Here is a 457,808-nt window from a genome sequence, read left to right on the forward strand (position 1 = left end):
CCCATTGTACCCTTTTGCTATTCTTGAAATTAGAAAAGAATGTATTTCTTCTTGATTCTGTCGGCGTGTTTCTGATAAAAGTTCCCATAATGTTCGTTTTTTTTTCGGTGATTAGTCGAATGATTAATGATTGATTTAGACTGATGTTCTTAATGGGTGTGATTTCTTGATGATGCCCATTGTACCCTTTTGCTATTCTTGAAATTAGAAAAGAATGTATTTCTTCTTGACTCTGTCGGCGTGTTTCTGATAAAAGTTCTCATGATATTTGATTTTTAATTGATGATTAATAATTTTCTTATACTAACTAGACGATGGTAAATGTCTTTTGTTACAGTACTATGCATAAAAAGGTACTATTTTTAACATATTTATATTATAAAATAATGTAACTTGTTATTATATAGTTGATTTTCAGTTGCTTATGAAATAAGTGAAAAATTCTCATTTTAACTATAATTCAATAGATTTAAAACAAAAATCAAAATTAGAGTGTAGAAATAGAAGAGATATTCAATTGATGAAACTAAAAACAGCTTGATTTTTAAGCTTAGAATAGTCCTATATATAAAGTAAGACTAAAGAAATAAATAATTCAGGCATAAGATTGATAGTTTGATATGGTGATATACTTCATATTCCGAATACAAATCATATCTTTGTAGAACTTTTAAAGGGGTGCAGATGATTCTTGCAATGACCTTACAGCGAATGGTGTCATAGAGTTTACTCAAAAAACCTACCATTCGTTATACACGTCACCACGTATTTCAATTCCTTTATAGTAAAATAAAGTATTATCATTAAAATTTCGAATGGCAAAATCACAACAGACATTTAATAAAACTGAAAAAGAAAAAAAACGCTTAAAAAAGCGTGAAGAGAAAAAGAAAAAAATGCTTGCTCGTAAAGCTGCAGCAAAAGAAAGTGGTACTTCAGGTATTCCACTTGCTTATGTTGATTACAATGGAAATTTGGTAGACACTCCGCCAGATCCTTCAATGAAAGTTGAAGTAGAAGCTGAAGATATTATTCTTGGTATTCCTAAAAAGGAAGAAGGAGATGTAGAAGAGTTTGATCCAGTAAGAAACGGTAAAGTTTCATTTTTCGATACTTCAAAAGGCTTTGGATTCATTATTGATTCAGAAAACAACGAGAAATATTTTGTTCACGTTAGTGGTCTTATCGATGAGATTATGGAAAATGACAAAGTTGCTTATGAACTAGAGAGAGGCATGAAAGGCATGAATGCTGTTCGTGTTAAGAAGATTTAGTATTTAAAGATTTCCAATGGCAAAAATGCAACGCAACACCATTTTGGTCGTATTGTCATTTTTTGCCATTTACTTCATTTGGGGATCTACGTATTTATGGAATAAAATTGCGGTAACTGAATTACCTGCCTTTATGTTGGCAGGTATTCGTTTTGTAGCTGCCGGTAGTTTAATTTTTGTAATATCAAGATTTTTAAGGTTACCCTTGAAAATTACTAAGAAACAATTTAAGAATACTTTTATTGCTGGATTTCTATTTCTGACTTTCGGAAACGGAGTTGTGGTTTGGGCTTTAAAATATGTAGATAGTAGCTTTGCGGCACTTGAAATTTCAGCACAACCGTTAGTTGTGTTGATAATGATGCGCGTATTACAAGGAAAAAAAATAAAACCTATGTCTATTATAGGAGTAATATTAGGTATATCTGGTATTTTTCTTTTGATTGGCCAACAAGAAATCATTGCTCAAGATGGTGCTATCCTCGGCATGGTTCTAATTTTTATTTGCATGTTAAGCTGGTCTTATGGGAGTCTATTTGTTGGTAAGGCAGACTTACCTAAAAACTTCTTTGTAAATACGGGTTACCAAATGCTCAGTAGTGGCTTATCTTTACTTTTCATAAGTACCTTATTTGGCGAAAGTTGGTCCTCACCTGCAGAATGGAGTACACGGGTTATTTGGTCTATGCTCTTATTAATCATTTTTGGCAGTATTGTAACCTTCACTGCTTTCAACTATTTGTTACGAATAGTATCTCCAGAAAAAGTAGCCACTTCTTCTTACGTAAATCCGATTATCGCAATGATTTTGGGATGGTACTTTTTAAATGAAACAATAACCTTGCAATCGGTTATAGCATCTATAGTTTTACTTACCGGAGTCTACTTCATTAATACGAAAAAGAGCTTAACGATATTTTCACGATTCTCAGGAAAAAGAATTCCTAAATAGATTCAAAGATCAATTGTGTTGATTTTACTTCACCAGGTTTCATTGTACCTAAATTTATTTTTCCAATACGAATTCTAACTAAGCGTACAGTTGGGAAACCAACCGCTGCGGTCATTTTACGAATCTGTCTAAACTTCCCTTCCTTAATTATAATACTTATCCAAGAAGTTGGCCGATGTCTGCCTATTCGCAAAGATGAATGAGCATCTGGTAGGGTAGGGGTTATCTTCAATAATTTCACGATACAAGGTTTAGTAGTATATTTTTCTCCAAAGATACCAATGCTAATACCTTCAGATAATTTCTCTAACCCTACGTTAGTTATTAATCCATCCAATTGTGCTAGATATTCCTTTTCAATACCCGAACTATTTATTGTATCACTCAATTTACCATCGGTGGTCATCAACAAAAGACCTTCAGATTTTTCATCTAATCTACCTATAGGCATTATTCTATCTGGAAAATTATAAAGCTCACTAAGAAATCGTTTTTTTCTTAATTGCCGATCTTCTCCTGAGGTCAATTGACTCAATATTCCGAATGGTTTATTTACAATAAAATGGTGATGTTTCATTTTTATACTATAAACTGTCAATAATCGATTACCAATGGTCGCAAAAGATACCCTTTTTAACCCTTGAATTAGTAATCTACTTTAGAGAATGTTACCTTTGTAGCCTCCAGAAAAGATTTTATGCAAGAGACTGTTTTTGAATTACAGGATAGGAAGACCGATAAAGAACTTTACAGCTACCAACAAGGAGCCATTCAACAAATTTTTGACAAGTTCGATTCTGAAAATGATGATTATCACCTATTATACCAATTACCAACAGGTGGTGGTAAAACAGTTATTTTTTCTGAAATGGTACGGCAATACCTGAAAAATCACAACAAAAAGGTTTTGGTGATGACTCACCGTATTGAACTTTGCAACCAAACTTCAAAAATGCTAACTAGCTTCGGGGTTGTAAATAAGGTTGTTAATAGTAAAGCAAACTTAGACGATCAAGAACGTTATAGTTGTTATGTAGCCATGGTAGAAACCTTAAATAATAGGTTGAACGATGGTCAATTAGATATTTCTGATGTTGGTTTAGTAATTATTGATGAGGCGCATTACAATTCATTTACTAAACTTTTTAAGTTTTTTGAAAACTCATTTGTATTAGGTGTAACGGCTACTCCGTTGAGCTCTAACAAAGATTTGCCAATGAACAAAAACTATAGTGAGCTTATACCAGGTGAAACTATAGAAAATTTGATCGCCAACGATTTCTTGGCTAGGGCAGAAGTTTTTCAATATGATATGGGCCTTACTTCCCTTGAAATTGGTTCTAATGGCGATTATACCGTAAAATCATCCGCAGATCTGTATACCAGTCCTGCCATGCTGAATAAACTTTTGGATGCGTATACAAAGCATTCTAAGGGTAAAAAAACGTTGATTTTCAATAATGGAATTGAGACATCTATACAAGTTTATCATACATTTCAAGCAGTGGGTTTACCTATAATGCACCTTGATAATACTGCAACTAAAAAACAGCGTAAGCAAATATTAAAATGGTTTAGAGAAACGCCAGATGCTATATTAACTTCGGTTAGTATCTTAACAACTGGTTTCGATGAACCTACTATAGATACTATTATTCTAAATAGAGCAACAAAATCACTTACACTTTATTATCAAATGATTGGTAGGGGTTCAAGGGTTTTGAATAACAAATCTAAATTTACAGTTATCGATTTAGGTAACAATCTTTATAGGTTTGGGCCTTGGGGCGCTGATTTAGATTGGGGAGCCATTTTTAAGTCTCCTAATTTCTACATGGATCGTATTCGTGATGATGAAGATATTGAAAGTGATTTTAAACTTGATTTGTCTGAAGAGGTAAAAGAGGAATTTAAAAATTCAAAAGAAACATTTTTTGATATTAAAGAAACCTACGAGACCGCAACTTTCGCAGGTGAATCTTCGAAAGTAGTATTAGAACGCTCTATTGCGCATCATGCTTATATGTGTATAGAGAACAGTGAAGATGTTTATGATGCTCTTGCATTAGCTAAATTATTAAAAGAAGATATTGATAATCGTATTCATGTTTACGGTAAATGTATCAGCAAGAGCACTTACAATTTCTTAAGTTGGTTAAAAGATGATTACCAAAAGAAACTGAATACTTATCTCCGTGAAAATTTTGATACCGTTTTTGAGGATATTCATGGACACCCACCAGAAGATTAATTAATAATTGACTAATCTAAATAGGTTATAATCTCATTTACAGGGTTATTTTTAACGAAAAGTTTGTTACATAAAAAAGGCTTGTTCATCATATGAACAAGCCTTTTTCTATAATAATAGCATACTTATATACTATTCAACAGTTAATGAATATTGAGGAGTAGGGTTTAATGGGCAAAAATATACATACTCTCCTTTGGTTAATTTAGTTTCTTTAGATGGTTCAACGCTATTATTTTTAACAGTAGTTGTTACATAGGCCGTTTGAATATGATTCTCTGGCTTTGAAGCATCTTTACCCTTTGGTACTAAAACCAAACCAACATCTTTACCAACTTCGTTATTTGAAACTTCAAAAATATAAGTTCCTTCACTCACCGTTAGTGACTTCTGTGTAAATTCCCCTGTTGTCTGCTCAAGGGCAATTTTTTTAACAGGTTGCTTCATTTTTTTATCTTGTGCATTGGAATTAAACGTGAATGCCAATACGATTACTAAAATTGATATTATTTTTTTCATTTTTATTAAATTTTATGAGCCTTAGGCTCTAATTATTAGAATTGATTATTTGAATTAAACTGCTGTTGGTTGTAAAGGTTGTGCTACTGGAAAATCAACTGGTACTTGAGTTGTGCTATGCACATAATTGGATATTGTTTTATCGCCAACTAAAGAAATGGTATCAATTAAATTAGCTTTTGTGTAGCCTTGGTCGAAGTAATTTTCTAAAACAGATTCATTAGTTCTACCTCTATTCTCTGTAATGTTCTTTGCTAATCTTGCCAAAGCATCTAATTTTGAATCGAAAGAAGCTTCACCAGCTCTTAATTCTAAAATTTGTTCGTCTGTAAAACCATTCATTTTACCAATGGCAGTATGTGCAGACAAACAATAAATACATTCATTTACTTGACTCACTGCTAAGTTTACTACTTCTTTCTCTTTTGCAGATAATGACGTTTTGGCATTAGCAAAATTTAAATAATTTTCTAAAGCTGTATTACTGTTCGCATAGGTTGCATATAAATTTGGAACAAAACCAACTGCTTTTTCTAAATTATCGAAAATAGCTTGATTCTTTTCGCTTACTTCACTTCTTGTAGGTACATTAAATGTGCTCATAATTTTCTATTTATTAGTAAATATTTTAATTGTTATTTCTTGTACAAAGGTATTGGCATTACAAGCCTTGTTTCATGAAGTTTATTCCTTTTGGCATGTCAATATTTCCCTTATAGATATAAACCGACTGTTTCTGTGATATCATTTTTAATTTCAGTTCTACAATAGAAATCAGATAATTGATTTTTATCACAATGTTCTTTATGGCTAATGGCATTTTCTATAACGGCTCTTTTAGCGGAGAATATTTCTATCAAATTAAAAATAGATTTGTGCTTTAAATTCATGTCTTTGTTGTATTTATTGTTAGGTACAAAGATGAAATTAAAGAGAGTCTTAGAAGGGGTTAGATTACCCGAGGTGTTGTCAATTTTTCCCTAATTGGGTTATTTTAACTGTTTCTTAAATTCGGAAGGTGAAACCTTGGTCTGTTTTTTAAATAAGCGACTTAAATGTGATGCATCGTCGAAACCAATTTCATAAGCAATTTCTTTTGCTGTTTTATCAGAGTAGGTCAACAGTCGTTTTACTTCAAGAGTAATACGTTCGTGAATTAACAACAGCGGACTCGTATTTAATTTAGCAAATGTATTTGAAAGTGTTTTCGGGGACTTAAAAAGTTTGTCGGCATAGAAAGAAACCGAGTGTTCAGATTTGTAATGAGCTTCAACCAACATATTAAAATTCCGTAGTAAATCAATCTTTAAATTTTTTGGCGCCGTACTAAAGCCTTCTTTGGCTTTTAATAACCGCGTGCTTATTATAATAAATCGTGCCATTAGCATACGCAGCATTTCAGCTTGTATGGTATCTGCCGTTTGTAATTCATCTATAAATACTTCGTGCAGCGTATCAAATTTTCGCTGTTCTTCTTTACCTAAATCAATTACTGGTATATGTGCATGGCCAAAGAATAATAACCCTGCGCAACTTACTTCTTGGTCATGGTCTTTAATACAATAGAACTCTCTATTAAATTGATAAACTATTAAATCTCTCCCATTAATAAATTGTAAAAACTGTACTATGGTTAATGCAAGTAAACTATTAGGTGCTATAGTATAGGGTATACCATCTACTACTATTTCTGAAGGATATCTAGTAGTTCTTATAAAGGTATACAGCGTTAATTGTTTTGGCTTTTTATAAAATTCTAAAAGTGATTCATTTCCAATATTAAGTAATCCATCGGTATTAAAATCCTTGAAAATTTCTTTCATGAAATATTTGTCTTAGAAATATCTCAATCATTACAAAAATTAAAGGTTCATAATAATCATAAGAAGGAATTAAACTACAATTGGACGAGAAAAGCTACAAAAAATAAACAAATATGTTAGTTTTAGGGTGCCAACCTTAAGAATTTTTTAATGAGATACCTACTTACCAGTATTTTCTGTTTATTCCTTTCGTTATCATACGCACAATCTGAATTTATTACTACTTGGAAAACCGATAACCCGGGAGTTTCTGAAGATAATCAGATTACAATTCCTTCATATTCTGGAAATTATGGAGAAATTACTATATCGTGGGGTGATGGTACTATTGATACTTATTCCAATAGTTATAATTTAATTCATACTTATGTAAACCCAGGTACGTATAGTGTAGAGATTACAGGCAATTTTCCAGGCTTTTATTTCAAGGATTGGGGTGATAACCAGAAAATAATCTCAGTTGATCAATGGGGAGATATTGAATGGGTAGCGGCTCAAGAGGCATTTAGTGGTTGTGAAAATTTAGATGTCTTGGCAAATGATAGTCCCAACCTTTCCAAAGTCACTTCAACAAACCAAATGTTTAGCGGCTGCTATTCATTAGTAGGAACTCCAGCATTTAATAATTGGGATGTTTCAACGATTACAAATATGGACAGCATGTTCAATTCATGTTCCAGTTTTAATTCTCCAATTGGAAACTGGGATGTGAGTAATGTTGAAAATATGCCAGCAATGTTTTTTAATGCAACTTTATTCAATAAAGATATTAGAAATTGGGATGTAAGTAACGTGAAAATAATGTGGGCCATGTTTGCCGGAAGCCATTCTTTTAATCAAAATATTGACAATTGGGATGTTTCAAATGTTACAAGCATGGGCTGGATGTTTACAAACGCGAGAGCTTTTAATCAACCTTTAGGTAGTTGGGATGTTTCTAAAGCCATAGGCATGGACCTAATGTTCGATAATGCATTGGCTTTTAATCAAAATATATCTAGCTGGGATGTTAGCAATGTTACGAACATGGGATATATGTTTAAAAATGCAAAATCCTTTAATCAACCCGTTGTAGACTGGGATGTAAGCTCCGTGTCCAATATGGGGTCAATGTTCCGAAATGCCGAAACTTTTAATCAACCTTTGAATACTTGGGACATGTCTAATGTTACGAATACTTCAAACATGTTCTATTATGCTTTTGGTTTTAGACAAGATATTTCTTCTTGGGATGTAAGTAATGTAACTGATATGTCCGGCATGTTTAACGGTGCTACTGCTTTCAACCGTCCTATTAACAGCTGGGATGTATCTGCCGTAACGGATATGACCAGAATGTTCCAATATGCATATTCTTTTAATCAAGATTTGAGTAATTGGAATGTTAGTAATGTAACCTTAATGGATAATATGTTCCACCGTGCTGATGGCTTTAAACAAGATATTTCTTCATGGAACATTGCTAATGTCACCAGTATGGAAGATATGTTTCTGGAAATTAGAATGTCTAAGATTATATATGACAACATTTTGACCTCTTGGTCATCATTGCCTCAAATTCAGGAAAGGGTTGTTTTCAATGCGGGATACAGCGAATATTGTGATGGTAGGTTAGGTAAGGAAACTTTGATATACAACAATGGTTGGACCATAACTGATGGAGGAGAGGTTTGTTTTTCACCTAATCAATTTGTTACTAAATGGAAAACGGATAATCTAGGTACTTCAGAAAATAATCAAATAACCATTCCAACATTCCCTGGGGAAACTTATGATTATACCGTAGATTGGGGCGATGGAAATGTTGATAGTAATATTACTGGTAACATCACACATACTTACAATACCACAGGCACCTATTATGTTTCTATTACCGGTATATTTCCGAGAATTTATTTCAATGAAAGTGGGGATAAAGATAAAATTTTGACAATTAAACAATGGGGCACAAATCAGTGGACTTCCATGGAATCGGGATTTGCTTATTGTTCTAATCTGTCAGTAGCCGCAACTGACCCTCCCAATTTGTCAAATGTGACGAGTCTAAAAAAAATGTTTTATCGTTGTGACTACGCGTCTGAAAATTCAAAAACTCGGGAATATACCAGTTTTAATGGCATAGAAAATTTTAATTATTGGGATGTTAGTACAATTACTGATATGTCTCATATGTTCGATAAATCTGCATTTGGTCAAGATATATCCTTTTGGGATGTGAGTAATGTAACGGATATGTCCTACCTCTTTTATAATACCAAGTTTTTTAATCATGCTATTAGAAATTGGAACGTAAGTAATGTTGTGAATATGGAAAGTATGTTTTCTTCATCATATTTTAACCGTGACATTAACGGGTGGGATGTAAGAAAGATTACTAATATGTCCCATATGTTTAATGATGCTATCGATTTCAATCAAAATTTAGAAAATTGGAAAATAGAAAAAGTAGAGAATATGGAGGCTATATTTAATGGCTCTGGCTTGTCCACAACAAATTATGACAAAACGCTTAACGCTTGGAGTGATCTTCCTCTGTTACTGAACAATGTAAAATTAGAAGCTGTCAATATTAACTATTGTAATAGTGTTGAGGGCAGACAATTCCTTATAGACAACTATGGTTGGGAAATTATGGATGCCGGAAATGATTGCACCAGCACATATTTTATTACCACTTGGAAAACCGATAATCCAGGTGCGTCAGGTGACAATCAAATTACTATTCCAACTTTCCCAGAAGAAATATATAATTATACGGTGGATTGGGGTGATGGTGTTATGGACAACAGCATCACCGGCAATATAATTCATACATATGAAAAGCCAGGAACATATCAAGTATCTATAAGTGGAACTTTTCCTAGAATTTATTTTGCAAACCCATTCAATAACAAATCATCCGATGGGGATAAATTAGAATCTATTGATCAATGGGGCGATATCGCTTGGACATCAATGTCAAATGCATTTTCTGGATGTGATAATCTTGATATAACAGCAGTAGACGTACCTGATTTGTATAATGTTTCAGGGCTAAATTTTATGTTCGCTCGCTGCCCTTCCTTAGTCGGAAATATTAGTATGGGAAAATGGGACGTCAGAAATGTAACAAATACTGTTTTAATGTTTTTAGATACACCATTATTTAACCAAGATATAGGTAATTGGGATGTCGGCAATATTGACAATATGAATGGAATGTTTTCAGGTGCTTCGTCCTTTAATCAGGACTTAGGCAATTGGAACGTTAGTAATGTTGAACATTTTGGTTCAATGTTTGCCGGTGCTACAAATTTCAATCAGAATATTGGCTCATGGAATGTTTCTAAGGGTCAAAGGATGGATTCAATGTTTATGGATGCAAAATCATTCAATCAAAATTTGGAAGATTGGGAAGTTACGAATGTGGTAGACTTTCTATTAATGTTCAGTAATGCAGAATCATTTGACCAGAATATTGGTAGATGGAACATTATAAATGCCAGAAATGTCCAGGGAATGTTCAATGGCTCAGGTTTGTCTTTAGAAAACTATGACAATACACTTATTGGTTGGTCCATCCTAACTACATTACAAAACAATGTGAATTTTGATGCTGGCTCTAGCCAATACTGCGAATCTGAGGAAGCACGTCAATTTATCATAGACACGTATGGTTGGGCTATTACTGATGCAGGAAAAGTACTCTTTTGCAATGAAGACAATGATTTAGACGGTGTATTAGACCATTTAGATGATTGTTTAGAGACAAGACCTAATGTAACTGTAAACGACAATGGTTGCGAAATAATAGCATCAGATGCCATTTTAGTTTATGGTGTTACACCAACATGCCCGGGAGAAGCAAATGGAAGTATTTCAATTTCAAGTGCTCTAACTGATTATAACTTTAATATATCTGTGGAAGGTCCAATTTCAACTGACTATAATGAGGTTTCATTAAATGAGAATTTAGAAGTAGCAAATCTTGCAACTGGTCTGTATACGGTTATTATTTCTATTCCAGATATTTCGTATTCTCAAACTTACGGCATTCAAATCAATGAAGTTGGCACTATCTCAGGTAAACGAGAAAGTTTCAATACAACCGCTAAAACGGCTACCTACTTTGTAGAAGGTAGTAATAGATATACCGTTGATGTAAACGGAGAATTGAAAAACTACAACTTTACATCTAACGGAAAGAATGAAATTCAATTATCAGATTTAGCAGAATTCAATGCAATTTCTATTACTGGAGAAAGTGACTGTCAGGGGATGGTTACCGATTCATTTGCCTTTTCAGATGGAGTAATTATGTATCCAACGATTACTACTGGTAAAGTATTTGTTGAGGGCTTCGATGAATCAAGTACCGTGTTGGTTTATGATTTATCGGGTCGACTTATATTATGCCAAACACTTTCAGAACAAGGCTCAAATTTAATCGACTTGCAAGTATTGGAAAATGGTATGTATCCTACGGTAATTCAATCAAAGGGAAATTCAAAAACATTTAAGATTATAAAGAAATGATATATAAAGCATTAAAATATTTTACCGGGATTACATTGGTTTTAGTATGCCTAAATTCTTGCGATAAAAGTACTTCGACAGAAACAGAAAAACAGGTTGAAAAGCCAGTTCCTACTAAAGCAACAGGTACTTTACCTGCTAACGGAGAACCTTGCTCGGAATTTGAACCTATACCAAATGATGACACTAAAGTTTCCATCTTATTTAAATGGGATGCTGCTCAGAATGCCGTTAATTATGAACTGAAGGTTTTGTTAGGCAATGAGCAAGCAGCGACAACTACAATAGGTGCACATGAAGCTACGGTTACTTTGGATAGAGGAAAAACCTATACATGGAGCGTAACTTCTAAAAATGAAGCCGGAAATACTGTAAGTGATACTTATTCTTTTACTACACCTGGTCTTTCAGAAGGCAATTATGCCCCATACGCTGCTGAAATCACAACTGAGTTCGAAACCGTAAATAAATTTCTAAATGTAAGTTGGATAGGTACCGATGAAGATGGCGATGATTTGACTTATGATGTACTAATTACTGAAAATGAAACTATAATTTTGGAAGAAACAGACTTTATAAATACATATATATCCGGAATTGGATATACTGATGATACCAGTTATAACATAAACATTGTCTCTAAAGACGGTACAGGTAATTTTTCAGTATCAGAAGTAACTATAAATTCTCCTGAATAGATTCCTAAAATATCTTAGCGAATTAAGCCAACTACTTTTCCTATTTTTATGCGAATGGAAAAGAAGACTACTGAAATTGCAATAATTGGAGCAGGAATCAGCGGATTGATTGCTGCTTTAAGGTTAGAAAAAGATGGGTATTCACCCATAATTTATGAAAAAAGTGATAGGGCAGGAGGCCGTGTAAAAACGGATATTGTTGATGGTTATCAATTGGACCACGGATTTCAAGTGCTTTTGGATTCTTACCCAAAGGCGAAAGAATATCTTGATTATAATTCTTTAGAACTTCAGGAATTTTTACCGGGAGCACAAATTTTCAACAAAGGAAAAAGCTCAGTGCTTGGTGATCCTTTAAGAGGTCTGCAACTTTTGATTCCTACATTGTTTTCTGCCATAGGTAGTTTTTCCGATAAAATCAAGATTCTCAAATTAAATACCGCTATTAAGAACAAAACAGTAGAGGAAATTTTTAATGAAGAAGAAACTACGACGCTTTCTTTCCTAAAATCTAAAGGGTTTTCTAATGAAATAATTGAGCAGTTTTTCAGACCTTTTTTTTCGGGTATCTTCCTAGAACCTAACTTAGAAACCTCTTCTAGAATGTTTCAATTTGTATATAAAATGTTCGGAACTGGAAATGCCGTACTACCAAAATCTGGTATTGAGGCAATTCCGAAGCAATTGGAACAACAACTTAAACGGACTACCATTAAATTAAATACTGCTGTTGAAAGTGTGACAGATAACGGAATTATATTTGCTGGTGGTCAGGAGATAAAGCCAGACTATGTTATTATTGCTACAGATGCTTCCCCGTTAGTACCTAACTTACGAAAGCAGCAGTTAAATTGGTATTCATCAGATACTTTATACTTTACTTGTAAAACACGGAAAATCGAAAAACCCTTAATTGGTTTAATTTCAGATAAGGAGGCACTAATTAATAATATCTTTTATCATACTTCTATTGACACCGAACTAAGAGGATATGAAGAACTTTTATCCGTTACTGTGGTAAAAGAACACGAGTTAAGTGAGTATGAACTCATACAAAAAGTAAAAGAAGATTTAAAAATATTCTGTGGTATTACTACTGAACGCTATTTAAAGCATTACCCCATTAAAATGGCGTTGCCAAAATTGAATAATCTTCGATATAGTTTAATGCCTTCTGAAACTAGACTTACAGAACGTTTATTTTTAGCCGGCGATTATTTGCTAAACGGGTCTTTGAATGCTGCCATGATTTCCGGTGAAATGGCGGCTATTGGGGTAATTCAAACGATAGAAAAATCATAGTATATTAATTATTTAGCCAATAGGTGAATTTTAAAGTAAGTCCCCAATTACGACTTTGGTATGGCTCTATGAAATAATTGTTGGTGTAGACGATAAACAAATCGGAAGCGGGACTATAGCGCCATTGAAAACGTGAGTTGATATTAAAATTATTGCTTTGTTCATTGTACTGTAGCAAGTTGGCAAAAAAGAGTTTATTGGTAAATGTGATATCTGCCTCGGCACCTATCAACCAAAATTCATTTGTATTCCATGGTGCAGGTAAATTGATGTGATTGTAATTAAGGTTAGCTTTTAAACTGACATATGGTTGAAATCTATAACCTACTTCGCCGGTTAAACTTGTTCTATTACCATCTTGATAATACCCTCCTAATCGACCGTCAAACGCATAGGTAATTAAACTTTGGGGTTTTGAAAGATATTCCCAACCAAATGCATTCCAGTTATGCTTAGTCCCTGTTGCTAAATTCGAAATATTAAGTCCGCTAGGGTCGAACGGGGAAAGCAACTCTACATAATCATCGGCCAAAAAGAACATTAGACTACTTCTATTTCTAAAATCTAATGTATAAGCAAGATATGTTGTATGATCCGTCTCTTTAAATTGTTCATTGAAATAATAGAAACCGTTTAATTCCGGTCCGTGGCTAAGTATTGGTCCTGCTTTCGGGAAAAATAAATGCCCTATTTTTCCAGATATATTTCTATAGCCTCTTCGTCGTACAAAACCAACCTCTGCAGAGTAATCTTTACTAACCCATTCTTCTTGCAAACGTAAATTCCATTTACGACTGGTATACTCTAAATGGGCACCTTGAGTAAACCCGCTATCTTCATCTGTAGGTGCAAACGATTTTAGAAAAAATGCCTTACCATTCCATGCATTATTGGCAGAGGCCAAGTTGTATTCTAAACCTAAGTTTCTATTGTATTTAGAATATATATCAACAATAGAATCATTTTCTTGTGGGTAGTTAATCGATTGTTTATTTACGAACATCATACCTATACTACTACGGCCAAATATTTTTCGCTGTAATGACATTACCCCAAAGTTTTGACTAGGTTGACCAGATTCTTCTATACTTGCTGTTTGCATATCCATTACCCCCAATCGCCATTTATCATTTAAATTCCCACTAATTCGAGCACCTGCTTGGATTGGGACATTTAGTCCAATTCTACGTGAGAAAAATGGTCTAATGGTCTCATATCCGAAATTGGCAAACAAATCGCCGTTCTCTAAAAAGAACTGTCTACGCTCTGGAAAAAATAATTCGAACCGGTCTAGATTGGTTACTTGACGATCAACTTCAACCTGTGAAAAATCGGGATTTACGGTTAAATCAAGATTTAAAGAAGAGGTAAGGCTAAACTTTATATCACCACCAATTTTTCCGTTAGTCTTTACGTCTCCATTAACTTCTAAGTTACGCTTAACGTCTCCTAATACATATGGAATAATAGAGAAATTTGTTCCTGGAGCAGGTGGTGGTGCATCCCATACCAAAGTGCCTGAATAAGCGAGGGATGCTGTTGGAAATTGACGAGGAATGGGTGTCCAACTAGATTTTTCACTCGATTTTAAATCTAAACGACTGAAATTTATTCCCCATTCTTTTACTCCCTCTTCATATCTAATAGATTTAAAAGGTACTGCCATTTCAAAAATCCATTTCTCATCATCACGGGTAACTTTAGATATCCATTTGCTATCCCAATTCAAATCAATTTTAGAACCATCATACATGGTGCCGTCCCATTGTGCACCGTATGCATTCGAACCAAATGAAAAACCGGTAGTTTGATTATTAAAAGGGTCTAAGAAAAGTAGAAAATTATCATTCTTACCAAATGAAAAATCACGCCGTAAAGACTCAACAAAGTAATTGGCTTTAGTTGCATTAAAAAACGTTGCTAAAAGGTATAAGCTAGTATCATCATAGGTCATTTTTATGGTCGTAGGCTCGGTAGCTTTACGGTCATCCATCGGTAATACCATAAAGAAATCTTTGGCTTCTTCTGCTTCTAACCAAGCCTTGTCATCACCAATACCGTCAATTATAATTGAACCCGTGGCTTTATGAATATGTAACCTATAATCTTGATTCTTTTTTTGTGAATTTACTTTAATCGCTAATAGCAAAAGTAATATAGATAGTCGCGAATAGAATTTCATGGTGGTTGATTGATTCACGCAACTTAGTTAAAAAACAAATTGATAACAATCACAGACTACACTTTAATTCAAAGAATAATATATAGTATATAATTTACTCCAAATTACACAAATAGAACAATTAAAAAAGAACAGATATCTTACCTCTCAAGTAAAAAGGAGTACCAGGCGTAAAATGAATTTCTTCTACTGATGAAGCTTCATTGAACAATCTACTTTCGGTGGCAAATTGTGTTTCATTCCATTCTGTATCAAATAAATTCTCTACAATAATACCAACAGTCCAGTTTTCATACTTATAATTGATGTTGAAATCCGTAACAAAATAACCCGCTGCAACAATACTATTATCTTCATTTGCAGCTCTATCACCAAGGTATCTATAATTTAAAGCTCCAGAAAAGTTCCTGATATCGGTAACTGATAGTCCACCTACGGCTGTAAAATCTGGCGCTAACGGTATGTAATCTTGACCATCCGGTTCATCTGTACTTCTACCATAGGTATAGTTGACATCAGTATTTAGGTACAGCCAATCCAATACTTGATAGCGAGCACCTAGTTCTGCGCCTAATCTTCTAGTTTTACCACTTGGTTCTACGATACCCGCATCGCCAACATAAACAAATTCTTGATCTAAAAATAACCCCCATAACGTTGCGTTTAAAACCATCTTATCAATAGGTTTTACAATGGTGCCAAAATCTACACCATAAGCTTTCGGTAAAATATCTCGACCTTCATTTGCGGTAACTACACGAGAGTCATTGGAATGAAACCCTATACCTGTTTTCAAAAACAACTGCCAGTTTCTATTTAGTGCATAAAGTGTATTTAGTTTAGGACTAATAGTAGCTTTACTTTCACTTTTATTATCATAGGTTTCCGATAATTTATTTTCATAATCGAATTTAAAATAATCTAAACGAACGGATGGGTTAAAAGTCCAGTTGCTAGTTTTATATTCCGTATCAACAAAACCATAAATATTTGTTTCGTCAATATCACCAAAAGCATACTGCTCTAAAATAGTTTTTCGATTCAAGGTATGCGCCAATGAAACATCATCTATGTTATCATGTCTAAATCCGAATCCACCAGAATATTTGAATCGGTTGTCTTCACCTATTGAAATATTAATCTGTTCAAAAACTGTTTCAGCACCCATAACGGTTCTATCTTCATACTGTCGTATTTGATCTCCATTTATTGGATCTTCCAAAAAGAAGGTGAAGTTTGAGAACAATTCAAAATCATACTTGCTTAGAAAGGCCCGTGTTTTAAGAAATTGATCACTACCTAAAAATGCGGTATGGTTAACCATTAAATTAGTTCTGCTTGTCTGGCCTCCTTCAGTATCATCAATAGCACCAAAACGACCAATGATATTTTGGTCTATTGCTCGCTGTGGTATTTGACCAGAAGCATCCCATTTACTTTGAAAATGAGATGCGGTAAAGGTTAATTCTTCTTTTCCAATATCCTTATAATGATAACGTCCAAGTAGATTAAGTCGGTTGAAGTTTTGAGGAGAATCAAATGAACCATCGGTTAAATAAAGTTCAGAAGCAATATAGGCATCACTTTTACTGGTTTCTAAAACATTAAAAAGGCCAACAAACCTATTGGTATTGAATTGGCCCGTTTCATAAGAAACCATATTCTTGTCAATATTTTTTTTGAGACTTAAATCAACATATCCTGCGGTATTGAAATCACCTTTATCTGCATAATACGGACCTTTACCAAAGTTTATATTATCTATGGTCTCAGGAATAACAAAATGTAAATCTGCATAACCTTGGCCATGGGCATGAGAAACCATATTTACGGGCATACCATCAACACTAATGGAAACATCTGTACCATGATCAATATCGAATCCTCTTAGAAATATCTGCTCGGCTTTACCTCCACCTGCATGTTGACCTATTAAAAGCCCAGGTACTTTACGAAGTATTTCTTGGGAAGATTTTACAGGGTCGTTTTGCACGTCTATGTTCACAATTTTGCTCATAGCATCTACTTTAGATACAACTACAACTTGATCTAGATTAATGCTAGATTCTTTTAAAGTTATTTTCACACCCTCTATGAGGTGTGATTCCTGAACAACTAAGACAAAAGTTTTAAACCCTAAATTCGAGAAATATATGGAGTCATTTGCGTGTGTGATCGGAAGTGAAAATATGCCTGATAGATTGGTATGGCTATGTTGCCCCGTAGTCTGATTAAAAATACCCACATTTTCTAAAGGAATAGAATTTTCATCTGTTATGACACCTTTTAAATTTTGTGCATTTACAAATACAGTGAATAATGATACTATTGTAAAAGTAAACAGCTTTAATGTCCAATTGCAGCTATAATTCATAAGTTAAAAATTAAATTAAAGTTTGTCTTTAGCAGTACCTACGAGAAAAAACAGTGAAGGTTTTAAAGAATTTTAAAAAACATCAAACATAGAAAATCACCCTTATTCTTAACTAAATATTTGTCTTAATTTTATGTGAATTAACGCTCAGTCATTAATTGAGTTTGGGTTGAAATTTTCGTTGTTCCTCACATATGGATATTGGCTTTTATAACAATGTTTTAACGAGATGAGTTAATTAGTGATCATTAAATGTTTGAACTTTGTAATCAGATTTAAAAAAAATAATTAATACTAGATATGAGCAAACAGGCATTGTTAACTCCGTTTCATAAAAATTTACAATTAAAGAATCGTGTTGTTATGGCACCAATGACACGAAGTCGTGCAGCAAACGTAGAGCACAAACCAGTTGAAGAGCTTCATGTTAAATATTATGGACAAAGGGCTTCGGCAGGACTTATTATTACCGAAGGTTCGCAAGTGTCTATAGATGCTGTGGGTTATATAAATACAGCCGGAATTTATTCTAAAGCGCAAGTGGAAGGATGGAAAAAGGTTACCAAAGAAGTACATGATAAAGGGGGAAAGATTTTTATTCAACTTTGGCATGTTGGTAGAATGTCTCATCCAGATTTTCATAACGGCGAATTACCATTAGCCCCATCCGCCATTAATCCGAATGCGCAGTCATACACTCCAGAAGGGTTTAAGGATACGGTAACGCCTAAAGCAATGACAAAGGAAGATATCAAGCAAACAATAGCGGATTTTGTAAATGCATCTAAAAATGCTGTTGAGGCAGGATTCGATGGAGTGGAAATACATTCATCTAACGGGTATTTGTTTCACCAATTTTTTAATAGTACTTCAAATACGAGAACAGATGAGTATGGTGGAAGTATAGAAAATAGAACTCGCTTCTTTTTTGAAGTTTTAGATGCCATGAAAGAAGTTATTCCACAGGAGAAAATTGGAGCACGATTCAATCCTTCATTAAATGGTCTTTTTGGAATTACTATGGATAAAGATACCATCCCTACGTTTGAGTACATCATTAAAAAGTTGAATGATTATGACTTGGCTTACGTTCATTTATCTGAACCATTTACGGATGTCTCTGAAATCTCTTTTGCGGTAGAACACATTGCAAAACACTTCAGACCTCTTTATAATGGTACTTTAATGATAAATGCTGGATTTAATCAAGAATCAGGTAATAAGGTTATTGAATCGGGTGATGCAGATTTAGTTGCGTTTGGTAAGTTGTATATCTCTAATCCAGATTTGGTTGAACGATTTGAACATAATTATGAGTTGGCCGAATGGGACAATGATACTTTTTATACTCCTGGTAAAGAAGGGTATATTGACTATCCTTCTTACAAAGAAAAAGAACAACTTGCTTAAGGTTATTTGAGGTTTTCAGAGAATACTAATTAAGTTCAATAATAGTAATAATAATTATAAAATTATAGACACATGAATTTTACAAGAAGCGCAAAAGCACAGTGGAAGGGTAGTGGTAAAGAAGGAAAAGGAACTATCTCAACTGAGAGCACTGTTTTACAAGATGCTCAATATTCTTTTAATACGAGATTTGAGGATGGTAAAGGTACAAACCCTGAAGAGTTAATAGGAGCAGCACATGCTGGTTGTTTTTCTATGCAGCTTAGTTTTTTATTAGGTGAAGCAGGTTTCACCCCTACGATTTTAGATGTTAATGCAAAGGTTGATTTTAAAGATGGTGAAATTGTAAAGGTTACCTTAGACTTAATTGGGGATGTCCCTAATATAGAAGCCGAGGAGTTTAAAAATATTGCTGAAAAGGCTAAAAAGATTTGCCCGATTTCAAAATTATTGAACGCAGAGATTGAATTAAATGCTAGTCTTTCATAAATTTAGACGAATAACTTGCATTATAGAAAAGCTGTCTTATTAGGCGGCTTTTCTATTTTAGAATCGTTTTTAAGGCGATAACATATAGAAATCTGTCAACCATTATACCACATAGTACTAGTAGTTGGTTTCGCGTTAATAATTATTGTATTAGAACTAAGTTAAAACCTACTTAATTAAGAACTTTCAATAAAACAGGAAGACTATGGAAAATGTATTAGTAGCTGGTGCAAATGGTACCACAGGAAAAAAAATAGTAAACTTATTAAAAGCCTCCCAGTACTTCAACCCAGTAGCAATGGTTCGTAAAGAGGAGCAACAAGAACAGTTTATAAAAGAGAATATAACTACAGTCTTAGGTGACCTTGAAAAAGATTTATCTCACACCGTAGAGAATATAGATAAGGTGATTTTCGCAGCTGGTTCAGGCGGTAAAAAAGTTATAGCTGTAGATCAAGAGGGAGCTAAAAATTTAATGAATGCTTCTAAAAAAGCAAATATTAAAAAATTTGTAATGCTGAGTTCAATGGGTGCAGATAACCCAAAAGCTTCAGAAAAATTACAGGAATATTTAGAAGCGAAACATAATGCAGATGAGTATTTAAAATCATCAGATTTGACATATTCTATTGTACGTCCTGGATCTTTGACAAATGATGGCGGTACTGGAAAAATAAAGCTAAAATCTAAAATGGAAGAACAAGGATCTATTACACGAGATGATGTTGCACAAACCTTAGTTAGTTCACTGCATGATGATGCAGCAATAAATCAAACTTTTGAGATAATTCAGGGCGACACACTTATTGATAAAGCTATGGATAATATTGCATAAATGCGTTTTAATATAGATTATAGTATATGAAAGACCCTATAGTAAGGGTCTTTTTATTTGGGTCAACATTACTATTTTTTGAAGTAATAACAATAGGCTCAGTATAATTACAATTGCCAGATTGTATTTATTTTAGATTAAAAAAAACATGGCAACAAAGAACTTATTTAATAAAGAAGCACAAAACAAAATAAAGGAATTGGCAGAGTCGATTGACTTTACAATGCTAGCCACCGACTTGTTTAGCTTACCTATACATGCTATACCAATGAGTACCAAAAGAGTAGACGATTTGGGTCAAATTTGGTTTTTAAGCAATAAGAATAGTGAGCATAATGCCAATATTCAAAAAAGTAATGATGTACATTTATTTTACTCAAAAGCTATGAGTATGGAGTTTATGAATCTTTACGGGAAAGCAGAAATTGTAATCGATAAGGGTATTATCGAAGATTTGTATCAAAAAAGTGATGATAATTGGTTTAAGGGTAAAGATGACCCAAACATTACGGCTATTAAGGTGACGCCTAAAGACGCACATTATTGGGATACCAAAAATAATATATTGGTGAGCATGCTAAAAATGGGTATTGGTGCAATCACTGGAAAGAAAGCTGATCTTGGAGAGCAAGGAGAACTTTCAGTTTAAGCTATTAAAAATCTTATGATTAAAAGCCAAATAAGATATTCATCAAATTTGGCTTTTTTTGATTTTTGTCCTTTTTAAGTAGTTTTAAAACTACCTGTTCTTGTGTATCTTCGTGAAAAACTAAATCTATTGAATATGAAAATTTCATTCCTAAAATTGTCCATGATACTCGCTATGGTCATATCTATAATATCTTGTAAAGAAACTCAGAAAAAGGGAGCTGAAAACATAGCAGAAAAAGTTCCATTGGACAGTACAGATTTAGCATTATTGGAACTTGATCTTCCTGAAGGATTTAAAATAGAAGTATATGCAAGGGGAGTAGATGGTGCTCGTTCAATGGCCATGGGGGATAACGGAACTCTATTTGTAGGTACCAGAACTGAGAACACTGTTTATGCCATTCAAGATACTAATGGTGATTTTAAGGCCGATAATGTGATGGTATTAGATACGATGGAAGTGCCCAACGGAATTGCTATGAGAAATGGTGATTTATATGTTGCCCAAGTGGGTAGCTTATGGAAGTATTCTAATATTGAAGAACAATTGGGAGGTACGCTAAATAAGGAGTTGATTTATGATGATTTTCCGACAGAGTTTCATCATGGTTGGAAATATATAGCATTCGGACCTGATGATAAATTATATGTACCGGTCGGTGCTCCTTGTAATATTTGTAACCGTACCAATGAGGATGAACGTTTTTCAACAATTTCTAGAATGGACCCAGATGGTAGTAATCGCGAAATTTATGCCAGAGGTGTTCGAAACACCGTAGGTTTTACTTGGCATCCAGAAACTGGAGACATGTGGTTCACAGACAATGGTCGCGATATGCTTGGGGATGATATTCCTCCTTGTGAATTAAATCATATTACGGAAGCAGGTCAACATTTCGGTTATCCATTCTGCCATGGTGGTATTGTAAAAGATCCTGAGTTTGGGGAAGAACACCCTTGTTCAGATTTTGTTTCTCCGGCATTACAATTAGGCGCGCATGTTGCTCCTTTAGCTATCAAATTTTATACAGGTGAAATGTTTCCTGAAATTTATAAGGGCAAAGCATTTATAGCAGAACATGGTTCTTGGAATAGAAGTAAAAAAGTCGGCTATAGAATTATGATGGTTGATATTGAAAATGGTGAAGTAGTCGACACTGAACCTTTTATTGACGGTTGGTTAAATGAATCTACACAAAAAGCTTCTGGCAGACCTGTTGATATATTATGGTTAAAAGATGGTTCAATGTTGATTTCTGATGATTATGGTGATGCAATCTATCGTGTTTCATATAGTGATACTGCACTTGCAAATAATTAATTAGGAATAAAATATTTGATTAAAAAAGCAGCTCGCTTGAGCTGCTTTTTCAGTTTCCAAGCCTTATATTTATAATTCAGAAATTTCAATTCAATATCGAAGTATCATGTATAATTCAACAACAAGAAGAACATTTTTAAAACAGACGGGCGTGCTTTCTGTAAGTTCAATGTTACCTTTGTCAGTATTACCTCTTGATCCACGTTTTAAAATGGGTTTACAATTATTCACTATTCGTGATGCAATGGCCAAAGATCCATTAGGAAGTATAAAATATGCTAGAAGTTTAGGATATGAAGATGGGGAAATATATGGGTATGATGGAGAAAATGATACGTATTATGGAATTAAATCTAAAGAGTTTAAAAAAAACTTAATTGATTTAGATTTTACTATATCAAGTGGGCACTATGATTTTTCAAGTCGTTTTAATGAACCTATGGAAATTCTTGAACGTTACGTGGATCAATGTATTGAAGGTTCTCATTCCATCGGAAGCAAATATATTACATGGCCGTGGCTAGCTCCCGAATTCCGAGATATTGAAAATTTTAAACTACTAACCGATAAGCTGAATAAAATAGGAGAGCAGGTTACTAAAGCCGGATTAGAATTTGCCTATCATAATCATGATTTTGAATTTACAAATCATAATGGTGAACAGGGCTATACTATTATTTTGGCAGGTACAGATCCCAATTTTGTGAAATTACAAATGGATATGTATTGGGTGGAGCATTCTTCTGAGAAAAATATTAATCAATTGATTGCAGAAAACCCTGGTCGATATGTAATGTGGCATATAAAAGATATGGATAGGGTTACTCGTGATTATTCGGAAATGGGTAATGGTTCTATAGACTATGTGAGTTTACTTTCAACGATTGATGAAGATGCACTTCAATATTATTATATAGAGCAAGGTGGTAATTTTGCTGAAAATTCAATGAAGAGTATTACTGATAGTGCCACGTACTTTAAAAAACACCTTCAACGATATCTTTAAATTATGAAGTACCCAGACAAAGTTTATCTAAATGGTGAAATTGTAAATCCTGAGGATGCCAAAATTTCAGTATTTGATCGCGGTTTTATCTTCGGTGATGGTATTTATGAAGTAATGGTTCAAATTGACGGCAAATTCTTTTATGAAGAAGCACATTTAAACCGATTGCAAGAAGGTCTTAGTAAAATAAATATAACGTTTAATGCCAATGAATTATCACCAGCAATCGAGCAACTATTAAGCGCTACGGAATTAACCGGAAAGGACTGTTTGCTTTACATTCAAATTACCCGAGGTGTAGCTCCACGACAACATTCGTATCCTGATGATATTAAACCTACGGTAATGATGTATGCGGTACCTAAAATTTTGCCAGATATAAATAAAGTAAATGCTAAGGTAATTTCAAGGAATGATTTTAGATGGTCTCGATGCGATATTAAAATGACTTCACTTTTGGGTAATGTTATGCTGAATGAAGAAGCCATGCAGCATGAATGTTTCGAAACCATTTTATATCGTGATGGATGCATTACTGAAGCTTCTCATTGTAATGTATTCTTTGTAAAAGACGGTATTGTATTTACCCACCCTGCCAATGAACTTATTTTAGATGGTATAACAAGGCAAATAATTTTTGAACTATGCGAATCTTTACAAATTGAAATAAGAGAGACGCCAATATCAATAAATGATTTTGACGGAATAGATGAAGCTTTTTTAACCGGTACAAGCACCCAAATAGCAGCTATTCAAAAAATAAATAATCACATTCTTTATACCGATGATAAAATAGGTGTGGTAACCCAAACATTGCAAGAAGCTTTTTTAAAACTTAAAAAAGAAAACTAATCTACTTTAAAATAGGTAAAAAACTCCTCAGCATCTTTAATTTCCATAAGATTTAAAATATAGCAGACTTCTGATAAATCAGAAAAATCTAATCCGCCTTCGGCAACACTTTTATTTAAGTATCTACCCTCTTTTCCGTTGTAAGTATTTCCTAGTCGAATAGCAGTATTCCAGACTAGCGATAAATGCGCATCATTTATCTTGTCTTCCCAATTTACTTTTCCATCAGACTTTAAGCCTGGAGTACCATTACCTACGGCATTACCATCTGCTATTTTATGATAATCTGTTTTAGTTTGGGCATACTTAAGTTTTGTAGGTTCGGTTACAGATTCATTCCAATCGCTATGTTGAACCACATGAATTTTCTCTTTTAGATTAAGTGTCGGATTCTTTTCTATTAAGTTCTGTACCCAATCTGCAGTGAAATCAGATTGACCTGCTTCGGCAACCCAAACAGCACCTCCATTATTAATGGTTTTCTGTGCCCTTTCAGCCACCTTTTCAACCGATTTAGCCCATTTGCTATGAGCATCCGACCAATTGTTATTAAAAGCCAATTTCATTAATTCATTAGGTGGCACATATAATCCTTCTTGAATGCCATACGTTCCTGCAATTACAAAATAATGTAAGTTTTGATAATCTGGGTGATTCAATAAAGTTGCAAAACCTGCAGCAGTATGTAAATCATCAATATCGGTTTTACAGTCTAACTGAACCAATAATAAATCTTTAGACATATTAAACTCGGATTTTTGAGCTTGCACAACCACCGTAAAGACCATAGCCAATAATAAAGCTGAAACTATATTTTTTATTGAGAACGTATTTTTCATTTTTAAGGATAAAATTTGACGATTTTTCTTGTAAATACTAATGTATTAAATAATATTTTACTTCAGTATCAGTATTTTTTGGATAATCCTGATAGCTAGTTTTAATTTATTATCAAATAAATAAGCATAAATAATAAATTTATTAAAGAGATTATCTGTTTAAATAGGGTGGGAATCATCTTTAAATCGGTTTATAAGGCTGAAAACTCTTAAATGATTCCCAAAAAATACATTTAAATGAACATAAAACCTTTTATGTCAAGTTTTGGCGTCATCTTTGCAAACTAAATAGTATAATAAATTAAATTACATTACAATGAGTAAAGGAACAGTAAAATTTTTCAACGACACAAAAGGTTTCGGTTTTATCACTGAAGAAGGTGTTGAAAAAGACCACTTTGTACACATTTCTGGTTTAATCGACGAAATTCGCGAAGGTGATGAAGTTGAGTTTGAACTAAAAGAAGGTAACAAAGGATTAAACGCAGTGAACGTAAAAGTTATCTAAAACATATATACTTTCAAGTTTAAGAAAAAGCCCTTCCATCGTGAAGGGCTTTTTTATTACTCATTTTCAACCTTCTACGTCAAAATAAAGACGTAATTTCGCAGCCGCAAAAAAGGCATACTATGAAGCGTATCAATGATTACAAAAAACTCTTTGGAGTTGAAAAAGAAATTGAACTTAAAACACTAAAGTCTACGTATAGAAACTTGGTTAAGGAATGGCATCCAGACAAGTTTCAAGAAGGTGATGAAAAACGTGAAGAAGCAGAAGTACAGAGTCGTCGTATTATAGACGGGTACCATTTTTTGGTTAGTATAGCTCCTGAAACTTTAGAGGCTAACAATGATGTTTACCAAGAAACCATCAATAATTCTGGTATATCTGACTACCAACATAATGGTCTTGTATTAGAGATTACTTTTTTAGATGGTTCTACTTACGAGTATTTCGGAGTTACAAAACCTATTTTTCAAAAGATGATCAACTCTAACAAATTGAACAGATTTGCAAAGAGAAGCATCTATCCAAATTACATATTTAGAAAATCGAAAAGAGACCTTCAAGAGGCTTAAAATTTGATTAAAAATAAACGAGTCACAGATATCGCATGAAGAATCAAGAAGAGATTTTATCCAAATTGAATATTGATGCGTTAAATCCTATGCAAGAGGAGGCGATTACTGTGATTTCATCAACAGCCAACACAATTCTATTATCTCCAACTGGTACTGGAAAAACGTTGGCTTTTTTGTTGCCGGTTTTAGATGTACTCGACCATGATAATCCTGAGGTTCAAGTTTTAATATTAGTACCTTCTAGAGAATTAGCTATTCAAATTGAACAGGTTATTCGAAATATGGGCACTGGTTTCAAGGTAAATGCTATTTACGGTGGTAGACCAATGTCGAAAGATAAGATTGAGTTAAAGCACACTCCTGCAATTCTTGTTGGTACTCCCGGTAGAATTTTAGACCATTTTATTGCGGACCGTTTTACAAAAGACAGTATTACTACTTTGATACTTGACGAGTTTGATAAGTCATTAGAAGTTGGTTTTGAAGAGGAAATGAGTGAAATACTCAGCGATTTAACCAATCTTAAAAGACGTATATTAACTTCTGCTACAGAAGGTGTCAAGATTCCTAAATTTGTAGGGATGGTAAACCCTAAAAGAATTAATTTTCTTGAAGAAGCAACTCCCGCCAAATTAACCATTAAAATTGTACTAGCTCAAGATAAAGACAAACTCAAATCTTTGGCTCAATTGTTAAGATTTATTGGGGAAGAACCAGGTATCATCTTTTGTAACTATAAGGACAGTATTGAAAGCGTTAGCTCCTATTTAAGTCATCAGCATATTCAACATGAGTGTTTTTCTGGTGGTATGGAGCAAAAAGACAGAGAACGTGCTCTACTAAAATTCAGAAACGGTAGTAGCCGAATTTTAGTAGCGACTGACCTAGCTGCGAGAGGTATTGACATCCCTGAACTTAAATTCATTATTCATTATGAACTTCCACATCGTATAGAAGAATTTACGCATCGTAATGGTAGAACTGCTCGTGTTAATGAATCAGGTACAGCTTATGTTTTACAATGGGAGAAAGAAAGTCTACCAGATTTTATCTCAAAGTCTAAGGGAATTGATATTAGAAAATCATCTGTTCTAGGTGAGCCTTTTTGGGATACATTGTTCATATCTGGCGGTCGAAAAGATAAAATCTCGAAAGGTGATATTGCAGGTCTCTTCTTTAAACAAGGCGGATTGAACAAAGAGCAATTAGGTGCTATAGAATTGAAACAAGATTGTGCATTTGTAGCAGTACCAAGAACCAAGGCAAATGAATTGTCGGCACAATTGAATAATTCTAGATTAAAAAAGAAAAAAGTGCGCATTACCGTACTTTAATCATTGTTAGTATTTTAGCGTTTTTATAGTTAAAAATGAAGGAGAAGCAACACGAAAACGAGTCCGATATCGATTTATTGGAGATTGAAAATTGTATTGAAATATTAAATCGTTTGGTTACAGACACGAACCAAATTTTCGAAATTCCAGAAGATAGAAGAATTGCCCTGATTAAAGTAGCAGGTCAGCTATCACGCCCTAGCAAACAAGAATTTGCCAAAAGGGTAAAGGATGCTAAAAGAAATGAAAAGAGAAAACAGGCTGTTCGTGATAAGCATGCTAGAAAAGAAACTGGTATAAGAAGTGCTCGCGAAGCACATGTTTTTGTTGCTCCTAAATTATTACCAGCAGCTGAATTAGAAAGTAAAGATTTACCAGAACTTACTACTCCTCGCAACTGTTATGTATGTAAGACTGAATTTACGAAACTGCATCATTTTTATGATACTATGTGTTCCGATTGTGGCGATTTCAATTATGCCAAACGGTTCCAGAATGCCAATGTAAAAGGTCAAGTCGCGGTCATAACTGGATCTCGTTTAAAAATTGGTTACCATATAACCTTAATGCTTTTACGTGGTGGTGCGACTGTTATTGCAACAACTCGTTTTCCTGTAGATTCTGCCCTTCGTTTTTCTAAGGAGGAAGATTTTATGGAATGGGGACATCGTCTTAAAATTCACGGACTAGATTTACGTCATATTCCAAGTGTTGAGATATTCTGCAATTTTATCGAGCAGCAATATGACAAACTTGATATTTTAATAAATAACGCGGCACAAACCGTACGTAGACCTGCAGGTTTTTACCATCACTTAATGGAAAATGAAGAACGTGAGTTTTCTTCATTACCAAAGTTTGCTCAAATGGTTTTAAGTGACCATGAAAGTTGTTTAGAAGAATTAAAAACTTTTAGTTCTAAAGCTTCTCCAAATCAAAATATGCCAGTTACTTGGCACGGACCAGAACCTGGTATTGGTTTGCGAGCATCTGCTAAACTGTCTCAGATACCCTATAGTTTTGATAATGCATTGGTTGCCCAAGAGGTTTTCCCAACAGGAGAATTGGATGCAGATTTACAACAAGTAGATTTACGTAAAACCAATAGTTGGAGGTTAAAATTAGGTGAAATTGAAACCACAGAAATGATTGAGGTACAATTAGTTAACTCAGTAGCTCCATTTGTATTATGCAACCGCTTGGCAGAATTAATGAAGAAAGAAAATACGGGTCAAAAACATATTATTAATGTTACGGCGATGGAAGGTAAATTTCACCGTTTCTTCAAAGAATCGCGTCACCCACATACCAATATGGCGAAGGCTGCTTTAAATATGCTAACGCATACTGCTTCTGGTGAATTGGCAAAAGACGGAATTTTCATGAATGCAGTTGATACCGGTTGGGTTACGGATGAAGATCCTGCAGAATTAGCTAAGAAGAAACAAGAAGTTCACGATTTTCAACCCCCTTTAGATATTGTTGATGGTGCTGCTAGAGTAATGGATCCGTTGTTCGACGGAATCAATACCGGAAAACACTGGTGTGGTAAATTCTTAAAAGATTACTTTCCTATTGATTGGTAAGCGTATTTAACTTTAATACAGATATCACTTATCGGTGAATTCGTATTATTATGGATAGGTTCAAATTGAACCTCTTTATAATAAATACGTAATCAATAATCATGAAAATAAGATAATCGCAAAAATGTAGCGAAGGCTATGTTATAATTATTGGTTTAACTAACTTTAGGTTTTGACCAACCAATTATACATAACCGATGAAGACCTTACTACGAAACCTTGCTTTCTTTACTTGTTTATTTATTTCAACAACACTTTTATCTCAAGATTTTTCAGCTTTTGAATATCGTACAATTGGTCCTTCAAGAGGCGGTCGGGTAACTACGGTAACTGGTACTGCCATGCAACCAGGAACTTTTTATTTAGGCGCGACTGGGGCAGGAGTATGGAAAACTGAAGATTACGGAACCACATGGAACAATATCTCTGACGGATTTTTTGAAACTCCCTCAATAGGTGCTATTGAGGTAGCTGTTAATGACCCAAATATTATTTATGTGGGTACTGGTTCTGACGGACTCCGAAGTAATATTATCAATGGAAAAGGTGTTTACAAGTCTATCGATGCCGGTGTCACTTGGACCCATATTGGGCTTGATAATGTAGGACAAATAGGAGCTGTTGAAATTGACCCTACCAATAGTAATATTGTTTGGGTTGCAGCTATAGGAAATGCTTTTAAACAAAATGAAGAACGGGGAGTATATAAAACCATTGATGGTGGTGTAACTTGGGAGAAGGTATTATTCGTTTCGAATAAAACAGGCTTTGCAGATATAGAGTTGTTACCAGGAAATCCAAATGTGGTTTTTGCAGCGGCCTGGAAAGCACAACGTACACCATGGACAATTGATTCTGGTGGAGAGAATAAAGAAGGTGGTATTTATAAATCGGTTAATGGGGGTAAAGATTGGACGAAGTTAGAAGATGGTTTGCCAAAGGGCTTAATTGGTAAAATAGATTTAGCTGTTGCTGCGTCTGATTCGAAAATCGTATACGCAGTTATAGAAGCTCCTGGTGATGAAGGCGGCGTTTATAAATCTATAGATCAAGGTAAAAGTTTTGAACAGACTTCTAGTGAAAAGGGTCTTGTAAATAGACCTTTCTATTATACGAATATTGAAGTTGACCCTACCAATCCTGATATTGTATATTCAAATGCCAATCCGTTATTAAAATCAAAAGATGGTGGTAAAACTTGGACCATTATGGCTGTGCCACATGGTGATAATCATGATATTTGGTTAAACCCGAATAACCCTGATTTATTGATACAAAGTAATGATGGTGGTGCTAATATTTCACATAATGGAGGGAAAACATGGTCTTCTCAGTTTAATCAACCGACTGCAGAAATATATCAAGTAGCTGTAGATGACCAATATCCTTATTGGGTGTATGGTGCTCAACAAGATAATACAACAATTGCGATACCGAGTTCTTCACCAAGTGGTTCTTCACCACAAGGCACTCAAGTAATGATAGAAGTAGGAGGCTGTGAAACTGGACCATCCATACCTAAACCAGGTAACTCAGATATCGTTTATAATAATTGTAAAGGCCGTTTTAGTGTTTATAATAAAATAACAGGAGCCAATCGTGAGTATTCAATTGGCGCTTCGAATATTTATGGTCATAATCCTAAGGATTTAAAATATAGATTTCAGCGTGTGGCTCCGATTCACGTTTCTCCACACGACCCAGATGTAGTTTACATGGGATCTCAGTATGTTCATAAAACTAGAAATGACGGAGTTATTTGGGAAACAATTTCTCCAGATTTGACTGCTTTTGAAGCTGATAAACAGGTTGTCTCAGGTAATCCGATAACACGTGATATAACAGGGGAAGAGTATTACAGTACATTGTATTCTATTCGAGAATCTAAGATTCAAAAAGATCTTATCTGGACAGGTTCAAATGATGGTATTATTTCCTTAACCAAAGATGGAGGGCAGACTTGGGAAAACGTTACTCCTAAAAAAATGCCTAAAGGTGGTAGGATAGAATCAGTAGAACCATCACAATTTGACCCAGCTAAAGCATACATTTCGGTAGATAGACATCTTTTAGGTGATAACACTCCATATTTCTATATGACTAAGGATTTCGGTAAAAATTGGGAACTGATAAGTACATCTACTAATGGAATACCTGCCGATTACACAGCTAAAGTATTACGTGAAGATCCTGTAAAAGAGGGCCTTTTATATGCTGGTACCGAATATGGAATGTTCGTTTCATTTAATGATGGAATAAACTGGAAAGCATTTCAACAGAACCTACCTGTTACGCCAATTACCGATGTAATCATCCATAGAGGAGATTTGATACTAAGTACGATGGGTCGTGGATTTTGGATACTAGACAATATTACTTCTCTAAGAAACCCTGAATTAGTTGAATTAAAAGATAAGGCAATACTGTTTAAACCTGACAATACAATTCGATATAGAACGCCAAGAAGGTCTTCTGACTTTCCTAATTATCCTTCTACAGGTGTATTAGTAGATTATTACCTGCCTAAAGAATTTAAAAATAATGTTCAACTAGAAATATTAGATTCAAATAAGAAATCTATTGTCACCATTGTTAGTGATTCTACATTATTAAAATCTACCTCTGAGGAAGTAGAGGATATGAATTTAAGCATGACTTTTAAATATGCGGATGCCAAACTTGAAACTAAAAAAGGATTGAATCGTTTTGCTTGGGATTTAAAACAAAAAGGAGCTTGGAACGATAAGAAATCAAGATCTTTCAAAAACGGACCTTTGGTACTTCCTGGTCTTTATACCGTTAGATTAACAGCAGGTAAGGAAACTTTAGAGCAAACATTTGAAGTATTAGTAGATCCTAGGCTCGAAAAAGAAGGAGTTAATACTGTTACAATTCAAGAACAACTTGTTTTTGAAAATAAGGTTATTAGCTTATTAACAGAGGCTAGAAAGTTTCAAGCGAAGGTAGAATCTGAGATTAAAACAAGTAAGAACGCTGACAAAAAGACTGAACTGGAAAAGGTATTAAAAGAACTTAAAAATGAAGAAGGTGCTTATCCTCAACAAATGCTAGTTGCTCAGATATCCTATTTATCTTATATCGTTGGGGGTGCAGATAAAGTACCTGGTAATGAAGAAGTAGAACGTCTTAAAGACCTACAGCAACAGTTTAATTCTGTTAAAAACAAAGTAAAACTTAACTAAATATTTAATGGGTAATTGCTACGAATAATAACAATTGCCAAAAAATCTCGTCGATAGAATAAAGGTTTCCGTATAAACAAAAGGGCTAGACTTCTATTCCATTCTACCAGAAAAGTATAAAGTTTCATTTTTGGAGTGTTAATTAAAAACACGCTTTAAATGAAACAATATATAATCATAGCAAGCACTTTATTTGCTCACTTTGCTTTTGCACAAGATGTAGAAACTGATACTGCCTCTAAAATATGGTCTTTAGAAGATTGTATTTCTTACGCAATTGAAAATAACATTACCGTAAAAGATGCTGATTTAAACACCAGTATTTCTGAAGTAAGTTATAATAAAGCAAAATCGGCTAAGCTTCCAAATCTATATGGTAGTGCCTCACAAAACTTCTCTAGCGGTACTTCTATTGATCCAATTACTAGCGATTATGTTTCTGATCAAATACATAGTACCAATCTTGGTATTAATAGCTCTGTAACACTTTTTCAAGGAAATCAGTTAAACAATCAGGTTAAGCAAAATCAACTATTAGTAGAACAGAATAGTTTATTGGCACAAGAAGCCAAAAACAACATTGTAATAAGCATTCTAGAATCTTATTTACAAACCTTGTACAGTAAAGAGGGTATTAGTATTGCCAAAAACAATTTAAGTGCTTCAGAAAAAGAGGTGCTAAGAGCAAAATCTAGATTAGATGCTGGTACTATTGCATTAAGTGATTATACCGAAGCTCAAAGCCAAGCAGCAACTAATAAATACAATGTAATTGCTGCAAAGAACGATTATGAGCTAAACATCATCAACCTAAAACAATTACTAGAATTATCCCCTTTAGAGGATTTAACTATAGAAACGGTTGAAGAGAATCAAGACTTAATCAATCTAGAACTTAACAAAGAAGCTATTTACACCAATGCCTTATCTTATTTACCTGAGGTTGAAGCTAGTAAAACAAACATTCTAGTTAATGAAAAAGAATTAGAAATAGCTAAAGGTGGTTATTTACCAACCCTTGCATTAACAGGAAGCCTTGGTTCTGGTTACACTAGTATACGTGACAATACTTTTACGGATCAATTAGATGTCAATTTTAATCAAAGGTTAGGGCTTAGTTTAAACATACCAATCTTCAATAGAAATCAGACAAAATCTGCTATTCAGACCGCTTCATTTAATATAGAAAAAGCTGAAATTCAAAAACAAACTATTGAGAAAGAAGTAATTAAAAAGGTGGAAACTGCCTACCAAAATGCGCTTTCATCACAAGAGCAGTTATTCGCGGCAGAAGTATCCCAAAATGCTGCAGAACAATCTTATAATCTAGCACAGAAAAAATACGAGTTGGGCGACTTAAGTACTACCGATTTGGTTATTAGTCAAAATACCTTTACTAATGCCCAACAGAACTATTTACAATCAAAATACCTAAATATTTTATATCATCAATTATTACAGTTCTACCAAGGAAACGATATTAAACTTTAATCAAAATGAAAAATAAAACAAAAATCATAATAGGAGGAATAGCGCTGATAGTCTTAGCTTTTGTAGCATATAGCTTTATAAAAGGTGATGACAGCGTTGCTATTGAAGCTAAAACCATAGCAGCTAAAAAAGGTGACGTTACCACTATGGTAACTGCAACAGGTACTATTGAGCCTATAAACCAAGTTGATGTTGGTACGCAAGTCTCGGGAGTTGTGGAGAAAGTATATGTTGATTACAATAGCGTGGTTAAAGAGGGGCAATTAATTGCGGAATTAGATAAAACGAATCTTAAAGCTTCCACTACACAAGCTCAAGCTTCTTATGACAATGCTATTAGTCAAAGAAACTATTTGCAAACCATTTATGAAAGACAGAAATCGTTGTACGATAATCAAGTAATCAGCAAATCTGATTTTGACGATGCTGTTTACAATTACGAAACTGCAAAAGGCACAGTTACACAACGTTTGTCTGACTTGCAACAGGCCAAAACAAACTTAGGCTATGCAAATATCTATTCTCCTATAGATGGTGTGGTACTATCAAGAGATATTGATGAGGGGCAAACAGTAGCCGCAAGCTACAGTACACCAACACTTTTTACCATTGCACAAGATTTACAAGAAATGCAGGTAGAGGCCGATGTTGATGAGGCAGATATAGGAGTTGTAAAAGAAGGACAACGAGTAAGTTTTACTGTTGATGCTTACCAAGGTCAAGAGTTTGAAGGTGAAGTAACACAGGTAAGATTAGATCCAACCATTACTTCAAATGTAGTAACCTATACAGTCGTTATCAAAGCTGATAATCCTGATTTGAAACTTAAACCAGGTTTAACGGCAACTATTTCGATTTACACCCTAGAACTAAAAGATGTATTATCGGTAGAAGCAAAAGCGATCAATTTTAAACCTACCCCACCAGAAATGATGGCATATAACGAGCAGGAGAAGTTAACGATAGAGCGTCCCAATAATGGACCAAGAACAACCGATATAGAAGATGTTACCAAAGTTTGGGTTTTAGAATCTAATGGAGCTATTACTCCGAAAGAAGTGAAATTAGGTGCAAGTGACGGAGTAAACGTTCAAATTTTAAGTGGTATTAATGAAGGTGACAAATTGGTATATAGTTTAAAATCCGAAACTACCCAGTCTGGTGTATCAGCAGGTGGTACAGAAGAGAGTCCATTTATGCCACAACGCCCAGGAGGTAAAAAGAAATAAGCATGAGTAAAGAAATCATAAAAATAGAAAACTTAAAACGTGAGTTCGTCATGGGCACAGAAACTGTTCATGCACTACGTGGAATATCATTTTCTATAAAAGAAGGGGAATTTGTAACTATTATGGGGTCTAGTGGCTCTGGTAAAAGTACTATGCTTAACATATTGGGCTGCTTAGATCAACCCACATCTGGTACTTACGAGATTGATGGTGTAAGCATGAAAGATTTAAGTAGAAATGAACTGGCTACAATTAGAAATGAGAAAATAGGATTCATTTTTCAATCTTATAACCTTTTAGCTAGAACATCTGCAATAGAAAATGTAGAGTTACCATTGTTATATAACAGCAAGGTATCTACAGAGGAGCGAAGAGAACGCGCTATTAAAGCTTTAGAAATGGTTGGTTTGGGAGATAGATTACATCATACACCTTCTCAACTTTCTGGTGGTCAACAACAACGTGTTGCCATTGCTAGATCACTAGTAAACAACCCAGTAATGATTTTAGCAGATGAGGCAACGGGTAATTTAGATACACGTACTTCTTATGAAATTATGTCTTTATTTCAAGATTTGAACAAAAAAGGCATCACCATCACCTTTGTTACTCACGAGCCAGATATAGCTACTTTTAGTAGTAGAACAATTGTATTAAAAGATGGGGATATCATGCAAGATTATCAAAATCATAAAATACAATCCGCAGCAGCAGAATTGGCAAAATTGCCTAAACAAGACGATTAATTATGAGACTATTAAATCTATTCAAAATCGCTTTCAAAGCTATAATTCTTAACAAAACAAGAACATTGTTGACCATGTTAGGGATTATCATTGGCGTAGCTTCGGTAATTACCATGTTAGCTATAGGTGAAGGTTCTAAAGAGAGTATTAGAAGTACCATTTCAAGTATGGGATCCAATATGATTACTATACGTCCTGGGGCAGATGATAGAGGTCCTGCAAGGGGTAGTGGGGGTGATGTGCAAACTCTAACGCTTGCTAACTATGAAACGATAAAAAATCAATCTACACTTCTAAGTTATATAACACCTATTGTAAATGGCGGCGGACAAGTAATAAACGGTGCCAATAACTGGCCAAGTACCATCTATGGTGTTAACCCAGAATATTTGGAGATTAAAGTTGTGGGGCTTCAAAGCGGGAGTATGTTCACCGATGCCGAAGTAAAATCCGCTTCTAAAGTTGTTGTTCTTGGACAAACTGTTGTAGAGAATGTATTCCCTGATGGTCAAGATCCTGTAGGTCAAATGATTCGATTTGATAATATTCCGTTTAAAGTCATAGGAGTTTTAGAAGAAAAAGGAGAAAACACATTTGGGCAAGATCAAGACGATGTGGTTATTGCTCCTTATACCACGGTACAAAAACGCATTTTGGCTATTGATTATTTAAATCAAATCATGGCTTCTGCTATTAGTGAAGATGATGCAGCCGATGCTGTTATAGAAGTGACGGATATTCTACGCGCAGAACATAAATTAATGGGTACCGAAGATGATGATTTTACAGTTCGGTCTATGGAAGAGTTAATTTCTACCTTTAGTTCTACCAGCGATATGCTTACTATTCTTTTGGTTGCAGTTTCAAGTATTTCATTATTGATAGGCGGTATAGGCATTATGAATATCATGTACGTATCGGTAAAAGAACGAACAAAAGAAATAGGACTTCGTATGGCAGTAGGCGGCAAAGGCTCAGATATTTTGATGCAATTTCTTATTGAAGCAATATTAATAAGTATTACTGGTGGACTCCTTGGGGTATTCATAGGACTAAGTGCTACCGTTTTTATTGAAAAGTTCTTACATTGGCCTACCAGCGTAACATTGTATTCAATAATAATATCATTTGCTGTCTGTGCGGTAACAGGTATTTTCTTTGGATGGTATCCTGCAAGAAAAGCATCGTCTTTAGACCCAATAACCGCTTTACGTTATGAATAAGAAATTATGTACAAGAATAAAAAAATAATCATAGTTCAGCATCTACTCATTTGGTTAGTGCTGTTGAGCATACCTTTTGTTTTATCATACGGTCAAGAATTGGATAATAATAGATTAATTGCCCATTTCTTAATACCCATGTTATTCTATGCAATCATATTTTATCTGAATTTTCTCATACTAATTGACAAATTCCTTTTCTCGAATAAAACGGTAGTATTTATTCTTATCAATTTAGTGATTATCGGTTTTTTTATTTTGATGAAAGAATTTATTGAGGATAATTATTTTGCCGAACTCATAAAGAAACGACCGCCAGAGGATAATAGGGAAGGACCTCGATTTAAACTGTTCTTATATGTACAAATGTTATCCTATGCTGCTCCTTTACTTTTTTCAATAGCCATTAAGACCACTAAAAGATGGGTTAGAACTGAAGCAGAGAAAAAGGAAGCGGATAACTTTAAATTACAAACGGAACTGCAACATCTTAGATATCAGTTACAACCACATTTCTTTTTCAATTCTTTGAATAATATATATTCTCTTGTAGATATATCGCCGGATAAAGCAAAATCTACCATTCATAGTTTAGGCAAATTAATGCGCTATTTATTATATGAAACAAGCACTGAATTAGTTCCTCTTTCAAAGGAAATTGAATTCATGAGAAAGTATATTGACTTAATGAATCTTCGTTTAACAGATAAAACAACCGTAGAATCTAGCTTTCCAATTAGTGAACCACAGACTAAAATTGCTCCATTACTGTTCATCTCTCTAATTGAAAATGCTTTTAAACATGGGGTTTCTGCGAACAAAAATAGTATCATTTCAATTGATATGACCATTAAGGAAAACATAGTGGATTTCACAATTGAAAACCATAATTTCCCTAAACAGGACAATGATAAAAGTGGTTCTGGAATTGGGTTGGCTAATCTAGAAAAACGCTTACAGTTATTATATCCAAATAAACACACTTTTAAAAAGGAACTTAAAGGTGGTGTTTACAGGGTTAATTTAAAAATAGAGACTAACTAAACATCATAGGGCTCTTATTTTTTTGAATAGTGATAAACTGAATACTCTAATTCAATAATTACTATGTATAGAAAAATTTTTTTGAGTGTTATCAAATAAAACAATATCGCTACTCAAGTTATCTTATTTCAAAAATATAATTCGTTTAAACTTTAATATATGAAAGATGCCTCTAAGCAAACGCTTGTAGCGCTTTTTAAAAAACTTTGGGATTACGTAAAACCTTATAAAAACTTGGTCATTGCGTCTTTAATCTTAACCATAATCGGCTCATTATTGGCGCAGGTTAATGCGTTAGTATTACGCTACACCGTTGATGAATTAACAACCTTAAGTGACGCTAATAAAACCGTAAAAGAAGGGTTTTCGCTATTAGCAACAATTAGCATTATTCTTCTTTTAAAGGAAGGTTTTTATGCATTAGTACAATTTGGTCAAAAGTTCTACGGAGAAAAAATGAAAATTTACATTTCAAAAGACTTTGCTCAAAATATTGTAGAACGCATATTGACTTACAAAATGGCTTTTTATAGTTCTCCAACTAATGAAAGTGGCAAATTACAAACCAGAATAGATTTAGGCGTCTCCAGCCTTACACAGTTAGTAAAAAACTTTTTTATTGACATATTACCTTTATTTTTTAATGCTTTTGTAGCTTTAATTATCATGTTTAACGCCAACGTATATGTGGGGTTAGTGAGTCTTTCAATTATTCCACTTTTCTTCTACATAAGCAGTTTACAAGCTAAAAAACTGAAAGGTTTTAGACGCACCATGAGGAAATATAGAGAAACAAAAAATAATGGCATTATTGGTTTAATAAATTCTATTACCGTTATAAAATCTTTTACAAGAGAAAGTTTTGAAAGTAAAAAGCACGAAGCCATTCAGATAGACATGACTGAAAATCAATTACAAACAAGAAAATTAAGTTTCTTATTTGACGGATTGAAGAAATTCACAGAACAATTTGGAGTCGTAATTATTATCATATTAACCGCTTATTTTGTTTTAAATGGCAGCATGACTATCGGCGCCATAATGTTTCATATTTTACTATTTAACAATGTATCGGCACCTATACAACAGCTACATCGCATTTATGATGAAGTACAAGATGCGATAATATATTCGGATGCGTTTTTTGAAATTATGGACGCAGATGAAGAAACAGAATTAAGTGGCACTTACATTCCTGAAAAATTCACCGGTACTTTTGAAATTAAAAATGTAGATTTTGCATATCCTAATGGAACAAAAGCCCTTTATGATGTTTCCATGGTTATTAAACCCAATACGATAAATGCTCTAGTTGGTTTAAGTGGTGCTGGAAAAAGCACGGTGATTAATTTGTTAGATAAGTTCTACGCACCCACTTTAGGTAAAATACTTTTAGATGGTGTTGATTTACAAGAGTATGATACGCATTGGCTAAGAGATAACATCGGATTGGTATTACAAAAGAACCATATATTTAATGGTAGCATTAAAGAAAACATCCTTTACGGAAAAGAAAATGCTACAGAGGAAGAGGTTGTAGCAGCAGCAAAACAAGCCTATATCCATGAGCAAATTATTCAATTACCAGAGGGATATAATTCAAAAGCAACATTACTATCTGGAGGGCAACAACAGCGGGTTTCTATAGCAAGATTATTTCTAAAAAATCCTCCTATTATTTTTCTTGATGAACCTACGGCAAGTTTAGATGCTATAGCAACAGAAAAAATCAAGAAAAGTTTAGACGCCATAAAAAAAGGGCGGACAGTAATCGTTATTTCTCATAGTATTTCTCAAATAATTGACGCCGAAAATGTCATTGTTTTAGAAAAAGGAAAAGTTATCGAACAGGGTACTCATGTGGCATTGTATAACAATGAGAGTGCCTATTATAAAATTTTTAATGCTATGGCAAATAGCTTAAATATTGATAAAATTAAAAACACGTTAAAAGAATAAATTTCTGATTTTATTTATAAAATTAGAACTATAAATAATAAAGCGAAAGACTATGAAATATTCAATTTTAATTATCCTCGTCGTCTTATCTTTTGGTTCTATTTCCGCCCATGAAGGTGGACATGGAGTTCCATCCAAACAATGGGAATTAACAACCACTGATAGAATAATCAAGGCTGATTTTATTTCATACGAAAACGGTGAAGTTTGGCTCATGGATGGCAATCATACTATTCAAACTTTTCAAATAACAGACTTCGCACAAGCTGATCAAAACTATATTAAAACAAAAAATAAATTTATTCATTCTTTAAATAACAGCACAGCTATTGAAGCTGATTCTCAATCACTTTCAATTTTTAATTGGGTTCTTATTGGTTTAGGTATTCTTCTTTTGTCCTTTTCTATTTTTAAACTGATAAAACAAAAAAAAGTAGTGTACTTAACTCACGGAGTACTCGGTTTAGGTGTAATTTTAATAGTATCGTGTAAAAATACCAGTGCAACTAAAACAAGTACTACGCAAGTACCAGCAAATAATGTTTCTTTGATGCAAATCTTTTTTGAAAAATTTGACGGTGTTACAACACATTCAGACGCTAAGTACCTGTATGTTTCATCAAATGGCTTACCAAATCATTACATGATGGTTGGTATAACAAACTGGCAACAACAAGTTCCTATCAAGTAAAATTATACCGGTGACAATAGTTGGGCAATACCTACGCATCCAAAAATGGCAGAATACCCATTATCTACAAAAACCAATTTACTAAAAGGTGCGATAGCTGTTGCAGTAAATGGAATCCCCATATTTAACCCTTTAAACAATAGAGGTGAAGATGCGAATGCTATTGGAGAATTAGACAACTGGGGCGGACATTGTGGTCGTGCAGACGATTATCATTATCATTTACCACCATTGCATTTACAAGATCAAGTAGGTACAGGTAATCCTGTTGCTTACGCTGTAGATGGTTTTCCCGTATATGGCGAAACAACAGATGCATTAGATGAATATTTAGGAAAAACAAACGCAGATGGTTCTTATCAATATCATACTATTAAAGAATATCCTTATTTCATTGCAGGTATGAGAGGTGAAGTCATATTGGACCCAAAAACAGAGGCACCAGAGAATCAAGTGTCTCCGCAACCTAGAACACAAGAATTAAGACCTGCTTTAAGACCACTACGAGGTGCTGAGATTATTGGTTTTAAAACTTTAGGAGAAAATTCATATGCGTTAACGTACAGTTTAGATTCAGAAGAATATATTATAAATTACAAATGGGACAATGAAGACAATTACAGCTATCAATTTATAAATCCTGATGGTACAGCAACCGTTGAAACCTATAAATTAAGAGTAAAATGAAATATTCAAAATTAATAATACCCATTCTTTTTATTGGGTTGATGTCTTGTAAAAATAATAAAAAAGGAACTACAGAAGTGAATCATGATAATTTCAAAACTATACATTCAGATTTTAAACTAACCAGTATTGCAATAGAGGATGCTATTTTATTGGATGCTTACAAGTGCGAAGAGAAGGTCAATGATCTCGAAAACTCCATTCCATTGTCGTGGGAAAATGTGCCAGAAGGCACTAAATCTTTAGCAGTTGTAATTTATCATTACCCGAAAAAGGATAATAAAACAGAAATTAATTCATACCTGTTATTATGGGATATTAATCCGAAAACAACAGAAATACCATACAAAATGGCGGCTAAAGGGAATTGGTTTATGGGATCTAATAAAGATGGTACAGCGATATCCTATACGTCGCCATGTTCTCGTGGTAAAGGTAAACACGAATATACCATAGCGCTTTATGCCTTATCCGAAACACCTACCACTTTACCTAAAGAACACAGTTTACATGTAGATTATAATGTATTTATGAATGCAATGAATACCGTAAAAATTATAGATAGAACAACATTAACATTTATAGACTCCAATTAAAAAAAACATAATAATGATACACTTAAAGAACATTATATTACTCTTTGTTTTCGCTTCTTTAACGATTACAGCTTGTAAAAACAGTCCAAAGACTACTCCTCAGAATTCAGAAGTTTATAAAGGCACAGCATCTGTATCGCAAGGGCAAGCAACAGTTGTAACTGAAAATATATTGGAATGCGATAAAGGTAGAGAAGCGCCAATTGGTACTTCTACTGCAACAGACGGCAGTACATGGACGGTTCCTGCAGCCGTTAATTTTACGGATGACAGTTTTCCTTTTGCATCCGATTTGTTTAATCCTTGTACAAAGGTAGAATATAAAAATGCAGACGAAGCTCTAGCAGCTTTAGACGGAACAGATATTATAGAAGTAGATGCCGATGGTGAAATAATTACAGCGTATGTATTTGCTGACAACTATTTTGAAATGTACATTAATGGAATTCCTGTTGGGAAAGATAATGTGCCTTTTACGCAATTCAATTCTAATATTGTTAGGTTTAAGGTAAGCACGCCTTTTACAATAGCCATGAAATTGGTAGATTGGGAAGAAAATAGTGGTTTAGGATCTGAGGCGAATAGAGGACAAGCATTTCATCCTGGAGATGGAGGTATGGTAGCTGTTTTTAAAAATGCTAAAGATGAGATAATTGCAACAACAGATGCTAATTGGAAAGCGCAAACCTTTTATACAGCGCCTATAAGAGATTTATCTTGTGCTAGCGAAGAAGGCACTTTAAGATTAAGTGAAACGTGTAGTACGGAAGATTCTAATGACGGAACGTCATATTACGCTTTACACTGGAAAACACCATCAAACTGGCAATCGGCTGCTTTTGATGATAGCCAATGGCCTAACGCAACAGAGTTTACAAACAATACTATAGGTGTAGATAATAAACCATCTTACACCAATTTTACAAATATTTTTGATGATAGTACCGCAGATGCTCAATTTATATGGTCAACAAATGTAATTTTAGATAACGAAGTATTAGTTAGATATACCGTAAAATAGATATAGAAATATTTCTTTAGACTATTAAAATTAGAAACCTGATATGGAAAGCGTACAAATTACTTGCATGATTGTTGACGATGAGCCTATGGCTGTTAACCTAGTTGAGAGCTATGTAGAGAAAACTCCGTATTTAACGTTGAAAAAGAAATGCAATAGCGCTATAGAAGCCATGCAGTTTTTAAATACTGAACAAGTAGACCTTTTATTTCTAGATATTCAGATGCCAGATTTAACCGGACTGGAATTTTCTAAAATGCTTCCAAAACATTCGCGAGTCATTTTTACGACCGCTTTTGACCAATATGCATTAGAAGGTTTTAAAGTTGAGGCTTTAGATTATCTACTTAAACCTTTTGATTATGCCGAGTTCTTAACCGCTGCTAATAAAGCCTTAGAGTGGTTCTCTTTGGTAAAAGGAAATACACATTCCTCTACGGTATCCGACGAAAAAGAATTTCTTTTTGTAAAATCAGAATACAAGCAATTGCGAATTAAACTTGCCGATGTTCTTTATTTTGAAGGATTAAAAGACTACATCAAAATTTGGTTAAAAGATAATCCTAAGCCTATTCTAACATTAATGAGTCTTAAAAGTTTAGAAGAAGAATTACCTAGTTCAAATTTTATGCGAGTACATAGATCATTCATTGTATCCTTAAAATATGTTGAAGTAGTTGAACGTAGTCAAATCATAATCAATAAACAACGCATCACCGTTTCTGAGCAATACAAGTCACGGTTTTTAGATTATATAAACGATAATTCATTGAATTCTTAGTATTTCATAATAGAAGTAGATTACAACAAGTAGATTTAAATAATCATACTTATTTTTCAGTACATTTAAATTTGATTTTTAAACCTGTTTGAAAATGAATTTACATTCCACATTTATCAAAGTCTTTTTTGTCTTTACATTAATTTTATCAATTTCTTGTGGAAGTAAAAAAGTCAGTAATAACTCAGATTCTGCAATTAATCTAGATGATACCAGAACTGAAACAAAATGGGTGTCTATTTTTAATGGTAAGGATTTAACCGGATGGACCATTAAAATTCCTGGGCATAACTTAGGTGAAAATTTTGGCAATACTTTAAGGGTAGAAGATGGTATTCTAAAAATTAGGTATGATGAATACGGACCGGAATTTAATGACCGTTTTGGTACGGTATATTTTGACAAATATCTTAGCAATTATAGATTGAAAGTTGTGTATAGATTTGTTGGAGAAACGGCACCAGGTGCACCAACTTGGGGATATCGTGATAGCGGAATTCAATTTCATGGACAACCTCCGGCAACACAAAAAATAGATCAGGCTTTTCCTGTTTGTTTGGAATATAATTTTCATGGTGGTAATGGCACTGATGAACGCCCATTAGGAGCTGCTTGCACCAACGGAATGTTTATAGAACATAGTGGTGTACAGAATAAGACGACTTGTATTGCTGCCGATGTCTCCAAAACATTTCATGGCGATCAGTGGGTTACCGCTGAGATTGATATTAAAGATGGTGTAATTACACACTATGTTAATGGTGAAGAAATTTTAAGATATTCCAATCCAACTTATAATACCGAAAACGCTACTGCCAAAATGTTAATGACCGATGAGGATACAAAAGTAAAAGGTGGCTTTATCTCTTTACAGTCAAACAGCCACCCTATTGATTTTCGTACTATTGAACTTATGGAATATTAATTCGATAGATTCAAAATACATAAATTACAATGTTACTTTTTCTCCGGTTTTTGCCGCTAAAAAAATAGCATCTATAATTTTCATATCCTTAACACCCTCTTCGCCGTCAACCGGTACTATTGGGTGTACACCATCAAAAATTAATGCGGCCATACCATCCATCTGTAACGTTTGATGGGTAACGTGAGGTTGGGCCAAGGGCTCTTTATGCGTTCTTCCTTCTATAGGGCCATAACCTGTTGACGGCTGCATTTCTACAAATCCTTTAGAACCAGTCATATAAAATCGGTCTAAATTGTTCATGCTGTACGTAGAAAGGCAATTGGCCACAGCACCGCTAGAGAATCCCATTTGAAATTGTATAGTTTCGTCGATACCTTCCTTGAATTTTACCGGATCTGTCTTAGTTTCTTGTGCTGTTACCCAAGTAGGCTCTTCGCCCAACATATATCGAGCGCCATTGATAGAATAGATACCAATATCCATCATAGCACCACCACCTGAAAGTTTTTTATTTAAACGCCATTGTGTTGGGTCGCCTATTGTAAACCCAGATTGTCCTTGAAAAAATTTAGTATCACCGAAAACTCCGTCTTTACGCATTTGAATAACTGCAACGGTTTTAGGTTCAAAATGCATTCTATAACCAATCAATAATTTCACATTTGCGGCTTTACAGGCATCAACCATTTGTTGACCTTCTTCTGCATTTACACCCATTGGCTTTTCAGAAATTACATGTTTACCAGCTTTAGCAACCCTAAATGTCTGTTCCTTGTGCAATCCATTAGGAGTTATAATATAGACTGCATCAATATCCGGATTGTTTTTTATTGCATCGAAATTTTCATAGTTATAGCAGTTCTTATCTGGAATGCTATATTTCGATTGCCATTTTTTAATCTTGGAAGGTGTTCCACTAATGACACCAACTAATTTTGCTCGTTTGCAAGATTGCATTGCTTCTGCTACACGCGTACCGTAACTACCTAAACCCATTATCGCCACTTTTAATATTGGGCCATCATACGGTTCAGAGCCAGCTGCAAATAAGTTAACCGGACTATATAATAGGGGTATTGCAACCGAAGTTACTGATAGTTTTTCCAAAAATTTTCTTCTCGAAGTCATAGTTAATTATGTTTGGTTGAATTTTTCTTATCTAAATATAAGAAATCTAAATACGTAATGTTCGCAATGACCATAACTTAGTTAACGGATTGGTTTAGGTTTTATATTACTAAAAGTGATAAAAATAGGATGGATACGATTATTTAAAATAGAACCGTATAGGTAATTTTGATATAAAATTAAATACATGAGCAGGGGATTTGTAAAAGAAGAAGATCAAGAAGAAATACCAATGGTGCCACCTAGAGCTGATTTACCTGTAGGGATAATCAATTATGTTACACCACTAGGCTTGTACCAATTATTGGAAGAAAAAAAGGCATTAAATATTAATAAAGACCTGATATCACAAGAAAACGAAAAGGAACGTCGTATTGCTGTTAATCTTATCAACGCTAAATTGCAATTATTAAATGAAAGAATTTCTATAGCCAAGGTTGTGAACTTAAAGGAGCAACCTGAAAATGAAATTCGTTTTGGGGCAAAAATATCTTTATTAATCGGAGATTCTAAGAATATACAAGAATATCAAATTGTGGGAGTAGATGAAGCTAATATTTCAAAACAAAAGATATCATTTCTATCACCAATAGCCAAAGTTTTAATTTCAAAAAGAGTAGGGGATACAGTTGTATTAAATCTTGGCAAGGAAGAACGGGTATTTAAAATTAAAGAAATTAAGTATCCTTAGTAACCTATAATCTAAACAGTTTGTCACTTATGTCTTTTTAAATTAGACATGTTTTTTTAGGGGTAACCAACCTTCAATATTTAAATTATCTTTTTAAGAATTTTCTTGGAAGGAAGCGTAAAATAAAATGTAGTTCCTTTATTTAAAGTACTTTCTACCCAAATTTGACCTCCGTTCTTTTCTACCATTTCCTGACAAATAGATAAACCTAACCCAGTTCCTTTTTCATTATTTGTACCGTAGGTAGACTTGTAATTGTTCTCTTTGAAAATATTATTTGTTGTCTGCGAATCCATTCCTATTCCATCATCTACTATGGATATTTGTACTTTACTATCTTTCTCTATAGCCGAGATTGTAATGTTTCCTTTAGCATTTGTGAATTTTATAGAATTACTAAGTAAGTTTCTTAAGACAATATTAATATGACTATTATCACTATAGCTAATCGTTTCTTCATTAAGTTTATTGGTAATGGTTATTCCTTTTTTAATGGCTAAAGGCCTTAATAATCTAATATTTTCCTGAACTAAAACTTGAATATTTATATTTTTTGGATTATGTGTTATACCGCTAATTTGTGTTTGTCCCCATACCAGAAGATTATCTAGCATATCGGTGATAGAACGTAAATCTTCTAAGGCTACAGGTAAGAATTGGTCAGATTGTTCTTTTGACATTTGACCGTCTACATATAGTTCCATTATCCCATAAAAAGAATTAATGGGACCTCTTAAATCATGTGCTATAAGGGAAAAGAGTTTATCCTTGGTATTATTACTTTCATTTAATTCTAACTCTCTTTGTTTTAATACTTGTTGGTTCTTTTGTAAAGAAGTATTGAATTTCCCTTGAATTTTATAGTCCCTATAAATCAAAATAAGAAATACAATAAGCACGAATAACCCGCATAAAGCGATAAAGGTAAATGTTTGTTGATTTGCTATTTCTTTATTTTTTTTCTCAAGTAGGAGATTCTTTTGAACCTCATATTCTTGATGGCTTCTTAACATCGACATACTTTTCTTGAAGTTTTCCGAATCAACTTCAGCAATCAGTTTTAGATAATCGTCTTGATATTCTAAGGCAATCTTATAATCTCCATTAACTCTATTAATAGAAGAAAGTGTTCTGGTAGTTTTTTTTAGTACTTCAGAAAAATTGATAGGGAGTGCTTCTTTATGAGCTCTTAATGCATAATGTTCGGCAGAATCTATTTGACCTAAACCTAAATATGCGTCTGCCAAACCACTATACGTATTTAATGTACCTGTAAAATAGTTTAGATTCTCGCATATTTTATTACTTTCCAAATACCATTTTAAGGCATTCTCATAATTCTTTTGTTCTAAAGCTATTATTCCTTTCACCTCATAGCAAAATGATAACCAATCCAAACTTTCTTCTTCAGTAAAAATTGGTATGGCAATACTCAAGGCATCATAAGCTTCATTAAAATTATGCATATTGGCATATACTGATGCCATTGTACTTAATGTACTTGCTATTAGAAATTTATCCCCAATTTCCTTATTGATTGTGTAAGCTTTCTTATGAAAAATTAAAGAAGTTTCGTAATCATTAAGTTTGTTATATATAACGCCAATGTTATCATATAAAAAACCTAAAAATTTAGGTTCATTTATGACCTTACCTAATTCAATACCTTCTAAATAAAACCTAAGTGCACCGTTATAATCACCTGTTTCAGAAAGAATGTTACCATAATTATTGAGAACATATCCTTCAAGTTTCTTAAAATCATTGTCTTTAGAAAGCGCAATAGCTTTATTATAGTAATACTTATAATTTTCCTTATCAGCCATTCTAGCGTAATAGTCACCTAAACGCAAATAAGCAAACCCTTCTCCTTTTATATAATTTGTTTTCAGACTTAATGCTAAACCTTCATTAACCAAGAGCAGAGTACTATCTTTATTTGTATAAAGTAGATTATTAGACAATTCTATTAATAAATCAATGTATACAGGGCTTTCAGGATTAAAATCTTGTTTTGACTTTAGTTCCTTTATTTTGGCTAAGTTCTTTTTTTCTGATTGTGCAGATAAATTTAAAGAGCAGATAAGACTCATGAAAAATACTATCAGAGCCAGAAGAGTACTACCGGTACTAAATTTATTTCTCATTTTACAAATTAGGAATTAAAATCTAAATATATAATCTACTTATGACACATCACTATTTATGTTGTAAAACATCATAAATTGTATGTATTTTCTTACTTATATGATAATTAGCTATTAACAAGACTTTATAATATACGTTAATATTTATACTGGTTAGTTAGCTATATTTTTATGATAGGGGATAGAAACGATTAAGACTAAGTTTAATAAACTTAGTCTTAAGAAAGAATCAAGTTCTTTTCTAAATACAATTTCATAGCGATATTTATTTCTTGTTGATTCGCTAATGGTCTTTTGTTAAATGGAGTTTGTGGCATATAAGGGTAAGGACCAAATTCCGGAGTTATTGTAATATCGTCCATGACTTTTTGTTCATTGATTATAGCTTGCCACCAAACTAGATATTGATTTACATAGTTTTTCCATTCTGGCGCAAAAGGATGATTTACCTGTGGTGTCTGTTCAAAACCTACTCGTGCATGAATATGTTTAATATGCGGAATAATCTTATTAAGAATATGTTCTTGATCTTGTAACATGCTTTCTGAAACAACACACCAATGCGATAAGTCACCCACCAATTTCAATTGTGGAAATTTTTCTAAATAGGTTAGGGTAGTGGCAGAATGAAAAGTAAATCGGCCCCTATGAATTTCATGGTAAACTGGAATGTTATGTATTTCAGAAAAAGTTTCTATGGCATCTATGATTTTGCAGTTATCGTCAAATGAGTAGTGGTCTTTCCCTGTATGGGAATTGATAAAGTCTGGGGCAAATGGCAACATGCACTCCAATCGTTTAATCACATTGGAAGTATAATTAGAAACGGATTCTTGCTTTATCTCTAAAACTTGTTGAAGTACACAAACAAAATTTGGGTCACTTTTTCTGGTCGTATTTAAGACTTCTAAAAATTGTTGTTCAAAAGCTTTGTCTTCTGGAACATTAATTTCAACACCTTGAAAACCTTGGTCTTTAGCAAGTAATAGAAACTCGCTAGGTGATAAATGTTCACTACCCCAAAAAGGATATAAATAGTTGACATTCTTCATTTAGTACAATACAGGGTTCAAGGGTGAATTAATCGTTTCTCCAATTTGTGCACCTGGGCACCAGGTGTCCCAATCGTTCTGTTGACCATCATTACTAGGCTCTTTCAATTTCATGTCCTTGTCCATATAAATTACGGTCATTACTTTACGTATTTCATCTGTCGTATTAGCACCAGCACGGTGAAAAACCCAACCAGAATGGAAACTGATCTCACCAATATCAAAGGACTCTATAACATGTTCAAAACCGGTTACTTTCAATCTTTTCTGTATTTCTTTTTCGCTTTCATCACTTATAGAAAGGTCTCTACCGTCCATAATTTCATGACTTCCGGCACTAAACTCTAATGGTCCCATGCTTAATGGTGTTTCTTGTAAAGGAATCCAAGCTGTAACAGTTTTATCTGTTTGTAATGGCCAATAATACTGATCAGCATGCCAAGGAGTAATACCGCCACCCGCTTCTTTAAATAAGGCTTGATCATGGTACAGTCGCACACCTTCAACTTGCATAAGTTCTGCGGCTATTTGTGCCAATCTTTTTGAGAATATAAATGGTTTTATAGCTTCGTCTTCTTTCCATAAATTGAATAACTGTACAAAGGCTTTACCATAAGTATCCCGCTTATCTAACGGTTTTGGTTCTGCATTTAATTCATTTACTTTTTGGGAAATTATACTATTGTAATGTGAAAGTGTCTCGGAATCCAATACATCCTTTAATTTTATAAAACGGTTTTTGTAGTAAAAATTAATTTGCTCTTTTGTAAGAGTATAAGGATTACTAAGTATGTCTTGTTTTTTCATAACTCCAAATTTGTTCTATAAAATTAGTTAGAACAATAGTCATAAAGTTTTTCAATTTTAACCAAAACCATGCATATCTAAACATAAATGATTAAATTTTAACTTATTCATTGTTTATATAAGTTATATGAAGCTTGTAGTTGAAAAAATTGGATTGCAAAAAACTAAAAAATCATTTCACTTTTTTAAACTTGAAGTCGACTATTTTAAACCCTTTTGGCATTACCATCCTGAATTAGAACTTACCTTGATTATAAAAGGCAGTGGTACCCGTTTTGTTGGGAATAGTATATTGCCTTTTGCAGAAAAGGATTTAGTGCTTTTGGGAGCAAATTTGCCACATAATTATACTTCTCTTATTCATAGCGAGGAAAATAAACATGAAGCTATTGTTCTTCAATTTCCTTCAGATATTTTCAATACATTCTCGGAATGTGAAATGTTACATACGTTATACAAAGAAGCAGATAAAGGGATTCAGTTTATTAAACCGGATGAAAAAATATTTCAATTATTGCGTGATTTTGAAACATTACCGAAAGCAGAACAACTGGCGAGTTTACTTCAAATAGTTCATCGATTATATCAGGATAACCATAGGAAATATCTTTCATCTTCGACGTTTCATCATCAAATTACAACTGCTAAATCTCAGGGAAAGATAAAAACTATAACCACCTTCATCCTTGAAAATTTAGATAAAAAACTTACCGTAAAAGAAATGGCTAATAAAACGAATATGGTAGAACAATCTTTTTGCAGATGGTTTAAAAATGCCGTGGGACATTCATTTATTACATTTTTAAACTTATCAAGAATAGAAAAGGCCTGTATGTATTTATCAACTACAGATAAACAAATACAGGCCATTGCTTTTGATTGTGGTTTTGAAAGCCTATCTCATTTTAACCGAACCTTTAAAAAATTAAAAGGGAAGAGTCCCAGAGATTTTAGGACTTAAACTTCTGCCTCAGTTTCCGCTTCAATTGGTTCTTCTTCAATAACTTCTGAAACTGCAGGTACTGAATCTTTCAATATATTGAATTTTTCTACGCGTTTCATATCATCTTCTTCACCAGAAAAATATGGAAATACATCCATAATTGGAGATTCTGATATGGCAGGTACAGTATATTCACCCATAGTATCTTTCATTATACTGATGGTATTGTCATAGGCTTCTTTGACATCATTTGCCTGAATCAATAAATACATGTTTGTCTTACGTTCTTTTCCGCTTTCTTCATCAAAAGCGATTAAAGATACTCTAGATTTAAACCAACGGTCCGAATTTTCAAAAGGGTGAATTTCGGCAAAATTAGCGACCTTAATATTGGTAATCTTAATTTCTTCACTATCGCTTAAATAGGCAGACATTTCTTCTGTAATTCTACTTTCTGCTTCGGTATATGAAATTGCATCAACCAAAAAAGGTTCGGTTTTTACCTTTTGCATTCCTGAAGCTTCATCAAGCTTTCTATATTTTACTTTACACTCGTACCACGTTGCACTCATTTTTCACATTGTTTTAGGGGTGTCAAATATAAGTTTTAGCTATTGTTGGTACAGGTAAAATTGAGAATAGATATTCACAAATTATTTAGTGATAATATAATTACCTACAAATAAGACACTTATATAAAACTCAAAAGATTGCAGATAAAGACTCTGCAAAGAATAAAAAATTTCTTAGAAAATTAGTTAAAACAATTCTTGCTTTACATGTTCATAATACGAATCGCTTACCGGTATAATAACATCAGAAAGAAGTAAATCTCTACCTTTTAACCCTGTTACGCTACTCTTATTAATGATATAAGACCTATGCACTCTCATGAACATAGAACTTGGTAACTCTTGCTCTAAAACTTTTAAGCGTTGATTGCTAATTATCTTCTTATCACTTAAATGGAACGTGACATACTCACTATCACTAACTACATAAAGAATATCTTCATATTTTACCTTATGCAAATCATAGCCTGATTTTATAGTTATAGCATTGGATTTTTCGAGCGTTTTATTCGATTTCACTTTATTTACCGCAGTAACAAAACGTTCGAACGTAATTGGTTTTAACAGATAATCTACAGCATTTAGTTCATAGCCTTCTAAAGCATATTGTGAGTAAGCTGTGGTGAAAATTATCTTGGTGTTGGAATCTACCATTTTTGCAAAATCCGTCCCCTTTATCTCGGGCATTTGAATATCCAGAAACAAAACATCTACATCATATTCTTTCATTAATTGTAAAGCCACTAACGGATTCTCAGCCTCACCTACCAAATTCAAAAAATCTAACTTTTCTATATAAGATATTAGTAGAGCACGTGCCAATTCTTCGTCATCTACGACTATACAATTTATACTATTCATGCAGTTGTAGTTTTAAATTTACTTTAAATGCCTGCGAAGTTTCGTTTATAACCAATTCATGTCGGTTTGGATATAGAATTGCCAAACGTTTCTTTACATTTTCTATCCCGATGCCACCAACATCATCCTTTACGATCTTAAATTCAGGTTTACTATTCTCTAATTCAAAATCAATACTATTTTCGGTAGCATTAATTTTCAGATTAATAAATGTGCCAGTTACTTTTTCAATATTACTATGCTTTAAGGCATTTTCCAAAAAAGGAATCAATAACATGGGTACAATCTGTATGTTCTGATTTTCTATAGAAAATGTAGTCGTTATAGGATATGTTTTACTGCTTTTAAGAGAAAATAATTTTATATAATTTTCAATATAATCTATCTCTTTATACAGCGGTACAATCTCTTGCTCACACTCGTATAAAACATACCTAAGCATATCTGACAAGTAACTGATACTCTTTTGAGTTTTACCGGAATCAATAGCAGATAGTGCATATATATTGTTTAGCGCATTGAATAAAAAATGTGGATTAATCTGCGATTTCAATAGCTTCAACTCTGTTTGTAAAGCTTCATTTTTATTGATGACTATTTCCTCTTCTTTTCGCTGAGCAAGTAGAAATATTTCTACAAGCGTAGCTATCACATAGGCTATGGCAATCAATAATAGATTAATAAAAAAACGTGATGGCGGTCTACGGTTAACATCTAACGGTGGTCCATCTTCAAATCTGGGTCCTTGTCCAGGTCCTGGTCCAAATCTAGGTCCTGGTACCTGTCCTACATTATCCAGACTTAGAATCTGATCCGGAACAACATTGGTTAAAATTAGGGTGACCACAAAAACCGTAATTATAGAGACTATAGTAAATGCTATATATTTTTTCTTAAGTAATAATTGAGGAACCGTATAGTAGATTAATATGGCAATTACTAAAATCTGAAATACGAGCGCCATTCCGTTTTCCGCTGCAAATTGAATATCACTGCCACTAAAAATCCAAGCAGTTGACCAAATCAGTAACCATAGCGCTACGTGAAATATAAAATTCTTATGTCTGTTCATGTTGCAAATAAAAGGAATAATAATTCAAACAAACCCCGTAAACAAGGCTATAAACAGGTGATACTAAAGAGTTCGCTGTTTATAATATGGCATTCACTTAAAAGTAAACGGCAAACACTTAATGCGCTCATATTACATTGAAGTTTCTCACATCTTTGTTCTCGAATATTAATTATTAAAATTAAAACATATGAAACGTATTACATTAAAAACTGGATTATTATTTGCCATGTTGGTTGCTTTTGGAACCGTTACCGCAAATGCACAGTCTAAAGGAGATAGAAAAGAACCGCCAACATTTACTGAACTATTAAAAAAAATGGATAAAGATGAAGACGGTCAACTTTCTAAAGAAGAAGTAAAAGGACCTTTAAAAGATGATTTTGATAAGATTGATGCGAATGAAGATGGTTTTCTTTCTAAGGAAGAATTAGATAATGCTCCTAAACCAAAAGGAAGGTCTAGAAACTAATTCACATTAATCCTTAAAATTTTACACATGAGTTATAAAGATATCAAGTCTGTTTTTCCGATTGAAAAAATTTTATTTTTCTTATTTATTTCTGTTTTTATTGCTTGTAGCGATGATGACACGATAACAAGTACTGACGATGATGAAGAAATTGTAGAAGAGGAAGAAGTTAGTACAACTGTTGACGATACCGATTTTGAAGCTACAGATTGGACCACGGCAACACACAGTAAAGATGCCGACCCAGATTTTGAAGAGGTATTTGAAGATAATGCGGTAAAACGCCTTGATATCGTTATAACCGAAGATCGTTGGGATAGTATGTTAGATAGCATGACATCTCTTTATGGTTCTTTTGGCGGATCTAGCCAAGGTGGTGGAGGCGGACCAGTTAGCACCACATCAACTGATGAAGATCCAATATTTGTTCCAGCAGAAGTATTCTATGAAGGCATAGAATGGTATAGAGTAGGTGTTCGATTTAAGGGAAACTCTAGCTTACAATCTACTTGGCAAGCAGGGAATTTAAAACTTTCCTTTAAACTAGATTTTGATGAGTATGAAGATGATTATCCCCAAATAGACAATCAACGTTTTTATGGATTTAAGAAGTTAAGTCTTAAAAATAACTTTGACGATAAATCAATGCTACGTGAAAAAGTAGCTGCAGATGTATTTCGAAATGCTGGTTTAGCAGTTTCAAACACTGCTTTTTATACGGTTTATGTTGACCATGGAGATGGTCCTATTTATTTCGGATTGTACACACTTGTTGAAGAAGTTGATGATACCGTAATCGATGAACAATTTTCTGACGATGATGGAAATTTGTATAAGCCAGATGGTGATGCCGCAACTTTTGCTTCGAGTACTTATGATGAAGACGAATATGTTAAAAAGACGAATGAAGATGATGCCGATTTTTCTGATGTAGAAAGTCTTTTAAATATTTTACATGACGCATCAAGAACAACAGACGCTGTAGCATGGAGAACAAATTTAGATGCTACACTTGATACAGATGTATTCTTGAAATACTTGGCAACCAATACTATTATTCAAAATTGGGATACTTATGGTAGAATGTCCCATAACTACTTTCTATATAACAACCCTGATAACAGCAAATTAACCTGGATACCTTGGGACAATAACGAAGCTTTACAATATGGTAAACAACAAGGTTCTGCAGAGTTAGATTTCTCAAACGTAACAGCATCTCAATGGCCATTAATATCATACTTATATAGTGATGATGTTTATCAAGCTAAGTACGATGCGTATGTTCAAGAAGTTATTGAAGGTCCTTTTAACGAAGCAACGGTACAAGCATTGTATGCTAGTTATTCTGCACTAGTAGAACCTTATGCAACTTCTGAAATTGAAGGATATACATTTTTAAATTCTAGTGCAGATTTTCAAAATGCAGTAAATGAACTAAATGCACATGCCACAAGTAGAACTGCGGCAGTAAATAGTTACTTAAATAGATAATAATTGTTGTTGAAGTTAGCTCAAAGCTTCGTGAGAAATCATGGAGCTTTATTTTAAATTCCTGGGCATTAAACATTCTTATGATGGTTTTATTTAGAAAAGTTAGAAGAAATTTATTGCGCTTAGATAAATTCAAAAGTTACTTCATTTATGCGCTTGGCGAAGTTTTATTGATTGTAGTGGGTTTGTTGATTGCTTGGAAAATTAACAACCTAAATGAAATTAAAAAAAATAGGATTGTAGAATTAAAGATTTATAAAAGTTTAAGTCAAGAACTCGATACTAATTTAATTGTTTTAGATAGTGCAATCGTCGATTACACTACTAGTATTCAGAAACTTCAGAATACGCTCAATTATATAGGTATGAAACCAGAAGAGTTAACCCAAGAGGCAAAAACATTAATTGTCAATTTAAATTATGAAAAAACAATTTTTCGTAACGAGGCAATTAACTCAATAAATGTAACTAACAAGTTTGAATTTATTGAAAGTGATTCACTTAAACAACTTATAGCTGCCTACCCTAATGAACTAGATAGTTTTAACAATCAACAAGCAAAAATTGAAAGTATTATTACATATCGTCTTAAGCCAATTATAGAAAAACATATTTCATTGATGGAGATTCTTCCACAAAATAGTTACAACTACAATAGGATTAAAACATTTGGTGAGCAATCTAATTATGCTGAATTACTGGTCAGCAGAGAATACCAAAATGGCGTAATCGATAGGTTGTTGAATACAAAAGGCCAATTGTCCATTGCAAAAAACTTAAGGCAAAAAACGAAAAAAATTGTTACGAAATTAAATCAAGAATTATATACACCATAACAGATTACTTCTTGAAAAAAACACAAGTATAAAAAAATTAAAATTTTTAAATAAATAATAAAAATGACACTATGATTAATCGAATAAAATATACCTTTTTAGTATTCTCATTTTTTGGACTCATAGCTGCAAGCTGTGGCGGTTGTAGCAGTGATGATATTTCATCAGAATCTGATGTTGTGATTGATAGTTCAATGGATGACCTAAACGTAATTAATGTTGATGCATCCTTATTCCTTACTAGCAATGGTTCAGTTACAGTTACTACTGTGCCCTGTACACTTTCTGATGGCACTTCTACCGATTGTTATCAAATTGTAGCGACCAGCAATCCTGCAGACCATGAAATGGGACCTTGGTGTCCTGATAACATTACTGATGGTGCTGACAAAGGTGGTATATGGCTTGAAAACGGAGAGGTATACGATGTTGATGGTGCATTCATTGAAAATATGGCTAGCTTTTACAATGATAGTACATGGAAAATGTATGATGCCAACGGTGATATCTATACGACAGAAACTGAAGATGATTGTGCAAACGCTGCCAACCCTAATGTTGGAGTAGAATATGAGAATTACTGTGTAGAATGCTTACCGTCATATGTAACAGATTTAACCCAAACATATCAAATACCTATTACACCAATTAAACAATCGACTTCTACAGATTTTGGTGGTTTCGGACCTCCGGGAGTTGGTGGAAACGGACCTTCTCAACGTGGTCTTGCTTTCAATGGTGTCGTATTTGATGCTCCTGCACCCACAGATGCTATTTTAGGTGCCTATACGTTAGCTCCATTTGATGACGCTGGCGGACATATTAATTTGAATGCCGGGTACCATTATCACGCAGCAACGGGGGTTTCGACTCAAATAACACAGACCGATGATCATGCTGCAATGATTGGTTATGCGATGGACGGATTTGGTCTTTATGCACAGCTAGATGCCGATGGTAACGAACCAACAGATTTAGATGATTGCAGAGGTCACGAAGATGATTCTAGGGGATACCACTATCATGTAGCAGCTCCTGGTACCAATAGCTTTATTAATTGTTTAAATGGTGCTTACGCTAATTAAATAGGCTATTCTAATTTAATAAAATCAGGATTTAAGCTTCACTAAAGACTAGATATTATGTTCAAAAAAATTATCGTTATCGCATTCGTTTTCTTTGTCATTCAAATACATGCACATCAAGCTGATGTATCGACTACGATGCTTGTAGAAAAAGAAAACAATAGTTGGATTTTGCAGATTAGTTGTTCATTAACCGCGTTTCAACATGAAATTCGAACGCATTATTCCGAAACGCCCTATCAAACTCCAGAAGAGTTTAAACAAATGGTGTTAGCGCATTTAAAAAAGAACTTACATATCAGTTTCAATGGTAATGAGAGTGTATCGCTAAGTGATGGCGTAGTAATTCTAGGTCATGAAACTAAGGTAGTTTTTGAAGTCTTCGGTATTCCATCAGAAATTAATTCGGTCATTTTCAAGAATAGCGCCTTTAAAGACATCCATAAAAATCAAAGCGCACTAATGCTTTTCAAAAAAGACTTTAGTAAGGAACATTTTGTACTGAATGATGCTAATAGTCACACTTTAAATCTAGAGGTTAATGGTAATGGATTTATTGAAGTAGGAAAAAATGAAGCTGGTTTAATGTCATATCAAATAGTTTTTGCTTTGATAGGCATTATGGGGATTGGATTCATAATTCGAAATGTCTATCGCTTAAAAAAGAATTTTGCTCGCAATAATCATAATTAAAAATAGAAGTTAAAATCAACTCTAAATAATAGTATTCCAGCAATAAAAGTGACACTAAAAAATGTTTTTTTTATATGTCAGATTCACTAAAAACAACCTGAGCACAACGAACTCAATAAGCTTTACCAGATAGTTAAAGTGATTCACTTAAAACTATCCCCATTTTACTGAAGATTGATTTTTGACGTTGTATTTATCCCTATATTGTACTCAAATAACAATTAATATAAATGCTTTAATATCATATTATGAAAAAAAATAGTCTAAAAAGAATTCCCCAAGTGTCATTTGTTTTGGCATTATCATTCATGACCTTAGTTGCATGTAGTAGCGATAGTGTTGATGATGATATTACAGAAGAAATTGCCAACAATGATGATTCTGAAGAGGTTGTAACAGAATTACATGCTGCCTATGCCGCCTTTAATTCAGATGCAGTAACTGTCTATTTAGATGGTTCTGAAGTTGTAATTGAAACAACAGGCTTGCCAAATCACGAAACAGTATATTGGGGAGAAGGCAATTCTCTATACAGAGAAGAGCCAGATGTTGATATTACTCCAAGTATAATGTCTAGCAACAATAATGCAACCACCATACGTGTAGATGCAACCCCGGATTTATCAGGTAGTTCTGTTGCTACAGATTTTAATACTATTGGTATCGCTGTAAGTGGCTCTTCTATTTTTAACGATCAAGAAGGTGGTGGCGCATTAGATGCCGCTGCTGGTAGTTTAGATTGGACAGGTGCACATATTGGTCCAGGGGTATATCACTATCATTTAGAGCCAAAAGCATTTTCTGATGATGATGAAAATTTAATTGGTGTTTTATTAGACGGTGTTTTTCTTTATGGCCGTAAATGTAATTCAACTGGTGATTATCCTTCAGATCTTGATTCTTCTGGTGGACATACAACTGCTACTCAATATACCGATGGAGCAGAAGAATATCACTATCACATTATTAATGAAATTTATTCAACAACAGGTTCATATCTAGCATTTGCTGGTCCTTACCAAGGATATTAAAAATGAGAATAGTTCACTTCCATATCATTTGTTTTATACTGATTTTTCAAGTTGGTTGTAAAAACACAGTTGAGCCCAAAGCTTTGGTTGACAAACCTATAGAAGTTAAGCAAGAAACTAAATTTAAAGAAGAATTGACATTAAATCAATTGGAAGGAACTTGGTATTATAAAAACTCACCTTATGATGGTTATTCAATAGCCTTACATGAAAATGGTACATTGGCAGAAAAGGTGGGTTTTATAAAAGGTAAAAGAGAAGGTGAAGCCCAAAAATGGTCAGAAGCAGGAGTTTTACGAGTAGAATATCATTATAAAAATAACCGTCTAGAAGGTTCTTATAAAAGTTGGTGGGAAAATGGGCAATTGGCACAAGATGCTAATTACGTTAATGGTAACATGAACGGAATAGAAAAGAAATGGTATCCAGGCGGGCAATTGGCAAAAGAAAGACAATTATTAAAAGGTAGGGAAGAAGGTTTACAAAAGGCATGGTTGCAAAATGGAACTTTGTATGTAAACTATGAAGCTAAAAACGGACGTATTTTTGGGTTACGTAGAGCAAATTCATGTTATCAATTAGAAGATGAAGTTGTAATTAGATCAGAAAACGAATTATTATGAACAAGACAGTACTTTCTATAGTTGCTATATTACTTTTCGCTGCTTGTAAACAAACGGTAAAAAAAGAAAATATTCAGGTAACTGAAACCAGTAGGGTAGAGCACTTGCCGTTTTATAACGATGAGTCATTTACACCACATTGGATAACTCCAAATACTGAAGAAGAAAAACAATTTCACAAAATTCCTGATTTTGAATTGGTGGATCAGTTAGGCGATACATTGACTCAAAAATCATTTGAGAATCAAATTTACATTACGGACTTCTTTTTTACGAGTTGCCCAGGTATTTGTTTGAAGATGACCAATAATATGACGAAGGTGCAAGAAGCTTTTTTAGATAATCCTGAAGTAGCTATTCTTTCACATTCCGTTACCCCTTCAATAGATTCAGTTTCTGTCCTTAAAACATATGCTGAAAAGAATGGAGTTTTAGATTCTAAATGGCACTTGGTTACAGGTGATAAAACTGAAATTTACAACTTAGGTAGAAACGAATATTTTGTAGAAAATGATTTAGGTATTCCAAAGGATATCAATGACTTTCTGCACACAGAAAACTTCTTGCTCATAGATAAAAACAAGCACATACGTGGTATCTATAACGGACTCAACCGGGCTTCAATAGCACAATTGATTACTGATACCGAGGCTTTGTTAAAGGAAATCTAATCATACTGATTTTAAGATAAAAGCATAATCGAGTCCTTAATAATAATTCCCTACTTTTATAAGGCTTACAAACATACTTCCCCGGTTTATAAGAGCATCAACATTTTAAAACAAATGACATGCCCATATATATGGATCGCCACGATGTGGCAGAAGAGGTTACTGCTGAAATTGTTGCCACTATACATAAGGAAGATCTTCGAATTCAACACCAATATTGCTGCAAGGGTCTTACCTATTGGTATGACGATATTAGAAAAACAGCTTTTTGCTTGGTAGAGGCACCTAATAAAGAAGCTATTACAGAAATGCACGCCCAAGCACATGGTGAGGTGCCAAATACAATTATTGAAGTAGATGCCAGTATTGTTGAATCATTTTTAGGTCGAATAGAGGATCCTGCAAAATCTCAAAAAACAGAATTGAATATTGTTAATGATCCTGCTTTTAGAATTCTAGTGGTACTTCAACTTTTTGAAAACGAACTTACGACTGTTCCTGACAACAAACTGTTCACTTTGATTAAAACGATTACAGAAAAAAATGAAGGTCGTTTGATTAAAAATAACAGTAACTACCTATTAATTTCATTTACCTCTACTACAAAGGCCATTAATGCTTCATTGGCTATCAAAAAAGTATTTTCCGATTCTAAAACAAAAACTAAACAATTATGTATTGGTGTAAGTGCAGGTGTTCCTGTAACTAAGGAACATGGTTTTTTCGAAGAAACCATGAAAACTGCCATGCGATTATCAAATATCTCTAAAAACCAAATAGTCATTACGTCTGAAGTAAAGGATTTATTTGAAAGTGAAAATCAGAATTCACGATTATCAACTAATGAAATAAAAACACTTCCATTTCAAGAAGAACAGTTTTTAAATAGTGTAATGAATTACTTGGATAGTGAATGGCAAAATACTGATTTAGGTGTCGAGAAGTTTTGTTCACATTTAGGTTTGAGCACTTCTCAACTGTATCGAAAAACGAAAAGCATATTACATACATCCACAAATAATTTAATTCAAGAACATAGATTAGAAAAGGCATTAGAATTTTTGCGTAGAAAGAATAAAACTATCTCTGAAATTGCTTTTGAAACAGGCTTCAATAGTGCTGCCTATTTTACAAAGTGTTTTCATAAAAAGTACGGAGTTTCACCATCCTCCTTTATAAAAAATGCTTAACAAATAGAAATAAAAGGAATTACACCTTGAACGAATTGTTATAGTGTTTGGTTGAAATGTAGAATTTATTATGAAAAAGCATGATTAGCTTTGGTATAGACAACCAAAACACTTCAAGTCATGAAAAATATTTTAATACTCATTTACGGAATTTTAGCCTACATTATTTTTCTGGTTTCTTTTCTCTATTCTATTGGCTTCGTCAATAATTTTTGGGTGCTTAAAGGTATAGACACAGGTACTGAAATTGATATGATGACAGCTCTTTTGACCAATATCAGCTTATTGAGCTTATTTGCAATTCAACATAGCGTTATGGCTAGACCAGCTTTTAAAAATTGGTGGGTTAAAATAATTGGTAAACCTGCTGAAAGAAGCACGTATATTCTACTGACTAGCCTAGCATTGTTACTTATTTTTTGGAAATGGCAACCTATGACTGATACGGTTTGGACGGTTGAAAATAGTACCATCGCGATGGGTATACAAGTTCTTTATTTTATAGGATGGTTAATTGTATTATTATCCACTTTTATGATAAGTCATTTCGAACTCTTTGGTCTTACACAAATTGTAGACAATCTTAAAAATAGAGTTTCGAAATCTCCATCTTTCCAAATCAACTATTTCTACGGATTGGTTCGGCATCCAATAATGTTGGGTTTTTTAATCGCATTTTGGGCAACCCCAACCATGACTAAAGGGCACTTACTATTTTCTGCAGTGACTACTGTTTATATTTTGGTAGCAATAAAGTTCTTAGAAGAAAGAGACCTAAAGAAAGCATTAGGTGAAACCTATGTTTCCTATCAAAAAAAGGTGCCGATGCTTATTCCATTTACCAAATTATCAAAACAAAAATCATTTTAAAACCTATAAATTATGAACAAATCGCTATTTGAACGTCTAGGAGGAAGAGTAGGAATCTCCACTATAGTTGATAACACGGTTACCAATCATATGGATAACCCAGCTGTTAACGCTAGATTCTTGCCTTTAAAAAATCAACCACAACGTCTGGCTATAATTAAAAGTCATACCATCGACTTTTTTAGTGCTGGTAGTGGCGGACCAGTAACCTATACAGGCAAGGATATGGTCACTGCCCATACAGGAATGAATATAAGTCCTGGAGAATATATGCATGTAATGGATGATATTTTCAAAGCCTTAGATCAAAACGGTATTGACGAGGAATCCAAAAAAGATGTCCTTGCCATATTGTGGTCCTTAAAAGGAATGATGATATCAAAATAAAAACAATACAACAAGTACATAAAACGAAACAAAACCATGAAAAACCTTGAACAACCAATCACAGAAAAACATATAGAAAGCCTACGAAAGCAATTAAAAGGTAAACTAATAACAACTAACGACACTTCGTATGATGAAGCACGAAAAATATATAACGCCATGATTGATAAACATCCTGGTGCTATTGCTATGTGTACGAATGTAAATGATGTTAAAATTGCAGTTGATTTTGGTAGAAATAATAATTTACTCGTTGCAATTAGAGGAGGAGGTCATAATGGTGGCGGATTAGGATTATGTGACGGCGGATTAGTCATTGACCTATGTGGACTAAAGTCTATTTCTGTGAATACTGTAAATAATACTGTAAAAGTTGGTGGTGGTTGTATATGGAACGAAGTGGATAACGCTACCCATGAACACAATCTAGCCATACCTTCTGGGATGGTTTCTTCGACTGGTGTTGGCGGACTAACACTTGGTGGTGGGGTTGGATACCTTGCTCGTAAATATGGACTTACTATTGATAATCTATTGGAAGCTGAAATGGTTTTAGCGGATGGCTCAATAGTTACTGCCAATAAAAATGAACATTCAGATTTGTTCTGGGCGATTCGTGGTGGTGGTGGTAATTTTGGTGTCGTTACCGAGTTTACTTTTCAGGCACATAAACTTAAAACAGTGTTTGGCGGACCAACCTTATGGCCTATAGAACAGGTTGAAGAAATTATGGAATGGTTTGATGGATTTATACGTACAGCTTCAGACGATATCAACGGATTTATTGCTACAATGGTTATTCCAGAATCTCCATTTCCAGCCCATTTACATAATAAAAAATTCTGTGGTATTGTTTGGTGTTATGTTGGTGATATGGAAAAGGCAGACGAGGCTTTTGCCCCAATTTTAGCTAAAAATCCAATTTTTGCTCATGTAGGAGAAATGCCTTATCCGGCAATTCAGACTATGTTCGATGGCTTATTACCTACGGGAATGCAATGGTACTGGCGTGCCGATTTCTTCAATTCACTAAATGCAGATATACGTGCACAACATTTAAAGTTCGGTTCAGCGATACCGACCCCTTTATCTCAAATGCACTTATACCCAATTACAGGTGCAGCAAGTAGAGTTGGGGCTTCTGATACGCCTTGGGCATACCGTGACGCAGAATATTGTGGCGTGTACATTGGTGTTGATCCCGACCCAAAGAATGCTAGTAAAATTACAGAGTGGTGTAAAGGGTATTATGAAGCCTTACATCCTTATTCTGCCGGTGGCGCTTATTCTAATTTTATGATGGATGAAGGTCAAGAACGGGTTCAAGCGAGCTACAAGCAGAATTATAAACGATTAGCAACTATCAAACACCAATATGATCCTAACAACTTTTTTAGAGTGAATCAGAATATTATTCCAAAATCGTAACTTAAGGATATCTAAAAAGGGTATGATGAAGAAAGTTGTGTATTATGTAGCGATTTCAATTGATGGATTTATATGCGGACTCGATGCTGATATAAGCGGATTTGTCGGAGAAGGAAATGGTGTAACACAATATTTGGTCGATTTAAAAGAATTTGAAACCGTAATCATGGGACGAAATACCTATGAGTTTGGCTATGCTTACGGATTAAAACCAGGGCAACCCGCATATCCTCATATGGAACATTATATATGCTCTAAGTCCATGAGTTTTGATAATATGCACGAAAAAGTACATTTAGTAACTGAATACGAAACTGAAACAATCAATAAGTTAAAAAAGAGTTCTAATACTGACATCTATTTATGCGGTGGTGGTATTTTTGCGGGTTGGCTTCTAGAGCATAAGCTCATTGATGTACTTAAGGTCAAATTGAATCCTTTGCTACTAGGAGATGGTATTCGTTTATTCGGCGATTCAAAACAAGGTTATAAACTGAATCTTACGGATACCCATTCATATGACGGAGGGTTAGTTTTTAACACCTATAATATTTTATATAAATAGTTTAAAGGTTTAACAACCATTTCAAACCAAAAAAGCCTGTAAACATATATTTACAGGCTTTTTACTATTTAAAACTTAATGTCTTATTTTAAAGAAGCTAAAAGTTTTTCAGCAACTAGTTCTGATGATGCAGGATTCTGTCCGGTAATCAAATTTCCATCTTGAATTGCATAAGCAGCCCAGTCTTCTTTCTTAGAATAGATTCCACCATTTTCTTTTAGCATATCTTCTACTAAGAAAGGAACTACGTTCGTTAATTGAACAGCTGCTTCTTCAGTATTAGTGAATCCGGTAACTTTTTTGCCTTTCACTAACGGACTTCCATCTTTTCCTTTAACTCCTTTTAGAGCTGCTGGAGCGTGACATACAAAAGCTACAGGTTTCTCTTGAGCATTAAAAGTTTCAATCAATTTAATAGATGTAGCATCATTTGCTAAATCCCATAAAGGTCCGTGTCCACCTGGGTAGAATACGGCATCAAAATCTGAAGCATTAATATCGGCCAAAACTTTGGTGTTCGCTATAATACCTTGAGCTACCTTATCGTCTTTAAAACGTTTTGTGTCTTTCGTTTGGGCATCTTCGGTATCACTACTAGGATCAATAGGTGCTTGACCTCCTTTTGGAGTAGCCACTGTAATAGCAGCACCTTTGTCTAATAAAGCATAATACGGAGCAGCGAATTCTTCAATCCAAAATCCTGTTTTCTTTCCTGTGTCTCCCAAAGTATCATGAGAGGTCAATACGAATAATATTTTCATTTTCTTTTTTTTAAACTTTTGATTTATAACTAATGGCTTTGTTAAGCCTTAACTATCATTTTTCCTTTATTTTTTCCTGCCATCATATCTAAAAACGCTTGGGGAGTATTTTCAAAACCTTCAACAATTGTTTCTTTATATGTTAGTTTTCCTTCCGCCAACCAAGTAGCTAAATGTTTCATGGCTTCTGGGAATTTATCCGCATAATTTGAAACAATAAACCCTTGCATTAAGGCACTATTCTTCACTAAGAATGGCTGCACACTTAGGCCTGTTGGTAATTCGGTGTTATTGTAAACCGATATTGCACCACAAATAATCATACGTGCAAATCTGTTTATACTGAACAATACAGCATCAGAAATTGGACCGCCAACATTATCAAAATAGATATCTACACCATTGGGAGCTGCTTTTTGAATAGCAGACTTCATATCTTTTGTGGTTTTGTAATTAATACCGTGGTCAAAACCAAGTTCTGAAGTCAACATATTTACTTTCTCATCAGAACCAGCAATACCAATAACATTGAGGCCAAGTATTTTACCTATCTGACCAACTACACTACCAACGGCACCTGCTGCACCAGACACGACCAACGTTTCTCCTTTTTTAGGTTTTCCAATTTCATGCAGCCCTAAAAAGGCCGTCAATCCGGTCATACCAATAATACCTAAATAGGCACTTAATGGAGCTTTTTCTTTATCTACTTTCTGAAAACCTTCACCGTTAGAAACTTGTTGCGTTTTCCATGGCAACATTCCAGCTACAAAATCACCTTTTTTAAAGTTGTCATTCTTAGATTCTAAAACCTCCGCAACCGCGCCAGAGCTAATCGGCTGACCTACTTCGAAAGGGGGTATATAAGATTTAGCTTCGCTCATTCGACCACGTAAATAGGGGTCTACTGAGATATATGTGGATTGTAAGAGAATTTCACCGTCAGATAATATAAGGTTATTTTCCTGTTCTTTAAATTCGAAATCTGCTAGGGTAGGGGTACCAATTGGACGTTGTTTTAAATTTATTGACTTAATCATAACTAATATATTTACCTTATTAATAATTCATCAACTTAAATTTTTAATAGTTAAGGACTTTACCTTTATACTACGTAGTTAAACTTAAGCCTTTGGATATAATTCTATATTGCTAATCAAAGGTATTACAAAAAAGAATGAACATTCATTTTTTAACAAAGGTTTATAAATTCTCATAGAAATTCTTTATATATACAACTAGGGGATTTGTTAAGTTTAAAAAATGGACTTTTGTATATTAAATTATACAAAAACTGTAATTAGGAAGTACAAGCACTTCGTTTTAACAACATATATTCACCCTTGTTCTTAAAGTCACGAATAGATGTACCAGTATACCGTTTAAATGTTTTTGATAGATGGCTTATGTCTGTAAAGTCCAAGTCATCCGCAATTTGTGTTAGCGTAAAATCAGAATTCAACAACCTAATTTCAACAAGCTTTAACTTGGCTTTTATTATATATTCTCTCAAGGGCATTTGCACCTGTTTTTTAAAATATTCGCTCACATAGGTAGGTGACATCATAAAAACAACTGCTAAATTTTCAACTTTCAAAAGCTCTGATTTATCAATATTTTCATTGATAAACATAAGCATTTTGATAATTCTTTCTTCAGAGTTTTTAGTGTCAAAATCAAAATAACTAGTCCTTTTTATATTACGAATTAGAATTTCTAAAATACTGGTCATTAAACTGGTAATTAGATTAATAGAATCTTCACCATAATTTCTAGTTTCCAATAAAATCATATCTACCAAACTATTTAAATACGACCTGTCTACATCGGACTTAATAATATCACCTGGTAATTGATTGTAATTCGATAGTATAAATGAAGCTTCCCTAAACCATTCATTTCTATCAATATGTAGTTTATTTACACTTTTAAAGAAAGAATCAGTGAATTTTAAAAAAACAAATTTAGTTGGTTCCTCCAATGCAAAAGAATGACATTTTAAAGGTGGCAATAAAAATATACTGCCTTTGTTAAAAGTATAATCATTATAGTTTATACACTGTGTGCCTTTACCATCTTTAATTAAAACCAGTTCAAAAAAGTTGTTCTTAACTGGGCGCTGTTTCCAATCTGTTAACTCAACTTCTTGTATTTCAAAAGGTCTATAGGCTTCTAAAACTTCCATATTCATCTAATTACAGTGCAAAACTAACTTATTTACTTCAACCTCTCATGAAATAGAAAGAATAAACCTTTATTTATACACTAATTACCATTTTACGTACATCATTAAAGCACGCTAGCTAGGGTAATTTTGCCTTGTATTAAATATATACTTGAATCTAAACTTAAAAAATAAAGAAATGAAAAGAGTACTATTAGTATCGGTATTGGCATCTGTATTAGTGATGTGTAAATCTGCAAATGAGAAAAAACAAGCTCATAAAGAAGATGCAACAGAAATGGTTTCAAAGGAAATTAAAACAGTAGAAACCGTATTTTCAAGTCAAGATATTAGACCTGGTAATTTAGCACTTACAAGTAACGGAAGATTATTTGTTACTATAAATCCTTTAGTATCACCAACAACTAAAGTTTTTGAACTGAATAAAGATGGCGAAAATGTAGCTTACCCAAATGCCAAATATGCAACGGGTGAAAATTCTATTTTCAAAGCTGTTATAGGAATTAGAGCAGACAGTAAAGACAATCTTTGGATGTTAGATATGGGAATCAAGCAATTTGTGATTTGGGATACTAAAAATGAAAAATTAGTAAAAACCATTGCTATTCCTGATGCTGTTGTAAAACCTGCTAGCTTTTTACAAGATTTTGTAATTGACGAAAAACACAATCGTGTCATTATTGCAGATATGACCCAAGGCGATTTAAAAAGTGCTCCTGAGCCTGCTTTTATCGTTATTAATACCGAAAATGGAGAAGCAAAAAGAATGGCACAAAGTCACGTATCAATGATGCCAGAAATGGAAGGCGGATTCGCATTAAACCCAATAGCAATTGACCCACAGAATGATTGGGTTTATTACGGAGCATTACACAGTAAAACAATGTACAGAGCACCTGCAAGTAGCTTTGAATCGGATGAGAAATTATTGAGCACTATTGAGAAATTCGGAGTAAAATCATTTTCTGACGGAATGGAAGTTGATGCAAACGGAAACGTTTATGTAACTAATGTTGTGGATGGCGAAATAGGATTATCTACAAAAAATGAGTACAAAACATTTGCTAAAATTCCTGAAGGACAAACCTGGCCTGATGGTTTATATGTAGCAAATGACGGTTTCCTTTACGGAACAGTGGACCAGTTAAATAAAACTGCAGCCCTAAACAATGGTAAAGAAGAAAGTATTGGTCCATATTTAGTAATCAAGACTGAATTGGTAAAATAGATTAATAGAACAAATATTTAAAATATTGAATTATGAAAAAATCATATTTAACAGTAGTAGCAAGAATTTTAGTAAAAGAAGAGCATAGAGAATTTGTAAAGGCTGAATTATTAAGCTTGTTAGATGTAACAAGAGCTGAAGAAGGTAATATTAGTTACGATCTTCAACAAGATAATGAAAACCCTAACTTCTTTATCTTTTTTGAAAAATGGGTAAATCGCGAGCTATGGCAAAAACATATGGCTAACGAACATTTAGCACATTATTTAAAGGTAACCGATGGTATGGTTGATGAGTTTATTTTAAATGAAATGACTGAAACAGTAAACTAATTTTTAGAAACGCATCTTTTTATTAAGGTGCGTTTCTTGTTTTAAAATTAATAATAAATGGATTTAAAAATTAATGATAAAATCGTTTTTATAAGCGGTTCTACTGCAGGTATTGGATATGCCACTGCAGAACGGTTCTTAAATGAAGGTGCAATCGTAATAATTAACGGAAGAAAACAAGTAACGGTAGATGCTGCAGTAGAAAAACTAAAAGCAAGTACCAACAATACTAATGTTTCTGGTGTTGCCGCAGATTTTTCTAAAGTTGAAGATATCGAGAAACTATTAAAAGAAGTTCCAGAGGTAGATATTTTGGTAAACAATACGGGTATTTTTGAGCCTAAAGCTTTTGCTGACATTCCAGATGAAGATTGGTTTCGATTTTTTGAAGTGAATGTGCTTAGTGGCATTCGTTTGGCAAGACATTATTTCCCTAAAATGTTGAAGAAAAATTGGGGAAGAATCATTTTTATATCTAGTGAATCTGCAGTTTTTATTCCAGATGAAATGATTCATTATGGAATGACAAAAACGGCTCAATTAGCTGTAAGTAGAGGATTGGCAGAATTAACAAAAGGCACCAATGTTACAGTAAATTCTATTCTACCAGGACCAACAAAGTCTAAAGGAGTTAGTGGTTTTATTCAAGATTTAGCTAAAGCGGATAATGTTTCTGAAGATGTAGTCGAAGAAAATTTCTTCAAAAATATGCGTCCGACTTCGTTAATAGAACGCTTTGCTTCAGTTGATGAAATTGCTAATACTATAGTTTATTATTCTAGTGATTTAGCTTCGGCTACAAATGGTGCTGCTATTAGAGTTGATGGTGGATTAATTCGTTCAATATTATAAAAATTAAGATGAAAACAATACTAAAAATAGGGGTTACCAATTTATCATTTCATCGTATTGCAGCTTCTTTGGTTGCTAATACGTTATTAGAAATGGGTTTTAATGTGGAACGCGAATATGCACCACATCAAGAGAATTTTGAGCGATTAAAATCTGGACAAGTAGATATGCTAGCTTCGGCTTGGTTGCCATCAAGTCACGGTATTTACAAAAGTGATGTAGAGAAGGAAGTTCCGTTGCTAGAATTGGGTTTGCACTACAAACCGTATGCGCTTTGGGGAGTTACAGATTATATTTCTGAAGAAGTTACTGAGATTTCAGATTTACTAAAGCCAGAGGTACTTTCTAAAATGAAAAAGGATATTCAGGGTATAAACCCTGGAGCAGGTATAACGCGTTTTTCTATTGAAATTATGGAAGCCTACGGATTAAGTGCTGCGGGTTATAAATTTCACACAGGTACAGAAGACGATTGTTTTAGCGCTTTTGAAAATGCAGTTGCCCATAAACAATGGATGGTGGTACCTCTTTGGAAACCACAATTTCTACATTACAAATACAACATTAGAGAGTTAAAAGAGCCTAAAGGATTATTAGGTATTGTAGACAAAGCGGTTTTATTACTTCGTGAAGATAAAAAGGATTTATTTACCGATGCGCAATTGAAAAAACTAGATGGTTTACATTTTACAAATGATATTATTGCAGAACTAGATTATAAGGTTTCTCGTGAAGGAAAAGATATTGACGAAGTGACCAAAAACTGGTTGCAAAATCAATCCTAATTAGCATTTGCTTTTAGGTAAGTTTAGGGCTGAATTTCCGACGAACTAGTACAACATAAAGAGGAGGAATAACAAATGGATTTATTTAGTCAAACAGATTTATTTTCTTCAGAAGATGTCCGTAAAATAGAATTTGATCTACCAGGAGCTGATGTTACTTTATTCGAGAATTTCTTCAGTTTAGAAGAAAGCAATAGGTTATATAATAGCTTAATTAAAAATACGCCTTGGCAGCAAGAGCAAATTACCATTCACGGTAAAGATGTAGACTACCCTAGATTAACCGCTTGGTATGGAGATGTTACTAAGGATATAAAATACACGAATACAAAAAGTAAAATGCATTTATGGAATGCAGATTTACTTTTTATCAAAGAGCGAATAGAGCAGGAGGTCAACATAAAATTTACACGTTGTTTGCTTAATTATTATAGAGATGGTAAAGACAGTGTAGATTGGCACCAAGACTATAAAGGAGACCAACGTAAAAACACAGTTATTGCTTCGGTAACTTTTGGAGAAACCAGACCTTTTCAATTAAAACATACTACCCGAAAAGATTTAAAACGTGTAGATATTCCTTTAGCTCACGGAAGCCTGCTTATTATGGAAGGCGATACCCAAGATAACTGGAAGCATAAAATACCAAAAACGGCTAAGGAAATTCAACCTAGAATCAACTTGACTTTCAGATGGCTCAATTAATCTTTTGTTGGTATTATTAAAGGGTAAAATAGTTTTTAAAAGCTTAATATCCACTTTAAATTCTGGTACAAACCCCTTTTTGGTCATGTTTCTATAAAAACCCTTTTAAAAACCTCTATTTATACATATATCTCCTTTTTTTATACTGTAATAAAGGTGTGTACTGGTTTTACATTTGTATCAAATTAATAAAACAACATTTCAAAATATAATAATGAGCACACCAAACATCGCAAAAGAAGAGATTATCAACGCTTTTAACTTTAGACACGCAACAAAGGAATTTGACGCTACCAAAACTATATCTGATGATGACATGAAATTCATCTTAGAAGCAGCACATTTATCACCTAGTTCATTTGGTTTTGAACCATGGCATTTTATAGTAGTTCAGGATAAAGAATTACGTGAGTTATTAAAACCTGTAGCTTGGGGAGCACCACTAAAATTAGATACTGCTAGCCATTTTGTATTAGGTTTAAGTATGAAAGCGCCAATGGTAAAACATGATTCGGAATATATCATGCATATGATGAAAGACGTAAAGCAACTACCTACTGAAGTAATTGAAATGTATTCTAAATTTTACAGAGAATTTCAAGAGCGTGATTTTGACTTGGACACGGACAAAAAATTGTTTGACTGGTCATCAAAGCAAACGTACATCGCTTTAGGAAACATGATGACAGCTGGCGCTTTAACAGGAATTGATTCTTGTCCTATTGAAGGTTTTCATCAAGAAAATGCAGAAGCTTTATTGAAGGAGAAATTTGGTGTAGATACAGATAAATATGGTCTATCGTTTATGACTGCTTTCGGTTACAGAAAAGCAGATCCAGAATTTGGTAAATCTAGAAGAAACTTTGATGATATCGTTACTTGGAAGTAATCATATCATTCTAAAAAACAACATAAAATGAAAGCAATAGGATATAAAGAGAATCTCCCCATAGAGGATGTTAAATCACTACAAGATTTAGAATTAGCAATGCCAAAAGCAATAGGTAGAGACATTCTAGTTGAGATAAAAGCTATTTCTGTAAACCCAGCAGATTATAAAGTAAGAGCAGGAATGCCTGTTGAAGGCGATGATTGGAAAATTATTGGTTGGGATGCTACCGGGATTGTAAAAGAAGTTGGTGAAGATGTTACGCTGTTTAAAGTTGGTGACGAAGTTTGGTATGCGGGTGATTTCACAAGACAAGGAAGCTATGCGCAGTATCAAGTGGTAGATGAGCGTATAGTGGGCAAGAAACCATCTAGCTTATCTTATGCGGAAGCTGCGGCTTTGCCATTAACTTCTCTTACGGCTTGGGAAATGTTGTTTGATAGATTAGAAGTTGCAACTGATGATGCCAGTAAATCTATTCTAGTAATTGGTGCAGCTGGTGGTGTTGGTTCAATTTTAGTACAATTAGCTAAGAAGCTTACAAAACTGAACATTATTGGAACGGCTTCCCGTGAAGAAACTACAAATTGGTTAAAAGAATTGGGTGCTGACTCGGTTATTAACCACAGAAATAAATTGAGTGAGGAATTTGAAAAATACAAGCTCCCTGCTCCTGATTATATCGTGAGTTTAAATGCTACCGAGCAACATGCAGACGAGATTGTAAAAGTAATTAAACCACAAGGTAAATTCGGTTTTATTGATGATCCAAAGTCATTTAATGTCATGCCTTTTAAAGGTAAGGCTGTGTCTACTCATATTGAGTTGATGTTCACTCGTTCTATGTTTCAAACGGAAGATATGATTGAGCAACACAACATCTTAAATGAGGTTTCTAAACTGATAGACAACGGAACTATTAAAACTACTTTAGGAGAAAACTTTGGAACTATCAACGCAGAGAATATGCGTAAAGCCCATGCTTTCTTAGAGACAGGAAAAGCCAAAGGTAAAATTGTTTTAGAAGGATTTTAGACGCAATGAGTCAAATAATTAAAATAGAAAATGAAAACTACACTTAAATTATTTCTTATAGCAGCAATCTTTGCTGGTACTACGGCTAATGCACAGGTTAATACTATTGATTCCGTGGCGACCTCAAAAGTGCAGCATTTCAATTTTGATGAAATGGAATCAGAAACTATTGGCGAAGGTATTCAGCGTAAATGGTTTCATGGAGAAAAAGGTCAAATGACTATTTTTAATTTGGAAAAAGGGGCACATATTCCATGGCACCAACATCCCAATGAGCAGATTACCTATATCATGTCCGGTAAGGTTAAAATCAAAACCATTATTGATGGCAAAGAGGAGTTTGTTATTGTTTCTGGTGGCGAAGTAATTGTGTTTCCAGAAAACATACCTCATGAGTTTTGGGCTTTGGAAAAAACGGTAGATTTAGATGTACATGTTCCTGTTCGTCAAGATTGGTTGTCTAAAGAATTGCCAGATTATTTAAAGAAAAGCGAATAAGATGAAAAAGCAATTAATTACACTTAGTATACTACTTTCAGCTATGACTATAAACGCTCAGAAAACAATAGCCAAAGCAGAAGTTTTTGCAACAGTAGATCAAGCTGTGGGTAATATTACGTTTACTAACGAAGGAGATTTGATATACAGTCATCATCCTTTTTTTGGTCCAGAAATTAGAGTGGTCAAGTTTGATGAAAAAACAAATACAACCACACCGTTTCCTAATTTAGAATGGAATACGCTAAGAGCTACAGATGATAATTATTTGAGCAATGTATTGGGAATCCGTAATGATGAAAACGGAATTATCTGGATGCTAGACATGGCACAACGTGATAATGTAACACCAAAAATTGTAGGCTGGAACACCAATACCAATACATTGGAGCGTATTTATTACTTGCCAAAATCAGTCGTTCCAGCAATCTCACAACCTAATGATATGGTGGTAGATACCAAAAACGGTTATTTTATTATAGCGGATGAAGGTATTGGTAATGGAGGTGATGGTAGTAAAGCGGCTTTTATTATTGTTGATATGAAAACTGGTAAAACACGTCGTGTTTTAGAAGGTACGCGTACCACCTTACCAGAAAACACACCAACGGTGATTGATGGAAAGCATTTGGCTGTAAACGGTAAAGATTTATTGATTGGTAATGATGGAATTACTGCAGATGCTAATTTTGAATATATTTATTACGGTCCATTAAACGGAACCAAAATCTACAGAGTTAAAACATTAGATCTTGTAGACGAAACTTTGACTGAAGCTGTGTTGGACAGCAAAATTGAAACCTATTCTGAAAAACCCAACAATGGAGGAATGTCTATTGATAAAGATGGCAATCTATATTTAACGGCTTTGGAAACTAAGAGTGTAGCTGTGGTTTTAGCAAAAGACCGAAGTGTTCACACGATGGTAAAAGATGATAATTTGGTCTGGCCCGATGGTGTAAGTTACAACCATGCAGATGGGTATATGTATGTATCTGCTGCACAGGTGAACAGAGGTGCCGCTTTTAACAATGGCAAAAGCATTGCGACTAAACCTTTTTATATTTTCAGATTTAAACCTATAGTAGAAGGCGTTTCTTTTAGATAAGAATTGTAGGTGGTGGAAACTCTGTAGGTCAGGCTGCCTTATTTTTAGCAAATTATGCTAAAAAAGTCTATGTAATTATTAGAAACGAAGACTTAGGTGCTAAAATGAGTGATTATTTGGTACAACGAATAATTGCATGCGAAAACATAGAAGTATTGACCAATAGCAATGTCGTGAAAGTTAAAGGAGACACAAATTTAGAAAAGGTAGAAATTCAAAGAAACGATTCGCTTGTAGAAAATAATATTATGTACCTCTTTACTTTTGTAGGTGCTAAACCTTGTACTGAGTGGCTAAATAATATTATCGATACCGATGAAAAAGGTTTTGTACACACCGGACTCAATATTTGCGATAATGCATTAAACAACAAATCTGAATTTAGCAAACGAAAACCATATACTTTTGAAACCAGCTCACCAGGTCTTTTCGCTGTTGGCGATGTACGCTCTGGTTCCGTTAAACGGGTGGCTTCTGCAGTAGGAGAGGGGTCTATTGTGGTTAGTGATATTCATAAATCTCTTGCGCAATTAGAAGCTGTGAGCACCAAAAATTAAACAACCACACCAATGCCACGTACCATAATAGATAACATAGTAATTGCACAATACAAGGATCAAACCTTTTTCGATTTTTGTAAGTATACCACCATACGTTTTTTTGAAATTGTGTATTTTGAAAAGGGAGAAGGCACTATTAAAATCAATGGCAATACTATAAATTACACCTCCAATAGTATTTTCGTTTTTGTTCCGGATGACATATATATTGTTAATCCAGAATCAGCAACCTCTACCATAGCCATTAAATTTTTAAAAAGTTTTTTTAGAGGTGATGTTTCACAAAATGCAAATCTTCCGGTGAACGATTGGTTCCGTAAGATTGAAGGTGTTTTAAATAGTGAAAGTCATCAGCTACGTGAAATGCAATTTGAGAACAATTCTGATAAATTGCATTTAACTTCTTTGATTAATATGGTAGCTACAGAGAATGAAAAAAAGCAATCTTTTGATATTTTTATCATTCAAAATTCACTTTCCGTAATTCTTCATCTTATTGCCAGAAACATTCAGTTTTTAAATGCAGATATGACTACCAAAGTAGTGGAGTCTTCAAAAATTCAGCAAATCATAAATTATATACATACCAACATTTATAACTCAGATGTGCTATCTACTAAAAGTTTGGCAGACGAGTATCATATGGCAGATAATTACATTAGCGAGTACTTTAAAAAACATACGGATGTATCCTTAAAAAAATACATTCTTAACTACAAATTAAAGCTAGTAGAAACCAGGTTAAAATATACCGATTTGCAGTTTTCTGAAATTGCTATGGAATTGGGTTTTACAGATTCTAGCCACCTTAATAAAACCATTCAAACCTATAAAGGGGTAACTATTGGCGCCTATAAAGCCAGTTTGTCCTAAAAAAATACAAGTAACCTTATTTTTTACCTATAACACATTGTTTTGTACCAATTTAAAGGTAGGTGTCTAAAGTAGATTTGTACTGTAATTAAAATACAACAGATACAAATTTATAAATAACTAGACATGAAAAACAAGGTATTTAAAACATTTAGAGTAGAAGAAAAAGAAGGACAAGCCTGGGTAACTTTTGATAATCCACCAGTAAATATTCAGGATATTCCAATGATCAACGAGCTAAATATTTTAGCTGAAGATTTAGAGAATGACCGTACTATTAAGGTAGTAGTTTTTCAATCTGCCCATCCAGAAATTTTTATAGCACATGCAGACACTAACTTCTTAAAAGAGATGTCTACAAAAGCAGTTGCTAGAGAAGATATAGCGTTGTTAGACTTACAAAAAGTGTTGCAACGTATTAGCAAATTACCACAAATAACAGTTTCTAAAATAGAGGGGTTTGCAAGAGGAGGCGGACACGAGTTTGCTTTGGCAACAGATATGCGTTTTGCAGCACGTGGTAAGGCAGTATTTATGCAAATGGAAGTGGGTATGGGAATTTTGCCTTGTGGCGGTGGCTCTTCTCGTATGGCGCGTCAAATTGGTTTAGGTAGAGCTTTGGAAGTTATTTTATCTGCAAAAGATTTTGATGCAGACCAGGCAGAGGCATACGGACTAATAAATAGAGCTTTAGATGCGGATAAAATTGGTGTTTTTGTTGAAGATTTAGTCAATAGAATGTCGCAGTTTAACTCAGATGCTATTGAAGCTGCTAAACGTACAATTTATGCGTCTATAGATTTACCAATTGAAGAAGCTTTAAAAGAAGAGGCATATTGGTTGTACCAAGCAACAAGCAAATCTCCCGCAATTAAACGTTTTACGTTAGCAGATGATACTAGTTTTCAGAATGATATAGAGAATCAAAGAAATTTTGAAACACTTTTAATGGGATTACAAGGCGTTAACTAAAAATTTTAAGAATTAGAATTATGAGCACACAACAAAATAAACAAATGGTTCTTGACTTTTTTGAACGTTTTTCAGCTGGCGATGCAACAAATGCACTTACTTATTTAGGTGAAGATGTTATTTGGCAATCTATGGGAATTAAAGGTAATCCTCCTGTTTCTGGTAAAATGGATAAAAATGGAATAGCAGACCTTATAAAAATGGTAAAAACTGCCATACCAAAAGGATTAGAATTAACGCCAGTAGGCTGGACAGCCGAAGGCGATAGGGTAGCGGCAGAGTTCATTTCTTACGGAGAGTTAACTAACGGTAGAATTTACAACAATCCATACCACTTTTTGTTTCAGTTTTCTGAAGGTAAAATCGTGTATATAAAAGAATATATGGACACGTTACACGTAAAATCCATATTTGTAGATTAATAGAATCTAGTATGAATGCCTCTTTTATAGGAGGCATTCTTTTTAATTTAATATCACAATATGAAACTGAATAAGAACATAGCTTGGACGGTAGATGGCAAAATAATAAACAAAGCCAAATACAATGAAGCCATGAAAAAAATAACAGCAGCTACATTTAACGAAGATGGTTCGCTCAATCACGAGTGGTATGTTGCAGAAGACCAGGAAACTATTCATATTTATGAACGATACCAAGACTCCGATGCCGCTTTGGCACATTTAAAAGTATGGTCTCAGTTTGCAGCTCTGTTTTTAGAAGGTGCAACAATGGATAGTTTTAAAGTTTATGGGGATGTAACTCCAGAATTAAAAAGCGCAGTAGCTGGTGCAAATAGCATTATGAGTCGTTACGGCGGATTTGTTAAATAATTTTAATGAAACAAAACCTTGAAATATACCTAAACAACCATTTTTACTACCAAAAAATTACTGCTGTCTAAGACTAACTTTGTACCAGATTAATTGTCCTTAAATTTTACATAAGCCAATCAATTAATAGAAAAACAAACAACTAGGTTTACTAAACCAAAATATCTTATTGAGGTAGTTTTTGGTAAAAAAAATAAATACAATGACAAATAAAAATATACTCGAGCAAGCTCGTACACTTACTTTACCTTCTCGTGAAGCCTCGCTAAACCGTGAAGCCTCTGTCTCTCATTTTTGGAATAGTAACCGAAATTTACTCGAAAATGCATGGGCAGAATGGGAAATTGAAAATAAGGATAATTTACTAATTCCTGACGAAACATTGCTGGATCCACGCTTGCAAAAGACAATTAAAGAAGCATGGGAAAATCCAGAAAAAGAGAATGCTGTTGCTGATTTATGGGAAGAAATTATTCCTGGTGTTTATGTTGCGCAATTTTTTAACCCTGAACGCTTAGCTGAATTCCGTAATTATTTAGAAGCTGTAGTAAATTCACAAATTCCGAAACGAGCACCGTATGGAATACAATTGAATCGTTATGGGATTATGCTTGATCCACGTTCAGAAGGGTATCTAGCAGCACCTAATTTTCAGACATTTTACAACGACATTATGGACCGATATATGCGTCCGATAGCGCGTTTATTATTGGGTACTTATGGCTATGATAACCAAACATTTGGTTTTTCTATTCAGTACAACCCAGATAAAGATAAAGATTTAAATGGGCATACTGATGCCTCAGCTGCTACCTTGAATATCAATATAAATTTACCCGATGAAGCTTTTACTGGTTCACAAGTTGATTTCTATGATAAGACCACAGGAAAAACGGTACAAACTACTTTTGAATCAGGCAAAGCAATAATTCACAGAGGCGATGTTGCACATGCTACGCACCCAATAACCAGTGGGCAGCGCAGTAACTTGGTAGTTTGGTTATACGGAGACCACATGCAAATTCCACGAGGCAGTGTAAGTAGCTATGGTAGTGCAAATAATACAGCATCTAAAGTTGTTACAACAGAAAGTATTAATGCTCGTGAGCGTTGGAGTGTACCAGACAGTCCTAAAGACACCTTTGCACCTTTTTAAAAAGTCCACAGGTAAAATAGATACAATTTTAGAGAAAATAGCAGAGAAAGTTCTGCTCGTATTTCATCAACATTAAAAAACAAAAATGAAACATATATTAATTACAGGAAGTACTGACGGAATCGGTAAATTATTAGCCTTGCGTTTAGCAAAAGAAGGTCATTTTGTTGGCGTTCATGGTAGAACTGAAGCTAAGTTAAATGCCACTGTAACAGAAATCAAAGCAGAATCAAAGAATAATAATGTGGTAGGTTTTTTAGCCGATTACTCAAACTTGTCAGACGTAAGAAAAATGGAAAAAGAAGTCACCGAGAAAATGCCGAAAATTGATGTTTTGGTCAACAATGCAGGTATTTTTAAAGCTAAAATTGATACTGCTGCGAATGGAGTAGATGTTCGTTTAGTAGTGAATTATTTAGCGCCGTATCAATTTACAAATGCGGTATTACCGCTATTGAAAAAAGCAGATGCACCTAGAATAGTAAATCTTAGTTCTGCAGCCCAATCTCCAGTTTCTTTAAATGCATTACAAGGCGGTATTAGTTTAGGAGCGAATGATGCTTATGCACAAAGTAAGCTAGCCTTAACTATGTGGAGTTTTTATTTAGCAAAACAAGAGCCGTCAATTTTTGTAGTAGCAGTAAATCCTGGTTCGCTTTTAGATACTAAAATGGCAAAAGAAGCTTACGGTCAACATTGGTCTCCAGCGGAAAAGGGAGTCGATATTTTGTACGATTTAGCGATGACGGATTTGGTAGAAACAGGTAAATATTTTGATAACGATAAAGGCTTATATTCTGATGCGCACCCAGATGCTTATGATACCTTTAAAATTAGCACTTTAATAGATGAGACAAATGATTTGTTGTCTAATTGAGCTTGTTAGAAAGTAGTAAACAACATCGGGGCAAGCCCACAGGCATTCATGAGAAAGAACATTTTGATTTCGAGGCAAGCCTTTGAGCATTTAAAACTCGATTATCGAGTAAATTGTAATGACAGAATATATTTTTTACTCTATTATATAAACGGTTTAAAAGAATAGTTTTATAATTATAACAAATTTGGTTCAAGAACCGCATTTATACATGAGTACAATAAAAGAAAGCCTTTCACTTCGCGAAGCCCAAAAATTGGTGTTATTATCACAACGTTTACCGTCTCCAAAAGTGATAGGTTCTGCTGCAAATGCTACCCTTTCCGCAATTGAGCATTTGGGTTATGTTCAAATAGATACTATTTCAGTTATTGAACGAGCGCATCATCATACGCTGTACAATCGTAATTCCAGATATAAATCAGCTCACATACAAGAATTAATATCGGATAAGAAAGTTTTTGAATATTGGGCACATGCGGCTTCCTACCTTCCAATGGTAGATTACCGCTTTAGCTTGCCTCGCAAACAGGCCATTGCTTCCGGTAAACAAAAACATTGGTTCAAACGTGATGAAAAGCAAATGAAATACGTTTTAGAACGTATAAAAGGTGAAGGACCTTTGATGGCTAAAGATTTTGATAAAAAGGGAATCAAATTTGGTGAATGGAAGACCGCGCCCACCAAACAGTCTTTGGAAAATTTGTTTATGCAAGGCAAATTAATGATTTCGAAACGGGTAAATTTTCATAAAGTATATGATCTTACCGAACGGGTTTTGCCAGACACCATAAATACCAATACTCCAACAGATAATGAATATGGTCGATTTTTGGTGAAGAAATATTTACGAGCAAATGGGCTAGGGAAATTAACGGAAATGACCTATCTCCTAAAGAACAGAAAACCAATGGTTGCTATTGCTCTAGAACATATGCTTGCAGATGGAGAAATAAAACAAATACGTGTTGTGGATAGTTATTATTATATATTGTCCGAATCATTTGAACTGTTGAACAAACCACTGGCACGAAAGAAACTTAGCATTTTATCTCCTTTTGATAATCTACTGATTCAAAGAAAACGAACATCTGAGATCTTCAATTTTGATTACCTTTTAGAATGCTATGTGCCACAGCAAAAAAGGAAATTTGGGTACTTTACCTTACCAATTTTATGGGATGGAAAACTGGTTGCCCGAATGGACAGCAAAGCCGATAGAAAAGAAAAGGTATTACATATTCACCAATTAATATTAGAACCTAACTTGAAGAAAATTGATGCGTTTGCTGATTCTTTGAACAAAGAACTACAGTCATTTTTACAATTCAATGATTGCAACGGCATCCGTTTGCACAAAACAATTCCCTATAATTTTAAACATGAATTTGAAATGAGATACCCTAATTTAATAGTTCAATAAAACCAACTCTCTTTTACAGGTAACATACTTCGTTTTTAACTAATTAACTGAAAAATTCATGGAAAAGATGAAGATATTAAAGATGATAGATATGAATAACCCTAATACTTTCATCGAACCAATCATTTTCTGTTATAAATTGGATTACCATTCAAAAATAACCAAGAACACATCCATTTAGAGCTACTGATTTTCAATAGTTAACTAGTTTTTCTTTATTTTAAATGCGGAGTTTAATTTTTATTAACCTTCGCATTTCTTATACTATAAAACGTATTAAATTTGCATTTTTTTTTACGATATTAAAACTTCAAAATTACTTTAACGATAATCGAGTAATTAAATTTATTGCTGGGTTAAAATTATCATGACAAATGGATAACTTACTTACTTTTTCTATTACTGTTTTTACAGCCTTTTTTGCTATTACTAATCCAATTTCAAATATGACTGTTTTTCTATCGCTTACGCAGGGGGCTGATAAAAAGACGAAGCACGATATAAATAAAAGAGCTAATATGATTGCTTTTGTAATCGTGACCCTTTTTATTATTTTAGGAAAATATATTTTCGAGTTGTTTAATATTAGTATTCCTGCATTTAAAATAACAGGTGGTATCTTAATATTTTATATCGGTTTTGAAATGTTACAGTCTAAAGTATCTGATGTTAAGAACTTAAAGAAAGTAGATATTGATGAGAATATTGCTGTCTCGCCACTTGCCATTCCGATTTTGGCTGGTCCTGGAACTATTGTAACGGCTATGAATTTTGTGGCTAATGCCGTTGCTTTACAAATATTCTTAGTAATTGCAATTTTTGGTTCTATGAGCTTATTAACCTATTTTACTTTTAGAATAAGCGATCTTATTGTAAAAATTGTCGGTAATAACGTTATCTCTGTAATTGGGAAAATAATGGGATTAATTATCGCCATAATAGGTACAGGTATGATTATACAAGGAATTAAAATTTCTTTTGACTTACTACCCTAATAATTTCAGGAGGTTTAAAGTAATATCCTAAAAAAGATTATTGTTATCAATTCGATTCATTTTATTCAGTCAACAGAATTTATTTTAATGCACGGTACACCATGAAAAAAATATTGATTCTGTTTTCACATCCTAAATTTGAAAAGTCTCGAGCCAATGCTTCTCTTTTAAATTATATAAAAGACAAAGAAGGGGTTACAATTCATGATTTATATGAACTTTATCCCGATTTCAATATAAATGTACCTTTTGAAAAAGAACTATTAATTCAACATGATGTCATTATTTGGCATCATCCTCTTTACTGGTATAGTTGCCCACCATTGATGAAACAATGGATAGACATGGTTTTAGAATTTAATTGGGCCTACGGACCAAATGGAAAAGCCTTGCAATCAAAAACCTGTTTAAATGTTATTACCACCGGTGGTTCAAAAGAGCTTTATTGTTCTAAAGGCAGTAACAGTTTTACTATAAATGAATTTTTACGCCCTTTTGAACAAACGGCAAATCTATGCTTAATGACGTATCATCCTCCATTTTCAGTTATGGGCACTCACCAACTAACAGACGATGATTTAAAAGGGTATGGCTCTAAATACAGTGCTTTAATTGACACACTTCAAAACTAATAAGTACCTTACAATTACACCTTTAGTATCGTTTACAATAATTCAACCTTAAACCAAACCAATTATGACCGGCAGCTTACTTTTTGATGCAATAGTTTTCTTAACAGGCGCCATCATCTGTGTTTCTATAGCAAAGCGTTTAGGTCTAAGTTCTGTTTTGGGATATTTAATGGCCGGTGTACTTATTGGGCCCTATGTGCTTGGTTTTATTGGTGAAGAAGGAGAAGACATTCTTCATTTTGCAGAATTCGGTGTAGTAGTGATGTTATTTTTAATAGGATTGGAAATTGAGCCAAAAAATTTCTGGAACATGCGTAAGACTATTGCGGGTATGGGTGGTTTACAGGTTGGCGGAACAATGGTTCTATCTTTTTTATTATTTATCGCTTTAGGTTTTGAATGGAAGGTTTCGCTCGTAATTTCCATGGCAGTAGCTTTGTCATCAACAGCCATTGCCATGCAGACCATTAAAGAAAAAGGATTAATGGATACCACTTTTGGTACTTCGGCTTTTTCCATTTTACTTTTTCAAGATATCATTGTAATTTTTATGTTGGGTGCTATCCCGTTGCTTTCAAACTCAGATAGCACAGCAGGGACTGATAATCCGGAAGCGACTGGTAATCTTTTAAATGGTTTACCTCTAGGGTATCAGACCCTTGCCATTATTTTGTCAGTAGCATTAATTATTGGTGCTGGTCAATATTTAATTGTTCCTATGCTACGTAAAGTAGCAAAAACAGGAGTGAGAGAACTTCTTATTGCTTCTGCATTATTAATTGTTTTTAGTATTTCATTTTTAATGGAATATGTAGGCCTCTCACCTGCTTTAGGTGCTTTTTTAGGAGGTGTGGTGCTATCGAACAGTGAATTTAAACATGAGCTTGAAAGTACTTTAGAACCTTTTAAAAACTTATTATTAGGCTTGTTCTTTATTGCCGTGGGTGCCTCTATTAATTTCGTGGTTATTGGTAAAATTCCGTTTACTATTGGTGGAATTTTAATTGCTGTTATACTTCTGAAAGCATTGGTATTGTTTATAACCGGTCGTGTTTTTGGTTTAAAGTTGGACCAAAAACTATTGTTGACTTTCAGCTTGGCGCAAATAGGGGAATTTGCTTTTGTCTTATTATCTTTTGCCTTTGGACTTAATATACTTGACCAAGAACAAATGGATATCATGTTGGTAATTACAGCCCTAACAATGTCTATTACGCCCATTGCTAGTATTATTAATGAACGATTAATTCTACCAAGAATCGGCACCAAAGAGTATATAAAAAGACCAATGGACCATATTGCAAAATCACAAAAGGTTATTTTGGTTGGCTTTGGCCATTTCGGTAGTACTGTAGGTCGTTTTTTAAGATCACATGGTATTGAAGCGACTATTTTAGACCAAGATTCTAATCGTGTAGATTTTCTCCGAAAAATGGGATTTGAGGTATATTATGGTGATGCGACAAGAATCGATTTATTGGAATCTGCTGGTATTGCAGAAGCAAAAATATTAATATGTGCTATTAACAATCCGAATATAACCATGCAGGTGACCAAACTGGTGAAAGAGAAATATCCACATGTAGAGTTGATGATTCGTGCTAAAAACAGGTACGATGCTTATGACCTATTGAATTTGGGTATTGAAAACATTTACAGAGAAACTCTTGATACTTCACTTTCTCTAGCCAAGGATGTACTTAGTAAATTGGGCTTTAGAAAATACACCCTTACTAGGCAAGTTCAAAACTTTATTAAGTATGATGAGGAAAGTTTAAGACGTTTGGCATCAGAACCAAAACAAGGCGAAAACTATATTTTTAAAGCTCGAAAAGAATTAGAGGAACAAGAAAAATTACTCAACGAAGATTTTAAAAGGGGAGTGGTTGAATATGATACTCATTGGGATAGCGAAGAAATAAGAAAGACCTTAGAAAAGCAAGGTAATAACCCGTCTTAACACGATTCTTATATTCGATTTTTTTTCATAAACTAGAATTTCAAAATTCCTGCCATAAAATTTTATACATATTACGTCTATAAAATAGCTCAATTAATAGACAGAATTCTTACTCTCGTCTAGTTTTCATCATTTAGTGTATTAAACGATTAAACCACTGTAGTAAATACTTGTCAAAGTATTGAAAATAATAATGAACGTTTAACCTTTTAAATATTAAAACGATGAAAACAAATATTAAAACATACTTAGCATTAGCCTTATTCTTAACTGCATTTGCTATACCAAGTTCGGCACAAGTACGTAATCGTACTAAAACTACAACGACTAGAACAGTAGTTAAAAAAATTCCTGGTCGAGTATCTAGCAAAAAAGTAGTTTATAGAACACCTACTAAGAAAGTGGTGTCTGTTAGAACAGTGCCTAATAGAACTGTTATAAAACATAACGAACAAGATTATTATTATTCCAATAATAAATTCTATACCTCTTCAAGAGGACGATATATTGCCATTGCACCCAAAATTGGTTTTAGAATAAAAAGCTTACCACCGAATTACCACAGAGTTCAATTTAATAATCATATCTATTTTAACGTTGGAGGAACATTTTATAGAGAATCAAATTCATATTATGAAGTTGTAGAACCAGAAATTGGAACTATAGTTGATGACCTACCTGATGGTTATGAAAAAGTGACTATAGACGGATTAACCTATTACGAATATGCTAATACGCTTTACGAAAAAATTCAAATTAATGGCACTAGAGCCTATGAAGTAGTTGGTGTAATCGATATGGAATAATGAAAGTAGTGTTCTATGAAAAAGCGCTTATGTTTAAAAACGTAAGCGCTTTTTTATTGCATTACGTTTATTAAGAAGCATACATTTATTTCCTATTTCTACGATGCAATTGATAAGTGTCTAAAAATAGAATATGACAACCGTCAGGTTTTTTAAAAACCTTATATCATAGTTTTACAAAGGGTTTATGAATGTACTTGACCAAATTCAATTTTGAATAGGTATAGTTTATTAAAAATCACACAAAATTTACCAAAATGCCATCAATTAGCCAGTTTCTATTAATTTTTTCTTTACTTCTTTTTAGTACAATATCGGAAAAATATACAACTACAAATAGCGTCAGAACCTCTTTAAACTTCAAAGTAGTTCATAAAGACAAAATCATAGGTAGTTTAAAAGCTACTAAAACTATTAAAGATTCTAAAATCCATTATCAAAGTATAACCTGTATAAATACTAAGGTTATAAAAGATATTGAGGTCAATTATCAGTATGATGTTATTTATGAAAATAGCATTTTAAAAAAAGCCAATGTAGCTATCGATGTAAATGATAAACCATACGCCGACATTCTTACTAATTGGGAAAATAGTTATTATCAGATTACGAAAAATGGTAAAAAGGAATTGGTGGTTGAAGATAATATCGATTACGCTACCATACTACTATACTTTGAAGAACCTAAAAATGTGGATAGTTGCTACTCTGAACAAGATGGTAGTTTTAATCAAATTCTAGCTTTAGGCAACCATACTTATAAAAAAATTAACTCTAATAATAATGAGAATACCTATTACTATCAGAATGGAATATTAGAAAGTGCAGAGATTGATGGCGGATTGATTAAGTTTAAATTAGTTGCTCAAAAATGATTATTTCTTTCGAATATCATGCAATAGAAAACATATAATATGAATATTGGCTTAGTATTATCAGGAGGAGGCATAAGAGGTGTGGCCCATATAGGAGTTATTAAAGCATTGGAAGAACATAATATCTATCCAACACATATTGCTGGTACAAGTGCAGGCGCAATTGTTGGAGCTTTATATGCTGGAGGTGTAAAATGGTCCGATATTCTGGAATTCTTCAAAGTTATACCCATATTTCATGCGAATAGATTTGCGCTTAAAAAACCAGGATTTCTAGATACTGAAAAATTTTATGATGAGTTTAAAAAGTTCTTCCCCAAAGATAGCTTTGAGTCATTACCTAAAACTCTGTACATTACAGCTACAGATATTATTAAAGGGGAATTAATGATTTTTGAAGAAGGTGAACTAATAAAACCTGTATTGGCCTCAGCTACTTTTCCTGGAGTCTTTTCACCAATTTCTATCGACGGGTCATTTTATATTGATGGGGGAGTACTTAATAATTTTCCTACTGAACCACTTTTACCACGTTGCGATAAAATCATCGGCAGTTATGTTAATCCCCTAAAAAACATTAAAGTTAAAGACTTAAAACATTCATATAATGTTATCGATAGAGCCTATAAAATAAAGTCAGTTTCAGATTCCATAGCAAAATTTGCAGATTGTGATTTAGTTATTTCACCTGAAGAACTATGTGAATTTGCTACTTTCGATATGAGGTATATTGATGATATTTTTGAAATCGGTTACAAAAGCACTATCAAAATATTAAAGGATAATGGGTATACTAGTAGTATATAAAACACCAACTCTAATTAGATTCCACTATTCGCGAACTAAATTTTCACATGCGACGCACGTTCCATAAAGAACTCTTCGAAGCGTTTTAATTTCGGATTCAATTTTTCTGAATACAAAACATACTGACATTTCATAATACTTTGTGCAACCGTTATCATAGCAGTATAGTCTGACTTTTGTACCAGAAAATCTCCATCATCAATACTACATATCTTTAATTGCGAAGTACTTACTCCATTTAGTAGAAACAATTTGTGAAGGGTCGTAGGGGTTGTTATTAATATATCAATACCTTCAAATATTTCTGATTTTTGAATATCGACATGTAACTCTTTATAACTTGCGTATACTCTTAGTGTAGAATACTTGGTGTACTTTAAAAACTCATCATAAAGTTCCAGAACCTTTTCTTTATTTTCAACAACCACAACCGCTCTTGGTGCATTACCAATTGCTTCACATTTTAGCTTTTGTAATGTGGTAAGAATTAAGGTTGTTGTTTTCCCACTTTCCTTTGGAGCCGTACAATATACATTTGACCCACTTTTTATAATAGGAATACTATTTTTTTGAAAAGGTGTAGGTTCTTCAATTGAAAAACTCTCTAACATCTCAAGTAAATAAGGGTTCAATTTTTTAAACGACATAACTTTCTACAATTGGTGGCAATATCTACCCTATTAAAGGCCTTTAATTCAACAAATATACAGCCAACGAATGGGGAAAACCGAGTGAAGTATCTTATTTTATATAACTGTTTTTAAATATGGTCAATACCTAAGAATAAAGAATTAGAAAAACACCTGCCATAATTCCCCCTAAGGGTACTAGCTTCTGTCGTTTATTCTGCTCCTTAAACAATAAACCACCTACTACTACCGCGATTAAAATCTGACTACGTTTTATTGCGGAAAGCAACATTATTAAAGCTTCTGGATCTTGTAAAGCTTTGAAATAAAAATAGTCGGCTATTTGCAATAAAATTCCAACTAAGGGTATTGACCATCGCCATTTGAAAGCTTTTCTTTTTTCTGCGTTAGGAAACCACGTAATCGAAAGAATAATTAATAAAATTAAAACTGTGTAAAAGCAAAACCAAAATTGTAATGTCTGAGGATTTAACAATAGACTTTGAATTAAAAACTTATCATATAATCCACTAGAGGCACCTAAAAACGTTGCTCCAATTATGGCGAATATCCATTTGTTACGTTTAAAATGAATGCCTTCTTTCTTACCAATCTTAGAATATAGTAATACGGAAAAGATGATGAGAAAAAAGCCTATCCACTGCCAGAAATTTGGTTTTTCTTGATAAATAGTTATTGCGCCAATAAAAGTAAAGAAGGGTCCTGCCGAACGTATAGGTGTCACTATCGTTATTGGTAAATGTTTTAACGCCTGATACGCCAGCACCCATGAAGCAGCCATTATCGCAGATTTTATAGCTATAAAACCATGTGTTTTTAATGGAATGTCATTGATATAAAATTGTATATCAATCATGTACTCTTTAAAAAACTGAGAACCAATATAAAAGGGGAGAAGCAACAAAAACCCGGAAGATATGGTACCCAATAAAACAGGAAAAACTTCATTGCCTTGTACGGCATGTTTCTTACATAAGTTGTGTAATCCTAAAAATAATGCCGCTAAAAGTCCGAGGTACATCCACATAATGCGCGCGAAGATATTGGTTTTCTAAACTACAGTTTGGTTTATGGCCACCAATGAACTATTCTTCTTTAATTATTGCAACCATAACCTGAAAAATAAAAAAAGGGTATCCATATAATGGATACCCTTTTTTTATTTGTAGAAATAAGACTAATAAGCCATTTTCACAATCTTCTCCACTTTGTCTGGTGAAAGATTTTGATGCTCACCTAATCCTTTCCATCCACGATCAGTAAATCGTTTTGAAATTTCTTCTGCAGTACCTTCATATTCCTTCGTATAATCTGATAATTTGGTGTCAATTCCTAATTCATGGAAAAAAGCTTCCGTTCTTTCAATAGCGGCATAGGCCTTATCATCAATACTACCTTCAGTGATATTCCAAACACGCTCACCGTACTGAGCCAGTTTTTCTTTTTTGGCTTCAAAATTATACTTGTAGTGGCTCGGAGCTATTACTGCTAGGGTACGTGCGTGATCTATACCAAATAAAGCTGTTAGCTCATGACCCATCATGTGCACTGCCCAATCTCCAGGCACCCCTTTTTGAATTAAACCATTGAGCGCCATAGTACAGCTCCACATAAAATCGGCAGCTGGCTTATAGTCCGTAGGATCTTTTAATACCTTAGGTGCTACTTCAATAAGGGTTTGCAAAATGCTTTCTGCAAATCTATCTTGTAATGACGCACCTATCGGATACGTCATATATTGCTCTAGCACATGTGTAAAAGCGTCAGTAATTCCGTTTGCCAATTGACGTTCTGGAATAGAACTAATTACCTGTGGGTCTAGTATTGAGAATTCAGGAAATAAACCTGGTCCGCCCATGGCTAATTTTTATTTCGTTTCCGCTCTAGTTATAACAGCACCAGAATTCATTTCAGAACCCGTCGCAGGTAATGTCAGTACCGTACCAAAGGGCATTCCTTTTTGTGTTTTAATAGTTTTGGTCAGAATATCCCAAGGGGTGTCTCCATCATATACGGCAGCCGCTGACAAGAACTTTGTGCCATCAATAACAGAACCACCACCTACAGCTAATAAATATGTGATATTTTCGTCCTTAATCACCTGTAAAGCTTCCATTAGCACGGCATACTCAGGATTAGCAGGAATACCCCCAAACTCTATAACCTCTATTTTTGATAAAGCTTTTTTTACTTGTTCGTAAATTCCGTTCTTTTTAATACTCCCTCCTCCATAAAGCAATAATACTTTTGCATCGGATGGAATTTCACTTTCTAATTTTTCTATCGTATTCTTTCCAAAGATAATTTTGGTCGGATTCTTAAATTCAAAATTGTTCATTTTCTCTTTTCCTTTTATTAATTATTTTGCAATTTTATTATCAATCAATTATTCAATAACGGTTACCAAATCTTTCATAGGTTTTCTAACCTTTTTAAGGTTTACTAACCAATCTTCATTTTCTTTTCTATACCCAATTGGAAGTAATACAGCGCTTCGCAATCCTTTTTCGCGTAATCCTAAAATTTCATCAACAGCATCTGGTTCAAAACCTTCTAGGGGAGTGGTGTCGACCCCCTCAAAAGCTGCTGCGGTAATCGCCATACTAAAAGCGATATAGGCTTGTTTAGCAGCGTGATTGAAGTTTTCTTCTGCACTTTTTTGTGGATATAGACCTAATAACATTTGACGGTAATTTTCCCATCTTTCATTCTTAAATCCACGTATCTCATTCGTTAAATCGAACATATAGTTAATTCGCTCTACGGTATACGTATCCCAAGCAGCGAAAACTAGTAGGTGAGAGCAGTCTGTTATTACAGTTTGGTTCCAAGCTACAGGTTTAATTTTCTCTTTAATGTCCTGATTTTTTACTACGAAAATTTCAAAAGGTTGTAATCCACTTGAAGTTGGAGCTAACCTTGCCGCTTCTAAAATCCGTTCAATTTTATCTTCAGCTACTTTTTCACCATTCATTGCTTTTGCAGCATATCTCCAATTCAATTTGTCTAATAATTCCATATAGTCACTCTATTTTTTAATTGTTTTTTGCTAATTTTTTTATATCGTTTGAAGAAATAATAACTTCTGCATTACTCGTATTATTGGCTAAATTCACCATCGCTTGTGCGATACATTCGGCGCTTATTATTTTATATTTGTTTAATGGACCAACAAACAAGGGTTGAATTATTTTAAAAACAGCCAAACCTATTTTTTCTAGAATTCTACGTTCATTTCGTTCACCTCCAATAAGTGAAGGTCTTAAAATTGAGGTGCGTTGTATGTTCTCTTGTAAAACATCATGCTCCATTTCACCTTTTGTTCTATTATAGAATACATTACTTTTTCTATTGGCACCCATGGCTGAAATGACTAAAAAAGTTGATATACCATTTTCTTTTGAGAGCTTGGCAGCCATTACAGGAATTCCATAATCTATTTTCTTATAAAACTCTTTGTTTGGTGTTTTCCTTGCAGTAGTACCAATACAGCAGTACACTTCATCGGCTGTAAAATCTGATTTGAATTTTTCCAATTCTAATAGGTCGCCAATAAATTGTTTAACTTTATTGGGTAAGCCTTCAATTCGGGTTCTTGAAAACAACTTAATGACACTATACCTATTGTCTTCCAACAATTTTCGAAGTAAAATACCACCTGTTAATCCCGATGCTCCTAATATAATCGCTGTCTTATTCATTTTATTTACAAACTTTAATACTACTCCAAGCTGCCTCATAGGCTTGGTCTAATTCTAGTTTAGTTAATTGAACCGATCCACGATTTTGCGCCATCATTAAAAAGGACAGCGGATTTATCGCATAAGCGTACAATAAGTAATCTGAGAGTGGTTTAATAATACCTTCCTTTTTACCTCGTGCCCACAGGTCGAGTAGAGGCTGTAAATGCTTAATACCCTCTTGTCTGCTCAGTTCATCAATCATAGGCGTATTATCACATTGTGCCAAAAACAAGGCATTTGCGCTTTCTTTAATTTTAAAATCTGCAATACGCTTCCAAATCACTTCAAAACCTACTTCTACAGGCATAGTCTCTTTATATGTTTCAAAAGCATATGTCGTATAACAAGCCTTAACTTCTATATAGGTTTTGTTTACTAAGTCTTGTTTATTATCAAAGTATAAATAAATGGTAGCAGGTGATACACACGCCATTTTTGCAATCTTACTCATCGGTGTAGCATGAAAACCATCATTGTTTACCAACTCTATAGTGGCATTTATTAATGCGTTTCTTTTATCTATACTTTTTTGAAGTGCTGCCATAATTTTAATATTGAAGTACAAAATTACAAAAAATGAACGTTCATTCTTTTTTATTAACACAACTTTAATTTTATCTCAAAACTAGTTTAGCGTGGTACATTTTTTAACCGGGATTATAAAGGAATGTTAAATTGTAATACAATTATTCAATAATGAACTGAACATAGGTTGATATGATTTACATATTACTTTTAAGCTAGAAATAATAAAATAACATGTTAATCATCGAAATCTTAAGATATCCTCATAAATTGTAAGGGATTCCTATAATTGAATACCATAATCATTCTTTATATTTAGTAATTCCAATAAAGGTAGTTCCCTCGTCCTTTTTAATTTAAAACGCATACCTAGCTATTAGGTACCATAATTAATTTGGAATAATGTATAAAATTCTATCACTTGATGGCGGCGGGAGTTGGGCTATTATTCAGCTACTCACTTTAAAAGACCGTTATGGCAATATTAAAGGTCACGAAATACTTAAAAAATTCGACCTTGTTATTGCTAATTCTGGCGGTAGTATTGTTTTAGCGGCATTAGCCGAGAATTATTCTATTGATAAAGCAATAACATTATTTGAAGACAAAAAGAATAGAGAAAAAATATTTCATAAAAATACTTTTAAAGACCGCTATTTCCCAGTAGACTATCTAGGTTTATTTAATGCAGGTTTCGGACCAAAATATAGTGCCACTAAGAAAAAGGAAGCTTTTGAGAAGCTTTTCCCTGAAATTGACAAAATTCAGATGAATGAACTTCCAAAGCTCATTGGTAAAGAATCGCTAAAAATAGTTGTCTGCACCTACGATGCTCTTAACAATCGTGCAAAATTTTTTAAATCGTATACTACTTGTGATAATGGCTATGATTCAGTAAAACTTACACAGGCTATACACGGCTCATCAAACGCTCCTGTTCAATATTTTGATTTCCCTGCTCGATTTAAAGCAAAAGAAAGCGATATCTTTTATGAATTATGGGATGGTGCTCTCGGCGGATTCAACAATCCTATTTTAGCCGGAATCATTGAGGCTTATAAAATAGGTATAGACCTCAAAGAAATTAAAATTGTATCCCTCGGAACCAGCAACTCTTTAATGTCCGCAGATGCCAAGGAAAACTTTTGGGATTGGAAACAAATCGCATTGCTATTTAGAAGAAAAAAATTCGCCTTTTCAAAATGGAAACCGCAGTTTAATTTTTTCAAAGAGACTGTATTGCATCAGGCGAAGACCATTCTTTACCAGCCACCCGATACCGCCAATTACATTGCCATGATGTTTTTAAAAGCTGCAGTCGGCAACACTCTTAATGACTCTACTATTCGATTATCTCCATTAATTCATTATGATACGAATACACCTAAAGAAATAATACCCCTTATTCAAAATTTGTATTTGTTGGATATGGATTTAACGAAAGATGAGGAAATCGAATTGCTCATTGAATGCTTTAGTGCTTGGAAAAAAGGGTATCTTTATAATCAACCTATAGAGTTTAAAGTAGAACGAAATAATGATTTATTATTTCAACAAGGGGATAAGTGGTACCAAGACGGAATGGATAGATGGATTAGTTGGGAAGATTCCGAACTAACTGATAATTAATATAACTTAAATTGATAGATTCATTTTTTCTATCTTAATCCTTAATATAATTTACTCCTTTAGGTTTTATGTGTACTTAAATAAATACATGCTATATTGATTTACAAATCAATTATTTAAACGATCTGCTCAACACTAGTTTAATTTATCTTAACTTACAATGCTTCTTCCTTGTAATATTTTTGCACGTTAAGAATAAACTGCTATTGAAGTACAAAAATCCCCTTAAAAAAAACAGTATCGCAAATCCGAAATTTTCAAGAGACATAAATCCCGATTTTTCAAAAACATTAAGAAAAAGGGTAAACACCTATTTTAAAACCCATAATAAGAGTCGTAATGCCAATGCAACTATGGTTATAAAAACTATAATTATGTTGACTCTCTTTTTTGTTCCTTTAATACTTCTTTCTACAGGTATTGTAACATCTGTGCCATTACTTTTTACATTATATATTTTAAGTGGTCTGGGTATGGCAGGTATAGGTATGGGCGTTATGCATGATGCCATACATGGCTCGTACTCTAAAAACAAGAAAATCAACACGCTCTTAGGCTATTCTTTCAATCTTATCGGAGCAAATTCAACGATTTGGAGAATACAGCATAATGTTTTGCATCATACATTTACCAATATCGATCATGCTGACGATGATTTGAACTCTCCCTTTTTCTTACGGTTTTCTCCCCACGCCAAACATTATTGGGTACACCAGTACCAACACATTTATATCTGGTTTTTTTATATGATATCTACACTTTCATGGATCACCACCAAAGATTTTGTGCGTTTAAAACGATTTCGAGATATGGGGTTTTTAGATAAAAAACATGAATACGAAAAAACTTTAGTTAGTATGGCGGCATGGAAACTATTGTATTATTCATATGCGCTCATCCTCCCTATGGTTATGCTACCGTTTTCATGGTGGGTCATCTTATTGGCATTTCTATCCATGCATTTTGTTACTGGTATGCTTGTGAGCATTGTTTTTCAGATAGCACATATAATGCCCTTGACTGAATTTCCGCTACCCAACGAAAAGGGTATGATGAAAGACGATTGGTACGGACATCAATTTGCTACTACTAGTAATTTTTCTCCGGACAGTAAGCTTTTGTTCTGGCTCATAGGGGGTCTTAATTTCCAGGTAGAACATCATGTACTGCCTGATGTATGTCACGTACATTATAAAGTTCTCACAAAGATTGTATCAGAAACTGCACTTGAATTTGGCATGCCTTATAATGTAAAAAAATCTATTGGTCATGCAATTTGGGATCACACTAAAATGCTTCGTATGTTGGGTGAAAAAGATGTTGTTGCACCTATATAAGTAGGCTATGTTTCTCAAATAATAAAGAGTAAAAAAACCAATACAGCATATTAAAGCCCACAGACTTATTAGCTTCATTTCTATTCATTAAAAGAAAGGCAGCATTCATTTTTATAAATTACTTGTTGAGATTCTTAAGAAGCTAAATTAATTTGTCTTTTTTCCTTATTTTTGAGAAGCTCGTAAATGAAACATCATGACATTAAGGCAAACGATTTATCTTCTTGCAATTTTAATTGCATCACCAATAATATCTCAAGAAACAAACCCTTCAGAAACCTTTTGGAATTCCTTAAAATCTCATTGCGATAAAGCATACGAAGGCAGCCTTGTTCTGCCAGAAGAAGATGATAGCTTTGGAGGCAAGAAACTAGTTATGCACGTAAGAGCATGTAGCGACAATGAAATAAAGATTCCATTCTATGTAGGTAATGATAAATCGAGAACATGGATTTTAACCAAAAATAAAGGCATACTTACTTTAAAGCATGACCATCGCCACGAAGATGGAACTGAAGATGATGTCAATTTTTATGGCGGAACTGCGAGTAATGCTGGTAAAGAGGATATTCAATTTTTCCCTGCGGATGTACAAACGCAACAAATGATACCTGGTGCAGCTACAAATGTCTGGTGGATTACTTTAGATGATAAAACTTTCTCTTATAATTTAAAAAGATTAGGTACAGATCGTATTTTTAAAGTTGTGATGGATCTTACCAAGCCTATTGCAGAACCGGATGCGCCATGGGGTTGGGTTGATTAATAATCTCAATCGTACCAAAAAAAGCTAATAAAATCTACTGTAGTATTCAAAACGAGTGCTTTAAAAGTAACTGGATCAAACTTGAACAAATTTATATTGTAATTTTTATAACTCACTAATAAAACAGATTGATGTTACTCCCTGTAAAAGTGTAGTTATCTTTGCAGAAAAATATTTCATGTCGAAGCAATTTTCAGATTTAGGGATTAATGAACAATTACAACAGAGCTTATTAGATTTAAACATCTCTGTTCCCACAGATATTCAGAAAAAAAGTATTCCGGTTATTCTTAACAAAAAAGATGATTTGGTTGCTTTAGCAAAGACTGGTACAGGTAAAACGGTAGCTTTCGGCTTGCCTCTTCTACAGCTTATTAATACTGAAAACACTGCTGTACAAGCGGTTATTTTGGCGCCTACAAGAGAGTTGGCACAACAAATTCATGCCAATTTGATGTCTTTTACCGCTCATAGTCCCTCTATTTCTGTGGCTGCCTTATGTGGTGGTATTCCTATAAAACCTCAAATTGAGCGTTTGAAAACACCAACGCACGTAGTGGTTGCAACTCCCGGGCGTTTGGTAGATTTAGTAAAACGTGAGGCCATTAACATTAAAAATATAAAGTTTTTAATCCTTGATGAAGCCGATGAAATGGTAAGTGCCCTAAAAGAAGATTTAGACACCATAATCGAAGGTATCCCAAAATCGAGACGAACATTATTATTTACGGCGACTATGCCAGGTACTATAAAGCAGCTGGTTCAAAATTACATGTCTAAACACGTGGTACACGTAGAAGCAGATATGTCGACATTGGGTCATCAAGGTATTGACCATCAATATGTAGTTGTAGAACCTATTGAAAAACTAGACGTATTACTTCATTTTTTAAATACGAAAGAAGGTCAGCGCGGTATTATTTTTTGTAAGACTAAAGCAGCTGTAAATAAACTGGCAAAGAACTTAGCCATTAATAAATTTTCATCTGGTGCTATACATGGTAGTTTATCACAAGGTATTCGTGATCGTATTATGGGGCAGTTTAGAGAAGGCCATATTGATATTTTGGTAGCGACAGATTTAGCTGCTCGGGGTATTGACGTAAAGGAAATTGCCTATGTTGTCAATTATCATTTACCTGATACTTATGACGCCTATGTGCATAGAAGTGGACGTACCGCAAGAGCAGGGGCAAAGGGGCTTTCGTTAACTATACTACAAAAAGAAGAAGTTGCAGAAATCGCTGATTTTGAAAAAGAATTGGGTATCATCTTTAAAAAGTTCAAAAAAGCCGATGCTCAAAGTATTATAGAAAATAATGCCTTATTATGGGCTAAAAAAATCTTTAAAACTAAACCTAACCGCGAAGTATCTGAAGATTTTAAGATAAAAGTAAAAACGATATTTCACCATTTAACCAAAGAGGAGTTGGTAGAAAAGATATTGGCAAATTATCTTTCACAAGCAGGTTCCTCAAATTTAAACCCGGAGGAAGTACAAAGAAAAAAATAGTATTACAAATTCAGCGAATCTCGTTTAACATTTACTATTAAATCTATACTATTATTTACCACATACGAAAGCCGACTTTTAGGAGTCGGCTTTATTTTATAAATATATGTAGCTAATATTGGCCTACAAATATGCTTTTAGTATTTCGTTATGAGATTTGTTCCGTAGTTTACGTACAGCCTTTTCCCTAATTTGTCTTACACGTTCTCGCGTAATATCGAAAAGTTCACCTATTTCACTCAAACTTCTAGGGTGACTTTCACCAATACCATAATAAAGCTTTACTATTTCACTTTCTCTACTTGCCAATGTATTTAATGCTTGACCGATGTCGGTTCTAAGGGAATCTATCATCATATTAGAATCAGGACTTTGTGAATCTTTTGAAGTTACTACATCATATAAATTAGAAGATTCTCCTTCTTGAAAAGGCGCATCCATTGATAAATGCTTACCTGAATTTTTCATTGCAAGCTTTACTTGCGTGCTACTCATATCAAGTTCTCTAGCAATCTCAATTGTACTTGGAGGTCTTTGATAAGATTGCTCTAAAGTTGAGTATACCTTTTTAATTTTACTTATTTCTCCAATTTTATTCAGAGGAATACGTACCATTCGTGATTGTTCTGAAATCGATGATAAAATGGATTGTCTAATCCACCATACGGCATAAGAAATAAACTTAAAGCCTCGAGTTTCGTCAAAACGTTTCGCCGCTTTTACCAAACCGATATTTCCTTCGTTGATTAAATCTGAAAGTCGTAATCCACTTCCTTGATATTGTTTTGCTGTAGAAACTACAAAACGTAAGTTGGCATTGACTAATTTATTAAGGGCAATCTGATCTCCTTCACGTATTCTTCTAGTAAGCTCCACTTCCTCGTCTGCGGTAATCAAATCAATTTTTGATATTTCTTGAAAATATTTTTCTAAGGATTTAGTGTCTCTGTTTGTAATTTGTTTAGTGATCTTAAGTTGCCTCATATATTATATTGTTTTTATCGTTATTATAATTTAACCTTTTTTTGATGATATCCTAGTAAAATTCAATATTTCTTGAATTTATTTTAAATAAAATTGAAAATGAATTAATAATATCTAGTTTTTGGATAGATTTCAATATAATTTTATCAAATCATTAATTTTTAGGTAGCACTTCTCCTTGGATTTGGCTTTTATCTTGGGTAAGGGGTCATTAGTTAATCTATCGATAAAAGGATAATGTAATCTCTAAATAAGAGAAAAATAACTAAGTAGTTTTTTTTATACCTCCAAACGACCAACCCATTAAAAAAATTGGAGCGTAGTTTCTTATGACCATGAATTCTTTTTAAAAGCTTAAAAGGGTGTAACTAATGGTGAAAATTAAACCAGTAAGAAATACGAATACAGAATAATACAAAAGACGTTGTTTTTTTGAGATCACTAAACCTAAAAAATAAAGATCGTCTATCAATTCATTATAAATAGTATTGCCATTACTTATTATCCGTTCGAACTCCTTCTTGAATTCAGTTAATGTTTGTTTTGAAAAATTACCTGCATATAACGTCCCTTTATATCCACTCATTTTAAAACTTTTTCCCAAATAACGGTGTGGAAGCATACTAAACAAAGCAAATACCATAGATAGCATACTACTTATTACTAATGCTTTAGTTCCAATATTTATATTTAATGTATTACTACTGGAATCTATAAAATGCTTGCCAAAGAGCAGAGAGGTAATAATAGAGTTAACTGTTAAAATAATTCTTGCTTTATTGTCTACCATTTTTAAAAGACTATAATGGTTACTGGAGAGTGTTTTAAAAAGCGTTTGCACACCTCGTGAATCGTATTTTTCTAATTTTTTTTGATGTAAATCAAACCCTCTGTCTTCACTAGAATTATCTTCCATTATTTTATTTATTAAATTTCACATAATTGTTTTACTTCATTCAGAACCCGCTGAATTCTTATATCTGATAATCCGATATTTTTCATTTTCTCAGAAGCATTTAGCAATTCTTTGACTAAAACAACATCATTGTCTATAAGTTGATGCTTTTCTTTTTTATTTAATGTAGTTAAGGCAGTAACTGGATATAGGTCTAAGGTATCAATGTTGGCTTTTAATCCATTATTTTTAGGGTAATCCCAACTTAACAAAGTTAAACCTACACATTTTGCATAATTTATAGCATCTTCTGTAAATCTGGTATTGGTTACCAACCAACCTTGTTTTAAATGTGTTGTATGGTTTGAATTTATATTCCATTGTATTTGAATATCCAAAAATCTAGAATTAATGTATAGTGGAACTTTGACATTACTTGTCGCTTTAACATCTGAATGAAATTTACATTCTATAGCATATACATTCCCATCTTTTTCAGCCAATACGTCAATTTCATGAGTTACACACTCACCATTTAAAATAACACTTACCTGTGTTTTATATCCTTTTTCTTTTAATAAAGCACCAACCAAACGCTCAAAAGGATAACCAGTAGGACCTAATTCTAACAACGCACGTTTTAAACTGTAGCGTGAAGCAGATACCTTATTGTATTTTTTTAATAAGGAAAAGGATTTTTTGTAAATTTCGTTTGATGACATACCGTCATAAATAACGGGTTGAATTCTATTTACTATTGTTTCAACTACATCTTTAGACGCTCCTGCTGATCGAAGCGATTGTTTTAATTTTTTAAATGAAAAAAGTTCAATCTCATCATTACTTTTTTTAATATAAACTTGCTTTCCCATACCACATTTTTGTCTTAAAATCTTAAAATTTCTGTCATAATTCCAAAACGGATAATAGATAATTGATTCTCAAAATAAATATTATAATAATCCATTCCATGATAAAACTGCACAAACAGTCCTATATCTTGTAAAAATTTTGGATGGTAATAAAAGGTAAGACTGGCATTGAATCTATCTAAATCAAAAACATCTAAATCATTATAATTATCAAGCATTAGAGTTGCTTCAGCTTTTAAGGAAAATTTAGCTCTTTGGTTTTTTACATCTTTTAAAGGAAACTTAAAAGATGTAAACGAATTATGCCATCTTAAACCACTATAACTACCTTGTAATTCTTCAAGTATCCAACTTTTCGGATGTATTTCTAATGAGCTTTTTATGGTTTTAATGGCTTTTAGTCTTTTGCTATATGCTGTTTTAAGCAATCCGAGTTCAAAAAAATTAGTGGCAAAATTTCCGGATTGTAGGTTGATTGTGTGGTTTTCATTATAAAAATTTCCATCTTGACCATTAGAATGATGAGCTATTTTTCCGAATAAAACCAAGTTGTTAAGTGCTTCTTTTTTATGGGCTAGATAATAAAATGTAACCTGTGGTATATAACTAGGGGTACGAACAGGATACGATTCTTCATTATACATCCTGATTATGATTTGTGGTGTTAGAACAGCCATTAATTTTGAATCATTGCGTTCCCTGATAATGAATGATGGATTTATATTGGCCTCAAACATCAAGCGTTCAATATTTCCAATATCGGTTGGGAATGTGATATAACTATCGGTTTGGTTGATTAACGCTATTTTGTACAAATCCAGTTGTGGAATGGTATCGACTTCTTTTTGTGAAAAAACAAAATGCGCAAAACACAGAAATAAGATGTAAACTTTTGTTTTCATTTATTTAAGTTTCAATAATGGTATTGGTTTAAACACTTATAACCTTTGTTGTGCTTATTTGCTTGTTAATCTTTGTCTTTTGAGCCACTAACAATTCTTGAAATAATTCCTTTTTGGTCTGTAAATTCTGCAATTAATACACCTGCCAAATGGATAACTATAAATGCAATTAGATAGTAAATACCAAGTACATGGATTTCTTCCATCGGCTTTTTTAATTCTTTTGGTCCTAATTCTATGATAAGTCCAGTTACCAGCGAAACATTAACACAGACATAAAAAATGAGGTATGTCCATTTTTGAATTCTCTTTTTTGTAGATAGATTTTTACCAAAAGGATTTTGAATTTTCATTTGTCCGAATCCAGGAAGTATGAAACGAATACTAAATAATCCAACTAATACATAACCAATGTAAATATGCCAATTCCACATTGGCTGTCTTATTTTTTTCGCTAAAACAATGAGTTGATCTTGAGATAAACTCTGTTCGGCACTAATCAGGTAATCCTTTATGATAGCAGCCATATTATATTTATTCATCCATGTTAATCGTAAAAAAATAGTGATTAACAACAGTATAAATGAAACAGCTATTGCCCAATGAATTATGCGATAAATTTTAGAATATTTTGTTTGTGCCATGATGTTTATTTTTAATTTATTGCACTATTTTGTTTTATACTGAAAAATGCTATTAGCGAGAAACTTAACGTCACCAACATTCTAAAAACCATTGCCTTTATAGTTTTAGCTTCGTAAATTCCGCCATTATTAACATAAAGTAGTAAAGCTATAAAAGCAATAATTAAGATACCTAAAGCAACAATTAACACCCAAAACGTCCACTTTTTGCTTTTTAAAAATCCGTAAATAGCGAATATGTATATTATACTACAGATAAAGTTTGCGCAAACAATAAACAAGACATAGTTTCCTTCTTTGGCTCTAATGCCAAACCAATCGAAAATTACAGAGCTACTTAAAAATAAAGTGAGCAATGCAAACAGTGCTAAAATAGTAGCACTTACAGTGTTAATAATCTTTTTATTTTTCATTTGATAAAGAATTATTAGACGATTCACCAAGCCACCATTTTGGTTTGCTCTGTTTGGGAACTAAACCGAATTTTTTAATGGAATATGTTTCTATATGTTTTATTACATCTTCCACAGAATCGGTTACAAAAAGCAATTTCATATCTTCTGGACTGATGCTTTCATTTTCTGCCATTAATTGAATATGTTCGCATAGTTCCTTGTGATATTCCGAATCGAAGATTACAACAGGAAAATCTTGAATTACTTTGGTTTGAATTAAAGTTAATGCTTCAAACAGTTCATCTAAAGTGCCAATACCACCAGGCATCACTACAAAAGCGTACGAGTATTTTACAAGAATAACTCTACGTAAAAAGAAGTATGGAATGTTAATCCATTTATCTAAATACGGATTTGGATTTTGTTCGAAAGGAAGTATAATATTGCAACCAACCGAATTTCCTCCAGCTTCAAAAGCACCTTTATTGGCAGCCTCCATAACACCTGGACCACCACCTGTCATTACGGTAAATCCAGTTTTTGCTAAAGCAGCTCCAATTTTTTCAGCATTTTTATAATGCTCTGAACTTTTTGTAAACCTCGCTGAACCAAAAACCGTTACGCAAGGGCCAATAAAATGCATTTTTCTAAAAGCTTTTATAAAACTGAAAAATACCTTAAAAGCAAATGATAATTCCTTAAAACGCGATAAAGGACCACGAACAAACAAAGATTCATCTTTAGATAGCTTTATTTTTTCAGCAGTTTTCATATGTGAAATCTTTAGATTGTTTTTTTATAACTCCACACCGCTAATCCATTCATGATAAAGGCATAGAGCAACGTTTTTAATAAGTGCGGGAGAATATCCATAAAGCCAGAACCCTTAAGCATTACCATGCGCATCACTTCTACAAAATATTTTATAGGGTTGAACTCGGTAACAATTTGGGCCCATTTAGGCATGCTTTCAATAGGTGTAAATAAACCACTCATTAAAATAAAAATAACAGTAAAAAACCAAGCAATAAACATGGCTTGTTGCTGCGTATCTGTAAAATTTGAGATGAACAACCCTATTCCTAAAATCACCAAAATATAAATGGAGGTGTACAAATACAAGAGCGCCAAACTCCCCACCATGGGGACTTGAAATATTAACTTTGATAGTAGTAGCCCTATGGTCAATAATCCCATTCCTATGACCCAAAACGGAAAGAGTTTTCCAATAATAAACTGACTCTTTTTTATAGGTGTCACGTTTATTTGCTCTAAAGTTCCAATCTCTTTTTCACGTACGATATTCATTCCAGAAAGGAACAACGTAATCATGGTAACCAACAATACCAATATCCCGGGTACCATAAAAGTTTTATAATTCAGGGTTTCATTGTACCAAAACAAGGGTATAGTTTCTATATTAACAGGTAGTATTTGGTTGTCAGAAACTTGTAGTAAATCAACTTTTAAGTGTTGATTAAAACGTTTTATAATCTGGGTTATGTATACATTTTCAACTCCTGCGGCTGCACCATCAATAGCATTAATGGTGACTCCTAAATTGATGTATTTTTCCTTTTGCAAATCCCGTTCAAAATATTGCGGAATGTCTAACACCACATCTACATTACCTAATAACATCTCTGCACTGGCCGTTGATTCTGATGAAAAATCCGTCAACACATTAAAATAATCAGAGGCATTAAATTTTTCCACTAAAGCCCTAGAAGTAGAGGTGTGGTCATTATCTATATACCCGAATTTGATGTTCTTTACTTCAAAAGTGGCCGCATTGGATAGAATGATAAGTTGTAGAACCGGCAACACAAAAATGATAGGAAGCATTCCTTTATTCCTAAAGATTTGTTTAAACTCTTTTTGTATGATGTATAAAATGGTTTTCATTACTCCAATCTTATTTTATATTTCTTAACGCTTAATGCAATAAAGAATACGGTCATCCCCAATAGAATTAGCGTTTCTTTCCATATGTATTGTAAGCCTACGCCTTTGAGCATAATGCCTTTTATGATGATGATAAACCATTTTGCCGGAATGATATTACTGATAATTTGAAGAGGTACCGGCATACTGGAAATAGGAAAAATAAAGCCGGACAGTAGAATTACTGGTAGCATGAGTCCCATTAAAGAAACCATCATAGCCGTTTGTTGTGTTTTTGAAATGGTGGAGATTAAAATTCCCAATGCCAAAGCACTTACTATAAATAGCACACTCTCTATACCTAGTAAAAACAGGCTGCCTTGAACTGGCATATGAAAGATAAATATACTCAGTAACACTATAACTATAGCGTTAATAACAGATAGAAAAATATAAGGAACCACCTTTCCTATTATCACTTGAAAAGGGTTAATTGGCGATACCAAAAGTATCTCCATAGTACCCAATTCTTTTTCTTTTGTGATAGAAATTGAAGTCATCATTGCCGAAACCAGCATGAGAATAATGGTCATTACACCAGGAACGAACATATAGACACTTTTTAGCTCTGGATTGTATACCATACGCGTCTGAGAGATGATTTGATAAGGGGTAATGGTGCCTTTGTTCAATTCTGTTTGATATTGCTGCAGAATAGCATTTACATAATTACTTATGGTATTTGCCGTATTTGGATCTGTGGCATCCGTAACAATTTGTATTGTTGCCTTGTGGTCGTTAATCAGGTTCTTACTGAAGTTATTTTCAAAATTTAAAACCGCCTTAACCTGTCCTTTTTCAAAAACGGAAGCAATGTCCGCTTCGTGAGTAATCATCTGCTTAATGCTGAAATATTTTGAAGCAGATATTTTATTGATAATTTCTTTGGTAGTAGCATCTTTTGAATGGTCTAAAACAGCAATATCTACGTTATTGATTTCATTGGTTATAGCGAAACCAAAAAGCAAAATTTGGGCAATAGGCATTCCAAAAAGGATAAACAACGAGCGCCTATCCCTAAAGATGTGGTAGAATTCTTTTTTTACGAAGCCTATAAACCGTTTCATCCTCGTGCCAGTTTTAGAAATACGTCATTCATAGTATCTGCGTTAAACTGTTCTTTGAGCTTCTTGGGCGTATCTAAAGCCTCTATTTTTCCATTGACCATAATAGATACGCGATCACAATATTCCGCTTCATCCATATAGTGTGTGGTTACAAAAACAGTGGTTCCATTATCAGCTGCCTTATAGATCATCTCCCAAAACTGTCGTCTTGTAATAGGATCAACACCTCCTGTGGGTTCATCTAAAAACACAATTTTAGGGTCATGTATCAAAGCCACAGAAAAGGATAGTTTTTGTTTCCAACCCAAAGGCAATGAACCTACTAATTGGTTGGCTACTTTTTCAAGTCCTAACTCCGTAATTAATACATCAGATTTCTCTTTTATTATTTTTCTGGACAAACCATAGATACCTCCAAAAAAAGTAATGTTCTCTTTAACCGTTAAATCATCATACAAAGCAAACTTTTGGCTCATGTAACCAATGTTCTTTTTAATGTCTTCTGCCTGTGTAAATACATCAAAACCAGCTACGATTGCTGCGCCAGAAGTTGGAATGGAAATACCGATCAGCATTTTCATTGCAGTGGTTTTTCCTGCACCATTAGCTCCTAAAAAACCAAATATTTCTCCCTTTTTTACGTCAAAAGTAATAGCATCTACTGCCGTAAAATCACCAAACATTTTGGTCAACCCTTCTACTTGTATGACTTTATCGTTGTTCATTATTTTGCGAGTTCCATAAAGGTATCCTCAATGGTAACCTTGGTTTTTTCTATTACAATGTTAGATAGGTTTTTAGATTCTAAATACCTTTTTAATTCGTTGGGATTGAAATCTGACCTTTGATCCGTGTAATGTACAAATTCACCAAAAGGGTAAACACTATGACTGTATTCATAGGCCTTTAAATCATTTATGAGTTGATATGTATTATTTGTCCTAACATTGTAAATCTCTTTTGGGTAGTGTTTTACAATTGCTTCAGGCGTATCAATCTGCAAAATTTTGCCGTCTTGTATCAATGCAATTCTATCGCATAAAGCAGCTTCGTCCATATAAGGAGTGGATACTAGAATAGTAATGCCTTTTTGCTGCAATCGTTTAAGCATCTCCCAGAACTCTTTTCTGGAAACTGGGTCAACACCAGTAGTAGGTTCATCTAAGAACAACACTTTTGGTTTATGAATAAGGGCACAGCACAAAGCCAGCTTTTGTTTCATTCCCCCAGAAAGTTTACCGGCTCTACGGTTTTTAAACGGTTCTATCTGAACGTATATTTCTTGTATTAAATCGTAATTTTCTTGGATAGTCGTTCCAAAAATAGTTGCGAAAAAAGTCAGGTTTTCTTCCACGGTCAAATCTTGATAAAGCGAAAATTTTCCGGGCATATACCCAACACTTTTCCTAATCTCTTTATAATCGGAAACCACATCAAAGCCAGCAACCGTTGCCGTACCTTCATTAGCCAATAAAAGCGTAGTTAAAATCCGAAATAAGCTTGTTTTACCAGCTCCATCAGGACCAATTAAACCAAATAACTCACCAGGTTTTACCTCAAATGAAATGTTCTGCAAGGCCTTTACAGTTTTGTATGATTTTGATATGTTAGAAACGGAGATGCCCATTATTCTTGATTTAACCATAGTTCTGCCGGCATACCAATCTTAAGGCTTCCCTCGTTGGCTACATCTATTTTTAGGGCATAGACCAAAGCAACGCGCTCTTCTTTTGTTTGAATGATTTTAGGTGTGAATTCTGCTTCTGAGGCAATCCAGCTGATTGTCCCTTTATAAGATTTCATAGTGGTGTCATCATCAATTTTCACGGTCACTTCCTGACCTATTTTCAAATTGGGTAATTGTGTTTCACTAACATACACGCGTAATTGCATGGTTTTTAAATCTGCTATTTTATAAAGCGGTTTCCCAAAGCTTGTAATCTCATTAGGTTCCGCGTACTTGGTTAAAACCGTTCCCGCTACAGGATTAATGATTTTGCTTTTTTGTATTTGATCATCAATCTGCCTAAGCTGAACATCAATAGATTTAAGTTCATTAACGACAGGTGCATTCTGTATTTCCACACTTCTAATTTGACTTTTTAAAACATCTATTTCACCTTCAATATCATCTAATTGTTTCTGTGTACCAGCATTATCTTTTATTAAATTCTCAATTCTATCTTTGTTGATATTTCCATTTTTCAATTTGGAATTCAACACATTTATCTGAGACAGCACACCTCTAGACTTAGAACTAACAACAGCTTTAGAAACTTCTAATTGTTCTCGTTTTAAGGTTAGCGGAATGGTATCGATATACCCTATAAATTGTTCTTTCTGAAGCACGTCGCCTTCATCAACATCAAACTGCATTAGCTTTCCATTATTTTCAGCTGAAATAGTGATTTCAGTAGCTTCAAAATTGCCGTAACCATCTGCTTTTCCGTTTGAATCACCACAGGAAAATAGGATAGTGGCAATAATACTCAACCCTAATATATAGTTGTACTTTTTCATTTTTATATATGTTTTACCCTTTAATGACATTGTAATTTGCTTTTGCTAGTTGTAACTGAATCTCATGTCTAATTAAGGTGTTTTCGTCTTCATACAAATTGGTGAGTTCTGTGATATATGCCGAAGATGTAATCACACCGTTTTTAAGTTGTGAATCTGCCATTTGCAACACTTCTTTTCTAAGGTTGATTATAGCTTCATCTGAAGTTATAATAGCTTCTATCTTTTCTATTTCTCTTTGCTGTTTGTTGAGCTCAATAGTCGTGTTGAGTTTAAAAATTTCTGTTTCATTATCTACAATGTCTTTATTGATAGCTAATGATTCCCGTTGTTTTTGATTAGCGTTCCAATCAAAAACATTCCAATGCAATTTTACACCTGCTGTATAAAAAGGTTGAAATGAATTATCTAGCATGTTCAATCCTGGGTTTCCATAACCACCTGTTGCAAAGCCCAATAGTTTGGGTACGTTCTGTTTGGAAATCAAATATTCTGAATTTTCTATTTCATCTTTTTTATACTGAAATAATTCCAGTTCAGGTCTAATTAATTCATTCTGTACATGAATTTCTATAAGGGGATTATTAAATTCGGTATCATCTCCTAAAGGTTGTTTTATTAAACTAGAGAGGGTTTCTATTAGTGTTATCTTATTACTTTCTATTTCTTTAAACTGTTGGCCTAGTTTTAATAATTCAGCTTCCAGTACTTTATCGGAAGAGGGTAGGAGTATACCGTTTTTTACGCCAGAACTAACCTCCTTTAGTTTAGCCTGTAACTGTGTTTGTTTAGATTTTAATAATAGATTGCTTTCCTGTGCCAATAGAATAGAAAAGTAGAGTTGATTAATTTGCTGTCTTAATTGATACAGACTAACTTCTACCTGTTTTTGTTTCGATTTTAACTCAGCAGATTTAATGGCCAATGAAGCGGCCGTTGCTCCTCCATTATAAATAAGTTGATTCACCGAAAATGTAGCACGGTATTGGTCTTTATTTAAGGGATCAATATTGGCATTGGCAATAGGAATTTCAATTACATCAGATTGATAAGTGGCTTGCGCATCCAGACTCAATTGAGGCAATTTAGCTGTAGATATTACTGCAGCCTCTAGTGTGTTTTGCGCTTCTAAGAGTGATGACTTTTTTGCCAAAGGGTAATTTTGGGTCACAGAATTATAACACTCTTCTAACGTAATGCTTTGCTGAGCAATAGCCGAGAGCGAGGTTAGTAGTATAATAATGAGTAGTATACGTTTCATACTAGGTGTTCTTTATAGAATTAATTATGAAATTAGCAACTTCAGTTTTACGGTCTTCCATGAGTTGTTTATATGCTTTGCTATCAACATTAGAAAATGCCATGATTAAGGGTTTGGCAACGAAAGGAAATATATTAAGTGCCAGAATATTGATAAACAACTGCTCTGCGCTTATGGGTTTTATAATTCCGTCTTCTACTTCTTTATCTACTTGCCTCTTAAATTTAGCCAGGTTAGGAAAACCTTTGTTGTCCTTCATTTTTAGAATAAAATCCGGATTCCTATTCAATTCTTGAATGATAAAATTGGGCAAATAAGGATGCTTGCTTATAAAAGAGATATAGTTAAAAGTGAAGTTTTTTACTTTCTCTTCAATAGTAGAGTCGTCATTTAAAATAGCATTTAACTGAGGAGCCAATAAAGAAAAGACATTTTTGAAAACGGCTTCAAAAAGAAGTTGTTTACTTCTATAATAATAATGAAGCATAGCTTTATTAATTCCTGCTTTATCAGCTATTTCTTGCATGCGTGCGCCATCCATTCCTTTGGCCTGGAATACATTCTTTGCAGCTTCAAGTATTTGTTCTTCGGTATTTTCGTCTTTGGCTTTTTTCATTACTAACTAAACGGTTTAACCATTTGGTTAACAAAACTACAAAAAAATACTATTAGCCAACTGATTATTCTGTAAAAATTATATTTAAAATACTAATAAACAGAATTTTAACCCATAATGAAGATGATTCTAATTACCGATAAGCAGGCATAAATTTATTGTTACCGCTTAGTACAGTTGAGCGTTAGGAACCAAATGATGTTTGGTAGAAATATAATCTTAGATTAAGATTTAAAGTAATTATGATGCTTAATTTTCTAATAATCTCCATAAAATTAAATAGAAATTCTTTTTAGTCTAAAAAAAATTAGAAATTCGATACTACGCAAACAAACCAATAATGAAAATAACTACGACCATCTTTACCCTCCTCTTTTCAACAACCTTGCTTTTTGCCCAAACTCCGGTTCAATCCTATTTTGAATGGACGGATCTACCTTTCTCTATGGAGGAACTACATGAACGTAGACAAAAACTAATGTCAATTTTGTTAGAGCAACAAAAAAATGGACTTGTGGTTATACCTGCAAATGATGGATTTTCATTCGGTGAAACATTTCGGCAATCTGATGACTTCTATTACTTTACCGGGTTAGAATTACCAAATTCATTATTAGTTTTAGACTTAAGTGATCAATCTTCCATTATTTATACTCCTGAACGAGATTTGAGATTTGAAAATGGCTCAAGGGTCAATGATTTTCCAGGTATGCTTTTGCTGAACGATAAAGCGATATCTGAGCGCTCGGGTGTAACCTTGACTTCTATTGCTGAATTCACTACTAGAATGAATAAGGAAGCTTTAAAGGGCAGCACCATTCTAATAAATAATGGAAGACAAGGGCTCATCTCATTTGCTTCTAACGATTACATAGCTTCATATTCACCTATACAGGTTCTATTGAAAGCCTTACAGCAAAAACATGCAGGATTGAACTATGAAAATATATTTGAGTCGATCGCCAATGTACGTATGATAAAATCACCTGGTGAAATTGAAATCATGCGAAAGGCAGCGGCGATTACCGTTGAAGGTATAAAGCAATCAGCTAAGAAGATTAAGGCAGGAGTAGACGAACGATATTTAGAAGGAATATTGGAGGGCAACTATAAAGTAAACGGTTCACAAAGACTGGCATTTGGTTCAATTATTAAATCAGGCCCAAACTCACACTGGCCTTGGAGAATTTTGGCCACGCATTACAATCGTAGAAATAGAATAATGGAAAATGGAGATTTGGTCATATTCGATGTAGGTTGTGAATACGAACAGTACGTTAGCGACATAGGTAGAACCTTTCCGGTTTCTGGAAAATTTACAGATCGTCAAAGGGATATTCTTGTTATGGAAACCAAAATAGCAGACGAAATCATTAAATTTTTAAAACCCGGTATTACATTTAAAGATATTCAAACACTTACGAATAGTATCATCCCTGAAGATGCAAAAAAATATATGCAAGTAGGTTTATTCTTTGGACATCACTTAGGCCTTTCTACAGGTGACCCTAGTCTCTCAGATGCACAACTACAACCAGGTATGATATTTACAGTAGAACCATGGTATTATAATCACGATGAAAATATATCAGTTTTCACAGAAGATATGATTTTGATTACCAAAAATGGTTGTGAAGTTCTAAGTAGTGATTTACCAAGAACACCTGAGGCTTTAGAGGCTTTAATGAAAGGTTAATACTAGTAAACTAAAGCTATCTCATTCGGTATTTAATGAGCCATAACTGTTTTAGAAGGACAAATACATTATAAAATACCCAGTTTAATTTTAGACCTTTTTTTTATACATTTGTTATTGAAGAAGTTATAGTAGCTTTTTGTTACATGTTTATTTTTCATCATAAGGAAGAAATTGGAAAAATAAACTCACTTCTTACAGATAATCTCTGTATACCTTAATTAGTTAATAGCTAATTTGGTATACGGAGATTTTTTTTATGCCAAGTTTGAAAATGCAAAAAGAAAAAAATAGATTACTTTTTAATAGAAATAAACACTAAGTATGGCGACAGTTATTAATTTAAAAGAAATACAATCTATACTACAAAACATAGATGTGGTAGCTGCTATGGAAGAAGGATTCATTCAATATAGCAATGGCAATACAGTGGTGCCTCCGGTGGGAGAATTACTATTTGAAAACCCTAAAGGAGATGCACATATCAAATATGGCTATATTAAAAATGATGATTATTATGTGATTAAAATTGCTTCTGGTTTTTATGAAAACTCCAAAATAGGGATTCCTTCTAGTCAAGGTTTAATGTTATTGTTTGACCAAAAAACAGGAGTTCCAAAAGCTATACTTTTAGATGAAGGGTATTTAACAGATATACGTACTGCAGCTGCTGGTGCACTAGCAGCTAAATATTTCGCACCAAAAGAAATAAGTGCTATTGGAATTATAGGTACTGGAATTCAAGCGAAATTACAATTGCAATATCTTCAAAAATATACTCCCTGTAAATCAGTTTGGGTTTGGGGCCGAACAAAAGATAACGTTGAAAAATTTACGGATGAACTCGGATCTGATTTTGATATTCATATTGCGAAAAGTCCATCCGAACTTGCTAAACATTGTAATCTAATTGTTACTACCACGCCTTCAGAACTGGCCTTATTAAAAGCAGAAGACATTCAAAAAGGAACTCATATAACCGCAGTAGGTTCAGACACGGAACACAAACAAGAATTGGAAAGTAAATTGCTACAACTTGCAGATATAGTAATTGCTGATAGTATTCCGCAAAGTAAAAGTAGGGGTGAAATTTACAGAGCTGTCAAGGATGGGGAACTATTAGAAGATAAAGTAATTGAATTGGGTACGGCCATTCAGAATCAAAAATTACAACGAACAAACAATGAACAAGTTACTATTGTAGATTTAACGGGTGTAGCTGTACAAGATATTATGATTACTAAAGCAGTTTATAACGCATTTATAGCATAAAAATATGATGCAATTTGTTAGTAACACAGGAGGAGGGAAGCCGGTAGATTTTGAAACCGCAATATTAGATGGTTTCGCTATAGATGGCGGTTTATATGTACCTGAAACGTTGCCAAATATTACAACGAAGCAATTAAAGAAATGGAAAGGTTTATCATATATAGAATTGGCTTTCGAAGTGCTTTCTTTATTTATAGAACGCTCGGTAGTTTCAGAACTCGATCTAAAAAATATTCTGCTAACGGCCTATGCGCCATTCGAGAATAAAGAGATTATTCCAATATATCCGTTACAGTCTAAAAAGAAAACCTACATCATGGAGTTGTTTCATGGTCCAACCCTTTCATTCAAAGATGTAGGACTCGCATTTTTGGTTAATCTGGTTAATTTCTTTCTAGAACGAAAAAAGAAACACCTAACTATAATAGTAGCGACTTCTGGTGATACCGGCCCTGCCGCAGCATATTATGCCGCTGGTAAATCAAATTTAGATGCGTGGGTTTTATATCCTAAAGGATGGATAACAGAGGAACAGGAACGTCAAATGACCACCTTACAACATGCTAATATTCATCCGGTAGGGGTATCGAATTGCAAGGAAGGTAGCGATGATTTAGATGTTATTATTGCCAAATTATATGCTAATCAATCTTTCAAAGAAAAACTAAACCTGTCGAGTGTTAACTCCATTAATTGGGGGCGTGTAATGATGCAAACCGTTCATTATTTCTATGGTTATTTACAGGTAGTCGATACCGTTGGCGAACAAATAAATATGTCGGTACCTTCTGGCGCTTTCGGTAATTTATGTGCTGGGGGATTAGCACGGGAAATGGGATTACCTATTAAATATTTGATTGCAGCTAATAACAAAAATGCATGTTTACATCGAATCTTTTCAGAAGGTCGCTTTTCAAAAGAAGAAATTGTTGAAACTGTTTCCTCTGCGATAGACATATTAATACCATCTAACTTTTGGAGGTTTTTGTATTTTAGAATAGGTAGAGATGCTGAAAAAATTAAAAAATGGATTAATGAATTTGAATCCACCGGTCAGGTAACATTTGATAAAGAAACTTTTAACTTATATAGTAAAGGGTTTTTATCAAATAGTGCATCAGACCAAGAAACTTTAGAGGTAATTAATGAAATATATAAAAATGAAAACTATCTTTTAGACCCCCATGGAGCCGTATCTCTAGTAGCTGCAGATAAGTTAAAAAACACATTGGGTAATGAAAAATTAATATGCTTCGCTACCGCGCATCCCTCAAAATTTCCTGAAGTTGTAAAACAAGCATTGCATACAGCTGTATTGCCTAAAGCTGCTAAACATAGTAATATAGAAAACGCAAAACAACTTTGCGAAAAAGTTTATTTGTGTGATTATAAATATTTAGAAAAAGCGCTTATTCATGCAATGGAAACGAACTGGGACTTAACAAAAGGCAAATAAGATGGGGCGGTTTACAAATTTAACAAGTCCAGAAATACGAACTATTCTAACACCTTATGGAGTTAAAGACATTGTATCTCATAAAATTTTAAGTGGTGGTTCGGCAAACACAAACTACTTGGTAACGACTAATAACAAGTTTTTTGTGTTAACCATTTGCGAAGAAAAATCACAAAAGGAAACTACAGAGCTTGCTAATTTGTTAATGCATTTAGGTGAAAATAATTTTCCTACTTCCAAGCTGATATCAACTATAAACCAAGAATTAACTTCGGTATGGAATAATAAACCCATTTTATTAAAAGAATTTATCAAAGGAAAAATAGTTCAAAATCTATCTAAAAGCATACTAATCTATTTAGGTAAAGAATTGGGGAAATTACACCAAATAAAAGCACCAGATTATCTTCCGCGTAAGGTAGCTTTTGGTATTAACCATTTTGATGAAGTTAAGACTTATGCGTCCGATTCTACTTTTTACAAATGGTTAAAGCATACGCAAAACTATATAGAAAATCATATTACCATTGATTTACCTAAAGCTTTGATACATACCGATATCTTTTATAACAATATTATTATTCATGAAGACGGATTGAGAGGGTCTATTATGGATTTTGAAGAGGCATGCTATTATTATCGCATATTTGATATAGGTATGATGATTGTTGGTACTTGTAGAGATAAGGAAATCATCAATTTAGATAAAGTGGCTAGTTTATTGGAAGGTTACCAAAATGAAATAAATTTATTACCCATAGAGAAAAAGTCACTTAAAGCATTTACTGTTTATGCTGCCACAGCCACAGCATTTTGGAGACATCAGAATTACAATCATGTTAACATTACACCAGAAAAGAAAGGTCATTATAAAGAAATGAAACGCTTAGCAGACTCCATTATGGTAATGCCAGATAATTGGTTATATGAATAAATTATAAGTTCTAAAGGTCATTAGAATAATTTGAAATCAAAAAATAGTTATTATTCTGATTTCGCTCAAAAGTTGTTTTATAACAGAAACTTATTGAACTAACTATAAAGAGTGTTGTCATGTGAAATCACGTGTTCTTTCACCTTATTCTGAAATTCCTGAGGTGTTTGTTCTGCATGCTGTTTAAAGAAGCGACTGAAGTAAGAATGGTCTTTAAAATTTAAATTATATGCTATCTCCTTAATCGTTTTCTCACTGTGAATTATTTGACGTTTTGCCTCTAGAATTAAACGGTCATGTATTAATTGAACTCCTGTTTTATCTAATTTATCTTTTAAAATTTGGTTAAGCCGTTTAGCACTAATTCCAATTTGTTCTGCATAAAAATTTGCATTTCGTTCCTCCTGATAATTGTTTTCAAGTAAAAGCATAAACTCATAAACTCGTTTTTCATTAATATCTTGCAGTGTAAAGTGCTGTTCTTTTAAATGTATCAACTTCAATAAAAACACCTTTAAAAGAGCTTTTATCATAATTAGGTTAACAGTCGGTTTGTTATAATCATCTTTTAAAAGTTGAAGCACTGAAGTCAATCCTTTTGACGTTTCTTCGTTTACCTGCAAACATGAAAATTCTCCTTGAATATTAAATATTCGAAAAACATCCATTAAAAACTCTTTTAAATCACCTTCTAACAATTCCTGCTTAAAAGAAATCAAAACCCCGTTCTTTCCAGCTTTATTTAATTGGTGAACACGATAAGGTGGAATCAGATAAATCCAATCTCCTCTTAATGTTTGAAAGTCATGTTGCGGTACATGAAGAGCATCTTCATTACGTAACCAAACAATCTCAAAGAAATCTCTTCTTGCTGGATCATTTAAATAGGCTGGCGGACAGTTCCCTAAATCTCGAATATATAAAACTTTATCACTTAGCATAAATCTACCTTTTTACTACTTTTCTCATCATTTAACCTTAAGTCTATTTTCGACCAAAAAACCATCAATTTCCAAAATGTACCACAAAAATAGCAAAAAGCACTATACATATTATTGGTATAGGCAAATTGTACCACACAACTATCAAATTGTGTAACTATAAACCTAAAAAGCCTATATAACTTTGTACTCGAAATAATGAACAACGAAATTATGTCGATTTAGTTATGGAACAAATACATAAAAATAAGGACAGCCAATTGGTTGAAAGTGCAATGAATATGATTATTGATGAGCACATAGAACTAATACACACCATAAAGTATGACGAAATAGCAGCGTTGATTCCTATTATCACGAATGCTAAACACCTATTTATAATGGGAGCAGGTAGAACGGGTCTAATGATGAAAGCTGCTGCCATGCGTTTAATGCATTTAGGATTCAATGTTCATGTGGTAGGTGAAACCACGGTACCAGCAATTGCGAAAGGAGATTTGCTTATTGCAGGTTCTGGTTCTGGTACAACTAGCGGAATAGTGAGGGCTGCTGAAACCGCTAAGAAGGTAGGTGCTGATATTGTTTGTTTTACTACAAATTCAGAGTCTCCTTTAGCCGAATTAGCAATACAAAGTGTGATAATCCCTGCGGCGCAAAAACAAGAGCGTGATGAGGCAATTTCTAAACAATATGCAGGTAGTCTTTTCGAGCAATCATTGCTCTTAGTCTTCGATGCTTTAATACAATCACTCTGGGATATAGATAGTAGTTCGACATCTGAACTTTGGAAACGTCACGCTAACATGGAATAAAAAATTAGACAAAACAGTTATTAAATAAGAACATTTAAAATAAAAGATTATGGCAAAATTACAAGTAGCAATAGATTTATTAAATATTGATGACGCTATTGCATTAGCAACAAAAGTGGCTCCGTATATAGACATTATAGAATTAGGTACACCGCTTATTAAAAGTGAAGGCCTAGCCGGAATTAGAAAAATGAAAGATGCTTTTCCTGACAAATTGGTTTTAGCAGATTTTAAAACAGCTGATGCAGGTGAATTGGAAGCGAATATGGCTTTTGGTGCAGGTGCAGATTATGTTACAGTATTAGGAGCAACAGGAGATTCTACTATTTTAGGAGCGGTAAAAGCTGCAAAAGCACATGGTAAAGGTGTGGTGGTTGATACTATCGGAGTAAAAGATAGGGTAAAACGAGCACAAGAAGCTATTGCAATGGGAGCCGAATTTGTTGAATTACATGCCGGTTTAGATGAGCAAGCTGAAGACGGTTACTCAATTCAAGTATTGATAGACGAAGCTACTAGAGCAGGAGTTTCCGTCTCGATTGCCGGAGGTGTTAATTTGAGCAGTATTACCGCTGTTAAAAACTCTGGAGTTATAGTTGCAGTTGCTGGTGCAGCTATCTACGGTGCAGAAGATCCTGCACAAGCAGCCAAGAAATTACAAGAATTGGCAATGGCATAAGAAGATTAAAAGCAATATTCGCAGATTTACAAGTATACAAATCCTCATTAGTTTAATGGGGATTTGTTGTTTTATAACGAGAGTAGTACGAGTAAAGTCTTTACTTGCTAAATATTATAAGCTGTATGATAAACCATAAACAAATATTTACACTTCTAATTACCCCAACTTTATAGAATATTATGTAATTTCAAACTCCCCCCTCAATTACAGTATTAGTATACCAAGGAACAAAACTGTGTACATTGTTTTTGTTTTCCAAAAGAATCATAATTACGTAAAAAAGAACGAGGATGCCATTATTTCTAGATTTACATGACCTTCCCGATGGTGTTACTGCTGCACATGTAGCAGAAATGCATAAAGCCGATTTGGATATTGAGCATAAATATAATTGCCGCGGTCTTACGTATTGGTGTGATGAAAAAAGGAAAACTGCCTTTTGCTTAATAGATGCACCAAGTAAAGAAGCACTCATAGAATTACATGAGAATGCTCATGGTGCTGTACCTACTCGTATTATTGAGGTTAACGATACTATTGTTGAATCTTTTTTAGGTAGAATCGAAGACCCTGAAAAATCAAAAGATTCAAGTTTAAATATTGTAAACGACCCAGCTTTTAGAACGCTTATGGTGGTTAAAATAAGAAACAAGAGCTTAAGAACAAGCGAAAAAAACACCCTTCAAGCTGCGATAAGAGGATATACTACAGCTATAAAGACATTAACCACTAATCATAACGGAGGTTTGGTTCGCCATGAAGCAAAAACCTTTTTGATGTCATTTGCTTCCGTGAGCGATGCTGTTCATTGTGCTTTGGAAATTCTAAATAGCTTCAACAATCTTATTACACCCGATTTAGAATTTAAAATAGGTATGAGTGCCGGTATACCTGTAACGGATAAAGACGGAATTTTTGAAGACACTATCAAAACATCGGATTATTTAAGTGATGTTGCCAAAGATAATTTCTCTATTACCTCAGCAGTAAAAGACCTTTATGAAAGTGAAAATCAAAACAAGTCCATTGACCATCAATCAATTAGTGTTATAAAAACTAAAGATGAAGATTTTTTAATGCTCTTAATGAACATTACAGAGAAAATTTGGTTTCATTCAACCACTAACGTTAATGATTTTGAAGAAAATTTAGGATATAGTAAGTCAAAATTATATCGCACTATGATAAATTTGGTGGGCAAATCTCCAAATACTTTTTTAAGAGATTATCGCTTACATAAAGCTTTAACATTACTAGAAAAACAAACTTCTAACATTTCTGAAATAGCATATCAAACAGGGTTTAATAGTCCCGCTTACTTCTCTAAATGCTTCCTTAAAAGATATGGCATACAACCATCAAATCTTACTTTAAATAAATAAAACACTGAATTACAACTTGTTACACTTAAATGTTTTCTGGTCTAAAATTACTTTTATTTGGTCTAAATGTAGAATTATATAGAATTCTTCTATTCTAATTTTGCTAAGAACCAAATAAATATTTTAATTATGAAAACAAAATTGACATTAGCACTAGTAATGATTTTCGGAATTTTATTAACAGGATTCACTGTAAAAACTGAGCCTCATGTAGTAAAAATCGATTTAATCAATGATGAGTTCCCTGAAGCAAAACAAGAAGTATTGGAAACTTTTGGAGCCATTGCTCAAAGCATTAAAGATGGTGATATGGATAAGCTCATTTCCTTTCACGCCTATGGTCCAAAATTTACCGAATTTAAAAATGGAGAACCACGTAATGGTGGTGTAGCCAACGAAGAACACGAACGAACTGTTTTTGGTGCTGTAACCGAAGTCGTAAAGTTCGACGCCCAAGATTTACAAATTGCTGTTTATGGTGATGTAGCCAACTTAACATTTCACTCCGATTTTCAACTCAAGTTCGGTGAAGACTTAGTTGTGGTCAATGACCAAATTACCCTATTATTTGTGAAAACTACCGATGGATGGAAAATGGTTCATGAACACCATTCTCCTTTAAAATAGCTGAAATACTACTTTCCCCATTTATTCTTTAAAGTTATTATTACACTTAAGTTCAGAGTGTTGTAACGACAACTATAAACTTAATAAATAGATTATTATGAAAACAAAATTGACAATAACAGTACTTATGATACTTTGTGTTTTAACTATTGGGTGTTCAGAAGATGATGATGCTGTAATAGAGATTCCTATAGATTTAGTAAACGAAGAGTTTTTAGATGAACAACAAGAAGTTATGGAAACCTTTGGCGCCATTGCTCAAAGTATTAAAGATGGAGATATGGACAAGCTAATTTCTTTTCATGCTTACAGCCCGAAGTTTACAGAGTTCAAAAATGGGGCACCACGTAATGGCGATGTTGCGAATGAAGAGCATGAACGAACTGTTTTTGGTTCGGTAACTGAAGTGATTAAATTCGATGCCAAAGATTTACAAATTGCCGTTTATGGCGACGTGGCCAATTTAACCTTTCACTCTGATTTTGAATTGAAATTTGGTCAAGACTTAGTTGTTGTCAATGACCAAATTACCTTGTTGTTTGTAAATACCGATGACGGATGGAAAATGGTTCATGAACATCATTCTCCATTGAATTAAGCCGATAGTTAAATTTGACTATCTAGTTTTTTTAAAGCATTGTTTGATGTTTGCCAGAGTTGAATCTAAATAGGTTTGGCTCTGGATTTTTTTAATTATGAATCTTGTTTTCATATTAAACAATAGAACTTAATTTTTCAAAACCTTTGCAAGCATATCTGATTCTAAGTTATTTACCTTAAATATAACTAGTTGATGATTCTTCTCACTTAAATTAATATAGTCATCGGAGGGCAGGATGAGAAGAAACCAATCTTTAGGTCTTTAATAACATTCTATCTAGAAATGACTCATAAAAGGATATCAAAAACCTATGTAGGGTCTTCTGTATCTTTTAATATAGCTTTGTGTCGTATATTTTCCTTGTCTTTAACTTCATAGGGAATTTTCTTCAATACATGCTCTAAAGCCGCAATTCTAGCAGATGTTTTCCTGTTCGCTTTAATAATTTTCCAAGGCACATATTTTTGAGTGTTCTTAAACATCAACTCTTTATATGATGTATATTCATCCCATAACGCTAAAGCCTTTTTGTCCACATCGCTATATTTCCATTTTTTAAGTGGACTCGATGTGATATCCTTAAAGCGACGCTCTTGTTCATTTTTAGAAATAGAAAAGTAAAGTTTCACTAACAGAATATCAGAGAGTAACATCATGCGTTCCACTTCATTTACCGAATCCATAAAATTTAGATACTGTTTTTTTGTACAAAAATCATTTACAGGTTCAACCACAGCACGGTTATACCAACTTCTGTCAAAAAATACGATTTCACCTTCTCGGGGAAAACGATTAATGTACCGCTGAAAATACCATTGTCCTTCTTCTATCTCATCTGGTTTTGGCAGTGCGACTACCCGTACTTCCCTCGGTGGTAAATGTTCTGTAAAACGCCTAATGGCGCCACCTTTTCCAGCAGCATCACGACCTTCAAAAATAATAACCACCTTTTTTTTGTTTTTGACGACCCATTGTTGCAAGACTAATAATTCTTCCTGTAGTTTACCCAAGCGTTTGTCATACTTCAGTGTCTGTATGGCTTTTTTGCCATCTAAGGACGATTGTCCCAATAAGGCTAACAATCCCTTCTTAGAATTGATTGAAAGCAGTTCTTTGTTTTTCAAAGGCTCTTTTACTTTGCTCATTTGTTAATCGTTTTGCTTAAAATAGTTAGGCCTATATTTTTATCTGTTGTCTAAAAAACCGATGAACAATATTAGGGTCGGGTAGTAGGTCTGGGCAATTAGAACCTTTTCCTTCGTAATCAAATTGAGATAGAACAAATTTGATGCTTTCTATACGGGCCAATCTTTTATCATTGCTTTTTACAATAATCCAAGGACAGAATGCGTGGTGGGTACGAGCAAACATTTGATTTTTATAATAAGTATAGTCTTCCCAAAGGTCCTGACCTTTTTGATCTACCGGACTGAATTTCCATTTCTTCAAAGGATTCCCCAGTCGATTATCGAATCTTGTTTTCTGTTCGTCAATAGTAACAGAAAACCAAAATTTAATAATCTTGGTGTCAGATTCATAGAGCATATGCTCAAACTCCGGCACCTGTGCCATAAAGCGTTCATATTGTTCTGGTGTACAAAAATCCATGACAGGTTCTACAACGGCGCGGTTGTACCAACTACGGTCAAAAAATACGATTTCACCCGCATTTGGAAGTTCTTTAATGTACCGATTAAAATACCATTGTTTCCGTTCGATTTCTGTAGGTTTATTTAGAGCAACAATACGCATCGCACGCGGATTCAAATGCTCTGCAAAACGGCGTATAGTTCCCCCTTTACCAGAAGCATCTCGACCTTCAAAGACGATGGCTATTTTCTTCTCCTCTTTTTGAACCCATTTTTGAAAATCTACGAGTTCAGCTTGTAGTTGTAATAGAAGTTTTTCATAATAATATTTATCTAATACGTCTTTATAGAGAGGCACATCATTTTTAGATTGTTCGAGATATTCTAACAAATGTGCCTTGGTTTTTAGTTTGGCAAGTAATGTACTATCAATCATTGGCTTTTATTAAGTTATGAAAATAAGGAAGAAACCTAAGTAAAATGATGACAATTGACATTTAATTACTTTATAAAATGGTGCTCAACTATATTGCACGTTAAACTACATAGTACTTCGAACTGAATATTTTAGGTACCCAATAAAATATCCTGATTGATTTATATGTTCAAAATTAAAATATTCTTATGCCATTTTAATATGAATAATGGTGCTTACATACACATCCATTGGTGTCATTACACTTCACTTTCTTTCAATTTTTATATTTAATAGTTTCTTTAAAACTTTCAAAATTCAATTAATAGAAAATGAAAAATCAAATACAATGAAAAACAAAATAGAAGGTAAAATAGCAGCAATTACAAGAGGAAGTAGTAGATTAGAAGAAGCTACAGTACGTTATTTAGCAGGAAAAAACGCAAAAGTAGTTTTAGGCGCTAATAAGTTATTATAGTAACATTATCAGAATTCAAAAAACACAAATCAGTTCATTTTATAAACCTTGCTTCTATTTCCGGATTAAAAGTAGGTCCAGATGGAGCGGTGTATAACGGAACTAAATTTTCTGTGACAGCTATACGTGAAGGATTATGACAAGAAGTTGGTAAGGACATTAGAACAAATTAATAATAAAAGGGTAAATCTCTTGACTAATTATTCTTTATTCGAACGTTCAAATTTATACGTTATACCAAAATTAATCCCAAACGAAGAATACGGTACTTTCTGAGATAACTCTTTAGAAGTATCTGTATTGGTATTCGATAGATTGTCAACATACGTTGTTTTACTGTTTATTCCTTCAGGCAAATTGTCTATGGTATACAATCCATTTACGGCAACAGTACCATCAGGAAGTTTAACATCGGTATGGAATTCTGAAATTTCGGAGTCTTTTCTCTTTAAACTGATTCCGTAATATTCAGCTTCAGCGAAAACACTAAAATTAGAATCTAAGTCATACTTATACCCAAGGGCACCAACGAAGCCTAAAGGAAATTGTCCGTGAAAATCCTCCTTGTAATTAGTCTCAGAATAGGAACCATTTGGCACACCAAAAGCTTCAGCTTCGGTTTCCGAGAAGACAGATTTTTGATAAATGACACCTTCCGTTTTTCCTCCTAATTTAAGTAACGCACCAAAACGACCATAAATATTATTAGTGAACTTGTATACCACAGAAGCTGAAGCTCCGAAAGCGCGGGCTCTAGCAACTGCCTCTACTTCTGTACTTGGTAAATTCACTACAGATATGTCTTGATCTGTACCTCGTAAGTAACCAATACCTAAATCTACACCAAACGACTCGTCAAAGAAGTACGTTCCTCTTATTTGAAAATTAACGCCTTCACCATAACTTCCATAAGAATTTTCAGTTTCAGACACGTTTACTCTTTCCCCTAATTTCATTGTGGCACTGCCTAATGCATATCCAGAACTCACTGAAACTTGCATCTGCCCATAAGTTATTGAGCTAATTAGAACAGCTGTAATTACTACTAATATTTGTTTCATAATTATCGATTTAAAATTTTGGAAAACGATTAAATATTTTAATTCTATGCGGCGATTCTTAGAAACATTTTTCGCTAATAACCAGAACATTATTTCTTCCTAGCAAAGCATTTCTTTGCCCGTTCATCGCCAATTTAAATTGGCATATCAAAGTTAATTTTTTAAAGAAATTTCTTGTAACTACGGATGCGTTTTAACACTCTAATTGAGCTTTCTCATAAATAAAGTCTTCTAGACTACTAATTAGTTGTTTCAATACACAAAAAATAGGAGGGAAGTGTAATTTATTAAGAATTACAAAGCGTAATATAGTACACACTATGACATTGTTATGATACACAAAGTTAGCGAACTCTCAAAGGTTTAACGCTTATAAATAATAGTGTGTAAATAAGCAACAGTACTAAGTACCAGGTATTAAACACTAAATCTAGATAATCTATTCTTCCTTTTGAAAAGCTCAAAATCATTAAAACTTGTGCTCCATACGGTAAAAAACCTTGAGAAATACACGCAAAAATGTCTAAGATGGAAGCTGTCTTTTTATTATCTAAATGATACTCATCATTTATAGTTTTAGCAATTGGTCCGGCAATAATAATGGATACGGTATTATTTGCAATGGCCATATTAATTGTACTCACTAATGTCGCAATACCAAACTGCGCTGTTTTCTCGTTTCTGATAAGCTTTTTTATCTTGACTAAGATAAAATCAATTCCACCATTCCTTTCGACTAAAGCTGCTAACCCACCTGTAAGTAAAGACAATAGGAATATTTCTGTCATGTTTGTAAAACCGATGTAGGCAATTTTGGTAGATTCTATTAGGGTGAAATCACCGTAAACAATTCCTAAAAGACCAGCAGAAATAGAACCTAAAAGAAGAGTAACAAAAACATTTACTCCCATAATTGACAAGATGATAACCAAAACATACGGCATAATTTTTATAATAGAATAGGTATAGACTACTGTTTCTGTTTCGACGGACTTCAATCCCAAACCTTGAAAGATTAATATGGCAATAGTAAATAGGGCAGCAGGTACGGCAATTTTAATATTCTGCTTGAACTTATCACTCATTTTACAACCCAGAGATTGGGTTGCAGCAATAGTAGTATCTGAAATAACCGATAAATTATCTCCGAACATACTGCCACCCAATAAGGAACCACATAAGATGGCCAGATCTGCACTGCTTTCATCTGCAAATCCGACAACAATAGGAGCTAACGCGACGATTGCACCAACCGAAGTTCCTGTAGAAACAGATAAAAAGCCGGCAATAATAAAGATACCAACATAAATATATTGAATGGCAATATAATCTAAACCAAGATTTACAATCGAATCTACACTACCAGTTTCATTCGTAATTGCCGCAAATGCGCCAGCTAGTAAATAAATTAAGCACATGGTCAATATTTTATCATCACCACAGCCTTTTAATAAGGTATTTATTTTTGATGTAATAGATTGTTTAAATAGAATAAATGCGACTATAATGCCTACTATAACCGCAATAGGTGCAGGTAACGCATAGAAATCGTTTTGATAAATACCAACACCTAAAAACGTAAATACGAATGCAAATAAGGGAATTAAAGCTGAAAATTTTGGGGTAATATTTTTAGTACTTGCCATTTCTTTTTCTTCATTTCAAAAAGGAAATAGTTGCAAAAAAATAGAAATATGAATTAACATTTGTTCCAATTAATTGGCTTATCTATTTAGCACCTTGCTCGTTATTGCAGGTTGCTATCTCCTTTTTTGAGATTCTTGATAATTATTTTAAGGCGGCAAAAATAGTGTATAAAACCATCTACTTTTCTTAAAAAAAGTTAATTTCTACATCTTATGTAAGATCAAGTTATGTAGTGCACAAGAAATAAAGATTGAAATCTTATTATTGTATTCACACTAAATAGAAGCAGCTAATCTACTGGCTTGATTTATGGCGCGTTTTGCATCTAATTCGGCGGCAACATCTGCACCACCAACGACATGCACTTTTATACCCTTTGCTTCTAATGGTGCTACTAAAGTGGCAAATGGTACCTGACCTGCACAAATGATTACCGTATCTACGACCAAAACTTTCTGTTCTTCATCTTGAACATAATGTAACCCTTCATCATCAATTTTTGTGTACTGCACATTATTTATAAACTGTACTTTTTTCTTTTTTAATGAAGACCGATGAATCCAACCGGTAGTTTTACCTAGTTTTCCACCGAATTTTCCTTTGCTACGCTTGAACATAAATATTTCCCGTGGAGATGGATGAACTTCTGCTTTTACGCCTTCAATGCCACTTCGTGCCTCCAATGTTTTATCAATTCCCCATTCTTTTAGCCACGCGTCAATTTGCAATGAAGTGCTTTCACCTTCGTGCGCTATGTATTCTGAAACATCAAAACCAATACCTCCAGCACCAATAACGGCAACGCGTTTACCTACTGGTTTTTTCAACTTTAAAACATCAATATAGTTAAGTACTTTCGCATGTTCAATCCCTTCAATCTTGGGTTTGCGCGGTACGATTCCTGTTGCAATTATAACTTCGTCAAAATGTCCATTTTTTAAATCTTCGGCGGTAACTCGCGTATTTAGTTTTACAGTTACCTTATGTAATTCTAGTTGTTTATTAAAATAGCGAATGGTTTCGTAGAATTCTTCTTTCCCCGGTATTTGCTTTGCCATATTAAATTGGCCACCTGTTTCTTTATCCGCATCAAAAAGTGTGACGTCATGCCCGCGTTGTGCTGCAACGATTGAGGCGGCTAAACCTGCGGGACCAGCGCCTACAACAGCAATTTTTTTCTTTGTTGCCGTCGGAAGATAATTTAGCTCCGTTTCATGACATGCTCTCGGATTCACCAAACAACTGGCTACTTTTCGTGCAAAAACATGGTCTAAACATGCTTGATTGCAAGCAATACAGGTATTTATTTCGTCCGATTTGTTTACTGCAGCTTTATTGACCCATTCTGGATCTGCTAAAAATGGTCGTGCCATCGAAATCATATCTGCATGACCCTCTGCCAATACCTTTTCGGCAGTTTCGGGCATATTTATCCTGTTTGAAGTTACTAAGGGAATCGAAAGTTCTTCTTTCATTTTTTTTGTCACCCAAGTAAATGCTGCTCTTGGTACTGATGTTGCAATGGTGGGTATGCGTGATTCGTGCCAACCAATTCCTGTATTTATAATAGTGGCACCCGCTTTTTCAATCTCTTTACCTAAGGCTACAATTTCTTGCCAAGAGCTTCCTTTCTCTACTAAATCTAACATCGATAACCGATAGATGATGATAAAATCGGTTCCAACGACTTCACGCGTTTTTTGCACTAATGCTATAGGTAAACGCATTCTGTTTTCATAGCTACCACCATAATTATCGGTCCGTTTATTGGTCCTTTCTGCAATAAATTCATTGATTAGATACCCTTCAGAACCCATGATTTCTACACCATCATAACCCGCTAATTTTGCAAGTTTCGCAGAATTTACAAAGTCACGAATCGTACGTTTTATGCCCGACTGTTTTAGCTTAAAAGGTTTGAAAGGAGAAATTGGTGATTTTATAGACGAAGGAGCAACCGCAAAAGGATGATACCCGTAACGACCTGAATGTAAAATCTGCATACATATTTTACCATCTTCTTTATGCACCGCATCGGTAATTATTTTATGATGTCGTGCATGTTTTTTTGTGCTCATTCGTGCAGAAAAAGGTCCCGTCCAACCCTGTACATTAGGTGCAATACCACCGGTTATTATTAAACCTACACCACCTTTTGCTCGTTCTGCATAATAGGTAGCAATTTTATCGACCCCATCTTTTTCTTCTTCTAATCCGGTATGCATCGAACCCATTACGATTCTATTCTTAAGAGTTGTAAATCCTAAATCTAAGGGTTCGAAAATATGGGTATACTTGGTCATTGATCTGTACGTTTTATTAATTTTTGTTATGCATGCATAACAATTGGTAAGGTACGTTTTTTTTAGACTGAAAAAAGGCAACATATCCGCATTTGGATATTGAAACCCTTACAATAGTTATTGTTGATACAAATTTTGTGCGATAAGAATTTAAGCAAGTAAGGCAAAGGTCGCTAGGGAAATAAAAATGTTATAATGAACTATAAGAATTAGAATTCTTTGATGAGGGTTTAAGGTAGGAGGAAGTACAATACACTTCAATTTCAAAAAATAATTTAATCTCATGTTAACGATACCAAAAATAGATAGACTAACTTAAAAGCACTTAGTATTTTTTTGAGAATATTTCTTTTACATAACTAATTTTCAAATACTTATAATGTCTCACTAACACCCTATAAACTAAAAAAATGAAAAGTAAAACTAGTGTATTCTTTCTGTTCGTATGTATATTATTTCAATCAAGCATAGCTCAAAATTCATCCCTTAAAATTGAAGACTATACTAAGGGTGAAATTGAAATTAAGGCTATTCCCTTCGGATATGATGATCCTGTCTTTGCGGGTAAAATAACAGCTAACGGAACCATTAATTTCAACTGGTCAGCAATTAATTTAAGCAAAATCGAAGGAAGTGATAACTATGTATCAACCATTCAGGAGTTAACAGGTGGTACTTTTTGTAAAGACGCTAGCGCAACGATAACCAATGAAAATATAAAAACCATACTTGTTGAAACACTTTTTTTATACAAATATGGCCAACAGGTAGGTGCCTTAATACCCTCTACACAAAAAGGTCAAGAACATAATGATAAGGAGTTGGGTAGTACAATATATTGGGTCTATAGCGATGGTGAGACAACTGCGAAGGCAAATTGCAGTAAAGGGGTTGAATGGGAAGACGTGTATAATTTCAATGAAACTACAGCCTATAATTTTCAATTAAAAAAAGGATGGAATATGATTCTAAACACCTTACTAGAAAAAGAAGATTGGGTAGATGGAACAGAAAAAGGAAGTTTACCAAAATCAATCACCAAAACATCGATAACAGAAATACCCGATACCATTCATTGGCAATTAAAATATTGGGCAAATGATGAACTTTTAGAAATAGAACATCAATTGGCGATGTTAACGCCAATAAAAAATGAAGTCTACGAAAATTGGGTGCCAAAAAATTTAGGAGAATTAAAACGAACTAGTTATGAAATTGGGAAAACTATAGAGCGTATGCCTAACACCAATAATGTATCACTTGTTTTTGAAAAAGGTGCTAAACTAATAGATATTACTATAGTCGATTGTGCTAATAGTCAAGAAGCGGCAAATACGTTTACCTCAATGAAAGATATGGCAAGCAGAGATTGGAATGATAAAACCAATACAGGATATAGAAGTGCCTCAAAAATGGATGATACACGGGTAATCGTAGATTATAATGAGATGGAAGCTAAAACAGTAGTCACCTATAATACTAATAATCGGTTTTTAGTGAAAGCAGATGCTACCAATATAACACCAAAAGAACTGTGGGCGTATTTAAAAACATTACATCTTGAGACGTTAGTTGAAGAGTAGTTAGATTTTAAAATATACTAAATGGTATTTTTATTTTTAAAAACGTTCTTATACCTAGTACCAAATACACTTTGCTCAAATCAACGTTAGGAATTAAGTGTTTATACTTTTATATTTATCTATCTATACTCAGGGTTTTCAAAATTCCATCGAGTTCCGTCATCCCATTTTTTCCTTGAATTTCCGTAAGCTGGGTATCCACCATTATCTTTTAACATTTTAGCTAAATGCATTACGTTATAAGTCATGAATGTTGTATTACGGTTTGTAAATTCTGAATCAAAACCTACAGGCGGATTTTTACTTTCCCCTTTCCATTCAGTATCACCATAACTAGGTCCGGGCCCTACTTTTCCAATCCAACCAGCATCGGCTTGTGGGGGTATACTGTACCCCAAATGCTGAAGCGCATATAAAATGCCCATAGCACAATGCTTTACACCATCTTCATTACCAGTAACAATACATCCACCAGCTTTGCCATAATAGACATATTGGCCTTTATCATTCTGGTATCCGCTCATGGCATATAAACGCTCAATCAATTTGGAAGCAACAGATGAACGCTCGCCTAACCAAATAGGAGTACCTATTATAAGAATATCGGCAGCCATTATCTTTTCGTAAATCGCAGGCCAATCATCTTTATCATACCCTTCTTTAGTCATATCGGGTTGCACACCTACAGGAATGTCGTAATCTGTTAAGCGTATTGCCTCAACACTTACGCCTTCAGATTTCATAATTTCCATTGATACACCCATTAGGTTACGCGTGTGACTTTTTGATGGAGATTTTTTTAAGGTACAATTGACAAATATCGCTTTCAAAGTACTGAAGTCTATTTTTTTCATGATTTTTGTATACGATTATTACTGTATATATTTGTTTGAACGCTTAGTATTTTATAAAAGTCACACCATAAATTGATCCAATCAGTGGGTTAACGGTAAGTGTTTTACCTTTATAAACCAGCTACTATTTTCCAATTACTTTAGCTGTCACCACACCGAAAACGATATGACCAATAAGCATGGCCAATAATCGCATTGGCATAGAACCGTCCATCGGTGGCATTTCGAAAATCATACCCATAATTTTCATTCCTATTTGGGCGGCAATCAAAGCAACGATACCAAAGGCGATACCTTTTAACCATATATTGGGGATATTCACATTAGGTGCAAAAACATAGCCGTAGCCCAAAGCAAAGAGAATCCCTATCATAAAATGCATAATCCAACCTATTGCGATAGAAACATCCATCGCACCTGATAGTAATTTCCAAGGAGCCATTTCGGGCATACCCATTTGGGGAGCTACCATCATTATGAGGGTCATAATTATTGTTCCCAAAACTCCTGCTAATACATACTTTGTAATCTGATTGTTCATGATGCTTGTGGTTTTAAGTATTGAAATCGATGTTTTAATACCTCGAAAGTATATTTTTAGATTGTGTTTTTACAAAAAAGTATTATGATTTGAAAATATAATCTCTTAGGGTGCAAGCTATTGGAAGTATACCCTAATTATTGCCCCATTCAATATAATTATTGCCGTAGATGTCTAATTCTAATTTTTAGAATAGAGAACAGGACCTTAAAAGAAATGGATTTGGAAACCAGGGTAGAAGATTTCAGAAACACTTTTAAAAAATAATAGGCAAGTACTGAATCCTAATTACACCAATTCAATGCGAGATCTATACCATTTTTTAATATTTTCAAGAAGCTCTTTCAGAGAGTTTCCTTGGGCTTTATAATATAGTTTAGTCTTTATCTTTAATTATATAAGTTGCACATCATGATGACAAAGAAAGATATGTTCTAAGGCATATTTTATCATATGATACGATACAGTTACATATATAATCTAGCTTAGGACAATACAAATTAGTGGTTACGTAGCGTGATTATTTTTTTAACCCAGGTGAAGTGCAGCCGTAATAGCTGCGCATTCTAAATAATTTAATTTGTCTTTTGTGTGACAATGTTCAAGAATTAGATACTAATAGCGTAAACAAAACATTTATATCATGATGAATAAAATATCTAAAGAACAAAAAATTCAGAAAATCCTTATTAAATTTTACAAATGTGAACTGCGTACTTTTAAGCGTATACTTGGTCTAAAGTAAGCGTGTTATAGTATTCCAATTTATCGTTTTTCGAAATCATTCAACTTGAAACAAGGGAGTAATTTTGTTACCTTTGAGTTGTGCTAGTCCTGTTGAAAGCACAGCGCTAAGCAGCTACAAGGTTTAGTCAAACCGATTTAAATAAACGTGAATACAAGCTTAAGAAATGAGGCACATCCCATTAAAAATGTTGCTAAAGAAGTCTATTACGTACTCCGCATTTATAGTTTTAATGCTATTGGGTTGTACGTCCACCAAACAAAATAAACAGAACACAAACGTTTCGAATGCTGGTCAAAATGCTACACAAGCGCATAGCAGTACAGGTAAAACAGTAACTGTTATTCGAAGTTATGGCTTTGATGATCATTCATATATTAATATAAGACCAGCACTAACCACAGCAATGCCGTCTAATGCTAAAGATTCATTGGTACAAAGCGATACTGGTACAGGTGAAAACGAAAGTGTTTTAGAGTCTAGTGTAGATAGTAAGAGTCCGGTAGCCGATAAGATAGTAGAAAACTATCTAAACAGCGAAATTAAAGAGCCGGGCGGTCATTGCCTTTCGGTAAGTAAAGGTCGTTTTGAAAAGGCGTATAAAGAAGTTCACGGTCATTTGCCTTATCAAGATTTACCGAATAGCATGGCCACCAAATTATATACCCCCAAACAGGTGTTTAATTTACTTTATGCTACCGCCTCAGATACAGACGAAGGATGGCGAAGTCTTCCTGTAGAATATAGGGGTAAGGGCAATGCTGGTGCTATTGCTTATGCCGGTATGGGTACCTTGGTTGATTCAACAGGTATTTGGAACGGACAATTAAATCCCGGAGCACTCATGCAAGTTTGGCGTTATAAAGAAGATTATAAACAGGTAGTACAAGGTGCAAATGTCAAAAAACTAGATCCGTACGGACATTCATTTATCTTTATAGGCTATGTACGCGATGAAAATGAAACTATTACTGGACTAAAAATAGCCGATCAAGGTTTTCAAAGTTATAGACCATTGGTCCCAAGAGATTATGATGTTTGGTGGGCAGTGAACCTTAGTATTTAAGGGGCAAGTATAAAGTATAATAAAACTTTAACTTTTCTAATGTAATTTACTCATAACTAATACGTTCCAAATAAAGAGTCCGATTCCTAAATCAATAAAAACCTATGTTATTTTTTTCGCTATTACTTTCTTTAGGCTTTATTAACGAAATTCCACCCAAAACAGACAAGGTGGATACCTATCGCATTGCTACCGAAAGACCTTTGCCTTTAACGGAAATAAGGAATTTTAAGGAAGGGGTAACGGTTGCGTTTAATACATCTTCAGATAGTCTTGTTGATTCTTATGCCAGCACCAAAGAAAATGCAGGTCAACTTCGTTTGCGTTTAAAAGAAGGCCTTCGGTTAGGCACTATTTCTTTTGACAACATTAAAACAGCTTTTGCCAATCAATTAGTAGATAAGATTATACCGCACTGGTACGGCACTCCCTGGAGTTTTGGCGGTCATACAGCGATACCAAATGAAGGTAAAATCGCATGTGGTTACTTTATATCAACAACTTTGCGCGATATGGGTGTAAATATCAACCGGTATAAGTTGGCTCAAAAATCACCTATTGATGAGGCTAAAATGATTAGTTGTGGCTCGGAAATCAACAAGGTTGAACAGGATGATCCAGAAAAAGCCTTTGAAGAGATTGATACCTTAACCCAAGAAGGACTCTATTTTATAGGTTTTGATGAAGGTCATGTGGGCTATCTTTTAAAACGTGAAGGCGAACTATTCCTAATCCATTCCAATTATCTTAATCCAGTGTCCGTTTGTATGGAAACACTTAAAGAATCACGCGTTTTTAAGCGTTTCACTAAATTTCATCTTGTAGCTATTTCACATAACGATACTCTTTTGCAGCGTTGGTTAGACAATGGTACTGTGCTGTAAAGGATAGTAGAAAATCAAGACACTTCTTTTTAAAATTGATTTCATAATGTTCATCTGTATAATTTAAACTAGAGATAGTTATAGGTCATATTTTAGAATGTATAATTGAACAAGAGGTTGAGTTTACCACTCTTTTATTCTTCACCCATATTAAAAAAAGTGCGCTTTAAAAAGGTTTTTGTTTGAAGAAAAAATATTCCGGTAATGTTTCCTTATTTTGATATTTAGAGGAAATGAGGCATGTTACGCATTTAAAAAACCAAATTTAATTAAGAGACTAGGAGATTGTGCTAGAATTTTTCTAATCGCATATTTTCAGGAGAAGGTGTCGTCAATATTTATGGTTGCATAAGTACGATTACTCCAAAGTCATTTGAAACAACATACTGTTTATGTGTGCGTTATGAATATGGAACCCTCTGGGTGGATAGCATTTTATACGCCTATTTTATTAAAACTTCGCATCATGAAAAAAGGAATTTATTTTTTTATAATCCTAACAACATGCCTAAACCTTATACATGCCCAAAGTGTTGAAGAACTGCCACTATTCGATATATCGCAATTAACCTATGAAGGTGCTTTCCGTATAGCGGCAAGTGAGAATGGTGTATCTGACATAAACTATTCAGAAGGTCCCATTGCCTACAATTATGATAATAACTCACTATTTATAGTCGGACATGCCCACCAACAGGCCATTGCGGAATATGCTATTCCTGAAATCGTAAAAAGTGAAGTGCTGTCTGAATTGAATATGGTCGCTGACCCTATACAGGTTTTTAGCCAAGTACTATCCAAAACTACGGATGGGAATCCAGAAGGTATCGATAGGGTGGGAGGCCTTTATTATATAAATCATGGCGGACAAGGTAAATTGATTGTCAACGGTTATGAGTATTATGATGCTCCTGGCGATAACACGGTTTCGACACTTATTGTAAATGACGCGAATGCTATAGAAAACTCCCAAGTAACCGGTTATTTTAGTTTTGAAGGAGGTGCCGGACATACTTCTGGTTGGATATCTCCAATTCCTGAAGCTTGGCAAGAAATTTTGGAAGGTTCACATATTACCGGTCAGTCTAGCGGTATACCAATTATTTCGCGGTTAAGTGTCGGCCCTTCTGCCTTTTCCTTTGAAATGAACGCTGCGCTCAATGCCGAAAATTCAATACGAACAAACACCTTGTTAGATTTTAGTTTATCAACCCCTTTACACGAAGATCTTAGTAATGATTCAAAAACAAATGATCTCTGGACACATCTTTCGAGAGCAACCTATGGTTTTATCGTGCCAGGTACAAGAACATACCTGACCCTGGGCCAAAGTGGCGGGCACGAAAGTGGTATTTGTTATAAATGTACTCAAGATAATGGCAACTTATGCGGTGGCTATTGTACTCCTCAGGCCAATGACAATTACCAATACTACTGGCTTTGGGACATGAATGATTTGGTTGCCGTAAAAAACGGTACCCTACCAGCACATGAAGTAAGACCATATGATTACGGAAATTTTGAAACACCGTTCCAGTCCAATGGTTCAAAAAGTATTGGTGGTGCCAGTTTCGATGCCAGCACTGGAAATCTTTACGTATCCGTTAAAAAAGGGGATACCGAACAAGGTACCTATGCAAGACCTCCTGTAATTGTTATTTATAATATCAATGGTGACGTACTTACGGAAAATGAGCCTATAGCCGGTATCAATATTATAATATATCCCAACCCGACCTCTGATAAGCTTTATATTGAAGGAATAGTATCAAATTCAATCGTTCAAATCACTGATATGAGTGGAAAAAGCATCAAAATGGTGGAAACCGACGAAGCTACGCTCGAATTGGACATGAGTAATCTATCTACTGGCATGTATGTAATCTCAGTACAGATTATGGGTTCTGATGCGGTTTATATGGAAAAGATTGTTAAGCGTAATTAGAAAGGTTTCAAACATCTTATCTGACTAACAGTAGTAGGGCAGTGTAATGTGTGAGTCAGGAATGGAAACACTAAATCAGCATACTAATATTATGATAAAGATTCATTATGGTTATTGTTAATCATAAAAATAGATGATGCTCCTTATTCATTTAGACCGTTCTCAATATTTAATAATTGAAATATCTGTTCTGTATTCTTTATATAGATAACTCTTTTATCTACGGCAATAATCCCTTCATCCTTAAACTGTTTGAGGCTCCTTCCCAAACTTTCAGGTGAAGTGCCAATAATGTTTGCCAAATCTTCTCGTGTTAAATCAATACCGCTTTCTTTATCATGTTTTCTGAATCTATTTTTTAAAATGAGCAAATTAATAGCCAATCTTGCATTTAGATTTTTTTGAGCTAGCACAGCAATAATATTGGCAAGTACCCCGAACTCATGCCCTATATTTTTTATAAAAGTTCGTTGCAAAGCAGGAATATCAAGTAATAATTGAAAAAAAACATCTTTAGCTATGAAATTCACTTCCAGATCTTCCAAGGCTTCACAGGAATCTTGATAACGCTCTTCTCCAAATAACGCATGATATCCTAGTACATCACCTGTCGTGTAGATGTAAAAAATTTGTTCTACTCCAGAAAAACCGCGCTTAAATTTTTTTGCTTTCCCTTTCTTAATTTGAAAGATGCCGGTAGGTACTCCTTCTTCATAAAACAAGAGACCCCCTTTCTTAATAATCAAAGGCTCCATAGAATCACGTACTATCTTTTTTTCATCGGAAGTTAATGCTTCAAAAAGCTGGTCACTTTGAAAATCAAATTGGGAATAGAAATTTTTCATCAGTCAAATATATAATTAATATCGCATAAAAACATAACATATGTTATGTTTATAGATAACAATTATCGTATTTTTGTATTGAATCGAATGTACAATGAATTATGAATGAAAGTAAAATTAGTCTTGTTAACGGAAAGCTTCATGTTCCAAATAAACCAATAATTCCTTTTATTGAAGGTGACGGGACTGGTCCGGATATTTGGAAAGCCACTAAACTAGTAATCGATGCTGCTGTTACAAAAGCGTATGGTGATTACAGAGAAATTAAATGGAAAGAAGTATATGCAGGTGAGAAGGCTTTTGAGAAAACAGGAGAATGGTTACCTAAAGACACTATAAATAGTATTGAGAAATATCTTGTCGCTATTAAAGGTCCATTAACAACACCCATAGGTGGCGGTATGCGATCACTTAATGTGGCATTACGTCAACAACTCGATTTATATGCCTGTGTAAGACCCGTAAAATGGTATGAAGGCGTGCCTTCACCAGTAAAGCATCCTGAAAAAGTAGACATGGTTATTTTTAGGGAAAATACGGAAGATATTTATGCTGGAATAGAATGGTTAAACGGTACTCCCGAACTTGAAAAGATAAAAAACTTTCTAATCAATGAAATGGACGTTACTGCAATTCGGTTTCCTGATTCCGTGTCTATTGGAATTAAACCCGTTTCAAAAGAAGGAACAGAGCGTTTAATGAGAGCAGCCATTAAATATGCTATAGACCATAAAAAAGATTCGGTCACTATTGTACATAAAGGTAATATCATGAAATTTACCGAGGGTAAATTCAAAGAATGGAGTTATCAATTGGCTATAGATGAGTTTGGTGCGAAAGATTATGAGGGTGGTCCTTGGCAGGTTATTACTAAAAACGGACATCAAATAATCATCAAAGATGTTATCGCCGATGCATTTTTGCAACAAATTATTTTAAGACCTGAACAATACGATGTTATTGCAACATTGAACTTAAATGGCGATTATATTTCTGATGCTTTGGCTGCTATCGTAGGGGGAATAGGTATTGCACCAGGAGCAAATATTAATTACCAAACGGGTGTTTCTATATTTGAAGCAACACATGGTACAGCACCCAAATACAAAGATCTAGATAAAGTGAATCCTTCTTCCGAAATACTTTCTGGAGTTATGATGTTAGAATATTTAGGATGGCAAGAAGCAGCAGACCTTATCGTTAAAGGATTGAAAGGTGCCATTCAGAAGAAAACGGTAACCTATGATTTTGAACGGTTAATGAAAGAAGCCACACTACTTAAATGTTCAGAATTTGGAAAAGCTATTGTTAGCAATATGTAAACCCATCAGAACAAAAAGGTGTTCATTATCAATTAGAAGATAGTAGATGAAAAAGGGAACCAAACGCTACAGCATTTTAAAATTAAAGTGCCCCCGTTGTCAAATTGGAAATTTATTCAGTAATCAAGGACTATTTGTATTTACAGATATATTGAAAATGCCTGATAGATGCCCACATTGTAAGCAGAATTTTAAACTAGAACCAGGCTTTTACACCGCTGCCTTATGGATTAGCTATCCTATTGTACTACTAATTTTTATACCATTAATAATACTAGGGTTTTCTTTGAATAGCATAAGCGGTTTTTTTAAAATTATGTATCCCTTTATAATCCTCTTAAGTTTTATGCTTCAGATTCCGTTAATGCGTTTTGCAAGAGCTATTTTACTTAATATGACCATCGATTACTCAACAAAGTGGTAACTCATAATAAACGTGTAAACGCAATATTTTATATTATTAATTAGTAAACCAATGGGTAAAGAATTTATACCAAAATTATTTTCTCTTTTAAAACAGGGCATATCAAAAGAAACTTTAACAAAAGATATTCTTTCAGGATTAATAGTAGGAATTGTTGCTTTACCATTGGCCATCGCTTTTGCAATAGCTTCTGGCGTTTCACCTGAAAAAGGAATCTTGACCGCAATTATTGCAGGTATAATCATATCGACTTTTGGTGGTAGTCGGGTTCAAATTGGAGGACCCACAGGTGCTTTCATTATAATAGTTTATGGTATTGTTCAACAATATGGGGCAGATGGGTTAACCATCGCTACATTTATGGCTGGTTTTATCATTATCGGATTTGGAATGGCACGGCTTGGAAATTTATTAAAATACATTCCCTATTCGCTAATTGTGGGCTTTACAAGTGGTATTGCCCTCATTATTTTTTCAACTCAAATTAATGACTTTTTTGGACTACATATTACTAAAGTCCCTGCCGATTTTATAGATAAATGGTCAGTGTACTTTGCTAATTTTCACAAAGTCAATTGTTATGCTGTTGGTATTGCGGTGGCAACCATATTTATTACACTTTACTTTCAAAAACTAGTGAAAAAAATTCCAGGGTCTATTATAGCCATTCTAGTATCCACCGCAGTGGTATTGCTATTTGACATTCCTGTAGATACCATAGAAAGTAATTTTGGTACTATTCCAAATAAGTTAGGGCTTCCACACATTCCGAATGTAAATTTTGATACTATTAAAGCCCTTATTCAGCCCGCATTTGCTATTGCTATATTAGGAAGTATCGAATCGCTACTATCGGCTGTAGTTTCAGATTCAATGATTGGAGGTAAACACCGTTCAAATATGGAATTGGTAGCACAAGGGGCAGCAAACATCATGTCATCGCTCTTTGGTGGTATACCCGCTACAGGAGCCATCGCAAGAACTGCAACCAATGTAAAAAATGGCGGACGAACACCTATTGCCGGTATTGTTCATGCTTTGGTCTTATTGGCTATCATGCTATTATTTGCGCCGTATGCCAAATTAATACCTATGCCGTGTCTAGCAGGTATTTTAATCGTTGTTGCGTATCATATGAGTGAATGGAAACAATTCAGATCTATTCTAAAAGGCAATAGAATGGATATTATTATTTTATTGACCACCTTTTTTCTTACTGTTTTCTTTGATTTGGTAATTGCCATAGAAATTGGAATCGTATTATCTAGTTTTATTTTTATGAAAAGAATGAGTGAATCTGTCAATATTCAAGGCTTTTCATCTGAAAATGGCGATGGCGAGCATCTTTTTGATGAGGAATTATTAGATATACCTAAAGGAGTTATTTTATATGAAATTAATGGACCTCTATTTTTTGGAGCGGCAAGACAATTTCAGGAAACCATAACGAATACGCAATTTCAGCCTAAAGTTATTATTATAAGAATGCGCTATGTACCATTAATCGATGCTACAGGATATCAGAGCATTAAAGAAATAATTAAAACCTATAAGTCGCGAAAAATAAAAGTAATAATTTCAGGTATAGGAAAACCATTGCGGAAAGATTTTGAAAAAAATGAGATGTTCTTATGTATAGAAAGTCAATTTGTTGTTAAAGACATACACACGGCCATTAAAAGAGCCGAAGAAAATTTATAATAATACACTTAAAAATTAAAAAGCAGGAAGACTCTAAATTGAATTTTATAGTCTTCCTGTCTTATTTATCCATTATATTTTTTAAATAATACCGCGGCACAATGACCTCCAAATCCGAAATTATTGCTCAATGCATAATCAACTTTTTTGGTCAGTTTTCCCCCAAGGGTCACGTTCAAATCTGAAGAAATAGCGGTATCGATTATAGCTGTATTTATAGTTGGTGGAATCAAATCTGTATGTACCGATAAGCATGTCGCAATCGCTTCAATTGCGCCTGTACCGCCCAAAAGATGCCCTGTCATAGATTTTGTACCACTAACACTAATATTTTTCAAATTGTCTTTAAATAATGCTTCCATAGCTTTGGATTCCGATACATCTCCTGGACCTGTAGAAGTGGCGTGTGCATTGATATAATTTACCTGTTTTGGTAAAACACCACCTTCTCTAATTGCTTCTTTCATGGCAAGGTAAGCACCTTTCCCTTCCGGATGAGTATTGGTAATATGATAGGCATCTGCCGTTTCTCCGCCACCAATAATTTCAGCATATATTTTAGCATTTCGTTTTATCGCACTTTCTAGACTCTCTACAACCAATGCACCTGCACCTTCACCAAGCACAAAACCATCTCTAGAATTATCAAATGGTCTAGATGCCGTTTTATAATTTTCATTGTTAGTCGATAAAGCTTTCATTGCGTTAAACCCGCCAACTGCTGACTGAATTATAGGCGCTTCAGAACCACCTGAAATAATAATATCTGCTTTTCCCCATTTAATATAGTTAAATGCTTGAATTAGACCATTGGTAGAAGAGGAACAAGCAGTAACTGTACAAGTATTTACACCTCGTAAACCGTATTTAATTGATAGATAGCCAGCCAAACTATTTGCAATGATTTTGGTAATAAAAAATGGACTAAATCTTGGATTAAATTGGTTTTGACTGAATTCTATGATTTCTTTTTCTATTGTTTCAAAACCACCTATACCGCTAGAAAAAATAACCCCGATTCTATCGGTATCCAATCTATCAAAATTCAAACCAGCATCTCTAATAGCTTCATCGGCAGCTATAAGTCCATATTGATTAAATCGGTCCAATTTTCTGCTTTCCTTTCTATCGAAATAATTTAAAGCATCATAATTCTTTATTTCACAGGCAAAATCTGTTTTAAACTTTGTCGTATCAAAACGAGAAATTTTATCAGCTCCCGATACTCCATTTAGTAAATTATCCCAATAGTTTTCAACATCATTTCCTATAGGAGTTATAGCTCCTATACCCGTTATTACTACTCGTTTCATCTTAATTCTATTTTAATATAGTTTATTGAACGGTCATCTCAGCCTCCTGTTTGTAATGGCCATCTAAAAGTTTTGATCTGATGTCACTAAAAGCGGTAATGGTTCTTTTTACATCCTCTAATTTATGCTCTGCGGTTGGAATTAATCTTAAAATAATCATTCCTTTTGGTACCACAGGATATACTACCATGGAACAAAAAATTTGGTGATTTTCACGTAAATCACTTACCAATGCTGTAGCTTCCTCAATAGTTCCATTTAAATATATCGGAGTAATAGGCGAGTTTGTGTTGCCTATATCAAAACCTGCATCAGTTAATCCATTTTGTAAAGTTTCTGTGATTTTCCATAATCTTTCTCTTAATAGCGGTCGTGTACGCATCAATTCAAGTCGCTTTAAAGCTCCAAAAACCATGGGCATTGGTAATGCTTTTGCGAAGATTTGAGACCGCATATTATATTTGAAAAACATAATGGCTTCTTTGGTACTTGCGATGAAGGCTCCTATTCCTGCAAATGATTTTGCAAAGGTGCCAAAGTAAAAATCAATACCGTCTTGTATGCCCTGTTCTTCACCTGTCCCTGCCCCAGTTTTACCCATGCAGCCAATACCATGTGCATCATCGACTAATAATGAAAAGCTATATCTTTCTTTTAAAGAGACAATTTCTTTAAGTTTACCTTGATCACCACGCATACCAAAAACACCTTCGGTAATTACTAATATTGCTCCTTTGGTTTTTTGTGTTATTTTTTGAGCACGCCGTAATTGTTTTTCACAATCTTCAATATCATTATGCTTAAAAACAAAGCGTTGTCCCATATGTAATCGGGCTCCGTCAAGAATACAAGCGTGAGACTCCGCATCATAAACGATAACATCATTTCTATCGACCAAACTATCAATAATAGATACCATGCCTTGATAGCCATAGTTCAATAAAAAGGCATCCTCTTTAGATACATAATCTGCAATTTCGGTTTCAAATTGTTCATGGAGCTCTGTATTGCCGCTCATCATTCGTGCTCCCATTGGATATGCCAGCCCATAACGTCTTGTTCCTTCTCTATCGGCCGCTCTAACTTCAGGATGGTTTGCTAAGCCTAAATAGTTATTTAGGCTCCATACTAATTTCTCTTCACCATTGAACATCATTTTATTACTAATTTCTCCTTCAAGTCTTGGGTAAGCATAATACCCATGAGCATAGTGTGCATGCTCACCTAATGGTCCAAGTCGTGTTTGTAGTTTATCAAGTATATTCATGAATTATGTTTAAAATTAATTGGAATGTTCTTATTAGATTTTAAGTAGGTGGTTGATCATTCTTTTAGCTCATTTATCACAATAGTCCTATCATTGTTTTTAAGATTAAACATGCTATTTAGGTGCATAAAAAGTAAAGAAGGGAAATTTCATCGATTAAGATAAAATGCGTAGTCATTTAATAAAATCATAGATTTCAACGTTTCTTATTTTAAAATAGTAGTGATTGTTTCGATTTTTAATGAAGTCTAAAATTTATACGCTTAGCAATCAAAATTTCTTTTCCCAAAAATTGAGTTTACCATCGTAAGCTGTAAATTCTAAATCAAAGCCCTCTGGTATTTCTAACCATTCGCTCCAATATGTAACTAAACGTGTACCAATAGGTGTTTTTTTTAATTGATTTTCTACGTATTGAGAATACGAATAATATAATTTTTCTTCCAGAGGTATCGTAGTATCGATTGCTTGAAAACGTCCAATATTTTCATAAAAAGAATTATAAAAATAAAATGAATTATACTTGGAAAAAGAAACTTGAGTAATATTGGAATGAATAAATTCTACATTTTTTATCTTATGTGTATTAGCTATTTTTTGAGATAACTTCACAAGTCTACTACGTTGCTCAACACCATAAAAACGGCCTTTTGTTGAAGTCGCTCCTATCAAACAAAATTTTCCTACCCCAGATCCAATATCCAAAACTTTGCATTTTGGTTTATCCACTAAATAGTCAGCAGCTAGTTTAGCAACTTCAACAGGTGTCCAATGGTGTTCAGAAAGCTTTTTGATGCTCAGCGAATAAAGGGTATTAAAAAGCTTATCCTCAATGCCTTTATTTAATTGTAAGTTTTTAAATATCATTGTGTTAACTTTCTATATTCTTGAAAATTCAATAAAGAAGCTGTCTCAATTTTTGCGGTTAAAATTGCAAACCAGTATTTGTATGGCGCAGTATTTATATATGCAATATGCTTCTGCAGATCTCTATTCTTCTCTATAATTTCACAATCGAACGGAGCAATTAAATGAAAAGTAATATTGGTTCCATACACGATACCCCACGTGGATCCATTTTTCAGTAAGCTTTCATTAATGCTTAGCTCAATTAAATCGATTACGCCTATTTCCTTTTGTCCAAAATCAGTTATTCCTACACAAAAGTCATATAGCCCTATTTTCTGTAACCATAAATGTTGTTCGGTATAATAGATATTTTTAGGAACCTGCATCATATTAATGACTATATTTTTTTAACTATTTGTTCTATATCTAATTAATAGAACATAAACTTTTGCTTTTAATATAAGACTTCAAAACCTATGATACTGTATTTACTCGATAATCGAGATTTAAATGCGCAGAGGCTTGCCCCGAATTTTTAAAGTTACTTTCTTATAAATACCATATGGACTTGCCCCAAGGTTGTTTACTTATTTTCCCTTTGTGCTTTCGGACATGATGCATCGCTATATGTGCAGTAAACACAACAATCATTCGTATTATTTATTCCAAAGACGGTATGACAAAAAACACATTTATTATTAATATGCTTCCCTATCCTTGGCATCTTTTGCTTGTATTTAGAGCCGCAATTTGGGCAGCTCATCATAGCATCTGTTTTAATTTTCGGCATTCTTTTATACTAATTCATTTTTGTAAATATTTGCGGTAATCCAGTGCGGAATTTGTAGTTTACAAAAGATTGATACCATAGCTTAATTGTTGCGTACAAAAGTAGAATACTTAAAAACAAAACAGATTGATTGAAATCTTGGTAAAACTTGACCTAAATCAAATTTTAGACTAAAAAGTCAATTAAGATTTAAAATTGTAGCCCATTTATGATAGCGAAATTCACGTTCAATAGCCAAAATATTTTAAGCGAATTACCCTCGAATGATAGGGATTTTCTTAAAAATATAATGGTTGATAAAAAGTATCGAAAAAACCAGCCTATATTCACTGAAGGCACATTGCCATCGGGTATTTTTTACTTACAAAGTGGTAAAGTGAAAAAATATAAAATGGACAATGATGGGAGAGAACAGATTATATATATTTATAATGCTGGTGAATTCTTTGGTTATTCTTCAGTTTTAAGTGAAAGTACCTATGGCGATACAACGGTCACCATCGAAAACTCTATAATCTCATTTATAACCATAAAAGACTTTAATGAGATACTTAACGATTCTTCATCATTTTCACGTTTATTATTGAAAAGCTTAAGTCACGAATTTAGTGTGCTAGCAAATCTAATGGCGGTCTTGTCTCAACGTACGGTAAGGGAGCGAGTGGCTCTTAATTTGCTTATTCTACATGATAAGTATAAAGTTGATGATAGTGCAAAAACCTATATCATGCTTTCTCGATCCGATTTAGCAAATATGGCTGGCACTGTGGTTGAAACCTTGGCTCGTGTTCTTCATGATTTTAAACATGATAAACTTATTTCAACAGATGGCCGTAAAATTCAGTTACTAAATATTGAACGACTTACGCAAGTTGCAAATTTTTATTAACCCCTGTTAAAAGTAAATTTCTTTTGAATTTGATTTAGGCATAATAATTCTGCATTTTCATATTTTTACGCAGTATTCGGGGAAGATCGGGTGGTTTATAAAGTCAACTTCACACTTAGTACAACTATATTATAGACTCTTGATTGTTAATAGACTACGACCTTTAATATTAAATTCACAGCTGTCGACAGTATGCAATTCTGAAATATTTTTGATAACTATTCGCTATTTGATCTAATGTTGGGATTATAGAATATTTATGTTCAATAATGTTCCGTGTTATGTAACTAGAGCCTAAGAAAATTAAGACAAATCTGTTGACCGACAGTAGGAGGGTAATGACACTGAACCTTTAGTGAGATACATGAAATCTTTGCTATAAAATTACTAGCTATTAAAAAATGTCTTCTTGTCGGCCAGGTAAGTGTGCAAAATGAACATTAGTTAAATCATCAAGTACTTAATTGTAAATTTAACTTTCGAAAGTTCTTTCTATATTCCACAGGTTGCAGATTCTTTATTTGTACAAAAACTTTAGCAAAATAGGATGGGTTTTCGAACCCGCACTCCTGCATGATTTTTGAAGTGTTATCGTCAGTATCCTCTAATAGAATTGCAGCTCTATGTATTCTATAGTCCTTTAAGTATCCTATAAAAGATTCTCCAGTTAATTTTTTAAACATCCTGCAAAATGAATTTGTAGTCAAACCTATCTCACTCGCTATATCTTGGGTGCTAATTCGATTGTGAAAATTATCATTAATATAATCAAACACTTTTTTTATCTGCTTGTTCTGAGCATAGTGTTCCCCAAGGTTTTTTCCCAATAAACTTTGGGGCGTGTTCTCTTTAGATAGCCCAGCGAGTAAATTAAATATAGCTATTAATTGTTCTGCTGCATCCAATCGAGTTATACGCTTAAATAATGCAGCTTGGTTTTTCTTCGTTTGGTTATCAAATACCAAAACCTTCTTTGAACTTTCAAATAGTTTTAAAATACCCGAAAATTCTGGAAACATGCTAATACGATTCTTAACGAAAGTATCATCTAGATGTATAACCACTTCAAAATTATCATCATAAGTAGCATTTGAAAAACCAAAATGGGAATAGATGGGCCTATAAAAATAAGTGCGCCGTCAGTATATTTAACTTCCTTTCCTTGAACCTTAATAGTTCCTTTTCCGTTTTTCACATATACAATTTCATAACCATGGTGTAAATGCAATCCATTGTGCTCACATGGCTTGGCTTTATCAAACCGCTGTATGTGATACGAATTCTTTATCGGAAAATCAATATGCTCATAAGTGGCTTTCATCAACACAATATTAGTAACTATTTGTGAATAGATAGACATAAGGGAATAAATTGTGTTTATATCAGAATAAATCCTGATATCTTTTTGCTACGCATGCCCTTTTCTTTGCATATCAATTATGTCAACCCATTTTAATGAAATCTTTAAAACTTATTTTAACCAATTTAAAATACTTCGCACCTGTATGGGTGTTTGCCTCACTAAATATGGTAACAGGTACATGGGTACTCTATTTACCGTATATAAAGACCAAATTTGCACTAAATGATGGTCAAATCGGGTTAGCGCTCTTTTGCTTAGCATTAGGTATTTTAGTGGCTATACCTTTAGTTCCTATAATTACTAAAAAAATTGGGGTAGGTAAATCCACATTTTTGGGTATACTTATGTACGCCTTACTTTTTAATATACCTCTGCTAGTACCTAGTTTTACTTTGTTAGGTGTAAGCTTATTTTTTGCCGGTATTTTTTCGGGCTTTACTGATGTTGCCATGAATGCTTTAGTCGTTACCATTGAAAATAGAGACAAGACAAATTTCATGTCAGCAGCGCATGGTTTTTTTAGCCTGGGTGGTTTTCTGGGGGCAGGAATAGGCAGTATACTCATAGGCATAATCGCCACACCCTTTTGGCATATGTTAATCATATTTGGTTTTGTTGTATTCACTAATTTGTTGTTAGCTAAAAACTATTCTCATATAAAAGACGCCCCGATTGCATCAAAAGAAAAAATAGGGGGATTAAAAAAACTACGTCCATTAGTAGTGCTTGCTTTTGTTGCTTTTATAATTATGTGTAATGAAGGTGCCGTAGAACACTGGAGCAATCTATTTCTTTATGATATAGTAAAAGTTTCGGAGAGTGTTGCTGGTTTAGGTTTCATAGCTTTTTCGCTATGTATGACTTTAGGAAGATTTTTAGGGGATGGTGTTAGTCAAAAATACGGACCTATTAAAGTAATTATTTATGGATGCATAATCTCCTTAGGTTCTTATGTACTAATATTAACATCAACTTTATACGTTTCTGTGCTTGGTTTTGGCATATTGGGCTTAGGTCTTTCCGTAATCATTCCTGAGTTATTTAGATTAGCAGGTAGAACAAAAAACATACCTACATCAGTTTCGATTTCCTTTGTTTCAGGGGTAGGGTTTCTCGGCTTTCTAGTCGGACCAGTTATTATAGGTTTTATATCAAATATCTCTAGTCTTCTAATAGGTTATGTGTTTTTAGCAATTTTGATTGCCTGGTCGATTGCATTAACTTACTTTAAATTAAAACCCGCTTCCAAATCATGATAAAACCAGAAGTTTTATTTTTTAAAGATGATGGTATAACACCAAATAGCAAATTACCAGTAATCGTTTATAGAGATGTTTTGAAAAGTGTTGAAATGAAGTCTGGCACTTCAATAAGGGCTGTTTTTGAATCAAACAATTGGTCGAATAATTGGGCAGATATTATTATGACCAAAAACCATTACCATAGTACTACACATGAGGTAATTGGCATAAATAAAGGCCAAGTAAGTTTGAAAATTGGAGGAAAATATGGTAGTATTGTTTCAATAAAAACGGGTGATGTTATATTAATTCCAGCGGGCGTTGGTCATTACTCTCTTAGCAATGAAATTTTTTATGAAGCCATTGGCGGCTATCCGAATGGCGCAGAATGGGATATGATTTTTGATGAAAAAGACAAACATGTAGCCGCTGTGGAAAGAATTCGTCAAATTCCAATTCCAAAAAAAACCCGATTTTTGGCCTTAGTGGTTTACTTTTTAAATACTGGAAATAATTCAAGTTTGCTAAGGGTAATACATCATATGAAAATTTCGATATAGTTAAAATCATCATATTTTGTAACTAGGAATTCACTACAATTAGAAATAACAATGGTTTGTGAATTATATATACGATTAAGCATACAAGATCCAATTCATCCATAATATTTTACAGTTCGGTAATTCATAATTTACTTTTATTCCAATCTGAAATATACTTGTACTATAAATTAAAAACAATAGTAAAGAATAATGGAAACTACTAAACGAAAGACCAATAAAGGCAAACAAATTTTTAGGATAGTATTACTTGTTGGTACTTTTATCTCCTTATGGTTTGTGCCTTGGATTTTAGTAAAAGCATGGATAGTGCCATTACCAGATACTGTTCAGAAGCAAGTTGACCAATCCTTAAGTTATGGTTTTGATGGTGTCCTTGTATATGTAGATGAATCTGGCAAACCACCAGCATTCTATGGGGCTGGTTATCATAACCGAGAACTTAAAATTCCAGCCAATCCTAAAGCTTTATTCAAAATTGCAAGTATAACTAAGTTATATGAAGCTGTAGCGATAACTAAATTAGTACATGACAAGCGTTTGTCTTTAGATAGAACACTTGCGGATTACTTTCCAGAATTAAAAGGAAGAATTGAAAATGCTGAAAGTATCACTTTAAGAATGATGGTACAACATAGAAGTGGGATTCCTAATTTTACTAATACTCCAAATTTTTGGAATGATCCACCAGAATCAAGCGAAGCTGCTTTAGACCTCGTCCTTGATTTACCAGCAAACTTTAACCCGAATGAAGACTACGAATATTCAAACACCAACTATTTGTTGCTTCATATGCTTATTGAAAAGATTACAGAGCAACCTAATTTTCAGTTTATAAAAGAGGTCATATTAAATCCTCTTGGGCTTAAAAACACGTATGGTTCACTTAAGGACGTAAATATGGACGACTTAATGAGTGGTTATTATGTCGGATTTGAAGAGGATACAAAAACGACAGACTATGGTAATATGATTGCTACGGCTGAAGATGTTGGTATCTTTTTAAGAGCTTTAAACGATGGTTCTTTGCTTAATGAGAACGAAATGGAAATCTATGCGTCCATTTATGAGTTTAATCATGGTGGGTTGATTCCAGGTTACCAGAGTATGGCAGAATACCATAAAGATATTGATGCAGTTGTTGTTCAATTTATGAATACCACTGATTTTGATGGTTACCAATGGAATTTGCTGCAAATAACACATACCCGAATTGTTAAAATCTTACGTAAGGCAAAGTCTCAATAACAAACTATACATATAATTAATAAGTGTAACAATTGTATGAATATAACGTCTTAAAGACACATCATTCAATCAAAAAAAATCAGTATGACAATTTTAGTAGTAGGCGCAAGTGGAGCAACGGGTAGTCAATTAGTGGAGCAACTTCTAATTGAAAAACATTATGTAAAAGTAATTGTGCGGTCTCCTGAAAAGTTACCAGAATCATGGAAAACCAATACTAATATACAAATCATCTCTGCGAGTCTATTAGAGTTAAGTGATAACAAAATGAGTGAGATTGTAAGCGATTGTAATGTTATTGCTTCTTGCTTAGGTCATAATTTAACTTGGAAAGGTGTTTACGGGCAACCTAGAAAATTGGTGACTGATGCGACTCGTCGTTTATGTAATGCGGTAAAATTAAACAATCATCAAAGACCAACAAAGTTTGTTTTAATGAACACTACCGGTAATCGTAATCGCGACTTAAACGAACCTATTTCTTTTGCTCAAAAATGTGTTATTGGGCTTCTTCGTTTGTTATTACCGCCTCATGTAGATAACGAAAAAGCTGCTGATTATTTACGAATTCAAATTGGGCAAAACAATACTACTATTGAATGGGTTGCTGTGAGACCAGATGGCTTAATTAACGAAGAAGAAGTTAGCGATTATGAGATACACCCTTCACCTACACGAAGTGCTATATTTAATGCCGGCAAAGTGAGCCGTATAAATGTGGGTCACTTTATGGCTAGTTTAATTAATGACGACGACTTATGGGCTAGATGGGAGGGACAAATGCCCGTAATTTACAGTAAATCACACCAGGATTAAAATGGAATCACTATACAAGTCAGAAAAAGGAAAAACAGAAATTTTAAACCTTTATGATCAAAAATTAAAGGATATAAATATCAAATATCATTATAAAGAAGTAAATACCTCTTTTGGTAAAACTAATTTGATTATTACTGGTGATGCCTCAAAACCACCAATACTGCTTGTTCATGGTTCAAATGGTTGTGCACCAATAGCATTAGAAACCTATTCAGGATTAGAATCGCATTTTCAAGTTTTTGCAGTTGATGTATTAGCGCAACCAAACAAAAGCGCAGAAACACGATTATCCATGAAAAATGATGATTACGGAAAGTGGTTACATGAGGTTATGGATCATTTAAATCTAAAAAATGTAACTCTTGCAGGGTTTTCGTTTGGTGGTCTGGTTATTTTAAAAGCCTTAGAGTTTAAGGATATTAACATTAAAGAAGTGTTTTTAACAGCACCCGCATACATTGTAAACGGCAACCCTTTAAAAGCATTATTTAAAGTCTTCATTCCCATGAAACGCTATATAAAAACTAAAAACATAAAGTATGTAGAACGTTTTTTAAAGGAGCTTTTCACAGAAAAAGATGAATTTGCAATACAATTTCTTTCCAAAGTGTTTTTACATTTTAAAATGGATTTTTCGCCAGTACCTGTTATTAAATCGCAAGCTGCAAAATCTATAAAAACGCCTATTACCCTTATAGCTGCTAAAAATGACTTGATGTTTCCTGGCGAAAAAATGATTAAACGGGCCAATAAAATATTTCCCTCATTAAAGAAAACGATAGTTTTAGAACAGTCAAAACATGTTCAAAATGATGTTGATAATAAACGAATTGTAAATCTTATACGTGATGATTTTGAATAAAATTATTGAGAAAAATATATCGGGGAAAAAAGTTTTAGGGCTTTTCATTATAACCAATCTAGTGTATGCTTTTATGCTAATGGTTACCATTCCTAAAACAATGGAATTCGCGAATGGAATGAAATTGTTAGATATGATGCCTACAGGCTATGATTTCAATTATGTAAACAAATTGTTCAGTTCTCTTGGCGACATCGGGCGTGAAACGTATCTAACCAGCCATATCCCAGTAGATATGATTTATCCATTGCTCTTTGGTATTTCCTATTGTCTTGTAATGGCATATTTTCTAAAGAAAATAAACAAACTTAAAACACCATTTATTTATTTATGTCTTTTACCCATTATTACAGGAATTGCAGATTATTCAGAAAATATCGGAATCATTACAATGCTTAATAGTTATCCAGATTTTACAGAAACAACAGTTAATATTACAAGTATGTTTTCGGTTATAAAAAGTATTTCAACCAGTATATTTTTTGTTGCTCTAATAATGATCTTAGTACTAGTTGGCATTAAGTTTTTTAAGAAAACCAGTAATATCAATTGAGAGGTTACCAAATATGGAATTGTGGCTTACATCGATTAAACTTTTATGGAATTATGCCAGCGTTCCAGCCTTCTTAATTATTGCTTCAGCCAGTGGCTAAACTAATAATCAAGTTTATACAATAATGTTCTGCGTTATGTCACTTTGCTTTGGTTACGGAATAAAAATAAAGATTAAGAATCTTTATTTTTTGAGCGAGATGGTTTGCGGGCAAAGTTGTTACTATTTCTTTTTTTTCTTTCTAAAAACTTTCTTATAAAAGTTAATGAAATCGAAGAATGAGATTAGGCGCTAGCCAAATCACATTCTAGGTTCATGAACTCCTTTAAAAACAATAAATATCTTGTGAATAAACACAAATTATACGAGCCAATAGTAGGAGGGGAGTGTAATGTGTGTAGCATGATATTTTACTTTATTATGGTTTTCATTACACATTTATTAGTTGAGCGTTAGCATTTTAAACTCTTGATAAAAATAGCGCTAGCCAAATCTAGGAGAAAGCCAAGAAATTTGTTCCTTTGTAAGTATGGAAGCTAATGCACAGCTATTTAAGCACATAGAATTGTTGTTCGGTAGTATCGGAGTAATGCTAAGTCTTTTTTTTGCAACCTTTCTCATCATAACCTATAAGAAACAACCAAAAGCGAACATTTTTTTGACCATTTATCTGCTAGCGTTTAGCCTGCGAATAGGCAAGTCGCTATTCTTTAATTATTTTCCTATAAATCCAGTAATCAGAAATGTTTTCCTTGGCTTTTTATTAACTATCGGACCTTCTATCTGGTTTTACACAAACTATCTCTCTAAACCCGATACTTCTATAAATCGCTCTAAAATCTTTATTCATTATGTGCCAGCTTTGCTTTATGTTATGTTTTGCTGGGCCATACCCAATAATCATTCTACCATCGCACGGTTGTTCTATACCTTCCTTATTTTGCATATGGCAGTGTATACCGTGATTTCGCTAATATGGTTATACAAGCAGCCAAAAGATGTGGTACAAAACGAATCAATAAAAAAGTGGCTGTTTTATTTTATAAGTGTTACGTTATTCATGTTGGTCATTTATTTTTTAATCAGCAATACTATCATTCCTTATTATTTAGGGACGGCCTTTTTGTTTTCGGTGGTCATTATTTTCTTTGGAATATGGGCTCTAAAAAACCCTTTTTTATTTAAAATCAATAGAGAAAAATATTCCAATTCTTCTTTAAACTATGCTAAGTCCGTTTACAGTGTAAACCAATTGGATGTCTTAATGGAAGATGAAAAATTGTTTCTGGATCCTGAATTGACATTAGCCAAAACAAGTGCTCGCTTAGGTATTTCTACCAAACAAGTATCGCAGGCGATTAACCAAGTGCATAAAAAAAATTATTCGCAATACATCGCAACGCATAGAGTAGAAGAGGCGAAAAGACTTTTACTTTTAGAAGAATATGCCAACTATAAGATATCAGCTATTGCATATGACAGCGGATTTAATAGCATATCATCTTTCAACGCTACGTTTAAGAAACTGACTCAAATAACGGCAATTGAATATCGCCAATCACATTCTTTATAATAAGTCCAGAAAAACTTCCTTTTGTGTGCCAGAATCTTGATTTTGGTAGGAAAACATCTGTATTGACACTATTCTTGTATCGATAAGTATACATTGATATGAAAAGAATATTGGTATTGCTCGGATTGGTTTTTATAGCATGTACTCCCATAAAGAAAGATGTCGCTGTAGATAATATTCAACCACAAAAGAGAATTGTTTTGGAAGGACTTAAACGTCCTTGGAGTGCTGCTTTTCTTTCAAATGAAGTGGCTTTGATTTCAGAAAAAGATGGTCATCTATTAAAGGTCAATCTTGAGACCAAAGAAAAAATAAAGATTAAAGGATTTCCTTCAGATTTAATGGATACCATTACCATAAATACCAAGGCCTATGCTCCCGGTAGCTTCCCCAGGAGTGCTCATGGTAAGCGAATAAAATATAATGCGGGTATTTTTGATGTGGTACTGCATCCTAATTTTGATACAAACCACACCCTTTACCTTTCCTATGCTACACAAAAAGGGCCATTATCAACCACCAAAGTCATTAGTGCAGTTCTAGAAAACGACTCGTTAACACAAGTACGTTCTATTTTGGTGGCAGAACCTTATACCGAAGGCCTATTTCATTATGGTGGAGGCATGACCTTTGGTGCTGATAGCAAACTATATATCACGGTTGGCGAACGACTATTTTCCGAAATTAACCAGCCAGCCATTCCAATCGCTCAAAATCTAGCGGATAAGAGGGGAAAAATCTATAGGTTAAATGCAGATGGTAGCATTCCTGATGATAATCCTGATTTCGGAAAGGAGGCAGTCCTTGGGCTGTACGCGCTTGGTATTCGAGCTTCTCAAGGAATCACATTGAACAAAAAAACTGGGGCAATATGGTTTACCGAGCATGGAACGAATCAAGGAGATGAAATTAATCTTTTGAAATTTGGAGCCAACTACGGTTGGCCAATCAAAACTACTGGAGGATACCGAGGACAGGGTTATGAACCTCCTTCTCTAGAAAATCGAGTTTTTACAGACCCAAAGTGGTATTGGCTACAAACAGTAGCACCTACTGGTCTAACATTTTATACCGGTGATGAATTTCCTCAATGGAAAGACAATCTATTTGTTTCAGGTCTCTCAAGGGGCAGTCTTTGGCGTGTTGTTCTTGAAAACGAAACCATTATAAGTTTAGAAGAACTCTTTGTAAATGATAGAGTACGTACACGAAAAGTTGTACAGAGTCCCGACGGAAAGCTGTATTTACTTACTGATGAAACCGAGGGTAAAATGATATTGATTGAACCAAATACCTATGCCAAATAATACGCTGTAGATATCAAAAGGAATATAGAAACATAAATTTATACGTACCAAAAAACCATAAACTATGAAAAAGACACTACTTGCCTTAATCGCTGTACTATTCGCTTCTGTATTGTATAGTCAGTCTACTGATGCAGAAGAAATTCGAATTACATTGAATGACTATATTGAAGGTAGTTCGTATACCAAGATTGACCAAATAAAAAAAGCCTTTGCACATAACGCCACCTTATACCTTACTAATAAAGAAGGGGAGTTTAAGATTTATACACCTCAAGAATACACCGGATTTTTTAAAAATCGTACTCCTGGAAAATTCAATGGTCGTGTTGGAAAAATACTGAAAATTGAAATTGAAAAAGATATTGCAACGGCCAGAGCCGAAATCGTCATCCCAGAACGAAAATCAAGATATATAGATCTTTTTTTACTGAAAAATATCGATGGAGCAGGATGGAAAATTATTAGTAAAACAGCAACCCAAACAGATTATTCAGGTTATGTTGAGCATGATAGATAATTAGACAATTTTACATTGCAAACACTGATTGTTATAAATCAGGATGGTGAAATATTAATGAGCAAGGTGAAGTTTTGACCGGACAAGACGAACCAGGTTGGTTTGCTTCAAGCTCAAAAGTACTTTCTAGAAATGCACGATGTTTTTCAAGTACTTAATGAAAATGCAGACTTAGACAGAGATGTATCTGAATATATTGAAGAGCAGAATTTTTATTCTTAGAGTTCTAAGTCAACGTATGGATTATAAGCGCAACCATTAATAATTTAGGAATTCAAGGATATTACCTATAACTTTTCGCTATTTGATATACGGCATAAGATATAAAGATTAAGAATCATTATATTTTTGAGCGGGTTGGTGAGCTGGCGTAATTGCTAATCTGTTACTTCCACTCTATAACGTCTTGCGTTATGACACTTTGCTTTGGTACGGCATAAAAATAAAAGGTCTAGTAGACTTTTTATTTTTTGAGCGGGTCGAAGCGTTTGCGTACTTGGTACTACATCTTCTTTAAAATTTTTCTTCTAAAAAGTTTCTTCTCAAAAGGTAATGAAACCGAGGAACGCGAGGTTCATGAATACCTTTAAAAAACAATAAACTAGCAATGAATAAACACTTATTATGCGAGCCGACGATAGGAGGGGAGTGTAATGTGTGTGGAATGGCATTTTACTACAATAATTAACTCTATTACGGTTTTCCGTAATTGGTTACTTGTTAAATTTTATTACTTTTAGAACTCCTCATTCTTTTAGAAATATAGCAACAAGGTTTAACCTACACCTTGTGCCTAACCCTTTATAATTAGTATTCCAAATTATGTGGAACGATAACGAAACTAATCAAGACTTAATTGATTACAAATATTTAACTGATTCAATTAATCTTATAATTAATAATGACAATTTAGTCCCTTCGACTATAGGAGTGTATGGAGATTGGGGAAGTGGAAAATCAAGTTTGATGAAGATGATTGAACTTGAAAACACAAAGAAGGACAACTTAATAATAAAATTTAATGGTTGGCTATTTGAAGGTTATGAAGATGCAAAAATAGCATTATTAAGTACTCTTGTCGATGAATTAATTAAGAGTAGAACTTGGGACAATAAAGCCTTAAAGTATATTGGACGTTTAGTTAAAAAAGTTAAATGGCTTAAGGTATTGACAAAAACAGGTCAAATAGGTTTTAATACTTATATGGCAAGTAATACGGATTTTGACTATGCAAATGCATTAAAAGAGATATCTGATTTGAATATAGAAGATTATGTTAAAGAAATACAAGATGAAAATCAAGATATAATTGAAAAAGGAATAAGAGACTTTCATAATGATTTTGAGACTTTGATAGAAGAAACGAATATAAACAGAGTAATAGTATTAATTGATGATTTAGACAGATGCAATCCGGACACAATAATATCCACACTTGAAGCTATTAAATTATTTCTTTTTGTAGACAAAAGTATTTTTATAATATCTGCAGATGAGCGCCTAATTAATTACGCTGTCAAAAAGAAGTTTCCTGAATTACCTTCAACTGATTATGATGTAAGTAAGGATTATATTGAAAAATTGATTCATTTCCCTATTCGAATTCCGTCGATGAGTGAGCCAGAATTCGAAACTTATACAAATTTTCTTTTCTCAAAATTACATCTTAAATCTACCGAATTCGAAGAATTAATCTATAAAGCATTTAATAATTCATCGGATGATATTATTACTTCAAAATTAAATTCAGAAAATATTTCCGATTACTTAAGTATTGTGCCTGAAGGTTTAAAACTAGATTTAATTCTTTCTAAACAAATAAATTCAATATTAGTTTCAATATTAAGCGGCAATCCAAGACAATGCAAGCGATTTTTGAATATGTTGATGATTAGACTAAATATGGCTAAATCAAAAGGGATAGATTTGAAGAAGAATGTTCTTGCGAAATTGATGTTACTGGAATATTTTAAAACAGAATCTTTTAACCAACTTGTGAAGGCTTCATATGAGAAAGATCAAAATGTCCTTAAAAGTGTTGAAAATATTGATGAAGCAAGTGAAAATATTGATAGTTCATTTGATGTCTGGATGAGTGATACGTGGTTGAAAAAATGGATTAGCACAGAACCAAAGCTCGGTGAGATTGACCTTAAAAACTACTTTTATTTTACAAGAGGAAATTCGAATTTTGAATTATTATCCAATAAAAGAATCTCATTAGAAGCTAGAGAAATACTTGAAAACTTACTAAAAGGAGGTGCGTTGCAAACTAAAGCATTAAAGGGTAGCTTAAACTTGTCATCAACTGATATAACGTCAATTTTTTCAGAAATATCGAATAGAATTAGTATTGAAGAGGTAATCAAAGAAAGAGGAAAACTTAACATACTTCTTTTAAAGTTTTGTCAAAAACATCCAATATTAATATCAGAATATTGTGCTTTTATGGATAATGCCTCTGAAAGTATAATTATGCCTGCTAATGTGCCAAATTTACTTTTATTAACTGATGGAACTCCATTTGAGCCGACTGCAAAGAAAATTATTTTCAAATGGTCAAATTCTAACATTTCTATGTTGTCCAAAATAGCCAAGTCAAAATTATAATATATGGGAACATCCAAACCAAATAGAGGGCCGAAAGGGACTCCAAATCCAATTCCAGATTGGGTAAGTGATTCTAATTCTGATGGACCATCTCCAGCAGCAGATTCTGATAATAATGACCAGGAGGATAATGGTGACGAAAATGGAAAAGATGAGGAGCACTCAGATAATATGAATTGGAGTGATGTCAGACGAAGCTTTACTGCCTTTACAAAAGAAACAAGTAAAAGTAATTTTAAAAAATTCACATCAAAATATCGAAAGGCCTCGGGAGGAATAAAAAGCTTAGCTAAATCTGCTCAAAATGGAAAAAAAGGAGCTATAATTTTAGTAGATTTTCTTGAATCTATTTCGAAAAAAGGGTTTGAAGAGACTTTAGAAAAATATAATATCGGTGATATATCTTCATTAAATGCTGAGGGTTCAATAAATAAGCTTACTGAGATTTTTATTGATTTAGATGGTACGGACGAAGGAAGTGCTGCATCTTATGCTGCTGTTGAAACAATAAATAAGCTATATAATGATTACACCGATAATCCAGATGAAATAAATGCTTTGGATAACAATAAGATTTCTGAATATTTAGAATTTTATATTTCCAAATATATTTTTGAAAGGATTTCAATAGAAATTACAACGGCTTTAGAAGAAAAAGATTTATCATCTAATGAAGTTAAAGGAATTGAGACACAAATTGAATATTTTATCGATGCTGAAGTAAATTTGAAGTTCTCAGAATCAAATTTTTCAAATATGAATTTAAAGGAAAAAAACAGGATTATTAACAAAATATTTGAAGACGCTTATTCCCTTATCTAAATATGAAAGTATCAGTTATTTTAAAAGAAAATAAATCAGATAAATATTCAATTGCTAATGAACATTGTTTTTATCTAGATTCTATTATTACTAATCCGAAAGATTCAAAACTAAAGAAATCTATTGTTAGACATAATATTTTTAATTTTCTTTCCAGTAAAGAAAATTTTAAATTATGTCCAAATAGTTTGGCAATTGATTTTGCTAATATCTCAATGGCTGCCTATGCAATAGACCAAGCTGCCAATAGAGAAAAATTTGGGCATTATGGTTGGAGTAGATATATCGAATTGAATATTCCCGTCTATAATCTAGAAAAATGGAATAGTTCTAAACAGCAGTTTGAAAGAACGCTTTCTTTTTTAAGTGGAGATAAATGGATATTAAATTTTAGAAAGTGTAAAAAGCCATTTCCAAGTTTTACAATATCAGAATTTCGTACTGATAAAGTTTGTTTATTTTCTGGAGGAATGGACTCATTTATTGGTATTTCTGATATAATGTCAAATAAAAATAGCTTAGCGACTATATCACATCATAAAGGAGGAAATTCAGGAGAATTAACTACCCAAAAAGAGCTGGTTAATTTATTACAGAATGAAGTAGCAGATAAAGAAATTTTACCTTATTATTTCTTTGTACAAGCTCGCAAAAATGATGTTCTTTTAGGAGAAAGAACTCAAAGAGCGCGCTCAATACTATTTCTTTCTTTAGCTCTTCTTGTAGCGAACTCCTCAAGTGATAATACAGAAGTGATTATCCCCGAAAACGGATTAATTTCATTGAATTTACCTTTAACTCCAGCAAGAGGAGGTAGTCACAGCACAAAAACTACGCATCCAAAATATATATCTTCTCTAAATGAAATATTTGAAATAGTAGGAATCAATAATAGGATCATTAATCCTTATAGGTTTATGACCAAAGGAGAGATGTTTGCAAAAACTAAAATGCCAAAATTTGTTTCTGAAAACATTAATAAAACACTTTCTTGTTCAAAGCCAGGATACTACCAACAATGGAAAGGTGAAAAAGAAAGACAATGTGGTCATTGCGTACCGTGTATAATTAGAAGGTCTTCTATGTATTTAATAAATAAAGATGATGCTAAAAATTATGTCAAGAATGTTATTGGCTCAAATCATAAGTATGATGATTTTAATGCATTCAAGATTGCAATTAAGAGATATTCTAAAAAAGATAAAATAAGATTAGCTTTTCAAAAATCTGGTTATATGGATATTTCAGAATTCGAAATAAGAAAATATGTCAATATGTATAAAAGGGGGTTAAAAGAGGTTAGGAACTTTATGAATCAATCCTAGAAGTTGATATAAAAATAATTTGTGATAGAAGTGACTAGCATATTGTATGATTAAAGAAATTAAGAAATATAAATTAACAATAATTGTAGTTTCTATAATTTTTATAACGATAGTACTATTCTTAACTATTGATGCAATTTATGAAACAGAGGATTGGAAATGGTTTAATGTGGATTTTGACAAAAGAAATCATGTTATCTCTGCCTATGGTGCTTTGATTGGAGGCATTTTAGCTTTCCTTTCCATTCTGTTCGTTATTTATCAAGTTTTAGAACAACGAGAACAGATAATTCAGGAAAAAGAGAATTCGAAAATAGAAAAAATTGAAGAGCAGAAAGACTTTTTAAAGCTAATCAGTAGCTTTTTAGGTTCAATAATTGGAGACATAAAACATCAAGGTAAAGACCTAAAAATATTCTACGAAAAAGAATTATTGTACCCAACTTTTTCAAATCAAACTTATTTTACAGTAAATGAGAATTTCAATAGAATAGTTGAAATGGATTACATGACCGTCTATAGGTCATTTAGGCATTTTTTTAAAGATGAAAAGGATTGGGAAAAGAAATTTCTCAATTTTTATAGAAATATTGATTTTTACTTGAAAATCACTCCTCATCTTAGAGAAAAATATTCTTCTCAAATGGATGAAAAAGTAAAGCTAAAATATTCTATTCAATCAAGCATTCAAGCCTTTCTAACGGATTTACTCAACATCAGGAATAATTATATTCTAACATATCCCATACCGCCCTATAACTTATTTAACTTTCAATATTTCAAATCATTAACCGACTTTTGGTTAGATTATAGCAACTACATTAATTATGTTCGCAACAGTTCAGTAGTTGATTCTGATTTGTCAGATTTAAAAACTACATATTTTAAACCATTATTTAACGAGTTACTATCATTACAAAAAAGTCGCGTTCCATTTGAAGTTGGAGGTGTGGAAAAACTTACTGAGGATTTAGGCGCTATTGTAATTAAGATAGACCAATTAGAAGTATTTGCTAAAAATTATGCAAATGACGTGAAGAAATATTGTGACTCTTATTATACAGAGGATAATACTAACTTAAGGAGTTTAATAGAGATTAAGGAGTTAATTGACTCAACTCAAAAAAAAAAAGAAATGACTGATGTTAAGCTTGAAGAACAATTAAAAAGAGCATATGAACTTCGCGATTTTGAAATTACACATTATTGGAAAAGAGCACAATATTTTTGGGGGTTCCTGGCTGTAGTATATGCAGGCTTTTTCGCTTCGTTAATAGCAGCAAGTAAAGGAAATAAAATTGAAATCGAGTTCATACTAATAATATGTTCTATTGGCTGTATTTTTTCTTTTGCTTGGTATCTTGTTAATAGAGGTAGCAAAAGATGGCAAGAACATTGGGAGAATATTATAAATGAAATTGAAAGTAAGCTCAATAAACCTTTATATAGTTTAAGACCTAAAGTTAAAACAAGTGCATTTAATGCCGGTAACTTTTCAGTATCTCGCATTAACATAACAGTAAGTTTCTTAATATTTGTTTCTTGGATTTTAATGTGGGCATACACAGCAATAACTTATGGCAATAACAATGGTGCACTTTATTTTATCATGTGCCTTTCATTTGTAAGTGTATTATTTGTTTATTTTATGGGAAAAGGAAGAAAGGATGATGATGAATAAAGCCAGAATATTTCTCTTGGATAATAAATCACGGCAAGACGGCCTAAGAGAATTTTGGAAAAACAATAGGCGAGGAGAGCGGCCATATTCTAGAGGGCTCGCAATACGGTTTGTTGACGGATAAAATACTACAAAGAGTTCAAAGCAGTCTTAAGAGTTAGAATACTTTCTAGAATATAGCGACTGAGCCGTGATTGTTTCCAAAATTATCTGTAAGCCTTGATTTTTTTGTTTCTTTTTTAATCAAGAAAAAAAGAAAAGTAATTTACCAAAATAAGCGAATGAGTAATTCAAATAAGGATAATCAGATATCGAAGAAGTCATTCATAACTCTTTCAAGAAAGGAGTGTCTAGAAATTTTCCCGCAGATTTATTTAAGTGCAGAAGCAAAGTGGAAATCTGCATTGCTATTATCAAGAAGTGAAGACTTTTCATCGTCTAATTTTCTAATGGTAACTGCATTAGAGGAATATCTAAAGGCTTTAATTTTATCATTAGATGGTAACAATTTTAAATTTAGAGAAATAAAAGGGATAAAGGGCATGTTTGAAAATCACTCTTTAAGATATCCAGTACTTTATCTTTTTCATTTTATGGTTTCGAGTCTTGAACTCCCTACATTAATGAGAAAAGAAAAAGGTGCTATTAGAAAAGGAGTTTTGCTTTTTAGGAAATTCTTTGCAGCTAATTCAAATTTAAGCTGGTATGCTAATCTTCATAAATTAAGAGAGGATTTATTGTATTCGAATATTAAAGATGAAGGGGTAATATTGCCACATTTTATTACTCAACAAGATTTTAAAAGGAATTATGAGAACTGTAAAAAAGTTAGATATGCATTTCGTTCTATACTACTTCCTTTAAATCCAGATTATAACAAATTTGAATCTGAACGAATAAAATTCATTGAGGTGTTAAAAACAATGACAACAGAGTTTGGTTTATATGATAGTTTAAATGAACAAATTATCGAGATAAGAAAAAAAGGATATAACTCAAATCATTTACAGACGATGATTGATTTGTTTAACGAGTCCAGAAGCCAAACTTCTATTTGACATAATGTTATGAGTATCTAAATAAAAACTTCAATCAAGACAAGAGGTTAGCAAGGGCTAAGAATTTTGCTCACGAGATTTTTTTGATTGATTAAATATCAATTAAAAAAGCTGCGAGTTGATGCGGCTGCAAATTTTAGCTGTTGCGGCAAACTGACGAGAATGTCGTGAAAAAAAATCTTGCACATATTTCCTCGAATACACGAATTTTAAACGAATCTAAAAGGTTAGCTTTTAAATGGCGTTGGCAAGCGGCTGGAAATTGTGTGTAGAAAAAAATGCCAGAGCATTTTATTTGTACAAAACAATCGAGCGTTTGCTAGTGGCTATTTTACATAACCCGTGACAAATAAGATTAGCCAGTGGCTGATTTTATTTGTTGGCGAGATGATGCAGCGGCATTTTAATTACGATTGCTTGTGCGTTCCGCAAATTAACTTTTACATAATTACCATGTTATAATCCTCTTACAGGGCTTATAACATAACTATGTAAAATAGCGCTGAAATGCGCTATTCGCTTATTTGCTATAAATGTTCTATAATGTCTTGCGTTATGAAACTTTGCTTTGGTAAAAGCGAAGTTATTTTCTCCAATCTTCTTTTATTTTTTTCTTCTAAACAGTTTCTTCTCAAAGGGCAATGGAACACTTATTATACGAGCCGACGGTAGGAGGGGAGTGTAATGTGTGTGGAATGAAATAGAACTTAATAGCTTCTTAAGTGGTAAATTTGTAATATTCACACATATTTAACGGCTAAGATGTAATTTGCTTCATTAAATTTCGTTATTTGCGTATAAAATAAAACCAATTTAATGTTAATCGAATTTAGCGTAGGGAATTATAAGTCTATTAAGGATTTAGAAACTTTAACTATGCATGCATCGAATTTACAAGCTAAGTACCCCCATCTTGAACAAGATAATTTGTTTTTGGGAAAAGATGATTTAAGACTCTTAAAATCGAAAGCTATTTACGGAGCAAATGCTAGTGGGAAGTCCAATATTTACAAAGCTTTGGAAACATTTATAAAAATTGTTGCCAATAGTGTAAATAGAGAGAAGATTTTGAGATGGGAAATTATTCCATTTAGATTAAACAAAGCCACTCAAAGTGAGCCCACCTTTTTTCAAATTCAATTTTTGAAAGACGATATTACTTATCGATATGGCTTTGTTGCCGATAGCGAAAGTATTCATTCGGAATGGCTTTTTAAAAAAGTTGAAAGAGAAACACTTTTATTTACAAGAGTAGAAGAAGAATTTGAATACAATAAAACTCAGTTTGCCGAAGGTGGTATTATTAGTGAGATTCTTAAAGAATCAAACGAGAATAAGACTTTGACATCATACCTATTACTGACTTTTATTGCTAAAGTTATGAAAGGTAAAATTTCAAATGAATTAGTAGATTTTATCACTAAGAATTTCGTCTTAGTTTCAGGGCTTGATAGTGAAAGAAACAAGAAAAATGCAGAGGATTTTATTGAGAATGAGGAAAATAAAAAAATTCTTGTTGACCTGGTCAAAGCTGCAGATATGGGTATTAGTGATGTAGATTACATCGATTTTAATGAGGATAAAAAGAATGAGAAATTAAATAAAAAGGATGAGAAAGAAATTTATGTTTTCGCGGTAAAACAATCTTTCAATGAAGACAATAAAAAGTCTGGCATTGAAATAATGAGTATGAGTGGTGAAGAATCAAAAGGCACACAAAAAATGTTTGAGTTAGCCCCTTATATTATCAATTGTATGAATAATGGTGGAGTATTGTTCATTGACGAATTCGATTCTCGATTTCATAGCTTATTGACAAAAAAAATTGTAGAACTATTTAATTCGGAATCTAATAAAAAAGGGCAATTAGTATTTATTACACACGACACGAACTTACTTTCATCAGAGTTACTAAGAAGAGACCAAATCTCTTTTGCAAGTAGAGATAAGTTCGGGGCTAGTCATTTTTATTCTTTAGCAGAGTTTAAAGGCGTAAGAAGTTCAAAGTCATACGAAAATGACTACATCCACGGTAAATTTGGAGCTATTCCATCTTTAAATGATTTTGAGGAACTTTTCTTAGAAGACAATGGGTAAGAAAACTAAAGCAATTAAAGAAACAGATATACGAGGCAACAAACCTTGGTTGAAAAAAGTAGGATTAACTTCTTATAAAGAAGAAACTAAAGAACCTAACAAAACTTTTTTAATAGTATGTGAAGGTCAAACTGAAGCTTTGTATTTTGAATCATTCCCTACTATATCAGCTGAAGTTAAAACATATGGAATGGGATGTTCTCATACCACACTAGCCGATTGCACTATTGATTTAGCGAAAGATAGTAATTATGATGAAGTTTGGTGCATTTTCGACATGGATGTCAAGCCAGATGTTGTAGGCCAAGCTGATGACTTCAATTCTGCCATACAAAAGTGTCGTGCCAACGGAGTGAAATGTGCGTATTCTAATGATTCATTTGAACTATGGCTTTACCTACATTTTCAATTTACTGACCAAAAAAACCATCGTGATTTTTATAATGAGCAGTTGGGAAATATTTTCGGAATCAACTACAGGAAGGATGGAAAGAAAAGAAAGTTTGTTCTAAAACTATATACTGCTTTGGAAAATAATAGCAAAGCGAATCAAACTGATGCCATAAAAAGGTCTAAAAAGCTTGTTGAGCAACATGAAGGAGTTAGTCCACACATACAAAACCCAATAACACTTGTATATTTATTAGTTGAAGAGTTGAATAAATACCTGTCTGTTTAAATTTTTAAATAAGTTAAAACGGCCTAAGAGAATTTTGGCAAAACAATAGGCGAGGGGAGCGGCCATATTCTAGACTTCTAGTTATACAGTTTATTGACCAACTTAATGTTTCAGTAAGTTCTGAGAAGTCTTAAGAGTTAGAATACTTTCTAGAATATAGCGACTGAGCCGTACATTGTTTCCAAAGTTATCTGTAAGCCTTTATTTTTTTGTTTCGCCGTCGCATCATCTCGCTCAAAGTATACTTTGCCGTATCAAGAAAAAAAGATAAAACATTACGGTTACTGGTTACAATGTTGAAAGTCTATTTTACATAATATTGGGAACACCTAAAGAAAAGCTTCAATCAAAGACAAGAGGTAGCAAGTGCTCAGAAATTTTATTTTACTCACAAGTTTATTTAGTTGTTGAATTTAAAGGTGTTCGTGAATCTCCTAAAAAGTCGATTTCAAAATTTTGAGCTGTTGCGGCAGGTTGCCGAGAATCTCCTGAAAAATTTACTGGCAGAAAGTTTATCATAAATCGTGTTTTTCAAAAGAATCTAAAAGTTTTGCTTTTTTTGGCATTGGCAAGCGCTGGAAAATTGTGTTTAAAAATAAATGCCATATAAGGCATTTAAATTTTTAAAAAGCAATTGAGCGTTTGGCTAGCGGCAATTTGACATAACGGCTAATTATAGATACAGCTACAAGGTTTGTCGTTGGTTTTTGAGAATTTGAAATTTTCTAAAAAGTTTTTTCTGTAAACGAATATTGAAGCTACGTAAATTAAACAGGCTGATGACCCTGTTGGTAATTCTCTTAAAAGCTATAAACGTCAGGGATATTTTACATAATAGAATTATAGCTACTTGGATTAAACTTCTGTTGAATTTCGCCAGCACGCCAACCTTCTTGATTATAGCTTCAGCCACTGGCTAAACCAATAATGCAAAATGTACTATAATGTTCCGCGTTATGTAACTTGAGCTTTGGTTAAAAGCGAAAGTTTCTACTTTTTTCCTTGTTTTTTCTTTCTAAAAACTTTCTTCTAAAGGTAATGGAACACTTATTATACGAGCCGACGGTAGGAGGCGAGTGTAATGTGTGTGAAATGGTTTTAACCTCAATTAATTAATAGAGGTCCTAAACTCCTTAGGGGAACGCCCTACTTTTTGTTTGAACAACCGACTAAAGTGTTGCGGATATTTAAAACCTAGTTCATATGCGATTTCACTCACTGATTTGTTAGGGTCGAATACTTTTTCCTTAGCTACATCTATCAATTTCGCTTGAATAAATTCTTGGGCAGATTTACCGGTTTCCTTTTTAACCAGATCACCAAAATAATTGGAAGATAAATGAAGCTGATCCGCAAAATATGCTACTGAAGGTAAACCATTAATTTTTGGCTTTTCCGATGAAAAATATTGAGAAAGTAGATGATCAAACTTCTCTAAAGTACCCTTATTCACTACTTCACGTGTAATGAATTGCCTGTCATAAAAACGAAGGCAATAGTCTAAAAATAGCTCAATATTGGTCACAATCAGTTTCTTGCTATGTTTATCAATGGGCTGTTCCAATTCAAACTGAATTTTTTCCAATAAACTCAAGATTAGCTTTCGCTCTTTAGCGGATAAATGCAAAGCCTCATTACTTGAGTACGCAAAGAAATTAAATTCGTGAATCTTTTTTGCCAAACTTGTACCCAGCAATAGGTCTGGGTGAAAAAGCAAAGCATAGCCTTTGGGTACAAAACCCGGTTCATAACCGCCAAGTTCAATAGTCTGGTTGGGCGCCATAAAAACCAAAGTACCTTCGTCATAGTCATATGAGTTACCGCCATACTTAAGTTTACAACCCACTGCATCTTTCAAAAAAATAGCATAACAGCTGTAATGAAATCCGTCGTACGATTTGTTGGTATATCCGGTTTGGTTTACCTTTTTAAAATCGACAATACCTACCAAAGGATGCAGAACTTCGTAATTTCTTAATTTAAAGTAGTCTGCAATGGTTTTAATTTCTAAAATATTCTTCACAACTCATTGTATTTAAAATAAAGATAACCTATTGCCGATTACATCATCAAGCTACATATGTATTATCTGTAATTATGGTATAAACATCCGTTATTTGGGTAGTACCGCACCTAAGTTCTTCCGCTAATTTTGACATTGTAATCACGTACAATGAAGAAGATAGGAATTTTAATGTTATTGCTGTTATTCAGTACTGCTAATGCGCAGGAAAATGCAAAAGATAAAAACTATAGGTTTTTAGATGACTTTAGAGGAAGTGCAAGTATAACCCATAATGGCGTTTCATTAGTTCCTTCTTTTTCTTTAGATGATCCCGCTTTGCTGTTCGATTTAAAATTCACCAAAAAAAAGTTAAGTTTTGAGCCTGACATGCGTTTTTCTCTCGATGCCAAACCGTGGACGATGCTTTTTTGGTTTCGCTATAAGGCGATTGAAAAAGAAAAGTTTTCACTGAGGGTAGGGGCGCATCCCGGACTGAATTTTAGAACTGTAAATGTTATTAGAAACGGAAATACCGAAGAACTTTTAGAATCTAGAAGATATTTAGGTGCCGAAGTGGTACCCAGCTATAAATTATCAAAGCATACTAGTATTGGTATGTATTACCTGTATGCCCGCGGTTTTGATGAAGGGGTAAAAGAAACTAATTTTTTGGTGCTTAATGCTACCTTTAGTCAAATTCCCATTTCAGAATCGTTTTATATGAATTTTACACCACAAGTTTACTATCTTACCTCTGACGATCTCACCGGATATTATACCTCAGCGTTCTTGACCATTGGTAAAGAACAATGTCCATTTTCGTTGACAGGTGTTGTAAATAAAGGCATAAGCACCCAAATATTGCCCGATGATGATTTCACTTGGAGCGTGCTATTGAACTATAGCTTTCCAACAAAGAGAAAGATTTAAGAAAAGGCATACCCTTATTAAAATGACTACAAAAACAAAGTAATACATGATAAAGCTAAAATATACATTAGTACTTACAAGCATACTTTTATGTATTGGCTGTAATGAACAAAACAAGCAAATAGCAGATACTCCTGTTGAATCAAATGATATTATTTCTATTCAAAAACAGGGGACTTTTGCCGTTGGTGGTTCGGTTAAGCAAAGTCCAGGCTCTTTTGACCCCATTGCCCATGGTGCTTTTAATCCCACAAATCAAAGTACCGAAGGGCAGACCTTGCATGGTGACCACGCATCGGTATTTTATCAAATTCCTACGGAACCGCGTAAGCTTCCTCTAGTGTTTTGGCACGGCTACGGTCAGTCCATGCGAACTTGGCAAAGCACTCCAGATGGCAGGGAAGGATTTCAAAGTATATTCCTTAAAAAACGGTATCCTGTCTATTTATTAGATCAACCCAGAAGGGGATTGGCAGGACAAAGCTTAGAACCAAAAACATTGGAAGCTAAAACTGAAGACCAACTGTGGTTCGGCATATTCAGAATGGGCGAGGGTAAACGTTTTTATCCGAACGTTCAATTTTCTAAGGACCCTGAAGCTTTAAATCAATTCTTCCGTAGTAGTACTCCAGATACGGGACCTTTAAACATCAATCTTAATATTGAAGCGGTTTCTCAATTATTCGGAAAAATTGGTGACGGAATCCTTGTTACCCATTCCCATAGTGGCGGACAAGGTTGGAGTGCCGCTCTAAAGACCAATCGAATAAAAGCTATAGTAGCGTACGAACCTGGTAGTAATTTTGTTTTTCCGGAAGATAACATTCCTGAGCCCATTTCTTATGTGGGCGGAACATTACGTGCTAAAGGTGTTTCTATGGAAGAGTTTCAAAAACTGACCAAGATTCCTATTGTAATTTATTATGGGGATTACATCCCTGAAACTGAGGTTGAAAACCCTGGTCAAGACCAATGGCGTGCCGCTCTTTCTATGGCTCGTAAATGGAAAAAAACCGTAAATGACGCTGGTGGTGACGTTACTTTAGTAGTGTTACCAGAAATAGGAATCAAAGGAAATACACACTTTCCCATGTCCGATTTAAATAATCAAGAAATAGCCGATGTGATGTACAATTGGCTAGAAGAAAAGAAATTAAACTAAAAAAAAAAGAAATGAAAAATCTAATTACAACAGTACTGTTTATGCTTCCTATTTGCATTTTTGCCCAGAATACGGACTACAAAGTGTCTTCATACAAAGACGAGGGCTTCAAGGCACCCAATACGCATTATATTGGCGAAGCTTGGTTGAACGGTGTATTACAGGCTGATGATGAAACCGACTTTAATATTACCAAAGCCACTTTTAAGGCTAATTCTACGTTAGACTGGCATAAACATTCAACCTCTCAAGTTCTTATTTACGTAGACGGTGAAGGTTATTATCAAGAAAGAGGAAAAGACCCTGTGATACTTAAAGCAGGTGATGTGATCAAATGTGATAAAGAAACAGAGCACTGGCATGCTTCCACTAAAGATAGTGATGTTACCTATTTAGCAATTTATGGAGGAGGACAACCCACCACATGGACCGAAGTGGTAACACAAGAATATTATGATAGTGTTGCCGATCAACTGAACGACTAATTCACCACTAATGAAAGTAACGTCATCAAGACCAGTACCTATCATGCGTTTAAAAAATATCTTTCGCACGGCGAATATATTCTTCGGGTTAGTATTATTTATCAGCTGTCAATCAATAGCGCAACAAGCAACATCAGACAATGCTTTATCCAACCAAGAGAAAAGTATGATCAAAATTGCAAGTCACACTGCCCAAGGCAATTTATCTCAGCTCAAGGATGTTCTCCATGAAGGATTAGATCATAAGCTAACCGTGAATGAAGCCAAAGAGGTATTGGTTCATTTGTACGCCTATGCCGGGTTCCCAAGAAGTATACGCGGTTTGCAAACACTTTTAGTAGTACTGGAAGAAAGGACGGCTAAAGGTATAGAAGATGGATGGGGCCCAGAAGGCACAACTATTGACGATTCTAGAAGCAAATATGAACGAGGAAAGACTATTTTGGAAGAACTTGTTGGACGACCGTTAGATGGAAAACCAGAATACCAAAAGTTTTCACCCGAAATGGACAGGTTTCTTAAAGAGCATTTATTTGCGGATATTTTTGAGCGAGATGTGCTTACCTTTAAACAACGTGAACTGGTGACCATTTCCGTCGTTGCAAGTTTGGGAAGTTTAGAGCCTATGCTAAGAAGCCACTTAAACCTTTCATTGAACGTTGGCTGGCAAGCCGAACAATTGAAAGAGTTTACTGAAACCTTAGTGATTACTACAACTGAAGACAATGTTTTTGCAACAAAAACAGTCCTTACAGAAGTATTGAAAAGACGAACTGAATAAAACAACCATGAAAAATACTGGATACTATACTATTGCCATTTTACTGATACTTTTGACAGCATGTAACACGCCAAAGGAAAGTAAAAAGGAAGTTCAACTTTTCGAGAAAGGGACTAAAATAGAAAATTCGAATTTTACAGGTACCGCATGGTTAAATATGTTGGCAGCACCGGACAGTTTAAATACCATGTATGCCGGTTTGGTTACTTTTGAACCCGCTGCACGTACCAATTGGCATTCACATCCGGCAGGGCAAATATTAATCGTAACCCAAGGTGAAGGTTACTATCAAGAAGAAGGAAAACCCAAACGTATATTACGCATTGGAGAGACGATAAAGTGTTTACCAAATATTAAACATTGGCATGGTGCCGCTCCAAATTCCGAGTTTGCACATATAGCAATTTCAAGTCGCGATAAAGGACCCGCGCAGTGGTTTAAACCGGTTTTAGACGAAGAATATAATGGTATCTGAATAATTTTCTATTCAAAAGTAGTTTCTAAAATGTTGGTTATTGAAGTAAACGTTATGGCCTAAGAGAATTTTAGCTAAACAATAGGCGAGGGGAGCGGCCATATTCTAGATGGCTGGTTATAAGGTTTGTTGACCATCTTAATGTTTCAAAGAGTTCAAAGTGGTCTTAAGAGTTAAAATGATTTCTAGAATATAGCGACTTAGCCGTACATTGTTTCTAAAATTATCTGTAAGCCTTGATTTTTTTGTTTCTTTTTTTATCAAGAAAAAAAGATAAATAAAAACGCTTACGCGTACAATGCTGAAAAGTCTATTTTACATAATGTTAGGAACACATTCAAAAAAACTTCAAACAAGACGAGAAGTAGCAAGGGCTAAGAAATTATCTCGCAGAGTAATTTTTAGCTGTTGCGGCAAGCTGACGAGAATGTCGTAGAAAAAAAATTTGCACACATTTCCTCGAATACTCAAATTTTGAAAGAATCTAAAATGCTAGCTTTTAAATGGCGTTGGCAAGCGGTGGCAAATTGTGTTTAAAATAAATTGCCTGAGCAATTTGATTTTAAAAAGCAATCGAGCGTTTGGCAGCGGCTATTTTACATAACGGCAAATTATGGTACAAATGAAAATATGCGTCGCAGACACCGCTTAAAAAAGTTTAATGACCCTGTTGTAAGTTTTAATCGATTCTCAGAGCTTGAGGGATATTTTATATAATATAGAATTATAGCTTACAAACGTATATTCTTTTGTGTGGTTCAAATGCTATACTTTGTACTATAATTTATATTATGTAAAATAGAAATTATTAAGGAGCCTATCACTACAATAACATCTACATTCCCTACTTCGAATTTTGAAACATTGAATACATAATGCCATCTGCTTCATCTCGTCGATATTTATAATCATCTACTGGATAGTTATAAATACTCGCGTATGTAAAATACGTCAGAAATTTCAGAAATTAAGTATTTCTTAAATTTTGAGCGAGCTGATGCGATGGCATTGTTCACTTTAATATTCCTTATATATACTTAAATAAATAATTGAGGTTTATTCACAAAAAAAATGCCCATCATTGCTGATGGGCATTGCATTTAAAGTTTAAGCGTCTTAATCTATAACTGTTACGTTTACTGCGTTTAATCCTTTTTTTCCTTGGGTTAATTCGAATTCGACTTCATCGCCTTCGCGTATCTCATCTACTAATCCTGAAATGTGAACGAAATGATCGTCCGTTGAACCTTCTTCTGTAATAAATCCGAAGCCTTTTGCATCGTTGAAGAATTTTACTGTTCCTTTACTCATTGTACTATAATTAAATATTAATAATTACTATACACATTTCAATTATGATGCCACAAATTGAAAACATGAATAATTTTATGTTTTACGGGAGGCATTAGCACTATTAATCTGTGTTCATTACCGATTATATGATCCTCACATCAAATTAAAAGCACATTCATTAGGATCACATAAAAAAATATTTTATTTTAGTCCTATAAAATAACCGATTTGACTGCTGACCAAAATTTTGTTCTCCTTTCTGAAGACAATACGTATTACGTAGAATATCTTATCGGACACCTCGTTTTAGCAAATAGCATTACTGAAGCCGTCATCTTTGATTCTCAAATTCAGGCGGTGAAGTTTCAAAAGTATCTTTATAAAAATTGTAGTATCAAGTTCTCGGTTAACACCTTCATTCAATAGCTATAATTGTATACCATTTCTTAAAATGGTTAAATACCACTTAAAATAGTTCATTGCTTTTTAGCAAAACTTATCTTCACAAAAAAAACACATATGAAATACGTTGCAGTCCTTTTTCTTATAACCATTATGGTTTCATGTAATTCAAGCAATTCTAATAACAATACACCTCTTGAAGAACCTATTGATTTTTCAGAAATCAATGAAGTAGAAATCAATGAATACTTGACTGCCAATGATTTAGTTTCATTAAAAACATCCACAGGATTACATTATATCATTAAAAATCAAGGAGATGGAGCAAAACCAACCACTTCTTCTAATGTAACGGTAGCTTACAAAGGATATTTTTTAGATGGGTCTGTTTTCGACCAAAGTACTGACGGACTATCGATTGGTCTTAATCAGGTTATTGCAGGCTGGACAGAAGGAATTCCCCTTTTTAATGAAGGAGGTAACGGAATCTTATTGGTACCTGCTCACTTAGGCTACGGAAGTTTTGATTATAGTACGATACCTGGAGGATCGGTATTAGTTTTTGATATCGGCCTTATTTCAGTTAATTAAACGAAAAAGCATCTACCGACATCTTAGCTGTTCTTATTTTAGAGGCTGACTTAGATTCCTCCGTCCAAGCAAAATAAAGGGTTTCTTCTACTATTTCCATTTGAGGAAATCCTGATTTACGTGAACCATCCATTTCAGTAATCACTTGTTTGTTAGAAACTTTTCCATTTTTGGAAACAATCATAGCATTGAATACGGCCTTTTTATCGACAGATTCCATCCAGCTTACAACAGCTGCATCTTCATCCATCCAAAGCACATCTACCCTGCCCATTACATTACCTTTTGCAACTACTACAGGTTCTTGAAACTGCTCACCACCATCCGAAGAAAAAACTATTTGAACTTTTTGTTTATTTTCAGCTCCTGTAAACCAAGCTACTACGACTTCATTACCCAATGCCGCAACTTTTGGTCCGTTAACAGGACAACCTTTAATTTGCCAATTATCTTCATGCAGTACTTTAGGTATTGTCCAGTTTCCATCTATCAGGCGTACAATACTTATATCACGAATTTCATCTTCCGAGCGATCACGATATACCACAATAGGTCCGTTATCTGTTATTGCCGAAGTAGTCTGGCAACAATCGCATGTACTCGTATCTAATTCATACTCTTGCAACATTTCACCGGTAGTCGATACAACGCCTGCCCGCAAGGTCATAGCTCCCCGCTCCCCTGCTTCATTTTCTTCGGTATTTCTACCATCTAGCCAATTCACAAAAAAGTTATTGTTATAAGGCTGTATACTCACAAAACCATGTTCTGTTGGTGTACCATCGGTATGTAACGACAAATCAGTTTTCCATTCCGTTGCACCCTTAGGCTTTACATTCATCTTAATATCATAAGAATACGTGCCCACGGTAGATTTCTTTAATACGTGTGACCATAAACTACCATTATTCTCACTAATCATAGGGTAATCGGCCCAATTAACGAACCAGTCACTACCTCTTAATATAGCTTGAGGCTTTTGCCAATTGCCATCTACCAATTCTGCATAGAACATCGTATTTAACGTATCGCCTGCAGTTTCTACCCAAGACAATAATGTTACATCTTTATTCGACATTAAATGTGGTAAAGAACTCGATGCCGAAGCTGGAGAAACCAGTTCTTGAACCACCGTTATTTTGGTTTCCGGTTGTTCTTGTTTTATTACTTGTTTTGATTCTTGTTTGCAACCAAAAACGGTTACCGTTAAAGCGAGTATATAAAAATAGGGTTTTGAGCGCATTAGTGTAATTGTCTTAGTTTTTCAATCATTTCAGGGCTATCCCAAATCATACTACCATCAAAACGAGAAACCTGCTCCCCTACTTCATTATATATGAATGTTACGGGTATAGCACTGATTTTTTGGTCAGCATATGCCCCGTTATATTTAATGTATTTAAAATCGAAACCGCGTGCTTTTTTAAATTTAGATATTTTCTTCACCGATTGGTCTGAAGCAAATAAAAACACATAATTCTCTTCTTCTAAAATCTCTTGTAAATTCAGTAAAGCAGGCATTTCTTCAATACAGGGACGGCACCACGTTGCCCAATAATTTAAGAGTATCTTTTTTCCTTTATAATCGGCTAAAGCAACGGGTTTTCCATCTAAATCTTCATACAACGATGTAGAAACCTTTTCCGCCTCTAATTCAATAGGTTCAGGATCCTTATTCTTTTCTTCTTTTACATCTTTACAACTAAATAAAGTTGCCCCTAAAAATATAAAAAGCACTGTTCGTAACTGCATAGGTTTTTCTAATTTTTCTAATTGTAAATACAAGTTTTATTATCTGCCTTTATGTAATAAGATTTATAATTCTTGGCAGTTTCATCCATACAACCACAAAGGTTTAAAAGTTCAATACTCTTAAAATCTATGGGATGCGTCTCTGCCTGAATCGATATGTACCCTTCTTTTAATGGCTTGCCTTCTTGGTAGGCACTTTCATTATATCCAGATATACCGCCGCCGCCAATGGTGGGCGATTTGAATTCAAGTACCACTTCCCCATCCATAATATGCTGTACAAGAGAATCACCAAGCACTAAGGCTTCTGCCGTAACCCATTGATCACCATGATACGTCTTTGAGGTTGAGTTAACACAATGGGGCGTAAACAAACTATCGCCCATAACGACATTGGTACCTGGTGTGCACAAATTAGCTGTAGTACGCTCATTGGTGCCATCACCGCCTAAAAGTTGAAACTCTAAAGAAATTGGAAAATCTTGTTCTAGCCCTAAAGTTGCAGGTTCTTGGCAATGTAACATAAGTCCGTTATTTCGAAAAGCCCAACCAGGACCATTGGTCATTTGCTCTCCTACAAATCGATAGGTTGCCCTTAGTTTATAATGAGAGAATTTCTGTTTATAATATAAATGTCCAAAATTACCATTAAACGTATCTGTTTTAGCGTACCGAACACTTAAAAGACTATCCTCGTAAACAAATCTATCATTATGGTTGACCCCAAGTTCATACCCCGCAAATTTTGGTGTCCAGTCGTCATAATTATCTCCATTAAACAATGCTACCCATTCTTCTTGCTCTATTTCTGCCGACTTTTCCCCACAGGATAGGCAAAGTAGAAACATGACTACCATTGCAGTAGAACAGATAAATCGATTAAACTTAAAGGTGTCAATTTTCAGGTTGGTCATATTACAATTCTTTTGAAGGAGTATAAAATCTAGTAAAATATAATATAGGATAATCTTAGACTATTCTCTAATTTATATTATCATGCGAACATACTTTAATTCGGATATCAAAACAAAAAAAACCGCCCCTATTAAGGGCGGTTTCACACTATATAAACTCTAGTATTTATTTTATCTCAAGTAATTCTAACTCGAAAGTTAAATCTTCACCTGCCAAAGGATGATTTGCATCTACTACAATTTCATCTTCCTTTACTTCTGCAACACGTAATTGTTTTTCACTACCATCAGCATTTGTAGCCATAAGTGCCATATCTACTTCTACTTTCATATCTTCTGGCAAATCTGATTTTTTTACGGCTTGAAAAAGCTCTTGGCGTTTTTCACCATATGCCTCTTCTTTAGCTATTACGATGGTCTTTTTCTCTTTAGGTTCCATATCCAACAACCCCTTTTCGAAACCAGGTATCAAACTACCTTCTCCTAATTTCACTTCTAAAGGTTCTCTATCTACCGAACTATCAAAAACTTGCCCATCACTCAATTTACCTGTGTAATGTAATAATACTCTGTCGTCTGCTTTTACTTTGCTCATACTATTAAATTCTACTATTTAACTTAATTGAAGTGCAAAGGTAAAGTTCTCAATAGCTAATAACGAAAATTATGGCAAAACCTTCCTTTTTTAGGCTTCTTTTAACGTAAAAGAGCGGTTAATCGAAATAAAAACATCAATAGATAATGAATATCGAAAATGAAGTCAGTCCGTTTTTGAGGAATTCATAAGCGGCTCATTATTAAAGGAAAAGAATTAAAGAGTATATTTAAATATCAACTACTCAACAATTAACATCCATAAATCATGAAATTACGAGTTCTTTACTTCACCTTTTTATTCATATTGATTACTACCTCTTTTCAGGCACAATATAAAATCGGAATATTTGATGGTGAAACCGCCATCGGTAATCCAAAACTTACCGGCTCTGCAACCTTTAATGCTACAAACCAAACCTATACTTTAACAGGCGCTGGCAGCAATATGTGGTTCGGCACCGACGAGTTTCAATATTTATGGACGACTATTCAAGGGGATTTTATTTTGCGAGCTACCGTAAAATTTAATGGGGGTAGTTCTGACCCACATCGCAAAACGGGTTGGATTATTAAAAATAGTCTTGATACAAATTCTGCACATGTAAATGCAAGTATACATGGTGACGGACTTACCTCTTTACAATATCGGAAAACGGTTGGCGGACTTACCGAAGAGCTGAAATCTAATGACCAGTCCCCTACTATTATTCAACTAGAAAGACGTGGCACTACCTATATCATGTCTACTGCAAAATTTGGCGAAGAGTTTACCACTGTCGAGCTTACCGATATGGAACTTGACAACGAAGTGTATGTTGGGGTATATGTATGCTCTCATAATCCTAAGGTTTTGGAAAGTGCCACCTTTAGCAATGTGCGAATAGTAAAACCGGTAAGTGCTGATAACACGCCCTATCGCGATTATTTGGGCAGTAATTTAGAATTGATGGATGTAGAAACCGGACACAGAAAAATTATTCATCATTCCGCTCATTCTATTCAAGCTCCCAACTGGACGGTCGATGGTAAAAAATTAATTTACAATTCTAAAGGTCATCTTTATAATTATGAACTAGAAACCAATGCTATTACTCCGCTGAACACAGGTTTTGCTGTAAATAACAATAATGATCATGTACTCACTTTTGATGGTAGTCTGTTAGGCATCAGTAATCACAATCAGAAAGATAATGGTTCTTCTGCCCTATATTATTTACCTACAAAGGGTGACTCATTGCCTAAAATGGTTACTAAACCTGGGGTTGGTGCATCTTACTTTCATGGTTGGTCGCCAAACAATAAAGAAATGTTGTTTACAGGCGAAAGGAACGGAGCTTATAATATATTCGCAGTCAATGTTAAATCGGGGAAAGAAGAACAACTAACCGATTTACCAACTCTAGACGACGGACCTGAATATAGTAAGAACGGAAAATATATTTACTTCAATTCGGTACGGTCGGGTACCATGCAGCTTTATCGAATGAAAGCGAATGGTAAGAAACAGACCCAACTAACATTTGATGAATACAACGATTGGTTCCCACATGTGAGTCCGGATCAAAAATGGATAGTTTTTATTTCTTTTCCGAAGGATATAAATCCGAGTGAACATCCATTCTACAAACATTGTATGTTACGCATTATGCCATTTAAAGGAGGAGAACCTAAGGTACTAGCCCATATCTATGGTGGTCAAGGAACTATAAATGTACCGAGTTGGTCTCCGGATAGTAAACGAATTGCTTTCGTAACCAATACAGATCGTTACTAAATTTATTAAGGAAGATAATGGCTACTGCTTGGTGCTATTCTCCAATGCCTTGATAGCACCTTCATAACGTATGGAATTTCGATTATTAAGACTCACAGCTACAGTTGTCGATTTACTTGGAAAGATGGCCATGGTTACGTAATAACGGTCGGACGTATCCTTGATGTTAAAACTGATAGTATATTTTCCTTTATCGGCATCGAAAGTCTGATCATAACCCTCTGGGATACCATTAAATTCAATTCCTGTAGCAGAACCATAACCACCACCAAATTGGCGCTCTCCGTAATAGGGTAAACTAGCTGAAACGCTATCGTCAACAATTTTAATAAAATTTGGATTTCCGGCTAAATTAATACGGGAAACATTGCTGCCAGGTGGAATAAGTCCTGAATTAGCTACGGCAGTCATACTTTGTGTAACCATAGGGTTTGCCCAGTCTGCCGTAAATTCAAAAGACTTTGAAGTTACAAGTGCATGAATAGGATGGGTATCGCTTATATTTTTTTTAGTTGTTGAACAACTAAATAATAAACCAAAGACCAATAAAGAAGCAACAACTGTTTTCATAGTATATTATATTAAACACCTTAAAATCAGCTAAATCTATGCCAAACTGCTACAATTATGCTTAATAATCATCATCTTCAGATTTCGCATTGACCAACATGGCTTTTTGAAATTTATCTGTATGTGAATTCCGATAGATTTCCTTGATCATACGAAGTCTTTTCTTATCAGAAATAGGAAGTGAATCTAAAGCCTTAATTCGTTTCAACAAAATTTCTCGGTGCTGTACCCTTGTAGTTTCATAATTAGGCTCGAACTGAAACATAATCGGTTCTTCTTCCGCTGTGGCAACTTTAGCTTTTTTAAATTCAGCGTTTTGTGAATGGGCAATACATGAAGAAAATATAAAGCAACATAAGGTAAAACGAAAAAAACTTTTCATTTAAATAGTATTAGGGTTCTACCACTAAAATAACTATTAATAGAATAAGACATGTATTTTATTTACCAAATGGAATAACTGATAAGCCAACGAACAACTTCACTTGCTATATAGACGTTTCAATAGATTTTCTAGATTTATAGGTATACGCTATTACATCACTTTCCAATTCTGCCGTTTCCTTAATGTGAAAGTTTACTGATTGGTACTGATCAGGCAAAAGCTCATTGGTTATTTTTAAATAATCTAGGAGTCTTTCGTTTGCATCTGCCAATTTCCCGATTTTATTTTTTAAATAAGCCTTGGTCTCAAAAAGTGTTCGCGTAGAAGGTTCATATAAATATGAATCTATGCGTGTTTTAAAATATTGGAGTGTATTATAACAGCGTTCCAATTTACCTAAATATTTAGATTTATTCAGTTCATTTTCCATAGGGCTAGGTTTTAAAATGAAATTGTGGGAAACTTATTTCAAATTAAGGTAAGAAGTTTGAATTTGAACTATGTTTGTAGTAGTTTAACTTAACTTTAATTTACCAGCACTTTTGTTAATGATATAGAAACAAAAGGATTAGCAATTGTTAACTTACATCAGTATTTATTTTAAGTTTTTTTTTGTTGTTGGAAGCTTTGAAATGAGTACCTTAATATAAACTTTGAACCTATGAATATCAATTTTGAATACGACGATGTAAAAGCCAGCAATCGATTAGAGATTATGGCTGCTCAGAAATTAGAGAAATTAGTGGATAAATTCGATTTTATAGTGAGATCTGATGTTTTTTTCAAAACAGAAAATACATCATCACCAGATACTGGCATGGTATGTAATATTCGCTTGAGTGCCCCTGGACCTCGCTTATTTGCTCAATCTTCCACAGGAAGTTTCGAAGCCTCGATAGCTTCATCGGTAGACGACCTACAAAGACAGCTTGAGAAACGAAAAGCTAAGATGCAATCGCATTAAATTACATTTTCAATTTGGTGTAAGCTCTTTTAGACTATCTTCTGATTTGGTCTCATTAGCAATTACCTCTTGAATTCGGTTAGAAAACGGATTGCGCTTTAATTCTTTAATTAAGCGCTTTCTTTTTTTATCGGATATATCAAGTGAATCCAGTATTTCTCTAGTTCGAAATTGAAATGCTATTCTGCTTTGTTTTAATGCAATACGTTCAGAGACAGAAAGCACATAACCAGACTCAAACTGGGTAAGAAGTGTTCTTTTGTTAATTTTAGCATTTATTATTTCTGCATCTTGTGCAATAGTAGTGTTTATACTCAAAAAAAAGTATACGAAAACACCACCCAAAAAGGTTAGTTTTTTCATTTCAATAGTTGTTCTACTAGAAATGTAATACTATATTTTCTAATCTCAATAAATAGGTTATCAAAGGGTTATTAATCGATAGAACTAAACTGTTCATCCTTTTAAGGAAATTACAACTTTTATGAAATTATTCTTCATTTAAATCGTTGTTGATTATTGTTTTAAACTATAATTAAACTACACAACTAACATCTACCAACCATTAATAACATTATAATTAACAATCTATACTATTTCAAATTCGATAGCACTAACATTTAGTTTTATAGTTTTAATTATTTGAAAATTTAAAAGTGAAATTTACTATTATACAGGGTCTTAAATATTTTGGCTCCAAGACATAAACATTTCAATAAAATAAAATACTAAATGTCAAAATTCAATACCTTTACCTCTTCAAAATAATGATATGATAGTCTGGATTGTTTTCATTGCCTTTGTACTAATATTTCTTGCTTTAGACCTAGGTGTCTTTCATAAGCATGAGCATGTCATTAAATCGAAGGAGGCCGCAATCTGGACTGCAATCTGGGTCACCGTAGCATTTAGCTTTAGCGGCGTGATTTATTGGTTGTTCAATTCCAATATTATTGCTAACCCAACCGGATTAACACCCAACAATGCCGTCTTAAAATACATTACCGGTTACCTTATCGAATTATCATTAAGTGTCGATAATGTATTTGTCATTGCTGTAATATTCGGATCCTTTAAAATTCCGCCTATTTACCAGCATCGCGTATTATTTTGGGGAATTTTAGGAGCAATTGTTTTTAGAGCCTTAATGATTTTCTTCGGAGTTGCCTTAATCACCAAATTTGAATGGATCATCTATATTTTCGGTATCTTCTTATTGTATACTGCATTTAAAATGCTAAAAGGTGATGATGATGATTTTGACCCTAAGAACTCTTTTGTTTTTAAACAAATCAAGAAAATATACCCTGTTACATCAACCATGCACGGACATGATTTTTTTGTGAAACGAATGGGAGTCAATGCTGCTACCCCACTATTTGTAGCCCTAATTATTATTGAACTAACCGATATTCTATTTGCTTTAGATAGTATACCTGCCATATTAGCGATTACCGCAGACCCTTTTATTGTCTTTAGCTCTAACATTTTAGCCATATTAGGTTTGCGATCTATGTACTTTTTAATTTCTAGAATGTTAGAAAAATTTAGATACATCAACTATAGTCTAGTAGTCATATTGGCTTTTGTAGGTTTGAAAATGCTATTCTCACATTATTTAGAATTACCAGAATGGGTTTCATTAGCCGTTATCTCTATAGCCTTAGTTTCTGGTATTCTAGCTTCAACTCTTATTAAAGAGAAAGCATAGGAAACCGTTTATTTGTTTTCTAATTTGGTATCAATAATCGCCATGGCATCATTTACGGTTTGCATTTGGTCCATGTCATCATTTTCTAAACGAATATCAAAAGCATCTTCCACATCTAGAACGATGTCAACTAGGTTAGCGGAATTAATATTTAAGTCATTCATGAAATGACTATTCTGCTCAATGTCTGCAACAGTTACATCTTCAGGAAGGTAAACCTTAATAATATCCTTTAGTTTATTATATTTTTCTTCTTCTTGCATTTAATTTTAATTTTAATACCGAAAGGTATAATTATATGGATTTATGATAAGGTTGTCCTAGTACTTACGCTGAATACTCCTTAAAAATAACACACGCATTCACATCACCAAAGCCGAAACTTGCTTTAGCTATTATTTTAGGTTTATGGGGAACTGTTTTTCTAGGAATACGCTCATCTGAAATTAATGACTGTATTTCAGGGTGTATATCATCACAATTTATATTCTTAAATACCACTTGTTCTTTAAATTGCAATATGGTTGCGACGCTCTCAATACTACCTGCTGCAGCCAAACAATGGCCAATAGAGCCTTTAAAGGAATTAATATATGGAAAATCCTCGCCTTTACGGTCTAACGCTTTACTCCAATTTTCTATCTCCAAGGCATCTTTCGCCGTTGCGGTCAAATGCCCATTTATAACATCAACCTCAGAAGCTTCAATTCCTGCATTGAGTACAGCATAGCGAATACAACGTTGCACTGCCACACTATTAGGTGCCGTCATTGATCCTTCTCCTAACTGTCCGCCACTATTAATTTCTCCACCTAAAACTTCGGCATAGATATGTGCACCTCTCTTCTGTGCACTTTCCAAAGATTCAAGAACTAAAGACCCTGCCCCACTTCCAGGTATAAATCCATTAGCTGTAGCACTCATTGGTCTACTGGCTTGGGAAGGATTATCATTATATCCTCTTGGTAAAATACGCATGGCATCAAATCCGCCCCATACATACGGACCGCTATCACTACAGCTTCCTGTAAGCATAATCTCTGCTTTTCCTTGACTAATACGCTCAAAAGCCATAATAATACCTTCTGTACCTGTGGTACACGCAGCAGAATTGGTTGTAACTTGATTACCGCAACCCAACAATCCGCCCAAATAGGCACTTATACCACTGGCCATGGTTTGTATGACCGAGGTGCTACCGAGTCTTCGTACATTGCCCTCATCTATAAGATGAATAGCTTCTCTAAATTTATCTACACCTAAAATACCTGTACCGAAAATGATACCTCTGTCCCAACTAGGTTCATCTGTACTGTTCTTTTCTAAACCTGCATCTTTCCATGCATCTATGCCCGCGATAACTCCGTATACGATTCCCGTGGCATTCAACCCCCTTCTTTCAAGCGGTGTAAAATAAGTGTCTATCAGATTATCTTTCACTAAAGGTTCTCCAGCAATTTGACAACCAAAACCTAATTTCTCTAAAATAGGTTGGTGACGAATGCCACTTTTACCTTCTAAAAGGGATTGAGTGAAATCGGTAAGACCAACACCATTGGGTGCACACACCCCCAACCCAGTTATTACTACGCGCCTACTCATTGCTTATACCAATCATGCCTGCCAATGTACCCTTGCAGACTAGTTTATTATCCTCGTTATACATTTTTACGACGCATTTTAATTTATGAAATCGGAAGTACACCAGCTCAGATATTACACGAACACGTTCTCCGGGAAAAACAGGAAGCAAAAATTCCATTTGAGAACTACTCATTCCGATTTTGAGGTTTTCTAATCTACTTTCTTCTTCTAAAAGATAAATACCTAAACTGACAAGACCAATTTGTGCACAGCACTCTGTTAATAATACTCCCGGTGTTACTGGATTATTCTTAAAATGACCATCATAAAATGCAGCATCAGGTTTAAACGCATAAGTTCCTTCTGCACTTTTCTCATTTACCTTTAAAATCTCATCAACAAACAAAAAAGGCTCCGCGTATGGCAATCTATTCAATATCCACTGAAATGTATTTTTTGTCATAGATTATAGCTTAAATCAAACTTTCTCCACCATCTACCTTGATTACGGTACCAGTAATCCATTTTGCTTCCTCAGTTGTCAGTAAATAAACCGCATTTGCAACATCTTCAGGAGTTGTCAATCGATTATTCGGATTCCTTTTTAATGCATTCTCTTTAATTTGCTCATAACCCGGAATCATGGATAAAGACTTGGTCATTGTAATACCTGCCTGTATGCAATTCGCTTTTATACCTATTGGCGCAAATTCCAAAGCAATACTACGTGTCAATGCTTCTAAAGCTACTTTTGCCACAGAAACAGCACTATAATTTGGTAATGCCTTGGTATTACCCTCACTTGTAAAAGAAATTATTCGAGTGTCTGAGGCAAATAACCCCGATTCGACCAATGCCTTTGTCCAATCATATAAACTCAGTGCCATGGCATCGAATGTAATTCTGAAATCAGTATCGGTAAGGGTTGGTTTATTTTCAGAATACATAGGTTTTAAGGTTCCTTTTGCGACACTATGTACCAATATTTTAATTTTATGTCCTTCTGGTAATTGGTGTTCTATATCAGAAATAATAACTGAACGCTTTTCTGCATTTAAGGCATCGGCATTCAATGCTCTAAATTGATTTCCAAAAGCGCGAATTTCATTGAATGAAGTTTCTATCTCATCCATATTAGAACGTCTATCTCTATGAACAATTATGATGTGATACCCTTGACTGGCTAATTTCTTTGCTGTCGCAAGACCGAGTCCGCTGCTACCTCCTAAAATTAAAGCCCAATGATTAGCATCCATATATCTCGTTATTTTTCAAATTTACCATTCAATAAGAACTCGTTGTGCTGAGAAACCGGGTCCAAAACTTAAAATGAGTCCTTGCTCTCCTGTTGGTATATCTTTTTCTAAAAAACGCTCTAAAACGTAAAGAACGGTGGCGCTACTCATATTTCCGTACAACCGTAGCACTTCACGTGTATCATCTATATTCTTACCTAAAGCCCCAAATAGAGACTCCACTGTTTGTACAATTTTTTTACCTCCGGGATGAAAAATTAAATGATCGACCTTATGAATATCACTTCCGTATTTTTCTAAAAATGGGTGAACAATATCGGAGAAATGATTGGATATGGTTTCAGGAACCGCTGGGTCTAAAATCATCTTTAAACCATGATTAGTTAAATCGAAACCCATCATTTCAGTAGCATCTTTAAAATGATACATTTCCTCTCCAACAATCTTTGGTCCTACAGCATCTTCCTCAGAAGACAACAGAACACATGCAGCCCCATCACCGAAAATCGCTGCGCTGACCATATTAGCCATGGAATAATCATTAAGCTGAAATGTGGCAGTCGGACTCTCAACAGAAACCAACGCAATTCGCTTACCCGGATTTGACTTAAGAAAATTATGGGCATATATGAGTCCAGATACTCCTGCAGCACAACCCATTTCTGTCACGGGAAGCCGAACTATATCTTGGCGCATATTAAGCTCATTAATTAAATAAGCATCTAACGAGGGAATCATAATTCCCGTACAACTTACGGTTATAATGTAGTCAATAGAATCAGCCTGCCAATTGCTTTTTTTAAGTGCGTTACGTAGCACATTAGCGCCCATACGTTTTGCTTCCCTAACGTAAATATTATTTTTATCCTCAAAAGTAGTGGCTATAAAAACTTCTTCTGGAGGCATTATAGAATAACGTTTATCTACGGCTGCCCCTTCAAAAATCTTAATCACCTTACGGGTAAATCGTTCTTCTTGTCCACTTAACCAAAATTCAACCAAGGGCAGTATATCCTTTGTATCTCTAAAATATTCAGGTAACTCTTTGGTGACACTAACAATTCTTGTTTGATTCATAACTATTCTTAATCTTCAATCTACTACTTCTTTTTTAAAACCCATACATATCTAAAGGCCCATTTCCATTGTATATCATGTGATGCACTTTTTACTTGGGCCGCATACTCTAATAAATCCTTCTTTTTAAAAGCCCTTTGAATGGATAATAATCCGTCTTTCTTGGCGATGACAGTTTTTATAAAGAAGAAACTAAAAGCCTTGAACAAATAATAAGCAAGCGGATTACGGTCTAAATCATTTATTACTACTCCTAATGCGGCAAGGGTATTAAACTGATTTACAAATTTAACCACTCCTTCATCTGAAAAATGATGTAAGGTCAATGTGGTCATTACCACATCAATATTCCATTTAGAAAAATCTGTGGTTAGAATGTCAGCTTCTAAAAAGGTTATTTCAGGATATTCAGTAGAATAGTATGTCGCTAATTCTAGTCCTTGCTTATTAAGGTCTACTCCTATCAAATTGAGCTTGATATTACGTTTTCTTGCCTCCGTCGCCAACTTTCTAAGCATGGTTCCTTCAGCACAACCCATATCTAAAATCGTATACGATTCTTTATCTTCTATTTTAAGTAGCTTAAAAACAGTATTTAAGGTAATCTCATAACCACCTAACAACCTATTTACCCTATTGATGTCTTGAAGTATGATATCCAATTCCTTAGTAGTCCCGGAATAGGTATCCATAATCTCAACTTCAGTACTTCGGTGTGTAAAATCTACCATTATGATATCAGTTCTCCATGTGTTTTACTAATAATATATTTCAGCAATGTTTTTGACTTTCCGATGGTATGAATACCCATAGTAACCATTGATTTATTCAATAAGATACGCTGCAATTTTCTACCGAACCACAATCTATTGCTAAATGTTTTAGACCATCTTTTTTTATACTCCACCTCTAATTGATGACGTTCATAATTAGAATCATTTAAGAATCGCAATACTAATTCTGATGCAATTTTTGCACTGTGTATAGCCATGGCCATACCATTGCCACAAAGAGGATGAATAAGGCCGGCTGTATCACCGCACATCAACATATGATCAACAACAGCATCTTTCTTATCAAAAGATATTTGTGCGATGGTCATGGGCTGTGAAAAAAGTGGTTTTGCATTTGATAAAAAAGTATGGAGAAATGGGTTTTTTGCCACTACTTGGTTGTTAAAAGCGGTAATGTCCTTATATTTTTTAAAGGTTTCATAATGTGCGAGATAACAGAAATTAACAGCTCCCGTTTCCGTTTTAGAAAGTCCGCCATATCCTCCATCAAAATTATGTAAGCCCACTAATTGCTCAGGAAAATCATCTATTTGATAATGTGCCTTAACTGCCAACCACGAGTTCTTTTTAAGGCTGAATTTCCGTTCCATGTTTTTATCTAATATAGAACGCTTACCGTAAGCCCCAAAAGCAATTTTAGAAGTATAATTATGGGTAATAGTAGATATTATAAAGGCACCGTCTTTAAACACAGTACGAATTACTTTTTCAAAATAAAAAATAACTCCCAATTCCTTTGCGCGATGGTACAGCATATTATCTAAAGCGTATCTGCTTATACCAAAACCGCCAAGGGGTAACTCGATTTCTACCAAATATCCTTTATGCGTAGAAATTTGAAATTGTGAAATGTTTGTAGCACCAACAGCATTAGGGTTCACCCCCAACCTATTTAAATAAGGTTCTATCTCTTTAGAAACATATTCACCGCACACCTTATGATGAGGATATTCATTCATTTCAAAAACTGCAATATCCTTACCTTCCAGAGCTAAATGAATAGCCGCAGTAAGACCTGCTAAACCACCCCCTATAATAAGTACATCGTGTTCTTTCACTTACGGAAAGTTACATCAATTACAAAAAAAACCCTGCAAATGCAGGGTTTTAATTTAACTCATTACCAAAAAATAGTTTCTATTAATTAGTCTGTGTCTGTGCTTCTTGTTTTAATGCCTCACTAGCAACAATTGCCAATTCAACTCTTCTATTTTTTGCTTTACCGTCTGTAGTTGTGTTATCACCTACTGGTTGCGTTTCGCCATACCATTTGGTATCGAAACGATTCGAAGCAATACCTTTACTAATTAAATAATTAGTAACCGACTCCGCTCTTTGCTTTGATAAATTCAGATTGTATTCATCGGCACCTGCACTATCAGTATGACCTTCAACTAAAACATTTGAATTTGGATATTCTTTAAATATACCAGCCAATTTGTCTAATGTAGTAGCAGAAGTACCTTGAACATTCGATTTATTAGTAGCGAAATAAACACCAGCATCTTCATTGAACGTAACATTGATACCTTCACCAACTCTTTTTACTTCTGCACCAGGAATTTCTTCTTCGATACGTTCAGCCTGACGGTCCATTTTATTACCAATATAACCACCAGCGGCACCACCTATAGCAGCACCTAAAATTGCACCAAGTGCAGTATTATTACCACTACCGACGTTATTACCCAAAACGCCACCAATCACGGCACCACCTGCAGCACCTATAACAGCACCTTTTTGAGTTTTATTTGCGTTTTTAACCGTACTACAGCTCATTACCATGGCAAGAGCGATTATGTAACTAGTTTTACGTATTATCATTGTTTTCATAAACTTAAATTTAATTTTAAAGTAGATTATTATTTTTTACTGAATTCATATACTACGTTTACCGCAGTACCATCTACCATAACGTTAGATTTCAAGATCATTGCGTATTCAGTTAAAGTTTCAATATTTAAACGGTATCCCGCCCCACCAGAAATATCCTGATTTTTTTCATTGATAAATTTAAACTGTAATTGACTTGTATAATTCTCTTCACGCTCTACAACAGACCATCTAATGAAACGGTCTCCACCATTACATAAGGTTGACGGACTAATAGTATATCTACCCGTACTGTTATTGTCACGAAAGAACCACTCACTGCCTTCAAGGCAAATATCTTCTACATCATTAAATAAAACTGCTTTTACATTACCAGTATTGCCTTCAAAAGCTACATTGTTCAATGTCCAAGTTCCGCTTAATAAGTTTCTTTTTCCACGTGCATCTTTTGACACAGAACAAGAGGATGCTAAAAGAACAATACTAAATAGCCAAATCATTTTTTTCATAAGTAAATTTATTAGGTTTGATTTTATATACGTTAATTCTTACTTTTTGGATGGATTAACATCCATTTCATTCCAATCTATAACGCAAAGATGCGCTTAAAGTATATGGGCTATTGGCTCTTTTAACAAATATGTTAACGGAAACACCTAATAGGCAATTAGTTCTAATAAGGAAGATTCAAATCTAGATTTAGAAAGATATTGTTGTTCTAATAGTGAATTAAACGGTATTGGGGTCTCCAAACTACCAACTCTTCTAATAGGTCCGTCCAAATATTCAAAACAATTTTCCATTACTAAGGCTGAAATATCACTGGCGATACCTCCAAATAAACTATCTTCTTGCAGTATGATAAGTTTACCGGTCTTTTTAACAGATTCATAAATTGCTTCAATATCTAGTGGTTGCAAAGTTCGCAAGTCCAATAAATCGGCGTTAATGTTAGAATTATTGTCCAATGTTTCCAATGCCCAATGAACACCTGCTCCATAAGTTACTATGGTAACTATAGAACCTTCACGAAGAAGACCTGCCTTACCAAAGGGTAATGTATAATAATTAACAGGTACTTCTTGATACATACTTCTATACAATCCTTTATGCTCAAAAAATAGTACAGGGTTAGGGTCTTCTATTGCAGTTGCTAATAAACCCTTTGCATCGTAAGGAAAAGCTGGGTATACCACTTTTAACCCAGGAGTCTTGGTAAACCAAGCTTCATTAGTTTGAGAATGAAACGGACCCGCCGCTACCCCGCCGCCGCATGGCATACGTATAACAACATCTGCCTTTTCACCCCAACGGTAAAAACTTTTGGCCAAATAATTCACTATAGGATTAAAGCCGCTACTTGCAAAATCAGCAAATTGCATTTCCATGACTGCTTTCATTCCATTTATTGACAACCCCATTGCAGCCGATACAATTGCCGATTCACATATTGGAGTATTACGTACACGTTCCTTACCAAAGTCGTCAATAAAACCTTCTGTTATTTTAAAGACTCCACCATACTCAGCAACATCCTGACCCATAATTACAAGGTTGTTATATTTCTTCATCGACAGTCGTAAACCGTCTGAAATGGCATCAACTAACCTTATATTTGTAGTATGTATACTCGGAGCAACTTCTTTGTAATCAAATTTTTGATATACCTCACTTAATTCTTTACTTTCATTAGGTATAATTGACTCTTCTGAATAAGCTATTTGTAAATGTTCATCGATTTCAGCTTGAATTTCAGCTCTGACCGTATTAATGATATCGTCTGTAAGTATTTTTTCTTCCTTTAAAAATGAGATGAAATTTTCCAAGGGATCCTTCTCTGCCCAAGCCTCTAAAAGTTCCTGTGGCACATATTTAGTTCCACTTGCTTCCTCATGCCCGCGCATACGAAAGGTTTTAAACTCTAGTAAAACCGGTCGTGGATTATTTCGCATATCCTCCATTAATTCAGACACCTTTGTATACACCTCTAAAATATTATTACCATCAATAATATGAGATTCCATACCATAACCCTTTCCTTTATCGACCAGGTTTTCACACTTAAATTGTTCGTTGGTAGGAGTAGATAAACCATATCCATTATTTTCGATACAAAACAGAACAGGCAAATCCCAAACCGCAGCAACATTTAAAGCTTCATGAAAATCACCTTCACTAGTGGCTCCTTCACCCGTAAACACAGCGGTTACTCTTTTCTCACTTCGTAATTTATGAGCAAGGGCAATACCATCTGCTACGCCTAATTGCGGTCCTAAGTGTGAAATCATTCCTATGATTTTGAATTCTTGCGTACCGAAGTGAAAACTTCGATCGCGCCCTTGTGTAAAACCACTTGCTTTGCCCTGCCATTGTGTAAAAAGGCGATACAGTGGTATATCTCTAGTGGTGAATACCCCTAAATTTCTATGCATTGGCAAAATATACTCATCATTATTTAAAGCACTGGTTACCCCTACCGAAATAGCTTCTTGCCCAATACCACTAAACCATTTAGAGACTTTACCCTGTCGTAAAAGAATCAACATCTTTTCCTCTATCATACGGGGTTTTAGCATTGATCTAAAAAGGGTTACCTTAATATCCTCAGTTACTTGAAATTGATTATAATCCATAAAGGCGATGTATTTTGCTAATAAAATATAAATGTAACAAAAATGCATTCATCAAGTAACATTTATAACACTGCTTGTAAATCCGTAATAATTATTAATTTTACATAAAATCCATAATATTATGAGCTTGGTACCTAGTGTTGATTTGTCAGATTTTATTTCGGATGATCCAAAAAGAAAACAAAAGTTTATTGATGAAATTGGTAAAGCCTTTGAAGAAATTGGATTCGTAGCCTTAGGCGGACATTTTCTATCAGATGAATTGGTTGATTCTTTATACTCGGAAATTAAAGAGTTCTTTGATTTACCTGAAGATGTAAAAGATGGTTATCAAATAGAAGGTATTGGAGGTCAACGTGGATATACTTCATTTGGAAAAGAACATGCCAAAGGAAGAAAAGAAGGTGATTTAAAAGAATTCTGGCATTTCGGACAGTATGTAAAAGACAATGCTGAATTAGAAAAAGAATACCCAGATAATGTTATTGTAAAAGAACTGCCAAAATTTAACACAGTTGGCGAAGAGACGTATAAAATGCTAGAAAAAACAGCAAAATATGTCTTACGTGCGTTGGCGTTACATTTAAATTTGGATGAATTCTACTTCGACGATTTCATTAAGAATGGTAATTCAATTCTTCGCCCAATACATTACCCACCGATTACCTCAGAGCCTAAAAACGCTGTGAGAGCTGCAGCACATGGTGATATTAACCTCATTACCTTATTGATGGGCGCTCATGGTAAAGGACTACAAGTTAAAAATCATGAAGGGGAATGGGTCGATGCTATTGCCAAGCCTGATCAATTGATGATTAATGTAGGCGATATGCTTTCGCGTTTAACCAATAACAAGTTATTATCTACCATACATCAAGTAGTAAACCCGCCAAAAGAGCTTTGGGGAACTTCAAGATATTCTGTTCCGTTTTTCATGCATCCGGTAAGTGAAATGCCCCTTAATTGTTTAGAAAACTGTATTGATGAGGAGCATCCTAAATTATATACCGATATTACTGCAGGCGAATTTCTGCATGAGCGCTTAATTGAATTAGGATTGATAAAAAAGTAGTCGGAAACCTAAATAATTTAAGTAGGAATTTTCCGTTCTATTTCTTTTAAATAAATCCTTCATGAAAAATTCCTACTTAAATTACACTATTTTCTTTCTGTTTTTAATTTCCACATGTACATCAACTTTTGGACAAATAACCTTTGAAAAGGGCTATTTTATTGACAATAGCGGTCAAAAGACCGACTGTCTTATTAAAAATATAGATTGGAAAAACAACCCAACCTCTTTCCAATATAAAACAACAACTTTAGGCGGAATTAGCACAAGGAATATTTTAAGTATTAAAGAATTTAGGGTCGATAAAGGCTTTAAATATATTAGAGCAAACGTAAATATCAATAGGTCTTCTAACAAAGTTTCAGAATTAGATGGCTCAAGAGATGTTAATTTCGATAAAGAACAATTATTTTTAAAAGAACTCGTTTTTGGATCGGCTAATTTATATCATTATGAAGATGGCAATTTAAATCGGTTTTTTTATTCTATTAATAATGAAGAACCTCTTCAATTAGTTTACAAAAGGTATAAAAAAGAGAATATTCATGTTGCGGAAAACAATGAGTTTAGGCAACAAATATTGAATTTATTAATATGTGATGATGTCGTAGATAGTCGTATAAAAAATTTATCTTACGACGAGAAATCATTGAAGAAAATATTTGATGATTATAATTCATGTAATGACCCCTCTAACTATATTGTGACTGCCTCAACAAATAAAATTAAATTAAATTTTAAGATTAGGCCTAGATTAAACAACACTTCTTATGAAGTTAAATCAACCGGAGCTCAAGCATTTAATGCGAATTTCGGAGCACAAAACAGTGTAAGTGTTGGAACTGAAATAGAAGCAATTTTACCTTTCAATAAAAATAAATGGTCAATTATAATTGAGCCAACATATCAAAAGTATTCAAATGAAACCACATCACAAACCACAACCAATTTTAATAGTGTAACATATAATGCAGAGGTAAAATACTCTTCTATTGAACTACCTATTGGGATAAGACATTATATTTTTTTATCTAAATCAGTAAAAGTTTTTTTAAATGCTTCGATTTTGGCAGATCTCCCCTTTAATTCTAGCCTTACTTATCCAAATATTAATATAATTAAACCTAGAATTGAATTTGGATTAAATATTAGCCCAGCTTTGGGATTTGGAATAGATATATCTAATAAATATAGTATTGAGGCACGATATCTTGGAAAAAGAGAAGTATTCGCAAATGTGACTGACGATGATTTATCTTCTGAATTTGGCGGGTTTTCATTAATTTTAGGGTATTCACTTTTTTAATTTAAACTCATGGACCTACAAGACCAACTAAAGAATCTTTTTCCTGATCATGAATCAAAGGAAATTCCATCAGAAAAAGAACCTGAAAATAAAATTTGGTTACAAGATGACCCTATCATATGCAAGTATGAAAAACGGAAGGGAAAACCCATTACTATTTTAGAAGGGTACACTGGTGCTGATGAAGATTTTAAGAAGTTGGCCAAAGAATTAAAGACTAAACTAAGTGTTGGAGGTAGTTTTAAAGATGATAGAATCATAATTCAAGGCGATTATCGCGATAAAATCATGGTTATTTTGCAGGATAAAGGCTTTAAGGTTAAGCGTGTTGGAGGGTAAGACAAACAAATCTTCTATATTTAAACTTCCATTTGTTTTCTGTTAAATTATTTTATAACGTTGTTATAAGTATTATTTTTAAACCAATCAAACTAAATTAAGCTGGTATGAGTTCTCTTTTACACATTACCAATGGGGATAATTTTACCCAACGTCTCCAGAAATTAAACCTCGAAGGCGATGTTATCACATGGAATGAGATGCTATGTGAAGGCAAAACTCTACCCACCGTAGGAACTGAATCGTTCTGGAAGGCAAGGTTCGAATTTTTACATAAAAACTATAAGGTTTCAAAATCTTGGTTTATTGAAAAAACCTTGAAAGAATATCGATCTCTATGTAGCCACAAGCAACAAGACCATATCGTATTATGGTTTGAATACGACTTATTCTGTCAAGTGAACATGTTAGCGGTAATTAGCTGGTTACTGACACATCGAAAATACGCTCAAATTTCATTAGTTTGTAGTGGTAAAGAAGATGATTCGGATAAATTATATAGCCTTAACGAGCTTACGGACGAACAGTTATTGAATCTTTACAATAAGAAAAAAATATTAACACAAGACGATGCTGAGTATGCCGACTATGTTTGGCAGTTATATTGTAGTAATAACCCTATTCGTTTAGAGAATTTAACCGATTTTAAAGATTATCAGTTTGATTATTTAGGTGATGCCGTCAAATCTCATTTAAAAAGGTTTCCAAGTATTTCTAACGGTCTTAATGACATGGAAAATACAATACTACGATTAGCTTTGAATGAAAAACCTAAATCGAAAAAGGAATTTATGGAGGTTATTCTTAAAAATCAAGGAAACTTAGGTTTTGCCGATACACAATACGATAGAGCAATAACCCGCCTAAAACCTTTGATTACAAGTTTAAACCCTGTTCGTTTATCCAAAAAGGGAAAAGAAATATTAGAAGGCAAAACCAGTTATTATTCCTGTATTCAGGATAATGATGTGTATTTAGGAGGTGCATTAAAATACAATTTTCTTTACAACACCGAATCTAACCGAATTTTAAAGTTATAGCATGCAATTAAAGCCTGCTGAACTCATTATAAATGAGGATGGAAGTATATACCATCTTAATTTACTTCCCGAAGATTTAGCCACCACCATAATAACCGTAGGTGACCCTGATAGGGTTAGCCAAGTATCTGGTCATTTTGATAGTGTAGAAATAAAGAAAGGAAAACGAGAGTTTATTACCCATACTGGTCATAAGAACGGAAAAAGAATTTCTGTGATTTCAACCGGAATAGGAACAGACAATATAGATATTGTCATCAACGAATTAGATGCACTTGTTAACATCGATTTTAAGACCAGAACGGTAAAGAAAAATCATACTCAATTAAGAATCATTCGAATTGGTACCAGTGGATCCATTCAACCAGATATTCCAGTAGATTCTTTTTTAATGAGTGAATATGCCATGGGTTTCGACGGACTTTTACATTTCTACGAACATGAGAATATCAACCATTCTCAAATTGAGGATGCATTTATAGCGTATACTTCTTGGGATAAGAACAAGGCACGACCCTATGTACTTTCCTATTCTGAAAAACTAGGAGAAGTATTTAGAGATAATCGTATACGATTAGGATTTACAGCAACAAACACAGGCTTCTACGGGCCACAACAGCGTCAATTGAGACTTAAACCAAGTCAAATGGAATTGATGGAAAAATTATCTTCATTTAAGAATGATGGACTCTCATTAACCAATTTAGAAATGGAAACTTCTGGTATTTATGCCCTTTCTCTTCTATTGGGTCATGAAGCTGTTTCAATGAATTGCATTTTAGCAAATAGATCAACTGGCGAATTTTCTAATAATCCGGCAAAATCAGTAGACAATCTTATTCTGTTCTGTTTAGGCCGATTGGCTTAACATACATTTAGAACAATCTTAGTATAGTACTTCTTATTTTTACCGAAAGCTGATTATGAAAAAGAACAATTTAAAGCATAGAGATATTAATTGGCTCTACTTTAATGAACGTGTATTATTAGAAGCAGAAAATAAAGAAACTCCCCTACTAGAAAGATTAAAATTCTTAGCTATTTTTTCTTCTAATTTAGACGAATATTTTAAAGTCCGTGTTTCTGGACTACGACAAATAAAACAGCTGGATAAAAACCTTCGTAAGAAGTTAATGTTCAAGGCCAATAGCACCTTAAAACAAATATTAAAGACCGTCGACAAACAACAAGTTCAGTTTGGGAAAGTCATTGCATCTATATTAGTAGAATTAGAAAAAGAAAATATATTTATAAGAAGCGTAGCTGATTTTAACGAAGAACAGAAGGTTTTTCTTAGTAATTGGTTTGATACTAACATCAAAGAATACTGTCAAGTATATCCTGAAACAAATAATATTAAGCTAACCGATAGCGCTTTATATTTGGTAACAAGCCATGCTGATAAAAGCTATAGTATTGTAAAGTTACCGACAGATGAAAAAGAACGATTTATTAGAATACCCGGTAAAGGCCATCAATATTGTTATTTAGATGATGTAGTTCGTTTATCAGTACATAAGCTTTTTCCGCAGAAAGAAAGTATTGATTGTTATTCCATAAAAATTTCGAGAGATGCTGAACTTTATTTGGAAGATGATTACTCTGATGTAGAGCTTGTCGAAAAAATATATAAATCATTAGGTAAAAGAAAATCAGGTCAACCAACTCGACTTTTATATGATTACCAAATGCCAAAATGGTTATTGTCTAGTTTAAAAAAGGATCTTAATTTAGGGGATGTAGATTTATCTCCTGGAGGTAAGTATCATAACCTATCTGATTTTTTCACATTTCCATTTCCTGAAAATACAGAACGGCTCCAATACGAGCCAAAGCCGGCATTAAATCATCCTGAATTATCATATTCCAATAATATATTTGAATCAATTTCAAAAAAAGACCAATTGGTACATTTTCCGTATCAAAAGTTCGATGTAATTGAAAATTTTCTTACAAGTGCGGCTACCGACCCTAAGGTAGTTGAAATTAAAATGACTATTTATCGCATTGCTAAGTCATCTGCTTTAGCCGATGCACTTTTAACTGCCTTAAATAATAAGAAAAAAGTTACCCTATTCGTTGAAGCGCAAGCTCGTTTTGATGAAGCAAACAATATTATGTGGGGCCGTATTTTTGAAGAGAAAGGCGCCAAGGTTATTTTTAGTATACCTCAAGTAAAAGTCCATTCAAAAGTTGCAATGGTATTTAGAAAAGAAGAAGACAAGATTAGAAGATATGCTTATATAGGCACAGGCAACTTTAACGCAAAGACTTCTACCATTTATTGTGATCACGGACTGTTTACAGCTAACAAAAAAATAACGAAAGACTTAAAACAGGTCTTTGAAGTATTAGAACGAAAACTAATTGTACCAAAACTTAAGCGATTATTAGTATCGCCTTTTACTACCCGTATTACTTTCCTAAATCTTATTCAAAATGAAATAAATGCAGCAGTAAACGGTAAAAAAGCAGGTATAACTGCCAAAATGAATAGCCTAGAAGATGCTGATATGATTTATGCACTTTATAGAGCTGTAAATGCCGGTGTTGATGTTCGACTTATCGTTAGGGGTTTCTGTTGCTATCTAAAAGCTAGCGACGATCCTAATGTATCAATGAAAGATAATATTTACATCACTAGTATTATAGACCGCTATTTAGAACATGGTAGAATCTATCTTTTTGAAAACGGTGGCGATGAGTTAATGTATATTGGTTCTGCAGATTGGATGACACGAAATTTAGACAGACGTATAGAAGTGCTTGTGCCAATACTTGATACCGATATTTTTAATGAATTAAAACATATTTTAAACCTTCAACTCAATGATAATCAAAAAGCAAGAGTTTTAGACTTAGAAAATTCCAATAAGAAAGTAGATTTTAGTGACCAAGATGAACCTATACGTTCGCAATACGCTATTTATGACTATCTCAAAACTAAACTAAATGAAAACCGTTAAAATTATAGGTGTACCCGAACATTTCAATTTACCTTGGCACTTGGCCATTGATGAAGGTGCTTTTGAAGACAGAGGGATAAAGTTAAGCTGGACGGATATACCTGAAGGTACCGGTAAAATGTGTGAGCTTCTAAATCAAAAAGAAACAGATTTAGCCATAATACTAACTGAGGGTATTGTGAAAAGCATTACAGAGGGTAATCAGGTAAAGATTATTCAGGAATATATTGCCTCTCCCCTGCTTTGGGGTATTCATGTAGATGCCAATAGCACTTATAAATCACTGAACGAATTAAAAGGAACAACAGCTGCAATTAGTCGTTTTGGTAGTGGTAGTCATCTTATGGCCTATGTTCAAGCCAAACAAATGGGCTGGGAAACAGAAAAACTAAAATTCAATTTAGTCAACAATTTAGACGGTGCAATAGAAAGTTTAACTACTGCTAAAGCAGACTATTTTATGTGGGAACGATTTACCACCAAACCATTGGTTGATAGCGGTATTTTCAGACACCTAGGTAATTGTCCGACTCCTTGGCCATGTTTTGTCTTAGTAGGAACCGATGAATTTTTATCAGAAAATATGACCCTGGTAAAACATATTCAAGAAATCATCAATACCTATACCACGGAATTTAAGCAGATACCTCGAATAGATGCTACGTTAGCAAATAAGTATCATCAAAAACTAGAGGATATTCAAGATTGGCTACATATTACCGAATGGAGTCAAAAACAACTTCCTGAAACTATGTTACTAAAAGTACAAGACACTTTAAAAGAATTAGATTTAATTGATAAATCCATTCCTGTATCTAAAATTTTAAATTGATTTAAATAGTAGCTAGACTGAAATGCTTTTGAATCAACTGCTTAAAAGTATCATCAGATAATGGTTTTTGAGAGAAATCGGCAATGAATTCATTTGTTACCGCTCTATCCTTATCTTCTTGATTATCACTAATAGTAACTAGAACTATGGTGATTTGTTCTTTCAATTTTTTCGGAACTAATTCTTCGTACGCTTTCATGAACTGCCATCCGTCCATAATAGGCATTCTTAAATCTAACATCACCATACATGGCAATTCTAATTCATCTTGGCCTTTACCCAAGATAAAATCTAATGCTTCTTGACCATTCAGCGCAGAATTAACTGCTACATCTAAATCAAGTTTGTTAATGAAAATTGAATGCAAAAAGTTGCTTGCCTCATCATCATCTACTAATAATATCGAATTCAATCTATCTAAATTGCTCATTTATTTTTTGTTAGTTATGAGTGTATTTGTACTGCCCAAATAAATTCTCTTCTAAAATTAGAGAAAATCTAACTAACTAACTTACCAAATAATAGATTTATTGCCTAAATCGTTCAATATTTTGTTGCAAGTTGAAAAATGTTTGTTCCCAAACCAATACCCTCGATTAGCGCTCAAAGGAGAAGGATGTCCCGATGTTAGAATATGATGCCTCTTTGAATTGATTAGTTTTACCTTTTTCTTAGCGTAGCCACCCCACAACATAAATACAATATCAGTTCTTTCCTCCGACAATTTTGATATTACTGCATCGGTAAATTTTTCCCATCCTTGTTTTTGATGGCTACCTGGTTCATGTGCCCGTACTGTAAGCGTAGCATTCATCAACAGTACTCCTTGTTCTGCCCATCTTTCTAAATTGCCACTTTCAGGATAAGGCTTTCCTAAATCTGTATGTACTTCCTTAAAAATATTTACAAGTGAAGGCGGATGCTTTATACCATCTTTGACCGAAAAGCACAACCCGTTAGCTTGATCTAGACCATGATAAGGATCCTGGCCTATAATTACCACTTTAACTTCTTCAAACGAACAATGCTCAAAAGCTGAAAATATATTAGCGCTTTCCGGGTAACACGTATGCACCTCATATTCTTTCTTAACAAACTGAGAAAGTTCTTGAAAATATGGCTTTTCAAATTCCGGTTTTAAAAGTTCTTTCCAATTTGTCGGCATCGCTATGTTCATAAATACTAGAATTAATGATTGAGCTAAACAAAATTAGCATTCTTAAATATTCTAATCATGGTTAAACTGAATTTTGAGTTGAATTGGTTGATTAGAAATCTAATATTATTTAAATATTCTATTTTTCATAAGGAGATATCTTTTGAAGTTTTCGGTGTAATCCCATATTCCTCATATGAGCCTCAATCCGTACCTTTGCGGCTTATAAAAATAGAACGTGGCCAACATACATTCCAAAACATTACAAGATCTAGAATTTCCATCGGTATTAAAACAAGTATCTGCTCGTTGCCATACAGAATTGGGTAAAGAGGCTGCATTGGATATTGCACCTTTTACTACAGATGAAGTTATTAGATTAGAACTCGGTAAAACCGCAGAATACCTTTCTTCGCTTATTAGTGAGAACCGTATACCCAATCATGGTTTTGATAGTATAAATACCGACCTTAGACTTTTAAAAATAGAAAATACCACATTAGAACTACAAGGTTTTAAGCGTATTGCCAGTATTTGCACCACTGTAGCACTTCATCATAAATTCTTTAAAAAATTCAAAGAATACTATCCACTTTTTAATGATTTCGTTTTTAGACTGGAACCTAACACACAAATTCCAGACTTAATCAACAACGTTATTGACCGTTTCGGAGAGGTTAAAGACAATGCTTCCGATTCATTATTTAGTATCCGTAGGCAAATAAACCAGGTACGTGGCAAAATCACTCAAAGTTTCGCTTCCGCATTAAATACCTATCAAGCTTCAGACTACTTAGACGAAATTAGAGAATCTGTTGTAGAAAACAGAAGAGTTTTAGCAGTTAAAGCAATGCACCGTAAAAAAGTGAAAGGAGCTGTCATGGGCACTTCAAAGACGGGCAGCATAGTATATATTGAACCAGAGGCAGCTCTCAAGTATAGTCGTGAACTCAATAATTTAGAATTTGAGGAAAAAGAAGAAGTTCAACGTATTCTTAAGCAACTTACAAACCAAATAAGACCATTTAGAGCGCTTTTAAGAGACTATCAAGAATATTTAACTCAAGTGGATGTTATAGCGGCAAAAGCTAAATACGCGGAAGATATAGACGGTCTATTACCTAAAATAAACCATAACAATCGTCTATATCTACGAGATGCTTTTCACCCATTACTTTTTCTAAATAATAAACGCAAAGGGGAAAAGACATTTCCACAGACCATAGAATTACACCAAGAAAATAGAATAATTGTTATTTCCGGACCCAATGCTGGTGGTAAAAGTATAACACTGAAAACAATAGGATTGCTGCAAGTGATGTTGCAAAGTGGACTTTTAATTCCTGTTCACGAACGCAGCGAAGTTTGTTTTTTCAAAAAGATTTTAACAGATATAGGAGACAACCAAAGTATTGAAAATCATTTAAGTACATACAGTTATCGACTAAAGAACATGAACCAATTCTTAAAACGCTGCGATGCTCAAACTTTATTTCTGATTGATGAGTTTGGTACCGGTAGTGACCCTGAATTGGGAGGTGCTTTGGCAGAAGCGTTTTTGGAAGTCTTCTATGAAAGAGGTTCTTATGGGGTTATTACTACCCACTACGCCAATCTAAAAGCACTGGCTAATGAATTACCACATGTAACCAATGCTAATATGCTTTTTAATGGTAAAACATTAGAGCCCACGTTTCAATTGATATTGGGTCAGGCCGGTAGTTCGTTTACGTTTGAAGTTGCTCAGAAGAACGGTATACCTTACTCGCTTATCAACAAGGCTAAGAAGAAGATAGAGCGCGGCAAGGTTCGTTTTGATGCAACCATAGCCAAGCTACAGAAAGAACGTAGCAAAATGGCTGAAACTGGCTCTAGATTGAAGGAGGAGGAGGTAAAAGCACGAGAAGAGAATGAGCGATTAGAAAAATTGAATGCCAAGGTAAAGTCTAAATTAGAGAATTACCAAGAACTCTATGATCATGACCAGCGCATGATATTATTAGGCAATAAAGTGAATATCGCGGCAGATAAGTACTTTCAGGATAATAAGAAAAGACCTTTGGTGTCTGAACTTCTTCGTATTGTAGAAACTGAAAACAGCAAGCGAAAGAAGAAAACCGCTAATCAAGCTAAAGCCGAACGTGCTAAAAAGGTTAAAGTAACCCAAGAGGTGCAACAGGAGGTAAAAGTCATTCGCGAGAAAAAGATAGTAGAAAAGAAAAAAGCCATTCATAAAGAAAAGAACAAACCGCGTCCTGTTTTTAACATTGGTGACCGTGTTCGAATGCTAGATGGGAAGGCTGTTGGTAGTATTGATAATCTAGAAAAGGGCAAGGCAATAGTTAATTATGGAATTTTCACTACCAATGTTAGTGTGGATCAGTTAGAAATGGTAGAAAAAAAGAAATAATATCTTATTATTTTGGTTACCAGATTATTATAATAAATCGTATACGATATACAAGGCTTAAATAAACACCTTAAGCTATGTAAGCGTCTCTAAAAAGACCATTTAATCATATAGCAATATCTGAATGTGTTCAAAATATTGATTTGATTATTTGGGGGTATCAGCCGTTTCTTAAATAGGTCAAATAAGATATTTGTTTTTGATAAAACAACAGCCGATACCCAAGTTGTTGAACCTACAACTTTAGATACCGACTGCATTAACTAACTCTAATTCATCTAGTAAATTCTCCAGACATGAAAATAGATTCGCATTTCACTACCTGGATCATCCTCTAGGTCAATTCTAGTATAACCATCATCTTTATTCCACTTAACATCTTTTAATTTGATATCCTTCGTTTCCTCGCCATAAAAATCATCATTAAATAAATCTATTTCTGTGAAAGTTCCATAAAGCCTGATATAGTCGTCATTCGTATTTGGACTTTTTAATTCGACTTCTATAGTTTGATCAATCTCATAAAATTTATCCTTCTCCGTACTAAAATCTTGCCCTGCCGTTTTTTCCCACTTCTCGTCTCCTTTATTAACTCCGTTTTGAAAAATCGTTGCGGTCATTTTCCCGAATAATTCTAACTGAGAATCACCTTCATTATCATTTCTCACCCCTCTGAATCCATGTAATTCAAAGGCATACTTTTGATACGCTTCTTCGCAGGTTCTTATTGGATATTCACTTGCCAACACCACTTTTGAAATAGGAAAATCATTTTTTATATAGCGTAACGTATATGATAAAGGAGCAGCAGGCGAATCAGCGGTGTAGTCACCGCCATTGGTGATATATTCATGAATGCCGCTTGGACCAGAAACGACTTTTGCAGCATCTGCTCCAGATCCACCAATTACAGTAGCTTTAATACTAGATTCACTCAGCATCGTTTGGTAGTCCGCATTACCATCTGCGTCAGCTGAATTAAAAGAAGCACTAAAGGCAGAATGAATATCGGTTTCTTTATAGTTAGATTCCACGGTATATAATACCATTCGACCATATTTTACTGAGGAAACTATTACCGGACTAGTAGCATTTAGTTCAGGAAGCGCTGTAAAAAGTGACCCAGGATTATCATTAGGGGGTAAATCCATATCGATTGTATAGTAAACCTGAATATATTTTATGAGGTACTTGTATTTGTAGCTAGAGCTACTAAAATCAAAAGAAGCTGAGATATTAGCGTTCTTCCCGCGGTAATTAGCACCTAATGCTAAATTTAAGTGCTCTTCGGAATATACTTCCTTCGTTTCGAAATTCAATCTAGCGGGTGTTGAACCAGTTACTCCCTGTTGCAAAATTGAATTTATACCTTCTCTCACTGTTGAAAGCTTAGGGTCATCGATCGTTACGGAAGACTTACCATTTATATTCTCTAAAGAAACAGAAAGTGTTACCGGCGCCCTTCCTCCATTAATTCCAATATACGCTCCAGTAGGAATCGATTCTCCTTTCAACATACCTGCAGGATAAATTACATCAGATGTCGGATCTAACGCCAACATCTCATCGTAGCCGGGAGAAGCTTTGTAGCGTTTTACAACACACTCAAGATTGGGTGATACGTCATCTTGTTCTGGGTTTTCCTCATCTAACAATTCTTTTGGCGATTCCTCATCTTGTGAAAACTCATTAAGATTGGATAGTAGCGCATTGAAACCTTCCGTTTCTTCCGGGTTTGGTTGGTCAGGGCTAATTGGATCCTCCTCTGTACTACAACTCATACTCAATAATAGGCATAACCCCATTACACCTACATACTTTAAAATTGATTGCTTTGTTTTCATAATTTCTTTGATTTAAAAGATTCAACACTTCGAAACTAGAATCAAAACAAGCCCTTAACTAATTTTAGGCATGGACAAAGTATGGACAACTTGAATGGATTTAACTTGATTTGCATATGGACATACCTAATATTAGATGTTTAAAGAAAAACAGCCAACATGAGCACATACGGCGTTTAACAGAATATTTTCAAGAAATAACTTTTGTTAATTCGTAGGTTTTCTATGGACAAGAAATTTTAACGCTAAAATGCTGACTGTTAAGGGAAAAGATATAATAGGTATCTTGGTATAAGAAGCTAGAAAATGAATTCATCTAAACAAAAGATCTTATGAAAACCGTTTCCAAAATATTTTTATTAATTGGTTTTTGTCTATGCATCGATCTACACTCGCAAGAATATAAGAACCTTGATAGTTTAGTTACTGAATATAATAATCATGTCAATGATACTACCAAAGTAACTCTAGGCTCATTAATCTATCAGAATTTAAGTTTTACTAATCCTGAGGAATCTTATAAATATGCCAAGGAAGCAGTTTCTATATCTAAACAAATTATGCATGAGCGTGGCTTGGGTCAAGCTTACAATAATTTGAGTTTTTATTTTTTAAATAAAGACCAACTAGATTCTGCCTTATACTATAAAAAAGCATCCTTAGACATAGCAACCCGATTACAAAATATAAGAGGCATTCTGACCGTAAATATGGGTCTTGCGGTATTATATAACAAGAAAAATAATTTTAATAAAGCAGAAGAATACTTAAATCAAAATATTGCTATTTTCAAAAATAGAGATACAATTAAGAACGCAAGGGAAATTGACTTCAAATATATTGGGTCTACATATCACGCACTTTCAGATATTATGGTGAAAAGAGGCCAATACAATTTGGCATTGAAAAATCAGTTAAGATCACTTGAGTTATATAAAGAAAAGACTAAAGACCCACTGTTTGAGGCTGACGCATACAACGCCTTAGGCCAAACAGAAATGAAGTTGGAAAACTACGAACAAAGCTTTGTATACCTAAAACAAGCTTTAAAGGTCTATAATGAGTTTAAGGATTTACTTTGGGAAAGTGATGTCCTAAAAATTATGGGTGAAAATATGGTATTGCAAAACAAGCCAACTGAGGCCTTAAAGTATCTTTTGCGATGTATTGAAATTGCAAAAGAAAATGAATTTCAATTAACAGAAGCAAGTGCACATAATATATTGGGTAATGCCTATAATAACTTGAATCGTAATCAAGAAGCGCTGCAAAGCCTTAATAAAGCGGTTGAAGTATATGGTCAAATGGAAAACCCGACGGAAGTTAACGAAGCATATATTAGTTTAGGTGTTTTCTATAACAAGGCGAACCAACCCAATCGTGCTATTCCCTTTTTTGAAAAAGCTATTATTATTTCAGATAGCATTGGGGCAATCCCACAAGCTTCATATGCATATTTTCATCGGTCAAAGTCTTTTCAGGAACTAAAGGAATACAAAAAATCCTTAGAAGATTTTGTACTTTATAATAACTTAAAGGACAGTATATACACTATTAAAAAATCTCAACAAATAGAAGAGATGCGAACTATTTTCGAAACCGAAAAAAAGGAAGTCGAAATTGCACTTCAAGAAGAAGAAATTAAAGCCTTGAATGAAAAAGGAAGAGCTGATAACCTAAAAAAAGGACTCTATGCTGGCGGCATGACCTCTGCCCTAGCACTATCTGGACTTCTAGTATTTGGTTTCCGTCAACGTATGAAGAAAAATAAGGTGGAACGCGAGAAGCAAGAGGAAATTTACAAACAAGAAATTGCACATAAAAAAAAGGAACTCACTTCGCAAACGCTTCATTTAGTACAAAAGAATACTTTCATTCAAGAACTAAGGGAGAATTTAGAAGGTTTACGTAGTTCTCCTGAAAAGTTTAAAGTTGAGTTTAGACGTATTGTCATGTTGCTTAAAAAACAACATGCTGAAGATAAAGATTGGGAAATCTTTAAAAGTTATTTTGCTGATGTGCATAATAATTTTGACAACAAGTTAAAGTCCATATATGCCGATATTACGGAAAAGGAAATTCGGTTGGCAGCTTTTCTACGAATGAATCTCACAACTAAAGAGATTGCGGCTACATTAAACGTTCTACCAGACAGTATTTTAAAATCTAAGTATCGTTTAAAAAAGAAACTTAATCTGGATAAGGATACCGATTTGACTACTTTCTTAAATACATTATAAAGTTGCAAGTTTTAATATATACCCATTGTATCTTTAATCCGTGGAAAATAACAAGAAAATAATTCTTTTTGATGGCGTTTGTAATCTTTGCAACACTACCGTTCAGTTTGTCATTAAAAAAGATAAAGATGATTTATTCAGATTTACTGCCTTACAAAGTGAAGCTGGTAAAAGGTTACTGACTGAAAGAAATATCGATACAGAAAATATTGATTCCATAATTTTCATAGAACCCAATGTCGCTTATTACACCAAATCTACCGCTGCACTAGAAATAGGTAAAAATTTAAAAGGATTACGAACACTTTCCTCTATTTTACTATGGCTACCAGAGTCTTTTAGAAATATCGTATACGATTTTGTTGCAAAGAATCGCTATAAATGGTATGGAAAAAAAGAATCCTGCATGATTCCTACCCAAGAATTAAAAAATAAATTCATCTAAGTTTCGAATTTTTGTGAAGATGTGAATTCATTTTAACACAATGCACAATACTTTTACCCCTAACCATTTTCACACCTCTTAACATAAAATTATTGGTATATATTATCAACTATTGACTCCTCAATGTTGAATAATATGGACCAGGTAAAAAGAAAACGATATAAAAAAAAGAGATATTTACTTCCTGTTATAATTATTTCTTCACTTATATTAATACGCATTGCCCTACCCTACATCGTTAAGAGTTATGTAAACAATGTTTTAGCCGACATACCTGGCTATTATGGCCAAGTCGATGATATAGATTTATCAATCATTAGCGGTGCATACACTATTAATGATATGTATCTGAATACTGTCAATGCCAACAGCGAAGTACCGTTCTTAGATTTTAAAAAGACGGAAATTTCTATTGAGTGGAAAGCCTTGATTCATGGAAAAATAGTTAGCGAAATCAAAATGCACGAACCAACCATTATTTATGTGTTTGAAGACCAACAGGACACCACTGGACAAGCAAATACCGAAGATTGGTCTAAAGCGCTTACTAATTTGGTTCCTATTGATATTAACCAACTAACTATTGAGAAAGGTAAATTCGCTTTTTTACAATTACAAGCAGATCCTGATATTGATTTGAATTTATCAAATGTCAATCTTGCGGCATCAAATCTTAGAAATGTTATAGAGAAAACCAGAACCTTACCTTCAAATATTCATGCAACGGCCACTTCAATTGGTAATGGTAACGTAGTACTTAAAGGAGATATGAATTTGGTTAAGGAAATTCCGGATATGGATATATCATTTAGCTTGGAAAACGCCGAAGCCAAAGCACTTAATGATTTTACAAATTATTATGCAGGAATCGATTTTGATGAAGGCTCATTTGACCTATTTGGTGAATTAGCTATTGCTGACGGTTATTTAAAAGGTTCTTTTAAACCAATTCTTGAAAACGCCAGACTCATCGGGAAAGATGATGGTTTCTTAAAAACCTTATGGGAAGGATTCGTAGGTTTTTTCAAATTCATACTTAAAAATCATAAGCAAGACACCTTAGCTACCAAAATCCCTATTGAAGGTGATTTGAATAGTGTTAAGACGAAAATTTGGCCAACTGTTTCTCGCATCTTTAGAAATGCCTGGATTAAAGCATATCAAGGAGTTGTTGATGATGATTTGAATTTTAAGGACGCTACTGAAGGTGCGGATACGCTAAATGCAAAAAAGAGCAAATCAAAAAAGAAATCAAATTTTTAAACCTTAAAAATTTCACTTTTAAAAATTATATAATATATTTAAATTCAGTTATTTAAATAAAATTATTTAAATTTTTAATTTAACATAACATGATTTAATAAATGAACCCTAAATTTAAGTAAGAATTTATTGTCTAACAATAATTAGAAAAGCTTATAGAGCACAGTGCTAGTCTTTCTTATGGTAATTATCATCCCAATTTCTAACTTTAGGCTTACCTAACTTACCTACCGATTTTGCCACCATCATAGAGACGGCTGCATCACCCGAAACGTTTATAACCGTACGGCACATATCTAATGGTCTATCTACCGCAAAAATCAGAGCCAAGCCTGCTTCAGGAATTCCGGCTTGTGCCAATACAATCACCAACATAACCATTCCTGCCCCAGGAACTGCCGCACTACCAATAGATGCCAATGTAGCCGTTACAATTATACCTAACTGAGCAGATAAGCTTAAATCCATACCAAAGGCTTGAGCAATAAAAACCGCCGCTATAGCTTGATATAAACTAGTACCATCCATATTAATAGTAGCCCCAATCGGTAGTACAAAACTAGTTACTTCCTCGTCGACTCCTAAATGCTCTTCTACCCTTTCCATCGTTACTGGTAAGGTTGCCGCACTCGAACTTGTTGAAAACGCTAATAGTTGAGCAGGTGACATTCCCTTCATAAAAGTGTTAGGTGTTGTTTTCGTAAAAACCCAAACCAATAGCAGATATACCCCTAACATTAAAGTTAGTCCTAGTACAACACAGAATGCATACCATGCTAAAGCTTTAAACAAATCTAAACTAGGTGACTCTACGACTAAGGCAGCCAATAATGCAAAGACACCAAATGGTGCCGCTAACATTATAAGGTCTATCATTTTTAGAATAACTTCATTAAATCCATCAAAAAACTTTTTAACCGGAGTTGAATGTTCCTCAGGGATAAGTATTAAACCAATACCGAAGAATATAGCGAAGAAGATGACCTGCAACATATTTCCGTTATCTGAAGCCGCTTGAAAAATATTACTAGGCACTAAATCTTCTAACGCCTGTAAAGGGCCCGCTTCTTGTTGTTTATCAGCTTTGGATTTAATGGCTTCGGCATCACTTTTATAATTATCCACTAGTTCGGTACGGGTAGCCTCACTAATTGAAGCACCAGGTTTTACGATGTTTACAACTCCTAAACCTATAGTAACAGCAATTACGGTAGTAGCTATGTAAATACCAATGGTACGACCTCCCATTTGAGATAATTTGGAAATATCCTTAAGGTCAGATACTCCTTTTATCAATGAAGCTAAGATTAGAGGTACAGCAATAAGTTTTAAGGAATTGATGAAAATATTACCAAAAGGCTTTATCCAATCTGAAATAAGTTTTGGTCCCCATTCGAATTGAACCATTGCCAAAGCAAATAGAACACCCGCCAACATACCTATTAGAATTTGCCAATGCAACTCAAGCTTCCTCATATAACATATAGTTTAGGGAAGTAAGATAGTATTTTGACAGGAAAAGTACTAGAAAGGAACCTTATAATTTAATGGTTCTATTGAGTAAGGCATAATCCGCTAAAACCATTGCGGTCATTGCTTCAACGATTGGCACTGCTCTAGGTACAACACAAGGATCATGTCTTCCCTTACCTTGAGCCTGAACTTTATTACCTTCTTTATCTATAGTTTCATAGCCTTGTATTACGGTAGCTACTGGTTTAAATGCAACATTAAAATAGATATCCATTCCATTACTTATACCACCTTGTATACCTCCACTATAATTGGTTTTGGTAGAACCATCGCTATTAAATTGGTCATTATGATCGCTACCTTTCATCTTTACTCCTTCGAAACCACTGCCATATTCAAAACCCTTTACTGCATTAATCGATAACATAGCTTTACCCAATTCTGCATGAAGTTTATCAAATACAGGTTCTCCTAAACCAATCGGTACATTTTTTGCCACACAGGTTATAATACCACCAATGGTATCCCCTTCTTTTTTAATGGATTTTATGTACTCTTCCATCTTCATTGCCATTTCTGGGTCTGGACACCTAACAACATTAGATTCCGTTAGGCTTAAATCTAAATCTTTATAGTCTTTATCTAACCTCATATCTCCCACTTGAGAAACAAAAGCCTGTATTTCTATACCTTTCAAAAACTGCTTTGCAATGGCCCCTGCCACTACTCTACTAGCTGTTTCTCTTGCAGAACTTCTACCGCCACCACGATAATCTCTAAAGCCATATTTTTTATCGTAAACATAATCAGCATGAGAGGGTCTATAAGAATCTTTAATATGACCGTAATCCTGTGATTTATGATTGGTATTATGTATAGCAAAACCAATAGGTGTACCCGTTGTTTTACCTTCGAAGATACCAGAGAAAAATTCTACTTCATCAGGCTCCTTCCGTTGCGTAACTATTGCAGATTGGCCTGGCTTACGACGATTTAAATCGTGTTGTATCGCTTTTAAATCCAATTCAATTCCGGATGGACACCCATCAATAACTCCGCCTATTGCTTTTCCGTGAGATTCCCCAAAAGTGCTTACCCTAAATATGGTTCCAAAGGTATTTCCGGCCATAATATGTACTATCTAAATTAGTTGATACTGATTGCAAAGCAAACTCTATTGCAAGATTCAAAGGTAAATGTTAAATGCTTGAAAGAAAAATTTTAAAAGTGCTTAATATGATGATAACCTTCTACAATTGTGATAATAATTAATTAACATAATCATGATGGATTATTGACCTGTATTATAGATGATTAAACAATCGTTACATTTAATTTTACTATTAAAATTTCATCTTTGAAAAAACGTCGTCTTGAAATAGCTGTACTTTCAGATGTCCACTTAGGCTCTTATGCTTGTCACGCAGAAGAGCTGCTAACGTACTTATCAAGTATTGACCCGAAGATTTTAATTCTAAATGGAGATATACTAGATACTAAGAAGATGAGTAACAATTATTTTCCTCCCTCTCATTTAAAAGTGGTCAAGAAAATTTTCTCTTTAGCTTCTAAAGGCACCAAAGTCCATTTCATAACAGGCAACCGCGACGAGTCATTTCGCAAATTAGACGCTATTTATATGGGTTTTATCAAGGTATCAAACCATTTAACATTAAAACTCAATGGAAAAAACACCTTATTCTTTCACGGAGATATATTCGATTTTTCATTTAAACACTCCCAATGGTTATTAAATTTTGGAAACACCGGGTTTAAAACATTGTTAAAACTTTCAATACTCAAAACAAAGATATTTGGACTATTTGGGAAGAAAAATAAACCTTTTTCGAATCCTGACTTAAAATATGGGAAACGTGACCCAGACCTAATTTCTTTATTCGAACGAAGTGTAGCCAAAATGGCCATCAATCAAAATTATGATCATGTTGTTTGCGGGCATAGCCATTTCCCAAACAAACAGATTTTTGAAACACCAAAAGGTGAATGCCTTTATTTAAACTCAGGTGATTGGGTAGAACATATGACCGCTTTAGAATATTCCTTTAAACGCTGGAAACTCTACCGCTACGAGAATGATAAGCTGGCTTCTTTTTATATGGATGAGGAACTTAAGTCTATGGATATTAATGAACTCATAGCCACTATTACTCATCGAAAATTAAGAGAGAAACAAAACGACGGTAAAGACGAAATCAACGACATTTAATTAATTAAGGCCTCTTTCAATATACTTACAGGGTGTTTCGCAATTCTTTTTGTTCCATCGAAGATTTGATGTCTACAACTTGTTCCGTTTGCCGCTATAATCGTAGTCAGAGCAGATTTAGTTACTGCAGGAAATAGTTTTAAACTACCGATTTTCATACTGGTTTCATAATGTTCTTTTTCATAGCCAAAAGACCCGGCCATACCACAGCATCCTGAAGCTATTATGGTAACTTTATAATTAACAGGAAGATTTAAAACATCAAAAGTTACTTTCTGATTACTCAATGCTTTTTGATGACAGTGATTATGAATTTTTATATCCTTAGCCTCTTCGGTAAAACTGGATGAATTCAAATGTCCTTCCGAAATTTCCTTGGCCAAAAACTCTTCGATTAAAAAAGAGTGGTCTGCAATTTTTTGAGCAGTTTCTTTATCAGCAGTCATACGTTTATACTCATCCCTAAAAGAAAGAATTGCTGAGGGCTCTAATCCTAAAATTGGCAAGCCTAAGTCTGCAAATTTCTTTAAATCTTTTGTGTTTTTTATAGCGAGTTTTTGAGCTTGTTTTAAAAACCCTTTAGAAAGAAAGGTACGACCACTTTCTGCAAAATATAATTCGACTTCATACCCTAGTTTCACTAATAAAGCTATGGCATCTTTACCTACTTCAATATCTAAATACCTTGTAAATTCGTCTATGAACAAGATAACCTTATTTTTAGTTGTAGTATTTTGATTATTAATATATTGAAGATGCCTATTGAAATTAAAACTATATACTTTTGGCAAGCTTCTTTCTTTAGCCACACCACTGGTTTTCTTTAGTAAACCGCCTAACAACTTAGATTCATACACTGCATTAGTTAGCCCTGCAACTTTACTTCCCAAACCATTAAGCTTTGTATTGTAAGCAAACAATTTACCACGTAACGGATACCCATTTGTTTCTTGATATTGGTATAAAAACTCCGCTTTTAAAGTCGATATATCTACATTACTTGGGCATTCACTAGCACAAGCTTTACAACTAAGACATAAATCAAAAGCCTCCTTTATTTCGGGACTATCAAATCCGTTTTTAGAGATACTTTTTGGGTTGGTTAAAAATTCTCGCAATGTATTCGCTCGACCCCGCGTGGTATCTTTTTCGTTTTTTGTGGCATGGTAACTCGGACACATACCACCACTCATATGGTGTGTTTTTCTACAATCACCACTACCATTGCATTTTTCAGCTGCTTTTAAAATTCCTTCACTATCAGAAAAATCTAAAAGTGTTTTAATCTCAGGCTCTACACGATCAACATCATATCGAAAAGACTTATCCATCGGATAAGCATCCACAATTTTCCCAGGATTAAAGATACCTTGTGGGTCAAAGTAAGATTTTATCCTTCTTAGCAATTCGTAATTTTTATCGCCTATCATCAAAGGAATAAATTCTGCCCGTACGATACCATCACCATGTTCACCACTAAAGGAACCTCTGTACTTTTTTGTAAGTTTTGCTACATCGGTAGTTATATTTCTAAATAAAGCAACATCGGTAGATTTTTTTAGATTAAGTATTGGTCTCAAGTGTAATTCCCCAGCACCAGCATGTGCGTAATACACGGCTTTCTGGTCGTAACCTTTCATAATCAATGAAAATTCGGCAATAAACTCCTTTAAATCTGTCAAAGCCACAGCCGTATCTTCTATACAAGCCACTGCTTTCATGTCACCAACAATATTGCCTAAAAGCCCTAGTCCGGCTTTTCTAAGTTCAATAGCTTTGGCAATATTATCTCCGACTAATGTGGCATTTGCATAACTTAAGCCAGAATCCTCAATTGTTTTTATTAAAGAAGCAATAGCCTTTTCTAGCTCCTCCTCGGTATGTGCGTTAATTTGCAGCATTAATAAGGCTTCTGGATCACCTTCTACAAAGAACCGATTGGCCATTTGTGCTCGATTGTTTTTAGTACAATCAAGAATAACCTTATCCATCATTTCACACAATTGTAGCGGATGCTCCATTACAGGTACAACATCCATCAAACAATCTTCTAATGAGTTATAATGCGTCACGACCATCGCTGAATATGCAGGTGGCAACGCATCTAATTGTATGGTGATTTCTGTGGTAAAAGCTAAAGTACCTTCGCTACCGCACAGCAATTCTGCCATGTTGAAATATGGTAGTTGACCCCCAAATATATCTGCCTTCAATAATTCATCAACCGCATAACCAGTATTTCTTCTATGTATTTCAGGTTTAGGAAAATTATCAATAATCTCTGATGCTATTTCCTTATTTATTAATTCTTTGTGTATGCTATTATAAAGTGATGCTTCAAATGTATTTTTTTCTTTTTTTTGTTGAAATTGCTTTTCTGTAATGCGTCCAAATTCCGCCTCACTACCGTCAGACAAGATTGTTTTAAGAGAAATAACTTTATCTCTGGTTACACCATATTGTATAGATGTAGTACCAGAAGAATTGTTACCAACCATACCACCGATCATACATCTATTTGATGTAGAAGTGTTAGGTCCAAAAAATAAACCGAAAGGTTTTAAATATTGATTCAACTCATCTCGAATGACACCGGGCTGTACCGTAACTTGTTTATTTACTTTATCTAAACTTATAATCTTTGTAAAGTGTTTAGAAACATCAACTACCAAACCATCACCAACACACTGCCCTGCCAATGAGGTACCTGCTGTTCTTGGTATTAATCCGATTTTTGCTTCATTTGCAAATTGTACTATCTTTTTAATATCGGAAACCGTTTTAGGGAAAGCTACACCTACAGGTATCTTACGGTACACCGAAGCATCTGTAGCGTAGAGTACTTTCGTAAGGTTATCGTATTGTAAATCCCCTTCTAAATCTTGTTGTAACTTTGACAGTAAATTATTATCCAACTTAACACAATTTTGATTGCTAAATTAAGTTTTATTGTGTGAGCTACATTATAAATAAGCTCATTTTTCATCACAAAAATTAAGAACATTATGAAGATTTTAAAAGGTATTTCGGTATTATTATTTATGGCTACCTGCTCTATTTCAGCACAGGAAATAGCCGATCATGCATTAGGGTTACGTTTAGGAGATAGTGACGGATTTGGAGCTGAAATCAGCTATCAAAAATCACTAACCCAAAATAATAGGTTAGAATTTGACTTAGGCTGGCGAGATAGCAGAAACTTTGACGCCTTTAAAATTGCGGGTCTATACCAATGGGTACGACCAATTGAAGGTGATTTTAATTGGTATTATGGCGTAGGTGGTGGCTTAGGAAGTGTTGATTTTCCAAGTGGCCCAAACAATAATGACAATGGCGGCCTATTTGTTTTTGCTGCAGGTGATATCGGAATTGAATATAATTTCGATATTCCGTTAATTCTTTCTTTGGATTTTAGACCTGAATTGGGCGTAGTCGGTTATGACGGATTTTCAGATAATTTCGATTTTGATATAGGCCTTGGTATTCGCTATCAGTTCTAATCATTAGAATTACACTAATTTAAAGACCGCTGACCAATGTGTTAGCGGTCTTTTTTTATATCTCATATATAAGTACATTTGCAACTTAAACTAAGTGAATTTTATGAAAAATAGCATTGTAATTTTACTAACTGGAATCTTAATGTTCAGTTGCAACACCACACCAGAAGGTTTCACCCTGAACGGAAATTTAAGAGGCGAAATACCTGACGGTACGCAAGTATACCTTAAAAAGATTGGTGAGAATAACCAACCAATGGAGGTTGACACGGCAGTTACAACCAATGGCGACTTTACGTTTACCGGTAAATCTGACATTCCTGAACTGCACTATCTTTTTGTAGAACAATTACCTGGATATACTGCTGTGATATTGGAAAATGGAGATATACAGTTCAATGCACAAAAAGATAGCATGGGCTTTGCCGAAATAAGTGGCACTTTTCAAAATGATGCTTTTTCTGATTATATGGAACAGTCAAGAGAAATTTCATTACAAGCACAATCTATACAAAAAGATATGCAAGCCGCTTCTGGCGAATCTGCTATGGCTTTACAAGATGAAATGAAAGAACTACAAGAAGAGTATAAAACTTTCGAATTAGACTATGTAAAAGCCAACCCTAATGCTTTGATATCTGCTTTAGTTCTCGATAGAGCTATTACTACAAAAGCAGTTACACTATCAGAAATTGAAGGTATTTACGATACCATGTCTGAAGAAATTAAAAATTCACAACCCGGTAAGAAGATACTAGAAGGTATAGAGAATTTAAAAAAATCTGAAGAAGCTGGTAAGAATTCAAGTATCGGCGCAAAGGCTCCTGACTTTTCAGGACCAAACCCTGATGGTAAAGAAATAGCTTTAAAAGATGTTATGGGCAAGGTTACTTTAATCGATTTTTGGGCTGGATGGTGCAGACCATGTAGAGCCGAAAATCCTAATATAGTTGCCGTCTACAATAAATATCATGATAAAGGTTTAAATGTTCTAGGGGTTTCATTGGATAGAACAGAAGAGGCTTGGAAGAAAGCGATTGCAGAAGACGGTTTAGAATGGGATCACATTTCTAACATTGCTTATTTTGATGATAAAATTGCAAAACTATATAATGTAGATGCAATACCTGCCGCATTTCTATTGGATGAAAACGGAGTAATCGTAGCTAAAAACTTAAGAGGACCAGCACTTGAAGCTAAGGTAGCTGAACTTCTAAACTAGAGTTTACCCTTTTAAAAAGCAAAAGCCCCAAGGTTAAAACCTTAGGGCTTTTTTTATATAGTAAAGACTATTAGAACTTATCGTAATAATCGTTAAAGTTTCCAGTTACCGTTGCTGTTTCACTTTTAACTACATCTCCTAATATTACTGCAACCGAATCATCTCCCAAAAATTCTAAGGCAGCACCATCTTCAAGTATTAAATCTCCGTAAATAGCCACACTACCTTCAATACGAAGAGTTGCTCCTGCTTTTACAACAATATCTCGAGTTTTATTAGATTTACCGACTGTAATGGCTCCATTCATTTCAAAAATGCCATTCTCATTAATTGTAATATCATTTTTAACCGCCCAAGAACCACAAAGTAATAAAGAACCGTCAATTGTTATTGAATTAAAACGTTTTGACCCTGAATATGCTTCTTCCTCTCCTTCTGAAACTGAATAGTTCGAATTTCCATGGAATGAAGCCAAATTTTCACAACTACTCACCAAACTTTCACTAGGTCTGTTCAATTTTATAATCTGAAATCCGGATTTTCCTGAAGCAGCAAAAATATAATCTCCTTTAGATGCTACATAATTAATAGAACCCGTAAGTTCGATAACACCAACACCTTCGGTAGTAGAATTAGTATTTTCAGATAGACTAAGTCCGCCTGCACCATTTGCCATTAAAAGCACATCCTCATTCACTGCAACTCCATTTGTCACAATATCACCAGGCTCAGCACTTTCAGGATTAGTTAATATAGGCAGATACTCTAAAAAGCTACCTGAAGCAGCATTATATACACCAGCGCCTTTAGAACCTTCTGAAACAACGATATTATCATTAAAAAAATCCAATGTACGTTTAGCATCAATTCCAAAATCAGAATCAATACTTATATTTCTTATAACATTAAGACTTTGATCTAAAAAACTAACACCTTCTGCAGCATCTAACACAGCTATTTCACTACCATTATAAGCTACTGAACGTAAATCAGCAAAAGCAGCCTCATTCACTATACTCATATCATTCTTGTCATAAATGACAACAAAACCATCTTGACCACTAGTTGCAATAACATTATCGTTCATGATACTAACATCTGTAGCATTAAAACCTTCTTGAAATCCGAAAGTAATATCAGAGGTATTCAGCCTACCACCACTTACTGCTATTTTTGCTACCAGTGAATTAGATGCCGCGGTAACTGATTTTTCAGAATCTACACCGCCAGCTACATATACATAACCACCATCATAAGCGATGGAGTTCAAATCTGCATTTGTAAAATACACTCTTGATGTAACTACCGGGTTGTAAGGGTCGCTAATATCTATAACATCGACAGCACCTACATAATCTTCCCCAACGGTATTATAGGAAACATAGCCATAATCCCCATTCAATGCTACGTGGGTTGCTGCTAAATTTTCTCCATTTTCGAATGTAGGAGGTGTAATTGACGCAACCAAAGTTAGCGGGTAATCACCAGCTTGTTCAGCTTTGCCAGTCGCATTATATCTTTTTGCACTTGTTATAGGATCCTCATAAATATCTAAAACACCAGCACGGTCGAAACTTACGCTATTGTCTAGTTTTAACTGATTAGATTCCTTTACTAAATTATCCTCAGGATTTTCGAAAATAGTAGTTTCATCACTACAACTTGTTACAAAGAAGGTAGCAGATATGGCCATAAGCCATACTTTTTTAATAGATAAAGTTGAATTCATGTTTAATTCGGGTTTGTGCAATAACGACATGACGCACCCGAATGTTGTATATACACAGAGAAATCCGATGAAATACAACACATTATAGCTTAATGAAACAGTTTGAATCTATTTAAACAAAAAGTAACTTAAATCTTACCCATTTTTTCTAGCGCGAAAAGTAAAATTATAGGTAATGCCAACAGACCCACCATTAAGGTTTCTGTCTGTAATAAACTAGGCATAAACAACAAGGTACAAGCGTAACCCCCAATTGCACCACCGAAATGAGCGGTATGGCCAATGTTACCCAAACGTTTCTTCATTCCGTAGATAGAATACAATAAATAACCTATACCAACCACATAGGCAGGTACTGGAATAGGAATAAACATAATACCTAATTGCATAGTGGGTTGCAAAAGAATGGCGGAATATAAAATACCGGTTACCGCACCACTCGCACCAACTGCAGAATAATATGGTTCATCTTTATGAAAACTTAATGCTAAAAAGCTACCCGCTATTAAACTTACCGCATAAATAATCAAAAATTGAACCGCACCAAACCAATTGATCACCACACCGGCGAAAAAATAAAGTGTAAGCATGTTAAACAATAAATGCGAAATATCTACATGTAAAAATCCAGAAGTTGCCATACGCTCTTTCTGTCCTGCTTTTATAGCCCCAATACTGAATTTATAGCGCTCAAAGAAAGTGGTGTCATTAAACCCTTTAAGTGAAACCAATACGTTTGCCGCAATTATTGCAATAGTCGCTATATCAATGTTGTACATTATCTGCTATTTATTTGGCGTCAAATATAACTATATTTGCCCATAATTTTTTTGAGAATGCAACTATTGGCCTTTGTTTTGATTTACCCATTTCTATGGGTGATTTCCATTTTTCCGCATCGATTATTTTATGGTTTTTCTGATATTGCTTTTTTCTTCGTGTACCATGTTTTTGGTTATCGACGTAAAGTTGTTCAGGACAACTTGAATTTGGTATTTCCCAGTAAGTCAAAAGAAGAAATTAATCGGATTGAAAAAGAGTTTTACAAGCACCTTTGCGATACCTTTTTAGAAATGGTGAAAACTATGAATCTAAGTAAAGAAGCGGTCGCAAAAAAATACCACGTGGTAAATCCAGAAGTACTGCTTGAAATTGAAAAAGAACGGAGTATTATAATTCTTTGTGCCCATTACGCTAATTGGGAGTGGAATGTTAGCATCAACAATTATGTTAACTCTAAAGGTTATGCTGTTTACCAACAAGTGAATAATTCTTATTTTGATAAATTCATTAGAAAAACAAGAGCGCGATGGAATACTACCTTAATTACACAAGGTCAGACAGCAAAGACCGTTATTCAAAATTTTAGAAATAATGTTCGTGCTACCTATGGTATGGTTAGTGATCAATCACCACAAGCACATAGAGCACACTACTGGACCAACTTTATGGGTATAAAAGTTCCTATTTTTAATGGCGGTGAAGCCTTAGCACGTAAAACAGGGTTAGCAACAGTCTTTTTAAAAGTGAGTAAGGTAAAGAGAGGCCATTATATAGCAGAGCTTATACCTATAGCCGTAAATGGAAAAGAAACCGAAGAACATGAAATCACGAATAAGTTTCTTCGATTGACCGAAGAACAAATTAGGGAAAAACCTGAATACTATTTATGGACTCATAAACGTTGGAAACACAGAGATAAAAAGCCTGCTGCCTTCGCAGAAATAGTATAACATTTTTGAAGTATAAAAAAGCCGAAAGCAAATATTTGCTTCCGGCTTTTAGTATTTTATAAACCAGCTATGGTTTTTATTTCACCAATAATTCGGTCCGCTAGACTATCAGCTTCTACTTGACTCTTAGCTTCCGTATAAATTCTAATGATTGGTTCTGTATTCGATTTTCTTAGATGAACCCAATTCTCAGCAAAATCTATTTTGACTCCATCAATGGTAGACAATTCTTCGTTTGCGTATTTTTCAGCCATAGCTTTCAAGATACCATCAACGTTTAAACTGGGCGTCAATTGAATTTTCTTTTTACTCATAAAGTAACTTGGGTAACTTGCTTTAAGCTCTGCAACTGTACCACCTTTCTCAGCCATAAGCATTAAGAACAATGCTGTACCTACCAAAGAATCACGCCCATAATGACTTTCTGGATAAATGATTCCTCCATTACCCTCACCACCAATAATGGCTTTATTAGCTTTCATTTTAGTAACAACGTTTACTTCACCAACTGCTGCAGCTTCGTAAGTACCGCCATGTTTTTGGGTAATATCACGCAATGCACGAGAAGAAGAAAGATTAGAAACCGTATTACCTTTTGTTTTACCCAATACATAGTCCGCACAAGCTACCAACGTATATTCCTCACCGAACATTTCACCATCATTACTTATAAATGCTAAACGGTCTACATCTGGATCCACTACAATTCCGAAATCAGCCTTTTCTTTTACCACTAAATCGCAAATGTCCTTTAAGTGTTCTTTTAAAGGTTCTGGGTTATGTGGAAAATGACCGGTTGGCTTACAATAAAGCTCAACAACTTCAACGCCAAATTCTTTTAAAAGCTTCGGAATTGCAATTCCGCCAGTAGAATTCACTCCATCTACTACTACTTTAAATTTAGCTTTCTTCACTACTTCAGCATCAACCAAAGAAAGGTTTAATACTTCATCAATGTGAATATCAATATAACTATCATTCTTAGTAATCTCTCCTAAATCATCTACATCAGAAAAATCAAAATCTTCTTTCTCTGCAATCTCCAAGATTTTTGCTCCTTGTGCAGCATCTAAGAACTCACCTTTTTCATTTAATAATTTAAGGGCGTTCCATTGTTTAGGATTGTGGCTAGCCGTTAAAATAATTCCGCCATCAGCTTTTTCCATAGGAACAGCAATCTCGACAGTTGGCGTAGTAGACAAATCTAAATCTACTACATCTATACCTAAACCTACCAAAGTAGAAACTACAAGATTCTGAATCATCTCTCCAGATATACGTGCATCACGACCAATAACTACTTTCAATTTATCTTTTTTAGAATAGTCTTTTAACCAAATTCCATAAGATGCTGCAAACTTTACTGCATCAATGGGTGTAAGATTATCTCCTGGCTTTCCTCCTATTGTTCCTCGTATTCCTGAAATAGATTTTATTAGTGTCATATATTCTTAATAAGTTTTTGCAAATATAAAGGGTTAGTACTTACCACTATGGTCCTTCTTTGTAAATTCGATTTATGAAGCATAATTTAGGCAAATGAACTTTTTAGCCCACATATATCTATCTTTTAATGATAAAGAAATTACCATAGGCAATTTTATTGCCGACAGTATTCGTGGTAATAAATTTGAACATTTACCATTGAAGGTTAAAAAGGGAATAAAACTTCATCGTTTTATTGACACCTATACCGACACCCACGCTATACCTAAAATTAGTAGTAAACGTTTACATGCCAATTATAGTCATTACAGCAGGGTAATTGTAGATATTTACTATGACCACTTTTTAGCAAAGAATTGGTCTAAATATTCAGATATTCCTTTGGATGTTTTTGTGAATGATTTCTATGACCTTTTAGAGGATAATTATGAAATTTTACCAGATGGCGTAAAAAGAATGATGCCCTATATGATTGCGGATAATTGGATTTATAATTATTCTAAAATGGATGGTATTGCTCGTGTACTAAACGGTATGAATCGTAGAACGAAAAATAAATCTAAAATGAATTTTGCGATTTTAGACTTAGAAGAACACTATGATGCCTTTGAAGAAGAGTTTACGGAATTTTTCGAACAATTAATCACATTTTCAAAGCAAAAATTCATTTCGATATTAGAAAAAAAATGAAACTATGTTACTACTAACCATAGTATTAAGATAATTCAACTAAACTATTAAATTAACCAATTATGAACCAATTAAAAATAGCATTAATATTTACTGCATTAGTATGTTTTGGTAGCTGCAAAGAAAATCCTGCCAGCCCAACGGGTACTGTTACCGATAAAGCCATGGTGGTTTCTGCACGTGAAGAAGCATCAAAAATAGGTAGTGATATCATGCAAAAAGGAGGCAATGCCTTTGATGCTATGATTGGCACACAATTAGCACTTGCTGTAGCATACCCACGAGCAGGAAATATTAGCGGTGGTGGATTCATGGTATATAGAAATGCAAATGGCGAAGTAGGTTCTTTAGATTTCAGAGAGAAAGCACCTAAATCAGCGCATAGAGATATGTATTTAGATTCTTTGGGCAATGTAATTCCTAATATGAGTACGTTAGGCGCTACGTCTGTTGGTGTACCTGGTTCTGTGGCCGGAATTATTGAAGTACATAGAAAATTCGGTAAGCTACCTTTAAAAGATATTTTCGAACCTGTAATTGCAATGGCGGAAAATGGTGTTACAGTTACTGCCATGCAAGCAGAAATACTTGATAATTATCGAGAAGTTTTTATTAAAGTAAATAGTGATAGTACAAAATTTGCGTCCGTTTATAAAGAGGGCGATCTTATTAAATACCCAAAACTCGCCCAAACATTACGAACAATAGCTAAAAAAGGAAGAGATGGATTTTACAAAGGTGAAGTTGCTCAAAAACTAGCAAATTTTATACAGGCAAATGGAGGATTTGTAACCGAAGAAGATTTAGCGAATTACCAAGCTGTTTGGAGAAAACCAATTTCTTTTAAATATAGAGATTTAAATATCATTTCTATGGGCCCACCAAGTAGCGGTGGCGTGACCATGAATCAGATTTTTAAAATGATTGAGCCCTATGATATTGCCTCATTCGGTCATAATTCTGAGAAAACCATTCAATTATTTACGGAAGCTTCGCGCCGGGCTTATGCTGATAGGAATTACTATTTAGGTGATCCTGATTTTGTTGAAATTCCTTTAGATGTATTACTTGAAGATGGCTATATGAAAGAACGAATGTCTAATTTTTCATTTGAGAAAGCTACAAAGTCAGATGATGTTTCTCACGGAGAAGTGGAAATTGTAGAAAGCATGGAAACCACCCACTACTCTATTGTTGATGCAGACGGGAATGCCGTTTCTGTAACCACAACCTTAAATGGTAATTTTGGCTCTAAACTATATTCTGATGAATTAGGCTTCTTTTTAAATAATGAAATGGATGATTTCAGCTCCAAAGCCGGTGTGCCTAATATGTTCGGACTCGTTGGTGCTGAAGCTAATAGTATTGCAGCAGAAAAAAGAATGCTTAGTAGTATGACGCCGACTATTGTTGAGCGCGATGGTCAACTTTGGATGGTTGTTGGCACGCCAGGTGGTTCTACTATTATTACTGCTGTAGCGCAAACCATTTTAAATGGATATGAATTTAAAATGAGCATGCAAGATGCAGTTAATGCTCCTCGTTTTCACCACCAATGGCTACCCGACATGGTCATCTTTGAACCAAATGGATTCACCTCTACTTTAAAGGAAAATTTAATGTCAAAAGAATATATTATCAATGAAGAACGCACACCAATAATAGGTAAGGTAGATGCCATTCGAGTTTTATCAAACGGTAAATTAGAAGGTGGTGCAGATAAGCGTGGTGATGATGCTGCAGTAGGGTTTTAGACGAATCTAAAATTTAAATAACACGCTTCTTACTTAGAGTCTAAAAATTTATAAATCAATTGCTTAAATATCTTATGTTAAAGAAATTATTTAAATTTATAGTATTTCTTGTTTTGCTCTTCGCAATAGGTTTTGGCATACTGTATTACCTCTATAACAAGCCATTACCGACTGGTGAATCGGGTCCAGAAGCTGATGCTTTAGCATATAGAATGCTTGATGCCTTACACTATAAAAAATTTAATAACACAAAGATTATTGAATGGTCTTTTAGAGGTGATCACACGTATAAATGGGATAGAGAAAAAGCTATTGTTACCGTCACTTGGGACGACAATAAAGTTAACCTTGATTTAATAACCCCTCATTCAAGTAAGGGCTATGTAAACGACGAATTAGTTTCATATGAAAAAACCCAAAGTCTTATTGAAAATGCCCAAAGGTATTTCAATAATGATTCTTTCTGGCTTGTTGCTCCTTATAAAGTTTTTGACCGTGGCACAGAACGTTATTTAGTAGATTTGAATGATGGTTCTGAAGCACTCTTAGTTACGTATACCAAAGGCGGGGACACCCCAGGAGATTCTTATTTATGGATTATTGAACCCAGTGGTATACCAAAGAGTTTTAAACTTTGGACGAAAATTATCCCCATTGGTGGCATAGAAGCTACTTGGGAAGGTTGGATAGAAACCGATAGTGGCGCTTTCTTACCAACAAATCACAAACTTGGCCCCTTGTCAATCTCTATGGGAGATGTTAAGGGATATAACTAAACAATAGCCTTCCTGATTATTTTTATAGTTTATATTCAAACTTGAACCAGGTTTAATTGATGAAATAAATAAACGAACCATGAGTTATACATTGAACAATATAACAACCACTAAATGCAAGATTATAAATTTCCAATAGATTTCACATTTCACATAGGCACCTTATCCAATGATTTTACCGCTGTTGATGCTGATAAAAAAACAGTGGCCTATGTAAAACAAAAGCTTTTTAAGTTTAAAGAAGATGTTGGTGTCTATGAAAATGAAAATAAAACCAAGCTACTTTACAATATAAAAGCAGATAGATGGATTGATTTTTCTGCCTGTTATTCATTTTCAGACCCATCAGGACAAGAATTTGGAAAGATAGGACGTAAAGGCTGGGCGTCTTTATGGAAAGCGCATTATGAGATTTTTGATAAGAACAAAAAACTAAAGTACACCATTCGTGAAGAAAACGCTTGGGTTAAAGTATTAGACGGCTTGGTAGGTCAAATACCTTTAGTCAATCTATTTACCGGTCTTTTTCTAAACCCTGCCTATATTGTTATTAATGGTAATAATGAAACCGTGGTTCGATTGGCAAAAGAAAAATCTTTAGTCGGGAGACGTTTCAAAGTCAGTGAACTTAAAAAATTAAATGGTGATGATGATATCATTATTCTAGGATTAATGATGATGGTTTTATTGGAACGTCGTAAAGGTTAAAACTCCGCTAATCCGTATTCATTTAAAACCATATCCCATTCTTCGGTTTCTACAATCTCTAATATTCTTTGAGAAATACGTTGCTCTAAATCTGTATGAGATTTTGGTAATCCGAATGCGTAAAATTGAATATCGAACTTTATAGGTAATAATTCTATACTATTAAGTGTAGAGTCTTTTTGAATGGCATATTTCAAAATTGGATCATCATATAGAAAAGCATCAATTTTACCTTTTTCTAAATCAGATAGACCCTGACCAACATTTTGATAAGTTTGGATATTCTTAAAAAAATGTTCTGATAAAAAATTCTCTGTGCCAGATTTATCAATGGTACCTACTGCCCTATCCTTAAATTCATAAAATCCGTCAGGATTATTGGTCAATTGATTCACAGTTAAACTTGAAGCTATACTTGCTGTTAATCCTGAAATGAATAACAAACCACCAAACATTAATAACAATGCTGTAACTTTCCCTAATTTAGTTACGGGTGCCTTATCGCCATAGCCAACAGTAGTTAGCGTTACGGCAGACCACCAAACACCATCCCACAAACCCCTTGACCCTGGTCTAAATACTTCTGGGTTTTTTTTACGTTCAAAAATCCATCCGAGAACACCAAAAATAAAAATGATGAAAAGTAAAATCATTAATCCTCCAAGAAAACCCAAATTAAAAAATCCTGCTAAGAACGATTTAAACTTATTAAAAGAAGATACCTCAGAAACAGCAATTGTAGCATTTGATGCGTAAAACGAATGTGTAAACTCCATTTCCTTACTGCGTTGACTTGTAATGGTTAAAGGGTTTATACTTAAATCTATTCCACCTGTTCGAACAGAGTCTAACATAGCCGAAAATTCCATGGGTACCATAGTATAATTAATATTTAATCTATTTGCTACCCTCTCCCAAAGCCAAACATTGAGCCCTTCTAGATTCTTTCCATTATCAACTACAAAAGGTGCTGCCTGAGTATAACCAACCAATAGTGTATCGTTTTTTGTTTGACTGTTCAAACAAAGGGATTCAAAAAGTAAAATCAACAATACTAACTTTTTCATTTATCTGTTTAAATTACACTCTTTTAAATATAATCATTTTAGAAAGCATACTCTTCCACTACAAAACCATCAAAATACAGTAATTTTAATCAAAACTAAATTCGCTTATTATGATGTATAAATTAATTACAAAGAATGAGGTAACCACTAACCTACAATCTCAACTTACCCTTCTATATAAGCAACTTAATGCTGAATTAACTCAACTTGATTTAAACACTGTTTTATCTGATTATAAAACTACAGACGTTGTTATTTGTATGGATGATGATATTTTAGTAGGAATAGCCATGATGGCAAAGTACAAAGTCATATCAGGACACAAAGGAATGATTGAAGATGTAGTAGTTTCTTCTAATTATAGAGGAAAAGGTATAGGCAGAAAACTTATGGAAAAACTTTTAGAGCAAGCTGAGATTGAAAAATTAAATGATGTTTTATTATTTAGCGGCCACCATAGAACGGCTGCAATTTCACTTTATAAAAGCCTCGGTTTCATATTAAAAGAAAGCGGAATGTATGTTAAAAATTATTAAAGTAATACTTTAATCAACCTTCTTAACGTGCTGTAATTGATTCTTTAACTCCTTCATAGACTCTTGCAACTGACGTAGTAGCCCATTATCGGTAGTAGCATCGACATTAAAAGTTATTTTACTACTTACCTCCCAAATTTCCTGTATCTGAAAAGGCTTAATATCGTAAGGAGGGTATGTTTCATTCAGAGAAATTAAGGTAACATCATTTGAATTTGGCCGCTTCTCAATTTTCTTAACCATAATAGAATCTTGCAAGACCACAACATACATTTTATTTGCACTTACATGATCTATATGTTCAATCGCTCTAGCCAAAACCCATTCACCCGGATGCAAATTTGGCAACATACTATCCCCTTCTACCTGAAAACCACGATAGGTAGCATTTCTAAATTCTGGTATAGGCAAATCAAAAGCAGGTAGTTGTTTATACCAACTGGTATCTGAAATATTTTGAGGATACCCCGCTGCAGCTTTAGCATTAACCAACACCATGTTATCACGATTGGCAGAATCAACGGTCACCACTTTTGGGATAACACTAGTTTTCGATGTTTCTAAATACTGTTCTTCACTTTCACCGAAAAGCCATAACGGATTAATTTTAAATTGCTTCAACAATTCCAAAACCACCTTACCTGATAATTTGGTACGACCACGTTCAATATCTGCAGTAGTGCTTGAAACACCAATTAGCGCCGCAAAATCTGCCTGAGTATACCCCAACTCTCTTCGTAAGTCAGTAAATCGTTTTAAAGTCAATTCGTTTTCCATGGTCTCTTGAGGTTCTGAAGAGATAATCCATATCTCAATCTTCATCAAATATAGTCATTATGGATTATTTCCAAAATATAATTTGGATTATTTCCATAATTAGGAATATATCCATATTTTTGGATTAATTACAAATTGCTATGGATTTTAATCGAATTAAAGAAAAACTGAACATTTTAGCAGATGCAGCCAAGTACGATGTATCCTGTTCAAGTAGTGGTAGTAATCGTAAAAACAAAAATAATGGGCTTGGTGACACTGGTAATGGTATTTGCCATACCTACACAGAAGATGGGCGCTGTGTATCACTTTTAAAAATTCTACTGACCAATCATTGCATTTTTGATTGTGCCTATTGTGTTACACGTAAAAGCAATGATGTTAAAAGGGCTGCCTTTAAGATTCAGGAAGTAGTCGATTTGACTATTAATTTTTATAGAAGAAATTATATAGAGGGACTCTTTTTAAGCTCTGGCATATTCAAGAGTGCCGATTATACTATGGAGCGATTAATTGCAGTAGCCAAAAAACTTCGAGAAGAAGAAAACTTTAATGGATATATTCATTTAAAATCAATACCTGGTGCTAGTGATGAATTAATGTATGAGGCCGGATTATATGCAGACCGGTTATCGGTGAATATAGAAATTCCCACAATCTCCGGCCTTAAATTATTAGCTCCAGATAAGAAACATGAAGACTTCATAAAACCTATGTTAAAGGTTAAAAATGAAATTATACGATATTCTGAAGAGCGTAAAATAATACGTAGTACAGCAAAATATGCACCTGCAGGTCAAAGTACCCAAATGATTATTGGTGCTACCGGTGAAAGTGATAAGGACATTATGTACTCTGCCACCCATTACTACAAAAATTTTAACATGAAAAGGGTATACTATTCTGGTTATGTCCCTATATCAACCGATAGCCGCTTACCCTCTTTGGGTTCTGAAGTACCCATGTTACGAGAAAATAGATTGTATCAGACCGATTGGCTACTTCGATTTTATGGCTTTAGCGTAAATGAGATTTTAGATGCCGATAACCCCAATCTAGAAATGGATATTGACCCTAAATTGATGTGGGCACTTAGAAACTTAAATCATTTTCCGGTTGATATTAATAAAGCAGATAGCAGAATGTTAGCTCGTATACCAGGTATTGGTATGGGCTCTGTTCATAAGATTATAAGCGGAAGAAAATATAGAAATTTAAGCTGGGACCATTTAAAGAAAATGGGCATAGCCCTTAATCGTGCCAAGTTTTTTATCGTTTGTAATTCTAAGGATTGGGAACGTAGAGATTTAGATGCTGCAAAGATAAAAGGAATGATTCTACAATCACAAAATGGAAAATTTAAAAATCAATATAATAATCAATTATCACTATTTAACTGAAGTTTTACTTTATTACTAAAACCAAACCTATGAAAAACCTGAATAACACTTTACACGTATCGAATTACGCTATTTCTTATTCACTCTTAGAGCGAAGTCAGATTCAAATTTTGGCTTTAGGGTATCATGTGGTAATGTTTAAAAGCAAGCTAAAAAAACGATTAAAAATTTTAGTCCGTGTGTTATTATTTAATTTTTAAAATGGTACTTATGAATACTATAAAAACCCTAATTTACGATGGTAGCTTTAATGGATTTCTAACAGCTATTTTTATAGGCTTTGAACAAAAATTACATCAAGCCGACATACAACGGCAAGGACAAATTCAAAGTGGTTTATTTGCCGAAACAGAAATAATATTTACTAACGTTGAAAAAGCACAACGTGTTTGGAATGGTGTTCACAAAAAAAGCAATAGCGCCATAAAGAATATTTACTTTGCATTCTTAAGTGAACAAAATAATGTAGAAGCCCTACTCTACCATTACGTTCAAAAATTAATGGGAGGTACATACAAGGGAACTACAGATTTTAGCGATGATTGTGTTTTAAAAATTAATCAGCTTGCTCATAAAGTAGGCAGAGAGAAACATCGAATGGAAGCATTTGTTCGTTTTCAATTAACAAAAGATGATGTTTACTTTGCGAATATTGAACCTGATTTTGATGTTCTTCCGTTAATATCCAAACATTTTAGAAATCGTTATGCTGACCAACAATGGATTATTTATGATGTGAAACGTAAATATGGACTTTTTTATGATTTGGAAAGAGTTGAAATCATATCATTAGACCTTACTGACGTTCATACAAATCAAGTTGATAAGAGTAATGTTTTCAACGATACAGAATATGAATATCAAGATCTTTGGAACAATTACTTTAAAAGCACAACCATAAAATCACGTATAAACACAAAACTACATGTGCAACATGTACCAAAAAGGTATTGGAAGTATCTTTCAGAGAAAAAAGAAGCGGTTTAAAACCTAAATTTAACAAATAAAACAATTACGCTAAATAAGTTTTAATAAACCGTAAAATTTTACTGAAAAGATGTACATAAGATGGTAAACAATTCAAAGCAAGAATATAACATTATTTGATATATCGTTACTAACTTAATTGCAATACATCCTAATCACTCTAGAAATTACTTACCGCCATCTAATTTATCTTGCAGTTTTTTTAATTCATCCCATTTGTCTGCACTTGCCAATTTAGCTTGCTTTGGCCAAGAACCTGGTTTATGTATTGAATATCGTGGGCCTGCTTCTTTTAAAATTCCCTCTAGAACTTTTACAGATGCTTTACTTAATTTTTCAAAATCACCAATACCTTTTTCAGTTAGTATAGAGGCTATTTTAGGACCTATACCCTCAATCTTTTTCAAATCATCCTTTTTAGCTTTCTTAACCGTTTTGGATGTTGTTATCTTAATGGTTTTCTTTACTACTATCTTTTTTTGAGGTACTACACTTAAGTCAACAACACTATTTTCAATACCTGAATATGGTGAAGACACATAATCATCAGCCGCATGATCATTGAACCATCCTTTATCATCACTTAAATAGCGAAACTCATAGCGTTTTCCGTTCTCTAGTTTTAAACTCTTCACATAAGTATTGCCTTTTTTTTCCATTTGAAAAGAACTGTCATTACTTTGCCAATTGTTAAAGTCACCAAGCAATAATACATTTGATGAGCTAGGAGCCTCATTTTCCCCAATTGTAAATGTTACTAACGTATGTGAACCCTTGTCCTTTATTTGTTTTAATAATGCCATTTTAAAAGATTTATCATTAATATAAAAGTAAAATTTAATTTACTCATAATCAATGAGTTTAACTTAAAAAAAAATTAATAATAAAACATTTAATAAGAGTCTTTAAATAATGATTTTTCCTTTTTATAATTTTAGTTTCTTTGAACAACCACATCTTAATTATCATAATAACAAAGACTTTATAGAACTTTAATGAAGCTATCTTCTTAAAAGTTTAATAGGTCTATACAACTTGGTATTAGTTAAAATTTAAAGACTGAAAAAAAATAATTTGCAAATTGTAACTATCTTCTCATTTGTAGCTGGAATCGCGCATGTTAACAGGGTTTTTAACTTTTACCCAGTTAACAACTGATGGTAACAGTCATTTTGCTTTGTTCAATGGTGATGATTTTGAGTTTTGGAAAGGAACAATTTACTTACTCTGTATTTTTTCTTTCCTATACGGTTCTTTTGCTTCATGCTTTATTATCCAAACGTTTTGAGAAAACAAGAAATTAAACGCTTTTGTTTTATCAACAGTTATTGAATCGTAAGTAAATGCTACCGAAATAAGATATCCTTATGTTATTGTTTCTTTACTTCTATTTGCCATGGGTCTACAAAATTATTTCATCTCTAAAATTTCTAGATATATCGTAAGAACAACTCATTTAACTGGACTATTTACCGATTTAAGAATTAAACCATTTCAACTATTCTTTCGTAAATCTTACCCACACACTGAAAAAATCAAGGAGACATTAAAATTAAGATTATATGTTTCTTTTTATTTGGTGGAATAACCGGTGAATTGTTTTACTCAAAATATATCTGCGAAGTTTAGTATTGATGGAGTTGGTGATGGAACAGATTTTTATGGCATTTATTGGGAAATTTATCAAACACCTTAACAAGTATTTTTGACACTATTCGATAGCCAAATGTCTCTACCTTTTCAAAAGATCAAATTGGAGTTAATAATATAAGGGCCTATATGAATTTTATAGAAAAAATTTACAGAACCTGCACTGAATTTACTATATCTACTTAGGTAAGTTTAGATAATGAAATTATTGTTCACTACGAAGTATAATAGAAACTGCATTCTTTAAAAAATAAAATCATTTATACATTAAAAAGTACATAAGATACAATTAACACTAAATAAGTCTAATTATAAGACTTATTTAGTGTTATAGTTTAAACTCTCTATTACCGAACTAGACGACCTGTAATATTACCTCCTAAAATATTAGTTACTTCATTGACAGTCGCTAAGTTAACGTCACCTTCATACGTGTGTTTTAAAGCACAAGCAGCACTAGCAAACTCCATAGCTTTATAATCGTCAAATTTCTGTAGGCCGTATATTAATCCAGCAGCGAATGCATCACCAGTTCCTATACGGTCGACAACATGGGTAATATCTAAATCTTCTGTTTCTCTAAATTCTTCACCATTCCACATTCTAGCCCTTATTTTGTGCCAAGATGAATTTAATGAGGTTCGAATTTTGTCGAATACCTTTTCAATAGTAGGGAAAGCAATCATTAATTGTTTACTTGCTTCAATAAAATCATCATTGCCATAACCAAATTCTGTGTCAAGGACTTCATTTATTTCATTAACACCACCTATAAAAATAGTGGAATAGTTAAGTAGTTCGATTAATGCTTCTTTTGGATCTTGACCATACCTCCATAGACCGCTGCGATAGGTTGGGTCGGCAGATACTGCTAATCCTTTTTCTCTTGCTAATTTCAAGCCTGCTTTTAGCGTATCAAAAGCACCTTGTGATAGTGCAGGCGTAATTCCTGTCCAATGCATCCATTCTCCATTTTCTAAAGCATTTTCCCAATTAACTTTAGAGGGTTCTATCTCTGAAAATGCTGAGTGCGAACGGTTATATGAAATCATACTAGGTCTAATGACCGCACCAACTTCTAAAAAATATACTCCCAAAGGGCGTTTAGATTGAATTATTGAAGAGGTGTCAACACCAAACTTACGAATGTATGTTAAGGCGGTGTCCCCTATAAAATCTTCCGACACGGCACTTATGTGTTTAACTTCACCACCAAAATTAGAAATTGAAATACCAACATTTAATTCCGTTCCTCCAAAATAAAATTCAACAATATTAGATTGAATAAATTTTTTATTCCCTCTGGGAGAAATACGCATTAAAACCTCACCGAATGTTATAATCTGACCCATATCGTTATTTTAAACCTAAAATACTTATTCTTTTAAAAAGATTTTACAATTAACCTATTGATATTTAGAATTATATAAATTTAACTGTCATAAAGTATAAGCCCGGATTTTTAATAAGTAGATTACAACTAGAGCTTAAATAACTAAGCTCTACAAGAACACCTACATTCAATTGATAGTGTTTCTAAACCGAATCAGAAATCTTTGATACCACGGAAGCCTTTGTATAAATCTCTGGCGAAATATATATTTCTGATTTCAGAAAAAAAGTAATAGAAAAATTGAAAGCTCTAAAACGCTTTCAGTTAGCGAATAAAACTGTTTTAAAATTACAAATTATCTAAAACCCATGTTAACATAGCTTATATGAGGCTATCATTTGAAATGGATAAATATCTTTGTACATTACTAGTTTATCAAATTAGATAATTGACCCCATTAAAGTCTTATGAAAATTAAACCCATATTATTTTTATGTTTTGTTTTGACCTTATATATATCATTTGGCCAAACCAAAATTATAGAAGAAAGGTTTTTACCTATTGGTGACATTGAACAATGGATTACAATTAAAGGCGAGGATATTAAAAATCCTGTTATTCTATTTATTCATGGCGGCCCTGGTAGTACTATGAGCCAATATAAAGATGATATTTATGGTGATTGGGCCAAAGAGTTTACATTGGTAAATTGGGATCAAAGAGGAGCGGGCAAAACGTTTGGCAACAATGCGCCTAAAGAAATAACTGAAGATTTTTATGTAAACAATCCATTAAGTGTCGAAGAAATGGCCAATGATGGTATTGAACTTACCCAATATCTTTTAAAGTATTTAAATAAAAGAAAAGTCATTGTCGTTGGAACTTCTTGGGGCTCAATTTTGGCCACTAAAATGGCATTAAAACAACCAAAATTATTTCATGCCTATGTTGGTCATGCTCAGTTTGTAAATTTTTCTAGCAATATTAAGAATGCTTATGCCGAAGTCTATGAAATAGCAAAAAAAGAGGAAGATAAATTAATTATTGAAAAACTAGAAAATTTAGGATTCCCACCATACAACAAAGCTAAGAATTACGGACAGCTGTTACGAATAGTCAAAGAATATGAAAAGGAGAATTCAACTCCCAGTCCAACTAACTGGTGGAAAATAGCCTCACCTTACGATAATATTAAAGACAGTAAAGACCGATATAACGGCGATGATTATTCATTTCTAAACCTTGTTGGTGATAAGAATATTGGTGTAAAATCAATGGTATCTGATATAAATTTTGAGAAAACCGGATTGATTTTTCATTTGCCTATTTTCCTGATACAAGGCTCCGATGACATTTTAACTTCTAAAAAATTGACTAAGCCCTATTTTGAAAATATAAAGGCGCCAAGAAAAGAATATTTCTTAGTTTCAAATGCTGCCCATGGTTTTAATGAAGCTATAATTAAGAAGCAATACGAAATAATAAAATCACTACAAGTTCAAAAGTAACTCGTATACTCTATTTGCTGGGTAATTTATTTCTCACCCTTCTCCCCTATAAAATTGTCGCTCTTGTTTTTAAAAAGAATATTAAATGTTGTCAAGCTTCCATAGATTCGGGTTATATATTGTTGTAAATCAATTTTTTCCTGGTCATCTAAATTTTTACTTGAGTTTATTTTCTGTTCCATTACTCGAATACGGTCCCTCACCATCACTATTTTATGAAAAAAAGTATTAATAGGAATTTCCTTATTACTCATACCTGGTTCACCTGGTTCTAATATCAGATTTCCACCTTTCCATTTGTCTGCAATTGCCACGCGTTGTGTTGCATCGCTCCATTTCTGAAGAATAGCTACCAAAGAACTTTCTACATCAAAGAAACTTACTGTATCTACCTCATTATTAACGGCTTCTATAACTTCAAAATCAGTATCTATATCTATAGTTTCCAAACCTTTATCCATGAAAGTCACCCAATATTGATTTGAAGAAACATTGGTAATCACACCCTTACCTAAATCTGCATGTAAAATTCTTGATCCTATTCCTAGTACTTTCATAATAATTATTCTTAGTTACACTGCTAATTTATATCCAGTTTTAATCATCAGCAAAAAGTATTGCCTTTATATATCAATAATATATCCCTGAGTGATGTTTTTGTCGTCTTAGTAAGTTCTTGTACATTTAAAGTCAAGAATTTATGTTAATTCTTTTCAACCATAAAATTACTCTCATGAAAAAACTAATGGCAATATCCTTATTCTGTTTAGTACTAATTTCCTGTGGAGAGAAGAAAAAGGAAATCACAGAACAACCACCGACCAAATTAAAAGCATTAATTATCGACGGTCAAAACAATCACTATGTTTGGCCTAAGACTACAATGATGATGAAAGATTATTTAGAGGAAACAAATCTTTTTACAGTTGATGTGCAACGAATGGATTCTGTTTGGTTAGGAATAAAGTATAATAAAACAAGACCTGAAGCGTATACCTATTTCATTGAAACATATCCATTAACAGATAAAACCTATAGTATTTCAGACAGCCCTATAAAAACATCTAACTTCTCGTTTAATTTTAAGGACTATGATGTAATTATATCAAATTTGGGTGCAGAATCTCCTCTATGGCCAGAAAAAACCAGAAAAGATTTTGAAACTTATATGGATAATGGTGGTGGTTTAGTTGTCATTCATGCAGCAAATAATGCTTGGGGCGAATGGGACGAATTCAATAAAATGATTGGTTTAGGGGCTTGGGGAGGCCGTGATGAAAATACAGGACCATATGTTTATTATAACGAAGCTGGAGAAATTGTAAAAGATTCGACGGAGGGAGTTTGTGGTTCTCACGGACCAGAATATGAATTTCAATTGACGACAAGAGCACCAGAACACCCAATTATGAAAGGTTTGCCTAGCAAATGGTTACATACACAAGATGAATTGTACGAACGTATGAGAGGACCTTTTGAAAATGCCACTATTTTGGCAACTGCCTTTGCCGACGTAGAAAAGAACGCTCCACCTTGGGATCCAAATATTACAGGTCTTGGCCAAAATGTTGCTCAACTTATGGCGATTAATTATGGCAAAGGGCGTGTTTTTCATTCAACTCTTGGTCATTTTGATTATTCAATGGAATGTGCAGGATTCATTACTACCCTGCAACGTGGAACAGAATGGGCGGCAACGGGAGCAGTAACTCAAGAAATACCAAAAGATTTTCCTACACCAAACAGCACTAAATCTAGAGTTTGGAAATAACCTAGGTTCTAATACTATTCAGATAAAGGCGAGCAATTGATTTTTCTGCGTGTATCAATTAAGTAGATTATTTTCCAAGTATTTTCTTCTTTGAAAAGTTGGAAGGAATTTACTCCACAATGTTGAAATTGGTTGTTAACCCAAAATTCATAGGGCGTCCAAGCATTTGCCATATTTCCATCAATTTGAATAAAATAGTTGGTTATACGTTCCTGAAAGTCAATGGAATCAGATATACCTACTATAGATTTTACTAAGTCATCATAACTTTCTGTTTTTAAAATAGACTTCCCTTCTTTAGAGATTCCAATTGTTTGTAGTCGTATTGATGGATGCACTATTTTATTTAATGCAATTGAATCTTGGGCATGAAATGCATCGAAGAATTCAATAACAGCTTGTTTAACCTGTAATTCTTCATTGGTCTGCGATAAAACGACCATATGCATTAATCCAAAAATGAAAATCACCGTTCGTTTCATGTTAGTTGCTTTAAATTCAAACCTAAAATAATATAATTTGACGTTATACCTAGATAAACCCTTAATTGTAATTCAACTATATTCTCATTAAAACTCCTTACTTTTATGGCGCTTAAACGAAAAAACAACTATGTCCACAGCTAAAAAAGAATATAAAAGAGTTACCGTAAAATCATTGGTAGATATGAAGAAAAATGGAGAGAAAATCTCTATGCTTACCTCATATGACTACTCGATGGCGAAAATTGTAGATGCCGCTAAGGTAGATGTCATCTTAGTAGGTGATTCTGCCAGTAACGTAATGGCTGGCCACGAAACGACCTTGCCAATTACTTTGGACCAAATGATATACCATGCCTCTTCAGTTATAAGAGCTGTTGAACGCGCTTTAGTAGTGGTTGATTTACCTTTTGGGAGTTACCAAAGTGACCCTAAGGAAGCTCTACGCTCAGCAATTCGAATTATGAAAGAAAGTGGGGCTCATGCGGTTAAATTAGAAGGTGGTGCGGAAATAAAAGAATCAGTAAAACGAATTTTGGCAGCAGGTATTCCTGTAATGGGTCATTTAGGCTTAACGCCACAATCGATCTATAAATTTGGCACTTATACTGTTCGCGCTAAGGAAGAAGAAGAAGCTAAACAATTGATGGATGATGCTCTATTATTAGAAAAATTAGGATGTTTCGGACTAGTATTAGAAAAAATACCTGCAAAACTAACCAAAAAAGTATCTGAGAGCCTAACCATTCCAACGATAGGTATTGGTGGCGGAAAATATGCTGACGGACAAGTTTTAGTGGTTCATGACCTTTTAGGTATGACCCATGAATTTAATCCACGTTTTTTACGTAGGTACATGAACTTATATGAAGAAATGGGAAATGCTATTTCGAACTACGTTAGTGATGTTAAAAGTCAAGATTTTCCTAATGATGACGAGCAGTACTAATCGATCAATTTATGAGAGGCGCTACATACTTTTCTAAATTTTGGATTTTAGCTATCGTATTGTTAACTGTTGGATGCGACCAAGTTTCTAAAGAATTAACAAGAACAGAAGTTAAACCTAGCGCATATATCCCAATAATTGGGGAGCATTTTATTTTAACCAATGTAGAAAATACGGGCGCAATGTTAGGTTTCGGACAAAACTTTCCCCCTATTGTAAAACGTCTATTTTTACAAGGTTTATCTTTTCTTGTATTATTGGTTCTACTATACAGAATCTTATCAAAACCCAATTTAAATTTTCTAATGCTGATAGCTTTTGCTCTAGTCGTTGGTGGAGGAATGGGTAATTTGATAGATCGAATAGCACACGGTTCAGTAACTGATTTTTTTCTGATTAAATTCGGTTTCTTACGAACAGGAATTTTTAATATCGCTGATGTAGCTGTAACCACAGGAGTACTTATTCTTATTTTCCTGATTGTCAAACGAAAAGAAATAGCTTTCTAAGAAAGAATATTTCATCTTATTAATTAATAAAAATCTATTTTATTTGTCAAATAAAGAACATTCAACCATAGATAATTTACAAGTACTTTTTGAAGATAATCATTTGATTGTCATCAATAAGCGACCTGGAGATATAGTGCAAGGTGACAAAACTGGTGACAAACCGCTTAGCGAGACCGTAAAGTCTTATATAAAGAGAAAGTATAACAAACCTGGTAATGTATATCTAGGGGTTGTACATCGTCTAGATCGCCCAACTTCTGGTATTGTAGTCTTTGCAAAAACTTCGAAAGCTTTGCCAAGATTAAACAAAATGTTCGCTGAGAAAGATGCTAAAAAAACGTATTGGGCCATTGTAAAAAATAGACCAGATGAACCAGAAAAAAGATTGGTTCATTGGATGAAGCGTAATACCAAACAAAATAAATCTTACGCGAACATTAAGGAGGTAAATGATAGTAAAAAAGCTATATTAAGTTACAGATTGATAAAAAAACTTGATAATTATTATCTCTTAGAAATAGACCTAGAAACAGGAAGACATCATCAAATACGTTCTCAGTTAACAGCAATTGGCAGTCCGATTAAAGGTGATCTCAAATATGGATTTAATAGAAGCAACGAGAATGGCAGTATTCATTTGCATGCGCGTAAACTAAAGTTGATGCATCCTGTAAAGAAAGAACCATTAGAAATTATAGCACCATTACCGAATGACCCAATTTGGAACGCTTGTCTTTAATTTCCCTATTTTTAAACACACTAAATACTATAGCCATGTTAAGATATTTTATTGCTTTGATCCTTTTGTTCGCACTTAGTTCTTGCGGAAGTTACAATTCTATTGATACGTTTTATAACGCACATAAGAACGACAATCAAGTTACCGCAGTTAGAGTACCTCAATTTATGTTGAGTATGATTAGTGAAATTTCACCTGAAATGCAGGCTTTGGTTGGTACTACGAAAGATTTAAGGTACATGCAGTTTCCAAGTGCTACTTCAAGTAGAACGCAGTTTCTTAACCAACAAATGAATGGTATAACAGGGAATTCATTCATTGAAGTTTTTAGAAAAAATGATGAATTAAAACGAAACGTAGTATCTGTTCGTGAGAAAAAGAATTCTATTAAAGAGATATTAATTTATAACAATGACAACCAAACAGGTTCATTTTTATATTTCAATGGAGATTTTGATCCTGTAAAAGTTCGTGAAATGGCTAAAAATGAGCAATTCACTAAGTTCGGCAACAATATTTTTTCGCAATTCGGTGCCAGTACACCAGGAATTAATTCACCGAAATAATTAAGATAATTTAGGTCGTTTTTTAGAACGTACACTTTCTATAACTACGGAACTCAATATTAGAATACCGCCCAAAATCGTAGTCCCTTTTGGTATTTCAGAAAGAAAAATTGCCCCTATAAGAATACCATAAACTGGTTGAACACTACTTAGAATACTTACTGTGGTAATATTAAAATGCTTAAAGGTCATTAAAAATAATGTATGTCCTATAGCTGTTGTCAATACCGCCAAGGCAACTAACGCTTGCCATTGGCTGAAAATTCGTTCGGGTGCAATGGTAAATAAAAATGGTAACATCATGACACCTACAATAGCTGTTTGATACGTCATAAGTATAGACCCATTATACTTAGCTACTTTTCGTTTTAAAAGAATATTCCTTAAAGCATAAGCCAAAGCCGAAAAAATTCCAAACCCTATCGCAATGGTATACGAATTTTCAAAATCTAACGACGGACTAAGAAAATACATGCCTGCAAGGACTAAAAAAGCTAAAAGCAAATGAACAAGTTGAAATTTTGTCTTTAAAAGTAATGGTTCTAGAAAAGCTGTAATTACAGGATATGTAAAAATAGATAACATGCCAATAGCTACATTTGATAATTTTAATGCGTAGAAGTATGTTACCCAATGAACACCCATTAAGACACCACTTAGAAGAATAACCGGCATATCTTTTCTGTAAATATTAAATGAAAAACCTTTCCACTTACAGAATAGAAACAACACTACAAATGCTAAAATAGCTCTTGTACCAATTGTAACTGGCACTGGTAGTTGTACATATCTACCTAACGCACCTGAAGTGGCTATGAAAAGCATAGCCAGATTAATTTCTAATATATGTTGAATATGATTGTTTTTCATCTAGATGAGCTACCCTTAGCGAGATTTTGCTAAGGCCTTTTCCCTCATAATTTGAGAAACTGGTTTGTTCTGTAAATGACTTTCCAACCAAGAAATAATATCTAAATACAGAAATGCCCTTTTCTCATATGGATGATCTTCATATTTCTTTAATTCAGTATATAATTTTTGAAACTCAGCCTTTAATTGATTCGGGTAAATTCCACCAAGACTTCTTAAAAATTTGATCATCTCTTTTTGAACGGCATGCATATCGTTCATTTTTAAAAGAAATTTATACGTACTTTTTAATTGGACTTCTAAATGATAATCCATACCCGCCTCATAATGAGCCACTAAACTCAACACTCTTGCAAAACACATAAGGTCTTCACGCATTTTCAAGTTTTTATTCTCAATTATTTTCTTTAGATATTGAATACAGGTTTTGTTATCGCCAATACCAAAATAAAGGCAGGCAATCTTATAATACAGTACCATTACATGATGAACATCAATTCTATCACGATGTTTGTTTATACCGTATTCGACAATCTTAACCAAATACAACCCCTTTTCAAAAGTTCCTTCTAGAAAATGCAAATTCAGCTTATTCGCATTTATATACATGAATACCAAAGAATTGATATTATCGTTGTCAGGAAACTCCTTCTCCTTAATGGTATTTTCTAATCGTTCTAATACTTCCTTAAATTGAGAACTATATTGTACATAGAATAAAGATTCTAATAAGTAATGATTTCCCTTTAAAAAGAACACAGGGTTAAGGTATATCATATCCTTATGTTCATAAAAAAGGTCTACCCATTTACTGGCATACTTATAACAGGATAGGAAATCTTGGGTTAGAAAACTATACCACAAATATGCTTTATATAACCATAGTTTTTCACGGAAGCCTAAATCCTCTATGTTATATAGGGGCAAATGGTCATTGAAATAGGTTTTCACTTTTTGATAATCCTCATCGCTACGTACGTATCCGACTTTCAACATCATACCATAGAGCTGTAAAGAAAGATTTGAAAGCTTACTTGTCATTACATTATGGCCTGAAAGTTCTTTAGCCTGAACTGCAAGTTCATTTGCCCGATCCGGAATACTTCGCGTAATATATTGAGTTTCAATAATTTTCTCTAGCTCAACAATCTCATAAGCAATATTCTTTTCTTCATTCTCAATGGCAGTGGTTTTTACTTTATCAAGAATTTTCAAACTTTGTTTGTACAGCCCTTTTTGATAAAGAATTGTCGCAAAGTCTAGTTGCTCTCTTATTTGTACACGAATATTTTGGTTAACAGGATTCAAGCGCAAGCTCACCAAAATCTGTTTATATAGGTGCGCTTTTAAGTTAGAAAGTTGAGCTTTCTTAACTATCCCACTTTCTAGTATTATTTTCTCATCATAATGCTTAATTTTATCCAATAAATTGAAAAGGGCCAAAAACTTAGCATCGGTGTTTACCCCTAATCGACCAACATAAAGCTTAAATTGACGCTTCTCAGATTTCGATAGTGATTTAACCAAAACGAATAAAGCATCTTTATGCGCATTTGTCATCGTAAAAAAAAGAGTTTAAAAAATTGTAAATCAGTGTTTTATATACCTAAAAAAGTGTCTTAACGTTGTAAATGACATAACGAAATTTATAAATTTTGTGAATTAGGTAATATATTCGTTTGACGAGTAAAACTACGTAAATATAATGAGTAAAGATATAGTACAAATATTTGACACGACCTTAAGAGATGGAGAGCAAGTTCCTGGCTGTAAATTAGACATGGAGCAAAAATTAGTTATTGCTGAACGCCTAGATTTACTTGGTGTAAATATCATTGAGGCCGGCTTTCCTGTTTCTAGTCCTGGCGACTTCAAATCTGTTGAAGCCATAGCTAAACTCGTTAAAAATGCAACGGTATGTGGTTTAACGCGTGCAGTTCGAAAAGATATAGAAGTAGCCGCTGAAGCATTGAAATATGCCAAAATGCCTAGAATCCATACAGGTATTGGTACTTCTGACTCTCACATAAAACATAAATTCAATTCTAACAGAGAAGCAATAATTGAACGTGCAGTGGCTGCCGTTAGTTACGCTAAAACCTTTGTAGAAGATGTCGAATTCTACGCTGAGGATGCTGGCCGAACAGACAATGAGTTTCTAGCTCGTGTTTGTGAAGCTGTTATTAAAGCAGGTGCAACCGTTCTAAATATCCCAGATACGACAGGATATTGCTTGCCAGATGAGTATGGTGCAAAAATGAAATATTTAAAAGAAAATGTAACAGGCATTGATAAAGCTATACTTTCATGTCATTGCCATAATGACTTAGGATTGGCTACCGCGAATTCAATTGCGGGTGTTTTAAATGGTGCCCGACAAATAGAATGTACTATAAACGGTATTGGCGAACGTGCCGGTAACACTTCTTTAGAAGAAGTGGTAATGATTTTGCGTCAACACCCAGATTTAAATTTAGATACCACTATTAATAGCAAGTTACTTTATGATACTAGCCAAATGGTATCTCGTAAAATGGGAATGATGGTGCAACCTAACAAAGCTATTGTTGGTGCTAATGCATTTGCACATAGTTCTGGTATTCATCAAGATGGTGTTATAAAAAATAGAGAAACATACGAAATTATAGATCCGGCTGATGTTGGTGTTACCGAATCATCTATAGTATTAACTGCTCGTAGTGGTAGAGCTGCATTGGCATATCGGGCTAAAATTGTTGGTTATGAATTAACCAAAATACAATTAGATATGGTTTACGAAGAGTTTTTAAAGTTTGCAGATTCTAGAAAAGAAGTGAAAGATGATGATATTCATCAAATTATTGAAGCATCGAACATCGATATAAAAAGTATTAGCTAATTATGCATTTAAACATCGCTGTTTTAGAAGGTGACGGAATCGGACCAGAGGTCGTTGCGCAATCAATTAAGTGCCTTCGTTCTGTAGAAGAAACTTTTGGCCATAGCTTTACGTTCAAAAAGGGTTTGATTGGTGCATCAGCTATAAATAAAACTGGCAGTCCACTACCAAATGAGACTTTAGAACTCTGTAAAAACTCTGATGCAACACTTTTCGGTGCTTTAGGTTCACCAGAATTTGATGATAACCCAAAGGCTAAGGTTTGGCCAGAGCAGGGATTATTAAAATTGCGTAAAGAACTAGATCTCTTTGCAAATATTAGACCTGTAAAAGTTTTTCCTTCTTTGGTAAAGCAATCTCCTTTGCCTAAAATCAGTGTTCAAAATACGGATCTCGTAATTTTCAGGGAATTGTCTGGAGGAATTTACTATGGCGATAAGTCCATAAGTGAAGACCAAAGTTCAGCAACTGATACATGTACCTATACCGAGGCGGAAATAAGTAGAATTACGCATTTGGCGTTTAAATCTGCCCGTTCTAGAAAAAAGAAAGTTACCCTAGTAGATAAAGCTAACGTGCTTGAAACATCACGTCTTTGGAGACGTGTTGTACGTTCTATTTCCGAAAGTTATCCTGATGTTATATTAGATTGCCTCTTTATAGATAATGCAGCCGTACAAATGATTTTAAACCCTTCGCAATTCGATGTTATTTTAACCGATAACATGTTTGGTGATATTCTCTCTGATCAAGGTAGTGTAATTGCAGGTTCTATCGGATTACTGCCATCGGCATCAGTGGGTATTGAACATGCTATGTTCGAACCAATTCACGGTTCTTATCCGGATGCAAAAGGAAAAAATATAGCAAACCCTGTAGCCTCTATTCTAAGTATGGCCATGTTATTACAGCATTTTAAAATGAATGAAGAATCCGACGCAGTTGTAGCGGCAGTTTTAAAATCATTCTCGAAAAAAATAGTGACTCCAGATATTTTAGGAAGTTCTAAATATGGAACAAATTATGTTGGTGATTTTATAGCTGATAATATTATGGAAATAGATGGTAGCTTTAACATGAACGATGAAAACATCGGTTTGGGAAAATCAACCATCATCTAAGTTTGTTATTTATTCATTAATAAGCTGAGTAACCAATACATCAAAATCCTTTTTGAATTCAACAAATTTATCACCAGTAGCAGGGCCATTAAATCCTGTGTGAATTTTGCGTACTACACCTTTTTTATCAATGAATATCGTTGTAGGGAACGAAAGAATATTGCTCAGCATCGGCAGTTTTTGCTGTGCTTCTACTTTATCGACAGAACCAAATTGTGCTAATACTATTGGATATGGAAGTCCAATTCTTTCCTTTAAACGCTCAATTCCTATAAATGCCTTTTCCTCTGTTTTTGCAGATTCAAATGCCAAACCAATAACTTTTAGATTATCATTTTCTTTTAAGTAGTCTACCAGAAATTTACTCTCATCCAAACAATTAGGACACCAAGTACCCATTAGTTGTACGATGACTACTTTATTTTGATAATCTTCATCACTTAACGAAATTATTTTCCCTTTAGAATCTGGGAATGAAAAAGCTAACTTATCATAACCTTCATTAATAAAAGTCAATGAATCGGGATCTGGCAATTCGTAACCATCATTTCTTGTTGCTACAAATGGTTCTTTGAAATGATTTCCTGAATAAAAAACTCCGGTCAAACTAGAATCGGTAACTTTTGCCGTGAATAAAAAAGCGTGAGCACCATCGAATGAAGACAATTTTAAGGAATCACCATCCATAATACCATCTAAATAACGATAGTCACCTGTGGTTGTCCTAAATGTACCTGTTACACGATTACCATCTTGAAGAAATATACCTTTACCAATATATTCTTCCTCCAAATCAGGACTGAAATAGGTTTCCCATATTCCTGATACATCTTTGCTTGCATTATTATTCTCTGAATCAAATCTTTCTTCTACCCCAAATGTTGCCTTGAAAGGAACAATTCTATCTAAACTTTCCTTAATAAATTGACCAGTAATTTCTTTCTCTGAAAACGTGCCTGCCAAATATCCTTCGAATACAGGTGTCTGTATTATTATTGAATCCCCATGAATAACAATCTCATTCACATCTATAACTTCTTCTGCATTTATGATTTGCATGCTATATAAGCCATCAGCATTCTTATTAACCTTAAGATTAAAAGGTAATACTTGATTATCCATCACATTAAGATCAACTCGCCATAGCCCTTCTGCTAATTTGGTGTTTTGCTCTTTTTCATTACAAGAAACTAATAGCATAAAAATAGCTAGTACTGCAATACCTAATCTCATATTCATTCTAATTTTAATTTTCAATAAACGATTTAAATAGGACAATTAAAAATTAAAATAAACACTTCATAGCTTATTGAATGTATACGGGCATTGTTTTATCTTTGCACCCTATAAAAATTTTGAATGAAAATATCATATAACTGGTTAAAACAGTTCATACAAATAGATTGGGAATCCCAAAAAACAGGTGAACTTTTAACTGATTTAGGATTAGAAGTAGAAGGTGTTGAAAAATTTGAATCTGTTAAAGGCGGATTGAAAGGAATTGTTGTTGGACATGTCTTAAGTTGTGAAAAACATACCAATGCAGATAAACTAAATGTTACGACAGTTGATATAGGTTCAGGAACTCCAATTCAAATCGTATGTGGAGCAAAAAATGTAGCCGTAGGTCAAAAAGTACCTGTAGCCACTATCGGAACTACACTTTACACGGCGGAAGGTGAAGCCTGGAAAATAAAGAAAGGAAAAATTCGAGGTGAAGAAAGCCATGGAATGATTTGTGCCGAAGATGAACTTGGTCTTGGAACCGGCCATGAAGGAATTATGGTTCTAGACAACGATTTAGCTCCAGGTACACCTTGTTCTGAGATTTTTGACATTGAAAACGATGAAGTTTTTGAAATAGGTCTTACCCCAAACCGCGCTGATGCTATGAGCCATTTTGGTGTGGCGAGAGATTTAAAAGCCGGATTAAAACAAAAAGAAATTTCAAAGGAGCTGATAACTCCTTCAACAAGTCATTTTAATATTAATGACCGTTCGTTGAAAATAGATGTAGATGTTAAGAAATCAGAATTAGCACCTCGTTATTGTGGTGTAACACTTAGCAATTTAATTATACAACCCTCCCCTACTTGGCTTAAAAATAGACTAAAGGCAATTGGCCTTACTCCAAAAAATAATGTCGTTGATGCAACTAATTATGTATTGCACGAATTGGGTCAACCTTTACATGCTTTTGATGCAGCTAAGATAAAAGGGAATAAAATTGTGGTTCAAACATTACCAAAAGGCACCAAGTTTGTTACTCTTGATGGCGTAGAAAGAACATTGCATGAAGATGATTTAATGATTTGCGATGCGGAAAAACCATTATGTTTAGCAGGTGTATTTGGAGGGCTTGGATCCGGAGTAACAGAGGAAACGACTTCAATATTTTTAGAGAGCGCTTATTTTAATCCGGTTTCAATACGGAAATCAGCTAAAAGACATGCATTGAACACCGATGCCTCTTTTAGGTTTGAGCGTGGCATCGACATTGAAAATGTTGAGTATAGCCTTAAACGTGCTGCCTTATTAATTAAGGAAATTGCAGGTGGTGAAATTACATCTGATATTATAGACCTGTACCCGAACAAAACCTCAAATTTTGAAGTGTTCTTGGCTTTTGAGAAAATAAACAAACTAATAGGTCAAGAGATTCCTCAAGATACCATAAAATCAATATTAGCTTCACTTGACATTAAAGTTAAGAACGTAACTGAAGCAGGTATGGGGCTTGAAGTACCTTCTTACCGTGTAGATGTGCAAAGGCAAGTTGACGTTATTGAAGAAATTTTGCGAGTTTATGGGTATAACAATATTGCTTTTAGCGAAAAATTGAATGCCTCTATCGCCACAACAGTAGCCACTGAAGACCATAAAATACAATCAACGATTGGGAATGTTCTTGCTGCAAAAGGGTATTATGAAATATTAACTAACAGCCTTACCAATCCTGATTATAGTAAACTTTTGGACACTGAAGAAGGTGATAATAAATCTATTGAAATCATAAACCCATTAAGTGGTGACTTATCGGTTTTACGTAGAGCATCATTATTTTCTGCATTAGAAATTGCTAGTTATAATATAAATAGAAAAAGGGCAAACCTTAAATTATTTGAATTCGGAAAAACTTATCATTCTAAAGATGGCAAAAGAATTGAACCAAAATATTTAAGCATTTTACTTTCAGGTGATTCTATTCAAGATAGCTGGACGAATAACGTAGTAGCTACAAATTTCTTTGAATTGAAGTCAATTGTGAAAACTATTTTAATTCGATTAGGTTTAGATAATTTAAAAAGCGAACCTACTTCTTCTACCTTATTTTCAGAAGGATTGAGCTTTACATATCAAAAAAATAATTTGGTGTCTTTCGGACCGATAAAAAAATCTATTTTAAAACATTTCGATATCAAACAAGATGTTTTATATGCTGATTTTAATTGGGATGTAATTTTAAAACAACTAACGAATACTCCTATTGTATTTAAAGACATTCCAAAATACCCTGAAGTTAAACGAGATTTCGCATTATTACTAGATCAAAAATCAACGTACAGAGAACTTTTTGATTTGGCCTATGGCGCAGAACGAAAATTCTTGAAGGATATGACTCTTTTTGATGTTTATGAAGGTGAAAACCTACCGGAAGGCAAAAAATCATATGCTGTTAGTTTCACCTTACAAGATGATAAAAGCACATTAACAGAAAAGCAAATAGAAAAGATTATGTCTAAGCTGCAAACGACCTACGAAACTAAGCTTGGAGCGTCACTTCGATAATTAAAAAAGTATTGCAGGAATAAAAACGGTATCGATTTCATGAATAACACCATTCGATTGATTTGAATCTGCCGTTACAATAACAGCATTATTTCCAGATTTATCGGTTAATACGATATCGATACCATTCATGGTAGCTGTTATTTTTTCACCTTGTATAGTGGTAAACTTAGCTACACCATTACCTCGGCACATTGCTGTTAAAATATTTGAAGCAGATAATTTACCAGCTATGATATGATATGAAAGTATAGACTTTAGCGCTTTCTTATTTTTTGGATCGTAAAGTTTATCTATTGTTATTTGCGAAAGCTTCTCGAAAGCAAGATTTGATGGCGCAAAGACAGTAAATTCTCCATTATACCCTAATACCTTGTCTAAATTGGTTACTTTCAAGACACTCATTAAGGTAGAATGACTTTCAAAAGAAGCTGTTCTTTCTATTATAGATTTTTCCGATTTAGGGAAATGAGTCTTAGCACTGCTTATATTAGTTTCAATATTATCCTGTGCGTAGGAATAAACCCCTAAAAAAAGGGTGCACAAGGACACGAGGGATGTCCATTTTTTCATATAATTAGTTCTATAGGGGCAAAAGTTTTGAAAATCGACAAACGGCTCGATTTCATCGTCAAGATACAATTTGAAGTAGTACATACCTATCGCAAATTAATCAATAAAAAAATTTTAACATTTTATTAACTTTTAATTATGTTCAACAAAAATTATCCAAATTCTTTAAATACCTAACTTTGAGTGTATTGCCAAATAGAAAGGATTATGTTGTTACCCAAAACTAATATTAAAGAAAAGCTGATTAAGGCAAAATTAAAAAATTATACCTCTGAAGAAAATAGATTAAAAGAGGTCTATTCTATATTAGCCAACGTAGACAATGAGTTTAAGCGCATTGAAGAAAATATTTCAATCAGCAACGGAACACCTAAGAATAACTTTAATATCGATTTATTAGATCATTCCAGGATATTTCATATAAACGAGATTAAACAAATATGTATCGATTACCGACTACGGTTTTTAGATACCAAATATTTTAAAGGAGAGATACCCGCTGAAGGACTATCAAAAATTAAAACTTTAGAAAAAGAACATAAACTTGAAATTAAAGGTTTTAAAATAATAGCACCTTCTAAACTTTTTAAGTTAGAGGATAAAGATGACCCTTTACTTTTTGCACCGATTGGTAACGGATATCATTACTTAGTACATCAGTGGGGCAATGACCTACATCCTTTAAGAAAAGTGCTTATGTGGCCATTTAAAGGCATGGTAAACTTGTCGGTTTTAGTTCTATTATTAAGTTTCTTTGTCACACTTTTAATACCCGAAGGACTCTTTTCTAAATCGAATTCGACTGCAGAGTTTTGGATTATAAATTTCTTTATGTTCAAGTGTATTGCTTCGGTAGTAATATTCTATGGCTTTGCACTAGGTAAAAACTTTAATCCCGAAATCTGGAACAGTAAGTATTTTAATAGTTAACCAAAGCCTAATGTTAATTGACGAAAATAGTCTGCGGTACTCCATCCAAATCGATATTATCTATTATCTTAAATTCAGGAGCTGGACTTATTCTTAATATGCCGCCTTTGTTCGAATTGCCTTTCTTCTGATACCCTATGAGCACAAAATCATTTAGCTCATCGTAGCCAATTGATGTTGTTGAAGCAATACTATACTTCACATTCAATTCAGATTCAGATAAAAAATTCTCAAAAAGATACACTACAGTACTATTTTCTTGAAAATTATAAATAGCAGGTACACTTGTTACCCCAGATGTCTGCATTGTTTTTTGAAAATACATTTTACCAGCGGAGTCTATAAATGAATCTTTAGTAGTAAGAAAACCTGGCTCTGTATTCTCTCCGTAGGTAGTATATGTTTTATCTAAAGTAACAGGGTCTAAAGTCGTATGTAATTTAGGGTTACTGATAATTATTTGTTCAGCGTTATTTTTAAAAAGCTTAGCAACATTTCTTCCTAAATCAATCTCCATAAGTAGTTCGTTTGTATTTAAATCAACAACTGAAAGATGATATTCATCGGTAACAAACTCATTTAAAGTTAGCACAAATAGCCTATTAGTAGAGGTTATTAAATCGACCGGTTTTTTATCTAAGGGGATATCTATAGAATTATTTCCGTTAGTATTTAATGGGACAACACGAACCGTGTTCTGCTTATCTTTTCCTTGAAGTTCTCTTTCGTATGCTATAAATATTGACTGTTCTGTATGCGTAATTGCAATAACGTCTATCGAACAAGGGTCAAAATCTTTAAACACTTCGTAAGACTTAACAATATCACTTTTTGCATTGTACACCTGAATTTTAGCTTCACAATTTTTGGTATAATAAAAACTTATTTCGTCTGAAGTACGAAATTTAGTATACTTAGAAGGAATCTCAGTAAAACTCGTTACTGAATTTTGCACCTCTAATCCATCATCCGAAGAACCGAGAACAACCGTATTCAAATGATTGCTACTACTTAAAAATACAGTATAATTTGAAGGTATGACTGTTGCAACTTCCTCAGAATTTGCTACTGAAGATTTTTCGCATGCACTAAAACTAAGGGCCATAAACAAATAGGCCACAATATTGTAGGTTTTCATAAAACATCGATTTGGGTTAATCTATTCTATGCTTTTTCAGCGTACATTTTATTACGCTGCTCTTTTAATGCCTTGTCAGACATATATTCATCAAACGTAGAATACCTATCAATGTTGCCTTTAGGAGTCAATTCTATGATTCTATTTGCCACTGTTTGCGCAAACTCATGATCATGTGTTGTAAGCAGTACAGTTCCTTTAAAATTCTTTAGAGAATTGTTGAATGCGGTAATACTTTCTAAGTCTAAATGGTTTGTCGGTTCGTCTAACATTAACACGTTAGCACGCATCAACATCATTCTACTTAACATACAACGAACTTTTTCACCACCTGACAGTACCGTACATTTTTTAAGTGCTTCTTCACCACTAAACAACATTTTACCTAAAAACCCTCTTATATAAACCTCTTCTCGTTCTTCTTCTGTTTTTGCATATTGACGCAACCAATCTACCAAATTGATGTTATCAGTAAAGAAGTCTGAGTTATCTGCAGGTAAATAAGCCTGTGTAGTTGTAATTCCCCATTGGAAAGTGCCTTTATCGGCTATTCTATTTCCATTGATAATATCATAGAAAGCTGAAGTAGCTCTAGAATCTCTAGAGATTACCGCAATTTTATCTCCTTTTGCTAAATTGATGTTTACATTATCAAAAAGAATTTCTCCATCCTCTGTAGAAGCTGATAATCCTTCCACATTTAATATTTGATCACCCGCTTCACGTTCTCTATCAAATATTAGCGCAGGATACCTACGGCTAGATGGTTTAATATCATCAATCTTTAATTTAGAAAGCATTTTTTTACGAGATGTAGCTTGCTTACTTTTTGCAACGTTAGCACTAAATCGTGCAATAAACTCTTGTAATTCTTTAGCCTTCTCTTCTGACTTCTTGTTTTGTTGAGCACGTTGACGAGCTGCCAATTGGCTACTTTCGTACCAAAAAGTATAGTTACCCGAATACAGATTCAATTTTCCAAAATCAATATCGCCTATATCGGTACAAACCGTATCTAAAAAGTGACGGTCATGACTTACAACAATTACCGTATTTTCATAATCTGCTAAAAAGTTTTCTAACCAACTAATTGTTTCATAATCCAAATCGTTGGTAGGCTCATCCATTATCAAAACATCAGGATTACCGAACAAGGCTTGAGCAAGAAGCACACGTACTTTCAATTTAGAATCGACTACTGACATTTGTGTAAAATGCAAATCGGCAGAAATACCAAGATTAGATAATAATGCAGCTGCATTGCTATCTGCATTCCAGCCATTCATTTCTTCGAATTTTACTTGCAACTCCCCTATTCTATCTGCATTCTTGTCATCATAATCTGCATAAAGAGCGTCAATTTCTTTTTTAATTTCATAAAGCGGCTTGTTACCCATAACTACTGTTTCTAGCACAGTAAAGTTATCTGCCGAATTATGGTTTTGCTCTAATATTGACATCCTTTTACCTGGTTCTAAATGAACGTGACCAGAAGTAGGGTCCATTTGACCGGCAAGTATTTTCAAAAAAGTAGATTTACCGGCACCATTAGCACCGATTATACCATAACAATTACCCTGTGTGAACGCAACGTTCACTTCATCGAATAAAACTCTTTTTCCAAATTGTACAGATAGATTAGATACCGATAGCATAATAACAAAATTTTAAAAATCGGTGCAAAAATACTGAATTTATAGGCTTAAACTACCTTGTTTAGCATCAATTTCACACAATGATTTTTAAGATTGTACGCTATAACATTTAACTAGCCGTTAACAACAACTGGAGTTTAGGTTTGTTATTTTTGAAAGGTATCAGTCCCTTATACTATATGACAAGAATTCTACTCTCAACAATCATCGTATTTTTAGCAGGTTGTTCAACAGCTAAAAAAGATTCCGATACGGTGCTCTTCGCCGGTGAAATTGTCAACCCTACGAGTACTCAAGTAATTTTAATGAAGGGCAGGCAAAAAATCGATTCTGTACTGCTAGATGAAAAAAATCGATTTAAATTTAATTTATCATCCATTGAAAACGGTCTTTACCATTTTAATTTATCACCCGAATATCAATATGTTTATTTAGAAAAAGGAGATAGCCTAATGGTAAGGCTTAACACAAGCTACTTCGATGAATCATTAGTCTTTTCAGGAAGTAGTGAAGAATTGAATAATTTTTTATTAGAATTATTTCTTGCAGCCGAAGAGGAAGATTCGGCCATGTACAGCGAATATTATGAGTTTGAACCAAATGATTTTTTAGAGAAAATTAAATCACTAAGAAATGACAAAATTAATCGCCTAAATGAATTAAAGTTAGAAACCACAATGTCTGAAGGTGGTTACGAATTACTAAAAGGGAGTATTGATTATACCTATAATCGTTATAAAGAAATATATCCATTTCAGCACAAAAGAAAAACTACAGAGGAAAACTTACATGATTTACCAGAAAGTTTTTATTCCTATAGAAATGAACTTGATTATGATAATCAAAATTTCACCTATCTAAGGCCTTATTATGATTTTATGAAGGCACATTTTGGAAACTTATCTTACATGTCGTGTGTTAATGACTGTAAAGACGGATATTCTGGTGCTGGCAAACAACTGCATTTCAATAAGCATAAATTGCATTTAATTGATAGTTTGGTGGTTGACAAAGAATTAAGAGATAATTTATTTAGAAATGTAGCCTTTGATTATCTTCTTAAAAGAAAGGATGCCCCAGAAAACGCAGCAGTTTTCTTAAAAGAATTTAAAAATGTTTCTAAAAATAACATGCATATAGAAGAAATAGAGAACCTTTATCAAGGTATTGTAAATCTTCAAGCCTCTAAGGTGATACCAAACTTAAACGTTGTATCATTTAATAACGAGAACAAAACATTGACTGAAATTGCAAAAGACAAGAAAGTACTTTTCTACTTCTGGTCGGGATCCAATAAAAAACAATATCAAGAGATTTTTAAAAGAGTTGCTGAATTAAAAGAAAAAAGACCTGACCATGAACTTATAGGTATTAATATTAAGACAGATTTTAATGATTGGAGAGTTATTATTAAAACACTGCAGGTTGATTCTTCTCTACAATATCAAAGTAATAATTACAAAGAACTTACAAAGAAATTGGTTTTATACCCAATGAATAAAGCTATTATAACCGACAATGCTGTTATCGTAGACGGTTTTTCTAATATTTATTATAATTAGTCGAATAAGATTAAGGAGAAATAAAACTACGAACTGTGGTTTTCTAACATCTTCTCAAACCATAGTCCGGGTAATAAACTTTTAAGGGTCAAAGAAAACTTTTGAATGAAAGAGCCAACCTGATAATGAGGTTTTGGGTTTTTAGTTTCGATGATTTTAGCGATTTTTTTACCTACTTCTATTGGATTACCACCTTTATCAACATCTGCATCGATAGCATCTAATGTACTTTTATACATGCCTTTATATGGAGAATCATCATAAACAGGAGTATGATACCTACCTTGTGCAATATTTGTCGCAAAATCACCAGGTGCCAAAGTTGTTAGCTTCACCCCAAAAGATTTGGTTTCCATTCGATAGCTTTCTGTTACTATTTCAAGAGCTCCTTTAGAGGCAGAATAAATTCCTCTATACGGCAACCCCATATATCCTGCTATAGATGTAATATTAATTATTAACCCATCTTTTTGCTTTCGCATAATGGGCAAAACCTGATTCATTACATTCAAAGGTCCATTAAAATTAGTAGCAAATGCATTAAGAACTTCTTCGTGCGGAGTTTCTTCCATTGGGCCAGTGATCCCTATACCTGCATTATTTACAAGAACATCGATTTTAGATTCCTTTTCAAGCAATGTAGCAATACATAATTTTATGGTTTCTATATTGCGAACATCCATTTCTAAAAGTGGAAAATCTGAAAATGAAGTATACTTAGACGTATTTCGCGTTGTACCGTAAACTATATACCCTTTTTCTTTAAGATAAAGGCCTATTGCCTTTCCAATACCTGAAGACCCACCTGTAATTAGAACTACTTTTGTTTTCATTTTATAGAAAAATAAGCGATGCTAAACTATACATTGAATTGGTTATGAATATGTTACCTTAATTTAGATTATTTTAAAAAAAGGCACAAAAAAAAGGCAAGCTACCTACATCGCACCGCTACGACCATATACCCTTGCTGCGTTCCCGCCCTGGGGGATTCTACAGGAGCTGGTCGTGTAGGACTTGCCAGTTGCAAATATACAATCTTTTAAATCTTTCACAATCCTTTTAGTTTCTAATTTTTATGAATTAAATTGCCTGTCAAGAACGAGAAATCCTTCCTGTTCATAATAACTACGTAATCTTAAATACCTTTTTCTCAATGAGAATAGTTAAATTTATTTGTATTGTTCTAATTCCCAGTCTATTCATCGCTTGTGGTAGTGGAAATCAAAAAGCATCTTCCCTATTTGAAATTAATTTAGCCGAAAATGCAAAACAGATTAATCAAAATAAAGAAGTTGGTATTAGTATCAACAATAAAAAGCAAAAAGAAATTGAAAGTGTTCTTTATAGTATAGATGGTGTAGAAATTCCGCTTAAGAATAACAAAATTCTTATTAAAGTACCAACATTGGGGAATAAGACATTAACTGCTAAAATTCAGTTTGAAGGTGAAACAGTTGAAATCAATAAAAACTTAAAAATTTTATCAGAATATGCTCCAGAAATATATACCTATACTATTATTAATGAATACCCACATGATACTGCTGCTTATACCCAAGGTTTAGAATTTCATAATGATACCTTATATGAAAGTACCGGTAAAAATGGACAGTCATTTCTAAGAAAATTAGATTATAAAACTGGTAAGGTTTTTAAGCAAATAGATTTAGACAATAGCTATTTTGGCGAGGGCATTACCATTCTAAACAATAAAATTTATCAGCTAACATGGAAAAGCGGCTTGGGCTTTATCTATGATTTGAACACATTTAAAAAATTAGATAATTTTCAATATGGTAAAAGTCGCGAAGGTTGGGGCTTAACCAATGACGGAGAAAAGATATTTAAAAGCGATGGAACTGAAAAAATTTGGTTTTTGAATCCGGATACTATGACAGAAGATGGCTATATCGAAACAGTCACCAACTCTTCTATATTTAATTCGGCTAACGAACTGGAGTACGTAGATGGAAAAATTTATGCCAATGTGTACCAAAAACCCAGTGTTATGATTATCGATAGTAAAACTGGGGCGATAGAAGGTGTAATAAATTTTAGTGGGCTAAGTGATCTAATTACTAAAACAGAAAATTGGGATAAGGTAAATTTTGTATTAAATGGTATTGCATACCATCCGGAGCGTAAGACATTTTTTGTTACTGGAAAATTTTGGAATAAAATGTTTGAAGTACAAATCCAGAAAAAATAGAATGATAGGATTTCAAAAAGAAATAATTGTTACTGCAGACGATTTAGATGATTTAAACCATGTAAATAATGTACGTTATGTACAATGGATTCAAGATATATCAAAAGAACATTGGCAAGCCAAAGCCTCTCAGCAAATGCAAGATGAAGTCATTTGGGTAGTTCTTAGTCACCATATAGAATATAAAAATGCAGCAGTTCTTAACGACCCTATCACAATTAGCACCTATATAGCGTCAAGCTCTGGTGCAAAATCAGTTAGGGTAGTTGAAATGAAAAATAACATCACTAATAAGTTATTAGTGCGCTCAAGTACCGAATGGTGTTTATTAAATAGTAAAACCTATAGACCCATAAGAATACCAGATGAGATTAAAGAAATTTTTCTTTAACTAACCTCATTTAAAAACCCTTAACTGTGCGTAATCGAATTCTTATCATTTTTTCTATTCTTTTCAGCATCTTGTGGAGTGCTTCGTGCAGAAAAGATTTTGAATACGCACCTAGCGAAGGAAATCTGTCTTTTTCTAAGGATACGGTTTATCTTGACACTGTTTTTTCTTCATTAGGTAGTAGCACTTACACCTTAAAAGTATTTAATGATACTAAAGATGATATCATAATACCTACTATTTCATTAAAGAATGGTTCTAATAGCTATTATAGATTAAATGTCGATGGTGTTGCCGGCAAAGAGTTCAGTAATGTCCCTATCTACGCTCAGGATAGTCTTTTCGTTTTAATTGAAACTACCATAGAAATCACTGATAATTCGGTAAAAGAACTATTATATACCGATGCTATTCAATTTGATAAAGAGCCCTTTCAACAATCTATAGAACTGGTAACACTGGCAAAGGATGCCATATTCTTATACCCTAATGGTAATTCAGCTATTGAAACCGAAACAATAATTTTATATACGGATGAAGCCGGAAACCCTATCGAAGTAGCTGGTTTCGAACTTAAAGATGAAGAGTTGAACTTCACCAATAACAAACCTTATGTTATTTACGGCTATGCTATTATTCCAGATGAAAAAGAATTATTAATTGATGCGGGCGCTCGAGTTCATTTTCACAAGAACTCGGGATTATTAGTAAAAGATGGTGCTAAAATAATAGTAAATGGTGATTTAAGTGAAGATGCTATTTTACTAGAAAACCAAGTCATTTTTGAGGGAGACAGACTTGAACCTGAATTTGCAGAAATACCTGGTCAATGGGGAGCGTTGTGGATCAGTAATGGCAGCACCAACAATACTATTAACCATCTTACCATTAAAAATGCGGAAATTGGCGTATTTGTTGAGGGATCAACAGTTGGCGACGAAAATACTTTACGTCTTGAAAATAGCAAGATATATAATAATAGTAGATATAATTTATGGGCAAAAAATGCTAAAGTAGAAGCTACAAACTTAATTTTAGGTAGTGCTGGTAGCTCCTCTCTATTGATAGAAAATGGAGGAAACTATGCATTTACACACGCAACAATAGCAAATTACTGGAATAAAGGGTTCCGATCTAATGCCGCATTACAAATGAAAAACAATGCCATTAACAACCCAGACAATGGTTTTGATTTAGTAAAAGCAGAATTCAAAAATTGCATCATTGATGGTAATAACCAAAATGAGATGAGTTTAAAACCTAATACTCAAAATACTTTCAATTTTAATTTTTTAAACTGCTTCATTAAATACTCACAAAATGAATCGTCTACAGTTACTGTTAATTTGTATGATTTTACCAATACTGAGTTATATTCATACATTATACTTAATGGCGAAATAGATTATTTTCTGCCTTCTAAAAATGATTTTAGAATTGGTTTAGAGTCAGTTGTTAGAAGCAAGGGAGATTTGAATACTGCAAATAGTAGTCCTCTAGACATTGTTGGTACACAAAGAATACCATTGCCAGATTTAGGTGCATTTCAAGCCACAGAGAAGGGATTTTAACCATATTAGATTTATAAATGAAAGATTTTTCTCTCACAAGCCCCATAAACAGGCATTATATAAAAGAGTCCTCCATTTTTATAAGGACATTCTTGGCGAGAGTTATTTTGTCTATGTCTAATTTCGTAGTATACAGTTTATTTATTGAATTATACATATACCATAATTGATTCAGATGCCGTTTCAAATTTGCAATTACATGCATTTTTGGATGATTATGGCGACTTTGAATGTATAAATACTACCAACAACTCTTCTGATGGATTAAACGATATTCTGAAATATACTCCAGATATTGTTTTCATTAATCTGAATAACGATTATGAATCTATTTTTCTAATGGTGATGGAAATTCATCAATATACCACACAACTTCCTATATTAATTGGTATAGCTTCCACTAAGAATTATGCTTACGATGCTATCAAAAATGGTTTTTTTGATTATTGGCTACAGCCGTATAATGAATTTGATATTCGCAAATCATTATTAAAGCTTAGAAAAAGAATGCCAAAAGAAAAAGCACCAGCTACTTTGTGCTTAAAGTCATATAATGATTTTCAATATTTGAACACAAATGATATTTTATATTTAAAAGCTGACAATAACACTTCTGAGTTTTATATGAAAGATGGCACGGTAATAAATGCCTACAAGACACTAAAAACCTTCGAAAATTCGTTACCAGATAACTTTATGCGTATTCATCAAAGTTATATTGTAAATACAGACTACGTATCCCGAATAAACTTTGGCAAATCTATATGCGCTTTAAAACGGGTAAATGAACAATTACCATTCTCTAAAACATATCGAGAGAATATGAATAACCTCAAAAATATTCTCTCAAAAAATACGCTTACTTCACTAAATTAAAGAATTCTCTCACAATTAGGTCATATACTAGCAGAACTGGGTCATTCACTTAAGGCTCGTAAAAGCGTATTCTCTTCTGTCAAAACAATATTACTTTGGTAGTGTAATAAACAAAGAACCCCTAAAAACACAGAGAACATGAAAAAAGTAACAAGTATTTTAGCAGTAGCAGTAATGACATTAGGAATGGCAACAGCCGTAATTCAAAATACAGATAGTGAATTTGATTTCTTGAACGATATTTCTAAAGCACTTGCATGCGATGATTGTTCTACCAGCGACCCAAGAGGTGGAAGACCTATAGGTAAAATCGCATAATATTATAAAAAATATATTACAAAAAAGCTTTTAACATTAATGTTAAAAGCTTTTTTTTTATACCTTGGTTTTCTATCTCCAAATAATTTTTTTTGAGTAAATACTATTTTTCAATATTAGTACTATTTCTAATTTTTTTTAGTTGTTCAAAAACTAAGACTAAACAAGTAATAATAATACCTATTACTGCTAAAAATGATAGCGTTCAAATATTAATTGAGGAGAGTAAAAACCCCAAGTCTACTGAACTACAAAAAACAACGGTTTTAAACAATGCCTTTTACTATGCATTGAAAAGCCCCTCCGACTCTTTAAAAGCACAATATTTTTCTAAGCTTTCAGAAAATTTATATGAAACCGGAGATAGTACATTATTTCGAAAAGTAAATAAACTAGCTATCTCACTAAACCAAAAACAAAACGACTCCTTATCGATAGGAAATAGGTATTGGGATTTAGCGCTTTTTTTTAAAAAATATTCTGTAAAGGATAGCGCCTACTATTCATTTTCAGAGGCACAAAAAGTATTTGAAAATATCAAGGAAATACAACTTTCTGGTAGAATGTACTTGTCAATGGCTATAATACAGACAGAAATTAAGGATTATATCGGTAGTGAAAGTACTACAACTAGGGCAATTGAACGTTTTATGTCCTTAAATGATAATTACTATCTACATCTTAGTTATAATATGCTTGGTATTACTTTAGGTGGTTTGGGAGATGTTGAAAAATCACAAGCTTATTACAACGAGGCGTTATATTATTTAAAACAAGATGCTTCTGACAAACCTCTGGAGGCAGCAATTATAAATAATATTGGAGTTGTCTACAGAAATAATAAGCAATACAAAAAAGCCATAGAGAATTTTAAGGCTGTTCTAGCAACAGACAGCCTAAAAATAAAAAACATAGATCTTTATGCCAAAGCATTAAGCAACTTGGCCTCAAGTAAATTGCACGATAAAGACACTTTAGGTGTCAACAATTTATTGCTAGAAGCAATAGAAATTAAAAGTAAAGAAAATATGACCGCCAGTTTGGCATCATCATATTTCAGTTATGCTGAATACGAAGCATATGCTACCGATACATTGGCAGCAATTACACATGCAAAAATAGCTCAAGAGCTATCTGAAAAAAGTCAAAATAATGAACGTTTATTAGAGGTTTGGCCATTTTTAGCAACATTAGAGAAAAAAAATGCTCCTAACTACTTTCAAAAATATATTCAACTTGGAGACAGTCTTCAAAAAGAAGAACGAAAAATACAAAATAAATTTGCCCGTATACGTTTTGAAACTGATGAATTCATTGCCGAGAATGTGGAGTTAGAGAGTGAAAAGGAAGTATTATCTAAGCAGAAACAAATTTGGATCGGTATCGCTATGGGCTTCTTCTTACTCGGTTTAGCTGTATATATTATTATTAATCAGCGCGCTAAAAATCAAAAATTACGTTTCGACCAACAGCAGCAGGCAAATAACCAAGAAATATTCAATTTAATGTTGATGCAGAAACAGAAAGTTGATGAGGTAAAACGTTTAGAGCAGAAAAGAATCTCAGAAGAACTTCATGACGGTGTTTTAGGTAAAATGCTAGGCGCACGTATGGTTTTGACCGGTTTAAATAAACGAGCTACTGAAGAAGCCATAAAAGAAAAATCAAAAGCCCTTGGTTCACTACAAGAAATAGAACATGAAATACGTTCTATTTCGCATGAATTAAGCCACAGTGCCTATCAAAAAATCAACAATTTTACAGACTCTATAGAATCATTATTATCGGCCGGAAATAAGAATGCGAAAATAAAAACAATTTTTAATTTTAATGAAGACGAAACCTGGGATAGTCTAGATGGTATCATCAAAATTAATGTATATCGAATTATTCAAGAGACATTCCAAAATGCTATTAAACACGCCAATTGTACTATATTTGAAATAACATTTTACAGAACCGATGATGTGTTTAATGTGATTATGAATGATAATGGTCGTGGTTTTAATATAAATAAGGAGAAAAAAGGAATAGGTATTAGAAATATAACATCGAGAATAAACAAACTAAATGGTACGTATCACGTAGATTCGAGCGAGGGAAATGGAACTACCATTTCACTAGAAATACCAGTTAATAAGGATTTGATTAATTCTCCTGATAATAATATGCAACTTAAAAACGTTTAGTACATTACTATTGAATATAAATATGAATACTGTAAGAATATTAGCGGTAGATGATCATGAAATGACCACTTTGGGGTATAAATATATTCTTGAAGATTCTGATTTTACCAATTTTAATGTAAAAGTTGAAATAGCCAAAAGCTTTGAAAAAGGAAAAAGCAAGATTGAATTATCTAAGCGAGCTATACCTTATGATATTATTCTTTTGGATATTCAGTTATTCTCGCCTGAGTCTAAAGACCCAAGAACAGGTATTGATTTAGGACTTGTTGCTAGAAATGAAGTTCCTAAGTCAAAGATTGTTTTTATGTCCTCATATAGTGACAATTATAGAATCAATAATATTTTTAAAACGGTAAATCCGGATGGATACATGGTGAAATCTGAGATAGATGAAATGTCTCTTAAAACCATGGTAGAAACCATTTCCAGTAATTCTCCGTATTACACAGCCAGTGCTTTGGCAGCAATTAGACGTAGAATGGCTAATGATATAGTTATCGACGAACAAGACCAAAAAATTCTTTTCCATCTCTCACAAGGTATACACACCAGAGATATTGCGCCATTAATTGGTTCAGCGAATACTACTGTCGAAGCAAGAAAAAGACAATTAAAAGCACTCTTCGATATTAAAAATGGAAATGATTTAGCTTTAATTAATGAAGCTAAAAACCGTGGATTTCTATAATCAAAATAATATTTTTTAATTCACTGAAAATCAATTAGTTAAAAAAATATATATTGTTTTATAATAATATCCTCCAAAATTCTAAGGATTTACTAAGGTCAAATAAAAGCGGTTAAAAGTATCTTTATAAAAGAAAGAATATTTTTAACACTAGCCTGTATGCCTTTTAATATTGACGATTTTTTAAAAAATTCATTATTAAACTTAGATTATACCAAGGAAATTACTGGTATAGATGATTTTCTAAAATCTCTAGAATTTCATTATTTCTCTACTATTAAGCTAAAAAGCAAGAGCTGTAATTTAAAGTCTATTCACTTAGTTTTAGAGGTGAATTGTAATTTAGATTTGTTAGAATTATTATCTCATTTTAATACAGGTAGATGGGGTAGAAGCGATAAGAGCACCTCTCCTTTACAGCAAAATTTAAAACTATTAAATTCAAAAAATAGTTATAATCTCGATATTGAAGAATTGACAATATTCTTAAATGATACTAATATTGTAATTAAACGTATCTATAATAATAGTATATCATCACAGTTTAATGATATTTTAAAGCAAATTGCTTGTAATTACGTGTTTTTGACTAAAGGCTTAACTCAAAAACCTTATGAGCTTTTCATTCCCATTTTTGAAGATAGTATTGAGGATTTCGAATTTGAAAATGACCAAGTAAATATACTTCCAAAATCATATTATGAATTTTGGGGCATCTACTTAGATAAAGATGACGAAGCTTCTATTTTTGATGTACAGAGAAATACTTACGTTTGTGGTGATTTAGAATTCTTATCAGAATAAAAAAACAACTCTCTAATGCTTATGCATTAAATATTGCTCTTGTATTCATCATTGCATTCACTTTACCTTTTACATCTTTTATAATCGTATCGTTCTCTGGGTTTGTTATAACTTGATCAATAAAATCTACAACTTTTTCCATATCGCTTTCAACCAAACCTCTAGTTGTAATTGCGGCAGTTCCAAAACGAATTCCCGAGGTTACAAATGGTGATTTATCATCAAAAGGCACCATATTCTTATTTGCTGTAATATCAGCAAGAACCAAAGCTTTCTCAGCATCCTTACCTGAAATATCCTTATTTCTTAAGTCAATAAGCATCATGTGATTATCTGTACCACCAGATATAATATCATATCCTCTTCTTACAAATGCCTTCGCCATAGCATCGGCATTTTTCTTTACCTGTAAAATATATGAGCCAAAAGAATCAGTTAAGGCTTCACCGAATGCAATTGCCTTACCAGCTATAACATGCTCTAAAGGACCTCCTTGATTTCCTGGAAATACGGCCAAATCTAATAAAGCAGACATCTTTCTCAAATTTCCATTTTTTAATTTAATACCAAATGGATTTTCGAAATCTGACCCCATCAATATTAATCCACCCCTTGGTCCTCTTAAAGTTTTATGCGTTGTAGTCGTTACAATATGACAATGTGGAATAGGATTATTCAAAAGACCTTTTGCAATTAAACCGGCTGGGTGTGAAATATCAGCAAGTAAGATAGCATTTACACTATCTGCAATTTTACGGAAACGTTCAAAATCCATATCCCTAGAATATGCAGAAGCACCGGCAATTATTAATTTAGGCTGTTCTTTCGTTGCAATTTCTTGAATTTTGTCATAATCTAATCTACCTGTTGCTTTATCTACACCATAAAACACAGGATTATATAATCTACCTGAGAAATTTACTGGAGAACCATGCGTTAGGTGTCCTCCATGAGATAAATCGAAGCCTAAAATCTTATCTCCAGGTTTTAAACATGCATGATAAACAGCGGCATTAGCTTGCGATCCAGAATGCGGCTGTACGTTCGCATAAGCTGCACCAAAAAGCTCCTTAGCTCTATCAATAGCCAATTGCTCAACCTTATCAACAACTTCACAACCACCATAATAACGCTTACCTGGGTAGCCTTCAGCATATTTATTGGTAAGAACAGACCCCTGTGCTTCCATTACCTGCGGACTAGTAAAATTTTCAGAAGCGATTAATTCAATTCCGTTAATCTGACGTTGTCTCTCTTCTTCGATAAGATTAAAAATCGTGGTGTCGCGTTGCATGTTGCTTTTTCTTTTAAATAAGATGCAAAAATACAAATAAGTGTACTTAATGATATAAAAAAAATGAACAAACACTTAACTTATTTATTAAGATAAGTTAATAACTACCCCTTGATTACACCAAGGAAATAGAAATATAATATGCACCTTATCGAAAATATACTATTCCTTATCCCTATACGTTATGGTAAAAGCCTTTTATGGCACGGCTGTTGAAATAGCTATATTAAATTCTAAAAATAATAGACATGAAAAAATTTCTACTATTTAGTATTATTGGTCTACTACTTTCTTGTAGTGGCGTTAAGAAAACACAGGAAGCTCTTAATTCTGGTAATTATATGACTGCTATTAACAAAGCCGTTATTAACATTGCTGAGAATAAGACAAAAAAAAGCAATCAAACGTACATCGTACTTCTTGAGGAAGGTTATCGTAAAAATACCGAAAGGGAACTTCAGCATATTAAATTCCTTAAAAAAGATGGTAACCCTGCTAATTTTGAAGAGATTTTCAATACCTACGACCGATTAAAATCTGTTCAGGAAAGTATTCGTCCATTACTACCTTTATATATTCAAGATGAAAACAGAAAGGCACAATTCAGTTTTAAAAATTATGACGATGAAATAATTGCAGCCAAGTTAGATTTATCTAAGTACTTATATACCAAAGCAACGACTTTATTAGAGGATGCTTTATATAAATCTGATTATAGAAACGCTTATACCGATTTAAATTATTTACAGGAACTGAATCCTAATTACAAAAATGTTGTAGCAAAAATTGAGGAAGCTTACCAAAAGGGATTAGATTATGTTATTGTAGAAATGACAAACAATACCGATAAGGTAATTCCTAGAAGATTAGAGGACGAACTATTAAATTTAAACACGTACGGATTAAATAACAATTGGACAGAATATCACACGAATAGAATTCAAAATCAAATCTATGATTACCAAATGGAGGTTTCTTTTCAGGATATCAACATATCTCCTGAACAAATAAGTGAGAAACAAATTAGTAAGGAGCGTCAAATTAAAGATGGCTATACTTTTGTTGAAGATCGTAATGGCAATGTAGTATCTGATAGTTTGGGCAACAGCATTAAAATTGACAAGTTTAAAACCGTTAAATGCGATTTCTATCAGTTTACTCAATTTAAAAGTGCTCAAGTAACTGGAGTTGTAAATTTTATAGATTTAAAAAAGCAACAAAAAATTAATCAATATCCGCTAACTAGTCAATTTGTATTCGAGCATGTGTATGCCAACTACGATGGCGACAAAAGAGCTTTAGACAATAATCTAGTTTCTCTTTTGCAATTGGCGAGAGTTCCATTCCCCAGCAACGAACAGATGGTATATGATGCCGGTGAAGATTTAAAAAATAATCTCAAGAATATCTTGAATAATCAAAGTTTTAACTAAAAAAAAAGCCCCGTGAAAACGGGGCTTTTTTTTTATACAAATTGTTCTAGCTTAATATCAGATATAGCGCCATGCGAATCATGTATGACCACTACCCCATTTTTTATTATTAATAATTGTGGAGATTGATGCATAACACCAAAAAAAGAAGCTACTTCATGAGACACATCTCTATTCGCTAACAAGTCCAGAAAATAGAAATCCATTTGTCCTTCTTCTAAAGCATACCCACTTTTAAACATATTCAACACCATTCTACTAATACCACAAGATGTAGAATGCTTAAAAATAACCTGTGGCCGTGTATTAGATTTATTCTTGATTTCATCTAATTGAGCAATCGCATTCAAAGATATCCAAGGAATTTCAGAAACTCCCTTTCCCTCATTGTCTTTAGAACCTCCAAATATTCCACTAAATATTCCCATAAATTTTGTAATTTAATATATCCATTCAAAAAACGTACCGACTGACTAATTGTCAGTAAAATTACGTGAATTCAAGCCATTTTGGCTTGTGCTTATAATTGGTAAGATTCTTGAATATTAAGAATCAAAAGTATTACAATTAACTAAAACCACAGAAAATGAATATAAATAATTTTACTATAAAATCACAAGAGGCTATTCAACAGGCCCAGCAGATTGCCCAAAATATGGGCCATCAGCAAATAGAAAATGAACATGTTTTTAAAGCACTTACAGAGGTTGAAGAAAATGTTATGCCCTTTTTACTTAAAAAACTAGGTGTAAATTTCAATTTGGTGCAGCAAATATTAGAAAAAGAACTTACAAGTTTTCCGAAAGTTGAAGGTGGAGATTTGCAGTTCTCAAGAGAGGCCGGCAAAACTCTAAATGAAGCAAGTAGTATTGCCAAAAATATGGGCGATGAGTTTGTTTCCCTTGAACATTTATTTTTGGCTATATTAAATTCGAAAAGTAAAATAGCCCAAATATTAAAAGACCAAGGGGTTACAGAAAAACATCTTAAAGCAGCCATAGAGGAGTTACGCAAGGGTGATAAAGTAACTTCACAAAGTGCAGAAGAAACATATAATTCTTTACAGAAATATGCCAAAAATCTTAATGAACTTGCCGATAGCGGTAAATTAGACCCAGTAATTGGTAGAGATGAGGAAATTAGAAGAATTCTTCAAATATTATCTAGAAGAACCAAAAATAATCCAATTTTAGTTGGTGAACCTGGCGTTGGTAAAACCGCAATAGTAGAAGGTCTTGCCCACAGAATTATACAAGGTGATATCCCTGAAAATCTTAAAGATAAGGTCATTTACTCCTTGGATATGGGTGCTTTGATTGCAGGCGCTAAATACAAAGGTGAATTTGAAGAAAGGCTAAAATCAGTTATTAAGGAAGTTGTCAGTGCTGATGGAAACATTATTCTTTTCATAGATGAGATTCACACCCTTATTGGTGCCGGCGGCGGACAAGGAGCAATGGATGCTGCCAATATTTTAAAACCAGCATTAGCGAGAGGCGAACTAAGATCTATCGGTGCAACTACCTTAGATGAATATCAAAAATATTTTGAGAAGGATAAAGCATTAGAAAGAAGATTTCAAAAGGTCGTAGTTGATCAGCCAGATACAGAAAGTGCAATATCTATTCTTAGAGGTATTAAAGAGAAGTATGAAGCTCACCACAAGGTGCGCATTAAAGACGAAGCCGTTATAGCTGCTGTAGAATTATCTCAGCGATATATTACCAATAGGTTCTTACCCGATAAGGCAATTGACCTAATGGATGAGGCTGCCTCTAAACTTAGAATGGAAATAAATTCTAAACCTGAGGAACTGGATGTTCTTGACCGTAAGATCATGCAGCTAGAAATTGAGATTGAAGCAATTAAAAGAGAAGACGATAAGCAGAAGCTTAAAATCTTAAACTTAGACCTTGCTAATGTAAAAGAGGAGCGTAATGAGATTTATGCACAGTGGGAAAGCGAAAAAACAGTTGTTGACAATATTCAGCAAACTAAATTGGATATTGAAAATTTTAAAACTGAAGCTGAACGTGCAGAACGTAATGGTGACTACGGCAAAGTAGCAGAAATTAGATATGGAAAAATTAAGGAAGCGCAAGAGAATCTAACCAAATTACAAGATGATTTAGCTGCGCAACAACATTCTGGTACTCTAATAAAAGAAGAGGTTACAAGCGAAGATATTGCAGAAGTAGTAGCAAAATGGACCGGTGTACCTGTAACCAAAATGTTACAAAGTGAGCGCGAAAAATTATTGAAACTTGAGGACGTCCTTCACAAACGAGTGGTTGGCCAAGAAGAAGCTATTCAAGCAGTTTCAGATGCTATTCGTAGAAGCAGAGCAGGGTTACAAGATGCAAAAAAACCAATAGGCTCCTTCTTATTTCTAGGTACTACAGGTGTTGGTAAAACCGAGTTAGCCAAAACGCTTGCCGCCTATTTATTTGATGATGAAAATGCCATGACTCGTATAGATATGAGTGAGTATCAGGAGAGACATGCAGTGAGTAGATTAGTAGGTGCACCTCCAGGATACGTTGGTTACGATGAAGGTGGTCAATTAACTGAAGCGGTTAGAAGAAGACCTTATTCAGTAGTGTTATTAGATGAAATAGAAAAGGCGCATCCAGATACGTTCAATATTTTGTTGCAGGTTTTAGATGAAGGCAGACTGACCGATAATAAAGGTAGAGTTGCCGACTTTAAGAATACCATCATCATTATGACCAGTAACATGGGTAGTCAGATTATACAGGATACGTTTGAAAATTCAAAAGATATTCCTGCAGCAACTGAAACCGCTAGGGAAGAAGTTCTTGGTTTATTGAAGAAAACGGTACGTCCAGAATTTATAAATAGAATTGATGATATTGTTATGTTTACTCCTTTAACCAAAAATAATATTAAGGAAATCGTAAGACTTCAATTGGAATCTTTAAAGAAAATGCTAGATAAGCAACAAATAACTTTAGAGGCTACCGAAGAAGCTATAGATTATTTGGCTGAAAAAGGATATGACCCTCAATTTGGAGCTAGGCCGGTAAAACGGACTATTCAAAAAGAAGTTCTGAACAATATGTCTAAATCACTTTTAAGTGGTGAGATAAAAGCTGATAGTGTTGTATTGCTAGATGCCTTTGACAATGCTTTAGTTTTCAGAAATCAAGAAGATATTATGGTATAATATCTTAAAATTGCAGAAAAGCGTTCTTATTTTTAATAAGGACGCTTTTTTTTATCAACAATATATACCATTCAGTATAGATTTTTTATATTCGCATAAAACAGTCTTACATGTCTACTAAAGCCGAAAGAACTACCGCTTATATTATTGAGACTGTTGCTCCTGTGTTCAATAAGCATGGCTACGTTGGTACAAGCATGAGCGATTTAACCGATGCCACCAATCTTACTAAGGGTGCCTTATACGGTAATTTCGAAAACAAAGAGGCATTAGCTTTATCTGCTTTCGAATATAATCGCAATCTTCTCTTAAATGCTATCGACGAGCATTTGTCCATAGAAGGTAAGGCGATGGATAGAATCGAAAACCTTATTGAATTCTATAAAAAATACGACATATTCACAATGACCATGGGTGGTTGCCCTATTTTAAATGTAGGTATCGATGCACAGCACAATAATCGCCTGTTAGCTGCTGCTGCTAAAGAAACCATAAAAGAGATTGAAGGTAAAATTGCATTAATATTTGAAAGTGGCATTAATAATGGAGAGTTCAAACTACCGGTAACGCCATTACAATTTTCCAAACAATTATTTACGATTATACAGGGTTCTATAGCTATGGCTACCCTTACCAAAGACCGTAAATATCTTTTAAATACGGTTACTTATTTAGATGTTCTTATCAAGAGAGAACTTAAGTAAACTTTTATCTACTTATTTCTACTATAGTAAGACAATATATTACTTAAGCTTATCTAGATATTTTCTCGCTATTCACCAGTTACTCTAAATATCCAAATTTTCTCTTTGTATTTACCACCAAGGTTTGAATCTCTTACTTCTCTAGCTTCTTTAATAGAATTGTATTTAGCTAGATATACATAATTGTATTTATTTTTAGCTCTATAGAACGATTTAGCATCAATGCCTTTTTTCTTCATATCTACTAGAAAAGCATCTAAGTACTTTTTAGTTCCAAAGACATTTGCTATCAAATAATAACCAGGTGCTAATGATCCTTCTTTAGCAACCTCTTCATACCTTTCGCCAGCCTTTGGCTTTACCACTTCATTACGCGCAGTAAATTCCGCCTTTTGCTTCTCAGCTTCAGCTAAAAGAGCCTTACTCTGGGCAATTGAATCTTGTCTTTGTTTTTGAATCAGCGCTATCGCTTCTGACTCTTTCTTCATAACAGCAGCTATAGAATCTTGCTTTCTCTGCCGCTCTAATGCTTTAGAAGCCGCCAATGCTTGCTCTACTTTTGCAGTAGCAATAGAATCACGTCTTTTTCTTAAATCCCTCTTAGATTCGGTTACAGCAACATCTGCTTGCCTTGAAATGTTATTTATAGAGTCCTTTGCTTTTTTAGCTTCTATTAGCGCCAATCGTTCTTGTTTTTTCGCTTCTCGCCTTATAGCTATTTTTTCTTCCTTAGTTAATGCTTCTTCGACTAATCCTTCTTTCTCCTCCAGTTTTGATGCTAATTCCTCTTTATTCTTATTTTCCTTTGCTGCAATTAATTGCTCTTCCAACTTTTCTTCAGGAGTTTCTAATGTGCCTAGTTTGTACGAAGTCACAAATTCAAATGTCGGATCTTGCCCTTTTAAATCTGAACTAGTGCCTACTTCAATTAATGCTCCAATGGATAACCTTTTAAAGAAACGACCTCCTACTCCACCAGAAAAACCGTAAAAGCTATTATATCCTCCTTGTGCCCAATACTTATTTGTAGTAAGTAATGCTGTTAAACCAACTTGGTTATCTAAACCCGGTATGGTCTTATAATACAGTGATGGTCTTAAAACGGAACTATCATCCGTACTTAGTATAGCTATAGGAAAATCATAACTAGCCAATGCCAAAAACATACGATCATCAGGACTAGTATTACGCTCGTTGGCACTAAAATTATAATCAAATAAATTCTCTGAAACTAATCCAAGATTAAATCTGTCAATATTCAAATTAAAACCAGGTGCCATTTGTATTATAAAATCATTGGAAATAGAAGTTTGAATCGGGTTTGGAACAAAAAAGCGTTCATCGGCAAGCTTTTGTTGAAAGGCAAATAAATTTAGTCCGACCCCTAAAAACACTTTTTCGCTTAATTCAATATTATAAGCATAATTTAAAGTTGCTCCTGTATTTAAAAAAATACCTGTATTATTTTGAAAAAATCCAACTCCTGCAGCTGAGACCTCATTTAACCTCGCAGTATAATTTAAAAACAATGATGTTGGGTCTGCATCATAGGACTGCCACTGCCATCTGGCCCAAAAGGCAACGGAAGATGGATTATTTCGATCCAGACTATAAGCAGGGTTTATTAGACTCCCGTTATATTCAGTAAGATTTTGCTGCCTGAAATCACTAGGCAGAACAACTTCTTGAGCCTTAAGACCAAGAACTACAAAACCAATAAGAAGCGCCCCACAAAATTTTTTCATATGCAAAAAAACAAAAATTAGACTATTTATAGTACTATTTTGAAGTAATTTTAGTTATTAATTGAATACATCAAACATATTTTCATGAAAGCTATAAAATTTGTTCTTTTTACATGCCTAATATTCAGTTTTTCTTGTAAAGATGAGGTTGTTGTTAATACTTCGCAAGATCAACCATCTGTTTCTACATTTTATTTGATTAGACATGCGGAAAAATTTAGAGGTAATGTTGATGATAATGATCCCGAACTAAATCAAAAAGGCTTGGGAAGAGCAATGCATTGGGCAGAAATATTAGTGGACGTTGATTTAGATGCTATTTATTCTACTGATTACAATAGAACTGCTATGACTGCAGCCCCAACATCAGTAAAGAAAAATATTGATGTTCAGTATTACGACCCTTCAACTATAGATATCGCACAATTTAAAACCGACAATCTTAATAAAAATGTATTAATAGTAGGCCATAGCAATACTACCCCAGAGTTTGTCAATAAACTAATTGATGAAGAAACGTATTCTGATATTGATGATGGCGAGAATGGAATTTTATTTATTGTTCAGATTGTAAACGGAAGACCTACTGTAAATAAGTTAATTTTCAACTGTAACTGTCCTGATTAATACTTAACGTAATCAATAGTTTTTACAACCATTTGCAAATAGTTCTAAAAGTTTAAGACATTCATTGAATTGTTCTTACTTTTGTCATCGATGCAAAACACTATCAACATAAAGAATAAAAAAGCTCGTTTTGAATATGAGCTAATGGATAAATTTACGGCCGGTATCGTTTTAGCTGGTACTGAAATTAAAGCCATAAGAGAAGGTCGTGCATCTATTACAGAGAGTTTTTGTGAATTTAATGATAGAGATGAACTTTTTGTAATTAATATGCAGATTGATGAATATTCGCATGCATCTCACTTCAACCACAAACCTAAGGCTGAACGAAAATTACTTTTACAAAGAAGAGAACTTAAAAAATTAAGCAAAGAGGTTAAAACTTCAGGTTTAACTATTGTTCCTCTTCGTGTGTTCATCAACGAGAGAGGTCTGGCCAAAATGCAAATAGCTTTAGCAAAAGGTAAAAAGCTTTTCGACAAAAGAGACTCAATTAAAGATCGCGATAACAAGCGTGACCTTGCCCGTGTAAAAAAGAATTTCAACAATTAACTAATTCTTGTTTTCCAATAAAGGTACAAATCGAAAAGACCCATACTCTGTCTTTGAAAATTCTCTTTCCGTAGTACGTACAAATAAAGTCATAATTTGTTCTTCAAAACCTATAGGAATTACGAGCCTACCCCCTACTTTTAATTGTGAAAGCAGTGCTTTTGGAACTTCAGGAGCACCTGCGGTGACAATAATACGGTCGAATGGTGCCTGTTCTGGCAACCCTTTATAACCATCTCCGAAAATAAGTTTCTTAGGTCGGTACCCCATCTTCTTGAAAAAGATATTAGTTTTCTTAAACAACTCTAGCTGTCGTTCAATGGTATAGACCTTAACTTTTAACTTTAAAAGAATGGCGGTTTGGTATCCACTACCTGTACCGATTTCTAAAACTTCCTGTCCCTCTTCCAACTGTAATAATTCAGTTTGAAATGCTACTGTAAATGGGTGAGAAATAGTTTGATTTGCACCTATAGGAAATGCTTTGTTTTGGTAAGCGTGACCCTCAAAACTACTATCCATAAACAAATGTCGTGGTATTTCCCGAACGGCGTCGAGTACCTTTTTATCGACAATTCCTTTGTCAATTAGTAATTGCGCTAAATGATTGCGCATGCCTCTGTGCTTAAAGGTATCTTTCAATAGTAGTCGGTTTGACTTTCAAAGTTAGCAAAGATCTTGCTATGATGGAAGAACCTATTTAAAACTTAGTCCGATAATTACTAAAATTGAAATAAGCCATAGGATAAAACTACATAACTATGTGTATTTTTGAACAAAACGAAACAAATGCTAAAAGTTGGTGTTTTAGGAGCTGGACATCTAGGTAAAATCCACCTCAGACTTCTAAACGAATCGAAAAAATATGAACTCATAGGATTTCATGATGCAGACAGCTCTAATGGAGCTAAAGTAAGTGCAGATTTTGGTTATACTTATTTTAAAAATCTCGATGATTTAATAGATGCTGTAGACGTTGTAGATATCGTAACCCCTACGCTGTCTCATTATGAATGTGCAAAAAAATCTATTGAGAAAGGCAAGCATATTTTTATAGAAAAGCCAATAACTCATACCTTAGAAGAAGCGACATCTTTACTCGCTTTAGAGGCTAAACACGGTATAAAAGGACAGGTTGGTCATGTTGAACGGTTCAACCCTGCATTTACCGCAGTAAAACATGCCATAAAACAACCCATGTTTATAGAAAGTCATCGTTTGGCGGAATTTAACCCAAGAGGCACTGATGTACCGGTTGTTTTAGATTTAATGATTCATGATATCGATGCCATTTTAAGTGTTGTTAATTCTGAAGTAAAACAAGTAAATGCAAGTGGAGTTTCAGTAATAAGTCAATCGCCAGATATTGCAAATGCTAGGTTAGAATTTGAAAATGGTTGTGTTGCAAATTTAACCGCTAGTAGAATTTCATTAAAGAATATGAGAAAATCACGTTTCTTTCAAAAAGACGCCTATATCTCTGTAGATTTCCTTGAAAAGAAAGTGGAAGTGGTGAAAATGAAAGATGCACCAAAAGAACCTGGTGATTTTGATATGATTTTACAAAATGCGGAAGGAATCAAAAAACAGATATACTTTGAAAATCCTTCGATTGAGACCAACAATGCCATTTTAGATGAGCTAGAATCTTTTGCTGACGCTATAACCAATAATACAACACCAGTGGTCAGTTTAAAGCAGGGAACACAGGCTCTTAAGGTAGCTTTGCAAATTATTGCGGCATTTAACCCAAAGAACATATGAAAAAAATTGCTGTAATAGGAGCAGGAACAATGGGTAACGGGATAGCCCATGTCTTCGCTAAAAATGGATTTCAAGTACATTTAATCGATGTTTCAAAAGATGCATTAAATAAAGGAATTGCCACTATTGGCAATAACTTGGAAAGAATGTTGGCAAAGGATAAAATAACATCTTCCGATAGAGATAATACCCTTGCAAATATCAATCAGTTTACTGATTTAAAATTAGGTGTTTCAGGTACAGATTTAGTTATTGAAGCTGCCACTGAAAATATTTCTATTAAATTGAATATTTTCAAGGATTTGGATGCCATATGCGACCCTAATACAATTTTAGCTTCAAACACATCATCCATTTCAATAACTCAAATAGCAGCGACTACCAATAGACCAGAAAAGGTTATTGGCATGCATTTCATGAATCCTGTACCAATAATGACCTTAGTAGAAATTATACGCGGTTACAGCACTTCAGACGCTACTACCAAAACGATAATGGAGCTTTCCAAAAAATTAGGAAAAACTCCTACTGAGGTTAACGATTATCCAGGTTTTGTTGCAAATAGGATATTAATGCCCATGATTAATGAGGCAATAGAAACTTTACATCACGGTGTTGCAGGTGTTCAGGAAATAGACACGGTTATGAAATTAGGCATGGCTCACCCCATGGGACCTTTGCAGTTGGCTGATTTCATAGGCTTAGATGTTTGTCTTTCGATTTTAAATGTGATGCATGATGGATTTAAAAATGCGAAATATGCACCTTCACCCCTATTAGTCAATATGGTTATGGCCGGTAAAAAAGGTATTAAGTCCGGAGAAGGTTTTTATGATTATTCCGAAAATAAAAAAGCAGAAAAAGTATCAAGTCAATTTATAAATTAGAATTTTCCAAAAACTAAATAGAATATGTCCATTAAGGAAAATCTTACTTCCATTCTAAGTACACTACCTGAATCTGTCACCTTGGTTGCCGTTTCTAAAACAAAGCCCATTTCAGACCTTCAACAAGTATACGATGAAGGCCAACGCATTTTTGGAGAAAACAGAGTGCAAGAAATGACAGAGAAATGGGAAAAAATGCCAAAAGACATAGAATGGCATATGATTGGCCACCTTCAACGAAATAAGGTTAAATATATGGCTGAATATGTTTCCTTGATACATGGTGTTGACAGCCCTAGATTATTGGCAGAAATAAATAAGCAAGCTGAAAAATGCAATAGAACCATTTCTTGTCTTTTACAGGTGCACATTGCAGAAGAAGATACTAAGTTTGGTTTTGATGAAAATGAATTACTTGCTTTGGTAGAAAATGAAGAATTCAAAGCATATAAACATGTGAAAATTATAGGTTTAATGGGCATGGCAACCTTTACCGAAGATACGAATCAGGTTCGTCGAGAATTTAAGAGTCTAAAATCATTATACACTAAATTAGAAAAGAATTACCCTGATTTCACTACGTTATCAATGGGTATGAGCAGTGATTATAAAATAGCTATGGAAGAAGGTAGCACGATGGTACGTATAGGAAGTAGTATCTTCGGAACACGAAATTAACCCACAGAATTACCACTACTTAATAAATCAGATTTTACTAGATGTACGCGATTTTAGATATTGAAACCACAGGCGGAAAATTTAATGAAGAAGGTATTACCGAAATTGCTATTCATAAATTTGATGGTCAAAAAGTAGTTGACAAGTTCATTAGTCTAGTAAATCCTGAGAAGGAAATTCAACCTTTTGTAGTAAAACTTACAGGCATCAATAGCAAAATGCTACAGACCGCACCTAAATTTTACGAGGTTGCAAAACGAATTATTGAAATTACGGAAGACACTGTTTTAGTAGCCCATAATGCTCAATTCGACTACAGAATATTACGAACAGAATTTAGACGTCTAGGATATAATTTTGAACGAAAGACTTTGTGTACCGTTGATCTGTCAAAATTGTTATTGCCTGACGCAGAATCTTATAGCTTAGGCAAATTGGTTCGGTCATTAGGTATTCCGGTAAGTGATCGCCATAGAGCAAATGGTGATGCGTTAGCGACAGTGAAGCTATTCAAGCTTTTACTGGTTAAAGATTCTGAAAAAATAATTATTAAAGACACCATTAGAAAAGAAACCCAAGGTGAGCTTTCTGAGAAGCAACTTGATATCGTACGAGAATTACCTAATAAAACAGGCCTCTTTTATATGCATAATAAAGACGGTGATATTATCTATCTCAGTAAAAGTACAGATATAAAGAAAAGGGTAAATCAACTTTTTACCAAAAGTGGCGATAAATCGAGAAAGTTAGCCAAAGACACCAAAAAAGTTACTTTTGAACTTACAGGAAACGAGCTTGTGGCTATTCTTAAAGAACATGAAGAATTATTAAAGCTTCGGCCTAAATATAGCATCATTCCTAAAAAAAGAATGTATAGCCATGCGTTATGTAAAACCGAAAATGAAAACGGATACTTTTCATTGGCAATAAAACCTTACCGTGAATGTACAGAACCTTTGGCTATCTTTAATGGCGTATTTAGTGCTAAGAACTATTTATTTAAAATCACCAAGGAGTTTGGGCTGTGTGAAAAACTTAATGGTATCAGCGAGGCTCGCAACAACTGCTCTGGTTATGAAGATGGCAGCTGTAAAGGGGCATGTATAAATAAGGAAGACCAGAAAGAATATAATGAACGTGTAATTGCTGCAACCTCACAAAATAGCATAAAGAGTACAAATGTTTTATTACTTGATAAGGGACGTGAAATTGGCGAACAAAGTGCAATTTTAATTAAAAATGGGTCTCTAGTTGGTTTTGGTTTTTACGATCTTAATTATCAAATAAATAATATTCATATATTGGAAACCTTAATTACCCCTATGAACGGTACTAGAGACGCCAATTATCTTATAGAATCGTATTTAAGAAAAAAGAGAGTCCATAAAATTGTAGAATTAAAAGAATAAGTTGAAAGAGGAAGACAAATTATCGCCTTGGAAAAATAAGCTTCATGAAATTATTTATGAAGCAGACACCCCCATGGGTAAATTCTTTGATATTATTCTTTTCGTTATTATCATATTCAGTGTTATTTTAATAATGCTTGAAAGCGTAAAAGCTATTGATGCCGAGTATCATGAGATATTGTTTGTGCTAGAATGGGTGGTAACTATATTCTTCACTATTGAATATATTGCTCGGGTAATTTGTATTAAAAAACCAAGCCATTATATTTTCAGCTTTTATGGTATCATAGATTTTCTATCAACCATACCTTTATATATATCCTACATTTTTGCAGGTTCACAAGTATTATTAGCCGTTCGTGCATTTAGACTGCTAAGAGTGTTTCGTATATTAAAGTTAGCTCGATTCTTAGGAGAGGCTTCTCAATTAAAAAGAGCTCTTAAGGCGAGCAGAGCAAAAATTACGGTTTTTCTTTTCGCTGTATTGATTGCATCTGTTATGATGGGAACACTTATGTACTTAATTGAAGGTGACGAAGCTGGTTTCACCAGTATACCTACAAGTATTTATTGGACAATTGTGACCTTAACCACTGTTGGGTATGGTGACATTGCACCAATTACTCCACAAGGTCAAGCTATCGCCACTATTATTATGCTAATAGGTTATGGTATAATAGCCGTACCAACCGGCATGGTTACCGCTGAATTTGCCAGACAAACCAAAAGCAAGTCTGGTGAAGATAATTCCAATAGATATGTTCATGTAAACACTCAATCTTGCCCTACTTGTAGTAAAGAAGGTCATAGAGATGATGCAACCCATTGTTATAACTGCGGATCAATTTTAAATGAATAAAATACTAATTTCTGTTGTAGGCCCGACCGCGATCGGTAAAACTAAACTCGCTATTTTATTAGCTGAATATTATAATACCGAAATAATTTCAGCTGATTCTAGGCAGTTTTTTAAAGAAATGAATATTGGAACTGCGGTACCAAGTAACCATGAATTAAACTTGGCTAACCATCATTTTATTCAACACAAAAGTATCACTGAATCATATTCTGTTGGTGATTTTGAGAGTGAAGCTATTGATAAAATATCAACGCTCTTTAAAACCAAGGATGTCGTAATTATGGCGGGTGGTAGTGGACTCTATGTAAATGCCATTACTGACGGGTTAAATTCTTTCCCTACAATTGATACTGGTATTCGAGAAGGTTTAAACGCAGAATTAACCAAACATGGAATTAAGTTTCTACAGGATAAATTAGAAAGAATAGACCCTGTCTATTTTAATAAAGTAGACATTCACAATCCTCAGCGTGTCATTAGAGCTCTTGAAGTAAGTATTGGCAGTGGTAAGCCCTACTCTTCATTCATCGATCAACCCAAGGCTGAAAGAAGTTTCAAGATTTTGACGGTTGGTTTAAAAGCAGATAGAGCTTTCATATATGACCGTATCAACAAACGAGTTGATGTAATGATGAAGGCAGGTTTACTTGAAGAAGCCAAAAACGTGCTACCTTTCAGAAATTATAATGCCTTACAAACCGTTGGTTATAAAGAACTTTTCAACTATTTTGATGAAGAATGGACATTAGAATTTGCTATTTCAGAAATAAAGAAAAATACTAGAAGATTCGCTAAAAGACAACTTACTTGGTTTCTTAGAAATAAACACACAATATGGTTTGATTATGAATATGAACAAAACCATATTTTAAACGAAATCAATAGTGAAATTTTAAAATTAAAAAATGGCTAAATCACAAGTCTTATTTGTCATGGGCGTTTCCGGTAGTGGAAAATCAACCGTTGGCAAACTACTGTCTGAGAAATTAAATTTTCCGTTTTTTGACGGGGACAGTTTTCACCCTGAAGCCAATATTAAGAAAATGAGCGAAGGAAAACCTTTGAATGATGATGACCGCCAAGGTTGGTTAGAGCGCTTGAATGAGGTGGCAATTGAAAACACACCAACTGGTGCCGTAATTGTTTGTTCAGCGCTAAAAGAACGGTATAGGACAATCTTAGGCGATAATTTAAAAGGTCAACATCAATTTATCTATTTGGATGGAAGTTTTGAACTAATCAATAAGCGTTTAAGCGAGCGAAAGAATCATTATATGCCTAAGGGGCTTTTAAAATCTCAATTTGATACCTTGGAAGTACCAACTGATGTGCTTACGGTTTCAATTGACCAGTCACCCACTGAAATTGTAGACGAAATCATCAAAAAGCTTTAAAGCTAAAAAAGCATCCCAAATGGGATGCTTTTTTTAATATAAATTTTATTGAGATCTATTCTCCTTCAGTCTTGATAACCAAGCGGAATCCTTCTCCGTGAATATTTAATATTTCAACCGTATCATCAACTTTTAAGTACTTACGTAATTTTGCAATATAAACATCCATACTTCGAGAAGTGAAATAATTATCATCTCTCCAGATTTTTGTTAAAGCTAATTCACGCGGCATTAAATCATTTTCATGTAAAGCCAATAAACGCAACAATTCGTTCTCTTTAGGCGATAGCTTAATTGATTCGGTATCTTTATATTTAAGAAACCTCAATTTAGAGTTCAAATGGAAACCACCTATAGTGAATTCAAATTTCTTGCTATCGGCCAATCCATTAGAAGCTTTTCTTTGTAGAATTGCTTTTAACTTCATTAACAATACTTCAGAATCGAAAGGTTTATTCAGATAATCATCTGCACCAGCTTTATATCCTTTTAGAACATCCTCCTTCATTGTCTTTGCGGTTAAAAAAACAATTGGCACGTTCTCGTTCTTTTCACGAATTTCCTTTGCTAAGGTAAAACCATCTTTATAAGGCATCATTACATCCAAAATACAGATATCAAAATTATCTTTTTTGAACTTTTCAAAACCTTCCATTCCATTCTTAGCCAAAGTGACATCAAAGTCATTCATTGACAAATAATCTTTTAATACAATTCCAAAATTTGGATCGTCTTCAACTAAAAGTATTTTCTTATTTATTGTTTCCATAATATTTATATTAACGGCAGTTTGATGTAAAATGTACTTCCTTTTCCTTTTTCACTTTCGGCGTACACTTCACCTTGGTGATCTTCAACTATTTTTTTAACGTAGGATAAACCTAATCCATGACCCTTTACATTATGTATATCTCCTGTGTGCTCTCTATAGAATTTTTCAAAAACTTTCTTAAGAACACCTTTGCTCATACCTGCACCTTGATCTTGAACCTTGATAATGATATAGTTTTTGGCACGTTCGGTAAACACATCTATTTTAGGCGCTTCTTCAGAATACTTAATTGCATTATCTAGCATATTTACTATAACATTAGTAAAGTGCATTTCATTTGCCAATACTTCTGAACGTTCAGCATCTAAATGGGTATGAATATAACCTCCCCTATCATCTACTATCAACTGAACATGAGTAATAGCATCTTCTATTATGTCGTGAACATCAACCCTATCCTTACTTATATCAAGTTGATTTTTCTCTAACTTCGATATTCGCAATACATTTTCTACTTGAGCGTGCATTCTTTTATTCTCATCACGAATCATCTGCAAGTAGCGCAAAACCTTTTCTTGATCCCCGATAATCTTCGGATTTCTAATTGCTTCTACAGCTAGGTTAATAGTTGCTATTGGCGTTTTAAATTCATGCGTCATATTATTAATGAAATCTGTTTTTATTTCAGATATCTGTTTCTGACGAATCAACTGATAAATTGCCCCAGAATAAGCTACTACAATGATTATTGTAAACAATAACGAAAGCAATGCCAAACCTAAAATGGACTGTACCAAGAATCGTTTTTTCTTCGGAAACGATATTAACAAATCGAAATTTGAAACCCCTTCAAAATCAACAAACATGGGAGATTTATAAATATTGGTCTCGGCATACTTAAACCAGCGTGATTTAATTTTAGTCGGTAAACCATTACTATAAACACCATATTCAAATGCAATGTCTATACCTCTATTTTCTAATTCTCGTTGTAACAACAACTCAATTTCTTGCTTAGAAACTCTTTTATGAATAGGCACACGTTTTGCATGTACCATAAACATTTCATCCATGGCGGCCTTTTCCATTTTGTTAAGGCCTCCAATTTTTTCAATACGTTGAATCGGATTTAAACGAAAAGTATTCCCCTCTAAATCGAAATCCTCTTTAAAAATCGAAGTGGTTCGTTTGCTGGTATAATTTTTAATGATGGTGGTATCTGCATCATCATTACTATCAAAGAACGTGGAGGACGAGATTCCATAATCCTCTTCTAAAATACCGTGCTCATACAGTAAAACTTCATTAGAATTAACATCCCTATCAATGAAGAAAAAATTCGTTAGCTGTGCACCTTTTAGTTCACCTATACTATCTTTTGCATATAAATATCTATCGAAGTAGTTTTTACTTTCTCTTTCAGTAATTTTATTGGTGACGCTGTTCAATGCTTCGGAAACACTACTAGAGAATTGCTCTTCTTTGCTATCAATAGATTTTTTGATCCAGAAACTTTGAACGAAAATCAGACCAATAAGTGAAAGGCTCATTAAAACTACTAAGAGCACAAATAACTTTTTGTTCATTGGGGGATAAAATTAAAGATTTAACAGTTAGAGGATAGTACGTTTAACCTAACCTTAACAAAAATGTTAAAATTGCTAAACAACTAACAATCAGCAAGGATAGCTTCATGTACTTCAACAACTTTTGATGCTGTACTTTCTAGGTCTATATTTTCAATGACGTATTTGGCTAATTCTAACTTAGCCTTGTCATCAAGTTGATTATTCATTCTAGCAATAATCTGTTCTCTAGATGACTCATCGCGAGAAAGAACTCTTTCAATTCTTAATTCTTCAGGGGCTGTTATTAAAATTACAGAATCATACAAATTTTGAGCATTGTTTTCAAATAATAATGCAGTTTCTTGAATTACATATTGGGTAGTTTGTTTTTTTGTCCACTTAATAAAATCTTTCCGTACAACTGGATGCACAATACCATTAAGCTGTTCTAGTAAATCAACATCATTAAAAACCTTTTTAGCAATATAGCCTCTATTCAACTGATCATCTACAAAGGCCTTTTTACCCAAAAGTTTAATTAATTGTTTCTTTATTTTTTTAGAAGTATTCATTAAATGCTTCGCACGCTCATCTGAATTATAAACTGGCACACCAAGTTCTTTAAACATTGTTGCAATGGTAGATTTACCACTACCAATTCCGCCTGTCAACCCTACCACCATCATTCTCTTCTTAAAATAAATTCAATTTCATTAGTAGCAATAATCGCATTATTCAAACTTTTTGGATACCGTACTAATCTAACCGACAATCGGTTACCTGTTTCTGAAGAAACAGTCGAGTAATCTGCTACCACGTCAAAATCTTTAATTTCTAATTCTTTTAAGCGCTCTAATGTTCCTTGGCAACGGACCTCTACAAGTTCAGGAAAGGTTCGCACTTTAACACCTTCCGGTAGATTTATAACGGTTACAGGAACCTCAATGACTTGTTCTGAGAATTTAACCACATTACCGGTAACTTGAACAAAATCATTAGAAAATGTAGTACCGTTCAAATGTTTAGGCAACTTCAAAGCAACGTCTTTTGAAAACGAATTATTTAAATCATCAATTTTAAGTAGTTCGGTTTCAATAACTTGAATAGTATCAATTTGACTTTTCGGACCCGATATTTGTACAGAATCCGGCTCTATTGTCGTTTGCCCCTCTAAAATATGGTTGGCAGCAAATGTCAGTTCTAACATTGCTTTTATCGGAACTTTTTTGGTTTTCAAAGATGTAAAATCGAAATGAATAACATCACTATCGAAATCAGTTAATGTACTGTAATTGTTTAACTGAGCCTCTAACTGTATTCTTATCTGATCCGATGTTAAATAGTAATTATCGTCTTCATGCATTACCTTACTTACATCTAGTTGAATTTCTTTAGGCTTTAAATGATATCCCAAAAATTGAAACCCTACTGCCTTTAAACGCACTTGAAGTTCTTTTTTAGGTGTATTAGCCAATAAGAACTCTGACGGAATATTCACGTAGGTAATGTGAAAGGTCGTGTTACTGGTATAAGTTTGCGAAAGTTTATTTATTAACCAAGCAAGTGATGCACATAACAAGAAAATTAGAAAGACTTTTACCTTCCTTTTCTTTAATCCTGTTTGTATCCATTCTAATAGGCGTTCCATTAATTGGTCTTAAAAAATAAATTCGGAAAAATTTCCTCTGGATTCTTATTGCTAAAATTAAGATAAATGGTTGATTTTAAAAATCCGTATCCATATCCAAAAAATTGTATCGCTGTTGCAAATAAAGCTAAAAACGCAACTTTAAAATTCCCCGTTTTACGTAGTGCATCGATGAATAAAATTAAGAAGTATGTTGCATAGAAATACAAAGGAATCTTAAACCCATTCATCGCCAATAAAATTGAAATTAACAAACCAATACAAAATACGGTTGGAAACCAGTACGTGATTTTCTTTGTTTCTGGATGCCACTTATTCAATATAGGCCGCACCATACCAAACTTATTTACCTGAATATAAAACTTGTTCCAGTCAATACGTCTTTTATGAAAAACATATGCATTTGAAATTAACTTTGTTTTATACCCATTGTTCCAGATCCGTATGGTAAGGTCTGGATCTTCCCCTGGGTGAATATTTCCATAACCTCCGACATTTTCAAAGGCTTCTTTTGAAATACCCATATTAAAACTTCTAGGCTGAAATTTATCTACTGCTTTTTTTTCGCCGCGAATGCCTCCCGTGGTTAAAAACGAGGTCATAGCGTAATTAATAGCTTTTTGTACGACGGTGAAAGATTCATGTGCAGCATCAGGACCGCCGAAACAGTGCACGAAACCTTCTTTTAAACTCCCATCTACTATTTCTAGATATTCTGGTGGAAGGATGCAATCGGAGTCAAGTACTATAAAGTAATTACCCTTAGCCCTGCCCATTCCGTAATTACGCGAATCTCCTGGACCTGAATTCGGTTTTTTATAATAAGATATGGAAACCGAATCTAGATACTCACCTATGATATCTTCTGATGAGATAGTGGAGCCGTCTTCGACAATAACCACCTCAAAAGTTTTCTCATAGGTTTGTAACCGTAGACTATCCAACAGTTCCTTAATTTCGTTGGGTCTATTGTATACAGGAATGATAAAAGAAAACGATAAGTCCATTATTACTCTCCTTTATATATAGGCTCCAACAAAATTGAATATCTAAAAATCTTGATTAAAATTTCTCTATAACTTCTTGACTAACTCCTGTATTCGAGAAACCACCGTCATGAAACAAGTTCTGCATTGTAACTTTTCTGGTTAAATCAGAGAATAAGGTAATTGTATAATCAGCACAATCTTGAGCAGTTGCATTACCTAACGGAGACATTTTTTCAGCATAGCTGATGAATCCATCAAAACCTTTTACACCTTGCCCAGCAGTAGTAGCTGTTGGCGATTGTGAAATAGTATTTACTCTAACTTTCTTTTCTTTTCCGAAGAAATAACCAAAGCTACGAGCAATAGATTCTAAATACGCTTTATTATCGGCCATATCATTATAGTCTGGAAAAGTCCGTTGTGCAGCCATATAGGTCAAAGCAACTACACTACCCCACTCTTTCATGGCATCAGCCTTGTACAATGATTGTAATACTTTATGAAAAGAAAGGGCTGAAACATCCCATCCTTTTGCCGTGAATTCATATTTTTCATCAGTGTAAGCACGCCCTTTTCGAACATTTACAGACATACCAATAGAATGTAATACGAAATCAATTTTACCTCCTAAAATCTCAACTGCCTTAGCAACTAAATTATCTAAATCTTCAACACTTGTAGCATCTGCAGGTATAATTTCTGAACCTGTTTTTTTAGCAAGTTCATCAATTTGACCCATTCTCATGGCAATCGGGGCATTTGTCAATACAAAAGTACCACCTTCATCATGTACTTTTTGTGCAGTTTTCCATGCAATAGAATTCTCATCTAATGCTCCAAAAATAATTCCCCTTTTCCCTTTTAATAAGTTATATCCCATGATAGTTGATTCTATAGTTAAAGTTATAATTCAAAGATATCTAAAATATGTTAAAACCGAATTGAAGTATGAAGTAAATAGCCTAAATCAAAAACATAAAATTTGCGTAGTTCTATACGATCTCAGAAAATAATTTTGACGTTTCTAATCTTAAATAAAGAGTACTACACTTTTAAAGAAGGATTTAATAGTTGCCTTGCATGCGCCAATGCTGAGTCAGACAAGTCTTTACCACTTAACATATGTGCCAATTCAACAACCCGTTCATCAGTCGTCAATTTTTTCATATTGGTCATGGTACGTTCTGCCCCTTCCGTTTTAAACACTTTAAAATGATTATTGCCTTTAGATGCGACTTGCGGCAAATGTGTTATGGAAAATACTTGTAAATCACCACTCATATCCTTCATGATATCTGCCATTCTGTTTGAAATTTCCCCAGATACTCCCGTATCAATTTCATCAAACATTATAGTAGGTAATTTTTCATATTTAGCAAGAATTGCTTTTATGACCAACATAATTCTAGATAACTCTCCGCCGGAAGCTACTTTTTTTAGCTCACCATAACTACCACCTCTATTGGCTGTAAATAGAAAAGACAATTCATCCATTCCTGTATTGCTGAAAGTATCCGTAGCACTTAAGGTAATTTCGAAAGAGGCATTAGGCATTCCTAACAACGCCAAGTCTGCTTCTAACTTCGATTTTAATTTTGGTATGACCGCATTTCGTTTTTCACGCAATACAACAGATTGCTCTTCTAAAGCTGACTCCATATCTTGCAACTCACGTGTTTTCAAAGATATTTTCTCATCTAAATGAGCTGTCTCGAATACTTTATCGGCAAGCTCATTCTTTATAGAAATCAAATCAGAAACCTCACTAACGTTATGCTTTTTCAACAAATTATAGAGCAACTGTAATTTACCATTGACTTGCTCTAACATTTCTGGGTTTGCCTCTACCCCTTCTTGTAACTTCTGTAACTCAGAACTTACATCATCTAACTCTATCAATACTGATTGTACACGTTGATATAATTCTTTATAACCTGTACCAAAATCGACTAATTTCGATAACGACTGTCTCATTTCGGTAACCAATGGCAAAACACCAATTTGCTCGTCATTAAACAATTGGTCTCCTTTTGACAATTGTTCCATGATTAATTCGACATTGTTCAATTTCTCGAATTCTTCTTCTAGCTCTTCAACAACACCTAGTTTCAAAGGGGCTTTCTCAAGTTCTTCTAACAAGAAAGTATTATAATCTTGTTCTTTATTGGCAGTACTCTGCACGTCAATAAGACTTTGAAGCTCTTTCTGTATTTTTCGAAAAGCCTTTAATGCTTTCCTATATACTGATAACCTTTTTTGATTGTCTGCCAATGCGTCGACCAATTTCAACTGAAAGTCGTTTTCGGTTAACTGCATGGTCTGATGCTGTGAGTGAATATCGATTAAATTTTCACCAAGCCTAGAAAGAATGTCTAATGTTACCGGAGTATCATTTATAAAAGCTCTTGATTTACCACTTGGTAAAATCTCTCTTCTAATGACTGTACTAGCATCGTAATCTAAATCGTTCTCCTCGAAGAAACCCTGAAGTCCATAGGTGTCTATTTTGAAAATCCCCTCAATAATACATTTCTCATCTTTTACCCGTAATGATGATAAATCTGCCCGTTTACCAAGCACTAAAGATAAACCACCAAGTAGAATAGATTTACCGGCACCAGTTTCACCTGTAATAACAGTAAAACCTTTATCGAAGTCTACTTCTAGACTATCAATTAATGCATAATTGGTTATGGAAAGGGTTGAAAGCACGCGACAGAATTTTAGGTTCACAAAGGTAATCTATATTCCGTCTTGAAAAAAGATTCAATATTTAATATCGTTCCATGTAGAAGCGTACAATGGGGCAATTTTATTTAAGGTTTCCTTCAACTTAACTATATCTAACTTCGGGCCATCGGAAAAAATGTTCTGTATTTCTTCAGATTTTGCATCAAAAAACGTGGATATTAAAAAAGCATTGGGTCTTCTATTGATCATGGTCTGAAAAAGATTCATCGTACCCGCAATAACTTGCTTTCCTGTACTATTATTATCAGACATGATATCTAATCCTTTTCTATGATAATTGTACATCGCAATACGGTATTCTCTATAAGCATTAGATAAAAGGTTATCTACCAATTCAAATCTACTTCTATTAGAGTCTGCTGATTGGCTCCATCCTGAATAATTACTACCCTGTGCCATGGTTACGATACTCTGGGCCTTTCTATAAAAATCAGTACCTCCCTCTAAAGAAAAAGTATCTGCATCAAGTCCTAAAACAATATAAGCATAGTATGAAAGTACACTTACCAAATTAGACTCAAACTGATTATCATTAAAAATCAATGGTTGAAATTCTATGTATTCAAAACTAAACTGATTGTCTTTGTAATTAAAAATAGGTGTAGAATATGATGTATTATACACCGGTCTTGAAGATTGTATTTGAATATTACCTTTAAATCGGTTCGATTCGTATTCTGTAATCGTGATAAACATTTGTGCATTTATACGCTCATTCTCTTTATATACCCTGTTCGTCCATTTTGTCTTGTTCACAAAATCATTCAACGAACGTTCTAATGTTTTAAAAACCTGAAGGTCACCTTGAGATAACTGGTCAGAATTAACCGTAACCGTACACGTTAATTCTTGTGCTATTGCAATAGAACTTAAGAAGCAAAACATTAGTAGAAAAAGAATCTTACGCATAACGTCTTTTAATAATTTCATTAAAGATGTCCACAGCAACTTCGGCCTTGGTCTTTAGTTCAAACGTTGTTATGGTAGAATTGGTATCTATAAAAGAAATTTTATTAGTAGCACCACCAAAGCCAGCACCTTTATTTCGCATTGAGTTCAACACTATCGCATCTAAATTCTTACGTTTTAGTTTGCCTAATGCATTCTCAACTTCGTTCTCTGTCTCTAAAGCGAAACCAACTAAATACTGATTCTTTTTATGTTCACCGAAAGTCATTAAAATATCCTTGTTCTTCACAAGGTCTATTGCAAAATTCTCTTCAGATTTTTTAATTTTCTGTTCTGCAACAGACTTAGGTCTATAATCGGCTACTGCTGCTGCACAAATAACAATATCTGAATTCTCATAATACATCTGTGCACTATGGTACATATCATCTGCAGAAATTACTTTTACTACATGAACATTATCATGATCTATAGATAAATGCGTAGGGCCTGTTACCAAATAAACTTCAGCGCCTAAATTAGCAGCTGTTCTAGCAAGTTCAAACCCCATTAATCCCGAAGAGTGATTTCCTATAAAACGTACAGGATCTATTGCCTCGTAAGTAGGACCTGCCGTGATCAACACTTTTTTTCCTGATAATGGTAAACCTTGAGAAAGTTGATTCTTTATAAAATCAACAATGGCTTCAGGTTCTGCCATTCTGCCTTCACCAAGTAAACCACTAGCCAATTCACCACTTGTTGCCGGTATAATCATATTTCCAAACGACCTGAGCGCATCCATAGAACCTTTAGTACTTGGATGCTTGTACATATCTAAATCCATCGCCGGAGCTAAAAAAACCGGACACTTAGCAGATAAATAGGTTGCCATTAATATATTATCGCAATTGCCAGACGCCATTTTAGACATGGTATTAGCCGTTGCCGGGGCAATTACCATAAGATCTGCCCAAAGTCCTAATTCTACATGATTATTCCAATCTATAGTATTCGCTTCAGATTTTACAAAATCTAAAATAACTGGGTTCTTAGCCAAAGTGGCTAACGTAAGCGGAGAAACAAAAGAGCTGGCGCTATCGGTAAGTATAATCTTAACGTTAGCGCCAGCTTTTATAAATAAACGAACTAAGAAAGTTGTTTTATAAGCAGCAATTCCTCCGGTAATTCCTAAAAGAATATTTTTGCCGTTCAACATATTTCTTATACGTCTTTTTCTGTATTTCTGTGATAGATTTTATCCATCAACCACTCCTCTACCGCCATAGCATGTGGCTTAGGTAATTTTTCGTAAAACTTAGAAACTTCAATCTGCTCTTTGTTTTCGAAAACTTCTTCTAAACTATCGCTATATGTAGCAAACTCTTCTAATTTCTCTAAAAGTTCTTTTTTAATTTCAGAATTAATCTGAACAGCACGTTTTGCAGTAATTGAAATAGCCTCGTAAATATTCCCAGTTGGCTTATCGAACTCGTTACGGTTAATAGTAACTGTAGATACCGCTGCCTTAGAGTTTTTTAAATCGTTCATATTCATAATTATTTATTTTGATTCAACGGTCTGTGGTTGCAAACGTTGTAATTCTTTATTTATTTTCTCGATTAGATTTGTAGCTTCTTTATCGAATTTCGATTCTGGAAATTGCTTCTTTAGTGTATTATAAGCAGATTTTGCAGTTTTTAAACGCTCTTCCTTCAAGCTTTCATAACTGTTCATTGCCATATGCGTCAATGCATCTAATTTCACGAACATTGCATCTTCCCTTAATTCAGAACCAGGATTGTCAGATACAAAGTTATCACTCGCCGCTACTGCAGATTTAAGCATGTCGTAATTAAACTCGCCTAACTTATTGTATTGCTTTACAATCTGAAAAGCTTTTTCCTCTTTTTTTGCAGTTAGCTCTTGAGCCATTGAATTTGCTTCTGCAAAATATTCTGACTCAGCATACGTATTAATGAAATTCTGCAATTTCAATAACGCTTTATCCGTTTCTGTTTGGTCTAACGAATATTCAGGAGATAATTCATAATAGCTTTTTGCTCCTAAGAATGATGCTTCTACAACCTTATCACTCTTAGGATAAGATTTTATGAAACGTTCAAATTGATAGCCAGCCATGTTAAAATCGCCACGCATAAAATAACTGTTAGATAAAAAGAACATTACACGCTCGCCTTGGGGTTTACCAACATACTTTGGTGCAATCTGCTCATACAATCGGTTAGCCCTTTTGTAATCGGCTTCTTCATAGTATTTTTCTGCCAACTCATATTTTGCTTTTACATCATCGTTCTTAAGCACCTTTTGGTACTCGCTACAAGATTGTACAGCAATAGCAATCAATAGAATCGGAAATATTCGCCTCATTTTAAAAAACATTTTGCAAAATTAGTGATTATCAATGGATTTAAAAAACATTTTAAACCAATAAAAATACAGGCTTTATGCGGCACAAAAGTCCCTTTTGGGGAAGATTTAACGAAATTTATGCAGGTATGTGAATCAACGATTCCATAAACGAAACAATTCTATGTTTCAAAGTATCGGTCGCAGCCATTAGTGGCAGGCGAACAAAAGGCTTTGCGATACCTAAGTATTCAAAAATAACTTTGATACCAGCTGGGTTGCCTTCCTCGAAGATGAGCTTCATCCCTTCTTGCATCTTATGATGATACTTGTATGCTTCATCGGTATTACCATTTAATCCTTCATGAACCATTTTTGAAAATTCTGTAGGCAGACCTTGACCGATAACTGAAATTACTCCGTCACCACCGGCAATTATAGAAGGTAAAGCGGTAATATCATCACCAGAAAGAACTAAAAAGCCTTCTGGCCTTTTAGCAATTAACTCTAATACTTGTGACATATCGCCACATGCTTCTTTGACCGCAACAATATTGTCGAAATTCTTTGCCAAACGCACTACAGTTTCTGGAAGCATATTGCTTCCTGTCCTACTTGGTACATTATATAAAATAATCGGTAAGGGTGAAGCCTGTGAAAGCGCTTTAAAATGTTGAAAAATTCCTTCTTGAGTGGGTCTATTATAATACGGAGAGACAGATAAAATTGCCGTATATGCGGTTAAATCTAATGTTTGTAATTCTTCTACAAGACCCATTGTATTATTACCTCCTATACCTATCACCAAAGGTAAAACGCCCGCATTGGCTTCCTCAACAGTTTGCATTACCAAAAGCTTCTCAGCTTTTGACAAGGTTACAGATTCTGCAGTAGTACCCAGCACCACCAAATAATCGATATGCCCATCGATATTATGCGCTACCACCTTTTTTAGGGCAAGTACATCTACCGAACCATCTTCTTTAAAAGGCGTAATCAACGCAACTCCTGCACCCTGTAATTCTTTCATAATTAAATCTCTTTAAAAATGCCTAAGTACTTCTTCAATTCTTTTTTAAACAACTGAAAGTCCTTTAATGGCGTATCTAACATTAAATCGTTATAGGTAGGACCAACTTCTTTAAATCCTACTTTTAAACGGGCTTTAGTCTTTGCTGACATTAAATTCAACAATAGACTATCCTCGTTATAATAATTTACTAAGAGGTCGTATTCCCTACCTAAGAATTCAAGAGCATAACTATTTTCAATTTCACCCTTCCATCCTAAATCCTTATCTGAAAAGACAGGTGTTGCGTATGGTGAGTTCTTATCATAAAAACGCTTATATCCTATAATCTTTACGGCATTTGGTTGCAACGAAAATTCTTCTTGAAACTTAAAAAACAGTTCAGAATTCTCGAATTTATCCAAATCTACAATACAACCTAATGAACGTATACCCTTATTCTCACGAGTTACAGCAACCGGTGTGGTCACCAATTGTTTCAAAGCTTTTCGGCCAGATTTTCGTTTAAACTTGTCCTTAATTCCTTTTAAAAACATGTATTTTTACATTTACACAAATGTAAATAATATCCCTGCAACTCTATGGCGAAGTTAAAACACTTTGGTATTTTAAAAATAAAACATTTTGTTATATTTATAACTTTATTGGTTTTAGCATCCTGTAAAAAGGAAACAAAATACCTTACCGAACTGACTGGCAAACAAATAGCCATCGATAGTAGTTATACCCTTGTTGATAGTATTCAAGAATTTATTTTGCCTTATCATGATCGTGTAGAACAAATTCTTGATAGCACCATAGCCTACGCTCCTTATACCATATCAAAATCAGATGGTAAGTTTAATACCACAGCTGGTAATTTAATGGCAGATATTGTTATGAGCGAAACGAATCCGATATTTCAAAAACGTACAGGGCACACTATTGATTTTGTTTTATTAAACCATGGTGGTATACGCTCTATAATATCTAAAGGAAATGTAACAGCAAGAACTGCCTACGAGGTTATGCCCTTTGAAAACTCAGTCGTAGTTGTTGAACTAAAAGGAGAAACACTTTTAAAAATGGTCGACTACCTTATAAAAGCAAAGCGAGCTCACCCGGTTGCATGCATTCAGCTTATATTAAATAAAGACAATACTGTAAAAACCTTTACTGTTGGCGGAAACCCGATAGATATGAACAGGACATATTTTGTTGCAACATCAGATTATTTAGTAACGGGTGGTGATAATATGAACTTTTTAAAAGAAGCCCTTTCTAAAACGGAAACGGATTACAAAATACGGAATGCTATGATAGATTTCTTTTCTAAAGTAGATACGTTATCCCCTAAAGTAGATTTAAGATATTATCAACTACAGTAATATGGAAAGAAGAAAATTTATACGCAACACCGCAGCCTCCTCTAGCTTATTAACGCTGGGTGGACTAGGGCTCAATTCTTGTGCCGTACAAACTAAGAAACATGTTACCATTTTGCATACCAATGATGTGCACAGCCATATCGATGCTTTCCCAAATGATCATGCCGATTTTCCTGGGCTTGGCGGTTTGGCCAGAAGGGCCGGTTTAGTAGATAGCATTAGAAAAGAAAACCCCCATACTTTACTCTTTGATGCTGGCGATATTTTTCAAGGTACCCCCTATTTCAATTTTTATGGCGGTGAATTAGAATTTAAGCTCATGAGTATGCTCAACTATGATGCAACCACTATTGGTAATCATGATTTTGATAATGGTGTTGGTGGACTCTTAGCGCAAATGCCTTATGCTAAATTTAATTTCATAAGTGCTAATTATGATTTTTCGAACACCGATTTGAATGGTTTTACCCAGCCCTATAAAATTTACGAAAAAGACGGTATAAAAATTGGCGTATATGGCCTAGGCATAAAACTAGATGGTTTGGTAACTAAGCAACTTTATAAAGAAACCGAATATCTTGACCCATTCGAAGTAGCTACCGACATGGAAACTAAGTTAAAGGAGGTTGAAAAATGCGACCTAGTCATTTGCCTTTCACATTTAGGATATGAATATGCTATGGCCGATAAGCCAGATGATTTAAAACTAGCACAGAAAACCAAATACACCGATTTAATTATTGGTGGACACACCCATACATTTTTAGAAAAACCTACAATTATGACCAATGCGGCCGGTCGTGAAGTACTTATAAACCAAGTAGGATGTTTCGGAGTAAATTTAGGGCGAATCGACTTCTATTTTGATTCTATTGGTAACTCATCCTCTGGTTACACTATAAAAGTCTAATATTCTTACTATCAAGATATGCAAATTAAAAGAACAACAAGCACTGATTCTGATTTCAAAAACTTAGTTGCTCTTTTAGATGCGGATTTAGCTAAACGTGATGGTGATGAAAATGCTTTCTATGCCCAGTTCAACGGTATTGTGCATTTAAAAAATTGTGTTGTTTTTTATTCGGATGAAACTCCAATAGGTTGTGGTGCCTTTAAATATTTTAAAGAGCGTTCTGTTGAGATTAAACGTATGTACATATTACCAGAGTATCGTGGAAAAGGTATCGCTTCAAAACTTCTTAAAACTTTAGAGGAATGGGCAAAAGAATTAAATTTCAACTACTGTGTTCTTGAAACAGGACTTCGACAACCGGAAGCTATAGCTCTTTATAAAAAGAACGGCTACCAGATTACCGAAAACTACCCACCCTATGAGGAGATGGATAATAGTGTTTGTTTTAAAAAACCACTTTGAGCAAACGTTCGACAATTTGTACGCTTTATTTTGTATATCAAGTTGTTCTGAAACGGCTTGATATACAAAATACCTATTTCTATATATAAGTATATATCGCCTTCTATATGTCGCTTGAATGGGTTAATTAATAGTATTTGTATACTGGGGATAATTATACATATATACGTGTTGTAAGTCATTAGAGAAAAAATGAAAAAGATTTTCTTGATATTAATTATTTCTGTCTTTTATTCCTGCGGAGGGGCTAAATACAATTACTTTTTAGATACTGGAAAACAATTGGACTTTACTAATGGCAAATGGATTTTAAATAGTACTAAATCTAATTCAAGAATATTTGATTCAGAGCTTTATAATAATTCACTAAAAGAGTTCAAAAAAATCCTTGGAGATTCTCTAATAGAAATGAATGATTTGAGATCTACAAAATTGGTAGCTCCAAAAATTAAATTTGACTTAACCGATTCAGATTTAAATGAATTAAAAAGAGATACCGACTATGATTACCTAATAAATATAGATGGAAACGTTATAAGTGATGACGCAGGAACATTGTCTTTTCCTAATCAAAACGAAAATTCGAGTAATAGAGCATCTGTTTCAATATCAATTTATGACCTAAATGCGGAAACTCTAATCTCATCTTCTCAAGCATATGGAAAAACGCAAAATCAAGATCCAATTTTTCCCGATAATAGTCATTTACCCACAATAAATCCTAGCTCCCATATGATTATGCTAAAAGGGGCAGAAAAACTTATCCGAAAATACAAGAATAATCAGCTGAAATATTGAATTCGCATGATGTCCTTTTTACTCAGACGCAACTGTTATTTTGACGGACTTTTTACTCTGACATAGATGAAAAACTAAACGAAAAAACCAACTCGGGCAAAAAACAATAGGTAACACAACCTAAACGGAATACGGAGGTTAGGGCCAAACCGTAAGGTCTGTGTATATTTATGAAGTCGCTAAATCTTATGGATTTAGCTTTAGAATAGAAAAAATAAATCAAAATAATAAGCTTTAGCTTCGTGCGTAGACGGAAACAAAAAATTTCCATGTCTCCGCACTACGCCTGGCTAAACCGTTATGCCACATTTTTACCCGTCCTGAAATAAGTATACAAAATATATAATGTATAGATATAAACATGATGGATATGTGAGACGTTACAGCGAACTCTTTAAAAGAAAAAGGATTCAACGAAAAAGACATTTATAAAACTCTAGGAAGAAATATATTGAGCGTGTTAAAAGCAAAGTAATTACTATTACTAAAAAAAGAATTGAGCTGAAAAATAAAATTTCAGCTCAATCTTTTCAAATAAATTCTATTAAACCAGTCTTGAACTTGACATTCAATATGTTTATTGCAATAACCACATTTTAGACCATTGGTCATTAGTTGATGGTTGCAAACCCTGAATAGCCTCTAACATATGCTCTTCATTATATGGGTCGTCATACCAAAATCTTTGTGGGGTATTTTGCCCATTAGTTCCAGAAATAATATTATTGTTCAAGACAGGAAAACCTGTTCTACGCCAATCGAACCACGATTCTGCGGTCAGCCAATTTGCTATCCATTTTTGATGCATAATTACAGCTAGCTTATTCGAAGATTCGTTATATAGCTGAGTAACGTTTGCAATATAAACGTCTTGATTAAACGTTACAAGCGTATTGTTTTCTACATCGTAAACCGATGATGAATCTCCATCAGCAATATCATATTGATTCATAGAAATTTCTATTCCATTTTTATAAAAATCGAAGGCGTCCCCAGAAATCCAGCCGCGAGTGCTTGCTTCCGCTAAGATAAATTGAGTCTCAGCAGCACTCATTAAGACCGCTTTTACAAGTGGATGGTAATTTTCTGCATACATATCAGAAAGATATGAAGTATGCGGATTAGAAGCTGAACCAAGGTAGATATTCTCGTTTAGTGCACTAATCGCATCCTTATATTCATTTACAGTACCACCAAGGTTAAAATCGTTAGGTGCGTTAAGAGCAACATCAAGACCAACATATAAAGCAGTGTTAACGTTGTTCTCTTCATCTTCATCATTATTTATAGCGGTAATATCAAAATCAACATAACGTTTCAATGCACCATCTTCCAAAATCACCTCATTTGAAGTTCCTTGCATAATTTGAATATCTACTGGGCGTACCCAAGCAGTTAATCTTGGGTCTCCAAGTGCCTTAAGATCATTGACAATAGTCGCCGAAGGTTTTCTGCGATAAAATTCTGAACGAAAACTGAAATAAAGAGGACCGCCTACCCAACTATTGACATCATCGGTACCTACAAAAGAAATTGAAGCATTACTTTCATTACTATCTAAAACAGGATATTCTCCACTATTATTGACCATTTTAGCAATATTGGCAGCTGGATCAAAATCAGTTCCGGTTTTTTCCGATAATCGCATATAGAATCTTAGACGAAGTGAATTAGCAAATTTTCTCCATTGCAAAGCATCACCTTGGTACATAACATCTGCATCTACAGCTTCGGCACATATACCAGCATTTTTCAAAAGTGTATTGGCCTGTTCTAAATCTTGTAATATTCCTGAGAAAATCACCTTTTGTTCATCATATACAGGTTTAAAGAATTCATCACCTCCTTTTTCAGCTTGTAATGCATTCGTGTACGGCATATCACCAAATGATGAAGTCATAAAACCAAACCAGTATGATTTCATTATAAGAGCGACTGCCTGATAATAGTTCTTCGTTTCTCCAGATTTTTCTAATTCGGCACGTTGAAAAATATAATTACTGTCTTTAATGGGTTCATAAAAATTAGAGAAATCTTTTGCCCCCCATTGGTAATTGTTCTCTTCATAACTGGTAAAATCGCGCTGCAGATACTGAGTTGCTGCAGACAACTCCCCTGACTCGTATGTTAGGTTTGTTGATATTTGAGCTGATTTAGTAAGTATACCTGTCAGTACATATTTAATATCGACTTCTTTATCGGGGAGGTTATTTGGACTTATATTAATATCCTCGAGCGAATCACTACATGCGGTCGTAAAAAGTAGTACTGCAGCTAATGCTAGCTTCATTATATTTTTATTTATTCTCATCATTTTCTTATTTTATTAAAAACTAACATTAAGTCTAAATCCTATAGGTGCCGTCCAAGGTGCTATACTCCATTTCTCGAATCCTTGCTCTCCTTCGTTATAAGCTAACTCTGGATCAATGCCAATGCCAGCCTTTGTCCAAAGCATAATGTTTTTTGCATATAAGGCCACAGAAATATTCTGAGCCGAAATTAATTTCGTAACACTCTCAGGAAGTTCGTAAGAAAAGGTAATGTCTCTTAATTTTACAAAAGATGCATCGTACATAAATGCATAACCAGTTCTCCAAAAACTACCGCTAGATTCCACTACTCTGTAGGCGTCGAAGAATTGTGTGCCTTCACCCCCAAAATTTTCAGTATATGTACCATCGCCGTTGTCAATAACACCGGGAAAGAAAGCACCATTATAATTACCATTATATTCAAAACCACCTAATTCTTGGTTTCGTCCACCAATCCATACATCGTTATCTCTGTAAATTGGATCAGATTTTATTTCATTTACAAGAGCGGTTCTATCTCCATCAAAAGAATTTGCATTTAGAATTCCTGAAAAAGTACTTGAACTCACACCATTCTGCCAATCTTCTATTTTACCAGAACGCGCCATTCTCTTCATTGATTCAGAGTAGAAATCACCTCCCTGTCTCCAGTCGAAACTAGCAGAAATAGTAAAGTTTTTATATCGAAAAGAAGTGTTTAAACCAACAGCAAAATCGTTGTTGAAATTCCCTACTTTAATCTGATTCTCTCTATTTCTATCTACTTCCCATCTACCATTAGAATCAACCAAATTCCATCCTTTATACTCGCCTTCCTCTACCTTTTTTATATAAGGGGAGTACATATCTCCGATGATACCTCCTACTCTTGTAAAAGCACCACCATCTGTTCCACCTCCAAAATCAACCCTGTCAATTCCTTCAATTAATTCAACAAGTTTACTCTCTTGTTTGGTAAAATTAACGTTCAAGTTCCATTCAAAATCTTCAGATCTTATGGGCACTATATTCATCCCTAATTCAATTCCTGAATTTTCAACGTTACCGGCATTAATGGTGGTACTGGTATACCCCGTAAGCGGAGAGACATCTACATTTAGGATTTGATTTTTATTTTGGGTTTTGTAATAAGTGGCCTCCAAACCTAATCTGCCCTTAAAAAAACCAATGTCGGTACCAATCTCATATGAAGTTGCTATTTCAGGCTTAAGGTTAGTGTTCGGCATACTCTCAGGAAGTGAATAAGTGAAATTATCGCCCCAATAACCTTGCGTTAATGTTGGATTGATTAAATATGGGTCTGTGTCTTTACCCACTTGTGCCCAACCAGAACGCAATTTAAATAGTGATAGCCACGTAGGAGTATCGAACATTTCAGAGATTAAAACACTGGCCGAAACCGATGGGTAGAAATAAGAACTGTTTTCAGTAGGTAGTGTACTCGACCAGTCGTTTCGTGCCGTTAAATCAATGAAGGCTAAATTTTTATAACTGAATGAAGCCATACCGTAAACACTATAAACTCTCTTTTTAAATAGTCCACTATTATACTCTAACCCGCCTCTAGTTACGTTTGATAGCGTGTAAAGGCCCGGTAGCACCAAATTGTCGCCACCAGCATCGGTAGTAGAAATGCGACTGTTCATGATATTTGCACCAACTGAAGGTGAAACGCGAAAATCTCCTAGTTTTTTATCATATGAGAAGAGTACATCAACATTTGATTCTCTTGAATTTGTATTGTTAAGGTTATAGGCTCCAAAGGGCTTCGCCGTACCACTACCAAAACCGTCAAAAGACCATGGTTTTATAACTTCGGTTCTATTAGAATTTCCACTGTACGAAACACGGGCCATAGCATTTAGTTCTGGAGTTATTTTCCAGTCTAATTTTACATTACCAAAGCCTCTAATTTTATCAAAAGTGTTTCTTCTCTCGTTTGCTGAGAAGAAAGGGTTATTATAGCCTTCGGTAACATTGCGTTGTTGCGTATTTTTGACTTCCCAATAATCACCTTTTAAATCATTGATATTAATGTGTGGGGCAATATTGTAGACATCAAAATATTGATCATTACCACCTAACGCTTGGCTGGGATAGTTTTCCGATTTCGGATTAAAAAGGTCAACATTCGTTGATACGCTAACTTTGTCGGTGATATTATAGCGGGTCGCCAAACTAAAGCTAATTCTGGAAAGTTCTGTTCCTGGTGTAAAACCCTCACCATTTAAATGTGATGCAGATAAACGAAAATTACCCCTATCATTAGATCCACTGATACTAATATCGTTAATGGTGGTCAACCCGGTCTGAAAATAGTCTTTTAAACTATTCTGATAAAATTCTAAAGGTACCGATTCACCATTGCTGTTCCATTGCACGGAAGAAGTACCTTCTTGAGCCCCATACCAGTGTTGCCATGTAGCTTCATCAAACAAGCCTTTTTGTCCGTTAGTAAAGCTGTTCTGAAGTTCAAAATACTTATAAGGTGTGTTGAGTGTTGAACTAGAAGTAAAAGAAACACCAATTCCTTTTTTAATACCAGCCCCTGATTTGGTAGTTATGAGTATAACTCCATTACCAGCTCTAGAACCATATAGAGCAGCCGCACTAGCTCCTTTTAACACAGTTACACTTTCAATGTTTATAGCGCTCATGTCAGACATAACACTTGAATCACCAACAGGAGAGCCGTCGACAACGACCAAGGGTTGATCGTTACCGGCCAGAGAAGTTTTACCCCGAATATATACATAAGTATCGGCGTTTAAATCGTTTCCTGAACGACGGATATCAAGACCAGAAACCTTACCTGATAAGCTACCCAGCGCATTTTCTTGAGGAACAAGATTCAGTTTTTCGGTGTTGACCTCTCCTACGGAATAGCCCAAGGCTCTTTTTTCTCTTTTCATACCTAATGCCGTAACCACAACTTCATCTAAACCTGCAGCCGCCTGAACCAAAACTATATTCATATTGGTCTTGTTACCGACCACTACCTCTTTTGTTTTCATTCCTAAATATGAAAATTCAAGTATTGATTCGCTGTTTGGTACTGTAATATTATAATTACCATCAAAATCGGTAATCACTCCTTTAGTGGTCCCTATTAATACGACCGATACTCCTGGAAGTACTTCCCCTTCCTCACTACTAACCACACCGGCAACCTCTTGTTGCGCCATCGTTCCTATCGTAATTAGACAGAAACAAAAATGCAGTAATAACTGAATTTTCCTTTTTTTCATATGATATTTTTTTATTTAAATTGGTTGGCCCTGTTTGTTTGAGCTCACCAAAAGTATTTTAAACTTCTCCTAAAAACGCATGGTATTTTATTTAAAATACATGATTTTTTAACGAAAAAATGGATAATTCGTAATGTATTTGATAATAAGGTTAATATATCATTAGTGCTCAGCAATAAACTTTAGAATGCTTAATCTGAATTATGGAGTGTTTTAGAACAAATTATTTGAAGAACAACTATGTAATCAAATGAAAGGCTAATAAATTTTATTGAATAGGGTTTTAAGAAATAGAGTTAACATAAATACGAAAATATCAAACTCATAAACCTGTTAAAATATTTCTCTTTAGGATGCCAACTCTTACGACGCCCGATAGTGCAACAATTAACATATACGATGCCAATGGAGACTTGTATGTTTCCTTATTACAAGGTTATGATAATTACACCACTGATTGTGGAAACCTTTATATAAATATTGCAAGCCAACAAGTACTTGATGAAGGTTTATTTCGCTATCATCAAAGAAATATAGCAACTGCCGAGGTATTTGAAATGTCTGATGGAGATCATACTGCACAACTTACGTTTAGTTTCAGTGATGGTCAAATGCCATCAGAATCAAATGTTTTTGAATTTACATTAGAGTAAAGCATTTTACAATATAAACTGTGTAAAAGAAGCTAAGATTACATTCTTTCTTAAATACGGATAGATGAATTTTTCCATGTAATATTTTTCCTATTTTAGGATCGAACTATTATTTTACATAAAATCAACCTGATACACTTACTATGAAGAAACCAATTAGTTTATTGCTTTTAGCCGTTTTAGCTATTTTTCAATTGTCATGTTCAAGTAATGATGACAATAATGACGCTAGCTTAAATCCTAAAAGTGTTACGGATTGCGGAGAATTAACCGTTTCACCTACTGGGGTTCAAGTTTGTATGACAGGTGCGGAATTTGCATTACCAAACGAAACCATAACCTATGCTGCAGAATACAACTCTAATATTGCCAGATTTACCTGGACTATAATTTCAGGAGATATGGAAATAATAGATATAGAGTACAGCGCTACCGATGGGATTTCAAAATCTATTGCCACTGTAAAGTTCAACGCTGATTTTAACGGTAATGGCGTAATAAAAATGTTGGCTGAAGATTCTAAAGGCAGCGGCGTTTTTGAGCATGAAGTTGCTCTTGAAAAAACTAATTAATATTATCTTTTTATAATAAAATCCACAATTACCTTTAACTCTTCGTCTAAGGTAATTGTTGGATATTTTTTATCTGCCAAGCGATACCAATAACCTGCATTAAAACGATCGCCTTCTTTACGATGTAAGTACGCATGTAACCAACTACCTAAGCTATTATGCATGTCTTGGGCGATATTATGGGAAGCTTCCCAATCTCCCTTTGCATCATACCACATAGCTTTTAAAGCATCTGGCCATTCTGCCGGAACTTGAGATAGTTCTAAGCTTTTTTCAAATTCTAAATACGTTTTAGGTATCATTTCACTACTCGTTTTATAAGTTTCTCTACCGTTAACCCTTGCCCTATAATAGAGAACACCACTACTATATAAGTGATAACCAAAAATATATCTCTATGCATATCGTTTGATAACCCCAAAGCCAATGCAATTGAAATACCGCCACGCAATCCGCCCCAAGTCATTATCAAATTTGTTTTAGGTACAAAATCTAGCTTTTTCTCAAAAAATTTGATGGGTATGAGCAAGGATAAATAACGACACACCAATATTAATGGAATAGCCAATAAACCTGCAATAAAATATTCCATTTTAAAAGAAAGCACCAACATTTCCATACCAATTAACACGAATAACAACGTGTTCAGTAATATGTCTAGCAATTCCCAAAATTTATCAACATAGGTCTCCGTAGTTTCAGACATAGCCGAATTACGAACGGTATCATTACCAACGACCAAACCAGCAGCAACCATCGCTAGTGGTGCAGACAAGTGGAATTTTTGTGCTATTAATGTACCCACCATAACGGTTGCTAATGTGATGATAACTTCAATATCATAATCATCAATAGATTTCATTAATTTATAAGTACCCCAACCTAATACTAAGCCTAGTAGTAGCCCACCAATAACCTCAACACCAAAAAGTTCTAGAATTTCTAAAGGTCCTACTGTAGCCTCGCCAGCTGATGCTATCTGAAAAATAGTAAGAAAAACAACAACTCCTACCCCATCATTAAAAAGTGATTCCCCCACAATTTTAGTTTCGAGTCGCTTAGGCGCACCCGCTTTTTTAAGAATTCCTAAAACAGCAATGGGGTCTGTAGGCGATATTAATGAACCAAATAAAAGGCAATAAATAAAGGAAATTTCCATGCCTAAAAGCTGTAACAAGTAGAACATGCTAGTACCTACTAAAAAAGTAGAAACTAAAACCCCTATCGTAGAAAATACTAAAATAGGCCATCGTTGTACCTTAAGTTGGTCAAAATTGGTATGTAAGGCTCCTGCGAATAGTAGAAAACTTAACATGATATCTAACAACACCGTTTTGAAATCTATCTGGCTAATAATGTAACGTTCGGCATTAATCAGTGTATCGTCAACATAGCCAATAACAAATACCACCAACGTAAATAAAATGGTTATTAGCATTAACCCGATGCTATTAGGTAGTTTTAAAAACCGAGCATTTATATAGCCAAAAATGGCTGATAGAAATACCAAAACTGAAATTATTGTAAAAATATCCATATGTTATTTATGCTATCATATTTAAAAAATCCTGTTCACTAATAATAGGAATTTCTAGGTTTTCTGCTTTAGTTCTTTTACTCGGGCCCATCTTATCACCTGCTATCAAGTAGCTTGTTTTAGAAGATATGGAAGATCCTACTTTGCCCCCATTATCTTCTATTTTCTTCTTTAGTTCGTCTCTGCTCAATATTTCGAAGACTCCTGAAACTACAAACGTATTACCAGCTAAGGTATCGGTCTGGTTTTCTAGTTTATCTGCAGAAAGCTCCAATTGCACTCCATAACTTCGTAAACGTTCTATAGCATCGATATTCTTTTCATTTGCAAAAAAGTCAATTACACTTTGTGCTATGCGCTCCCCTATTTCATCAACAGATATCAGATGCTCTAACGATGCTTCTTTCAATGCATCGATATTTTTATAGGCCTTTGCCAGTTTTTTGGCCACAGTTTCCCCAACAAAACGTATACCCAAAGCGAACAACACTCTTTCAAACGGTACATTCACTGAATCAGCAACTCCCTTAACCAGATTTTCGGCAGATTTCTCAGCCATACGTTCCAATGGCAAAACATCTTCTTTGGTCAATCGATATAAATCTGCGTAGTCTTTAATAAGTCCTTCTTTAAAAAGTAATTCTACGGTCTCACCGCCCAAACCTTCAATATCCATTGCCTTTCTTGAAATGAAATGCTGAATGCGACCTGTTATCTGTGGAGGACAGCCATATTCATTAGGACAATAATGTTTAGCATCACCTTCAGTACGTGTAAGTTCTGTTCCACATTCCGGACATTGGTGTATATATTGGGTAGGTTCTGAATCGGCCGGTCTTTTTGTTAAATCAACCGCTATTATTTTAGGGATAATTTCCCCCCCTTTTTCAACAAAAACAGTATCCCCTACTCTAATATCTAATTTTTCAATCTGGTCTGCATTATGTAATGATGCCCTTTTTACCGTTGTACCTGCTAATAATACGGGTTCTAAGTTAGCTACAGGTGTAATAGCACCCGTACGTCCAACTTGATATGTAATTTCATTTAAAACTGTAAATACCTGCTCGGCCTTAAATTTATAGGCCATTGCCCATCTAGGCGCTTTTGCCGTATACCCAAGTTCTTCTTGATTCTGTATACTATTTACTTTGATAACTACTCCGTCAGTCTCGTAAGGGAGCTTATGACGCTTTACATCCCATTCTTCAATAAATGCCATGACTTCATCAGTCGTTCTACAAAGCTTAGCCACAGTAGGCACTTTGAAACCCCATTCCCGGGCTTTCTCTAACATTTGAAACTGAGATTCTATATTCAAATTTCTACCTACGATACTATATAGCAAACACTCTAACGGACGTTGTGCTACCAAACTGCTATCCTGTAACTTTAAACTACCTGAAGCAGTATTTCTAGGGTTCATATAAGGGTCTTCGCCATTGGCTACGCGTTCTTCGTTCATTTTCATGAAACCTTCAAATGGTAAAACGATTTCTCCACGTATATCAAACTTTGGTGGATAATTACCTTTTAATTGAAGAGGTACTGACTTAATCGTTTTAATATTGTTGGTAACATCATCACCTTGTATACCATCACCACGGGTAACTGCTTTTACTAGCTTTCCATTCTCATAGGTTATACTGATGGATGCCCCGTCATATTTCAGCTCACATGTAAACGCAACAGGAACATCTCCTAAATTACGTTGGATGCGTCTTTCCCAATCTTCTAAATCTTCCTTAGAATAAGAGTTGTCTAAAGAATACATGCGGTGTTCATGGACTACCGTTGCAAAGTTTTTGGTAATCATACCACCAACCCGCAATGAAGGTGAACTGGCATCGTACAACTCTGGATGCTTTGCTTCCAACTCTTGCAATTCCTTGAGTTTCATATCGAACTCAAAGTCAGATATAGTCGGATTATCTAACACGTAATAATTATAATTATGCTCGCGTAATTCTTTTCTAAGCTCTTGTAGTCTCGCTTCCATAGTTGTTATAGCTGCTCTTTATTAATCCATTTAGGAGTTGGTAATGGTTGATATTTCTGCATCTTCTCTAGTAACTTTTCAATATTATCATCAACCAAAATAGTATTTATATGTTCGTGTTTTACAAATCCCTCGTCCACCATATCACCCATCATTTTTAATAGAGAATCATAGAAACCATTAATGTTCAATATTCCAATGGGATATTGATGTAAACCTAGCTGTGCCCATGTCAACATTTCAAAAAATTCTTCTAACGTTCCGAATCCTCCAGGTAGCATTAGTATACCATCAGATAAATCGTGCATTTTCAATTTCCGTTCGTGCATATTTTGGGTGACAATCAATTCGGTCAAGCTCTCATGAACTACTTCTTTCTTCTTCAAAAATTGAGGAATTACACCAATTGCCTTTCCTCCATTACTTAAAACACCTTCGGCCACTTTACCCATGATGCCAATTTTGGCACCACCATAAACCAGTTGAATTTCCTTATTTGCAAAAGTCTCTCCCAATTGATAAGCTTTCTCAGCATATTGCGAATTAGTGCCTTCACTACTTCCACAAAAAACAACGATACTTTTCATTTCTTACTTCCCTTTAGCATACGGTCATTACCGTACATATCTTTCCGTAATTCAATAGTCTGAAATTCGTACTCTTGTAATAATAGTTTCATTTCAGTTCCTAAATACTGATTGATTTCCAAATATAAACAGCCTTTCTCATTCAAATATTTTGAAGCAAAACTTACTATTGCCCTATAGAACTTTAAAGGATCTTCATCTGGCACAAACAAGGCAATTCTTGGTTCATGGTCTATCACGTTATTTCGCATATCAACCTTTTCTAACTCTCTTACATAAGGCGGATTAGAAACAATGATATCATACTTAATTTCATGTTTCAAATTGAGCATATCAGCTTGAAAAAAAATAACTTGTGTACCATGCCTTTTATTATTCTCCTTCGCTACCTCTAAAGCATCTAATGAAATATCTAATCCAGAGACTTTTGCATCTGTCAGGTAGGTATCTAAAGAAATAGGAATACAACCACTACCTGTACCCATATCTAGAATTGTTAGCGATTTTTTCGCATTCTTGGCATCATCTATAATCCAACGTACCAATTCTTCGGTTTCAGGTCTAGGAATTAAAACATGCGGATTTACCATAAAATCCATTTCCATGAAATGACTTGTTCCTATAATATGCTGAATAGGGTGTTCTAGTTTTAATTCAGATAAAGCTTTGAATATTGTAGTCTCTTGTTCTTTACTTATTACTAATTCTGGCTGAATTGCCAAAACAAAGCGCTCTAAATTAAAGTAATGTTCAATTAGCATGTAGAAAAAGCTAGAGACTTCTTCTTTGCCGTAAAGCACATCTAGTTCTGTATGAAATATATTTTTGATTTCCTTTAAAAGCACCTTTATAAAGTTTTGAGCATCCAAACCGGACAAGAATAATGACCTGTATTTCCCAAAGGAGCATCGATATATTCAAATCCCATTTTCTTATACAGTTTTTGAGCAGCTTCCATATAAGGCATCGTTTCTAAGTAACAACCTTCAAAACCATATTCCTTGGCACGTTCTAAACATGCTGTAATCATTTTGTTTCCTATACCCTTTCCTCTAGCAGTTTCTAAGAAATACATTTTCTGAAGTTCACAGATATTACCTTCGTAATTATCTAATTGGGCAACCCCTGCACATCCTAAAATATCGCCATTTTCTTCTACAACAAAATAAGTCGCCTTAGGCTTATCATAATGTTCAAACATTTGGTCTAATGCTTTATCCGCATAGGCAGTACCAACTTTAGGGACTCCTAAATCTACCAAGACAGTTCTTATAACCGATGCTACTTGAGGATTATCTTCCTTTCTAATTTCGCGAATTACCACATTTTTCATATCAATAATGCAATAGGTTTTAAAGTGCTATTTTTGAGGGGTGAAGATACGTGATATGCGTATAAAGGTAAAGTTTGATGTCCATTAATAATCTCGATTCCCGAAATACTGCATCTGCTAATTTAGATTCCCTTTCTACGGATGAAAAATATATGCTACGGTGCATTCAAATTGCTAAAAACGGATTAGGAACTACAGCTCCTAACCCAATGGTGGGTGCTGTGATAGTTTATAAAGACCATATTATCGGAGAAGGATTCACTAGTGCTTTCGGTGGCTCTCACGCTGAGGTTAATGCCATTAATTCCGTTAACGATGTTTCACTTTTAAAGTTCGCCACTTTATACGTTACCTTAGAACCTTGCTCCCATTTTGGAAAAACACCACCTTGTGCCGATTTAATTGTAAAGATGGGCATACCTAAAGTTGTCATAGGCTTAAAAGATCCTCATGAAAAAGTTGCCGGAAACGGAATAAAGAGACTAGAACAATCTGGATGCCATGTGCAAGTAGGTATTCTGAAACATGAATGTGAAGAGCATCATAAGCGATTCCTAACCTTTTACACTAAAAAACGACCCTATATTATCTTAAAATGGGCAGAAACAGCAGATGGCTTCATTGCTCCTGAACCTACCCTAAGAGGTGAAAAGAAAAATCCATATTGGATCACAAACAATAGATCTAGACAATTAGTACATAAATGGCGTAGCGAAGAGCCTAGTATTTTGGTAGGCACCAATACTGTATTAGCAGACAACCCTCAATTAAATTTAAGGGATTGGTACGGTAAGCCACCTACGCGAATTATACTAGATAGAGATTTACTAATATCTACAGATTTTCATATTTACAATGGTAAGCAAAAAACAATAATCTGTACCGAAATTACGGACCCTAGTAAATATGCAAATGAGGTCACCTATAAAGTTCTTAACTTTAAATCTTCCCTACCACAACAATTAAGTACTTTACTTTATGACGAACTGATACAAAGTGTCATTATCGAGGGTGGAGCACAAACTTTACAGAGCTTTATTGATTGCAATCTTTGGGATGAAGCTCGAATTTTTAAAGGTACCAACACTTTTTATAAAGGTATTAAAGCCCCTGAAATCACCGGAGATATTCAAAAACAAATACAAATAGCAACCGACCAATTAACCATATTAAAGCCATGATTAAAAACATCATATTTGATTTTGGAGATATATTCATCAATCTAGATAAACAAGCCCCTTTATTAGAAATGTCAAAATTTGGGCTTACCAAAATGACACCTGAACTTGATACTATCTTTAAAGATTATGAGATGGGATTGATGGAGTCCGATGTTTTTATTGATGCTTTACAGTCTATCTTTAACGGAGCCACAAAAGAACAAATTAAGATAGCATGGAATTCCATTATTTTAGACTTTCCAGAAGAACGGCTCAAATTCATTGAACAACTAAAAAGCGAAAAGAAATATCGATTGTTCTTATTAAGTAATACCAATAACCTTCATATAGAACAAGTTAAAGTCTCAATGGGTTTAGAGCGCTTCACGAGATTTCAAAACTGTTTTGAAAAGTTTTACTTATCACAACAAATAAAAATGCGTAAACCAAATACAAACATTTATGAGTTTGTTCTTCATGAAAATAGATTATTGCCAAACGAGACAGTATTCATTGACGATACTAAAGAAAATACTGATAGTGCTTCGAAATTAGGTATTCAATGCTGGAATTTACAAGTTGGCAAAGAAGATGTGCTTGAAACTTTAAACCATTTGTAAGTGACGTATTTGGTGCTTAGTATACTGTTTTCAAGCTTGATATTTGTGATATTTAAGCTGTACGCTAAATATCAAGTTCAAACCATCTATGCAATTATTGTAAATTATTTCATCGCATGCAGTGTTGGACTATTATTTAATAAAGAATCATTAGACCTTATTTCTATTCCTCAGAAAAGTTGGTTTTGGGGCGGTATGGCTCTAGGATTATTATTTATCGTGATTTTTAACCTAATGGCAGCAACCTCACAAAAGCTCGGAGTATCAGTAGCATCGGTCGCCACTAAAATGTCACTCACCATACCTGTACTTTTCGGAGTTTTCTATTACAAAGAGACGCTTGGCATATTAGAGTTCATAGGTATTATCTTGGCGCTGTTTGCAGTCTATTTTACATCGTTAAAAAAGAACAAGATAAAAGCTGAAAAATGGGCCTTCGTATTACCTATATTGGTTTTTTTAGGTTCCGGTATCATTGACACTAGCATCAAATACTTTCAGGAAGCACACATGCCAGAGGAAGAATATGCGTTATTCTCTGCAAGCGTTTTTGCATCTGCGGGTATTATAGGCGTGTTATTCATTGGTTTTAAATCTAAAAAACAACCCATTAAAGTAAATTTAAAAAATGTTGTTGCGGGTATTTGTTTAGGGGTGCCTAACTACTTCTCAATTTACTTTTTATTGAAAGCACTACAACACCCTACATGGAACAGTGCTTCAGTATTTACCATAAACAATGTGGCCATAGTCATGTTCTCAACCTTATTGGGTATTCTATTATTCAAAGAACGACTTACAATCAAAAATTGGTTTGGTATCGGTATGGCTGTTATGAGTATTATATTAGTTGCATTTGGTCAACAATTAATGAATATACTTTAATACGTAGCAAACAATCTTATATGGACACCTATAGAACTATATCAAAACCATCGGAACCTGTTTTGTACAAGGAACGAAAAAGTAAGTTTTATGGGTATTGCTTTCCCGTATCCGATGAAGATAAAGTCAAAGAATACATTGAACAGTTAAAAAAAGAATATCCTAACGCTAATCATGTATGTTATGCTTGGCAAATGGGTATTGAAAATCAATCGTACCGTGCAAATGATGACGGAGAACCAAATAATTCAGCAGGTATGCCTATTTATGGTCAATTACAATCTTTCAATGTTACCAATACGCTAGTTGCCGTGGTTCGAATTTTCGGCGGAACTAAATTAGGTGTTGGTGGTTTAATTAGTGCTTATAAAGAAACTGCGAAATTAGCTTTAGAAAACGCTACCATCGTAAAGAAGATATTGCAGCAAAAATTAAGTGTTTCATTCGAATATTCAGAAATGGATATTGTAATGCGTTTGGTTAAAAAACATCAACTCGATATTATTTCACAAGAATTACATCTTAAATGTAAAATGGTACTATCAATACCTAAAAGTGAATTCAAGAAAACTTTTAAACTTTTAAAAGCGCATCACAAATTAGATATTAAGCTAGAAGACTAACCTAAAAACTATTGTGGATTAATAATTTAATTTATCTAATAAGATTTGGGGACATTTAGTAGGTCTTTTTCTTTTCATATCCATAAAGACTAAAACCGTATTTGCAGTAGCTAATAAATCAGCAGCTTCATTGGTAATTTCATAATCAAATTCAATTCTAACCGCAGGTTTTTTGTTTAATATTACTTTGACCGTTATTAAATCATCATATAAAGCAGGCTTTAAATAATTAATTGATAAACTTATTACGGGAAGCATTATACCACCCTCCTCCATAGTTTTGTAAGAAATTCCCAACGACCTTAACCATTCAACTCTTGCTAATTCTAGATATTGAGCATAGTTACCATGATAGACTACACCCATTTGGTCTGTTTCACTATATCTTATTCGAAAAGAAATTTCGTTTGTGCGCATTTATTTAAAGTAAAAGGTATATATTTAAAAGCTCACCTATGAACAAGCGAACATGAGAAAAAAAAAGGTCAAAATCAATGGCAATCGATTTTTTTTTTAAATAATTTGTTCACATATTTGCCTAAGTTGAATTAGAGACCTGATTGAAATATTTCAATTATTTTTAGCTTAACGCTAACCATTAAAAGTTTAGAATTTATTATGAGTGTTACTGCAAATTCCGTCTGGAAAAACTGTTTGATGTTTATTAAGGATAATATCCAACCGCAGGCATTCAAAACTTGGTTTGAGCCTATTAAACCAGTTAAATTATCTGAAAATGCTTTAAGCATACAAGTACCTAGTAAATTTTTCTACGAATGGCTAGAAGAGCATTACGTAAAACTTTTAAAAGTTGCATTAACTAAGGAATTAGGAGAAACTGCAAAATTGGTCTATATCATTCGTATGGAAAACACCTACGGAAACAAAGAACCTTTTACAGAAAAAATTCCTAGCTCTAATAGAGGCGCCATGGCTCCTCAAGAAATGGATGTTCCAATTAAATCTAAAAACCCTGAGTTAAGAAACCCGTTTGTTATCCCAGGAATTAGAAATATAAAAATAGAGTCACAGTTAAATCCTAATTATAATTTCGATAATTTTCTTGAAGGAGATTCTAACCGTTTAGCACGTTCTGCAGGTATGGCAGTTGCAAACAAACCTGGTGGAACTTCATTTAATCCGTTATTAGTATTCGGTAGTGTAGGTTTAGGAAAAACACATTTAGCTCATGCCATAGGTGTCGAGATAAAAGACAAATACCCTGAACGTACCGTACTTTATATATCTGCTGAAAAATTTACACAACAATATATTGAATCGGTAAAAAAGAATACAAGAAATGATTTCATACATTTCTATCAATTAATTGATGTACTTATAATTGATGATGTACAGTTTTTATCTGGTAAATCTGGTACACAAGATGTATTCTTCCATATTTTCAACCATTTACATCAAAATGGCAAGCAAGTAATACTTACTTCAGATAAAGCTCCTGTAGATATGCAGGATATTGAACAACGTCTACTATCTCGTTTTAAATGGGGACTCTCCGCAGAATTGCAAAGTCCTGATTATGAAACTCGAATTTCTATTTTAAAAAATAAATTATATAGAGATGGTGTTGAAATACCTGAAGACATTATTGAGTATGTTGCAAAGCACATCAAAACTAATATAAGGGAACTTGAAGGGGCTATAATTTCTTTAATAGCACAGTCAACTTTAAACAAAAGAGAAGTTACTATAGAACTGGCCCAACAAGTAGTTGAGAAATTCGTAAAGAATACCAAAAGGGAAGTATCTATTGATTATATACAAAAAGTGGTTTCTGATTATTTTGAAATGGATGTAGCTACTTTACAGTCCAAAACAAGAAAGAGACATATTGTACAGGCAAGACAATTAGCCATGTTCTTTGCGAAGAAATTCACAAAAGCATCTTTAGCAAGTATTGGTTCGCAAATTGGCAAAAGAGACCATGCAACCGTATTACATGCTTGTAAAACAGTAGATAACTTAGCAGAAACAGATAAACAGTTTCGCAAGTACATCGATGATTTAACCAAAAAATTCTCCTAATTTCACTACCCGATGAATGTGTTGATGGTTTGCCTAGGTAATATCTGTAGGTCTCCATTGGCAGAGGGTATTCTTAAAAGCAAAGTAGATTCAAAGCATACGTTTGTAGACTCGGCAGGTACCGCGGGGTATCATGTAGGCTATGCTCCAGACCCAAGATCTATAAAGGTTGCAAACGACCATGGTATTGACATAAGTAGTCAACGCTGTAGAAAATTTACGGTTTCTGATTTTGATGTATTCGATATTATTTATGTCATGGATAAAAGCAACTATGGCAATATCATAGGCTTGGCAAGAAACAAAGCAGACCAACAGAAAATAAAATTACTTTTAAGTGAAATTAATTTAAAGAACGAGGAGGTCCCCGATCCTTATCATGATTCTGATGATGGTTTTGAAAAAGTATATATAATGATAGATAAAGCCTGCACAGAAATTGCAGCTAGATTAGAAAATAGATAAATGAGCGCACATAACGGGAAAACAGGAAATGTATATTTAATACCTTCTACATTAGGTGATATGGAACCATTAGAGGTGCTGCCTATATCAATAAAACAAACTATTGAACGATTAAATCACTATGTTGTGGAAAATGAAAAAACTGCCCGACATTTTATAAAAAAAATAAGTCCGAGAAAATCTCAACCTTCGCTAAAGCTATCCGTTCTCAATAAGTTTACCGAGACACAAGAAATACCTACTTTCTTAAATCCTTGTTTAGAAGGCTTTGATGTTGGCATACTTTCTGAGGCAGGTTGCCCCGGTATTGCAGATCCTGGTGCGGCCGTTGTTAAAATCGCTCATGAAAAGAATATTCAAGTAATTCCATTAGTTGGCCCCTCCTCTATTCTATTAGCACTAATGGCTAGTGGTATGAATGGTCAAAATTTTGCTTTTAACGGCTATCTTCCTATCGAAAGTTCTGACCGTAAAAAATATATTAAAAACTTAGAACGTAAGTCAAAAGAGGAAAACCAGTCGCAGATATTCATTGAAACACCATATCGAAATAATAAGATGCTAGAGGAACTTATAAAATCTTTAGCACCGAGCACACGAATTTGTGTAGCTGCAGATATCACTTTACCGACTGAATATATTAAAACCAAAACTGCTATAAAATGGAAAAATGAAAATGTAGATCTTCACAAAAGGCCTGCAATCTTTATTATTCACGCATAAAAAAACCTTGACAAAATTGCCAAGGTTTCTAATTTTTATATTTACTAAAAACTTTAAATTCTAGGATTGCGTTTCGGCAAAATCATAGAAATATCGTATCCTGAAAACTTTTTCATGTAATGGGCTATACTAGTCCCATAACCATCCATAATTTCCATACGCCCATGTGAACGTAGATATAGTTTTACGTTACCCGGGCCAGCAAGATGTGCAGCAGCCAAAATACCAGATTCGGTAATTTCCACTCCACGCATATAAACCCCGACGTATCTTTTAATATCCTTTCTTAAAATCCATTTGTTTCTCGAGATGTTCACATTAAAGACCTTCTCTTGAAGAATTGGATCATTTAAAAAATGATTTCCATCGTAAACACCAACCAATTCTAGCGTACCAAGCCCAAATTGATATTTACCTAAATAGCCAAAGCTATTGGTTACAAAATAATTGCCTTGAGACTCTTTAAAGGCTAATGCCTCTTTAAAGCCTATATACTGGCTACCAAGAAAGGGGGGAGCAATTTGATAATTCAACAAAAAAGATTCGTCTTGAGGAAACGAAACCAAAGTAGGTTCTTTTATTTTAAGTAATTCCGGTACTTCAACTTTAAAAGGTTTAAATCCGAAACCAGATAAAATAAACATCATAATTAGAGGACAACTTATTAATATCCATCTTTTCATATTTGTTATTTCTTAAGACTGAAGGCGACTACTATTTGCCTGCTTAAATTTCTTCGGCAAAGGTATCATGGAAAATATAGTAGTTTAAGAAGGTTCTGTTAAAAGAATACAGTTTTAGTTAACAAGTGCTAAAATTCCGACAATAAACCTATCTTTTGATTTTTTGAGCATTTATCCATCGGATATACTGCGCTTTATTTCGGTTATGTTGCGTTAAGTTCTCTGCAAACATATGATATCCAAATTTTTCAACATTGGCTACAAAATAGTAGTAATTATGTTTTTTAGCATTTAAAACCGCATCGATAGCCGTAATATCAGGCATTGCTATCGGTCCTGGAGGTAAACCAGCATTTTTATATGTATTGTAAGGAGAATCCATTTCTAAATCTTTATACAATACCCGTTTAATGATAGTATCAAAATTTCCTGTCTCCTTCTTAATGGCATAAATAACCGTTGGATCCGCTTGTAACAACATTCCCTTTCTCAGCCTATTAAGATAAACCCCTGCTACTGTCGGACGCTCATCAACCTTGGCTGTTTCCTTATGTACTATTGATGCCAATGCTATTACTTCATTTGGCTCTAAGCCTAAAGCTTTTGCTTTTTCAACTCTAGCTTCGTTCCAAAATCGCTTATACTCCTTTAGCATTCGATCCCTAAACTCTGTCGCTGAGGTATTCCAGAAAAACTCATAGCTATTGGGTATATATGGCGATATCATATTAGCTTCATTAAACCCGTTAGCATTTAGAAATTCTGTATCCTTAAAAGCCGTAACCAAAGAAATACTATCTGCCTCTATTTGACTTGCAATTCTACCTGCTAAGTCATTTATACTTTCCTGATTATTGAAAGATACCTTAAGGGGTAAATTACCACTTCGCAAAGAGTTGACGATTTCATTATTATTCATCCCCTTCGTTATTTTATACCGACCAGCTTTAATATTACTTAAATATCCTTTTCTATTTGCCGCAGATTTAAATGCATCGAAGTCTTTCATCAATGGAGATAAACGTTCTTCTAATTCATTCTCAGAAGCATTAGTAGGAATAAACACAAAAGTTTCATCATTATTAAAGCTTGTATTAGGTGTAAAAAAAGTACCATAAATTATATAAGCGAAAACGCTACCCCCTATAAAACCTGCTAGTAAAACACCTAATAAAATACGTTTGATATTCATCAGTTATTTATTTTTTGTAATAAAACTTCATTCTTGAAAGAATTCTTAACACGAACCCAATCCTTTTTAACCCCTACTTCAACGAAACCTAATTTTTTAAACAAATGCATGCTAGCCAAATTATCCTCTAAAATATTAGCATAAACCTGCCTAAGCCCTAGTACGTCAAAAACATAATTGTAAAGTAATGTGATAGCTTCAGATCCAACACCTTTATTCCTTTGTGCCGTATCAAGTATAATTATACCTATGCCTGCTCTTTTGTGATTTGGTTCAAAATCAAATATATCTATCAAACCAATTGCTTTATGTTGCAGATTGCAAATAACTAACCTTAATTGTTTTACATCAAAGATATCACGATGGGCACTATCCAAGTAGAGTTGTAACACATCTTTAGAATACGGAGCAATGGTACCGCTTACTTCCCACACATCAGTATCATTCTCCAATTCATATAGAAAATCGAGGTCCTTTTGTTCCAAAGCCCTTAGATAAATCTGTTTTCCTTTTAATGTTACCACGTCAATTCCCCTTTAAAAACTTGTTTCGCTTTTCCTTTAAGATATATATTACTATAATTACCGTTCTCTTCATCAAAAGAAACCTCAAGGTCACCACCTAATGCTTTTACAGCAATAGTTTTCTCTTTTGTATTGCCCATATGATACATTCCCAATGCAACTGCTGTTACACCCGTACCACATGATAAAGTTTCATCTTCCACACCACGTTCATATGTACGTATATTGTAACCACCAGATTTATTATGCTCTACAAAATTGATATTACTACCCTTTTCTCCATAAACACCATATCGTAAACGAGCACCTTCCTTTACTACATTAAATGATTTCAATTCGTTGACTAATTGAACATGATGAGGAGAACCTGTATTTAAATACAAGGCATTAGACTTTTGTTTTATTTCCTGAACGTCAAGCATTTTCAAATTCACTATGTCGCCATCTATACTTGCCTCATGTAAACCATCAACTGCAATAAATTCTGTTTTATTTTCAATTAATCCGAGAAAATGGGCAAATGCAACGATACATCTTCCACCATTACCACACATGCTACTTTCATTTCCATCCGCATTAAAATACACCATTCTAAAATCAGTATTTTCATCATTCTCCAATAAAATCAATCCATCAGAACCCACACCAAACCTACGGTCACATAGGTTAGCTACCAATTCCACATTGTCTTTTGGGAATTCATTATTGCGATTGTCAATCATCACAAAATCGTTTCCTGTTCCTTGATATTTATAAAAAGTATATTCCATGTTGGCTTAAAGACTCAAAGATAGGACATAATTAAGTTTTTAATAGTAGTTAAAAAGTAGTTAAACGCTTATCAAAGAGCATAAAATCAAGTAATTTTACTTGGAATACGTTAAAACATTAATGATTATGAAAAGAATAGCAAGTCTTCTACTTGTTTCCGTTTTTGCAGGCGCAATTACGTTAGGCGCGTATAAACTTTTTTTTGAAAAGGATAATTTTACAATTATAACACAAGACAATGGCAATGGTGTTGTCAATACAAATTATACGCCTACTTCTGCAAGAGGTGCCGGTATCAACGAAGTAGATTTTACTATGGCAGCCGAAAACACTGTAAATGCAGTGGTTCACGTTAAAAATATCACTTTAAGTAAGGGCCCAACAAGTTTGTTTGATTTTTTCTACGGATCAGGTGGAACTGCGGTACCGCAGGTTGGAACTGGTTCTGGGGTAATAATTTCTTCTGATGGTTATATAGTTACCAATAACCATGTTATTAGTAAAGCAAATCAGTTACAAGTAACACTAAACAATAACAAAACATATACTGCAGAATTAATAGGAACTGATCCAAATTCAGATATCGCTTTAATAAAAATAGATGCCGATGAAAAGTTACCTTATTTGGCTTTTGGTGATTCTGACCAAACTAAAATTGGTGAATGGGTATTAGCGGTAGGCAATCCATTTAATCTCACCTCTACTGTAACTGCTGGAATTGTTAGTGCAAAAGCTCGAAACCTTGGGAAAAATCAATCTTTCCTTCAGACCGATGCAGCTGTAAATCCAGGAAATTCTGGTGGAGCTCTGGTAAATACGAACGGAGATCTGGTAGGTATTAATACAGCTATTACCTCACAGACTGGTTCTTATGTGGGTTATTCGTTTGCAGTGCCAAGTAATATTGCTAAAAAAGTTATTCAAGATATTCTAGAATATGGCAATGTTCAAAAAGGATTTATGGGTATTAGACCTGCCCCTGTAAATACAAGGGATGCTATAGCGAAAGGAATCAATAATATAGATGGCGTATATATAGAGTTCATTGAAGAAGAATCTGCCGCGCAAGAAGCAGGTATCGTAATTGGAGATATTATTAAAAAGGTGGATGAAATTGAAGTACACAAATATCCTGATTTAACAGGTTATCTTTCAACCAAAAGACCCGGCGATACTCTACAGTTTGTAATTGACAGAAAAGAAGAGTTAATGGTTTTACCAATAATATTAAAGGAACGCCAAACATTGATAGTACCAGAAATGGGCTTAGAAGTCAAAAACCTAACTGAGCATGATAAAAAGGTTTACAAGACAAAAACTGGAGTAAAAATCATAGGGGTTCCTGAAAGGTATAGAGGTTATGGATTATCTGAAAAAGTGATTGTTAAAATAGATGATACTGAAATTGGAAATATCGATGATGCATATAATGCTTTCGGAGGCATTTCCAAGTACGGTAAGACCGTCATTACAATGTTAGGTTCAAACGGTGAAAAGGATCGACTTATCTTTCAGTAAAAATTCAATAAAAAATACAGCCTTCGTAATTACAGAGGCTTTTTTTTGAAAAATACTTAAATAAGGCACTTAAATTTTCTAGTTTTGTGCGAATTCTAAAATTTAATCAATTCCTATGGCTCCACAAACTACATTTGAAAAAGAGCTGGCCTTTCAAGCAGACCGACGAAAAGCAACAACTGAATTTATCAAAATTGTAAGTGATCTTTGGTATGATAAATCTATTGAAATTGTTCTTTTTAAAAATCAAGTTATTGATAAAAATGTAAGTGATATTATTCATTTACATGAGTATGCAGGCGAATTTGTTCAAAAGCCGATTTCAATTTTTGATTCAGTGGAAATACTACGCTCAATAGCTGATATTCAACTACCCCCATCTAAACTTGATATTGGTAAATTAACTTATGAATATCATTCAGACAATAATATATTAAGTAATGTAAAAGCATTCGTAATAGATAGGCTTAAAACCGCACAGGATTTTAAAAGTATTGAACCTAAAGATGTTGTGCTTTACGGTTTTGGAAGAATAGGCCGATTGGTTGCACGAGAATTAATGTCTAAAACCGGAAAAGGCAATCAATTACGACTTAGAGCAATTGTTGTTCGAGGTAAAGCTACTAGTGAAAATCTTGAAAAAAGAGCAAGTCTTTTAAGGACCGATTCCGTTCATGGTATTTTCAACGGTACGGTAAAAGTAGACCATGAAAATCAAAAGCTAATTATAAATGGCACCACGGTACATGTGATTTACGCAGGTATGCCCGAAGAAATTGACTATACTTCATATGGAATCAAGAATGCTTTAATTATTGATAATACCGGTGCTTTTCGAAATAAAGAACAACTAGAACGACATCTTAAAGCTAATGGGGCTGCCAAAGTTTTATTGACAGCACCCGGAAAAGAAATTGCAAATATTGTGCATGGGGTAAACCATTTAGAATATGACCCAGATGATACTAAATTATTTTCTGCAGCATCTTGTACGACAAATGCTATAACTCCCGTTTTGAAAGCAATTGAAGAGACTTTTGGTATTGAAAAAGGTCATTTAGAGACTATTCATGCATACACCAACGACCAAAATTTGGTTGATAATATGCACGGTAAGTACAGAAGGGGACGCGCAGCCGCCTTAAACATGGTAATAACCGAAACAGGCGCAGGCGAAGCGGTTGCTAAGGCATTACCTTCCTTAAAAGGTAAACTGACCTCGAACGCAATACGAGTGCCCGTACCGAATGGTTCATTAGCAATTCTGAATCTTGAAATAAATCAAAAAACATCATTAGATGGCGTAAATACCATGATCAAAAAATATGCGCTAGAAGGTGATTTGGTAGAACAGATAAAATATTCGCTTGACAAAGAACTAGTCTCTTCAGATATAATAGGCACCTCGGCCCCATCAATTTATGACAGTATGGCAACAATAGTATCAAGTACTGGTAAAAATATTATACTTTATATATGGTATGACAATGAATACGGCTACTCGCACCAGGTCATTCGATTAGCAAAATATATAGCCAAAGTCCGTCGTTATACGTATTACTAATTAAGTTGATAAAACATCTAATTACAGATAGTTTACGTAGTTAAATAAACGTGTATAACGTTTATTCATTTTTTTTTATAATTTGACTTTAATAAAGTACTTTCGTCATCTCTAAATCATTTATTTTTTAACCTAAGAATCTATTACATGAAATTCTATAGAATACTATTACTAGTGGCGTTTCTTTTTGTTGCTAACCAACAATTTGCACAGGACGTTGAGGAAGAAGACGATAAGTTATCATTAGATGAAGGCCCTATTAGCAATCAATTTGATTATGTTGCAAAGCGTTCGGGTAATTATAGAGCTGACGGTATTAGGTACGAAGTTGTAAAAGAAACTAACCTTTTCAAGATACGTAAGAATGTATTAGATTCTATCGCTGCAATGAATAAAAAGACTAGTGAATTAAAGTCTACCATCGCAGAACACGAGACCACTATAACTTCATTGAATAAAAAGCTAGAAGAGACAACCACAAATCTTAGTTCTGTTACTGAAGAGAAAGACAGTATGTCATTTATTGGTATTCCTGTCTCTAAAGGCACTTATAATTTTATTCTTTGGACAATTATTGGAGGCTTATTTCTTTTATTAGGATTGTTTATCTATAGGTTTAGAAATAGTAATATACTTACGCAAGAAGCTAAACAGAATCTTTCTGAATTAGAGGTTGAATATGAAGATCATAGAAGAAGAGCCCTAGAGCGTGAGCAGAAAATTAGTAGGCAGCTGCAAGATGAATTCAACAAACAAAAAAAAACTAAATAATTTAAAGCTCCTTTTCGGAGCTTTTTTTTGATATGAATAGTTTAAAAAGAATTACAAAATCACAGGTAGAAGATATTGCACCTCTTTTTGATAGTTACCGAATTTTCTACAAAATGGAATCGGACATAGAAGCTGCAAAGCAATTTCTCAATGATAGAATTTCTAATAATGAATCTGTCATATTCGCTGCCTATGACGATGTAAAGGCTATAGGTTTTGTACAGCTTTACTATACATATTCATCGGTAAGTTTAGAAAAATCTTTAATCTTAAACGATCTGTTCGTAGATTCAAACTATCGTCAACAGTCAGTTGGGCGCCAATTGCTAATAAAAGCTCAAGAGTTTTGCATCGAGCAAGGTTATAAAGGTCTTGCATTGGAAACAGCCATAGACAACCCTGCACAAAAACTATATGAGAAATTAGGTTGGGAGAAAGATTACCACTGTTTTCATTACTTTTGGCAGGTTAAATGATGATGCAAAATTAAAAGATGCGAATAGATATTATTACCGTATTACCCGAATTACTTACCAGTCCGTTTGAAGCTTCTATTTTAAAGAGAGCAATTGATAAAGGATTGGTTGAAGTGCATTTCCATAATCTTAGAGATTATACCGATACCAAGTATAGAAATGTTGATGACTACCAATTTGGTGGTGGTGCCGGTATGGTTTTAATGATTGAGCCTATAGATAAATGCATTACAGCGCTAAAGTCTCAACGTGACTATAACGAAATCATATACATGACACCAGATGGTGAAACCCTAAATCAGAAAATAGCTAATCAACTTTCAATGGTTGAAAATATGATTATTCTTTGTGGTCATTACAAAGGTGTTGATCAGCGTATTAGAGATGCTTACATTACTCGAGAAATATCAATAGGTGATTATGTGCTTTCTGGAGGTGAGCTCGGTGCAGCTGTTCTTTGCGATTCCATCATACGATTAATTCCTGGTGTCTTAAATGACGAAACTTCTGCCTTGACAGATACTTTTCAAGACGGATTATTAGCCCCGCCAGTATACACAAGACCTGCTGAATATAAAGGCATGAAAGTGCCAGATATTTTGTTAAGCGGTAATTTTGCTAAAATTGAAGAATGGCGCGAAAACAAAGCATTTGAGCGCACGGAGAAGCTTAGACCTGATTTATTATAATAAACTCATGTATTTGGAGTGAAAAATCGACTAAAATACTTGTAGGTTTTAATTTAAGTATTAATTTCGCAACTTGTTAGAATAACCTCTGACGATAATCGTGAATGTTACTCTAATTTAATTCCAATTAACTATTCAATGGAATCATTAATAAAATTTGTACAAGACGAATTCGTAACTAAAAAAGAATTCCCAAAGTTTTCAGCTGGTGACACAATTACTGTGTTCTACGAAATTAAAGAAGGCGAGAAAACAAGAACTCAGTTTTTCAAAGGTGTTGTTATACAACGCAGAGGTACCGGTTCAACTGAAACTTTTACTATTCGTAAAATGTCTGGAACAGTTGGTGTAGAACGTATCTTCCCAATTAACTTACCTGCACTTCAAAAAATTGAAGTGAACAAGAGAGGTAAAGTACGTAGATCTAGAATTTACTACTTCCGTGAATTAACTGGCAAGAAAGCTAGAATTAAGGAAATAAGAGGATAAATTTACCTCAATAAATATACAGAGCACCGTTTCAATTTGAGACGGTGCTTTTTTTATGAACAAAAGTGAATAACCTATGTTCATAACATGTTGATTAATAAATATTTATAAAAATATTCGCTCAATTGATTTTTTTTTGTAAATTTAAGTGTGATTGATACTATGGAAACCACAAGAAATCCATTTTAGAGTCACTATGAAGCCTACGTTCTTTATATTGTTGTTAAACCTATTAGGGGTGAATTTTTAAGATGAGGGCTGTCGCTTTTATTTTAATGATTTTTAAACATATTAAATGCTAATTATTAGTTTTTAAATGTTTCAATGAAAACAACAAAAAAGAAATGTTGATTCGGTTTTGGACACCATGTCTAACATCAACAACATTTCATACGTTGAATAAGTGAAGCGGGTGCAATCAAGGGTTGCCGTTTTAATGAAAAATTAAAACAAACTGTCCGTAAACTTTTTCTAAAAAGCCATATCATTGTATGCGTACATTGATATGGCTTTTGTTATTTAACAAATCTTCGCGCCAGCCTGAAATATTAGGGCTATTCCTCTCTTTTTAGCCTATAGAAAATTGTATCTTTGTCCCGCTTTAATTAAAACAAACCGCAAATGTCCAAAATTTTTTATACCAAAACAGACGAAGCCCCAGCATTGGCTACAGAGTCTTTTTTACCAATAGTAAAAGCTTTCACAAAATCATCTGGAATTAAGATAGAGACAAAAGACATATCTCTTGCTAGTAGAATCGCTGCTGTCTTTCCTGAATTTTTGACTAAAGAACAACAGGTGTCCAATGATTTAGAAGAATTGGGCCATATGGCTAAACAGCCGGAAGCAAATATCATTAAATTACCTAATATTAGTGCCTCAATTCCTCAGTTGAAAGAGGCTATACAGGAGTTACAGTCTAAAGGATATAAATTACCTAGTTATCCTGATGAACCTAAAAACGAGGAAGAAAAAGAAATAAAGGCTAAGTACGATAAAATAAAAGGTAGTGCCGTTAACCCGGTATTACGTGAAGGCAACTCTGACCGTAGAGCTCCCAGAGCAGTAAAAAATTACGCAAAACAGAATCCACATAGTATGGGTGCATGGAGTTCAGATTCTAAAACCCATGTTGCCACTATGGCGGAAGGTGATTTTCAAGCAAATGAAAGATCCATAACCCTTAGTAACGCTACATCGATACAAATTAAATTGGTATCTGATTCTTCTGAAACTATTCTAAAAGATAAATTAGACCTATTAGCTGGTGAAATTATAGATGCTACTGTTTTAAGTAAAAAAGCATTACTTGAATTCTTAAAAAAGGAAATTAAAGATGCCAAAGAAAAAGGAGTTCTCTTCTCGGTTCATCTAAAAGCAACAATGATGAAAGTTTCCGATCCAATTATTTTTGGGTACGTTGTGGAAACATTCTTACAACCTGTTTTTGAAAAATATGCAGATACCTTTGACACTTTAGGAATTAGCCCTAATGATGGGTTAGCCAGTTTATATCAAAAAATTGAAAAACTTTCTCCTGATGAGAAAAATGCTATCACTAAAGATTTAGATGCTGCTCTGGCTAATGGACCAGATCTGGCCATGGTAAATTCAGATAAAGGCATTACCAACCTACATGTACCAAGCGATATTATTATTGATGCTTCTATGCCAGCAATGATTCGAAATTCAGGTAAAATGTGGAATGCGCAAGGTAAAGCACAAGATACAAAAGCCGTTATACCAGATAGTAGTTATGCTGGTATTTACACTGCCACAATCGACTTCTGCAAGAAACACGGAGCATTTGACCCAACAACAATGGGTACCGTTCCTAACGTTGGTTTAATGGCACAGAAAGCTGAAGAGTATGGCTCTCATGACAAAACTTTTGAAATAAAGCAAAATGGTGTTGTACAGGTAATAGATTTAGAAACTGGCGCTGTCATAATTGAACATAAGGTAAGTAAAGGAGATATATGGCGTATGTGCCAAGTGAAGGATGCTCCTATTCAAGACTGGGTTAAATTAGCCGTTTCAAGAGCTAAGGCAACTAACGACCCAACAATATTCTGGCTAGATGAGAAAAGAGCTCATGATGCAGAACTTATTAAAAAAGTAAATACCTATTTAGCCTTAGAAGACACAAAAGGTTTAGATATTCAAATAATGGCTCCTACCGCCGCTACTGAATTCACTTTAAAAAGAATGAAAGCCGGTAAGGATACTATTTCCGTTTCTGGTAATGTTTTACGCGATTATTTAACTGACCTTTTTCCTATTTTAGAAGTTGGTACAAGTGCAAAAATGCTTTCTATCGTTCCTTTAATGAATGGTGGTGGTCTATTTGAAACAGGTGCTGGTGGTTCGGCTCCAAAACATGTTGAACAATTTTTAGAAGAAGGCCATTTAAGATGGGATTCTTTGGGTGAATTTTTAGCACTGGGAGTGTCATTAGAATTCTACGGAGAGAAAAATAAAAATGCTATGGCCAAAGTTCTTGGTGACACTTTAGATAGTGCTACCGAGAAATTTCTATTAAATGACAAATCACCTTCTAGAAAAGTTAAAGAAATTGACACTAGAGGAAGTCATTTTTTCCTAGCAAAATATTGGGCCGAAGCTTTATCTCAACAAGATGATAATGCCGAACTAAAAGAATTGTTTTCTAAAGTTAGTACACAAATTAACGCTAAGGAATCTGAAATTCTTAAAGAGTTGATTGATGCTCAAGGGTCAAAACAAAATATAGGCGGTTATTACAAACCAGATGCTATTTTGGTAGAAAAAGCGATGAGACCAAGTACTGCGTTTAATGAGATTTTAAAGTCTATTTAGTCTTAAATATCAAATGCTAAAATACCCTCAATACGTATTGAGGGTATTTTTTTGTAATAAATTTAAGTTTTAGGAGTGTCACAGATTTCTGACTATTTTTACAAAAAAAATTGATGAAAGGATATCTACAAATTATTCTTATCACTTTTCTATGGTTCTCCACCTATTCTTGGAGTCAACAAAAATTCACTTTAAGCGGTACTATTTCTGAAATTAGCAGTAATGAAACCCTTATTGGAGTTACTGTCGCTATACCAGAACTAAAAACAGGCGTAACAACTAATGAGTATGGGTTCTATTCAATTACACTACCAGAGGGCACTTATACAGTTTTAATTAGTTACTTAGGCTTTAGTGATATTCAACAGGAAATAAATCTCACCGAAAATATACGAATAGACTACCTACTTGTAGAGGAAGCCGAACAATTAGAGGAGGTCGTGGTTACTGAAAATGTGGAAAAGATGGATATTCGAAAACCACAAATGAGTGTGAATACCCTTTCTGTTGGCACCATAAAAAAAATACCTGTCATTCTTGGTGAAGCCGATGTTATTAAATCCATTTTACTATTACCAGGAGTTACCAATGCTGGTGAAGGTGCTTCTGGCTTTAATGTACGTGGCGGTTCGGCAGATCAAAACCTTATTCTATTAGATGAAGCCATAATTTTTAATTCATCTCACTTATTTGGCTTCTTTTCAGTATTTAACCCTGATGCCATTAAAGATGTAAAATTATACAAAGGTGGAATCCCTGCAAGATATGGCGGTAGAGTTTCTTCTGTTTTAGATATTTTTCAAAAAGAAGGAAATAGTAAGGATTTTAAAATGAACGGTGGTATTGGTGCTGTTGCCAGTAGACTTTTAGTTGAAGGTCCCATTAAAAAAAACAAAGCAGCATTTTTAATTGGCGGAAGAGCGTCTTATGCTCATTTATTCTTACCATTATTTGATGTGGACAATACTGCGTATTTCTATGATTTAAACACAAAACTTAATTACAGATTAGATGATAAGAACAACATATTTCTTTCTGGTTATTTTGGTAGAGATGTTTTTGGCATTAATGACAGTTTTGTAAACACCTATGGAAATGCAGTAGGTAATTTTAGATGGAACCATTTATTCTCTGATAAATTATTCTCCAACTTATCACTTATTTATTCTGACTACTATTATGGATTAAAGCTTGATTTTGTTGGTTTTAATTGGAATTCAGGTATTCGTAATTTCAATATAAAGTATGACCTTAAACATTATATGAATGATAAGCTGCAAATAAACTATGGTGTTAATAATGTTTATTATCAATTTAATCCCGGTAAAATTGAGCCCAGCAATCCTGAGTCAGGAATTGTTGAGGAACAATTAATTCAAAAATACGCTAATGAATTTGCCGCCTATGTCGACATAGAGCATAGAGTAACAGAAAACCTGAGTCTTGGTTATGGATTACGGTTTAGTCACTTCATGCGTTTAGGTCAAGATGAATTGAATGTTTACGCAAATAACAATCCTGTTGAATTTGACCCATTTTTACTGATTTATCAAGAAGCAGAACCAATTGAAGTTATTAACCCTGGTAGAGGAACTAACTTAGCTACCTTCAGTAATTTTGAACCACGGGTTTCTTTAGCGTACACATTAAATGAATCTAGTTCAATAAAGACAAGTTATACGAGATTGGCGCAGTATCTACATCTTTTGTCTAACACAAGTTCTCCCACTCCGTTAGATGTTTGGACACCTAGTGGACCATTTACAAAACCACAGTTGTTAGACCAATATGCCTTCGGATATTTTAAAAATATTAATGACGGTGATTTCTCGGTTGAAAGTGAGGTTTTCTATAAAGATGTTCAAAATAGGGTTGACTATATAGATGGTGCTAATCTGATAGCGAACAATGCTATAGAACAAGTTATTTTAAATGGTGAAGCTCGCGCATATGGCTTAGAGTTTTTATTGCGTAAAAATGAAGGCAGGCTACAAGGGTGGTTAGCCTATACCCTATCTAAATCAGAGCAACGTACACCCGGTAGAGACCCTGCAACGGATAACGGCCGTAGCAATATTGAATCAGGTATCAACTTTGGAAACTGGTATAATACGCCTTATGATAAAACGCATGATATTTCGATATTTTTGAGCTATGATTTAAATGATAAATGGAGTTTCAGTAGTAATTTCACCTATCAAACAGGCCAACCTACCAATTATCCGATAGGTCAATTTGAATTTCAAGGATTAAGTATTCCTTACTATGGGCTTCGGAACACCCAAAGACTACCCTCTTATAATCGACTAGATTTATCAGCCACACTAATACCTAAAAAGAATACTAAAAGAAAAATTAAGGGTGAATGGGTATTTAGCCTTTATAATGTTTACAATAGACGAAACGCCGCTTCTATCAGTTTTAGAAGAAATGATGATACAGGTTCAAATGAAGCGGTGCGTACCTCCATTTTTGGCATTGTACCCGCGGTAACCTATAACTTTAAATTATAAGCTATGAAACGTTATATATTTTTATTATTGGTTGTTACGTTTTTTGTTTCTTGTGAAGATGTGATTGAAGTTGAACTGCCCGAAAACGATACAAGATTAATTGTTAACGGGGTTATAAGAGTAGATGAAACACAAGAGTATTTACCTATAGAAATCACTGTATTAGAAAGTAGTTCATTTTTTGAAAGCAACACTATTGCCTCTTTAGAAAGTGCTATAATTTATTACGGCACGCCCAACCTAGATGCTCCTGAAATTTTAGAAGGGGGTGGTGTATCAAATTTAGCGGAACTTCCACCAGGTAGTGGTTTATGGGTTCCAGACCCATCATTTGATAGTGACCAAAGAATTAGCGTTAGCAATATTAATGAAGGTGATGTTTTTCAACTAATACTCAATACTGGTGAAGAACGCTATTTCGCCACTACCACCTATGTTAAATCAGCTCCGATAGATTCTTTGGAGCAGGGTACTGAAACTTTATTCTCTGGTGATGAAACAGAAGTTATCGTAACATTTACGGACAATGGAGAACGTGACGATTTTTATATTCTAGATTTTGATTTTAATGAGTACTTAGTAACTGAGGATGAATTCTACCAAGGTCAGACTTTTGTATTCTCTTACTTCTATGATTCAGATTTTGAATTAAATTCTAACGCAATTATCAACATAAGTCTCTTAGGAGCAGATGAATCATTTTATAATTATATGACTCAGATTATCGTACAATCCGGTGGAGATCAAGGTCCATTTCAAACACCTGCAGCTACCGTTCGAGGAAATATAATTAATGTTACTGGCATTGATAATACCCAAGTATTTGACAATGTTGAGCGTACCGATAATTTTGCCTTAGGGTATTTTGCAGTAGTACAAGAATATAAAGAAAGTATAATTATAGATAATGAGAAGAACTGATAAAGACATGCTCGTAACCGGGCTAAAACGATTAGCAATTACTGTAGTTTTAATGTTTACTGCCCCTCTAATACTATGGCAAGCATTTAAAAACCAAGAGCACTTTTTATTTTGGCCCGTATGTATACTCGGAATTGTAATTGCTGCATATGCAGTTTTTATGGGCTTTAAAGGCATTAAAACAATTGTTAATTCTGTATTTGGAGTTAAAACTAAATCGTCTTAATCTTTGTGTGTCTTAGTGGTTTTCTTCCACTTATTATACAACTTATCATAGTCGTAATCTAAAACAGTAGCCTGTCGCTCCAATTTACCTTTTGAAAATGCCCGTTGAAGAATATCCTCGATTAAATAATCCTCTTCGATAATATCTGGGTGAAATTCTTCCTTAATACTTATTTTAAAAAATTTTGCAGTAGTATTATACCAAAAGGCACGCCAACCATTCCGAAGGTCTTTTACCAAATCAAATGCTGTCGTTCCTGTTTGTCTATAAATTAATTTTACCAAAATCTGACCTTCAGTACGGGTAAGTTTCTTTAACTCTTCTGAAAATTCTTCTTCAATATACTTTTGAATTTTTTTGGTATACTTCTTCCTTTTCCTATTATTCTTCATATAGACAAGGCTATCATTAAGCTCTACCAGCCTTTCAGCAGCTAATTTTGCATATGGATATACCTTTTCTGTTTTTCTTCGTAAAATATAGTACCTCAGTTTATCATCATAAGATGAAAACTTTAGTTTTCCAAAAACATATGCTTCTTCTAATGCAATAGAGTTTTGCGCTATTGAATCACCTGAAACAATTATCATTTTTTCAGTTACAGAATCCAATACTTGTTCTTCAATTTGTGCACAAATTGAAGAACTGGTAAAGTATAAAAAAACAAGTAAACAGTTATATTTCATTAACATAGGTTGAGCAAAAGTCTTGCCAAAATTAACGATAATTATAGAAGGTTATTATTAATACAACGCTAATATTGTTAAGTTTGTATCTTAAAATTACATTGATGGCTGATAAAAAAATAATTACTAAAAAGTCACTAGACTTTTTTGAAAAATACTTGAATAATGCTGCTCCGACCGGTTATGAATGGGAAGGACAAAAATTATGGATGGACTACTTAAAACCATATGTAGATACTTTTATTACAGATACTTATGGTACTGCAGTTGGTGTAATAAATCCTGATGCAAAATACAAAGTAGTCATTGAAGGGCATTCTGATGAAATTTCATGGTATGTAAATTACATTACCGACAATGGTTTGATTTATGTTATACGTAATGGTGGTAGTGATCATCAAATAGCACCTTCGAAGTGGGTAAATATTCATACGAAAAAAGGGATTGTAAAAGGAGTATTTGGTTGGCCAGCAATTCACACACGTAAAGGTGAAAAAGAAGAATTAGCGCCTAAATTAGACAATATTAGTATTGATATAGGTGCTAAGGATAAAGCTGAAGTCGAAAAGATGGGAGTTCATGTTGGTTGTGTAATCACCTACCCAGATACTTTTCAAGTTTTAAATGAAGACAAATTCGTGTGTAGAGCTATTGACAACCGTGCAGGAGGATTTATGATTGCAGAAGTAGCACGCCTATTACATGAGAATAAAGTAAAATTACCTTTTGGACTTTACATTACCAATTCAGTCCAAGAAGAAATTGGTCTACGTGGTGCAGAAATGATTACTAATACCATTAAGCCAAATGTTGCTATTATAACAGATGTTTGTCACGACACCACTACTCCAATGATTGAGAAAAAGGTTCAAGGACATACTGAAATTGGTGCCGGACCTGTAATTTCATACGCGCCTGCAGTACAAAATAAACTGAGAGAACGTATTCTTGAAACTGCTGAAGCCAATAAAATTCCTTTTCAACGTATGGCTGCTTCGAGAGCTACTGGTACAGATACTGATGCTTTTGCTTATAGTAATGGTGGAGTAGCTTCGGCATTAATTTCATTGCCTTTACGTTATATGCATACTACTGTAGAAATGGTTCATAAAGACGATGTTGAGAATGTTATTCGATTAATTTACGAGACACTATTGACGATAAAAGAAGGAGAAACCTTTAGCTATTTCGACTAGATTATAACAATCCCTCCAATTTTTTAGGAGGGATTTTTTTTATACTATGGATGAACTTATAGATATTTTAAATGCGGATGGAGAACCACTAGGCACAACTGCTATCAAATCTGAGGCCCATAAAAAGGGACTTTTTCATGCAACGGTTCATATATGGTTTTATACGGAAGATGGAAAAATATTATTACAAAAGCGGGCTTTAACTAAAGAAACGCATCCTAGTTTGTGGGATGTTTCTGTTGCTGGTCACATTGGTGCTGGAGAATCAATTGTAAATTCTGCAATTCGGGAAATACAAGAAGAAATAGGACTACCGGTAAAAGGTACTGAACTTCAAAAAATAGGTGTATTTAAATCCATTCAAAAACATTCTGAACAACTCTTCGATTGTGAGTTTCATCATACATTTTTAGTTAAATTAAAGGTTTGCTTAGAAAACCTAACCAAACAGCAAAGTGAAGTTGACGATCTAAAACTAATATCAATCAATCAATTTGAAAACGAGCTATACAATAAGGAATTGGCCAAGCAATATGTGCCACATTCTAAAAAATATTACACCAAAATTCTAAAGGAAATTAAACAATTACTTTAAGGTCGCTACAAATTTATCTACCTCAGAAAGTGGAAAGGTTATTTGATCACCGCTCTCCATATATTTCACCACAAAACTATTATTCTCTAGTTCTTCAGCTCCCAATAATATGACATAAGGTACCTTTCTGTTATTGGCATATTTAAATTGTTTCTGAATTTTCACATCCGAAGGATACAAATCTGATAAGACACCTCTCTTACGTAGTACAGTTACCAGTTTTAAAGACGCCAGTGCTTCTTTAGGCCCAAAGTTAAGGCAAAGCACATCTAAAGACTTATCGACAGCCTCAGGGAATAGATTTAATTCTTCCAAAACAAGATAGATTCTATCTAATCCGAAGGAAATTCCAACTCCACTTACGTCCTTTAAGCCAAAAATACCGGTAAGATCATCATAGCGACCACCGCCGCCAATAGATCCCATAGCTACTCCTTCAGGTGCAGATACTTCAAAAATTGCTCCTGTATAATAGTTTAGTCCACGTGCTAAGGTAACATCTAAAGCCAATTTCGCAGATTGTAAACCTAATGTTGAAATAGTCTCCATAATAAAACGAAGCTCTTCCAAACCTTTTTGCCCTTCTTCAGAATCTTTTAATAAACTATCTAAACGATTTAACTGATCTACATTACTTCCTTGAGGTTCAAATAAAGGTGCTGCTTTTTCGATAGCATCTTGAGAAATACCCTTGGCTAACATTTCTTTTTTAACACCTTCCTCCCCTATTTTATCTAACTTATCTAAAGCAACTGTAAAGTCAATCAATAGATGTTTAGCGCCGATTACTTCAGCAATACCAGCCAAAATTTTTCTATTATTCATTTTAATGGTAGCACCTTCCAACTTTAAATCAGAAAAAACCGCATCATACAACTGAATCAATTCAACTTCTTGCAATAAAGAATTTGAACCTACTACATCGGCATCACACTGAAAAAATTCTCTAAAACGACCCTTTTGAGGTCTATCAGCTCGCCAAACTGGTTGAATTTGATACCGCTTAAATGGGAAGTCTATTTCATTCTGATGCATAACCACATAACGGGCAAAAGGCACTGTTAAATCATAACGCAGTGCTTTCTCTGTAATTTTTGGAGCAATACTTGTAGAATTTTTAGAACTATAGGTAACATCATCAACTTTACTAATGAAATCTCCTGAATTCAAAATTTTAAAAATCAAACGATCTCCTTCTTCACCATACTTACCTAATAACGTATCTGAATTCTCAAACGAAGGTGTTTCAATAGGTTGAAAACCATAGGTTTGAAAATTTCTCTTGATGGTATCGAAAATGTAGTTACGCTTCGCAATTTCTGATGGTGTAAAATCGCGTGTTCCTTTAGGTATAGATGGTTTCTGTGCCATTAATTTTTTATTATAATGCAAATATAGCCTTCATAAAGTAAGACTACAATTAGGAATTAAGAATATAAAAAGTGAATAGTGCTACGAAGTCTCAATTACCTTTTCGAACCACTTGTATAGATCTCCTTTGGTAATTACAGCACCTTGTTGAAGTAACAAGAATTTGTCTACATTCTTATCATCGGTATAAGCCTTTGAAGCTGTCAAATAATCAACAAAGTCTGACTGCCAATTCTTCTTAAACCATTCAAATCCGATTTTGGTAGTTAAATCTAGATCTGGGTTCATCACTTTTACCGATATAAGCTTCATCTCTTTATCAGTCAAGTAAAACAAATGCATTTGATCTTTAGAAATATTTTCCAAATAGGAGACTTTTGTCAATACACCCTCCCAAACCAAATCACTAAATACATCCAATTCTTCTTCTGCCACTTTAGGCTTATCTCTTTTAATAGCATCCCATTCATCACCTGTAATTGATTGGGTAGCCAAAAAATTAATAAACTCTGGGTGAAGTTCTTCTAATTGTTCTTTTGTTAGCCTCGTGTATTTCATTCTGCAAAAATAAAAAGCCCTAACATATTTGTTAGGGCTTTTACAAGTTAATTTTAAACTTTTAAAAAATATAACGTAATCCGAATTGTGCTTGCCATCTAGACAATAGACTTGCGTCATAGCCAAATGTCTGAGTCAATTCTGGGTTAAATGTATAGGTTGGTATATTTGTACCTGCATCTACGCTTACACCTACTGGTTGTACATTGTTCGGTTGTTGAGTCAATCCCCAATCAGAACTAATCATGTTTCCAATATTCAAGACATCTATACTAAATTGAACTGTATGGGTTTTATTAGCCGAAACCTTAAAATTGTAATCTTGTAAGAACTTTACATCCCAACGGCCTCTCCATGGTGTTAAAGCTCCATAACGTTCTGCATACTCCCCTCTACGACCACTTAAATAATCATCTTGTGCAATATAATTATCAAAGGCAGCACCTTGACCTGCTCCAGAAAATTGCATTTGCCCTATTTCACTAGATGTCGGAACATAAATAAGGTCATTTATACCCGAACCATCTCCATTAATATCTCCACCATAGGTATAGTTGAATCTTCCGCCTTGAGCATATTCAAAAAATGTAGATATTGTAGTGCCCCATTTTTCGTTGCCATAAACCCAATTTTTACTTGCTACACCAATAAACCTATGCTTATCACCATATTTTGAAGGAGCCAAAACATCGGCATTCGCATCATTTATAACAGGGTTGCCAACAAAAGCATCTGAAGTAATTTCAGCTTCAATAGAGTTGACATCTTTTGCATCTAAATAACTATACGCCAACATAGCATACAAACCATTGTTGAAGGTCTTCTGACCTTTGAAAGAAGCATTCCAAATTCTTCCCTTATTAGAATTAGTGAACACATAAGGTCCGGCACCTAAACCAAAACTGTTAAGTAAATCACCTGAAGTATATGTCGCTCTATTATCTACCCCTGCCAAATTACCAGATGGCGAAGTTAAAGCCCAATTTTGAACATGTGGTCCGTTAATATCTTTGGTGTATGATAAATCTGCAGTAAGAATCATACCATTTTCTAATCGCTTATCTGCTCCAAGATTAGTTCTCCAAACTTGTGGAAATTTATAATCTGGATCAACAGCTTGCAAGAAAAATACATCTGGAGCTGCAATTTGATTTCCTAGCCATACAAAAGGAAAACGACCTGTAAATAAACCTGAACCACCTCTTATTTGTAAAGACCTATCTCCATTTACATCATAGTTAAAACCAACTCGTGGTGAAATCAACCAATCATTTGAAGGCATTTGTGTATTGTCAATGAATACCGTTTCTCCTGTATTAGGATTTTGGTATGGCTGATCAGCTATTACAAAACCTCTATCAATTACGTCTTGTGCTTTTTCTGCGGAATCAAAGAATAACGGCTTATCAAAACGAACACCGTATGTTAACTTTAATTTCTCATTAACGTTCCATTCATCTTGAACATAAAAAGCGAATTGACCTACATTCGTTTCTGCTAAAGCCCAACCTTCGCCATCAGGTACGCTATTGTTAGCATTAAAAGTAGCACGTGGTGAAGCAAAATCATACGTGGTAGCATCAAAACTTGCAATATCTACACCTCCAAATAAATCAAAACCGTAACTAGTTAAGTTAAATGAGTTATCAAACATGAATTTCTCTAGAGAAAAACCTACTGTATAAGTATGGTCTCCTTTGTAAAAATTGAGGTTGTTGGTAATTTGAATAACTTTTTGATCAAGTCTGTTATTCGCCGAGAATGGTTCGTGACCCGCAATTATATAATTTGATCCATCTTTAGAAATATTAATAGATGGAGCCGGTGTTGAAAACGGATTCCTATAATCGTTAAAATGCGTATAACCAACTTGTAATTTATTCGAAGCCGTTTCAGATAACGTTGAATTTAATTCTACTTGCACAGATTTAAGTTCATTATTTATTTCATATCCTGAATTTTGAAATTGCAACGTATTTGCATTTGGACCTCTAAATTGAATTGCCGTTGGGTGTGCTGGCTTCTCTTTAGATGCATTTAAAAAGTTATAAATAACTGCCAAACGATTGTTGTCATTAATATTCCAATCTAATTTGAAAAGTCCCTTCGTAGATTCAGAATCATGTGTAAAACCTTCATACGCTCCTGGATCGTAACCCACAGCCAATAATTGATTTCTTACTGAAATTAGATCACTTTCTAATACTCTAGACTCATTAATTGCTCCCGAACCCGTATTTGGTGCCCAACCGTTTGTTCCTAAATCTGTTCTTTCATCTTTTTCAAAATTTGCAAAAAAGAATAATTTGTTTTTTATTATTGGACCTCCAATGCTTACTCCGTATTGATTCTGTTCTAATTTAGGCTTTACTATTTCATCGCCTTTAATTTTTCCACCCGTCATATCCTCATTTCGGAAAAAACCATAGACCGTACCATGAAAGTCATTACTACCACTTTTAGTTACAGCATTTACAGAAGCACCTGTAAAGCCCGATTGGGTAACATCATAGGGTGCTGTTGAAATTTGAATTTGTTCAATCGCATCTAATGAAACTGGCTGAGCATCTGTCTGACCTCCTGGGGTTGCAGCATCTAGTCCGAATGGGTTGTTGAAAATCGCTCCATCCAAAGAAAAGTTGTTGAATTGGTCATTTCTACCACCAAAAGAATTACCACTTGCTGTAGGCTCTAATCTCGTAAAATCTTGTGCAGAACGCGATATTGTAGGTAATTTGGTCAATTCTCTTCTTCCAACACTTGTTTCAGCACCTGTACGGCCACTACTAAATGTACCTGACCTATCTGATACTACGACAACTTCATCCAAAGCTTGACTTTCTCCTACAAGATTGGCATCGATATTGAAAGTTTGACCTAATGATAAATAAACATCATTTAAAACGTAAGCTTTGAAACCTACATAAGAGATTTCGACTTCATAAGGTCCACCAACACGTAAATTCAAAAGGTTAAACCTTCCGTCTTCATTAGTTATTGAACCATATTTTGTACCCGTTGGGGTATGTACGGCAACAATATTTGCCCCAAAAAGTGGTTGATTTTGATCATCTTCTACATACCCTCTGATATTTGAGGTAGTGACCTGACCATAAACTGTACCTACAAAAAATAGACACAACAATTGAAAAAACAGTTTGTTTTTCATGAGAATTGGTTTTGAGTGAGTTATGAGTTATAACTCAAAAATACCAATAAAAAAAGAGCTATGCAGGCATAGCTCTTTTAAAACTTATTTAATAAGAAATAATTTATTTCTTATCTGCAATAACTTCAAATCCGAAATCAACTATAACCTCACGGTGTAATCTGATTTGAGCATTGTATGGGCCAGTTCTTTTTACTGCACCACCTAAAATGCTAATGAATTTTTTGTCGATTGCATGGCCATCTTTAGCTAATGCCTCGGCCAAATCACCATTAGTAACTGAACCGAATAACTTATCGGCAGCTCCTGTTTTAGCAGTGATTTTTAATTCTAAAGCTTTTAATGCCTCTTCGGTTTTCTTAGCGGCATCAACTACTTTTTTCTCTTTATGTGCTCTTTGCTTTAGGTTTTCAGCTAAAACTTTTTTAGCAGATGTAGTAGCCATAGCAGCTAAGCCTTGAGGAATAAGGAAGTTTCTTCCGTATCCGTTCTTAACATTAACTACATCGTCTTTAAAACCTAAATTCTGTACGTCTTCTTTTAATATAAGCTCCATGATTCTTTTCTTATTATTTTAATAAATCAGCAACATATGGCATTAATGCCAAATGACGAGCTCTTTTTACCGCTTGGGCTACTTTTCTCTGATACTTCAAAGAAGTTCCTGTAAGTCTTCTCGGTAATAATTTACCTTGCTCGTTTACCAACTTCAATAAAAAATCTGCATCCTTATAATCAACGTATTTAATACCTGATTTTTTAAAACGACAATACTTCTTTTTAGTGTTGGTCTCAATGTTCAATGGAGTTAGATACCTGATCTCCCCATCTTTCTTTCCTTTTGCCTGTTGTTGTAATGTTGCCATAATACTTAAGCTTTAGCGGTTTTTTTGTTTCTTGTTCTTCTTCTTTCTGCCCATGAAATAGCGTGTTTGTCCAACTTAACGGTCAAAAATCGCATAACACGTTCATCTCTTCTAAACTCCTGTTCGTAAGGTGTAACTACCTCACCAGTGTTAGTAAATTCGAACAAGTGGTAAAAACCACTTTTCTTGTTTTGGATAGGGTAGGCTAATTTCTTTAGCCCCCAATTCTCTTTAGCTACCATTTTGGCGCCATTGTTAATTAAGAAATCCTCGAATTTCTTAACTGTTTCCTCTATCTGTACATCTGATAGAACGGGATTCAAAATGAAAACAGTTTCGTAATGGTTCATATTATATTTGTTTTAAGGAGTGCAAAAATAGATATTATTTTAAAATAATTATAAGAAATACGAATATTCTTCGTTATTGAATGGTAACAACATTAAAAAACAAACCAAATCTTAATCATATCATCATTACCAAATACACGATCACCGCTGCATTGTTCACATCTTTTGTTGCAGTTCAGCAGGTTTTTTCGGTTCTTTGTCGATGATTTAACCCCACAAATCAGCCCTTATGAAGTTAAGAAGTATCATCGTTGACGATTCATCCATGCAAAGGATGGCCGTTGCAAAGTTGGTAAACAATCATCCTAATTTAACTATGGTAGCAGAATACAGTAACGCTATCGAAGCTAAAAATGGAATCAAGAACCATGAGATAGATCTTATATTTCTTGATGTTGAAATGCCAATCATCACAGGATTCGACCTACTCGAGTCACTAGAAAACAGTCCTCAGGTAGTTTTAATTACCGGTAAACCAGATTATGCACTTAAAGCATTTGACTATGATGTAACGGATTATCTACATAAGCCGATTACCATGGCACGTTTTGATGCCTCTGTTAAAAGAGCTGTTGCAAATTACGAACAATTACACCGAGTCAATGAAGATGAGGAGCATATTTTTGTAAAGAGCAACCTTAAGAAAAGAAAAGTTATTTTAAATGATATTAAGTGGATAGAAGCACTTGGTGACTACATAAAACTAGTAACTGATGAAGCTAATATCGTAATCTTATCAACAATGAAATCTTTTGAAAAGCAATTGCCAGAAGATAAATTCCTAAGAATACACAAATCTTACATCATTAACCTTGAGAAGGTTGAGAAATTCAACAGTAAAAATGTTGAAGTTAGTGGTCGATCAATACCATTAAGTAGAAACAAAAAGACAGAACTTGCGGAAGCGCTTAGTAACGTATAATATATGATATAATTTTACTTTCAAAAAAGACCGCTAATTAGCGGTCTTTTTTTATTATATATGGTCTACGTTATAAATTACCCTAACACTTCTATACATTGAAACTGCTTTAAACGATTTTTCTATGCGTCGAATGTTAGCTTTTGTTTGAGCCAAAGATTGGTCTTTTTGAATTTTTACTACGATATGTTTTAAATACTGATTTCGAATTCGTGCTACCGGAGGATACTCTGGCCCCAGAACAGTGCCACCAAAATTAGTACGTAATGCTCCTGCAAACCAATCTGCAGCTTCATTTAGCACATTATAATTTTTATGTTTGAAAGTAACCTTAATAATTCTGTTTACTGGTGGATACTTAAATTGCTCTCGCTCATATAACTGTTCAGCATACATACCTTCATAATCACTTGTCGTAACCTGCTTTAAAATCTGATGATATGGATTATAGGTTTGAATAATTACTTTTCCTCTCTTTTTAGTACGCCCTGCCCTACCCGATACTTGTGTCAACAGTTGATACGTTCTTTCGTGGGCGCGATAATCGGGAAAATTCAAAAGCGAATCTGCATTCATGACACCTACCAAATTAACATTTCTGAAATCGAGACCTTTCGTGAGCATTTGTGTTCCTACCAATATATCGAGTTCTTGCTGTTCAAACGCGGTAATTATCTTTTCGTAACCATGTTTACCTCGTGTAGTATCCAAATCCATTCGACCAACCTTTGCTTCTGGAAATAATTCTATAACTTCTTTTTCAATTTGCTCGGTACCGAATCCTTTTGTATCTAAATCGGGACTACCGCAAGCAAAGCAAATTTCGGGCACTGCAGTATGATGACCACAATAATGACAACGTAATTGGTTTCTATATTGATGATACGTTAGACTCACATCACAATTGGGACATTGCGGCGTATGACCACAAGTTAGACACTCTAATAATGGCGCAAACCCTCTTCTATTCTGAAACAATATAATTTGGTCACCTTCACTTAGTGTTTCTTGCATTTCCAATAAAAGCCTCTCAGAAAAATGACCTTTCATTCTTTTTTTGCGAGCAGCTTCCTTAATATCTACCAATTCTATTTCAGGCATTAAAACATTTCCGAAACGCCTAGTAATTTCAGCATAACCGTATTTACCCGTATTAGCATTATGATAACTTTCAACACTTGGAGTAGCTGAACCTAACAATACATTGGCACCATGCAAATTACCTAACACTATAGCAGCATCTCTTGCATGATACCTAGGAGCTGGGTCAAATTGCTTGAATGAGCTTTCATGCTCTTCATCTACAATGACCAAACCAAGTTTACTAAACGGTAAGTACATAGCCGACCGGGCACCAATGACCAGTTGCGCTTTTGGTTTAGCCTGTAAAACATTTTGCCATACTTCTACACGTTCTTGAACATTATATTTAGAATGATAAATGGCTATTTTTTCACCAAAGTACTCTTGTAACCGACTTATCAATTGTGTAGTCAAAGCTATTTCAGGAAGCAAATAAAGAGCCTGCATACCCTTTTCTATTATCTCCTCTATCAATTTTACATATACTTCGGTTTTACCTGATGATGTCACACCTTTTAAAAGGGTAACCTTATTTTGCTTAAAAGCAGCTTTAATATCGGTTAAAGCAGATACCTGGTATTCATTTAAATCTTTGGTTTCAGAATTATCAGAACCTCCATCATAATTAACTCTGTCAGTTTTAATAAAATACTCTTCTAAAATTCCTTTATCAACCAACGACTTAATAACGGCCTTAGATGTATTGCTCGATTTCTCTAATTCTGAAACTTTGAGAGGTTTTTGGCTTCTAACTTGTAATTGAAAAAGTGTAAGCACAACTTGACTTTGTTTAGGAGCTCTAGTCAATGAATTTAGAAGTTCTTCTAATTTTTCGTCCGTGCCATATTCTGCCCCTAACTTAACATACCGAACTAATTTAGGTCTATACTGCTCGTAAACCTCTTCTTTTAAAACAATGATTTTCTTCTCTATTAACCTTTGAAGAATAGGTAGCACATTTTTACGCTCAACAATAGCAGAGACCTCTTGAACTTTTAATATAGATTGATGTTGTAATGCTTCATACACTAAAAACTCATCATCTAAAAGTTCGTTTTCAACAACTTCGTATTCTGTATTCCGCAAAACCAATGTTTCACTTTCCAATAGAAAAGCCCCGGGCAGTGCACTGCGAACCACCTCCCCCAAGGTGCACATATAATAAGAAGCTATCCACTCCCAATGTTTAAGTTGTATTGGATTTACAATTGGATATTCATCTAGTAATTCATGAATTTCCTTCGCTTCATAAGCTTCAGGAGGTTTTTGATGAACACTATGAACTATTCCTGTATATATTTTTGATTTGCCAAAAGGTACCGCCACACGCATGCCTGGCTGAAGTAATGTTGCTTCCTCTTCAGTAATACTGTAGGTGAAACTTCGTTCTAGAGGAATTGGTAATATTACATTAATGAAATTTGCCATAACTATCCTTCCACTCGCAACCAAGTCTGGGTTCTGTAGATAAATGCCAAATATCCTCTTACTTTTAATTCGTTGTGATTATCTGGATTTAACCATATTTTAAATCTAAAAGTCATCGCTTGTTCGGGATCGAACAATCTTTTCCCTTTCCACTCTCCATCATGATGTTTCTCGCCCGCCGTAATAATCTCCATACCTTCCACCGGTTTATCCTTCAATTCTCCATCACATTTAACACAGGTGACACCTTCCTTTCCCTCTTCTAAAATTTTAACCACCTTACCAAACATCAATCCATCTTTTTTATAAATCTCAATAACACCTTTAGGTAAACCGGTACGGTCATCAATCGTTTTCCATTTTCCAAAAACAGATTGTGCCGAAACACTCAACGATATGAATAGAAAAAATAGAATACTTATTTGAACTGTTTGATTTATCATTCTTTTTTAGTGATTTTTCTTAATGTATTTAGGGATGCATTCAACTCGAACCCAAGTAGCAATATATTAGAATTTAACCAGATGTAAACCATTAATATCAATAATCCTCCCAAAGCACCATATAATTCATTGTATCTGGCAAATTTTTCAACGTAAATTCCGAAAAGGTATGAAGTGATTACAAACAAAATAGTAGTCATTAATGCCCCAATAGAAAAGAAACTGGCTTGCTTACCCTCTCTTGTGCCAGAATAATATAAAATAGCGGTTGTAAAGTAAGACAGAATAATAAAAAAAAGAACTTTGGCAATCTGAACCCCTATCACTTCGTCTTCACCCAAAATATAACCACCTTGTCTCGCTGCGAATTCAGATAGATATCCTAATACATAAAACTCAAAATATATATAAGCTACAAAGCCAAGTATAATTAATATAGCCAATATCAGACCCACCATCAATGCATAAACATACTGTCTAAAAAAATGACGTGTTAGCTCAATATGATAAGAAGTTTCAAATCCACCGAATATAGAATTGACCCCGTTTGCAATTAAAAATATAGAAAGTAAGAATGCAGAGGATAATAAACCACCTCTTTTCTGGTCTTTTATTTGTTGAAAAACTTCTCCGAAATAGTCACCTGTAGCACTCGGCAAAAAAGATTCTAAGAACAATTGAAATTGCACGTCAAAATCACCATGTTCAATACTAATATAGGATACTAAAAATGGCACTAAAGTTACCATAAAAATTAATAATGGAAACAAGGCCATAAATAGACTAAATGCAATAGCACTGGCACGTGTAGAAAGTGTACCTTTTAAAATACCCAGCACATACATTTCTAACAGGTCATACACAGAAAGGCCTTCAAAACCAGGTAATCGAAGCTTTTTCAATAACCTGACAAACCAATTTATTATTGGAATCTTATCTAATTTTTCCTCGACCTCTAAAGACATTTAAACCGCTTTTAAACTCAAATCCATATTGTAAACAGAATGTGTTAATGCACCAGACGAAATATAGTCCACCCCACAATTTGCATATTCCCTAATTGTCTTTTCATTGATACCGCCAGATGATTCTGTAAGACATTTATCACCTATTAGCTTAACAGCTTCCTTCGTGTCCTTATAATCGAAATTATCAATTAAAATACGGTATACTCCTTCAGATTCTAAAATTTCTTTTATTTCTTCTAAATTTCTTGCCTCAACAATAATCTTAAGATCTCTACCAGTTTCTTTTAAGTAATTTCTAGTCTTGTCAATTGCTTTTGTTATACCGCCGGCAAAGTCAATGTGATTGTCTTTTAGCATTATCATATCATAAAGAGCAAACCTGTGGTTTTCTCCTCCACCAATTTTTACGGCCCATTTTTCTAAAGCACGAATACCTGGTGTAGTTTTTCGCGTATCTAAAATTTTTGTTCCGGTACCTTCCAGTAAATTAACGAACATATTCGTTTTCGTAGCAATTGCACTCATGCGCTGCATTGCATTAAGCACCAAACGTTCAGCTTTCAATATACTTTGAGAACTCCCCTCTACATAAAAAACGATATCTCCGTGACTGACAGGTGACCCATCTTTTATAAGAACGTCTATTTTTAAGGTGGGATCAACAAAATAAAATACCAACTCGGCAAAATCAACCCCAGCAATTATACCCTCATCTTTTACCAATAGTTTTGCTTTACCAACAGCTGTATCTGGTATACAAGCCAAGGAGCTATGATCACCATCACCAACATCTTCACGAATGGCATTTGCAATTATTAATGTAATTTCTTCCTTAAATTGTTTTTCTGAAATCATATATATTAAAATCTATTGTATTGCTAAATTACAACTCCATTTGCGAAATTGATTTACTTTTGAAATATGACTATAAAACTTTTAGCCATTGGCAAAACCGATAGTTCTCAACTGCTAGAACTTATTGACGTTTATCAAAAAAGATTACAACATTATATCAATTTTGAAATTGAGCTTATTCCTGATTTAAAGAAAACCAAGAATCTATCTGAAGAACAGCAAAAGGAAAAGGAAGGCGAACTTATTCTTAAGAAACTAACTGCTTCAGATGTTTTAATTCTTTTTGATGAAAAAGGGAAACAATATACTTCTGTTGAATTTTCGCATTATCTTCAGAAGAAAATGAATTCAGGAATAAAACAATTGGTCTTCTTAATTGGCGGACCTTATGGTTTTAGTAATGATGTATATGCTAAAGCATCAGGGAAAATCAGTCTTTCAAAAATGACTTTTTCACATCAAATGGTGCGCTTATTCATTACTGAACAAATTTATAGAGCTTATACCATTTTGAAAAACGAACCTTATCATCATAATTAGAAATAGACAAAAAACAGGCTATAATTGATACTACTGTTCTTTTTCTAAAGATTTTACCATGTTATTTGACACATCCTCTAAATCTTTAAGCTCTTCCATTAAAAAAATTATTAGCTCTTCTTTATGTTCCATATTTTTCTCTATACCTAAAACATGATGAAAGTTTTTAATATTTTTCATGTGAGATCTGAAAGCATGGGTTTGATGCCATGATATCTCCTTTAGCTTTTTATTCTGACTAGATATTTTTTTTATGGAAGGGTTAATAAAGAAGAATATCTCTAAAACAAGAATAACCAATGAAAAAACAGCAAGTTCTAACTCAATAATCATTAATGCTTTTATTTTCTTTTCCGATGATTTTTGAAACTGAGAAACAACTATATCCATAATCGATAAGAATTGATCTACCTCGGCCGACAAGTCTGCTATCGAAACTTCTTCTAACTTATTAAAGTTATCTAAATTATCTAAAATATAATTTAAATGTGGCTGCAGTTTATCAAAGTTGATTTGGACATTTTCATCTTCCAAGGGTTCTAAACCTATAGCATCATTCCCTTTCTGTAAAGATTCATTTGTACTAGACAATTTAGTTAATGCCAAACGCATTTTACCATAGTCGCAAGTAGAATACCTACACTGATATAAATTTTTAACGATCATTTGAGACAACATACGTTGTCTACCGGCAACATTAATTCTTAATGCATCGCGTCTTTGTTCTGCTAAGGAAAATTGAATTATAGATTGTATTGCTATAGTCAATACAATCACCGTAAAAACTAACAGGTAATAGTTATTAAAACTCTTCTTCTTTTTTAATTTTTCAAAAAACTTTCTTAACATTTTTAAAGATATTTCCTACAAAAATTAAAAGTACAATAATACAATACCGTATTTAAACAAATGTTGTGATTACGACTTAAACAATGGTGAATAGGCTAATTGCACCAGTCTAATAACTATGTAATTAACCTACTAATTTTTATAAAACTCTAATAAATCTTTAAATACAGTCTAGCTTCTAGTACAAAACTCTGAACTTAATGGTATTCTCTACCTTCTTAAGCGCTTTTAGAACATCTTTATTGTACTCTTTGTCTAAATCGGTTATTACATAACCAACTTCATTATCGGTAGAAAGATATTGACTGGAAATATTTAACTCGTACTCTGCCAATACCTTATTGATTTTAGCCATTATACCAGGAACATTCTTATGAATATGTAGAAAACGGTGTGATTTGTTTTGCTTAGGCAAACGAATGTTTGGGAAATTAACTGCATCAACTGTATTACCCGAATTGATATAATCCATTATTTTATTTGGAACAAAATCGGCAATATCACGTTGTGCTTCTTCTGTACTACCACCAACATGCGGAGTTAATATCACATTAGGAAATCCTTGTAATTTTGTTTGAAAACCTCCATTACTTGCGGGCTCATCAGGATATACATCAACAGCTGCACCACCAATATGTCCGTTTTTCAAACCTTCTGCAAGTGCATCGATATCTACTACAAAACCTCTTGAAAGATTTATTAGCATTGCGCCTTTCTTCATCTGTTTTATCTCACGTTCTCCTATGAAGTTTTTATTAACCTTATTATCATCTATATGCAAGGTTACAACATCAGAAACATTTAATAAATCTTCAAGCGTATTACATTTTACGGCATTACCGAGTGCCAACTTATCATCGACATCATAATAATATACACGCATACCCATAGCTTCTGCCAATACAGATAATTGCTTACCTATATTACCATAACCAACGATACCTAGATTCTTACCACGTACTTCTCTTGACCCAACTGCTGTTTTTTGCCATTGTCCCTCATGAATCTCCCTACTACGGTCAAATACACTTCTCATTAGCATTATAATCTCACCTATTGCCAATTCTACGACAGATCGCGTATTACTATATGGCGCATTAAAAACTACAACCCCATTTTTCTTAGCATTCTCTAAATCAATCTGGGTAGTACCTATGCAAAAAGCACCTACCACCAAGAGTTTATCGGCGGCATCCAATACAGTTTTGGTTACTTGTGTTTTCGAACGGATACCTAGAACATGTACGCCCTTTATTTTTTCAATTAGCTCTTCTTCAGATAAGCTATGTTTAATTAATTCTACAGAAAATCCATCTTCAGAAAGATTTTCAAATGCAGCTGTGTGCACATTTTCTAATAGTAGAACCTTAATCCTATTTTTCGGGTACGAGATATTTCTTGGCAACTTGTTCACAAATAAAAATTCATCTAAACTTGGTGTAACATAATCCGCATTATTAGCGGCTTTTTCTCTATGCACGTTTTCGGTATAAGCAAAAAACTTGTGGGCTATACCTGCCTCGCGCATTACATAATCACTGTACCCATCTCCTATAACTTGAACTTCTCCATCCAAATTCATTTGCCTAAGACAATCAATTTTGCCATTATGCTGAGATAGTACATTGTTTTCATCGAAACCGATGATATTCCCTTCTTCGTCGAATTTAAATGTATTTGCATACACACGATCAGAAGGTATATTATACTCTTTTACTATAGGATCAATAAACTCTTTAAAACCACAGGATATTACATAAATATCATCGGCATACTTTTGAAAGAACTCTTTATTAGATTCTATAGACTTCGATATTTTACTACGAAGTTCTTTAACTAGACCTTCTAAATCACCTTTTGTTGCGTGTAATAATTTAATTCTGCGCTCTAATGACTCCGTAAAGGAAATATCACCGTCTATGCCTAGATTAGTAATTTTTTGTATTTCCTTAATAATCTCATCTTTATCAGACCTTCCTTGCAAAGTCATTTCTGCAAGCACATCTAAGCCCTCTACCCTAGTTAATGTACTATCAAAATCAAAAACGTATTTTCTACTCACTTCGACCATTTCTACACTTTCGTTTTAGATAAATATTCTTGAAATTAAAATAAGAAGCAAAAGTAAAAATTTAATTTATCCTGATAAATGTTATCTCGTAAATAAAACAAAAATGATTGGTTATGATGTAAAATAATTAAAAGTCATGGTTTTACTCTAAAAATTTAAGCACCTGCTCAGAAAAGCCTTCTGTTTTATATGTTCCATTATGATCCCCAGGTACTCTAACTACTATACCATTCGTAAAAGCATCACTCAATTCTTTTGCGTTCCCATTATCAGCATCCTCATCACCACAAATCACCATAACATCAATCGTTATTTTTGACATTTCTTTTTTAGATGTTACGGGTTGATATTTTTGCTGTAAATGCAATGACCTCATATCTGCATTAATCGATGTAGCATAGTCTACCGCACCTTTGGTTATTTCATTCACTTGACCATCAAAGGCTTTTGCAAACATAATTCTTCTATCCCATTTTGGATTAGTAAAATCTATTCCCATACCCCCTAAAACAGCTTTATCTATTCGCTTATCTTTAGTTAGTAATTTGGCCAATACAATACTCCCTCTAGAATACCCTACTGCTTTATAATGTTGAATATTCAAATGGTCTAGTAGTAATTTTAAATCTTTAACTTCTGCATCTTTCTTATAGGCCTTATTTTCTTGTGGCTTGCCTGAATCGCCGTTACCCCTTAAATCTGGCACAATAACTCGATATCCTTTATCAAGTAAATCTTTTTTTAATTGGGTGTTATCCCATGATTTTCTTGAATTTATAAAACCATGAAGCAATACTATCGGTTCACCTGACCCCTCATCATTATAAACAATATTTACACCATCGAAAGACTTAAATGTTTTAGCCTGCGAGATACCTACATAGGTACATAAACAAAGTAAAATACTGAATAAAAGGTACTTTTTTTTCATGTTTAATAGATTATGAAATATAAAGAAGTCCCGCTAAAATTGCTAATCCGAAACTGACCAAGGTACCAATTAGAATATATTCAGTAAGCTTTCTATTGTTTCGTTCTTTTAAGTCATTAAACCTAAAAACTGATTTTGCAGCTATCAAAAGTCCGATTACTTCCCACCTACCAATTACTATAAATATAAGCACAAACAGTCTTTCTATTATCCCAATATATTTACCTGCATTTGGTAATGATTTATGATCTGTTTCTATTTGATTGGACATTCCTTCAAGAATCTTACCCATTATAATTGCTGCTGGGTAGGTAACAAAAACAATGGCAGTTATTAAAGACCAATCTAAATTTTGAAAGAGTGTTAGCGTATGCTCATATAAATTAGCATAAAAAACACAGCAATAGATAAGTGCTATATGTAAGCCTTGATCGATAAAAAAAGGAATGCTCTTATTCTTGAAAAATGAATTAGTATACAGTTTTAGTAGGTCGATAAAAAAATGACCTATAGAAATTACTAGTGCTATTTTCCACAAAGACAAATCCCACAAAAGAAGCATATATATCGCAAAATGCAGCAGCACATGGAAGTACAAGTATTTTGACGTAACCCTATGCGATTCTTTATGAATCACCCATTTTATTGGCTGAAGTATAAAATCACCTATTAAGTGACCTAAAATTAATTTTATGAATATCAACATATTAATTATCTATTATCACCTCTTCATAATAAGACAGTACATCTAAAACCAAATCTAACCTTGCTCTTTTTAGTCGTTGACTGACAGCTGACTGTTTAATCCCTAATTTTTGAGCAATTTCCTTTTGTGAGTATGTCGGGTGGTCTAAAACCAGGGTAACTATTTCAGCAGACACTACACTCCAAGCGTCCATAAAATCTAATGCCAATTGTAGAATTAAATTAAGTGTGCGGTCTTTTTCATCTATTCCTGTGGCAATGCTAAGATTAACTTTACTCTCTTTAAGTGATTCAAAGTTTCGCCCTGAGCGTTGGTATGCTGGTCCGTTTGATTCTGTAACCCCTGTACCGATATAGGTCTCTAAACCTATACCGATACCCATTCTTACATCTAACCCTTTTATAGCTTTTAACATCGCCTTAATACGAATCGCCGTAAACAATGCATTCTTCTCTGTAACCTTTAATTGAAATTCGTCGCCACGATAAATTTCCCAATTCATGGGTGATGCACCAAATTGATTGAAGTATCTCTTCAATAAATCCATCCATTGAGAACTTGGATGATTTTCAGAATTGATTATATCTCCTGTAATAATTGCTATCATGATTATTAATTAAAAAGCTAATATATTCAATTATAAGCAAATTACATAATATTTTGAAATATTAGCTTTAATGTTAATATACAGATATAGGATTCATATTCTCAAAACCAACGTCTAGTTAACGTACAATATTCTTTATATGAACGTCCAAATTTATCCAAAAGAACACGTTCTTCGGGTATTATCTGAAAACGATTCATATACCCAACAAATGCCGCTGCAATCAACATATTAAAAGCATTGCCTAAAACAATACCCAACCCCAATAAAACAAGAAGCATGGCTAAATACATTGGGTTTCGAGAAAATTTAAACACTCCATTAATCACCAGATTAGAAGCTTTGTCGGGTTTGGTGGGGTCTACCGTAGTCTTTGCTTTATAAAATTGAAAAAGAGCCAGCAACCCAACTAAAGCAGCTAAGCCCAATAAAACCTTAGAAAGTAGCAAACGACCAAAAAAATCAAAAAAGCCAAAAGGTAAAAATGTTGCTAATACATACATGCTCAATCCGAAAAGCAAAAACACCAAAGCAGGTGGTAATTTTAGTTCCATTTTATAAAATTACTACTTTTGATATTCAAAATTCAATAAACCAGTTCCCAAATTAAGAACATGAAGCTTGTATTCGCTACACACAATTCTAATAAATTAAAAGAAATTCAACAACTAGTACCCGAATTCATAGAACTGGTTAGTTTAGATACCATAGGGTGTACAGAAGAAATACCAGAAACAGCAAAAACCCTAGAAGGCAATGCCAAAATAAAAGCTGATTATGTAACTAAAAATCACAAACTTCCATGTTTTGCCGATGATACCGGACTACTAGTAAACTCACTCAATGGTGAACCTGGTATATACTCTGCACGTTATGCTGGCCCGCAGAACGACTCACAAGCCAACATGACGAAACTATTAAGCAACTTAATAGGTAAAAATGATAGATCAGCTCATTTTAAAACTGTAATCGCATTAAACCTAAACGGCGAAACACATATATTTGAGGGAATAATAGATGGCGAAATCATCGAAGATAAAAAAGGTAAAAATGGTTTTGGCTACGACCCCATTTTCGTGCCAAATGGCTATAATGAAACATTTGCACAATTACCGTTATCCGTAAAAAACGATATTAGCCATCGTGGTCAGGCTTTTAAAAAATTGATTGCATATTTAAATAACATTAATGTTACAGGACAAAAATAACAGAGAAACCGTAGAAGTATCGGTAGCATCAGAAAGAGCTGAAGCTATAGGCGGAGTACTTATTGCACTATTTGCCGCACTAATGGCCATATCACAAATGGTGAACGGAGAATTAGAGGAGGAAATGATGATTGCGCACAACAATGTAGTAAGTTATTCTAACTGGTATCAAGCTAAAAGTATCAAAGAAAGTTTAAAAGAAAGTGAACTTAATTATTTAAGTGCGTTAATTAATAGCGGCATTATACCAGATGAAAATTCACCAGTTATAAAGCAGAAAATAAATTCTGTAGAACAACAAATAGAAAAATATGGCGCTGAAAAAATAGAAATTCTAATTGGCTCGGCTCAAGTAGGTGAAGAAAACTGGGTGCAGGACCTAGAAGGAGAAATGGGCGAAATTGTAGGTGTTAAGGAATGGCAACAACTGGCTGCAACTTACGACTATGCTACTAAAAAATTTGATTACGGCATGCTTTTCTTTCAAATTTGCATCGTGCTAGGGGCTGTCTGTATAATTATTTATGATAACCCTATTCTTCAAAAAAGCTTAATCGTACTAATGATCATCTTTGGCATAACAGGCACCTTTCTTTCTATATATGGTTATTTCTTGGCTCCATAATATAACTTCTCTATTAATTACGTCAGTTCAATAATTAGTAGTACCTTTGCAAATTAATTAACGCCGCTGGTATAGCATGTGTTACGCTGAGTCTAATAGGTTATGTTCGATAATCGCTCTATGTAACATTCATATTTGCGATTTAGAATAACATATTATGATAAAGTTTGAAGCACTTGGACTCCAAAAGTCCTTATTAGATGCTGTTGCTGATTTGGGTTTTGAAACCCCTTCAGAAGTACAAGAAAAAGCTATTCCAATCTTATTGGAAAGCGAAACAGATTTGGTCGCCTTAGCGCAAACCGGAACAGGAAAAACCGCAGCATTTGGTTTTCCACTAATTCAAAAAATAGATAGCAATAGCAGAACCACACAGGGATTAATTCTTTCTCCTACACGTGAGCTATGCTTACAGATTACTAAAGAAATGCAGGCGTATTCTAAATACGAACGTAATATTAATGTAGTTGCCATATACGGTGGTGCTAGTATTACAGACCAAGCAAGACAGATTAAAAAGGGTGCACAAATTATTGTTGCCACACCTGGTAGAATGAAAGATATGATCAGTAGACGTCTTGTGGATATTTCCAAGATCGATTACTGTATTCTTGATGAGGCAGATGAAATGCTAAATATGGGCTTTATGGAGGATATTAAAGATATTCTTTCCAATACACCCAATGAAAAATCTACATGGTTGTTTTCTGCAACAATGCCCAAAGAAGTTTCTGTAATAGCAAAGAAATTCATGCACTCTCCACAAGAGATTACTGTGGGAGCAAAAAATTCTGGCGCTTCAACCGTACAACATGAATATTATGTTGTTGGCGGTAGAGATCGTTATCCTGCTTTAAAAAGATTAGCAGATACCAATCCAGATATATTTTCAGTTATTTTCTGTAGAACAAAACGTGATACACAGAAAGTTGCCGAAAATTTAATTGAGGATGGCTACAACGCTGGAGCCTTACATGGGGATCTAAGTCAAAACCAACGTGATTTGGTAATGAATTCTTTTCGCAAGAGACAGATTCAAATGCTTGTTGCTACAGATGTAGCGGCACGTGGTATTGATGTTGATGATATTACTCACGTAATCAATTACCAATTACCTGATGAAATTGAAACCTACACGCACCGTAGCGGTAGAACAGGTAGAGCTGGTAAGTCAGGTATCTCTATGGTAATAATCACACGTAGTGAACAACGTAAGATTAAAGCTATTGAAAACAAAATCAATCAGAAGTTTATCGCTAAACAAATTCCTACGGGAATGGAAATCTGTGAGATTCAATTGTATCATTTGGCAAACAAAATTAAGGATACAAAAATCAATGCCGATGTAGAGAATTATTTACCTGCAATCAATGATGTTCTTCAAGGAATTGACCGCGAAGAACTGATTAAAAAAATTGTATCGGTAGAATTCACAAGATTCTCTAACTATTATAACAAGTCTAAAGATTTAAATTCATCTAGTAGCGGTAGAGATAGAGATGGCGATGGAGATAGAAGTGATGGCAGAAGAGGTGGCGAAACACCAACTAGTGGTGCTGTTCGTTACTTCATAAACGTTGGTGAAAAAGATGGTTATGATTGGATGTCCCTAAAAGACTTCATTAGAGATACAGTTGGCCTAGGTCAAGAAGATGTTTTTAAAGTTGATGTAAAAGAAAGCTTTTCATTTTTTAATACTGAATCTGAATCTACCCAACAAATTCTTGACAAATTTACCGAGTTTAAAGTTGACGGACGATTTGTAAATGTAGAAGTTTCCAAAAACCCTGGTGGTGGCGGAGGCGGTAATCGCAGAAGTAGTGGCGGCGGCGCTGGCTTCAAAGGAAAAAGAAGCGGCAGAAGAGATGATGATCGTGGTGGTAGAGGAAGAAAAGATGGAGATCGAGAATCAAAAGGAAGAAGCCGAGCTCGAAGTGAATCTAGCAGTCCTAACTCTGGAAAAAGACGTAGCACTAAAAGAAAGGGAGATTTCTTTTAGTTAATTGTATATTAAAAATACGCTTCGGCGTATTTTTTTTATTTTGTTTGTATCCTTAAACGTGGCGATAGCAACATGAAATATATTTTTATAGCATTATTTATTTTCTTTTCCCTTATTAGTTTCTCACAAGATTCAGATGATGTTCAACGCATAAAAGCGGTAGTCGTAAATGCACAGACCGAATCGCCATTAGAAAGTGTTCACGTAGTTAACTTAAACCAAGTTTTTGGAACAATTACTAATGAAAAAGGAGAGTTTTCAATTGCAGCAGCAGTCAATGACACGCTATACTTTTCTTTTCTTGGTTTCAAATCTCAAAAAATAAGGATTACAAATGACATGTTTAAATTTGAGAATACAGAAATAGCTTTAACTGAACTAGCGTATGCCTTAGAAGAAGTTATTGTAAGACCTTATCAACTTACTGGGTATCTAGAAATAGATGTCAAAAATCTACCTATAAACAATGCTTATCAATATAGTATTTCTGGTTTAGGTGTTAGTTATGAGGGTGGCAATAAAAACCCTAGTGCCGTTACAAAGGTGTTGGGCGCTATTCTTAACCCCGCAGATTTACTGCGGAACCTCTTTGGTAAGAAACCCGCGCAAATGCGTAAGCTAAGACAAATGAGAGAAGATGATGAAATTCGTAATTTATTGGCCTCTAAATTTGATCGTGAAACACTAACCGAATTTCTTCAGTTAGAAAAAGTTGACATTCAAGATATTCTCAACAATTGTAACTACTCCAGATCGTTTATTACCACAGCTAATGACCTTCAAATTTTAGATGCCATTAGTAGCTGTTATGAAGAGTATAAAGTTTTGAATAGAAAAAGATAATATTTTTTAGATTCAATTCCATGTTATAGCTTTAGGGCAAATAATAAGGAAATGAAAAATTTATTCTTTTTAGCTCTATCTACTTTTCTGTTGGCTTCTTGTCAACCGATTACAAAAGACAAGGCCAAAACAATGGCATCGGTTGCCGATACTGTTGTAGTAGCAAAAAAGAACCCAAATTTTCAGTGGGAAGCCGCTACTGTATATTTTCTACTTACAGACCGTTTTAATAACGGTAATCCAGAAAACGATTTAAACTTTGAACGTGATGAAGCAACCGGAAAACTTCGTGGGTTTATGGGTGGTGATATTCAGGGTATTACTGAAAAAATTAAAGTTGGATATTTTACTGACCTTGGCGTAAATGCAATTTGGTTCACTCCTGTTATAGAACAAGTTCACGGTGCTACTGATGAAGGTACAGGCAATACCTATGCCTACCATGGTTATTGGGCAAAGGATTGGACAGCCTTAGACCCAAATTTTGGCACAAACAAAGATTTAGAAATTTTAGTCAAAACTGCACATGAAAATGGTATTCGTGTTTTGCTAGATGTTGTTTTGAACCACACCGGTCCGGTTACCGAAAAAGACCCTGTTTGGCCAGAAGATTGGGTGCGCACCTCCCCTACTTGTGAGTTTACCTCATACGAGAATACCACAGAATGTACCCTTGTAGCCAATCTACCAGATATATTAACCGAGTCTGATTCTATTGTAAATTTACCCGATGCTCTCCTTGCCAAATGGAAAGCTGAGGGAAGATTAAGTGAGGAGTTAGATGAACTAGATTTATTCTTTGATAGAACTGGCCACCCAAGAGCTCCCAGATTTTATATTATGAAATGGCTTACCGATTACATTAACAAATATGGTGTTGATGGTTTTAGAGTTGACACGGTTAAACATGCCAATGAAAATGCATGGGCCGAATTGTATAAAGAATCTTCAGCAGCTTTTGACCTATGGAAAAAGAAAAACGCCGATAAGGTTTTAGACACGCTCCCATTTTACATGGTCGGCGAAGTATATAATTACGGAATTTCTGGGGGTCGAGAATATGATTTTGGAGATAAAAAAGTAGATTATTTTGCTAACGGTTTCAAAAGCCTAATCAACTTCGAATTAAAAACAGATGCTGAAAAGGACTATGAATCAATTTTCTCTAAGTACAGTAAACTTTTACACACCACTCTAAAAGACAAAAGCGTTTTAAACTACCTTACATCGCATGATGATGGCCAGCCTTTCGACCAAGAAAGAACAAACCCAAAAAGAGCGGCAAATGTTCTTTTATTGACTCCTGGAGCCTCTCAGATATATTATGGGGATGAAACAGCCAGAGATCTTACCATTGAAGGTACCGAAGGTGATGCTACCTTGAGGTCTTTTATGAATTGGAACGAGCTCGATAGTCTAAATCAAACAAAAGAAATTTTAAATCACTGGCAGAAAATTGGGACCTTTAGAAACAATCACCCAGCCATCGGTGCCGGAATACATAAAAGAATTACTAAAATTCCATATGTATTTAGTAGATATTTTAGTAAAGATGAGTTTATCGACAAGGTTGTTATTGGACTTGACTTACCAAAAGGCAAAAAATCAATTTCTGTAAAAGGTATTTTTGGCGATGGCACAAAATTATATGATAGTTATTCTGAAACTGAGTCAGTAGTAACCAATGGTAAGGTTGTTCTTGAAAATGATTTTGATATCGTTTTATTAGAACTAATTCAATAAACTTTTTATATAAAATTGTTAAGCATTAGAATGAAGGGCAATTCTGTTGCCTTCTGTATCTTTCAATATACCCATAAAACCATGTCCTTCGCCAATTTCTGTTTTATATTGTAGTACTTGTCCGCCAGCTTCTTCCACCTTGTTTAAAACTTCCGACACATCTTCACATGAGAAATAAATTAGAACACCTTTCTTTAAACTGGGAACATAGTTTTCATGCTGTACCAAAGAACCATTAGCTTCCCCTGGTTTATTTTTATCAGGAAACCATCCCATTTTAAAACCTCCAAATTCATTTACTGATATGGATACGTCAAAGATGGTTTCGTAGAATATTTTAGCTCTTTCCATCTCAATTACCGGAACTTCAAACCATGCAATCATACTTGACTATTTAAATTGCTTTTTAAATTTTTTAATCCTTGTTCAAAATCTTTACCCACCATTTTATCCATACTCATGAACAACATCATAATACTCATAGGAAATTTATTGTTCCCAGTAAATCCCCATGTAACCTTACTCCTATTACCCTCTAATTCTTCGAGATCCATATAACAATCAGATTGAGATTTATATGGTTTTAAAAATCGTAAATCCTGTTCAATTCGCTTACCGTCGATTACTTTGGTTATTTCTTGCTCGCCCTCACCTACATCTTTATTACCATTCCAATAACTTACTGCACCAACCTCACCATCTATGCCAGTAAATTTTTGGTCCATATTCGGGTCTTTCCTAGCCCATGGCGACCATTCTTGTTGTTTTTTTAAGTATTTAAGATGATTCCAAACTTTATCTGTAGGCTGGTCTAATTCAATACTTCTAAAAACATGATAACTTTTAGGAGCAATTAAGGATAGAATAATTAGTAATACTAATATTACACCGATAATTATTAATACGTAATACATCTGTTATCCAATTAGTTATTCACTAACAAGTTAAGTAAAAATTAATTATTTGAATGATATCTTTCAAGTATATCATCAATACTTTTTATAGATTTTTTAGTCCAATCTAAACGCTTCTCCAACATTTCTTCTGGAGTCAATCGCCAATCAAAACCAGAAGCCTTCAATTTTGTGGTTAATTGTTGTAATATGATAGCTGCAGATACAGAAATATTCAAACTCTCAGTAAAACCTACCATGGGTATTTTTAAAGATGCATCAGAATTCTTAAGTACATAGTCGCTTAAACCCTTATTTTCAGTACCGAAAAACAATGCCATTTTTCCGTCTAATTCATAATCTTGTAATAATGAACTATCGGCATGTGGACTAGTCGCAACAATTTTATATCCTTTATTTCTTAAAATATTAACCACCTCTTTTGAGCTCTTATATCTTTTAACATCTACCCATTTTTGAGCGCCCATAGCAATTTCTTCATCTAAACGCTGACCATATTTACCTTCAATTAAATGTGCTTGCTGTATACCAAAAGATTCACAACTACGTATTACCGCACTAGTATTATGCATTTGAAAAACATCTTCTATGGCAACAGTTATAAAATTGGTTCTATGATTTAAAATATCGGTAAACCTTTTCATTCTTTTTTCGGATATAAATTCTTCTAAATACCCTAAAAGCTTCTCATCTATCATGCATCCAAGATAAGAAAAGTATATTTTTAAGCTGAATTAAATTAACACATGAAAAATATTGTAGTATTGACCGGGGCAGGAATATCAGCTGAAAGCGGATTAAAAACTTTTAGGGACGCTAATGGTCTTTGGGAAGGTCATGATGTTATGGAAGTTGCATCACCACAAGGTTTTCAAAATAACCCAGCGTTAGTTTTAGATTTTTACAACCAACGAAGAAGACAGTTATTAAGTGTTCATCCGAACAAAGCACATGTAGCGTTGGCGGAATTAGAAAAGCAATACAATGTGCATATTATAACCCAAAATGTAGATGATTTACATGAACGAGCAGGTAGTTCACAAGTACTTCATTTGCATGGCGAATTATTAAAAGCAAGAAGTATCGCTTCTACTGAAAATACTTTTGAATGTAAGAATGATATTCTATTAGGAGATCAATGCGAAAATGGATATCAAATTAGACCACATATTGTTTGGTTTGGAGAAGCGGTACCCTTATTAGAAGATGCTATCGTCATCACAGAGAAGGCAGATTTCCTAATTATAATAGGTACTTCAATGCAAGTATATCCAGCGGCAAGCCTCATTGATTTTGCGAAATCAAGTACTCCTATATACTTCATTGACCCAAAACCTGCAATTAACAACACCCCTAATAGTAATTTAACTATAATCTCAGAAAATGCAGTAAGTGGTGTCCCTACTTTGGTTGCTTCCCTAATTGATAAATAATTCTTGTTTTTTTTACCCATTCTACAAGCTCACCGACCTCTTTGTCCGTAAGTTGAACATTATTATGTAAATAAGTATACTCCGTTAAAGGCATATTTTTCTGAACTACCTCTTCCTCTATCTCTTCTAAAAGATGGTCTTTTTTATCAATTGAATACGTTTTCCATTCAGAAAAATTTAAATGTTTTTTTCCATCTTTCACATGATTATCAATCCAATAAGAAATAGGAGCAACATTATTATACCAAGGATATGCAGTATTATTACTATGGCAATCATAACAAGAGGTTTCAAACAAGGCTTTTAACTCTGGAGAAGGATTAGTTTCTTTGATAAAAATCTGAGTATGATTACCTGGTGAAATGTTCTTTGTAGGACTATAAAATTGCATGGCTATCAATACTAAAACCACACCTAGGCTAATTTTTTTTAGTAATTTCATATTTGGGGGAAATATCGAATAAAGATACAATTTTATGAACAAGGTAGAGCTTTGCGAGGCACTGAATTACGTTAATGCTACACGGGAAAATCGTAGTAAGATGGCGGTTAAAATTCAAGAACAGCCCTACCTTATTCCTATTTTAATAGAAATCTCTAAAGATAATTTAGACCCAATTTCTTGTAAAGCCACTTGGGTTTTAGAATCTATAGCAAAAAAAGACCTGCAATTTATATATCCTTCAATTAATACATTTATTCATTCACTATCTAGTTTAACCTTAGAATCATCTATTCGACCAGCTTCAAAAATATGCCAACTTCTTGTTCAAAATTATTATGCTATAAAAATATCTAACGTAAACAGTATACTTACCGAAGATCATTTAAATGCAATTTCTGAAGCAGCATTCGATTGGCTCATTGGTGATCATAAAGTTGCACCTAAAGCGTATTCAATGACAACACTGCTATTACTTGGTAGAAAAATTGCATGGATACACCCAGAACTAGAACTCATTTTAAAACAGAATTATGAAAATGGTAGTGCTGCGTATAAAGCACGTGCTAGAATGACTCTAGCGGTGCTTGAAAAAAATAAAAGTTCCAATTTATAAGTTTGATTTACTTTATTTAAATATCACTTTTTGCCAGTAACTTATAGGCTATAGAGTTTTAAACTATGGTACTAATAAGTATATTTGCCGCTTATTAATTCAACCATTAATTATGTCTCTTAACGCATTAAATGCCATTTCTCCTATTGACGGTCGCTATAGTTCAAAAACTAAGTCACTTTCTCCTTTCTTTTCTGAAGAAGCCTTAATCAAATACAGGGTAAGGGTAGAAATAGAATATTTTATTGCTCTTTGCGAGATACCTTTACCACAGCTATCCTCATTTGATTTTTCTAAGTTCGGTGAACTTCGTAAAATCTATACTGATTTTACTACTGAAGATGCTCAAGAAATTAAGGAAATAGAAAAAGTCACCAACCACGATGTCAAGGCGGTTGAATATTTCATCAAAAAAGCATTCGATTCTTTAGGCCTATCAAAATTTAAAGAGTTTATCCATTTCGGATTGACTTCACAAGACATTAATAATACTGCTATTCCGCTTTCTATTAAAGAAGCGATGAATGAAGTATATGTTCCTCAATATTTCGAATTGCTTGAAAAGCTAGATGTTCTAACATTAGAATGGGCAGACATACCAATGTTAGCAAGAACACATGGGCAACCTGCTTCTCCTACCCGATTGGGCAAGGAAATTATGGTGTATGTTGTTCGATTAAAGGAACAGTTTAATTTATTGAATGATATACCTAGTGCTGCTAAATTTGGTGGTGCTACAGGTAATTTTAATGCTCACTTAGTTGCTTATCCTTCTATAAATTGGAGAGAATTCGGTCAAAATTTCGTTCAAGAAAAACTAGGTCTTCAACATTCTTTTCCGACAACACAGATTGAGCATTATGACCATATGGCTGCACTTTTCGATGGCCTTAAACGTATTAATACCATTGTCTTAGATTTAGATCGTGATTTTTGGACGTATGTATCCATGGACTATTTTAAACAAAAAATTAAAGCAGGTGAAGTCGGTTCGTCGGCAATGCCTCATAAAGTAAATCCTATTGATTTTGAAAACTCAGAAGGTAACTTGGGTATTGCGAATGCGCTTTTCGAACATTTGTCTGCTAAATTACCTGTTTCAAGATTACAACGAGATTTAACCGATAGTACCGTGCTTCGTAATGTTGGAATACCATTTGCCCATACTATGATTGCTTTCCAATCTACTTTGAAAGGATTGAACAAGCTATTATTGAATAGAGAGAAATTTGAGCAAGATTTAGAGAATAATTGGGCAGTTGTTGCCGAAGCTATTCAAACTATTTTAAGACGCGAAAGCTATCCTAATCCATATGAGGCTTTGAAAGGACTTACTCGTACAAACGAAAAAATCAATAAAGCTTCTATAGCAAATTTCATTGATACCTTAGAAGTTTCTGACGCTATCAAAAAAGAGCTCAAGCAAATATCCCCAAGTAATTATACGGGTATTTAAATCACTTTTAATTCATTAAAACTTTTCTTTAGTTCAATAGCATTACAAGAGTCTCTTTGCGTGTTCTGTATTTTATTTTGTGGTTTGTATCCTATATATTTTGGTCGAACACAAAACTAGATGTACATGCAAACAAATTTTTCAGTCGAGGAGTCTCTTAATAATTTATGGGATAAATTAGATGGATGGTTAGATGCCATTATCCTAAAACTACCAAATTTTTTAATGGCAATTTTGGTAATGTTTCTATTTTACTTTTTAGCTCGAGGAGTTCGAAAAATATTAAAAAGAACAATCCTCAGAAAAATATCTCAAGTTTCTATACAGGAGATTATTGCCAAAGTTGTTTTCGTTATCATAATCTTAATAGGATTCTTCATAGCTCTGGGGGTTTTAGATTTAGACAAAGTACTAACAAGTATTTTGGCTGGTGCAGGTGTTGTAGGCTTAGCTGTTGGCTTGGCATTACAAGGCACATTAAGTAATACTTTCGGCGGACTTATTTTATCTTTTATGCCGCAACTTAAAATTAACGATTTTATTTCTGCTGATGGTGTTTCTGGGTTTGTGACTGAAATAAGTCTACGAAATATTATTCTAAAAAAACCCGACAATAATATTGTTGTAATTCCAAATTCAAAATTTATAGACGGTTCATTTACTAATTATTCTATGAATAAAAGAAATCGAATTTTTGTGAATTGTGGCGTTGGTTATGAAAGTGACTTACAAATGGTAGAAGATTTGACTGTGAAAATTGTTGCTGATAATTTTAAACAGAACGATGATGAAACCGTAGAGTTCTTTTTTACAGAATTTGGTGATAGTTCTATCAACTTTATGGTACGTTTTTGGTCAGATTGTGTAAATGTTAAGCAAGAACATGCAGCCAGACATAAAGCAATAAAAATCATTAAAAAGCATTTTGATGAACGACACATCAATATTCCTTTTCCAATTAGAACACTGGATTTCGGGAAGAATAATTTACAAATTGTAAACGAATAATTCTTTAAAATAAAAAACCCGTTGAATTATTCAACGGGTTTTTATTTTCAACTAACTGGACTAATTTATTTATTAATTTGTACTTCGTGTGGATAAGGAATTTCAATACCTGCACTATCCAATGCTTTCTTAGTTCCTTCGATCGTTGCGAAATATACATCCCAAAAATCTTCTGGCTTACAGAAAGGGCGCACTGCAAGATTTACAGAGCTATCTGCTAATTCAGAAACGTTTACCGAAGGAGCTGGATCCTTTAATACCTTAGGGTTTGATACCAACATCGCTAATAATACTTCTTTTGTTTTCTGAAGATCTGAACCATAATCAACACCTACTGTAGTATCAACTCTAATTTTACCTTCTGCAGTATAATTTATAATGTTGCCATTTGCCATAGCTCCATTAGGTACAATTGCTAATTTATTTTCAGGAGTAACTAACTTAGTTGTAAAAATTTCAATTTCCTTCACATTACCTAGTACGCCTTGTGCTTCTATTAAATCTCCTATTTTATATGGTTTGAAAATAATAAGCAAAACACCACCTGCGAAATTGGAAAGAGAGCCTTGTAAGGCCAAACCAATAGCCAAACCGGCGGCAGCAATTACTGCAGCAAAACTCGTAGTCTCTACCCCTAAGTTTGAAATAACCGTAATAATAAGAAAAATAGTAAGTGCCCATTTTACTAGACTTAATAAGAACTTTTTTAAAGATTCGTCATATTCTTGTTTGGTCATACCTTTTCTAGCTACACCAACCAACTTCTTTATTACCCAAGAGCCAATAATATAAATTAAAATTGCACCAATAATTTTTGGTCCAAATACCATTATAAAATCAATTCCCTTGTCAATCCATACTTGTGCGTCTTCCATTATAAATAGTTTTTTGTTTAGGTTGTTATTTAATCGTCCTCAATTATATGACACAATCTTTTTTAAAAGGTCACATTAAAAATACGTTTAAACCTGAACTAAAAGCAAAAAAAAGCCCATTACAAATATGTAATGGGCTGTACTTAATGCAAATACGGTTAATAATTAACCTTTTATTAAATTTCCAAGTTGTTCGAGACCTTTGCCATCGAAATTAGATTTTTCCATAGCTTGTATTAATTGGACAAAACTTGCAGGGTTCATATCATCTCCCAAAACACGAACAAGAATTAATCCTTTTTCATCATTATCTCCATAGATAATAATTTCATCAATGGTGTCATCATCACCTTTCATTTGAATAGTGGCTTTTCCATAAGATGTATTCATTTTCATTAGTTCACTAAAATCAGAACTGTTTAAAATAGATTTAATAGCTGCCTTTTGCACTTTATAGTCGGCACCATTATTATCTTTTTTCTGAAATGCTAAAACATTCAACTTCTTAAGCGAACTTGCCGCCTTTTTTTGAGCTTCATTCAATTCTGCCTTTTCTAAGTTCAAAAGACTGGAGGGTAAATCAAAAGACATAAAATTTGGATTCTCGGAACTAGCAATGAAATACTGCTGTAGACTTTGTTCTGAAGAACAAGATGAAATGGTGAAACCAATTACCAATGCTATAACCCAATATACTTTTTTCATAATGCTTTTATTTAAAATTGAAGAAAAGAACCTTTCAGTTTAACGAAAGGTCCTTTCCTAAAAATTATTTACTTACCAGAAGCTTTATTCAAATCTTGCGGTAAATTCATTTTGTTGGTGATCGACCCAATTTTGTTTAAATCGATATCACCAGTTAGGCTGACCAAAACAGTTTCTAGTTTTCTTCCATGATCACCTATGTCAACATTATCCAATCCTGAAACAAACATTAATAATTCTGTCACATGATCCTTTTTTGCACCATCTCGAACATAGAACTTAACATTTACATCTTTGTCCTTTACTCGCATTAATTCTTCTAATTTCGAAGACTTAAGATACTTCTTAACCGTTGCAGACATATCTGCCGAAACCGATGCGTCTTCGGTCATAAAAACTTTTATATTTTTAAGTCCGCTCGCTACATCCATAAACTCCTTCGCTTCGGCATCATCACTCATTCCTCCTAATTTAGAGACTAAGTCGATCATACCCTTGTTAACGATTACAGATCCAACGTTATCCATATTCTCATACTTATCAAATACAGACTGTGAGAAACCCAATGTGGGTAAAATTGCCATTAAAAATACTACTGCTACTTTTTTCATGATTGTTGTTTTTAGTACTTCTACCCAATTATAGGATAAAAGTGATTGATGAATTGATGAATACTTGTTTATCAAAAGCGCTAATTTAATTTGGGGATTAGCGCTTTTTGACTATTATTTAATTCCCCTTTTTTGATGCTTTACCTAATTGGTCACCTCCTGGTAAATCCATTTTATCAGTCAACTGCGATACCGATCGTAAATTGATATCTCCTGTTAAGGATAGTAAAACCGTTTCTAGTTTTTTACCATTGATGTCTATATCCATATCTTTCATACCGGTTACAAACATTAAAAGCTCTTTTACATGGTCGCTGTCTTTACCTTCCTTTACATAAAATTTCACATTAGAACCACCATCCCTAACTCGCATTAATTCTTCAAATGATGAACTTTTTAAGCGATTGGTCACCCAATTATCTACATCTTTAGAAATGGCTGCATCATCGGTTGTAATTACTTTAAAGCTTGTAATTGAATTTACGAGTTCAAAAAACTCTTTTGCTTCTGGATCATCAGAGCTTACGCTCATTTTACCTAACATTTGAAACATCTTAGGTTGCATGGCAACAAAGGTTACTTTGTCATTATCTTCGTATTTATCGAAAATATCTTGAGCTCTTGAAATAATCGGAGCCAGCACCAACATCGTTAATAGTATTATCTTTTTCATTGTAATTATTTTTTCGTTAAAAATTTATTTGTTGTTTTTTCAAATTCCTCTAAATAGTACAATTGCTCAGTACCTTTATTGAAATTCATTGCTAATAAGGCAAAAGCCTCTTGTGCAGACTCAATTTCCTCCTGTGTATACTCGTCTGCTAAAGTAACTGGGGCTGGCGTTGGTTGATACATATACAACCCGACCATAAAGACTGCTATCGCGGCAACAGAAACCCATTTCAAATAATTTTTTCTAGGTTTTAATGGGATCTGCTTTGTAAAGCGTTCTTCTTTTGCTTTTGTGAAATAATTGAACAAAGGTGCATGCTTCTCTAAATGAGATGCGACATTCTCTTCTGAAAAATACGCCCTAAGGGTTTCTTCTTCAGCAACCGTAGTCGTGGCTTCAAAATATTTCTCTATTAATTTTTCTATGTTATGCAATTCCATAATTATGCTTTTCCATTAATTTTTTACGTACGGTTTTTCGTGCTCTGGACAAGGCTACCCGTATAGCTGTAGGTTTCATATCCAATAATTTTTCTATCTCTTCGTATTCATACTGCTCTACATCTCTCAACTGTAACACCATTTTTTGTTGCTCTGGTAATTCGGCCATAATGCGTTCAACCCAACTTATGCTATCCTTGGCTTCTAACTCACTTTGTAAAGATGTGCTTGAATCGGTATAATTACTGTGAACCAATTTCAAATTACTAGCTTGTTTAGATTTCAACCTGTCCAAACAGAAATTCTTTGTCATTGTCATCGCAAATGCCTCAACATTATTATAGGTCTCCATTTTATTTTTCTTTGCCCATAATTTAATAAGGATCTCTTGCGTAGCATCTTCAGCCTCCTCCGTCGAAACCAACAACCTTTTGGCCATGCGGAACAACTTATCCTTAAATGGTAATACAATATTTAAAAACTCTGTTTGTTTCATTTTGGTTTGGCTGTTCATAAGCTTGCTAACAGGCTTACAAAAAGAAGACGAAGTTGAACGATTTTTGTTACAATTAATTTTTAAATAGATAGCTAGTACCTAAATTTAACATCCTTATACCGCTTATATACGTACTTACATAAACATTTATTTTTGTATTGAACAAAATACCCTCGAAAGTGGAATGTTTATTGATATAAATAAAGATTAAAAAAAGCTATGAAAAAATTTTTCCTATCCCTCCTATGCCTAGGAATCATTGTTGTCTCTTGTAATAAAAATGATGATGACCCAATAATTGAAGAAGAAGAAATCGAAATTCCTGAAGAAGAAGTACCGGTTGTAGTTGATATTGAAGTTCAAAATTTTTTTTGGCAAACTCTAAATAGCTACTATTTTTGGCAAGGTGATGTACAAGATTTAGCAGATGACCGTTTTGATACCCAAGCTGGTTATGAAGAATTTCTTGCTGAAAACCCTATTCCTGTAGATTTTTTAGAAAACAAACTACTTTTCTCAGAAGACAGATTTACATTTTATGATGAAGATTATACTGAATTAGTAAATAACTCTGCAGGTGTATCTAAAAGTAATGGTCTACAATTCGGACTTTCATTAATCGGGGATACAGATGATGTTTTCGGTTATGTAGAATATATCATCAAAGATTCGGATGCCTCTAATCAAGATATCAAAAGAGGTGAAGTATTTACTGGGGTTAACGGTACGCGCTTAAATCGAGATAACTATATTAACCTTCTATTCGGTGATAATGACACCTATACTTTAAACATGGCCGAAATAGTAGATAATACAATAAGCCCAATTGATAAAGAAGTTACATTAACAAAAGCTGAAGGTTTACAAGAAGATCCTATTTTGGTAACCAATGTAATTACTTCTGGAGATAGAAAAATTGGATATTTCATGTACAATCAATTTGTTCCTGGAACCGAAGATGCCATGAATGCTGTATTTGCAGATTTCATGTCTCAAGGGGTAACCGACTTAGTATTAGATTTACGATATAACCTAGGTGGCAGAGGTACAACTGCAGCGGTATTAGCCAGTTTAATTCATGGCACAAATACTGCAGATTTGCTATTTAGAACAATATACAATTCTAAATTACAAGCCGTTTTTGATAGCAGCGACACCGATAACTTTTTTGTAAAAACTACAGGTACCGTCAGTGGTAGTTCAAATGCAGCTTTAAATACATTGAATCTAAGTCAAGTGTATATAATCGCTACAGAAAGTTCTGCTTCTGCAAGTGAATTGGTCATGGTTGGCTTAGAACCCTATATGGATGTTGTACATATTGGTACTACTACAGTTGGTAAAAATCAAGGGTCTGTATTATTTGTTGATGATCCAGAAGGAGGTAATGTTTATGACGAAACAAGAGTAGATAATATAAACCCTAATGTACAATGGGGATTACAGCCTATAATTAGCAGAGTAGAAAATAGCGCTGGTTTTTCTGATTATGCTGATGGTTTAATACCAGATATTAAACTTGAGGAAGATATTACCAACTTAGGAATTCTTGGTAATGCCAATGAGCCTCTATTAGCAAGAGCAATACAAGAAATTACGGGAATAGGCGCCAAAAGAAGTTTTGAGGTGACTATACCTGCTCGTGTAATTTCAAGTTCTAAGCTTTATAATCCTAAAAATGCGACATTATTATTGAATAAAAACATTTCAGATTCTAAAAATCCTTTATTACCAAGGAAATAAATCTAAAACATTTCAGTTTCTCTATTTATGAAGAAGGCTTTATTATTATTATTATTTACCGCAGTTATATTTTCGTGTTCTAAGGATGATGATTTATCATTACCTAAAACAATTGACCCAGATGGTTCAGCCGATGTAGAAGTTCAAGATTTTATGTGGAAATCAATGAATTTTTGGTATTTCTGGCAATCCAATGTAGATGATTTGGCTGATGACCGATTCGAAAATACAGATGAAGGTCGTGCAGCATATACTGCTTTCTTAGATTCAGAAGATAATCCTGCTGAATTTTTTGAAAATAAACTGCAGTACATCGAGGACCGATTTAGTTTTTATAACTCCGATTATCGTGAGCTTACCAATTCTTTAGCAGGTATCTCTAAAAGTAATGGTTTGGAATTCGGACTGGTCCGTTTTCAAGACAGTGAAGAATTATTTGGTTTTGTACGTTACATCGTACCTAATTCAAATGCATCAAATGTAGCTATTCAACGTGGTGATTTATTTACAGGTGTTGACGGTCAAACCTTAACATTAGATAACTACACATCATTACTTTTCGGAGCAAATGACACCTATACTTTAAATATGGCAGATTTTTCGAATGGTAACGTTTTACCTAACGAAGAAGAGGTTACACTTACTAAAGAACAAGCACTTTCTGAAAATCCAGTTTTTATTTCTAAGTCTTTCGAAATTGCAGGAGAAAATATTGGCTACATCATGTATAACCAATTTACCAATGAATATGATGATGACCTCTATGCTGCCATAGTAGCTTTAAAGTCTGCAGGTATTACCAATCTAATTATGGATTTGCGATACAACCCAGGTGGTTCTGTAAATACCACTCGTCTGCTTGCTAGTATGATTTATGATACGAATACATCTGATATTTTTTTAAGAAAAAGATACAACGATAAACTTCAAGAACAATTTAACGATAGTCAACTAGAAGTTTATTTTGCTGATAAAGTTAATGGTAAGACTATTAACTCATTAGGCTTCTCTAAATTATATGTTTTAACCTCTTCAAGTTCTGCATCAGCAAGCGAATTACTAATCAATAGTTTAGAACCTTATATTGATGTTATTCAAATTGGAGACGTTACCCGAGGAAAAAATGAATTTTCAACTACATTAGTTGACGATCGCGATAATTCTTACTTGTATACTCCTTCACGAGTAGACAAAATCAATCAGAACAATCTTTGGGCCATTCAACCATTGATTGGTAGAAACGAAAATGCGGATGGTTTTTTTGATTTCACGAGCGGTCTACAACCAGATATTATTCTAAAGGAAGATTACGGTAACCTTGGTATTTTAGGAGATCAAAATGAACCTTTATTAGCTAAAGCTATTGAGGCTATTACTGGACAAACTGGTAAACGTGATTTCACCGTTAACAATCCGATAGATGTTTTTATCAGTTCTAAAGTGAATAATCCTATTAATAATAAAATGATTGATGATACGGTTTACGATTTAGAGTTTTAGAGTTTTAGACCAATTAAAAACAAAAAAAAGGACAGCTAAATAGCTGTCCTTTTTTACTTATAAACTCATTTTAAATCCTAATCGTAAATTTCTTCCTTTAGTAGTATAATCTACTAACTCTGTATATTTTTCATTCAAGATATTATCAACACCAATAAAAGCTCCAAACCTTTTGGAAAAATCATGTTTCAATTGCAGGTTTGCCAAACTAAAACTTCCTAAAGTTACTTCTGAAAAGGTTGCAAAATCAGTATCTGTTCTGTCAGAAACATATTGGTAAGTAAGACCTATAAATGTTTTTACACCAAGGGTATAACCTAAACTCACATTAACCTTATTCTTTGGAACTCTGAGCGCTAAGCCTTCTTTAGAATTCGTAAGCGTATAGTTCGCATCAATAGTCAAACCTTTAGTAGGTTTAGAACTAAAGCCTACCTCTACTCCATTAAAATGAGCCGTATTTTCAGAATTACGATATTGACTTTCAAAGGTATTTGGATCTATGGTTACATATTCAATACGATCATCTTCCGTTCTATTAAAATAAACGGCATTTATCATAAGCTTATCTGATATTCTATATTCAACACCACCTTCTAGGGTAGTATCTTCCTCAGGATTCAAATCTTGATTAGCTCCAAATGGGCCATATAATTGTGATAAATTCGGTGCTATATATGAGGTAGCATATGAACCTAAAAACTTTAAATACCCAGAATTTATATTAATTCTGTAAGATGGATTAATGTTATAAATAAAATTTGAACCGTAGTTACTATGATTATTAAGACGAACCCCAGCATTTAAGTTCAAACCCTTTTCGCCAACATATACCATGTTCACATAAGGATCAACAGTGTTAGAATTCTGCTCTTCGGAAAATAATGTCTGATTATCAATATAATTCAAACCAACTATGGTATGAAATTTTTCAACAAACGTATACTTGTTAAAAACATCTAATACATACGAACGAGAATCATAAGCTGCCGGAAAACTCGATACAAAAGACCTATCAATTTGGTTGAATGCCGTATTCACATGTATACTCCCCTTTTCATAACTATACTTAGAAGCTAATCCAAATCGTGACTGCTCGCTGGTGAATGAAAAATCGGCATCTTCAATTGGAAAGCCATTGTCATAATCGCTATTTAATTTATTATAAAATGCAGAAGCTGTAATATCAAAATGTTTAGAAATTTGATAACCAATTTTCACATTCCCATCAATTCGTGAAAATGCATCTGCTTCAGTACCGATGGCTGCAGATAAACCATCTGTAAATTGATGACCTCCAGAAGCCAAAAATGTCAACTTTCCCTTTATAGCACTAAGGTTCACTGTGTTTGAAAAATCAGAAATGTTATAATTCTGATTATCCTCAGATTGGTTGGTACCCATACTAGAAAGTAAATCTAGAGAAAAACCCACCGTTTTAACTTTTTTCGTAGTTATGTTAATTACTGCTGTTGCTGCTGAATTTCCATAAAGTGTACTTGCAGCTCCTTTTAAAATTTCAATACTTTCTATTTGAGAAGTATTCAAAAGCCTAAGGTCATATTCGGCGCTTGTTCCAGAAGGGTCTGAAACTTGTATACCATCGATAATGACCAAAACTTGACGATTATTACCTCCTCTTACATAGGCAGATAAGTTCTGACCGGCATAACTTCTGGTTCCGTTTATTTCAATGCCGCTTTTAGTATTGATAATTTCTGCAACAGAGCGTCCTTGGTTTTGTTCCAATTCTTTTTGAGAAATGGAAATTACCGTCTTACCGGAGTTTTCACGTTTTAGCTCAAAACGTGAATCACTAACGACAACTTCGTCTAATTGTAATGGATTAATGGAATCTTGTTGTTGCTGTGCACCCACTTTGGCGCATAGTAATACTGTGACCGTTGGCCACAAAAAATAATTTTTCATTCGTTTAAATTCATAAACGGGAGCATAGTATGTCTGTACCCATACGTAAACCTCTATCCCGAAAGTTTAACATTTCTTGTTTGAATAAGGCAGGTCTCCTGACTTGTTTTATGCTATTCCGCCTTCCCATGTTTTCTGAACCGGTTCAGTTGACAAAGTGGCTTTGAAGAAAATAACATCTTCTTAAAAGAAGTGCCAAACGGAATCTATTTGCCAATAGCGTAGTTTGACATAAACTTACAGTTGCGGGAACAGTTCCGGATTTAAACCGGATTCCCTTTTAATCTCGCTACAAAAAGCAGTGAAAACCAAAATTCACGGCGAAAGTAAACATTTAGTTTAATCTTTCTAAGTAAACTTTTATAATACTACTTTTGAAAAATAGATGTAAATCATAGATGTTCAAACACCTACTCATTTTAATATTTCTACTTTTTTTATGCGGATGCAGACAGCAAAAAAAAGATTCGGTACCTGTACAAATTCAAGAAAGCGTTACTTCTATTACGCATGCCAAAGGTTTTACCATCGAGAATTTGTCATCGGGTATAACGGTAATTAAAGTATTGGTACCCTGGCCAAATGCAGACATAACCTATACCTATGCTTTGATCCCCAAAGAAATTCAAGCAAAGGTGAACATAAACAGAAATGACTATGACGCTATTGTTGCGGTTCCTGTAGAAAATGTGGTGGTAACCTCAACAACTCACATACCCGCATTAGAGGAGCTAGGGGTATTGAATAAGCTTATTGGATTTCCAGATACCAAGTATATTTCATCAAAAAATGCCAGAACTCTAATTGATGAGGGCAAAATAAAAGAATTAGGTATTAATGAAAATTTAAACACCGAAGCGGTTTTAGCATTACAACCTGATGTCATATTTGGGTTTGCCATCAATGGTGGTAATAGTATTTATGAAACTATTCAACGGTCGAATATACCTGTCGTTTATAATGGTGATTGGGTAGAAGAAACTCCTTTAGGCAAGGCAGAATGGATAAAGTTCTTTGCTCCCTTTTTTAATAAGTCAACAGAAGCGAATACCATTTTTGGGGAAATTGAAAAATCATATCTCGATGCAAAAGAATTGGCCGCTACCGCTACAATTAAGCCTACTGTACTCAGTGGGGCTCTTTACAAAGATGTTTGGTATTTACCAGGCGGTAAGAGCTGGGCAGCTAATTTCTTAAAAGATGCCAATGCAGAATATCTTTGGAATAATGACCCTGAAAACGGAAGCCTATCTCTAAGTTGGGAAAGCGTGTTGGATATTGGCAAGCAGGCTGACTATTGGATTGGTCCTGCTCAGTTTTCAACCTATCAAGAAATGGAATCATCGAGTAATCATTATAAACAGTTTGATGCTTTTCAAAATAAAAATATATTTACCACTGCAAATACTTTAGGTGAAACTGGTGGTACACTATATTACGAACTAGCCCCACAAAGACCCGACTTAGTATTGAAAGATTTAATTCATATTTTACACCCGGGTTTACTACCAAATTATAAACCCTTCTTTTTTAAACCGTTACTTTAATTGTCAAAACAACCTACATTCGCTATTCATTTTATAGTTCTACTTTTTGGGCTAATTGCATGCTTTGTAATTAATATAAGTTTGGGTTCGGTTAGCATATCGTTTATCGACACCATTAAAGTAATTTTCAATTCAGCTACAGAAGAGTCTTCAAACACGTATATTATTTGGAATTATAGAATACCCAAAGCACTAACTGCTATTTTCGTTGGTAGCGGACTGTCTTTAAGCGGGCTTTTGATGCAGACGTTGTTTCGAAATCCTTTAGCTGGCCCTTATGTTTTAGGCATTAGTTCTGGAGCAAGTTTAGGTGCTGCGTTATTAATAATGGGGTCTTCCCTATTCTCAGGATTATTGACCTTTTCGGCATTTAATGATATTACTTTGGCAATTGCCTCTAGCTTAGGTAGTTTTCTAGTTCTGATAGTTGTCTTATCGGTTGCTACTAAAGTAAAGGATACTATGGCACTTTTAATCATTGGGTTGATGTTCGGGAGCATCACCGCCGCTATAGTTAGTGTTCTTTCCTATTTCACAAAGGCAGAGAAACTTCAGCAATATATCTTTTGGTCTTTTGGAAGCCTAGGCAACCTTTCTTGGAAACAATTAGCAATAGTTGCTATTTGTACAATACTTGGTATTCTATTAAGTATTCTATCCATCAAATCACTTAATGCCTTTTTACTAGGAGAAAACTATGCAAAGAGTTTGGGTGTTCGATTACAAAAATCACGTTACACCATAATTGTCGCAACAGGACTTCTTGCTGGCTGCATTACTGCTTTTGCAGGGCCAATAGCCTTTGTTGGCTTGGCAGTACCTCATGTTACACGACAATTATTTCATACTACAGATCATAAAATACTTATACCTGCAGTACTTTTTTGTGGTGCTATTTTAATGCTTGTTTGTGATACCATAGCCCAAATGCCAGGTTCAGTAAGTGTTTTACCCATAAATGCTATAACTAGTATTTTTGGTGCACCTGTTGTTATTTGGTTACTTATTCGTAAAAAGAAAATGATATTTTAATTTAAATGACATCAAGCCATTAAAAATACAAGCCTAAATAGCACTTTAAAAGTCAATGATTTGTCCGTTGGTTATGACAAAAAAGTCATTGCTTCTGCTATTTCTTTTGATATCAAAAAAGGTGAGCTTGCTGCTATTGTAGGTATTAACGGAATTGGAAAATCTACCTTAATACGCACCATTGGAAAGTTTCAACCAAAGATTTCTGGTTCTATAAACATTGATGGTAATGAACTTGAAACTTTCGATGAGCTAGAAATGGCTACGAAAGTAAGTGTGGTGTTAACAGAACCTATTGCATCAAAAAACCTATCTGTAAAAGAATTATTGGCATTAGGTAGACAACCATACACCAATTGGTTAGGGAAATTATCGGCAGAAGACATTTCTATTATTAATAATTCTGTAACACTACTTGAGCTTGAAACCTTCTTAGATAAGAAGTGCTTTGAATTGAGTGACGGGCAATTACAACGTGTGCTGATCGCCAGAGCTTTAATTCAAGATACCGATATAATTCTGTTAGATGAACCTACAACACATTTAGACTTATACCATAAAGTTCAAATTTTAAAATTATTGAAATCAATTGCCCATAAAACCAATAAAGCGATTCTTTTCACTAGTCATGAAATAGAATTAGCTATTCAGTTGTGTGATAAGATGTTGATTTTAGATGGTGTAAGCAATGTATTTGATGAACCATGCAAGCTTATTGAAAACAAAAGTTTCGAGACCCTTTTCCCGTCTGATATGATTTCCTTCGACCCTAATACCGGGTCATTTAAAATCAAAAAATAAAGCTATCCCTATTTTAATTAAGATTATATATGTTAATTAAAACAAGTTATGCTCTCAAAACTTTAATAGGTGATCCAGTATCTTTACAACTTCTTTAGATAAGTAATGAACGAAATTTATATATATCTTCTTGTTGGTATCCTATGTCTTGCTATAGGATATTTTCTTGGGACCTATATTCAGCACCTTAAAACTAAATCGAAACAAAGTGCCTTAGAGGAACGTGAGCAGCAAATGCACAACAATCTATCTGTACTACAAGATCGTTTAAAAGATGCCGAGCAATATAGACTAGGTCTACAATCAGAAAAAGAAAATCTTGGAAACCAAATTGTACGGTATCAGGCAGACTTAGAAAATCTTCAAAATAAAAATAGAGAGCAGAAAGAAGAAGTAGAAAAACTTCAAGAAAAATTCACCAAAGAATTTGAAAATCTTGCCAATAAAATATTAGAAGAAAAGAGCTTAAAGTTTACAGAGCGTAACGAAAAGAATATCAAGGATATTCTAACTCCCTTAAATGAGAAAATTCAACTTTTTGAGAAAAAGGTAGAAGCTAGCCAGAAAGAAAATATAAGTATTCACTCTGCTTTGAGAGAGCAACTTCTAAATCTACAGTCCCAAAATTTAAGGATTACCCAAGAAGCAGAAAATTTAACCAAAGCCTTAAAAGGTGATAGTAAAATGCAAGGTAATTGGGGCGAGTTGGTTTTAGAACGTGTCTTAGAAAAATCGGGACTAGAAAAAGACAGAGAATATACCGTACAACAGAGTTTTACCCGAGCCGATGGTAGTCGTGTATTACCCGATGTTATCATCAACCTACCAGATGGAAAGAAAATGGTAGTAGACTCAAAAGTATCTCTAACCGATTATGAGCGCTATGTAAATGCAGATGAAGAATTTAGAGAGAAGCATTTGAAAGATCACATTAATTCTCTTAGAAGACATGTAGACCAATTATCTGCAAAAAAATATGAAGATCTTTATGAAATGGAAAGTCCCGATTTTGTATTGATGTTCGTTCCAATAGAACCTGCTTTTGCCATAGCCATCAACCAAGATAATTCTTTATACAATAAGGCCTTTGAGCAAAATATAATTATTGTAACCCCTTCTACCCTTCTTGCTACCTTACGCACTATCGATAGTATGTGGAATAATGAAAAACAACAACGTAATGCTATTGAAATAGCACGCCAAGCTGGTGCGCTTTATGATAAATTTGAAGGTTTTGTTAGCGACCTTATGAAGGTGGGCAAGAAAATGGATGAAGCCAAAGGAGAATATCGTGGCGCCATGAACAAACTAGTCGATGGTCGTGGTAATATTGTCAATAGTATTGAGAAATTGAAAAAAATGGGGGCTAAGGCAAAAAAATCTATTCCAGAATCTTTATTAAAAAGGGCAATAGAAGATGAGGATTTTGAAGAAGAACCAAAATTAAAATAAGCACTAATTATTAATAGAAAACATCCCTATGAAAAAAATACTATCACTAATCATTTTTGGCTTTATTGCCATCGCAGCATTATACTATGCCTTTATTTACTTTGTATCCTTCAGTGAGGGCGTACGCTCAGGAGAGTTAATTAAATTAACCCACAAAGGTGTTATAGCCAAAACATGGGAAGGTGAAATAAGCCAAGGAATCTCGGGTGCTCAAATATTTTCCTTTTCAATTTTGGATAAAGATAAAGAGGTCATAGAAAAAATGAAGGAATACCAAGGGCAATATGTAAAAGTGACTTATACTGAACGTTATGCGACCTTCTTTTGGCTAGGTGACACTAAATATTTTATCACCAATGTCGAAGCAGAACAATCACCACACTTTAGAAATTAGTAAAACCTTTTAATCATTTTACAATGGCAGATAACAACAAGCAAATAACAAAGTTTAAAAGTGTAAGAGATTCAAGAGTTTCAATAACTGAATTAATGCTTCCCTCCCATTCCAACTTCGGTGGTAAGGTACATGGTGGACATATTTTAAGTCTTATGGACCAAATTGCATTTGCCTGCGCTTCTAAGCACTCACAACATTATTGTGTAACAGCTTCAGTAAACAGAGTAAACTTTTTAAATCCAATTGAAGTTGGTGAGTTGGTAACATTAAAGGCCAGTATTAATTATACCGGCCGAACCTCTATGGTTGTTGGCGTTCGTGTCGAGTCTGAAAATATCACTTCAGGAACAAGAAAACATTGTAATTCATCTTACTTTACTATGGTTGCCAAAGGCCCTGATGGCAAAAATGTTCCTATTCCTGGTCTAATCGTAACTGATGATCAAGGCGTAAGAAGATTTGCCCGTAGCAAATACAGAAAATTAGAAGCTCAAGAAAGAGATACTAAATTTGAATCTAAAACCTTTATTTCTCATAATTATTTAAAGGAATTAGAAAGTGAGAATATTAAGATTGATCTAAAGTAAGTTGTTCAGCAGCAGCAGCATCTAAAAACCAAAATAAATCCTTTGTTTTTGGGGAAACATGACTTGCAGGATATTCTAAATAACCTTCTTCCCTATCTACAATGATTCTCACCTTTTCTGCTTTACTGTCGCCGGTAACCAAGAACACTACAGTTTTGGCATTATTAATAATTCTACCGGTTATAGAAACTCTTTTCTGACCTGATTCTGGATGAATAGCCACTTCGCAGTTATCTGGTGAAATCCACAAGTTCAGTTCATGCGGAAAAATTGATGCGGTGTGCCCATCATCGCCCATGCCCAAAATAACCATATCAAATTGTGGTAAACCCAGGGCTTTTGGCAATTCTGTTTCTAATAATTCTCCATAACGCTTGGCTTCCAATTTAGGGTCAGCCTCGCCTTTTATACGGTGAATATTTTCTTTTGGGATATTAACTTTAGAAATTAGGTGTTCTACCGTCATTCTATAATTACTTTGTTCATCGTCTGGTGCTACACAACGTTCGTCTCCCCAGTATAAATGAATAGCACTCCAATCTACATCGCTAGAAAATTCTTCTGCTAAAACATCAAATACTATCTTAGGTGTACTACCACCAGATAAGGCGATATGATATGTTTTTTGATTTGCTGATTTTTCAATTAAAAACTTTGAAAATTCCTCTGCAACCTTAACTTTATTTTGATATACTTTTACTTCCATTCTTACTTGTAAATTGTATTGTATTTTTTAAAATGTTTAGCAAATTACACAGAACCCTGGATCATCTGATAAATTCTCACTAGGATTACGCCATTCACTAAGTCCTTCAATTAAATCGTTTGCATTTTCAGGACCCCATACACCAGCTGCATACCCATACATTTTAACATCTTTACCATTTTGCCAGTAATCTAAAATCGGATCAACAAATGCCCATGCTGCCTCAACCTCATCTGCTCTAGCATATAATGTGGCATCACCTTGCATTGCATCGAGCAAAAGGCGTTCGTAAGCTTCCATTACGCGTGTTTCGCTTAAACTTGAATAGTAGAAATCCATATTAGCACGCTCTACTTCAAAACCTTGTCCTGGAACTTTAACTCCGAATTTTATTAATATACCTTCATCTGGCTGAATACGAATAACCAATTTATTATCCTTGTTACTCATGCTAGATTCTTTAAAGATCTGATGATGTGGCGTTTTAAAATGAATCACCACTTCCGTTACTTTGGTAGGCATTCGTTTAGCTGTTCTTACGTAAAAAGGTACATCTGCCCAACGCCAGTTATCCACAAAAAACTTAATGGCAGCAAACGTTTCTGTTGTTGAGTTTTTATCGACTCCGTCTTCTTCTCTATATCCTTTTACTTCTTGACCATCAATTTTAGATGCCACATATTGTGCTCTAATTGTGTTATCAAAAAGGGTTTTCTCATCGGTCATGATTTTAAGAGACTTCAAGGCCTTTAGCTTTTCATTACGTATCTCCTCTGCATCAGCACTTAATGGCGGTTCCATAACAATCAAAGCAACTATTTGTAATAAATGACTTTGAAACATGTCTCTCAATGCCCCTGATTTATCGTAGTATCCTCCTCTTTTTTCAACACCAACACTTTCTGCATTGGTAATTTCTACGTGGTGAATATAATTTCTATTCCAAAGTGGTTCGAAAATGCTATTCGCAAAACGAGTAACCAATAAATTCTGAACTGTTTCTTTACCTAGATAATGATCTATTCTGAAAATCTGACCTTCCTTAAAATACGTATGAAGTCCGTCATTTAATTCTTTCGCAGATTCTAGACTATAACCAAATGGTTTTTCAACAATTATTCTTCTCCATCCTTCCGTTTCATCATTTAACCCTTGATCCGATAAGTTTTTAGCTATTGGCTCATACAAGCTAGGTGGTGTAGATAGGTAAAATATATGATTACCTTCTGTACCATATTTTTGGTCAAGATCAGATATACGTTTTTCTAATCGTTCATAAGAAGTGTCGTAATCGGACCCTAAATCTTCATAGAATAATTTATTCGCAAATTTTTGAATGTATTCTTCATTATTATCCTTTCGGTCCTCTTCAAAATAAGGGCTTTCCAAAACGACTTTATTACGGAATTTTAAGTCGCCTAAATCACTTCTGCTCACCCCAAGTACAACAAAATTTTCAGGTAGATGGTTACCTTTATATAGGTTGAATATGGCAGGTATTAATTTTCTTGCGGTTAAATCTCCAGATGCCCCAAAAATAATGAGCATTTGATTGTCTGTGTTCTTCATAAACCCTTTCTATTCTTTATTCTCCAAATATCTTAAAAAGAAAGCCATTATAACACTTCTTTGCGATGGAATTTAGAAATAAAGTCAATATTTTAAATTATTTTTGATATGCATTAAGTCGTCAAAATTAAACAAAAAAAGATGGTGCGGCATTTTGTATTCTAATTTTAAAACATTGAATTTATGTATGATTTTGGTTTGGTAGGCCTTGGAGTAATGGGACGTAATTTTATCCTTAATGTAGCAGATAATGGATTTTCTGCTTACGGATATGATTTGGATGAGGAAAAAGTAAATTCTTTGAAGACTGAAGGTGGTGATTTGGAGAAAGTTGATGCTTCAACAAATATTAAAACATTTGTCAAAAATTTAAAACAACCACGCAAAATAATGTTATTAGTTCCGGCTGGTAAGATTGTTGATTCAGTGATTGACTCTTTACTTCCACATATTGACAAAGGAGATATTATTATTGATGGTGGTAATTCTTTCTTTACAGATACCGATCGTAGAGAAAATGAACTACAAAATAGGGCTATAAACTTTTTTGGTGCCGGCGTTTCTGGTGGTGCAAAAGGTGCTCGAAGGGGACCTAGTATTATGCCTGGTGGCTCAAAGTCTGCTTACGAACATATTAAACCAATATTCGAAGCTGTAGCTGCTAAATATGAAGGTGAACCATGTGTTGCTTATCTAGGTCCAAAATCAGCTGGTAACTATGTAAAAATGGTTCATAATGGTATTGAATATGGATTAATGCAATTAACCTCTGAGATTTATGATGTTCTCAAAAAAGGAGGTGATTATAACAATGATGAACTTCACGCCACTTTTTCAAAATGGAATTCAGGTAGGTTACAATCTTTCTTAGTTGAAATTACTTCTGAAATTTTTGAACAAGAAGATGATTTAGTCAAAGGTCGTTTGGTGGATCAGATATTAGATAAGGCAAAACAAAAAGGTACCGGTAAATGGACTAGTCAAAATGCAATGGATTTAGGTATACCAGTACCATCGATTGATGTTGCTGTGAGTATGCGTGAGCTTTCTGCATTGAAGGATGAAAGAATAAAAGCAGATGCACTTTATGACAGACCAGTAGTTGCACACATGGATAAGAATAAATTAGAGGAGCTTTCTGAAAAAGCCTTGTATTTCTCATTCATTATCACGTATGCACAAGGTTTACATCAATTGGCAGATGCTTCAAAAGAATATGGTTACAACTTAGATATTTCAGTAATTGCCAAAATATGGCGTGCTGGTTGTATTATACGTGCTGGCTTATTGGCCGATATTACTGAAGCTTTTAAAGCCGAACCAACATTGCCAAATCTTTTACTTTCGCCAAACTTTGTTAGTAAAATAAAGGATTCGGTAGGTGCCGCCAGAGAATTAGTTGCTTTTGGAGCACAAAACGGAATTCCACTTCCGGGATTATCAAATTCACTTACTTACTTTGACGCCTATACTTCTAGTAAATTACCTTTAAATTTAATTCAAGCGCAACGTGATTACTTTGGTTCTCATACATATGAGCGTTTAGACCGTGAAGGTATTTTCCATACAGAATGGGATGCATAATAATAGAATTTGAAAAAATTAACAATTATTTTAAGTAGTATTTGTCTTTCACTTGTTTTTCTAACATAGAAGGGCAAATACTATCTTAAATGATACACTTTTAAGACATGTTTATGTACCTATCTATTCCGATATATACAATCAGACTAGAGATACTAGAACATTGCTTACAGCAACCTTAAGCATTCAAAATACCAGTATCAAAGACAGTCTTTTTGTAAATAAGATTGATTATTACAATACCCAGGGAGATTTGGTGAGAAGTTATATTCATTCCCCTATTTACTTAAAACCAATGGAGTCTATTGATTATGTAATTTAGCAACAAGACACCTCTGGTGGTAGCGGTGCTAATTTTATAATAGATTGGTATTCTAAGAAACAAGTGAATCCCTTATTTCAGGCTGTAATGGTTGGTGGTTTGGGAGCACAAGCATTTTCTTTCACAACAGAAGGTATTGAGGTTGATCAAGAATAATTGATTTACCATAATTTACCTATCGACATAATCTTTTAGTACTAATGGATTACAATAACAAAAGTTTCAAACCAATACTAACTTCTGAAAATGGTGAAACAACTGAAGAAACCATTTTTCATTATAAACAAACAGAGGCTATTTTAGAAGCTGAATATCATGGCGGCTCAATTATTAAGGGACATTTAATTGGTGTAATAGACGAAAAAGGGAATATTGATATGCGCTATCATCAAATCAATACCAATGGAGAGCTCATGACCGGTGTTTGCCAATCTACACCTGAGATACTGCCTAATGGCAAAATAAGGCTACATGAAACATGGAAATGGACCTCTGGAGATGGTTCTATAGGAAAATCTACTTTGGAGGAAATTTAATATATCGATTTAAAATATGAAAACGTTCAAAAATAAAATAACGCTTATCACAGGTGGGGCTTCAGGTATTGGTGAAATTATGACGCGAATTTTGTTAGAACGTGGCGCGACTGTTATCATTTGGGATATTAATGAGGGAAATCTAGAAAGAGTTAAATCGAAATATTCTACTTTAGGAGAACTCACAGTAATGAAGGTAGACGTTTCTGAGATTTCTGAAATAAATAAAGCTGCATCACAAGTTATCACAACTTTTGGCGGTATCGATTTATTAATCAATAATGCTGGAATTATAGTTGGTGCCTATTTTCATGAACATTCAAAAGCTGATATCCAAAACACCCTGAACATCAATGCTAATGCACCAATACTTATAACACATGCATTTATTGACAATATGCTTACCAAGAATACAGGACATATATGCAATATCGCATCTTCTGGCGGATTATTATCCAACCCTAAAATGTCGGTTTATGTCGCTAGTAAATGGTCATTGATTGGTTTTTCGGATAGTTTACGCTTAGAAATGGAAAAATTAGGAAAGAATATTAAAGTAACTACAATAATGCCCTATTATATAAATACCGGCATGTTCGAAGGTGTTAAGTCAAAAATACCCATACTAGACCCAGAAGCAACTACATTAACTATTATAAACGCAATTTTAAAAAATAAAAAAATGGTGTCCATTCCCGGATACATTTATAGCGTGACACGTTTTGCGCAAGCTATTTTACCTATTTCAGTTTTTGATTGGTTTACAGGAAATGTTTTAGGTGTCTATAAAACTATGGAGAATTTTAAAGGCAGAAAAAGTTGAATTTAGAAAACCAAAGTAAATAAGTAGTTTATGCCGAATTATAAATACAGCATTTATGTAGTTGAATTATCTAAAAAGGTGTATTCAGAAAACAGAAAGTTTAGAGAAGCCAACCCTCAATTTAATGGTGTATTAGAATGCTTATATGTGGGGATGACTAGTAAAGATCCTAAGGAACGTTTTCAGCAACACAAGAAGGGAACTTTAAGTAAAAAAGGTCATAACCTATCCTCTAAAATCGTAAACAAATATGGCCTTTACCTTAGAGGAAGTTTATTCAATCATATTAAACCTATTTCCACAAGAGCCGAAGCCTTAAAAATGGAAGAGCAATTGGCCATAGAACTAAGAAGAAAAAGGTATGCCGTCTGGTTCAATTAATAGGAATCACATCTATGATATCCTATAAATTTAAATAGCTATTATTTTATTAACGTTGGAGTCACAGCATCAAGAAGTTCATCTTCCATTCCGTAATATTTAAGAGCAAAGCCAAACGATATTACAGATAAAATAATACCTACTAGGAAAATAGTATAGGTCCATCTCAACAATTTATATTTCTGTTTCAACACTTTACCCAAGTAGTATAAATCCATACTTAAAGAGTCATAAATCGATTCCTTACTCTTAATGATATCCTTTAGCTTGGCTTTAAAATCATTCAGTTCCATCGAATGAAAATTACCAAAAAATAAGAAATTAGTATCCTTGTTTTTTATATCATCTTCCACCACATCAGAATTATCTACTTTAGGGCGAGTAGCCAATACAGACATAATCATAGAGGCAATACTAAAGAGAACAAAAATTACCGTAGGGTATATTAAATATGAATTAGATGGAGAGTCCAATTTAGGCAATAAATTAGCTAATAAAAGTGAAATTATTATAGCATTAACCGATAACAAAATATTTGCTTTTGTATCGGCAATATCGCTCAATTTAATATGATTTCTAAGCTCTATTCGATATAAGGATTGGATTGCTCTCTGCGGACTCTCATCTTTTAATTTAGCTTTTAAAGCTTCCTTTTTTTCAGTCTTAACTGCCTTTTGCATGGTAGAAATTAGAGATAGTAGGTTACTCTCTTTCTGTTCTTGCCAGTTTTCCTTTGCATAATTCGTATAAAACATATGTTGTACACGTAGCTTCTCAACATAATTTAACCGCCAAGTTTCTAAATTGGGAACCGGTTTGTCAAAATTCACCAACTCAAGTCGTAACAACTGTAACATTTCTTTAAAATCATCTGATGCATAAAACCATGTTCTCACATCCTTTAATATCGCTTCTTCTTCGCTATTAGGCTCTTTGTCTTCCCAAGCTTTTTTTATAAGATCAGTAACGGCTTTTATATCCTGATTAACTACTTCTTTTTCTTCACTTAAAAAATCAGTAGCCAATTGAATACTCTCTTTAATGTGATTATCATAATTTACCACGTAACCAGCATTCAGAAACCAAGCAGCTACAACTACTATATTTGTGTCTATATCTAAAGATTTATTTTCTTCAAGAATTAAATTAGTCTTTGCCACCAGCTTATTCGTGTAACCTTGACTGTGAAAAAGAAAATTGTTATTTAGCTGATTCGCTAAAAGTCGTTTAATGTATTTTTCGGTTCTATTTACAATAGTTGCATTCATATTTCTGAGATTGCTGGGGTTATTTAGTTATCAATTCAATCGATACTATTCTAAGATAGAATAGAAATCAAGTTTAATTTATATCTAATTGTTAGCGCAATTAAAACAGGCCATTTGTGCTTTAGTCATTTTAATATCTTCTGACCCTGTAAGTGATTCTGTCAGCACATCACTTTTAGACAAATGTTTTTTAAATTCAAGGGCATACTCCAATAAATTTCCTCTTCTAATTTTTATTTTTTCAATAAGTTCGTTACCATCTAAATCAAATACCTCTTTTGGCCAAACATCAAATGATGATTCTATAGCTTCATCAGTAAGTAAGTTTTGAAGTTGAATTGCCTCTTCCTTAAAAATTGTTTCAGGAATATCTCTCATAAAATAAATATCAAATGATGAAATTAACCCAGGTAAAAAATCTATTTCATTTTCAAAAGATTGCACTTTAGGTAAGAAAGTTTGATTGGAAATTAAAGTTGGAAGAACACCTCCTAAATTGAAAAAGGCATTGTCACGATCACAAGGCAAAGGTATAGCCATGATAGAATCACTACGATTCTCAATAGCCCAGCCCCATTGCTTAGAATGACGGTCCCAATCCCCTATTAGCAAATCAAACAATCGTGCTCTAACAAGAGACCTAGCATCAATAGATACTTTATTAGGGTTTTTAATTTTTAGTTCTTGCAAGTCTTCAGTATCGATTAGTGAATCAATATTTTGACGCTTTAACCATTTGGCATTGCCTTCAGTTTCATGTTCTAAATAGAATAATCTATTTCCGAATTTCTCATTATAATTCTCAAGTTTTAGCTGTTTGGGAAGAAAAACCAACTTTGGGTTTGTACTAAAAACCTGAGCTTTAATAGATAGTTGAGCAACTACCAAGGCGGCATATGGGTGTTGAGCAGAAATACCATCGACCACTATATTTTCTATGCCCATAGTTTCTGCAAGCTTTGGTATTAAAGGAGACGGGTCTTTAGAAACACTTCTAAGAGTCAATAAAGTACCATCTTTTGTCTCTAACTTTAATGAATGGGTTTGATGTCCGCCACCCTCTTCAACTATACGTACATTGCCCATTAATGTATCTATGAATAAGATTGGAACCTTAACCGGTGTTGACCAAACTTCCCTGTATTGCTCACCTTGCATTATACTTTTTATTGCATTCGCCTCATATAATGTACTTGCAGCAACCCTTACCGAATCGAAGGCCTTAAAATCTGTTGTTTCGATATCAGAAATTCCTAGAATTTCACAAGTTTTAAAGGTTTTGGTAGTACTAGAAAGTGACCAATAGGTTAAGCCTATAAAGACTAATACCAAAATTGCTAAGATTAAAACTATTTTTTTCAACATTCCCCTAATTGAATTACATCCACACAAGAGTAACTATTAAAAAAATTAAACTTTTCTCTAATAAAATTAAATTTTAGCTTAAAAACTGATGATATCGACAGATTTTCCTGTAATAAAATGACTAAATTTAAAAGTCAAGTTTTGAGTTAACCCAAAAATACCTGCAATGAACGGATTGATAATGGATTACCCACTTACTACCAATACCATTTTAAATTATGCTAAAAGCGCATTTCCCGATAAGAAGGTAATCTCCTATATGCCCAATGGTGAACGACATGAATACACTTACGACGAACTTGAAAAACGTTCTTGCCAATTAGCCAATGCACTCAAAAACAAATTAGGAATTACCAAAGGTGATATGGTAGGTACCTTTGCGTGGAATCATTATCAACATGTTGAACTATACTATGGCATACCAGGTATCGGAGCCATATGCCATACAATAAATGTTCGATTGTCTTCTCAACAGACCGAATTCATTATCAACCACTCAGAAGATAAAGTCATTTTTGTTGATGCAACTTTGGTGCCTTTATTAGAAAAAATTGCTTCAAAATTAGAAACAGTTGAAAAATATATCATCATAAACGCTCCAGAAAACTTTAGCACTACGCTTTTAAATACAATTCATTATGAAAATTTAATTGAAAATCAATTAGACACTATAGATTGGCCCACTCTTAATGAAAATGATGCCTGTGGTATGTGTTATACAAGCGGTACTACCGGACTGCCAAAAGGCGTACTATATTCCCATAGGTCAACTTACCTTCATGCTATGACTATTCTAACACCTAACGCAGGTAATTATAGCAATGACGATGTCATTCTATTAATAGTTCCTCAATTTCATGTGATGGCATGGGGTTTTCCATACATGTGTCTTTTAACAGGTTCAGATATGGTAATGCCTTCATTACATCTACAACCTAAGGCGATAATAAAAATGTTGGAAAGCGAAAAGATAACTAAGGCTAACGGTGTTCCTTCCATTTGGATGGGTGTTTACGAGGAAATGAAACAGAATCCTCCCACTAAAAAATTAGCACTAAAAGAGTACTTAGTTGGCGGTTCTGCATTATCAGCTAGTTTGATTCAGAATTTCGAAAATGATTTTGGCATCAAGGGAGTACAAGCATGGGGAATGACAGAAACCTCTCCTCTCGGTACTTGTAGTCGTTTACAAAAGAAACACTTGGATTTAGACCAAAAAGCGCAATTGAAAATTCGTGCAAAACAAGGTATAGAGTTCCCGGGCATTGAAATGCGTGTTGTTGCAGAAGATGGTGTGGTTTGTCCGCGTGATGGTAAAACAATGGGAGAGTTACAGGTAAAAGGTGCTTGGGTCATAAAGTCTTATTTTAAAACCAATAACAGAGATAATTTTACAGATGATGGTTGGTTTAGAACAGGGGATGTAAGCACTATTGATGCCGATGGATATATGGAAATAACAGACCGAACTAAAGATTTAATTAAAAGTGGTGGCGAGTGGATTTCTAGTGTTGCATTAGAATCAGCGTTAATGGCGCACCCTAAAATAAAAGAAGCTGCTGTAATAGCTATTCCAGATAAGAAATGGTCTGAGCGACCGTTGGCTACTATTGTTTTATCAGATAAATCTAAACCAATTTCTAAGGACGAAATAAAAACATTTTTATCATTAGATTTTGCTAACTATCAAATTCCTGATAATTACGTGACCATAGATGAAGTGCCAAAAACCAGTGTTGGAAAATTTGATAAGAAAGAAATTAGAAGATTATATGCAGAAGGAAAACTTAAGTAATTATAAAGTTTTCCTTCTAAATATAATTAAGGTCTAATAGTTAGACCTATTTGCTCAAGTACATTTTACGTCTTGCGTATAGATTGTAAAATTCATCATCCTTTAAGCTATCTATGAAGAGAATACTTTCTCCTGTACTCTTCATTTCTGGACCTAAGTTTTTATTCACATTAGGAAACTTATTAAAGGAGAAGACTGGTTGCTTGATAGCAAAGCCTTCAAGTTGAGGATTAAATTTGAAATCTTTCACTTTCTTCTCTCCCAACATAACTTTAGTAGCATAATTTACATAAGGCTCTTTGTATGCTTTTGCAATAAAAGGTACCGTACGTGATGCTCTAGGGTTTGCTTCAATAATGTAAACGACTTCATCTTTTATCGCAAATTGAATATTGATAAGACCTACAGTATTTAATGCCAAGGCTATTTTCTTCGTATGATCTTTAATTTGCTGCATTACCAATTCCCCTAAGTTAAATGGTGGCAAGGTGGCATTTGAGTCTCCAGAGTGAATACCACATGGCTCAATATGTTCCATTATACCTATAATATAGACATCTTCACCATCACAAATAGCATCAGCTTCAGCTTCTATTGCTCCATCAAGATAGTGATCTAATAAGAGCTTGTTATTCGGGATTTTACGAAGTAAATCAACAACATGCTCTTCAAGTTCTTCCTTATTGATTACAATTTTCATTCCTTGCCCACCTAACACGTAAGAAGGTCTCACCAATAAAGGGAAGTCTAACTCATCTGAAAGTACCAATGCTTCCTCTGCGGTTTCAGCAACTCCAAATTGAGGAAATGGAATGTCATTTTCTTGTAAAAGCTTTGAGAAACTGCCCCTATCTTCTGCTAAATCTAAAGACTCGAAACTTGTTCCAATTATTTTTATTCCATACTTAGATAACTTTTCAGCTAACTTAAGAGCCGTTTGACCACCAAGCTGAACAATTACACCTTCTGGTTTTTCATGACGAATAATATCATAAATATGTTCCCAAAATACAGGTTCAAAATATAGTTTATCTGCTATATCAAAATCTGTTGATACTGTTTCTGGATTACAGTTGATCATAATTGTTTCATAACCGCACTCTGCAGCAGCCAAAACACCATGTACACAACAATAATCAAACTCAATTCCTTGTCCAATTCGGTTTGGACCTGATCCTAATACTACAATCTTTTTCTTATCTGAAACGATACTATCGTTTTCTACATATCGCGTACCATCTGGTTTTTCGATTTCTGCCTCAAATGTTGAATAATAATAAGGTGTCATCGCTTTAAACTCAGCGGCACAAGTGTCAACCAACTTATATACCCTATTAATATTGAGTTCAGTACGTTTATTATATACTTCACTCTCATAACAATCTAGCATATGAGCTATTTGTCTGTCAGCAAATCCTTTCTGTTTTGCTTCTAAAAGCAACTCTTTTGAAAGGGTGGCTATAGTATATTTAGAGATTTCTTTTTCTAAGAAATGTAATTCTTCATATTGTTTAAGAAACCACATATCAATTTTCGTGATTTCATGTATTCTACTCAATGGAATACCCATTTGAATAGCATCATAGATCACAAAAACTCGATCCCAACTAGGTATCGTTAGTTTACTAATAATTTGCTCATAGTTTTTATAGCCTTTACCATCCGCACCCAAGCCATTACGCTTAATTTCTAATGATTGTGTCGCTTTATGTAATGCTTCTTGAAATGAACGTCCAATACCCATAACCTCACCTACAGATTTCATCTGTAACCCTAATGTGCGATCAGAACCCTCAAATTTATCGAAGTTCCAACGTGGTATCTTTACAATGACGTAATCTAAAGTTGGCTCGAATAATGCCGAGGTAGATTTTGTAATCTGATTATCTAGCTCATCTAAAGAATAACCAATAGCCAATTTAGTAGCAATTTTTGCAATAGGATAACCCGTTGCTTTAGATGCTAATGCTGATGACCTTGAAACACGAGGGTTAATTTCAATCGCTATGATATCTTCTTTCTCATCAGGACTAACTGCAAATTGAACATTACATCCACCTTCAAAATCACCGATACTACGCATCATTTTAATGGCCATATCTCGCATCTTCTGAAAAGTTCTATCAGATAAGGTCATTGCAGGAGCTACAGTAATAGAATCACCTGTATGAATACCCATCGGATCCATATTCTCAATGGTGCAAATAATTACAACATTATCATTTTTATCCCGTAGCAACTCTAATTCATATTCTTTCCAGCCCATTAAGGCCTTATCGATCATTACTTCATGTATTGGGGAAATTTCCAATCCGTAGCTTAAAAGTTCATCAAAATCCTCTGGTTTATAAACAATAGATGCACCTGCTCCACCAAGCGTATATGATGCTCTAATTACCAACGGAAACCCAAACTCTTGCGCTATCTCTTTTCCCTTTAAGAATGATGTTGCAGTAGCTTGTGGTGCCATACCGATGCCAATCTTCAACATTAATTCTCTAAACTGTTCTCTATCCTCAGTAATATTAATGGCATCAATATCAACACCGATTAATTCAACACCAAAATCTTCCCAAATGCCCTTTTTATCAGCCTCGATACAAAGATTTAATGCTGTTTGACCACCCATGGTTGGTAGAACAGCATCTATTTGAGGATGAGCTTTTAAAATTTCAATAATTGATTTTGTGGTCAATGGTTTTAAATAAACATGATCCGCCATAGTTGGATCTGTCATTATAGTCGCGGGGTTACTATTTATTAGTATTGTTTCAATACCATCTTCACGTAGTGATCGCAACGACTGACTTCCTGCATAATCAAATTCACATGCTTGACCGATTACGATAGGACCTGATCCTATTAATAAAATTGAGTTTAAATCTTTTCTTTTTGGCATTTTAGATATAAATATTTTGGGAATTGGACAAAAAAAAGGTGCTACTTTCAGAAAAGTAACACCTAAATATTTTAAAAAACTATGTAATCATTATTTTTTATGTCTTGGTTCAGAGGAAACAGTCAATTTCTTTCTTCCTTTTGCTCTTCTTCTTGCAAGAACCTTTCTACCGTTTACGGAAGCCATACGCTCACGAAAACCATGTTTGTTCTTTCTCTTTCTTTTTGACGGCTGATATGTTCTTTTTTGTCCGGGCATCTCTTAAACCTTTTCTATTTATTTGATATTATACAGAATCCTCTGTGAAACTGGGCGCAAATATACAAAGAGTTTTTTCTTTGACAAGTGTTATGAAAAAAAATATTTTTATAAATCCGTACGTCTGAAAACCTAGCTTTTGATTAATTTTGCCCGTATTGAAATTTAGCGCTGAAATAGCTTTATTTTAATAGGGTTTCGCATAAACGTGAAAATTTATTTATACCACCAAACACTTAAAATAATACATTGTATGTTCAATAAAAATTTAAAATTAGTTGTTGCAGGACTAATAATTGCTTATTCAATTTACCAATTTATAGAAGGTAATATAGGTAATGGCATCTTTCTTTTATTATTATCTTCAATATTTATCTTCCTATATTTTAGAAATGAAATTATTCTTTTGGCATTTTTAAGAATGAGAAAGCAAGATTTAAGCGGAACTAAAAATTGGTTAGACAAAATAAAAAACCCGGCAGCTGCATTAACAGTTAAACAACAGGGTTATTACAATTATCTACATGGTATCATTTTTTCACAAACAAACTTAACCCAAGCAGAAAAATATTTCAAAAAAGCATTGAAATTAGGACTGACAATGGATTATGATGTTGCTATGGCGAAATTGAGCCTTGCTGGTATAGCCATGCAAAAGCGACGTAAAAGGGAAGCAACTACGCTACTTAACGAAGCTAAAAAGCTAGATAAAAATAACATGTTGACAGATCAAATAAAGATGATGCAGCAACAAATGAAAAAGATTTAAATCTACCTACCTACTTTGTAATACCCCTTGTTAGGAATTTCTACAGTATATTTTTTACCTGAACCATTGTTTAAATGTGGTTCTCGTAACCATGGATTGTGCCTTTTTAATATCTTATAGTTGATTTCATACTCCTGAGCGAAATCTGCAAAATCGCTAACCGGTTTATCAACTTCAACTGTAAAAGTTGGTACGGCCTCATACATATCTTCTTTTTCTATATGAAAACCATACTTTTCTGGGTTAGCTAATATCTCTTTAATAGCCATTATTCTAAAAACGTACCTACCTGTTTCATCACCTAACAACAAATCCCAATAATTATCTACCTGCTGAATACCCATGTATTTATTAATTGCTCCTGGCCCTGCATTGTATGCAGCAGCAGTTAATGCCCAACTACCATACCTACTTTTCCATTTATTCAAATACTCACAAGCCACCTCTGTCGATTTTTCTAAATGATAACGCTCATCCACATTTGAATTCACTTCAAGCCCATACTCTCTACCTGTTTCTCTCATAATTTGCCAAAAACCAGTAGCACCTGCAGGTGAAACTACATTTGTCAATCCACTTTCTGCAACTGCCAAGTATTTAAAATCATCCGGAATTCCATTTTTTGCCAAAATTGGTTCAATAATAGGGAAAAATTTATTCGCTCGTTTCATCAGCAATAAGGCATTGGATTGCCAATAAGTATTCACCAAAAACTCACGATCAACACGCTCCATTATTTCAGGATCCTTTTGAGGCACAACTTCACCAGCAAAATTCAAATTTTCAGGTATATCTATTGAAGATATTTTATAGGATGTAGCTACATTTTTCTGGACACTATCAATAACGATGGCATTATTTTTTATAGTAACAGCATCAGTACCCTGAACCGCAAATATTAATGTTCCCGCAACAAACACCACTCCCAATAACATCAAAATATTCTTAATGATTTTCATGACTTATATTTTTTAAATTATCTCTTTAACTATTCTACTCAACAAAGGTATATATAGAACTATCTTATTCCAAAATAATTGTTGGCAAGTTCTCGTTAAACCATTTAGCTCTATGAATTATCATAGTATGTGTTCCATTTACTACTCGAATACAGTCTTTAATGTTTGAAATTGGAAAAACAGTATCTTTTTCCCCTTGTATATGCACTAAATTTTTACATGGTTTTTCACATTTCCAATTTACCAGTTGATTTATACACCAATCAATGTAACTCTTATCCCTAACAGATAAATATCGTTCATATAGGGTTATTCTTTTGGTAACGCTTTCCCCAAAGGCATACTTAGCCAAAAGTTCAACATTATTTACCAAACCTGTTGGCAGCAATTTATGCACCTTAGTATAGCGCGCAAACAACATCCGTTTTGGAAGTTCATATCGAGTTTTAACACTCGAAACAATAATCACCTTTCTTACAGTAATAAAATTCGACATTTCTTGAACTAAAAGACCGCCTAAAGAAACTCCTAATAGCACAACATTCTCATGCGTTATTTTAGAACACATATTTTGCGCATATTTTGAAAGGGAAATATCAGCAATCGGAACCGTCCATTCTAAAAAATGTAGTTCAAATCTTTCCGTTGGAAGTTTAATGTACTCAAAAATAGCTGCACTTGCAGCCATACCTGGCATACAATATACATGTATTCTATTATCAATCATAGTTATGAAACGTAGTAAAATCTAGGAATTTAGGGATTTTTTAACTACTTTTGGAAAAGAATGCGAAAATCATTTAGCATTTTAAAATAGTACTCTTTACATCATTTTAATAACGACAAATTACGATATGAGAACATCGTAATTTTTTTGTCTAGTAGCAACACTAAAATAATCTATATGAACGATGTTATTATTAAGGACAATCCTTTTCTACGCCAGTTTGAAACAACCGTAGATGGTCATCTTGCAAGGATTGAATACTCTTCTCAAGAACGCAAAGTCTTTCTTACCAAACTGGTAGTTCCAGAAGAAATTATAGACGAAAGTTTTAGGGAAAATTTTATCAAAGCCGTCCTAAGTATCATTCAGGAAAGGAATCTTAGAGTTGTACCGACCAGTCCGCACATCGCTGGTTTTTTAAGAAAAAACCGATTACAGTACAAAGAAATGTTACCTATCGGTATTCGAATCTAATAAACTAAAAAGCCTTTCAAATGAAAGGCTTTTTTTTTATACTTCTACTTTTTCATTTATAAAGCTAAATCTAACCAAACCGTCATTATCTATTTCTGTCAGTTTAACTTGGTGAAGTGTATTGACCAATTCAGGATTCCAAGGTGATTTCACCTTCACGTAATTTTCCGTAAAGCCGTGAATATATCCTTCTTTATTTTCTCCTTCAAACAATACGGTCAACTCATTACCTATTTGACTTTCATAAAAAGCTCTTCTTTTCTTCACAGATAGGCCACGTAACATTTTACTTCTTTTATTTCTTACTTTATTCGGCACTACACCTTCCATTGAAGCCGCTGGTGTATTGTCCCTCTCGGAATAAGTAAAAACATGCAGGTAGGAAATATCCATATCATTCAAAAAATGATAGGTCTCTAGAAAATGTTCTTCTGTCTCACCAGGAAAACCAACAATTACATCAACGCCAACACAGCAATTTGGCATCACCTCTTTAATTTTACAAACACGTTCTTGGTATAAATTCGTCATATACCTTCGTTTCATCAATTTCAGTAATGAATCACTACCACTCTGTAATGGAATGTGAAAATGAGGAACAAAAGTTTTACTTTCAGCTACGAATTCAATAGTTTCATTTTTTAAGAGATTAGGCTCAATTGATGATATTCGCAAACGATGAATCCCCTCTACGTTATCCAATGCCTGTACTAAATCTAAAAAGGTATGTTCATGTTTTTTATTACCAAACTCACCTTTACCATAATCCCCAATATTAACACCTGTTAAAACAATTTCTTTAATGCCCTGTTTTGAAATATCAGCTGCATTTTTTAAAACATTTTCTAAAGTATCACTTCTAGAGATACCACGAGCTAGCGGAATTGTACAATAGGTACATTTATAATCACAACCATCTTGCACTTTCAAAAAAGCTCTAGTTCTATCTCCAATAGCATAACTACCAACATAAAAATCTGCATCAGCTATTTCACAGGAATGTACTTTACCATGATCGCTCTTTGTAAGATCGTTTATATAATCTGTGATTTTAAATTTTTCAGTAGCTCCTAAAACTAAATCTACCCCATCAACATCAGCAAGTTCTTCCGGTTTTAATTGTGCATAACACCCAACAGCCGCAATAAAAGCTTCAGGATTAACTTTCTGAGCCTTTTTTACAATGGTCTTGAATTTCTTATCTGCATTATCAGTTACCGAACAAGTGTTGATAACATACATATCTGCTTCTTCTGAAAAATCCACTCTTTCGAAACCTTCATCTGTAAAATTTCTGGCTATCGTGGAAGTTTCCGAAAAGTTCAGCTTACATCCTAAAGTGTAAAAAGCAACTTTTTTTTTCATCGGATAAATTTATTTTTAGATACGATAAAAATACTTAACCAACTGTATTACAGTTTTTAAATATTAATATTTTCTCCATTTTTTTGTGATTTCAAATACATGCGTAAGAATAGCTGCCTCTACATCATTAAACTCCACTCCCCTTCTGGCCATCATTACTTTGGCAGCCTCAAAGGCCTTTTCTGGCAAATATGCCGTAAAGCCTGATGCCCCGCCCCAACTAAAACTAGGAATGAAATTTCTAGGGAATCCTGGTACATAAATATTGGAATTTACTCCAATTACTGTACCTGTATTAAACATGGTATTTATAGCTGTCTTACTATGATCACCCATCATAAGCCCACAAAACTGTAGGCCTGTTTGCTCAAAACGTTCTGTAGCATAATCCCATAAACGGACTTTAGCATAATTATTTTTAAGATTAGAATTATTAGAGTCCGCACCTATGTTACACCACTCTCCTAACACTGCATTACCCAAGTAACCTTCGTGTCCTTTACTTGAATATCCAAAAATCACCGAATTACTTATCTCACCACACACTTTACTATGCGGCCCAATTGTAGTTGCCCCGTAAAGCTTACCTCCCATTTTAACAATGGCATGTTCACAAAGCGCCAATCCACCTCTAATTAAGCTTCCTTCCCAAATTTCAGAGTTTTTTCCTAAGTATATAGGTCCGTCGGTGGCATTTAGAATACTAAACTCAACTTTCGCACCCTCTTCTAGAAAAATTCGCTCAGAATGAATTAAATGATTTGTTTTTGAAATAGGTTGACTGACTCTTCCTTTGGTTATAAAATCAAAGTCTAACTGTAAAATTTCAGCATTCTTATCAAATATATCCCAGGTGTTGTTTATTTGAGGAAATTTGCCTTTGAATTCAATTTTACTGAACTCCTCTATTTGCGCTTTACTTTTTGGTTCATTACTAGAATATGCAACTATAAGATCATTCGAAAGTAAAACATCACCTTTTTGTAAAGAAGAAACTGCTTTTACTAATTCGGCTGTAGGTAAAACCGATGAATCGATAAATATGTTTTCATCTTCTAAATGAATAGGGAATTTTACCGCTAAGTAATCTTCAGTAAGTGAAGTAGTTGAAGTCTTCAAAAATGCATCCCAACGTTCTCTCAATGTCATAATACCTACACGAATTTCCGCAACTGGTCGCGTAAATGTGAAGGGTAATAAATGATTCCTACGTGGACCATCAAAAAGAATATAGTTCATACAAGACAATTTTCAACAAAATTAACAAATATCTCTAGAGCATTTATATTTTATGGTTAAGTACCCTCAAAACCAAGTTGAATGAAAAAAAGAAACGCCCTCGAAAATATTCGAGAGCGTTATATTCTATAAAAGAATAATAAATAAAAGACTACTTCTCTTCTTCTTTATCTTCTTCTACTTTATCTTCCTTAACAAATTTCTTGTACTTGTTCTTAAATTTATCGATACGACCTGCAGTATCCAAGAATTTAGCTTTACCAGTATAAAATGGATGTGAAGTTCTTGAAATTTCCAATTTTACTAATGGATACTCAACACCTTCAACCTCTAAAGTCTCTTTAGTGTCTGCTGTTGATTTTGTCAAAAATACTTCTTCATTGGACATATCCTTAAAGGCTACTATCCTATAATTTTCTGGGTGTATATCTTTTCTCATTTTAAAAACTTTAACGCACCCATTCCGACGGGCACTCATTTTAAGGGTGCAAATTTAGTAAAAATCTATAAATGTGCAATTACAAACTACAAAAAATATTAAAATAATATTTCGCCACATTTGTAACAATGTACAATATCTTCATACTAATTAGAAAATCAACCTTTAATCAATAGAAATCATGGAAGAAAATCTACCTAAAACGGGAAAATTCGCTTTAAATTACGGTGTACTTGTAGGTGTCATCGGCGTGGTGTTCGGCATCATGCTATTCACCATGAATATGCATTACGACCAAACCATTGGTATTCAAGTAACCAATACTTTAATCTTAGCTGGAGGTATCGTTATCGGTATTGTACAATTTAAAAAAGCAGGTGGCGGGCTTTTAACCATTTCCGAAGCTTTAAAAGTAGGTGCTGGTGTTGCGCTTATTGCCGCAATAATTGGGTTAATTTATTTCTTTCTACTTTCAAATTTTATAGAACCAGATTACATGGATAAGGTTTTTGAAATTGGTAAAATAAAAGCAATGAATGATAATCCTGGCCTTACCGAGGAACAAGTTGACCAAGGAATTGAAATGCAAAAGGGTTTAACTTGGATTTATTATCCTATTGGTTTAATTATCAACGTAGTTATAGGACTAGTAGTTGGCTTAATAACTGGCTTAATATTGAAAAAAGAAGAAGCAGCTTATTAATACCTAAGTAATTGTAGTATTTTTGGAGGCAATACCAGAAGTCACGCATGCAATTATCTATAGTAATTCCATTACTTAACGAAGAAGAATCACTCAAAGAACTACATGATTGGATTGTATCAGTAATGCAATCCAATCATTTTTCTTATGAAATATTGTTTGTTGATGATGGTAGTACGGATGAATCTTGGAACATCATTACGCAGCTTGCCAAAATTAATCCTTCGGTTAAAGGAATACACTTTCTACGAAACTTCGGAAAATCACAAGCTCTTCATGCCGGTTTTAAAGCCGTTAAAGGTGATGTAATCATTACCATGGATGCTGATTTACAAGATAATCCAGAAGAAATACCTGAGTTATACCATATGATTACCGATGAAGGTTACGAATTGGTCTCTGGTTGGAAAAAGAAACGTTTCGATTCCATAATTTTCAAAAACACTCCTTCAAAATTATTCAACTGGGCAGCTAGAAAAACATCTGGTGTTCGCTTACATGATTTTAATTGCGGGTTAAAAGCCTATGATAAAAATGTTGTCAAAAACATTGAAGTTTCTGGTGAAATGCATCGATATATTCCTGTATTAGCTAAAAATGCAGGTTTTTCTAAAATCGGAGAAAAAGTAGTAAAACATCAAGCCCGTAAGTACGGTAAAACAAAATTCGGAATGGAGCGCTTTATAAATGGCTTTCTAGATTTACTCACCATTTGGTTTGTATCAAGGTTTGGTAAACGTCCAATGCATCTTTTCGGGGCATTAGGGGTTTTAATGTTTATAATAGGTTTCGGTTTTGCAATTTATTTAGGCATTGATAAATTATTCATTAACCCTTTTGGTAGACTAATAACAGATCGTCCACAATTTTATATTTCATTGGTTGCCATGGTATTAGGTACACAATTATTCTTAGCCGGTTTTCTAGGTGAAATTTTAATACGTTCTAAAAAGGAAGAAAATAGGTATATTGTATCAGAAGAAATAAATACTACCCTTTCAGAAAAGTAAAATTCTCATTAACTTAATAGCATATAAAACAATATAACTATGGATAAAATCCTAGATACTGCCAAAACATGGCTTACCGATTTTTTTGACCCAGCCGTAAAAAAAGAAATAGAGCATCTTATTGCGAATGACAAAGAGGAACTAAACGACCGTTTTTATAAAAATATGGAGTTCGGTACTGGTGGTATGAGAGGTGTCATGGGTGCTGGAACCAATCGTATCAACAAATACACATTAGGCAAGAGCACACAGGGACTAAGTAATTATCTGAATAAAGTATATAATGGCGAGGAAATTAAAGTAGTAATAGCTTTCGATTGTCGCCACAACAGTGATACATTAGCGAGAACAGTTGCCGAGGTATTCTCTGCTAATAATATTAAAGTATATCTATTCTCTGAGCTTCGTACGACTCCAGAACTTTCATTTGCAGTAAGACATTTGAACTGCCACGCTGGCATTGTTTTAACCGCATCACATAACCCGCCTGAATATAATGGCTATAAAGTGTATTGGACAGATGGCGGACAAATAGTTCCACCAGAAGATGTCGCAATTATTTCAGAAATAAATTCACTGAATATTGAAGACATAAAATTCAACGCCAACGAAAATTTAATTCACGTTATTGACAAAGAAGTGGACGAAGCCTTTATTGAGCAATCTGTTCAAAATGGTAATTTTAATGCGGAAGGTAAAGATGATTTTAAAATTGTCTTCACTTCACTTCATGGAACTTCAATTACCGCCATACCAGAAGTGCTGAAACGCGGTGGGTATGAAAATGTAACTATTATAGAGGAACAAGCTAAACCAGATGGAAACTTCCCAACAGTGAAGTCTCCAAATCCCGAAGAACCCGAAGCCCTTTCTATGGCTGTAAAAAAGGCAGAAGAAATAGGTGCAGATATGGTAGTGGGTACGGACCCCGATAGTGATCGTTTAGGTATTGCAGTTCGTAACTTAGAAGGTGAAATGGAAATTGTTAATGGCAACCAAGCAATGGTGCTTATGACAAAATTTCTTCTAGAAAAAAGAAAAGAAAAAGGATTTAAAGGAAATGAATTTATTGCTACAACTATTGTTTCTACTCCAATGATGGAAGCTATGGCTAAGGCCTATGGCGTAGAATTTAAAACATCACTTACAGGATTCAAATGGATTGGAAAAATGATTAAAGATTTTCCACAATCAGATTTTATTGGTGGTGGCGAAGAAAGCTTTGGCTATATGGTTGGTGATTTTGTTCGTGATAAGGATGCGGTTACCTCTACCCTATTAGCTTGTGAAATTGCTAGTCAAGCGAAAGCTAATGGTAGTTCTTTCTACAAAGACCTAATACAATGTTATGTAGATTATGGCTTCTACAAAGAACATCTAGTTTCCATAACCAAGAAAGGCATAAGTGGTGCTGAAGAAATTAAACAGATGTTGAAAGATTTTAAAGAAAATCCGGTAGAATCTGTTGCTGGATCTAAAGTAAAATGGATTGAAGATTATAATACTTCAATTGCTAAAAACGTGTTGACAGGTGAAGAAAAAGCAATGGACATTCCAAAATCTAACGTTCTTATTTATGAAACTGAAGATGGCACTAGAATAGCTGCGAGACCAAGTGGTACCGAGCCAAAAGTGAAATTTTATATTAGCACCAATACAACGTTGGATAAAGCAGAGAATTATAAAAAAGTTTCAGCTAAACTTGATGCAAAAATCAAAAATATACTTGCTGAGCTTAAATTAGGTTAATGAATTATTTCAAAAAGATTCTTCGCTTTGCGAAGCCTTATCGCAAGTACGGTTATTTAAATATTTTCTTTAACATACTTTACGCCTTGTTTAGTGCGCTATCTTTCGCCGCACTGATTCCTATGCTAGATGTATTGTTCGATAAAACCAAAAAGGTTTTTGAAGAACCTAAATATACTGATATTGGACATCTTAAAGATTACTTACAGGAATTCATCAATTATAAGGTTACTGCATATTCTGGAGATGATGAGATGAAAGGCTTGGTTTTGGTTATTGGTCTAATTCTCGTCTTATTTTTATTCAAGAATCTGTTTAACTATCTAGCCATGTATTTCATAACATTCTTACGTAATGGCGTACTTAAAGATATTAGAAATAAGCTTTATAAAAAGGTAGTTGAACTACCCATTTCCTATTACTCTGAAAAACGAAAGGGAGATATTATTGCGAGAATCACATCAGATGTTTTAGAAATTCAACATTCTTTTCTATCTGTTTTAGAACTGATTGTAAGAGAACCATTGACGATATTTTTTACAATTATTATTATGTTTGGTATTAGTACCAAATTAACCTTGTTTGTATTTATTTTCATACCTGTTGCTGGTATGATTATTAGCCGAATTGGTAAGTCTCTAAAGAAGAAATCAGATGATGTTCAAAGGGAACAAGGTGAATTTTTATCCATTATTGAGGAAACTCTTGGCGGACTTCGAGTGATAAAAGCTTTTAATTCAGAATCGCGATTTTACAAAACGTTTTCTGAATCAACCAAACGTTTTTTTAATTATAGCAACATACTATTAAACCGACAGAACTTAGCTTCACCAACTGGTGAATTTTTAGGTATTTTGGTTATAGGTATTTTGTTATGGTTTGGTGGTAAAATGGTTTTAATAGACGGAACTTTAGACGCCTCCTCCTTTATTGCTTATATGGGACTAGCCTATAATATTTTGACTCCTGCGAAAGCAATTAGTAAAGCTTCTTACGGAGTTAAAAAAGGTAATGCCGCTGCGGAACGAGTACTTGAAGTATTAGAAACTGAAAATCCTATTTCAGAAATTGATAACCCTATTGAACAAACTGCATTTGAGAGCGTAATAAACCTTCAAAATATTTCATTTAAGTATGAGGATGAATATGTTCTAAAGAATTTTAATTTAACGGTTAAAAAAGGAAGCACTGTTGCCTTAGTAGGCCAATCTGGTAGTGGTAAAAGTACAATTGCAAATCTTGTGACAAGGTTCTATGATGTCAATGAGGGAGAAATATCCATAGATGGGCATAATATTAAGGATCTTTCAAAAAAATCATTGCGTGGTTTATTGGGGCTAGTAACCCAAGACTCTATTCTTTTTAATGACACTGTAAAAAATAATATTGGCTTAGGAAAGGAAAATGCAACTCTAGAAGAAATCATTGAAGCTGCTAAAATTGCAAATGCCCATGATTTTATAATGGACTTGCCAAAAGGCTACGATACAAATATAGGTGATAGCGGAAATAAATTAAGTGGTGGACAAAAACAACGTCTTTCCATATCACGTGCAGTTTTAAAGAACCCTCCGATCATGATTTTAGATGAAGCAACCTCTGCTCTTGATACAGAAAGTGAAAGGTTAGTTCAAGATGCTTTAGAAAAAATGATGCAAAATAGAACTTCAATTGTTATTGCGCATCGTTTATCTACCATTCAAAATGCTAACATTATTGTTGTATTACATAAAGGTGAGATTGTAGAACAAGGCACACATACCGAACTATTAAAACTTAATGGAACCTATAAAAAGTTAGTTCAAATGCAGTCTTTGGCTTCGTAAATAGTTAACTAAAACAGTTTATTTTTTTTGTCGTTGGCATGATTCTTTTCTAAAATTAACAAGACGGTTAAACCTTTGACTAACTTCATAGTCTAAATAGGAAATAAACCTCAATTCAAATTGATTGTAGAGGAAACACTAGTACAGGAATTAAAAACCAAAAACACTCAAGCACAAGCTTTTGAAGTATTGGTCAGCACATACAAAGAACGTTTGTATTGGCAAATTCGTGGTATAGTTTTAAATCATGATGATGCAGATGATGTTTTGCAAAATACCTTCATTAAAATCTACAAAAACATTGATGGGTTTAAGGGTGATAGCAAGCTTTTTTCTTGGATGTATAGAATTGCAACCAACGAGGCCTTAAGTTTTATAAAACAAAAAGCAAAACTACAAGGTATAACTGATGTAGATTATCAAGAAAAATTAGTCTCCAATTTACAAGCAGATGTTTATTTTGAAGGTGATGAAATTCAATTAAAGTTACAACAGGCTATTGCGACACTACCAGAAAAACAAAAACTGGTATTCAATATGAAATATTTTCAAGAATTGAAATACGAGGAAATTTCAGAAATATTAGACACCTCTGTAGGTGGCTTAAAGGCATCATACCACCTAGCAGTAAAAAAAGTGGAACAATATTTGAAAAAGGATTAAACTATTTATGTATTTGATAGTCAAATAAATATCATGAACAAGAATAACAAACATCCGTTTAAAACTCCAGCAGGCTACTTTGATAGTTTTCAGAATGAGCTGATGGCTAAATTATCTGAAGATAAAGTAGCGATGCCAAAGGATAGTGCTTTTAAAGTTCCTGAAAATTATTTTGAAACGTTCAATGATAAATTAAAAGGTAAGTTGAACAAAGAACCTAAAGTAATACAACTTTATCCTGTTAAGAAGATTTTAGCCTTTGCAGCATCTGTTGCCGCAATTGCCATTATATTCTTAGGTTATAATTGGAATGAGAAAGATGTCTTGAATTTTAGTGATTTAGCCAATGCTGATATAGAAGCTTATTTCGAAAACAATGAATTTGACTTAACGTCTTATGAGATTGCAGAGGCATTGCCATTTACAGATACAGAATTTTCGAACATGTTGAATTCACCCATAGAAAATGAAAACATCTTAGATTATTTAAGTGACAATATAAATGATTTTGAAGAACTTAATTTACAAGACAATGAATAAGTATATACTATCGCTATTTATGCTTTTTACTATTATATCGTTTGGGCAGCACAAAAAAGACTGGGAAAAAATAAAGTCTTTAAAAGTGGCATATATCACCGAAAAATTGTCCTTGGATAGCAAACAAGCGCAAGAATTCTGGCCTATTTACAATGAATATGAAGAAAAAAAACACGCCTTAAGTCGTAAAGAATATAGCCAGATAAAAGATAAGCTTAAGAATAGTGATGATGTATCTGAAAAAGAGGCGAAAAAATTATTGACACTTAAGATTTCTATTGAAGAAGATGAAGAAGAATTGGACAAAGCTTTTTTATTAGAAGTCAGTAAGGTTACATCTGCCAAAAAAGCGTTGTTATTATTAAAAGCCGAAGAAGATTTTAAACGTGACTTAATTAAACAATACAGACAAAATAAGGGTGGTAGATAGACTATCTGAATACTAGCTTTGAAATCCTGTTTTTACCAGCTGCATAGGCAACGGAATCATTTTGAAATCGTATGGTATAAAATGACTCTTCAGATAACTCTTGCCAGTTCACACCCATATCAGGCGAATAAGAAATACCGTTAAACCCAACGGCCACCAATCCATTTCCCTTAGTTCCTGGTATAAATTGAATACAACTTTTATAAGCAGGTATATTTCCATCTGCTAATAATTGCCAAGTTTCACCACCGTCTTTAGTAATTGCTTTGTTCGCAATGGCATTATCAGGATTTGTATAATCCCCGCCTATTGCAACTCCTAAATTATTATCATAAAAGGCAATAGAGTAAATACCTTCCGTTGGTTCAGCACTTCGCAATGAGGTTTGAGATATACTCCATTTTTTTCCTTTATCCGTAGAATGAAAAATGCGACCGCTTGTTGTGGCAATCCAAATTTCATTAGCTATTGTTACAATATTTGTATTACTAGCAGCAAAAGCACCTTCCCCGTCAATACCCTTCGGTAATTCTGAACAGGGCAACTTAGACCACGTAGTGCCTCCATCCGAGGTTATAATTATACTTAAACATCCTTCTACAGAATCACCAATCGCAATTCCGTCTTTATCATTTAAAAATGTCATGGCATCATAAAAAACACCATCTCCTTCCTCTTTATAAACCAACTCCATTCGCCCATTTTCGCCTGTTTTATATAAGAGTGCAGGAGTACCAACAGACAACATAAAGAAATCAGTCGATGTATGCGCAATGGCCCTAAACTCAGGAATAATAGTATGATACTTTTCTATATTAGAACGAACTTTAGTGGTATTTAAATCTACAGTACCAAAGGTTCCTTTATTTGCAGCAAAAGCTAAACTATTACCCATAATCTCAATCGCTCTTATACTTAAGGAATCTGTATAAATATCATTTACTGCAACAGAAGTAAAACTTACAGGCTTCACGTTATTAGAACATGAGACCATAAAAATAATGACAAGAAGAGTATAGCGCATAGTGATAGGTATAAAGTTCATCAAAAATAAATGGAATTACTTCTAAAACAATACCTTTGCAGCCATAATTTTTTGAGGATTAACACCATAAAAGACTAGATAGGAAATCGAGTAATGGTAAAATCTTCTAGCCAAGTAAATTAATATCACTACAAATGAAATTACACAGAAATCTGGTGTTTGCCGTTATTGACGCCTTAAACCTCATATTTAATGAAAACGAATATGCCGACAAGGTGGTTCAAAAAGTTCTTCGATTCGATAAACGATGGGGAGCGCGTGATCGAGGCTTTATCGCAGAAACGACCTATGAAATGGTTCGTTATAAAAGATTATATGCTGAAATAGCTGAAGTGAAAGCACCTTTTAGCAGACCTGATTTATTTCGAATGTGGGCTGTTTGGGCAATTTTAAAAGGAATTAAACTTCCTGATTGGAAACAAATAGAACCAACACCTGAAAGAAGAATCAAAGGAAAGTTTGATGAACTTTCGCAAATTAGAAAGTTTAGGGAGGCTATTCCAGATTGGATAGATGAACTTGGAGAAAAGGCTTTAGGTGAAAAGTTATGGACCGAAGAAATCGCAAAACTTAATGAGCCAGCTGAAGTTATCTTGCGTACCAATACTCTAAGAACTTCGAAAGAAGAACTACGTAAAGCATTGTTAGATGAAAATATTGTAGCAGAACCTATAAGAGGTTACGCTTCTGCTTTAAAACTTGTTGAAAGAGCAAATGTTTTTGTTACTGAAGCCTTTAAAAAAGGAATGTTCGAAGTACAAGATGCATCATCTCAATTGGTTGCGGAGTTTTTAGATGTTGAACCAGGGCAACGAGTTGTAGATACTTGTGCTGGTGCTGGTGGCAAATCATTACACTTAGCTGCTTTAATGGAAAACAAAGGTCAACTGATCTCTATGGATATTTACGGAAGTAAATTGAAGGAACTAAAAAGACGTGCCAGACGTAACGGAGCTCATAATATTGAAGTTCGTGAAATTGATTCTTCTAAAGTTTACAAAAAATTATATGGTAGTGCCGACAGAGTTTTAATTGATGCACCATGTACAGGATTAGGTGTTTTAAGAAGAAACCCTGATTCTAAATGGAAAATGCAGCCGGAGTTTCTTGACAAGATTGTAAAAACGCAACAAGAAATTCTAAGGAATTACAGTAAAATAGTTAAACCTGGTGGAAAAATGGTTTACGCTACATGCTCTATTTTACCTCAAGAAAATGGAAATCAAGTGAAATCATTCTTAAGTTCTGAAGAAGGAAAAGATTTTAAATTAGTGAAGGACAAAAAGATATATGCCTCGAAAAGTGGCTATGACGGTTTCTTTATGGCATTGTTAGAAAAAAGTATTTAATCGTATATAAAAATTCTATTAGCCTAAACACTTATGTTTTAATATTAAAAAGAGCCTTGCAGTTTTAACTGCAAGGCTCTTTTATTAAAGCTTTCTATGATCTATTCTTTCAATGTCGGATATTCAATACCCAACTGCTCTAAATATGTATCATATTTAGTTTCATCGTAATAGAACTTCTCTAATGCTGGTCTAAATTGATCTTGCTTATCCTTGTTTAAATAAATTGGAGGCATATCACTTTCAGAAATCATAGGCTGATATTTAGTATCTTTTTGTTGCTCATTGTTGAAATAATCCCACGCACCTTTCATTAACTCGGGCTTTAATAAAAAGTCTATAATTGTCATTGCTTCTACCTTCGCTCCTGCTACGACACCTTTATGTGCAATTGGGGTTGCCATAGCAATAGCATTACTCCAATGATGACCTTGCAATCCTGGAATGTTTGATGGATATCTTAGTGTTACTGTCGGTACTTTCCATGATACATCACCAATATCATCAGAACCACCGCTAATTGGGTCAATAACCGGAAGTCCTAAATCGTCTAATTTTATGGGTAAGCCTTCTATCTTTTCTGAATTTACTTCTGTCTGAACAGCCTTTGCTAATGTTTGGTCAGCATCCGACCAATTTGGCAATCCCACTTCTTTTATGTTCGCATACATCGTCTCTGCAATCACCTTATTGTAATGACGCGGCCATGCAGTACCCAATACTTTAGAAGTCATTTTGGTGCCTGTCATTAATGCTGCACCCTCGGCCATATCATTTGCCAAAGCGTACATTTCCATGATTCCCTCGTATTTTATATCTCTGAAATAAAACCAAATGGCAGCTTTTGAAGGCACTACATTGGGTTGATCACCTGCATCGGTAAAAATAGAATGAGAGCGTTTTAAAGGATGTAAGTGCTCTCTTTTATAATTCCATCCAATATTCATTAACTCAGCGGCATCCAAAGCACTTTTACCTCTCCATGGTGATCCTGCTGAATGTGCTGCTTCTCCTTCGAACGCATATTCGACAGATATTAATCCTGTGCCTCTTGTGGGACCATAAGAAACCCCTAGATTATTACCGACATGCGTAAAAATGCACATATCGATATCATCGAAAAGTCCGTCTCTAACATACCAAGCTTTTGCCGCGACCAACTCTTCTGCAATACCAGGCCAAATTACAAGCGTACCACCAATATTCTCGCGCTCCATAATTTGTTTCACCGCCAATGCAGATGAGATGTTCATCGGAATTCCAGAATTATGACCCTCACCATGCCCGGGAGCACCATCTACAATAGGTTTATGGTAAGCAACACCTGGGTATTGTGATGCTTTCGGTATACAATCAACATCACTACCTAAAGCAATTGTTGGTCCTTCGCCATTGCTCCATGTAGCAAACCAAGCTGTTGGAATCCCGGAAATAGAATTTTCAATTTCAAATCCGTTTTCTTTTAGAATTCCGGTCAGGTATTTAGAGGATTCAATTTCTTGAAATCCTAATTCCGAAAAACTAAAAATCTTATCGACCATCACTTGCGACTGTTTTTTATTGTCTTCAACAATTGCGGCAACCTCAGATTTTAATTTTTCAATTTGTTTGTTTGATTTTTTCTTTTGCGAATACATACTGTTTAGCGTGAGTAAACAGCATACAATAATAGATAGAGTAGTTTTTTGTTTCATGTTGGTTTTGAATTAGTTAGTAAAAGATACATAAATTCAGCCTCAAAAAAGAGACCTACTTCAATTTTTACGTAATTCAAAACCTGAGCGAAACAATTTAGACTTATAGGACTTTTATAGTCACATTTTTACTTTTTTGAAAAAGTGAGAAGCTTAGAATATAAACAAAACACTACTCAAACAATGTCACTTGTTGCGTAACCTGCTTTTTTGGAACCTTCACCTCTTCTTGTTGCTTTTGACCCCAACGATTCATTGCTTGCACAACGGTCATTAGTGATTTTCCTAAAGGTGTTAACTTATATTCTACTCGCGGCGGAATTTCAGGAAATAATGTGCGTTCTAAAATACCCGATTTCTCAAGTTCTTTCAATTGTTTGCTCAACATTTGCCGGTTAATATCTTCCATTTCGTTGAACAATTTATTGAACCGATTGATTCCTTTTGAGATATGAAAGAGTATAATGGGTTTCCATTTACCTCCAATCAAATCCATGCAATACGATAATGCGTTCGTCTGTGATTTCTGTTGCGTCATAGTATTCGATTTGCTTCTTAAAAAAATGTTAGGTAAGTTCAAATTTATTAAAATTATCATATCAAACTAAGTATTAAATACATACTTTAATACTATTTAAATAAATAATCTGATTATCAGACTACTTAAGAGTTATAAATAATTTTCTTTCGAGTAACTTTAATTTCATTAACAATACCTGTTTAAAACTGTTTGAATTTCACGTAAATAATAAAAGGTAAAACCTTAATTTTGTACTTCAAAAATCAATACCAAGAACAATAAATGATTCACTTTTTTGGGGAACCTAGCACAAAGGTTTTTGCGGTACAGACCGCTAAGGAACTTTCATCTGAAGATACAAGTAAACTTATATGGTTATTCGGTAACCAACCTAAAATAAATGCGGCGTCTTTAGACGCCTTTTTTGTTGGACCAAGAGCCGCCATGATTACACCATGGAGTACCAACGCAACTGAAATTACCCAAAACATGAGTGTTGAAGGCATCATTCGCATTGAGGAATTTAATGCGGTTGAAGAAAATCATGTTGGTTTTGACCCTATGATTTCGCAAAAATACAATTCACTTCATCAAGATGTTTTTGACGTTCACGTAGAACCAAAACCAATATTGAACATTGCAGATATTGCTGCTTTTAATCAACAAGAAGGGTTGGCACTTAATGCTGAAGAAGTAGATTATCTGCAAAAACTTAGTGAAAAAATAGGACGAAAATTAACTGATTCTGAGGTCTTCGGGTTTAGTCAAGTGAATTCAGAACATTGTAGGCATAAAATATTTAATGGCTCTTTTGTCATTGACGGACAAGAAATGCCCTCATCGCTTTTTAAGCTTATCAAAAAGACATCACAACAATTTCCAAACGACATTGTCTCGGCATATAAGGACAACGTAGCATTTGTCAAAGGTCCTACAGTAGTTCAATTCGCACCTAAAACTGCCGACAAACCGGATTTTTATCAGGAGAAGGAATTTGATTCGGTTATTTCAATAAAAGCGGAAACCCACAACTTCCCAACTACGGTAGAGCCCTTTAATGGTGCAGCAACTGGCGCTGGCGGAGAAATACGAGATCGTTTAGCTGGTGGAAAAGGTTCATTACCCTTAGCGGGAACTGCAGTTTATATGACTGCATATTCAAGATTAGAAAAAGAGCGACCATGGGAAAAAGGAATGAAAGAAAGAGATTGGCTGTACCAAACTCCGATGGATATTCTTATTAAAGCATCTAACGGAGCATCAGATTTTGGAAACAAATTCGGTCAACCATTAATTTCTGGTTCTGTTCTTACGTTTGAATATGATGAAGCTACTACTCCTTTCGAGACATCAGAAGAAAATATTAATCCATCAGAACGCAACCGTAGACTTGGTTATGACAAAGTGATTATGCAAGCTGGTGGTATAGGCTACGGTAAAATTGAGCAAGCTATAAAAGATACCCCACAAACAGGTAACAAAATTGTTATTCTCGGTGGTGACAATTACCGAATAGGAATGGGTGGAGCAGCAGTTTCAAGTGCCGATACAGGCGAATTCAGCTCGGCAATTGAGTTGAATGCCGTACAACGCTCGAATCCTGAAATGCAAAAAAGAGCTGCCAATGCTATTCGTGGTATGGTAGAAAGTGATGAGAATACCATTGTTTCTATTCATGACCATGGTGCAGGTGGTCATTTAAATTGTCTTTCTGAACTAGTGGAAGAAACAGGTGGGAAAATAGATTTGGATAAATTACCTGTTGGTGACCCTACCCTATCTGCCAAAGAGATTATAGGTAACGAATCACAAGAACGTATGGGTCTTGTAATCGGCGAAAAAGACATCGCCCTTTTAAAACGTATTGCAGACCGTGAACGCTCACCAATGTATGAAGTTGGCGAAGTAACCGGTGATGACCGATTTACTTTTGAATCTAAAACGAATGGTGCGAAGCCGATGGATTTGGCATTATCTGATATGTTCGGTAGCTCACCAAAGACTATAATGAACGATGTAACTATTAAGCGGAACTATGCGAATGCGGAGTATTCATTAGAGTTTTTCCATGATTACCTAGATGCCGTTCTTCAGCTTGAAGCAGTTGCTTGTAAAGATTGGCTCACCAATAAAGTTGACCGTTGTGTTGGAGGAAAAGTTGCTAAACAGCAATGTGTAGGTCCTTTGCAATTACCACTAAATAACTGTGGTGTAATGGCCTTAGATTTTAAAGGAAAAGAAGGAATTGCTACCAGTATTGGCCACTCCCCTATCTCTGCTTTAATCGATCCTGCTGCAGGAAGTAAAAATAGTATTGCCGAATCGCTTACCAATCTTGTTTGGGCTCCATTAAAAGAAGGATTGAAATCAGTTTCACTTTCTGCCAACTGGATGTGGCCATGTAAAAATGAAGGTGAGGATGCTCGTTTATATAAAGCTGTACAAGCAGTTTCTGAATTTGCTATCGAATTAGGTATCAACGTACCGACTGGAAAGGATTCTCTTTCCATGAAGCAGAAATATAGCGATGGTGATGTAATATCCCCAGGTACTGTAGTGATTTCAGCGGCAGGTAATTGTAACGATATCACTAAAGTAATTGAACCTGTATTACAGAAAGACGCTGGCTCCATTTACTATATCAATTTATCAAAAGATAGTTTTAAACTAGGTGGTTCATCATTCGCGCAGACTAGAAATAGTATAGGGAATGAAACACCTACAATTAAAGATTCAGCATATTTTAAAACTGTTTTCAATACGATTCAGGACTTAATTAAAGATGATAAAATCGTTGCTGGGCATGATGTTGCTTCTGGCGGATTGATTACGACCTTATTAGAATTATGTTTTGCAGATACGCAGATAGGCGCCAATCTAGACCTATCAGGTTTGGGAGAAACAGATACCATTAAAGTACTATTTTCTGAAAATAGTGGGATTGTTTTCCAAGCAAAAGACGATAGCATAGAAACTTTACTTTCTGCAAAGAATATTGATGCTGTAAAAATAGGAACCGTTATTTCTGAAGCTACCCTTACCGTTAAAAATAATGGTATGGAACTCGGACTTAATATTGAATCGTTACGAGATACTTGGTTTAAAACTTCCTATTTATTGGATGCGCAACAAACTGCAAATGGCTTAGCAAAAGATAGGTTTGATAATTATAAAGTTCAACCTTTACAGTACAATTTCTTGACTTCCGCAGCTATTACTTTACCAAATCGTTCTGAAATAACAAACGGAACGAGACCAAAAGCAGCGATTCTACGTGAAAAAGGAAGTAATTCTGAGCGTGAAATGGCAAATGCGATGTACTTAGCCGGTTTTGATGTAAAAGATGTTCACATGACCGATTTAATTTCTGGCCGTGAGAATTTAGAAGATATTCAATTCTTAGGCGCTGTGGGCGGCTTCTCGAACTCAGATGTACTAGGAAGCGCAAAAGGTTGGGCTGGCGCCATAAAGTATAATGAAAAAGCGAATACTGTTATTAAAAACTTCTTTGCTCGACCAGATACATTGTCGGTCGGCATTTGTAATGGATGTCAATTGTTCATGGAGTTAGATTTAATCAATCCTGATCACGATGCGCATGGTAAAATGACCTATAATGATTCTCACAAGCACGAGAGCAACTTTACGTCTGTAGAGATTCAAAAGAATAATTCTGTAATGCTTTCAACTTTAGAAGGAGCAAAACTTGGTGTATGGATTTCTCACGGTGAAGGTAAATTTGCACTACCACTTTCAGAAGACAATTATGAAATTGTTGCTAAATATGGTTACGAAAGCTATCCTGCAAACCCTAATGGAAGTGATTTCAACACAGCAATGCTTTGTGATAAAACTGGTCGCCATTTAGTTACCATGCCACATATTGAACGCTCTATATTCCCTTGGAACTGGGCACATTATCCTTCAGATAGAACTGATGAAGTTTCTCCTTGGTTAGAAGCATTTAAAAATGCAAAAATGTGGATTGAAAAAATATAATTGATTTTTTAAGTTTCTAGTTTTACAGAGTTTAAATGCTGAATATGAACCTAATAAAACTAGAAACTTAAAAATTTATATTAAATCTTTAATATAATAGGTTTTAAAATGAATATACCATTTTAAAATACCGTTCCCTTTGCTTATTTTGCATTCATTAATAAACTATACATGCAAAAGATAACTCGTCTATTCGATATTCCTTATTACCAACTTGAGAAATACAATCTTAAGAAGGCTCTTGTCACAAAGAAGGATGGCAAATGGATTGCAACTTCAACACAAGAATATATCGATAAGGCTAATGCTATTAGTCGAGGGTTATTACGATTAGGTATTAAACCCAACGATAAGATTTCTGTAATTTCTTTGACCAATAGAACGGAATGGAACATTATGGATATAGGTATATTGCAATTAGGCGCACAAAATGTACCTATTTACCCTACTATTTCAGAAAGTGATTATGCATATGTCTTAAACCACTCAGAAGCTAAATATTGTTTTGTATCCTGTACCGAAGTCTATGAGAAAGTAAAATCCATTCAAAACCAAGTACCTTCCTTAAAAGAGGTATACTCATTTGACGAATTGACCAATTGTAAAAACTGGGCAGAAGTTTTAGCATTAGGAAAAGACACCTCTAATCAAGATGAAGTAGAAAAATTAAAAGAGACCGTAAAACCAAATGATTTAGCAACATTAATTTATACTTCGGGAACAACAGGAAGACCTAAAGGTGTAATGTTATCTCATGATAATTTAGTTAGTAATGCTTTAGAAAGTTATAAAAGAATTCCTATTGAAATTGGAAATTCTAAAGCACTAAGTTTTCTACCTGTATGCCATGTCTATGAACGCATGCTCATCTATTTATATCAATATTGCGGTACTAGCATTTACTTCGCTCCTATAGATCAAATTAGTGAGTACGCACAAGAGGTTCAACCTAATGTAATGACAGCTGTACCTCGTTTATTAGAAAAAGTATATGATAAAATCATAGCTAAGGGCACAACCTTAACCGGAATTAAAAAGAAATTATTCTTTTGGGCTGTAGATGTTGGATTAAAATATGAACCTTACGGTCAAAATGGATGGTGGTATGAGCAAAATTTAGCATTAGCTCGTAAACTTATTTTTAGTAAATGGAAAGCAGCTTTAGGAGGCCATTTATCAGTAATGGCATCTGGTAGTGCAGCCCTACAACCCCGTTTGGCCCGTATTTTTAATGCTGCAGAATTCGGAGTAATGGAAGGTTATGGTCTTACAGAAACTTCGCCTGTGGTATCTGTGAATGATATGCGAGATGGTGGTTTTCGAATTGGTACAGTTGGCAAACCTTTAGATCGTACCGAAGTGAAAATAGCCGAAGATGGCGAAATTTGCATTAAAGGCCCTCAAGTAATGCTGGGCTATTATAAAGATGATGCCAAAACTGCAGAAGTCATCATAGATGGTTATTTTCATACTGGTGATATTGGAGAAATTGATACCGATGGTTTCTTAAAAATAACCGACCGTAAAAAAGAAATGTTTAAAACTTCTGGAGGTAAATACGTCGCTCCCCAGTTGTTAGAAAATAGATTTAAACAATCTAGATTTATTGATCAAATTATGGTTGTAGGCGAAGGTGAGAAAATGCCTGCTGCGTTAATTCAACCAGATTTTGATTTTGTAAAAGATTGGGCTAAAATTCACAATATTGAAATTGGCACGAATGAAGAACTTATCCATAATGAGAAAGTTATTGCTAGATTAGATGAAGAAGTAACCAAAGCAAACGAGAATTTTGCTAAATGGGAGAAAATCAAACAATTCCGCTTAACACCAGATGTTTGGAGCATCGAAGGAGGCCACCTTACCCCTACCTTAAAATTGAAGAGAAAAATTGTAAAGGAAAAGTATATTGAACTTTATAATGATATTTACGACCATTAAATAAATATGTCTAATTATTAAAATGGCATCCTTAAGCTATTGTTCTATACAACTTAAAAAAATATACTAGTAAGCGCTATTGTTCAACTGGCGATCAATTAGTTTATTTTAGGAATGGCTAAATATTACACCTACTAATAATCAAGGTAGTATGATAATCTTTTATGGTTCCTATAATATACCCTCTAGTAATAATTATATTAGTTTTCAGTTTCGCAATTGGTGCAGAAATAAAAAAACGCGAAAAATTATTCTTTAATTTAGATTGATAATACAAAGACTATAGTTATGCCTAATATTTTATTAATTTATTATGCATGCATAATAAATTTACTTATATTTGGGGAACAACTACCACAGTATGAAAGAAGCAACTATTGATTATGCATTACGAGCTACGTGGCAAGCGGTAGCCAGAATGTATAATGAAGAAGCTAAAAATTTTGATTCTACTATGGCAGTAGGTTTTACCTTATTGAGTATTGATCCAAAAACGGGCACCCCTTCTACTTCTTTGGGGCCTAAAATGGGAATGGAAGCTACGAGCCTTTCACGAATATTGAAAAGCATGGAAAAGAAGGGACTGATCTTAAGAAAACCTAACCCAAACGATGGTCGTGGTGTTCTTATTTATTTGACCGATTTTGGTTTAGAAAAGAGAAACGACTCAAAAAGTACAGTTCTTAGATTTAATGAGGCAGTAAAAGAAGAAGTAACAGAAGAAAAATTATCAAATTTTTTTGAGGTAACCGAAATCATCAATAAGTTGATTTCAGACAAAAAATTATTTTCAAAAGATATATCAATTTAATACAGTTTAAAGTACATGAACAAGCACATTAAAAAAGTAGCGGTAATTGGCTCAGGAATAATGGGAAGCGGTATAGCTTGTCATTTTGCTAATATTGGCGTAGAGGTTTTATTGTTGGACATTGTTCCGCGTGAATTAAATGATAAGGAAAAAGCGAAAGGTTTAACCTTGCAAGACAAGGTTGTTCGTAATAGAATGGTGAATGATTCATTAGCGGCAGCATTAAAATCAAAGCCATCTCCTATTTATCACCAGAAATTTGCCAGTCGTATTACTACAGGTAATATGGAAGATGATATTGCTAAGGTATCTAAAGTAGATTGGATCATTGAGGTAGTCGTTGAACGTTTGGATATTAAAAAACAAGTATTCGAAAATTTAGAAAAACACCGCACCCCAGGTACATTAATTACCTCTAATACCTCTGGAATTCCAATTCACTTTATGTCGGAAGGTAGAAGTGAAGATTTTCAAAAGAATTTTTGTGGTACTCATTTTTTTAACCCAGCTCGTTATTTAAAACTTTTTGAAATAATTCCTGGTCCTAAAACCGATTCAAAAGTATTAGACTTTTTAAATGGTTACGGAGAGCAATTTTTAGGTAAGACTTCTGTAGTTGCCAAAGATACTCCTGCATTTATAGGTAACAGAATCGGCATTTTCAGTATCCAAAGTCTTTTCCATATGGTAAAAGATATGGGTATGACTATTGAAGAGGTTGATAAATTAACCGGACCAGTAATTGGTAGACCAAAATCTGCAACGTTTAGAACTGTAGATGTTGTTGGTCTAGATACACTAGTACATGTTGCCAATGGTATTGCTGACAATTGTAAAGAAGACGAAAAATTAGAATTGTTTAAACTGCCGGGATTCATCAATACCATGATGGAAAACAAATGGTTGGGTAGTAAAACAGGACAAGGCTTTTATAAAAAATCTAAAGACGCTAAAGGTAAAACTGAAATTTTGACTTTAGATCTAGATACAATGGATTATCGTTCTAGCAAAAAAGCAAGTTTCGCTACGTTAGAACTAACAAAGACTATCGATAAAGTAGCAGACCGTTTTAAGGTATTAGTTGCCGGAAAAGATAAAGCTGGTGAATTCTACAGAAAAAGTTTCGGTCAGCTGTTTGCTTATGTTTCGCATCGAATACCTGAAATAACTGATGAGCTGTATAAGATCGATGATGCTATGAAAGCCGGTTTTGGCTGGGAACATGGTCCATTTCAAATTTGGGATGCCGTAGGTCTTGATAAGGGGTTAGAATTTATTGAAGCTGAAGGTCAAAAAGCAGCGCAATGGGTTCATGATATGAAAGCTAGTGGCAACACTTCTTTCTATGCTGTAAAAGAAGGTAACACCTACTTCTATGATATTCCTTCAAAATCCATGAAAAAAATACCTGGACAAGATTCTTTTATCATTTTAGATAATATTAGAAAGTCTAAAGAAGTATTTAAAAATAGCGGTGTAGTTGTTGAAGATTTAGGTGATGGTATTCTTAATGTAGAATTCCAATCTAAAATGAATACAATCGGAGGTGATGTTTTAGCCGGATTAAACAAAGCTATTGACATAGCTGAAAAAGATTTCCAAGGTTTAGTTGTCGGTAATCAAGCTCCTAACTTTTCTGTAGGAGCAAATATCGGCATGATATTTATGATGGCTGTTGAGCAAGAATATGAGGAATTGAACATGGCCATTAAAATGTTTCAAGATACAATGATGCGTATGCGCTATTCTGCAATACCAACAGTGTCTGCACCTCATGGTATGGCTTTAGGTGGTGGTTGTGAACTTTCACTTCATGCTGATAAAGTTGTAGCTGCGGCTGAAACTTATATCGGTTTGGTTGAATTTGGAGTTGGCGTTATTCCTGGTGGTGGTGGATCAAAAGAGTTTGCTTTAAGAGCTCAAGATTTATTCCACAAAAATGATGTTGAGTTAAACGTGCTTCAAGAGTATTTCTTAACTATTGGTATGGCTAAAGTATCTACATCAGCTTATGAAGCTTATGATTTAGGCATTTTGCAACATGGTAAAGATATTGTTGTTGTAAATAAAGACCGACAAATTGCAACTGCAAAGGCACATGCTAAATTAATGGCAGAAGCAGGTTATACACAACCGGTTAAAAGAACCGATATTAAAGTACTTGGTAAACAAGCTTTGGGTATGTTCTTAGTAGGTACCGATTCTATGGAAGATAGTAAGTATATCAGTGAGCATGATAAAAAGATTGCAAACAAATTGGCATATGTAATGGCTGGTGGTGACTTATCTGAGCCTACCTTAGTTACTGAACAATATTTATTGGACTTAGAGCGTGAAGCTTTCTTATCGCTTTGTACTGAACGAAAAACGTTAGAAAGAATTCAGCACATGTTAAAAACAGGTAAACCTTTAAGAAACTAGAAAAAGATGAAAACAGCATATATAGTAAAAGCATATAGAACAGCAGTAGGAAAGGCACCTAAAGGAGTTTTTCGCTTCAAAAGAACTGATGAACTAGCGGCAGAAACCATCCAATATATGATGGCGGAAGTACCACAACTAGACAAAAAACGTATCGACGATGTTATTGTTGGTAATGCGATGCCTGAAGGTTCTCAAGGGTTGAATATGGCTCGATTAATCTCACTTATGGGATTAGACATCGTTGATGTACCTGGTGTAACCGTAAACCGTTTTTGTTCTTCAGGAATTGAAACTATCGGTATTGCAACGGCAAAAATTCAATCAGGAATGGCAGATTGTATTATCGCAGGTGGTGCTGAAAGTATGAGTTCTGTTCCTATGACAGGAAATAAGCCAGAATTAAACTACGATTTGGTAAAATCTGGCCATGAAGATTACTACTGGGGAATGGGTAATACTGCTGAAGCAGTTGCTAACCAATTCAAAGTTTCAAGAGAAGACCAAGATGAGTTTGCTTATAACTCACATATGAAAGCTTTAAAAGCGCAGGCAGAAGATCGTTTTCAGGATCAGATTGTCCCTATAAAAGTAGACGAAACGTATGTAGATGAAAATGGTAAGAAAGCTAACAGGAGTTACACGGTCACTAAAGATGAAGGTCCTAGAAAAGGAACCAGTAAAGAGGCATTAGCTGGTTTACGAGCAGTTTTTGCTGCTGGCGGTAGTGTTACTGCTGGTAACTCTTCTCAAATGAGTGATGGAGCTGCATTTGTTTTAATAATGAGTGAAGATATGGTTAAAGAATTAAATCTTGAACCAATTGCTCGTCTGGTTAATTACGCTGCAGCTGGTGTTGAACCGCGCATTATGGGAATCGGTCCCGTAAAAGCAATTCCAAAAGCATTGAAACAAGCAGGGTTAAAACAAGAGGATATTGAACTCATTGAATTAAATGAAGCATTTGCGTCTCAGTCTTTGGCTGTTATGCGTGAGCTGAAGTTGAATCAAGATATTGTAAATGTAAATGGAGGCGCAATTGCTTTAGGTCATCCTCTTGGTTGTACTGGAGCTAAACTTTCCGTTCAATTATTTGATGAAATGAGAAAGCGCAATATGCAAGGTAAATACGGTATGGTGACTATGTGTGTAGGTACCGGTCAAGGTGCTGCAGGAATATATGAATTTTTAAACTAAAATAATTTTGTGATAGGTATTGAAGGTTTTAAAGAAAACTTAATACTTCTTACTTTATACGTAATACAAATTGAACATGAGTACAGATACAGCAAATAAAGAAATTCTTAGAGGTGGGCAATTCCTTGTAAAAGAAACGAATTGTGAAGATGTTTTCACACTAGAAGATTTAAGTGAAGAGCAACGAATGATGCGAGATAGCACAAAAGAATTTGTTGACCGAGAGCTTTGGGCGCATTGGGAACGTTTTGAGAAAAAAGATTACAAATACACTGAAGAATGTATGCGTAAGGCTGGTGAGCTTGGTTTATTAAGTGTTGCCGTACCTGAATCTTATGGTGGTATGGGAATGGGCTTTGTGTCTACTATGTTGGTTTGTGATTATATTTCTGGCGCTACGGGTTCTTTTAGTACTGCCTTCGGTGCTCATACAGGAATTGGTACTATGCCTATTACGCTGTATGGTACAGAAGAGCAAAAGCAAAAATATGTTCCTAGATTAGCTTCTGGTGAATGGTTCGGTGCTTATTGTCTTACTGAACCTGGCGCAGGTTCTGATGCAAACTCAGGAAAAACTAAAGCGGTACTTTCTGCGGATGGTAAATTTTACAGTATAACTGGGCAAAAAATGTGGATTTCAAATGCAGGTTTCTGTAATATGTTTATCGTTTTTGCTCGAATTGAAGATGATAAAAATATTACAGGTTTCATTTTAGAAAATGACCCAGCTAACGGAATCTCTATGGGTGACGAAGAGAAAAAATTAGGAATTCACTCCTCTTCTACTCGTCAGGTATTCTTTAATGAAACAAAAGTCCCAGTAGAAAATATGTTATCTGAAAGAGGTAATGGATTTAAAATTGCCATGAATGCATTAAACATTGGTAGAATTAAATTGGCAGCTGCTTGTTTAGATGCCCAACGTAGAGTGATAGGTGAAGCTACTAAATATGCAAATGAGCGTATTCAGTTTAAAACTCCTATAATGAATTTTGGTGCTATTAAATCCAAAATAGCAACAATGGCTACGAATTGTTATGCCGATGAATCTGCCTCTTATAGAGCTGCGAAAAATATTGAAGACAGAATTAAAATGCGTGAAGCATCAGGGAATACGCATCAAGAAGCTGAACTTAAAGGTGTTGAAGAATATGCTATTGAATGTTCAATACTTAAAGTTGCGGTTTCCGAAGACGTACAAAGTTGTACCGATGAAGGGGTACAAATATTTGGTGGTATGGGCTTTAGTGCTGATGCTCCTATGGAAAAAGCATGGAGAGATGCTCGTATCGCTCGTATCTATGAAGGTACAAATGAAATTAACAGAATGTTAGCTGTAGGAATGCTAGTTAAAAAAGCAATGAAAGGTCATGTAGACCTTTTAGGCCCTGCAACGAAAGTTGGTGAAGAATTAATGGGTATTCCATCTTTTGATACTCCAGATTTCTCTCAATTGTTTGCTGAAGAGAAAGATTTAGTAATTAGATTGAAAAAAGTATTCTTAATGGTTGCTGGTTCAGCAGTTCAGAAATACGGACCTGAATTAGAGAATCACCAACAATTAATGCTAGCTGCTTCTGATATTTTAATTGAGGTGTATATGGCAGAATCAACAATTTTGAGAACTGAGAAAAATGCAAAACGTTTTGGTGAAGCAGAACAAGCTACCCAAATTGCAATGGCAAAATTATACTTATACAATGCTACTGAAACTATAATTCAGAAAGGGAAAGAAGCAATTATTTCTTTTGCTGAAGGTGATGAGCAACGCATGATGTTAATGGGACTTAAACGTTTTACTAAATATACAAACAACCCGAATGTGGTAGCTTTACGCACGCAGATTGCGGACAAAGTAGCTGCTGATAACGGGTATACCTTTGACTAATTCAGATTACCTTTTGTTGTTTGGTAAATTGAATGTTAGCCGTCCTAATAAGGGCGGCTTTTTATTTGGTAAACATAGCTATAGCAACTAATTTTATGCCATGCATAAAGAATTACTTGAACAGGTTTATAACGCTACTGATTTTAATAAGAATGGTCATATACTTATAGATCAATTAACTACCTATTTAGAAGATAAGCTCAACGCCGCATCTAGAAATGCTATTAATTGGAACGAACCTGAAAAAGAGTTACTATTCTGGAAAGACTTTTTAATTAATGGTAATAAAAAAGACCTGTTTCAAGAAATAACTAAGCACACCACTTACATACATCACCCTCATTATATAGGTCATCAAGTGAGTCCTCCAGCGCCAATTACTGCACTTACAGGATTAATTAGTTCCTTATTAAATAATGGTACAGCTGTTTATGAAATGGGCATGGCTTCAAATGCAATTGAGCGTATTGTCATGGAAATTATTTGTAAAAAAATAGGCTATGGCTTTGGTTCTAGTGGATTCTTAACCTCAGGTGGAACTTTAGCAAATCTTACTGCACTACTAAGTGCCCGAAAAGCAATAACAAAAAGAGACATTTGGAATGATGGTAACCAAAACCAATTAGGAATCATGGTTAGCGAAGAAGCTCACTATTGTGTAGACCGAGCAGCTAGGATAATGGGATTAGGAGAACAAGGAATTATAAAGATTCCTGTTACTAAAGAGTTTCGTATGAATACCGATTTATTAAAGTTAAAATTCAAAGAAGCAAAAGAAAAAGGAATTGAAATATTTGCAATTGTTGGTAGTGCACCTTCTACCGCTACGGGAATTTTTGATGATTTGACAGCTATTTCCTCCTTTGCAAAAGAACATAACATATGGTTTCACGTTGATGGAGCCCATGGTGGAGCCGGTATTTTTTCTAAGAAGTATAAGTACACGGTAAAAGGTATAGAAAACGCAGATTCTATAGTTATTGACGGACATAAAATGATGATGATGCCAGCACTAACCACAGCCTTGCTGTTTAAAAATGAAGTGAATGCTAAGACTACTTTCAGCCAAAAAGCAGATTATTTATTGTCAGATTCTGAACATGAAGACTGGTATAACTCTGGAAAGAGAACTTTTGAATGCACAAAAAATATGATGAGCATTCACTGGTTTACCCTACTAAAACTATATGGTGAAGAAGTATTCGATGCCAATGTCACCCGTTTATATGATATGGGAGCTGTCTTTGCAAAACTTGTAGAAGAGGAACCTAATTTTGAGTTAGCATTAAAACCAATGTCTAACATTGTCTGTTTTAGATATTGTGAACCAGGCTTGAATACTGAAAACCTCAACGAATTAAATGTAAAAATTCGCCAAGCACTTTTACATGATGGCGAATTTTATATTGTACAAACTATATTAAATGGTATTCAGTATATGCGTATCACGGTCATGAATCCTTTTACTAAGACAGAACATTTACAGCAATTATTGAACAAAATAAAAATAGAATCAAAAGATATATTATCTAATGGCCAATAATTATACAAGCATTCCAATCTTCAATATTAAAATACCTTACAAATCCTTATAGGCTTCATTCTTTATACAATTTATGGACATGTTTTAAAATTTAATAACATCTCCCAATACATTAAAAATTAATTTTTAAATGATCACCTATACTTAGATTGGATTATGTACAAAAAAAGAGAGGTATTTAAAATACCTCTCTTAATTCTATATAATTATGTGATTACTTAGCTAAGTTAAAATTTAAATCTAAGTAACAGTTCATTAGTATTACCTATATCAGCCAATTGCTTTCTAGTACTCACTTCATAAGCATATCCTATTAGGAGTCGCTTTTTAATGCTAAAATTTATCAGACCGGCAAAGGCTGAGTCTGTTCTATAAGTAGCTCCAATTTCAAAATTACTATCAAAGGAAAGCATAGTGTTGATATCCAAAGATACTGGTGCCCCACTCACGTAACGCAATAAAGCGGATGGTTTAAGGGAAATCTTGTTCGATTTATTCAACATAAAATCATACCCTACAACGGCGTACATATGCGGCCTTGCCTTGGCTAATGTAACCAGACCATCTTCATTGTCTGCACGGTCTGTAGACAACATACGTGGAACCGCCAAAGAGAAGTGCCATTTATCAATATTAAGAAGAGCCCCGATCCCAATATTCGGATTAAAATTTGATATAGATGAAATATTTGGATCGGCCATTTGATTATAGGTCATTAAACCTGCCGTATTCACACTATAAAAATTACCTCCCGCTTTTAAACCCATGTAAAGATCTGCTTTTTCAGAAATTTTTAATCTATAGGAAAAATCGATTGCTGTAAAGGTCTGTTTCTCAACAAAGGTCTGTCTGTTCAATATAGAGACTCCCATCCCTAAATTCTTGCCCAAAGTGGTACCAAATGAAACTAATTGAGTACTGGGTGCATCCTCTATCCCGGTCCATTGTTGCCTAAATGTACTTGTAATAGCTGTTTCACCATTTACTCCCACATAAGCGGGGTTAAAAGCGTTCATATGGTACATATAATTAGTAACTACGCCTTCTTGTTGAGAAAACAGTGTACTACAGCCAAGCAGTATTACACCTAAAATTATATTTTTTATATTCTTCATGTTTGTTTTATGTAATTGGTTGTTCTACTAAAGACCGGTTATGTATAACCATCCATCTTGATCCACGCTACCATTTCCATCAAAATCTATCTGGAAATAATATGATCCGGCATCGGGTAATTTGTTGTTTAAGTTCTTGAATTGTCCATCCCAATCGTTTTGGTAATTCCTTGCAGAAAAGACTTCCTTTCCCCAAGAATTAAATACCCTTACCAAAGAATTTGGATAATTCTCTATATTATAGATTGTCCATGTATCATTAATACCGTCTCCATTAGGCGTAAAAGATTGTGAAACATTTAGTTCTACGGTATCACATACATCACCCAGGCCATCGCCGTCCCTATCTTCCTGACCAGGGTTGAATTGGCTTGGACAATTGTCCAGAGAATCTTGAACACCATCCTCATCTGTATCTTTTTGACTAACTGAGCAACCATTACCATCTACACCTTCATCTTCGGGAGAATCAGAACACATGTCTAAAGCGTTACTAACACCATCAAAGTCACTATCCTTTTGGCTATCCGAACAACCATTAACGTCTACCGTTTCTCCTGTTGGAGTATTTGGACACATATCAATGGCATCAGAAACACCATCGTTATCTGCATCCTTTTGGGAATCCGAACAACCATTGGCATCAGTTAATTCTCCTGTTGGCGTGTTAGCGCAGGTATCAATAGTGTCTGAAACACCATCATTATCTACATCTTTTTGAAAATCTGAACAACCGTTTGCATCTACCATTTCCCCTGTTGTAGTGTTGGCACAGGTATCAATAGCGTCTGAAACACCATCGTTATCGGCATCTTTTTGAGAATCTGAACATCCATTAACATCTACCGTTTCTCCTGTTGGAGTATCGGTACAAGTATCAATAGCGTCTGAAACACCGTCGTTATCTGCATCTTTTTGAGAATCTGAACAACCGTTAACATCTACCGTTTCTCCTGTTGGAGTATCTGCACAGGTATCAATAGCATCGGAAACACCATCGTTATCTGCATCTTTTTGAGAATCTGAACATCCATTAACATCTACAGTTTCTCCTGTTGGTGTATCGGTACAAGTATCAATAGCGTCTGAAACACCATCGTTATCGGCATCTTTTTGAGAATCTGAACAACCGTTAACATCTACCGTTTCTCCTGTTGGAGTATCTGCACAGGTATCAATAGCATCGGAAACACCATCGTTATCTGCATCTTTTTGAGAATCTGAACATCCATTAACATCTACAGTTTCTCCTGTTGGTGTATCAGCACAGGTATCAATAGCATCGGAAACACCATCGTTATCCGCATCTTTTTGAGAGTCTGAACACCCATTAACATCTACCGTTTCTCCTTCAGGTGTTCCCAAGCAATTATCTAAACTATCTTTTATCCGATCCCCGTCTTCATCTGGACTAGGCGTACTTCTTTCATAACTAAAACCACCACCCCTGAACTCCTCTTCCCATGATAGAATTTTAACATCAATATAGATATCATCTGAAATTAAATGAAGTACAAATTCTCTATTTTCAAAACAAGGAGGACACCACTCTATAAACGACATGTCATATGCCCAAGGTGAAAAATTAAGTGTTCCTAAATCTGCAGTGGTACCATGTGCCCATTCGGTATCTAAAGGCGATTGGTGATTCATTTCATCGTAACTTGCTTCTTTAGCAATATTGAACAAGCTTTTATTATCATCTCTTGTTAATATTACATTATCCGTTAAAAAATCTTGATTCTCAGCTTCGGTCCAATCTGTATTGGATATTTTTTCTACAATGAGTTTTGGCCCATCCCAGATAAAGGGCAATGTGGGTACATTGTTTATTATTGGGCTGGCGTCGCTTTCATTCCCAGCCAAATCATAGGCCGTTATACTACCATAGTAGGTAGTATTGGCTATTAAACCCGTATGTTTAGATTCAGTAACTCCAATATTGGTAATGTCTGCGATTAATTCCAATGCATTTACATCGGTACCTCCGTATAATCTATAGCCTACCGTATCATCAGTGTTCGCTGTCCAATTCAAAGTTATGGCATACGCCCCTGCAGTACTTGTGAATCCAATGGGAGTAAGTGGCTTGGTAACATCGGTACATCCATCGGCTTCCACAACTTCTCCAGCGGGTGTATCTGGACAAAGATCTTGGTAATTAGCAACCCCGTCCTCATCATCATCCAAAAAATTTAGAACGACCTGATTGATTGTTTGGTTTAGACTGGCCTTATTTGCATCCGCATCATAAATAGAGTTCTCATCTATTGGGGATATAGTTAACTCCTCCGTTCCGTAAATAGTACCCACAATATCTATTCCTAAAACATAGGTATTTCCACTAATAGATATACTAGTCGGTGATGAAGAGCCCAAGGTAGCATTGCCACTAGAAAGTGCAAATTGAAAGTCATTGGCCTCCAATGCACCAGACCCTAAATCTGAATTAAAAACGGGTCTGCTCATAGTTACCGACACCGTCCCATCATTGGGTGAATGGATAATGGATGTGATAAAATTTGACAAAGAATTTCCAGAAACTACAATGGGATTCCCTGTATAGTTATTTCCATTATTTTCAAAAGTATTATTGGAAATGGTTGTTTTATTGTAATTGTTAGTACTATAACCTGGATTAATAATGGTTCCCGTATTTCCGGTAAAGGTATTCCCGTCAAAAAGCGTGTTATTGGTTCCTAAGGTACTTGCGCCCCAACCGTTATTTATCGCACTATAAAAAGAAAATAATTGATAGCCTGTATTGTTTGTAAACGTAGAGTTTAAAACCTGATACCTATTAAGTCCTCTAAAGATTCCTATTTGATTGGTATTATCCGTAAAAATACAATCATCTATTTTCACATATCGCTCTGTATAAAATATGATACCGGTATTGGAACTAAAGGTAGATCCCGTTACAGTAATTCTATTGGTATAGTCCGTTTCAATATCGGAGGTTGTACTAGGTGTAGAACCATAATCACTTCTAAACAAAGTTGCTGAATTGTTACTAAATGTAGAATTGGAAATATTTAATGCAGAAGTACCTTCCCTAGACACAAATGGTGTGCTATTGGTTATACCCGTAAATACTATATCACTTGCATTTACAATTGATCTAGATACATGTAAAATACTTCCAACACTAGAGGAACCACTTGCGCTATTCGTGAAGGTAAATCCAGAGATATCCAGAACGAAGCCAGTATTGACAACAAACATTTTATACTGATTATCCCCAGAAATTGTAATAGCTGAAGGGCCAGGACCTGTAATGACCATATTACTGGCCACATTTGGAAGGTTGGAGGTTAAAGTAATTGTACCTGTTAACCCAGAATCGAAAATAATTTCATTGATATTGACATCGGCATTGGCGGTAGTCATTGCCCAACGCAAGGTGCCAGAAGTACCATCATCCGCAAGCGAAGTTACCGTGGCAGTAGTTTGCGCCCAAGATGCCGAAAAACATAAAAGGACAATTACAAAAGTTAAAACAGTGGTTTTTTTCATTCTTTTTGGTAATTAAAAATATGGATTGGTTAAAATTTTGCAGACTATTTATAATACTAAGATTACATCAAACAGACATTACAGCGAAATCAAATGTAGTATTATACCGACATAATATGTAGTATACCAATTTTAAAGATGTGTAAATACTCTATTCTGTTGTGTAGAGAACAATCAAGGAAGATTGTGTATTTCTATGATATATTATACAATCGAAAAAGACAGTTCTTTTTATCTAAAAATTTTTTTTCCATTTCTTGCAAAGACTTTAATTCTATTTTTTTTAATGTTCTTTTCTTAAACTGGGACATCTTCTAAGGGTATTTTTTTCACTACGTCATAAAATTAAAAAGAGTCATTGACGATGCTTTTTAATACTAAATTTTATCTAACCGGAAAAGGTTACATGAGTTTTATAAGTAGTGTCGATTTCAAAATCATTATCTAAGAAAAACATAATATTGACACCCGAAGACACTGGTGTCCCGTTCATGTAACACAAAAGAATCAGATGGTTAGAAGGCAATTTTGTTTGATCGATTGAACAAAAAATCATACTCTGCAAAAAAATTCACATGCAACCTTGCGTTGGCCATCGTAACCAACCCGTTCATTGTCCACATATTTTGTAGACAACATTCGTATGGCCGCCTAAGAGAAGTGTCATTTATTGACCTTAAGGAAAGGACAATGATAATGTGGGTCAAAAAACCATCTTCTATCAAGGTTTTGCTTTTTACACTCTTACCTTTTTACCTGTAGGAAGAGTAACCAGATCGAAAGTCTTGACTTATTAAAAAAGATAAATGATGGGTATGAATTTTCTATTTGCAGCGCAAAAAGTCATATCAAAATTATAAGCCAAATAAAATCCTTTTGTTTTATGTCCTTACATTTTTTCCTCATCATATTAATGCCATAAGTTGTTTGCACCTATACATCACATATAGACGTTAACGTATTAAATAAAAGCTTTAGAGTAAAATTAAAACTATGTTATTCCCTTAGTGATTCCATCATTTCATCTTCACTTTCCTTTTTAGAGAAGTTAATAGCACACTCAATCAGTGCTAAATGTGAGTATGCCTGAGGGAAGTTACCTAACAATCTCTTGGTCTTAAAATCGATATCTTCACTAAACAGACCTAAATGATTACTATAACTTAAAAGTTGTTCGAAATGCTTAAGGGCTTTCTTGCTCTCTCCTATTTTGAATAAACTATTTATATACCAAAATGTACATACTGTAAAGGATGATGATGGCAAACCAAAATCATCTTCATTCTTATACCGATACAGCAATCCATCATTACTCAATTCCTTACCAATGGCATAAACGGTACTGACATAACGTTCATCTTTAGCATTCACACATCCATAAGATTCCATAAGTAATACAGAAGCATCTAACTCTTTTGAACCATATGATTGGGTATAGGCACCTACTTCTTCATTCCAGGCATTATCATAAATATCTTGCCAAATTTCGGTACGTATGGGCTCCCATTTCTCAATTTTGTGTTTTTTCCCTAGCATTTCTGCTACTTTGATAGCTCTATCTAAAGCGGTCCAACACAATACCTTAGAGAAGGTAAAATGTCTATCTTCTGTGCGAAATTCCCAAATGCCTTTATCGGCATCTTTCCAATTATTACTTACGATCCATACAATACCTTTCGTAATTGCCCATAAGTCTTCACCATTATCAATATCGACGCTAAACTTCACCATTTGCTCATAAATAACATCCATTAAAATGCCATAAATATCATTCTGTTTTTGGTGGTAAGCAGCGTTACCAATGCGAACAGGTTTAGAACCTTTATAACCGGCAAGATGATCTAATGTTACTTCGGTTAACTTCTTTTCTTTATTGATACCGTACATGATCTGCAGTTTTTCTGCCTTATCAGGAATCAGGTCAATAATAAACTGTAAATATCGCCTTGCTACATTTTTATGTCCTAATTCCGAAACCACTTTTATCACCATAGATGCATCACGGATCCAACAAAAGCGATAATCCCAGTTGCGTACTTCGCCTATGGTTTCAGGTAATGAGGTAGTCGCTGCTGCCAAAACAGCACCTGTCTTGTCGTAACTAAGCAATTTCAGCGTTAAGGCGCTTCTTGATATTTCTTCATTAAACTTTTTATAGGTCGGTGTTAAATTTGACCAGTTCAACCAATATACTCTAGTGTTTTGTAAATCTAAATACGCCCGTTCAGTAGTAGGCAGCAATAACTTCTCATTGTATCCTATTAAAATATAACCATCCTCTTTTAGTTCGATTTGAGTACTATTTACGATTGTCTCTTTATCGAAAGATGAATAAAGAAAAATAGTATCAAATTTTACATCATGAGTAAGGCTTGCAACAAAATCCTTTTTAATAAAAGATTCGGTTTTTCCTATGGCATATTCAAGTTTTGGGTCATATAGTACTGAGAAATTAGGGGTGCCAGATACATGCTTGAAATACCTGATTAATTCTGGTGGGGCATGATAGGTATTTCCTTCTTTTCTATGGCGCGGCATAAAATCATGAATTTCAAAATGATCTTCTCCCGACTTAAAAGACGTTATTAAAATGTTCGTAAAGGGCTCATATTTTTGGGAAATATCATATGATTCATTAACCCTAATTTCAAAACTACCTCCTATTTCATCATCTAATAGTTTTGCGAAAATAGACGGACTGTCAAATTCTGGCAAACAACACCAATCAATACTTCCTGTTTTTGAAATTAACGCCGCACTTCTACAATTCCCTATTATTCCGTAATCTAAATTATCCATTCGATAAAAATCTTAATTCATATGAGGTTTCAATTGCTTTTACCCTCCTTTTTGTCGAAATTTAGAAAAATAATTATCAAGAAGAAGCAAATAAACCTCTTTTATGGCTAAAACTATCATTATCTCAAATAGACTACCCGTTCAATTACAAATTAGCAATGGTGAGATCACTGCAGTACCAAGTGTTGGAGGTTTGGCAACTGGTATGAAATCTGTTCATTCTGGTGGTGATAGCCTTTGGATTGGTTGGAGCGGACTCACCGATGAGGAAATTCCGGAAGAATTAACTACTAAAATTGATAGTGCTTTGTCAGAACATGGTTCTTCTAAGGTCAATTTAACCGAAAAAGAGGTTGATGGTTTTTATTACGGATTTAGCAATAGAACGATTTGGCCATTATTCCACTATTTCTTAGAATATGCTGAATTTGAATTAGAAAGCTGGGAAATCTATAAAAAAGTAAATCAAAAATTTGCCGATGCCATTTTAGAAAAAGCAGAAAATGATGATACGATATGGATTCATGATTATCAATTAATGTTAGTGCCTCAAATGGTTCGTGCCGAACGACCAGATATTTCAATTGGTTTCTTTTTACATATTCCCTTCCCGTCATACGAGATATTTAGAACACTACCTTGGCGTAAAGAAGTCCTTTTAGGCCTTTTAGGCTCAGATTTAATCGGTTTTCATACTTATGACTATGAGCGTCATTTTCTTAGCTCTATTAGAAGATTATTAGGCTTAGAAGTAAGCTTCAATGATATCTATTTAGACGAAAGGGTCATTAAAGTGGATTCTTTTCCGATGGGCATTGATTATAAAAAATTCAGTGAAGCGGCCAAAGAGCATTCACAACGTAGTGAAGAACAGAAATCTGAATTACAAAAACGTTTAGACACCCATAAAAAATCAGCGCCTGACACAAAATTCTTTTTATCTATTGACCGTTTAGATTATTCAAAAGGAATTGCAAAACGTCTTAAAGCTTTTGAATATTTTCTTAATAAATACCCCCATTACAAAGAAAAGGTTCGGTTGATCATTCTTGCCGTACCCTCTAGATCAAACGTACCTCAATATCAATTATTGAAAAGAGAAATTGATGAATTAGTAGGTAGAATCAATGGAGAATTATCTACAGTAAGCTGGACACCAATTTGGTATTTCTACAGATCCATGCCTTTCGAGAATTTAATAGATCTTTATACATCATCTGATATAGCGTGGTTAACACCTATTAGGGATGGAATGAATTTAGTGGCCAAAGAATATATTGCCACTAGAACTGATAAGACTGGCGTATTAATATTAAGTGAAATGGCTGGTTCTGCCAATGAAATGAATGAATCATTATTAATCAATCCTAATAATTTTGAGCAAATAGCAGATTCTTTAAATGAAGCCATTAACATGCCAAAAGAAGAGCAGATAGCAAGAAATACGGTATTACAAAAAAGATTGGAACGCTATAACGTTGAAAAATGGGCCAATGACTTTATGAATTCTTTGATTAATCAGAAAGAAAAAGACCAGTCAAACCAAACAAAGCGTTTATCCGTTGACTTAATGAATACGGTTATGACAGATTATAAGAAGGCCAAAAGAAGATTGGTTTTTTTAGATTATGATGGTACGCTAGCCGGTTTTCATAATGACCCGCAAAAAGCAGCACCAGATGAAGAATTGTATCGATTATTAGACGAAATTTCTTCGCAAGAAAACACCGATATGTATTTGATTAGCGGTCGAGATAAAGAAACATTTACCAAATGGTTCTTACCAAAAAAATACAATATGATTGTGGAGCATGGTGTATGGATTTCACAGGGTGGTGAAGAATTTAGAATGCTCGAAAATGTGAAGAAAGATTGGATGGAAAAAATATTACCTGTACTAGAATCATTTGTTGATCGTACTCCTGGTAGTTTTATTGAAGAAAAGAACTACTCGTTAGCATGGCACTATAGAAAAACAGATCCCGATTTTGGGCAGAAGAGATCAGTAGAATTAAATACCGTACTTACCAGCCTTATTGCCAATGATGATTTGAGTGTTCTTAACGGAAATAAAGTAATGGAAATTAAGAGTAGTAACGTTAATAAAGGTCGTGCATCTATGCGAGTGTACACCGAACATGAATATGATTTTGTATTCGCTATAGGCGATGATTGGACCGATGAATTTATGTTTCAGGAGCTGCCTAAAGAATCAATTACTGTAAAGGTGGGTAGACAAAAAACTCAAGCGAAATACTTTGTGGATAACACTAAAAATGTTCGTTCAATTCTAAAACGCTTTGCCGAAGAACGTTAGTTCCATTTATTTTAAATAGTTTATCATGAATCAGAATTATTTTGCTATTCTCTTAAGTGTATTTTGCTACTTAAATGTTTTCACACAACAAAGTACAGAAGTTTACTTAGCAGAATTAAACTTGGAAAATGATTCGTTAAAAATTGACTCTGTCATCAATATATCTAACAATGAAGGTTATGATAATCAGCCTTCATTCTTCGATAATGAAAAGATTCTTTTTTCTTCAACAAGAAACCAACAAACGGATATTGCTCTTTATAACATTAAGGATAGTACAACGGTATGGATAACCGATACACCTAATGGAAGTGAATATTCTCCTTTAAAGATTCCTTATAAAGATGCGATATCTGCTATTCGTTTAGATGAAGATGGATTGCAACGCCTATATGAGTATGATTTAAAGACTGGTAAATCAAAAATAATCTTAAATGGTTTAAAAGTAGGGTATCATGTGTGGTATTCCAATGATATTATCGTGTGTACAGTCTTAATTGAAGATAGAATGGATTTAGTAATTTCTAATCTAAAAGACAAAACCAATTATACTGTTCAGAAAAACGTTGGAAGGTCGTTACATAAAATTCCAAATACTGATTTAATCAGTTATATATCTAAAGAGAATAAAACATTAGAAATTAAATCGCTTAACCCTGTTTCAAAAGAGGTAAAAACCATTAATTATATCTGGAATGGTAGGGATGATATTACTTGGTTGTCAGCGAACACTATACTCGCAAGTACTGATAAAATCATTGCTCAGGTACCAGCAGATACTATGGGAATTTGGGGATTATTTCATCAATTCAAGCCTTCTGAAATGTATAATATGTCTAGAATGGCTATAAGTCCTAATGGAAAATACATTGCCATTGTTTCCCAAGATTCACCTGATAAAATTATAGACAAACAAGTTGAAACATTCAACGTTCGAGATTTAGAAGAATTTGCTGCATGCTTTTCTCAAGATGTAGTGGTCAAAAACTTCCCAAGGGATACTTTGTACATAGGAAGACAAAAATTGAAAGAGAATTATGAGGCTTTCTATAAAAAAACACCTTCGATAGAAGTCAAAGTAGCCTCAAGAATACGTATTGGATCTACCGTTATTGATCAAGAGGTCGTTACTATTGACGGAAGGCAAAACCAACAGGTTGCGGTTTATGAAACGGACGGACTTATAAAAAGTATGTCTTTCATTAGAGATTCAAAAACAAGTACCAATCCAGAAATCATAGTACAAAAGCAACTTGACGCTTATAACAGTAGAGATATTAACGGGTTTTTAGATACCTACTCCAAAAATGTCAAACTATTTGATTATCCTGGTATATTAAATACAGATGGTATCGATGCTATGCGAATCAACTACACAAATTTCTTTAAATCAACTGCTGATTTGAATTGTGAAATAGTAAATAGAATAGTCATTGGTAATATAGTTATTGATGAAGAATTTATAACCGCAAATGGCACTACATTTAATGCTGTAGCAATATATGAGGTTGAAAACGGAAAAATTGCTAAAGTCACTTTTGTACGATAATCTATTGAAATCAAAACAGCATATTCTCCCGATAATAATACTTTCTCAATTTGCCTGTACATCGACCTGGTTTGCAGGTAATGCTATTTTAGAATCTTTAACAAAAAAGCTAGACTTTGGTGCCGACATAATTGGTTATGTATTATCATCCGTTCAGTTTGGTTTTATTATTGGAACCTTATTGTTCGGTGTACTAATGATAGCCGACAGATTTTCCCCATCGCGAGTATTTATGCTTTGTGCAATTTTAGCAGCCCTATCAAACCTATTTTTAATCTTACCTGATCTTAGTGTTTTCGGACTTATGCTTGCGCGATTTAGTACTGGTTTTTTTCTTGCTGGCATTTATCCCGTAGGTATGAAAATAGCGGCGGATTACTATGATAAAGGATTGGGTAAAGCATTAGGTTTTCTGGTGGGTGCTTTAGTTTTAGGCACAGCTTTTCCATTTTTAATTAAGGGAAGCTCTTGGGGTAGTCATCCTAATAGTGTTATAAAAATAACTTCGAGTATTACGGCAATTGGAGGTTTGCTCTTGTTTGTTTTAGTTCCTAATGGACCATACAGAGTAGTAAGTCCTTCTTTAAAATTAGATGCAGGTCCTAAACTTTTTAGAAATTCTGAGTTCAGAAAAGCAGCCTTTGGGTATTTCGGACACATGTGGGAATTATATGCCTTTTGGGCATTTACTCCAGTTGCTATCTTTTGGTTTAATAGGCAAACAGGTAGTGAAATTTCTGTACCGTTATGGACAGGAATTATAATTGCCCTCGGTGGAGCGTCTTGTGTATTTGGCGGAATGATATCACAAAAAATAGGTAGTAAAAAAGTAGCCATGATTGCGTTATCGGTATCTGGGTTATTTTGCGTAGTCTCCCCTCTTCTATTATCATCGCCTACACCTATTTTTTTATTAGGATGGTGTTTATGGGGAATTGCTGTTACCGCTGATTCACCCCAATTCTCTAATCTCGTTGCTTCTTCCGTTACACCTCAATTAAAAGGAACAGCACTTACTTTGGTGAACTGTATCGGATTTTCCATTACAATTTTCAGTATTCAACTCTTAGGATTGCTTCAAAGTATCATCCCTATTTATCTATTGTTTATTCCCTTGGCCATAGGTCCGATACTGGGAGTTTATAACCTAATGGATAAGAAGATTAGATAATTCATGCTATCGACTTTGATGCAACCAAAATCAATAAGAAAATGTGATATAATTATTGTACTATATAATTCATTTCCCGATTTTTGTTTTTATTGGTTTTAGAACAACTATAGCTATTCGAGAATACAAATTGTATTTTAGACCCATGTATCAGACTTCACACTGATTACCATTTTAAAAATATAAACCAGATTGAAATGAAAAAATTGCTTCTTATTGGTCTTCTGACTTCAACGTTTATTATGTCTGCGCAAACAGACCAACGCATTTATGATATTATCAATGCTGTTTCTGCTGAACGCATAGAACATGATATCACCAAGCTAACTAATTTTGGTACTAGACATACATTAAGCGATACTATTTCTCAAACAAGAGGTATTGGAGCAGCAAGAAGGTGGATTAAAAGTGAATTCGAAAAAACATCAAGTGCTTGTAATGGTTGTTTAAATGTTATTTATCAAAAAGATTTGGTAAAGAAGGGTGCTAACGACCGTATAGTAAAAGATGTAGAAGTAGTTAATGTTATAGCTATTCAAAAAGGAACAAAATACCCTAATCGCTATATTATAATGAGCGGCGATATCGATTCTAGGGTAAGTGACCCTACCAATTACACTGATGAATCTCCAGGTGCAAATGATAATGCTAGCGGCATGGCAGGTACTATCGAAGCAGCAAGAGTTCTTTCTAAATATACCTTTGAGAACAGTATTATTTATATGGGCTTATCTGGTGAAGAACAAGGTTTATTCGGCGGTGGTGGCGTTGCGCAGTATGCAAAAGACCAAGGTTGGGAGGTTATCGGAATTTTCAATAATGATATGATCGGTAACATTACAGGTGTAGATGGTATTGTTAGTAATGTTGATTTCAGAATTTTCTCAGAACCAGTACCGCCTACCGAAACAGAAGAGCAACGTAAAGCAAGACGTTTTTATGGTGGCGAGGTTGATGGTATCTCAAGACAACTTGCCCGTTACGTTCATAAAAATGTGAAGCAGTATATGCCAGAAATGAACCCGATGATGATTTACCGTTTAGATCGTTTTGGAAGAGGCGGACACCACAGACCTTTTAATGATGCTGGATTTCCTGGTATTCGCATTATGGAAGCTCACGAAAATTATACACAACAACATCAAGATATTCGTGTTGAAGATGGCATTGCCTATGGCGATGTTCTAGAACATGTGAATTTTAAATATGCAGCTAAATTAACTGCTGTAAACGCTATTAATCTAGCATCTTTAGCTTGGGCTCCACCTTCACCAACTACGGTAAAAATTGGCGGAATTGTTCAACCAGCGGCAAAGTTTCAATGGAGTAAAGTAGAAGGCGCAAAAGGATATAAAATATATTGGAGAGATACTACCTCTCCTACTTGGGACAACAGCCGTTATGTGGGCGATGTTACTGAGTTCACCTTAGAAGGTATTGTTATTGACAATTTCTTTTTCGGAGTTTCTGCCGTAGGTAAAAACGGATTTGAAAGTCCTGTGGTTTTTCCTAACGGAATATTTAGATAAGGTTAGGTAATTTACCACCTGCTGAGATACTTTATAAAATTATTCTAATTAATTTAAGATGAAAAATATAGTAATTGCCCTTGTTTTAGGGGTTTGCACTTTCGGTCAGTCACAAACCTTTACCGAACAAGATACACTTAGAGGTAGTATAACGCCAGAACGTGCTTGGTGGGATTTGAATTACTATCATTTAGATATCGAGGTCAAACCTGGTGACAAATTCATTAGCGGCAGCAATACTATTCGCTATAAAGTATTAGAACCACATCAGATATTACAAGTAGATCTACAATCACCATTACATATTGACAAAGTAACACAAGATGGTAAAGAATTAGAAGTTAGTGATAATGGCAACGCCCATTTTATTCAATTAGAGAAGCAGCAAAAATTAGGTGAGTTTAATGAAATTATTGTCACCTATTCCGGAAATCCAAAAGAAGCAATTCGCGCTCCTTGGGACGGTGGTTTTTCTTGGAAAAAAGACGAAAATGGTAAAGATTTTGTGGCAACTTCATGTCAAGGTTTAGGTGCTAGCGTCTGGTGGCCCAACAAAGATCATATGTATGATGAGGTAGACAGTATGCTTATCAGCGTAAAAACACCAAAAGGTCTCATGAATGTATCAAATGGCCGATTAAGAAGTGTTGATAAAGAAACCAATACCTATCATTGGTTCGTTTCAAACCCGATTAACAATTATGGTGTTAATGTAAACATTGGCGATTACTCTTATTTCGGAGAAAAATACGAAGGAGAAAAAGGAGTTCTTGATATGGATTACTATGTCTTGAAAGGGAATCAAGAAAAAGCAAAAGAGCATTTTAAAGATGCTCCTAAAATGATGGAAGCTTTTGAACATTGGTTTGGTCCCTACCCTTTTTATGAGGATTCTTTCAAGCTTGTTGAAGTTCCTTATTTAGGAATGGAGCATCAAAGTTCTGTTACCTACGGAAATAAATACATGCAAGGTTATTTAGGTAGGGACCTTTCTGGATCGGGTTGGGGGTTAAAATTCGATTTTATTATTATTCATGAAGCTGGTCATGAATGGTTCGCCAATAACATCACTTACAAAGATGCTGCTGATATGTGGCTTCATGAAGGTTTTACATGCTACTCTGAAAGTTTGTTTTTAGATTATCATTTTGGCACCGAAGCGGCAAACGCTTATGTACAAGGAATTCGTGAGAATATTCAAAATGATAGACCCATGATCGGTATTTATAATGTGAATCATGAAAGTAGCGGCGATATGTACTATAAGGGTTCAAACATTCTGCATACGCTACGTCAAGTAATTAATGATGATGAAAAATGGCGAGCTATTCTTCGGGGGCTTAACTCAGAGTTCTATCATAAAACGGTGACAACAGACCAAATCGAAAATTACATCAGCAAACAGATGAAACGCGATTTAAATCCGTTTTTCAATCAGTATTTACGTACCATCAAAATTCCTGTTTTCGAGTATTCTATAAAAGGTAAGAAACTACTATATCGTTATTCTAACACAGTAGAAGGCTTCACCCTTCCTTTACGTATTTTTATTGAAAATAAGCCTGTTTGGTTAGAACCAACTACTACATGGCAAACACAACGAATTAAAGGAGATTTAAAGCGTATTACTATAGACCCTAATTTTTATATGGATATGAAGGCTAAATAGGTGCTTTAATGTATAGGGTTCATTATAAATAGTATGAAGGTAAATCTCTCTTTTAATTTGATATATATTTAGCAAAATTACCTTAGTGCTTAATGAAAATAACATTCGCTAGATTCAAAAACAGTGCATTCCGAAATTTTATTCGAAAACACTCTAAATATGCGCCTATTTTATTCTTTATAGGTGGTTTTATCTTTGATACGCTAACTCTTGGCCGTATTGACCGCACTTATGATTTAACGATTTTATGTCTCCACATGACATCACTATCGATAGTATTGTATCTATATAATTTGGTTGATGATGGCAAATGGAAAAATACGTTCTTAGAACGATATGAAGAGTACTTTCCTCTGGCGATACAGTTTTTCTTTGGCGGACTATCTAGTGCTTATGTTATCTATTTTTCACGAAGTGTTTCACTTTCCAAGACTGCATCATTCTTTATTATACTTGTGCTGTTGTTGATTGCCAATGAGTTTCTTAAAAAAAGAATCTCTAATAAGTATTTACAATTTGGAGTGTATTACTTTATTAGCTTCACCTTTTTCACATTTATGATTCCCGTATTTTTGAAGGAATTAAATACTAATATCTTTTTAATTTCAGGTGCAGCAAGTCTTGCCATTACTTTGGTATTACTCATATTTATTTACGGCAAAAGCCCGAGTACACGTAAAGAAATAAAATTGGGTAAAATGGTTTTCATCATACTCAGCATTTACGGAATTATTAATCTATTCTATTTTTTGAAACTTATACCTCCAGTTCCATTGGCATTAGATAAAGGTATTGTGGCTCATAATGTCACCCTAGAGGATAATAAATATATAGTCAGTTATGAATATGAAGATTCGTTTGTTTTTTGGAGAAAGCACAAGTTAGAGTTTAGTCATTCACCTAATGAAAGTGTTTTTATATTCTCTTCAATTTTCGCACCTACCGATTTAAAAAAAGCAGTATTCCACAGGTGGAAATGGTATAATGAGAATACTAAAGAATGGGAAACCACTGAAGATATTGGATACAGTATTACCGGGGGCCGCGATGGTGGTTTTAGAGGATATACCTATAAGAACAATGTAAAACCAGGAGAATGGGAAGTACAAGTTTTAACGGATGAGGAACAGGTTTTAGGCGTCATTAAATTTGAAATTAATGAACATTTGACCGGTGAACCTCTTGCTATAAAAACAGAGCGATTTTGACATTATTGCACTAATTCTCTACTAAAAATTCATTCTCCAATAATGTGAAGTATTCAAATTTAAAAATTTGATTTCCAACTTGTTAACAGCAATTTTTTATAAACTAGTTATTATCAAATAAAACATTGAGCTTTTGTTCAGTGCTTGTAAACTTAGTCTACCTTCACCCGCTTAAATTAAACATTGTCGATATACATAAAAGTTCGAGCGGTTGAGCGTATTTTCAACCAATTGGAAAAGGAGGTTGGCTCCTTTCAAAAATCCACAGGTTTAGGCTGTATGCCCAATTGCGGTAAATGCTGCACCAAACCAGATATCAATGCCACAGCCTTAGAGTTTTTGCCCTTGGCGTATTCGCTTTTCAAAAATGGAGAAGCAGAAGAATGGCTCGATAAATTGAATAACGATAAATCTACTACATTATGTCCCGTTCTAAACACGGTACTTGCACCTAACGCAAAAGGTTTCTGTTCTAAATATGAGAACCGCGGACTCATCTGTAGATTATTCGGATTTTCTGCCATGTTACATAAAAATGATAAACCGATTTTAGTGACTTGTAGACCAATTAAAGAAGGATTACCTATCGCCGTTTCTAAAGCGGAATCACATATTGCAGCAAAAAACGATTTTCCACTGATTAGCAATTATTACATGCAATTACGTTCTATTGATGAATCATTAGGCGAAGAGTTATTCCCTATTAGAATAGCCATTGCAAAGGCTATAAATGCTGTCCTAGGATACTATGCTTATCGAAGACCACCAAAAGGAACAAAAGTTGCTTAGCGGGTACTATTATCGAAAACAGATAAAACGTACCTTTATCATACTATAACTTAAATACCTTCTTAGCTAATCGGTATTATAGAAATAATATAAAATGAACAACACATTAGAAATACCGAATACAGTAAAAATTGAATTATCGAAGGATGTCCCTAACTGGGAAAATCTACTAAAACTGACCTTAGAGCATTTTAATTGTTCTACAGGAACACTACACTTTTTAGATAACGACTCATTACTACAACTACAAGCTCAACAAGGTATCCCTGAATTTTTAATTCCAAAATTATCCACTATTCCTATTGGTAAAGGAATGGCTGGTATTGCTGCAGAACGTAGAAAACCGGTTGAAATGTGTAATCTTCAAACAGATGATTCTGGTGTAGCTAGACCTTCTGCTAAAGATACCAAAGTAGAAGGCTCTTTGGCGGCACCCTTACTATTCAATGAAAAGCTATATGGTACTATCGGTATTGCGAAACCAGTACCTTATGAATTCACAGAAAAAGAAACCAACCTATTGATGAAAATCGGCGAGTTGATAAGTGAAAAATTGAACTAACGAATTCACTATAGTATTGAAATTAAAAAAGCCCGCTCATGAGCGGGCTTTTCAATTCAATATAATCTTATTCTATTATTTAAAAATAGCACTAGTTAAAGCAAGCTGAGAAAGCTCTTTTCCTTCTTCACCTTTAAAAGTGATATAGTAAGGACCTTCGCCAGAAACATTTTCATTAATTGGAATCGTGAACATTGTTCCTTGAGAACCTCCTGCTTGTGCCGGAAGTTGTCCTGTTCCTATCAAAGTTCCATCAGGAGTATTTTCATGTATCTCAAAATTAAAAAACATAGCTGGTGGTGATTGCCAACCTGCTGTTAACGATACCGACTTAACTCCTTTTAACGAAACATTCTCCACCATAAACCATCCTGATGACCTGTTTATTAAAAGCAAATCAATACCGTTAAAATTCATTGCTTCCATTCCGTCAACTTTAGTATTTTCAGTAAATTTCACCGTATTACTAGGTATAGCAACTGATTTCGAACCTGTTAATGGAATAGTACCTTCTGCGCCTTCATCGGTATAACTTGCGGTTATGACCAACATGTTACCTGGTGCAGATGATTCTGCAGTAATAGTACCTTTAGATGGTAAAGATTTCTCTTTAATTTGATTACCAGATAAAGAAAGTATATACAAAGCAATTTGTCTAGATTCATCTGAAGATACATTTGGGTGTGCGGGCATTGTTACCTCTCCCCATACTCCAGTACCACCAGTTACTATTTTACCTTGTAAATAAGTTAAAGCATCGCGACGTTCTTTATATTTAGCTGCTACATCTTTATAATTAGGACCGATAGATGCTTCGGCTTCCTTATGGCACGTTTTACAATCCATTGCCTGCGTTAAAGCTTTACCTGTTACTGCGGCTGAAACTTGTTGGTGTCCCATATTCATGGCCACCTTATCCATTCCTTCTAAATAATCAACACTTACAAAAATGTTTTTTGGGTCGATAGTTGTTCCGTCTGGATCTGTAACCGAAACATCATAAGTAATTTTCTGACCTGGTAAATAGAATGCTGGAGTGTTTCCGCCTAGTGAGATAGCAACCTCTGGTCTAGAATTACCTGCTACAATACCAGTACTTTCACTAGTTGCCGAAGCTCCTTTATCATCTGCTACCGTTACATTCAACTTATATGAGCCTGCATTAGCATACGTATAACTTACATTTGGCTCCGTAGTTTCTTTCGTTTGTCCATCACCAAAATCCCAAATGTACTTAACGGCATCAGCTTCCCTATCAACAGCCTCTACTTGAGCTATAACTGTCAATGGCAGTTTTCCTGAAGTTTCATTGACGTTTACATTGTCAATAACCGGCGGTCTATTACCTCCGTTAAACTCGATGTATCCCAAAGCAGAATTTGCATTCTGTGAGAACCAACCACTACCGTATTCCAAAAGATATATTTTACCATTCGGGCCAACTTCCATGTCTATCAAGTTATTCAACTTTACATTAGGTGCGAAAGGCTCCATTTTACTAAAGTTCCCTTCTTCGTCTAAATGTACGGCGAACATCCAACCACGCATCCAGTCATATATAATAACCTTACCGTCGTAGTAACTAGGAAGTTTTTCTTCCCCTTGAAACATATCCGAATAATATGTCGGCCCTGCCATTGCATTTCTACCACCTGTAGTGGTTTGTGGAAAAGACTGAGAATCATCATAAGGATAATAAACATATGCTGGCATTGCAGGTGGTAATTCTGTTAAACCAGTATTATTTCTAGACGTATTCATTGGCTTTTCAGGGTCAAATGCTGGTCCGCTTTCCCCTGTTTCATAATTATATTCGTTATACGCGTAATTATCACCAATAAATAAAGGCCAACCAAAGTTGCCAGCCTTTTTTGCCTGGTTCATCTCATCATATCCCCTTGGTCCTCTAGTACCTAAGCTATCAGCTCTTGCATCTGGCCCAACATCACCCCAATATACATATCCTCTTTTCATGTCTACGGATATTCTATACGGATTTCTATGTCCCATTGTATAAATCTCAGGTCTTGTTTTATCAGTACCTTCTGCGAACAAGTTACCTTCTGGAATATCATATGTGCCATCTTCCTTAACTTTGATTCTCAAAATCTTACCACGCAAATCGTTTGTGTTACCAGAAGAACGTCGTGCATCATATTGTTCATGACCAGGAGTGTCATTCAACGGTCCGAAACCATTATTGACATATTTTTCGCCCTTTTCATTAAATGGTGTAGAGTTATCACCAGTAGATAAATACAATAAGTTATCAGGACCAAATGCAATTGAACCACCAGTATGACAGCAAATCTCTCTTTGGCTGTCGACATCTAAAATTACCTGCTCAGATTCCAAATCGAACTTACCATCGGCAAATTTAAATCGCGATAAACGATTAACCCATTTATCTCCTGTTGGGGCGTAGTATAAATATATCCAGTGATTGTTAGCGTAATCAGGATCTTTTTGTAAACCCATTAATCCTTCTTCTGCATTTACACCAGGAGTATTTAATGTTTTACTATAAACATCTAATTTAGCAACCTCGGTTAGCTCTTTGGTTTTATCATTATATAACATAACCTCTCCCCTACGTTGCGCAACTAAAACATCTCCATTAGGTAGAACTGCCATTTCCGTAGGCTCAAAAAAGCCGCCTTCGTTCAATGTTATTTTTGAAAAACGGTCTGCATCCGGAGGAATTTGTGATTTTACCTTAGTATAGTCTAAATTCAAATTATCTCCTATTGTATATTGAATTCCTCCTAAAAGATGTTTTAAGAAAAGGTCTTCAGAGAAGCTTTCGTCCGTATGTCCGCCACCAGTATAAAATGCACGACCACCATCAAAATCATGGTACCATGCTATTGGGTGAAAATTACCGTTTTCTCCACCTTCATAGGTAGATTCATCTAAGGTCATTAAAACTTTAATATCTGGATTAATGTTTTTGTAGTTGTACAATTCATCTGTTCGGTTCCAAACACTATCAGTGAAAAATTTTGTTGCTATGAAATTTTTATCCTTAATGATAAAATCTGCATTTGGAGTACCACTTGGGTGACTTAAAAATTGGGCACCGGCCAAATTATTGTACCAGCCCCAATCGTATTCGGTATCTGCTGCGGCGTGTACCCCAACATAACCACCGCCAGCTTGAATGTAACGCTCAAACGCTGCTTCTTGAAATTGATCAAGTACATTACCGGTAGTACTCATAAAAATAATTGTGGAATACTGTTTTAGATTTTCATCAGTAAACAGTTCTGCATTCTTTGTCGTATCTACGGCAAAACCGTTTTCTTGACCTAATTTTTGAATAGCCGCTATTCCTGCAGGAATTGAAGCATGTTTATAACCCATGGTTTTTGAGAATACCAAAACCTTCGGTTCCCCATCACGTTTATTGCCACCACAAGAGACAATAGTAAGTGCAAAGCCCAAAAGCAGCACCATTAAAATTTTTTTCATACGTAAATTGTTGTTGATTAGTTGATTTAAGAATTGATAAATGTAACAATAATATATTGCACTATAAGTATATAACAGCCCATAATAACCTAAATATCACAAATTAATAACCTCAGTGATTAGTTTATAAATAGTATACTCCAAGAAATTATATATATTTCGCAATATTAACATTTTGGTCAAAGTTGGTATTATTATAAATTTCACAACGCATCCTTTAAAATTGCTGGTTTAAAAAAACTTCAATTTCTTACGGATTTCCCTATTTTTACAAGATCACATAATACTTGCCAAGCTAGCGTGTCTTCGTTATTGGTTTTTATGGCACTACTATTTATCAATGTCCAAATTACCAAAGCAGAATCAGTTTTTTGACCTATCTGATTATGGAAGACCTATCGCCCAATTCATTGCACATTTATTAAAAAATACAACGTGTACCCCAATACAGGTTACGCTTAGTTTTTTTGTTAGCGGACTACTAGCCATCGGTTGTATTCTCTATGGTGAATACTGGGCCGCACTGTTTTTTCTAATTTTAAAATCTGTTTTAGATGCCGCAGATGGTGAACTGGCGCGATTAAAGAATACCCCTTCACATACCGGGCGTTACTTCGATTCCGTTTCAGATTTCATACTTAATCTGCTTTTCATACTTTCGATTTGGCATATTACCAACAGCGATATTTTCATAGCATTACTAGCTTTCGTTGGCTTAGAATTACAAGGCACCCTCTACAATTATTATTATGTAATTTTAAGAAATAAATATAATGGCGATACCACTAGTAGAGTATTTGAGAATAAAACACCCACTGCTCTTAGTGGGGAAAACCAACAATCCGTCGACATACTGTACCGTATCTATTCATTTTGCTATGGCCCATATGATCGAATAATTTATGGTCTAGATAAGAAGGCTATAAAAGGAAAGTACCTACCCAATTGGTTAATGACTGCGGTCTCTACCTTTGGCCTAGGTTTTCAATTGCTGCTCATCGGGATCTTTTTGGTATTCGATTTAAAAACATATATAATCCCTTTTTTTATAAGCTATTCGCTTATGATTTTTGTTTTTATCTTGATAAGACAATTATTGAATAAGTAATTATTTTTACCTTTCTAAACGAACTAAAAACAACATGTCCATTTCCATCAAAATCAAACAACTTAGCCTAAGCATAATTTGCTTTATAACTATTTTATCATGTAAATCAGAACCTGATATAACATATGATGTCTCTATTGAAAACGTCAATATCATAGATTTAGAAACAGGACAAATTAATTTATCGAATATTTACTTAAAAGATGGGCTTCTAGCCCGTATAGATACTACAGTTGAAAAATCAAACTTAAAAGCAACACAGATTATAGATGGTTCAGGTAAATATGCACTACCTGGTTTTTGGGATAATCATACTCACTTTAGAGGCGGCGATTCTTTGATTGCAGCGAATAAAAACTTTTTAAAACTCTTTATCGCAAATGGTATTACGACTGTGCGAGATGCAGGCGGAGATTTAACTACTTCGGTCATAGAATGGAGAAAAGCAATCGATAATAACGAATTAATTGGACCTACCATTTTTACATCTGGACCAAAAATTGACGGCCAAGATGCTACCTGGGCAGGCTCATTAGAAGTTAAGAATGGTGCTGATATTAAAACAGCTTTAGATTCTTTACAATCCATACCTTCAGATTTCGTAAAAATATATGATAGTAAAATTACAGGCGAGAATTACTTAAAAACCATTCAAGAAGCTGAAAGGAGAAATCTTATCACCTCGGGCCATATGCCCTTTACGGTCGAACTTGATGCCACCATTGATACTGGCTTAGATGCTGTTGAGCACTTATATTATATTATGAAAGGTTGTTCTTCCAATGAAAAAGAAATTACCCAGCAATTAATTAAGAAAGAAATCGGATTTTGGGATGCTATGCCCCTATTACAAAGCTCTTATTCTGATGCTACAGCAAATAATACATTCACTAAACTTAAACAGAATAATGTCTTCGTAGTTCCAACATTACATATTGGTGGTGTATTGAGCTATTTAGATGAAGTAGACCATATAAAAGATTCCTATCTACGATATATATCACTCGGTATTCAACAAACCTATCAAGGTAGAATTGACCGCGTTAATAACGCAACTGAAAAACAAGTTGCGGACCGTAAAGCATTAGACCAGTTTTTTGGCCAACTCGCTTTTAAATTAAATACAAACGGAGTATCGCTTTTAGCTGGTTCAGACAGTGGAGCATACAACAGCTACACCTACCCTGGTATTTCATTACACAAAGAATTAGAAGCGATGGTCGCTACCGGAATTTCACCTTTTGAGGCGCTACGGACATCTGCCTACAATGGAGCTAAATTTTTAAAGAAAGATGCCAATTACGGAACTATCTCCGAAGGTAAAATAGCGGATATCGTATTACTCAACAACAACCCATTAGACGACATTAAGAACACAAAAGATATCTTCATGGTACTTACCAAAGAAAAAATACTCACCAAAACAGACTTGGATAACCTTTTAAATTCTGCCATTTTAAACTAATACGATCACTACTATGAAATCTATTCTACTTCTCTGTTTATTCTCTGTGTACCTAACTTCTGCACAAACACTCTTAAAACCAGACCGTGTATTTGATGGCACTGAATTACATGAAAATTGGGTAGTCTTGGTAGAAGGAAATCAAATTACGTATGCTGGAAATCTAAACGGATTAAAGAAACCAAACAACACTACAGAAATTGAATTGCAGGGTGCCACTTTAATGCCTGGTATTATTGAAGGACATTCACATGTACTTTTACATCCTTACAATGAAACGGATTGGAATGACCAAGTACTAAAAGAATCTCCTGTTGAGCGTGCTGTTAGAGGTACTGTACATGCAAAAAATTCGCTAATGGCTGGTATAACTACCATGCGAGATTTAGGTGCAGAAGGTGCTGGCTACACTGATATTTATTTGAAAAAAACTATTGATGACGGTATTATTGTCGGACCAAGACTTTTGGTAGCAGGACCTGCCATTGTTGCAACAGGAGCATATGGACCAAAAGGATTTCATGATGGTGTAACAGTACCCTTAGGTGCTGAAGCTGCGAGCGGTGTAGACCAATGTATTGAAACTGTGCGTAGACAAATGGGTAACGGTGCTGACTTAATAAAAATTTATGCCGATTACCGTTGGACACCTGGTGCGGATTCTCAAGCTACTTTTCTTCAGGAAGAAATTGATGCTATGGTCGCCACTGCAAAAAGTGCAGGAAAATATGTAGTAGCACATGCAGGTACATCAGAAGGCATGAAAAGAGCTATACAAGGTGGTGTTGAAACTATTGAACATGGTGATGGTGGTACGCTAGAAATTTTTAAGATGATGAAAGAAAAAGGAATAGGCTTATGCCCTACTCTTGCCGCCGGAGACGCTATTACACAATATCGCGGTTGGAACAAAGCTACCGATCCAGAACCCGAACGAATTCAACAGAAACGCAGATCATTTAAAATGGCCTTAGAGTCTGGTGTACAAATTGTATTTGGTGGTGATGTCGGTGTGTTCCCACATGGGGAGAATTATCGTGAAATGGAACTTATGGTCGATTATGGAATGAAGCCTTTAGCTGTATTAAAATCAGCTACGTCAGATAATGCAAGCATGTTTCATTTAAATCGATTAGGGAGCTTAAAAAAGGGGTTTATTGCAGATATTATTGCCGTTAAAGGAAACCCAGTTAAGGAAATTACTGCGGTGAAAAATGTCTCTTTCGTAATGAAAGATGGTGTTATTTATAAGGAATAGTTATTTGTAGTTTGCAATAAAGCGTGTTGTAAATTTTAATTATTTATTGAAATAAATAGTTCTGTCTAGACTGGCAAAATCTATTTGCGATAAATAATCTCTCAAATACGAAGCTGCAGAGCTACAAGAGTGTATACCGTCAACGTATTTCATGGTGATTCTAAAACTATATCTGTCGGCATAGGTCGAAGCAAAAGAAACTTGTTTATCTACGTCGTTATAACTAATAAACGGATTTTCAATATGAGCCAATTTTAAGTCAGGAACCATATTCCCGGCTCCCTGACTTGGGTAATAATCAAGGTTTGTCTTTTTAGCATTTTCATACATGACTTTATGAAAATCAATCATTTTAACTCGATGTGATTCATATTTTAAGTTTGCCAAATCTGGTGGTATAGGTTGCTCAATTCTAGCAAACATTTTTTTAGTTTCCTCTTTTGTTATAAGTGATTCCTCATAATTTAAAACATCCATTAAATCAAGGTCTGTAAATGTAACCACCATTTCTACTCTTTCTTTGTAGGTAGGTATATACATCATCAACTCATACCTCTCAGCACTATTAGAATAAGTAGGATAAAAAACAGTTAATGATTTATCCTTAACTCTTTCTTCATAATTATTCGCATCGGAAAAACCGTATCGATAAAATGGAATTTTAGGTAGTGCATTAAATAATTGTTCTACAGTACCCGAATTGTTTTTTAGACAATGGTTTAGCCCTTTTTGATCCTTTGCAATTTTAAAACACATGTCACCCAAATTTCCATTTTGGGCAGCTAGGTAAAAACTTGAAATCACGAAGAAAAATAACACGGAATTTTTCATACCTAATAATAACTCGTTTAATGAATATCACAATTTTTCACCAACCTCTAAAAGGCCAGTTAACTATATTTAAATAGATAAATGTAGAATAAATCCATCTACATTTTACAAACTATTTAGACATAGGTGAAACATATTTTTTGACTGTTAACGCACTCGAAACCATCAATATAACAAATGATATTTCTATAACCCGTTGCAATAGCCCGCGAAATTCTGATTCTGGATTAGAGAACAATACAAAAATGAATATGGCACTGATAATTCCCGTGGTCATTGAAATTTGAGATAATCGTTTAAACGCTTCGAATTTTTTCAATCCTAAACCGATACCAAGAATACAAATAGGTAGAAAAATATAGGTCAATGAAGCTGCTGCATTATGAATTAGTTGCGCGCTACTTGAATGCATAATTTTGGTCGGGCATCCTGCATCGCATGGAAAGAAACCCACCAGTATGGTTCCTAGACCATAGAAAATTCCTAGTCCAAAAAAGCCTGCTTTTATGAGTTTTGATTTTGGAAGAAAGTAAGGCGCACTAAAGCAAAAAATAGCGGTAAGAATACCGCTCGGCACATATCCTAAGTACTGCAAATACCAACCATATTCTGTATTAGAAGCAAAAGATTCACTTATATACTGGCTAATGATGCTGTAATCCTCTATCAATAAGGGCCCCACTATGGCTGCAATTGCAAATAAACTAACTCCTAAAATTCCGATGTATGCTATCAGTTTATTGTTCATATCAATCTCCAGGTTGGTTTTATGTCTTTTCGACGAGTGAGTTATTGAAATGTTACAATGCTATTTTCTCCAAAAGAAATAGTGCCTAAATTGAATTCTTATTAAGCGGATTTACCTTTTATTAGGTTCTATATTTTTATTGGTTTCCAAAAACTTATTAAATGAAACCGGCTTTAAAACCTTGTCTTTTCTTGCTGGGTTTTTAATTAGCTCGTTTTTAGGTCTAATAGGTCTTTTTTCAAATCCACCACCACAATTCGGACAAACGTTTTGAAGTATGTTTTCAACACATTCTGCACAAAATGTACATTCATATGTGCAAATCATAACTTCTAAACTATCATTAGGCAAAGCCTTGTCGCAATTCTCACAATTCGGTCGTATTTCTAACATTTAACTAAGATATATTTTTACAAACTTTATAGTTGCCCATCACTATCCATTTCACTTATCTCTTTTTGTATTGCATCATTTTCATATCTCGATGGATGAAAATACTTTGCATATGTAGGTAATTTTTTCTCTCCTAAAATATAGTTAGCACAAAGTTTTCCTGCCGCGCAGGCACTCATTGTACCGTATCCCGCAAGAGCACCCACTACAAATACATCATCTACTTCTGTATTTCCAATTAAGGGCCAATTTTCGTTAGTTCTGGTATAATATCCTGCATATTCTATTAAAGGGGTGGGAATATTATTTTCATAAATAGAAAGCTCTGGAATAAAACGACTAGCGCCTTTTAACACTACTAGAGGAAAAAAATCGAAACTTGGAGTTTCCCATGACGGATTACTTTTTTCCGTTTGAAATGCCCAACCTAGCTTAATACCTTCTGTTTCGGGCTTAATGTGTAATCCCCCAGGAAATTTATTCAATAACCATTTGTATTTTTCATCGGAAGCAAAAAATTCTGTTTCTTCTGTAGACCAATCTAAATATTGAGCGTCTGCATAAATGGTAAAAGGCATGTTTTTAGGAATGATATTATTAGGGTCTGGAATTATAAATTTTCTTTGTAACGTATTTGAAATCGGAAATTGAAACCCAAACATTTTAGTAATGGTATTTAAAAAAGGACCAGCTGCGATTACGACTTTATCTGCTTCTATCGTATTCTTTGAGTCTAGCATTACTTTAAATTTTAAATCATTTTTCTCAATATTCAAAATTTCATCTTCTATTTGAATAAGTCCCATTTTCTTAGCTTCACGAAGCAACAAGTTTCCTAAATCATAGACATCTATTTTACCCGCATTCTTAATTTTAACTACTTTCTCTATTTTCTTATCTAAGTAAGGGAAATTGTTCTGGATTACCTGCGTACTTGTTATTTCTTCTAAATAGTCAGCAGAATCGTCTTTATTACCTGAACCAAAAATGGGATTATCAACATCATGACTAATAAAATTATAGCCAGAATTTTTCATTTCGAAAGAATCATCACCAAATTCTGCCCTTAGTTCTTTCATTAATTGAATACTATCACCAACAAATTGACGCATGTTTTTTTCAGGCCAATAGTCCCTGAAATTTTCACCAGACTTGCTCGTTGTAAATGATAAAGGCTGATTTTTATCAATCAGAATAACTTTGCAATCCTTTCTTTCTTTTAATAAATAATAAACGGTCGCTACCCCAGCAATACCGGATCCACAGATTGCAATTGTATTATTTGCTGACATAGATTTCAGAGTTTTGTTAATGGTGAATTTACCCTTTATGACACATTTGCTTTGTTATTCTCCTCCCATTCTTTTCTTAAATCAGACGATAGCACACTACCTTCATCATGTCGCCAACCTGGTGGTTTTATGAGATACTTAAATCTATTTACTAATGAAGTTTTAACTGTGAAGAAATCTTTCAACATCATATACCATTCAACAAAGGCAATTTTAAGAGGGTTATAGGTATCTATATTTTTCACCAAGCCATAAACTGGTTTTTCTATTTCAGGCTCGAAAGTGCCAAAAAGCCTATCCCAAATGATAAAAATACCCGCATGGTTTCTATCTAAGTATTGTGGATTGGTAGCATGGTGAACTCTATGATGACTGGGCGTATTAAAAATGAATTCGAACCACTTTGGCATTTTACTAATCATTTCAGTGTGAATCCAATATTGATATATTAAACTAACTGACATTTGAACCAACACCATAACCGGGTGAAAGCCTAAGATGATTAAAGGAATCCAAAAAATAAATGTATAAAACCCACCAGACCACGTTTGCCGTAATGCTGTACTTAAATTATATTTTTTTGAGGAATGGTGTACCACATGGCTTGCCCAAAAAAATCGACTTTCATGACTAATTCTATGAAACCAATAGTAGCAAAAATCTTCCGCAAAAAGTAATATTAACCAAGACCACCAAGCAAAAGGTATCTCGAATAGGTGATAAAAATTATATAGTAAATAAAACAACCCTAATGCTATGCCTTTGGTAAGTAAACCTATTGCTACATTACCCAAACCCATAAGTATAGAAGTACCTGCGTCTTTATACTCATAGTCTTCAAGCTTAATTTTCACCGTTAAAATGACCTCAAGGATTACGGTTGCTGCAAAAAAAGGAATGGCGTAATGAATTAAATTGGGTATTTCTGGTATCTGCATCTCAGGGGATATTAATTTAGCTTTCCTAATTTACAAAACTATTCACTTGTATTTGTGTTATTAGGCTCTAATAGATCCCACATATTACCATATAAATCTTTAAAAACGGCAACCATACCGTAAGGCATCTTTTCTGGTTCTCTACTAATTTTAATGCCCCTCTCAACCATTTTATAATAATCTCTCCAAAAATCATCAGTGTACAAGAATAGAAAAACTCGACCACCGGTTTGGTTACCAACACGTGAAGCCTGTTCTTCACCGTCTGATTTTGCCAAAACTAAAGCGCATTCTTTTGAACCTTGTGGCGCTACGATTACCCAGCGTTTACCGTCACCCAAATCGGTATCTTCAACAAGTAAGAAGTCTAATTTTTTGGTGTAAAATTCAATGGCTTTATCGTAGTCATCTACTACTACCGCTATACGTGCAATGGTTTGTTTCAAAATTTTTTGTTATATGATTGGAAGATATTGATTAAAAAAATATGAGCCAGGTTTTAATCTTCAAGAATATTGGTTTCAAAGCCATCGATACTTTGGGTATTTCTATTTTTCCAATATTCTTCAATTATATCCTCTCCTTGTTTTACTGCCCAATTATTTAGTGTTGTTCGCTCTTCTTTAAAATTCATAAAAGGTACTGCAAAACCGCACGAAGTTTGAACCAAATCAACCTCCATTTCAATTATTTGTCGAGCACCTACATTTTCAGTGAACAAACTTAAAAATTGAGAAAAACCATCATCCCTTTTATGAAGAATTTTCGCCTCACCGTACAGCCTTAAAATCATTGTTTTTCCTTCAAAAGCGCAGAACATGATGGTCATTCTAGTATTCTTCAACAAATGTGCTCCTGTTTCATTACCACTGCCCGTTAAATTCAACCAAACAATTTTATTCTTATTTATTACTCTAAAAGAATCAGTCCCTTTTGGAGAGATATTTACCCTACCATCAGTAGCAGCTGTTCCCACAAAAAAAATCTTTTGATTTTCAATGAATTCTTGTAGTTCGGTGGTTATAAAATTTAATTTCTTTCCCATTCTTTAGATTAGCAAATAAATTCAAACGATTACTTATGGCCGTTGTTCGCCTTTATTTTTTTTAATTTTCATAATTCTTTTTTCAAAATTTTGCATTTCGTGAATTGGATTTACATAAACCCTAAACTTTTCATTTAAGAACTCATTATGTTTTGTGCTTTTTTGATTAATTAAATCATAATGAGTAAATCTTGTCCAAAGTATAGATTTTAATATTGTTTTGTTTTCATTCCACATTTGCATTTCTACAAGAATATCGCTTACATTCCATTCTAAAATTGTTGTTTGAATATTTACTTTTTCCATTAAAAGTGCTGGAACGAAATATGCAATTTGATTTTGCGTTACAAACCAGCTTAATCCTTTTTCCTTTGCGTATTCATAAACATCAAAATCATAAATATTTATCAAATGATTCTCTCGTTCATTAATAAAGTAGTCAATGTATTTTGAATTGTTCAAGTGATTAAAAGGGTCACAATCAGGGAAACGTATGATTGCTTTACTTTCAGGTGTTTTAGTTTTCATGATAAATTTTTTGTCATTTTTCCAATATGTATTCCTTCTGCTTTTGTGAATTTCATTTCACGCACAAAGTCCATATCCCCCCACAAGTAAGTATTTCCTTTTAATCCTTTTGTAGTTCTCATTCGTCTATTTAATCTTGAAATTTCTATTTCTGAAGCTTTTCTTTTTTCTCCTAATTCTCCATAAAGTCTAATTGCAGGGTAAGTCTCAAATTTTAATTTATATAATGCTTTTATCCAAAACCATTTGCTACTGTTTACTGCTAAAACACAGATATTTTTATTTGCTTTAGCATTTTGAGGGATTTTTTTCGGAAATTTTTCAAAATAAAAACCTGTTTGGTCTTTGTTTAAAAATACGGTTCCTATTGGTGTTACCGTTGGCTTGTTGTCTTTATCAACAGATGCTATTGAAACAGATAAACTTGTTTTAAAACTTAAATTAAAGTGGTTTTTAATAAGTTGCCAATTTTCTATTATGTCCATTATACCTTGCTTTGGTTGTTCTCACAAAACTCTTAATAAAATGGCACAAAACTTTTGATATAAATCAAATTCGATTATCTCTTTGCTCTTATTCGGCTTAAAGTTTCTTGTGTTATACCAATATATGAGGCAATATCTCCTAATGGAATGTGTAATTCTATTTTAGGATATTCTTTTAGAAGGAATTGATAACGTTCTTTAGCAGTTGAGAATTGAAGGTACACAACTCTTTGCTGAAGTTGAAGCATTATTCTTGTTATGATTTTTCTTGAAAATCTTTCAAAATCGTGATGTTTATTTGATAGTTCAGTTAATTTTTCACGTTCAAACTCTAATATAATGCTGTTTTCAGTTAGTTCAATACAATGCTCACTTGGTTCTTTTAAGAAATAACCTGTTATTGCACAAATAAATTGACTGTCGAAAGCAAACCAATCTGTAATTAATTTCCCCTCTTTTAAGTGATATGCTTTTGCACTTCCTTTGTAAATGAAATACAGTTTGTTCGTGAATTGCTCTTCTTGAACTAATTGAGTTCCTTTTTTAAGTTCTAATACTCTTATGTTTTCTTTCCATTCATCAATTGTTTCATTCGACAGATTTGAGTACTCCTTTATTATTATTTTGATAATATCATTTAACATTAAGTTTTGTGTTATAATGAATGTCAACGTTTAAGCTAAGCTTATTGTTTTAATTTATTTTTTCTATTCTAAAGCTAAATCCATAAGATTTAGCGACTTTATAAATATACACAGACCTTTCGGTTTTGCCCTAAAGTCCGCATTACGTTTAGGTTTTGTTGGCATTAGTATTTTATTTAGCCTTATTTCTAAACTTAATTTGGATCATGAATTTTAATATAAAATTGAATAGTACTGTCAATTTTATAAATTTTCATATTGTATTCTCCTTCAGGTTTATAAACCGGCATTTTAGCAAGCTGGGAGTTTGATAATTGGTTTTTAGGATTTTCAAAAATGATTGAATCTTTATAATCTTGGATAAAATCAATTTGTGGAATGTTTTTTTTCTTTTTCGTCCTAAATCCTATTGCATATTGGGAAGAGCCAATATCATTCCAATCTTTTTGAGATATTTTATAATCATTAACTGAAATATTGGAATTTTGAGAATGAACTGTAAAAATACCAAACAGGGTAAAAATGTATAAGAGTATTAATTTTCTCATAATATGATATTTTTAGATAAAAAAGATACAAAATAACTATTCAACCATGATATTTTGCTTGCTTTTTGTGTGATTGGATTGATTTTCATAATGATTTCATCCGAATGAAGTCCATCTGCGTAAAATTGTTAAAAGGTCCATTTGCGTTCAAATTGGAAATTCCATCTACGTAATATTTACAGTTTCTGATTACCAAACGTATAACTTGCTCCTTAATAACTAAAATTTTTGACATTTGCCAAAATTTGTGCCAACGCTTGAGCCAAGCGTAGTGCGGAGGCAAGGAAACTTTTCGTTTGCGTCTGCGTTCGTAGGCAAAGCTTTTGGATTTATCTTTTTCATTCTAAAAGCCAAATCCAAAAGATTTGGCGGACTTGGCAAATACACACAGACCTTTCGGTTTTGCCCTAAAGTCCGCATAAGGTTTAGCATCCATGAAAAAGCAGTAAGTCGAGTATCTTTAAAATGAACTAAAAATTAAAGATATGATTACTCAAATTACTGCAGTACCGAAGTTATATATTGGAATTGACATTCACAAACGAAGCTGGAAGGTTCACTGTGCAACGGATCTGTTCGCAGGCAGATCTTTCAGTATGTGTACCGCCCCGGAGAAGTTACGGGCATATGTCTCTAAACATTTTCCCGACTATGAGGTTACAACGGCTTATGAGGAGGGATGCTGTGGATATTATGCGCATCGTTGTTTTGAGAGTTATGGATGGCGAAGTTTAGTTGTGAACCCGGCCGATATCCATAGAAAGGGAAAGGAGAAGCATACTAAGACAGATTAAATAGATGCGCAATTGATAGCGCGCGAGTTAAGGGATAATCGCTTAGATAGTATTATAGTCAAAGTCGCAAGAAAGCTACTCAGTAGAACCTTGGCGGTCATTAAAACGGAAGTTCCATATACCATAGGAGTTATAGAATAACAAATGGAAAATCGAACAGGGTACAAATCATAACAAAGCTCTAAAATAGTAGTGAGAACCGTATCACAAAACAAAACCCGTGACCTGTATTATTGAGGATCACATCTTTAGCAAGTGAACGGTTTTATTATAATTTATAATCATACAGATACCGGTGACGTTTCAAGGTTTGAAACGATCACAAATAGGAGTGCGAGCAAGTTATATTAAAAGAAAAAAAGGTGGTTTAAGGCAAAAAAGGAAATATTAATTAACTTTAAAGAACTGGATTAAGGCTTTTCATAGGAGGTTTTGTTGTGTACCGTTTATTTTCTTTGAATTACTTCAATATATTTCGTTTGTCCTTCGCAAAACGCACTTTTATGTCCAAAGTTCACATTTACCATTGCTTCTGTAAGTTCTGCAATTTCGTTGCTATCTATATTATTTATCCCAACCGAATCTAAAAAATCATACAACTTATCGGGGTGATTCTTTGAGAACTGAATTGGTTCAGTATGTTGATTCCAAGTGATGGAATTCCCTTCTGTCGTACTCGTTTTTAATCTAATTGTGTCCAATTTGCTTTTGGTTCTAAACATCTTAATATTCGCTTTTCCATCTCCAAGGTCATGTCCATCAGGCACAAAACCTGAAGTTTGAATTATTATTTTAAAGTCCGATTTCGGAGCATAATAAATTGCCGTATCATTGAAATGATAATCACCTGTGCAACCGAGTCCAATGCAAAATGAACCTGAATAAAAAAGAAGAATCAGTCCTGAAAATACAAGAGCAAAAAATACAGCAACTATGATAATAGTATTTTTCATTTTTTTTGAATGGTACACAACGCTTGAACTAAGCGTAGTGCGGTAGTAAGGAAACTTTTCGTTTCCGTCTGCGCACGAAGCTAAAGCTTATTGTTTAGTTTTATTTTTTCATGTCCAAAGCTAAATCCATAAGATTTAGCGACTTAATAAATATACACAGACCTTTGGTTTTGCCCTAAAGTCCGCATTACGTTTAGGTTTTGTTGTAACCAGTATTTATTTCATTAGTTTCCATTGTTCCCAACTTATGTCACGTCCAGGATATGCAACTTTTTTAAATGACCATTCTTCCGAAATCCATTTTTTAACAGAATCAAATAGAATGGCATCAAGTCCATTATCTACTTCACTTGCTCTTACCCACATAATTATACTTGCATTATAATCTTCTTTTTTGGTTGGGTATATATAGAGACAGCCAACTACTTCACTTTCATCTAAACTGACAACGGTGTAAGCAAACGAACTTCTACTTTGAAATTCCTTTTGGTGCCAACCCAAATCAATTAAATCCTGTTCAAAAGTTAAATCTTTTGAAGGCCATTTGTCATTTGTGCCAAAAACGCCCTGAAGATGTTCAACACTAGACATTACAGCATCATAATCTTTTACAACATCGTTAACCGTTAGCATCCTAATTCTGAAATGTTCATTCTCTAATTTATCTGGAACTTTAAAGTCCGCTGGTATGAAAGACTTGTTTTGAGAGAAAACTATTTTCGGAAGCACAAATAAGACAATTGTTGTCAGAATAATAATTGATTTTTTCATATGGTTGGTTTTATATGTCACGTCCTAAAATACGGCTACAGATTAATATTAGTTTTAAGCGGCATAT

Annotated in this window: 432 protein-coding genes, 1 other RNA gene, 2 pseudogenes and 2 riboswitches; of the genes and pseudogenes, 248 read left to right on the top strand and 187 right to left on the bottom strand. The window is 34.1% G+C overall.

Going from position 1 to position 457,808, the window contains the following annotated elements; all coding sequences use genetic code 11:
- The first annotated feature begins 815 nt into the window (after positions 1-815).
- Both AAC084_RS03250 and AAC084_RS03255 read left to right on the top strand, forming a co-directional pair.
- The gene (locus AAC084_RS03250; protein ID WP_339836862.1) at positions 816-1,274 is read left to right on the top strand and encodes a cold shock domain-containing protein; all 459 of its coding nucleotides are present in this window, start codon (positions 816-818) and stop codon (positions 1,272-1,274) included.
- 16 nt (positions 1,275-1,290) lie between these two features.
- Entirely contained in the window at positions 1,291-2,226 is a 936-nt protein-coding gene (locus AAC084_RS03255; RefSeq protein WP_339836865.1) for an EamA family transporter, read from the top strand.
- Here AAC084_RS03255 and AAC084_RS03260 read toward each other — a convergent pair.
- A complete protein-coding gene (locus AAC084_RS03260) occupies positions 2,219-2,803 on the bottom strand; it encodes a pseudouridine synthase (RefSeq protein ID WP_339836868.1) in 585 nt (194 codons plus the stop codon). The two genes, AAC084_RS03255 and AAC084_RS03260, sit on opposite strands and share 8 nt — an antisense overlap.
- Before the next feature lie 120 nt (positions 2,804-2,923).
- Here AAC084_RS03260 and AAC084_RS03265 point away from each other — a divergent pair, with 120 nt between their 5' ends.
- Positions 2,924-4,477, top strand: a complete 1,554-nt coding sequence (locus tag AAC084_RS03265) for a DEAD/DEAH box helicase family protein (protein ID WP_339836870.1) — start codon at positions 2,924-2,926, stop codon at positions 4,475-4,477.
- 132 nt (positions 4,478-4,609) lie between these two features.
- On the opposite strand, the gene AAC084_RS03270 is transcribed toward AAC084_RS03265, so the two are convergent.
- The 4 genes from AAC084_RS03270 to AAC084_RS03285 all read right to left on the bottom strand — a co-directional run bounded on the left by AAC084_RS03270 (position 4,610) and on the right by AAC084_RS03285 (position 6,819).
- Positions 4,610-4,996 (bottom strand): hypothetical protein, encoded by a 387-nt coding sequence (locus tag AAC084_RS03270; protein ID WP_339836873.1) that lies wholly within the window; start codon positions 4,994-4,996, stop codon positions 4,610-4,612.
- Between the two features lie 54 nt (positions 4,997-5,050).
- Complete coding sequence (locus AAC084_RS03275) at positions 5,051-5,599, bottom strand: carboxymuconolactone decarboxylase family protein (RefSeq protein WP_339836876.1); 549 nt, start codon at positions 5,597-5,599, stop codon at positions 5,051-5,053.
- A 110-nt stretch (positions 5,600-5,709) separates the two neighbouring features.
- On the bottom strand, positions 5,710-5,886 hold the full coding sequence (locus AAC084_RS03280) for a hypothetical protein (protein ID WP_339836879.1): 177 nt from the start codon (positions 5,884-5,886) through the stop codon (positions 5,710-5,712).
- A 99-nt stretch (positions 5,887-5,985) separates the two neighbouring features.
- On the bottom strand, positions 5,986-6,819 hold the full coding sequence (locus AAC084_RS03285) for a helix-turn-helix domain-containing protein (RefSeq protein ID WP_339836882.1): 834 nt from the start codon (positions 6,817-6,819) through the stop codon (positions 5,986-5,988).
- 150 nt (positions 6,820-6,969) lie between these two features.
- On the opposite strand from AAC084_RS03285, the gene AAC084_RS03290 reads away from it, so the two are divergent.
- Genes AAC084_RS03290 through AAC084_RS03300 form a run of 3 tightly spaced genes read left to right on the top strand, consistent with a single transcriptional unit; the run spans position 6,970 to position 13,334 of the window.
- Positions 6,970-11,334, top strand: a complete 4,365-nt coding sequence (locus AAC084_RS03290) for a BspA family leucine-rich repeat surface protein (protein ID WP_339836884.1) — start codon at positions 6,970-6,972, stop codon at positions 11,332-11,334.
- On the top strand, positions 11,331-12,032 hold the full coding sequence (locus tag AAC084_RS03295; protein ID WP_339836887.1) for a hypothetical protein: 702 nt from the start codon (positions 11,331-11,333) through the stop codon (positions 12,030-12,032). The genes AAC084_RS03290 and AAC084_RS03295 overlap by 4 nt, the downstream gene beginning before the upstream one ends.
- A 54-nt stretch (positions 12,033-12,086) precedes the next feature.
- Entirely contained in the window at positions 12,087-13,334 is a 1,248-nt protein-coding gene (locus AAC084_RS03300) for an NAD(P)/FAD-dependent oxidoreductase (RefSeq protein WP_339836891.1), read from the top strand.
- A gap of 4 nt (positions 13,335-13,338) precedes the next feature.
- On the opposite strand, the gene AAC084_RS03305 is transcribed toward AAC084_RS03300, so the two are convergent.
- Positions 13,339-15,516 carry a DUF5916 domain-containing protein gene (locus tag AAC084_RS03305; RefSeq protein WP_339836895.1) on the bottom strand — a complete coding sequence of 726 codons (2,178 nt, stop codon included), beginning with the start codon at positions 15,514-15,516 and terminating at the stop codon, positions 13,339-13,341.
- Positions 15,517-15,637: 121 nt separating this feature from the next.
- Positions 15,638-17,890: a TonB-dependent receptor gene (locus AAC084_RS03310; RefSeq protein WP_339836898.1), complete on the bottom strand. Its 2,253-nt coding sequence runs from the start codon at positions 17,888-17,890 to the stop codon at positions 15,638-15,640.
- A 300-nt stretch (positions 17,891-18,190) separates the two neighbouring features.
- Between AAC084_RS03310 and AAC084_RS03315 the strand changes: the two genes are divergently transcribed.
- From AAC084_RS03315 to AAC084_RS03345, 7 genes are all read left to right on the top strand, one after another.
- Positions 18,191-19,300, top strand: coding sequence for an alkene reductase (locus AAC084_RS03315; RefSeq protein WP_339836901.1), 1,110 nt, complete (start codon positions 18,191-18,193; stop codon positions 19,298-19,300).
- Between the two features lie 72 nt (positions 19,301-19,372).
- The gene (locus AAC084_RS03320; protein ID WP_339836904.1) at positions 19,373-19,789 is read left to right on the top strand and encodes an OsmC family protein; all 417 of its coding nucleotides are present in this window, start codon (positions 19,373-19,375) and stop codon (positions 19,787-19,789) included.
- A 205-nt stretch (positions 19,790-19,994) separates the two neighbouring features.
- On the top strand, positions 19,995-20,624 hold the full coding sequence (locus AAC084_RS03325; RefSeq protein ID WP_339836907.1) for an SDR family oxidoreductase: 630 nt from the start codon (positions 19,995-19,997) through the stop codon (positions 20,622-20,624).
- Between the two features lie 148 nt (positions 20,625-20,772).
- A complete protein-coding gene (locus AAC084_RS03330; RefSeq protein ID WP_339836910.1) occupies positions 20,773-21,273 on the top strand; it encodes a pyridoxamine 5'-phosphate oxidase family protein in 501 nt (166 codons plus the stop codon).
- A 135-nt stretch (positions 21,274-21,408) separates the two neighbouring features.
- Positions 21,409-22,596: a sorbosone dehydrogenase family protein gene (locus AAC084_RS03335; protein ID WP_339836913.1), complete on the top strand. Its 1,188-nt coding sequence runs from the start codon at positions 21,409-21,411 to the stop codon at positions 22,594-22,596.
- 106 nt (positions 22,597-22,702) lie between these two features.
- The gene (locus tag AAC084_RS03340) at positions 22,703-23,602 is read left to right on the top strand and encodes a sugar phosphate isomerase/epimerase (RefSeq protein ID WP_339836917.1); all 900 of its coding nucleotides are present in this window, start codon (positions 22,703-22,705) and stop codon (positions 23,600-23,602) included.
- 3 nt (positions 23,603-23,605) lie between these two features.
- Complete coding sequence (locus AAC084_RS03345) at positions 23,606-24,454, top strand: aminotransferase class IV (protein ID WP_339836920.1); 849 nt, start codon at positions 23,606-23,608, stop codon at positions 24,452-24,454.
- Here the strand turns inward: AAC084_RS03345 and AAC084_RS03350 are convergent.
- On the bottom strand, positions 24,451-25,293 hold the full coding sequence (locus tag AAC084_RS03350; protein ID WP_339836923.1) for a hypothetical protein: 843 nt from the start codon (positions 25,291-25,293) through the stop codon (positions 24,451-24,453). The genes AAC084_RS03345 and AAC084_RS03350 overlap by 4 nt on opposite strands.
- A 316-nt stretch (positions 25,294-25,609) precedes the next feature.
- Here AAC084_RS03350 and AAC084_RS03355 point away from each other — a divergent pair, with 316 nt between their 5' ends.
- The 17 genes from AAC084_RS03355 (at position 25,610) to AAC084_RS03435 (ending at position 44,892) form a co-directional block, all read left to right on the top strand.
- The gene (locus tag AAC084_RS03355) at positions 25,610-25,801 is read left to right on the top strand and encodes a cold-shock protein (protein WP_027067037.1); all 192 of its coding nucleotides are present in this window, start codon (positions 25,610-25,612) and stop codon (positions 25,799-25,801) included.
- A gap of 122 nt (positions 25,802-25,923) precedes the next feature.
- Complete coding sequence (locus tag AAC084_RS03360; RefSeq protein ID WP_339836926.1) at positions 25,924-26,373, top strand: KTSC domain-containing protein; 450 nt, start codon at positions 25,924-25,926, stop codon at positions 26,371-26,373.
- 35 nt (positions 26,374-26,408) lie between these two features.
- The gene (locus AAC084_RS03365; protein ID WP_339836929.1) at positions 26,409-27,710 is read left to right on the top strand and encodes a DEAD/DEAH box helicase; all 1,302 of its coding nucleotides are present in this window, start codon (positions 26,409-26,411) and stop codon (positions 27,708-27,710) included.
- A gap of 35 nt (positions 27,711-27,745) precedes the next feature.
- Positions 27,746-29,296, top strand: coding sequence for an SDR family oxidoreductase (locus AAC084_RS03370; protein ID WP_339836932.1), 1,551 nt, complete (start codon positions 27,746-27,748; stop codon positions 29,294-29,296).
- Between the two features lie 197 nt (positions 29,297-29,493).
- Complete coding sequence (locus AAC084_RS03375; RefSeq protein ID WP_339836934.1) at positions 29,494-32,499, top strand: hypothetical protein; 3,006 nt, start codon at positions 29,494-29,496, stop codon at positions 32,497-32,499.
- 159 nt (positions 32,500-32,658) lie between these two features.
- Positions 32,659-33,990 (top strand): TolC family protein, encoded by a 1,332-nt coding sequence (locus AAC084_RS03380; protein ID WP_339836937.1) that lies wholly within the window; start codon positions 32,659-32,661, stop codon positions 33,988-33,990.
- A 5-nt stretch (positions 33,991-33,995) separates the two neighbouring features.
- Positions 33,996-35,219, top strand: coding sequence for an efflux RND transporter periplasmic adaptor subunit (locus tag AAC084_RS03385; RefSeq protein WP_339836939.1), 1,224 nt, complete (start codon positions 33,996-33,998; stop codon positions 35,217-35,219).
- A gap of 2 nt (positions 35,220-35,221) precedes the next feature.
- Positions 35,222-35,965 carry an ABC transporter ATP-binding protein gene (locus AAC084_RS03390; RefSeq protein ID WP_339836942.1) on the top strand — a complete coding sequence of 248 codons (744 nt, stop codon included), beginning with the start codon at positions 35,222-35,224 and terminating at the stop codon, positions 35,963-35,965.
- A gap of 2 nt (positions 35,966-35,967) precedes the next feature.
- A complete protein-coding gene (locus AAC084_RS03395) occupies positions 35,968-37,188 on the top strand; it encodes an ABC transporter permease (RefSeq protein ID WP_339836945.1) in 1,221 nt (406 codons plus the stop codon).
- A 6-nt stretch (positions 37,189-37,194) separates the two neighbouring features.
- A complete protein-coding gene (locus AAC084_RS03400; RefSeq protein WP_339836947.1) occupies positions 37,195-38,232 on the top strand; it encodes a histidine kinase in 1,038 nt (345 codons plus the stop codon).
- Positions 38,233-38,391: 159 nt separating this feature from the next.
- Positions 38,392-40,191 (top strand): ABC transporter ATP-binding protein, encoded by a 1,800-nt coding sequence (locus AAC084_RS03405; RefSeq protein ID WP_339836950.1) that lies wholly within the window; start codon positions 38,392-38,394, stop codon positions 40,189-40,191.
- Positions 40,192-40,243: 52 nt separating this feature from the next.
- Entirely contained in the window at positions 40,244-40,882 is a 639-nt protein-coding gene (locus AAC084_RS03410) for a hypothetical protein (RefSeq protein WP_339836952.1), read from the top strand.
- Between the two features lie 27 nt (positions 40,883-40,909).
- On the top strand, positions 40,910-41,569 hold the full coding sequence (locus tag AAC084_RS03415; RefSeq protein WP_339837950.1) for a YHYH protein: 660 nt from the start codon (positions 40,910-40,912) through the stop codon (positions 41,567-41,569).
- Positions 41,566-42,165, top strand: coding sequence for a hypothetical protein (locus tag AAC084_RS03420; protein WP_339836954.1), 600 nt, complete (start codon positions 41,566-41,568; stop codon positions 42,163-42,165). The genes AAC084_RS03415 and AAC084_RS03420 overlap by 4 nt, the downstream gene beginning before the upstream one ends.
- Before the next feature lie 13 nt (positions 42,166-42,178).
- Positions 42,179-43,186: a hypothetical protein gene (locus AAC084_RS03425; RefSeq protein ID WP_339836957.1), complete on the top strand. Its 1,008-nt coding sequence runs from the start codon at positions 42,179-42,181 to the stop codon at positions 43,184-43,186.
- 43 nt (positions 43,187-43,229) lie between these two features.
- Entirely contained in the window at positions 43,230-43,967 is a 738-nt protein-coding gene (locus AAC084_RS03430; RefSeq protein WP_339836960.1) for a LytTR family DNA-binding domain-containing protein, read from the top strand.
- Between the two features lie 94 nt (positions 43,968-44,061).
- The gene (locus AAC084_RS03435) at positions 44,062-44,892 is read left to right on the top strand and encodes a DUF1080 domain-containing protein (RefSeq protein ID WP_339836962.1); all 831 of its coding nucleotides are present in this window, start codon (positions 44,062-44,064) and stop codon (positions 44,890-44,892) included.
- A 24-nt stretch (positions 44,893-44,916) separates the two neighbouring features.
- On the opposite strand, the gene AAC084_RS03440 is transcribed toward AAC084_RS03435, so the two are convergent.
- Positions 44,917-46,023, bottom strand: a complete 1,107-nt coding sequence (locus AAC084_RS03440) for a Gfo/Idh/MocA family oxidoreductase (RefSeq protein ID WP_339836965.1) — start codon at positions 46,021-46,023, stop codon at positions 44,917-44,919.
- 187 nt (positions 46,024-46,210) lie between these two features.
- On the opposite strand from AAC084_RS03440, the gene AAC084_RS03445 reads away from it, so the two are divergent.
- Positions 46,211-46,714, top strand: coding sequence for a GreA/GreB family elongation factor (locus AAC084_RS03445; RefSeq protein WP_339836967.1), 504 nt, complete (start codon positions 46,211-46,213; stop codon positions 46,712-46,714).
- An 80-nt stretch (positions 46,715-46,794) separates the two neighbouring features.
- Here the strand turns inward: AAC084_RS03445 and AAC084_RS03450 are convergent, their stop codons facing one another.
- The 3 genes from AAC084_RS03450 to AAC084_RS03460 form a co-directional block, all read right to left on the bottom strand.
- A complete protein-coding gene (locus AAC084_RS03450) occupies positions 46,795-48,861 on the bottom strand; it encodes an ATP-binding protein (protein WP_339836969.1) in 2,067 nt (688 codons plus the stop codon).
- Between the two features lie 218 nt (positions 48,862-49,079).
- Positions 49,080-49,913 carry a sugar phosphate isomerase/epimerase gene (locus tag AAC084_RS03455; protein ID WP_339836972.1) on the bottom strand — a complete coding sequence of 278 codons (834 nt, stop codon included), beginning with the start codon at positions 49,911-49,913 and terminating at the stop codon, positions 49,080-49,082.
- A complete protein-coding gene (locus AAC084_RS03460) occupies positions 49,914-50,720 on the bottom strand; it encodes a phytanoyl-CoA dioxygenase family protein (RefSeq protein WP_339836974.1) in 807 nt (268 codons plus the stop codon). It lies immediately after the preceding gene.
- Positions 50,721-50,847: 127 nt separating this feature from the next.
- Here AAC084_RS03460 and AAC084_RS03465 point away from each other — a divergent pair, with 127 nt between their 5' ends.
- Complete coding sequence (locus AAC084_RS03465; protein ID WP_339836976.1) at positions 50,848-51,681, top strand: AraC family transcriptional regulator; 834 nt, start codon at positions 50,848-50,850, stop codon at positions 51,679-51,681.
- On the opposite strand, the gene AAC084_RS03470 is transcribed toward AAC084_RS03465, so the two are convergent.
- The 3 genes from AAC084_RS03470 to AAC084_RS03480 all read right to left on the bottom strand — a co-directional run bounded on the left by AAC084_RS03470 (position 51,678) and on the right by AAC084_RS03480 (position 54,168).
- Entirely contained in the window at positions 51,678-52,235 is a 558-nt protein-coding gene (locus tag AAC084_RS03470) for a DUF4494 domain-containing protein (protein ID WP_339836979.1), read from the bottom strand. The genes AAC084_RS03465 and AAC084_RS03470 overlap by 4 nt on opposite strands.
- A gap of 186 nt (positions 52,236-52,421) precedes the next feature.
- The gene (locus tag AAC084_RS03475) at positions 52,422-53,096 is read right to left on the bottom strand and encodes a LytTR family DNA-binding domain-containing protein (RefSeq protein ID WP_339836981.1); all 675 of its coding nucleotides are present in this window, start codon (positions 53,094-53,096) and stop codon (positions 52,422-52,424) included.
- Complete coding sequence (locus tag AAC084_RS03480; RefSeq protein ID WP_339836983.1) at positions 53,089-54,168, bottom strand: histidine kinase; 1,080 nt, start codon at positions 54,166-54,168, stop codon at positions 53,089-53,091. Before AAC084_RS03480 ends, AAC084_RS03475 begins: the two co-directional genes overlap by 8 nt.
- A gap of 190 nt (positions 54,169-54,358) precedes the next feature.
- Here AAC084_RS03480 and AAC084_RS03485 point away from each other — a divergent pair, with 190 nt between their 5' ends.
- The 13 genes from AAC084_RS03485 to AAC084_RS03545 all read left to right on the top strand — a co-directional run bounded on the left by AAC084_RS03485 (position 54,359) and on the right by AAC084_RS03545 (position 65,513).
- Positions 54,359-54,640: an EF-hand domain-containing protein gene (locus tag AAC084_RS03485; RefSeq protein WP_339836985.1), complete on the top strand. Its 282-nt coding sequence runs from the start codon at positions 54,359-54,361 to the stop codon at positions 54,638-54,640.
- A 27-nt stretch (positions 54,641-54,667) separates the two neighbouring features.
- The gene (locus AAC084_RS03490; protein ID WP_339836988.1) at positions 54,668-56,134 is read left to right on the top strand and encodes a CotH kinase family protein; all 1,467 of its coding nucleotides are present in this window, start codon (positions 54,668-54,670) and stop codon (positions 56,132-56,134) included.
- An 80-nt stretch (positions 56,135-56,214) separates the two neighbouring features.
- A complete protein-coding gene (locus AAC084_RS03495; protein ID WP_339836991.1) occupies positions 56,215-56,970 on the top strand; it encodes a hypothetical protein in 756 nt (251 codons plus the stop codon).
- A gap of 71 nt (positions 56,971-57,041) precedes the next feature.
- The gene (locus tag AAC084_RS03500) at positions 57,042-58,055 is read left to right on the top strand and encodes a YHYH protein (protein WP_339836993.1); all 1,014 of its coding nucleotides are present in this window, start codon (positions 57,042-57,044) and stop codon (positions 58,053-58,055) included.
- A gap of 57 nt (positions 58,056-58,112) precedes the next feature.
- Positions 58,113-58,748, top strand: a complete 636-nt coding sequence (locus tag AAC084_RS03505) for a DUF6702 family protein (protein ID WP_339836995.1) — start codon at positions 58,113-58,115, stop codon at positions 58,746-58,748.
- Between the two features lie 248 nt (positions 58,749-58,996).
- Positions 58,997-59,779 (top strand): YHYH protein, encoded by a 783-nt coding sequence (locus AAC084_RS03510; protein WP_339836998.1) that lies wholly within the window; start codon positions 58,997-58,999, stop codon positions 59,777-59,779.
- A gap of 2 nt (positions 59,780-59,781) precedes the next feature.
- Positions 59,782-60,402 carry a toxin-antitoxin system YwqK family antitoxin gene (locus AAC084_RS03515; protein ID WP_339837000.1) on the top strand — a complete coding sequence of 207 codons (621 nt, stop codon included), beginning with the start codon at positions 59,782-59,784 and terminating at the stop codon, positions 60,400-60,402.
- Positions 60,399-61,073 (top strand): SCO family protein, encoded by a 675-nt coding sequence (locus AAC084_RS03520; RefSeq protein ID WP_339837002.1) that lies wholly within the window; start codon positions 60,399-60,401, stop codon positions 61,071-61,073. The genes AAC084_RS03515 and AAC084_RS03520 overlap by 4 nt, the downstream gene beginning before the upstream one ends.
- 119 nt (positions 61,074-61,192) lie before the next feature.
- Positions 61,193-62,263, top strand: coding sequence for a nickel-binding protein (locus tag AAC084_RS03525; RefSeq protein ID WP_339837004.1), 1,071 nt, complete (start codon positions 61,193-61,195; stop codon positions 62,261-62,263).
- A 120-nt stretch (positions 62,264-62,383) separates the two neighbouring features.
- On the top strand, positions 62,384-63,133 hold the full coding sequence (gene mddA / locus AAC084_RS03530) for a methanethiol S-methyltransferase (protein WP_339837007.1): 750 nt from the start codon (positions 62,384-62,386) through the stop codon (positions 63,131-63,133).
- A 12-nt stretch (positions 63,134-63,145) separates the two neighbouring features.
- Entirely contained in the window at positions 63,146-63,520 is a 375-nt protein-coding gene (locus tag AAC084_RS03535; RefSeq protein WP_339837009.1) for a group 1 truncated hemoglobin, read from the top strand.
- Positions 63,521-63,556: 36 nt separating this feature from the next.
- A complete protein-coding gene (locus AAC084_RS03540; protein WP_339837011.1) occupies positions 63,557-64,948 on the top strand; it encodes an FAD-binding oxidoreductase in 1,392 nt (463 codons plus the stop codon).
- 22 nt (positions 64,949-64,970) lie between these two features.
- Positions 64,971-65,513 (top strand): dihydrofolate reductase family protein, encoded by a 543-nt coding sequence (locus tag AAC084_RS03545; RefSeq protein WP_339837014.1) that lies wholly within the window; start codon positions 64,971-64,973, stop codon positions 65,511-65,513.
- An 83-nt stretch (positions 65,514-65,596) separates the two neighbouring features.
- Here AAC084_RS03545 and AAC084_RS03550 read toward each other — a convergent pair whose 3' ends face one another.
- The 3 genes from AAC084_RS03550 to AAC084_RS03560 all read right to left on the bottom strand — a co-directional run bounded on the left by AAC084_RS03550 (position 65,597) and on the right by AAC084_RS03560 (position 68,459).
- Entirely contained in the window at positions 65,597-66,274 is a 678-nt protein-coding gene (locus AAC084_RS03550) for a type 1 glutamine amidotransferase domain-containing protein (RefSeq protein ID WP_339837017.1), read from the bottom strand.
- Positions 66,275-66,315: 41 nt separating this feature from the next.
- Positions 66,316-67,314, bottom strand: coding sequence for an NADP-dependent oxidoreductase (locus AAC084_RS03555; protein WP_339837020.1), 999 nt, complete (start codon positions 67,312-67,314; stop codon positions 66,316-66,318).
- Positions 67,315-67,574: 260 nt separating this feature from the next.
- Entirely contained in the window at positions 67,575-68,459 is an 885-nt protein-coding gene (locus AAC084_RS03560; RefSeq protein WP_339837023.1) for an AraC family transcriptional regulator, read from the bottom strand.
- A 178-nt stretch (positions 68,460-68,637) separates the two neighbouring features.
- On the opposite strand from AAC084_RS03560, the gene AAC084_RS03565 reads away from it, so the two are divergent.
- From AAC084_RS03565 to AAC084_RS03675, 23 genes are all read left to right on the top strand, one after another.
- The gene (locus AAC084_RS03565) at positions 68,638-69,687 is read left to right on the top strand and encodes an L-dopachrome tautomerase-related protein (RefSeq protein WP_339837025.1); all 1,050 of its coding nucleotides are present in this window, start codon (positions 68,638-68,640) and stop codon (positions 69,685-69,687) included.
- A 32-nt stretch (positions 69,688-69,719) separates the two neighbouring features.
- Complete coding sequence (locus AAC084_RS03570; protein WP_339837029.1) at positions 69,720-70,019, top strand: putative quinol monooxygenase; 300 nt, start codon at positions 69,720-69,722, stop codon at positions 70,017-70,019.
- 57 nt (positions 70,020-70,076) lie between these two features.
- Positions 70,077-70,871 (top strand): SDR family oxidoreductase, encoded by a 795-nt coding sequence (locus AAC084_RS03575; RefSeq protein ID WP_339837031.1) that lies wholly within the window; start codon positions 70,077-70,079, stop codon positions 70,869-70,871.
- Between the two features lie 8 nt (positions 70,872-70,879).
- The gene (locus AAC084_RS03580) at positions 70,880-71,656 is read left to right on the top strand and encodes a glycine betaine ABC transporter substrate-binding protein (protein ID WP_339837033.1); all 777 of its coding nucleotides are present in this window, start codon (positions 70,880-70,882) and stop codon (positions 71,654-71,656) included.
- A gap of 75 nt (positions 71,657-71,731) precedes the next feature.
- Complete coding sequence (locus AAC084_RS03585; protein WP_339837037.1) at positions 71,732-72,361, top strand: alpha-ketoglutarate-dependent dioxygenase AlkB; 630 nt, start codon at positions 71,732-71,734, stop codon at positions 72,359-72,361.
- A 214-nt stretch (positions 72,362-72,575) separates the two neighbouring features.
- Positions 72,576-73,250, top strand: coding sequence for an NAD(P)H-dependent oxidoreductase (locus tag AAC084_RS03590; protein WP_339837039.1), 675 nt, complete (start codon positions 72,576-72,578; stop codon positions 73,248-73,250).
- 27 nt (positions 73,251-73,277) lie between these two features.
- Positions 73,278-74,285: a zinc-binding alcohol dehydrogenase family protein gene (locus AAC084_RS03595; RefSeq protein ID WP_339837041.1), complete on the top strand. Its 1,008-nt coding sequence runs from the start codon at positions 73,278-73,280 to the stop codon at positions 74,283-74,285.
- 30 nt (positions 74,286-74,315) lie between these two features.
- Complete coding sequence (locus AAC084_RS03600) at positions 74,316-74,783, top strand: cupin domain-containing protein (RefSeq protein ID WP_339837044.1); 468 nt, start codon at positions 74,316-74,318, stop codon at positions 74,781-74,783.
- Position 74,784: 1 nt separating this feature from the next.
- A complete protein-coding gene (locus tag AAC084_RS03605) occupies positions 74,785-75,891 on the top strand; it encodes an L-dopachrome tautomerase-related protein (protein WP_339837046.1) in 1,107 nt (368 codons plus the stop codon).
- 2 nt (positions 75,892-75,893) lie between these two features.
- Positions 75,894-76,448 carry an NAD(P)/FAD-dependent oxidoreductase gene (locus AAC084_RS03610; RefSeq protein WP_339837953.1) on the top strand — a complete coding sequence of 185 codons (555 nt, stop codon included), beginning with the start codon at positions 75,894-75,896 and terminating at the stop codon, positions 76,446-76,448.
- A gap of 12 nt (positions 76,449-76,460) precedes the next feature.
- On the top strand, positions 76,461-77,324 hold the full coding sequence (locus AAC084_RS03615; protein WP_339837049.1) for an AraC family transcriptional regulator: 864 nt from the start codon (positions 76,461-76,463) through the stop codon (positions 77,322-77,324).
- Positions 77,325-77,450: 126 nt separating this feature from the next.
- A complete protein-coding gene (locus AAC084_RS03620; RefSeq protein WP_339837052.1) occupies positions 77,451-78,296 on the top strand; it encodes an enoyl-CoA hydratase/isomerase family protein in 846 nt (281 codons plus the stop codon).
- 20 nt (positions 78,297-78,316) lie between these two features.
- The gene (locus AAC084_RS03625; protein WP_339837055.1) at positions 78,317-78,718 is read left to right on the top strand and encodes a nuclear transport factor 2 family protein; all 402 of its coding nucleotides are present in this window, start codon (positions 78,317-78,319) and stop codon (positions 78,716-78,718) included.
- Positions 78,719-78,778: 60 nt separating this feature from the next.
- The gene (locus tag AAC084_RS03630; RefSeq protein ID WP_339837057.1) at positions 78,779-79,129 is read left to right on the top strand and encodes an antibiotic biosynthesis monooxygenase; all 351 of its coding nucleotides are present in this window, start codon (positions 78,779-78,781) and stop codon (positions 79,127-79,129) included.
- A gap of 202 nt (positions 79,130-79,331) precedes the next feature.
- Entirely contained in the window at positions 79,332-80,285 is a 954-nt protein-coding gene (locus AAC084_RS03635; protein ID WP_339837059.1) for a 2OG-Fe(II) oxygenase, read from the top strand.
- 85 nt (positions 80,286-80,370) lie between these two features.
- Positions 80,371-81,162, top strand: a complete 792-nt coding sequence (locus tag AAC084_RS03640; RefSeq protein WP_339837061.1) for an SDR family NAD(P)-dependent oxidoreductase — start codon at positions 80,371-80,373, stop codon at positions 81,160-81,162.
- 211 nt (positions 81,163-81,373) lie between these two features.
- Positions 81,374-82,585, top strand: a complete 1,212-nt coding sequence (locus AAC084_RS03645; RefSeq protein ID WP_339837063.1) for a crosslink repair DNA glycosylase YcaQ family protein — start codon at positions 81,374-81,376, stop codon at positions 82,583-82,585.
- Between the two features lie 374 nt (positions 82,586-82,959).
- Positions 82,960-83,580: a MarC family protein gene (locus AAC084_RS03650; RefSeq protein WP_339837065.1), complete on the top strand. Its 621-nt coding sequence runs from the start codon at positions 82,960-82,962 to the stop codon at positions 83,578-83,580.
- 101 nt (positions 83,581-83,681) lie between these two features.
- On the top strand, positions 83,682-84,212 hold the full coding sequence (locus AAC084_RS03655; protein WP_339837067.1) for an NAD(P)H-dependent oxidoreductase: 531 nt from the start codon (positions 83,682-83,684) through the stop codon (positions 84,210-84,212).
- A gap of 64 nt (positions 84,213-84,276) precedes the next feature.
- Positions 84,277-86,172, top strand: a complete 1,896-nt coding sequence (locus AAC084_RS03660; protein WP_339837070.1) for a monovalent cation:proton antiporter-2 (CPA2) family protein — start codon at positions 84,277-84,279, stop codon at positions 86,170-86,172.
- Positions 86,173-86,396: 224 nt separating this feature from the next.
- Positions 86,397-86,978 carry a DUF6515 family protein gene (locus AAC084_RS03665; protein WP_339837072.1) on the top strand — a complete coding sequence of 194 codons (582 nt, stop codon included), beginning with the start codon at positions 86,397-86,399 and terminating at the stop codon, positions 86,976-86,978.
- Positions 86,979-87,235: 257 nt separating this feature from the next.
- A complete protein-coding gene (locus AAC084_RS03670) occupies positions 87,236-87,853 on the top strand; it encodes a DUF6134 family protein (protein WP_339837075.1) in 618 nt (205 codons plus the stop codon).
- Positions 87,854-87,892: 39 nt separating this feature from the next.
- A complete protein-coding gene (locus AAC084_RS03675; RefSeq protein ID WP_339837077.1) occupies positions 87,893-88,660 on the top strand; it encodes a patatin-like phospholipase family protein in 768 nt (255 codons plus the stop codon).
- Between the two features lie 35 nt (positions 88,661-88,695).
- On the opposite strand, the gene AAC084_RS03680 is transcribed toward AAC084_RS03675, so the two are convergent.
- From AAC084_RS03680 to AAC084_RS03705, 6 genes and pseudogenes are all read right to left on the bottom strand, one after another.
- Positions 88,696-89,307 (bottom strand): DEAD/DEAH box helicase, encoded by a 612-nt coding sequence (locus AAC084_RS03680; protein WP_339837080.1) that lies wholly within the window; start codon positions 89,305-89,307, stop codon positions 88,696-88,698.
- A gap of 130 nt (positions 89,308-89,437) precedes the next feature.
- A complete protein-coding gene (locus tag AAC084_RS03685; RefSeq protein WP_339837083.1) occupies positions 89,438-90,337 on the bottom strand; it encodes an EamA family transporter in 900 nt (299 codons plus the stop codon).
- A gap of 150 nt (positions 90,338-90,487) precedes the next feature.
- A pseudogene (locus AAC084_RS03690) lies at positions 90,488-91,648 on the bottom strand (iron-containing alcohol dehydrogenase).
- 48 nt (positions 91,649-91,696) lie between these two features.
- On the bottom strand, positions 91,697-92,329 hold the full coding sequence (locus AAC084_RS03695) for an NAD(P)H-dependent oxidoreductase (protein WP_339837086.1): 633 nt from the start codon (positions 92,327-92,329) through the stop codon (positions 91,697-91,699).
- Between the two features lie 16 nt (positions 92,330-92,345).
- Complete coding sequence (locus AAC084_RS03700) at positions 92,346-93,011, bottom strand: NAD(P)H-binding protein (RefSeq protein ID WP_339837089.1); 666 nt, start codon at positions 93,009-93,011, stop codon at positions 92,346-92,348.
- Position 93,012: 1 nt separating this feature from the next.
- The gene (locus AAC084_RS03705) at positions 93,013-93,597 is read right to left on the bottom strand and encodes a TetR/AcrR family transcriptional regulator (RefSeq protein ID WP_339837091.1); all 585 of its coding nucleotides are present in this window, start codon (positions 93,595-93,597) and stop codon (positions 93,013-93,015) included.
- A gap of 383 nt (positions 93,598-93,980) precedes the next feature.
- Between AAC084_RS03705 and AAC084_RS03710 the strand changes: the two genes are divergently transcribed.
- The 4 genes from AAC084_RS03710 to AAC084_RS03725 all read left to right on the top strand — a co-directional run bounded on the left by AAC084_RS03710 (position 93,981) and on the right by AAC084_RS03725 (position 98,823).
- Positions 93,981-95,207 carry a patatin-like phospholipase family protein gene (locus AAC084_RS03710; protein ID WP_339837094.1) on the top strand — a complete coding sequence of 409 codons (1,227 nt, stop codon included), beginning with the start codon at positions 93,981-93,983 and terminating at the stop codon, positions 95,205-95,207.
- A gap of 206 nt (positions 95,208-95,413) precedes the next feature.
- On the top strand, positions 95,414-96,544 hold the full coding sequence (locus AAC084_RS03715) for an acyl-CoA desaturase (protein WP_339837097.1): 1,131 nt from the start codon (positions 95,414-95,416) through the stop codon (positions 96,542-96,544).
- Between the two features lie 196 nt (positions 96,545-96,740).
- Positions 96,741-97,310 (top strand): hypothetical protein, encoded by a 570-nt coding sequence (locus AAC084_RS03720; protein WP_339837100.1) that lies wholly within the window; start codon positions 96,741-96,743, stop codon positions 97,308-97,310.
- 178 nt (positions 97,311-97,488) lie between these two features.
- The gene (locus tag AAC084_RS03725) at positions 97,489-98,823 is read left to right on the top strand and encodes a DEAD/DEAH box helicase (RefSeq protein ID WP_339837103.1); all 1,335 of its coding nucleotides are present in this window, start codon (positions 97,489-97,491) and stop codon (positions 98,821-98,823) included.
- A 123-nt stretch (positions 98,824-98,946) separates the two neighbouring features.
- Here AAC084_RS03725 and AAC084_RS03730 read toward each other — a convergent pair whose 3' ends face one another.
- The 14 genes from AAC084_RS03730 to AAC084_RS03795 all read right to left on the bottom strand — a co-directional run bounded on the left by AAC084_RS03730 (position 98,947) and on the right by AAC084_RS03795 (position 110,923).
- Positions 98,947-99,807: an RNA polymerase sigma factor RpoD/SigA gene (locus AAC084_RS03730; protein ID WP_339837105.1), complete on the bottom strand. Its 861-nt coding sequence runs from the start codon at positions 99,805-99,807 to the stop codon at positions 98,947-98,949.
- A gap of 346 nt (positions 99,808-100,153) precedes the next feature.
- Positions 100,154-100,723 (bottom strand): Pycsar system effector family protein, encoded by a 570-nt coding sequence (locus AAC084_RS03735; protein WP_339837108.1) that lies wholly within the window; start codon positions 100,721-100,723, stop codon positions 100,154-100,156.
- Between the two features lie 11 nt (positions 100,724-100,734).
- Complete coding sequence (locus AAC084_RS03740) at positions 100,735-101,574, bottom strand: restriction endonuclease (RefSeq protein WP_339837111.1); 840 nt, start codon at positions 101,572-101,574, stop codon at positions 100,735-100,737.
- Positions 101,575-101,588: 14 nt separating this feature from the next.
- Positions 101,589-102,476 carry a hypothetical protein gene (locus tag AAC084_RS03745; RefSeq protein WP_339837113.1) on the bottom strand — a complete coding sequence of 296 codons (888 nt, stop codon included), beginning with the start codon at positions 102,474-102,476 and terminating at the stop codon, positions 101,589-101,591.
- 65 nt (positions 102,477-102,541) lie between these two features.
- Positions 102,542-103,120, bottom strand: coding sequence for a cytochrome b/b6 domain-containing protein (locus tag AAC084_RS03750; protein WP_339837116.1), 579 nt, complete (start codon positions 103,118-103,120; stop codon positions 102,542-102,544).
- Between the two features lie 11 nt (positions 103,121-103,131).
- Entirely contained in the window at positions 103,132-103,533 is a 402-nt protein-coding gene (locus AAC084_RS03755) for a hypothetical protein (protein ID WP_339837118.1), read from the bottom strand.
- Positions 103,523-104,287, bottom strand: a complete 765-nt coding sequence (locus AAC084_RS03760; RefSeq protein WP_339837121.1) for a TIGR00730 family Rossman fold protein — start codon at positions 104,285-104,287, stop codon at positions 103,523-103,525. Before AAC084_RS03760 ends, AAC084_RS03755 begins: the two co-directional genes overlap by 11 nt.
- Positions 104,288-104,298: 11 nt before the next feature.
- Entirely contained in the window at positions 104,299-105,420 is a 1,122-nt protein-coding gene (locus tag AAC084_RS03765; protein WP_339837123.1) for an ABC transporter permease, read from the bottom strand.
- Complete coding sequence (locus AAC084_RS03770) at positions 105,420-106,526, bottom strand: ABC transporter permease (protein WP_339837126.1); 1,107 nt, start codon at positions 106,524-106,526, stop codon at positions 105,420-105,422. Before AAC084_RS03770 ends, AAC084_RS03765 begins: the two co-directional genes overlap by 1 nt.
- Entirely contained in the window at positions 106,523-107,251 is a 729-nt protein-coding gene (locus AAC084_RS03775; RefSeq protein ID WP_339837129.1) for an ABC transporter ATP-binding protein, read from the bottom strand. The genes AAC084_RS03770 and AAC084_RS03775 overlap by 4 nt, the downstream gene beginning before the upstream one ends.
- Entirely contained in the window at positions 107,251-108,153 is a 903-nt protein-coding gene (locus AAC084_RS03780) for an ABC transporter ATP-binding protein (RefSeq protein ID WP_339837131.1), read from the bottom strand. Before AAC084_RS03780 ends, AAC084_RS03775 begins: the two co-directional genes overlap by 1 nt.
- Positions 108,153-109,046, bottom strand: a complete 894-nt coding sequence (locus AAC084_RS03785) for an HlyD family efflux transporter periplasmic adaptor subunit (protein ID WP_339837133.1) — start codon at positions 109,044-109,046, stop codon at positions 108,153-108,155. Before AAC084_RS03785 ends, AAC084_RS03780 begins: the two co-directional genes overlap by 1 nt.
- 13 nt (positions 109,047-109,059) lie before the next feature.
- Positions 109,060-110,307, bottom strand: a complete 1,248-nt coding sequence (locus AAC084_RS03790) for a TolC family protein (RefSeq protein ID WP_339837136.1) — start codon at positions 110,305-110,307, stop codon at positions 109,060-109,062.
- Between the two features lies 1 nt (position 110,308).
- Positions 110,309-110,923: a TetR/AcrR family transcriptional regulator gene (locus AAC084_RS03795; RefSeq protein WP_339837139.1), complete on the bottom strand. Its 615-nt coding sequence runs from the start codon at positions 110,921-110,923 to the stop codon at positions 110,309-110,311.
- Positions 110,924-111,263: 340 nt separating this feature from the next.
- On the opposite strand from AAC084_RS03795, the gene AAC084_RS03800 reads away from it, so the two are divergent.
- From AAC084_RS03800 to AAC084_RS03815, 4 genes are all read left to right on the top strand, one after another.
- Positions 111,264-112,619 carry a Xaa-Pro peptidase family protein gene (locus tag AAC084_RS03800; RefSeq protein WP_339837141.1) on the top strand — a complete coding sequence of 452 codons (1,356 nt, stop codon included), beginning with the start codon at positions 111,264-111,266 and terminating at the stop codon, positions 112,617-112,619.
- 324 nt (positions 112,620-112,943) lie between these two features.
- Positions 112,944-113,891: a hypothetical protein gene (locus tag AAC084_RS03805; RefSeq protein ID WP_339837144.1), complete on the top strand. Its 948-nt coding sequence runs from the start codon at positions 112,944-112,946 to the stop codon at positions 113,889-113,891.
- Between the two features lie 4 nt (positions 113,892-113,895).
- Positions 113,896-115,347 (top strand): threonine synthase, encoded by a 1,452-nt coding sequence (gene thrC, locus AAC084_RS03810; protein ID WP_339837148.1) that lies wholly within the window; start codon positions 113,896-113,898, stop codon positions 115,345-115,347.
- 1 nt (position 115,348) lies between these two features.
- A complete protein-coding gene (locus AAC084_RS03815; protein ID WP_339837151.1) occupies positions 115,349-116,281 on the top strand; it encodes a homoserine kinase in 933 nt (310 codons plus the stop codon).
- Positions 116,282-116,379: 98 nt separating this feature from the next.
- On the opposite strand, the gene AAC084_RS03820 is transcribed toward AAC084_RS03815, so the two are convergent.
- Entirely contained in the window at positions 116,380-117,222 is an 843-nt protein-coding gene (locus AAC084_RS03820) for a helix-turn-helix domain-containing protein (protein ID WP_339837154.1), read from the bottom strand.
- 227 nt (positions 117,223-117,449) lie between these two features.
- Between AAC084_RS03820 and hxlB the strand changes: the two genes are divergently transcribed.
- The 5 genes from hxlB (at position 117,450) to AAC084_RS03845 (ending at position 121,323) form a co-directional block, all read left to right on the top strand.
- Positions 117,450-118,034 carry a 6-phospho-3-hexuloisomerase gene (gene hxlB, locus AAC084_RS03825; protein ID WP_339837157.1) on the top strand — a complete coding sequence of 195 codons (585 nt, stop codon included), beginning with the start codon at positions 117,450-117,452 and terminating at the stop codon, positions 118,032-118,034.
- A gap of 49 nt (positions 118,035-118,083) precedes the next feature.
- A complete protein-coding gene (gene hxlA / locus AAC084_RS03830) occupies positions 118,084-118,713 on the top strand; it encodes a 3-hexulose-6-phosphate synthase (protein ID WP_339837160.1) in 630 nt (209 codons plus the stop codon).
- A gap of 293 nt (positions 118,714-119,006) precedes the next feature.
- Positions 119,007-120,098 carry a nickel-binding protein gene (locus AAC084_RS03835; RefSeq protein WP_339837163.1) on the top strand — a complete coding sequence of 364 codons (1,092 nt, stop codon included), beginning with the start codon at positions 119,007-119,009 and terminating at the stop codon, positions 120,096-120,098.
- 129 nt (positions 120,099-120,227) lie between these two features.
- On the top strand, positions 120,228-120,725 hold the full coding sequence (locus AAC084_RS03840; RefSeq protein WP_339837165.1) for a nuclear transport factor 2 family protein: 498 nt from the start codon (positions 120,228-120,230) through the stop codon (positions 120,723-120,725).
- A 97-nt stretch (positions 120,726-120,822) separates the two neighbouring features.
- Positions 120,823-121,323 (top strand): nuclear transport factor 2 family protein, encoded by a 501-nt coding sequence (locus AAC084_RS03845; protein ID WP_339837168.1) that lies wholly within the window; start codon positions 120,823-120,825, stop codon positions 121,321-121,323.
- Between the two features lie 311 nt (positions 121,324-121,634).
- Here AAC084_RS03845 and ppk2 (AAC084_RS03850) read toward each other — a convergent pair whose 3' ends face one another.
- Together ppk2 (AAC084_RS03850) and ppk2 (AAC084_RS03855) are read right to left on the bottom strand one after the other, a co-directional pair.
- Entirely contained in the window at positions 121,635-122,471 is an 837-nt protein-coding gene (gene ppk2 / locus AAC084_RS03850; RefSeq protein ID WP_339837170.1) for a polyphosphate kinase 2, read from the bottom strand.
- Between the two features lie 31 nt (positions 122,472-122,502).
- Positions 122,503-123,351 (bottom strand): polyphosphate kinase 2, encoded by an 849-nt coding sequence (gene ppk2, locus AAC084_RS03855; RefSeq protein WP_339837173.1) that lies wholly within the window; start codon positions 123,349-123,351, stop codon positions 122,503-122,505.
- A gap of 328 nt (positions 123,352-123,679) precedes the next feature.
- Here ppk2 (AAC084_RS03855) and AAC084_RS03860 point away from each other — a divergent pair, with 328 nt between their 5' ends.
- Positions 123,680-123,808, top strand: coding sequence for a hypothetical protein (locus AAC084_RS03860; RefSeq protein WP_339837176.1), 129 nt, complete (start codon positions 123,680-123,682; stop codon positions 123,806-123,808).
- Between the two features lie 200 nt (positions 123,809-124,008).
- On the opposite strand, the gene AAC084_RS03865 is transcribed toward AAC084_RS03860, so the two are convergent.
- The 3 genes from AAC084_RS03865 to AAC084_RS03875 all read right to left on the bottom strand — a co-directional run bounded on the left by AAC084_RS03865 (position 124,009) and on the right by AAC084_RS03875 (position 128,819).
- Complete coding sequence (locus AAC084_RS03865) at positions 124,009-124,869, bottom strand: hypothetical protein (RefSeq protein WP_339837179.1); 861 nt, start codon at positions 124,867-124,869, stop codon at positions 124,009-124,011.
- A gap of 344 nt (positions 124,870-125,213) precedes the next feature.
- Positions 125,214-126,515, bottom strand: coding sequence for a Na+/H+ antiporter NhaC family protein (locus AAC084_RS03870; protein WP_339837182.1), 1,302 nt, complete (start codon positions 126,513-126,515; stop codon positions 125,214-125,216).
- A gap of 49 nt (positions 126,516-126,564) precedes the next feature.
- Positions 126,565-126,662, bottom strand: a riboswitch (SAM-I-IV-variant riboswitch).
- Positions 126,663-126,791: 129 nt separating this feature from the next.
- On the bottom strand, positions 126,792-128,819 hold the full coding sequence (locus tag AAC084_RS03875) for an NADPH-dependent 2,4-dienoyl-CoA reductase (protein ID WP_339837184.1): 2,028 nt from the start codon (positions 128,817-128,819) through the stop codon (positions 126,792-126,794).
- A gap of 410 nt (positions 128,820-129,229) precedes the next feature.
- Between AAC084_RS03875 and AAC084_RS03880 the strand changes: the two genes are divergently transcribed.
- Positions 129,230-130,402, top strand: coding sequence for a hypothetical protein (locus tag AAC084_RS03880; protein ID WP_339837187.1), 1,173 nt, complete (start codon positions 129,230-129,232; stop codon positions 130,400-130,402).
- Between the two features lie 119 nt (positions 130,403-130,521).
- Here the strand turns inward: AAC084_RS03880 and AAC084_RS03885 are convergent, their stop codons facing one another.
- Both AAC084_RS03885 and AAC084_RS03890 read right to left on the bottom strand, forming a co-directional pair.
- Positions 130,522-131,256: a flavodoxin family protein gene (locus AAC084_RS03885; protein WP_339837190.1), complete on the bottom strand. Its 735-nt coding sequence runs from the start codon at positions 131,254-131,256 to the stop codon at positions 130,522-130,524.
- A 124-nt stretch (positions 131,257-131,380) separates the two neighbouring features.
- Positions 131,381-131,797, bottom strand: coding sequence for a DUF6789 family protein (locus AAC084_RS03890; protein ID WP_339837193.1), 417 nt, complete (start codon positions 131,795-131,797; stop codon positions 131,381-131,383).
- Positions 131,798-132,708: 911 nt separating this feature from the next.
- Between AAC084_RS03890 and AAC084_RS03895 the strand changes: the two genes are divergently transcribed.
- The 3 genes from AAC084_RS03895 (at position 132,709) to AAC084_RS03905 (ending at position 136,437) form a co-directional block, all read left to right on the top strand.
- Positions 132,709-133,608 carry a hypothetical protein gene (locus tag AAC084_RS03895; RefSeq protein WP_339837195.1) on the top strand — a complete coding sequence of 300 codons (900 nt, stop codon included), beginning with the start codon at positions 132,709-132,711 and terminating at the stop codon, positions 133,606-133,608.
- Between the two features lie 104 nt (positions 133,609-133,712).
- Positions 133,713-134,492 (top strand): hypothetical protein, encoded by a 780-nt coding sequence (locus AAC084_RS03900; protein WP_339837197.1) that lies wholly within the window; start codon positions 133,713-133,715, stop codon positions 134,490-134,492.
- Positions 134,493-134,958: 466 nt separating this feature from the next.
- Positions 134,959-136,437 carry a T9SS type A sorting domain-containing protein gene (locus AAC084_RS03905; RefSeq protein ID WP_339837199.1) on the top strand — a complete coding sequence of 493 codons (1,479 nt, stop codon included), beginning with the start codon at positions 134,959-134,961 and terminating at the stop codon, positions 136,435-136,437.
- Between the two features lie 143 nt (positions 136,438-136,580).
- Here the strand turns inward: AAC084_RS03905 and AAC084_RS03910 are convergent, their stop codons facing one another.
- Positions 136,581-137,282, bottom strand: a complete 702-nt coding sequence (locus AAC084_RS03910) for a Crp/Fnr family transcriptional regulator (protein WP_339837201.1) — start codon at positions 137,280-137,282, stop codon at positions 136,581-136,583.
- 101 nt (positions 137,283-137,383) lie between these two features.
- Between AAC084_RS03910 and icd the strand changes: the two genes are divergently transcribed.
- The 3 genes from icd to AAC084_RS03925 are packed head-to-tail and all read left to right on the top strand — an operon-like array spanning position 137,384 to position 140,729.
- Entirely contained in the window at positions 137,384-138,604 is a 1,221-nt protein-coding gene (icd, locus tag AAC084_RS03915) for an NADP-dependent isocitrate dehydrogenase (RefSeq protein WP_339837203.1), read from the top strand.
- Between the two features lie 46 nt (positions 138,605-138,650).
- Positions 138,651-139,028 (top strand): DUF983 domain-containing protein, encoded by a 378-nt coding sequence (locus AAC084_RS03920; RefSeq protein ID WP_339837206.1) that lies wholly within the window; start codon positions 138,651-138,653, stop codon positions 139,026-139,028.
- 51 nt (positions 139,029-139,079) lie between these two features.
- Positions 139,080-140,729, top strand: a complete 1,650-nt coding sequence (locus AAC084_RS03925; RefSeq protein ID WP_339837209.1) for a SulP family inorganic anion transporter — start codon at positions 139,080-139,082, stop codon at positions 140,727-140,729.
- A 65-nt stretch (positions 140,730-140,794) separates the two neighbouring features.
- Here the strand turns inward: AAC084_RS03925 and fabF are convergent, their stop codons facing one another.
- The 4 genes from fabF to AAC084_RS03945 form a co-directional block, all read right to left on the bottom strand.
- Positions 140,795-142,042, bottom strand: a complete 1,248-nt coding sequence (gene fabF / locus AAC084_RS03930; RefSeq protein WP_339837211.1) for a beta-ketoacyl-ACP synthase II — start codon at positions 142,040-142,042, stop codon at positions 140,795-140,797.
- Positions 142,043-142,064: 22 nt separating this feature from the next.
- The gene (locus AAC084_RS03935) at positions 142,065-143,309 is read right to left on the bottom strand and encodes an aminotransferase class I/II-fold pyridoxal phosphate-dependent enzyme (RefSeq protein ID WP_339837213.1); all 1,245 of its coding nucleotides are present in this window, start codon (positions 143,307-143,309) and stop codon (positions 142,065-142,067) included.
- Positions 143,310-143,579: 270 nt separating this feature from the next.
- A complete protein-coding gene (locus tag AAC084_RS03940; protein WP_339837216.1) occupies positions 143,580-144,176 on the bottom strand; it encodes a class I SAM-dependent methyltransferase in 597 nt (198 codons plus the stop codon).
- The gene (locus tag AAC084_RS03945; RefSeq protein ID WP_339837218.1) at positions 144,173-144,547 is read right to left on the bottom strand and encodes a glycine cleavage system protein H; all 375 of its coding nucleotides are present in this window, start codon (positions 144,545-144,547) and stop codon (positions 144,173-144,175) included. The genes AAC084_RS03940 and AAC084_RS03945 overlap by 4 nt, the downstream gene beginning before the upstream one ends.
- A 609-nt stretch (positions 144,548-145,156) precedes the next feature.
- On the opposite strand from AAC084_RS03945, the gene AAC084_RS03950 reads away from it, so the two are divergent.
- The gene (locus tag AAC084_RS03950) at positions 145,157-145,837 is read left to right on the top strand and encodes a Crp/Fnr family transcriptional regulator (RefSeq protein WP_339837220.1); all 681 of its coding nucleotides are present in this window, start codon (positions 145,157-145,159) and stop codon (positions 145,835-145,837) included.
- 452 nt (positions 145,838-146,289) lie between these two features.
- Here AAC084_RS03950 and AAC084_RS03955 read toward each other — a convergent pair whose 3' ends face one another.
- Positions 146,290-146,856 (bottom strand): AraC family transcriptional regulator, encoded by a 567-nt coding sequence (locus AAC084_RS03955; RefSeq protein ID WP_339837222.1) that lies wholly within the window; start codon positions 146,854-146,856, stop codon positions 146,290-146,292.
- Between the two features lie 29 nt (positions 146,857-146,885).
- A complete protein-coding gene (locus AAC084_RS03960) occupies positions 146,886-147,158 on the bottom strand; it encodes a cupin domain-containing protein (RefSeq protein ID WP_339837224.1) in 273 nt (90 codons plus the stop codon).
- Between the two features lie 134 nt (positions 147,159-147,292).
- On the opposite strand from AAC084_RS03960, the gene AAC084_RS03965 reads away from it, so the two are divergent.
- From AAC084_RS03965 to AAC084_RS03990, 6 genes are all read left to right on the top strand, one after another.
- Positions 147,293-148,456, top strand: coding sequence for an MFS transporter (locus AAC084_RS03965; RefSeq protein ID WP_339837226.1), 1,164 nt, complete (start codon positions 147,293-147,295; stop codon positions 148,454-148,456).
- Positions 148,453-149,001, top strand: a complete 549-nt coding sequence (locus AAC084_RS03970) for a hypothetical protein (protein WP_339837228.1) — start codon at positions 148,453-148,455, stop codon at positions 148,999-149,001. Before AAC084_RS03965 ends, AAC084_RS03970 begins: the two co-directional genes overlap by 4 nt.
- A gap of 192 nt (positions 149,002-149,193) precedes the next feature.
- Positions 149,194-150,249 (top strand): serine hydrolase domain-containing protein, encoded by a 1,056-nt coding sequence (locus AAC084_RS03975; protein ID WP_339837230.1) that lies wholly within the window; start codon positions 149,194-149,196, stop codon positions 150,247-150,249.
- A gap of 84 nt (positions 150,250-150,333) precedes the next feature.
- Positions 150,334-151,065: an NAD(P)-binding oxidoreductase gene (locus AAC084_RS03980; protein ID WP_339837232.1), complete on the top strand. Its 732-nt coding sequence runs from the start codon at positions 150,334-150,336 to the stop codon at positions 151,063-151,065.
- A 1-nt stretch (position 151,066) separates the two neighbouring features.
- Positions 151,067-151,930 carry an alpha/beta hydrolase gene (locus AAC084_RS03985; protein ID WP_339837235.1) on the top strand — a complete coding sequence of 288 codons (864 nt, stop codon included), beginning with the start codon at positions 151,067-151,069 and terminating at the stop codon, positions 151,928-151,930.
- A complete protein-coding gene (locus AAC084_RS03990; protein ID WP_339837237.1) occupies positions 151,917-152,483 on the top strand; it encodes a hypothetical protein in 567 nt (188 codons plus the stop codon). Before AAC084_RS03985 ends, AAC084_RS03990 begins: the two co-directional genes overlap by 14 nt.
- Before the next feature lie 763 nt (positions 152,484-153,246).
- Here the strand turns inward: AAC084_RS03990 and AAC084_RS03995 are convergent.
- On the bottom strand, positions 153,247-153,429 hold the full coding sequence (locus AAC084_RS03995) for a hypothetical protein (RefSeq protein WP_339837239.1): 183 nt from the start codon (positions 153,427-153,429) through the stop codon (positions 153,247-153,249).
- Between AAC084_RS03995 and AAC084_RS04000 the strand changes: the two genes are divergently transcribed.
- The 10 genes from AAC084_RS04000 to AAC084_RS04045 all read left to right on the top strand — a co-directional run bounded on the left by AAC084_RS04000 (position 153,430) and on the right by AAC084_RS04045 (position 166,155).
- Positions 153,430-154,056, top strand: coding sequence for a helix-turn-helix domain-containing protein (locus AAC084_RS04000; RefSeq protein ID WP_339837241.1), 627 nt, complete (start codon positions 153,430-153,432; stop codon positions 154,054-154,056).
- Positions 154,057-154,154: 98 nt separating this feature from the next.
- Positions 154,155-155,363, top strand: a complete 1,209-nt coding sequence (locus tag AAC084_RS04005; RefSeq protein WP_339837243.1) for a PQQ-dependent sugar dehydrogenase — start codon at positions 154,155-154,157, stop codon at positions 155,361-155,363.
- Positions 155,364-155,427: 64 nt separating this feature from the next.
- A complete protein-coding gene (locus tag AAC084_RS04010; protein WP_339837245.1) occupies positions 155,428-155,883 on the top strand; it encodes a nuclear transport factor 2 family protein in 456 nt (151 codons plus the stop codon).
- 822 nt (positions 155,884-156,705) lie between these two features.
- Positions 156,706-158,493, top strand: coding sequence for a P-loop NTPase fold protein (locus AAC084_RS04015; RefSeq protein ID WP_339837247.1), 1,788 nt, complete (start codon positions 156,706-156,708; stop codon positions 158,491-158,493).
- A gap of 3 nt (positions 158,494-158,496) precedes the next feature.
- On the top strand, positions 158,497-159,315 hold the full coding sequence (locus AAC084_RS04020; protein WP_339837249.1) for a hypothetical protein: 819 nt from the start codon (positions 158,497-158,499) through the stop codon (positions 159,313-159,315).
- A 2-nt stretch (positions 159,316-159,317) separates the two neighbouring features.
- On the top strand, positions 159,318-160,640 hold the full coding sequence (gene qatC / locus AAC084_RS04025; protein WP_339837252.1) for a Qat anti-phage system QueC-like protein QatC: 1,323 nt from the start codon (positions 159,318-159,320) through the stop codon (positions 160,638-160,640).
- A 46-nt stretch (positions 160,641-160,686) separates the two neighbouring features.
- Complete coding sequence (locus AAC084_RS04030; RefSeq protein WP_339837254.1) at positions 160,687-162,321, top strand: hypothetical protein; 1,635 nt, start codon at positions 160,687-160,689, stop codon at positions 162,319-162,321.
- A 281-nt stretch (positions 162,322-162,602) separates the two neighbouring features.
- Positions 162,603-163,379 carry an AbiV family abortive infection protein gene (locus AAC084_RS04035; RefSeq protein WP_339837256.1) on the top strand — a complete coding sequence of 259 codons (777 nt, stop codon included), beginning with the start codon at positions 162,603-162,605 and terminating at the stop codon, positions 163,377-163,379.
- Positions 163,380-164,195: 816 nt separating this feature from the next.
- The gene (locus AAC084_RS04040) at positions 164,196-165,476 is read left to right on the top strand and encodes an ATP-binding protein (RefSeq protein ID WP_339837258.1); all 1,281 of its coding nucleotides are present in this window, start codon (positions 164,196-164,198) and stop codon (positions 165,474-165,476) included.
- Entirely contained in the window at positions 165,469-166,155 is a 687-nt protein-coding gene (locus tag AAC084_RS04045) for an RloB family protein (RefSeq protein WP_339837261.1), read from the top strand. The genes AAC084_RS04040 and AAC084_RS04045 overlap by 8 nt, the downstream gene beginning before the upstream one ends.
- A 396-nt stretch (positions 166,156-166,551) precedes the next feature.
- On the opposite strand, the gene AAC084_RS04050 is transcribed toward AAC084_RS04045, so the two are convergent.
- Together AAC084_RS04050 and AAC084_RS04055 are read right to left on the bottom strand one after the other, a co-directional pair.
- On the bottom strand, positions 166,552-166,674 hold the full coding sequence (locus tag AAC084_RS04050) for a hypothetical protein (protein ID WP_339837264.1): 123 nt from the start codon (positions 166,672-166,674) through the stop codon (positions 166,552-166,554).
- A gap of 589 nt (positions 166,675-167,263) precedes the next feature.
- On the bottom strand, positions 167,264-168,178 hold the full coding sequence (locus AAC084_RS04055; protein WP_339837266.1) for a helix-turn-helix domain-containing protein: 915 nt from the start codon (positions 168,176-168,178) through the stop codon (positions 167,264-167,266).
- Between the two features lie 150 nt (positions 168,179-168,328).
- On the opposite strand from AAC084_RS04055, the gene AAC084_RS04060 reads away from it, so the two are divergent.
- From AAC084_RS04060 to AAC084_RS04080, 5 genes are read left to right on the top strand one after another with little or no spacing between them, the layout of a single operon-like run.
- On the top strand, positions 168,329-169,090 hold the full coding sequence (locus AAC084_RS04060; protein WP_339837269.1) for a hypothetical protein: 762 nt from the start codon (positions 168,329-168,331) through the stop codon (positions 169,088-169,090).
- 46 nt (positions 169,091-169,136) lie between these two features.
- On the top strand, positions 169,137-170,252 hold the full coding sequence (locus AAC084_RS04065) for an alpha/beta fold hydrolase (protein ID WP_027067147.1): 1,116 nt from the start codon (positions 169,137-169,139) through the stop codon (positions 170,250-170,252).
- A gap of 11 nt (positions 170,253-170,263) precedes the next feature.
- On the top strand, positions 170,264-170,737 hold the full coding sequence (locus tag AAC084_RS04070; protein WP_027067148.1) for a cupin domain-containing protein: 474 nt from the start codon (positions 170,264-170,266) through the stop codon (positions 170,735-170,737).
- A 10-nt stretch (positions 170,738-170,747) separates the two neighbouring features.
- Positions 170,748-171,518 (top strand): carboxymuconolactone decarboxylase family protein, encoded by a 771-nt coding sequence (locus AAC084_RS04075; protein ID WP_339837272.1) that lies wholly within the window; start codon positions 170,748-170,750, stop codon positions 171,516-171,518.
- Positions 171,519-171,525: 7 nt separating this feature from the next.
- Positions 171,526-171,993, top strand: coding sequence for a cupin domain-containing protein (locus AAC084_RS04080; RefSeq protein ID WP_027067150.1), 468 nt, complete (start codon positions 171,526-171,528; stop codon positions 171,991-171,993).
- A 1,116-nt stretch (positions 171,994-173,109) separates the two neighbouring features.
- Here AAC084_RS04080 and AAC084_RS04085 read toward each other — a convergent pair.
- Positions 173,110-173,304 (bottom strand): cold-shock protein, encoded by a 195-nt coding sequence (locus tag AAC084_RS04085; protein WP_282111699.1) that lies wholly within the window; start codon positions 173,302-173,304, stop codon positions 173,110-173,112.
- 501 nt (positions 173,305-173,805) lie between these two features.
- Between AAC084_RS04085 and AAC084_RS04090 the strand changes: the two genes are divergently transcribed.
- Positions 173,806-174,279, top strand: coding sequence for an FKBP-type peptidyl-prolyl cis-trans isomerase (locus AAC084_RS04090; protein WP_339837275.1), 474 nt, complete (start codon positions 173,806-173,808; stop codon positions 174,277-174,279).
- Here AAC084_RS04090 and AAC084_RS04095 read toward each other — a convergent pair.
- From AAC084_RS04095 to AAC084_RS04110, 4 genes are all read right to left on the bottom strand, one after another.
- Positions 174,272-175,522, bottom strand: coding sequence for a hypothetical protein (locus AAC084_RS04095; RefSeq protein ID WP_339837277.1), 1,251 nt, complete (start codon positions 175,520-175,522; stop codon positions 174,272-174,274). The genes AAC084_RS04090 and AAC084_RS04095 overlap by 8 nt on opposite strands.
- Positions 175,522-176,031, bottom strand: a complete 510-nt coding sequence (locus AAC084_RS04100; protein WP_339837279.1) for a TlpA disulfide reductase family protein — start codon at positions 176,029-176,031, stop codon at positions 175,522-175,524. The genes AAC084_RS04095 and AAC084_RS04100 overlap by 1 nt, the downstream gene beginning before the upstream one ends.
- Positions 176,032-176,048: 17 nt before the next feature.
- Entirely contained in the window at positions 176,049-176,945 is an 897-nt protein-coding gene (locus tag AAC084_RS04105; protein ID WP_339837281.1) for a DUF1080 domain-containing protein, read from the bottom strand.
- 166 nt (positions 176,946-177,111) lie between these two features.
- Positions 177,112-177,540, bottom strand: coding sequence for a peptidylprolyl isomerase (locus AAC084_RS04110; RefSeq protein WP_339837284.1), 429 nt, complete (start codon positions 177,538-177,540; stop codon positions 177,112-177,114).
- 267 nt (positions 177,541-177,807) lie between these two features.
- On the opposite strand from AAC084_RS04110, the gene AAC084_RS04115 reads away from it, so the two are divergent.
- Positions 177,808-179,316 (top strand): biopolymer transporter TolR, encoded by a 1,509-nt coding sequence (locus tag AAC084_RS04115; RefSeq protein WP_339837287.1) that lies wholly within the window; start codon positions 177,808-177,810, stop codon positions 179,314-179,316.
- Between the two features lie 21 nt (positions 179,317-179,337).
- On the opposite strand, the gene AAC084_RS04120 is transcribed toward AAC084_RS04115, so the two are convergent.
- The 3 genes from AAC084_RS04120 to AAC084_RS04130 form a co-directional block, all read right to left on the bottom strand.
- The gene (locus AAC084_RS04120; RefSeq protein WP_339837290.1) at positions 179,338-179,886 is read right to left on the bottom strand and encodes a DUF4251 domain-containing protein; all 549 of its coding nucleotides are present in this window, start codon (positions 179,884-179,886) and stop codon (positions 179,338-179,340) included.
- Between the two features lie 61 nt (positions 179,887-179,947).
- The gene (locus tag AAC084_RS04125; RefSeq protein WP_339837293.1) at positions 179,948-180,268 is read right to left on the bottom strand and encodes a hypothetical protein; all 321 of its coding nucleotides are present in this window, start codon (positions 180,266-180,268) and stop codon (positions 179,948-179,950) included.
- A 106-nt stretch (positions 180,269-180,374) separates the two neighbouring features.
- Positions 180,375-180,701, bottom strand: coding sequence for a hypothetical protein (locus tag AAC084_RS04130; protein ID WP_339837295.1), 327 nt, complete (start codon positions 180,699-180,701; stop codon positions 180,375-180,377).
- A 231-nt stretch (positions 180,702-180,932) separates the two neighbouring features.
- Between AAC084_RS04130 and AAC084_RS04135 the strand changes: the two genes are divergently transcribed.
- Positions 180,933-181,235: an HPF/RaiA family ribosome-associated protein gene (locus tag AAC084_RS04135; RefSeq protein WP_339837297.1), complete on the top strand. Its 303-nt coding sequence runs from the start codon at positions 180,933-180,935 to the stop codon at positions 181,233-181,235.
- A 9-nt stretch (positions 181,236-181,244) separates the two neighbouring features.
- Here the strand turns inward: AAC084_RS04135 and AAC084_RS04140 are convergent, their stop codons facing one another.
- Positions 181,245-181,598: a hypothetical protein gene (locus AAC084_RS04140; protein WP_339837299.1), complete on the bottom strand. Its 354-nt coding sequence runs from the start codon at positions 181,596-181,598 to the stop codon at positions 181,245-181,247.
- 409 nt (positions 181,599-182,007) lie between these two features.
- Between AAC084_RS04140 and AAC084_RS04145 the strand changes: the two genes are divergently transcribed.
- Positions 182,008-182,946, top strand: coding sequence for a TerC family protein (locus AAC084_RS04145; RefSeq protein WP_339837302.1), 939 nt, complete (start codon positions 182,008-182,010; stop codon positions 182,944-182,946).
- An 8-nt stretch (positions 182,947-182,954) separates the two neighbouring features.
- On the opposite strand, the gene AAC084_RS04150 is transcribed toward AAC084_RS04145, so the two are convergent.
- The 10 genes from AAC084_RS04150 to AAC084_RS04195 all read right to left on the bottom strand — a co-directional run bounded on the left by AAC084_RS04150 (position 182,955) and on the right by AAC084_RS04195 (position 192,123).
- Entirely contained in the window at positions 182,955-183,209 is a 255-nt protein-coding gene (locus tag AAC084_RS04150) for a phosphopantetheine-binding protein (RefSeq protein WP_339837306.1), read from the bottom strand.
- 64 nt (positions 183,210-183,273) lie between these two features.
- Positions 183,274-184,548, bottom strand: coding sequence for a beta-ketoacyl-[acyl-carrier-protein] synthase family protein (locus tag AAC084_RS04155; protein ID WP_339837308.1), 1,275 nt, complete (start codon positions 184,546-184,548; stop codon positions 183,274-183,276).
- The gene (locus AAC084_RS04160) at positions 184,541-184,993 is read right to left on the bottom strand and encodes a FabA/FabZ family ACP-dehydratase (RefSeq protein ID WP_339837310.1); all 453 of its coding nucleotides are present in this window, start codon (positions 184,991-184,993) and stop codon (positions 184,541-184,543) included. Before AAC084_RS04160 ends, AAC084_RS04155 begins: the two co-directional genes overlap by 8 nt.
- 10 nt (positions 184,994-185,003) lie before the next feature.
- A complete protein-coding gene (locus tag AAC084_RS04165; protein ID WP_339837312.1) occupies positions 185,004-185,786 on the bottom strand; it encodes an SDR family oxidoreductase in 783 nt (260 codons plus the stop codon).
- A gap of 21 nt (positions 185,787-185,807) precedes the next feature.
- Positions 185,808-186,863 carry a type III polyketide synthase gene (locus AAC084_RS04170; protein ID WP_339837314.1) on the bottom strand — a complete coding sequence of 352 codons (1,056 nt, stop codon included), beginning with the start codon at positions 186,861-186,863 and terminating at the stop codon, positions 185,808-185,810.
- A 23-nt stretch (positions 186,864-186,886) separates the two neighbouring features.
- Complete coding sequence (locus AAC084_RS04175) at positions 186,887-187,594, bottom strand: methyltransferase domain-containing protein (protein ID WP_339837316.1); 708 nt, start codon at positions 187,592-187,594, stop codon at positions 186,887-186,889.
- Positions 187,594-188,715 (bottom strand): NAD(P)/FAD-dependent oxidoreductase, encoded by a 1,122-nt coding sequence (locus tag AAC084_RS04180; protein ID WP_339837318.1) that lies wholly within the window; start codon positions 188,713-188,715, stop codon positions 187,594-187,596. The genes AAC084_RS04175 and AAC084_RS04180 overlap by 1 nt, the downstream gene beginning before the upstream one ends.
- 82 nt (positions 188,716-188,797) lie before the next feature.
- Positions 188,798-189,490 carry an OmpA family protein gene (locus AAC084_RS04185; RefSeq protein ID WP_339837320.1) on the bottom strand — a complete coding sequence of 231 codons (693 nt, stop codon included), beginning with the start codon at positions 189,488-189,490 and terminating at the stop codon, positions 188,798-188,800.
- 29 nt (positions 189,491-189,519) lie between these two features.
- Positions 189,520-189,999: a hypothetical protein gene (locus AAC084_RS04190; RefSeq protein ID WP_339837322.1), complete on the bottom strand. Its 480-nt coding sequence runs from the start codon at positions 189,997-189,999 to the stop codon at positions 189,520-189,522.
- A 147-nt stretch (positions 190,000-190,146) separates the two neighbouring features.
- A complete protein-coding gene (locus tag AAC084_RS04195) occupies positions 190,147-192,123 on the bottom strand; it encodes a dehydrogenase E1 component subunit alpha/beta (protein ID WP_339837324.1) in 1,977 nt (658 codons plus the stop codon).
- A 121-nt stretch (positions 192,124-192,244) separates the two neighbouring features.
- Here AAC084_RS04195 and AAC084_RS04200 point away from each other — a divergent pair, with 121 nt between their 5' ends.
- The 7 genes from AAC084_RS04200 (at position 192,245) to AAC084_RS04230 (ending at position 199,678) form a co-directional block, all read left to right on the top strand.
- Positions 192,245-193,195, top strand: a complete 951-nt coding sequence (locus tag AAC084_RS04200; protein WP_339837327.1) for a 2-oxoglutarate and iron-dependent oxygenase domain-containing protein — start codon at positions 192,245-192,247, stop codon at positions 193,193-193,195.
- Positions 193,196-193,256: 61 nt separating this feature from the next.
- A complete protein-coding gene (locus tag AAC084_RS04205) occupies positions 193,257-194,501 on the top strand; it encodes an outer membrane beta-barrel protein (RefSeq protein ID WP_339837331.1) in 1,245 nt (414 codons plus the stop codon).
- A gap of 9 nt (positions 194,502-194,510) precedes the next feature.
- Positions 194,511-194,840: a translation initiation factor gene (locus AAC084_RS04210; RefSeq protein ID WP_339837333.1), complete on the top strand. Its 330-nt coding sequence runs from the start codon at positions 194,511-194,513 to the stop codon at positions 194,838-194,840.
- 107 nt (positions 194,841-194,947) lie between these two features.
- Entirely contained in the window at positions 194,948-195,880 is a 933-nt protein-coding gene (locus AAC084_RS04215) for a DUF1835 domain-containing protein (protein WP_339837336.1), read from the top strand.
- Position 195,881: 1 nt separating this feature from the next.
- Positions 195,882-196,748, top strand: coding sequence for a nucleoside phosphorylase (locus AAC084_RS04220; RefSeq protein WP_339837339.1), 867 nt, complete (start codon positions 195,882-195,884; stop codon positions 196,746-196,748).
- 55 nt (positions 196,749-196,803) lie between these two features.
- Positions 196,804-198,846: a polyphosphate kinase 1 gene (gene ppk1, locus AAC084_RS04225; protein WP_339837342.1), complete on the top strand. Its 2,043-nt coding sequence runs from the start codon at positions 196,804-196,806 to the stop codon at positions 198,844-198,846.
- Positions 198,833-199,678, top strand: coding sequence for a substrate-binding domain-containing protein (locus AAC084_RS04230; protein ID WP_339837344.1), 846 nt, complete (start codon positions 198,833-198,835; stop codon positions 199,676-199,678). The genes ppk1 and AAC084_RS04230 overlap by 14 nt, the downstream gene beginning before the upstream one ends.
- Position 199,679: 1 nt before the next feature.
- Here the strand turns inward: AAC084_RS04230 and AAC084_RS04235 are convergent, their stop codons facing one another.
- Positions 199,680-200,108 (bottom strand): response regulator, encoded by a 429-nt coding sequence (locus tag AAC084_RS04235; RefSeq protein ID WP_339837346.1) that lies wholly within the window; start codon positions 200,106-200,108, stop codon positions 199,680-199,682.
- Between the two features lie 81 nt (positions 200,109-200,189).
- Entirely contained in the window at positions 200,190-200,855 is a 666-nt protein-coding gene (locus AAC084_RS04240) for a uracil-DNA glycosylase (protein ID WP_339837349.1), read from the bottom strand.
- 217 nt (positions 200,856-201,072) lie between these two features.
- Here AAC084_RS04240 and AAC084_RS04245 point away from each other — a divergent pair, with 217 nt between their 5' ends.
- The gene (locus AAC084_RS04245) at positions 201,073-203,244 is read left to right on the top strand and encodes a DNA mismatch repair protein MutS (protein WP_339837352.1); all 2,172 of its coding nucleotides are present in this window, start codon (positions 201,073-201,075) and stop codon (positions 203,242-203,244) included.
- A 278-nt stretch (positions 203,245-203,522) separates the two neighbouring features.
- Here AAC084_RS04245 and AAC084_RS04250 read toward each other — a convergent pair whose 3' ends face one another.
- Positions 203,523-205,088, bottom strand: a complete 1,566-nt coding sequence (locus tag AAC084_RS04250) for a thiol-activated cytolysin family protein (RefSeq protein WP_339837355.1) — start codon at positions 205,086-205,088, stop codon at positions 203,523-203,525.
- A gap of 332 nt (positions 205,089-205,420) precedes the next feature.
- On the opposite strand from AAC084_RS04250, the gene AAC084_RS04255 reads away from it, so the two are divergent.
- From AAC084_RS04255 to AAC084_RS04265, 3 genes are all read left to right on the top strand, one after another.
- On the top strand, positions 205,421-207,328 hold the full coding sequence (locus AAC084_RS04255; RefSeq protein WP_339837359.1) for a tetratricopeptide repeat protein: 1,908 nt from the start codon (positions 205,421-205,423) through the stop codon (positions 207,326-207,328).
- Positions 207,329-207,368: 40 nt separating this feature from the next.
- The gene (locus AAC084_RS04260) at positions 207,369-207,773 is read left to right on the top strand and encodes a DUF393 domain-containing protein (protein WP_339837362.1); all 405 of its coding nucleotides are present in this window, start codon (positions 207,369-207,371) and stop codon (positions 207,771-207,773) included.
- Between the two features lie 135 nt (positions 207,774-207,908).
- Positions 207,909-209,036 (top strand): DUF748 domain-containing protein, encoded by a 1,128-nt coding sequence (locus tag AAC084_RS04265; RefSeq protein ID WP_339837365.1) that lies wholly within the window; start codon positions 207,909-207,911, stop codon positions 209,034-209,036.
- 168 nt (positions 209,037-209,204) lie between these two features.
- Here AAC084_RS04265 and AAC084_RS04270 read toward each other — a convergent pair whose 3' ends face one another.
- Both AAC084_RS04270 and aroC read right to left on the bottom strand, forming a co-directional pair.
- Positions 209,205-210,512 (bottom strand): dicarboxylate/amino acid:cation symporter, encoded by a 1,308-nt coding sequence (locus AAC084_RS04270; RefSeq protein ID WP_339837368.1) that lies wholly within the window; start codon positions 210,510-210,512, stop codon positions 209,205-209,207.
- 61 nt (positions 210,513-210,573) lie between these two features.
- Positions 210,574-211,638, bottom strand: a complete 1,065-nt coding sequence (gene aroC / locus AAC084_RS04275) for a chorismate synthase (protein WP_339837371.1) — start codon at positions 211,636-211,638, stop codon at positions 210,574-210,576.
- A 228-nt stretch (positions 211,639-211,866) separates the two neighbouring features.
- Between aroC and AAC084_RS04280 the strand changes: the two genes are divergently transcribed.
- Entirely contained in the window at positions 211,867-212,736 is an 870-nt protein-coding gene (locus AAC084_RS04280; RefSeq protein ID WP_339837374.1) for a UDP-2,3-diacylglucosamine diphosphatase, read from the top strand.
- On the opposite strand, the gene AAC084_RS04285 is transcribed toward AAC084_RS04280, so the two are convergent.
- Complete coding sequence (locus AAC084_RS04285) at positions 212,733-215,651, bottom strand: FAD-linked oxidase C-terminal domain-containing protein (protein WP_339837376.1); 2,919 nt, start codon at positions 215,649-215,651, stop codon at positions 212,733-212,735. The genes AAC084_RS04280 and AAC084_RS04285 overlap by 4 nt on opposite strands.
- 90 nt (positions 215,652-215,741) lie before the next feature.
- Here AAC084_RS04285 and AAC084_RS04290 point away from each other — a divergent pair, with 90 nt between their 5' ends.
- Together AAC084_RS04290 and AAC084_RS04295 are read left to right on the top strand one after the other, a co-directional pair.
- Positions 215,742-216,236: a hypothetical protein gene (locus AAC084_RS04290; RefSeq protein WP_339837379.1), complete on the top strand. Its 495-nt coding sequence runs from the start codon at positions 215,742-215,744 to the stop codon at positions 216,234-216,236.
- 103 nt (positions 216,237-216,339) lie between these two features.
- Positions 216,340-217,458 (top strand): TlpA disulfide reductase family protein, encoded by a 1,119-nt coding sequence (locus AAC084_RS04295; protein ID WP_339837382.1) that lies wholly within the window; start codon positions 216,340-216,342, stop codon positions 217,456-217,458.
- Positions 217,459-217,528: 70 nt separating this feature from the next.
- Here the strand turns inward: AAC084_RS04295 and AAC084_RS04300 are convergent, their stop codons facing one another.
- Together AAC084_RS04300 and AAC084_RS04305 are read right to left on the bottom strand one after the other, a co-directional pair.
- Complete coding sequence (locus tag AAC084_RS04300; protein ID WP_339837385.1) at positions 217,529-219,187, bottom strand: hypothetical protein; 1,659 nt, start codon at positions 219,185-219,187, stop codon at positions 217,529-217,531.
- Positions 219,188-219,315: 128 nt separating this feature from the next.
- The gene (locus AAC084_RS04305; protein ID WP_339837387.1) at positions 219,316-219,966 is read right to left on the bottom strand and encodes a rhomboid family intramembrane serine protease; all 651 of its coding nucleotides are present in this window, start codon (positions 219,964-219,966) and stop codon (positions 219,316-219,318) included.
- 57 nt (positions 219,967-220,023) lie between these two features.
- On the opposite strand from AAC084_RS04305, the gene AAC084_RS04310 reads away from it, so the two are divergent.
- Positions 220,024-220,920, top strand: a complete 897-nt coding sequence (locus AAC084_RS04310) for a lysophospholipid acyltransferase family protein (RefSeq protein ID WP_339837391.1) — start codon at positions 220,024-220,026, stop codon at positions 220,918-220,920.
- Positions 220,921-220,976: 56 nt separating this feature from the next.
- On the opposite strand, the gene glmM is transcribed toward AAC084_RS04310, so the two are convergent.
- A complete protein-coding gene (glmM, locus tag AAC084_RS04315; RefSeq protein WP_339837394.1) occupies positions 220,977-222,365 on the bottom strand; it encodes a phosphoglucosamine mutase in 1,389 nt (462 codons plus the stop codon).
- A 94-nt stretch (positions 222,366-222,459) separates the two neighbouring features.
- Here glmM and AAC084_RS04320 point away from each other — a divergent pair, with 94 nt between their 5' ends.
- From AAC084_RS04320 to AAC084_RS04335, 4 genes are all read left to right on the top strand, one after another.
- A complete protein-coding gene (locus AAC084_RS04320; RefSeq protein WP_339837396.1) occupies positions 222,460-223,056 on the top strand; it encodes an ACP phosphodiesterase in 597 nt (198 codons plus the stop codon).
- A 62-nt stretch (positions 223,057-223,118) separates the two neighbouring features.
- Entirely contained in the window at positions 223,119-224,810 is a 1,692-nt protein-coding gene (gene ggt / locus AAC084_RS04325; RefSeq protein ID WP_339837399.1) for a gamma-glutamyltransferase, read from the top strand.
- A 74-nt stretch (positions 224,811-224,884) separates the two neighbouring features.
- Positions 224,885-225,586, top strand: a complete 702-nt coding sequence (locus AAC084_RS04330) for a hypothetical protein (protein ID WP_339837402.1) — start codon at positions 224,885-224,887, stop codon at positions 225,584-225,586.
- A 114-nt stretch (positions 225,587-225,700) separates the two neighbouring features.
- Positions 225,701-226,294, top strand: a complete 594-nt coding sequence (locus AAC084_RS04335) for a hypothetical protein (protein WP_339837404.1) — start codon at positions 225,701-225,703, stop codon at positions 226,292-226,294.
- On the opposite strand, the gene AAC084_RS04340 is transcribed toward AAC084_RS04335, so the two are convergent.
- Positions 226,291-227,361 (bottom strand): transporter substrate-binding domain-containing protein, encoded by a 1,071-nt coding sequence (locus AAC084_RS04340; protein ID WP_339837406.1) that lies wholly within the window; start codon positions 227,359-227,361, stop codon positions 226,291-226,293. The genes AAC084_RS04335 and AAC084_RS04340 overlap by 4 nt on opposite strands.
- Before the next feature lie 110 nt (positions 227,362-227,471).
- Between AAC084_RS04340 and AAC084_RS04345 the strand changes: the two genes are divergently transcribed.
- Positions 227,472-227,897, top strand: coding sequence for a GNAT family N-acetyltransferase (locus AAC084_RS04345; protein WP_339837409.1), 426 nt, complete (start codon positions 227,472-227,474; stop codon positions 227,895-227,897).
- Positions 227,898-227,906: 9 nt separating this feature from the next.
- On the opposite strand, the gene AAC084_RS04350 is transcribed toward AAC084_RS04345, so the two are convergent.
- A complete protein-coding gene (locus AAC084_RS04350) occupies positions 227,907-228,674 on the bottom strand; it encodes a S24 family peptidase (protein WP_339837955.1) in 768 nt (255 codons plus the stop codon).
- Positions 228,675-228,814: 140 nt separating this feature from the next.
- Here AAC084_RS04350 and AAC084_RS04355 point away from each other — a divergent pair, with 140 nt between their 5' ends.
- Together AAC084_RS04355 and AAC084_RS04360 are read left to right on the top strand one after the other, a co-directional pair.
- Positions 228,815-230,074: a putative DNA modification/repair radical SAM protein gene (locus tag AAC084_RS04355; RefSeq protein WP_339837411.1), complete on the top strand. Its 1,260-nt coding sequence runs from the start codon at positions 228,815-228,817 to the stop codon at positions 230,072-230,074.
- 210 nt (positions 230,075-230,284) lie between these two features.
- Positions 230,285-231,061: a TIGR03915 family putative DNA repair protein gene (locus AAC084_RS04360; RefSeq protein ID WP_339837414.1), complete on the top strand. Its 777-nt coding sequence runs from the start codon at positions 230,285-230,287 to the stop codon at positions 231,059-231,061.
- Positions 231,062-231,228: 167 nt separating this feature from the next.
- Here AAC084_RS04360 and AAC084_RS04365 read toward each other — a convergent pair whose 3' ends face one another.
- The gene (locus tag AAC084_RS04365) at positions 231,229-231,864 is read right to left on the bottom strand and encodes a helix-hairpin-helix domain-containing protein (protein ID WP_339837417.1); all 636 of its coding nucleotides are present in this window, start codon (positions 231,862-231,864) and stop codon (positions 231,229-231,231) included.
- A 593-nt stretch (positions 231,865-232,457) separates the two neighbouring features.
- On the opposite strand from AAC084_RS04365, the gene AAC084_RS04370 reads away from it, so the two are divergent.
- On the top strand, positions 232,458-232,649 hold the full coding sequence (locus AAC084_RS04370; RefSeq protein ID WP_339837420.1) for a DUF1275 family protein: 192 nt from the start codon (positions 232,458-232,460) through the stop codon (positions 232,647-232,649).
- Between the two features lie 409 nt (positions 232,650-233,058).
- Here AAC084_RS04370 and AAC084_RS04375 read toward each other — a convergent pair whose 3' ends face one another.
- Positions 233,059-234,063, bottom strand: a complete 1,005-nt coding sequence (locus tag AAC084_RS04375; RefSeq protein WP_339837422.1) for a sugar kinase — start codon at positions 234,061-234,063, stop codon at positions 233,059-233,061.
- Between the two features lie 448 nt (positions 234,064-234,511).
- On the opposite strand from AAC084_RS04375, the gene AAC084_RS04380 reads away from it, so the two are divergent.
- The gene (locus tag AAC084_RS04380) at positions 234,512-235,552 is read left to right on the top strand and encodes an alpha/beta fold hydrolase (RefSeq protein ID WP_339837425.1); all 1,041 of its coding nucleotides are present in this window, start codon (positions 234,512-234,514) and stop codon (positions 235,550-235,552) included.
- Positions 235,553-235,578: 26 nt separating this feature from the next.
- On the opposite strand, the gene AAC084_RS04385 is transcribed toward AAC084_RS04380, so the two are convergent.
- Positions 235,579-236,109, bottom strand: coding sequence for a hypothetical protein (locus AAC084_RS04385; RefSeq protein ID WP_339837427.1), 531 nt, complete (start codon positions 236,107-236,109; stop codon positions 235,579-235,581).
- Between the two features lie 176 nt (positions 236,110-236,285).
- On the opposite strand from AAC084_RS04385, the gene AAC084_RS04390 reads away from it, so the two are divergent.
- Positions 236,286-237,323, top strand: coding sequence for a ThuA domain-containing protein (locus tag AAC084_RS04390; RefSeq protein ID WP_339837430.1), 1,038 nt, complete (start codon positions 236,286-236,288; stop codon positions 237,321-237,323).
- Between the two features lie 14 nt (positions 237,324-237,337).
- On the opposite strand, the gene AAC084_RS04395 is transcribed toward AAC084_RS04390, so the two are convergent.
- Positions 237,338-237,805 carry a nuclear transport factor 2 family protein gene (locus AAC084_RS04395; protein WP_339837432.1) on the bottom strand — a complete coding sequence of 156 codons (468 nt, stop codon included), beginning with the start codon at positions 237,803-237,805 and terminating at the stop codon, positions 237,338-237,340.
- Positions 237,806-237,935: 130 nt separating this feature from the next.
- Between AAC084_RS04395 and panB the strand changes: the two genes are divergently transcribed.
- From panB to AAC084_RS04415, 4 genes are read left to right on the top strand one after another with little or no spacing between them, the layout of a single operon-like run.
- Positions 237,936-238,754 carry a 3-methyl-2-oxobutanoate hydroxymethyltransferase gene (gene panB, locus AAC084_RS04400; protein ID WP_339837434.1) on the top strand — a complete coding sequence of 273 codons (819 nt, stop codon included), beginning with the start codon at positions 237,936-237,938 and terminating at the stop codon, positions 238,752-238,754.
- Between the two features lie 11 nt (positions 238,755-238,765).
- Positions 238,766-239,263 (top strand): signal peptidase II, encoded by a 498-nt coding sequence (gene lspA / locus AAC084_RS04405; protein WP_339837436.1) that lies wholly within the window; start codon positions 238,766-238,768, stop codon positions 239,261-239,263.
- 43 nt (positions 239,264-239,306) lie between these two features.
- Positions 239,307-240,005, top strand: coding sequence for an RluA family pseudouridine synthase (locus AAC084_RS04410; RefSeq protein ID WP_339837438.1), 699 nt, complete (start codon positions 239,307-239,309; stop codon positions 240,003-240,005).
- Positions 240,006-240,040: 35 nt separating this feature from the next.
- Positions 240,041-240,571, top strand: coding sequence for a DUF4252 domain-containing protein (locus AAC084_RS04415; protein WP_339837441.1), 531 nt, complete (start codon positions 240,041-240,043; stop codon positions 240,569-240,571).
- Here AAC084_RS04415 and AAC084_RS04420 read toward each other — a convergent pair whose 3' ends face one another.
- Positions 240,572-241,441, bottom strand: coding sequence for a DMT family transporter (locus AAC084_RS04420; RefSeq protein ID WP_339837444.1), 870 nt, complete (start codon positions 241,439-241,441; stop codon positions 240,572-240,574).
- 15 nt (positions 241,442-241,456) lie between these two features.
- A complete protein-coding gene (locus AAC084_RS04425; RefSeq protein ID WP_339837447.1) occupies positions 241,457-243,001 on the bottom strand; it encodes a hypothetical protein in 1,545 nt (514 codons plus the stop codon).
- Between the two features lie 145 nt (positions 243,002-243,146).
- Here AAC084_RS04425 and AAC084_RS04430 point away from each other — a divergent pair, with 145 nt between their 5' ends.
- The gene (locus AAC084_RS04430; RefSeq protein WP_339837449.1) at positions 243,147-244,319 is read left to right on the top strand and encodes a 2-isopropylmalate synthase; all 1,173 of its coding nucleotides are present in this window, start codon (positions 243,147-243,149) and stop codon (positions 244,317-244,319) included.
- A gap of 2 nt (positions 244,320-244,321) precedes the next feature.
- Positions 244,322-245,440 carry a 3-isopropylmalate dehydrogenase gene (gene leuB, locus AAC084_RS04435; RefSeq protein ID WP_339837452.1) on the top strand — a complete coding sequence of 373 codons (1,119 nt, stop codon included), beginning with the start codon at positions 244,322-244,324 and terminating at the stop codon, positions 245,438-245,440.
- Positions 245,441-245,449: 9 nt separating this feature from the next.
- On the opposite strand, the gene AAC084_RS04440 is transcribed toward leuB, so the two are convergent.
- Complete coding sequence (locus AAC084_RS04440; RefSeq protein WP_339837454.1) at positions 245,450-246,673, bottom strand: TlpA disulfide reductase family protein; 1,224 nt, start codon at positions 246,671-246,673, stop codon at positions 245,450-245,452.
- 126 nt (positions 246,674-246,799) lie between these two features.
- Here AAC084_RS04440 and pheT point away from each other — a divergent pair, with 126 nt between their 5' ends.
- The gene (pheT, locus tag AAC084_RS04445; RefSeq protein WP_339837456.1) at positions 246,800-249,229 is read left to right on the top strand and encodes a phenylalanine--tRNA ligase subunit beta; all 2,430 of its coding nucleotides are present in this window, start codon (positions 246,800-246,802) and stop codon (positions 249,227-249,229) included.
- Here the strand turns inward: pheT and AAC084_RS04450 are convergent, their stop codons facing one another.
- A complete protein-coding gene (locus tag AAC084_RS04450; protein ID WP_339837457.1) occupies positions 249,230-249,802 on the bottom strand; it encodes a fasciclin domain-containing protein in 573 nt (190 codons plus the stop codon).
- Between the two features lie 207 nt (positions 249,803-250,009).
- On the opposite strand from AAC084_RS04450, the gene AAC084_RS04455 reads away from it, so the two are divergent.
- Positions 250,010-250,732, top strand: a complete 723-nt coding sequence (locus tag AAC084_RS04455) for a hypothetical protein (protein ID WP_339837459.1) — start codon at positions 250,010-250,012, stop codon at positions 250,730-250,732.
- Positions 250,733-250,745: 13 nt separating this feature from the next.
- Here AAC084_RS04455 and AAC084_RS04460 read toward each other — a convergent pair whose 3' ends face one another.
- Together AAC084_RS04460 and AAC084_RS04465 are read right to left on the bottom strand one after the other, a co-directional pair.
- Entirely contained in the window at positions 250,746-251,870 is a 1,125-nt protein-coding gene (locus AAC084_RS04460) for a hypothetical protein (protein ID WP_339837462.1), read from the bottom strand.
- A gap of 26 nt (positions 251,871-251,896) precedes the next feature.
- Complete coding sequence (locus AAC084_RS04465) at positions 251,897-253,525, bottom strand: ABC-F family ATP-binding cassette domain-containing protein (RefSeq protein WP_339837464.1); 1,629 nt, start codon at positions 253,523-253,525, stop codon at positions 251,897-251,899.
- A 179-nt stretch (positions 253,526-253,704) separates the two neighbouring features.
- On the opposite strand from AAC084_RS04465, the gene AAC084_RS04470 reads away from it, so the two are divergent.
- The gene (locus tag AAC084_RS04470) at positions 253,705-255,087 is read left to right on the top strand and encodes a transaldolase (protein WP_339837467.1); all 1,383 of its coding nucleotides are present in this window, start codon (positions 253,705-253,707) and stop codon (positions 255,085-255,087) included.
- A 26-nt stretch (positions 255,088-255,113) separates the two neighbouring features.
- On the opposite strand, the gene AAC084_RS04475 is transcribed toward AAC084_RS04470, so the two are convergent.
- Together AAC084_RS04475 and ffs are read right to left on the bottom strand one after the other, a co-directional pair.
- Entirely contained in the window at positions 255,114-255,920 is an 807-nt protein-coding gene (locus AAC084_RS04475) for an SDR family oxidoreductase (protein ID WP_339837469.1), read from the bottom strand.
- A 91-nt stretch (positions 255,921-256,011) separates the two neighbouring features.
- An RNA gene (gene ffs / locus AAC084_RS04480) (signal recognition particle sRNA small type) lies at positions 256,012-256,110 on the bottom strand.
- Between the two features lie 133 nt (positions 256,111-256,243).
- Here ffs and AAC084_RS04485 point away from each other — a divergent pair.
- The 8 genes from AAC084_RS04485 to AAC084_RS04520 all read left to right on the top strand — a co-directional run bounded on the left by AAC084_RS04485 (position 256,244) and on the right by AAC084_RS04520 (position 264,139).
- Positions 256,244-257,299 carry a glutaminyl-peptide cyclotransferase gene (locus AAC084_RS04485; protein WP_339837471.1) on the top strand — a complete coding sequence of 352 codons (1,056 nt, stop codon included), beginning with the start codon at positions 256,244-256,246 and terminating at the stop codon, positions 257,297-257,299.
- A 1-nt stretch (position 257,300) separates the two neighbouring features.
- A complete protein-coding gene (locus AAC084_RS04490; RefSeq protein ID WP_339837474.1) occupies positions 257,301-257,690 on the top strand; it encodes a thioesterase family protein in 390 nt (129 codons plus the stop codon).
- Between the two features lie 26 nt (positions 257,691-257,716).
- Positions 257,717-259,261: a hypothetical protein gene (locus AAC084_RS04495; RefSeq protein WP_339837476.1), complete on the top strand. Its 1,545-nt coding sequence runs from the start codon at positions 257,717-257,719 to the stop codon at positions 259,259-259,261.
- Between the two features lie 144 nt (positions 259,262-259,405).
- On the top strand, positions 259,406-260,137 hold the full coding sequence (locus AAC084_RS04500; protein ID WP_339837479.1) for a LytTR family DNA-binding domain-containing protein: 732 nt from the start codon (positions 259,406-259,408) through the stop codon (positions 260,135-260,137).
- 138 nt (positions 260,138-260,275) lie between these two features.
- Positions 260,276-260,455: a hypothetical protein gene (locus AAC084_RS04505; RefSeq protein ID WP_339837481.1), complete on the top strand. Its 180-nt coding sequence runs from the start codon at positions 260,276-260,278 to the stop codon at positions 260,453-260,455.
- A 92-nt stretch (positions 260,456-260,547) separates the two neighbouring features.
- The gene (locus AAC084_RS04510) at positions 260,548-262,644 is read left to right on the top strand and encodes a tetratricopeptide repeat protein (protein ID WP_339837484.1); all 2,097 of its coding nucleotides are present in this window, start codon (positions 260,548-260,550) and stop codon (positions 262,642-262,644) included.
- Positions 262,645-262,666: 22 nt separating this feature from the next.
- Positions 262,667-263,335, top strand: coding sequence for a histidine kinase (locus AAC084_RS04515; protein WP_339837487.1), 669 nt, complete (start codon positions 262,667-262,669; stop codon positions 263,333-263,335).
- A gap of 159 nt (positions 263,336-263,494) precedes the next feature.
- Positions 263,495-264,139 carry a hypothetical protein gene (locus AAC084_RS04520; protein WP_339837490.1) on the top strand — a complete coding sequence of 215 codons (645 nt, stop codon included), beginning with the start codon at positions 263,495-263,497 and terminating at the stop codon, positions 264,137-264,139.
- A 19-nt stretch (positions 264,140-264,158) separates the two neighbouring features.
- Here the strand turns inward: AAC084_RS04520 and glyA are convergent, their stop codons facing one another.
- The gene (gene glyA, locus AAC084_RS04525; RefSeq protein ID WP_339837493.1) at positions 264,159-265,433 is read right to left on the bottom strand and encodes a serine hydroxymethyltransferase; all 1,275 of its coding nucleotides are present in this window, start codon (positions 265,431-265,433) and stop codon (positions 264,159-264,161) included.
- 248 nt (positions 265,434-265,681) lie between these two features.
- Between glyA and AAC084_RS04530 the strand changes: the two genes are divergently transcribed.
- The gene (locus tag AAC084_RS04530; RefSeq protein ID WP_339837496.1) at positions 265,682-266,866 is read left to right on the top strand and encodes a hypothetical protein; all 1,185 of its coding nucleotides are present in this window, start codon (positions 265,682-265,684) and stop codon (positions 266,864-266,866) included.
- A 32-nt stretch (positions 266,867-266,898) separates the two neighbouring features.
- Here AAC084_RS04530 and ytxJ read toward each other — a convergent pair whose 3' ends face one another.
- A complete protein-coding gene (gene ytxJ / locus AAC084_RS04535) occupies positions 266,899-267,294 on the bottom strand; it encodes a bacillithiol system redox-active protein YtxJ (RefSeq protein ID WP_339837499.1) in 396 nt (131 codons plus the stop codon).
- A 158-nt stretch (positions 267,295-267,452) separates the two neighbouring features.
- Between ytxJ and clpB the strand changes: the two genes are divergently transcribed.
- Complete coding sequence (gene clpB, locus AAC084_RS04540; RefSeq protein WP_339837501.1) at positions 267,453-270,053, top strand: ATP-dependent chaperone ClpB; 2,601 nt, start codon at positions 267,453-267,455, stop codon at positions 270,051-270,053.
- Positions 270,054-270,163: 110 nt separating this feature from the next.
- Positions 270,164-270,757 carry a TetR/AcrR family transcriptional regulator gene (locus tag AAC084_RS04545; RefSeq protein WP_339837504.1) on the top strand — a complete coding sequence of 198 codons (594 nt, stop codon included), beginning with the start codon at positions 270,164-270,166 and terminating at the stop codon, positions 270,755-270,757.
- Positions 270,758-270,825: 68 nt separating this feature from the next.
- Here AAC084_RS04545 and AAC084_RS04550 read toward each other — a convergent pair whose 3' ends face one another.
- Positions 270,826-272,502, bottom strand: coding sequence for a PorP/SprF family type IX secretion system membrane protein (locus AAC084_RS04550; RefSeq protein ID WP_339837507.1), 1,677 nt, complete (start codon positions 272,500-272,502; stop codon positions 270,826-270,828).
- Between the two features lie 84 nt (positions 272,503-272,586).
- Here AAC084_RS04550 and AAC084_RS04555 point away from each other — a divergent pair, with 84 nt between their 5' ends.
- Both AAC084_RS04555 and smpB read left to right on the top strand, forming a co-directional pair.
- Positions 272,587-273,129 (top strand): phosphoglycerate mutase family protein, encoded by a 543-nt coding sequence (locus tag AAC084_RS04555; protein WP_339837510.1) that lies wholly within the window; start codon positions 272,587-272,589, stop codon positions 273,127-273,129.
- Between the two features lie 90 nt (positions 273,130-273,219).
- On the top strand, positions 273,220-273,681 hold the full coding sequence (gene smpB, locus AAC084_RS04560; protein WP_339837513.1) for an SsrA-binding protein SmpB: 462 nt from the start codon (positions 273,220-273,222) through the stop codon (positions 273,679-273,681).
- On the opposite strand, the gene AAC084_RS04565 is transcribed toward smpB, so the two are convergent.
- Positions 273,682-274,323 (bottom strand): protein-L-isoaspartate(D-aspartate) O-methyltransferase, encoded by a 642-nt coding sequence (locus AAC084_RS04565; RefSeq protein ID WP_339837516.1) that lies wholly within the window; start codon positions 274,321-274,323, stop codon positions 273,682-273,684.
- 147 nt (positions 274,324-274,470) lie between these two features.
- Here AAC084_RS04565 and AAC084_RS04570 point away from each other — a divergent pair, with 147 nt between their 5' ends.
- The 7 genes from AAC084_RS04570 to AAC084_RS04600 are packed head-to-tail and all read left to right on the top strand — an operon-like array spanning position 274,471 to position 280,672.
- Entirely contained in the window at positions 274,471-275,445 is a 975-nt protein-coding gene (locus AAC084_RS04570; protein WP_339837958.1) for a Gfo/Idh/MocA family oxidoreductase, read from the top strand.
- A complete protein-coding gene (locus AAC084_RS04575) occupies positions 275,442-276,332 on the top strand; it encodes a 3-hydroxybutyryl-CoA dehydrogenase (protein ID WP_339837519.1) in 891 nt (296 codons plus the stop codon). Before AAC084_RS04570 ends, AAC084_RS04575 begins: the two co-directional genes overlap by 4 nt.
- A 24-nt stretch (positions 276,333-276,356) precedes the next feature.
- A complete protein-coding gene (locus tag AAC084_RS04580; RefSeq protein ID WP_339837523.1) occupies positions 276,357-277,010 on the top strand; it encodes a YggS family pyridoxal phosphate-dependent enzyme in 654 nt (217 codons plus the stop codon).
- Between the two features lie 41 nt (positions 277,011-277,051).
- On the top strand, positions 277,052-278,419 hold the full coding sequence (locus AAC084_RS04585; protein ID WP_339837526.1) for an exonuclease domain-containing protein: 1,368 nt from the start codon (positions 277,052-277,054) through the stop codon (positions 278,417-278,419).
- A 1-nt stretch (position 278,420) separates the two neighbouring features.
- Complete coding sequence (locus AAC084_RS04590; RefSeq protein WP_339837529.1) at positions 278,421-279,278, top strand: ion transporter; 858 nt, start codon at positions 278,421-278,423, stop codon at positions 279,276-279,278.
- On the top strand, positions 279,271-280,191 hold the full coding sequence (gene miaA, locus AAC084_RS04595) for a tRNA (adenosine(37)-N6)-dimethylallyltransferase MiaA (protein WP_339837532.1): 921 nt from the start codon (positions 279,271-279,273) through the stop codon (positions 280,189-280,191). The genes AAC084_RS04590 and miaA overlap by 8 nt, the downstream gene beginning before the upstream one ends.
- Positions 280,184-280,672: a gluconokinase gene (locus AAC084_RS04600; RefSeq protein WP_339837535.1), complete on the top strand. Its 489-nt coding sequence runs from the start codon at positions 280,184-280,186 to the stop codon at positions 280,670-280,672. Before miaA ends, AAC084_RS04600 begins: the two co-directional genes overlap by 8 nt.
- A gap of 55 nt (positions 280,673-280,727) precedes the next feature.
- Here the strand turns inward: AAC084_RS04600 and AAC084_RS04605 are convergent, their stop codons facing one another.
- The 13 genes from AAC084_RS04605 to AAC084_RS04665 all read right to left on the bottom strand — a co-directional run bounded on the left by AAC084_RS04605 (position 280,728) and on the right by AAC084_RS04665 (position 293,224).
- Positions 280,728-281,441, bottom strand: coding sequence for a response regulator transcription factor (locus AAC084_RS04605; RefSeq protein WP_079513584.1), 714 nt, complete (start codon positions 281,439-281,441; stop codon positions 280,728-280,730).
- 5 nt (positions 281,442-281,446) lie between these two features.
- Positions 281,447-283,030 (bottom strand): HAMP domain-containing sensor histidine kinase, encoded by a 1,584-nt coding sequence (locus tag AAC084_RS04610; protein ID WP_339837538.1) that lies wholly within the window; start codon positions 283,028-283,030, stop codon positions 281,447-281,449.
- An 83-nt stretch (positions 283,031-283,113) separates the two neighbouring features.
- Entirely contained in the window at positions 283,114-283,698 is a 585-nt protein-coding gene (coaE, locus tag AAC084_RS04615) for a dephospho-CoA kinase (protein ID WP_339837541.1), read from the bottom strand.
- Positions 283,695-284,660, bottom strand: coding sequence for a CdaR family protein (locus AAC084_RS04620; protein WP_339837544.1), 966 nt, complete (start codon positions 284,658-284,660; stop codon positions 283,695-283,697). The genes coaE and AAC084_RS04620 overlap by 4 nt, the downstream gene beginning before the upstream one ends.
- Positions 284,660-285,667 (bottom strand): glycosyltransferase, encoded by a 1,008-nt coding sequence (locus tag AAC084_RS04625; protein WP_339837547.1) that lies wholly within the window; start codon positions 285,665-285,667, stop codon positions 284,660-284,662. The genes AAC084_RS04620 and AAC084_RS04625 overlap by 1 nt, the downstream gene beginning before the upstream one ends.
- 55 nt (positions 285,668-285,722) lie before the next feature.
- A complete protein-coding gene (locus AAC084_RS04630; RefSeq protein WP_339837550.1) occupies positions 285,723-286,529 on the bottom strand; it encodes an SDR family oxidoreductase in 807 nt (268 codons plus the stop codon).
- Positions 286,530-286,693: 164 nt separating this feature from the next.
- Positions 286,694-288,361: a DNA repair protein RecN gene (gene recN / locus AAC084_RS04635; RefSeq protein WP_339837552.1), complete on the bottom strand. Its 1,668-nt coding sequence runs from the start codon at positions 288,359-288,361 to the stop codon at positions 286,694-286,696.
- Between the two features lie 54 nt (positions 288,362-288,415).
- Entirely contained in the window at positions 288,416-289,309 is an 894-nt protein-coding gene (locus AAC084_RS04640) for a DUF4835 family protein (protein ID WP_339837555.1), read from the bottom strand.
- Positions 289,302-290,507 (bottom strand): bifunctional phosphopantothenoylcysteine decarboxylase/phosphopantothenate--cysteine ligase CoaBC, encoded by a 1,206-nt coding sequence (gene coaBC, locus AAC084_RS04645; RefSeq protein WP_339837558.1) that lies wholly within the window; start codon positions 290,505-290,507, stop codon positions 289,302-289,304. The genes AAC084_RS04640 and coaBC overlap by 8 nt, the downstream gene beginning before the upstream one ends.
- Positions 290,508-290,512: 5 nt before the next feature.
- Positions 290,513-290,845, bottom strand: coding sequence for a DNA-directed RNA polymerase subunit omega (locus AAC084_RS04650; RefSeq protein ID WP_339837560.1), 333 nt, complete (start codon positions 290,843-290,845; stop codon positions 290,513-290,515).
- 6 nt (positions 290,846-290,851) lie between these two features.
- Positions 290,852-291,679 carry an outer membrane protein assembly factor BamD gene (bamD, locus tag AAC084_RS04655; RefSeq protein WP_339837564.1) on the bottom strand — a complete coding sequence of 276 codons (828 nt, stop codon included), beginning with the start codon at positions 291,677-291,679 and terminating at the stop codon, positions 290,852-290,854.
- Between the two features lie 118 nt (positions 291,680-291,797).
- Positions 291,798-292,688 carry a 4-hydroxy-tetrahydrodipicolinate synthase gene (gene dapA, locus AAC084_RS04660; protein WP_339837567.1) on the bottom strand — a complete coding sequence of 297 codons (891 nt, stop codon included), beginning with the start codon at positions 292,686-292,688 and terminating at the stop codon, positions 291,798-291,800.
- Between the two features lie 2 nt (positions 292,689-292,690).
- Positions 292,691-293,224, bottom strand: coding sequence for a hypothetical protein (locus AAC084_RS04665; protein WP_339837570.1), 534 nt, complete (start codon positions 293,222-293,224; stop codon positions 292,691-292,693).
- 45 nt (positions 293,225-293,269) lie between these two features.
- On the opposite strand from AAC084_RS04665, the gene AAC084_RS04670 reads away from it, so the two are divergent.
- The 4 genes from AAC084_RS04670 to AAC084_RS04685 all read left to right on the top strand — a co-directional run bounded on the left by AAC084_RS04670 (position 293,270) and on the right by AAC084_RS04685 (position 296,228).
- Complete coding sequence (locus AAC084_RS04670) at positions 293,270-294,055, top strand: 5'-nucleotidase (RefSeq protein WP_339837572.1); 786 nt, start codon at positions 293,270-293,272, stop codon at positions 294,053-294,055.
- Position 294,056: 1 nt separating this feature from the next.
- Positions 294,057-294,965, top strand: a complete 909-nt coding sequence (locus tag AAC084_RS04675) for a metallophosphatase (protein ID WP_339837574.1) — start codon at positions 294,057-294,059, stop codon at positions 294,963-294,965.
- Positions 294,966-294,983: 18 nt separating this feature from the next.
- Positions 294,984-295,430 (top strand): GNAT family N-acetyltransferase, encoded by a 447-nt coding sequence (locus AAC084_RS04680; protein WP_339837576.1) that lies wholly within the window; start codon positions 294,984-294,986, stop codon positions 295,428-295,430.
- A 192-nt stretch (positions 295,431-295,622) separates the two neighbouring features.
- On the top strand, positions 295,623-296,228 hold the full coding sequence (locus AAC084_RS04685; protein WP_339837578.1) for a hypothetical protein: 606 nt from the start codon (positions 295,623-295,625) through the stop codon (positions 296,226-296,228).
- 577 nt (positions 296,229-296,805) lie between these two features.
- Here AAC084_RS04685 and AAC084_RS04690 read toward each other — a convergent pair.
- A complete protein-coding gene (locus AAC084_RS04690) occupies positions 296,806-298,518 on the bottom strand; it encodes a SusD/RagB family nutrient-binding outer membrane lipoprotein (RefSeq protein WP_339837581.1) in 1,713 nt (570 codons plus the stop codon).
- A 36-nt stretch (positions 298,519-298,554) separates the two neighbouring features.
- Positions 298,555-301,791: a SusC/RagA family TonB-linked outer membrane protein gene (locus AAC084_RS04695; protein WP_339837583.1), complete on the bottom strand. Its 3,237-nt coding sequence runs from the start codon at positions 301,789-301,791 to the stop codon at positions 298,555-298,557.
- A 353-nt stretch (positions 301,792-302,144) separates the two neighbouring features.
- Here AAC084_RS04695 and AAC084_RS04700 point away from each other — a divergent pair, with 353 nt between their 5' ends.
- Together AAC084_RS04700 and AAC084_RS04705 are read left to right on the top strand one after the other, a co-directional pair.
- The gene (locus AAC084_RS04700) at positions 302,145-302,444 is read left to right on the top strand and encodes a hypothetical protein (protein ID WP_339837587.1); all 300 of its coding nucleotides are present in this window, start codon (positions 302,145-302,147) and stop codon (positions 302,442-302,444) included.
- 143 nt (positions 302,445-302,587) lie between these two features.
- Entirely contained in the window at positions 302,588-303,016 is a 429-nt protein-coding gene (locus AAC084_RS04705) for a hypothetical protein (protein WP_339837589.1), read from the top strand.
- 2 nt (positions 303,017-303,018) lie between these two features.
- Here the strand turns inward: AAC084_RS04705 and AAC084_RS04710 are convergent, their stop codons facing one another.
- Genes AAC084_RS04710 through AAC084_RS04735 form a run of 6 tightly spaced genes read right to left on the bottom strand, consistent with a single transcriptional unit; the run spans position 303,019 to position 308,472 of the window.
- A complete protein-coding gene (locus AAC084_RS04710) occupies positions 303,019-303,318 on the bottom strand; it encodes a hypothetical protein (protein ID WP_339837592.1) in 300 nt (99 codons plus the stop codon).
- Positions 303,315-304,553, bottom strand: a complete 1,239-nt coding sequence (locus AAC084_RS04715; RefSeq protein WP_339837594.1) for a sodium:proton antiporter — start codon at positions 304,551-304,553, stop codon at positions 303,315-303,317. The genes AAC084_RS04710 and AAC084_RS04715 overlap by 4 nt, the downstream gene beginning before the upstream one ends.
- 7 nt (positions 304,554-304,560) lie before the next feature.
- A complete protein-coding gene (gene ligA / locus AAC084_RS04720) occupies positions 304,561-306,552 on the bottom strand; it encodes an NAD-dependent DNA ligase LigA (RefSeq protein WP_339837596.1) in 1,992 nt (663 codons plus the stop codon).
- Between the two features lie 5 nt (positions 306,553-306,557).
- Positions 306,558-307,139, bottom strand: coding sequence for a TIGR00730 family Rossman fold protein (locus AAC084_RS04725; protein ID WP_339837600.1), 582 nt, complete (start codon positions 307,137-307,139; stop codon positions 306,558-306,560).
- On the bottom strand, positions 307,136-307,984 hold the full coding sequence (gene prmC / locus AAC084_RS04730) for a peptide chain release factor N(5)-glutamine methyltransferase (RefSeq protein ID WP_339837604.1): 849 nt from the start codon (positions 307,982-307,984) through the stop codon (positions 307,136-307,138). The genes AAC084_RS04725 and prmC overlap by 4 nt, the downstream gene beginning before the upstream one ends.
- Positions 307,985-307,986: 2 nt before the next feature.
- Positions 307,987-308,472, bottom strand: coding sequence for a GNAT family N-acetyltransferase (locus tag AAC084_RS04735; protein WP_339837606.1), 486 nt, complete (start codon positions 308,470-308,472; stop codon positions 307,987-307,989).
- Between the two features lie 77 nt (positions 308,473-308,549).
- Between AAC084_RS04735 and ribD the strand changes: the two genes are divergently transcribed.
- The 4 genes from ribD to AAC084_RS04755 are packed head-to-tail and all read left to right on the top strand — an operon-like array spanning position 308,550 to position 311,760.
- A complete protein-coding gene (gene ribD, locus AAC084_RS04740; protein WP_339837609.1) occupies positions 308,550-309,653 on the top strand; it encodes a bifunctional diaminohydroxyphosphoribosylaminopyrimidine deaminase/5-amino-6-(5-phosphoribosylamino)uracil reductase RibD in 1,104 nt (367 codons plus the stop codon).
- Complete coding sequence (locus tag AAC084_RS04745; RefSeq protein WP_339837612.1) at positions 309,650-310,252, top strand: HAD family phosphatase; 603 nt, start codon at positions 309,650-309,652, stop codon at positions 310,250-310,252. Before ribD ends, AAC084_RS04745 begins: the two co-directional genes overlap by 4 nt.
- Positions 310,253-310,264: 12 nt before the next feature.
- Positions 310,265-311,137 carry an EamA family transporter gene (locus AAC084_RS04750; protein WP_339837960.1) on the top strand — a complete coding sequence of 291 codons (873 nt, stop codon included), beginning with the start codon at positions 310,265-310,267 and terminating at the stop codon, positions 311,135-311,137.
- 20 nt (positions 311,138-311,157) lie between these two features.
- Positions 311,158-311,760, top strand: a complete 603-nt coding sequence (locus AAC084_RS04755) for a YigZ family protein (protein ID WP_339837614.1) — start codon at positions 311,158-311,160, stop codon at positions 311,758-311,760.
- A gap of 18 nt (positions 311,761-311,778) precedes the next feature.
- Here AAC084_RS04755 and AAC084_RS04760 read toward each other — a convergent pair whose 3' ends face one another.
- On the bottom strand, positions 311,779-312,177 hold the full coding sequence (locus AAC084_RS04760) for a thioesterase family protein (protein WP_339837618.1): 399 nt from the start codon (positions 312,175-312,177) through the stop codon (positions 311,779-311,781).
- Between the two features lie 201 nt (positions 312,178-312,378).
- Here AAC084_RS04760 and dnaA point away from each other — a divergent pair, with 201 nt between their 5' ends.
- From dnaA to AAC084_RS04775, 3 genes are read left to right on the top strand one after another with little or no spacing between them, the layout of a single operon-like run.
- Positions 312,379-313,803 (top strand): chromosomal replication initiator protein DnaA, encoded by a 1,425-nt coding sequence (gene dnaA, locus AAC084_RS04765; RefSeq protein ID WP_339837620.1) that lies wholly within the window; start codon positions 312,379-312,381, stop codon positions 313,801-313,803.
- A gap of 12 nt (positions 313,804-313,815) precedes the next feature.
- Entirely contained in the window at positions 313,816-314,268 is a 453-nt protein-coding gene (locus AAC084_RS04770; protein WP_339837622.1) for a low molecular weight protein-tyrosine-phosphatase, read from the top strand.
- The gene (locus AAC084_RS04775; protein WP_339837624.1) at positions 314,269-314,991 is read left to right on the top strand and encodes an SAM-dependent methyltransferase; all 723 of its coding nucleotides are present in this window, start codon (positions 314,269-314,271) and stop codon (positions 314,989-314,991) included. It abuts the gene before it with no gap.
- Between the two features lie 53 nt (positions 314,992-315,044).
- Here the strand turns inward: AAC084_RS04775 and AAC084_RS04780 are convergent, their stop codons facing one another.
- The 4 genes from AAC084_RS04780 to dapF all read right to left on the bottom strand — a co-directional run bounded on the left by AAC084_RS04780 (position 315,045) and on the right by dapF (position 318,160).
- The gene (locus AAC084_RS04780) at positions 315,045-315,674 is read right to left on the bottom strand and encodes a hypothetical protein (RefSeq protein ID WP_339837626.1); all 630 of its coding nucleotides are present in this window, start codon (positions 315,672-315,674) and stop codon (positions 315,045-315,047) included.
- A 148-nt stretch (positions 315,675-315,822) separates the two neighbouring features.
- Positions 315,823-316,866, bottom strand: coding sequence for an endolytic transglycosylase MltG (mltG, locus tag AAC084_RS04785; RefSeq protein ID WP_339837628.1), 1,044 nt, complete (start codon positions 316,864-316,866; stop codon positions 315,823-315,825).
- Positions 316,866-317,390: a GNAT family N-acetyltransferase gene (locus tag AAC084_RS04790; protein WP_339837630.1), complete on the bottom strand. Its 525-nt coding sequence runs from the start codon at positions 317,388-317,390 to the stop codon at positions 316,866-316,868. Before AAC084_RS04790 ends, mltG begins: the two co-directional genes overlap by 1 nt.
- A complete protein-coding gene (gene dapF / locus AAC084_RS04795) occupies positions 317,384-318,160 on the bottom strand; it encodes a diaminopimelate epimerase (protein WP_339837633.1) in 777 nt (258 codons plus the stop codon). The genes AAC084_RS04790 and dapF overlap by 7 nt, the downstream gene beginning before the upstream one ends.
- A 127-nt stretch (positions 318,161-318,287) precedes the next feature.
- Between dapF and AAC084_RS04800 the strand changes: the two genes are divergently transcribed.
- The 10 genes from AAC084_RS04800 (at position 318,288) to AAC084_RS04845 (ending at position 330,166) form a co-directional block, all read left to right on the top strand.
- On the top strand, positions 318,288-319,679 hold the full coding sequence (locus AAC084_RS04800) for a trypsin-like peptidase domain-containing protein (RefSeq protein WP_339837635.1): 1,392 nt from the start codon (positions 318,288-318,290) through the stop codon (positions 319,677-319,679).
- A 115-nt stretch (positions 319,680-319,794) separates the two neighbouring features.
- Positions 319,795-321,243, top strand: coding sequence for a glyceraldehyde-3-phosphate dehydrogenase (locus AAC084_RS04805; RefSeq protein ID WP_339837638.1), 1,449 nt, complete (start codon positions 319,795-319,797; stop codon positions 321,241-321,243).
- A 147-nt stretch (positions 321,244-321,390) separates the two neighbouring features.
- Positions 321,391-322,014 (top strand): tRNA (guanine-N1)-methyltransferase, encoded by a 624-nt coding sequence (locus tag AAC084_RS04810; protein ID WP_339837641.1) that lies wholly within the window; start codon positions 321,391-321,393, stop codon positions 322,012-322,014.
- Positions 322,015-322,046: 32 nt separating this feature from the next.
- On the top strand, positions 322,047-322,490 hold the full coding sequence (locus AAC084_RS04815) for a GNAT family N-acetyltransferase (protein WP_339837644.1): 444 nt from the start codon (positions 322,047-322,049) through the stop codon (positions 322,488-322,490).
- Between the two features lie 17 nt (positions 322,491-322,507).
- Positions 322,508-323,179, top strand: a complete 672-nt coding sequence (gene trmD, locus AAC084_RS04820; protein ID WP_339837646.1) for a tRNA (guanosine(37)-N1)-methyltransferase TrmD — start codon at positions 322,508-322,510, stop codon at positions 323,177-323,179.
- Between the two features lie 138 nt (positions 323,180-323,317).
- Positions 323,318-323,668: a 50S ribosomal protein L19 gene (gene rplS / locus AAC084_RS04825; RefSeq protein ID WP_339837648.1), complete on the top strand. Its 351-nt coding sequence runs from the start codon at positions 323,318-323,320 to the stop codon at positions 323,666-323,668.
- A gap of 621 nt (positions 323,669-324,289) precedes the next feature.
- Positions 324,290-326,506, top strand: a complete 2,217-nt coding sequence (locus tag AAC084_RS04830) for an NADP-dependent isocitrate dehydrogenase (protein ID WP_339837650.1) — start codon at positions 324,290-324,292, stop codon at positions 326,504-326,506.
- A gap of 113 nt (positions 326,507-326,619) precedes the next feature.
- Complete coding sequence (locus AAC084_RS04835; RefSeq protein WP_339837653.1) at positions 326,620-329,019, top strand: TonB-dependent receptor; 2,400 nt, start codon at positions 326,620-326,622, stop codon at positions 329,017-329,019.
- Between the two features lie 3 nt (positions 329,020-329,022).
- Positions 329,023-329,940 carry a DUF4249 domain-containing protein gene (locus AAC084_RS04840; RefSeq protein WP_339837656.1) on the top strand — a complete coding sequence of 306 codons (918 nt, stop codon included), beginning with the start codon at positions 329,023-329,025 and terminating at the stop codon, positions 329,938-329,940.
- The gene (locus AAC084_RS04845; RefSeq protein WP_339837659.1) at positions 329,927-330,166 is read left to right on the top strand and encodes a DUF6095 family protein; all 240 of its coding nucleotides are present in this window, start codon (positions 329,927-329,929) and stop codon (positions 330,164-330,166) included. The genes AAC084_RS04840 and AAC084_RS04845 overlap by 14 nt, the downstream gene beginning before the upstream one ends.
- On the opposite strand, the gene AAC084_RS04850 is transcribed toward AAC084_RS04845, so the two are convergent.
- Entirely contained in the window at positions 330,163-330,852 is a 690-nt protein-coding gene (locus AAC084_RS04850) for a DUF4294 domain-containing protein (RefSeq protein WP_339837662.1), read from the bottom strand. The genes AAC084_RS04845 and AAC084_RS04850 overlap by 4 nt on opposite strands.
- A 104-nt stretch (positions 330,853-330,956) precedes the next feature.
- Between AAC084_RS04850 and AAC084_RS04855 the strand changes: the two genes are divergently transcribed.
- Positions 330,957-332,048: a M42 family metallopeptidase gene (locus tag AAC084_RS04855; RefSeq protein ID WP_339837665.1), complete on the top strand. Its 1,092-nt coding sequence runs from the start codon at positions 330,957-330,959 to the stop codon at positions 332,046-332,048.
- A gap of 46 nt (positions 332,049-332,094) precedes the next feature.
- The gene (locus AAC084_RS04860; RefSeq protein ID WP_339837668.1) at positions 332,095-332,643 is read left to right on the top strand and encodes an NUDIX domain-containing protein; all 549 of its coding nucleotides are present in this window, start codon (positions 332,095-332,097) and stop codon (positions 332,641-332,643) included.
- On the opposite strand, the gene hisS is transcribed toward AAC084_RS04860, so the two are convergent.
- The 6 genes from hisS to rpsF all read right to left on the bottom strand — a co-directional run bounded on the left by hisS (position 332,635) and on the right by rpsF (position 338,957).
- Positions 332,635-334,014, bottom strand: coding sequence for a histidine--tRNA ligase (gene hisS / locus AAC084_RS04865; RefSeq protein ID WP_339837671.1), 1,380 nt, complete (start codon positions 334,012-334,014; stop codon positions 332,635-332,637). The genes AAC084_RS04860 and hisS overlap by 9 nt on opposite strands.
- A gap of 81 nt (positions 334,015-334,095) precedes the next feature.
- Positions 334,096-334,572 (bottom strand): DUF6495 family protein, encoded by a 477-nt coding sequence (locus AAC084_RS04870; RefSeq protein WP_339837673.1) that lies wholly within the window; start codon positions 334,570-334,572, stop codon positions 334,096-334,098.
- 61 nt (positions 334,573-334,633) lie between these two features.
- Positions 334,634-337,741 (bottom strand): TonB-dependent receptor, encoded by a 3,108-nt coding sequence (locus AAC084_RS04875; RefSeq protein WP_339837676.1) that lies wholly within the window; start codon positions 337,739-337,741, stop codon positions 334,634-334,636.
- A gap of 103 nt (positions 337,742-337,844) precedes the next feature.
- Positions 337,845-338,297: a 50S ribosomal protein L9 gene (gene rplI, locus AAC084_RS04880; protein ID WP_339837679.1), complete on the bottom strand. Its 453-nt coding sequence runs from the start codon at positions 338,295-338,297 to the stop codon at positions 337,845-337,847.
- A 13-nt stretch (positions 338,298-338,310) separates the two neighbouring features.
- A complete protein-coding gene (gene rpsR, locus AAC084_RS04885; RefSeq protein ID WP_027067300.1) occupies positions 338,311-338,607 on the bottom strand; it encodes a 30S ribosomal protein S18 in 297 nt (98 codons plus the stop codon).
- A gap of 5 nt (positions 338,608-338,612) precedes the next feature.
- Positions 338,613-338,957 carry a 30S ribosomal protein S6 gene (gene rpsF / locus AAC084_RS04890; protein ID WP_079513901.1) on the bottom strand — a complete coding sequence of 115 codons (345 nt, stop codon included), beginning with the start codon at positions 338,955-338,957 and terminating at the stop codon, positions 338,613-338,615.
- Positions 338,958-339,186: 229 nt separating this feature from the next.
- On the opposite strand from rpsF, the gene AAC084_RS04895 reads away from it, so the two are divergent.
- Positions 339,187-339,879 (top strand): LytTR family DNA-binding domain-containing protein, encoded by a 693-nt coding sequence (locus tag AAC084_RS04895; protein WP_339837682.1) that lies wholly within the window; start codon positions 339,187-339,189, stop codon positions 339,877-339,879.
- A 54-nt stretch (positions 339,880-339,933) separates the two neighbouring features.
- Here AAC084_RS04895 and priA read toward each other — a convergent pair whose 3' ends face one another.
- The 4 genes from priA to nadC are packed head-to-tail and all read right to left on the bottom strand — an operon-like array spanning position 339,934 to position 344,656.
- Positions 339,934-342,390, bottom strand: a complete 2,457-nt coding sequence (priA, locus tag AAC084_RS04900) for a primosomal protein N' (protein ID WP_339837684.1) — start codon at positions 342,388-342,390, stop codon at positions 339,934-339,936.
- Between the two features lie 2 nt (positions 342,391-342,392).
- Complete coding sequence (locus AAC084_RS04905) at positions 342,393-342,833, bottom strand: DUF2147 domain-containing protein (RefSeq protein ID WP_339837689.1); 441 nt, start codon at positions 342,831-342,833, stop codon at positions 342,393-342,395.
- Positions 342,830-343,798, bottom strand: coding sequence for a YihY/virulence factor BrkB family protein (locus AAC084_RS04910; RefSeq protein WP_339837692.1), 969 nt, complete (start codon positions 343,796-343,798; stop codon positions 342,830-342,832). The genes AAC084_RS04905 and AAC084_RS04910 overlap by 4 nt, the downstream gene beginning before the upstream one ends.
- The gene (gene nadC, locus AAC084_RS04915) at positions 343,799-344,656 is read right to left on the bottom strand and encodes a carboxylating nicotinate-nucleotide diphosphorylase (RefSeq protein ID WP_339837695.1); all 858 of its coding nucleotides are present in this window, start codon (positions 344,654-344,656) and stop codon (positions 343,799-343,801) included.
- 66 nt (positions 344,657-344,722) lie between these two features.
- On the opposite strand from nadC, the gene rlmH reads away from it, so the two are divergent.
- Positions 344,723-345,196 carry a 23S rRNA (pseudouridine(1915)-N(3))-methyltransferase RlmH gene (gene rlmH / locus AAC084_RS04920; protein WP_339837699.1) on the top strand — a complete coding sequence of 158 codons (474 nt, stop codon included), beginning with the start codon at positions 344,723-344,725 and terminating at the stop codon, positions 345,194-345,196.
- Positions 345,197-345,226: 30 nt separating this feature from the next.
- Here the strand turns inward: rlmH and AAC084_RS04925 are convergent, their stop codons facing one another.
- The 6 genes from AAC084_RS04925 to AAC084_RS04950 all read right to left on the bottom strand — a co-directional run bounded on the left by AAC084_RS04925 (position 345,227) and on the right by AAC084_RS04950 (position 350,914).
- A complete protein-coding gene (locus AAC084_RS04925) occupies positions 345,227-346,045 on the bottom strand; it encodes a type IV pili methyl-accepting chemotaxis transducer N-terminal domain-containing protein (RefSeq protein ID WP_339837702.1) in 819 nt (272 codons plus the stop codon).
- Between the two features lie 178 nt (positions 346,046-346,223).
- A complete protein-coding gene (gene serA, locus AAC084_RS04930) occupies positions 346,224-348,116 on the bottom strand; it encodes a phosphoglycerate dehydrogenase (protein WP_339837705.1) in 1,893 nt (630 codons plus the stop codon).
- A gap of 142 nt (positions 348,117-348,258) precedes the next feature.
- The gene (locus AAC084_RS04935; RefSeq protein ID WP_339837708.1) at positions 348,259-349,047 is read right to left on the bottom strand and encodes an alpha/beta fold hydrolase; all 789 of its coding nucleotides are present in this window, start codon (positions 349,045-349,047) and stop codon (positions 348,259-348,261) included.
- 10 nt (positions 349,048-349,057) lie between these two features.
- Positions 349,058-349,753: a DUF3307 domain-containing protein gene (locus tag AAC084_RS04940; RefSeq protein ID WP_339837711.1), complete on the bottom strand. Its 696-nt coding sequence runs from the start codon at positions 349,751-349,753 to the stop codon at positions 349,058-349,060.
- A gap of 1 nt (position 349,754) precedes the next feature.
- Positions 349,755-350,360 carry a SatD family protein gene (locus tag AAC084_RS04945; protein ID WP_339837713.1) on the bottom strand — a complete coding sequence of 202 codons (606 nt, stop codon included), beginning with the start codon at positions 350,358-350,360 and terminating at the stop codon, positions 349,755-349,757.
- Between the two features lie 101 nt (positions 350,361-350,461).
- The gene (locus AAC084_RS04950) at positions 350,462-350,914 is read right to left on the bottom strand and encodes an isoprenylcysteine carboxylmethyltransferase family protein (RefSeq protein WP_339837716.1); all 453 of its coding nucleotides are present in this window, start codon (positions 350,912-350,914) and stop codon (positions 350,462-350,464) included.
- Between the two features lie 60 nt (positions 350,915-350,974).
- On the opposite strand from AAC084_RS04950, the gene AAC084_RS04955 reads away from it, so the two are divergent.
- The 5 genes from AAC084_RS04955 to AAC084_RS04975 all read left to right on the top strand — a co-directional run bounded on the left by AAC084_RS04955 (position 350,975) and on the right by AAC084_RS04975 (position 356,781).
- Positions 350,975-351,568, top strand: coding sequence for a non-canonical purine NTP diphosphatase (locus AAC084_RS04955; protein WP_339837718.1), 594 nt, complete (start codon positions 350,975-350,977; stop codon positions 351,566-351,568).
- Positions 351,549-352,193 (top strand): DUF4337 domain-containing protein, encoded by a 645-nt coding sequence (locus AAC084_RS04960; RefSeq protein ID WP_339837720.1) that lies wholly within the window; start codon positions 351,549-351,551, stop codon positions 352,191-352,193. Before AAC084_RS04955 ends, AAC084_RS04960 begins: the two co-directional genes overlap by 20 nt.
- Before the next feature lie 157 nt (positions 352,194-352,350).
- The gene (locus AAC084_RS04965; RefSeq protein ID WP_339837722.1) at positions 352,351-354,192 is read left to right on the top strand and encodes a DEAD/DEAH box helicase; all 1,842 of its coding nucleotides are present in this window, start codon (positions 352,351-352,353) and stop codon (positions 354,190-354,192) included.
- A gap of 75 nt (positions 354,193-354,267) precedes the next feature.
- Positions 354,268-355,038 (top strand): carboxypeptidase-like regulatory domain-containing protein, encoded by a 771-nt coding sequence (locus AAC084_RS04970; protein WP_339837724.1) that lies wholly within the window; start codon positions 354,268-354,270, stop codon positions 355,036-355,038.
- Between the two features lie 51 nt (positions 355,039-355,089).
- The gene (locus tag AAC084_RS04975; RefSeq protein ID WP_339837726.1) at positions 355,090-356,781 is read left to right on the top strand and encodes an alpha-amylase family glycosyl hydrolase; all 1,692 of its coding nucleotides are present in this window, start codon (positions 355,090-355,092) and stop codon (positions 356,779-356,781) included.
- Positions 356,782-356,799: 18 nt separating this feature from the next.
- On the opposite strand, the gene AAC084_RS04980 is transcribed toward AAC084_RS04975, so the two are convergent.
- Genes AAC084_RS04980 through AAC084_RS04990 form a run of 3 tightly spaced genes read right to left on the bottom strand, consistent with a single transcriptional unit; the run spans position 356,800 to position 358,393 of the window.
- The gene (locus AAC084_RS04980; protein ID WP_339837729.1) at positions 356,800-357,165 is read right to left on the bottom strand and encodes a VOC family protein; all 366 of its coding nucleotides are present in this window, start codon (positions 357,163-357,165) and stop codon (positions 356,800-356,802) included.
- Positions 357,162-357,695 (bottom strand): SRPBCC family protein, encoded by a 534-nt coding sequence (locus tag AAC084_RS04985; RefSeq protein WP_339837732.1) that lies wholly within the window; start codon positions 357,693-357,695, stop codon positions 357,162-357,164. The genes AAC084_RS04980 and AAC084_RS04985 overlap by 4 nt, the downstream gene beginning before the upstream one ends.
- Before the next feature lie 41 nt (positions 357,696-357,736).
- A complete protein-coding gene (locus AAC084_RS04990) occupies positions 357,737-358,393 on the bottom strand; it encodes an RNA methyltransferase (protein ID WP_339837734.1) in 657 nt (218 codons plus the stop codon).
- 48 nt (positions 358,394-358,441) lie between these two features.
- Between AAC084_RS04990 and AAC084_RS04995 the strand changes: the two genes are divergently transcribed.
- A complete protein-coding gene (locus AAC084_RS04995; protein WP_339837736.1) occupies positions 358,442-359,128 on the top strand; it encodes an NAD-dependent deacylase in 687 nt (228 codons plus the stop codon).
- Here AAC084_RS04995 and AAC084_RS05000 read toward each other — a convergent pair.
- Positions 359,097-359,570, bottom strand: coding sequence for a heme-binding domain-containing protein (locus AAC084_RS05000; RefSeq protein WP_339837738.1), 474 nt, complete (start codon positions 359,568-359,570; stop codon positions 359,097-359,099). The genes AAC084_RS04995 and AAC084_RS05000 overlap by 32 nt on opposite strands.
- 34 nt (positions 359,571-359,604) lie before the next feature.
- Between AAC084_RS05000 and AAC084_RS05005 the strand changes: the two genes are divergently transcribed.
- The 3 genes from AAC084_RS05005 (at position 359,605) to AAC084_RS05015 (ending at position 362,650) form a co-directional block, all read left to right on the top strand.
- On the top strand, positions 359,605-360,186 hold the full coding sequence (locus tag AAC084_RS05005) for an adenylosuccinate lyase (RefSeq protein WP_339837741.1): 582 nt from the start codon (positions 359,605-359,607) through the stop codon (positions 360,184-360,186).
- A gap of 112 nt (positions 360,187-360,298) precedes the next feature.
- On the top strand, positions 360,299-361,642 hold the full coding sequence (gene purB, locus AAC084_RS05010) for an adenylosuccinate lyase (protein WP_339837743.1): 1,344 nt from the start codon (positions 360,299-360,301) through the stop codon (positions 361,640-361,642).
- A gap of 126 nt (positions 361,643-361,768) precedes the next feature.
- Positions 361,769-362,650, top strand: coding sequence for a mechanosensitive ion channel domain-containing protein (locus tag AAC084_RS05015; protein ID WP_339837745.1), 882 nt, complete (start codon positions 361,769-361,771; stop codon positions 362,648-362,650).
- Between the two features lie 65 nt (positions 362,651-362,715).
- On the opposite strand, the gene AAC084_RS05020 is transcribed toward AAC084_RS05015, so the two are convergent.
- The 6 genes from AAC084_RS05020 to AAC084_RS05045 form a co-directional block, all read right to left on the bottom strand.
- Positions 362,716-363,525 (bottom strand): mechanosensitive ion channel domain-containing protein, encoded by an 810-nt coding sequence (locus AAC084_RS05020; RefSeq protein WP_339837748.1) that lies wholly within the window; start codon positions 363,523-363,525, stop codon positions 362,716-362,718.
- A 165-nt stretch (positions 363,526-363,690) separates the two neighbouring features.
- Positions 363,691-364,230 carry a DUF4252 domain-containing protein gene (locus AAC084_RS05025; RefSeq protein WP_339837751.1) on the bottom strand — a complete coding sequence of 180 codons (540 nt, stop codon included), beginning with the start codon at positions 364,228-364,230 and terminating at the stop codon, positions 363,691-363,693.
- A 68-nt stretch (positions 364,231-364,298) separates the two neighbouring features.
- Complete coding sequence (locus tag AAC084_RS05030; protein ID WP_339837752.1) at positions 364,299-364,841, bottom strand: DUF4252 domain-containing protein; 543 nt, start codon at positions 364,839-364,841, stop codon at positions 364,299-364,301.
- A 118-nt stretch (positions 364,842-364,959) separates the two neighbouring features.
- Entirely contained in the window at positions 364,960-365,514 is a 555-nt protein-coding gene (locus AAC084_RS05035) for a DUF4252 domain-containing protein (protein WP_339837753.1), read from the bottom strand.
- Positions 365,515-365,519: 5 nt separating this feature from the next.
- Positions 365,520-365,954: a hypothetical protein gene (locus AAC084_RS05040; protein WP_339837757.1), complete on the bottom strand. Its 435-nt coding sequence runs from the start codon at positions 365,952-365,954 to the stop codon at positions 365,520-365,522.
- On the bottom strand, positions 365,941-366,450 hold the full coding sequence (locus AAC084_RS05045; RefSeq protein WP_339837759.1) for an RNA polymerase sigma factor: 510 nt from the start codon (positions 366,448-366,450) through the stop codon (positions 365,941-365,943). The genes AAC084_RS05040 and AAC084_RS05045 overlap by 14 nt, the downstream gene beginning before the upstream one ends.
- A 219-nt stretch (positions 366,451-366,669) precedes the next feature.
- Between AAC084_RS05045 and AAC084_RS05050 the strand changes: the two genes are divergently transcribed.
- Together AAC084_RS05050 and AAC084_RS05055 are read left to right on the top strand one after the other, a co-directional pair.
- Positions 366,670-368,193, top strand: a complete 1,524-nt coding sequence (locus AAC084_RS05050; protein ID WP_339837761.1) for a S41 family peptidase — start codon at positions 366,670-366,672, stop codon at positions 368,191-368,193.
- Positions 368,194-368,220: 27 nt separating this feature from the next.
- The gene (locus AAC084_RS05055; protein ID WP_339837764.1) at positions 368,221-369,693 is read left to right on the top strand and encodes a S41 family peptidase; all 1,473 of its coding nucleotides are present in this window, start codon (positions 368,221-368,223) and stop codon (positions 369,691-369,693) included.
- 57 nt (positions 369,694-369,750) lie between these two features.
- Here AAC084_RS05055 and AAC084_RS05060 read toward each other — a convergent pair whose 3' ends face one another.
- Positions 369,751-371,622, bottom strand: a complete 1,872-nt coding sequence (locus tag AAC084_RS05060) for a TonB-dependent receptor (protein WP_339837766.1) — start codon at positions 371,620-371,622, stop codon at positions 369,751-369,753.
- A 70-nt stretch (positions 371,623-371,692) separates the two neighbouring features.
- Positions 371,693-371,950: riboswitch (cobalamin riboswitch) on the bottom strand.
- 70 nt (positions 371,951-372,020) lie between these two features.
- Between AAC084_RS05060 and AAC084_RS05065 the strand changes: the two genes are divergently transcribed.
- The 6 genes from AAC084_RS05065 to AAC084_RS05090 all read left to right on the top strand — a co-directional run bounded on the left by AAC084_RS05065 (position 372,021) and on the right by AAC084_RS05090 (position 377,438).
- The gene (locus tag AAC084_RS05065) at positions 372,021-373,169 is read left to right on the top strand and encodes an ABC transporter substrate-binding protein (RefSeq protein WP_339837768.1); all 1,149 of its coding nucleotides are present in this window, start codon (positions 372,021-372,023) and stop codon (positions 373,167-373,169) included.
- Complete coding sequence (locus AAC084_RS05070; RefSeq protein ID WP_339837771.1) at positions 373,170-374,201, top strand: iron ABC transporter permease; 1,032 nt, start codon at positions 373,170-373,172, stop codon at positions 374,199-374,201.
- A gap of 60 nt (positions 374,202-374,261) precedes the next feature.
- A complete protein-coding gene (locus AAC084_RS05075) occupies positions 374,262-375,002 on the top strand; it encodes an ABC transporter ATP-binding protein (protein ID WP_339837774.1) in 741 nt (246 codons plus the stop codon).
- Between the two features lie 105 nt (positions 375,003-375,107).
- Positions 375,108-376,454, top strand: coding sequence for a DNA recombination protein RmuC (gene rmuC, locus AAC084_RS05080; protein ID WP_339837776.1), 1,347 nt, complete (start codon positions 375,108-375,110; stop codon positions 376,452-376,454).
- 28 nt (positions 376,455-376,482) lie between these two features.
- Positions 376,483-376,848: a 6-phosphogluconate dehydrogenase gene (locus AAC084_RS05085; protein ID WP_339837778.1), complete on the top strand. Its 366-nt coding sequence runs from the start codon at positions 376,483-376,485 to the stop codon at positions 376,846-376,848.
- Between the two features lie 23 nt (positions 376,849-376,871).
- A complete protein-coding gene (locus AAC084_RS05090; RefSeq protein ID WP_339837781.1) occupies positions 376,872-377,438 on the top strand; it encodes an acyl-CoA thioesterase in 567 nt (188 codons plus the stop codon).
- Here the strand turns inward: AAC084_RS05090 and pgl are convergent.
- Together pgl and zwf are read right to left on the bottom strand one after the other, a co-directional pair.
- On the bottom strand, positions 377,419-378,144 hold the full coding sequence (gene pgl, locus AAC084_RS05095) for a 6-phosphogluconolactonase (protein ID WP_339837784.1): 726 nt from the start codon (positions 378,142-378,144) through the stop codon (positions 377,419-377,421). The genes AAC084_RS05090 and pgl overlap by 20 nt on opposite strands.
- Positions 378,145-378,180: 36 nt before the next feature.
- Positions 378,181-379,713 (bottom strand): glucose-6-phosphate dehydrogenase, encoded by a 1,533-nt coding sequence (gene zwf, locus AAC084_RS05100; RefSeq protein WP_339837787.1) that lies wholly within the window; start codon positions 379,711-379,713, stop codon positions 378,181-378,183.
- Positions 379,714-379,896: 183 nt separating this feature from the next.
- On the opposite strand from zwf, the gene gndA reads away from it, so the two are divergent.
- From gndA to AAC084_RS05125, 5 genes and pseudogenes are all read left to right on the top strand, one after another.
- Positions 379,897-381,297 (top strand): NADP-dependent phosphogluconate dehydrogenase, encoded by a 1,401-nt coding sequence (gene gndA, locus AAC084_RS05105; protein ID WP_339837790.1) that lies wholly within the window; start codon positions 379,897-379,899, stop codon positions 381,295-381,297.
- 82 nt (positions 381,298-381,379) lie between these two features.
- Positions 381,380-381,775 (top strand): annotated as a pseudogene (locus tag AAC084_RS05110) (DUF3124 domain-containing protein).
- Between the two features lie 44 nt (positions 381,776-381,819).
- The gene (locus AAC084_RS05115) at positions 381,820-382,155 is read left to right on the top strand and encodes a n-acetylglutamate synthase (protein WP_339837793.1); all 336 of its coding nucleotides are present in this window, start codon (positions 381,820-381,822) and stop codon (positions 382,153-382,155) included.
- 16 nt (positions 382,156-382,171) lie between these two features.
- Positions 382,172-382,978, top strand: a complete 807-nt coding sequence (locus AAC084_RS05120) for an SDR family NAD(P)-dependent oxidoreductase (RefSeq protein WP_339837796.1) — start codon at positions 382,172-382,174, stop codon at positions 382,976-382,978.
- 30 nt (positions 382,979-383,008) lie between these two features.
- Positions 383,009-383,359: a GIY-YIG nuclease family protein gene (locus tag AAC084_RS05125; RefSeq protein WP_339837799.1), complete on the top strand. Its 351-nt coding sequence runs from the start codon at positions 383,009-383,011 to the stop codon at positions 383,357-383,359.
- A 41-nt stretch (positions 383,360-383,400) separates the two neighbouring features.
- Here AAC084_RS05125 and AAC084_RS05130 read toward each other — a convergent pair whose 3' ends face one another.
- On the bottom strand, positions 383,401-384,627 hold the full coding sequence (locus tag AAC084_RS05130; RefSeq protein ID WP_339837802.1) for a Pycsar system effector family protein: 1,227 nt from the start codon (positions 384,625-384,627) through the stop codon (positions 383,401-383,403).
- A gap of 84 nt (positions 384,628-384,711) precedes the next feature.
- Positions 384,712-385,992 (bottom strand): hypothetical protein, encoded by a 1,281-nt coding sequence (locus AAC084_RS05135; RefSeq protein WP_339837806.1) that lies wholly within the window; start codon positions 385,990-385,992, stop codon positions 384,712-384,714.
- A gap of 166 nt (positions 385,993-386,158) precedes the next feature.
- Here AAC084_RS05135 and AAC084_RS05140 point away from each other — a divergent pair, with 166 nt between their 5' ends.
- Positions 386,159-387,787, top strand: a complete 1,629-nt coding sequence (locus AAC084_RS05140) for a long-chain fatty acid--CoA ligase (protein ID WP_339837809.1) — start codon at positions 386,159-386,161, stop codon at positions 387,785-387,787.
- Positions 387,788-387,833: 46 nt separating this feature from the next.
- On the opposite strand, the gene carB is transcribed toward AAC084_RS05140, so the two are convergent.
- Together carB and rpmH are read right to left on the bottom strand one after the other, a co-directional pair.
- Positions 387,834-390,686: a carbamoyl-phosphate synthase large subunit gene (gene carB, locus AAC084_RS05145; protein WP_339837812.1), complete on the bottom strand. Its 2,853-nt coding sequence runs from the start codon at positions 390,684-390,686 to the stop codon at positions 387,834-387,836.
- Between the two features lie 90 nt (positions 390,687-390,776).
- Positions 390,777-390,944, bottom strand: a complete 168-nt coding sequence (gene rpmH, locus AAC084_RS05150) for a 50S ribosomal protein L34 (RefSeq protein WP_068484552.1) — start codon at positions 390,942-390,944, stop codon at positions 390,777-390,779.
- A 253-nt stretch (positions 390,945-391,197) separates the two neighbouring features.
- Between rpmH and AAC084_RS05155 the strand changes: the two genes are divergently transcribed.
- On the top strand, positions 391,198-391,713 hold the full coding sequence (locus AAC084_RS05155; protein WP_339837818.1) for a DUF2892 domain-containing protein: 516 nt from the start codon (positions 391,198-391,200) through the stop codon (positions 391,711-391,713).
- Between the two features lie 2 nt (positions 391,714-391,715).
- Here the strand turns inward: AAC084_RS05155 and AAC084_RS05160 are convergent, their stop codons facing one another.
- Positions 391,716-392,672 (bottom strand): lytic transglycosylase domain-containing protein, encoded by a 957-nt coding sequence (locus AAC084_RS05160; protein ID WP_339837821.1) that lies wholly within the window; start codon positions 392,670-392,672, stop codon positions 391,716-391,718.
- 64 nt (positions 392,673-392,736) lie between these two features.
- Complete coding sequence (locus tag AAC084_RS05165; protein ID WP_339837822.1) at positions 392,737-393,399, bottom strand: alpha/beta hydrolase; 663 nt, start codon at positions 393,397-393,399, stop codon at positions 392,737-392,739.
- Between the two features lie 177 nt (positions 393,400-393,576).
- Here AAC084_RS05165 and AAC084_RS05170 point away from each other — a divergent pair, with 177 nt between their 5' ends.
- Entirely contained in the window at positions 393,577-393,873 is a 297-nt protein-coding gene (locus AAC084_RS05170) for an N-acetyltransferase (RefSeq protein ID WP_339837825.1), read from the top strand.
- Between the two features lie 36 nt (positions 393,874-393,909).
- On the opposite strand, the gene mtaB is transcribed toward AAC084_RS05170, so the two are convergent.
- From mtaB to AAC084_RS05185, 3 genes are all read right to left on the bottom strand, one after another.
- Positions 393,910-395,238, bottom strand: a complete 1,329-nt coding sequence (gene mtaB / locus AAC084_RS05175) for a tRNA (N(6)-L-threonylcarbamoyladenosine(37)-C(2))-methylthiotransferase MtaB (RefSeq protein WP_339837828.1) — start codon at positions 395,236-395,238, stop codon at positions 393,910-393,912.
- Between the two features lie 63 nt (positions 395,239-395,301).
- Entirely contained in the window at positions 395,302-396,477 is a 1,176-nt protein-coding gene (locus tag AAC084_RS05180) for a GlmU family protein (protein WP_339837831.1), read from the bottom strand.
- A 151-nt stretch (positions 396,478-396,628) separates the two neighbouring features.
- Positions 396,629-396,916 carry a type B 50S ribosomal protein L31 gene (locus tag AAC084_RS05185; protein WP_091619283.1) on the bottom strand — a complete coding sequence of 96 codons (288 nt, stop codon included), beginning with the start codon at positions 396,914-396,916 and terminating at the stop codon, positions 396,629-396,631.
- A 181-nt stretch (positions 396,917-397,097) separates the two neighbouring features.
- Here AAC084_RS05185 and AAC084_RS05190 point away from each other — a divergent pair, with 181 nt between their 5' ends.
- The 7 genes from AAC084_RS05190 (at position 397,098) to AAC084_RS05220 (ending at position 403,837) form a co-directional block, all read left to right on the top strand.
- On the top strand, positions 397,098-397,619 hold the full coding sequence (locus AAC084_RS05190) for a DUF4199 domain-containing protein (protein WP_339837834.1): 522 nt from the start codon (positions 397,098-397,100) through the stop codon (positions 397,617-397,619).
- A 47-nt stretch (positions 397,620-397,666) separates the two neighbouring features.
- Complete coding sequence (locus tag AAC084_RS05195; RefSeq protein WP_339837837.1) at positions 397,667-398,629, top strand: glycosyltransferase family 2 protein; 963 nt, start codon at positions 397,667-397,669, stop codon at positions 398,627-398,629.
- Between the two features lie 39 nt (positions 398,630-398,668).
- On the top strand, positions 398,669-400,378 hold the full coding sequence (locus AAC084_RS05200) for a phospho-sugar mutase (protein ID WP_339837840.1): 1,710 nt from the start codon (positions 398,669-398,671) through the stop codon (positions 400,376-400,378).
- Positions 400,378-402,204 (top strand): ABC transporter ATP-binding protein, encoded by a 1,827-nt coding sequence (locus tag AAC084_RS05205; RefSeq protein WP_339837842.1) that lies wholly within the window; start codon positions 400,378-400,380, stop codon positions 402,202-402,204. Before AAC084_RS05200 ends, AAC084_RS05205 begins: the two co-directional genes overlap by 1 nt.
- Positions 402,205-402,324: 120 nt before the next feature.
- Positions 402,325-402,867: an RNA polymerase sigma factor gene (locus AAC084_RS05210; protein WP_339837845.1), complete on the top strand. Its 543-nt coding sequence runs from the start codon at positions 402,325-402,327 to the stop codon at positions 402,865-402,867.
- A gap of 33 nt (positions 402,868-402,900) precedes the next feature.
- Positions 402,901-403,407: a hypothetical protein gene (locus AAC084_RS05215; protein WP_339837848.1), complete on the top strand. Its 507-nt coding sequence runs from the start codon at positions 402,901-402,903 to the stop codon at positions 403,405-403,407.
- On the top strand, positions 403,400-403,837 hold the full coding sequence (locus tag AAC084_RS05220; RefSeq protein WP_339837851.1) for a hypothetical protein: 438 nt from the start codon (positions 403,400-403,402) through the stop codon (positions 403,835-403,837). Before AAC084_RS05215 ends, AAC084_RS05220 begins: the two co-directional genes overlap by 8 nt.
- A 1-nt stretch (position 403,838) precedes the next feature.
- Here AAC084_RS05220 and AAC084_RS05225 read toward each other — a convergent pair whose 3' ends face one another.
- Complete coding sequence (locus AAC084_RS05225; protein WP_339837854.1) at positions 403,839-404,861, bottom strand: oxidoreductase; 1,023 nt, start codon at positions 404,859-404,861, stop codon at positions 403,839-403,841.
- A 155-nt stretch (positions 404,862-405,016) separates the two neighbouring features.
- Here AAC084_RS05225 and AAC084_RS05230 point away from each other — a divergent pair, with 155 nt between their 5' ends.
- Positions 405,017-406,231, top strand: a complete 1,215-nt coding sequence (locus AAC084_RS05230) for a methyltransferase domain-containing protein (protein WP_339837856.1) — start codon at positions 405,017-405,019, stop codon at positions 406,229-406,231.
- Between the two features lie 101 nt (positions 406,232-406,332).
- On the opposite strand, the gene AAC084_RS05235 is transcribed toward AAC084_RS05230, so the two are convergent.
- Together AAC084_RS05235 and AAC084_RS05240 are read right to left on the bottom strand one after the other, a co-directional pair.
- On the bottom strand, positions 406,333-407,868 hold the full coding sequence (locus tag AAC084_RS05235) for an amidohydrolase (protein ID WP_339837858.1): 1,536 nt from the start codon (positions 407,866-407,868) through the stop codon (positions 406,333-406,335).
- Between the two features lie 229 nt (positions 407,869-408,097).
- On the bottom strand, positions 408,098-408,463 hold the full coding sequence (locus tag AAC084_RS05240; RefSeq protein ID WP_339837861.1) for a helix-turn-helix domain-containing protein: 366 nt from the start codon (positions 408,461-408,463) through the stop codon (positions 408,098-408,100).
- A 264-nt stretch (positions 408,464-408,727) separates the two neighbouring features.
- Here AAC084_RS05240 and purL point away from each other — a divergent pair, with 264 nt between their 5' ends.
- From purL to AAC084_RS05275, 7 genes are all read left to right on the top strand, one after another.
- Positions 408,728-412,444, top strand: a complete 3,717-nt coding sequence (gene purL / locus AAC084_RS05245; protein ID WP_339837863.1) for a phosphoribosylformylglycinamidine synthase — start codon at positions 408,728-408,730, stop codon at positions 412,442-412,444.
- Between the two features lie 171 nt (positions 412,445-412,615).
- On the top strand, positions 412,616-414,385 hold the full coding sequence (locus AAC084_RS05250; protein ID WP_339837865.1) for a long-chain fatty acid--CoA ligase: 1,770 nt from the start codon (positions 412,616-412,618) through the stop codon (positions 414,383-414,385).
- A 361-nt stretch (positions 414,386-414,746) separates the two neighbouring features.
- Positions 414,747-415,196: a MarR family transcriptional regulator gene (locus AAC084_RS05255; RefSeq protein WP_339837868.1), complete on the top strand. Its 450-nt coding sequence runs from the start codon at positions 414,747-414,749 to the stop codon at positions 415,194-415,196.
- Positions 415,197-415,211: 15 nt separating this feature from the next.
- The gene (locus tag AAC084_RS05260) at positions 415,212-417,617 is read left to right on the top strand and encodes a 3-hydroxyacyl-CoA dehydrogenase NAD-binding domain-containing protein (RefSeq protein ID WP_339837870.1); all 2,406 of its coding nucleotides are present in this window, start codon (positions 415,212-415,214) and stop codon (positions 417,615-417,617) included.
- Positions 417,618-417,623: 6 nt separating this feature from the next.
- A complete protein-coding gene (locus AAC084_RS05265; protein WP_339837873.1) occupies positions 417,624-418,814 on the top strand; it encodes an acetyl-CoA C-acyltransferase in 1,191 nt (396 codons plus the stop codon).
- Between the two features lie 76 nt (positions 418,815-418,890).
- The gene (locus tag AAC084_RS05270; RefSeq protein ID WP_339837876.1) at positions 418,891-420,702 is read left to right on the top strand and encodes an acyl-CoA dehydrogenase family protein; all 1,812 of its coding nucleotides are present in this window, start codon (positions 418,891-418,893) and stop codon (positions 420,700-420,702) included.
- A 100-nt stretch (positions 420,703-420,802) separates the two neighbouring features.
- Entirely contained in the window at positions 420,803-422,245 is a 1,443-nt protein-coding gene (locus tag AAC084_RS05275; RefSeq protein WP_339837878.1) for an aminotransferase class V-fold PLP-dependent enzyme, read from the top strand.
- Positions 422,246-422,472: 227 nt separating this feature from the next.
- Here AAC084_RS05275 and AAC084_RS05280 read toward each other — a convergent pair whose 3' ends face one another.
- From AAC084_RS05280 to AAC084_RS05290, 3 genes are all read right to left on the bottom strand, one after another.
- Entirely contained in the window at positions 422,473-423,360 is an 888-nt protein-coding gene (locus AAC084_RS05280; RefSeq protein WP_339837880.1) for a type IX secretion system membrane protein PorP/SprF, read from the bottom strand.
- A 27-nt stretch (positions 423,361-423,387) separates the two neighbouring features.
- The gene (locus AAC084_RS05285; RefSeq protein WP_339837883.1) at positions 423,388-426,876 is read right to left on the bottom strand and encodes a thrombospondin type 3 repeat-containing protein; all 3,489 of its coding nucleotides are present in this window, start codon (positions 426,874-426,876) and stop codon (positions 423,388-423,390) included.
- A gap of 996 nt (positions 426,877-427,872) precedes the next feature.
- Positions 427,873-429,675: a glycoside hydrolase family 15 protein gene (locus AAC084_RS05290; protein WP_339837886.1), complete on the bottom strand. Its 1,803-nt coding sequence runs from the start codon at positions 429,673-429,675 to the stop codon at positions 427,873-427,875.
- 103 nt (positions 429,676-429,778) lie between these two features.
- Between AAC084_RS05290 and AAC084_RS05295 the strand changes: the two genes are divergently transcribed.
- The 8 genes from AAC084_RS05295 (at position 429,779) to AAC084_RS05330 (ending at position 440,469) form a co-directional block, all read left to right on the top strand.
- Positions 429,779-431,992: a bifunctional alpha,alpha-trehalose-phosphate synthase (UDP-forming)/trehalose-phosphatase gene (locus tag AAC084_RS05295; RefSeq protein WP_339837888.1), complete on the top strand. Its 2,214-nt coding sequence runs from the start codon at positions 429,779-429,781 to the stop codon at positions 431,990-431,992.
- A 25-nt stretch (positions 431,993-432,017) separates the two neighbouring features.
- Positions 432,018-433,541, top strand: a complete 1,524-nt coding sequence (locus AAC084_RS05300) for a nuclear transport factor 2 family protein (RefSeq protein WP_339837890.1) — start codon at positions 432,018-432,020, stop codon at positions 433,539-433,541.
- The gene (locus tag AAC084_RS05305; protein ID WP_339837893.1) at positions 433,516-434,712 is read left to right on the top strand and encodes an MFS transporter; all 1,197 of its coding nucleotides are present in this window, start codon (positions 433,516-433,518) and stop codon (positions 434,710-434,712) included. Before AAC084_RS05300 ends, AAC084_RS05305 begins: the two co-directional genes overlap by 26 nt.
- A gap of 197 nt (positions 434,713-434,909) precedes the next feature.
- Complete coding sequence (locus tag AAC084_RS05310; protein WP_339837895.1) at positions 434,910-436,241, top strand: M28 family peptidase; 1,332 nt, start codon at positions 434,910-434,912, stop codon at positions 436,239-436,241.
- 58 nt (positions 436,242-436,299) lie between these two features.
- Positions 436,300-437,910 (top strand): M1 family metallopeptidase, encoded by a 1,611-nt coding sequence (locus tag AAC084_RS05315; protein WP_339837897.1) that lies wholly within the window; start codon positions 436,300-436,302, stop codon positions 437,908-437,910.
- Positions 437,911-438,002: 92 nt separating this feature from the next.
- Positions 438,003-439,118: a DUF2914 domain-containing protein gene (locus AAC084_RS05320; RefSeq protein ID WP_339837900.1), complete on the top strand. Its 1,116-nt coding sequence runs from the start codon at positions 438,003-438,005 to the stop codon at positions 439,116-439,118.
- 183 nt (positions 439,119-439,301) lie between these two features.
- Positions 439,302-439,907 carry a YkgJ family cysteine cluster protein gene (locus AAC084_RS05325; RefSeq protein WP_339837902.1) on the top strand — a complete coding sequence of 202 codons (606 nt, stop codon included), beginning with the start codon at positions 439,302-439,304 and terminating at the stop codon, positions 439,905-439,907.
- Positions 439,908-440,001: 94 nt separating this feature from the next.
- Entirely contained in the window at positions 440,002-440,469 is a 468-nt protein-coding gene (locus AAC084_RS05330; RefSeq protein ID WP_339837905.1) for a GAF domain-containing protein, read from the top strand.
- A gap of 75 nt (positions 440,470-440,544) precedes the next feature.
- On the opposite strand, the gene AAC084_RS05335 is transcribed toward AAC084_RS05330, so the two are convergent.
- Positions 440,545-443,940, bottom strand: coding sequence for a ThuA domain-containing protein (locus tag AAC084_RS05335; protein WP_339837908.1), 3,396 nt, complete (start codon positions 443,938-443,940; stop codon positions 440,545-440,547).
- A 340-nt stretch (positions 443,941-444,280) separates the two neighbouring features.
- On the opposite strand from AAC084_RS05335, the gene AAC084_RS05340 reads away from it, so the two are divergent.
- Genes AAC084_RS05340 through AAC084_RS05350 form a run of 3 tightly spaced genes read left to right on the top strand, consistent with a single transcriptional unit; the run spans position 444,281 to position 447,771 of the window.
- Positions 444,281-445,048, top strand: coding sequence for a CDP-alcohol phosphatidyltransferase family protein (locus tag AAC084_RS05340; protein ID WP_339837911.1), 768 nt, complete (start codon positions 444,281-444,283; stop codon positions 445,046-445,048).
- Positions 445,049-445,082: 34 nt separating this feature from the next.
- On the top strand, positions 445,083-446,513 hold the full coding sequence (locus AAC084_RS05345; RefSeq protein ID WP_339837913.1) for an amidohydrolase family protein: 1,431 nt from the start codon (positions 445,083-445,085) through the stop codon (positions 446,511-446,513).
- Between the two features lie 13 nt (positions 446,514-446,526).
- Positions 446,527-447,771 carry an amidohydrolase family protein gene (locus tag AAC084_RS05350; RefSeq protein WP_339837915.1) on the top strand — a complete coding sequence of 415 codons (1,245 nt, stop codon included), beginning with the start codon at positions 446,527-446,529 and terminating at the stop codon, positions 447,769-447,771.
- 39 nt (positions 447,772-447,810) lie between these two features.
- Here AAC084_RS05350 and AAC084_RS05355 read toward each other — a convergent pair whose 3' ends face one another.
- The 11 genes from AAC084_RS05355 to AAC084_RS05405 form a co-directional block, all read right to left on the bottom strand.
- Positions 447,811-448,602, bottom strand: coding sequence for a hypothetical protein (locus AAC084_RS05355; RefSeq protein WP_339837917.1), 792 nt, complete (start codon positions 448,600-448,602; stop codon positions 447,811-447,813).
- Positions 448,603-448,714: 112 nt separating this feature from the next.
- Positions 448,715-449,350 carry a DUF998 domain-containing protein gene (locus AAC084_RS05360; RefSeq protein WP_339837920.1) on the bottom strand — a complete coding sequence of 212 codons (636 nt, stop codon included), beginning with the start codon at positions 449,348-449,350 and terminating at the stop codon, positions 448,715-448,717.
- Between the two features lie 111 nt (positions 449,351-449,461).
- Positions 449,462-449,743 (bottom strand): DUF1272 domain-containing protein, encoded by a 282-nt coding sequence (locus AAC084_RS05365; protein ID WP_339837922.1) that lies wholly within the window; start codon positions 449,741-449,743, stop codon positions 449,462-449,464.
- Between the two features lie 26 nt (positions 449,744-449,769).
- Positions 449,770-451,035, bottom strand: a complete 1,266-nt coding sequence (locus AAC084_RS05370; protein ID WP_339837924.1) for an FAD-binding oxidoreductase — start codon at positions 451,033-451,035, stop codon at positions 449,770-449,772.
- A gap of 35 nt (positions 451,036-451,070) precedes the next feature.
- Complete coding sequence (locus AAC084_RS05375; protein ID WP_339837926.1) at positions 451,071-451,973, bottom strand: sterol desaturase family protein; 903 nt, start codon at positions 451,971-451,973, stop codon at positions 451,071-451,073.
- Between the two features lie 38 nt (positions 451,974-452,011).
- A complete protein-coding gene (locus AAC084_RS05380) occupies positions 452,012-452,419 on the bottom strand; it encodes a VOC family protein (protein WP_339837928.1) in 408 nt (135 codons plus the stop codon).
- 53 nt (positions 452,420-452,472) lie between these two features.
- Positions 452,473-453,018, bottom strand: a complete 546-nt coding sequence (locus tag AAC084_RS05385) for a pyridoxamine 5'-phosphate oxidase family protein (RefSeq protein WP_339837930.1) — start codon at positions 453,016-453,018, stop codon at positions 452,473-452,475.
- 33 nt (positions 453,019-453,051) lie between these two features.
- Positions 453,052-453,546: an acyl-CoA thioesterase gene (locus AAC084_RS05390; protein ID WP_339837932.1), complete on the bottom strand. Its 495-nt coding sequence runs from the start codon at positions 453,544-453,546 to the stop codon at positions 453,052-453,054.
- Positions 453,543-454,031 carry a pyridoxamine 5'-phosphate oxidase family protein gene (locus tag AAC084_RS05395; protein ID WP_339837934.1) on the bottom strand — a complete coding sequence of 163 codons (489 nt, stop codon included), beginning with the start codon at positions 454,029-454,031 and terminating at the stop codon, positions 453,543-453,545. Before AAC084_RS05395 ends, AAC084_RS05390 begins: the two co-directional genes overlap by 4 nt.
- Positions 454,032-454,105: 74 nt before the next feature.
- The gene (locus tag AAC084_RS05400; protein ID WP_339837936.1) at positions 454,106-454,675 is read right to left on the bottom strand and encodes a Crp/Fnr family transcriptional regulator; all 570 of its coding nucleotides are present in this window, start codon (positions 454,673-454,675) and stop codon (positions 454,106-454,108) included.
- A gap of 194 nt (positions 454,676-454,869) precedes the next feature.
- Positions 454,870-455,223, bottom strand: coding sequence for a hypothetical protein (locus tag AAC084_RS05405; protein ID WP_339837939.1), 354 nt, complete (start codon positions 455,221-455,223; stop codon positions 454,870-454,872).
- 596 nt (positions 455,224-455,819) lie between these two features.
- Between AAC084_RS05405 and AAC084_RS05410 the strand changes: the two genes are divergently transcribed.
- Positions 455,820-456,017, top strand: coding sequence for a hypothetical protein (locus tag AAC084_RS05410; RefSeq protein ID WP_339837941.1), 198 nt, complete (start codon positions 455,820-455,822; stop codon positions 456,015-456,017).
- 446 nt (positions 456,018-456,463) lie between these two features.
- Here the strand turns inward: AAC084_RS05410 and AAC084_RS05415 are convergent, their stop codons facing one another.
- Entirely contained in the window at positions 456,464-456,970 is a 507-nt protein-coding gene (locus tag AAC084_RS05415) for a hypothetical protein (protein WP_339837944.1), read from the bottom strand.
- A 216-nt stretch (positions 456,971-457,186) separates the two neighbouring features.
- Positions 457,187-457,741 (bottom strand): GNAT family N-acetyltransferase, encoded by a 555-nt coding sequence (locus AAC084_RS05420; protein ID WP_339837947.1) that lies wholly within the window; start codon positions 457,739-457,741, stop codon positions 457,187-457,189.
- Positions 457,742-457,808 lie beyond the last annotated feature (67 nt).

Origin of the sequence: uncultured Maribacter sp. (assembly GCF_963977385.1) — a bacterium.
Lineage (GTDB): Bacteria > Bacteroidota > Bacteroidia > Flavobacteriales > Flavobacteriaceae > Maribacter.

Excerpts from the sequence above, each read along its gene's own strand:
- AAC084_RS04670 (WP_339837572.1), top strand. The coding sequence starts at position 293,270 with ATGGCGAAGTTAAAACACTTTGGTATTTTAAAAATAAAACATTTTGTT.
- AAC084_RS03745 (WP_339837113.1), bottom strand. The coding sequence starts at position 102,476 with ATGAAAACAAAAGTTTACATCTTATTTCTGTGTTTTGCGCATTTTGTT.
- AAC084_RS03955 (WP_339837222.1), bottom strand. The coding sequence starts at position 146,856 with ATGTTTCCAGAATTTTCGGGTATTTTAAAACTATTTGAAAGTTCAAAG.
- AAC084_RS04370 (WP_339837420.1), top strand. The coding sequence starts at position 232,458 with ATGGGTCTACAAAATTATTTCATCTCTAAAATTTCTAGATATATCGTA.
- AAC084_RS03405 (WP_339836950.1), top strand. The coding sequence starts at position 38,392 with ATGAAAGATGCCTCTAAGCAAACGCTTGTAGCGCTTTTTAAAAAACTT.
- AAC084_RS04035 (WP_339837256.1), top strand. The coding sequence starts at position 162,603 with ATGAGTAATTCAAATAAGGATAATCAGATATCGAAGAAGTCATTCATA.
- AAC084_RS05215 (WP_339837848.1), top strand. The coding sequence starts at position 402,901 with ATGAACAAGAATAACAAACATCCGTTTAAAACTCCAGCAGGCTACTTT.
- AAC084_RS04115 (WP_339837287.1), top strand. The coding sequence starts at position 177,808 with ATGAAATTACGAGTTCTTTACTTCACCTTTTTATTCATATTGATTACT.
- coaE (WP_339837541.1), bottom strand. The coding sequence starts at position 283,698 with ATGATGGTGGTAGGGTTGACAGGCGGAATTGGTAGTGGTAAATCTACC.
- AAC084_RS05350 (WP_339837915.1), top strand. The coding sequence starts at position 446,527 with ATGAAATCTATTCTACTTCTCTGTTTATTCTCTGTGTACCTAACTTCT.
- AAC084_RS03580 (WP_339837033.1), top strand. The coding sequence starts at position 70,880 with ATGAAAACAATACTAAAAATAGGGGTTACCAATTTATCATTTCATCGT.
- AAC084_RS03935 (WP_339837213.1), bottom strand. The coding sequence starts at position 143,309 with ATGAATATACTTGATAAACTACAAACACGACTTGGACCATTAGGTGAG.
- AAC084_RS03510 (WP_339836998.1), top strand. The coding sequence starts at position 58,997 with ATGAAAAAAAATAGTCTAAAAAGAATTCCCCAAGTGTCATTTGTTTTG.
- AAC084_RS04305 (WP_339837387.1), bottom strand. The coding sequence starts at position 219,966 with ATGTACAACATTGATATAGCGACTATTGCAATAATTGCGGCAAACGTA.
- AAC084_RS04175 (WP_339837316.1), bottom strand. The coding sequence starts at position 187,594 with ATGGTAGATTTTACACACCGAAGTACTGAAGTTGAGATTATGGATACC.
- AAC084_RS03575 (WP_339837031.1), top strand. The coding sequence starts at position 70,077 with ATGGATTTAAAAATTAATGATAAAATCGTTTTTATAAGCGGTTCTACT.
- dapF (WP_339837633.1), bottom strand. The coding sequence starts at position 318,160 with ATGGAATATACTTTTTATAAATATCAAGGAACAGGAAACGATTTTGTG.
- AAC084_RS05385 (WP_339837930.1), bottom strand. The coding sequence starts at position 453,018 with ATGGGAAAGAAATTAAATTTTATAACCACCGAACTACAAGAATTCATT.
- AAC084_RS03885 (WP_339837190.1), bottom strand. The coding sequence starts at position 131,256 with ATGAAAAAAATAGACTTCAGTACTTTGAAAGCGATATTTGTCAATTGT.
- AAC084_RS04290 (WP_339837379.1), top strand. The coding sequence starts at position 215,742 with ATGAAGATTTTAAAAGGTATTTCGGTATTATTATTTATGGCTACCTGC.
- smpB (WP_339837513.1), top strand. The coding sequence starts at position 273,220 with ATGCAAAACACTATCAACATAAAGAATAAAAAAGCTCGTTTTGAATAT.
- AAC084_RS05255 (WP_339837868.1), top strand. The coding sequence starts at position 414,747 with ATGAAAGAAGCAACTATTGATTATGCATTACGAGCTACGTGGCAAGCG.
- AAC084_RS04250 (WP_339837355.1), bottom strand. The coding sequence starts at position 205,088 with ATGAAAACAAAGCAATCAATTTTAAAGTATGTAGGTGTAATGGGGTTA.
- AAC084_RS05340 (WP_339837911.1), top strand. The coding sequence starts at position 444,281 with ATGTCCAAATTACCAAAGCAGAATCAGTTTTTTGACCTATCTGATTAT.
- hisS (WP_339837671.1), bottom strand. The coding sequence starts at position 334,014 with ATGGCACAGAAACCATCTATACCTAAAGGAACACGCGATTTTACACCA.
- AAC084_RS04385 (WP_339837427.1), bottom strand. The coding sequence starts at position 236,109 with ATGAAAGTACTAGGAATAGGATCAAGAATTTTACATGCAGATTTAGGT.
- AAC084_RS03595 (WP_339837041.1), top strand. The coding sequence starts at position 73,278 with ATGAAAGCAATAGGATATAAAGAGAATCTCCCCATAGAGGATGTTAAA.
- AAC084_RS04970 (WP_339837724.1), top strand. The coding sequence starts at position 354,268 with ATGAAATATATTTTTATAGCATTATTTATTTTCTTTTCCCTTATTAGT.
- AAC084_RS04345 (WP_339837409.1), top strand. The coding sequence starts at position 227,472 with ATGATGTATAAATTAATTACAAAGAATGAGGTAACCACTAACCTACAA.
- AAC084_RS04390 (WP_339837430.1), top strand. The coding sequence starts at position 236,286 with ATGAAAAAACTAATGGCAATATCCTTATTCTGTTTAGTACTAATTTCC.
- AAC084_RS03525 (WP_339837004.1), top strand. The coding sequence starts at position 61,193 with ATGCCCATATATATGGATCGCCACGATGTGGCAGAAGAGGTTACTGCT.
- AAC084_RS03320 (WP_339836904.1), top strand. The coding sequence starts at position 19,373 with ATGAATTTTACAAGAAGCGCAAAAGCACAGTGGAAGGGTAGTGGTAAA.
- AAC084_RS04700 (WP_339837587.1), top strand. The coding sequence starts at position 302,145 with ATGCCAACTCTTACGACGCCCGATAGTGCAACAATTAACATATACGAT.
- AAC084_RS04530 (WP_339837496.1), top strand. The coding sequence starts at position 265,682 with ATGAAAAAATTTCTACTATTTAGTATTATTGGTCTACTACTTTCTTGT.
- AAC084_RS05035 (WP_339837753.1), bottom strand. The coding sequence starts at position 365,514 with ATGAAAAAGATAATACTATTAACGATGTTGGTGCTGGCTCCGATTATT.
- AAC084_RS04050 (WP_339837264.1), bottom strand. The coding sequence starts at position 166,674 with ATGATAAACTTTCTGCCAGTAAATTTTTCAGGAGATTCTCGGCAACCT.
- rlmH (WP_339837699.1), top strand. The coding sequence starts at position 344,723 with ATGACTATAAAACTTTTAGCCATTGGCAAAACCGATAGTTCTCAACTG.
- AAC084_RS05015 (WP_339837745.1), top strand. The coding sequence starts at position 361,769 with ATGCAAACAAATTTTTCAGTCGAGGAGTCTCTTAATAATTTATGGGAT.
- AAC084_RS03700 (WP_339837089.1), bottom strand. The coding sequence starts at position 93,011 with ATGAATAAGACAGCGATTATATTAGGAGCATCGGGATTAACAGGTGGT.
- dapA (WP_339837567.1), bottom strand. The coding sequence starts at position 292,688 with ATGAAAGAATTACAGGGTGCAGGAGTTGCGTTGATTACGCCTTTTAAA.
- AAC084_RS05120 (WP_339837796.1), top strand. The coding sequence starts at position 382,172 with ATGAAAACGTTCAAAAATAAAATAACGCTTATCACAGGTGGGGCTTCA.
- AAC084_RS04425 (WP_339837447.1), bottom strand. The coding sequence starts at position 243,001 with ATGACAAATGCGCATAAAGATGCTTTATTCGTTTTGGTTAAATCACTA.
- AAC084_RS04105 (WP_339837281.1), bottom strand. The coding sequence starts at position 176,945 with ATGACCAACCTGAAAATTGACACCTTTAAGTTTAATCGATTTATCTGT.
- AAC084_RS04045 (WP_339837261.1), top strand. The coding sequence starts at position 165,469 with ATGGGTAAGAAAACTAAAGCAATTAAAGAAACAGATATACGAGGCAAC.
- AAC084_RS04155 (WP_339837308.1), bottom strand. The coding sequence starts at position 184,548 with ATGAGTAGGCGCGTAGTAATAACTGGGTTGGGGGTGTGTGCACCCAAT.
- AAC084_RS03770 (WP_339837126.1), bottom strand. The coding sequence starts at position 106,526 with ATGAAACGGTTTATAGGCTTCGTAAAAAAAGAATTCTACCACATCTTT.
- AAC084_RS03550 (WP_339837017.1), bottom strand. The coding sequence starts at position 66,274 with ATGAAAATATTATTCGTATTGACCTCTCATGATACTTTGGGAGACACA.
- lspA (WP_339837436.1), top strand. The coding sequence starts at position 238,766 with ATGAGAGGCGCTACATACTTTTCTAAATTTTGGATTTTAGCTATCGTA.
- AAC084_RS05050 (WP_339837761.1), top strand. The coding sequence starts at position 366,670 with ATGAAAAAATTTTTCCTATCCCTCCTATGCCTAGGAATCATTGTTGTC.
- AAC084_RS04205 (WP_339837331.1), top strand. The coding sequence starts at position 193,257 with ATGAAAAATTCCTACTTAAATTACACTATTTTCTTTCTGTTTTTAATT.
- AAC084_RS05205 (WP_339837842.1), top strand. The coding sequence starts at position 400,378 with ATGAATTATTTCAAAAAGATTCTTCGCTTTGCGAAGCCTTATCGCAAG.
- AAC084_RS05170 (WP_339837825.1), top strand. The coding sequence starts at position 393,577 with ATGAACGATGTTATTATTAAGGACAATCCTTTTCTACGCCAGTTTGAA.
- ppk2 (WP_339837173.1), bottom strand. The coding sequence starts at position 123,351 with ATGATTGATAGTACATTACTTGCCAAACTAAAAACCAAGGCACATTTG.
- AAC084_RS03480 (WP_339836983.1), bottom strand. The coding sequence starts at position 54,168 with ATGAACAGACATAAGAATTTTATATTTCACGTAGCGCTATGGTTACTG.
- mltG (WP_339837628.1), bottom strand. The coding sequence starts at position 316,866 with ATGAATATCAAACGTATTTTATTAGGTGTTTTACTAGCAGGTTTTATA.
- thrC (WP_339837148.1), top strand. The coding sequence starts at position 113,896 with ATGATGCAATTTGTTAGTAACACAGGAGGAGGGAAGCCGGTAGATTTT.
- qatC (WP_339837252.1), top strand. The coding sequence starts at position 159,318 with ATGAAAGTATCAGTTATTTTAAAAGAAAATAAATCAGATAAATATTCA.
- AAC084_RS04735 (WP_339837606.1), bottom strand. The coding sequence starts at position 308,472 with ATGAAAAATGTGGTAATTCGCGAAATTAGAAAGGAAGATAATCCTCAA.
- AAC084_RS03620 (WP_339837052.1), top strand. The coding sequence starts at position 77,451 with ATGAAAAACAAGGTATTTAAAACATTTAGAGTAGAAGAAAAAGAAGGA.
- ribD (WP_339837609.1), top strand. The coding sequence starts at position 308,550 with ATGTCCATTAATAATCTCGATTCCCGAAATACTGCATCTGCTAATTTA.
- AAC084_RS04145 (WP_339837302.1), top strand. The coding sequence starts at position 182,008 with ATGATAGTCTGGATTGTTTTCATTGCCTTTGTACTAATATTTCTTGCT.
- AAC084_RS03545 (WP_339837014.1), top strand. The coding sequence starts at position 64,971 with ATGATGAAGAAAGTTGTGTATTATGTAGCGATTTCAATTGATGGATTT.
- AAC084_RS05115 (WP_339837793.1), top strand. The coding sequence starts at position 381,820 with ATGGATTACAATAACAAAAGTTTCAAACCAATACTAACTTCTGAAAAT.
- AAC084_RS05160 (WP_339837821.1), bottom strand. The coding sequence starts at position 392,672 with ATGAAAATCATTAAGAATATTTTGATGTTATTGGGAGTGGTGTTTGTT.
- AAC084_RS03570 (WP_339837029.1), top strand. The coding sequence starts at position 69,720 with ATGAAAAAATCATATTTAACAGTAGTAGCAAGAATTTTAGTAAAAGAA.
- AAC084_RS04450 (WP_339837457.1), bottom strand. The coding sequence starts at position 249,802 with ATGAAAAAATGGACATCCCTCGTGTCCTTGTGCACCCTTTTTTTAGGG.
- AAC084_RS04150 (WP_339837306.1), bottom strand. The coding sequence starts at position 183,209 with ATGCAAGAAGAAGAAAAATATAATAAACTAAAGGATATTATTAAGGTT.
- AAC084_RS03685 (WP_339837083.1), bottom strand. The coding sequence starts at position 90,337 with ATGTGGATGTACCTCGGACTTTTAGCGGCATTATTTTTAGGATTACAC.
- AAC084_RS03265 (WP_339836870.1), top strand. The coding sequence starts at position 2,924 with ATGCAAGAGACTGTTTTTGAATTACAGGATAGGAAGACCGATAAAGAA.
- AAC084_RS05415 (WP_339837944.1), bottom strand. The coding sequence starts at position 456,970 with ATGAAAAATACTATTATCATAGTTGCTGTATTTTTTGCTCTTGTATTT.
- AAC084_RS05155 (WP_339837818.1), top strand. The coding sequence starts at position 391,198 with ATGTTCAATAAAAATTTAAAATTAGTTGTTGCAGGACTAATAATTGCT.
- AAC084_RS04745 (WP_339837612.1), top strand. The coding sequence starts at position 309,650 with ATGATTAAAAACATCATATTTGATTTTGGAGATATATTCATCAATCTA.
- AAC084_RS03890 (WP_339837193.1), bottom strand. The coding sequence starts at position 131,797 with ATGAACAATCAGATTACAAAGTATGTATTAGCAGGAGTTTTGGGAACA.
- AAC084_RS04775 (WP_339837624.1), top strand. The coding sequence starts at position 314,269 with ATGAGCGCACATAACGGGAAAACAGGAAATGTATATTTAATACCTTCT.
- AAC084_RS03945 (WP_339837218.1), bottom strand. The coding sequence starts at position 144,547 with ATGATGCAGGTTCCTAAAAATATCTATTATACCGAACAACATTTATGG.
- AAC084_RS03585 (WP_339837037.1), top strand. The coding sequence starts at position 71,732 with ATGGATTTATTTAGTCAAACAGATTTATTTTCTTCAGAAGATGTCCGT.
- AAC084_RS03465 (WP_339836976.1), top strand. The coding sequence starts at position 50,848 with ATGAAGCTTGTAGTTGAAAAAATTGGATTGCAAAAAACTAAAAAATCA.
- AAC084_RS04160 (WP_339837310.1), bottom strand. The coding sequence starts at position 184,993 with ATGACAAAAAATACATTTCAGTGGATATTGAATAGATTGCCATACGCG.
- AAC084_RS03280 (WP_339836879.1), bottom strand. The coding sequence starts at position 5,886 with ATGAATTTAAAGCACAAATCTATTTTTAATTTGATAGAAATATTCTCC.
- AAC084_RS04030 (WP_339837254.1), top strand. The coding sequence starts at position 160,687 with ATGATTAAAGAAATTAAGAAATATAAATTAACAATAATTGTAGTTTCT.
- AAC084_RS04965 (WP_339837722.1), top strand. The coding sequence starts at position 352,351 with ATGATAAAGTTTGAAGCACTTGGACTCCAAAAGTCCTTATTAGATGCT.
- AAC084_RS05130 (WP_339837802.1), bottom strand. The coding sequence starts at position 384,627 with ATGAATGCAACTATTGTAAATAGAACCGAAAAATACATTAAACGACTT.
- AAC084_RS04340 (WP_339837406.1), bottom strand. The coding sequence starts at position 227,361 with ATGAAAAAGTTAGTATTGTTGATTTTACTTTTTGAATCCCTTTGTTTG.
- AAC084_RS03325 (WP_339836907.1), top strand. The coding sequence starts at position 19,995 with ATGGAAAATGTATTAGTAGCTGGTGCAAATGGTACCACAGGAAAAAAA.
- AAC084_RS03940 (WP_339837216.1), bottom strand. The coding sequence starts at position 144,176 with ATGATATTTAAAAACTTACAATTAAATAAAGGCATTGAGGATAAGCTT.
- AAC084_RS04760 (WP_339837618.1), bottom strand. The coding sequence starts at position 312,177 with ATGCGCACAAACGAAATTTCTTTTCGAATAAGATATAGTGAAACAGAC.
- AAC084_RS03370 (WP_339836932.1), top strand. The coding sequence starts at position 27,746 with ATGAAGGAGAAGCAACACGAAAACGAGTCCGATATCGATTTATTGGAG.
- AAC084_RS05025 (WP_339837751.1), bottom strand. The coding sequence starts at position 364,230 with ATGAAAAAAGTATATTGGGTTATAGCATTGGTAATTGGTTTCACCATT.
- carB (WP_339837812.1), bottom strand. The coding sequence starts at position 390,686 with ATGCCAAAAAGAAAAGATTTAAACTCAATTTTATTAATAGGATCAGGT.
- AAC084_RS05040 (WP_339837757.1), bottom strand. The coding sequence starts at position 365,954 with ATGGAATTGCATAACATAGAAAAATTAATAGAGAAATATTTTGAAGCC.
- AAC084_RS05375 (WP_339837926.1), bottom strand. The coding sequence starts at position 451,973 with ATGCAGATACCAGAAATACCCAATTTAATTCATTACGCCATTCCTTTT.
- AAC084_RS03350 (WP_339836923.1), bottom strand. The coding sequence starts at position 25,293 with ATGAAAAATACGTTCTCAATAAAAAATATAGTTTCAGCTTTATTATTG.
- AAC084_RS03260 (WP_339836868.1), bottom strand. The coding sequence starts at position 2,803 with ATGAAACATCACCATTTTATTGTAAATAAACCATTCGGAATATTGAGT.
- nadC (WP_339837695.1), bottom strand. The coding sequence starts at position 344,656 with ATGATTTCAGAAAAACAATTTAAGGAAGAAATTACATTAATAATTGCA.
- AAC084_RS03285 (WP_339836882.1), bottom strand. The coding sequence starts at position 6,819 with ATGAAAGAAATTTTCAAGGATTTTAATACCGATGGATTACTTAATATT.
- AAC084_RS03430 (WP_339836960.1), top strand. The coding sequence starts at position 43,230 with ATGGAAAGCGTACAAATTACTTGCATGATTGTTGACGATGAGCCTATG.
- AAC084_RS04905 (WP_339837689.1), bottom strand. The coding sequence starts at position 342,833 with ATGATAAATCAAACAGTTCAAATAAGTATTCTATTTTTTCTATTCATA.
- AAC084_RS03460 (WP_339836974.1), bottom strand. The coding sequence starts at position 50,720 with ATGAAAAAACAAGACATACTTAGTAATCCTTATACTCTTACAAAAGAG.
- AAC084_RS04215 (WP_339837336.1), top strand. The coding sequence starts at position 194,948 with ATGAGTTCTCTTTTACACATTACCAATGGGGATAATTTTACCCAACGT.
- pgl (WP_339837784.1), bottom strand. The coding sequence starts at position 378,144 with ATGGAAGTAAAAGTATATCAAAATAAAGTTAAGGTTGCAGAGGAATTT.
- AAC084_RS03400 (WP_339836947.1), top strand. The coding sequence starts at position 37,195 with ATGTACAAGAATAAAAAAATAATCATAGTTCAGCATCTACTCATTTGG.
- AAC084_RS03420 (WP_339836954.1), top strand. The coding sequence starts at position 41,566 with ATGAAATATTCAAAATTAATAATACCCATTCTTTTTATTGGGTTGATG.
- AAC084_RS03720 (WP_339837100.1), top strand. The coding sequence starts at position 96,741 with ATGACATTAAGGCAAACGATTTATCTTCTTGCAATTTTAATTGCATCA.
- ytxJ (WP_339837499.1), bottom strand. The coding sequence starts at position 267,294 with ATGGGAATATTTAGTGGAATATTTGGAGGTTCTAAAGACAATGAGGGA.
- AAC084_RS03750 (WP_339837116.1), bottom strand. The coding sequence starts at position 103,120 with ATGGCACAAACAAAATATTCTAAAATTTATCGCATAATTCATTGGGCA.
- AAC084_RS03710 (WP_339837094.1), top strand. The coding sequence starts at position 93,981 with ATGTATAAAATTCTATCACTTGATGGCGGCGGGAGTTGGGCTATTATT.
- AAC084_RS03515 (WP_339837000.1), top strand. The coding sequence starts at position 59,782 with ATGAGAATAGTTCACTTCCATATCATTTGTTTTATACTGATTTTTCAA.
- AAC084_RS04665 (WP_339837570.1), bottom strand. The coding sequence starts at position 293,224 with ATGTTTTTAAAAGGAATTAAGGACAAGTTTAAACGAAAATCTGGCCGA.
- purL (WP_339837863.1), top strand. The coding sequence starts at position 408,728 with ATGATTCACTTTTTTGGGGAACCTAGCACAAAGGTTTTTGCGGTACAG.
- AAC084_RS04955 (WP_339837718.1), top strand. The coding sequence starts at position 350,975 with ATGAAGCTTGTATTCGCTACACACAATTCTAATAAATTAAAAGAAATT.
- AAC084_RS04855 (WP_339837665.1), top strand. The coding sequence starts at position 330,957 with ATGGCTGATAAAAAAATAATTACTAAAAAGTCACTAGACTTTTTTGAA.
- AAC084_RS04505 (WP_339837481.1), top strand. The coding sequence starts at position 260,276 with ATGAAAAAAGTAACAAGTATTTTAGCAGTAGCAGTAATGACATTAGGA.
- AAC084_RS03560 (WP_339837023.1), bottom strand. The coding sequence starts at position 68,459 with ATGGAAGTTTTAGAAGCCTATAGACCTTTTGAAATACAAGAAGTTGAG.
- clpB (WP_339837501.1), top strand. The coding sequence starts at position 267,453 with ATGAATATAAATAATTTTACTATAAAATCACAAGAGGCTATTCAACAG.
- AAC084_RS04460 (WP_339837462.1), bottom strand. The coding sequence starts at position 251,870 with ATGAAAACCTACAATATTGTGGCCTATTTGTTTATGGCCCTTAGTTTT.
- AAC084_RS04070 (WP_027067148.1), top strand. The coding sequence starts at position 170,264 with ATGAAAAATCTAATTACAACAGTACTGTTTATGCTTCCTATTTGCATT.
- AAC084_RS04800 (WP_339837635.1), top strand. The coding sequence starts at position 318,288 with ATGAAAAGAATAGCAAGTCTTCTACTTGTTTCCGTTTTTGCAGGCGCA.
- AAC084_RS04640 (WP_339837555.1), bottom strand. The coding sequence starts at position 289,309 with ATGCGTAAGATTCTTTTTCTACTAATGTTTTGCTTCTTAAGTTCTATT.
- AAC084_RS04770 (WP_339837622.1), top strand. The coding sequence starts at position 313,816 with ATGAATGTGTTGATGGTTTGCCTAGGTAATATCTGTAGGTCTCCATTG.
- trmD (WP_339837646.1), top strand. The coding sequence starts at position 322,508 with ATGCGAATAGATATTATTACCGTATTACCCGAATTACTTACCAGTCCG.
- AAC084_RS04485 (WP_339837471.1), top strand. The coding sequence starts at position 256,244 with ATGAGAATAGTTAAATTTATTTGTATTGTTCTAATTCCCAGTCTATTC.
- AAC084_RS04360 (WP_339837414.1), top strand. The coding sequence starts at position 230,285 with ATGAATACTATAAAAACCCTAATTTACGATGGTAGCTTTAATGGATTT.
- leuB (WP_339837452.1), top strand. The coding sequence starts at position 244,322 with ATGCATTTAAACATCGCTGTTTTAGAAGGTGACGGAATCGGACCAGAG.
- AAC084_RS03960 (WP_339837224.1), bottom strand. The coding sequence starts at position 147,158 with ATGAAAGCCACTTATGAGCATATTGATTTTCCGATAAAGAATTCGTAT.
- AAC084_RS03790 (WP_339837136.1), bottom strand. The coding sequence starts at position 110,307 with ATGAAACGTATACTACTCATTATTATACTACTAACCTCGCTCTCGGCT.
- AAC084_RS03735 (WP_339837108.1), bottom strand. The coding sequence starts at position 100,723 with ATGGAAGATAATTCTAGTGAAGACAGAGGGTTTGATTTACATCAAAAA.
- AAC084_RS03495 (WP_339836991.1), top strand. The coding sequence starts at position 56,215 with ATGATGGTTTTATTTAGAAAAGTTAGAAGAAATTTATTGCGCTTAGAT.
- AAC084_RS03695 (WP_339837086.1), bottom strand. The coding sequence starts at position 92,329 with ATGGAATTATTAGACAAATTGAATTGGAGATATGCTGCAAAAGCAATG.
- AAC084_RS05020 (WP_339837748.1), bottom strand. The coding sequence starts at position 363,525 with ATGGAAGACGCACAAGTATGGATTGACAAGGGAATTGATTTTATAATG.
- AAC084_RS03675 (WP_339837077.1), top strand. The coding sequence starts at position 87,893 with ATGAATATTGGCTTAGTATTATCAGGAGGAGGCATAAGAGGTGTGGCC.
- AAC084_RS04470 (WP_339837467.1), top strand. The coding sequence starts at position 253,705 with ATGACAAGAATTCTACTCTCAACAATCATCGTATTTTTAGCAGGTTGT.
- aroC (WP_339837371.1), bottom strand. The coding sequence starts at position 211,638 with ATGGCCGGAAATACCTTTGGAACCATATTTAGGGTAAGCACTTTTGGG.
- AAC084_RS05230 (WP_339837856.1), top strand. The coding sequence starts at position 405,017 with ATGAAATTACACAGAAATCTGGTGTTTGCCGTTATTGACGCCTTAAAC.
- AAC084_RS03300 (WP_339836891.1), top strand. The coding sequence starts at position 12,087 with ATGGAAAAGAAGACTACTGAAATTGCAATAATTGGAGCAGGAATCAGC.
- AAC084_RS05045 (WP_339837759.1), bottom strand. The coding sequence starts at position 366,450 with ATGAAACAAACAGAGTTTTTAAATATTGTATTACCATTTAAGGATAAG.
- AAC084_RS03425 (WP_339836957.1), top strand. The coding sequence starts at position 42,179 with ATGATACACTTAAAGAACATTATATTACTCTTTGTTTTCGCTTCTTTA.
- AAC084_RS03670 (WP_339837075.1), top strand. The coding sequence starts at position 87,236 with ATGCCATCAATTAGCCAGTTTCTATTAATTTTTTCTTTACTTCTTTTT.
- AAC084_RS05085 (WP_339837778.1), top strand. The coding sequence starts at position 376,483 with ATGAAAAAAATACTATCACTAATCATTTTTGGCTTTATTGCCATCGCA.
- ligA (WP_339837596.1), bottom strand. The coding sequence starts at position 306,552 with ATGGAAGCGAGACTACAAGAGCTTAGAAAAGAATTACGCGAGCATAAT.
- panB (WP_339837434.1), top strand. The coding sequence starts at position 237,936 with ATGTCCACAGCTAAAAAAGAATATAAAAGAGTTACCGTAAAATCATTG.
- AAC084_RS03345 (WP_339836920.1), top strand. The coding sequence starts at position 23,606 with ATGAAGTACCCAGACAAAGTTTATCTAAATGGTGAAATTGTAAATCCT.
- AAC084_RS04555 (WP_339837510.1), top strand. The coding sequence starts at position 272,587 with ATGAAAGCTATAAAATTTGTTCTTTTTACATGCCTAATATTCAGTTTT.
- hxlB (WP_339837157.1), top strand. The coding sequence starts at position 117,450 with ATGGAACAAATACATAAAAATAAGGACAGCCAATTGGTTGAAAGTGCA.
- AAC084_RS04705 (WP_339837589.1), top strand. The coding sequence starts at position 302,588 with ATGAAGAAACCAATTAGTTTATTGCTTTTAGCCGTTTTAGCTATTTTT.
- AAC084_RS03290 (WP_339836884.1), top strand. The coding sequence starts at position 6,970 with ATGAGATACCTACTTACCAGTATTTTCTGTTTATTCCTTTCGTTATCA.
- AAC084_RS04570 (WP_339837958.1), top strand. The coding sequence starts at position 274,471 with ATGCTAAAAGTTGGTGTTTTAGGAGCTGGACATCTAGGTAAAATCCAC.
- AAC084_RS04365 (WP_339837417.1), bottom strand. The coding sequence starts at position 231,864 with ATGGCATTATTAAAACAAATAAAGGACAAGGGTTCACATACGTTAGTA.
- AAC084_RS03760 (WP_339837121.1), bottom strand. The coding sequence starts at position 104,287 with ATGAAAACTGCTGAAAAAATAAAGCTATCTAAAGATGAATCTTTGTTT.
- AAC084_RS04075 (WP_339837272.1), top strand. The coding sequence starts at position 170,748 with ATGAAAGTAACGTCATCAAGACCAGTACCTATCATGCGTTTAAAAAAT.
- AAC084_RS05090 (WP_339837781.1), top strand. The coding sequence starts at position 376,872 with ATGGCAGATAACAACAAGCAAATAACAAAGTTTAAAAGTGTAAGAGAT.
- AAC084_RS05190 (WP_339837834.1), top strand. The coding sequence starts at position 397,098 with ATGGAAGAAAATCTACCTAAAACGGGAAAATTCGCTTTAAATTACGGT.
- AAC084_RS05260 (WP_339837870.1), top strand. The coding sequence starts at position 415,212 with ATGAACAAGCACATTAAAAAAGTAGCGGTAATTGGCTCAGGAATAATG.
- AAC084_RS03875 (WP_339837184.1), bottom strand. The coding sequence starts at position 128,819 with ATGACCAAGTATACCCATATTTTCGAACCCTTAGATTTAGGATTTACA.
- AAC084_RS03335 (WP_339836913.1), top strand. The coding sequence starts at position 21,409 with ATGAAAATTTCATTCCTAAAATTGTCCATGATACTCGCTATGGTCATA.
- AAC084_RS03615 (WP_339837049.1), top strand. The coding sequence starts at position 76,461 with ATGCCACGTACCATAATAGATAACATAGTAATTGCACAATACAAGGAT.
- AAC084_RS04235 (WP_339837346.1), bottom strand. The coding sequence starts at position 200,108 with ATGAGCAATTTAGATAGATTGAATTCGATATTATTAGTAGATGATGAT.
- AAC084_RS03985 (WP_339837235.1), top strand. The coding sequence starts at position 151,067 with ATGGAATCACTATACAAGTCAGAAAAAGGAAAAACAGAAATTTTAAAC.
- AAC084_RS03640 (WP_339837061.1), top strand. The coding sequence starts at position 80,371 with ATGAAACATATATTAATTACAGGAAGTACTGACGGAATCGGTAAATTA.
- rpsF (WP_079513901.1), bottom strand. The coding sequence starts at position 338,957 with ATGAACCATTACGAAACTGTTTTCATTTTGAATCCCGTTCTATCAGAT.
- AAC084_RS05365 (WP_339837922.1), bottom strand. The coding sequence starts at position 449,743 with ATGTTAGAAATACGACCGAATTGTGAGAATTGCGACAAGGCTTTGCCT.
- gndA (WP_339837790.1), top strand. The coding sequence starts at position 379,897 with ATGTATGATTTTGGTTTGGTAGGCCTTGGAGTAATGGGACGTAATTTT.
- AAC084_RS03815 (WP_339837151.1), top strand. The coding sequence starts at position 115,349 with ATGGGGCGGTTTACAAATTTAACAAGTCCAGAAATACGAACTATTCTA.
- AAC084_RS03880 (WP_339837187.1), top strand. The coding sequence starts at position 129,230 with ATGAAAAGTAAAACTAGTGTATTCTTTCTGTTCGTATGTATATTATTT.
- AAC084_RS03820 (WP_339837154.1), bottom strand. The coding sequence starts at position 117,222 with ATGCTAAGTGATAAAGTTTTATATATTCGAGATTTAGGGAACTGTCCG.
- AAC084_RS03305 (WP_339836895.1), bottom strand. The coding sequence starts at position 15,516 with ATGAAATTCTATTCGCGACTATCTATATTACTTTTGCTATTAGCGATT.
- AAC084_RS04455 (WP_339837459.1), top strand. The coding sequence starts at position 250,010 with ATGTTGTTACCCAAAACTAATATTAAAGAAAAGCTGATTAAGGCAAAA.
- AAC084_RS03975 (WP_339837230.1), top strand. The coding sequence starts at position 149,194 with ATGGAAACTACTAAACGAAAGACCAATAAAGGCAAACAAATTTTTAGG.
- AAC084_RS03780 (WP_339837131.1), bottom strand. The coding sequence starts at position 108,153 with ATGGGCATCTCCGTTTCTAACATATCAAAATCATACAAAACTGTAAAG.
- AAC084_RS04085 (WP_282111699.1), bottom strand. The coding sequence starts at position 173,304 with ATGAGTAAAGGAACAGTAAAATTCTTCAACGATGCAAAAGGCTTCGGA.
- AAC084_RS04185 (WP_339837320.1), bottom strand. The coding sequence starts at position 189,490 with ATGAAAACAATGATAATACGTAAAACTAGTTACATAATCGCTCTTGCC.
- miaA (WP_339837532.1), top strand. The coding sequence starts at position 279,271 with ATGAATAAAATACTAATTTCTGTTGTAGGCCCGACCGCGATCGGTAAA.
- AAC084_RS03375 (WP_339836934.1), top strand. The coding sequence starts at position 29,494 with ATGAAGACCTTACTACGAAACCTTGCTTTCTTTACTTGTTTATTTATT.
- AAC084_RS04830 (WP_339837650.1), top strand. The coding sequence starts at position 324,290 with ATGTCCAAAATTTTTTATACCAAAACAGACGAAGCCCCAGCATTGGCT.
- AAC084_RS03540 (WP_339837011.1), top strand. The coding sequence starts at position 63,557 with ATGAAAAACCTTGAACAACCAATCACAGAAAAACATATAGAAAGCCTA.
- AAC084_RS04710 (WP_339837592.1), bottom strand. The coding sequence starts at position 303,318 with ATGATACCTAAAACGTATTTAGAATTTGAAAAAAGCTTAGAACTATCT.
- AAC084_RS05315 (WP_339837897.1), top strand. The coding sequence starts at position 436,300 with ATGAAAAATATAGTAATTGCCCTTGTTTTAGGGGTTTGCACTTTCGGT.
- AAC084_RS03785 (WP_339837133.1), bottom strand. The coding sequence starts at position 109,046 with ATGAAAAAGTACAACTATATATTAGGGTTGAGTATTATTGCCACTATC.
- AAC084_RS03800 (WP_339837141.1), top strand. The coding sequence starts at position 111,264 with ATGAAAATAACTACGACCATCTTTACCCTCCTCTTTTCAACAACCTTG.
- AAC084_RS03600 (WP_339837044.1), top strand. The coding sequence starts at position 74,316 with ATGAAAACTACACTTAAATTATTTCTTATAGCAGCAATCTTTGCTGGT.
- AAC084_RS04395 (WP_339837432.1), bottom strand. The coding sequence starts at position 237,805 with ATGAAACGAACGGTGATTTTCATTTTTGGATTAATGCATATGGTCGTT.
- AAC084_RS05030 (WP_339837752.1), bottom strand. The coding sequence starts at position 364,841 with ATGAAAAAAGTAGCAGTAGTATTTTTAATGGCAATTTTACCCACATTG.
- AAC084_RS03435 (WP_339836962.1), top strand. The coding sequence starts at position 44,062 with ATGAATTTACATTCCACATTTATCAAAGTCTTTTTTGTCTTTACATTA.
- AAC084_RS04350 (WP_339837955.1), bottom strand. The coding sequence starts at position 228,674 with ATGGAAAACGAATTGACTTTAAAACGATTTACTGACTTACGAAGAGAG.
- AAC084_RS03255 (WP_339836865.1), top strand. The coding sequence starts at position 1,291 with ATGGCAAAAATGCAACGCAACACCATTTTGGTCGTATTGTCATTTTTT.
- AAC084_RS05195 (WP_339837837.1), top strand. The coding sequence starts at position 397,667 with ATGCAATTATCTATAGTAATTCCATTACTTAACGAAGAAGAATCACTC.
- AAC084_RS04950 (WP_339837716.1), bottom strand. The coding sequence starts at position 350,914 with ATGGAACTAAAATTACCACCTGCTTTGGTGTTTTTGCTTTTCGGATTG.
- AAC084_RS03980 (WP_339837232.1), top strand. The coding sequence starts at position 150,334 with ATGACAATTTTAGTAGTAGGCGCAAGTGGAGCAACGGGTAGTCAATTA.
- AAC084_RS05235 (WP_339837858.1), bottom strand. The coding sequence starts at position 407,868 with ATGTATTCGCAAAAGAAAAAATCAAACAAACAAATTGAAAAATTAAAA.
- AAC084_RS05000 (WP_339837738.1), bottom strand. The coding sequence starts at position 359,570 with ATGAAATTACTAAAAAAAATTAGCCTAGGTGTGGTTTTAGTATTGATA.
- AAC084_RS03505 (WP_339836995.1), top strand. The coding sequence starts at position 58,113 with ATGTTCAAAAAAATTATCGTTATCGCATTCGTTTTCTTTGTCATTCAA.
- AAC084_RS03395 (WP_339836945.1), top strand. The coding sequence starts at position 35,968 with ATGAGACTATTAAATCTATTCAAAATCGCTTTCAAAGCTATAATTCTT.
- AAC084_RS04010 (WP_339837245.1), top strand. The coding sequence starts at position 155,428 with ATGAAAAAGACACTACTTGCCTTAATCGCTGTACTATTCGCTTCTGTA.
- rplI (WP_339837679.1), bottom strand. The coding sequence starts at position 338,297 with ATGGAGCTTATATTAAAAGAAGACGTACAGAATTTAGGTTTTAAAGAC.
- AAC084_RS05200 (WP_339837840.1), top strand. The coding sequence starts at position 398,669 with ATGGATAAAATCCTAGATACTGCCAAAACATGGCTTACCGATTTTTTT.
- AAC084_RS03925 (WP_339837209.1), top strand. The coding sequence starts at position 139,080 with ATGGGTAAAGAATTTATACCAAAATTATTTTCTCTTTTAAAACAGGGC.
- AAC084_RS04895 (WP_339837682.1), top strand. The coding sequence starts at position 339,187 with ATGAAGTTAAGAAGTATCATCGTTGACGATTCATCCATGCAAAGGATG.
- AAC084_RS03795 (WP_339837139.1), bottom strand. The coding sequence starts at position 110,923 with ATGAAAAAAGCCAAAGACGAAAATACCGAAGAACAAATACTTGAAGCT.
- AAC084_RS04120 (WP_339837290.1), bottom strand. The coding sequence starts at position 179,886 with ATGAAAACAGTTGTTGCTTCTTTATTGGTCTTTGGTTTATTATTTAGT.
- AAC084_RS03490 (WP_339836988.1), top strand. The coding sequence starts at position 54,668 with ATGAGTTATAAAGATATCAAGTCTGTTTTTCCGATTGAAAAAATTTTA.
- AAC084_RS03995 (WP_339837239.1), bottom strand. The coding sequence starts at position 153,429 with ATGCAAAATAAGGAAGGTATAGAACAACCGTGCGATGGTAGAATGATT.
- AAC084_RS04815 (WP_339837644.1), top strand. The coding sequence starts at position 322,047 with ATGAATAGTTTAAAAAGAATTACAAAATCACAGGTAGAAGATATTGCA.
- AAC084_RS04265 (WP_339837365.1), top strand. The coding sequence starts at position 207,909 with ATGGACCAGGTAAAAAGAAAACGATATAAAAAAAAGAGATATTTACTT.
- ggt (WP_339837399.1), top strand. The coding sequence starts at position 223,119 with ATGAACCAATTAAAAATAGCATTAATATTTACTGCATTAGTATGTTTT.
- AAC084_RS03725 (WP_339837103.1), top strand. The coding sequence starts at position 97,489 with ATGTCGAAGCAATTTTCAGATTTAGGGATTAATGAACAATTACAACAG.
- AAC084_RS03845 (WP_339837168.1), top strand. The coding sequence starts at position 120,823 with ATGAAAACAAAATTGACAATAACAGTACTTATGATACTTTGTGTTTTA.
- ppk2 (WP_339837170.1), bottom strand. The coding sequence starts at position 122,471 with ATGAGCAAAGTAAAAGAGCCTTTGAAAAACAAAGAACTGCTTTCAATC.
- AAC084_RS03485 (WP_339836985.1), top strand. The coding sequence starts at position 54,359 with ATGAAACGTATTACATTAAAAACTGGATTATTATTTGCCATGTTGGTT.
- AAC084_RS03385 (WP_339836939.1), top strand. The coding sequence starts at position 33,996 with ATGAAAAATAAAACAAAAATCATAATAGGAGGAATAGCGCTGATAGTC.
- AAC084_RS04240 (WP_339837349.1), bottom strand. The coding sequence starts at position 200,855 with ATGAACATAGCGATGCCGACAAATTGGAAAGAACTTTTAAAACCGGAA.
- AAC084_RS03295 (WP_339836887.1), top strand. The coding sequence starts at position 11,331 with ATGATATATAAAGCATTAAAATATTTTACCGGGATTACATTGGTTTTA.
- AAC084_RS04875 (WP_339837676.1), bottom strand. The coding sequence starts at position 337,741 with ATGAAAAACAAACTGTTTTTTCAATTGTTGTGTCTATTTTTTGTAGGT.
- AAC084_RS04630 (WP_339837550.1), bottom strand. The coding sequence starts at position 286,529 with ATGGGATATAACTTATTAAAAGGGAAAAGGGGAATTATTTTTGGAGCA.
- AAC084_RS03605 (WP_339837046.1), top strand. The coding sequence starts at position 74,785 with ATGAAAAAGCAATTAATTACACTTAGTATACTACTTTCAGCTATGACT.
- AAC084_RS03900 (WP_339837197.1), top strand. The coding sequence starts at position 133,713 with ATGTTATTTTTTTCGCTATTACTTTCTTTAGGCTTTATTAACGAAATT.
- AAC084_RS03730 (WP_339837105.1), bottom strand. The coding sequence starts at position 99,807 with ATGAGGCAACTTAAGATCACTAAACAAATTACAAACAGAGACACTAAA.
- glmM (WP_339837394.1), bottom strand. The coding sequence starts at position 222,365 with ATGACACTAATAAAATCTATTTCAGGAATACGAGGAACAATAGGAGGA.
- AAC084_RS03630 (WP_339837057.1), top strand. The coding sequence starts at position 78,779 with ATGAAACTGAATAAGAACATAGCTTGGACGGTAGATGGCAAAATAATA.
- AAC084_RS04465 (WP_339837464.1), bottom strand. The coding sequence starts at position 253,525 with ATGCTATCGGTATCTAATCTATCTGTACAATTTGGAAAAAGAGTTTTA.
- AAC084_RS05125 (WP_339837799.1), top strand. The coding sequence starts at position 383,009 with ATGCCGAATTATAAATACAGCATTTATGTAGTTGAATTATCTAAAAAG.
- AAC084_RS04100 (WP_339837279.1), bottom strand. The coding sequence starts at position 176,031 with ATGCAGTTACGAACAGTGCTTTTTATATTTTTAGGGGCAACTTTATTT.
- AAC084_RS03840 (WP_339837165.1), top strand. The coding sequence starts at position 120,228 with ATGAAAACAAAATTGACATTAGCACTAGTAATGATTTTCGGAATTTTA.
- AAC084_RS04170 (WP_339837314.1), bottom strand. The coding sequence starts at position 186,863 with ATGAATCAAACAAGAATTGTTAGTGTCACCAAAGAGTTACCTGAATAT.
- AAC084_RS04990 (WP_339837734.1), bottom strand. The coding sequence starts at position 358,393 with ATGATAGATGAGAAGCTTTTAGGGTATTTAGAAGAATTTATATCCGAA.
- AAC084_RS05290 (WP_339837886.1), bottom strand. The coding sequence starts at position 429,675 with ATGGATAATTTAGATTACGGAATAATAGGGAATTGTAGAAGTGCGGCG.
- AAC084_RS04220 (WP_339837339.1), top strand. The coding sequence starts at position 195,882 with ATGCAATTAAAGCCTGCTGAACTCATTATAAATGAGGATGGAAGTATA.
- AAC084_RS05420 (WP_339837947.1), bottom strand. The coding sequence starts at position 457,741 with ATGAAAAAATCAATTATTATTCTGACAACAATTGTCTTATTTGTGCTT.
- AAC084_RS03590 (WP_339837039.1), top strand. The coding sequence starts at position 72,576 with ATGAGCACACCAAACATCGCAAAAGAAGAGATTATCAACGCTTTTAAC.
- AAC084_RS03410 (WP_339836952.1), top strand. The coding sequence starts at position 40,244 with ATGAAATATTCAATTTTAATTATCCTCGTCGTCTTATCTTTTGGTTCT.
- bamD (WP_339837564.1), bottom strand. The coding sequence starts at position 291,679 with ATGAGGCGAATATTTCCGATTCTATTGATTGCTATTGCTGTACAATCT.
- AAC084_RS04980 (WP_339837729.1), bottom strand. The coding sequence starts at position 357,165 with ATGATTGCATGGTTTGAAGTTCCGGTAATTGAGATGGAAAGAGCTAAA.
- AAC084_RS04870 (WP_339837673.1), bottom strand. The coding sequence starts at position 334,572 with ATGAAATACACGAGGCTAACAAAAGAACAATTAGAAGAACTTCACCCA.
- AAC084_RS03755 (WP_339837118.1), bottom strand. The coding sequence starts at position 103,533 with ATGAAAAATAAAAAGATTATTAACACTGTAAGTGCTACTATTTTAGCA.
- AAC084_RS04550 (WP_339837507.1), bottom strand. The coding sequence starts at position 272,502 with ATGAAAAAATTTTGTGGGGCGCTTCTTATTGGTTTTGTAGTTCTTGGT.
- AAC084_RS05320 (WP_339837900.1), top strand. The coding sequence starts at position 438,003 with ATGAAAATAACATTCGCTAGATTCAAAAACAGTGCATTCCGAAATTTT.
- icd (WP_339837203.1), top strand. The coding sequence starts at position 137,384 with ATGAATGAAAGTAAAATTAGTCTTGTTAACGGAAAGCTTCATGTTCCA.
- AAC084_RS04575 (WP_339837519.1), top strand. The coding sequence starts at position 275,442 with ATGAAAAAAATTGCTGTAATAGGAGCAGGAACAATGGGTAACGGGATA.
- AAC084_RS04985 (WP_339837732.1), bottom strand. The coding sequence starts at position 357,695 with ATGTATTACGTATTAATAATTATCGGTGTAATATTAGTATTACTAATT.
- glyA (WP_339837493.1), bottom strand. The coding sequence starts at position 265,433 with ATGCAACGCGACACCACGATTTTTAATCTTATCGAAGAAGAGAGACAA.
- AAC084_RS04310 (WP_339837391.1), top strand. The coding sequence starts at position 220,024 with ATGCAACTATTGGCCTTTGTTTTGATTTACCCATTTCTATGGGTGATT.
- AAC084_RS04715 (WP_339837594.1), bottom strand. The coding sequence starts at position 304,553 with ATGGATATTTTTACAATAATTTCAGTTTTGGTATTTCTATCAGCCATT.
- AAC084_RS03705 (WP_339837091.1), bottom strand. The coding sequence starts at position 93,597 with ATGGCAGCACTTCAAAAAAGTATAGATAAAAGAAACGCATTAATAAAT.
- AAC084_RS04300 (WP_339837385.1), bottom strand. The coding sequence starts at position 219,187 with ATGAATTCAACTTTATCTATTAAAAAAGTATGGCTTATGGCCATATCT.
- AAC084_RS05310 (WP_339837895.1), top strand. The coding sequence starts at position 434,910 with ATGAAAAAATTGCTTCTTATTGGTCTTCTGACTTCAACGTTTATTATG.
- AAC084_RS04860 (WP_339837668.1), top strand. The coding sequence starts at position 332,095 with ATGGATGAACTTATAGATATTTTAAATGCGGATGGAGAACCACTAGGC.
- AAC084_RS05300 (WP_339837890.1), top strand. The coding sequence starts at position 432,018 with ATGAATCAGAATTATTTTGCTATTCTCTTAAGTGTATTTTGCTACTTA.
- AAC084_RS04060 (WP_339837269.1), top strand. The coding sequence starts at position 168,329 with ATGAAGAAGATAGGAATTTTAATGTTATTGCTGTTATTCAGTACTGCT.
- AAC084_RS04095 (WP_339837277.1), bottom strand. The coding sequence starts at position 175,522 with ATGCGCTCAAAACCCTATTTTTATATACTCGCTTTAACGGTAACCGTT.
- AAC084_RS04065 (WP_027067147.1), top strand. The coding sequence starts at position 169,137 with ATGATAAAGCTAAAATATACATTAGTACTTACAAGCATACTTTTATGT.
- AAC084_RS03500 (WP_339836993.1), top strand. The coding sequence starts at position 57,042 with ATGATTAATCGAATAAAATATACCTTTTTAGTATTCTCATTTTTTGGA.
- AAC084_RS05370 (WP_339837924.1), bottom strand. The coding sequence starts at position 451,035 with ATGTCAGCAAATAATACAATTGCAATCTGTGGATCCGGTATTGCTGGG.
- AAC084_RS05335 (WP_339837908.1), bottom strand. The coding sequence starts at position 443,940 with ATGAAAAAAATTTTAATGGTGCTGCTTTTGGGCTTTGCACTTACTATT.
- AAC084_RS04625 (WP_339837547.1), bottom strand. The coding sequence starts at position 285,667 with ATGGACTTATCGTTTTCTTTTATCATTCCTGTATACAATAGACCCAAC.
- AAC084_RS05060 (WP_339837766.1), bottom strand. The coding sequence starts at position 371,622 with ATGAAAAATTATTTTTTGTGGCCAACGGTCACAGTATTACTATGCGCC.
- AAC084_RS04680 (WP_339837576.1), top strand. The coding sequence starts at position 294,984 with ATGCAAATTAAAAGAACAACAAGCACTGATTCTGATTTCAAAAACTTA.
- AAC084_RS04320 (WP_339837396.1), top strand. The coding sequence starts at position 222,460 with ATGAACTTTTTAGCCCACATATATCTATCTTTTAATGATAAAGAAATT.
- AAC084_RS04080 (WP_027067150.1), top strand. The coding sequence starts at position 171,526 with ATGAAAAATACTGGATACTATACTATTGCCATTTTACTGATACTTTTG.
- AAC084_RS03635 (WP_339837059.1), top strand. The coding sequence starts at position 79,332 with ATGACAAATAAAAATATACTCGAGCAAGCTCGTACACTTACTTTACCT.
- AAC084_RS03340 (WP_339836917.1), top strand. The coding sequence starts at position 22,703 with ATGTATAATTCAACAACAAGAAGAACATTTTTAAAACAGACGGGCGTG.
- pheT (WP_339837456.1), top strand. The coding sequence starts at position 246,800 with ATGAAAATATCATATAACTGGTTAAAACAGTTCATACAAATAGATTGG.
- AAC084_RS03905 (WP_339837199.1), top strand. The coding sequence starts at position 134,959 with ATGAAAAAAGGAATTTATTTTTTTATAATCCTAACAACATGCCTAAAC.
- AAC084_RS04960 (WP_339837720.1), top strand. The coding sequence starts at position 351,549 with ATGTTACAGGACAAAAATAACAGAGAAACCGTAGAAGTATCGGTAGCA.
- AAC084_RS04000 (WP_339837241.1), top strand. The coding sequence starts at position 153,430 with ATGGCAGTGTATACCGTGATTTCGCTAATATGGTTATACAAGCAGCCA.
- AAC084_RS05135 (WP_339837806.1), bottom strand. The coding sequence starts at position 385,992 with ATGTTGAAAAAAATAGTTTTAATCTTAGCAATTTTGGTATTAGTCTTT.
- AAC084_RS05360 (WP_339837920.1), bottom strand. The coding sequence starts at position 449,350 with ATGAACAATAAACTGATAGCATACATCGGAATTTTAGGAGTTAGTTTA.
- mddA (WP_339837007.1), top strand. The coding sequence starts at position 62,384 with ATGAAAAATATTTTAATACTCATTTACGGAATTTTAGCCTACATTATT.
- AAC084_RS05065 (WP_339837768.1), top strand. The coding sequence starts at position 372,021 with ATGTTCAAACACCTACTCATTTTAATATTTCTACTTTTTTTATGCGGA.
- AAC084_RS03970 (WP_339837228.1), top strand. The coding sequence starts at position 148,453 with ATGATAAAACCAGAAGTTTTATTTTTTAAAGATGATGGTATAACACCA.
- AAC084_RS04015 (WP_339837247.1), top strand. The coding sequence starts at position 156,706 with ATGTGGAACGATAACGAAACTAATCAAGACTTAATTGATTACAAATAT.
- AAC084_RS03535 (WP_339837009.1), top strand. The coding sequence starts at position 63,146 with ATGAACAAATCGCTATTTGAACGTCTAGGAGGAAGAGTAGGAATCTCC.
- AAC084_RS03440 (WP_339836965.1), bottom strand. The coding sequence starts at position 46,023 with ATGACTTCGAGAAGAAAATTTTTGGAAAAACTATCAGTAACTTCGGTT.
- AAC084_RS04430 (WP_339837449.1), top strand. The coding sequence starts at position 243,147 with ATGAGTAAAGATATAGTACAAATATTTGACACGACCTTAAGAGATGGA.
- priA (WP_339837684.1), bottom strand. The coding sequence starts at position 342,390 with ATGGCAAATTTCATTAATGTAATATTACCAATTCCTCTAGAACGAAGT.
- AAC084_RS05345 (WP_339837913.1), top strand. The coding sequence starts at position 445,083 with ATGTCCATTTCCATCAAAATCAAACAACTTAGCCTAAGCATAATTTGC.
- AAC084_RS03655 (WP_339837067.1), top strand. The coding sequence starts at position 83,682 with ATGAAAAAAATATTGATTCTGTTTTCACATCCTAAATTTGAAAAGTCT.
- AAC084_RS03965 (WP_339837226.1), top strand. The coding sequence starts at position 147,293 with ATGAAATCTTTAAAACTTATTTTAACCAATTTAAAATACTTCGCACCT.
- AAC084_RS04020 (WP_339837249.1), top strand. The coding sequence starts at position 158,497 with ATGGGAACATCCAAACCAAATAGAGGGCCGAAAGGGACTCCAAATCCA.
- AAC084_RS04090 (WP_339837275.1), top strand. The coding sequence starts at position 173,806 with ATGAAATACGTTGCAGTCCTTTTTCTTATAACCATTATGGTTTCATGT.
- AAC084_RS04725 (WP_339837600.1), bottom strand. The coding sequence starts at position 307,139 with ATGAAAAGTATCGTTGTTTTTTGTGGAAGTAGTGAAGGCACTAATTCG.
- AAC084_RS04935 (WP_339837708.1), bottom strand. The coding sequence starts at position 349,047 with ATGAAAAAAAAGTACCTTTTATTCAGTATTTTACTTTGTTTATGTACC.
- AAC084_RS04195 (WP_339837324.1), bottom strand. The coding sequence starts at position 192,123 with ATGGATTATAATCAATTTCAAGTAACTGAGGATATTAAGGTAACCCTT.
- rplS (WP_339837648.1), top strand. The coding sequence starts at position 323,318 with ATGGAATCATTAATAAAATTTGTACAAGACGAATTCGTAACTAAAAAA.
- AAC084_RS04005 (WP_339837243.1), top strand. The coding sequence starts at position 154,155 with ATGAAAAGAATATTGGTATTGCTCGGATTGGTTTTTATAGCATGTACT.
- AAC084_RS04295 (WP_339837382.1), top strand. The coding sequence starts at position 216,340 with ATGAAAAATAGCATTGTAATTTTACTAACTGGAATCTTAATGTTCAGT.
- AAC084_RS05055 (WP_339837764.1), top strand. The coding sequence starts at position 368,221 with ATGAAGAAGGCTTTATTATTATTATTATTTACCGCAGTTATATTTTCG.
- AAC084_RS05355 (WP_339837917.1), bottom strand. The coding sequence starts at position 448,602 with ATGAAAAATTCCGTGTTATTTTTCTTCGTGATTTCAAGTTTTTACCTA.
- AAC084_RS05180 (WP_339837831.1), bottom strand. The coding sequence starts at position 396,477 with ATGAACTATATTCTTTTTGATGGTCCACGTAGGAATCATTTATTACCC.
- AAC084_RS05005 (WP_339837741.1), top strand. The coding sequence starts at position 359,605 with ATGAACAAGGTAGAGCTTTGCGAGGCACTGAATTACGTTAATGCTACA.
- AAC084_RS03520 (WP_339837002.1), top strand. The coding sequence starts at position 60,399 with ATGAACAAGACAGTACTTTCTATAGTTGCTATATTACTTTTCGCTGCT.
- AAC084_RS05390 (WP_339837932.1), bottom strand. The coding sequence starts at position 453,546 with ATGAAAACTAAAACACCTGAAAGTAAAGCAATCATACGTTTCCCTGAT.
- AAC084_RS03775 (WP_339837129.1), bottom strand. The coding sequence starts at position 107,251 with ATGAACAACGATAAAGTCATACAAGTAGAAGGGTTGACCAAAATGTTT.
- AAC084_RS04490 (WP_339837474.1), top strand. The coding sequence starts at position 257,301 with ATGATAGGATTTCAAAAAGAAATAATTGTTACTGCAGACGATTTAGAT.
- AAC084_RS03475 (WP_339836981.1), bottom strand. The coding sequence starts at position 53,096 with ATGAATAGTATAAATTGTATAGTCGTAGATGACGAAGAATTGGCACGT.
- AAC084_RS03470 (WP_339836979.1), bottom strand. The coding sequence starts at position 52,235 with ATGAGTGCAACGTGGTACGAGTGTAAAGTAAAATATAGAAAGCTTGAT.
- AAC084_RS04605 (WP_079513584.1), bottom strand. The coding sequence starts at position 281,441 with ATGGAAACAATAAATAAGAAAATACTTTTAGTTGAAGACGATCCAAAT.
- AAC084_RS04420 (WP_339837444.1), bottom strand. The coding sequence starts at position 241,441 with ATGAAAAACAATCATATTCAACATATATTAGAAATTAATCTGGCTATG.
- AAC084_RS04475 (WP_339837469.1), bottom strand. The coding sequence starts at position 255,920 with ATGAAAACAAAAGTAGTTCTAATTACAGGTGGGTCTTCAGGTATTGGA.
- AAC084_RS05165 (WP_339837822.1), bottom strand. The coding sequence starts at position 393,399 with ATGATTGATAATAGAATACATGTATATTGTATGCCAGGTATGGCTGCA.
- AAC084_RS04620 (WP_339837544.1), bottom strand. The coding sequence starts at position 284,660 with ATGGAACGCCTATTAGAATGGATACAAACAGGATTAAAGAAAAGGAAG.
- AAC084_RS03355 (WP_027067037.1), top strand. The coding sequence starts at position 25,610 with ATGAGTAAAGGAACAGTAAAATTTTTCAACGACACAAAAGGTTTCGGT.
- AAC084_RS04845 (WP_339837659.1), top strand. The coding sequence starts at position 329,927 with ATGAGAAGAACTGATAAAGACATGCTCGTAACCGGGCTAAAACGATTA.
- AAC084_RS05270 (WP_339837876.1), top strand. The coding sequence starts at position 418,891 with ATGAGTACAGATACAGCAAATAAAGAAATTCTTAGAGGTGGGCAATTC.
- ppk1 (WP_339837342.1), top strand. The coding sequence starts at position 196,804 with ATGAAAAAGAACAATTTAAAGCATAGAGATATTAATTGGCTCTACTTT.
- AAC084_RS03365 (WP_339836929.1), top strand. The coding sequence starts at position 26,409 with ATGAAGAATCAAGAAGAGATTTTATCCAAATTGAATATTGATGCGTTA.
- AAC084_RS05330 (WP_339837905.1), top strand. The coding sequence starts at position 440,002 with ATGAACAACACATTAGAAATACCGAATACAGTAAAAATTGAATTATCG.
- AAC084_RS03650 (WP_339837065.1), top strand. The coding sequence starts at position 82,960 with ATGGATAACTTACTTACTTTTTCTATTACTGTTTTTACAGCCTTTTTT.
- AAC084_RS04910 (WP_339837692.1), bottom strand. The coding sequence starts at position 343,798 with ATGTCTTTAGAGGTCGAGGAAAAATTAGATAAGATTCCAATAATAAAT.
- AAC084_RS05220 (WP_339837851.1), top strand. The coding sequence starts at position 403,400 with ATGAATAAGTATATACTATCGCTATTTATGCTTTTTACTATTATATCG.
- AAC084_RS04415 (WP_339837441.1), top strand. The coding sequence starts at position 240,041 with ATGTTAAGATATTTTATTGCTTTGATCCTTTTGTTCGCACTTAGTTCT.
- AAC084_RS03895 (WP_339837195.1), top strand. The coding sequence starts at position 132,709 with ATGAGGCACATCCCATTAAAAATGTTGCTAAAGAAGTCTATTACGTAC.
- AAC084_RS05285 (WP_339837883.1), bottom strand. The coding sequence starts at position 426,876 with ATGAAAAAAACCACTGTTTTAACTTTTGTAATTGTCCTTTTATGTTTT.
- AAC084_RS03665 (WP_339837072.1), top strand. The coding sequence starts at position 86,397 with ATGAAAACAAATATTAAAACATACTTAGCATTAGCCTTATTCTTAACT.
- AAC084_RS04685 (WP_339837578.1), top strand. The coding sequence starts at position 295,623 with ATGAAAAAGATTTTCTTGATATTAATTATTTCTGTCTTTTATTCCTGC.
- AAC084_RS04140 (WP_339837299.1), bottom strand. The coding sequence starts at position 181,598 with ATGAAAAAACTAACCTTTTTGGGTGGTGTTTTCGTATACTTTTTTTTG.
- hxlA (WP_339837160.1), top strand. The coding sequence starts at position 118,084 with ATGGCAAAATTACAAGTAGCAATAGATTTATTAAATATTGATGACGCT.
- AAC084_RS05265 (WP_339837873.1), top strand. The coding sequence starts at position 417,624 with ATGAAAACAGCATATATAGTAAAAGCATATAGAACAGCAGTAGGAAAG.
- AAC084_RS04110 (WP_339837284.1), bottom strand. The coding sequence starts at position 177,540 with ATGAGCAAAGTAAAAGCAGACGACAGAGTATTATTACATTACACAGGT.
- AAC084_RS04690 (WP_339837581.1), bottom strand. The coding sequence starts at position 298,518 with ATGAAGCTAGCATTAGCTGCAGTACTACTTTTTACGACCGCATGTAGT.
- serA (WP_339837705.1), bottom strand. The coding sequence starts at position 348,116 with ATGGTCGAAGTGAGTAGAAAATACGTTTTTGATTTTGATAGTACATTA.
- AAC084_RS04810 (WP_339837641.1), top strand. The coding sequence starts at position 321,391 with ATGAAATTCTATAGAATACTATTACTAGTGGCGTTTCTTTTTGTTGCT.
- mtaB (WP_339837828.1), bottom strand. The coding sequence starts at position 395,238 with ATGAAAAAAAAAGTTGCTTTTTACACTTTAGGATGTAAGCTGAACTTT.
- AAC084_RS04945 (WP_339837713.1), bottom strand. The coding sequence starts at position 350,360 with ATGATAGCAATTATTACAGGAGATATAATCAATTCTGAAAATCATCCA.
- AAC084_RS04440 (WP_339837454.1), bottom strand. The coding sequence starts at position 246,673 with ATGAGATTAGGTATTGCAGTACTAGCTATTTTTATGCTATTAGTTTCT.
- zwf (WP_339837787.1), bottom strand. The coding sequence starts at position 379,713 with ATGAAGAACACAGACAATCAAATGCTCATTATTTTTGGGGCATCTGGA.
- AAC084_RS03860 (WP_339837176.1), top strand. The coding sequence starts at position 123,680 with ATGAAAAACAAAATAGAAGGTAAAATAGCAGCAATTACAAGAGGAAGT.
- AAC084_RS05395 (WP_339837934.1), bottom strand. The coding sequence starts at position 454,031 with ATGGACATAATAGAAAATTGGCAACTTATTAAAAACCACTTTAATTTA.
- AAC084_RS04335 (WP_339837404.1), top strand. The coding sequence starts at position 225,701 with ATGCAAGATTATAAATTTCCAATAGATTTCACATTTCACATAGGCACC.
- AAC084_RS03990 (WP_339837237.1), top strand. The coding sequence starts at position 151,917 with ATGATTTTGAATAAAATTATTGAGAAAAATATATCGGGGAAAAAAGTT.
- AAC084_RS04380 (WP_339837425.1), top strand. The coding sequence starts at position 234,512 with ATGAAAATTAAACCCATATTATTTTTATGTTTTGTTTTGACCTTATAT.
- AAC084_RS03740 (WP_339837111.1), bottom strand. The coding sequence starts at position 101,574 with ATGGGAAAGCAAGTTTATATTAAAAAAAGTAATGATGAGATTGAACTT.
- AAC084_RS04580 (WP_339837523.1), top strand. The coding sequence starts at position 276,357 with ATGTCCATTAAGGAAAATCTTACTTCCATTCTAAGTACACTACCTGAA.
- AAC084_RS04520 (WP_339837490.1), top strand. The coding sequence starts at position 263,495 with ATGCCTTTTAATATTGACGATTTTTTAAAAAATTCATTATTAAACTTA.
- AAC084_RS03870 (WP_339837182.1), bottom strand. The coding sequence starts at position 126,515 with ATGGCAAGTACTAAAAATATTACCCCAAAATTTTCAGCTTTAATTCCC.
- AAC084_RS04975 (WP_339837726.1), top strand. The coding sequence starts at position 355,090 with ATGAAAAATTTATTCTTTTTAGCTCTATCTACTTTTCTGTTGGCTTCT.
- AAC084_RS04255 (WP_339837359.1), top strand. The coding sequence starts at position 205,421 with ATGAAAACCGTTTCCAAAATATTTTTATTAATTGGTTTTTGTCTATGC.
- coaBC (WP_339837558.1), bottom strand. The coding sequence starts at position 290,507 with ATGTTGAACGGCAAAAATATTCTTTTAGGAATTACCGGAGGAATTGCT.
- fabF (WP_339837211.1), bottom strand. The coding sequence starts at position 142,042 with ATGAAACGAGTAGTAATAACGGGTATAGGAGCTATAACTCCTATAGGA.
- AAC084_RS03445 (WP_339836967.1), top strand. The coding sequence starts at position 46,211 with ATGAGCAGGGGATTTGTAAAAGAAGAAGATCAAGAAGAAATACCAATG.
- AAC084_RS03275 (WP_339836876.1), bottom strand. The coding sequence starts at position 5,599 with ATGAGCACATTTAATGTACCTACAAGAAGTGAAGTAAGCGAAAAGAAT.
- rpmH (WP_068484552.1), bottom strand. The coding sequence starts at position 390,944 with ATGCCCGGACAAAAAAGAACATATCAGCCGTCAAAAAGAAAGAGAAAG.
- AAC084_RS05405 (WP_339837939.1), bottom strand. The coding sequence starts at position 455,223 with ATGAGAAAATTAATACTCTTATACATTTTTACCCTGTTTGGTATTTTT.
- AAC084_RS05295 (WP_339837888.1), top strand. The coding sequence starts at position 429,779 with ATGGCTAAAACTATCATTATCTCAAATAGACTACCCGTTCAATTACAA.
- AAC084_RS04330 (WP_339837402.1), top strand. The coding sequence starts at position 224,885 with ATGTTAAAGAAATTATTTAAATTTATAGTATTTCTTGTTTTGCTCTTC.
- AAC084_RS05275 (WP_339837878.1), top strand. The coding sequence starts at position 420,803 with ATGCATAAAGAATTACTTGAACAGGTTTATAACGCTACTGATTTTAAT.
- AAC084_RS04270 (WP_339837368.1), bottom strand. The coding sequence starts at position 210,512 with ATGAGGAAGCTTGAGTTGCATTGGCAAATTCTAATAGGTATGTTGGCG.
- AAC084_RS05410 (WP_339837941.1), top strand. The coding sequence starts at position 455,820 with ATGTGTACCGCCCCGGAGAAGTTACGGGCATATGTCTCTAAACATTTT.
- AAC084_RS04515 (WP_339837487.1), top strand. The coding sequence starts at position 262,667 with ATGAATACTGTAAGAATATTAGCGGTAGATGATCATGAAATGACCACT.
- AAC084_RS03765 (WP_339837123.1), bottom strand. The coding sequence starts at position 105,420 with ATGAAAACCATTTTATACATCATACAAAAAGAGTTTAAACAAATCTTT.
- AAC084_RS04600 (WP_339837535.1), top strand. The coding sequence starts at position 280,184 with ATGGCTAAATCACAAGTCTTATTTGTCATGGGCGTTTCCGGTAGTGGA.
- purB (WP_339837743.1), top strand. The coding sequence starts at position 360,299 with ATGTCTCTTAACGCATTAAATGCCATTTCTCCTATTGACGGTCGCTAT.
- AAC084_RS03910 (WP_339837201.1), bottom strand. The coding sequence starts at position 137,282 with ATGAAAAATTTCTATTCCCAATTTGATTTTCAAAGTGACCAGCTTTTT.
- AAC084_RS05140 (WP_339837809.1), top strand. The coding sequence starts at position 386,159 with ATGAACGGATTGATAATGGATTACCCACTTACTACCAATACCATTTTA.
- AAC084_RS04190 (WP_339837322.1), bottom strand. The coding sequence starts at position 189,999 with ATGAAAAAAATGATTTGGCTATTTAGTATTGTTCTTTTAGCATCCTCT.
- AAC084_RS04210 (WP_339837333.1), top strand. The coding sequence starts at position 194,511 with ATGGACCTACAAGACCAACTAAAGAATCTTTTTCCTGATCATGAATCA.
- AAC084_RS04585 (WP_339837526.1), top strand. The coding sequence starts at position 277,052 with ATGTACGCGATTTTAGATATTGAAACCACAGGCGGAAAATTTAATGAA.
- AAC084_RS03390 (WP_339836942.1), top strand. The coding sequence starts at position 35,222 with ATGAGTAAAGAAATCATAAAAATAGAAAACTTAAAACGTGAGTTCGTC.
- AAC084_RS04130 (WP_339837295.1), bottom strand. The coding sequence starts at position 180,701 with ATGGAAAATGAACTGAATAAATCTAAATATTTAGGTAAATTGGAACGC.
- AAC084_RS04135 (WP_339837297.1), top strand. The coding sequence starts at position 180,933 with ATGAATATCAATTTTGAATACGACGATGTAAAAGCCAGCAATCGATTA.
- AAC084_RS04840 (WP_339837656.1), top strand. The coding sequence starts at position 329,023 with ATGAAACGTTATATATTTTTATTATTGGTTGTTACGTTTTTTGTTTCT.
- AAC084_RS03360 (WP_339836926.1), top strand. The coding sequence starts at position 25,924 with ATGAAGCGTATCAATGATTACAAAAAACTCTTTGGAGTTGAAAAAGAA.
- AAC084_RS03455 (WP_339836972.1), bottom strand. The coding sequence starts at position 49,913 with ATGAAGAATGTCAACTATTTATATCCTTTTTGGGGTAGTGAACATTTA.
- rpsR (WP_027067300.1), bottom strand. The coding sequence starts at position 338,607 with ATGGCAACATTACAACAACAGGCAAAAGGAAAGAAAGATGGGGAGATC.
- AAC084_RS04125 (WP_339837293.1), bottom strand. The coding sequence starts at position 180,268 with ATGAAAAGTTTTTTTCGTTTTACCTTATGTTGCTTTATATTTTCTTCA.
- AAC084_RS03920 (WP_339837206.1), top strand. The coding sequence starts at position 138,651 with ATGAAAAAGGGAACCAAACGCTACAGCATTTTAAAATTAAAGTGCCCC.
- AAC084_RS04610 (WP_339837538.1), bottom strand. The coding sequence starts at position 283,030 with ATGAACAAAAAGTTATTTGTGCTCTTAGTAGTTTTAATGAGCCTTTCA.
- AAC084_RS03310 (WP_339836898.1), bottom strand. The coding sequence starts at position 17,890 with ATGAATTATAGCTGCAATTGGACATTAAAGCTGTTTACTTTTACAATA.
- AAC084_RS04695 (WP_339837583.1), bottom strand. The coding sequence starts at position 301,791 with ATGAAAAAAAGGAAAATTCAGTTATTACTGCATTTTTGTTTCTGTCTA.
- AAC084_RS05250 (WP_339837865.1), top strand. The coding sequence starts at position 412,616 with ATGCAAAAGATAACTCGTCTATTCGATATTCCTTATTACCAACTTGAG.
- AAC084_RS04165 (WP_339837312.1), bottom strand. The coding sequence starts at position 185,786 with ATGGATGCTAATCATTGGGCTTTAATTTTAGGAGGTAGCAGCGGACTC.
- AAC084_RS03660 (WP_339837070.1), top strand. The coding sequence starts at position 84,277 with ATGACCGGCAGCTTACTTTTTGATGCAATAGTTTTCTTAACAGGCGCC.
- AAC084_RS03805 (WP_339837144.1), top strand. The coding sequence starts at position 112,944 with ATGGCGACAGTTATTAATTTAAAAGAAATACAATCTATACTACAAAAC.
- AAC084_RS04375 (WP_339837422.1), bottom strand. The coding sequence starts at position 234,063 with ATGGGTCAGATTATAACATTCGGTGAGGTTTTAATGCGTATTTCTCCC.
- AAC084_RS05280 (WP_339837880.1), bottom strand. The coding sequence starts at position 423,360 with ATGAAGAATATAAAAAATATAATTTTAGGTGTAATACTGCTTGGCTGT.
- AAC084_RS04040 (WP_339837258.1), top strand. The coding sequence starts at position 164,196 with ATGTTAATCGAATTTAGCGTAGGGAATTATAAGTCTATTAAGGATTTA.
- AAC084_RS03270 (WP_339836873.1), bottom strand. The coding sequence starts at position 4,996 with ATGAAAAAAATAATATCAATTTTAGTAATCGTATTGGCATTCACGTTT.
- AAC084_RS03555 (WP_339837020.1), bottom strand. The coding sequence starts at position 67,314 with ATGATTAAGTCAATAAATTTAAAACAACGTCCAATTGGTACCCCTACC.
- AAC084_RS04355 (WP_339837411.1), top strand. The coding sequence starts at position 228,815 with ATGGATTTTAATCGAATTAAAGAAAAACTGAACATTTTAGCAGATGCA.
- AAC084_RS03330 (WP_339836910.1), top strand. The coding sequence starts at position 20,773 with ATGGCAACAAAGAACTTATTTAATAAAGAAGCACAAAACAAAATAAAG.
- AAC084_RS04545 (WP_339837504.1), top strand. The coding sequence starts at position 270,164 with ATGTCTACTAAAGCCGAAAGAACTACCGCTTATATTATTGAGACTGTT.
- AAC084_RS05225 (WP_339837854.1), bottom strand. The coding sequence starts at position 404,861 with ATGCGCTATACTCTTCTTGTCATTATTTTTATGGTCTCATGTTCTAAT.
- AAC084_RS03950 (WP_339837220.1), top strand. The coding sequence starts at position 145,157 with ATGATAGCGAAATTCACGTTCAATAGCCAAAATATTTTAAGCGAATTA.
- AAC084_RS03865 (WP_339837179.1), bottom strand. The coding sequence starts at position 124,869 with ATGAAACAAATATTAGTAGTAATTACAGCTGTTCTAATTAGCTCAATA.
- AAC084_RS03315 (WP_339836901.1), top strand. The coding sequence starts at position 18,191 with ATGAGCAAACAGGCATTGTTAACTCCGTTTCATAAAAATTTACAATTA.
- AAC084_RS03250 (WP_339836862.1), top strand. The coding sequence starts at position 816 with ATGGCAAAATCACAACAGACATTTAATAAAACTGAAAAAGAAAAAAAA.
- AAC084_RS05400 (WP_339837936.1), bottom strand. The coding sequence starts at position 454,675 with ATGTTAAATGATATTATCAAAATAATAATAAAGGAGTACTCAAATCTG.
- dnaA (WP_339837620.1), top strand. The coding sequence starts at position 312,379 with ATGAGTGTTACTGCAAATTCCGTCTGGAAAAACTGTTTGATGTTTATT.
- AAC084_RS05240 (WP_339837861.1), bottom strand. The coding sequence starts at position 408,463 with ATGACGCAACAGAAATCACAGACGAACGCATTATCGTATTGCATGGAT.
- rmuC (WP_339837776.1), top strand. The coding sequence starts at position 375,108 with ATGAACGAAATTTATATATATCTTCTTGTTGGTATCCTATGTCTTGCT.
- AAC084_RS04805 (WP_339837638.1), top strand. The coding sequence starts at position 319,795 with ATGGCTCCACAAACTACATTTGAAAAAGAGCTGGCCTTTCAAGCAGAC.
- AAC084_RS04200 (WP_339837327.1), top strand. The coding sequence starts at position 192,245 with ATGAGCTTGGTACCTAGTGTTGATTTGTCAGATTTTATTTCGGATGAT.
- AAC084_RS03680 (WP_339837080.1), bottom strand. The coding sequence starts at position 89,307 with ATGTCGTTTAAAAAATTGAACCCTTATTTACTTGAGATGTTAGAGAGT.
- AAC084_RS04780 (WP_339837626.1), bottom strand. The coding sequence starts at position 315,674 with ATGAAAAGATGGATATTAATAAGTTGTCCTCTAATTATGATGTTTATT.
- AAC084_RS03625 (WP_339837055.1), top strand. The coding sequence starts at position 78,317 with ATGAGCACACAACAAAATAAACAAATGGTTCTTGACTTTTTTGAACGT.
- AAC084_RS03380 (WP_339836937.1), top strand. The coding sequence starts at position 32,659 with ATGAAACAATATATAATCATAGCAAGCACTTTATTTGCTCACTTTGCT.
- AAC084_RS04940 (WP_339837711.1), bottom strand. The coding sequence starts at position 349,753 with ATGTTGATATTCATAAAATTAATTTTAGGTCACTTAATAGGTGATTTT.
- AAC084_RS04850 (WP_339837662.1), bottom strand. The coding sequence starts at position 330,852 with ATGAAATATAACTGTTTACTTGTTTTTTTATACTTTACCAGTTCTTCA.
- AAC084_RS04650 (WP_339837560.1), bottom strand. The coding sequence starts at position 290,845 with ATGAATATGAACGATTTAAAAAACTCTAAGGCAGCGGTATCTACAGTT.
- AAC084_RS04925 (WP_339837702.1), bottom strand. The coding sequence starts at position 346,045 with ATGTTAAGAAAGTTTTTTGAAAAATTAAAAAAGAAGAAGAGTTTTAAT.
- AAC084_RS03645 (WP_339837063.1), top strand. The coding sequence starts at position 81,374 with ATGAGTACAATAAAAGAAAGCCTTTCACTTCGCGAAGCCCAAAAATTG.
- AAC084_RS05185 (WP_091619283.1), bottom strand. The coding sequence starts at position 396,916 with ATGAGAAAAGATATACACCCAGAAAATTATAGGATAGTAGCCTTTAAG.
- AAC084_RS04755 (WP_339837614.1), top strand. The coding sequence starts at position 311,158 with ATGGACACCTATAGAACTATATCAAAACCATCGGAACCTGTTTTGTAC.
- AAC084_RS03835 (WP_339837163.1), top strand. The coding sequence starts at position 119,007 with ATGCCATTATTTCTAGATTTACATGACCTTCCCGATGGTGTTACTGCT.
- AAC084_RS03450 (WP_339836969.1), bottom strand. The coding sequence starts at position 48,861 with ATGAGAAATAAATTTAGTACCGGTAGTACTCTTCTGGCTCTGATAGTA.
- AAC084_RS04675 (WP_339837574.1), top strand. The coding sequence starts at position 294,057 with ATGGAAAGAAGAAAATTTATACGCAACACCGCAGCCTCCTCTAGCTTA.
- AAC084_RS04230 (WP_339837344.1), top strand. The coding sequence starts at position 198,833 with ATGAAAACCGTTAAAATTATAGGTGTACCCGAACATTTCAATTTACCT.
- AAC084_RS03565 (WP_339837025.1), top strand. The coding sequence starts at position 68,638 with ATGAAAAGAGTACTATTAGTATCGGTATTGGCATCTGTATTAGTGATG.
- AAC084_RS04835 (WP_339837653.1), top strand. The coding sequence starts at position 326,620 with ATGAAAGGATATCTACAAATTATTCTTATCACTTTTCTATGGTTCTCC.
- AAC084_RS04995 (WP_339837736.1), top strand. The coding sequence starts at position 358,442 with ATGAAAAATATTGTAGTATTGACCGGGGCAGGAATATCAGCTGAAAGC.